The 354,786-nt window shown below is 43.5% G+C and carries 331 protein-coding genes, 14 tRNA genes, 5 pseudogenes and 1 riboswitch (1 of these 351 only partly in view); of the genes and pseudogenes, 270 read left to right on the top strand and 80 right to left on the bottom strand.

Annotated elements, in window-relative coordinates:
* The first annotated feature begins 2 nt into the window (after window positions 1-2).
* The 12 genes from O3620_RS04485 (at window position 3) to O3620_RS04430 (ending at window position 1,052) form a co-directional block, all read left to right on the top strand.
* Window positions 3-75 (top strand) — tRNA-Val (locus tag O3620_RS04485).
* Window positions 76-82: 7 nt separating this feature from the next.
* Window positions 83-153, top strand: a tRNA-Gly gene (locus tag O3620_RS04480).
* A gap of 33 nt (window positions 154-186) precedes the next feature.
* Window positions 187-260: transfer RNA gene (locus tag O3620_RS04475), tRNA-Ile, on the top strand.
* A 15-nt stretch (window positions 261-275) separates the two neighbouring features.
* Window positions 276-347: transfer RNA gene (locus O3620_RS04470), tRNA-Glu, on the top strand.
* Between the two features lie 7 nt (window positions 348-354).
* A tRNA-Ser gene (locus tag O3620_RS04465) sits at window positions 355-444 on the top strand.
* 19 nt (window positions 445-463) lie between these two features.
* A tRNA-Met gene (locus tag O3620_RS04460) sits at window positions 464-537 on the top strand.
* 5 nt (window positions 538-542) lie between these two features.
* Window positions 543-615: transfer RNA gene (locus O3620_RS04455), tRNA-Phe, on the top strand.
* Window positions 616-628: 13 nt separating this feature from the next.
* A tRNA-Tyr gene (locus O3620_RS04450) sits at window positions 629-709 on the top strand.
* Window positions 710-717: 8 nt separating this feature from the next.
* A tRNA-Trp gene (locus O3620_RS04445) sits at window positions 718-788 on the top strand.
* A 10-nt stretch (window positions 789-798) separates the two neighbouring features.
* A tRNA-His gene (locus O3620_RS04440) sits at window positions 799-871 on the top strand.
* 13 nt (window positions 872-884) lie between these two features.
* Window positions 885-956 (top strand) — tRNA-Gln (locus tag O3620_RS04435).
* Window positions 957-968: 12 nt separating this feature from the next.
* Window positions 969-1,052: transfer RNA gene (locus O3620_RS04430), tRNA-Leu, on the top strand.
* A 96-nt stretch (window positions 1,053-1,148) separates the two neighbouring features.
* On the opposite strand, the gene O3620_RS04425 is transcribed toward O3620_RS04430, so the two are convergent.
* From O3620_RS04425 to O3620_RS04405, 5 genes are read right to left on the bottom strand one after another with little or no spacing between them, the layout of a single operon-like run.
* Window positions 1,149-2,282 carry a site-specific integrase gene (locus tag O3620_RS04425; RefSeq protein WP_061599442.1) on the bottom strand — a complete coding sequence of 378 codons (1,134 nt, stop codon included), beginning with the start codon at window positions 2,280-2,282 and terminating at the stop codon, window positions 1,149-1,151.
* A gap of 3 nt (window positions 2,283-2,285) precedes the next feature.
* A complete protein-coding gene (locus tag O3620_RS04420; protein ID WP_000598356.1) occupies window positions 2,286-2,480 on the bottom strand; it encodes a DUF3173 domain-containing protein in 195 nt (64 codons plus the stop codon).
* Window positions 2,481-2,539: 59 nt separating this feature from the next.
* The gene (locus O3620_RS04415) at window positions 2,540-2,926 is read right to left on the bottom strand and encodes a hypothetical protein (RefSeq protein WP_061599443.1); all 387 of its coding nucleotides are present in this window, start codon (window positions 2,924-2,926) and stop codon (window positions 2,540-2,542) included.
* 2 nt (window positions 2,927-2,928) lie between these two features.
* The gene (locus tag O3620_RS04410; RefSeq protein WP_371601471.1) at window positions 2,929-4,125 is read right to left on the bottom strand and encodes a replication initiation factor domain-containing protein; all 1,197 of its coding nucleotides are present in this window, start codon (window positions 4,123-4,125) and stop codon (window positions 2,929-2,931) included.
* 40 nt (window positions 4,126-4,165) lie between these two features.
* Window positions 4,166-4,639, bottom strand: a complete 474-nt coding sequence (locus tag O3620_RS04405) for a hypothetical protein (RefSeq protein ID WP_371601469.1) — start codon at window positions 4,637-4,639, stop codon at window positions 4,166-4,168.
* 319 nt (window positions 4,640-4,958) lie between these two features.
* Here O3620_RS04405 and O3620_RS04400 point away from each other — a divergent pair, with 319 nt between their 5' ends.
* Entirely contained in the window at window positions 4,959-5,405 is a 447-nt protein-coding gene (locus O3620_RS04400) for a helix-turn-helix transcriptional regulator (protein WP_000287814.1), read from the top strand.
* Between the two features lie 163 nt (window positions 5,406-5,568).
* On the opposite strand, the gene O3620_RS04395 is transcribed toward O3620_RS04400, so the two are convergent.
* Window positions 5,569-5,895: a multidrug efflux SMR transporter gene (locus O3620_RS04395; RefSeq protein ID WP_049518302.1), complete on the bottom strand. Its 327-nt coding sequence runs from the start codon at window positions 5,893-5,895 to the stop codon at window positions 5,569-5,571.
* Between the two features lie 172 nt (window positions 5,896-6,067).
* Between O3620_RS04395 and O3620_RS04390 the strand changes: the two genes are divergently transcribed.
* The 9 genes from O3620_RS04390 to O3620_RS04350 all read left to right on the top strand — a co-directional run bounded on the left by O3620_RS04390 (window position 6,068) and on the right by O3620_RS04350 (window position 14,259).
* A complete protein-coding gene (locus O3620_RS04390; RefSeq protein WP_049496811.1) occupies window positions 6,068-6,466 on the top strand; it encodes a hypothetical protein in 399 nt (132 codons plus the stop codon).
* Between the two features lie 568 nt (window positions 6,467-7,034).
* On the top strand, window positions 7,035-7,478 hold the full coding sequence (locus O3620_RS04385; RefSeq protein ID WP_002919891.1) for a zinc-dependent MarR family transcriptional regulator: 444 nt from the start codon (window positions 7,035-7,037) through the stop codon (window positions 7,476-7,478).
* Window positions 7,475-8,185 carry a metal ABC transporter ATP-binding protein gene (locus O3620_RS04380; protein ID WP_002919890.1) on the top strand — a complete coding sequence of 237 codons (711 nt, stop codon included), beginning with the start codon at window positions 7,475-7,477 and terminating at the stop codon, window positions 8,183-8,185. The genes O3620_RS04385 and O3620_RS04380 overlap by 4 nt, the downstream gene beginning before the upstream one ends.
* Complete coding sequence (locus O3620_RS04375) at window positions 8,178-8,984, top strand: metal ABC transporter permease (protein WP_002919889.1); 807 nt, start codon at window positions 8,178-8,180, stop codon at window positions 8,982-8,984. Before O3620_RS04380 ends, O3620_RS04375 begins: the two co-directional genes overlap by 8 nt.
* 9 nt (window positions 8,985-8,993) lie before the next feature.
* Window positions 8,994-10,496, top strand: coding sequence for a zinc ABC transporter substrate-binding protein AdcA (locus tag O3620_RS04370; protein ID WP_371601468.1), 1,503 nt, complete (start codon window positions 8,994-8,996; stop codon window positions 10,494-10,496).
* A gap of 147 nt (window positions 10,497-10,643) precedes the next feature.
* Window positions 10,644-11,087: a CopY/TcrY family copper transport repressor gene (locus O3620_RS04365; protein ID WP_125383369.1), complete on the top strand. Its 444-nt coding sequence runs from the start codon at window positions 10,644-10,646 to the stop codon at window positions 11,085-11,087.
* Window positions 11,087-13,348 carry a heavy metal translocating P-type ATPase gene (locus O3620_RS04360; RefSeq protein ID WP_371601467.1) on the top strand — a complete coding sequence of 754 codons (2,262 nt, stop codon included), beginning with the start codon at window positions 11,087-11,089 and terminating at the stop codon, window positions 13,346-13,348. Before O3620_RS04365 ends, O3620_RS04360 begins: the two co-directional genes overlap by 1 nt.
* A gap of 4 nt (window positions 13,349-13,352) precedes the next feature.
* Window positions 13,353-13,571 (top strand): heavy metal-associated domain-containing protein, encoded by a 219-nt coding sequence (locus O3620_RS04355; protein WP_343092299.1) that lies wholly within the window; start codon window positions 13,353-13,355, stop codon window positions 13,569-13,571.
* Window positions 13,572-13,656: 85 nt separating this feature from the next.
* A complete protein-coding gene (locus O3620_RS04350) occupies window positions 13,657-14,259 on the top strand; it encodes a DUF6287 domain-containing protein (RefSeq protein ID WP_371601466.1) in 603 nt (200 codons plus the stop codon).
* A 142-nt stretch (window positions 14,260-14,401) separates the two neighbouring features.
* Here the strand turns inward: O3620_RS04350 and O3620_RS04345 are convergent, their stop codons facing one another.
* On the bottom strand, window positions 14,402-14,974 hold the full coding sequence (locus O3620_RS04345) for a TetR/AcrR family transcriptional regulator (RefSeq protein ID WP_002896832.1): 573 nt from the start codon (window positions 14,972-14,974) through the stop codon (window positions 14,402-14,404).
* A gap of 205 nt (window positions 14,975-15,179) precedes the next feature.
* Window positions 15,180-15,782: a TetR/AcrR family transcriptional regulator gene (locus O3620_RS04340; protein WP_002896831.1), complete on the bottom strand. Its 603-nt coding sequence runs from the start codon at window positions 15,780-15,782 to the stop codon at window positions 15,180-15,182.
* Window positions 15,783-16,137: 355 nt separating this feature from the next.
* Between O3620_RS04340 and O3620_RS04335 the strand changes: the two genes are divergently transcribed.
* Together O3620_RS04335 and O3620_RS04330 are read left to right on the top strand one after the other, a co-directional pair.
* The gene (locus O3620_RS04335) at window positions 16,138-18,531 is read left to right on the top strand and encodes an SIALI-17 repeat-containing surface protein (protein WP_371601465.1); all 2,394 of its coding nucleotides are present in this window, start codon (window positions 16,138-16,140) and stop codon (window positions 18,529-18,531) included.
* Window positions 18,532-18,709: 178 nt separating this feature from the next.
* A complete protein-coding gene (locus tag O3620_RS04330) occupies window positions 18,710-19,840 on the top strand; it encodes an ABC transporter ATP-binding protein (RefSeq protein ID WP_002919877.1) in 1,131 nt (376 codons plus the stop codon).
* An 83-nt stretch (window positions 19,841-19,923) separates the two neighbouring features.
* Here O3620_RS04330 and O3620_RS04325 read toward each other — a convergent pair whose 3' ends face one another.
* Window positions 19,924-20,772, bottom strand: coding sequence for a putative RNA methyltransferase (locus O3620_RS04325; RefSeq protein WP_002919876.1), 849 nt, complete (start codon window positions 20,770-20,772; stop codon window positions 19,924-19,926).
* Between the two features lie 71 nt (window positions 20,773-20,843).
* Window positions 20,844-22,100, bottom strand: a complete 1,257-nt coding sequence (gene tyrS, locus O3620_RS04320) for a tyrosine--tRNA ligase (RefSeq protein ID WP_371601480.1) — start codon at window positions 22,098-22,100, stop codon at window positions 20,844-20,846.
* A 154-nt stretch (window positions 22,101-22,254) separates the two neighbouring features.
* Here tyrS and pbp1b point away from each other — a divergent pair, with 154 nt between their 5' ends.
* The 33 genes from pbp1b (at window position 22,255) to O3620_RS04155 (ending at window position 55,221) form a co-directional block, all read left to right on the top strand.
* Window positions 22,255-24,669 (top strand): penicillin-binding protein PBP1B, encoded by a 2,415-nt coding sequence (gene pbp1b / locus O3620_RS04315; RefSeq protein ID WP_002919874.1) that lies wholly within the window; start codon window positions 22,255-22,257, stop codon window positions 24,667-24,669.
* Between the two features lie 394 nt (window positions 24,670-25,063).
* Complete coding sequence (gene rpoB / locus O3620_RS04310; protein ID WP_002919872.1) at window positions 25,064-28,630, top strand: DNA-directed RNA polymerase subunit beta; 3,567 nt, start codon at window positions 25,064-25,066, stop codon at window positions 28,628-28,630.
* A 40-nt stretch (window positions 28,631-28,670) separates the two neighbouring features.
* Window positions 28,671-32,318, top strand: a complete 3,648-nt coding sequence (gene rpoC, locus O3620_RS04305; protein ID WP_002919871.1) for a DNA-directed RNA polymerase subunit beta' — start codon at window positions 28,671-28,673, stop codon at window positions 32,316-32,318.
* Between the two features lie 762 nt (window positions 32,319-33,080).
* Entirely contained in the window at window positions 33,081-34,238 is a 1,158-nt protein-coding gene (gene wecB, locus O3620_RS04300; RefSeq protein ID WP_371601464.1) for a non-hydrolyzing UDP-N-acetylglucosamine 2-epimerase, read from the top strand.
* Window positions 34,231-35,019: a hypothetical protein gene (locus tag O3620_RS04295; protein WP_002898651.1), complete on the top strand. Its 789-nt coding sequence runs from the start codon at window positions 34,231-34,233 to the stop codon at window positions 35,017-35,019. Before wecB ends, O3620_RS04295 begins: the two co-directional genes overlap by 8 nt.
* A gap of 11 nt (window positions 35,020-35,030) precedes the next feature.
* Window positions 35,031-35,174 carry a hypothetical protein gene (locus O3620_RS04290; protein WP_002896778.1) on the top strand — a complete coding sequence of 48 codons (144 nt, stop codon included), beginning with the start codon at window positions 35,031-35,033 and terminating at the stop codon, window positions 35,172-35,174.
* Window positions 35,167-36,477 (top strand): glycosyltransferase, encoded by a 1,311-nt coding sequence (locus O3620_RS04285; RefSeq protein WP_002896777.1) that lies wholly within the window; start codon window positions 35,167-35,169, stop codon window positions 36,475-36,477. Before O3620_RS04290 ends, O3620_RS04285 begins: the two co-directional genes overlap by 8 nt.
* A gap of 8 nt (window positions 36,478-36,485) precedes the next feature.
* Window positions 36,486-37,592: a glycosyl hydrolase family 8 gene (locus O3620_RS04280; RefSeq protein WP_371601463.1), complete on the top strand. Its 1,107-nt coding sequence runs from the start codon at window positions 36,486-36,488 to the stop codon at window positions 37,590-37,592.
* Between the two features lie 166 nt (window positions 37,593-37,758).
* Window positions 37,759-37,986, top strand: a complete 228-nt coding sequence (locus O3620_RS04275) for a hypothetical protein (protein WP_002927128.1) — start codon at window positions 37,759-37,761, stop codon at window positions 37,984-37,986.
* 25 nt (window positions 37,987-38,011) lie between these two features.
* Complete coding sequence (locus O3620_RS04270) at window positions 38,012-38,392, top strand: DUF1033 family protein (RefSeq protein ID WP_002907451.1); 381 nt, start codon at window positions 38,012-38,014, stop codon at window positions 38,390-38,392.
* Window positions 38,393-38,521: 129 nt separating this feature from the next.
* Complete coding sequence (gene comGA, locus O3620_RS04265; RefSeq protein ID WP_371601462.1) at window positions 38,522-39,463, top strand: competence type IV pilus ATPase ComGA; 942 nt, start codon at window positions 38,522-38,524, stop codon at window positions 39,461-39,463.
* On the top strand, window positions 39,393-40,427 hold the full coding sequence (gene comGB / locus O3620_RS04260) for a competence type IV pilus assembly protein ComGB (RefSeq protein WP_371601479.1): 1,035 nt from the start codon (window positions 39,393-39,395) through the stop codon (window positions 40,425-40,427). The genes comGA and comGB overlap by 71 nt, the downstream gene beginning before the upstream one ends.
* Entirely contained in the window at window positions 40,427-40,744 is a 318-nt protein-coding gene (gene comGC / locus O3620_RS04255; protein WP_002896769.1) for a competence type IV pilus major pilin ComGC, read from the top strand. The genes comGB and comGC overlap by 1 nt, the downstream gene beginning before the upstream one ends.
* Window positions 40,704-41,138 carry a competence type IV pilus minor pilin ComGD gene (gene comGD / locus O3620_RS04250; protein WP_371601461.1) on the top strand — a complete coding sequence of 145 codons (435 nt, stop codon included), beginning with the start codon at window positions 40,704-40,706 and terminating at the stop codon, window positions 41,136-41,138. Before comGC ends, comGD begins: the two co-directional genes overlap by 41 nt.
* The gene (gene comGE / locus O3620_RS04245) at window positions 41,104-41,397 is read left to right on the top strand and encodes a competence type IV pilus minor pilin ComGE (RefSeq protein WP_002923030.1); all 294 of its coding nucleotides are present in this window, start codon (window positions 41,104-41,106) and stop codon (window positions 41,395-41,397) included. The genes comGD and comGE overlap by 35 nt, the downstream gene beginning before the upstream one ends.
* On the top strand, window positions 41,381-41,818 hold the full coding sequence (gene comGF, locus O3620_RS04240) for a competence type IV pilus minor pilin ComGF (RefSeq protein ID WP_371601460.1): 438 nt from the start codon (window positions 41,381-41,383) through the stop codon (window positions 41,816-41,818). Before comGE ends, comGF begins: the two co-directional genes overlap by 17 nt.
* Entirely contained in the window at window positions 41,799-42,191 is a 393-nt protein-coding gene (gene comGG / locus O3620_RS04235) for a competence type IV pilus minor pilin ComGG (RefSeq protein ID WP_371601459.1), read from the top strand. Before comGF ends, comGG begins: the two co-directional genes overlap by 20 nt.
* An 81-nt stretch (window positions 42,192-42,272) precedes the next feature.
* Entirely contained in the window at window positions 42,273-43,238 is a 966-nt protein-coding gene (locus O3620_RS04230) for a class I SAM-dependent methyltransferase (RefSeq protein ID WP_125353215.1), read from the top strand.
* 36 nt (window positions 43,239-43,274) lie between these two features.
* Complete coding sequence (locus tag O3620_RS04225) at window positions 43,275-44,468, top strand: acetate kinase (protein ID WP_371601458.1); 1,194 nt, start codon at window positions 43,275-43,277, stop codon at window positions 44,466-44,468.
* Window positions 44,469-44,603: 135 nt separating this feature from the next.
* Window positions 44,604-45,353: a CPBP family intramembrane glutamic endopeptidase gene (locus O3620_RS04220; protein ID WP_032913121.1), complete on the top strand. Its 750-nt coding sequence runs from the start codon at window positions 44,604-44,606 to the stop codon at window positions 45,351-45,353.
* Between the two features lie 117 nt (window positions 45,354-45,470).
* Window positions 45,471-46,109: a hypothetical protein gene (locus O3620_RS04215; protein ID WP_002919860.1), complete on the top strand. Its 639-nt coding sequence runs from the start codon at window positions 45,471-45,473 to the stop codon at window positions 46,107-46,109.
* Between the two features lie 193 nt (window positions 46,110-46,302).
* Window positions 46,303-47,256 carry a dihydropteroate synthase gene (gene folP, locus O3620_RS04210; RefSeq protein ID WP_002919859.1) on the top strand — a complete coding sequence of 318 codons (954 nt, stop codon included), beginning with the start codon at window positions 46,303-46,305 and terminating at the stop codon, window positions 47,254-47,256.
* A gap of 1 nt (window position 47,257) precedes the next feature.
* Complete coding sequence (locus O3620_RS04205; protein WP_002919858.1) at window positions 47,258-48,601, top strand: folylpolyglutamate synthase/dihydrofolate synthase family protein; 1,344 nt, start codon at window positions 47,258-47,260, stop codon at window positions 48,599-48,601.
* A 31-nt stretch (window positions 48,602-48,632) separates the two neighbouring features.
* A complete protein-coding gene (folE, locus tag O3620_RS04200) occupies window positions 48,633-49,187 on the top strand; it encodes a GTP cyclohydrolase I FolE (RefSeq protein WP_032913027.1) in 555 nt (184 codons plus the stop codon).
* An 87-nt stretch (window positions 49,188-49,274) separates the two neighbouring features.
* Window positions 49,275-50,087 carry a 2-amino-4-hydroxy-6-hydroxymethyldihydropteridine diphosphokinase gene (folK, locus tag O3620_RS04195; RefSeq protein ID WP_002919856.1) on the top strand — a complete coding sequence of 271 codons (813 nt, stop codon included), beginning with the start codon at window positions 49,275-49,277 and terminating at the stop codon, window positions 50,085-50,087.
* A gap of 94 nt (window positions 50,088-50,181) precedes the next feature.
* Complete coding sequence (locus tag O3620_RS04190; protein WP_002914477.1) at window positions 50,182-50,889, top strand: ABC transporter ATP-binding protein; 708 nt, start codon at window positions 50,182-50,184, stop codon at window positions 50,887-50,889.
* Between the two features lies 1 nt (window position 50,890).
* Window positions 50,891-51,679 (top strand): lantibiotic ABC transporter permease, encoded by a 789-nt coding sequence (locus O3620_RS04185; protein WP_002898614.1) that lies wholly within the window; start codon window positions 50,891-50,893, stop codon window positions 51,677-51,679.
* Window positions 51,679-52,401, top strand: coding sequence for a hypothetical protein (locus tag O3620_RS04180; RefSeq protein ID WP_002914476.1), 723 nt, complete (start codon window positions 51,679-51,681; stop codon window positions 52,399-52,401). The genes O3620_RS04185 and O3620_RS04180 overlap by 1 nt, the downstream gene beginning before the upstream one ends.
* Window positions 52,402-52,413: 12 nt before the next feature.
* Window positions 52,414-53,112 (top strand): response regulator transcription factor, encoded by a 699-nt coding sequence (locus tag O3620_RS04175; protein ID WP_002903588.1) that lies wholly within the window; start codon window positions 52,414-52,416, stop codon window positions 53,110-53,112.
* Entirely contained in the window at window positions 53,079-54,116 is a 1,038-nt protein-coding gene (locus O3620_RS04170; protein WP_002919855.1) for a sensor histidine kinase KdpD, read from the top strand. The genes O3620_RS04175 and O3620_RS04170 overlap by 34 nt, the downstream gene beginning before the upstream one ends.
* Before the next feature lie 296 nt (window positions 54,117-54,412).
* Window positions 54,413-54,616: a helix-turn-helix transcriptional regulator gene (locus O3620_RS04165; protein ID WP_002896748.1), complete on the top strand. Its 204-nt coding sequence runs from the start codon at window positions 54,413-54,415 to the stop codon at window positions 54,614-54,616.
* Window positions 54,613-54,777 carry a hypothetical protein gene (locus tag O3620_RS04160; RefSeq protein ID WP_002903486.1) on the top strand — a complete coding sequence of 55 codons (165 nt, stop codon included), beginning with the start codon at window positions 54,613-54,615 and terminating at the stop codon, window positions 54,775-54,777. The genes O3620_RS04165 and O3620_RS04160 overlap by 4 nt, the downstream gene beginning before the upstream one ends.
* A gap of 9 nt (window positions 54,778-54,786) precedes the next feature.
* Complete coding sequence (locus tag O3620_RS04155) at window positions 54,787-55,221, top strand: hypothetical protein (protein ID WP_371601457.1); 435 nt, start codon at window positions 54,787-54,789, stop codon at window positions 55,219-55,221.
* Between the two features lie 54 nt (window positions 55,222-55,275).
* On the opposite strand, the gene O3620_RS04150 is transcribed toward O3620_RS04155, so the two are convergent.
* Together O3620_RS04150 and pepA are read right to left on the bottom strand one after the other, a co-directional pair.
* Complete coding sequence (locus tag O3620_RS04150) at window positions 55,276-56,760, bottom strand: DUF1846 domain-containing protein (RefSeq protein ID WP_002901683.1); 1,485 nt, start codon at window positions 56,758-56,760, stop codon at window positions 55,276-55,278.
* A gap of 119 nt (window positions 56,761-56,879) precedes the next feature.
* A complete protein-coding gene (gene pepA, locus O3620_RS04145; protein WP_002901682.1) occupies window positions 56,880-57,944 on the bottom strand; it encodes a glutamyl aminopeptidase in 1,065 nt (354 codons plus the stop codon).
* Between the two features lie 170 nt (window positions 57,945-58,114).
* Here pepA and O3620_RS04140 point away from each other — a divergent pair, with 170 nt between their 5' ends.
* From O3620_RS04140 to O3620_RS04065, 16 genes are all read left to right on the top strand, one after another.
* Window positions 58,115-58,402, top strand: coding sequence for a DUF4651 domain-containing protein (locus O3620_RS04140; RefSeq protein WP_032910658.1), 288 nt, complete (start codon window positions 58,115-58,117; stop codon window positions 58,400-58,402).
* Window positions 58,399-58,734, top strand: coding sequence for a thioredoxin family protein (locus O3620_RS04135; RefSeq protein WP_002901680.1), 336 nt, complete (start codon window positions 58,399-58,401; stop codon window positions 58,732-58,734). Before O3620_RS04140 ends, O3620_RS04135 begins: the two co-directional genes overlap by 4 nt.
* Entirely contained in the window at window positions 58,731-59,357 is a 627-nt protein-coding gene (ytpR, locus tag O3620_RS04130) for a YtpR family tRNA-binding protein (RefSeq protein WP_002901679.1), read from the top strand. Before O3620_RS04135 ends, ytpR begins: the two co-directional genes overlap by 4 nt.
* Before the next feature lie 441 nt (window positions 59,358-59,798).
* A complete protein-coding gene (locus O3620_RS04125; RefSeq protein WP_002896737.1) occupies window positions 59,799-60,194 on the top strand; it encodes a single-stranded DNA-binding protein in 396 nt (131 codons plus the stop codon).
* A gap of 279 nt (window positions 60,195-60,473) precedes the next feature.
* Complete coding sequence (locus tag O3620_RS04120; RefSeq protein ID WP_371601456.1) at window positions 60,474-61,460, top strand: substrate-binding domain-containing protein; 987 nt, start codon at window positions 60,474-60,476, stop codon at window positions 61,458-61,460.
* On the top strand, window positions 61,460-62,773 hold the full coding sequence (locus O3620_RS04115; RefSeq protein ID WP_002919854.1) for a sensor histidine kinase: 1,314 nt from the start codon (window positions 61,460-61,462) through the stop codon (window positions 62,771-62,773). The genes O3620_RS04120 and O3620_RS04115 overlap by 1 nt, the downstream gene beginning before the upstream one ends.
* Window positions 62,766-63,449 (top strand): response regulator transcription factor, encoded by a 684-nt coding sequence (locus O3620_RS04110; protein ID WP_002896732.1) that lies wholly within the window; start codon window positions 62,766-62,768, stop codon window positions 63,447-63,449. The genes O3620_RS04115 and O3620_RS04110 overlap by 8 nt, the downstream gene beginning before the upstream one ends.
* The gene (locus O3620_RS04105; RefSeq protein WP_002919853.1) at window positions 63,446-64,729 is read left to right on the top strand and encodes an ABC transporter substrate-binding protein; all 1,284 of its coding nucleotides are present in this window, start codon (window positions 63,446-63,448) and stop codon (window positions 64,727-64,729) included. The genes O3620_RS04110 and O3620_RS04105 overlap by 4 nt, the downstream gene beginning before the upstream one ends.
* A 220-nt stretch (window positions 64,730-64,949) precedes the next feature.
* Window positions 64,950-65,387, top strand: coding sequence for a PTS sugar transporter subunit IIA (locus O3620_RS04100; protein ID WP_002919851.1), 438 nt, complete (start codon window positions 64,950-64,952; stop codon window positions 65,385-65,387).
* A 43-nt stretch (window positions 65,388-65,430) separates the two neighbouring features.
* On the top strand, window positions 65,431-65,925 hold the full coding sequence (locus O3620_RS04095) for a PTS sugar transporter subunit IIB (RefSeq protein WP_002919850.1): 495 nt from the start codon (window positions 65,431-65,433) through the stop codon (window positions 65,923-65,925).
* Window positions 65,926-65,952: 27 nt separating this feature from the next.
* Window positions 65,953-66,798, top strand: a complete 846-nt coding sequence (locus tag O3620_RS04090) for a PTS sugar transporter subunit IIC (protein WP_002896728.1) — start codon at window positions 65,953-65,955, stop codon at window positions 66,796-66,798.
* Window positions 66,782-67,636: a PTS system mannose/fructose/sorbose family transporter subunit IID gene (locus tag O3620_RS04085; RefSeq protein WP_002896727.1), complete on the top strand. Its 855-nt coding sequence runs from the start codon at window positions 66,782-66,784 to the stop codon at window positions 67,634-67,636. Before O3620_RS04090 ends, O3620_RS04085 begins: the two co-directional genes overlap by 17 nt.
* A 94-nt stretch (window positions 67,637-67,730) precedes the next feature.
* Entirely contained in the window at window positions 67,731-68,021 is a 291-nt protein-coding gene (locus O3620_RS04080) for a hypothetical protein (protein ID WP_002914474.1), read from the top strand.
* A gap of 203 nt (window positions 68,022-68,224) precedes the next feature.
* Window positions 68,225-68,506, top strand: coding sequence for a co-chaperone GroES (groES, locus tag O3620_RS04075; RefSeq protein WP_002914473.1), 282 nt, complete (start codon window positions 68,225-68,227; stop codon window positions 68,504-68,506).
* A 23-nt stretch (window positions 68,507-68,529) separates the two neighbouring features.
* Complete coding sequence (groL, locus tag O3620_RS04070; protein ID WP_002914472.1) at window positions 68,530-70,152, top strand: chaperonin GroEL; 1,623 nt, start codon at window positions 68,530-68,532, stop codon at window positions 70,150-70,152.
* Window positions 70,153-70,616: 464 nt separating this feature from the next.
* Window positions 70,617-72,467: a Cna B-type domain-containing protein gene (locus O3620_RS04065; RefSeq protein WP_371601455.1), complete on the top strand. Its 1,851-nt coding sequence runs from the start codon at window positions 70,617-70,619 to the stop codon at window positions 72,465-72,467.
* Window positions 72,468-73,330: 863 nt separating this feature from the next.
* Here O3620_RS04065 and O3620_RS04060 read toward each other — a convergent pair.
* Window positions 73,331-74,476 (bottom strand): low temperature requirement protein A, encoded by a 1,146-nt coding sequence (locus O3620_RS04060; protein WP_038804950.1) that lies wholly within the window; start codon window positions 74,474-74,476, stop codon window positions 73,331-73,333.
* 805 nt (window positions 74,477-75,281) lie between these two features.
* On the opposite strand from O3620_RS04060, the gene O3620_RS04055 reads away from it, so the two are divergent.
* On the top strand, window positions 75,282-76,571 hold the full coding sequence (locus O3620_RS04055; RefSeq protein WP_011836379.1) for a membrane protein: 1,290 nt from the start codon (window positions 75,282-75,284) through the stop codon (window positions 76,569-76,571).
* Window positions 76,572-76,580: 9 nt separating this feature from the next.
* Window positions 76,581-77,624, top strand: coding sequence for an AI-2E family transporter (locus O3620_RS04050; RefSeq protein ID WP_371601454.1), 1,044 nt, complete (start codon window positions 76,581-76,583; stop codon window positions 77,622-77,624).
* 183 nt (window positions 77,625-77,807) lie between these two features.
* On the opposite strand, the gene O3620_RS04045 is transcribed toward O3620_RS04050, so the two are convergent.
* Both O3620_RS04045 and O3620_RS04040 read right to left on the bottom strand, forming a co-directional pair.
* Window positions 77,808-77,880 (bottom strand) — tRNA-Lys (locus O3620_RS04045).
* A gap of 62 nt (window positions 77,881-77,942) precedes the next feature.
* Window positions 77,943-78,458, bottom strand: coding sequence for a DUF308 domain-containing protein (locus O3620_RS04040; protein ID WP_371601453.1), 516 nt, complete (start codon window positions 78,456-78,458; stop codon window positions 77,943-77,945).
* A gap of 216 nt (window positions 78,459-78,674) precedes the next feature.
* Between O3620_RS04040 and O3620_RS04035 the strand changes: the two are divergent.
* The 4 genes and pseudogenes from O3620_RS04035 to O3620_RS04020 all read left to right on the top strand — a co-directional run.
* Window positions 78,675-78,950, top strand: a pseudogene (locus O3620_RS04035) (replication initiator protein); the annotation flags it as partial.
* Window positions 78,935-79,126, top strand: coding sequence for a DUF3173 domain-containing protein (locus tag O3620_RS04030; protein WP_002911105.1), 192 nt, complete (start codon window positions 78,935-78,937; stop codon window positions 79,124-79,126). The pseudogene O3620_RS04035 and the gene O3620_RS04030, both read left to right, overlap by 16 nt.
* 1 nt (window position 79,127) lies before the next feature.
* Window positions 79,128-80,267: a site-specific integrase gene (locus O3620_RS04025; protein WP_002911106.1), complete on the top strand. Its 1,140-nt coding sequence runs from the start codon at window positions 79,128-79,130 to the stop codon at window positions 80,265-80,267.
* Window positions 80,268-80,933: 666 nt separating this feature from the next.
* Window positions 80,934-81,374 (top strand): hypothetical protein, encoded by a 441-nt coding sequence (locus O3620_RS04020; RefSeq protein WP_223320643.1) that lies wholly within the window; start codon window positions 80,934-80,936, stop codon window positions 81,372-81,374.
* Window positions 81,375-81,380: 6 nt separating this feature from the next.
* On the opposite strand, the gene O3620_RS04015 is transcribed toward O3620_RS04020, so the two are convergent.
* Entirely contained in the window at window positions 81,381-82,259 is an 879-nt protein-coding gene (locus O3620_RS04015; protein WP_223320645.1) for an ImmA/IrrE family metallo-endopeptidase, read from the bottom strand.
* Entirely contained in the window at window positions 82,256-82,618 is a 363-nt protein-coding gene (locus O3620_RS04010) for a helix-turn-helix domain-containing protein (protein ID WP_061592347.1), read from the bottom strand. The genes O3620_RS04015 and O3620_RS04010 overlap by 4 nt, the downstream gene beginning before the upstream one ends.
* Before the next feature lie 720 nt (window positions 82,619-83,338).
* Here O3620_RS04010 and O3620_RS04005 point away from each other — a divergent pair.
* The 23 genes from O3620_RS04005 (at window position 83,339) to O3620_RS03895 (ending at window position 100,922) form a co-directional block, all read left to right on the top strand.
* Entirely contained in the window at window positions 83,339-83,569 is a 231-nt protein-coding gene (locus O3620_RS04005) for a hypothetical protein (protein WP_268681969.1), read from the top strand.
* Window positions 83,570-83,657: 88 nt separating this feature from the next.
* On the top strand, window positions 83,658-83,960 hold the full coding sequence (locus O3620_RS04000; RefSeq protein ID WP_223320649.1) for a hypothetical protein: 303 nt from the start codon (window positions 83,658-83,660) through the stop codon (window positions 83,958-83,960).
* A gap of 392 nt (window positions 83,961-84,352) precedes the next feature.
* The gene (locus tag O3620_RS03995) at window positions 84,353-84,580 is read left to right on the top strand and encodes a hypothetical protein (RefSeq protein WP_061592351.1); all 228 of its coding nucleotides are present in this window, start codon (window positions 84,353-84,355) and stop codon (window positions 84,578-84,580) included.
* A gap of 2 nt (window positions 84,581-84,582) precedes the next feature.
* Complete coding sequence (locus O3620_RS03990; RefSeq protein WP_061592352.1) at window positions 84,583-84,798, top strand: hypothetical protein; 216 nt, start codon at window positions 84,583-84,585, stop codon at window positions 84,796-84,798.
* A gap of 97 nt (window positions 84,799-84,895) precedes the next feature.
* The gene (locus tag O3620_RS03985) at window positions 84,896-85,210 is read left to right on the top strand and encodes a hypothetical protein (RefSeq protein WP_223320652.1); all 315 of its coding nucleotides are present in this window, start codon (window positions 84,896-84,898) and stop codon (window positions 85,208-85,210) included.
* A gap of 18 nt (window positions 85,211-85,228) precedes the next feature.
* Entirely contained in the window at window positions 85,229-85,627 is a 399-nt protein-coding gene (locus O3620_RS03980; RefSeq protein WP_223320654.1) for a hypothetical protein, read from the top strand.
* Window positions 85,628-85,781: 154 nt separating this feature from the next.
* Window positions 85,782-87,332: an FtsK/SpoIIIE domain-containing protein gene (locus tag O3620_RS03975; protein ID WP_185757819.1), complete on the top strand. Its 1,551-nt coding sequence runs from the start codon at window positions 85,782-85,784 to the stop codon at window positions 87,330-87,332.
* A 204-nt stretch (window positions 87,333-87,536) separates the two neighbouring features.
* Window positions 87,537-88,790: a replication initiation factor domain-containing protein gene (locus O3620_RS03970; RefSeq protein WP_061592356.1), complete on the top strand. Its 1,254-nt coding sequence runs from the start codon at window positions 87,537-87,539 to the stop codon at window positions 88,788-88,790.
* Window positions 88,787-89,227 (top strand): hypothetical protein, encoded by a 441-nt coding sequence (locus O3620_RS03965; RefSeq protein WP_061592357.1) that lies wholly within the window; start codon window positions 88,787-88,789, stop codon window positions 89,225-89,227. Before O3620_RS03970 ends, O3620_RS03965 begins: the two co-directional genes overlap by 4 nt.
* 5 nt (window positions 89,228-89,232) lie before the next feature.
* Window positions 89,233-90,021 carry a DNA methyltransferase gene (locus O3620_RS03960; RefSeq protein ID WP_223320761.1) on the top strand — a complete coding sequence of 263 codons (789 nt, stop codon included), beginning with the start codon at window positions 89,233-89,235 and terminating at the stop codon, window positions 90,019-90,021.
* 84 nt (window positions 90,022-90,105) lie between these two features.
* The gene (locus O3620_RS03955; protein ID WP_161543616.1) at window positions 90,106-90,375 is read left to right on the top strand and encodes a hypothetical protein; all 270 of its coding nucleotides are present in this window, start codon (window positions 90,106-90,108) and stop codon (window positions 90,373-90,375) included.
* Window positions 90,376-90,386: 11 nt separating this feature from the next.
* Window positions 90,387-90,836 carry an LPD11 domain-containing protein gene (locus O3620_RS03950; RefSeq protein WP_223320658.1) on the top strand — a complete coding sequence of 150 codons (450 nt, stop codon included), beginning with the start codon at window positions 90,387-90,389 and terminating at the stop codon, window positions 90,834-90,836.
* Window positions 90,833-91,303: a hypothetical protein gene (locus tag O3620_RS03945; protein ID WP_061592361.1), complete on the top strand. Its 471-nt coding sequence runs from the start codon at window positions 90,833-90,835 to the stop codon at window positions 91,301-91,303. The genes O3620_RS03950 and O3620_RS03945 overlap by 4 nt, the downstream gene beginning before the upstream one ends.
* A gap of 15 nt (window positions 91,304-91,318) precedes the next feature.
* A complete protein-coding gene (locus O3620_RS03940; protein ID WP_061592362.1) occupies window positions 91,319-91,555 on the top strand; it encodes a hypothetical protein in 237 nt (78 codons plus the stop codon).
* A 79-nt stretch (window positions 91,556-91,634) separates the two neighbouring features.
* Entirely contained in the window at window positions 91,635-92,591 is a 957-nt protein-coding gene (locus O3620_RS03935; protein WP_061595048.1) for a conjugal transfer protein, read from the top strand.
* A 17-nt stretch (window positions 92,592-92,608) separates the two neighbouring features.
* Window positions 92,609-92,842 (top strand): TcpD family membrane protein, encoded by a 234-nt coding sequence (locus O3620_RS03930; protein WP_061595049.1) that lies wholly within the window; start codon window positions 92,609-92,611, stop codon window positions 92,840-92,842.
* 4 nt (window positions 92,843-92,846) lie between these two features.
* The gene (locus O3620_RS03925) at window positions 92,847-93,275 is read left to right on the top strand and encodes a TcpE family conjugal transfer membrane protein (RefSeq protein ID WP_032908047.1); all 429 of its coding nucleotides are present in this window, start codon (window positions 92,847-92,849) and stop codon (window positions 93,273-93,275) included.
* A complete protein-coding gene (locus O3620_RS03920) occupies window positions 93,259-95,772 on the top strand; it encodes an ATP-binding protein (RefSeq protein WP_223320660.1) in 2,514 nt (837 codons plus the stop codon). Before O3620_RS03925 ends, O3620_RS03920 begins: the two co-directional genes overlap by 17 nt.
* Window positions 95,772-98,123 (top strand): hypothetical protein, encoded by a 2,352-nt coding sequence (locus O3620_RS03915; RefSeq protein ID WP_268681970.1) that lies wholly within the window; start codon window positions 95,772-95,774, stop codon window positions 98,121-98,123. The genes O3620_RS03920 and O3620_RS03915 overlap by 1 nt, the downstream gene beginning before the upstream one ends.
* Window positions 98,120-99,190: a phage tail tip lysozyme gene (locus O3620_RS03910; protein ID WP_223320664.1), complete on the top strand. Its 1,071-nt coding sequence runs from the start codon at window positions 98,120-98,122 to the stop codon at window positions 99,188-99,190. Before O3620_RS03915 ends, O3620_RS03910 begins: the two co-directional genes overlap by 4 nt.
* 21 nt (window positions 99,191-99,211) lie before the next feature.
* Window positions 99,212-99,478, top strand: a complete 267-nt coding sequence (locus tag O3620_RS03905) for a hypothetical protein (RefSeq protein WP_125337912.1) — start codon at window positions 99,212-99,214, stop codon at window positions 99,476-99,478.
* 39 nt (window positions 99,479-99,517) lie between these two features.
* Window positions 99,518-99,721 (top strand): DUF3173 family protein, encoded by a 204-nt coding sequence (locus O3620_RS03900; RefSeq protein WP_223320673.1) that lies wholly within the window; start codon window positions 99,518-99,520, stop codon window positions 99,719-99,721.
* Window positions 99,708-100,922 carry a site-specific integrase gene (locus O3620_RS03895; RefSeq protein WP_268681971.1) on the top strand — a complete coding sequence of 405 codons (1,215 nt, stop codon included), beginning with the start codon at window positions 99,708-99,710 and terminating at the stop codon, window positions 100,920-100,922. Before O3620_RS03900 ends, O3620_RS03895 begins: the two co-directional genes overlap by 14 nt.
* Before the next feature lie 22 nt (window positions 100,923-100,944).
* Here the strand turns inward: O3620_RS03895 and O3620_RS03890 are convergent.
* Together O3620_RS03890 and O3620_RS03885 are read right to left on the bottom strand one after the other, a co-directional pair.
* Window positions 100,945-101,017, bottom strand: a tRNA-Lys gene (locus O3620_RS03890).
* Window positions 101,018-101,282: 265 nt separating this feature from the next.
* A complete protein-coding gene (locus O3620_RS03885; RefSeq protein WP_002919836.1) occupies window positions 101,283-102,551 on the bottom strand; it encodes a replication-associated recombination protein A in 1,269 nt (422 codons plus the stop codon).
* A gap of 87 nt (window positions 102,552-102,638) precedes the next feature.
* Between O3620_RS03885 and O3620_RS03880 the strand changes: the two genes are divergently transcribed.
* The 5 genes from O3620_RS03880 (at window position 102,639) to O3620_RS03860 (ending at window position 105,887) form a co-directional block, all read left to right on the top strand.
* A complete protein-coding gene (locus O3620_RS03880) occupies window positions 102,639-103,109 on the top strand; it encodes a DUF3013 family protein (RefSeq protein WP_002919835.1) in 471 nt (156 codons plus the stop codon).
* A gap of 9 nt (window positions 103,110-103,118) precedes the next feature.
* Window positions 103,119-103,571, top strand: coding sequence for an NUDIX hydrolase (locus O3620_RS03875; protein WP_002919834.1), 453 nt, complete (start codon window positions 103,119-103,121; stop codon window positions 103,569-103,571).
* Window positions 103,568-104,038, top strand: coding sequence for a GNAT family N-acetyltransferase (locus tag O3620_RS03870; protein WP_002919832.1), 471 nt, complete (start codon window positions 103,568-103,570; stop codon window positions 104,036-104,038). The genes O3620_RS03875 and O3620_RS03870 overlap by 4 nt, the downstream gene beginning before the upstream one ends.
* A gap of 142 nt (window positions 104,039-104,180) precedes the next feature.
* A complete protein-coding gene (gene prmA / locus O3620_RS03865; protein WP_002919831.1) occupies window positions 104,181-105,134 on the top strand; it encodes a 50S ribosomal protein L11 methyltransferase in 954 nt (317 codons plus the stop codon).
* Window positions 105,135-105,887 (top strand): 16S rRNA (uracil(1498)-N(3))-methyltransferase, encoded by a 753-nt coding sequence (locus tag O3620_RS03860; protein ID WP_002919830.1) that lies wholly within the window; start codon window positions 105,135-105,137, stop codon window positions 105,885-105,887.
* A 43-nt stretch (window positions 105,888-105,930) separates the two neighbouring features.
* Here the strand turns inward: O3620_RS03860 and O3620_RS03855 are convergent, their stop codons facing one another.
* Entirely contained in the window at window positions 105,931-108,342 is a 2,412-nt protein-coding gene (locus tag O3620_RS03855) for a bifunctional 2',3'-cyclic-nucleotide 2'-phosphodiesterase/3'-nucleotidase (RefSeq protein ID WP_002919829.1), read from the bottom strand.
* Window positions 108,343-108,596: 254 nt separating this feature from the next.
* Here O3620_RS03855 and O3620_RS03850 point away from each other — a divergent pair, with 254 nt between their 5' ends.
* The 21 genes from O3620_RS03850 (at window position 108,597) to dtd (ending at window position 131,199) form a co-directional block, all read left to right on the top strand.
* Window positions 108,597-108,893, top strand: coding sequence for a WXG100 family type VII secretion target (locus O3620_RS03850; protein ID WP_002919827.1), 297 nt, complete (start codon window positions 108,597-108,599; stop codon window positions 108,891-108,893).
* 79 nt (window positions 108,894-108,972) lie between these two features.
* Entirely contained in the window at window positions 108,973-109,392 is a 420-nt protein-coding gene (locus O3620_RS03845; protein WP_032913025.1) for a DUF5082 domain-containing protein, read from the top strand.
* A 15-nt stretch (window positions 109,393-109,407) separates the two neighbouring features.
* On the top strand, window positions 109,408-109,671 hold the full coding sequence (locus O3620_RS03840) for a hypothetical protein (protein WP_002919819.1): 264 nt from the start codon (window positions 109,408-109,410) through the stop codon (window positions 109,669-109,671).
* Between the two features lie 28 nt (window positions 109,672-109,699).
* Window positions 109,700-110,344 (top strand): DUF4176 domain-containing protein, encoded by a 645-nt coding sequence (locus O3620_RS03835; protein WP_002919825.1) that lies wholly within the window; start codon window positions 109,700-109,702, stop codon window positions 110,342-110,344.
* A 12-nt stretch (window positions 110,345-110,356) separates the two neighbouring features.
* Complete coding sequence (locus O3620_RS03830; protein WP_371601452.1) at window positions 110,357-111,967, top strand: T7SS effector LXG polymorphic toxin; 1,611 nt, start codon at window positions 110,357-110,359, stop codon at window positions 111,965-111,967.
* 42 nt (window positions 111,968-112,009) lie between these two features.
* Entirely contained in the window at window positions 112,010-112,534 is a 525-nt protein-coding gene (locus tag O3620_RS03825) for a hypothetical protein (protein ID WP_002919823.1), read from the top strand.
* Window positions 112,535-112,538: 4 nt separating this feature from the next.
* Window positions 112,539-113,015, top strand: coding sequence for a hypothetical protein (locus O3620_RS03820; protein WP_235787838.1), 477 nt, complete (start codon window positions 112,539-112,541; stop codon window positions 113,013-113,015).
* Window positions 113,008-113,412, top strand: coding sequence for a glycosyltransferase (locus tag O3620_RS03815; protein ID WP_371601451.1), 405 nt, complete (start codon window positions 113,008-113,010; stop codon window positions 113,410-113,412). Before O3620_RS03820 ends, O3620_RS03815 begins: the two co-directional genes overlap by 8 nt.
* Before the next feature lie 685 nt (window positions 113,413-114,097).
* Window positions 114,098-114,517, top strand: coding sequence for a DUF5082 family protein (locus O3620_RS03810; RefSeq protein WP_002919820.1), 420 nt, complete (start codon window positions 114,098-114,100; stop codon window positions 114,515-114,517).
* A gap of 15 nt (window positions 114,518-114,532) precedes the next feature.
* Complete coding sequence (locus O3620_RS03805) at window positions 114,533-114,796, top strand: hypothetical protein (protein ID WP_002919819.1); 264 nt, start codon at window positions 114,533-114,535, stop codon at window positions 114,794-114,796.
* A 27-nt stretch (window positions 114,797-114,823) separates the two neighbouring features.
* Window positions 114,824-115,483, top strand: a complete 660-nt coding sequence (locus tag O3620_RS03800) for a DUF4176 domain-containing protein (protein WP_002919818.1) — start codon at window positions 114,824-114,826, stop codon at window positions 115,481-115,483.
* Complete coding sequence (locus O3620_RS03795; RefSeq protein ID WP_371601450.1) at window positions 115,480-116,874, top strand: T7SS effector LXG polymorphic toxin; 1,395 nt, start codon at window positions 115,480-115,482, stop codon at window positions 116,872-116,874. Before O3620_RS03800 ends, O3620_RS03795 begins: the two co-directional genes overlap by 4 nt.
* Before the next feature lie 54 nt (window positions 116,875-116,928).
* The gene (locus O3620_RS03790; RefSeq protein WP_002919816.1) at window positions 116,929-117,657 is read left to right on the top strand and encodes a hypothetical protein; all 729 of its coding nucleotides are present in this window, start codon (window positions 116,929-116,931) and stop codon (window positions 117,655-117,657) included.
* Window positions 117,658-117,808: 151 nt separating this feature from the next.
* Window positions 117,809-118,123 (top strand): DUF4176 domain-containing protein, encoded by a 315-nt coding sequence (locus tag O3620_RS03785; RefSeq protein WP_002919815.1) that lies wholly within the window; start codon window positions 117,809-117,811, stop codon window positions 118,121-118,123.
* 552 nt (window positions 118,124-118,675) lie between these two features.
* Entirely contained in the window at window positions 118,676-119,158 is a 483-nt protein-coding gene (locus O3620_RS03780; protein ID WP_002919814.1) for a type VII secretion EssA family protein, read from the top strand.
* Entirely contained in the window at window positions 119,127-119,381 is a 255-nt protein-coding gene (locus O3620_RS03775) for a hypothetical protein (RefSeq protein WP_002916152.1), read from the top strand. The genes O3620_RS03780 and O3620_RS03775 overlap by 32 nt, the downstream gene beginning before the upstream one ends.
* Entirely contained in the window at window positions 119,374-120,510 is a 1,137-nt protein-coding gene (gene essB, locus O3620_RS03770) for a type VII secretion protein EssB (RefSeq protein ID WP_002919813.1), read from the top strand. The genes O3620_RS03775 and essB overlap by 8 nt, the downstream gene beginning before the upstream one ends.
* Window positions 120,503-124,939 (top strand): type VII secretion protein EssC, encoded by a 4,437-nt coding sequence (essC, locus tag O3620_RS03765; RefSeq protein WP_002919812.1) that lies wholly within the window; start codon window positions 120,503-120,505, stop codon window positions 124,937-124,939. Before essB ends, essC begins: the two co-directional genes overlap by 8 nt.
* Window positions 124,940-125,095: 156 nt before the next feature.
* Window positions 125,096-127,840 (top strand): type VII secretion protein EsaA, encoded by a 2,745-nt coding sequence (esaA, locus tag O3620_RS03760; protein ID WP_004188947.1) that lies wholly within the window; start codon window positions 125,096-125,098, stop codon window positions 127,838-127,840.
* 628 nt (window positions 127,841-128,468) lie between these two features.
* Window positions 128,469-130,688, top strand: coding sequence for a bifunctional (p)ppGpp synthetase/guanosine-3',5'-bis(diphosphate) 3'-pyrophosphohydrolase (locus tag O3620_RS03755; protein ID WP_002919810.1), 2,220 nt, complete (start codon window positions 128,469-128,471; stop codon window positions 130,686-130,688).
* A 67-nt stretch (window positions 130,689-130,755) separates the two neighbouring features.
* Window positions 130,756-131,199 (top strand): D-aminoacyl-tRNA deacylase, encoded by a 444-nt coding sequence (gene dtd / locus O3620_RS03750; RefSeq protein ID WP_002910787.1) that lies wholly within the window; start codon window positions 130,756-130,758, stop codon window positions 131,197-131,199.
* A gap of 93 nt (window positions 131,200-131,292) precedes the next feature.
* Here the strand turns inward: dtd and O3620_RS03745 are convergent, their stop codons facing one another.
* Window positions 131,293-132,090 carry a DUF4037 domain-containing protein gene (locus O3620_RS03745; protein ID WP_002919809.1) on the bottom strand — a complete coding sequence of 266 codons (798 nt, stop codon included), beginning with the start codon at window positions 132,088-132,090 and terminating at the stop codon, window positions 131,293-131,295.
* A gap of 499 nt (window positions 132,091-132,589) precedes the next feature.
* On the opposite strand from O3620_RS03745, the gene O3620_RS03740 reads away from it, so the two are divergent.
* On the top strand, window positions 132,590-133,204 hold the full coding sequence (locus tag O3620_RS03740; protein ID WP_002919808.1) for a CPBP family intramembrane glutamic endopeptidase: 615 nt from the start codon (window positions 132,590-132,592) through the stop codon (window positions 133,202-133,204).
* Window positions 133,205-133,249: 45 nt separating this feature from the next.
* Here O3620_RS03740 and O3620_RS03735 read toward each other — a convergent pair whose 3' ends face one another.
* The 3 genes from O3620_RS03735 to O3620_RS03725 all read right to left on the bottom strand — a co-directional run bounded on the left by O3620_RS03735 (window position 133,250) and on the right by O3620_RS03725 (window position 134,882).
* Window positions 133,250-133,675 carry an EVE domain-containing protein gene (locus tag O3620_RS03735; RefSeq protein ID WP_002919807.1) on the bottom strand — a complete coding sequence of 142 codons (426 nt, stop codon included), beginning with the start codon at window positions 133,673-133,675 and terminating at the stop codon, window positions 133,250-133,252.
* Window positions 133,668-134,129 (bottom strand): MarR family winged helix-turn-helix transcriptional regulator, encoded by a 462-nt coding sequence (locus O3620_RS03730; protein ID WP_002919806.1) that lies wholly within the window; start codon window positions 134,127-134,129, stop codon window positions 133,668-133,670. Before O3620_RS03730 ends, O3620_RS03735 begins: the two co-directional genes overlap by 8 nt.
* Window positions 134,130-134,234: 105 nt before the next feature.
* A complete protein-coding gene (locus O3620_RS03725) occupies window positions 134,235-134,882 on the bottom strand; it encodes a metal-dependent transcriptional regulator (RefSeq protein ID WP_002919805.1) in 648 nt (215 codons plus the stop codon).
* A 138-nt stretch (window positions 134,883-135,020) separates the two neighbouring features.
* On the opposite strand from O3620_RS03725, the gene O3620_RS03720 reads away from it, so the two are divergent.
* The 3 genes from O3620_RS03720 (at window position 135,021) to O3620_RS03710 (ending at window position 139,374) form a co-directional block, all read left to right on the top strand.
* The gene (locus O3620_RS03720; RefSeq protein ID WP_002919804.1) at window positions 135,021-135,473 is read left to right on the top strand and encodes a C39 family peptidase; all 453 of its coding nucleotides are present in this window, start codon (window positions 135,021-135,023) and stop codon (window positions 135,471-135,473) included.
* A gap of 277 nt (window positions 135,474-135,750) precedes the next feature.
* Window positions 135,751-137,991, top strand: a complete 2,241-nt coding sequence (locus tag O3620_RS03715) for an SEC10/PgrA surface exclusion domain-containing protein (RefSeq protein WP_002911130.1) — start codon at window positions 135,751-135,753, stop codon at window positions 137,989-137,991.
* A gap of 285 nt (window positions 137,992-138,276) precedes the next feature.
* The gene (locus O3620_RS03710; RefSeq protein ID WP_125348335.1) at window positions 138,277-139,374 is read left to right on the top strand and encodes a DUF3114 domain-containing protein; all 1,098 of its coding nucleotides are present in this window, start codon (window positions 138,277-138,279) and stop codon (window positions 139,372-139,374) included.
* A gap of 20 nt (window positions 139,375-139,394) precedes the next feature.
* On the opposite strand, the gene tpx is transcribed toward O3620_RS03710, so the two are convergent.
* The 4 genes from tpx to O3620_RS03690 all read right to left on the bottom strand — a co-directional run bounded on the left by tpx (window position 139,395) and on the right by O3620_RS03690 (window position 142,556).
* Window positions 139,395-139,886: a thiol peroxidase gene (gene tpx, locus O3620_RS03705; RefSeq protein WP_061602621.1), complete on the bottom strand. Its 492-nt coding sequence runs from the start codon at window positions 139,884-139,886 to the stop codon at window positions 139,395-139,397.
* Between the two features lie 151 nt (window positions 139,887-140,037).
* A complete protein-coding gene (gene ssaB / locus O3620_RS03700) occupies window positions 140,038-140,967 on the bottom strand; it encodes a metal ABC transporter substrate-binding lipoprotein/adhesin SsaB (RefSeq protein ID WP_004188931.1) in 930 nt (309 codons plus the stop codon).
* Window positions 140,968-140,986: 19 nt separating this feature from the next.
* A complete protein-coding gene (locus O3620_RS03695) occupies window positions 140,987-141,835 on the bottom strand; it encodes a metal ABC transporter permease (RefSeq protein WP_032909605.1) in 849 nt (282 codons plus the stop codon).
* 1 nt (window position 141,836) lies between these two features.
* Complete coding sequence (locus O3620_RS03690; protein ID WP_032913018.1) at window positions 141,837-142,556, bottom strand: metal ABC transporter ATP-binding protein; 720 nt, start codon at window positions 142,554-142,556, stop codon at window positions 141,837-141,839.
* A 149-nt stretch (window positions 142,557-142,705) separates the two neighbouring features.
* Between O3620_RS03690 and O3620_RS03685 the strand changes: the two genes are divergently transcribed.
* Window positions 142,706-144,598 carry a M13 family metallopeptidase gene (locus O3620_RS03685; RefSeq protein WP_002919798.1) on the top strand — a complete coding sequence of 631 codons (1,893 nt, stop codon included), beginning with the start codon at window positions 142,706-142,708 and terminating at the stop codon, window positions 144,596-144,598.
* 232 nt (window positions 144,599-144,830) lie between these two features.
* Window positions 144,831-145,727, top strand: coding sequence for a PEP phosphonomutase (locus tag O3620_RS03680; protein ID WP_002919793.1), 897 nt, complete (start codon window positions 144,831-144,833; stop codon window positions 145,725-145,727).
* A gap of 92 nt (window positions 145,728-145,819) precedes the next feature.
* Here O3620_RS03680 and O3620_RS03675 read toward each other — a convergent pair whose 3' ends face one another.
* Window positions 145,820-147,016: an ROK family protein gene (locus O3620_RS03675; protein WP_002919791.1), complete on the bottom strand. Its 1,197-nt coding sequence runs from the start codon at window positions 147,014-147,016 to the stop codon at window positions 145,820-145,822.
* A gap of 204 nt (window positions 147,017-147,220) precedes the next feature.
* Between O3620_RS03675 and O3620_RS03670 the strand changes: the two genes are divergently transcribed.
* The 6 genes from O3620_RS03670 (at window position 147,221) to O3620_RS03645 (ending at window position 153,483) form a co-directional block, all read left to right on the top strand.
* Complete coding sequence (locus O3620_RS03670; protein ID WP_004188921.1) at window positions 147,221-147,538, top strand: PTS sugar transporter subunit IIB; 318 nt, start codon at window positions 147,221-147,223, stop codon at window positions 147,536-147,538.
* 8 nt (window positions 147,539-147,546) lie between these two features.
* Entirely contained in the window at window positions 147,547-147,864 is a 318-nt protein-coding gene (locus tag O3620_RS03665; protein ID WP_002898520.1) for a PTS lactose/cellobiose transporter subunit IIA, read from the top strand.
* A gap of 5 nt (window positions 147,865-147,869) precedes the next feature.
* On the top strand, window positions 147,870-149,231 hold the full coding sequence (locus tag O3620_RS03660) for a PTS sugar transporter subunit IIC (protein ID WP_002919789.1): 1,362 nt from the start codon (window positions 147,870-147,872) through the stop codon (window positions 149,229-149,231).
* Window positions 149,232-151,010 (top strand): beta-galactosidase family protein, encoded by a 1,779-nt coding sequence (locus O3620_RS03655; protein ID WP_002919787.1) that lies wholly within the window; start codon window positions 149,232-149,234, stop codon window positions 151,008-151,010. It begins immediately after the preceding gene.
* 9 nt (window positions 151,011-151,019) lie between these two features.
* Window positions 151,020-151,949: an aldo/keto reductase family oxidoreductase gene (locus tag O3620_RS03650; RefSeq protein ID WP_002919785.1), complete on the top strand. Its 930-nt coding sequence runs from the start codon at window positions 151,020-151,022 to the stop codon at window positions 151,947-151,949.
* A 118-nt stretch (window positions 151,950-152,067) separates the two neighbouring features.
* On the top strand, window positions 152,068-153,483 hold the full coding sequence (locus O3620_RS03645; protein WP_061602617.1) for an LPXTG cell wall anchor domain-containing protein: 1,416 nt from the start codon (window positions 152,068-152,070) through the stop codon (window positions 153,481-153,483).
* Between the two features lie 48 nt (window positions 153,484-153,531).
* Here the strand turns inward: O3620_RS03645 and O3620_RS03640 are convergent, their stop codons facing one another.
* Window positions 153,532-154,503: a nuclease-related domain-containing protein gene (locus O3620_RS03640; RefSeq protein ID WP_061602616.1), complete on the bottom strand. Its 972-nt coding sequence runs from the start codon at window positions 154,501-154,503 to the stop codon at window positions 153,532-153,534.
* A 210-nt stretch (window positions 154,504-154,713) separates the two neighbouring features.
* Here O3620_RS03640 and O3620_RS03635 point away from each other — a divergent pair, with 210 nt between their 5' ends.
* Complete coding sequence (locus O3620_RS03635; RefSeq protein WP_371601449.1) at window positions 154,714-155,583, top strand: glycosyltransferase family 2 protein; 870 nt, start codon at window positions 154,714-154,716, stop codon at window positions 155,581-155,583.
* A gap of 70 nt (window positions 155,584-155,653) precedes the next feature.
* Here the strand turns inward: O3620_RS03635 and O3620_RS03630 are convergent, their stop codons facing one another.
* Window positions 155,654-156,430, bottom strand: coding sequence for a glycyl-radical enzyme activating protein (locus O3620_RS03630; RefSeq protein WP_002901594.1), 777 nt, complete (start codon window positions 156,428-156,430; stop codon window positions 155,654-155,656).
* Window positions 156,431-156,554: 124 nt separating this feature from the next.
* Between O3620_RS03630 and O3620_RS03625 the strand changes: the two genes are divergently transcribed.
* The 9 genes from O3620_RS03625 to O3620_RS03585 all read left to right on the top strand — a co-directional run bounded on the left by O3620_RS03625 (window position 156,555) and on the right by O3620_RS03585 (window position 165,618).
* The gene (locus O3620_RS03625) at window positions 156,555-157,298 is read left to right on the top strand and encodes a DeoR/GlpR family DNA-binding transcription regulator (RefSeq protein WP_002901593.1); all 744 of its coding nucleotides are present in this window, start codon (window positions 156,555-156,557) and stop codon (window positions 157,296-157,298) included.
* Between the two features lie 16 nt (window positions 157,299-157,314).
* Complete coding sequence (locus tag O3620_RS03620; RefSeq protein ID WP_002901592.1) at window positions 157,315-158,286, top strand: sugar-binding transcriptional regulator; 972 nt, start codon at window positions 157,315-157,317, stop codon at window positions 158,284-158,286.
* A gap of 101 nt (window positions 158,287-158,387) precedes the next feature.
* Window positions 158,388-158,879: a hypothetical protein gene (locus tag O3620_RS03615; protein ID WP_002918199.1), complete on the top strand. Its 492-nt coding sequence runs from the start codon at window positions 158,388-158,390 to the stop codon at window positions 158,877-158,879.
* A gap of 331 nt (window positions 158,880-159,210) precedes the next feature.
* Window positions 159,211-159,534: a PTS lactose/cellobiose transporter subunit IIA gene (locus tag O3620_RS03610; RefSeq protein ID WP_002896659.1), complete on the top strand. Its 324-nt coding sequence runs from the start codon at window positions 159,211-159,213 to the stop codon at window positions 159,532-159,534.
* A 20-nt stretch (window positions 159,535-159,554) separates the two neighbouring features.
* Entirely contained in the window at window positions 159,555-159,866 is a 312-nt protein-coding gene (locus O3620_RS03605) for a PTS sugar transporter subunit IIB (protein ID WP_002896658.1), read from the top strand.
* A gap of 17 nt (window positions 159,867-159,883) precedes the next feature.
* Window positions 159,884-161,185 carry a PTS sugar transporter subunit IIC gene (locus O3620_RS03600; protein WP_002896657.1) on the top strand — a complete coding sequence of 434 codons (1,302 nt, stop codon included), beginning with the start codon at window positions 159,884-159,886 and terminating at the stop codon, window positions 161,183-161,185.
* Between the two features lie 168 nt (window positions 161,186-161,353).
* Complete coding sequence (locus O3620_RS03595; protein ID WP_371601447.1) at window positions 161,354-163,795, top strand: glycyl radical protein; 2,442 nt, start codon at window positions 161,354-161,356, stop codon at window positions 163,793-163,795.
* Between the two features lie 14 nt (window positions 163,796-163,809).
* Window positions 163,810-164,478: a fructose-6-phosphate aldolase gene (locus tag O3620_RS03590; protein ID WP_002901586.1), complete on the top strand. Its 669-nt coding sequence runs from the start codon at window positions 163,810-163,812 to the stop codon at window positions 164,476-164,478.
* Between the two features lie 45 nt (window positions 164,479-164,523).
* Complete coding sequence (locus tag O3620_RS03585) at window positions 164,524-165,618, top strand: glycerol dehydrogenase (protein ID WP_002898501.1); 1,095 nt, start codon at window positions 164,524-164,526, stop codon at window positions 165,616-165,618.
* Window positions 165,619-165,685: 67 nt separating this feature from the next.
* Here the strand turns inward: O3620_RS03585 and O3620_RS03580 are convergent, their stop codons facing one another.
* Entirely contained in the window at window positions 165,686-166,249 is a 564-nt protein-coding gene (locus O3620_RS03580; protein WP_371601444.1) for an isoprenylcysteine carboxylmethyltransferase family protein, read from the bottom strand.
* Between the two features lie 164 nt (window positions 166,250-166,413).
* Between O3620_RS03580 and leuS the strand changes: the two genes are divergently transcribed.
* Window positions 166,414-168,915: a leucine--tRNA ligase gene (gene leuS / locus O3620_RS03575; RefSeq protein WP_124764432.1), complete on the top strand. Its 2,502-nt coding sequence runs from the start codon at window positions 166,414-166,416 to the stop codon at window positions 168,913-168,915.
* 114 nt (window positions 168,916-169,029) lie between these two features.
* On the opposite strand, the pseudogene O3620_RS03570 reads toward leuS, so the two are convergent.
* A pseudogene (locus O3620_RS03570) lies at window positions 169,030-170,175 on the bottom strand (low temperature requirement protein A).
* Window positions 170,176-170,357: 182 nt separating this feature from the next.
* Here O3620_RS03570 and O3620_RS03565 point away from each other — a divergent pair.
* The 16 genes and pseudogenes from O3620_RS03565 to O3620_RS03490 all read left to right on the top strand — a co-directional run bounded on the left by O3620_RS03565 (window position 170,358) and on the right by O3620_RS03490 (window position 189,380).
* Window positions 170,358-171,185: an oxidoreductase gene (locus O3620_RS03565; protein ID WP_002901581.1), complete on the top strand. Its 828-nt coding sequence runs from the start codon at window positions 170,358-170,360 to the stop codon at window positions 171,183-171,185.
* Between the two features lie 19 nt (window positions 171,186-171,204).
* Window positions 171,205-172,185 (top strand): AraC family transcriptional regulator, encoded by a 981-nt coding sequence (locus tag O3620_RS03560; protein ID WP_002901580.1) that lies wholly within the window; start codon window positions 171,205-171,207, stop codon window positions 172,183-172,185.
* A gap of 154 nt (window positions 172,186-172,339) precedes the next feature.
* Window positions 172,340-173,056 carry an ABC transporter ATP-binding protein gene (locus O3620_RS03555; RefSeq protein WP_002901579.1) on the top strand — a complete coding sequence of 239 codons (717 nt, stop codon included), beginning with the start codon at window positions 172,340-172,342 and terminating at the stop codon, window positions 173,054-173,056.
* A 1-nt stretch (window position 173,057) separates the two neighbouring features.
* On the top strand, window positions 173,058-174,140 hold the full coding sequence (locus tag O3620_RS03550; protein WP_002901578.1) for an ABC transporter permease: 1,083 nt from the start codon (window positions 173,058-173,060) through the stop codon (window positions 174,138-174,140).
* Between the two features lie 39 nt (window positions 174,141-174,179).
* Window positions 174,180-174,803 (top strand): TetR/AcrR family transcriptional regulator, encoded by a 624-nt coding sequence (locus O3620_RS03545; protein ID WP_002918192.1) that lies wholly within the window; start codon window positions 174,180-174,182, stop codon window positions 174,801-174,803.
* Between the two features lie 170 nt (window positions 174,804-174,973).
* Window positions 174,974-175,663, top strand: a complete 690-nt coding sequence (locus O3620_RS03540) for a VIT family protein (protein ID WP_002903680.1) — start codon at window positions 174,974-174,976, stop codon at window positions 175,661-175,663.
* A 156-nt stretch (window positions 175,664-175,819) separates the two neighbouring features.
* Window positions 175,820-176,464, top strand: coding sequence for a DUF4352 domain-containing protein (locus O3620_RS03535; RefSeq protein WP_061602615.1), 645 nt, complete (start codon window positions 175,820-175,822; stop codon window positions 176,462-176,464).
* Window positions 176,465-176,680: 216 nt separating this feature from the next.
* The gene (gene pgk / locus O3620_RS03530; protein WP_002926909.1) at window positions 176,681-177,877 is read left to right on the top strand and encodes a phosphoglycerate kinase; all 1,197 of its coding nucleotides are present in this window, start codon (window positions 176,681-176,683) and stop codon (window positions 177,875-177,877) included.
* Window positions 177,878-178,191: 314 nt separating this feature from the next.
* On the top strand, window positions 178,192-182,283 hold the full coding sequence (locus O3620_RS03525; RefSeq protein ID WP_061602614.1) for an antigen I/II family LPXTG-anchored adhesin: 4,092 nt from the start codon (window positions 178,192-178,194) through the stop codon (window positions 182,281-182,283).
* Between the two features lie 171 nt (window positions 182,284-182,454).
* Window positions 182,455-183,120 (top strand): CHAP domain-containing protein, encoded by a 666-nt coding sequence (locus O3620_RS03520; RefSeq protein ID WP_002914436.1) that lies wholly within the window; start codon window positions 182,455-182,457, stop codon window positions 183,118-183,120.
* Window positions 183,121-183,296: 176 nt separating this feature from the next.
* A complete protein-coding gene (locus O3620_RS03515; protein ID WP_002896642.1) occupies window positions 183,297-183,821 on the top strand; it encodes an aromatic acid exporter family protein in 525 nt (174 codons plus the stop codon).
* An 80-nt stretch (window positions 183,822-183,901) separates the two neighbouring features.
* Window positions 183,902-184,267, top strand: coding sequence for a MerR family transcriptional regulator (locus O3620_RS03510; protein WP_002898467.1), 366 nt, complete (start codon window positions 183,902-183,904; stop codon window positions 184,265-184,267).
* A 31-nt stretch (window positions 184,268-184,298) separates the two neighbouring features.
* Window positions 184,299-185,645: a type I glutamate--ammonia ligase gene (gene glnA / locus O3620_RS03505; protein WP_061602612.1), complete on the top strand. Its 1,347-nt coding sequence runs from the start codon at window positions 184,299-184,301 to the stop codon at window positions 185,643-185,645.
* Window positions 185,646-185,698: 53 nt separating this feature from the next.
* Window positions 185,699-186,103 carry a GNAT family N-acetyltransferase gene (locus O3620_RS03500; RefSeq protein WP_045772714.1) on the top strand — a complete coding sequence of 135 codons (405 nt, stop codon included), beginning with the start codon at window positions 185,699-185,701 and terminating at the stop codon, window positions 186,101-186,103.
* Window positions 186,104-186,337: 234 nt separating this feature from the next.
* Complete coding sequence (locus tag O3620_RS03495) at window positions 186,338-187,672, top strand: Nramp family divalent metal transporter (protein WP_002896638.1); 1,335 nt, start codon at window positions 186,338-186,340, stop codon at window positions 187,670-187,672.
* 207 nt (window positions 187,673-187,879) lie between these two features.
* Window positions 187,880-189,380: pseudogene (locus tag O3620_RS03490) on the top strand (IS1182 family transposase).
* Here the strand turns inward: O3620_RS03490 and rnjA are convergent.
* The 3 genes from rnjA to O3620_RS03475 all read right to left on the bottom strand — a co-directional run bounded on the left by rnjA (window position 189,358) and on the right by O3620_RS03475 (window position 192,674).
* The gene (rnjA, locus tag O3620_RS03485) at window positions 189,358-191,040 is read right to left on the bottom strand and encodes a ribonuclease J1 (RefSeq protein WP_002896635.1); all 1,683 of its coding nucleotides are present in this window, start codon (window positions 191,038-191,040) and stop codon (window positions 189,358-189,360) included. The pseudogene O3620_RS03490 and the gene rnjA sit on opposite strands and share 23 nt — an antisense overlap.
* A gap of 3 nt (window positions 191,041-191,043) precedes the next feature.
* Window positions 191,044-191,274: a DNA-dependent RNA polymerase subunit epsilon gene (locus O3620_RS03480; protein ID WP_002896634.1), complete on the bottom strand. Its 231-nt coding sequence runs from the start codon at window positions 191,272-191,274 to the stop codon at window positions 191,044-191,046.
* Window positions 191,275-191,621: 347 nt separating this feature from the next.
* Entirely contained in the window at window positions 191,622-192,674 is a 1,053-nt protein-coding gene (locus tag O3620_RS03475) for an SDR family oxidoreductase (RefSeq protein WP_002903702.1), read from the bottom strand.
* A 132-nt stretch (window positions 192,675-192,806) separates the two neighbouring features.
* Here O3620_RS03475 and O3620_RS03470 point away from each other — a divergent pair, with 132 nt between their 5' ends.
* The 8 genes from O3620_RS03470 (at window position 192,807) to O3620_RS03435 (ending at window position 198,163) form a co-directional block, all read left to right on the top strand.
* Window positions 192,807-193,271 carry a MarR family winged helix-turn-helix transcriptional regulator gene (locus O3620_RS03470; RefSeq protein WP_000225125.1) on the top strand — a complete coding sequence of 155 codons (465 nt, stop codon included), beginning with the start codon at window positions 192,807-192,809 and terminating at the stop codon, window positions 193,269-193,271.
* A 9-nt stretch (window positions 193,272-193,280) separates the two neighbouring features.
* Window positions 193,281-193,967 carry a tRNA (adenosine(37)-N6)-threonylcarbamoyltransferase complex dimerization subunit type 1 TsaB gene (gene tsaB, locus O3620_RS03465; protein WP_002910728.1) on the top strand — a complete coding sequence of 229 codons (687 nt, stop codon included), beginning with the start codon at window positions 193,281-193,283 and terminating at the stop codon, window positions 193,965-193,967.
* The gene (gene rimI / locus O3620_RS03460; protein ID WP_002910726.1) at window positions 193,964-194,416 is read left to right on the top strand and encodes a ribosomal protein S18-alanine N-acetyltransferase; all 453 of its coding nucleotides are present in this window, start codon (window positions 193,964-193,966) and stop codon (window positions 194,414-194,416) included. Before tsaB ends, rimI begins: the two co-directional genes overlap by 4 nt.
* Complete coding sequence (tsaD, locus tag O3620_RS03455) at window positions 194,406-195,416, top strand: tRNA (adenosine(37)-N6)-threonylcarbamoyltransferase complex transferase subunit TsaD (RefSeq protein WP_002919753.1); 1,011 nt, start codon at window positions 194,406-194,408, stop codon at window positions 195,414-195,416. The genes rimI and tsaD overlap by 11 nt, the downstream gene beginning before the upstream one ends.
* Before the next feature lie 9 nt (window positions 195,417-195,425).
* Window positions 195,426-196,121: an AzlC family ABC transporter permease gene (locus O3620_RS03450; RefSeq protein WP_002919750.1), complete on the top strand. Its 696-nt coding sequence runs from the start codon at window positions 195,426-195,428 to the stop codon at window positions 196,119-196,121.
* Entirely contained in the window at window positions 196,111-196,449 is a 339-nt protein-coding gene (locus O3620_RS03445; protein ID WP_002919747.1) for an AzlD domain-containing protein, read from the top strand. Before O3620_RS03450 ends, O3620_RS03445 begins: the two co-directional genes overlap by 11 nt.
* 122 nt (window positions 196,450-196,571) lie before the next feature.
* Complete coding sequence (locus O3620_RS03440; protein ID WP_002919745.1) at window positions 196,572-197,318, top strand: class I SAM-dependent methyltransferase; 747 nt, start codon at window positions 196,572-196,574, stop codon at window positions 197,316-197,318.
* 104 nt (window positions 197,319-197,422) lie between these two features.
* A complete protein-coding gene (locus O3620_RS03435) occupies window positions 197,423-198,163 on the top strand; it encodes a MerR family transcriptional regulator (RefSeq protein WP_002919743.1) in 741 nt (246 codons plus the stop codon).
* A 31-nt stretch (window positions 198,164-198,194) separates the two neighbouring features.
* Here the strand turns inward: O3620_RS03435 and O3620_RS03430 are convergent, their stop codons facing one another.
* Window positions 198,195-198,650: an 8-oxo-dGTP diphosphatase gene (locus O3620_RS03430; protein WP_002919740.1), complete on the bottom strand. Its 456-nt coding sequence runs from the start codon at window positions 198,648-198,650 to the stop codon at window positions 198,195-198,197.
* Between the two features lie 44 nt (window positions 198,651-198,694).
* Window positions 198,695-199,870, bottom strand: coding sequence for an NAD(P)/FAD-dependent oxidoreductase (locus tag O3620_RS03425; protein ID WP_002919739.1), 1,176 nt, complete (start codon window positions 199,868-199,870; stop codon window positions 198,695-198,697).
* Window positions 199,871-200,173: 303 nt separating this feature from the next.
* Between O3620_RS03425 and O3620_RS03420 the strand changes: the two genes are divergently transcribed.
* Together O3620_RS03420 and O3620_RS03415 are read left to right on the top strand one after the other, a co-directional pair.
* Complete coding sequence (locus tag O3620_RS03420) at window positions 200,174-200,668, top strand: DUF536 domain-containing protein (protein WP_002896624.1); 495 nt, start codon at window positions 200,174-200,176, stop codon at window positions 200,666-200,668.
* Between the two features lie 89 nt (window positions 200,669-200,757).
* Window positions 200,758-202,512 carry a glycerophosphoryl diester phosphodiesterase membrane domain-containing protein gene (locus O3620_RS03415; RefSeq protein WP_371601438.1) on the top strand — a complete coding sequence of 585 codons (1,755 nt, stop codon included), beginning with the start codon at window positions 200,758-200,760 and terminating at the stop codon, window positions 202,510-202,512.
* 116 nt (window positions 202,513-202,628) lie between these two features.
* Here O3620_RS03415 and O3620_RS03410 read toward each other — a convergent pair whose 3' ends face one another.
* Window positions 202,629-202,928: a YbaB/EbfC family nucleoid-associated protein gene (locus O3620_RS03410; protein ID WP_002919734.1), complete on the bottom strand. Its 300-nt coding sequence runs from the start codon at window positions 202,926-202,928 to the stop codon at window positions 202,629-202,631.
* A 169-nt stretch (window positions 202,929-203,097) separates the two neighbouring features.
* On the opposite strand from O3620_RS03410, the gene O3620_RS03405 reads away from it, so the two are divergent.
* On the top strand, window positions 203,098-203,511 hold the full coding sequence (locus tag O3620_RS03405) for a hypothetical protein (protein WP_002919722.1): 414 nt from the start codon (window positions 203,098-203,100) through the stop codon (window positions 203,509-203,511).
* Between the two features lie 38 nt (window positions 203,512-203,549).
* On the opposite strand, the gene O3620_RS03400 is transcribed toward O3620_RS03405, so the two are convergent.
* Window positions 203,550-205,838 carry a Xaa-Pro dipeptidyl-peptidase gene (locus O3620_RS03400; protein ID WP_032913011.1) on the bottom strand — a complete coding sequence of 763 codons (2,289 nt, stop codon included), beginning with the start codon at window positions 205,836-205,838 and terminating at the stop codon, window positions 203,550-203,552.
* Between the two features lie 104 nt (window positions 205,839-205,942).
* Between O3620_RS03400 and gla the strand changes: the two genes are divergently transcribed.
* The 7 genes from gla to fni all read left to right on the top strand — a co-directional run bounded on the left by gla (window position 205,943) and on the right by fni (window position 212,696).
* Entirely contained in the window at window positions 205,943-206,839 is an 897-nt protein-coding gene (gene gla, locus O3620_RS03395) for an aquaglyceroporin Gla (RefSeq protein ID WP_002916053.1), read from the top strand.
* Between the two features lie 235 nt (window positions 206,840-207,074).
* On the top strand, window positions 207,075-207,809 hold the full coding sequence (locus O3620_RS03390) for a CppA N-terminal domain-containing protein (protein ID WP_161543544.1): 735 nt from the start codon (window positions 207,075-207,077) through the stop codon (window positions 207,807-207,809).
* The gene (locus tag O3620_RS03385; protein ID WP_161543543.1) at window positions 207,806-208,741 is read left to right on the top strand and encodes a serine hydrolase domain-containing protein; all 936 of its coding nucleotides are present in this window, start codon (window positions 207,806-207,808) and stop codon (window positions 208,739-208,741) included. The genes O3620_RS03390 and O3620_RS03385 overlap by 4 nt, the downstream gene beginning before the upstream one ends.
* A 150-nt stretch (window positions 208,742-208,891) precedes the next feature.
* Window positions 208,892-209,770 (top strand): mevalonate kinase, encoded by an 879-nt coding sequence (gene mvk, locus O3620_RS03380; protein WP_161543542.1) that lies wholly within the window; start codon window positions 208,892-208,894, stop codon window positions 209,768-209,770.
* The gene (gene mvaD, locus O3620_RS03375; protein WP_161543541.1) at window positions 209,752-210,699 is read left to right on the top strand and encodes a diphosphomevalonate decarboxylase; all 948 of its coding nucleotides are present in this window, start codon (window positions 209,752-209,754) and stop codon (window positions 210,697-210,699) included. Before mvk ends, mvaD begins: the two co-directional genes overlap by 19 nt.
* Complete coding sequence (locus O3620_RS03370; RefSeq protein WP_002919716.1) at window positions 210,689-211,708, top strand: phosphomevalonate kinase; 1,020 nt, start codon at window positions 210,689-210,691, stop codon at window positions 211,706-211,708. The genes mvaD and O3620_RS03370 overlap by 11 nt, the downstream gene beginning before the upstream one ends.
* The gene (gene fni, locus O3620_RS03365; protein ID WP_002919715.1) at window positions 211,689-212,696 is read left to right on the top strand and encodes a type 2 isopentenyl-diphosphate Delta-isomerase; all 1,008 of its coding nucleotides are present in this window, start codon (window positions 211,689-211,691) and stop codon (window positions 212,694-212,696) included. The genes O3620_RS03370 and fni overlap by 20 nt, the downstream gene beginning before the upstream one ends.
* A gap of 39 nt (window positions 212,697-212,735) precedes the next feature.
* On the opposite strand, the gene O3620_RS03360 is transcribed toward fni, so the two are convergent.
* From O3620_RS03360 to pflB, 5 genes are all read right to left on the bottom strand, one after another.
* Complete coding sequence (locus tag O3620_RS03360; RefSeq protein WP_002919713.1) at window positions 212,736-214,010, bottom strand: hydroxymethylglutaryl-CoA reductase, degradative; 1,275 nt, start codon at window positions 214,008-214,010, stop codon at window positions 212,736-212,738.
* The gene (locus tag O3620_RS03355; RefSeq protein WP_002919711.1) at window positions 214,007-215,185 is read right to left on the bottom strand and encodes a hydroxymethylglutaryl-CoA synthase; all 1,179 of its coding nucleotides are present in this window, start codon (window positions 215,183-215,185) and stop codon (window positions 214,007-214,009) included. The genes O3620_RS03360 and O3620_RS03355 overlap by 4 nt, the downstream gene beginning before the upstream one ends.
* Before the next feature lie 144 nt (window positions 215,186-215,329).
* Complete coding sequence (locus O3620_RS03350) at window positions 215,330-215,797, bottom strand: threonine/serine exporter family protein (protein ID WP_002903393.1); 468 nt, start codon at window positions 215,795-215,797, stop codon at window positions 215,330-215,332.
* A 4-nt stretch (window positions 215,798-215,801) separates the two neighbouring features.
* Window positions 215,802-216,578, bottom strand: a complete 777-nt coding sequence (locus O3620_RS03345; RefSeq protein ID WP_002918175.1) for a threonine/serine exporter family protein — start codon at window positions 216,576-216,578, stop codon at window positions 215,802-215,804.
* A gap of 159 nt (window positions 216,579-216,737) precedes the next feature.
* A complete protein-coding gene (gene pflB, locus O3620_RS03340; protein WP_002918174.1) occupies window positions 216,738-219,053 on the bottom strand; it encodes a formate C-acetyltransferase in 2,316 nt (771 codons plus the stop codon).
* A 370-nt stretch (window positions 219,054-219,423) separates the two neighbouring features.
* On the opposite strand from pflB, the gene dinB reads away from it, so the two are divergent.
* The 6 genes from dinB to O3620_RS03310 all read left to right on the top strand — a co-directional run bounded on the left by dinB (window position 219,424) and on the right by O3620_RS03310 (window position 224,475).
* Window positions 219,424-220,488 carry a DNA polymerase IV gene (dinB, locus tag O3620_RS03335; RefSeq protein WP_002918173.1) on the top strand — a complete coding sequence of 355 codons (1,065 nt, stop codon included), beginning with the start codon at window positions 219,424-219,426 and terminating at the stop codon, window positions 220,486-220,488.
* A 213-nt stretch (window positions 220,489-220,701) separates the two neighbouring features.
* Window positions 220,702-221,016, top strand: coding sequence for a hypothetical protein (locus tag O3620_RS03330; protein WP_002918171.1), 315 nt, complete (start codon window positions 220,702-220,704; stop codon window positions 221,014-221,016).
* 318 nt (window positions 221,017-221,334) lie between these two features.
* Window positions 221,335-222,129 carry a CPBP family intramembrane glutamic endopeptidase gene (locus tag O3620_RS03325; RefSeq protein WP_002918170.1) on the top strand — a complete coding sequence of 265 codons (795 nt, stop codon included), beginning with the start codon at window positions 221,335-221,337 and terminating at the stop codon, window positions 222,127-222,129.
* A gap of 45 nt (window positions 222,130-222,174) precedes the next feature.
* Window positions 222,175-222,969, top strand: a complete 795-nt coding sequence (locus O3620_RS03320; protein WP_002918169.1) for a CPBP family intramembrane glutamic endopeptidase — start codon at window positions 222,175-222,177, stop codon at window positions 222,967-222,969.
* Between the two features lie 45 nt (window positions 222,970-223,014).
* Window positions 223,015-223,761: a CPBP family intramembrane glutamic endopeptidase gene (locus O3620_RS03315; protein WP_032913008.1), complete on the top strand. Its 747-nt coding sequence runs from the start codon at window positions 223,015-223,017 to the stop codon at window positions 223,759-223,761.
* A gap of 75 nt (window positions 223,762-223,836) precedes the next feature.
* Window positions 223,837-224,475, top strand: coding sequence for a TetR/AcrR family transcriptional regulator (locus O3620_RS03310; RefSeq protein WP_002918167.1), 639 nt, complete (start codon window positions 223,837-223,839; stop codon window positions 224,473-224,475).
* A gap of 51 nt (window positions 224,476-224,526) precedes the next feature.
* Here O3620_RS03310 and O3620_RS03305 read toward each other — a convergent pair whose 3' ends face one another.
* From O3620_RS03305 to rnhC, 3 genes are read right to left on the bottom strand one after another with little or no spacing between them, the layout of a single operon-like run.
* Window positions 224,527-226,893, bottom strand: a complete 2,367-nt coding sequence (locus O3620_RS03305; protein ID WP_002918165.1) for an ATP-dependent RecD-like DNA helicase — start codon at window positions 226,891-226,893, stop codon at window positions 224,527-224,529.
* 59 nt (window positions 226,894-226,952) lie between these two features.
* Complete coding sequence (gene lepB, locus O3620_RS03300; protein WP_002918164.1) at window positions 226,953-227,582, bottom strand: signal peptidase I; 630 nt, start codon at window positions 227,580-227,582, stop codon at window positions 226,953-226,955.
* 3 nt (window positions 227,583-227,585) lie between these two features.
* Window positions 227,586-228,476 (bottom strand): ribonuclease HIII, encoded by an 891-nt coding sequence (rnhC, locus tag O3620_RS03295; protein ID WP_002919704.1) that lies wholly within the window; start codon window positions 228,474-228,476, stop codon window positions 227,586-227,588.
* Between the two features lie 188 nt (window positions 228,477-228,664).
* Here rnhC and O3620_RS03290 point away from each other — a divergent pair, with 188 nt between their 5' ends.
* From O3620_RS03290 to O3620_RS03265, 6 genes are all read left to right on the top strand, one after another.
* Entirely contained in the window at window positions 228,665-228,955 is a 291-nt protein-coding gene (locus O3620_RS03290) for a hypothetical protein (protein ID WP_002919703.1), read from the top strand.
* Between the two features lie 10 nt (window positions 228,956-228,965).
* Window positions 228,966-229,517 carry a CvpA family protein gene (locus O3620_RS03285; protein WP_002901497.1) on the top strand — a complete coding sequence of 184 codons (552 nt, stop codon included), beginning with the start codon at window positions 228,966-228,968 and terminating at the stop codon, window positions 229,515-229,517.
* A gap of 54 nt (window positions 229,518-229,571) precedes the next feature.
* Window positions 229,572-231,905, top strand: coding sequence for an endonuclease MutS2 (locus O3620_RS03280; protein ID WP_002919702.1), 2,334 nt, complete (start codon window positions 229,572-229,574; stop codon window positions 231,903-231,905).
* 78 nt (window positions 231,906-231,983) lie between these two features.
* Entirely contained in the window at window positions 231,984-233,402 is a 1,419-nt protein-coding gene (locus O3620_RS03275) for a C69 family dipeptidase (protein WP_371601433.1), read from the top strand.
* An 84-nt stretch (window positions 233,403-233,486) separates the two neighbouring features.
* Window positions 233,487-233,801: a thioredoxin gene (gene trxA, locus O3620_RS03270; protein ID WP_008808279.1), complete on the top strand. Its 315-nt coding sequence runs from the start codon at window positions 233,487-233,489 to the stop codon at window positions 233,799-233,801.
* A gap of 165 nt (window positions 233,802-233,966) precedes the next feature.
* A riboswitch (glycine riboswitch) is annotated at window positions 233,967-234,059 on the top strand.
* Between the two features lie 85 nt (window positions 234,060-234,144).
* Entirely contained in the window at window positions 234,145-235,482 is a 1,338-nt protein-coding gene (locus O3620_RS03265; RefSeq protein WP_061592247.1) for a sodium:alanine symporter family protein, read from the top strand.
* Between the two features lie 65 nt (window positions 235,483-235,547).
* On the opposite strand, the pseudogene sstT reads toward O3620_RS03265, so the two are convergent.
* A pseudogene (gene sstT, locus O3620_RS03260) lies at window positions 235,548-236,765 on the bottom strand (serine/threonine transporter SstT).
* 143 nt (window positions 236,766-236,908) lie between these two features.
* Between sstT and O3620_RS03255 the strand changes: the two are divergent.
* From O3620_RS03255 to O3620_RS03240, 4 genes are all read left to right on the top strand, one after another.
* Complete coding sequence (locus tag O3620_RS03255; RefSeq protein ID WP_002907299.1) at window positions 236,909-237,772, top strand: mechanosensitive ion channel family protein; 864 nt, start codon at window positions 236,909-236,911, stop codon at window positions 237,770-237,772.
* A gap of 21 nt (window positions 237,773-237,793) precedes the next feature.
* On the top strand, window positions 237,794-238,423 hold the full coding sequence (locus O3620_RS03250) for a DUF4352 domain-containing protein (protein ID WP_002919694.1): 630 nt from the start codon (window positions 237,794-237,796) through the stop codon (window positions 238,421-238,423).
* Between the two features lie 167 nt (window positions 238,424-238,590).
* Complete coding sequence (locus O3620_RS03245; protein WP_002919693.1) at window positions 238,591-239,493, top strand: DUF2268 domain-containing protein; 903 nt, start codon at window positions 238,591-238,593, stop codon at window positions 239,491-239,493.
* Between the two features lie 62 nt (window positions 239,494-239,555).
* Window positions 239,556-239,924, top strand: coding sequence for an EXLDI protein (locus O3620_RS03240; RefSeq protein ID WP_002919692.1), 369 nt, complete (start codon window positions 239,556-239,558; stop codon window positions 239,922-239,924).
* 50 nt (window positions 239,925-239,974) lie between these two features.
* On the opposite strand, the pseudogene O3620_RS03235 reads toward O3620_RS03240, so the two are convergent.
* The 3 genes and pseudogenes from O3620_RS03235 to gdhA form a co-directional block, all read right to left on the bottom strand.
* Window positions 239,975-240,124: pseudogene (locus O3620_RS03235) on the bottom strand (NADP oxidoreductase); the annotation flags it as partial.
* A 15-nt stretch (window positions 240,125-240,139) separates the two neighbouring features.
* Window positions 240,140-240,625: a GNAT family N-acetyltransferase gene (locus O3620_RS03230; RefSeq protein ID WP_032913004.1), complete on the bottom strand. Its 486-nt coding sequence runs from the start codon at window positions 240,623-240,625 to the stop codon at window positions 240,140-240,142.
* 31 nt (window positions 240,626-240,656) lie between these two features.
* Entirely contained in the window at window positions 240,657-242,003 is a 1,347-nt protein-coding gene (gene gdhA, locus O3620_RS03225) for an NADP-specific glutamate dehydrogenase (RefSeq protein ID WP_002919688.1), read from the bottom strand.
* Window positions 242,004-242,354: 351 nt separating this feature from the next.
* Here gdhA and O3620_RS03220 point away from each other — a divergent pair, with 351 nt between their 5' ends.
* The 8 genes from O3620_RS03220 to O3620_RS03185 all read left to right on the top strand — a co-directional run bounded on the left by O3620_RS03220 (window position 242,355) and on the right by O3620_RS03185 (window position 250,824).
* Window positions 242,355-243,293 (top strand): dihydroorotate oxidase, encoded by a 939-nt coding sequence (locus tag O3620_RS03220; RefSeq protein ID WP_002919687.1) that lies wholly within the window; start codon window positions 242,355-242,357, stop codon window positions 243,291-243,293.
* Between the two features lie 163 nt (window positions 243,294-243,456).
* On the top strand, window positions 243,457-244,392 hold the full coding sequence (gene msrB / locus O3620_RS03215) for a peptide-methionine (R)-S-oxide reductase MsrB (protein ID WP_002919686.1): 936 nt from the start codon (window positions 243,457-243,459) through the stop codon (window positions 244,390-244,392).
* A gap of 158 nt (window positions 244,393-244,550) precedes the next feature.
* Window positions 244,551-245,423, top strand: coding sequence for a MetQ/NlpA family ABC transporter substrate-binding protein (locus tag O3620_RS03210; RefSeq protein ID WP_002919685.1), 873 nt, complete (start codon window positions 244,551-244,553; stop codon window positions 245,421-245,423).
* 248 nt (window positions 245,424-245,671) lie between these two features.
* Complete coding sequence (locus tag O3620_RS03205; protein WP_002919684.1) at window positions 245,672-246,739, top strand: methionine ABC transporter ATP-binding protein; 1,068 nt, start codon at window positions 245,672-245,674, stop codon at window positions 246,737-246,739.
* Entirely contained in the window at window positions 246,739-247,431 is a 693-nt protein-coding gene (locus tag O3620_RS03200) for a methionine ABC transporter permease (protein WP_002898357.1), read from the top strand. Before O3620_RS03205 ends, O3620_RS03200 begins: the two co-directional genes overlap by 1 nt.
* A gap of 137 nt (window positions 247,432-247,568) precedes the next feature.
* Window positions 247,569-248,840, top strand: a complete 1,272-nt coding sequence (locus O3620_RS03195) for a TRZ/ATZ family protein (protein WP_002919683.1) — start codon at window positions 247,569-247,571, stop codon at window positions 248,838-248,840.
* A gap of 216 nt (window positions 248,841-249,056) precedes the next feature.
* Window positions 249,057-250,439, top strand: coding sequence for a CapA family protein (locus tag O3620_RS03190; protein WP_002919681.1), 1,383 nt, complete (start codon window positions 249,057-249,059; stop codon window positions 250,437-250,439).
* A 184-nt stretch (window positions 250,440-250,623) separates the two neighbouring features.
* The gene (locus O3620_RS03185; RefSeq protein ID WP_002919680.1) at window positions 250,624-250,824 is read left to right on the top strand and encodes a hypothetical protein; all 201 of its coding nucleotides are present in this window, start codon (window positions 250,624-250,626) and stop codon (window positions 250,822-250,824) included.
* 151 nt (window positions 250,825-250,975) lie between these two features.
* Here O3620_RS03185 and O3620_RS03180 read toward each other — a convergent pair whose 3' ends face one another.
* Window positions 250,976-251,848, bottom strand: coding sequence for an AraC family transcriptional regulator (locus O3620_RS03180; protein WP_002919679.1), 873 nt, complete (start codon window positions 251,846-251,848; stop codon window positions 250,976-250,978).
* 105 nt (window positions 251,849-251,953) lie between these two features.
* On the opposite strand from O3620_RS03180, the gene O3620_RS03175 reads away from it, so the two are divergent.
* A complete protein-coding gene (locus tag O3620_RS03175) occupies window positions 251,954-253,399 on the top strand; it encodes a glycoside hydrolase family 1 protein (RefSeq protein WP_002919677.1) in 1,446 nt (481 codons plus the stop codon).
* A gap of 274 nt (window positions 253,400-253,673) precedes the next feature.
* On the top strand, window positions 253,674-255,803 hold the full coding sequence (locus O3620_RS03170; RefSeq protein ID WP_002919676.1) for a transglutaminase domain-containing protein: 2,130 nt from the start codon (window positions 253,674-253,676) through the stop codon (window positions 255,801-255,803).
* 107 nt (window positions 255,804-255,910) lie between these two features.
* Here O3620_RS03170 and O3620_RS03165 read toward each other — a convergent pair whose 3' ends face one another.
* The 3 genes from O3620_RS03165 to O3620_RS03155 all read right to left on the bottom strand — a co-directional run bounded on the left by O3620_RS03165 (window position 255,911) and on the right by O3620_RS03155 (window position 259,728).
* Window positions 255,911-257,635: an ABC transporter permease/substrate binding protein gene (locus O3620_RS03165; RefSeq protein WP_002919675.1), complete on the bottom strand. Its 1,725-nt coding sequence runs from the start codon at window positions 257,633-257,635 to the stop codon at window positions 255,911-255,913.
* A 14-nt stretch (window positions 257,636-257,649) separates the two neighbouring features.
* Window positions 257,650-258,840, bottom strand: coding sequence for a glycine betaine/L-proline ABC transporter ATP-binding protein (locus O3620_RS03160; protein WP_002896559.1), 1,191 nt, complete (start codon window positions 258,838-258,840; stop codon window positions 257,650-257,652).
* 246 nt (window positions 258,841-259,086) lie between these two features.
* The gene (locus O3620_RS03155) at window positions 259,087-259,728 is read right to left on the bottom strand and encodes a GntR family transcriptional regulator (protein WP_002896558.1); all 642 of its coding nucleotides are present in this window, start codon (window positions 259,726-259,728) and stop codon (window positions 259,087-259,089) included.
* 179 nt (window positions 259,729-259,907) lie between these two features.
* Between O3620_RS03155 and O3620_RS03150 the strand changes: the two genes are divergently transcribed.
* The 15 genes from O3620_RS03150 (at window position 259,908) to O3620_RS03080 (ending at window position 276,943) form a co-directional block, all read left to right on the top strand.
* On the top strand, window positions 259,908-261,602 hold the full coding sequence (locus tag O3620_RS03150) for a hypothetical protein (RefSeq protein WP_002896556.1): 1,695 nt from the start codon (window positions 259,908-259,910) through the stop codon (window positions 261,600-261,602).
* On the top strand, window positions 261,580-262,437 hold the full coding sequence (locus tag O3620_RS03145) for a Cof-type HAD-IIB family hydrolase (RefSeq protein WP_371601431.1): 858 nt from the start codon (window positions 261,580-261,582) through the stop codon (window positions 262,435-262,437). The genes O3620_RS03150 and O3620_RS03145 overlap by 23 nt, the downstream gene beginning before the upstream one ends.
* Entirely contained in the window at window positions 262,437-263,069 is a 633-nt protein-coding gene (locus O3620_RS03140) for an SGNH/GDSL hydrolase family protein (protein ID WP_002919674.1), read from the top strand. The genes O3620_RS03145 and O3620_RS03140 overlap by 1 nt, the downstream gene beginning before the upstream one ends.
* Before the next feature lie 149 nt (window positions 263,070-263,218).
* Window positions 263,219-263,614 carry a CopY/TcrY family copper transport repressor gene (locus tag O3620_RS03135; RefSeq protein ID WP_002903337.1) on the top strand — a complete coding sequence of 132 codons (396 nt, stop codon included), beginning with the start codon at window positions 263,219-263,221 and terminating at the stop codon, window positions 263,612-263,614.
* Window positions 263,615-263,632: 18 nt separating this feature from the next.
* On the top strand, window positions 263,633-264,004 hold the full coding sequence (locus O3620_RS03130; protein ID WP_002901455.1) for a cupredoxin domain-containing protein: 372 nt from the start codon (window positions 263,633-263,635) through the stop codon (window positions 264,002-264,004).
* A gap of 10 nt (window positions 264,005-264,014) precedes the next feature.
* Window positions 264,015-266,237, top strand: a complete 2,223-nt coding sequence (locus O3620_RS03125; protein ID WP_371601429.1) for a heavy metal translocating P-type ATPase — start codon at window positions 264,015-264,017, stop codon at window positions 266,235-266,237.
* 300 nt (window positions 266,238-266,537) lie between these two features.
* Entirely contained in the window at window positions 266,538-268,313 is a 1,776-nt protein-coding gene (gene spxB, locus O3620_RS03120) for a pyruvate oxidase (protein WP_002919671.1), read from the top strand.
* A 154-nt stretch (window positions 268,314-268,467) separates the two neighbouring features.
* Entirely contained in the window at window positions 268,468-268,815 is a 348-nt protein-coding gene (locus tag O3620_RS03115) for a VOC family protein (protein ID WP_002896549.1), read from the top strand.
* 542 nt (window positions 268,816-269,357) lie between these two features.
* On the top strand, window positions 269,358-270,932 hold the full coding sequence (locus tag O3620_RS03110; protein ID WP_002896547.1) for an ABC transporter ATP-binding protein: 1,575 nt from the start codon (window positions 269,358-269,360) through the stop codon (window positions 270,930-270,932).
* A gap of 250 nt (window positions 270,933-271,182) precedes the next feature.
* Window positions 271,183-271,443, top strand: a complete 261-nt coding sequence (locus O3620_RS03105) for a SemiSWEET family transporter (protein WP_001291476.1) — start codon at window positions 271,183-271,185, stop codon at window positions 271,441-271,443.
* A gap of 209 nt (window positions 271,444-271,652) precedes the next feature.
* Window positions 271,653-273,092, top strand: coding sequence for a 6-phospho-beta-glucosidase (locus O3620_RS03100; protein ID WP_371601428.1), 1,440 nt, complete (start codon window positions 271,653-271,655; stop codon window positions 273,090-273,092).
* Window positions 273,093-273,370: 278 nt separating this feature from the next.
* The gene (locus O3620_RS03095) at window positions 273,371-274,051 is read left to right on the top strand and encodes a response regulator transcription factor (RefSeq protein ID WP_002919670.1); all 681 of its coding nucleotides are present in this window, start codon (window positions 273,371-273,373) and stop codon (window positions 274,049-274,051) included.
* A gap of 1 nt (window position 274,052) precedes the next feature.
* On the top strand, window positions 274,053-274,928 hold the full coding sequence (locus O3620_RS03090) for a sensor histidine kinase KdpD (protein ID WP_002919669.1): 876 nt from the start codon (window positions 274,053-274,055) through the stop codon (window positions 274,926-274,928).
* Between the two features lie 454 nt (window positions 274,929-275,382).
* Complete coding sequence (locus O3620_RS03085; RefSeq protein ID WP_002919666.1) at window positions 275,383-276,216, top strand: CPBP family intramembrane glutamic endopeptidase; 834 nt, start codon at window positions 275,383-275,385, stop codon at window positions 276,214-276,216.
* A 109-nt stretch (window positions 276,217-276,325) separates the two neighbouring features.
* Complete coding sequence (locus tag O3620_RS03080; protein WP_002919664.1) at window positions 276,326-276,943, top strand: helix-turn-helix domain-containing protein; 618 nt, start codon at window positions 276,326-276,328, stop codon at window positions 276,941-276,943.
* Window positions 276,944-277,053: 110 nt separating this feature from the next.
* Here O3620_RS03080 and O3620_RS03075 read toward each other — a convergent pair whose 3' ends face one another.
* The 8 genes from O3620_RS03075 to pabB all read right to left on the bottom strand — a co-directional run bounded on the left by O3620_RS03075 (window position 277,054) and on the right by pabB (window position 284,894).
* Complete coding sequence (locus O3620_RS03075) at window positions 277,054-277,776, bottom strand: lantibiotic ABC transporter permease (protein ID WP_371601427.1); 723 nt, start codon at window positions 277,774-277,776, stop codon at window positions 277,054-277,056.
* On the bottom strand, window positions 277,769-278,701 hold the full coding sequence (locus O3620_RS03070; RefSeq protein WP_371601426.1) for an ABC transporter ATP-binding protein: 933 nt from the start codon (window positions 278,699-278,701) through the stop codon (window positions 277,769-277,771). Before O3620_RS03070 ends, O3620_RS03075 begins: the two co-directional genes overlap by 8 nt.
* 145 nt (window positions 278,702-278,846) lie before the next feature.
* Window positions 278,847-279,542, bottom strand: coding sequence for an ABC transporter permease (locus tag O3620_RS03065; RefSeq protein WP_371601425.1), 696 nt, complete (start codon window positions 279,540-279,542; stop codon window positions 278,847-278,849).
* A 12-nt stretch (window positions 279,543-279,554) separates the two neighbouring features.
* Window positions 279,555-280,463, bottom strand: a complete 909-nt coding sequence (locus O3620_RS03060; RefSeq protein ID WP_101771769.1) for an ATP-binding cassette domain-containing protein — start codon at window positions 280,461-280,463, stop codon at window positions 279,555-279,557.
* Window positions 280,464-280,607: 144 nt separating this feature from the next.
* Window positions 280,608-281,300 carry an ABC transporter permease gene (locus O3620_RS03055; RefSeq protein WP_101771768.1) on the bottom strand — a complete coding sequence of 231 codons (693 nt, stop codon included), beginning with the start codon at window positions 281,298-281,300 and terminating at the stop codon, window positions 280,608-280,610.
* A gap of 37 nt (window positions 281,301-281,337) precedes the next feature.
* The gene (locus tag O3620_RS03050) at window positions 281,338-282,096 is read right to left on the bottom strand and encodes an ABC transporter permease (protein ID WP_371601424.1); all 759 of its coding nucleotides are present in this window, start codon (window positions 282,094-282,096) and stop codon (window positions 281,338-281,340) included.
* Between the two features lie 16 nt (window positions 282,097-282,112).
* Window positions 282,113-283,021: an ATP-binding cassette domain-containing protein gene (locus O3620_RS03045; protein ID WP_371601423.1), complete on the bottom strand. Its 909-nt coding sequence runs from the start codon at window positions 283,019-283,021 to the stop codon at window positions 282,113-282,115.
* Between the two features lie 151 nt (window positions 283,022-283,172).
* Window positions 283,173-284,894 carry an aminodeoxychorismate synthase component I gene (gene pabB / locus O3620_RS03040; protein ID WP_371601422.1) on the bottom strand — a complete coding sequence of 574 codons (1,722 nt, stop codon included), beginning with the start codon at window positions 284,892-284,894 and terminating at the stop codon, window positions 283,173-283,175.
* A gap of 132 nt (window positions 284,895-285,026) precedes the next feature.
* Between pabB and O3620_RS03035 the strand changes: the two genes are divergently transcribed.
* The 9 genes from O3620_RS03035 (at window position 285,027) to O3620_RS02995 (ending at window position 295,652) form a co-directional block, all read left to right on the top strand.
* A complete protein-coding gene (locus O3620_RS03035) occupies window positions 285,027-285,398 on the top strand; it encodes a hypothetical protein (RefSeq protein ID WP_002901428.1) in 372 nt (123 codons plus the stop codon).
* A 78-nt stretch (window positions 285,399-285,476) separates the two neighbouring features.
* Window positions 285,477-286,559 (top strand): AI-2E family transporter, encoded by a 1,083-nt coding sequence (locus O3620_RS03030; protein WP_061594982.1) that lies wholly within the window; start codon window positions 285,477-285,479, stop codon window positions 286,557-286,559.
* A gap of 240 nt (window positions 286,560-286,799) precedes the next feature.
* Window positions 286,800-289,052 (top strand): 5-methyltetrahydropteroyltriglutamate--homocysteine S-methyltransferase, encoded by a 2,253-nt coding sequence (metE, locus tag O3620_RS03025; RefSeq protein WP_002919649.1) that lies wholly within the window; start codon window positions 286,800-286,802, stop codon window positions 289,050-289,052.
* A gap of 137 nt (window positions 289,053-289,189) precedes the next feature.
* Window positions 289,190-290,068: a methylenetetrahydrofolate reductase [NAD(P)H] gene (metF, locus tag O3620_RS03020; RefSeq protein ID WP_002896521.1), complete on the top strand. Its 879-nt coding sequence runs from the start codon at window positions 289,190-289,192 to the stop codon at window positions 290,066-290,068.
* A 1-nt stretch (window position 290,069) separates the two neighbouring features.
* Window positions 290,070-291,014: an AraC family transcriptional regulator gene (locus O3620_RS03015; RefSeq protein WP_002919648.1), complete on the top strand. Its 945-nt coding sequence runs from the start codon at window positions 290,070-290,072 to the stop codon at window positions 291,012-291,014.
* Between the two features lie 108 nt (window positions 291,015-291,122).
* Window positions 291,123-293,360, top strand: coding sequence for an alpha-galactosidase (locus O3620_RS03010; protein WP_002919647.1), 2,238 nt, complete (start codon window positions 291,123-291,125; stop codon window positions 293,358-293,360).
* A gap of 242 nt (window positions 293,361-293,602) precedes the next feature.
* Complete coding sequence (locus O3620_RS03005) at window positions 293,603-294,445, top strand: HAD family hydrolase (protein WP_050540622.1); 843 nt, start codon at window positions 293,603-293,605, stop codon at window positions 294,443-294,445.
* 11 nt (window positions 294,446-294,456) lie between these two features.
* The gene (locus O3620_RS03000) at window positions 294,457-295,053 is read left to right on the top strand and encodes a histidine phosphatase family protein (protein WP_371601421.1); all 597 of its coding nucleotides are present in this window, start codon (window positions 294,457-294,459) and stop codon (window positions 295,051-295,053) included.
* Window positions 295,050-295,652, top strand: coding sequence for a histidine phosphatase family protein (locus O3620_RS02995; protein ID WP_061594979.1), 603 nt, complete (start codon window positions 295,050-295,052; stop codon window positions 295,650-295,652). Before O3620_RS03000 ends, O3620_RS02995 begins: the two co-directional genes overlap by 4 nt.
* Before the next feature lie 58 nt (window positions 295,653-295,710).
* Here the strand turns inward: O3620_RS02995 and O3620_RS02990 are convergent, their stop codons facing one another.
* The 3 genes from O3620_RS02990 to O3620_RS02980 are packed head-to-tail and all read right to left on the bottom strand — an operon-like array spanning window position 295,711 to window position 298,122.
* Window positions 295,711-296,184 (bottom strand): hypothetical protein, encoded by a 474-nt coding sequence (locus O3620_RS02990; RefSeq protein ID WP_032913519.1) that lies wholly within the window; start codon window positions 296,182-296,184, stop codon window positions 295,711-295,713.
* Entirely contained in the window at window positions 296,165-297,076 is a 912-nt protein-coding gene (locus O3620_RS02985; protein WP_371601420.1) for a phosphodiester glycosidase family protein, read from the bottom strand. The genes O3620_RS02990 and O3620_RS02985 overlap by 20 nt, the downstream gene beginning before the upstream one ends.
* The gene (locus O3620_RS02980) at window positions 297,073-298,122 is read right to left on the bottom strand and encodes a GtrA family protein (protein WP_371601419.1); all 1,050 of its coding nucleotides are present in this window, start codon (window positions 298,120-298,122) and stop codon (window positions 297,073-297,075) included. Before O3620_RS02980 ends, O3620_RS02985 begins: the two co-directional genes overlap by 4 nt.
* Before the next feature lie 1,031 nt (window positions 298,123-299,153).
* On the opposite strand from O3620_RS02980, the gene O3620_RS02975 reads away from it, so the two are divergent.
* Window positions 299,154-301,595 (top strand): hypothetical protein, encoded by a 2,442-nt coding sequence (locus O3620_RS02975; RefSeq protein ID WP_371601478.1) that lies wholly within the window; start codon window positions 299,154-299,156, stop codon window positions 301,593-301,595.
* Window positions 301,596-302,017: 422 nt separating this feature from the next.
* Window positions 302,018-302,824 (top strand): Imm47 family immunity protein, encoded by an 807-nt coding sequence (imm47, locus tag O3620_RS02970; protein WP_002919637.1) that lies wholly within the window; start codon window positions 302,018-302,020, stop codon window positions 302,822-302,824.
* 174 nt (window positions 302,825-302,998) lie between these two features.
* On the opposite strand, the gene O3620_RS02965 is transcribed toward imm47, so the two are convergent.
* A complete protein-coding gene (locus O3620_RS02965) occupies window positions 302,999-303,820 on the bottom strand; it encodes a PrsW family intramembrane metalloprotease (protein WP_002919635.1) in 822 nt (273 codons plus the stop codon).
* A gap of 160 nt (window positions 303,821-303,980) precedes the next feature.
* Between O3620_RS02965 and O3620_RS02960 the strand changes: the two genes are divergently transcribed.
* On the top strand, window positions 303,981-307,037 hold the full coding sequence (locus tag O3620_RS02960; protein WP_002919634.1) for an AAA family ATPase: 3,057 nt from the start codon (window positions 303,981-303,983) through the stop codon (window positions 307,035-307,037).
* A gap of 61 nt (window positions 307,038-307,098) precedes the next feature.
* On the opposite strand, the gene hutG is transcribed toward O3620_RS02960, so the two are convergent.
* The 8 genes from hutG to O3620_RS02920 all read right to left on the bottom strand — a co-directional run bounded on the left by hutG (window position 307,099) and on the right by O3620_RS02920 (window position 317,242).
* Window positions 307,099-308,088 carry a formimidoylglutamase gene (hutG, locus tag O3620_RS02955; RefSeq protein ID WP_125357046.1) on the bottom strand — a complete coding sequence of 330 codons (990 nt, stop codon included), beginning with the start codon at window positions 308,086-308,088 and terminating at the stop codon, window positions 307,099-307,101.
* Between the two features lie 142 nt (window positions 308,089-308,230).
* Window positions 308,231-309,772: a histidine ammonia-lyase gene (gene hutH, locus O3620_RS02950; protein ID WP_371601417.1), complete on the bottom strand. Its 1,542-nt coding sequence runs from the start codon at window positions 309,770-309,772 to the stop codon at window positions 308,231-308,233.
* Window positions 309,773-309,777: 5 nt separating this feature from the next.
* Complete coding sequence (locus O3620_RS02945) at window positions 309,778-311,130, bottom strand: APC family permease (RefSeq protein WP_125357048.1); 1,353 nt, start codon at window positions 311,128-311,130, stop codon at window positions 309,778-309,780.
* Between the two features lie 75 nt (window positions 311,131-311,205).
* Window positions 311,206-311,805, bottom strand: coding sequence for a HutD family protein (locus tag O3620_RS02940; RefSeq protein ID WP_125357049.1), 600 nt, complete (start codon window positions 311,803-311,805; stop codon window positions 311,206-311,208).
* A 12-nt stretch (window positions 311,806-311,817) separates the two neighbouring features.
* Entirely contained in the window at window positions 311,818-313,491 is a 1,674-nt protein-coding gene (locus O3620_RS02935; protein ID WP_371601416.1) for a formate--tetrahydrofolate ligase, read from the bottom strand.
* Between the two features lie 65 nt (window positions 313,492-313,556).
* A complete protein-coding gene (locus O3620_RS02930) occupies window positions 313,557-314,183 on the bottom strand; it encodes a cyclodeaminase/cyclohydrolase family protein (protein ID WP_371601414.1) in 627 nt (208 codons plus the stop codon).
* Between the two features lie 14 nt (window positions 314,184-314,197).
* Window positions 314,198-315,097, bottom strand: coding sequence for a glutamate formimidoyltransferase (gene ftcD / locus O3620_RS02925; protein WP_371601413.1), 900 nt, complete (start codon window positions 315,095-315,097; stop codon window positions 314,198-314,200).
* Window positions 315,098-315,211: 114 nt separating this feature from the next.
* Window positions 315,212-317,242: a urocanate hydratase gene (locus O3620_RS02920; RefSeq protein WP_371601412.1), complete on the bottom strand. Its 2,031-nt coding sequence runs from the start codon at window positions 317,240-317,242 to the stop codon at window positions 315,212-315,214.
* A gap of 199 nt (window positions 317,243-317,441) precedes the next feature.
* Between O3620_RS02920 and hutI the strand changes: the two genes are divergently transcribed.
* The 8 genes from hutI to O3620_RS02880 all read left to right on the top strand — a co-directional run bounded on the left by hutI (window position 317,442) and on the right by O3620_RS02880 (window position 323,270).
* The gene (hutI, locus tag O3620_RS02915) at window positions 317,442-318,707 is read left to right on the top strand and encodes an imidazolonepropionase (RefSeq protein WP_002919625.1); all 1,266 of its coding nucleotides are present in this window, start codon (window positions 317,442-317,444) and stop codon (window positions 318,705-318,707) included.
* A gap of 178 nt (window positions 318,708-318,885) precedes the next feature.
* A complete protein-coding gene (gene rpsF, locus O3620_RS02910; RefSeq protein ID WP_002896497.1) occupies window positions 318,886-319,176 on the top strand; it encodes a 30S ribosomal protein S6 in 291 nt (96 codons plus the stop codon).
* Between the two features lie 11 nt (window positions 319,177-319,187).
* Window positions 319,188-319,682: a single-stranded DNA-binding protein gene (locus O3620_RS02905; protein ID WP_002919624.1), complete on the top strand. Its 495-nt coding sequence runs from the start codon at window positions 319,188-319,190 to the stop codon at window positions 319,680-319,682.
* Between the two features lie 36 nt (window positions 319,683-319,718).
* Window positions 319,719-319,958: a 30S ribosomal protein S18 gene (gene rpsR / locus O3620_RS02900; protein WP_000068664.1), complete on the top strand. Its 240-nt coding sequence runs from the start codon at window positions 319,719-319,721 to the stop codon at window positions 319,956-319,958.
* Between the two features lie 53 nt (window positions 319,959-320,011).
* A complete protein-coding gene (locus O3620_RS02895; RefSeq protein ID WP_002919623.1) occupies window positions 320,012-320,668 on the top strand; it encodes a TetR/AcrR family transcriptional regulator in 657 nt (218 codons plus the stop codon).
* 142 nt (window positions 320,669-320,810) lie between these two features.
* On the top strand, window positions 320,811-321,524 hold the full coding sequence (locus tag O3620_RS02890; protein WP_371601411.1) for an ABC transporter ATP-binding protein: 714 nt from the start codon (window positions 320,811-320,813) through the stop codon (window positions 321,522-321,524).
* Window positions 321,451-323,061, top strand: a complete 1,611-nt coding sequence (locus tag O3620_RS02885) for an ABC transporter permease (protein ID WP_371601410.1) — start codon at window positions 321,451-321,453, stop codon at window positions 323,059-323,061. Before O3620_RS02890 ends, O3620_RS02885 begins: the two co-directional genes overlap by 74 nt.
* A complete protein-coding gene (locus O3620_RS02880) occupies window positions 323,061-323,270 on the top strand; it encodes a DUF1648 domain-containing protein (protein ID WP_002919619.1) in 210 nt (69 codons plus the stop codon). The genes O3620_RS02885 and O3620_RS02880 overlap by 1 nt, the downstream gene beginning before the upstream one ends.
* 17 nt (window positions 323,271-323,287) lie before the next feature.
* Here O3620_RS02880 and O3620_RS02875 read toward each other — a convergent pair whose 3' ends face one another.
* Both O3620_RS02875 and O3620_RS02870 read right to left on the bottom strand, forming a co-directional pair.
* Window positions 323,288-323,962, bottom strand: a complete 675-nt coding sequence (locus O3620_RS02875; protein ID WP_002919618.1) for a DUF1129 domain-containing protein — start codon at window positions 323,960-323,962, stop codon at window positions 323,288-323,290.
* An 18-nt stretch (window positions 323,963-323,980) separates the two neighbouring features.
* On the bottom strand, window positions 323,981-324,925 hold the full coding sequence (locus O3620_RS02870; protein WP_002896489.1) for a magnesium transporter CorA family protein: 945 nt from the start codon (window positions 324,923-324,925) through the stop codon (window positions 323,981-323,983).
* A gap of 128 nt (window positions 324,926-325,053) precedes the next feature.
* Here O3620_RS02870 and uvrA point away from each other — a divergent pair, with 128 nt between their 5' ends.
* From uvrA to O3620_RS02840, 6 genes are all read left to right on the top strand, one after another.
* Window positions 325,054-327,885 (top strand): excinuclease ABC subunit UvrA, encoded by a 2,832-nt coding sequence (gene uvrA / locus O3620_RS02865; protein WP_371601409.1) that lies wholly within the window; start codon window positions 325,054-325,056, stop codon window positions 327,883-327,885.
* 152 nt (window positions 327,886-328,037) lie between these two features.
* Window positions 328,038-329,099 (top strand): Xaa-Pro peptidase family protein, encoded by a 1,062-nt coding sequence (locus tag O3620_RS02860; protein WP_002919616.1) that lies wholly within the window; start codon window positions 328,038-328,040, stop codon window positions 329,097-329,099.
* Between the two features lie 61 nt (window positions 329,100-329,160).
* Entirely contained in the window at window positions 329,161-329,721 is a 561-nt protein-coding gene (gene efp / locus O3620_RS02855; protein WP_002896485.1) for an elongation factor P, read from the top strand.
* A 19-nt stretch (window positions 329,722-329,740) separates the two neighbouring features.
* On the top strand, window positions 329,741-330,130 hold the full coding sequence (locus O3620_RS02850) for an Asp23/Gls24 family envelope stress response protein (RefSeq protein WP_002896484.1): 390 nt from the start codon (window positions 329,741-329,743) through the stop codon (window positions 330,128-330,130).
* A complete protein-coding gene (nusB, locus tag O3620_RS02845; RefSeq protein WP_002919615.1) occupies window positions 330,123-330,554 on the top strand; it encodes a transcription antitermination factor NusB in 432 nt (143 codons plus the stop codon). Before O3620_RS02850 ends, nusB begins: the two co-directional genes overlap by 8 nt.
* 234 nt (window positions 330,555-330,788) lie before the next feature.
* A complete protein-coding gene (locus O3620_RS02840; protein WP_002919613.1) occupies window positions 330,789-334,505 on the top strand; it encodes a pullulanase in 3,717 nt (1,238 codons plus the stop codon).
* 94 nt (window positions 334,506-334,599) lie between these two features.
* Here O3620_RS02840 and O3620_RS02835 read toward each other — a convergent pair whose 3' ends face one another.
* Together O3620_RS02835 and O3620_RS02830 are read right to left on the bottom strand one after the other, a co-directional pair.
* Window positions 334,600-335,565, bottom strand: coding sequence for a LacI family DNA-binding transcriptional regulator (locus tag O3620_RS02835; RefSeq protein WP_002919611.1), 966 nt, complete (start codon window positions 335,563-335,565; stop codon window positions 334,600-334,602).
* A complete protein-coding gene (locus tag O3620_RS02830; RefSeq protein WP_002919610.1) occupies window positions 335,546-337,000 on the bottom strand; it encodes a sucrose-6-phosphate hydrolase in 1,455 nt (484 codons plus the stop codon). The genes O3620_RS02835 and O3620_RS02830 overlap by 20 nt, the downstream gene beginning before the upstream one ends.
* A gap of 195 nt (window positions 337,001-337,195) precedes the next feature.
* On the opposite strand from O3620_RS02830, the gene O3620_RS02825 reads away from it, so the two are divergent.
* The 18 genes from O3620_RS02825 to cobK form a co-directional block, all read left to right on the top strand.
* Window positions 337,196-339,208, top strand: a complete 2,013-nt coding sequence (locus O3620_RS02825) for a sucrose-specific PTS transporter subunit IIBC (protein WP_002919608.1) — start codon at window positions 337,196-337,198, stop codon at window positions 339,206-339,208.
* 154 nt (window positions 339,209-339,362) lie between these two features.
* Entirely contained in the window at window positions 339,363-340,262 is a 900-nt protein-coding gene (gene scrK / locus O3620_RS02820; RefSeq protein ID WP_032912993.1) for a fructokinase ScrK, read from the top strand.
* 46 nt (window positions 340,263-340,308) lie between these two features.
* Window positions 340,309-340,719 (top strand): peptide deformylase, encoded by a 411-nt coding sequence (locus O3620_RS02815; protein ID WP_002919606.1) that lies wholly within the window; start codon window positions 340,309-340,311, stop codon window positions 340,717-340,719.
* A gap of 78 nt (window positions 340,720-340,797) precedes the next feature.
* Complete coding sequence (locus tag O3620_RS02810) at window positions 340,798-341,133, top strand: hypothetical protein (RefSeq protein ID WP_002903845.1); 336 nt, start codon at window positions 340,798-340,800, stop codon at window positions 341,131-341,133.
* Between the two features lie 174 nt (window positions 341,134-341,307).
* Window positions 341,308-341,766 carry a MarR family winged helix-turn-helix transcriptional regulator gene (locus O3620_RS02805; protein ID WP_002913878.1) on the top strand — a complete coding sequence of 153 codons (459 nt, stop codon included), beginning with the start codon at window positions 341,308-341,310 and terminating at the stop codon, window positions 341,764-341,766.
* Complete coding sequence (locus O3620_RS02800; RefSeq protein WP_002919605.1) at window positions 341,759-343,525, top strand: ABC transporter ATP-binding protein; 1,767 nt, start codon at window positions 341,759-341,761, stop codon at window positions 343,523-343,525. Before O3620_RS02805 ends, O3620_RS02800 begins: the two co-directional genes overlap by 8 nt.
* Window positions 343,515-345,272 carry an ABC transporter ATP-binding protein gene (locus O3620_RS02795; RefSeq protein ID WP_002919604.1) on the top strand — a complete coding sequence of 586 codons (1,758 nt, stop codon included), beginning with the start codon at window positions 343,515-343,517 and terminating at the stop codon, window positions 345,270-345,272. Before O3620_RS02800 ends, O3620_RS02795 begins: the two co-directional genes overlap by 11 nt.
* A gap of 292 nt (window positions 345,273-345,564) precedes the next feature.
* Entirely contained in the window at window positions 345,565-346,923 is a 1,359-nt protein-coding gene (locus O3620_RS02790; protein ID WP_002919603.1) for a cobyrinate a,c-diamide synthase, read from the top strand.
* A gap of 1 nt (window position 346,924) precedes the next feature.
* Window positions 346,925-347,875, top strand: coding sequence for an adenosylcobinamide-phosphate synthase CbiB (gene cbiB, locus O3620_RS02785; protein ID WP_371601408.1), 951 nt, complete (start codon window positions 346,925-346,927; stop codon window positions 347,873-347,875).
* A 9-nt stretch (window positions 347,876-347,884) separates the two neighbouring features.
* Window positions 347,885-348,583, top strand: coding sequence for a cobalt-precorrin-8 methylmutase (locus O3620_RS02780; protein WP_002910554.1), 699 nt, complete (start codon window positions 347,885-347,887; stop codon window positions 348,581-348,583).
* Window positions 348,584-349,288, top strand: coding sequence for a cobalt-precorrin-8 methylmutase (locus O3620_RS02775; RefSeq protein ID WP_002901146.1), 705 nt, complete (start codon window positions 348,584-348,586; stop codon window positions 349,286-349,288).
* Entirely contained in the window at window positions 349,288-350,415 is a 1,128-nt protein-coding gene (cbiD, locus tag O3620_RS02770) for a cobalt-precorrin-5B (C(1))-methyltransferase CbiD (protein ID WP_371601407.1), read from the top strand. The genes O3620_RS02775 and cbiD overlap by 1 nt, the downstream gene beginning before the upstream one ends.
* On the top strand, window positions 350,406-351,038 hold the full coding sequence (locus O3620_RS02765) for a cobalt-precorrin-7 (C(5))-methyltransferase (protein ID WP_002919597.1): 633 nt from the start codon (window positions 350,406-350,408) through the stop codon (window positions 351,036-351,038). The genes cbiD and O3620_RS02765 overlap by 10 nt, the downstream gene beginning before the upstream one ends.
* The gene (locus O3620_RS02760) at window positions 351,010-351,579 is read left to right on the top strand and encodes a decarboxylating cobalt-precorrin-6B (C(15))-methyltransferase (RefSeq protein WP_002919596.1); all 570 of its coding nucleotides are present in this window, start codon (window positions 351,010-351,012) and stop codon (window positions 351,577-351,579) included. Before O3620_RS02765 ends, O3620_RS02760 begins: the two co-directional genes overlap by 29 nt.
* On the top strand, window positions 351,579-352,352 hold the full coding sequence (locus tag O3620_RS02755; protein ID WP_002919595.1) for a cobalt-precorrin-4 methyltransferase: 774 nt from the start codon (window positions 351,579-351,581) through the stop codon (window positions 352,350-352,352). The genes O3620_RS02760 and O3620_RS02755 overlap by 1 nt, the downstream gene beginning before the upstream one ends.
* Window positions 352,342-353,403 carry a cobalt-precorrin 5A hydrolase gene (gene cbiG, locus O3620_RS02750; RefSeq protein WP_032914257.1) on the top strand — a complete coding sequence of 354 codons (1,062 nt, stop codon included), beginning with the start codon at window positions 352,342-352,344 and terminating at the stop codon, window positions 353,401-353,403. The genes O3620_RS02755 and cbiG overlap by 11 nt, the downstream gene beginning before the upstream one ends.
* A 79-nt stretch (window positions 353,404-353,482) precedes the next feature.
* Window positions 353,483-354,208 carry a precorrin-3B C(17)-methyltransferase gene (gene cobJ / locus O3620_RS02745; protein ID WP_002910545.1) on the top strand — a complete coding sequence of 242 codons (726 nt, stop codon included), beginning with the start codon at window positions 353,483-353,485 and terminating at the stop codon, window positions 354,206-354,208.
* A protein-coding gene (cobK, locus tag O3620_RS02740; protein ID WP_002919592.1) for a precorrin-6A reductase crosses the window boundary here: on the top strand, window positions 354,205-354,786 show its 5' portion. Its footprint extends 168 nt past the window's final position; 582 of the gene's 750 nt are visible here — the first part of the coding sequence; it begins with the start codon at window positions 354,205-354,207; the stop codon falls past the right edge of the window. The genes cobJ and cobK overlap by 4 nt, the downstream gene beginning before the upstream one ends.

Genomic DNA, 354,786 nt, shown 5'->3' with positions numbered 1-354,786 from the left:
AAGGGAGTTTAGCTCAGCTGGGAGAGCATCTGCCTTACAAGCAGAGGGTCAGCGGTTCGATCCCGTTAACTCCCATATTCAAGCGGGTGTAGTTTAGTGGTAAAACTACAGCCTTCCAAGCTGTTGTCGCGAGTTCGATTCTCGTCACCCGCTTTGAACGAAAGTTCATACCAAGTTTTCGAACTTGGGCGCGTAGCTCAGGTGGTTAGAGCGCACGCCTGATAAGCGTGAGGTCGGTGGTTCGAGTCCACTCGTGCCCATTTTAATAATATTATGGTCCGTTGGTCAAGGGGTTAAGACACCGCCTTTTCACGGCGGTAACACGGGTTCGAATCCCGTACGGACTATATATTCGGAGGATTACCCAAGTCCGGCTGAAGGGAACGGTCTTGAAAACCGTCAGGCGTGTAAAAGCGTGCGTGGGTTCGAATCCCACATCCTCCTTAGGGACGAATAGTATTAACGCGGGATGGAGCAGCTAGGTAGCTCGTCGGGCTCATAACCCGAAGGTCGTAGGTTCAAATCCTGCTCCCGCAATAGTTGGCTCGGTAGCTCAGTTGGTAGAGCAATGGATTGAAGCTCCATGTGTCGGCGGTTCGATTCCGTCTCGCGCCATAATTTTATAATCGGAAGGGTAGCGAAGAGGCTAAACGCGGCGGACTGTAAATCCGCTCCTTCGGGTTCGGGGGTTCGAATCCCTCCCCTTCCATAACCTTTACGGGCATAGTTTAAAGGTAGAACTAAGGTCTCCAAAACCTTCAGTGTGGGTTCAATTCCTACTGCCCGTGTTTAAATATGGCGGGTGTGGTGAAGTGGTTAACACACCAGATTGTGGCTCTGGCATGCGTGGGTTCGATCCCCATCACTCGCCTATTTATTATTATTGGGGTATCGCCAAGCGGTAAGGCAAGGGACTTTGACTCCCTCATGCGTTGGTTCGAATCCAGCTACCCCAGTTAAAAACTTGAGCCGGCGTGGCGGAATTGGCAGACGCGCTGGACTCAAAATCCAGTGTCCTCACGGACGTGCCGGTTCGACCCCGGCCGCCGGTATAGCTTAAGTTTACTGAAGAGACAAGGTTTGTGGACCTTGTCTTTTTACTTTTATTCGTTTAATTTCTAATGCTGAGTTACTAGAAATTACTAATTTTATAACAAATCATCTAATTTATCCGCTAATTTTTGTTGTTTGCTTGGATACAAATGAGAGTATGTATCTATTGTGGTAGTTATAGAAGCATGGCCTAATCTTTCTTTTACGACAAGATAATCTTCTCCTTGATTTATTAGCAGTGAAGCATGTGAATGCCTGAAGTCATGAATTCTTATTTTTTTTAAAGAACTATCTCTTTGCAATATTTTTTTATATTGTTTTTCGATTGAATCTTTAGTTATCGTAATAGGGCTATTTTGAAATATCTGTAGATCATCTAGGTTAGTTGTGAATTCTTTTAATCTTTCATGCTGTGTTTGCCTCCATTCTTCTAGTGTCTCCACTAGTTTGGTGTTCATGATGATTCTTCGGGTTCCAGCTTTTGTCTTTGTACTACTAATGTGTTCTTCACCTTTTTTAACGTATATTGATTTACTTACATGGATTGTATTTGTAGAAAACTCTATGTCCTTCCACGTTAGAGCAAGAGCTTCTCCGAGTCTTAGACCAGTAAAAAATAGAACTGTGAATAGTAATTTTATATTGTATTCATCGTTGGTAAATAGTGTTAAGAAGTGCTTAAATTCTTTTACTGTCCAGTAATTTAATTTTGCTTTTTCTATTGGTAGTTTTTTCAGTAATCCTACGGGATGTTCCTTGTAAAATCCCTTTCTTAATCCAACATCCAGAATTTTCTTTAGTAAAATAATAATTTTATTAATAGTATTTGGACTTAGCTTTTTTTCTGAGTTTTGAGCATTTTTATCTCTTAGATGTTCTCTGAATTGATAGATATCTTCATAAGTTAATTTAGCTACATCATCAACTTTTTCAAAATAGTTTTTTATATGCCTGTTATAGTTGTTTTCTTGTGTATCTATATAGCTTTGTTTTCTGTTGTTTATTTTATCCTCTTCTTTTAAGAGATCATAAAGGATATCAATTGATATTTTTGAGTTGAAACTTTTTTCTTTAAGTTCGACACTTCGTAAGTATTGTTCGGCCTCCAATGCTTCTTTTTTAGTTTTGAATCCTTTTCTTACAATTCTACGTTGTTTTAGAGATATTGGATTTATACCATTGGAAACATCGACAATCCAAGTTCCGTCTCTACTTTTACGTAAAGCCATAAGCTACGCTTCTTTCTGGAGTTCAATTCCTAATAGTTCTTCTGCGACACTGGCTGGAATTGTACCAATCCGTTTGTTATCGTAGATGTTAAAACCACGATTCACTAATAGTAATTTGCCGGTATGGATAATCTTTCTTGCAGTTCCTGGAGCAAATCCAAGTTCGATAAGGTCATCTTTTGTTACAGTTTTAATCATGTGATCTCCTTTTCTAATTAGATTAAGTAAGGGGAGGATTAACTCCCCATGTCTGATACTTATTTTTGTTTTACATCTACTAAATGGATAGCATCCGCCTTGTAGTACATTGTCGTACTAATCATAGTAGCTTGTAAATTGTCAAATGTAACTGGTACTTCATCCATTGCTTGGATATAGTCATTATCAACTAATGCTTCTGGATTATCTACAGAGACTTGGGTTGATTTCTTTTTGAATTGTCCATCCTTGATCGTTACATTGTATTTCCAACCAATGATTTTATCGGTATTAAAACGTCTTTCGCTACCATCTCGGTTTTTGATAATTTCTCCGTTTGCATCTGCTCGGACTTCCGTTTCAAATTTTGGAATGACTTCATCCAATTCAAATTTTGTTCCAATGTTATTAAAATTCCAGTCATTTTGTGAGAGCATTTTTGCCATAGTTAATTTCTCCTTTTGATATTTTCTTTGATTGTAGGGATCAAATCCTCTCTTTTAAAGAGTATTGCCCTTTCTATTAATCCACTTGCTAAATCTGGTGGATATTCCATATTGTTGAGTGCGAGATAGTTAGATTTCTCATACTCATGCAGTAAATTATTGTCGTATAGAAATTTATAAGCTTTTAGAATAGCCCCTGAACCTTTATAGGTAAACCATTCTAATTTTTGTTCTAGTTCTGTTTTTGGTTTTGAAATAATGATAGAGACAGGTTTTGAGTGACCTAAAAACTTTTCCCAAGATCTCAAGGGTTTTGAGAAGTGACTATCACTATAGAACCTCACTTTTTCTTTGAGATATCCCTTGGTAAAGTTGAGAAGATCTATTTCTGAATGCAACCATTCTTGAATGAAGTAGTGAGCTTTTTCTTTCCTAAGTTCTAACTCAGTTCTTATCCAATTTTCTATATACCGCTTGCTGATGCCGAGCTTCTCAGCTCGTTCTAAGCGCTTATCGTAAATTCTAAGTCTTTCATCATCATTGGGTTTTCTCAAATATAAGGTCTGGCCGATTGTTTCATCTCCGTAGGTATTGTAGTAGGTGCTTTTTCCATATATAAAGCGTTTCTTCTGACAGATCTTTAGAAGCTGATTAGGAGTGAAATAGGGAGTTTCATTAAAATCATCTATAGCAATATCAATTCGTCTGATTGAAAAACGATTGTAATTGTAGTAGAGATTGTTCAGAAACTGTCTTTCGGACAGACTATTTGGATCTAATACCATATCTCCATAGAACTCGAGTGCCTGTCCTGACATGACAAGCATGTAGGACGACTCTTTCGCTCCATAGTAGATACGGATATTCCCATAATGAAGCTGGCTATCATAGTTATAGTATTTAAGGCTCCCTTTATTCTCAATAAATAGGTCATAGTCAAGAAATAGAATGTCTTCGATTATTTCTCTTGGCGAAAACTCAGTCTTATCAAACTGAATTTGAATCCAGTCAAATACAGAACGTAAATGCTCATTTTTTGCCATAGATTTTGATTCAACTTTTTGCCTAATTTTGCCACCCTTGAAATCTCCAAAACCCTTGGTAATACTGAATTCTTTCGATGGTACACCTAACTTGCAGAGGGTGGTGTTACTACACACCCTATCGGTCAAAAATGGTCCGTCCGCATCTACGCTCATTTTCGGCTTTCTGCCTCATGGCTCAGCCGAAAACTCGCTATTAGCCGAACCTATTTTTTGACCTCTTGTTAACAAACCCTAGTAAGCCGGTTTGCATCGACTCTTCAATATCTTGGATTTTCTTTTTTAGGTTGGAATTCTCAATTTGTATCAGTCGCATTTCTCGCTTAAATTCCTGTTTTAAGGCGCTCAGTTCATCGTAGAGCTCATCTATTACTTGGTTTAGGGATTCTTGCTCATTGTCTGCTAGACTCCCAAATACGGCTTGTATAGCCTCTTTTAGACCTATTTCAAGTTTTAGTTTAGCTAACTTTTGAAATTGTCTAAGGTCTTCGTCTGTAAAATCATAGGCAACTGTATAACTTAATTGATGAGTTCTGGGATTTCTACTGATAGGAACTTTAATTTTCTTAAATTCCTTGCCACTTATCTCTTTAATCAGTTGAATCCAATTTTTAAGAGTAGAGGTAGAGTTTAGGCCAGAAATTTGATTGACTAACTCTTTATTGGTCATCTTTTTGTGAAACCTCCGAAATTTTCTTGTGCAACTGAAGAGTTTTCTGTGGTATAATTGTTACATAATATGTTTTGATCTTGGAACGAACGGCACATTTGTTTCAAGATTTTTTATTTTGTCGAATCCTACCTCCTTTATTAAAATTTTTTAAATCGACTACTAGTTACATACGCTTTTACCTCCTTTTATGCTATAATATTCTCAATGGAATATTCAATCTCAAAATAAATATTCCTTATGGAATAATTCTATTTTATACCGTTTAGAATATTTTGTCAAGCTAAAATATACGAATAAGAATATCTATAGGAGAATTATGTATACAGAGGATTATAAATTTTCAGAGAGGTTAAAAACTCTCAGAAAATCAAAAAAGTTAACTCAAGTACAAATATCGGAATTAATTGGAGTTCAACAAGGGACATATTCTCGGTGGGAGAATGGAACGTTAGAACCAGGATTAGAATTCGTTGTGAAATTAGCAAATATCTTTGGGACTACTACAGATTATTTGCTGGGACAAAAACCTTATTCAATTATCAGTAGTTTACCTCTAGAACAATTAGATCTTACCAATATTGCAAACTTTTCAAAGGATGAGTTTGATATTTTGAAACATTCAATAGCAGTTTCGGTGGCAAGAAATAAAATAAAGGCAACAGAACTAAAAGATAGAGTTATAGAAAAAAATCAGTTGTCAGAAAAAGATGCAGAACTTTTGAATAAGATTTTTGAAGAAGTTAAAACTTATTGGGAAAATTAGGAGGACGCTAGTCTTCAAAATTCCCTCCCAAAATGTGTCCAAAATATTGACAGAATTCTAGCTTTTCATTATAGTTCTTATGGAACTTTTTTTCTACAACAAAATAGGCTCCATAATATCCATAGGGGATTTACCCACTACAAATAGTATAGAGCCGGTTTTATTAATGTCCTGCATTTCCTAATAAGTTAACCATGACAACACCAATGATAATCAAAATTAAACCGATAATGCTATAAACATTTAGTGTTTCTTTGAAAATCATTACTGCGATAGAGGCTATCAAAACTAAACCGACAGCTGACCATGTTGCATAAGCTATTCCTACAGGAATTTTTTGCATTGCTAGTGATAAGAAATAGAAACAAACGCCATAGCTAAGTAGGGCAGAAACGGTTGGAATAGGCTTTGTAAAACCGTCTGATAATTTCAAAAGGTTAGTTCCCAATATCTCTCCTACAATGGCGATAAAAAGATAAAAGTATGACATGTCTTTAACCTCCTATATGTCATGTTTTTGCTCTAAGAGCTATTATAGCTATCCGTTTTTTATAAATCTTGGCACAAGTCATGAGAATTTGTAGTAAAACTGTGGCAGACACTTTTTCAGAACCAATAGCTGATAAGTTTAGTATATCATAAGATAAATTTTAAATAAAGTCTTGATTTATTTCAATGTCTTGCGTGGTCTCGATTTTACTGGTAAAATTACTTTTAAGAACTTTAAAAAAGAGGCTTCTATATTTGACAAAACAATGACTTGTTGTCCCGAATGTGGGCATCCTTTGGAGAAAAAATTTTTAAAAGATGAGGGAGATATTCCTTATTGTTCACAATGTGCGAGTTTTCGTTTTCCAGTCTTTAATACAGCAATTAGTGCGATTTTATTTAATGAAAAACATGATAAGATTCTCTTGATTAAGCAATATGACATGGCTGAGCATATTTTGCTAGCTGGTTATGTGTCTAATGATATTCACAACCAATTTCTACAATCATTAAAGGCAATTAATTTAGCCTCTCTTATTACGGATATGGGTAATAAAATTGCACAAAACTAGTCCAAAACTCTTTTTAATAAGGAGTATACTTTCTAGCATTTTATAGTTACTAAAAAGTATCTAAACTTTGGAAGTGATACTAAGTTTTAAAAAATATTATGGAAAAAAAGCTTATAAAATCAATATTTCTGAGATTTAAAACTAATAATATTAGACTCAAAATCCAGTGTCCTCACGGACGTGCCGGTTCGACCCCGGCCGCCGGTATAGCTTAAGTTTAGCGAAGCGTTTTAGCTTCTTTTTTTGTTTTTTCTTTAATATTTATTTGCAAGCTAAATAGAAGGTTGTTTTGTGATTTTGCTTGTAAATTTATACTTAACTTGTGTAATGGTTACGGAAGAATTTTATAATTAAATGCCTTTTAAGATCTAGAATGCTAATATGAGTCAGCTCGCTTTGTTCTTTTTTATTCTCTGATTGAGTTTTATTTAGGGTTTAAGAATCTAATTGTATGATTAAATATTTTTTGTGAAAAGCATCTGATCTTTACTGAAAATTCTTGACTCTTTTCTTTTTTGTGGTATAATTAACCAGTAAAGCTTTAACTGGTTAAGAGAAGGAGGAGGAAATGACTCATTTAGCAGAGAAGATCGATCAATTTTTAAATGAAGTTATTTTGAAAGCAGAAAATCAGCATGAGATTCTGATTGGTTCTTGCACGAGTGATGTGCCTTTAACCAATACGCAGGAGCATATTTTGATGCTTTTGTCTGAGGAATCTTTGACAAATTCTGATTTAGCAAAAAAACTGAATGTGAGTCAAGCTGCGGTGACCAAGGCTGTGAAGTCTTTGGTTCGGCAAGAGATGCTGCAAGCCTTTAAAGATAAGAGAGATGCACGGGTTACCTTTTACCGTTTGACTGACTTAGCTCAGCCGGTTGCAAAGGAACATCAGCATCATCACGCACATACTTTGGAGACTTATCAAAAATTGGCAGAGCAGTTTTCTGCTAGTGAACAGGCGACAATCGCGAAGTTTTTGGAAGCCTTAGTGGGAGAGATTGGCAAATGAGATATATCACAGTTGATAATCTTTCCTTTTACTATGACAAGGAGCCTGTGCTAGAGCATATTCATTATTTTCTAGACAGTGGTGAGTTTGTAACTTTGACGGGGGAAAATGGAGCTGCTAAGACGACTCTTATCAAGGCTAGTTTGGGTATTTTGCAGCCTAAGCATGGGGAAGTGAAGATTTCCAAGACTAATGTGCGAGGCAAGAAACTGCGGATTGCCTACCTACCTCAGCAGATTGCTAGCTTTAATGCTGGTTTTCCTAGTACGGTATATGAGTTTGTTAAGTCGGGACGTTATCCACGCAAGGGTTGGTTTCGTCATTTGAATGAGCATGATGAGGAGCATATCAAGGTAAGTCTGGAGTCGGTTGGAATGTGGGAACATCGGGATAAGCGAATTGGTTCTCTCTCTGGCGGGCAAAAGCAGAGGGCTGTGATTGCTCGGATGTTTGCTTCGGATCCGGATATTTTTGTTCTTGATGAGCCGACAACAGGTATGGATGCAGGCAGCAAGGATGAATTTTACAAGCTCATGCACCATAGTGCTCATCAGCATGGGAAAGCTGTCTTGATGATTACACACGATCCGGAAGAAGTTCGTAAATATGCCGACCGCAACATTCATCTGGTTCGTAATCAGGACTCGCCTTGGCGCTGTTTCAATGTGCATGAAAGCGACAATAGTCAGGAGGTGAGTCATGCTTAATCTATTTTCCTATGATTTTATGCAGCGAGCCTTCTTGGCAGTTATTGCCATGAGCCTCTTCTCACCGATTCTGGGGACCTTCCTGATTTTACGTCGGCAGAGCCTTATGAGTGACACCCTCAGTCACGTTTCATTGGCAGGTGTAGCTTTTGGCTTGGTTCTTGGACTATCGCCCACTCTCACAACGGTGCTTGTCGTCATTGCCGCAGCAGTCTTCTTAGAGTATCTGCGGACTATCTATAAGAATTTCATGGAAATCGGAACGGCCATTCTCATGTCAACCGGCTTAGCTATTTCCCTGATTGTTATGAGTAAAGGCAAGAGTTCTAGCTCGATGAGTCTGGACCAGTATCTATTTGGATCCATTGTGACTATCAGTAGGGAGCAGGTGATTTCTCTCTTTGTCATTGCTGCTGTGGTGCTTGTCTTGACCTTCCTCTTCATTCGCCCCATGTACATCTTGACCTTTGATGAGGATACGGCCTTTGTGGATGGGCTGCCTGTGCGTACCATGTCCATTCTCTTTAATATCGTGACGGGTGTTGCGATTGCCCTCATGATTCCAGCTGCGGGAGCCTTGCTAGTTTCGACCATTATGGTCTTGCCAGCCAGTATTGCTCTGCGGATTGGGAAAAATTTCAAGTCGGTTATTTTGCTGGCAAATGCCATTGGTTTCTTTGGTATGATTGCCGGACTTTATATTTCTTACTATGCAGAGACGCCAGCTAGTGCTAGCATTACGATTATCTTCGTCAGCTTGTTCTTGCTGGTCAATCTGGTCAAAAAATTTATGAAATAGGAGCAGAAAATGAAAAAAATTAGCTTACTATTAGCAGGTTTACTGAGTATTTTCTTAGTAGCTTGTTCTAATCAAAAAAATGCAGATGGCAAGCTCAATATTGTCACAACTTTTTATCCTGTTTATGAGTTTACCAAGCAGGTGGCTGGAGATGAGGCCAATGTTGGACTTCTAATCGGGGCAGGTACAGAGCCGCATGATTATGAGCCTTCAGCTAAGGCAGTTGCGACGATTCAGGATGCAGATGCCTTTGTCTATGAAAATGAAAACATGGAGACTTGGGTTCCAGATTTGATAAAAAACTTGAAAAATAAGGAAGAAAAGGTTATAAAGGCGACTGGAAATATGCTCTTGCTGCCTGGTGGTGAAGAGGAAGAAGACCATGACCATGGTGAAGAGGGACATCATCATGCCTATGATCCCCATGTCTGGCTGTCACCGAAGCGAGCTATTAAAATGGTGGAGAACATCCGTGATAGCTTGAGCAAGTCTTATCCTGACAAGAAAGCGGCTTTTGAGAAAAATGCAGCGGCTTATATCAAGAAGCTGGAAGCCTTGGATAAAGAATATGAAGATGGGTTGGCCAACGCCAAGCAAAAGAGCTTTGTCACTCAGCACGCAGCCTTTAATTATCTAGCATTGGACTATGGCTTGAAGCAAGTTCCAATTTCTGGCCTTTCACCAGACAGTGAGCCATCCGCTTCACGCTTGGCTGAATTGACCGAGTATATCAAGAAAAATAATATCAAGTATATCTACTTTGAAGAGAATGCTTCTCAGGCTCTGGCTTCTACATTGGCTAAGGAAACAGGGGTAGAACTTGATGTCTTGAATCCGCTGGAAAGCTTGACTGAAGAGCAGACCAAGGATGGGGCAGACTATGTTTCTATCATGCAGGCCAATCTAAAGGCTCTCAAGAAGACAACTGACCAAGAGGGAGCGGAGATTGCAGCCGAGAAAGAAGAAGACGATAAGACAGTGCAAAACGGCTACTTTGAAGACAGTGCCGTCAAGGATCGGACCTTGTCTGACTATGCTGGCGAGTGGCAGTCTGTTTACCCTTATCTGAAAGACGGGACCTTGGACCAAGTCTTTGACTACAAGGCTAAGCTGACTGGAAAAATGACGGCAGCTGAATACAAGGACTACTATGACAAGGGCTACAAGACAGATGTTTCCAATATCAATATCACAGACAAGACTATGGAATTTGTGGTAGATGGAAAATCCAAGAAATATACGTATAAATACGTTGGCAAGCACACTTTGACTTACTCTAAGGGAAATCGTGGAGTTCGCTTCATGTTTGAAGCGACAGACGAGGATGCTGGGGAGTACAAGTATGTTCAGTTTAGCGACCACAACATTGCACCGACCAAGGCGGCTCACTTCCATATCTTCTATGGTGGCGAAAGCCAGGAGGCACTCTTTGACGAGCTGGAAAACTGGCCAACCTACTATCCAAGTAAGTTGACTGGTCAAGAAATTGCCCAAGAAATGTTGGCGCACTAATATAAATAAAGTAAGAAGACGGGACTAGCCCGTCTTCTTTTTTGTATATCGGAAAATGATGATAAAAACACTTGACAAATTACGATTACAAATGTAAACTAATAAAGAGTTAGATTACAAATGTAAATGATAAGGGAGTGTTAAACAATGGAACAGCAAAATATTAGCCAAGCAGAATGGCAAGTGATGCGTGTGCTATGGGCGTATCCACACAGTCGCAGTACAGAGATTATAGCTCGTTTGGAAGCCGATTTTTCCTGGAAACCGGCAACCATCAAGACTCTTTTGAATCGTCTGAAGACCAAAGAATTTATCGCTATGGAAAAGATCGAGGGTAAGTTTTACTATGATGCTCGGATTTTAGAAGCGGACCATCTGGAAAGTACTTGGCAGGCTCTTTTTGACAATATCTGTAACACTAAACATGGAGACCTTTTGATTTCGATGATTGAGAGAAGTCAGTTCAGTCAAGGGGACTTGGAGCGGCTCAGTCAGGTCATCGATAAGAAGAGAGCTTCGGCTCCTTTGGAAATCAAATGCCACTGCCCACAAGGCCAGTGTCGTTGCGGGCATGGAAAGGAGGCGCATTGATGAGCGAGAAGAAAGAATACAAGCTTTCAGGTATGACCTGCGCTGCCTGTGCTATGACGGTAGAGATGGCGGTCAAGGACTTAGAAACGGTTGAGGACGTCAGTGTCAATCTGGCGACAGAACGTCTCAGTTTGCTTCCTAAGGCGGGATTTGACAGCCAGCAAGTGCTGGATGCTGTAGCCGAGGCTGGTTATCAGGCAGAAGAAAAAGGAAAAGACCGACCGTCTGATGTAAGCGAAGAAGCTGTGATTAAAGCTCAGAAATTGCAAAAAAAGAAACAAGAGTTACTGATTCTTTTGATTACGGCTCTGCCTTTGCTTTATATCTCAATGGGTAGTATGGTCGGTCTTCCTCTGCCTAGCTTCTTAGACCATATGGTGCATCCCTTGGTCTTCGTTCTGTCACAACTACTTTTGACTCTGCCTGCTGTGTGGATTGGTCGTGGTTTCTATCAGAGGGGATTTCGCAATCTTATCAAGCGACATCCCAATATGGATAGTTTGATTGCGGTGGGAACCAGTGCAGCATTTCTTTATAGCCTCTACTCGGTCAGTCAGGTTTTTCTAGGTCATCATGCCTTTGTTCATCAGCTCTATTTTGAGTCTGTTGCAGTGATTATTGCCTTAGTTCTTCTGGGTAAATATCTGGAAAGTTCAGCCAAGGGTCGAACGTCTCAGGCGATTCAGTCTCTGCTTGAGCTAGTACCTAGTCAGGCGACAGTGATTCGCTATGGAGAGGCTGTGACCATTGATACGGAGGAAATCCGAGTTGGAGATATTATCCGTATCAAGCCAGGAGAGCGTATGCCGGTAGATGGCCTTGTGACGGAGGGGCAGACCTTTGTGGATGAGTCCATGATGACTGGTGAAAGTGTCCCGATTGAAAAGAAGGTCGGCGATACCATTACCAGTGCCACAATCAATCAAAATGGTAGTATTGATTACCAAGCAACTAGGGTGGGTTCGGATACGACCTTAGCTCAGATTGTCAGATTGGTGGAGGAAGCGCAAGGGTCTAAGGCACCGATAGCGGCTTTGGCCGATAAGATTTCGCTCTATTTTGTCCCGATTGTGCTAAGCTTGGCTACTTTGTCCGCGCTTGGCTGGTATTTTCTAGCTGGTGAGAGTCTTAGCTTTTCCCTGTCAATCTTTATCGCAGTTCTGGTCATTGCCTGCCCTTGTGCGCTGGGATTAGCCACTCCGACAGCTATTATGGTTGGGACTGGCAAAGGGGCTGAAAATGGGATTCTGATTAAGTCTGGACAAGCTTTGGAAGCGGCTTATCAGCTGGGCACCATTGTTCTTGATAAGACTGGGACGATTACGGTCGGTAAGCCTAGTCTGACAGATCTGCTGCCCTTGAGTGATTTTAGTCGGTCTGACTTGTTGCAGCTAATAGCCAGTGCTGAGCAGCATTCTGAGCATCCTTTGGCTCAGGCTATCTTGGAAGCAGCTGAAGAGGAGGAGCTTGACTTGCTGCCTGTCAGCCATTTTGAGGCCATTGTTGGCCGAGGTTTGTCAGCTCAGGTTGAAGGTAAGCATCTTCTGGTGGGAAATGAGTCTTTGATGAAAGAAAAGAACATTGACAGCAGTGCCTTTCAAGAACAGTTGTTAGAGCTGTCCAAGGAAGGGAAGACAGCCATGTTTGTCGCAATAGATGGACAGCTGACAGGTATTTTAGCGGTAGCAGATGAGATGAAGTCTAGCAGTCTGAAGGCGGTGCAGGAGCTCCAGTCTATGGGGCTGGAAGTTACCATGCTGACAGGGGATCGTGAGGAAACAGCGACAGCTATTGCCCAGAAAGCTGGCATCCAAAAAGTCATCGCAGGTGTATTGCCAGATGGTAAGGCCACTGCTATCAAGAACTTACAGGAAGCTGGGAAAAAACTGGCTATGGTCGGAGACGGTATCAATGACGCACCGGCTCTGGTTCAGGCAGATGTGGGAATTGCCATCGGATCAGGCGCTGATGTAGCTATTGAGTCGGCAGATGTAGTGCTCATGCATAGTGATTTGCAGGATGTAGTCAAGGCTATCAAGCTCAGCCAGGCGACTATCCGCAATATCAAGGAAAATCTTTTCTGGGCTTTTGCCTACAATACACTGGGCATCCCGATTGCTATGGGGCTATTGCATCTTTTCGGCGGTCCCTTGCTCAATCCTATGCTGGCTGGTCTGGCCATGAGCTTGAGTTCAGTATCAGTTGTCGTCAATGCACTGCGTCTAGGACGCTTTAAAATGAAGGAATATACGGAGGAATGAATCTATGAAACAAACAGTTCAGTTAGAAAATTTATCTTGTCAAAATTGTGTCAAACACGTCACCCAGCACTTCCTGTCTATGGAGGGAGTGTCAGATGTGGTTGTGGACTTAGAACAGCAGACAGCCCAAGTCACGACTGATAAGCCTTACGGTGCATCTGATTATGAAGCAGCTCTGGCAAAAACAATCTACAGGGTTCTGGATGTGGCAGAAGCTGAATGAATAAAGTCAGTAGTTTTGCTCCTGCCTAGTTGCTAGAATTCTTCTTGTAAAAAGCGATAAAATAATCTATAATGTTACTAATCATATGATTTATCTTATTGTGAGAAAGAGGAGAAAAATGAAGAAAAAAGCTTTACCTTTTTTACTAGCAGGAGCTGCTTTATTTGCTATGACAGCTTGTTCAAAGGGCAGTGCTACGAATCAATCAGAGACGCCTGCTAGCAGTACTGGCTCAGTATCAAGTTCTGTGGAGCAGGTATCCAGTCAATCAACTGCAGCAGCATCTTCAGCGGCTAGCAGTACTAGCTCAGAGAGTGCGAGCACAGAAAAAAACAAGGAAAAGAAGGAAGCGATGGACATTTCAGCACTTGCAAATGGTAATTATGCTAGCGTTAAAGGAACCTGGCAGGATGCTTCTGGCAACCAGCTTGTTTTTGATGACAAGGGCTTGGTTTCAAGTGTTTATGAATTGTACGGAGCTTCTCTGACAGACTATGGTACTGCTGCTGGCGGTGTCTACGGCGGAGAAAGCGGAGGTTTTCTGATTGAGTTTCTTCCCAAGGGAGTTAAGGTCGCAGACAAGGAAAACTTTACAGATAATTCAGATGTTGGTCAAGACAGAATCTGGACAGGAGTTGGCCTGAATAGCTTTGACGAACAAGGTAGCTTCTATTATCGAGTAGATTAAACGAAGCTTGGTGCTTAATTTTATAGCTTATATGTTGACGAGAGCAGAAGACTATCTGCTCTCTTTTCTTTGGGAGAGTAAGAAATTTTACAGACAAAAAAAGCCTGCCTAAATTAGGTGGGCTTCATAATTTTGAGTTGAATTAGGATTCACTGTGAGGTGTTATAAACTGATCCATAGGGGTTGAAATCACATTCAGGAAGAGCTTGGCGAAATCCTCTGCTGGCATAGGATCTTCTTTGATAATCCAAATTTCAATGAGGGAATTAATCCATCTAACAACAATTTCCGTAGCCATTTCTTTTGGAATTCCCAATTTTTTAGAGTCAATTTCCAAATTTTGCACGACCCACTGAGTGAAGAAGGTAGATAGATAGTCACTCCAGAAAGGATCGATAGCTGTAGTGTAGAGCACCTTCATCCATTTCCTATGTTCATAAAGGGTAGGAATCATATGTTGGGCAAAGAAACAGAATGGATTTTCTCCATTTCCTTCTTCGTAGCTTTCATACAGGGGCAAAAACGGAGTCATAATTGTCTGGCGGATGTATTGGATAATATCTTCAACATTACTAAAATGTTTTTTATAGATAGCCTGGCGCGATAGACCAGCTTGTTTTGCAATCTCTGAAAAAGTAAAATAAGACTTTTCAGGATTTTGCTCTGCCAGCTCAATTAAGGCATTGACGACTTTGTCTCGAGTATCTTGGGGCATAAGTACCTTCCTTCTTTTATATTAAGTTCTTGCTGGTATGTCTAAAAAATAGAGCAGACTCCAACAAAGCAGTTTACCATTTGTCAACTAAAATGATAACACTTTATAGAGAAAATGTCCAATTATTTTTAAAATTTAATATAAAAAAACCAGTCTTCCCTTACAAGGACCGGTTCTGTCATTTCTCTGTTTTTCTTCTAGTTGGTTATGCGATAACAATTTTGTTTGAAGGACCAGCTGGACTATCATAGGCAGCAAAGCTGGTTAGGGGTGAAGATACAAGGTTGAGAAATGTCTTAGAGAACTGCTTGCAAGGAACGGGGTCATCCTGAGTGATCCAATTCTCGATAAGAGAACTAATCCAGCCGGCCAGCAGTTGATTGGCCAGGTCTTCAGGAATACCTAATTTTTGGTGGTCAAGATTTAGATTCTGCTCGATCCAGTCCTTGTAACTGGCAGTAATAAAATCGCTCCACAGGGGATCGACAGAACTAGTATATAATATTTTAATGCGTTGGCGTTGCTCATAAATAGCGGGAAGAATCGTTTGAGCCAAAAAGGTGAAAGGATCTAAGTCTGCTTCAGCATTGTTGCTATTCCAGTTGGGAGCAAAGGCTTGCTTCACCATATCTTGGCGAATATATTCGATAATTTCAGTAGTGTTATTAAAGTGTCGTTTGTAAATAGCCTGTCTGGACAAACCGGCTTCTTTAGCGATTTCTGTAAAGGTAAAACGCGACCTGTCTGGCTGTTTATCTGCTAATTCAAAAAATGCATCCAAAATCCTATCTCGTGTATTAAGAGCCATAATTTTATCCCTCCTATACCATTTTACTTTTTCTGTCTTAAATAAGCTAGAAAATAGCCCAGAATTTTTACTAAAAAAGTTTACACATTGTTAAATGGAAAAATTTTTAGTTTAATTTCTGGACATCATGTCTGTTTAAAAACTGGACGATTTCACAAAAATGTACATAAATCAAGCCGATAATTCTTTTATTTTAACAAGTTAATATGATAAAATAATAAAAAATCTTATCAGAAGTCAAATAGAAAGTGTAGTTTAAAGATTACCTAATCTGAAAGATTTATGGGAGGTTTGACTGGACTTTTTATTAAGGGTTACTGATCGGGATAATAAACTATGTTCAGGGGAGAATAAAATGAAAAGAACAGAAAAAGTTTTGCGATATTCTATTCGGAAGTCAGTTTTAGGTGTTGGTTCAGTCCTTATTTGTGCTCTGTTTTTGGGTCACAGTATGGTGGCGGCAGATGAGGAGCAGCCTGTTGCAAATGCAGTAGAGACTCCGGCCGCTGCATCACCAGTAAATCAGGATTTGACAACGGTCAGGGAGGCTGCTAATACGGAAGTAGGTACGTTTCTGGCTGAGAAAGTGACAGATCTTGGGAATAATCCAAATTTGTCAGATGAGGAGCTTGCAGCAGCTAAGGAGGAAGTCAATCAAACAGCTGCGAAGGCTCAGAATGAAATTGCTGCAGCTGAGGATAAAGAAAGGATTGATCAAGCTAAGGAAGATGGATTGGCAGACATCAACTCTGTCAATCCAGTCGGCAAAGATTTGCTTCTAGATGAAATCCAAAATGGAAAAGCAGAGTTTGATAAACTTGTAGATAGTAGCGATTTACTGCCTGAGGAGCAAAAGAAAAGCTTCCAAGAGTCTGTAAGGAAGAAGGCTGCAGAAGCAGAGGATGCAATTCAGAAATTAGATGTTAATGCAGCAACAGCAGAGCAGGCGGAAGTGATTCAAGAGCAGGCAGTAACCGAGGAAGATAAGTTTTTCAAATTTATAGCAAGTTCAACCGTAGATTTCACTCTGGCTGCCAAATTAGCTGACGTGGAAGCAAATCCTAATCTTTCAGAAGCAGAAAAGAAAGCAGTTAGAGGCGAGATAGAGCAGGTGGTGGAAGCAGCCAAGAAGGCTATTGAAGGAGCAGATTCTCAGGAAGTCTATGACCGGGAAAAAGAAACAGCTATAGCCCGCTTAGCCAAGATTCACCCTATTGGCAAAGAGCAGTTCTTAAAAGAAATTCAGGAAGAAAAAACAGCTACTATCGAGGCTGTTGAGAAGAGTCAAAGTCTTTCTGTTGAGGAAAAAACTGCAGCTAAAAAGAAAATTGAAGATGCAGCAGCCATAGCTCAAAAAGCAATTGCAGCTTATAATGCTTGGGTTGAAAGTCCTGATGATGCCGAAAAAATTCAAGAACAGGTAGCGGCAGAGAAGCAAGGTTTGCTGAAAGCTACGACTGGACTGAAACTAGATCTTGCTCTGTCTGATAAGCTAGCAGACTTACGGAGCAACCCGAATCTGTCAGATGCAGAACGGGCTACGGCTAAAGCTGAAGCGGAAGCAACTCTAGCAGATGCGAAAACAGCGCTTGAAAAGGCTGATGCCGAAGAAGAACTAGAGAGAATTGAGGAAGCTGGAATTGCTAGCTTGGACACGATTCATCCAGTTGGCAAAGATTTGGTTTTAGATGAGCTTGAAGAAGAAGTCGACAAACAGATTGAAGCAATTGAACATCACCAAAGACTTTCAGAACTCGATAAAAAGCAAGCTAAAGAAAAGATTCGAGCAGTATTAAAGACGGTGACAGATGCGATTGCGCAGCTAGATGATAGTGTAGACAGTGCTGAAAAAGCAGAGAAGCTGCAGGAACAGATTGCTGCTGAGCAGACAAAAGCTCTTGAAAATCTAGAAGCGATTGTCAAGAATGCTGCTAAAGCTAAGACAGCTTCTTCTATTCCAAGTGATTCACCACAAGAAACCAGGAAAGAAATTAGTGGAGGCGTCAGCGACTCTGAGCCAGCAATAGCAACGGCGTCGGAATATGATTTGTCTAGCCATGAAGTTGGAACTCATCCCGATACAGCTCCGCAGTCCTCAGTACAACCAGAATTCAGTGGCAATGTTAATGATTCAGAAGCACCAACAGCAACGTGGCCTGAATTTACAGGAGGCGTCAATGATTCAGAGACGATAACAGCGACAGAGTCAGAGTATGATTTATCTAGCCATGGGGTTGGAACTCATCCTGATACAGCTCCGCAGTCTTCAGTACAACCAGAATTCAGTGGCAATGTTAATGATTCAGAAGCATCAACAGCAACACGGCCTGAATTTAGTGGAGGCGTCAATGATTCAGAGCCAACCATGACAGAAAATAACACCTATGATGCTGGCGTTCAGCCATCAGTCAGGAGTGCACATCCAGACAGCGCTCCTCAAATGGCGGCTCTTCCGGAATTTACTGGTGGTGTCAATGCTGCTGACGCGGCAGTAGCTGATGCTTTACCTGCTTACCAAGTAACTAGCGGTATTTTGCCAGCAGTTGATGGGGCCAAATCAGTACAAGAGCAGTCTTCATCAGCTAAGGTCACCCAGCCAGCTCAGCTTAAAAACAAGGAAGGTAAGAGCGATGCGTCAGTCTTGCCGCATACGGGTCAAGCTTCTAATGCTCTTTTAACAGTTGCAGGAGTTATCAGTGCTTTAGGCACAGCTGGATTGTCACTCCGTAGTAGAAAAAAGGAAGATTAAGTTTTAAAGAGGCCACTTGGTCTCTTTTTTTATGGAAAAAATTTTCAAAAATTATGCAAACGTTTTACTAAAAGTGCTTGAAAAAGTCAAAAAAAAACGATATAATGGACAATGTGAAAGCGCTTTGCAAACGAGAGCTTAAAAAGAAAATATTTTTATTCAAAAGAAGGGGCTTATTATGGTCGAATTAAATCTGAAAAATATCTATAAAAAATATCCCAACAGCGACCACTATTCAGTGGAAGACTTCAATCTAGATATCAAGGACAAAGAATTTATCGTCTTTGTCGGTCCGTCCGGTTGTGGAAAATCAACTACTCTGCGTATGATTGCAGGTCTTGAAGACATCACTGAAGGAACTGCCTCTATTGACGGTACAGTGGTCAATGATGTAGCTCCAAAAGACCGGGACATCGCCATGGTCTTCCAGAACTATGCCCTTTATCCGCACATGACTGTCTACGACAACATGGCTTTTGGTCTCAAGCTGCGCAAGTACAGCAAGGAAGATATTGAAAAACGGGTCAATGAAGCAGCAGAAATTCTGGGCTTGAAGGAATTTTTGCAGCGTAAGCCAGCTGATTTGTCTGGTGGTCAGCGTCAGCGGGTAGCTATGGGACGTGCTATCGTTCGGGATGCAAAGGTTTTCCTTATGGATGAGCCTTTGTCTAACTTGGATGCTAAGCTGCGTGTTTCTATGCGGGCGGAGATTGCCAAAATTCACCGCCGTATCGGGGCAACAACTATTTACGTTACCCACGACCAGACTGAAGCTATGACCTTGGCTGACCGGATTGTTATCATGTCAGCGACCAAGAATCCTGCTGGAACTGGAACGATTGGACGAGTGGAACAGATTGGTACGCCGCAGGAAGTCTATAACAACCCAGTTAATAAGTTCGTTGCTGGCTTCATCGGTAGCCCAGCTATGAACTTCATCCCAGTTAAGCTTGAAGGGAATGAGATTGTCGCAGAAGGACTGCGCTTGACTGTGCCAGAAGGAGCTCTTAAGGTTCTGCGGGAGAAAGGATACGAGGGCAAGGAGCTAATCTTCGGTATTCGTCCGGAAGATATCAATGCGGAAGCTGCTTTCTTGGAAACTTTCCCGAATTCAGTTGTGCATGCTAAAATTTCTGTTTCAGAATTGCTGGGAGCAGAGTCTCATCTCTACTGCCAAGTGGGTTCTAGTGAGTTTGTAGCGCGTGTGGATTCACGGGATTACCTAGAAACTGGTGCGGGTATTGACCTAGGCTTTGACCTCAATAAAGCGCACTTCTTTGATCCAGAGACAGAGAAGACAGTCTATTAATCAGTTGATAAACAAAGAACGCAGACAGGCTTGTCTGCGTTTTTAAAATGGCTGTTATAACATCATTTTTTACTGAAAGGTGATCAGATTTTTTCTTGTTTTAGTTTTCCGATAAGAATCTCAGCTGAAATGGTGGCATGTGTAAGCTGCTCCCAATTGATTAGATTTTTTTCAACATGAAAGAGTAAAGGAGTCATCTGCAGCAGGGCAGTTTTCTCCTCAGAATGCAGAGCATGGGTTGATTCTACGGTTTTTCTAGATAGAATCGTAAAGTGCTTCTGGAAGTGCTGGATGATATCTTGATTAGAATAATCTTTTTGACGGAGCTGGTCAGCTACTTTAGTTCGAATTTCTTTCAGATGATTCTCTGTTGGGATGACTTTAATGATAAGTCCCTCTTTTTTCAATACTCGTTGAAATTCATGGTAATTAGCTGGTGAGAAGATGTCCAGCAAGACATCCATGCTTTGATCCTGAACGGGCAAGTGTGCCAAATCCCCGACGAACCATTTTACAGCCAGGCTCTGATCGCTTTTGGCAGCTAACTGGATGGAATCTTTGGATAAATCAAAAGCGTAAATTTCTTTGTTGGGGAATTTTTCCTGAATTTTTCGAGCATAGTAGCCCTCTCCGCAAGCGACGTCTAGAATGGTCTGTTCTTCAGGCAGGGCCTGCAGCAGATCCTGCAACTCGTCTAGGATATGCTGATAAAAGCCGGCTTCCAAGATGGCTTGCCTATTTTGAAAGCTTGTTTTGTCATAGTCTTTAGCTTGTTTAGCCTGGGGAGCTAGATTGACATAACCGAATTTGGCGATGTCGTAGGAATGGCGATTAGGACACTTGAGGCTGTTTTCTTCCATAGCCAAGCTTTGCTGGCAGAGTGGACAGGCCAGAGCTGGAGCTTGGGCAAAACGGGCAAGTTTTGGTTTCATAGGCGTTCTCTTTCTATTGTTTTTATAGTAAGGTATAGAAAAATCCGATTATTTGAATCGGATTTTTATCTTTAGTAGGTCAGGACAAAGTATTTCTTTTTACCGCGGCGGATAACTGTTAGCTCGTCTTCCAGTTTATCTGAGGCGCTGAGGACATAGTCTAAATCTTGAATGCGCTCACCATTGAGATAGATAGCGCCGTTTTGGACGTCCTCGCGAGCTTGACGTTTTGAGTTTACCACGCCAGCTGTCACAAGCAGTTCTACAATATTGAGGTTGTCTTCTGCTTGGACCTGATAGTTAGGCACACCGCGCAGGCCTTGTTTGAGTTCCTTGACGGACAAATTCTTGATATTTCCGGCAAAGAGCTGCTCAGTGATGTTGAGAGCTTCTTGATATGCTTCTTGACCGTGAACCAGACTGACCACTTCGCGAGCCAGAACTTTCTGCGCCAAGCGTTCGTGTGGTGCTGCTTCAAACTGTTGGCGAATCTCTTCGATTTCATCCAAGGACAGGAAGGTGAAGATTTTCAGGAAGCGGATAGCGTCTGCGTCCATGACATTCATCCAGAATTGATACATTTCGTAAGGAGAAGTCTTGTCAGGATTGAGCCAGACAGCATTACCTTCTGACTTACCAAATTTTTTGCCAGTAGCATCGGTAATGAGCGGAACGGTTATCACATGGCCAGTCTTGTCAGCCTTGCGGCGCAGGAGTTCTGTACCTGCTGTCATGTTGCCCCACTGGTCAGAACCACCGATTTGCAGGGTTACGTCGTGGTTTTGATTGAGGATATAGAAGTCATATCCTTGCATGATCTGGTAGGCGAATTCTGTATAGGAAATCCCTGTCTCAATCCGGCTCTTGACAGAATCTTTACTCATCATGTAGTTGACAGTGAAGTATTTGCCGACGTCACGCAGGAAGTCGATAAAGCTGATGCTGCTGAACCAGTCATAATTGTTGACCATTTCGGCCTTATTATCGCCCTTTTCAAAGTCCAGAAAACGAGAAAGCTGATCTTGGATGGATTTCACCCAGCCTTCCACAGTTTCCTTGGTCTGGAGGCTGCGTTCTGCATCCCTAAAGGATGGATCGCCAATCAATCCAGTTGCTCCTCCGACCAGCGCGTAGGGTTTGTGTCCGGCTAGTTGCAAGCGACGGCTGGTCAGAATGGCTACCAAGTGGCCAAGGTGCAGGCTGTCAGCGGTCGGATCGTATCCACTATAATAAGAGACTTGTCCTTCTTCTAAGGCCTTGCGTAAAGCTGCTTCATCAGTGGTTTGGAATACCAAGCCACGTTCTTTTAGCTCATCAAAAATGTGCATCATGTCTCTCCTATTCTAAAAGCCAATAAATTGGCTTATCTATATTTTAAATTTATGTTACTCTATTGTATCATAAAGCTTTTAAATAGCAATGATTCCTTGAAATAAATCATAGATATTTGGTATAATGGGAAGATAACAAGGAGAATCAAACTTGGAACAATTAATAGAGAAATTAAAAGAGTTCTGGGGAAAAGCCCAGCAGTTTATCAAAAAAATACATCTTCCAGAATGGAGCAAGAAAATCGGCAGTGGTAACAACGGCTGGTCTATCAGTGATGTTTTTGCTGTTTTCTTGCGGACTTTTAAACTTCTGATGAATATGGCTTTTGTGTTTATCTTCTTCGGTGGCGTAATCGGTGCTGGGATTGGGATAGGCTATGCAGCTAGTCTTTTCAGTAAGGTGGAAGTGCCCAAGCAGGAAGAGCTGGTCAAGCAGGTGAATAATATCTCTGGTATTTCTAAGCTTACCTATGCCGATGGCAGTTTGATTGCAGAAGTGGACAATGATTTGCTCCGCATCCCAGTTAAGAGTGACGCCATCTCTGAAAATGTTAAAAAAGCCGTTATCGCTACAGAGGATGAGAACTTTGAAACGCATAACGGAGTGGTGCCCAAGGCTGTGCTTCGGGCTACGCTCGGTTCAGTTGTTGGAGTTGGCTCGTCTAGCGGGGGGTCAACCATTACCCAGCAGTTGATCAAGCAGCAGGTGGTGGGCGATGCGCCGACCTTCAAGCGGAAAGCGGCGGAGATTGTTGATGCGCTGGCTTTGGAGCGCTACATGTCTAAGGATGATATTTTGACGACTTACTTGAACGTTTCGCCTTTTGGGCGCAACAATAAGGGGCAGAATATCGCCGGTGTGGAAGAAGCTGCTCAAGGGATTTTTGGTGTCTCTGCTAAGGATTTGACAGTGCCCCAGTCCGCTTTTATTGCCGGCTTGCCACAGAGTCCGATTGTTTATTCGCCTTATGCTGCGGATGGTAGTCTCAAGAGTGCAGGAGATATGGCTCTGGGCTTGGAACGTGCCAAGGATGTGCTCTATAATATGTATCGGACGGGCCAGCTAAGCGAGAAAGAGTACAAGGAGTACAAGGACTACGACCTGACCAAGGATTTCAAGCCTTCTGAAAGCTCGGAAAAATCTTCGCATGGCTACCTTTACTACACAGCGATTGAAGAAGCCCAGCAGACCATGTACGAGTACTTGATCCAGCGGGACAATGTTTCCCAGCAAGAGCTGAAAAACAATGATACTGTCAAGGCCTACAAGGAATTGGCTGCTAAAGAACTGAGCGATGGCGGCTATACTGTCACCACCACGATTAACAAGAACATCCACACTGCTATGCAAAATGCAGTAGCGAACTATGGCGGCGTCTTGGACGACGGAACTGGTGCAATTGAAGTGGGAAATGTCCTCTTGGATAATAAAACCGGTGCTGTGATTGGCTTTGTCGGAGGCAGAGATTATGCTTCTAATCAGAACAATCACGCCTTTGATACGGAACGCTCACCGGGTTCGACTATTAAGCCGATTTTGGCTTATGGGATTGCTATTGACCAAGGCCTGATGGGCAGTGCCAGCGTTCTTTCTAACTATCCGACTAACTTTTCAAGCGGTGACCCGATTATGCACGTGGACAGCCGTGGTACAGCCATGATGGACCTGCAAGAAGCGCTCAATACTTCTTGGAATATCCCGGCTTATTGGACTTACCGCGGATTACGCGAAAAAGGTGTCAATGTCCGTGGCTATATGGAAAAAATGGGCTATTACATCGATGACTACAGCATTGAGAGTCTCCCAATGGGCGGCGGGATCGAAGTATCTGTAGCTCAGCACACCAATGGTTTCCAAACCTTGGCTAATAATGGAACCTACCAGAAAAAATACATGGTTGAAAAAATCACAGACCGAGATGGCAAGGTGATTTACCAGCATAAGGCCAATCCTGTTCAGATTTACAGTCCAGCAGCTGCTACGATTATGCAGGAGCTCATGCGGGGAGTTATCAATTCTGGGGCTACTACGACCTACAAATCCAGAATCAGTCAGGTCAATGGAACCTTGGCTGGAGCCGATTGGATTGGTAAGACTGGAACGACCAACACCAACGGTGATATGTGGCTGATGCTTTCTACTCCTAAGATGACTCTGGGAGGCTGGATTGGTCATGATGATAATAGCTCTATGGCGGCGTTGACTGGTTATAACAATAACGCTTCCTACATGGCCTATATGGCAGATGCTATCTATCAGGCAGATCCGAATGCCTGGGGTGTTGGTGATAAGTTCACTCTTGATCCGAGTGTGATTAAGTCTGATGTACTCAAGTCCACAGGGGAAAAGCCAGGTACAGTAACGGTAAACGGCCGCTCTGTTAATCTCAGCGGTCCGACAGTGCCTAGCTATTGGGCTAAAAACGGTGCTCCGACCACGACCTACCGGTTTGGTATCGGGGCATCAGATGCGGATTATCAGAAGGCTTGGTCAGCTATACTGGGCGGTTCTACCTCTAATTCTAATTCAAGTTCCAATTCTAACAATAATCGGCAGGGGAACTAGCGCATCAAGAACAGTTTTTAACTTTTCAGAAAGCGGATGAAATCCTTGCAATTTCTAGCTAAATAAGGTATAATGATAACAATAATTTGTCGTGTGCTTTATTTGAAATATTGTCCAAATAGAAGCTTACAGCAGTTAAATCAAACTTGAATAAGTCAGATTTAGCTGCTCTTTTTGTGCCTATTTTTAGGAAAAACGGGTTACGTAATCATAATTTAATTTTTCTGAAAATTAAACAAAAGGGACTGATTGTGGCTGTTTTGCAGCGTTGTAAATGACAGAGGATTTTTCTCTGAAAACATTTCACAGAACTCGCTCTAAAAAGCGTGAGGTAAAGATATGCTTCTTCTCGCTTTATCAAGGGCTTAGTATCTTATCATAAAGGAGTAAAAACTTGGCAGGACATGAAGTTCGATACGGTAAACACCGTACCCGTCGTAGTTTTTCAAGAATTAAGGAAGTTCTTGATTTACCAAATTTGATTGAAATCCAAACGGATTCGTTCCAAGATTTCTTGGATCATGGTCTGAAGGAAGTCTTTGAAGATGTACTTCCTATTTCAAACTTTACCGACACCATGGAATTGGAATTTGTTGGCTATGAAATCCGTGAGCCTAAATATACGCTGGAAGAAGCACGTATCCACGATGCCAGCTACTCAGCGCCAATCTTTGTAACCTTCCGTCTGATTAACAAGGAAACTGGTGAAATCAAGACTCAGGAAGTCTTCTTTGGCGATTTCCCAATCATGACTGAAATGGGAACCTTCATCATCAATGGTGGTGAGCGGATTATCGTATCCCAGTTGGTGCGTTCTCCAGGGGTTTATTTTAACGATAAAGTTGACAAAAACGGAAAAGTTGGCTACGGTTCAACGGTTATTCCTAACCGCGGAGCTTGGTTAGAGTTGGAAACAGACTCAAAAGACATTGCCTACACTCGTATTGACCGGACACGGAAGATTCCTTTTACCACTCTGGTGCGTGCGCTTGGTTTCTCAGGAGATGATGAGATCTTGGACATCTTTGGTGACAGCGACTTGGTACGCAATACCATCGAAAAAGATATCCACAAGAACCCAATGGACTCCCGTACAGATGAAGCTCTGAAAGAAATCTATGAGCGTCTTCGTCCAGGAGAGCCTAAGACGGCTGAAAGTTCTCGTTCCCTTCTTGAAGCGCGTTTCTTTGATCCGCATCGTTATGACTTGGCAGCAGTTGGTCGTTACAAGATTAATAAGAAACTCAGCGTCAAGACACGCTTGCTGAACCAAACCATTGCAGAGCCATTGGTAGATGCTGAAACAGGAGAAATCTTGGTTGAAGCTGGTACAGTTATGACCCGCAGTGTCATTGACAGCATTGCAGAGCAGCTGGACAATGGTTTGAATAAAATCACTTATATTCCAAACGACTCAGCTGTCTTGACAGACCCTGTAGAATTGCAGAAGTTCAAGGTTGTGGCACCAACTGATCCAGACCGCGTTGTGACTATCATTGGTAACGCAAATCCTTCTGACAAGGTACGGATTGTAACACCAGCTGACATCTTGGCTGAGATGAGCTACTTCCTCAACTTGGCTGAAGGTATTGGTCGTGTGGACGATATTGACCACTTGGGGAACCGTCGTATTCGTGCTGTTGGTGAGCTTTTGGCTAACCAAGTCCGTCTTGGACTTTCTCGGATGGAGCGTAATGTCCGTGAACGGATGTCTGTTCAGGATAATGAAGTATTGACTCCACAGCAAATCATTAATATCCGTCCAGTAACTGCAGCCATTAAAGAATTCTTTGGTTCTTCACAGTTGTCACAGTTCATGGATCAACACAATCCACTGTCTGAGCTTTCTCATAAGCGTCGTCTGTCTGCCTTGGGACCCGGTGGTTTGACACGTGACCGCGCTGGTTATGAAGTGCGGGACGTGCACTATACTCACTACGGTCGTATGTGTCCGATTGAAACGCCTGAAGGACCAAACATTGGTTTGATCAATAACTTGTCTTCTTATGGACACCTTAACAAATACGGATTTATTCAGACTCCTTACCGTAAGGTAGACCGTGAAGCTGGCGTGGTAACCAACGAAATCGTTTGGTTGACAGCTGATGAGGAAGATGAATTTATCGTAGCGCAGGCCAACTCTAAGCTGAATGAAAAAGGTGGCTTTGCAGAGCCTATCGTTATGGGACGCCACCAAGGTAATAACCAAGAATTCCCATCAGACCAAGTAGACTACATGGATGTATCGCCTAAGCAGGTAGTTGCCGTAGCGACAGCATGTATTCCTTTCTTAGAAAATGACGACTCCAACCGTGCTCTCATGGGTGCCAACATGCAGCGTCAGGCTGTGCCTTTGATTGATCCAAAAGCACCTTATGTTGGTACTGGTATGGAATACCAAGCTGCCCACGACTCTGGTGCAGCGGTTATTGCTCAGCATGATGGTAAGGTTACCTATGCGGATGCAGACAAGGTTGAAGTCCGCCGTGAAGATGGTTCTCTTGATGTTTACCAAATTCAAAAATTCCGCCGTTCGAACTCAGGAACTGCTTACAACCAACGTACCTTGGTAAAAGTTGGCGATGTCGTTGAAAAAGGCGACTTTATCGCTGACGGACCTTCTATGGAAAATGGAGAAATGGCCCTGGGACAAAACCCAATCGTTGCCTACATGACATGGGAAGGTTACAACTTCGAGGATGCGGTTATCATGAGTGAGCGTCTGGTGAAAGACGATGTCTACACCTCTGTTCACTTGGAAGAATACGAATCAGAAACTCGCGACACCAAGCTTGGCCCAGAAGAAATTACCCGCGAAATTCCAAACGTAGGGGAAGATGCCCTACGCAATCTGGACGAAATGGGGATTATCCGCATTGGGGCGGAAGTCAAGGAAGGCGACATCTTAGTAGGTAAAGTTACCCCTAAGGGTGAAAAAGATCTTTCTGCTGAGGAACGTCTCTTGCACGCTATCTTCGGAGACAAGTCTCGTGAAGTCCGCGATACCTCTCTGCGTGTGCCACACGGTGCCGACGGAGTGGTTCGTGACGTGAAGATCTTTACCCGTGCTAATGGTGATGAACTGCAATCTGGCGTTAATATGCTGGTTCGCGTCTACATCGCTCAAAAACGTAAGATTAAGGTCGGAGATAAGATGGCTGGTCGTCACGGAAACAAGGGGGTTGTATCCCGTATCGTTCCTGTGGAAGACATGCCTTACTTGCCAGATGGAACACCAGTTGATATCATGTTGAATCCACTCGGGGTACCATCTCGTATGAACATTGGTCAGGTTATGGAGCTTCACCTTGGTATGGCAGCACGTAACTTGGGCATCCATATTGCAACTCCAGTCTTTGATGGAGCAAGCTCAGAAGATCTCTGGGATACAGTGCGCGAAGCTGGTATGGATAGTGATGCCAAGACTATTCTCTATGACGGACGTACCGGTGAGCCGTTTGACAACCGTGTATCTGTCGGTGTCATGTACATGATCAAGCTCCACCACATGGTAGATGACAAACTCCATGCCCGCTCAGTAGGTCCTTACTCAATGGTTACCCAACAGCCGCTTGGAGGTAAAGCTCAGTTTGGTGGACAACGTTTTGGTGAGATGGAAGTTTGGGCCTTGGAAGCTTACGGTGCTTCTAACGTTCTGCAAGAAATCTTGACTTACAAGTCAGATGATGTCAATGGACGTTTGAAGGCTTATGAAGCTATTACCAAAGGGAAACCAATTCCAAAACCAGGTGTGCCAGAATCCTTCCGCGTTCTTGTCAAAGAATTGCAATCTCTTGGTCTGGACATGCGCGTTCTCGATGAAGATGACAATGAAGTAGAACTGCGTGACCTAGACGAAGGTGAAGATGATGATGTGATTCACGTTGACGATCTTGAAAAAGCGCGTGAAAAAGCAGCTCAAGAAGCGAAAGCAGCTTTTGAGGCTGAAGGAAAAGAATAAGAATACACACTGATTAGAAAATGAAGAAAGGTAAGAAATAGTGGTTGATGTAAATCGTTTTAAAAGTATGCAAATCACCCTAGCTTCTCCTAACAAGGTCCGTTCATGGTCTTATGGGGAAGTGAAGAAACCTGAAACAATCAATTACCGAACCCTGAAACCAGAACGCGAAGGCCTTTTTGACGAAGTGATCTTCGGTCCAACAAAGGACTGGGAATGTGCCTGTGGTAAGTACAAACGGATTCGTTACAAAGGAATCGTCTGTGACCGCTGTGGTGTTGAAGTAACCCGCGCCAAGGTTCGCCGTGAGCGCATGGGTCATATCGAATTGAAGGCACCTGTTTCACATATTTGGTACTTTAAAGGAATTCCAAGCCGCATGGGACTCACTTTGGATATGAGCCCACGTGCCCTGGAAGAAGTCATTTATTTTGCGGCTTATGTGGTGATTGATCCTAAGGATACACCGCTAGAGCACAAGTCAATCATGACGGAGCGTGAGTACCGTGAGCGTTTACGCGAGTACGGCGCAGGCTCATTTGTAGCCAAAATGGGAGCAGAAGCTATTCAAGATCTCTTGAAACAAGTGGACTTGGAAGCTGAGATTGCTGTCCTAAAAGAAGAATTGAAAACTGCTTCAGGTCAAAAACGGATCAAGGCTGTCCGTCGTTTGGACGTCTTGGATGCTTTCTACAAGTCTGGCAATAAGCCAGAATGGATGGTTCTCAATATCCTGCCGGTTATTCCGCCAGATTTGCGTCCGATGGTTCAGCTGGATGGTGGTCGTTTTGCGGCTTCTGACCTCAATGATCTCTATCGCCGGGTTATCAACCGGAACAACCGTTTGGCTCGTTTGCTTGAACTCAACGCCCCTGGTATCATCGTTCAAAATGAGAAGCGGATGCTTCAAGAAGCGGTTGACGCTTTGATTGATAATGGTCGTCGGGGCCGTCCGATTACAGGACCAGGCAGCCGTCCACTTAAGTCTCTGAGCCACATGCTCAAAGGAAAACAAGGGCGTTTCCGTCAAAACTTGCTGGGTAAACGGGTTGACTTCTCAGGTCGTTCCGTTATCGCCGTTGGTCCTACGTTGAAAATGTATCAATGTGGTGTGCCGCGTGAAATGGCGATTGAGCTCTTCAAGCCGTTTGTGATGCGGGAAATCGTTGCTCGTGATATCGTGCAGAACGTGAAAGCTGCCAAACGCTTGGTAGAACGTGGAGATGAGCGTATCTGGGATATTCTGGAAGAAGTGATCAAGGAACACCCAGTGCTTCTTAACCGCGCACCGACTCTTCACCGTTTGGGAATTCAGGCTTTTGAGCCAGTTCTGATTGACGGTAAAGCTCTGCGTTTGCATCCACTGGTCTGTGAAGCCTACAATGCCGACTTTGACGGTGACCAAATGGCCATCCACGTACCGCTTTCAGAAGAAGCGCAAGCTGAAGCTCGTATCCTCATGCTGGCTGCTGAGCACATCTTGAATCCGAAAGATGGTAAACCAGTTGTAACACCATCTCAGGATATGGTCTTGGGGAACTACTACCTGACCATGGAAGAGGCTGGCCGCGAAGGCGAAGGCATGATTTTCAAGGATATGGATGAGGCGGTCATGGCCCTCCGTAATGGCTATGTTCACTTGCATACTCGTGTTGGTATCGCAACGGACAGTCTTAATAAACCTTGGACTGAAGACCAGAAGCATAAGATTTTGATTACAACTGTTGGTAAAATTCTCTTTAACGCGATTATGCCAGAGGAATTGCCTTACTTGCAAGAGCCGACTAATGCTAACTTGACAGAAGGTGTGCCAGCTAAGTACTTCTTGGAGTCAGGACAAGACATCAAGGAAGTCATTGAACAGCTTGAGATCAATGTTCCGTTTAAGAAGAAAAATCTTGGTAACATCATCGCAGAAATCTTCAAACGATTCCGTACAACAGAAACATCTGCTCTTCTTGATCGCTTGAAGAACTTGGGTTATCACCATTCTACTTTGGCTGGTCTGACAGTAGGTATCGCTGATATCCCAGTTGTCGAAGACAAGGCTGAGATTATTGAAGAATCCCATAAGCGTGTTGAACAAATTACTAAACAATTCCGCCGCGGTATGATTACTGATGACGAACGCTACAATGCAGTGACTGCTGAGTGGCGGGCAGCTCGTGAGAAATTGGAAAAACGTCTGGTTGCCAACCAGGATCCGAAGAACCCTATCGTTATGATGATGGACTCTGGAGCCCGGGGTAACATCTCTAACTTCTCCCAGTTGGCCGGTATGCGTGGTCTGATGGCTGCGCCAAATGGACGTATCATGGAATTGCCAATCTTGTCTAACTTCCGTGAAGGGCTGTCCGTTCTGGAAATGTTCTTCTCAACCCACGGTGCTCGTAAGGGTATGACCGATACGGCCCTTAAGACTGCCGACTCAGGTTACCTGACTCGTCGTCTGGTTGACGTTGCCCAAGATGTGATTATCCGTGAAGACGACTGTGGTACAGATCGCGGCTTGCTCATCACTTCTATCACAGAAGGCAAGGAAATGATCGAGTCTCTGGAAGAGCGCCTAAATGGTCGTTACACTAAGAAAACAGTTAAACATCCAGAAACTGGTGCTGCCATTATTGGTCCAAATGAATTGATCACAGAAGACAAGGCGCGTGAGATTGTCAATGCTGGTGTTGAAGAAGTGACGATCCGATCTGTCTTTACATGTAACACCCGGCACGGTGTCTGCCGTCATTGTTACGGTATCAACTTGGCGACGGGTGATGCGGTTGAAGTCGGTGAAGCAGTCGGAACCATCGCTGCCCAGTCTATCGGGGAGCCTGGTACACAGCTGACCATGCGTACCTTCCACACGGGTGGTGTTGCCTCTAATACCGATATCACGCAAGGTCTTCCTCGTGTCCAAGAAATCTTTGAAGCCCGCAATCCAAAAGGGGAAGCGGTCATCACTGAAGTCAAGGGTGAAGTTACTGCTATCGAAGAAGATGCATCTACTCGTACCAAGAAGGTCTTTGTTAAAGGCCAAACTGGCGAAGGTGAATATGTGGTACCATTTACAGCCCGCATGAAGGTAGAAGTGGGCGACCAAGTTTCTCGTGGTGCTGCCTTGACCGAAGGTTCTATCCAGCCTAAGCACTTGCTGGCTGTCCGCGATGTCTTGTCTGTTGAAACTTACCTGCTTGCTGAAGTACAGAAAGTTTACCGCAGCCAAGGGGTAGAAATCGGCGACAAACACATTGAGGTAATGGTTCGTCAAATGATTCGCAAGGTGCGCGTCATGGATCCAGGTGACACAGATCTCCTCATGGGTACTCTCATGGATATCACTGACTTTACAGATGCTAACCGTGATGTGGTTATCTCAGGCGGTGTACCTGCGACAGCTCGTCCAGTCCTCATGGGAATCACCAAGGCTTCCCTTGAGACAAACAGCTTCCTATCTGCAGCTTCCTTCCAGGAAACAACTCGTGTCCTGACAGATGCTGCTATCCGTGGTAAGAAAGACCATCTGCTCGGACTCAAGGAAAATGTTATCATCGGTAAGATTATCCCAGCTGGTACTGGTATGGCCCGCTATCGCAATTTGGAGCCTCAGGCTGTCAATGAAGTTGAAATTATCGACGAAGTGACAGAACTGCCAGGTGGATTTGAAACTGAAGAAAATATTGTTCTTAAATAAAGAACTTTCCCTCCCGATTTTCGGGAGGGATTTTTTGTTGCAGCCGATAATTTCTTGCTCGCCACTAAATATTATCCTATAATATACTTAGAAAGTTGTTTTTAAGTTCTCCTTTATGGATAAACAACTATAGAAGAAACAGTCAAGATTTCCTATTTCAGTTTTTCTATGATGCGAGATGCCATATTTATTTTTAATCAGGGAAGTAGCTGGTTTTTTGTAGTATGATAGCGCTAGGTTATACTATTTTAAAAATCCTAAAATAGTAGGAGGGGGAGATTTGAAATTTTAAAAAAGAGGAGATTGGTTTTAATGGTAGTGGTCGGAGGTTATAGAGAACGATAGCTGGCATTTATCCAGCTAGCTCATTCATGAAGGGAGGATTTTGAAATATAAAGAATAGAAAACAATTAGATTACAAATAGAATAATATTTTATTACAATGAATAAAGATTAAAAAATATAGGTAAAAAGCACAAAATTCTGCATAAAATAGGACTTTAAGCCTATAAGTTCTTTCCTTTTTATTTATTTTTTTGAGAAAACCGAAAAATTTCAGCAATTTTAAGTTACAGTTAAGTTAAGAAAATTAAAATAATCTTAAATAAGTTACCAACATGTAAATTACTATTAAGAAAGTATAAAATAATAGTTCATGCTTTGATTATTGAAACGCTTGATGGTAAAATAACTAAGGTTACTTAAAACAAACATTTTTTAGTAAAAAGTTAATATAACAATGTTGATTTTTGGTGAGGAAAAATGAAGAAAATTAAGGTAATGGTTGTTTTTGGAACTCGTCCAGAAGCAATTAAGATGGCTCCACTGGTTATTGAACTGAAGAAGCAGGCAGACTTGTTTGAGACAACAACAGTTGTGACTGCTCAGCATCGTCAGATGCTGGATCAGGTACTTGAAACTTTTAAGATTAAGCCTGATTATGATTTGGATATTATGGGGAAGAATCAAACCCTGACAGATATTACTGTCAAGATCCTGCATAAGCTAGATGATATCTTAAAGGAAAACAAGCCAGATATTATGCTGGTGCACGGTGATACGACAACGACCTTTGCAGCTAGTCTTGCAGCGTTTTATAATCAAGTTCGTATCGGCCACGTGGAAGCTGGTTTGCGGACTTGGAATAAATACTCTCCATTCCCAGAAGAGATGAATCGTCAGATGACCGACTCTTTGACAGACTTGTATTTTGCCCCAACGGATCAGAGTAAGGCTAACTTGCTCAAGGAAAACCATCCAGCAGAAACAGTTTTTGTGACAGGGAATACAGCTATCGACGCTCTCAAGCTGACCGTCCAGGCTGATTATCAGCACGAGGTTCTTGACCGTATTAATCCAGCTCGCAAGATGATTTTAGTGACCATGCATCGCCGGGAAAATCAAGGTGAGCCGATGAGAAGGGTCTTTCGAACTCTACGACAGATTGTAGATGCCCATGATGATGTGGAAATTGTCTATCCCGTTCACCTGAGTCCAGCGGTTCAGGAAGCGGCTAGAGAAATTCTGAGTGACAATGAGAAAATTCATCTGATTGAGCCTTTAGACGTGTTGGATTTCCATAATATCGCAGCTAAAAGCTACTTCATCATGTCAGACTCAGGCGGAGTACAAGAGGAAGCGCCTTCCTTAGGTAAGCCTGTACTGGTACTTCGTGATACAACAGAGAGACCAGAAGGAGTTGAAGCCGGCACCTTGAAGCTGGTCGGTACAGAAACTCAAGCAGTAGCAGAGGCAATGGAAGCCCTGCTGACAGATGAGTCACTCTATCAGGAAATGGCCCAAGCCAGCAATCCGTATGGTGACGGTAAGGCTTCTGAGCGGATTGCTCAAGCTATTGCCCACTATTTTAAGCAAACGGCTAAACCAGAAGAATTTAAGACAGGAGTAAAAAATGTTTAGGAAAAAAGGACTAGAAAAATCATTAGCAGTCTTTGTACTGGCAATTGGACTAATTCTTTTCTACAGTTGGAATTTTGCAGCTAACATATTTTATATCGGAATCGCGCTGATTTTATTAGGTATTTTTAGTGTTTTTGTCCTATCTGATCTCTTGGTGACATGGGCTATGATTCTGGGTGTGGTTATCGCAACTCTGATCTTGCTCTTTGATGTAACCTACCTACCGGACAATCAGGTTCTCTTCTTGCTTTATGTCTTCCCTGTCAGTGCTTGGCTGACCAGCCGAGTGAATTTCTATCTTCATCAGCGCTTGGGATTAGTGCAGGATGACAGTGAAGATGCTGCTGAGGCCTATGAAGAAATGGTTCAGAAAGTAAATCAGAAACAAGCTCCAGCCTTTCAGGCCTTGTTGGTCCATTGGGCGCACAATCATCATTTTTATCAAATTCACTCTCGGGAGTACAAGCGGATGCTCAAGAGAATTTTACGACTGCTTAACTGGGACTTCCAGAATGTAGAAACAGTTTACTATGTATCCAATGGTAACTTTCTCGTTCTGGTAGAAGATCTGGATCAGGAAGTCAAGGAATATTTCCAAGAGAAAGTGCGTGAAGATTTAACGATGATGCACTTTGAGAATAAGAAAACTGACCAAAAAATTCAGTTTCAGTCCGGCAGTTTAAAACTGAACGCTCAAAATATTGACAAATTCCATAATTTCGATGACGCTTTGAGCAATCTGGAGCGTCAGCTTGAAACCGACATTATCGTAGAATACTAGGAGGTAAACACATGTCTTTAACAGAAGTATTTTTTATCATCTCTATGGTGCTAAGTATCTTTTTTGCTATTAGCTTTTTGGTCCTCTTCATTTATTATCTGGTTATTTACAATCGGGTCAATAAAAATTTTAGGGCGGTGACTCGTCATGATTAGTCAACTTATTATGATTGTCACTCTGTTCTCCATCTGGATGTCTCTGGCTTGGGCTTTGGTTATTCTATGCTCTTCCGTGCATTTCTGGATGAAACGCAGTGACTTCAACGTGGATACCAGCCCATTGGAACATTATCCTATGGTTACAGTCGTTGTCCCAGCCCACAATGAAGATGTGGTTATCGCTCAGACAACTAAGGCCATTCTGGACTTGGACTATCCTCATGACCGAGTGGAAGTTCTGCTCTTTGCGGACAATTGCTCGGACGATACTTATCAGGAAATGCTGAAAGTACAGGCTATGCCTGAGTATGCTGGACGCAATATTACAATTACAGACCGTACTGGTACGGGAGGTAAGGCAGGGGTGCTGAATGACGCCCTGAAGATGGCCAAGGGTGAATATATCTGTGTCTATGATGCGGATGCCATGCCAGAAAAGAATGCTCTTTACTTCCTAGTCAAGAAAGTTTTGGAAGATCCAGAACGCCACGTTGCTTCTTTCGGACGCAACAAGACCCGGAATGCCAACCAGAACTTCCTGACACGTTGTATCAACCAAGAAATCGTTGTAACTCAGCGTGTTTACCACGTAGGTATGTGGCATCTCTTCAAGATTGGACGGATTCCAGGTACAAACTTCTTGATTAACACTGAGTTTGTTAAGAGTATTGGTGGTTGGAAAAATGGTGCCTTGACAGAGGATACGGAAATTTCCTTTAAGATTATGCAGAGTGGCAAGCTGATTGCTTTGGCTTATAACTCAGAGGCCTTCCAACAAGAGCCAGAAACCCTCAAGTCCTACTACATGCAGCGTAAGCGCTGGGCTAAGGGGAATTACGAGGTAGTTCTTGCCAACTTCAAGCATCTTTTTAGTGGTGGTAACTGGCGCGTGAAACTGGAAGTGTTCAATTATTCTTGTATCTTCTTCTGGTTTAATTTGGCGATTGTCTTATCTGACTTGGTTTTCTTTGCCAATGTAGCGGCGATGATTACCCAGCTCTTTGTACCGGATGTGCGGATTCCTTTCGCTTTTGATGCTCAGAATATCTATATCGTCCAGCTGATGCTCTTTAACTGGCTTCTGATGATTTTGCTTTATCTTTTGCAGATCAATATCGCCCTGGCTTCTCAGTTTGGACAGGCGACCACCAAACAGATTTGGCTGGCCCTTGTGTCCTATTTGACTTACTCTCAGCTCTTTATCGTTGTCTCTTTAGATGCAGTAGGATCTGTTATCTTGGACAAGATTTTGAAGCGGAAAGAAACCAAGTGGGTTAAAACAAAACGATTTGCAGGTTAGGAGAAAGTGTGAAAAGAACAAGATTAAGATTTATTTGGTTTGTGACAATTCTGGCTGTTTTGGCTGCTATCCTGTTGTACACCCGCATGGGCAGTACTCCTAATATCAAAAAGAAGATATACAGCCAATGGTCTAAAGAATATGTCGTAACCAAGGACAAATTGTCTTATATCAGGACGACAAACAGTAAGACTGAAGATGTTGTGCTGTCTGAGGCACAGGGTTATGGCATGGTGATTGCTGTGGATGCAGCTAAGCAAGGCGATGCCAGTTCGGCTGATTTTGAAAAGCTCTACCAATATTATCTAGCTCATCGTCTGAAAGATACCCAGCTCATGTCTTGGAAACAGACGATTAAGGACGGAAAGAGCAATCATGAAGACGAAAACAATGCTACAGACGGCGATCTCTACATTGCTTATGCTTTGATTCAGGCTGCTAAGCAGTGGCCGGACAAGGCGAAAGAATACCAAAATCAGGCTCAGGCTATTCTGAAAGATGTCTTGGCATATAACTATAATGAAAGCAACGGCGTTTTGACGGTTGGGAACTGGGCAAATGCAGAATCGAGATTTTATAATCTCATGCGGACTTCTGATACATTACCGCAGCAGTTCCAAGCTTTCTATGAGTTGACAAAGGATAAGCAGTGGCTGACAATCCGGGATAACATGCTCAGCAAACTTGAAGCAATTAGCGCTGATAATAAGACTGGTTTGATACCAGACTTTATCTGGGTTGACGGTGACAAAGTTCGGGAAGCTGATGCTGATACAGTTGAGTCTGCAAATGATGGCTATTATTCTTATAATGCCTGCCGACTTCCTTACAACCTGGCTCAAAGCAAGGATGAAAAAAGTCAAAAAATGCTGAAGAAGATGTTAAACTTCTTCCTCAGTCAAGAAAAGATCTATGCGGGCTACACTCTGAAAGGGAAGGCTCTCAATAGTAATCAGGCTGGCAGCTTTACTGCTCCAGTATTCTATGCGGCTAATAACAATATGGAATTCCGCAAATTGGTGCAGCAGAATAAATATCTCTTCATGCAAGGTTTGCCGTCAGATAATTACTATGACGCAGCTGTGACAACGATGATTGCTTTAGAAACTTTATAATGCAGAAACAAGCAAGATGAAAATTTTGTTTAGAATCATTCAGACAATAGGGTGGGACAAAATAATGTTTGTCTCATCCTTTTTTGAATAAAAAGCTTGAGATTTATTTCGCAGACCGTTAAAATAGAAAGAATTTATAAGAACGCAACAATGGGGAATATATCCTATGAAAGCCTATACTTATGCTAAATCAGGACTTACCCAGTTTCTAGATGTTGAGAAACCTGTCGTATGTGCAAATGGACCGACACTATTTGTTCGCATGGTTAAGAATACTATCCGTGATGTTAATCTTCATATTATGAAGAGTAATGTGCTTGTCTCCGTTCCAATAAAGTTCTTGTTTTCTGATTTTGAGCAAAATAGTTTTGTTCGTCAAAGAATTCATATATAATATACGGTACAAAGAGAGGACGAGTATGTATTGTGTAATTGAGATGTACGGGGACTATGAACCGTGGTGGTTCCTGGATGGCTGGGAAGAGGATATCGTTGCAAAAAAGCAGTTCGATGATTATTATGAAGCCCTTAAGTATTATAAAAACCGCTGGCTGCAAATGGCAGACCAGTCACCTTTGTATAAGAGCCGCAGTGATTTAATGACAATTTTTTGGGATCCGGAGGATCAGCGCTGGTGCGAGGAGTGCGATGAGAATGTTCAGCAGTATCACTCGCTGTTTTTGCTGGAGAATGAATGCAAGATTCCTAAGAGCAAGTATCGGCCAGGCTATACTAAGCAGAACGGCCTTGAAAAGCACCGAGCTTGCTCAGTCAAACTAAAATCCGCTAAGCCTCTTTAAATCGATAGAATATATTTTGCAAATCTGATAATAGAGCAGCAGAAGAGACCTAACTTGTTAGAAGTTAAGTTTCTTCCGCTGTTTTTTCTTTTTCTGGATTTTTTGCGAATAGTAAGGTGAGGAGGATGTATGGTTCAAGAAATTGCAAAAGAAATGATCAGGCAGGCTCGGCAAGAAGGGGCGCAAGATATTTACCTTATTCCTAAAAGTACTTGCTATGAGCTTTATATGAGAATCGGTGATGAACGTCGCTTTATAAAAACTTATGATTTTGAGCTTCTGTCTGCTGTTATTAGCCACTTTAAGTTTGTCGCAGGTATGAATGTTGGAGAGAAGCGCCGCAGTCAGCTGGGGTCTTGCGATTATGACTGTGAGGAAGCCAAGGTTTCAATCCGGCTGTCAACAGTTGGTGATTACCGTGGTTTTGAAAGTCTGGTTATCCGACTCCTGCATGATGAAGACAGGGAGCTGCGCTTTTGGTTTGAGCAATTGCCGGAGCTGCGCAAGAAAATTCAGGCTCGCGGCCTCTATCTTTTCTCAGGACCAGTCGGCAGCGGCAAGACGACCTTGATGTACCATTTGGCTCAGCTCAAATTTTCTGGTCAGCAGGTTATGTCGATTGAAGATCCGGTTGAGATTAAGCAAGAGGCTATGCTGCAGCTGCAGCTGAACGAAACCATCGGCATGACTTATGACAGTCTGATTAAGCTGTCTCTGCGACATCGGCCGGATCTCTTGATTATCGGGGAAATTCGTGATCAAGAGACAGCTAGGGCAGTGGTTCGGGCAAGTTTGACCGGAGCTACGGTCTTTTCAACGATTCATGCCAAGAGTGTTCGCGGTGTCTATGAGCGGCTTTTGGAATTGGGCGTTAGTGAGGACGAGCTAAGAATGGTGCTGCAAGGTGTTTGTTACCAGCGTTTAATTGGGGGAGGAGGTGTCGTTGATTTTGTCAGTCAAAACTATCAAGAGCACGAAGCCGCAGTCTGGAATCAGCAGATTGATCAGCTTTTTGCAGAAGGACATATCAGTGTTGAGCAAAGGCAGACAGAAAAAATTGTCTACGCCTAAGCAGAAAAAGATTATTGAGCTCTTTCATAATCTCTTTAGCAGCGGTTTTCACTTAGCAGAGATTGTAGACTTTCTGAGACGAAGTGCCTTGCTGGAGGAAGTGTATGTCGCAGAAATGCGGGCAGGCTTGTCAGCTGGTCAGTCCTTTTCAGAGATTGTCAGTCGACTGGGATTTTCCGACAGCGTTGTAACCCAGCTTTCCTTATCTGAGCTGCATGGCAATCTGACACTTAGTCTGGGCAAAATTGAGGCCTATCTGGAAAATCTGTCCAAGGTTAAGAAAAAATTGATAGAGGTAGGGACCTATCCTCTCATGCTGCTGGGCTTTTTGGTCCTTATCATGCTGGGATTGCGCAACTATCTTCTGCCTCAATTAGACAGCCAGAATCTAGCTACTCAGCTGATTAATCACCTGCCTCAGATTTTTTTGTGGAGCAGCCTTGCTTGGGCCGCCTTGGTTTCAGTGGCTCTCTTTTATTATCGAAAGTCATCCAAGATTCGTTTTTTCAGCAAACTAGCAGCTCTGCCCTTTTTTGGACATTTGGTACAGGCTTACTTGACCGCTTATTATGCTCGTGAATGGGGAAATATGATTGGCCAGGGCTTGGAACTGAGTCAGATTTTTGCGATTATGCAGGAGCAGCCTTCCCAGCTCTTTCAGGAAATAGGAGAAGATATGGCTGCTGCTTTGCAAGGCGGTCAAGGCTATGCGGACAAGGTGGCAAGCTATCCTTTCTTTAAGAAAGAATTGTCCTTGATGATCGAGTATGGTGAGGTAAAGTCCAAGTTGGGGAGTGAACTGGAAGTCTATGCTGAAAAGACTTGGGAGGAATTTTTCCTACGTATCAACCGAGCCATGAATTTCATTCAGCCCCTAGTATTTATTTTTGTTGCCTTAGTGATTGTTTTACTTTATGCGGCAATGCTCTTGCCCATTTATCAGAATATGGAGGTTCATTTGTAATGAAAAAACTTAATACATTGAAGGTTCAAGCATTCACCCTCGTGGAAATGCTAATTGTCTTGTTGGTTATCAGCGTTCTCTTGCTACTCTTTGTGCCTAATCTGACCAAGCAAAAAGATGCTGTTTCAGATACAGGAACTGCAGCGGTGGTCAAGGTAGTAGAAAGTCAGGCAGAGCTGTATGAACTGAAGAATACCAATGAAAAGGCTAGCCTTAGCAAGCTGGTCAGCGCAGGAAATATCAGCCAGAAACAGGCAGATTCTTATAAGGCTTACTATGGAAAACACAGTGGCGAAACTCAAGCGGTTGCCAATTAAGGCTTTTACACTGCTGGAAAGTCTCCTCGTTCTTTTTGCTGTTAGTTTTCTACTACTAGGATTATCTGGCTCGGTTAGGGCTGGCTTCACTCAGGTTCAAGAGCAACTCTTCTTTTTAGAGTTTGAGAGGCTCTATCAGGAGACTCAGAGGCTGAGCTTAGCCGGTCATGAGAAGCTTTCTCTGGAGATTTCAGGGCGCCAGATTTCCAATGGCTATCAAGAGTTGGACTTTCCACAAACTTTGCAGGAACATGAGCAGCAGGTCGTTCAGTTTGACCGGGCCGGTGGGAACTCATCACTCAGCAAGATTACTTTTAAGACGGAGGACAGGACAGTTGTTTACCAGCTTTATATGGGTAATGGCAAGTTTAAAAAGGCGACAGCTTCAAGCTAGCATTCTGCTGGAAGCTCTGGTGGCCATGGCAGTTTTTGCGGCTATTGCCAGTTTGCTTTTGGGACAGATTAGTCGGTCTCGTAAGGATCAGCAGGCCCTTCTGCAGCAGGAAGAGGTGCTTCGGGTAGCTCGTATGGCCCTGCAAACAGGACAAGAAGAGCTTCATATCAATGGAATTGCAGTGCGTCAGCTTAAGACAGATAAGCAGCTGCTGGTCTATCACGAAGGGGAGGTGGTTATCCGTGTCCAAAAACCTTAAAGTCAAGGCCTTTACTCTCTTGGAGGCCTTGGTAGCCTTGCTGGTTCTCAGTGGCGGGGTGTTAGTCTTTCAGGCTATGACTCAGCTCTTATCTTCAGAACTGCATCAGCAGGAGAATAATCAGCAGCAAGAGTGGCTTTTGTTTGTCGACCAACTGGAGACGGAGCTTTCGCGAAGTCAATTTGACAAGGTTGAAGACAATAAAATCTACATCAGACAAGATGGCAGGGACTTGGCCTTGGGTAAATCCAAGGGCGATGATTTCCGTAAAACAGATAAGAGTGGTCGCGGCTACCAACCGATGATTTATGGTTTAGAAGCAGCTGACGTCCGTCAGGACGGTAAGCTTGTCCATCTTCATTTTCGCTTTGAAAAAGGCTTAGAGAGGGAGTTCGTCTATCGTGTGGAAGAAGAAAGTTGAGGCTGGGATTTTACTGTATGCGCTATTGATGGCCGCTGTCTTTAGCCTGCTCCTGCAGTTTTATCTCAACCGTCAAGTCAGCAGTCAGCGTTTGCAGCTTTTCAACAGGGAAAGGACGGAAGCCTATGCAATGGCAGTTCTGACAAAAGCTACAGCCAAGGATGATAGCGGTGAGATGGAGTTTGAGCAGGGCAAGGCGGTCTACCGTAAGAAAGGGAAGGAACTGGAAATCAGCAGTCAGCTCAGCAGCGGGCATTCCTATTCCTTTACTTTTACCATTTCTAAGAAGGAGGAAGAGAAAGCTAAGGAAGACAAGAAACCAACTGAGAAAAAGGAGAAAGCGGTTTCGGACGAAGCTGGTAAGTCGGACTAATATAACTGTAAAATCTTTGTAATTTTATATATCTTGGAAAGGGGCCTTATTTTTGGTATGATAGGATGAACGGAGGATTCCATGAATTTTGAAAAGATAGAACAAGCTTATACTCTGATTCTCGAAAACGTCCAGAATATCCAAAACGCTCTGGCGACCAATTTTTACGATGCTCTGATTGAGCAGAACGGCATTTACCTAGATGGAGATACAGACTTACAAGAGGTTCTGACCAATGATGAAAAAATCCGCGCTCTGCATTTGACCAAGGAAGAGTGGCGGAGAGTCTATCAGTTTATCCTGATGAAGGCTGCCCAGACGGAACCCATGCAGGTCAATCATCAATTCACACCTGACACAATTGGTTTTCTGATTACTTTCTTATTGGACCAGCTAGCTCACGGAGAGGAAGCTGATGTATTAGAAATCGGCAGCGGAACCGGAAATTTAGCTGAAACTATTCTCAATCATACCCAAAGGAAGATTGACTACCTAGGTCTGGAACTAGATGATTTATTAATCGACCTTTCTGCCAGTATTGCAGAGGTTATGAACTCCAAGGCTCACTTTGCTCAGGGGGATGCAGTTCGGCCTCAGGTTCTGAAAGAGAGTGATATCATTATCAGTGATTTACCGGTCGGTTATTATCCGGACGACAGTATCGCCTCTCGCTATGAAGTGGCTAGTTTGGATGAGCACACTTATGCCCATCATCTTCTAATGGAGCAGTCGCTCAAATATCTAAAGCCAGGTGGTTATGCTATATTTCTGGCGCCGAATGACCTCTTGACCAGCGCTCAAGCACCGTTGCTGAAAAAATGGCTCCTCGCCAAGGCTCAGTTTATCGCGATGATAACCTTGCCAGAGTCTATTTTCTCAAGCAGCAAGCATGCCAAAACCCTTTTTGTCTTGAGGAAGCAAGAAGCGAATAACATTCAGCCTTTTATCTATCCTCTGCGGGATTTGCAGGATCATGATGAAATGTTTAAATTCCGTCAAAGTTTTCAAAACTGGTACAAAGATAGTGAAATTCAAACAAAATTTTGATATAATGATTTTGAAAACGCTTAAAGAGGTGAAGAAATGTCGAAAACAATTTCTATTAATGCAGGGAGCTCAAGCTTAAAATGGCAACTCTACTTGATGCCGGAAGAAAAGGTCTTGGCTAAGGGCTTGCTGGAACGGATTGGTCTCAAGGATTCTATTTCAACAGTGAAATTTGATGGTCGTTCAGAAAAGCAGGTTCTTGATATTGCAGATCATACGCAGGCCGTAAAAATTTTGCTGGACGATTTGAAACGTTTCAATATCATTGAATCTTATGATGAGATTACCGGTGTGGGCCACCGTGTTGTGGCTGGCGGTGAATACTTTAAGGATTCAGCCCTCGTTGATGAAGAAGTGATTCAAAAGGTAGAAGAGCTGTCTCTTCTGGCTCCATTGCATAATCCAGCCAACGCTGCAGGTATCCGTGCTTTTAGAGAAATTCTGCCAGACATTACCAGCGTGGTAGTCTTTGACACCTCTTTCCATACAACTATGCCGGAAAAAGCTTATCGCTATCCGATTCCGACTAAATATTACACTGAAAACAAGGTCCGCAAGTACGGAGCTCACGGGACCAGCCATGAGTATGTAGCCAAGGAAGCTGCTAAAATTTTGGGACGTCCGATTGAAGAACTTAAGCTTATCACTTGCCACATTGGTAATGGAGCTTCCATCACAGCGGTTGACAAGGGCGTTTCTGTAGATACCTCTATGGGATTCACACCACTTGGCGGCGTCATGATGGGAACGCGTACAGGGGATATCGACCCAGCTATCATTCCTTATCTGATGCAATACACAGACGACTTTAATACTCCAGAAGATATTAGCCGCGTCTTGAACCGTGAATCTGGCTTGCTGGGAGTTTCTGAGAAGTCTAGTGATATGCGCGATATTCATGAGGCGATGCGGGCAGGTGATGCCAAGGCTCAATTAGCTAACGACATTTTTGTAGACCGGATTCAAAAATACATTGGTCAGTATCTTGCTGTTTTGAATGGAGCTGATGCTATCATTTTTACTGCAGGAATTGGTGAAAATTCTGTGACCATTCGTGAACTGGTTATTAATGGTATTTCTTGGTTTGGCTGTAACGTAGACCCAGAAAAGAATGTGCGTGGTGCAGAAGGCGTGATTTCCAGTTCTGATGCCAAGGTCAAAGTCTTGGTTATCCCGACTGACGAAGAATTGGTCATCGCGCGTGATGTCGAACGTTTCAAAAATCAATAAATCCAAAAGCTCAGTTTGACTGGGCTTTTTATATGCTTTAAGAAAGGATTTTCTTGGTCTTTGGCTTTGGAACAAACTGAGCGATTCAATCTCATAGTCACTATCAGTATTGGCTCTCAATACGTGATATATAAAATGCTTGCAGTTAAGAATTGTCTATACAAAAAGAGAAAATTGAGCTATACTAGGAAGGAAAAGGAGGAAGATATGAAAGCAATTCTGAAAAAATTAGAGTACATCCTACTGACTCTGTTTGTCTTATTTCTCAGCCAGATACCATTTATATTTATACGACAGATGACGTCTTCTGAGAAGAGTTTTTCAGCTGGACAGACTATCTTTGTGCTGGTGGTATATCTTTTGATTATCTTTTTTGTTCTGAGAATGGCTAAGCAAGAAGAACTGCTGAGTTTAGACTTTAGCTTCTTCAAATGGTCTTCGTTTGGTTGGTTAGCTGTTTCTAATGTTGTCATGATTGGGGTCAACATGTTGGGAGCAATTATCATGCTGCTGGAAGGTCAGGCCATATCCACTGCTAATCAGGATGCCTTGAATGCATTATTTCAGCATGTACCCAAGATTTTATTAGTGGTAGGAGCTGTGATTCAGGCTCCTATCTTGGAGGAAGTGGTTTTTCGCGGATTGATTCCTCAGAAGATTTTTACCAAGCATTATGTTTGGGGCTTGGTTGTAGGAGTCATTCTTTTCGGTCTTTTCCATGGTCCGACCAATATCGGCAGTTTTGTTACATATGCAGGTATGGGTGCTGTTTTAGCCGCGGTTGCTTATATATTTAAGTGTTTGGAAATGTCTATTTTGGCACACATGCTGAGAAATGGAGTTGCAGTACTCATTATGATACTGACAGGTTTGGTGAACAAGTAGGAAAGCAGAGAATATCTGCTTTTTTTGTCATTTGAGGCACAAATTAGGACATTTGAGGGGATTTCTCCCAGATTGCTCTTACTTCTTCTATAATGATAAGAGAAGAATGGAGAGAATATGCTGAAATTAGAGAAAATCATTCAATTGTTACTGCTGGCTATGTTGACTCAGACGGGACTGCTGCTCATGCTTCATCCAATGCCTCATCGCTTGGTCTTTAGTCAGGCTAATCTGCTTTTTATGGTGGGCTTACTGGGATTGCTTTTTTGTTGCGCCTTTTATTTTGCCAGAGAACTGCAGGAAATCAAAGGTTCCCTGCGTCAGTCAAGCAATTATCAACACTTGCTTTTCTTGTATTTTTTGATGATTTTGGTCAATGCTGCAGGTGTTCTTCTGCTGTGTGGCAAGGAGGTGGAGTCAGCTCAGGCGGTGGAGCAGATGCTAACGGAGAGTTTTCTGTCATCGTCTCTTTTGCTTTTGGGGATTGACATCGCCGTTTTATCCCCTGCAGCACCGAAATTTGTTGACAGTGACGTCTCTCTTCGTTATCGGAAGAGCTGGGGGATTGCACTAGGTTTTCTCTGCTTTTCCCTTGCGAAAAATCCTCAGGAAACTCTGTGTTTTCTTTCCTATCTGCTTTTGGGATTAGTCTTTGCCCGTCTCCTCAGGCCTTATTTTCAGCGTTTGGAGCTGTCTATGCTGGCCCATATTCTCCGAAATATGATTATTCTCAGTCTTTTACCCTTTTGCTTTTAGAAAGTGTTTTGTCAAATAGAAGAATTATGGTAAAATGGTAAATGAAACAAGGGACTAGATAAGGTCTTCTTGTGAAGTCGAGTGCAGTTCATAGGACTGGATGCTGCATCTGCTGAGAGCTTTGCGGTACACTAGATGAGTGTGCCTTTTTTGTTGAAGAGTAGGGCAGCAAATAGAAATGAGATGAAAATCAATGGTGAATCTAAAAGCAATTGCTCCAGATGGCCGAACGGGCCTCTGTGGCATTATCAATGCGACGCCGGATTCCTTTTCAGATGGTGGGCGCTACAACACGGTTGAGACGGCATTGGCTCAGGCTAGAAAGCTGATTGCTGAGGGAGCTCACATGCTGGATATTGGTGGCGAGTCTACTCGGCCAGGCAGTCATTTTGTGGCTATTCAAGAAGAGATAGAGCGGGTGGTGCCAGTCATTGAAGCTATTCGTCGGGAAAGTGACATTGTGATTTCTGTGGACACTTGGAAGTCGGAAGTGGCTGCAGCGGCTTTGGCTGCGGGTGCAGATATTATCAACGATATTACCGGTCTTTTAGGCGATGAAAAGATGGCAGAAACTGCTGCGAAATATGGCGCGCCAGTTATTGTCATGTTTAATCCGGTGATGGCTCGTCCTCAACATGCCAGTTCAAGGATTTTCCCAGAATTTGGCTTTGGTTCAGCCTTCACAAAGGAAGAGTTATCTCTTTTTGCAGAGCTACCGATTGCAAAACTAATGTGGAAGTGTTTTGAGAAATCTTTGGAGTTGGCGGAACATGCTGGCCTTTCGCGTGATAATATCATGCTGGATCCAGGGATTGGTTTCGGTTTGACCAAGCGGGAGAATCTTCTCATTTTGCAGGAGCTGGATAGTCTCCATCAGGCTGGTTTCCCTATTTTTCTTGGGGTTTCTCGTAAGCGGTTTCTTGTTAGTATCTTAGAAGAAAACGGCTTTAAGGTCAATCCTGAGACTCAGGAAGGCTTCGAAAACCGTGATACAGCTTCAGCCCATCTGACTACCCTTGCGGCTAGCAGAGGCGTTGAAGTTGTCAGAGTGCACGAAGTGGCTAAGCACCGGATGGCTGCTGCCGTTGGCGATGCGATTCGTCTAGCGCAGCAGACAGAAGATCTCAATCTAGGTCAGTACAAGTAAGATGAAAAAACAAGAATTACCTGATTTAAGCTGGCTGGAAGCCTATCGGACAGCCAGTCCCCATTTTGGCTTGAAGCGGATGGAGCGTTTGCTGGAGCTGCGGGGAAATCCACATTTGCGGCTGCCAGTCATTCATATTGCAGGGACTAATGGCAAGGGCTCAACCATTGCCCATCTGCGCCAACTCTTGGAGGTGAGCGGCCTGCGGGTTGCCACCTTCACCTCTCCTTATCTAGTCAGCTACAATGAGCAGATTGCCATTAATGGCAATGCGATCTCCGACCAAGACCTTCAGATATTACTTTCTATTTACCAAGAGCTTTTGGCCCAGCATGCGACAGACTCTAGCTTGCAAGGGGTGACTGAGTTTGAGATTGTAACTGCTCTAGCTTATGATTATTTTGTCCAGCAGCAGGTGGATGTGGCTATTATCGAGGTCGGCATGGGTGGGCTTTTGGACAGTACCAATGTCTGTCAGCCCTTACTGACTGCTATCACGACAGTTGGTCTGGATCATGTGGCCTTGCTGGGGGACAGTCTAGAGGCTATTGCCCAGCAGAAAGCTGGCATTATCAAGCCTGGAGTTCCCATTGTGACCGGTAGGTTAGAGCCAGAGGCTCTGGCAGTAGTCGAGCAGAAGGCTGCTGAAAAAGATGCTCCGCTCTTTTCTTGGTCTCAAGACTATCAAGTGGAACATCAAGAGTCAGAGAAAGGGGAGTGCTTTTCCTTTTCGAATGTCTATCGGGCCAAAGACTCGTATCAAACAGCTCTGATGGGACTGCATCAGGCGGACAATGCTGGATTGGCTCTGCACTTGTGTGACCTATACTGCCAGTTGCAGTCGCTGCCCTTGTTGACAAAAGCAGAGGTTGAGAGGGCCTTGCTTGCTGCTGTATGGCCAGGGCGTTTGGAAAGAATATCGGATCAGCCGCTCATCCTTTTGGATGGAGCCCATAATCCTCATGCCCTGCGGTCGCTAGCAGCGACATTGGACCAGCATTATCCGACTTATAAGAAGCACATTTTATTTGCTTGTATCCAAACCAAAGCCTTGGATGATATGGTGGAGCTGTTGCAAAAGATTCCCAAAGCTGCTATAAGCTTGACAGCTTTTGCTGATCCGCGGAGTTTTTCTGAAGAGAGCATGCAAGCCTTGGCTGAGCAGCAAGGTCTGTCTTACAAAGAATGGCCGGATTATTTATCAGATTATTTAGCAGTAGAGCATGAGCCGGATGAGCTTTTGCTGATTACGGGTTCTCTTTATTTTCTGGCTCAGGTTAGAAAATCAATCCTTGAGAATCGCGAGTTAGACTTTGCTGAGCGTCCTTCTCAGTCAAGTAAATGATCAAAAAATAAAAATGAACATAGGAGCATATATGGACACGAAGAAAATTGAAGTAGCAGTTGCCCAGATTATTGAGGCGGTTGGAGAAGACGGAAGCCGCGAAGGCTTGCAGGAGACGCCACAGCGCATTGCAAAGATGTATCAGGAAATTTTTGCTGGGCTGGGCGAGACTGCTGAGGAGCATCTGGCCAAGTCTTTTGAAATCATTGACAATAATATGGTAGTGGAGAAGGATATTTTCTTTCATTCCATGTGTGAGCACCATTTCCTGCCATTTTACGGGAAGGTTCATATCGCCTATGTGCCTAATGGTCGGGTAGCAGGCTTGTCCAAGCTTGCCCGAACGGTAGAGGTCTATGCCAAGAAACCGCAGATTCAAGAGCGATTGACCGTAGAGATTGCTGAGGCCTTGATGGACTATCTGGGTGCTCAAGGAGCCTTGGTCTGGGTGGAAGCTGAGCATATGTGTATGAATATGCGCGGAGTCAGAAAGCCTGGCACTGCAACGGTTACTACAGCGGCACGCGGCGTTTTAGCGACGGACAAGGATCTGAAAAATGAAGCTTACAAGCTGATGGGACATTGATCTTATAAGTGGTGGAGCATGTTAGGAAAGGTTAGATAGTTTTATCAAGGATAAAATGCAGAAACTTGAATCAGAAAGGATAAGAAAATGGATCAGCTGCGCATTAAGGATTTGGAAGTGTATGCTTATCATGGTCTGTTTGGAGCAGAGAAGGAGTTGGGCCAGCGTTTTGTGCTGGATCTGATTTTGGACTATGATATGACTCGGGCTGCCAAAACAGGCGACCTAACAGCTTCTATCCACTATGGAGAATTAGCTCAGGATTTGACCCACTGGTGTCAGGAAAGCAAGGAGGACTTGATTGAGACGCTGGCTTACAAGTTGATTGATCGGATTTTTCTGACTCATCCTTTGGTGCAGAAAGTCAGCTTGGAGGTCAAGAAGCCTTGGGCACCGGTGCCTCTGCCTTTAGAGACCTGCTCGGTCAAGCTAGTACGTCAAAAGCGGAAAGCCTTTATCGCTCTGGGGAGCAATCAAGGCAACCCAACTGCCAATCTGGATGCGGCTTTGGAAAAAATGGCAGAGCAAAATATAAGAGTTTTGCAGGCATCAAGCCGCATTGAGACAGAGCCTTGGGGTGGCGTTGAGCAGGATCCGTTTCTCAATCAAGTTGTTGAAGTTGAGACTTGGCTCAATCCTGAGGAGTTAATGCAGACCCTGCTAGCTATCGAAGCGGATCTAGGGCGCGTGCGGGAGATCAAATGGGGTCCGCGTGTGATTGACCTGGATATTCTTTACATAGGTCAGGAAGAGCTATACAGTCCGGACTTGATTGTTCCTCATCCTTATGTGGCTGAGCGAGCTTTTGTCTTGCAATCTTTGGTGGAAATCGCTCCACACTTTGTCGATCCGGTGCAGAAAAAAAGCATCCGCCAGCTCTGGGATGTGGTTGAAAAATAAGAAAAGAAGCTTGTCGCAAGGCAAGTTTTTTTATTGTCTGAACTTTCTCTGAACTTGCCCCTGTATACTAAAGAAAAATCAAAAGGAGTTCAGTATGGAACATATAGTGAAAATAGAAGGAGTCTGCAAGAAGCATGGCAGCAAGCAGGTTTTAAAAGATATTTCTTTTACAGCTAAAAGCGGTCGGATAACAGCTTTTCTGGGCCCAAATGGCGCAGGGAAAAGTTCGACCTTGAGGATTCTCTTGGGATTGGATCGGGCGACATCTGGGACTGCGACTTTTGATGGGCAAACCTATCAGTCAATGACCTATCCGTTCAGAACGGTAGGTGCAGCCTTTGACGGCATTGGCGGTCTTCCAAATCGAAAGGTCTATGACCACCTGAGGATTATTGCAGCGAGTAATGCTATTTCCAAGTCTCGGATCGATGAGGTTTTGGAGATGACTGGAATCGCTCATAAGAGGAAGGAACTCTTGTCAAGCCTGTCTCTGGGGGAAGGTCAGCGGCTGGGTTTGGCAGCAGCTTTGCTGGGTGATCCTCAGTTTCTCATATTAGATGAGCCGACTAATGGGCTGGATCCAAGTGGGATTAAGTGGTTTAGAAAGTTCATCCGTCAGCAGGCTGATTTAGGGAAAACGGTACTTCTATCCTCCCACATCTTGTCAGAGGTGCAAATGGTGACAGATGATGTAGTCTTGATTCATCATGGGCGAATTATTGAGCAGGGACAATTGGAAGAGGTGTTGCAAGATTCAGAAAGCCTAGAAGATCTCTTCTTTGATTTGACAGAGGAGGTTTAAAATGAAAGAAACGATGTCTTTATTGCATTCAGAATGGTTGAAAATTTGCTCAACCAAGGCTTTCAAAGTGAGTATGGCCTTCATGCTGCTATTGGTGCCTGCCGTATCCTGGCTGGAGGGTCGACAGTATTTATCTGTCGGCTTGGATGCCACGCCTGAGACGGTTCCCGGCCTGGCAGAAGCCATTGACCCGCTGGAATATCTAGGCCTCAATGGGGCTTCTATGGCAGGCATGGTTTTGGTCATCTTAGCTGGAATTTTGGGAGCTATGGAATTTCAGTCTCATAGCTTGAGAACCAGTCTTTTGACCTGTAATAACCGCCTGAAGTTGCTTGTGGGGAAACTCATGACCTTTGCTTGCTTTTCTCTTGCCAGTAGCTTTTTATCAATCTACTTTAGTTATATGGTCATGCACCTGGCTTTAGGAAAGGAAGGGCTTAATCCAATTCTGCTCAATCAAGCAGCTTGGAGTTTGATTTTGTGGAAAACCTTATCTCTAACCTTATTAGGAATCCTTTCATTTTTGTTAGGTTTATTGGCTCGGACCATGCTGGTTCCTCTGCTTTTTCTCGTACCACAGATCTATAATCTGGGAAACTACCTAGCTGCTCACACGAGTTGGGGGGCTTATTTGCCACAGCCAGCAGGAGAGTTGTTTGCTGCAACGCCAACTTCCCAATATGCCAACAATCCCTTGCAAGGACTGTTGATACTTGGTGCATGGTTGCTAGTCATCGGCGGCATGGCCTCTCTGCGCTTTTTGAAGACGGATTTAGGAGGGCGATACTGATGATAATAGCTCTGCTTAAAAGTGAATGGATTAAGTTCCGTTCTTACTATCTCGCTCTTGGTGCAGCCTTGGTGGCTCTGGTAGCTGTTCCATTTTTTCTAATGAATCTTGACTACAGTCAGACAGCAGTTGGCCAAACGAAGGCTCTGAGCGAGGTTTTGCATGCCCTCTATCTGGCGCAGCCTGTCATTGTCATCTTTACTTCCCTCTATTTTGCCCAGGAGTTTGTCAAGTCTGGGATGCGAACGAATTTTCTAACCGTATCAAATAGAAAGACTTGGTTGGCTGGGAAATTCCTTTTTCTGTTCTTGCTGCTCTTGATCCTCTATAGTATCATGATAGGCAGCTGTTTCCTTGTTATGCTGGCTCGTTTTGACCTAGACTTTAGCTGGTCCTTACTGGGGAAATTCCTTTATTACAGCTCTTTTGGTCTTCTCAGCAATCTTTTTCTGGCTTTTTTAACTGCCGGCCTCGCTTTGCTATTTCAATCTTGGGTTGTGCCGGTGTCAGTGCTCTTTCCTCTCTTGATTGGTCTCAGTCGTTTGTTGGCAACGTTCATCAAGGAAGCAAAATACCTGCCCGATCTGGCTACCCTAAATCTCTTTGAGTATGAAGGGCTTCAGCATTCAATAGATTTATCAGGTCTGGGGATACAGCTGTTCTGGCTAGCTTTGGTTTGGAGCTCTGCTATATTCTTAAGCTTGAAACGAGATGTTCGCTAGAGGTATGCTATAATGGAAATTATGAGACAGTATCGTATTTTGGTGGTTGATGACGACCGGAGCATTTTGAAGCTGGTGAAAAACGTCCTAGAGCTCGATGCTTATGATGTGACGACGCTTGATCGGATAGAAGAGCTAGAGCTGACGAATTTTGTCGGATATGACTTGATTTTGCTAGATGTGATGATGGAGCCTGTTAATGGTTTTGAGCTGTGCTCCTACATTCGTCCTCATCTTTCGTGTCCCATCATCTTTCTGACGGCTAAGGAGTTGGAGGCGGACAAGGTGGAAGGGCTCTTTCGTGGGGCAGATGACTATATTGTCAAACCTTTTGGGACCAAAGAATTACTGGCGCGTGTCAGAGCTCATCTTCGTCGGGAGGAAAGACGTGAGGAGCGCTATTCTGAAATTGCTTCTTGTCAATTTTATCCAGAGCGCTATGAAGTTGCCTGTTTTGGTAAAGTCTTGAAATTTTCAGAGCGAGAGTTTAAGTTGCTACATTTACTAGCTAGCAATCCCAAGCAGACCTTTTCAGCTGAACGCCTGCATACCTTGCTTTACCCAGAAAGCTCAGAAACACAGCTTCGCTCTATTTCAGAATACGTATATCAGATTCGCCAAAAATGCAAACAAGAAGGGCTGCAAGCAATCGCAACAGTGAGAGGAGTAGGCTATAGATGGCAATTAGAACCCGAAATTTCAAAAGCCTAGTCTGGACAACCAGTTTAAAAATCGTCTTCTTTCATGTTTTGATTTTTGTACTTATAGGCTATGAATTTACGCAAGGAAGTAATCACGTTCTTTTCACCTTGTTCTTTTGGGCAGGGAGCTTGCTGCTGATTACTTTTTATCATATTTTGAAATTGCTCCGAAAAATCGACAGGGAAATAAAAATGCTAAAGAGCGAGAAGCTTTTAGAAGAAAATCAAAGTCAGCTTTTTCGGATTGAGGAAATGCTAGAAGTCTACAGCGATTTACGGAGCAGCCACCAAGATAATGCTCGTCTTCTAGAAAGAGAGCAGCAGCATAATCAGGAGTTGATTTTACAGCTATCAGCGACATCGCACGATTTGAAGACGCCCCTAACTGTGATTAAGGGGAATGCTGAGCTCTTGGAATTGGCGCAGTTAGGCCAGCCACAGGCAGACTATGCTGCTGAGATTTTGCAGGCCAGTCACAAGATGGAAGAGTATTGTGGCTCTTTGATTGATTACGCTAAGACTTTTCAGATTGATTCTAATCAGTTCAGTCAGCTTTCCTTGGAGGACTTTTTGGCTGATTTACAGGACGACTGGGCACTGTTCAGCAAACAGGAAAACTATCGTTTCTACCTCCAAGAAGATTGTGATCTTAGTCTGATTTTGTCAATTCATTTGGACTATCTCAAGCGAGCTTTGCTCAATATTTTACTGAATGCGCTTGAACATGCTGACCAGGACCAAAAGGAAGTCAAGCTAACGGTATCAGTGCAGCAGGACCAGTTGGTTTTTGCTATCTGGAACAATGGCCCTGCATTTTCAGAGGAGATGCTGCTGGGAGCGGAACAGCTCTTTTATCAGAGTGACCAAAGCCGCAATTCAGCTAATCCCCATCATGGAATCGGCTTAGCCTTTTCTAAGCAGGTAGCTCTCTTGCACGGTGGTCGTCTGACCCTGCTCAATCCAGACCAAGGAGGAGCCTGTGTCGAGTTGACTGTAGCTTTGGAAAGCAAATAACAAAGGAAATCAATAAAGATGATAAAAGAGAGTGGGACAGAAATCGGTAATTCGTTAGAATTCGATTTCGTCGTCCCACCTCCGCACAGTTGAGTAGGGCTGTAAAAGCTGATGAAATCAGCGTAGTAGAGCCCACTCAACCACTGCGTCTTGCTCGACAATCCAAAGACAATTGAGAGGTTAGGACTTTTGTCCCAGCCTCTTTTTTGCCGCTTTCTTCTTGACAAAAGATGTAAAGGAGACTATACTATGTCTAAAAAGTAAAACTTATTTTACATCATAAAAAGGAGGCAGCCTTGGAAAATCGAATTCAAGAATTACGAAAAAGAAAAAAGCTCAGCCAGGAGGAGCTGGCTGAGAAGCTAGAAGTCACGAGACAAACGATTATTTCTTTGGAAAAGGGTCGCTACAATGCCTCGCTGCTTTTGGCTCATAAAATTGCATCCTTTTTCAATTTAAGGATTGAAGAAGTGTTTCTCTTTGAGGAGGATGAATCATGAAATGGACTTATTTGTATAAATGGATATTGGCTATTTTGGTGGTTGTTGGTTTGTTTTATCTCCATTTGCAAGCCGATTTTATCCCTAAGGAAATCCTGCCTTTCGTGGGAATGTTCTTGATTGTGGTGATTTTGAAAATTTTTCAAGCGTATGAAAAATAGGAGGCTGACATGGAAACATTAACTAAACAAGAATTTAGGAAAAAACTTCAAAGGAAGGTTATCGTGGGGCGTATCTTAATCTTAATCATCTTGGTAGGACTGGCCTGGAGCCACTTTCACTCTCTGGATGATCAGCAGGAAGGAGTCATGGTCGGCATCTTGCTGGGGCTTTCTTTGATGACCATTCGGTATAATCTTGCCCTAAGACGGGAGGAAAATTTTGAGAAGCTCTACATTCAGGTGACTGATGAGCGCAATCGCATGATTGACGAAAAGACTCGTACTTTGCTTTTTAATATCCTTTTGCTGCTGGCAGCATGCTTGAGTGTCCTGTCCATGATTTTCCCAATCATCTTAAGTCTCAATCAGTTTCTGACCGTGACCATTATCCTGGTTTTGGGACTTTACTATCTCTTGCGTTTTCTCCTGTCTAGGCGTTATTAACAAAAAAAGCTGGCGTCGCCAGCTTTCTAAACAAGCTTTTAACAGAGCTTGTTTTTATTTTCTATAGAGTCTATCATACTGGTAAACGGGGTCCATTGTAACATGGATGCCTAGTTTGCGCAGGACGTTTTTGTCTTCATCTGTCAGAGTGACAGTGGAGTGGGCCTCACTGCCCTTGAGATTACCGAGTTGTTGCATGGCATTTGCCGCATCTTGATTTTCCATGGCTGTGATTGCCAGAGCCATCAAGATTTCGTTTGAGTGGAGGCGAGGATTGCGGCTGCCCAGATGATTGATTTTCAGGCCTTGGATTGGCTTGACATACTCAGGCTCGATCAGCTTGGTCTCTTTGGCAATATTGGCTAATTTCTTAATAGCATTAATCAATACAGCTGCCGTAGGACCAAAGAGCTCAGAGGTCTTACCAGTTACGATTTCACCGTTTGGCAATTCCAAGGCCAGAGCTGGCTCACCAGTGCTTTCAGCTTTATCGCGTGCAACAACTGTTACTTTACGGTCCAGCGGTGTGATACCCAGATCGTTCATCAAGAGTTCGATTTTCTTGACAGCAGATTCAGAAACGCGCTCCGCCTTGAAGTCCAGAATAGTTTGGTAGTAGCGACGGATAATTTCCTGTTGAGATGCCTCGATAGCAGCATCATTATCTACAATGGCAAAGCCGACCATGTTGACGCCCATATCCGTTGGGGATGCATAAGGTGATTTTCCAAGGATGCGCTCCAGCATACGTTTGAGGACTGGGAAAATTTCAATATCACGATTGTAGTTGACTGTAGTCTTGCCATAAGTTTGTAGGTGGAAAGGATCAATCATGTTGACATCGTCCAGGTCTGCCGTCGCTGCCTCATAAGCTAAATTGACCGGATGGTGTAGGGACAGATTCCAAACGGGGAAGGTTTCAAACTTGGCGTAGCCTGATTTGATGCCATTGATTTGGTCATGATACATGTTGGACAAGCAAGTAGCTAATTTACCAGAACCAGGACCAGGTGCGGTCACAACGACTAAATTACGGCTGGTTTTGATGAAGTCGTTTTTCCCCATACCTTCAGGTGAGATGATATGGTCCATGTCGGTCGGATAGCCCTTGATCGGGTAGTGGATGTAGGAGGCGATGCCATTCTTTTCCAGCTGACTGCGGAAGAGGTCAGCTGCTGGCTGGCCAGAATACTGAGTGATGACCACGGAGCCTACGTAAATATCCAGCTCGTTAAAGGTATCGATTAGTCGCAGCACTTCCTGGTCATAGGAAATGCCCAAATCGCCACGCGCCTTAGAGTGCTCAATATTATTGGCATTAATGGCAATGACAATCTCTACTTGGTCCTTGAGCTCTTTGAGAAGTCTGATTTTATTGTCCGGCTCATAGCCTGGCAGGACACGGGCAGCATGGAAGTCTTCCAGCATTTTACCGCCGAATTCCATGTAAAGTTTGCCCTCAAATTGATTAATGCGCTCCAAGATATGGTCGCGCTGCAGGTTTAAGTATTTCTCAGAATCAAAAGCAATTTTTTTCATGTATATTTTCACCTCTGCTAAGCATTATAACAAAATTTTCTTCAAATTGGAAAGTTGAAAGGGAAAGTATCAGACAAAAGAGATAGCAGCCCGAATGAAGAACGGGCTGCCTTTTGAAATTAATAGTTGGTAATCGTGTCCACCGTTGAGCGATCCAGCTTTTTGACCAAAGCTTGCAGGAAAGCTTGGGCTTGCAAGAAATCGTCCATGGCATAGAGAGTTTGGTGAGAATGGATGTAGCGGGCGCAGACACCAATGGTAGTAGATGGAACGCCGCCGCTTTGGAGATGGGCAGCACCAGCATCCGTTCCGCCCTTGCCGCAGTAATATTGATACTTAATGCCAGCTTCTTCAGCAGTTGTCAAGAGGAAGTCCTTCATAGCTGGCAGCATGAGATGACCAGGGTCAAAGAAGCGAATCAGCGTTCCGTCCCCGATGGCTCCTTGGCCGCCATAGATGTCGCCCGCTGGGGAGCAATCCACAGCCAGAAAGACCTCAGGGGCAAATTTTGTTGTTGAAGCATGAGCACCACGCAGGCCAACCTCTTCTTGAACATTGGCGCCGAGATAGAGTTGGCTGCCTAGTGGTTGATAAGATAAGGCTTGAGCTAATTCGCTGACCATAAGGACGCCGTAGCGATTGTCCCAGGCTTTGGAGATGATATTTTTCCCGTTAGCTGTGAGAATAGCAGAGCTGTCTGGCACAATCGTGTCTCCTGGACGGATGCCGTAGCTTTCAGCTTCCGCCTTATCCGCAAAGCCACCATCAAAGACAATATCTGCAATCTGTGGCATAACTGGTCCGCCAGATCCGCGCGTCAGATGAGGAGGGACAGAGCCTGAGATAAGAGGAATTTCCCGACCTTCACGGGTAAAAAGTTTGAAGCGTTGGCTGCTAACGACTAGCGGATTCCAGCCGCCGATTTCCACTACGCGGAAGGTCCCGTCAGCTTTAATTTCGCTGACCATAAAGCCAACCTCGTCCATGTGGGCCGCTACCAATACACGGGGAGCATTTTCAACTTCTGCATGGCGTACCCCAAAGATACCGCCTAGGCCATCGGTGACGACCTCATCAACATGGGGAGTGATTTTTTCCCGCAAGTAGCTGCGAACAGGTGCCTCGTGACCTGAAATAGCAGAAAGCTCTGTTACTTCCTTGATTTTTGAAAATAATGTTGTCATAAACTTACCTTCTTTCTGTCCCCTATTTTATCACTTTTTGCGGTAAATGAGTAGGGAAATCTTGTAGCTTGCCTGAATCAACAGGACTGCCCATTCAAGAATCCAGCTTCTCCCAGGAAAATCTGGAATATTGTTTGTCGCCTCTGCTCTTTTGTGTTAAAATATTCTACATGAAAGCTAAAAAAATCATTTTAACCACAACCGCCCTTTTGGGGGCTGGAGCGCTGGCTTTCGGGGCAGCCAAAGTCGTACAGGAACAGAAAAGACTGCGTAATCGGGAGGAAATCGTCGAGCTTGTGCGAGATTTCTTTTCCAGTCAGGGTAGTATTTCCTGTCTCTATGTCAAGCTCTACGAGTCCACAGATGACCGCTTGGTTGGCGGTCTGGTCTTAGAGGATGACCGTCATTTTGCTTTTGTCTATGAAAATGGTCAGCTAAGCTACGAGGAAGAAGTATGATTGTTCCTATAAATATAGAGGAATTGGCTTCTTATGTCAATGATGGGGAGAAGACTGTCTTCTTTTTCACGGCTGACTGGTGCGGAGATTGCCGATTTATCAAACCTTTTCTGCCAGAGATAGAAGCGGAAAATCCTGACTATCGCTTTATCCAAGTGGACCGTGATGCCTATTTGGATCTGGCCAAAGAGTGGGACGTATACGGGATTCCCAGCTTAGTAGTGCTGGAAAAGGGACAGGAGATTGGCCGTCTGGTCAATCGTGACCGCAAGACCAAGGGTCAAATCAATGAATTTTTAGCTAGTATAAGAGAAAAAGGGAGCGTAAAATGATTTTTACCTATAATAAAGAATATGTCGGTGACGTGCTGATGATTATTGCTGCGGACAATCAAGGAGCTAAACTGGCGGCTGAGCGCAAGGGACGGGTAGCGCGTGTTTACCGTGAAGACAATGACCAGACTGTAGCTTGGAATATTTTTGAGCAGTCTGACCTTTTTGAAATTGCAGAGCGCGGACAGGTCTTTTTGACAGATGAGCAAGTGGCCATTCTCAATCAGGAGTTGAGCAAGGCAGGCTTCCCAGCGGACTTGGTTAATGACAGCCAACCGAAGTTTGTGGTTGGAGAAATCGTTGATATGGTAGCTCATCCAGATAGTGACCACCTGAATATCTGCCAAGTGCAGGTAGCTGCTGATAAGACTGTTCAAATCGTGGCCGGTGCTCCTAATGCCAAAGTCGGCCTCAAAACGATTGTAGCTCTGCCGGGTGCCATGATGCCTAAAGGAAATTTGATTTTTCCGGGAGAACTTCGAGGAGAAAAGAGTTTTGGTATGATGTGCAGCCCACGGGAACTTCAGTTACCTAATGCGCCTCAAAAACGCGGCATTATTGAATTAGCCGATAGTGAACTAGTTGGAACTGCCTTTGACCCAGCCAAACATTGGCAGGGATAAGGGAGAGGATTCAACATCATAAAAAGCTCAGAAATGGGCGAGGTATCCTACAGCAGCCGAGATATAAAATAGAGCGAAACGATTTGTAGGGTCGTTTCGCTTTATTTTTTGTGGCAATAAATTTAGCGTTATAAATCTATCTCATGCTAATGGTAGAGAAAATAAATAATTAACAGATGAAAAATCAATCTAACACAATGATGAGTATAATGAATCTGCTTCTTACTCATTTTTCTGTCATGGAAAAACCTCCGAACCACAGAGAAATCAGGATAAAAAGAATATTTTTCACAGGCGAATGTTTAATGGTCATCGGAGCCTCCGTTGTACAAATCTAGTAGAAAAGGGGCAGAAACTGCAACTTTCCTTTTTATCTTTACTATACCACATTTTTTTCACTTTTTGCCTCCTTTTACGAATGATAAGTTAGGAGGATATAAAATGTATAATAAAGTAATTGTAATCGGCCGGCTGACGGCTACACCTGAACTGCACAAGACTGCGAATGAAAAATCTGTGGCCCGCGCAACGGTCGCGGTTAATCGCCGTTATAAATCTCAGAGCGGTGAGCGTGAGGCGGATTTTGTAAATGTGGTTGTCTGGGGGCGTCTAGCTGAGACTTTAGCTAGCTATGCGAGTAAGGGCAGCTTGATTTCTCTAGATGGTGAGTTGCGGACTCGTCGCTATGAAAAGGAGGGGGCGACTCATTATGTGACAGAGGTGCTCTGTCATAGCTTCCAGCTCCTAGAAAGTCGGGCTCAGCGCGCTCTGCGTGAAAATAACAGCGGAGCTGATTTGGCAGATTTAGTATTGGAAGAAGAGGAACTTCCCTTTTAAGCAAGAAGCAAAGACTGGGAAATGACCTTGCTCCCAAAAATCATCATTCAGTTTTGCAGGATGCAAGATCTGTTTGACTGAATTCTATTTCTCTTAAGCTTTTAAAAGTTAAATTATGATTGTCGAGGTGGGACTAAGAATCAAAAATCATGGATTTTTTAGATTCTGTCTCGCCTTTTTTATTATAGCCATTTCTGGAAAGATTTTGCTTTTTGGCGGCTTTGTAATATAATAATCCTATATGTTTCATAAAGGCGCTTACGGCATAGGGGGTGAAAAATGGTATCAGCTAAGGTCAAAAAACGGATACAGCATTATCAGAAGAAAGCTCTCTGGCCGCTTTTTATTCTGCTTATCTTGGGTTTGCTTTTTGTTTATTTCAAGGGCGTTTTGCCAGATGAGAAGCAGGTCAAGATTGGGGTGACTTACATGACCATGAACAATGACTTTTACAAGACCTTAAATGCGGAGCTGGAGAAGAAAACCAACCAGCAGGGCAGCAGGCTCTACGTTCGGGATCCTGAGCTGGATGAGGGCAAGCAGAGCCAGCAGATTGACTTTTTTGTCCGAGAAAAGGTTGATGTCATTGTCATCAATCCGGTAAAAAGCAATAGTCCAAGTATTATTTCCTCTCTTCAAAAGGCCAAGAAAGCTGGGATTAAAATTATCGTAGTGGATGCGCCTATCAGTCAGGATGTAAAAGTGGATACGACCATTGTGTCTGATAACTACCAAGCAGGCGTCCTGATTGCCCAGGACATGATGAAGCGTCGGCCTTCTGCCAATATTCTCCTTCTAGAGCACCGCAATGCCGTCTCTGCCATGGACCGGATTCAGGGATTTATTGATACGATTGAAAAACGGCCTAGCTACAGGATTATTTCCCAGAAAGAAACACTGGGCCAGACTGAGGAAACCATGCCGCAGGTCAAAGGGGCTCTAGACGAAGGTTTAGACTTTAATGTAGTTATGGCGCTCAATGATCGAGCAGCTATCGGGGCCTTGGCTGCTATTAAAAATCAAGGTCTTGATAAGAAAATCTCAATCTATGGCGTGGATGGTTCACCAGATATCAAAAACTTTCTGGCTACGACTAGCGATATAGAGGGAACCGTGGCCCAATCGCCCATTCAGATGGGGCGCAAGGTGGCGCAGGTAATTGAGCTGATGCAGGAGGGGAAATCCTACGACAGCCAATACCTGATTCCCGTTCACTTAGTCAACAGGGATAATATCAGTAAATACACAGTTACAGGGTGGCAATAATGAGACCTCAAAAAAGTATATTTTACAGCAAAATAGCCTTGATGGTCATCAATCTGGTTGCCATTGTCTATAATGCGTCCATCTATCTCTTTGCGACCAACTATGTAGCAGCTAAGGGCTTCAGTCATTCGCTTTTGGAGCGTTTGGATGCTATTCCGGGCTCTCCCAGCTTGATTTTCTGGGTATCAATTAGCCTCTATGGTAGTTTGCTTTTGGTCATGTACTATCGCGAGCGCCACCCCAATCAGCTGTCCGTCTATGACAAGGCAACCATTATTGAAATCCTGCTCATGCTGGTCATCTTTTCCGTTCTGCACTCGTCCTACAATGGCTTGATTCTCCTGGTGTTTGCGGATATTTTCTATGGCTCTAAGGAGTTCAATTCTTCTAAGGACAAGAAGTATTGGTTTTCTTTCATTATTTTGAGCTTTGGCATGCTGCTCTTGTCCAACTATGACCTCATGTCGCTCTTTATCAAGCTGCCTTCGCTGGATACCTATATTCGGTTTTACCCAGAGTCCGTTCGGCTGTTACTGCTTTTTGGTAAGAACTTTCTCTACTCCCTCAATATCGTTGTCTTTATGATTTCCTTGCTCTTCTATATCTTGTCGGCTATTACAGAGCGTCATCGGATTGAGGAAGAGCTGCGCATGACTTCTCAGGCCAATCGCGAGTTGAACTCTTATCTGGCCTTGTCTGAGAAAATAGCAGAAGATCGAGAGCGAAAGCGGATTGCCAGAGAGATTCACGATACATTGGGCCATGCCCTGACGGGAATTTCGGCGGGTATTGATGCGGTCAAGGTCTTGGTTGATATTGATACCAATCGGGCTAAGGAGCAGCTCAATAATGTCTCAGTCGTCGTTCGAGATGGTATCCGTGATGTCCGAGGCTCGCTCAATAAGATGCGGCCGGGAGCTCTGGAAAATAATACTTTGAAGGAAGCTCTGATTAAGATTATCCGTGAGTATGAAGCTATCTCCAACTTAGAGATTCATCTTCGTTACGAATGGGATAATATTGACCTGGATATTGCAAAGGAAGACATTGTCTTCCGGGTGATTCAGGAGTCTATTACCAACTCTGTCCGCCATGGGCATGCCAAGACTATCTGGATTGAGCTGCTGGAGGAAGAGTCCTATGTAATGACCATTCGGGATGATGGTGTTGGCTTTGATGAACTCCACTATGGCTATGGCCTCAAGCAGATGCAGGAGCGCCTAATGATTATTGGCGGAAGCGTCCGTTTTGAAAATCGGGACGGTTTCTACACGCATATCGAAATCCCAAAAATAGGAGGAAGACATGATTAAGGTTTTAATAGCAGACGATCAGGCCTTGATTCGCGAGTCTCTGCAAATCATCTTGTCAGCCCACGCTGATATTGAGGTTGTCGGGACAGTTGGAGACGGCAAGGAAGTGCTGGAAAAGCTTCATCGGGTGCGCCCAGATGTGATTCTGATGGATATTCGCATGCCAGTCATGGACGGTGTTCTCTGTACCAAGGCTGTCAAGGAGCAGTATCCAGATGTTAAGATTATCATTCTGACGACCTTTGACGACGATGAATTTATCTTCTCCGCTCTTAAATACGGTGCGTCTGGTTATATTCTCAAAGGAGTTTCGACAGAAGAGCTTCACGAAGCCATTCAGACAGTCTATCGAGGCGGAGCTATGATCAATCCCAATATTGCCACCAAGGTCTTCAAAATCTTTTCACAGATGGCCCAGTCCAACTTTGCTATCACGGTGACGGAGGAAAATATAGAGGACATGAGCCGGACGGAGTGGAAGATTATCCAGCAGATTGGCTTTGGGATTTCTAATAAAGAAATTGCTGCCAAGCTCTTTCTGTCAGAAGGGACAGTCCGAAATTACCTGTCAGGCATCCTAGCCAAGCTCAACTTGCGCGACCGAACCCAGCTGGCTATCTGGGCTGTGCAGACCGGAGTCACCCAGAGAGATTTTAGTAAGGAAAGCGACAAATGAAGTGGAGACTGAGACATTTGGCCCTACTGGTTGTCCTGATTATATCTGTTGCTTTGGCTTTTGTCTTTTGGGCTTCAGCTCAGGAAAAAGTCCTTCGTATCGGTGTCTATGCTGGCTCTAGCTGGGATGTGCCTAACAGCCGTGAAAACAAGGTCTTGGACAGCCTGATTAAAAAATTTGAAAAGACGCATCCTCATGTCAAGGTCGTCTACGAAAGCGGTATTCCCAAGGATGATTACGCTGACTGGCTGGCAGAGCAAGTCTTGAAAGGCGAGCAACCGGATCTCTTTATGGTACCGGAAAACGACTTTAGCATGTTGGCTTCGACTGGCGCGCTCAAATCCTTGGATACCCTCTTAAGGGATGATGAGCGAAAGGCGTTTTATCCGGTGGCTTATGAAGCTGGGCAATATCAGGGAGTCAGCTATGCTCTTCCAGTCGAGAGCAATCCCATCATGATGTGTGTCAATAAAGACTTGCTCGAAAAAGAAGGAATTAGCATTCCTGAGTCAGGCTGGACTTTGGATGATTTCTATGAGATTTGCAAGAAAGTAACCAAGGATACCAATGGCGATGGTGTGGTGGATCAGTACGGTATTACGGATTACACTTGGCAGCAGGCTCTGGTAGCTTACGGCGGTCATCTTACCGATAAATCCGGTATCAATGTAGACAGCTCAGAGATGCACCAAGCCTTGGCCTTTATGAGCAAGCTAGACATGCTCAGCCAGCATTATAAGGTGACTTCTAATGATTTTGATGAGGGGCGGGTGGCCTTCTACCCCATGAGTCTGGCCCAGTATCGGACCTACAAGCCCTACCCATACCATGTTGCCAAGTATTCTAGCTTTTCTTGGACCTGTATCCCGATGCCAACAGCCAATAGCCAGGTGATGGGAACACAGGTCAAGACCTCGCTTTTTGCTATGTCTTCCAATACCAAGCAAGAGAAGCTAGCTTGGGAATTTATGCTCTTGCTGTCACAGGATAAAGAAAGTCAGCAGGCCTTGTTTGAAAAATCGCAGGGGACCTCAGTCTTACCATCTGTGGTGAAAAGTCAACAGGCTAGAGAAATCTTACAGGCTGATGATTTTGGCTTGGATTCCTTGACTTCTGAGAGGCTAGACCACATGATGAATCGCTCCATCATTGACATCAGTCTGGAAGTGGACCGTCATACGATGGACCGGATGGACTATCTGATTCAAAATGCTATGCAGAATCAAGAGATTGATAGTGCCTTGCCGAGCATTCAAAGAGAAATAGAAAGCGGAAAATAATCTGCTTTCTTTTTTATTGCTAATTAAGCCAGAAAAAAGCACAGCTGACTAGACCAATATGACAATTGTCATATTTTTCCTAACAAATGTCATCTGGGCAAAATGACATTTGACAATATGAAACCGGTTCCATATTCTGTACAATAAAATCATCAATAAATCCTTCGTCATCTAAAGCCTGACTTGGCTAAGAAGTTGAAGGATAAAGGAGGCAGGAAAGATGAAATACCTTGTACTGGTCAGCCATGGGGGACTGGCTGCAGGCGTGCAGAGTTCCTTGAAGATGTTTGCTGGAGACAAGACGGATCAGGTGATTGCGGTCGGTCTTCAGGAAGGTAAGTCAGTTGATGATTTTGCAGTTGATTTTACTCAGGCCTTGTCTGGCTTAAGCGCTGATGACAGTGTCTTAGTTCTGGCTGATATTGTAGGAGGCAGTCCTCTGACGACAGCAGCTAGCGTCTTAGCTGACATGGGTAAGCTCGACTCAGCAGTTATCTTGGGAGGTTTGAACCTGACCATGGGACTTACTGGCTTGGTTATGAAAGACATCTTGGACGGAAAAGAGCTGGCTCAGGCCATCCTTTCCGAGGCCACAGCTGCTTTGCAGGAATTTGAAGTCGTAAGCGATGCAGCTGACGAAGATGAAGACGACATTTAGTGCTTCCGCTATACATTATAAAAGATAAAAGGAGATTTTAAAGATGACAGTATCATTTGTACGGATTGACGACCGCATGATCCACGGTCAAACAGTCACTCGCTGGGCTAAGGAATACCCTTGTGATGGCTTGATTGCAGTTAATAATGCTGCGGCAGGAAACAAGGTTTTGATTCAGGCCTACAAGGGAGCTTCTGACAAGAAGACTTTTGTTTGGACCAAGGAAGCCTTCAAGGAAAAATCAGGCAAGGTCACAGAGTCAGATAGTCGCTATTTCCTCATTACGAAAAATCCTGTGGATATGAAGGAAATCCTAGTGGACCAAGGTTTTGTACCTGGGGATGTTAAGGAAATCATCGTCGGTCCTGCTAATGACCGTCCGGGAGCTGTTAAGCTGGGCAACAACCAGTCCATCACCCAGGAAGAGGCAGAAGCGATTGAGGCAATGGAAAAAGCTGGTTACAAAGTCAAATTCCAGCTCTTACCAGATGTTTCCATTGGTTACTGGAGCGATTTCAAGTCTAAATTTGGTTTTTAATTACAATAATGAAAAGGAGAGTCTATTATGACAATTTCTTGGCTGCAAGCCGCTTTACTGGGTCTTTTTGCTAGTTTAGCTTCTATGCCTGGTATGGGTGGTTCTAGTATTGGTAACTACACTCTGGGACGTCCTCTGGTCGGAGGCTTGATTAGTGGCTTGATTCTTGGAGATTTAAAAACAGGGATTATGGTTGGGGTAGCCCTTCAGGTCCTCTATATCGCTCTGGTAACACCAGGTGGTACAGTTTCCGCTGACGTGCGGGCGATCTCTTACATTGGGATTCCTCTTGCAATCTTATTTGTTCACTCTAAAGGCATCACCTCTGAATCTGCTATCGCTGCAGCAGCTGCACCAATCGGAGCAGCAGTTGGTACTATCGGTACAGTTCTCTTCTATGGAACAGCCACTACAAACTTGCTTTGGCAGCACATTGGCTGGAAAGCTGTTGAAAAAGGCGAATTCAAAAAGCTTTACGCTGTTGACTGGGTCTATCCTTGGATTTCCCACTTTGTCTTCTCTTTCCTCCCAACCATGATCATCACGAAGTTTGGTCCGAATATGGTTGAACTGATGAAGACTCACCTGCCAATGGATGGCTTCATCATGAAATCCCTCTTTACAGTCGGAGCTCTTCTCCCATGTGTCGGTATTGCCATTCTCTTGAAACAAATCGTTACCAAGGCTGCTGACTTTATCCCATTCTTTGTGGGCTTCACCTTGGCTAAGTCACTTGGTCTTAATTTGGTTGCCAGTGCAGTTGTTTCATTGATTTTTGCAGTAATTTACTATGAATTGGAAGTAATCAAATCAGCTCGAGTAACCGCGCCGGCTGGTGGAGCTGATTTTGATGACGATGAGGAGGATATCTAAGATGGCTGAAAGAAAGAAAATAACTAAAAAGACTTTAGCGAAATCATTCCACCATTGGTACTATGGTCATTTGACTTGCTTCTCTCAAGAGCACATGCAGACTTTCGGCTACTTGACCTCTATGCTGCCAATCGTGGAAGAACTCTACAAAGACAAAGCTGAGCAGAAAGAAGCTATGCAGACCTATACAGCTTTCTTCAACACAGAACCTCAGCTTGGAGCTTTGGTAGTGGGGATTACAGCTGGTTTGGAAGAAGCGCGTGCCAATGGTGACGCTGTTGACGGCGAAACTATCAATGGTATGCGTGCCGGTCTCATGGGACCTATCGCAGGTATCGGTGACTCTTTGGTTGTTGGAACTTTGATTCCAGTTCTGCTGGGGATTGCCCTTGGACTCTCTAAAGGTGGAAATCCTATCGGCGCTCTCTTCTACATCCTTGTCTGGAATGTTCTCATCTATGGCGGTATGCGCTTTGCCTACTTCAAAGGCTATGAATTAGGGGACAAGGCGGTAGAATTCCTTGTAGGACCTAAAGGACAGGCGCTTCGTAAGGCAATCAGTGTCATTGGCGGTATGGTTATCGGGGCAGTTGCTGCAACTTGGGTATCTGTAACGACTTCATTAGAGCTGAAAAATGCTGATGGCGAAGCTTTCCTGAAGTTGCAAGAAAAGATTGATGGTGTTTATCCAGGTCTCTTAACAGCTGGCTTTATCACCCTTTGTTGGTGGCTGATGGCCAAGAAAAAAGTATCACCAAACCTCGTTATGCTCCTCTTGGTTGTCATTGCTTTGATTGGTGTAGCGCTTGGCATCTTTGACCCTCAACTTAAATACTAATTCTCGCTCAATTTTAGGCTGGCAGTAAGTCCGATTTGCAGCTAGTCTAATACAAATTTGTTTGAGCAGAGTAAAAGAAAGAACGGAGAAGATCATGACAGAACAAGAATTGATTCAAGGCTATGAAACAGAAATTCACTACCAGAAGCATATGATTGAAAATCTAGGACGCTGGTTCAGTCTCTTCTTTGCCATTGCCAGCATCGGTCTTGTTCTGATTTATCTCTTTCATGAGACCAATCTCCTAGCACTGATTGCAGGAATCGTTTTATCTCTACTAGGGATCTTAGCCATGCTCGTATTTGGCTATGGCATCTATAGAGGGCGCCTAAATCTGCAAAAAGTGATTGATGATTTTGAAGCAAAACTAAAACTTGCAAGATAGACATTCCCCCTAAAGACAAGTCTGAGAGGATTTTAGCTCGGACTTGTTTTTTTGAGTTTAGGACCAAGCGAAGAAAAAATAAAATTTTTCTTTCATCTAGCCGGTTTTTTTCTTGACTATTTCTGACCAAGTGATAAAATAATAACTATAGATTAGCACTCGATAGTTTAGAGTGCTAAAAATTCAATCTTTGGAGGAAAACTATGTTAAAACCATTAGGAGACCGTGTGGTCTTAAAAGTAGAAGAAAAAGAGCAGAAAGTTGGCGGATTTGTCATTGCAGGCAACGGCCAAGCAGCGACTAAGACAGCTGAAGTTGTCGCAGTCGGTCAAGGTATTCGTACTTTGAACGGTGAGCTGGTATCCCTGAGTGTCAAGGAAGGAGAGAAGGTTCTCGTAGAAAATCACGCAGGCGTGGAAGTCAAGGACGGAGATGAAGCTTATCTCTTAGTCAGTGAAGCCAATATTCTAGCAGTTGTCGAGTAAGATTAGAAGAGAGGAATAATAAAATGGCAAAAGATATTAAATTTTCAGCAGATGCAAGAAGCAGTATGGTTCGTGGAGTTGACATCTTGGCAAATACTGTCAAGGTGACTTTGGGTCCTAAAGGCCGCAATGTCGTTTTGGAAAAATCATTTGGCTCACCCCTCATCACCAATGACGGTGTAACCATTGCCAAGGAAATCGAACTGGAAGACCATTTTGAAAACATGGGCGCTAAGCTGGTGTCAGAAGTTGCTTCAAAGACCAACGATATCGCTGGTGACGGAACAACAACAGCAACTGTTTTGACACAGGCTATCGTCCGCGAAGGGATTAAAAATGTTACAGCTGGTGCTAATCCAATTGGTATCCGCCGCGGGATTGAAGCAGCCGTTGCGACAGCAGTTGAAGCCCTAAAATCTAACTCAGTGCCAGTTTCTAACAAGGAAGCTATTGCTCAGGTTGCTGCCGTTTCTTCTCGCAGCGAGAAAGTCGGCGAGTACATCTCTGAAGCTATGGAAAAAGTTGGCAATGACGGCGTTATTACCATTGAAGAGTCCAAAGGAATGGAAACTGAGCTGGATGTAGTTGAGGGAATGCAGTTTGACCGTGGCTACTTGTCTCAGTATATGGTAACCGACAATGAAAAAATGGTAGCCGAACTGGACAATCCTTACATCTTGATTACTGACAAGAAAATTTCTAACATTCAAGAGATTCTGCCATTATTGGAAAACATCTTGAAAACCAATCGTCCGCTCTTGATTGTTGCAGATGATGTGGACGGTGAAGCTCTGCCAACGCTGGTTCTTAACAAGATTCGCGGAACCTTTAATGTCGTAGCTGTTAAGGCACCAGGCTTTGGCGATCGTCGTAAGGCTATGTTGGAAGACATCGCTATTTTGACAGGCGGTACAGTGATTACAGATGACCTTGGTCTAGAGCTCAAAGACGCTACGATTGAAGCGCTTGGACAAGCTTCTAAAGTCACTGTTGATAAGGACAGCACTGTGATTGTAGAAGGTTCAGGCAATCCTGAAGCCATTGCTAACCGTGTGGCAGTTATTAAGTCACAGATTGAAAGCAGCACTTCTGAGTTTGACCGTGAAAAACTGCAAGAACGTCTGGCTAAATTGTCTGGTGGTGTAGCTGTGATTAAGGTTGGAGCTGCAACTGAAACAGAACTCAAAGAAATGAAACTCCGCATCGAAGATGCCCTTAACGCAACCCGTGCAGCGGTAGAAGAAGGAATTGTATCAGGTGGTGGTACGGCCTATATCAACGTACTGGACGCTGTTGCAGGTCTTGAGTTGGCAGGGGATGAAGGGACTGGACGTAACATCGTTCTCCGCGCCTTGGAAGAGCCTGTTCGTCAAATCGCTCTGAATGCAGGCTTTGAAGGTTCAATCGTCATTGACCGTCTGAAAAACTCTGAAGTTGGTACAGGCTTTAATGCCGCGACTGGCGAATGGGTTAACATGATTGAGGCTGGAATCATTGATCCAGTTAAGGTGACCCGTTCAGCCTTGCAAAATGCCGCTTCTGTTGCCAGTCTTATCTTGACAACCGAAGCAGTAGTAGCTAATCAACCAGAACCAGCAAGCCCGGCCCCAGCTATGGATCCAGGCATGATGGGCGGTATGATGTAGAAAATAACGGGATTATATATTCGTATAAATTAGATATAATCTTTGTCTTATATTTATCAATTAGAAAACTGAGCAGATTTGTTCAGTTTTTTTACTGTGACTAGTTATGTAACAAGCATTAATAATTATGCTTGTTTTTAAAAACAAATTTATATATATGAATATTTATGGTCATATAATTCATATTTGTTCATTTATTATGTGACAAAATATTACATTTTTGTTTCAAGAAAATACAAGGAGATGACGGAGGAAATGGTTTTCAATTCTTATATGACAAGGTTTTTGGAGAAATAAACTGGTTTACACATTGTCTACAAAAGCTGAACTGGTAAAGGTAAATAGTTGACTTATAGTCAATCGTATGCTAGTCTAATATATGTAGTATATTGGAAATGTAAAAGAATTTTAATATTTTTACATGTTCAATAAAAAGGAAAAAAGGAAAAATGGAGGGATTATTTATGAAAAAAATATCTCATACTATTGCGCGCTTTTTCTCAGTAGTCTTTGTGCTCCTCTTTAGCCTGTTTTCTAGCAGTCAATCTGCCAGAGCTAACACGGTAGATGATGTTATCACATCAATCAATGTCTACAATCAGAAGGGTGAAGAACTGACTGACGGCCTTTCCCCTTGGGAAAAATTTCAAATTGACGCAAACTTTGCCTTCAATTACGGCAAGGTTCAGCCAGGAGATACTACTACCATTGGACTTCCTGTTGAGTTTGCCTTGGAGGGAGCTGATTTTGAAGTCAAAGATGATGACGGCAATCTCGTAGCGACAGCTGTGGTTGATGCAAGCTCTAAGCAGCTTACACTGACTTATACAGACTATGTCCTGACTCGCTCTCATATTGAAGGGAAAGTTCACCTTTTAGCTCGCGTTGATCATACAGTAGCCAGAGATAAAGGCTCAATCCCTCTGAAACTTATCGTTGGCAAGAAGATTGTCGAATATGGAAAAATTGACTACAAAGGTCTTCCTGGCCAAGCAACTCCTTATACTTTCATAAAATATGGCTGGAATAATGCGGATAATATCAAGAGCATTACTTACAGTCTGAATATCAACCAACAAAATCAAGAACTGGATAATGTTGTTATTTCAGATACTCTGGGCTTTAATACCGGAGAAATTGATCTTAACAGCTTCCAAATTCTTAAAGGTTCATGGGTTGTTGACCCAGCTGATAACTCTTATCGACTAAGTCAGCAACGCGAGGATGTGACAGCAAATTATACGATTAATCTTGCTGCTGACAAGCGTTCCTTTACCATTAACATGGGGCATATCGGTGCCAATGAAGGCTTCTATGTCCGCTACCGTGTTAATTTCCCAACAATTCCGGCTGACGGAACTGTCTTCCCGAACGAAGCAATTATGCGAGCAGATAATATTGAAGAGCAAAAATCATCAGTTGCTGTCCGTTACCAACGTGCAAACGGCTATGCACATGGAGATGTCTACGGTGTGCAGGTGACTAAGAAAGATGAAGCTGGTAAAGCCTTGGCAGGTGCTGAATTCACATTATACGATGAAGATGGTGTGACAATTGTTCAAAAAGCAACCAGTGATGCTAACGGGATTGCTTCTTTCAGCAACTTGATTAAGGAGCATTATCTGATTAAGGAAACCAAGGCACCAGAAGGTTACCAACTGTCAGATGAAGAGATTCAGGTCAATGCGGCTCAGCTCAAAAATTATGGTTCTGGTATTATTTATAAAGACTTTACCAACCGTCAGGCCTTGATTACCGCTTCAGGTACCAAGACTTGGAATGACGACAATGATAAAGATGGCAAACGTCCAGACAAGATTACTGTTCGTCTCCATGCTAATGGTGTTGAAGTTGCTTCTAAGGAAGTCGGTCCAAATGCGCAGGGCGAGTGGAAGTATGAATTTACTGACTTGCCAGCGACTGGCGCAGATGGAAAAGATATTGTTTACTCCGTTACTGAAGACCGTGTTTATGGTTATACAGCTACTGTTGATGGTATGAACATTACTAATACACCAGTTCCAGGAGTTCCAAGACCGCCGAAACCTAGCTCGGACAATAGCTCTAAGAGTAGCAGCAGTAGTTCTTCTAGCTCAAGTAGCAGTAGCACGACTTCTAGCTCAAGCAGCAGTACAGGAAGCACTGATGTGATTATCGAATCAGATAATGGTACTGGCGGAGGAAATGCCTATAATGTTGTAACTAAGAAGGGTCTTCCTAAGACTGGTGAGAATGCTAGCTGGATCATGATTGCTGCTGGAGTAGCTCTAGTAGGCTTGGTAGGCTTCATTGCCTTCCGTGCGAAGAAGAAATAATTTTTATCTCTGTTCCTTTAAGGGACAGAGATTTTTTATCAGCAAAATCTAGACCAGCAGCAGTTTTTTTTTAGAAAGTAGGAACAAGTAAGCTTTGTTTTATAATCGGTCATTATATTGTATTTTTTTATTAATCAATACTATGATATTCCGTAATATAGTTGTTTTAAAATAAAAAGCAACTAAGATGTTTCCTAGAACAGATTAGTTGCTCAGAACTACGGGGAAGGCCGCTTGGATGTGTAAGCGTGAAGCACATCAAAACTTGATATATATAATCTTTCTTAATTCCTAAACCAAAAAATTTATAAGACATCCTTAGGAATATGCTCGGTGTGTGATCATCTTTATCAAGTTTTCGTCAAACTTATTTTACTTCAGTCTTCTCTCGTAGTTTTTGCTATGCAATGCCCCCTCCTTTCTTGTGTCTAAAGGAAGGGGATTTTTTTGGGTGGAAAGCCTGACTGGAATTTTGGGTGACAAGAATCAGCCAAACGAAAAAAGCCTTGGTTATCAAGGCTTTTTCTTCTCTATTTCTATGCCCCCTGCATGAATTTGTAAGAACTTTTCATATTGAAAATAAACAAAAATGTTGAAATATAGCTGATTTTAGGGAAATACTTTTAGGTATTTTCAATGTCAGGATTTAAAAATGGGGCAAAAGTGGGGCAAAAACAAATTAACGAAAAAAATATCGAGTTCGTGCATCAAGTAAATGATAAATTGCAAGAATAAGTGCAACATTTACTCGAACTCATCCTCTAGAGCTTCACTAGCAGTTCTGTAAGCTAAACATTTTCGTGGTCGGTGATTGATATCATATAAAGCCTTGGTTCCCAAAGCTTTTTAATGTTATAAACTCATTAAAATAATCCCCAGTTAGATTTGGAATATTTTTTATTCTGTGTCATATAAAAATAAATAAAAAGAATGGCTATAGCTAGAGCTAAAATGGTTGTTATACTCACTACTATTATAGGATTAGAAGCAAAGATTAAAGAGAGAATCAAGGCAGCCAGATAGAGTGTCGCTTGGACACAGTAGTAACTTTTCGAATAGCGAAGATAGTGTTTGTTATGGGGTCCATTTACTAGGACAGCAGCTTGAAAGAGGCCAAATCCGATATAAGAGAAGATGGTTGCAAAGAGACGATTAGCTTCAGGATTCAGAAGAAAACTCATCGATACAGTCATCATCATAAGTCCAATGAAAATAGGATAGTGACTGTAAATTAGAAATAGTCCCTTTTGATTAGATTTTTCATCAATAGCATGGTCGAATTGACCAAAATAAAACAAGAACAGAGAAAGCATAATAATGAAATAAAGAACCGAATAAATCGAGAAATTCTCGATTGTAAAGAAGTTAGCTAGCTCCGTAATCATCTCTCCAAACATAATAATGACAAGAAGGGAGATGCGCTCGATTAAATGGGGGAGATTTACCTGGTAATGCTTATCTTTATTAAGCAAGATACTTGGCATAATAAATGTTAGCAGAATACTAGCAAATAAGATATAGACTCTAAGGTAAATAGGAAGAAGAGCTGCTAGATAGAATCCTAAACTTCCTAGACCTGTTATCCATAGAAAACCTTTGATACTTTCCCGATTAGCATCATCGGTTGATTTTCTAAAAAATTCAACCAAATATTGAAAAAATAAGGTAAGGGTTAATGTACCAATAGCCCAACAGAGATAATGAAAATATTGTTGCCAATCAGGTCCAATCATATTGGCTATAAAGAGTAAAATTCCCATTTTGATAAACATGATTACTATGTTAAATAAAGAGTTCTTTCCATAGCGATTGGTATAATCGGTTTGAATCATCCAGGAATCGATGAGAAACAAAGTAGCAATGAAAAAATCAAGGAAAGAATTCCAAGTCAAAATACCGTTATGAAGATGGTCAATTAAAGTAGTTACTTTTGAAATTGCAAAAACAAAAACTAGGTCATAAAAAAGTTCTGAAAATTCTACACGTTTATGTTTAATAAGAGTTGTCATCTTAAGTCCTTTCTATTCTAGAAGTACAATTTATTATAACAGAAAATGGTAATGAGAGAAAAGGAGATGCTTAAATAACTTCATGTGACGCGAATGAACTGCGCCACAAAAGTTAGGTTTTTTCTGTCTAACTTTTGGGGTGCAGTTCAGAAGGGGTGTTTTTTCTATCGTTTTTTAGTGCTAAGACTACACAAAAAAGCCTAGTAAATCAAGGCTTTTTCCTGTTGTATTTAGATGCCCCCTACAGGGATTTGGAAAGGACTTTCATATTGAGAGCAATTAAAAATATTGAAATATAAGTGATTTTAGGTATTTTCAATGTCATGATTTAAAAATGGGACAAAAGTGGGGCAAAAACCATACAGATTCTAAACTGTATGGTTCTTTTTTTATCTAACCAAGAAAGGTTAAAACTTATTAAAACAAATGCAATCAACTGTTGAAAACTTTTTAGTCCGTGTAATATAAAAACAAGTAAAAAGTTGAACTATAGGGAATATTGTGTCATAATAGGTAATAGATGAATAATTAATAGATTGGAAATAATGCTTTCTTACCTTAACAAGTTGAATTGGTTATACATTTTTTCGTCGCAATTGTGTCTATCTCTCGAGTTTAGCTAGTTTTTATAAGCTCTGGTTTCTAATCAATATAACAAATTTTAGAAGTGCATAAGACAAGATGGTGACATTACTACAGTCATTTCTAGTCACCATATGTTGCTGGCACAGGCTGTTTGTAGTGTTGGCTATTTACTAGTCAGTTTAATCGGAGTGTTTAATTTTTATTGTTGAAAGGTTTTTATATGGCGAAAATTCTATCTTTAGGTCTGACAGGTAAGAAATTACTTGCTCAGGGGTTCTTGTTTGTTCTGCTAGGTCTCATCTTGATGGTCACGGGGACTTGGTTGCCAGTAACAGTTATTCGCCTGGTTCTGTTTTTAGCTTGGATAGCAACGGTCGTAGATTTGCTATTAAGAGTTTTCAAAAAAAGCCAGTCAACGGATACCTTGGGAGTTGCACTGGTTAAATTGTTAGTGCTGGGATATTTGCTAGGTTCTAATCTTGCGACTGATATACCGATTTATGTTCTGGCTCTTGTGATTGGAGTTTATCAGATTTTTAGGGCCACGATTAATCTTGTCACCTATGTTCTCTACCGTAAAAATAATATTCGACCTCGTTTTCGTCTCTTACTAGATGGTATTCTACTAGTTTTTCTTGGTGGAGCTAGTCTTTTGTCCTCTACGGGAAATTCTGTCTTTCAACTCTTTGTTTTAGGGGCTTATTTTTTCCTTTATGGTCTGTCCAATATCCGTGACGGTTTCTTATTTGAAGGGGAAATTGGGAAAAACCATCTCAAACGTCGCATTAGAATTAGCTTACCTATTGTCCTAGCCGCTCTCATCCCTGCAAGAACTTTAGCAAAAATTAACAAATTTATGCTGGAAAATGCTGATGAGGAAGAAGATATCCATCTTGGAATAGTGAAGTCTGGTAAGACAGCAGAGCTAGAAATTTTTGTTCATACAGCTGAGACCTCCCTGTTTTCGGCAATTGGTCATGTGGATATCTGCTATCAAGGCCGTGTTATTTCTTATGGCAACTATGATCCGTCTTCTGAGACCTTATTTGGCATGGTAGGAGATGGTGTCTTATATTTCTGTGATCGTGACAAGTACATTGACCTATGTAAACGTGAGAGTCAAAAAACGCTTTTTGGTTATGGGATAGATTTGACGCCTGAAATGGAAAAAGCAGTTCAGAAAAAGTTGGCTGAATTGAAACAACTGACGATTCCATGGGAGCCAAGTGCAGATAAAATCATGACAGGTGATGGTAAGGAAGACTACACCTACGCTTATAAAATCAGACATGAGACAGATGGGGAACTTTATAAATTTATCAAATCTAAGTTTAAATCCTACTTTGTCTTATCTACAAACTGTGTGCTCTTGGCTGATACCATAGTCGGTCAGGCTGGCACCGATATCCTCTCACCCAAAGGATTTATCGCACCAGGAACTTACCAAGCTTACCTTGACCGAGAGTTTGAAAAACCAAATAGTATAGTCGTATCTAAACATGTTTATTAAGGAGAATTTATGAATTTAGTAAAAAAATACACCCCATTAATACTTTTTATAGGGCTGGTTACTCTTGTAATTCTGAATGCATCAAGCTTTATATCAGGGGCAGTATCTCTCTTTGAAGTAACTTCTACCTTGATTTATGGTGCTGTCATTGCTTTTGTGCTCAATGTTCCCATGAAAAAAATTGAAGAATTCCTAGTTAAAATGAAGGTAAAGGCAGGGTTGCGCCGTCCGATTGCTATGGTGCTTGTTTTCCTATCTCTTATCTTAATCGTGATCTGTCTTTTGGTTTTGGTGCTTCCAACCCTTGCTCAGACTATTAGTCAGCTGGGAGCAGTCCTTTCAACAGTCCTGACTCAACTTGGGAAATTGCTAGACAGCTCGGAATTTGTAACCAAAGACATGCTGTCAACTATCGTATCAGGAATTCAGGGACAGTCTAGCTCTATTAGTCAAGCTTTGATAACCTTCTTATCCGGTCTGACTAGTAATATAGGAAATATTTTTTCAAGTATAATGAATGCCTTTCTGATTATAGTATTTACCTTTTTATTTTTATCCAGTAAGGAACATCTGGCAGCGATGACGAGTAGACTTCTAAAAGTTATATTTCCAGAGAAAGTGGTGACAAAGTTAACTTACATTGGACAAGTAGCACTAGAGACTTATGACCAATTTTTGATGAGTCAGCTGATTGAAGCAGTCATCATAGGAGTTATGATAGCGGTTGGCTACAGCCTGTTTGGACTACCTTATGGGGTAATGACAGGTATATTTGCAGGAGTGCTATCGTTCATTCCTTATGTAGGGCCTATGATTGCTTGTGTTGTGGGAGCGATTTTTATCTTCACAGTGAGTCCTACTCAAGCCTTACTTTCTCTTCTTCTATATCAAGTTATACAGCTGATTGAAGGAAACCTTATTTATCCTAGAGTTGTAGGTCAATCTATTGGTTTGCCAGCTATTTTCACGCTTGCGGCTGCTAGTATTGGAGGCAATCTCTTTGGCTTACTTGGGATGATATTCTTTACACCGATATTTGCTGTTATCTATTGATTGGTTAAGGAATTTGTCGTTGCAAAGGAAAATCAGCTAGATTAAGAAAAACTAAATTTAATAAGATATACTGAGAAGAGAGTGAGAGATTCTCTTCTCTTTTATTTTTAAATACTTTTCTACAAAAAGCTATTAGACGTTAAAAAAAGCCTTGGTTTCAAGGCTTATTTCTGTTGATTTAGATGCCCCCTGCAGGGCTCGAACCTGCGCCCCATAGCTTAAGAGTCTACTGCTCTACCAACTGAGCTAAGGAAGCAACAGAAAAAGCTGAGAATGTAACTTCCCAGCTTTTTTAATATGCCCAAAATGGCAGCTAGATTATTTACGAAAGGCATCAAGGATATAGGTGAAACCAACAATTAAAAATGCAAAGGCAACGACATAAACGACAAAGACACTTGTAGCTACTGGATTGAACAGAATCACTAGACCTAGTAAAAATGTAAGCAAGGCTACCCACATGATATTGCTACCAATAATAGGGAAAATCAATCCTAGACGATTGCCTTTAAAGAAAGCAATAATGGCTTCTACAATTAACCAAATTCCTACAATGGTCGGAATGACGACCGGCAGGGTCACAAAGCCATAAGCCACGAGGTAAAGAGCTAAGAGAAGACTAACAAACCCTTGGAAAAGATAAACAGGTGAGCGAAGCTCTTTTGGTGCAGAGAAATAGCCTAAAATAGCTGCTATAGAAGAAACCAGTAAACCAAATGCAATCCACCAGCTGTAAGCAACAAGATTAGCTACTGGGTTTGTAAATAGCAAAAGTCCTAAAAAGACAAAAACAACTCCTTTAAGGAACAACAATAAACGATTAGAAAATTTCATACCAATACCTCCGATATAGTATAGTTTGCTAATAAAACTATTGTACTTATTTTTATAGAAAATGTCAATAAAATAAATAAACAATTTGGAAGTTTCAGTCTGACTTACAAAAAGAAAAGGAGTTTTCACTCCTTTTCACAGATTGAAGACAAAGTCCTTATAAAAGTGTCTTCTAAAGATTTTAACTTCAATCTGAAGCGAGGTTATCCTCGCTTTAGATTAACAGTTATCTGGGATACAGACACTGGTTCCCTAAGACGACTTTTTAAAAATCTGAAACAGGCAATAAGTACAAGAGTTGATTCATTTGAAATATATGATAACGTACGAGATGATGTCTTTACTTTAGCTAAAGTTTTTAATGAGTATGATTCGCTCAATATTATATTTTTCCAATTATCTACTTATGGAGGTGAACAATTGATTCGAATTGATTTCAATCCTAATACTTTAAAAGAATTTGGTGGAATGAAAGTATGGAGACAATTAATTTAATTAGTAACAAAGAATTAATTGAAATGGGCTATCGCCCTCATACAGCAAATGATATCATTCATCAGGCAAGAGAATTACTTGTCTCACGAGGCTATACATTTTATAATCGCAAACGTTTGATGGTTGTTCCAAAAAGTGTTGTAAATGAGATTCTAGGAACTGAGGTGGCGTAATATGGCAAGTGTTCGTTATCGAAAGCGAGGAGATAGTAATTTATGGACCTATGAAATTCGTAGCGAAGGGAAAACTGTTGTTCATAATAGCGGTTTTAAAACAAAAAAACTTGCAGAGTCAGAAGCTGAACCGATTCTGCAAGAACTTCGTTTAGGAAAAAGAATTTCTAGAGATATTTCTCTTGTAGATCTGTATCAAGAATGGCTTGAACTAAAAATTCTACCGAGTAGTAGGTCGGAAGAGACAAAGAAAAAATATCTTCTCCGTAAAAACACAATTGAAAGATTATTTGGAAATAAAAAAGTCACTCAAATTCGTGCGAGTGAATACCAAAGAATTATGAATAAGTATGGACAAACAGTTGGTAGAAATTTTCTTGGTAGATTGAATACTGGGATTCATCAGAGCATCCAAATGGCAATTGCAGACAAAGTTCTAATAGATGATTTTACACAACATGTCGAGTTATTTTCATCCAAAGAACAACAGATGACAGAAGAGAAATATTTACATACAGAAAAGGACTATCTGGATTTACTTTTAGCAGTAAAGAGAAAATTTGATTACCAACGTTCAATTGTTCCTTATATTGTCTATTTTCTATTAAAAACAGGCATGAGGTTTGGAGAGTTAATAGCGTTAACTTGGAATGAAGTTGACTTTGACAGAGGACTGCTAAAAACATATAGGAGGTTTAATACCCTTTCTCATAAATTTGTCCCTCCAAAAAATAAAACGTCTATTCGGATGGTACCGATAGACGAAGAATGTATTAAGATATTACAAGTCCTAAAAATTGAACAGGAGAAGGCTAATAAAGAGCTAGGAATCAAGAATAGGTATAAAATGATTTTTCAGCATTATGGATATATTCACTTGGTACCAGATATTGCAAGTGTCAATAAAGCTTTGAGTGTTCTTTTAAATGAATTAGATATTTATCCAATTATCACGACAAAAGGAGCACGTCATACCTATGGAAGCTACCTCTGGCACAAAGGATTTGACCTTGGAGTTATTGCAAAAATTCTAGGGCATAGAGATATTTCAATGTTAGTAGAAGTATATGGACACACTTTAGAAGAGAAAATTTTTGAAGAATTTAATCAAATTAGAGATGTTTGGAAAGATTGCTCATAAAAAGATGTGGGGCAAATGATGGGGCAAATGCTCTTTAGATAAGCAAAAAAGCCTTGTAAATCAAGGCTTTTACTGTTGAAGTTTGATGCCCCCTGCATACATGAGTTATAGTTCTTTAATTTGAAAAATGTTGATAGGATGGGCTTTTTAATGCGATAGACATGGATAAGTTTTGATAAGAGGTGAGAAAAAATAGAAGAATGTCGGACAAATTTCGGACATAGTATATACAAAAAAGTAAATTAGCTAATTCTGTTAGTATATTTTTTTGTATATTTACAATATAATAAAGGGGACATATTCCCTTTCTCTATTTTGTGGTATAATAAGGTATCATCTCTCAACTTTCGTTGGGAAGCGAAAGGGGGTGATGATATGAGCCAGTTCCTAGAGCTCTTACTTGCTGTCGCAGCAAATGTAATCGCATATTTCATTTGCAAATGGCTAGACAGCAAGGACAACAGAGATGACTAGCCTAACCAACCCTGTTTAAACCGTAAGGAACATAAAAAAACACCCCATCTAGCGCAATAGTTGGGGTGTTTGGGTGTGCATGAGCACAGTTCCTAGTGAAATTATTATACCATATACTGTATAAAAGTCAAGCCTATTTAATTTTTATAGAATATACGGTATAATATCTATAGAAAACATGGAGGTGGAGAGATGGAAGAAAAATTATTTAATAAAAAATTTGTTTGGAGTATTCTTGGAGGTATTGCAGCTGTAGCTCTTGTTGTGTATTTGATTATCATTAATAGTACTGGCGGGGTAACCAATTTGGGCAATAGCTTAGATGGTACTTACTACGTTTATCACCGTAATAGCAATACAATCATTGAAGATAATACATTGAAAATTGATGGGAAGACAGCTTTGTTTAAAGATGCTTATTCTACGAAATATGGTGATGAAAATGAGGGGGACATGTGGCGTGTGGATACTGAAAAACAGGTGATTGTAGTTCAAGAAACAAATTTACATGAATATCCTTATGTTTTGAAAGATGGTGTTTTAACATTTAATAATGATTCATACGTGAAGGAAGGTTCAGAGATTTATAAGAAGGCTAAAAAAATGTCTGAATGGGATTATGAAAACGACTAGTAAAAATTAGTCGTTTTTATTTTGTAGATCATATAAGGCAAAATTGACAGCTCGTTGAACTTCTTTTTCAGTCATTTTTTTGCTATTCCAGGCATACCAGAGAGTTTTACCTCGGTCATATTTGGACCAGGTCTTAATATTGGGGAATATTCTTCTTACTTTTTGGCAAAAGGATTGATCTTTAAGCTCTGGTAATTCTTTTTGAGTAATAAAGTCTTTTTTATCTAACAATAGTTTTAGTCTGTCGGTGGCAGCTACTTGGATTTTTTCATAGTTGCTGATGATATTGTCTTTGATAACTTCCAAAAGTGTTAAAAACTTTTGTTTAGCGGCTGTGCCAGCTCTATAGCTTGTGACAAGTCCTTTAGCTTTAGGATAGGTTATATCTGTATAGTGCTGAAATAATTGAGTTAATCGAACTTCTAGGGCTTTGTTTGAAACAGACAGGTCGTGCATGACTTCTTGATAAGATTTTTTTTGGTAGAAAATTTTAGTCAGGAGCACAATGTCTGGCATTAAAATAATAGAAGCAAAGTAATCTGCTTCTAGTTCCTGAGTGGTTTTATTTGCTAAACTTTCGGTAAAAAAATTTCCATTATGCTTTAAAACAAGGTGGCCTAATTCATGACACTTTGTGAAATTCTGTCTCTCTTGGATGCAATCTTCCTCATAAGAGATAGAAATTCCTTGGGAATCAATCATAGTAATACCTGAGATTAGATCATTTTCAATATGATGTTCTAAAACCTTGAAATTGTATTTTTCTTTCATCGCTTGAAAGTACGTTTCAAAGGAATAGCTGAGCAAAGAAATATTATGTAGTTTGATGAATTGATAAATTTCTTTTCTGGCAAAGTCGGCAATATTTCTATAAATGGGATTCATTCTTGATTCTTATCTTCTTCAAAGGCTTTTCTGCGCATTTCAATAAAATTGTTAATATCAATTTTAAATTGCTCTTGTTGTTCTTTTGTCAGATTAAAGTCATCTACAGTTTTTCTAAACATGAATTCTGCAGATTCTAAAGCTGATTCAGGCTGGTTTTTTACATCAGTGTTCCCTAAAAGATAGTCTACAGAAACGTTAAAAAGTTCAGCGAATTTTTGGAGTGTTTCTTTGGAAGGCTCACGCCCACCTTTTTCCCATCTAGCATATTGCGGCTGATTTATTCCAAGTGTTTCAGATATTTGTTTCTGTGTAAGTCCTGCTTCTAAACGCAGAGCTTTCAGTCTTTCTGGAAACATGAGATAACCTCTTTTAAAAAAATATTTTAATTTTTTTCAAAAAACTCTTGACATTATATCCAAAAGGTTATATACTAAATATATCCGATGGGATATAAAATCTAATCAAATTCTTACTCAAAGTTATTATTAGATAAGTAAAAAATTGAGCAGTAAGATTTGATGTATAGATTTGTTTAGATCTTTGAAAAGTTAATAAAAAGTGCGTCTGACGATCCTTTCAGATGACCCCAAACACACTAAAACGTTGCAATTTTAGTATATAGTAAACTTAACAATTTGTCAAGTTTGCTCATCAGGTTAAAAGTGAGGGATTGGAGCTGCTCTAGGTCTTATGAAACTAGGGCACACGCACCAGCTTTTAGCCTGATGAGCTGGCTTGGATGAATCATCAGGAACTGCTACCGAGAGGTGGAGGCACTACATGATGAATGTAGAACTAAATGCGGGCGGTGTGTGAATAGCCTTTTAGGCTGTTTGCTAATGGATAAGGTGAGAAAGAGAGCCAGGTGATACTGGGTTAAATTCGTGACTTATTCGAGTGAGTAGCTCTGTTGTGAGACAGGGTGAAAGTAGCGTTGCGATGATAGGAGCACGCCTAAACAGATTCGTCTGTTTAGAAGAGTAGAAAAAAATGTATAGAAAACTTAATATGATTTGGAGCGGATAATCTAATTGGATTGTTCGCTTTTTGTTTTTAAAGGAAAGTGAGGTTGTGGGATGAATCGTGAATCATTGTACAAGTTGATTGGGGAAGTGGAACGTGAAAAGAAGTTTCGGAATTCTTTGGCAGAAAAGGTGTTGATTGAGGATGTCGAATGGGCAGAAGGGTTGCCGAAAGAGTTGGTAGCTACCTATGATCGGGCAGTTGAGGAATACAAAGCTTCTCTTACTCAGGTTATGGATCAGGCACTTACTTATTTGGTAGATGGAAAAGGTCTGTATACTTAAAAAGAAAGTCTAGCATTGTTTCTACTCTTTTAAGCAGATGAAATTGCTGCCAGATTTACTGGTATTTTTGAAGAAAGGAGGTTTGTCCATGAGTAAGTATTTTTTAAATTGGTATCGAAAGCAATTGTTGTTAAGTTTATTGAAAAATCGTAGTAAAAACAATGATGTGGCTTTATTTTTTTCTGATCGTGGCTTTATCATTGTGAAAATGGAAAAGAAATCAAATATTTGTTTTGCTGCTGACTTACCCGAATTTGACCAGGAATATTTGAAAATGTATATCGAGGATGGTCAATTTATTATCTATGGTGGCCAAGTGCAAACAGGAATGATGCGTTTTTTGCTAAAAACAAAAGCTAAATGGATCAATATTGTAATTTGGAAAGATTGAGGTGAGAATATGCTAAAGAGAGTATTATGGTTTATGTTTGGAACGTTACTACTAGCTCTTTCTCTTTCTGTTTTTGTTTTTATGCTGATGATTATGATAATTTTTAATTTTATGAAAGGGGTATAGATGAAAGTGGAATGAATTATAGTGATGAAGTAGTTGAATATTATAGAAAGGGTTATCGAAGAATTTTCGATAACTTTTTATTTTCCTTCGAGATATATGCTGCGGATCGTTTGATGCTCTTAAGGTTGTGCAAGTCTAGCTTGAACGAATTAAATCGATTGAATGAGAAATCTTTGAAACAAGATAAGATTGTCACAACTCATTTAATGCGACCCTATCAGCGAATTATTGAAAAGGAACATTGGAAAATCGAAAGGAGTTAGTAGATGGACTATTTTGAAGAACGATTTAAAGGAATCATAGAAAATTTCAAGTTTTCTATGAGGATGTATCGGGATGATTGGACACGCTGTGAAGCATGTTATCGTGCAAGCTTGGGCGAAATGGAAACTATTTTTAGTCGTCATGATAGCCATGATAGCTTTTCTAAGCGTCTGATGGACTGCAAGAATGACTATCAGCGCCTCTTGAAGAAAGAATATTTAGGGATTTGAAAATGAAATACGCGGTAATTTTTAATAAAAGTATGTTTAATGCTCATAAAAGTATTGCAAGACATGCTGAAATTTTCAAAAAATATCACTACGAAATTGATGAAATTGATATTATGATGAATTTCCAGTCTTTGGAAGAACTAAATGACTTTTTGAATTTATTTGGCGGGAGAGCTTACTATAATTCAAAAAGAAAAGAAATTTGTATTTTAGATTAGAAATGGAGTAAGACTATGAAATTGCCTCGTGCTCCTGCAGTTATTTTTTATTCAGAATCAAATAAAAAAAACAAAAACAGAAATGAGGAAAAATTAAATGGCTGATTTACAAAAATTGCCAATTCAGGCAAAGGAAGTTATTGGAGCAGATGTCTATGCTGTTCCAACTGTAACCGAACGGGTCCCAAGTGGGAGAACAATGTTTGATCCCTACCGGATTCTCACTGTAAGCGGCGAAAAACAACAGGATGTGCAGGTCCGTGTAAACGGTTTGGATAATAGTTTTGTCCCTAACAAGCTGACTAAGGTTATTTTGGAAAATCTGACAATGACGGTTGGCAGCGTTCAATCTCGGGGCAAGACCAAGCGGGAAATTATCTTTACTGCTGATCGGATTAAACCTGCAAAATAAGAAAAGGAGTGATATTAAATGACTTTTAATGTGGATAAATTTAACCAAGGTACTGTTTATGATGTCCGGGCCAATCTCGGAAACTTGAAATTTCTTTCACTGGAAAAGCGACCGGTCTTTAAGGACGGTCAGCGGACGGATGAAATGGAAGTTACCCATGCAATCGTGTATTCTGACAAAATCGGGGATAATCTACAGCTGAAATTAGCTCCAGGAAAAACCTATGAAGAACTGCCGTTTATGACAGAGATCCAGATTATTGGCGCTGCTTCTCCTTTCATTTATAACTTTCCTAATGCGGTTGGCTTTGGGGACAACCGTCAAGAGATCACTGATTTTGGTTTCTCTTTGCGGGTTGATGGATATGAGCGCCTGGGGGGCATGAAGCAGCCACCTAAGGAAGAAAAAGCTGGTTAAAACTGGCTTTTCTTGCTGAAAGGGGGTGTCTGAAATATCGGTTATTCGTGAGGTGTTGACCTATCGAGGGGTGAAGATTCGTCCCTGGATGTTGAAGATTAATGCGATTTTGCAAGGATTTATTAGTCTTATCTTTTTGTCAGGGATAGCTTTTTTGGCTTATTGTAACCTGGAGCGGTTGATGGATATGGATAAGGTGCTCCTGGTCTTTCTTGGTAGTTTACTACTGCTGGTTCCGTTCTTAACAAGATTCTTACACCGTTATTTTGAGGAGCGTTTTCTCTTTTACAAGAAGTGTATCCGCTTGTATATCATGGCCCGCTTTCTCAAGGATCATAGTTTTTATATAGAGAAGGAAAAAAAGACAGAAAAGGGGGTAAAAAGAAAAATTGCCTTTCCGAAAGTCTATGTAAAACAGAAGTCTTATGAGTTGTTTATTTCCCTGGAACTCCAGGGAAATAAATTTCAAGAGCAGTTTCTGAATTTGGGTTCAGAGTTTGAAACAGCCTTCTTTATGGATTTTATGGATAAGGTAGACGGGGAAAAGTTTGTTGTCTATCAATTAGCCTATGCTGCCTTTCTCAATCGGATCCATGCTAGTGAGGTCACTTATGATCCCAAAAAAGGAATCAAACTGGCTAAAAATCTATGGTGGAATTTTGTTGAATCCCCCCATTTGCTTGTTGCTGGAGGAACTGGCGGCGGGAAAACAACTTTTATCCGTGCCGTCCTCATTGCCCTGCTCAAAATTGGTGTAGTGGATGCCTGCGATCCCAAGCGGGCTGATTTTGTTCCCTTGGAAAACCTGGAGGTTTTGAAAGGCAGAATCCATTACGATACAGAAAAGATTGTATCGTGTTTTGAAAATGGTGTAGAGATTATGCATAATCGGATGGCTACCATGCGGAAGCTGGCCGCTGAACGGGGAGAAAAAGAATTGGGTTCTTTTGATAAGTATGGGTTAGAGCCTTATTTTATTCTCTGTGATGAATTTAATTCCTTGGTTGCTTCCATGGAGAGCGGAAACTATGTATTAAGGGAGCGCTTTATGGCTGCAGACAAGCAGTTGATTTTACAGGGCCGGCAAGCCGGAGTCTTTCTGATTAAGCTAATGCAAAAACCTAGCGCCCAGGATCTCCCGACTATCATTCGGGACAATATGATGTTCCATATCTCAATCGGAAAACTCAGTGATACTGGGTATCCGATGATGTTCGGGGATGAGAATAAAAACAAACGGTTTAAAAATTATACTCGCCTAGCCGGTAAGCGGGTTTACCGTGGTTATGCGGCCGTTGTCGGTGAGTTGGCCCAGGAGTACTACAGCCCATTGGTCACTAAGGATTTTAATTTCTATGATGTCTATGAAGCCTATCCTAGAATTGCCAATCCTTTCAATCCTTTAGAAAAAAACAAAGAAGGACTCCCAAGTTTGCCAGTTGAGGCTATGGCTCAACAAACAAGCCTAGCTGATTTTGCTAAAGAGAATGATTTGCCTTTGTCTACGGCCAGAAAAATCATGGAACTACTGGTAGAAAACGGCTATGAGGTGGAATCTTCTGCAGGTGCTGCCCTGTCTGACCAGGTCCAGAACTTGTTAGTCCAGATTATGGCGGATAAAGAGTTGACTAATGACACCTATAAGGTCGTTGTCAAGCGGATAGTGGACCGTCAGGAGGAATTAGCGTCCGGTGCTGTGCAGTGAGTGCAGTGCCCGCCTGGGCGGGAAAGCACGGCCGCACGGCTGCACAAGCCGGAGTGGTGAGGCCTGCCCAGGGCAGGCTGAAACCTTCCTACCCCCGTTTGGTAATACGGGGGTAGGGGTAGGTACAAGAAAGTGTGAAAAATAGTGTCAGCTCAAGGAATTTCGCCCTAAATAGCTGATAAAATTAGTAAGAAAGTGAGGACTATGTTTGATTACAAAGAATTGAAGCGAATCCGCCGACACCTGGGCTTTTCGCTGAAAGAATTTTCAGCGCTCCTAGATGTAAACTATAACACTTATAAGAAAATCGAGATTGGGGAGCGGGAACTTCCCAAGGTTTCCCAGAAAAAGTTTCAGCGGCTATTTTTCAACCAGCAGAAACTCAAGGGAACCCGGTTAGAAGGAAAGATTGACTATCTGCGGGTTCGATTTAAAACCTTAGATTATAAGACCATTATTGATAAGGTATTGCGCCTGGGGGAAAAACAATTTTCCGAACAAAAAAAGGGCCTTTATTCTTATCATTATAAGATTGAGTTCCAAAATATCAATATTTACTGGTCAGAGAATGATCATCACATGGGAACCTTGGTAGAGTTTTCGGGGGCTGGCTGCCGTCAGTTTGAATACTACCTGCAGACAGAACAAAAGCGAGACTGGAAGGATTTTGTTTGTTCTTGCGTCAGCTTTGCCCAAAAATCTACGGCTTCTCCAGAAGCTGCAGCGGATTTTTTGAAGTTTACCCGCTTGGATATCGCTTTAGATGAGCTATACAATCCAGAGGGCAACTATCCCCTGCCTGATTTAAAAGACCGTTACGATAAAGGCTTGATTGAGACAAAAGCAAAATCATTCCAGTTGGTAGATAAGTCATCTGGAAGCCAGTCTCAAGGCAAGTCTTTTTATTTTGGGTCAAGAAATTCTCCTGTCTTTTTCAACTTTTATGAGAAAGACCTGGAGCAAGCGGGTAAGTTGGATGTGCCTGTGGAGTTTGTCCGTGAGTATTACCAATTTAAAAATCGGTATGAGGTCCGTCTCAATGATGAAGCGGCTAACCAGTTTGTGAAAGAGTGGGCGGAAAGTTATCAATTTGATGTGGCCGGCAGAGCAGTTGGTCTAATCAATGATAAAATCCATGTCTATAAGCAGACCAGAGGCGGCCGGCAGTTGGATTCGGATTGGTATGCCTTGATGGGATCCTATGAGGCTTTTAAGTTCGTCATGTGTCCTGAGCTTTGTGAAATAGGAGTCAAGGAATATCGTTGGATTGAGCGGAGTGTGGCCCGTACCTTAAAAAGGGTCTTGATGTTGGAGGAAATCCGAGGGGTCAAAAAATTATCTCAGATTATCCGGGAGGCGGTGCTTTCAGATGATGATGAGAAACAGTTTCTTTCTCTAATCGAGGAGGAAGGTTATGCGGATTCCTATGAAAACCTAGTAAGAAAGGCGGTCCTATGATTGAGGCTTATTTAAAAGCATACTATGAAGCTTATGGCAATTATACAGGCTTGTTGGTTAATGTGGTCCTGGCGATTCCTAATCGGGAATACTATGAGCCGGAAGTTTCTAGTTTTCAGTATCAGGAAATGCGCCAGGAGCTAAATCTTCTACGTCAGAAGCGTTATTCTTCTGCCTATCTGAATGATCGTGCGGTTGCTCTCAAATTCAAGAACCAAACACGGGCTTACCTGCAGGCGCTGGATGATCTAGCTTTGGAAAAAAAGCAGGAGCTGCTTCTCTCTCTTTTCTCCTATGAGGAATCTGTTCAAGAGTATTTTTTGCGAATAACGATTGATAGGCATAGAATGATTCGTCGGTTGCTCTCAGAACTGAGAGAGTTTCTAAAAGTTTCTGGTTTGGGTCGATTGCAGTTAGACAGAGGGGGGAGTGTATGAAACAAATGACAGTTTGGGCGCTTTTTGACAGTGGCAATGGCAGTTATACAAAAGGTGTTCAGGCTCTAAATGATTCCAAGGAGACAAACATTGATATTTATCCTGTTGGGATAGACATTGAAGGCAAGAATGAGCATTTTATTAGTCTGGATCTTGCGGATTATGGACGGCTTTTCGGAGATAATAAGATGTTTGAAACGCTGGATCAGTTACCTAGGCCTGATTTGATTATTGCCAGTCCACCCTGTGAGAGCTGGTCTAATGCTTCCGCTATGGATCAGGGTAATGCCTGTTGGAAACGAAATGATGTATCAGACAGTCTATTTGCTCCTCAGGTGCAGCCGTCTCCTTTTACTATTCGTTCCAATGATGACTATGAAAAAGCTCCTATCAATTACCGATATGAGCACCAGTTCTTGAAACGAATCAATGGAGAATTGACCGCTTTTAATACGATTGAAATTATTAAGCGTTACAATCCTCTGTTTTGGGTCATTGAAAACCCTGCAGGTGATCGTTTATGGCCGTATATTGAAGATATTATTGGTTTCAAAATTCCATATAAAAATTTAACTAGGTACAACAATTATGACTATCCTTTGCAAAAGAGGACGACATTTGCAAGTAATGTCTATCTTAATCTAAAAAAAGAAATTATTAAGCCAGAAATGACTTTGAAAAATTTCTCCAAGTCTTATAATGAGCGTTCAAATATTCCGCAAAAGTTGGTAGCGGATATTTTTAATGTCATATATAAGGCTTATATTTTTGAATTAAAGAAAAAAAGAGCATAAAGGAAATGGGAAAAGAATTCATTATTAGAAGCCCATCCATAAGATAGTTATTTATGGATAAAATACTAGAAATGAGGTAGAAAAATGGCACAACAAGGAACTTTGGAAAAAGAAATTTTATCATTGACAGCCCAGCTTTCAGAACTATTGATTGCTCACAATTACCGGGAAGCCTATACGATTGCAGGAACGCTTAACAGTAAGTTAAAAGGGGACATGGTGATTGCCCTTCCGATTGATCAGATCCGGGAAATCCAGACTCAACTGCGGATCTACTACAGGCAAAATGAGAAATTAAACACCATTTCTCAAAGCATGTACGGTACTGGCAAGCGACTAGCGGCCCTTGTTTAGGAGTCGGTGACATGGAATTTGCGATTGTGACAAATACGGAGACGGGACAAAGGGGGCGTTTCCCCTTGCCTTTTCAGATTAGCGCTTTGGAAAAAATCGGAGTGACAGAATCTTTCAAAGGCCAACTCTATGTCTTGCCAGAGGAAGATGATACTTTTGGTTACGGTCTGGACGGTTTTTTGGAATTATCTGAGCTAAAAGCCTATTTGGAAGATTACAAAAACCGCCAAAATCCTTATCATTTTGATTATATGATGTTAAGTAGATTACAGACAGACTGTGACTATTTTTTAGGTTATGGCGGTCGGTATGAGGGGCATCTTTGGGCTGGTAATGTCCCGGATCAGATTGCGGAAATGAAAAAATTGTGGAAGAAATTTCCAGAGGGTGAAAAGCCTGAATGGTTGACTTGGGAAGAAATTTTACAGTATGAAAGGAGAATGACTGAGGAGGACAAATGATTGCAAATATTCGGGTGCTGACGGATGGCAATAGCCGGTCTTTATGCCAGTTGGATTTGATGAAATTCAGTAAAGAGGCGGTATTGGCCAGAATGGAAGAAAGAGGAATTAAGGAAGATTCCTTTTTCATTTGTGGCTTTTCTGATTGGGAAGTTGATTCAATCATGTCCCTGCAGGAAGCCTATCTTTTAAAAAAAGTGATCCTGGAGTTGTACGACGGGGATGATTTCTTGGTACAACACATGTTAAAACATCATCAATCTCCCAGCTTTATCATGAGCCACTACTACCGCTTTGTTTCTAAAGATGAGACTGCTTTGATGAAGCAGCTCCTGGAGGGGGCTGATATGGATAGCGTAGTGGAATTTTTCTTCCAGGCTTCCAGCTGGGTTAGGGCCATCCAGGCTTATATAGATCAGGGAGTGGTACTTAATACCAGCAAAGGGTTCTATGTATCATGTGAATGAAGAAAGGAGGTAAGCATGCCTGTTTACACTATTCATAAGGATTTTTCGAAAGAAGAAAATCCTTACTCAGTTTGGCGTGATGACGGGGAATTGATTGAGGATGACTTATCGTACGGCGAAGCGGTTTATTGGTGCTTCCGGGAACTACAGGAATATGTAGATCAAGCTAGGATTACGAAGCAACAGATGGATGCCGTGATGGGCGACATTGAGGCTTACGATGAGCTTGTTCTTAATCTGGTTCCGGCCTAGCGTTAACTAACTTTCCGTTTTAGCAGACAATTTTAAAAATGTCCGTTTTAGTGGAAAATATATGTAAAGGAGAATAAATTTGAATGTAAAAAAATGGTTTTCTCAACTAAAAAAGGAGGTTGGGAAAGTAAAGTTTCCCAAACCAAACAAAAGCAAGGTAGAGCTGAAGCCCCGGAAAATCAGCCAGAAGGCGGCTAATCGTTTGCTTCTGGGCTTTGTGGCTGGGGTCGTACTCTTATCAACCCTAACCATTGTTTCCAACACCTTTCGTAGTTTGAGGAATGATAAAAACGAGATTCAGGTAACAAACAAAAATTCTCGGACCTATTCTAATCAGGTCAGTCTTTTTATGATGGAATTTTTAAATGTTTACTTCTCAGAAAATAATGCTGAAAATCAAGCCAAACTCAAGGAATACTACGGATCAGGCATTGACATTAAAAACACAGAAAACAACCGAATGGATAGTCAGCTAACAGGCGCTACCTTAGTAGAGGTAACAGATAATTTAGCGACTTATCGGGTCACTTATTCTGTTAAGGCAGGGGAGGAATGGCAACCAAACTATGGCTTGCTTCATATCCCTTATGCCGTTAAGGATAATAAATTCTATGTTTCAGACTTGCCTTATTTCACTAAGGAAAATTCTTATGCGGCCAAAAATGTAAAAGCTGGTATCCACTTGCAGGACCAGCAGGATAGCAAACAAGAGTTTGGTAAAGCCAAAGAGTATGTTCAAGCTTTGTTTACAGCTTATGCTAGCGGTGATAAAACACAGCTAACCCCTTTTTCAAAGGATATTCAGCCCTTGGAAGGGTACAAACTGACCTCTATTGATTATTCTTATTTTATTACGGATAAGGATCATAAAGATAAGCTGGTAGATGTACTGCAAGTTACCTTTACGGACGGTCTGGGACTGTCCCATCAAGAAAACTTTGTGGTCACTTTGAAAGTAGACAAAGAAAATGATACGTTCCGTGTTCAAAGTTTTGAGCATGGGATTGCTGAAAAATACCGAAAACAAATGAAGTAAAGGAGAGTAGGTAACGAATGAAAGAAGTTATCCTTTTATTGTTGAAAGACGTAGGGGCTTGGGGTGCCCTTGGAATTGGTGCAGGAGCTGGTATTGTTACATTTTTGACAGATCGGTCCGGCGGAAAGATTTTGAAGTCTATTGGAATTGGTTTGGCCGTCGCTTTTTTCTGCTACCAACCAGAATTGGTGTTGAACAAAGTCTCTGAAATCTTGTCTATACTGGTCAATCTTTTCAAGATTGGTGGGTGAGGCAATGGCATTTGAGAAAAAAGATAAGCGATTATATCACTATCGCTCTGCTTTTGAGCAGCCAACTTGGATTCAAAAATTTTCCGATCGTTTTTCTCTGCCTAACGCAATCAAGCTGTCTACACTTGGCTGGACGGCTTTTTTGTTTTTGGCTTATTATTGGCTGTTTTCAAATTTTGTAACGAAAGTTATTCCAATTCCTATGCCGTTTTGGATTGGGGTTGGGACACCTATCATTTGGAGTTCAGGGATTGTCCTATCTGATTTTACGATTGAGCAGCAGAAAATCAGTCGTTTTATTCGTGACTATCTAAAATTTTATCGGGTTTATGGCCGAAAACGTAAGCTGAAATATCTGAATGATGGTATTTTGTATTACAAACCAGATTATATCTTAAAGAAAGAGGGGAAATTGAGTGAAACTAACGAATGAAATTGTAGATATTGTTGATAACCTGATGTTAAAAAAAGATGGCAGTGTCTTTGCCTTGTATGAGGTCAATCCCCAAGACATTAATCCCGTAGACTTTACCAAAAAGGAAAAATTTAAGGCATCTGTTGAAGCCTGGCTAACTAATATTAAAAACTATGGCGATGTGGATATTGTCATGCTTCCTTTTCAAAAAGACCTACTGAAAAAATTTCAGAAGCTTTCTCAAAACTTTGCGACCGATACAGAAGATATGGCCTATTCAGTCCTTGAAAAGTCCTATGATTATTTGTTGTCATCTAAAGAATTGTGTGACTATCATTACTTTATCAGTATTCCTCTGAAATCTTTTACTATTTCCGTGGATCTAAAAGAAGTAATCCAGGATTCTATCAATACAGCTTCTGATTTTCTGGTAGAGAGTTTGGGGCTTCAAAAAAGCATAATGGAAGGGTGGGAATTAAAGTACGAAAAACAACGGGCAGAACTGGAAAAAGATTTGTCCCTGCTCGATTATCGCCGGCTGTCAACTCGAGAGACGATTTTTGTTAATCGCTATTCATATTTACATTCTTTGAATGTTGATAAAGAATATGAAGTGAATTTGGTTGAAAACTGGATTGATAACTTGGGAGACAAGAATATTGATTACAAGCGTATTAATGTTCTGGAGTTTCAAAATGAAGAAGGCTCTCAATATGTTGCTTTTCTTCCAGTGGCTTATAAGCCAGAAAATGCCTCCTACCTGCATTTTATTGAAAAAGCGCAGTCATTAGGGTTTCCGGTAGAAGTTTGGACCAAGGCCAAATTTGCCAAGGTCAAGGGGCTGCCCTTTAACAATATCCGGACCAAGGCCCGTAATGTTCGCTTAAAATTGAAAGGGGCTCAGACAGAGTCTGCAGAAGCAGATAGTGTACAGAAAAATTCTGTTGGCCAGAGTAAATACCTAGTAGAGGATATTGAATCCAAAATTGAAGATGGTATTCCTATTCTCAATTACCTGCAGACTTTGGTCGTTTTTGATAGTGATTTGAGGGTTTTAAAGCAGAAAATTAACTTGCTGATGGAAGAAATGAAAAGTCGCAAAATCAAAATCTCTCGGGCCACTCCTTACCAATTATATCTGTTTGCCAAAAATCGCTTTGGAGAACTGCTTCAATCTGAGGATAAAAACTTTATCCAAATTGATGAAGTCGGAGCTTTAGCAGAAGACTTGTTTTTTGTCACTCAAAAAGTTGGTCAAGATACTGGCTTTTACTTTGGGATGATTGACAGTCAGCTGAGCTCTTGGCATGGTCGATATGAAGAGGCTATAGCCGTTTCTGACAAACCGGTCTTTGTCAATATTCTGGAGGCGAATGAAAAGGTAGAGGGAAAAAGTACCGATAATCCGCATATCTCTGTTACAGGTGATACTGGTCAGGGGAAAACTTTTGCCATTTCCTACATTTTCTATTATGCTAGTTTGCTGAACTGCCAAACGCTCTACATTGATCCGAAAATGGAAAAGCGCTACTGGTATAACAAACTTTTGAAGGAGCTGGAAGAAAAGGATATCTATCCAGAAATTCAGGATTATATCCGGAGCATCCACTTTGTGACTTTGGATTATACAAAACCTGAAAATCATGGGGTGCTGGATCCATTGGTCTTTTTAAGCGGGGAGCAGGCAAAGGACCTGATTCTTTCAATGGTCAACGAATTCATGCCTCTGGATGGTAAGGATAAATTTGAGACTGAATTTTCTAAGATGATTCGGGTCTTTGCGGCCAAACGGGCCAATGGTGAAAAGGTAGGAACCTTGTCCGTCATTCAAGAATTGATGAAATCTGATGTTGAGAAAGTCCGAGAGACAGCTGAGAATCTATTGGAAAAAGTGACTGCTTCTGTATTGAGTTTGGTCTTTTCAGACGGTACCAATTCAGCCGTTGACCTGACTGCTCGTAATACGATTCTGGAAATTGCGCATTTGGATTTACCAGCAGATGAACACTCAGAATTGACCTTACAAAATAGAAAAGCTATGGCGGTGCTCTATGCTTTGGGTGATTTTTGTATCAAATTTGGTGAACGAGATTACGGACAAAAAACTGTAATTGGTCAAGATGAAGCCTGGGTATTGAGTATCACAGCTTATGGCCGAGGCCTCCAGGACCGAATCAAACGGGTTGGCCGCTCTCAAAATAATTTCTATGTTTTTACTTCTCAACTGCCGGAGGATTCCAACCGAGCAGACGGAGAAGCAACATCATTTGGAACTTATCTTTGTTTCCATAATGATACTCCTGGATCTGCTGAAAAGGTCCTCTCTCGTCTCAAAGTGGAGGTGACAGAAGATAGTAAGGCCTGGTTTGATAATTTGACCAAGGCCCAATGTCTCATGAAAGATACGCACGGTCGGGTAGAACGGATTACCGTTGATGGCCTATTCTTCCCAGAAGTTAGCGAACTTTTCAGAACAGTTCGCAACCAAGAAAATCAAAAAGAGGAGGTAGCTTAATGAACAAGAAACGGATGAAATGGATTTTCTTCATTCTTATCTTGACTTGTTTTCCCGTAGTTCTTGTATATGCCAACGGTGCTCCGATGCCAGGTGCAAATAATTTTAATACAAATACTCCTGCTTCTAATACTGGAACTGGAGCTCCTCAACCAGGAGCCAACGGATTTAATACGAACACTTCACAGAACAATTCCAATACTGGATATGCTCCTCCTAATATACAGGAAGCGCAGGCTAGAGAGGCTCAGAATAAAAAGAAAAAGGAGGAAAAAAAGAAAAAAGACGAAAAAAAAATCGAAAAAGATGACGATTATCAATCTATTCAAAAGAAAGCTGAAAATGTTGACAAAACCCTTAAGAACAAAAATGCTTCTACCAAGGATATTAAAAAAGCTGGGGAAGATATAGAAGATATTAATAAATATATTGAACAGAACAAGGACAAGGAAGATGCTTCTCAAATTCAGGGGCTGAAAACAACTCAAAATAACTACAATGAACAAGTGGGAAGTAAGCTAGATGATGCCAAAGCACGGGAGGAAGCTCAGGAATACCTGGACAATGCCAGAGAAACAGTCAATCCAGCAGATATGTCTAAGCTGACTTCTTACATTTATGTAGAAGGTGGCTTCTTTAATTCTGATGATCTTTTTCCTAAAGCCGTCAATGCAATTGCTCAAGGAATCTTTTTCTTGGTCAAAGCAATCTATTGCTTAGTTATCATCATTTTGGAACAGGTTTTTACAGCGAACACTTATAAAGAGCTAGATAAGGTTGTTGGTTTCTCGGCTAACTTTTTCAATACTTTCATGACGGACTATAAATATCTGGTTTATGGATTGGCTCTTTTTGGTGGCCTGACAGAATTTTTCAAAACTCGCCGGTTTCCTATTTGGTCTTTCCGCTTTCTTTTGGTCTGGTTTGTGGCGGCCTTACTTTATCAGCCAGCATACTTTCAGCCTAATTATGGTGATTCCCAGGTACCTGCAAGTTATAATCTTTCAGTCCTAGTTAAGATGGCAGACGGATTGGGACAAGATATGACTTCTACTGCTATAAAAGGATTTGATACTATTGATGCAGATAATGCAACCTTATCTAGTCAAAATGGCAAGAATAATATTGATTCTGTTAAAAATGCAATTTTCGACAAATTGGTTTATGAGCCGTTTTTAGCCCTTAATTTTAATACAACGGATAAAAATGTTGTAACAGAAGATAAAATTAAAGAGTTATTTGTAACAAAAGGTGATCCAAAGGATGTTGAAACATTTGCTAAAAAAAATGAAAAAATTGAACAAGTTTCCTTTGGTTCGGTTGGTGTCAAGATTTTCACAGCCTTTGCGGCCTTTATAAAAGCGCTGGTTATTGGCTTTGCTTTAATTGTCATTGGGTTAATCTCAATTGTCTTTAAATATCTTGCTTTACTTATTATTGTTTGTTCGGTTATTTTGCTCTTTATTGCTATGATTCCAGGTTTTGAACAAGCTCTTGGCAACGCAAGTAAGAAACTGATGCAGTTTGCCTTATTAGGCGGTCTTGGTCTCTTCTTTGTGCGAGCTTTTCTGTATGTCAATGGCTTGGTCGAAGGTGCCGCTGGCGGTATGAACGATATTTATTTTTGGTCTGCTATTATTCAAGGGCTGATTTGGATTGTTCTCTATCGTTGCCGTCACCTGTTGGGCGGTCTCTTTGTCAAGGGGACCATTTCCGCTCAGGAGTTGGCTCAGAAAGCTCAGTTTAACTTTGATCGCTTTTCTATGCCAAAACTTTCTACAGCTACAGAAAGCTATGGACCTAGTCAAACTGTTCGACCGGCTAACTTTTCCTCTGATACTATTCCTGTGGCATCCCCTCAGGCAAGTTTTAAAAAGTCCCTAGCTACCTTGTTTAGGGCCGGTAAAAATGGAACAGTGCAAGTCTATGACCGCTTAAGATATGGCAAGGAAGACACACTGGATAAGCAACTGTCTCAACAACGCAGGGCAGATTTCAAGCGTCAGTTACAAGATCGAGCAGAAGGCTTACAGGACTTGTTTGCAGCTGCAAAAGGTGAGTCTCTCAGAGCTAAGGTCCATGACTTGGCTGGCGATACAGATACACCTGTCCAGTTAGCTCATCAAGAGCGGCAATACCGTAGACAAGAGCGCTTGGAGCGTACAGAGAAGCGGCGACAAGATTCTATCAATTTTGACCGTTTCCGAGATGAAAGGCGTAGAAATATGGAACCAGGATTTAAGAATGATTGGAAAGAGCGTTTGTCAGCACCGAAGTTGAAACGAGAATGGCAAAAGCAGCAATACCAAAATAATCCAGCGGATGAATTATTTGAGAAAGGGGTAAAATGAAAGCAATTAAGCGAGGACTAATCGGGTTAGGGACTGTTTCAGTCCTTTTCTTTACTCTTGTTTTTCTGGTGATTGGCAGTGGTTCAGTTGATTCTCAAACTTATTCGGCTACTTCTGGAGGGATTTCTGTTTCTGCCAAAGAGTTTGCCCAGAAATTTACAGAGAAGACGGGCCGTCAGTTGAGTGAAGAAAATGCACAGACTGCTTTAGATTTTGGAGCCCGGCTAATGAACCAGCACCACTTCACCTTACAGGGGACAAGTGGCAGTCTGGCTGTAGCTTATCGGGAATGCGGCTTTGATCATACAGCCGTTAATCCTAGTGGTGGTGTCGCCGGTTTCTATCAGTGGTCTGGGTGGTCCAGTACCATTAATGGTGATCGCTGGGCCCAAGCCAAAGAAAAAAAGCTAGATAAGCAAATCCAAATAGACCTGATGAGTGCTGAATTAGAGGGGCCTTATGCCCAAGTGGTCGAAAAGGTTGGACCTAGCACAGATCCTAAGCAAGCAGCCCGAGATTGGTCGCAATATTATGAGGGAGTAGCAATCAGTGATTCTCAGACCAAAGTCAGTGATATTGAACAATGGGCGGAGGTTATCTATGATATTTTAAAGGATGCCCAAGCAACCTTTAATCAGGATAATAATACAGGTTCTAGCTCGGTAGCTGTACCAGAGGGCTGGGGGAATATCAGCCAGTATGACGGTCATGCTTATGATGGTAGTGGCTCTTATCCAGCAGGCCAGTGTACATGGTACGTGTTTAATAGGGCAAAACAGCTCGGTATCCAGTTTGATTCTTTCATGGGAAATGGCGGTCAGTGGTGGCAAAAAGCTGGTTATAAATCTAGTCATACGCCTAAGAAGCATACTGCTGTCTCGTTTGTTCAGGGGCAGGCTGGCTCTGATCCTACTTATGGCCACGTGGCATTTTGTGAGGAGGTTAGGTCTGACGGTTCAGTCTTGATTTCTGAAATGAATGTTGTTGGGGTGCCAGCTATGACAGTGGGCTACAGGGTTTTCGATGCCAATACGGCTAAGCAGTTTTGGTATGTAGAGGGACATTAAAAATGGAAATGGAGAAATAAAATGAAAACATTAACTAAAGAAAAAGCGGAATCTCTTGGAATTTCTAAATATGTGAAGCGTCCGATTCCAGCTTATGCTATTCAGATTGTTCCTGAAAACAAAGAATGGCTGGAACAGGAGGAGCGATTAGACCTTGATAACTTGACTGTTCAGACCCTTGAAGGTCAATTCAATTTTGGGATTGGTGATTATCTCATCATTGGAAATGACAATGAAGTCTGGACTGTCAAGGAAAAGATTTTTGAAGCAACATATGAGCAAGTCTAGGAATATAGGCTTGCTTCTTATTTTGAAGGAGGAGAGAAGATGGAAACAATGCGTGATACGGTAAACAAGCAGGATTTACTGCATGAAATGAGTGATTATAAAGCTAGGAAGGTGATTCAACAGGCTGTTGATTTGTTGGTTAAGGATGGTTTTTCGTTTTATAAAAATCAGCGAAAAGTTGAAATTCCACAAGAATATATTTATAAAATTTTAGGAAGGAAAATCTACAATGGCACGAATTAGAAAGCGTGGTAAAACCTGGAGTTTTGAAATTGAGCGTAAAGGTAAAGGGGAAAAATCTTACCATGGTAGTGGTTTTAGGACGAAAAAAGAAGCTTCTGATAAGGCTAAGGAGATTGAGCTGCAGCTGGCTAGTGGTCAATTGACGGTCTATGAAAATCCATTGACTTTGGTTGAATTGTTCGATAGCTGGTTAGAGGTTGAAATTCTGCCTCAGAAATTGGATATTGACACGAAGAAACGTTATAAACGGCGGAGGGAAGTGATTAAAAATTACTTTGGGGATATGCTGGTCTCGGATATTGTTCGTTCTAATTATCAAAAATTCATTAATTTTTATGGGGAAAGCTATGAAATTAATGAATTAGGGCGTATGAATGCTAATATTACAAAGGCAGTAGAATTTGCGAAAGCTGACCGGATTCCGATTGATGATAGTTTTTTGAAAAACATTAAATTGAATTCTATTCGGGAACCGAGGCATCCGGATACGAAGTTTTTGCATAGCCAAGATGACTATGAGCGGGTGATGGAATATTTGCGGTTGTTCATGGATTACAGGAAGTCAGTAGTTCCCTATGTGCTGTATATCCTATTTGGTATTGGATTACGGCCAGGCGAAGCTTTATCTTTGACTTGGGCTGACATTGATTTTGACAGGCAGGAAGTTTATACTCATTCCCGTTGGTCGTCTCATAAGCATACGGTTGTTCCTCCCAAAAATGACCATTACTATCGCAGAATTAATCGTAGAAATCCATCTGTTAGAAAAGTTCCTGCAAATATGCAAGTTATGCAGGTGCTGCAGGAGTTGAAATCAATCCAGGAAAGAACCTTGAAAGTACTCAATTTAGAGAATCGAGAGAATTTTGTCTTTTTTCAATATGGAGCAAAGTGGCCTGTGCCTGATGAATCTACTTTAAATAAAGCCTTGAAAAAAATGTTGAAACAGCTGGAGATTGAGCCAATAATGACCGTTTATGGTGCCCGTCATACTTATGGAAGCGTAAAAGTTCGAGAGGGAGTTCCTTTAGAAGCACTCGCGAAGTGGTTTGGTCATAAGGACACAACCATGTTGCGAGAGGTCTATGTTCACCTCCTGCAGGAGACGGATGACGAGTGGGCGGAAATAGAAAAAGGAAAAACACTCGGGCAAACATTCGGGCAAACTCAAAAAACACACAAAAAAAGCCTATTAGAATAGGCTTTTTCAGGGTTTCGCTCTATGCCCCCTGCAGGGATCGAACCTGCGACCCACGGATTAAGAGTCCGCTGCTCTGCCAGCTGAGCTAAGGAGGCAATAGAAAAAGCTGTATTGGTGCCGGACCTTCACGATTTGTATTGAACCCGCGCAATTAAGCAGGTGGGCAACTCGCTCTAACTGAAGCTGCTTCCGCGTGACACGGCTTGCATGCTGTTAGAAGTCTTTTGTTTCCCTAATAATACAAAAAATAGTCGGTCAACACTTAAGTGTGAAGTCGTACACCACAGCGTTTCTATAATTATAATACCATAAATTTTGAAAAATTCAAGAGAAAAATGTGATTTTTTGCAAACGATGTCATCATTTTTTTAAGTCGTCAATCTTATCTTTGGTCATTCCAAGGGCTCGCTCGTATTTGCCATTCTCATTAGGCGTGAAGTAATTGGCGTCTTTTATCTTGTCGGGTAGATAGTCCTGCTTGACCCAATTGCCAGGATAGGAGTGAGGGTAGAGATAGTCCTGTGCGTTGCCCAATTCCTTGCTGCCGGCATAGTGTCCGTCGCGTAAGTGGCGGGGAATGGGGAGGTTTCCATTCTTTCTTAGGTCAGCCAAGGCCTTGTCCATGGCCAGATAGGCTGAGTTAGACTTGGGCGATAGAGCTAGATCGATGACAATATTGGCAATAAGGATACGAGCTTCAGGAAAACCGATCCGCTGAGCTGCCTCCAGAGCTGTAACGGTATGGACTTGAGCGTCAGGATTTGCTAGGCCAATATCTTCGTAAGCGATAACGGTCAAACGTCGAGCTAGGCTAGGCAGGTCTCCTGCCTCAATGAGGCGTGCTGCGTAGTGGAGACTGGCATTGACATCGGAGCCACGGATAGACTTCTGTAGGGCAGAGAGGACATCGTAATGGCCATCCCCGTCCTTATCCATGGTGATATAGCTCTTTTGCAGGCTGTTTTCCATGACATCGAGCGTGATGTGGCGAATGCCCTTGCTATCTTCTGGGGTAGAGAGTACGGCTAGGTCCAGCGAGTTATAGGCGGAGCGCAGGTCTCCGTTGGTAGAGATGGCAATGAATTCCAGAGCCTCATCATCTAGCTCTACTGGAAAATCAAATCCTCGCTCCTTATCCGTCAAGGCTAGCTGAATGGCTGTCCGGATGTCGTCGTTGCTTAGGGGCTCAAGCTCAAATATCTGAACCCGGCTCCTGATAGCAGGAGTGACAGAAAAGAAAGGATTTTCTGTCGTCGCTCCAATCATGATGACCAGACCGCTTTCTAATAGTGGCAGCAGAAAGTCTTGTTTTGTTTTATCCAAACGGTGAATCTCATCCAGTAGGAGAACCAGTCCGCCGGAGAATTTAGCCTCTTCAGCGATTTCTTGCAGGCGCTTCTTGCTATCTACCGTGGCATTAAAGGTCCGAAAGGCGTATTTAGTTGTGCCGGCAATAGCCGAGGCGATAGAGGTCTTGCCGATGCCGGGTGGTCCGTAGAGAATCATCGAGGACAGGCGGTTAGCTTCAACCATACGGCGGATGATTTTCCCGGGTCCGACCAGATGTTGCTGGCCGATAATCTGATCAATATCGGTCGGCCGCATGCGCAGGGCGAGGTTTTCTGGCATAAGATTTCCTTTCTGCAAGTGTTTTTCTTAGCTTTTTGTGTTACTATTGTAGATAGTAATATTTTATCACAATGAAAAGAGGAAATCATGGCTAAGTACGGTTTTTTGGAGATATTGGACGAGGAAATGGGGAAGAGCTTTCCTTTTGATTATGAAATAAACTGGGACAAGAAGAATCACGCAGTGGAAGTGGCCTTTCTCCTTGAGGTTCAAAATCCAGGTGGGATTGAGACGGTTGATGCTGAGGGCAATGCCTCGGCTGAAGATATTTACTTTGAGGAAACCGTGCTTTTCTATAATCCGGTCAAGTCTCGTTTTGAGGCCGAGGATTATCTGGCGGTTCTTCCCTATGAGCCGAAGAAAGGGCTGTCACGGGAGTTTCTAGCTTATTTTGTGGATTTCCTAACCCAAACAGCTGAGTCTGGCCTTGATGCGCTCATGGACTTTTTAGCAGATTCAGAGGCGGCAGAGTTTGAGATGGCTTGGAATGCTGAGGCTTTTGAAAATGGCAGAGCTGACTTGGCTGAGACAGACTTTTATCCCTATCCGAGGTATTAGGAGGCGCTGATGACAGATGAAGAAGGACTAGATTTGCTGCACAAACAGATGGAGTTTTCTGGCTGCAAGATTGCCTTGCTCTGTGATGATAAGCTACTGACTATCTTGCGAGACGATATTTCAACTATTCCTTGGCCCAATATGTGGGAGCTGCCAGGCGGTGGCCGAGAGAACGAGGAGACCCCCTTTGAATGTGTTCAAAGAGAAGTTTTCGAAGAGCTTGGTTTGAAGCTTGAAGAAGTAGCTATTGTCTGGGCTAAGGAATATCAAGGCATGCTTGATCCAGCCAAAACCTCGATTTTTATGGTGGGAACCATCACTCAGGAAGAATTTGCCAGTATCACCTTTGGCGATGAGGGGCAGGCTTATCAGATGATGGATGTGAGCCAGTTCTTATCAGATAAAAAGGTTATTCCGCAGTTGAAGGACAGGTTGAGAGATTATTTGGAGGTGCGAGCATGATTCATATTGAACGGGCGAGAGCTGAGGATTTAGAGACCATTATCGCCATTCAGCGAGCGAGTTTTAAGGCCGTTTATGAGAAATATCAGGATCAATACGACCCCTATCTGGAGGAGCGAGAGCGGATTCGCTGGAAGCTGGTTGAGCGGCCCAATAGTTTTTATTATTTTGTCAAAGACGACGAGAAGATTCTGGGCTTTATCCGCTTGAATACAAATGACGAACAGACAGCAGGCTGGATTGGGACAGTGGCGATTTTGCCAGAGCACCAGAATAAAGGATATGGCTCTGAGGGGCTTGGCCTGATAGAGGAGACATTCTCCACCATTAGGCAATGGGATTTGTGTACGGTTTTCCAGGATAAAGGCATGGTGGCTTTTTATGAGAAAAACGGCTATCATCAGACCCATACGGAGCCCGAAAAAGAGGGCATGGATATGGTCTATATGACAAAGACAACGAAATAAACAAAGAAAGGATTGTTCAGTTAAATTTCTAAACTGAACACGCCCTAAAAACTGTGGCAAAAAGATAAAGTTCTCTTAGACGCAAACGTCGTCAGAGAATTTCCTATTTTGGCTTTGTGTTTTACGGGCTTGGTATTTAATAATGGACACTTGGCAGGAATTAACGATTGAAGTGAAGCGTGAGGCGGAAGAAGCAGCCTCTAATATTCTGATTGAGCTGGGCAGTCAGGGCGTGGCTATCGATGACAGCGCAGATTATCTGGGGCAGGTCGACCAGTATGGTGAGCTTTTTCCAGAAGTTGAGCAGAGCGAGCGAGTCAAGATTACTGGCTACTATCCGGATTCTGTGGATATAGAGGCCGTTGCGGCCCAGGCCAATGAGCGACTGGCTGAGCTGGATGGTTTCGGATTGGAGACGGGAGATATTCAGCTGACTCGGCAGGAACTGGCTGAGGAAGACTGGGCGGATAACTGGAAGAAGTACTTTGAGCCGGCTCGGATCACCCATGACTTGACTATTGTGCCGTCCTGGACGGACTATGAGGGAACAGCTGGTGAGAAGATTATCAAGCTGGATCCTGGCATGGCCTTCGGTACGGGCACTCACCCGACGACCAAGATGAGCCTCTTTGCGCTGGAGCAGGTCTTGCGAGGCGGAGAAACTGTGCTGGATGTGGGTACAGGTAGCGGTGTCCTCTCCATTGCCAGCTCTCTCTTAGGCGCTAAGGACATCTACGCCTATGATTTAGATGAGGTAGCGGTGCGAGTGGCGCAGGAAAATATCGAGCTCAATCCTGGTATGGAGAATATCCATGTGGCGCCGGGGGATCTTCTCCGAGGTGTAGAAATCAAGGCGGACGTCATTGTTGCCAATATCTTGGCCGATATTCTCGTCCATCTGACAGAGGATGCCTATCGTTTGGTCAAGGATGAGGGCTATCTGATTATGAGTGGGATTATTTCTGAGAAGTGGGAAATGGTGCGCGAGTCAGCGGAAGCGGCAGGATTTTTCCTGGAAACGCATATGATTCGGGGCGAATGGAATGCCTGTGTCTTTAAGAAAACGCAGGACATTTCGGGCGTGATAGGTGGTTAGATGCAGCAGTATTTTATAAAAGGAAGTCCTCAGTCCCCTCTGGTGGTAACGGATAAGGATACGGCCAAACATATGTTTTCAGTCATGCGGCTCAAAGAGGACGAACAAGTCACATTAGTCTTTGATGATGGTGTGAAACGGCTGGCTCGGGTGTTAGACCCCGGCCAGCAGAGCTTGGAAATCGTGGAGGAGTTAGCAGACAATACCGAGCTGCCGGTTCAAGTGACCATTGCTTCAGGCTTTCCCAAGGGTGATAAGTTGGAATTTATCACTCAAAAGGCAACGGAGCTAGGAGCCTGTGCTCTCTGGGGCTTTCCAGCTGAGTGGTCGGTGGCTAAGTGGGATGGCAAAAAGCTGGCCAAAAAGAGTGAAAAACTGGAGAAAATTGCTCAGGGAGCAGCGGAGCAAAGCAAGCGCAATCTGATTCCAGAGGTTCGGCTCTTTGATAAAAAGGCAGACTTTCTGGCGGCCTTGGCAGCCTTTGACCGCATCATCGTGGCTTATGAAGAATCGGCCAAAGAAGGAGAAACTGCGGCTCTAGTCCGGGCTCTGTCAGGCTTGGAAACCGGCGCAAAAGTGCTCTTTATCTTCGGACCGGAGGGCGGTCTATCGTCAGATGAAATAGCAGCCTTTCACCAAGCAGGGGCAGTCTCCGCTGGTCTAGGTCCACGTATCCTGCGGGCTGAAACTGCTCCGCTTTATGCCTTGACGGCAGTCAGTGTTTTGTTGGAATTGAGCGATGACAGTCTTTAAAAAGCAAAATCAGCAGCCATTTTGGCTGCTGATTTTTTAATCATTATTGTCTTTCTCGTTTTTTGAAGGTGAAGATTCCTGCAAGTCCGGTCATGGCAAGTCCCAAGAGTCCGAGTGAGGACGTCTTTTCTCCGGTTGCTGGGAGGCTTTCTGCTCCTGCCTGTCTGTGGAACGCTTGCTTGTTTGTGCTAGGGTCAACAGCAGTCAAGACAGGGAAGTCTACTCTACTATGCTGCAGGTTGGCTGCTTCAACTGCGATAGTAGGAGAGCTTGGTTGCTCAATAGGAACCGGTTCAGTTTTCGGTGCGACGTAGACGAATTTGTATTCGCCGAATCCTTCTTGGGCAGATGCCGCTAGATAGACGATGTCTCCGTCAGTACCAATCAAGTTCTTGGCCTTATCAGCTGTCAGGAAGCGCAGGTCTAGTCCCTTGATGGTATCAGCGAAATGCCAGTTTTGATCTGCACTTGGATTGATATTTTTGACAGCCAAAATATAATTGATGATAGCTTGGCGGTTTTCCAGATTGAGCAGACGATTGAGGCTGGCTTCTCGAACACCAGGGAAGTTACCGTTAGACCGGTAGTTGTTGGTCACGACGATAAATTCCTGATTTGGATCAATCTCCTTGCCTTGGTATTTCAGATTACGGACTCGACTGGCATTTGGGTTGGCCAGTTTACCTTCGCGGTCGTATTTATTAGGCTGGGTAATGTCAAACTCATAGGTAACACCGTCGATAACATCAAAGTTATAAGTCCGGTAGTCAGTATTGACCAGATTTTGCGGTTGGCTATTATTTGGATCAATGGTATTGAATTGTCCAGCTGACATTTCCAACCATTCTTTGAGTTGAGCACCGTTGACCTTGAGGATAGCAGTGACATTGTCATAGAGATAGAGGTCTGCTACGTTCTTGATGGCAATAGGACCAGCTGGAATGTCTGTGTAGGCCGTTGCATCCCCACGAGTTCCTGCCTTGAAAGGAGCAGCTGCAGACAGAATGGGAAGGTTGGCTTCAGGCGTGCCAGCCAGCTCTTGCTTAGCATACCAAAGCTGGGCATTGTTGACGATTTGCACAGATGGATCGTCTTTGACCAGAGAGAAGTAACTTGTAATGGGTGCAGTCGTAGTACCGACTTGCTGGCGGACATAGTTGATAGTCCCTTGGTGGGATTCTTTGGCAATGTCAATGACGCGCTGATCTGCTACATTAGACTTGGTATCTACCTTGCGGATAGAGCCCTTGCTGTCAGTGACTTTCCATTTGCCATCGGTATAGTTTAGCTTGAGGTCAATGACGCCCAGATGGTCGCCATATTTTCCAGCCATGGTTACTGGAGTGCCGTTGATTTTCCCGTTGATACCGTCTACACCAGGATATTTTTCGTAGAATCCAGTTCCATTTCCGCTTGGAAATTCTGCGTGGGAGTGGCCCGTTACAACAGCATCCACACCTGGCAGGCTGGCGATTTGATAACCTTCATTTTCCTCGCCTTTTTCATACTTGTCATCTCCGATACCAGAGTGAGAAAGCACCAAAGTGATGTCTGCACCAGCCTTGCGCATCTCAGGAATGATATCTCGAATAGCCTCAACAGAATCGCGAACAACCACTTTTCCTTCTAGGTTTGCCTTATCCCAGTTTAGAATCTGTGGCGGTACAATCCCAGTCACACCAATCTTGACGGTCGTCAAGCGGCCCTGAGTATCTGTAAAGGTCTTTTCGATGATTTTGTAAGGCTGATAGATGAATTTACCAGTCGCTGGATCCAGCACATTTGCATTGACAATAGGCAGGCCAGCTGTCTCAATCACGCGGTTCAGATAGTCCAGACCATAGTTAAACTCATGGTTCCCAAGCGTACCAGCTTCAAAGCCCAGAGCTTGTAAGGCAGCGTACATAGGGTGCTGTTCGCCCTTCTCCACAGGATCCACAATGGCCTTATAGGTTCCCAGCGGCGTTCCTTGTATGGTATCGCCATTGTCGACCAAGAGGACGTTAGGATTTTCTTTCTTAGCCTTCTCGATCAGCACGGCTGTTTTAGCCAGTCCCAAGGTCTCTACTGGCTTGTCCTGATAGTAGTCGTAGTTGACTAAGTTGGTATGGAGGTCGGTCGTTGCCAAGATACGAAGATCGACAGTCTGTCCCTCCACGGGCTTAGTATCCTCAGTAGCTGCTACATTGCGAGCCATAGCCATCAAAGCATCGATATTTCCACCAGCATTTTCTGGGGAAATAGCAGAGCTAGGCTCCGTGCTCTCTGGTGTCGCAGTGGCTTCAGTAGGACTTGCAGCAGTCGTTGGTTTTGCTTCCGCTGCGCTGCTTTCTACTGGAGCAGGATTAGCAGTGACTGCTGGAGTATTCTCATCAGCCTGAACAGCATTTACAATTGCCGCAAGTGCAGCTGCGCTCAAAAGCGCAAGCGTTTTTTGAAGGGATGATTTGGACATAATATCTCCTTTGTTAAAATGAATTTCAGACTTATATTATACTATATTAAAACGCTTTCGGCAATGTTTTTTGGGGGTGGAGTTTCTTAATAATCTATAGCAATACGTACTAAAAGTCTAAATATAGACCATAACATAATAAGAATATAAAAAAATAATAGGTGAATACTTGACAATCATTAACAAAAGAGTTAAAATTACTAACGTAACCTGTTCTATTAAGAACAAATAAATTATGAATAAGGAGTCCAATTATGGCAGAAATTTCATTATCCCCAGAAGAACTCACCTCGCAAGCAGCAGTCTATTCTAATGCACGCGATCAAATTGAATCAGCTATTCAGGCAGTAAATAGTGCTAACGGCGAAATGCAAGCACACTGGAAAGGTAGTGCTTTCAAATCTTATCTTGACCAATATCAACAATTGCATGGTGATGTGGTTAAATTCCAAGAATTGTTGAGTTCTATCAATCAACAATTGGTTAGTTATGCTAATACTGTATCGGAACGTGATACAGCGGATGCAAATAGCTTTGGTTTCAAAGGATAAGAAAACTCTGGAATGGAGGGATGGGATTGCTTCCTATCTCTCTTTATTTTAGTCAGAATTTAGAAATAGGAGAATGGAAATGTCAGATGCATCTTATTACCAAGGATTAGCTAATCAAGAATCTCAAAATCATGATAATGCAATTTCTCAAAAAGCAGCCATAGATGCAAAGATTTCTCGCTTAGAGACGGCCAAATCAGACTTATCCACTCAGATAAATAATTTTCAGACAGGTATTATAGATGCCTTAACGAAAATTAAAGGAGAAGATGGATCTCAGTTTAAAGGAGATCGGAAGACTAAATACGCAGAAAAACATGATTCTGCTAATACTGCTGCTTCAACCAATAAAACAAGCCATGACACAAATTTGAGTAGTATAGATACTAAGATTGAAAGCCTTCAAACAGAGTCGGCCAACTTACAGACAGCAGCAGATACGGCCTATAATAATATGCTTAATTATCAGTCTTTGGCAAATTCAGCTAGTTCAGAATAGAGGATGGGAAGATAAATGGCAAATACAGGAACAGATTATGGTGCTTGGACGGGACTTACTTCTACAGTTAGTACAAGTATCTCTGGGATAGCAGATATGGCAGAGTTAACTTTTTCAGCAACGACAATGACTCCTTTTACGTCTTTTAATGACGAGATTAAGTCATTTAATACAGCGATTAGCAGTCTCAAAACTTTCACGACAACGGATGTAACGCGTATGAATCAAGCAGCTGAAAATAAAGTGACTGATGACCAAAATCAAGCAAATGCTAAATAGGTAAGTTAGCAGAAAGGAATGTTAGGAAATGGACGAAGTAGCTGCGCTTTATGAAATTTCTTTAAACCGACTCTCACTTTTAGAAACTAATGGTGAAATATTGAAACAAGTTGGTTATTCTATTACTCAACAGGGGGGAGCTTTTCGGGAGCTCCAGTTTGCTTTCTTTAATCATAAATCGTCCTATATATACAAAAGTATGTTAGGAGACCCTGTGGAATTCCAATTTGATTGGGCGGTTAGGGAACTAACAATTATGTATATGGAATCAAAAGTAACAATGACTATGTCTCAGTTTAATTCTTGGTTAGCATATACAGACTTACTTCTTTCTTTAGTTTTACCATTGGGAACCTTGGTAGAGTTGCGCCTAGAGAAATTATCTCCTAAATTGGTAGAAATGATGAAGGAAGCACAGATTCCCTGTAGAGCAGTTATCTTAGGTAGAAGAGTGCTTTTGGGTCCTGAAAGCAGAGATTATATAGATTATCTTGTGAGTCTTTATCCGTATGGTCTAAGGCCGGATGTGGAACCGATATATATACCTGCTTATTATATCAAAGAGGTTCTTCAGGAGGGCCATAGTGATGATTTTGATAAAGACTATGTTAAAAGGCAATATCGGGTAGATTATTTTAAACAAAATTTAGTTTCTGAAATATATCATGAATAAAGGAGAACGAGTATGAAAATAGATATGACGGAGGTTAACAACCAGAAATCTGCGCTGACCAATTCCGTTACAAATCTCAATAATCAGATTGATACATCAAAGAACTCTTTTTCTAGCCTAACGGCTTCAAATAGTCTATCAGGAGATGTAAAGTCAGCTATTGATGGCAAAATAAATAATTATCAGCTTCCTCTCTTAACCAACTTTAGTAATGCTCTAAACGTTCTGTCAGCTCAGTATGATAAGACTATTGAGCAGTTCCAATCAACAGTATCAGAGAATGCGTCAGATGCGATAATTGATACGGATTATCTACAAGGATTGTTAGATGGTTTTTCAGATTTGGAGACCAATATTAGCACAGTGAACCAGCAGACTTCAACTATATATAGCTCTATTGCTGATATTATTAGTTTGACTAATCCGGATGCCAGCTTAATTACAACGCCATTATCAGAAGCTAAGACAATATTAACTGAAACAAAGGCGAATATGGAAACGTTTGATGGCTGGACAAGAGGAACTGAGTACGCAGATTTATTGTTATCTCAAACTAAAATTCTTGAAAGTCTATCTAATATAGCTGGTAGTTCGTTTACTTCTGCGGAAGCTAAGAGTTTTTATAGTAATTCGGAATTTCTACAAGGAGTAGTTAAAATTGCTGAGACTGTTACGAATTCAACTCCATTAGAACTTTTGAAGAATATATCTGAAACATTAAACAGTTTTTCTAAATCAGGTTTATCTTGGTGGTCGAAGTTTATCATGGATACCCGAGGTAAACGAGCTATGGCTTCAGGGAAAATTTGGGTTGATGATCAAGGACAACTTCATGCTGATGGCAGTGCTGAAGCTGCGGCGTTTCTGGTTGATTTGGAAACTAGTGGCGGCTTTGAAATTGCAGGCGTCAAATTCAATGCTGAAGGTAAGGCGTTTGTTGGAGCAAAAGCTGCTGCAGATATAAAAGCTAATTTAACAAAAGATGGAATTGACATATCTGCGCATGCTGAAGCTATGATTGGTGTCTCTGCCTCTGCTAGCGGTGGCTTTGCGGTTGGTTCAGGAATTCTGTCAGCGAAAGGGGAAGCTAAGGTAGAGGCAATGGCTGGAGCTTGGGTCAATGCTGATGGTAGTGTAACTTTTGATGAAAAAGGATTGATGGCAAGTGCTTCAGCCTCTGCTAAAGCTGGAGCTGAGGCCAAAGGAAATGTTGATCTTACCTTTGGTGATACAAGTCATGGAATTACTCAGATAAATGCTGGTGCTTCTGGTGAGGCATTCGCAGGTGCAAAAGCTGATGCTAGCGCTAGCTTTAAAGCACATTCAACTGGTGGCGTAGAAGCTAATGCACAAGCTGGAGCGTTTGCTGGTGCACAAGCTGAAGGCGAGGTTCATGCTAAAGCGGCCTATACTACATTTAGTATAGGTGGTAGTGCAAAAGCTGGCGTTGGTGCAGAAGCAAGTGCTGGATTTAAGGCTGGCGAGGGTCACATTAAACTTGACCTAGATATAGGTGCTGCTCTTGGAGTGGGTCTAGGTGGGAAAGTTAAAGTTGATTTTGATTACGATTCAGCAATTAAGGATGTTAAAGATTTTGCTAATTGGATCAATCCATTTAAATAATAGGAGGATCATGTGGACTTTTTAATAATTTTTATTGTCTTAATGCTTGTAATTTTTGCTTTCGTAGGTTGGATAGTTTATTGGGCGATTAGTCATTCCGCCAAAAAGAATAAAGTATACCAAGCCTTCGCTTCCGAGCACGGCTATCAATTTGATAAAGCACAAGGTAATGACTATTACAGAGAATATTCCAAGCAAAAAACAAGTAACGACCTCACACTAAAACTTTTCCAGAATCCGTATGTAGAAAAATACGCGAATTTTAGTCATTATCCATTTGGTCGTGGAAATATGGTAAAAGTTGCCTATGTAATTTCAGGTAACTACAATGGTTCTCAATTTCGGGCTTTCACCTATCATTTTGAGGGAAATGCAATTGAGAACTCTGGTCCTGGCGGTGTTTTCAGCATTGTTATGATTCAGTGCCCTGATGAACCAAAAGGTCAGCTTTCAGAGCAAATGTTTTATGAAAATGGAATGCTCTGTGAATACCTTCGAGAAAATTTGAATGTAGAAACGATTCATGATAGAATTGACGAATTAAAATATATTGCAAAAGGAGTATAATGATATGACTTTAAGAGAATTTCCTAGTGAAGCATTTCCTGCTTTTCCTAATATACAAGTAGATGCTGGGGTAGAATGGGATAACTGGAATTTACCAGGTTCAGTACTCTCTCTGAAAAAAGTAAAAAAAGGAAGTTTCACTTCTAATGTTTTAATAAATGTCAGAACAGTTAGTTTAGATTATGGTTTTGATGCGTATAAGGCTGAAATCCAAGGATATGCGAAAAATCTCGCTGACATTAAGTTTATTTCTGAGGGATTACATGATGTGAACGGTTGTCAGTGGGAAGTGGTAGAGTATGCATACATTGACGAAGACTCCGGCCCACTAGCTCAGTTCCTAGCTGCAACTTTCATAGAGAAAGAAGCAGTGAAAATAATGGTTAGCTTTACTGGAACTGTAGGTATAAAAGATCAAACTCATAATCCAGATTATATAGAAATTCAGAATATTTTTAGGAGTGTGAAAATAGATGAATAAAATGAAAAAAATATTAACTTATATTGCCCTCCCAGTCTTTTTAGTGATTTTGACAGCCTGTGGAAATTCTTCAGATGCACTTCAGGGGGAGTGGAAAGCCCAAACAGGTGCTCAGGAAAATGTTGTTCTTAAATTTGACAAGGATAAAGTTACAGTAGATGGGAAAGAATATGACTATAAGCAAAAGTCTGTTGAGAAAAAAGGTGATATAACATACTATAAAATTGAGCAAAACGGTGAGAACTATACCGTTATTTTCCCAGATAAAGATAAAAATATTGCAGTTATGATTCAGCCATATTCGTCAAAGGACGACTTAAATGGAACGATGCTTTATGCAATGAATAAAAAGGAACAACCAAATTATTCTGAGTATTCAAAAAAATACTCTCAATAGTTTTTTTGAAGAATTAGAATATCTAATACTCTCTAAGTGAATCCTTTTTAACAATGGTGAGAGAAAAGGTTCCGATTGTAAGCAGAGAAGACCAAACTGGTCTTCTCTTTTGGTGTGGTAAAAGAGAAGTTTATCCAAGGTATAATAATCGTTAGACTTTGATGATTGAGCGTTGCTTCTATTGGAGTTAAGAGAAGATTGAACATATAATAATCAAAAGTGTTCCTGATGACTGTTGCACTACTTTCATTAAAAAGTAATCACATAACTTATAGTATATTCCAAAAGCACAGTAAACTCTTAGCTATATTTTTAATAGAAAAGATTTATGTAAAAATTTTCCCTATGAACCATTATTTTATTTTCATTCTCTGATTATTGTGTTATACTAAGAAGCGGAATACCTCTAAGTAGTGTTTTTAAAGTAGTATAAGTATGTTAAAAATCTTGATTTTTTCATTGAAATAACATATTATGTGAATCTATGTAGATGCTAATATACTTATGGTGTTTTATCAGAAGAGTATGTGGTTATGTGCTGAGATTAATAGGCTTGTAATGACTGAAACCAATGATAAACTATTTTGAGAGTAATATTATAGTGATATCTATAGATTGTAATTAAAAAAGACTAAAAGTGTTTACCACTCTATTTTAGTTAAAATTCAGAAAGAGGAAAATAAAAATGTCAGATGCATCTTATTACCAAGGATTAGCTAATCAAGAATCTCAAAATCATGATAATGCAATTTCTCAAAAAGCAGCTGTAGATGAAAAGATTTCTCGCTTAGAAACTGCCAAATCGGACTTATCCACTCAGATAAATAATTTTCAGACAGGTATTATAGATGCCTTAACGAAAATAAAAGGGGAAGATGAATCCAGTTTTAAAGGGGATCGGAAGAATAAATATGCAGAGAAGTACGATTCTGCTAATACTGCTGCTACAACTAATAAAACGAGTCACGACACAAATTTGAGTAGTATAGATGCTAAGATTGGGGAGCTTCAAGCAGAGTCAGCCAACTTACAGACAGCAGCAGATACAGCTTATAATAATATGCTTAATTATCAGTCTTTGGCAAATTCAGCTAGTTCAGAATAGAGGATGGGAAGATAGATGGCAAATACAGGAACAGATTATGGTGCTTGGACGGGACTTACTTCTACAGTTAGTACAAGTATCTCTGGGATAGCAGATATGGCAGAGTTAACTTTTTCAGCAACAACAATGACTCCTTTTACATCTTTTAATGACGAGATAAAGTCATTTAATACAGCGATTAGCAGTCTCAAGACTTTTACAACTACGGATGTAACTCGTATGAATCAAGCGGCTGAAAATAAAGTGACTGATGATCAAAATCAAGCAAATGCTAAATAAGTAATTTGGCAGAAAGGAACAAGATAGATGAATGAGATAAGTGACCTTTATCAAAACTCCTTGCTTCAATTAGGAGTTGATGAGGGTGAAAGAGCCATTTTGGAGCAAGTGGGTCAATCCTTGATTAGTCAAGGAGATGCATTTCGTAGACTTCAGTTGGCAATTGTCAAGAAAGAGTCCTTCTATAGCTACAACAGCTTGCTGGGTACATCTGTTACGATGAAGTTTGATTGGGAGCAGGAAAGAGTAACTCTGGCTTATTTAGGCTCGGAGCTCGTTTTGTCTATGAAAGACTTTAGGATTTGGTTATCTTGTACTGATTTACTGTTGGCTCCAATCCTCCCCTTGGGCAGTTTGGTAGAGTTAGATCGCGAGCTTCTTCCAGAGGGACTAGTATCCGAGATGGAGAAGGCAAAGGTTCCCTTCATGGCTATGATTATGGGGCGGAGATTGCTTTCTGAACCAGACGACCGGGAATATATAGATTATCTAGTTAGCATCTACCCCTATGGTATGAGACTAGATGTTGAACCTTTGTTTATTCCAAGCTATTTGATTTCTCATGTTATCCAAGAAGGTTATAGCGATACTTTGGATCAATCCTATGTAGATCAGCAGTATCGTAAGGATTATTTTCGACATAGGGTTTTTTCCGTGACACATAGTATTGAAGGAGAAGATAGATGAAAATAGATATGACAGAGGTTCATAACCAGAAGACAGCATTGTCTAACTCACAGACCTCGATTACTACCCAGCTTGAGACAGCTAAGACCTCTTTTGTAAGTTTGGTCAATTCAGAAAGTCTCAAAGGAGATGTCAAGGGAGCAATTGATGCTAAGATCAATAACCATCAGGTTCCATTATTGACAAACTTTTCTAATGCTTTAGCCGTTCTTTCTGCTCAATACGATAAGACTATCGAACAGTTTAAATCAACAGTTTCAGAGACAGCAGCAGATGCGATTATTGATACGGATTATTTGCAAGGGCTTTTAGATGGTTTTTCGAGTATAGAGACCAATATTAGTACGGTGAATCAAGCAACGGCAAATATTTATAGTTCCATCTCTGATATTATCAGTCTGACAAATCCAGATGCTAGTACAATAACTACTCCTTTGTCAGAAAGGAAGACCATTTTGACCGATACTAAAACCAATATGGCCAGCTTCAATGGTTGGAAACGAGGAGATGAGTATAGCAAGCTTTTACAAGTTCAAGCGACTGCTCTGAAGGGACTGGAAGGAGCAGGTAAGAGTTCCTTTACTTCAAAAGAAGCACAGGCATTTTATAAAGGCACTGCCTTTATGGATGGAGTTGAGGAAGTTACCAATTCTGTTTTAAATTCGACACCTATAAAGGTGTTAGACTATATTGTAGAAGAACTAAAATCTATTGCGCAATCTTTAGGAATAGAAGGCTTTAAAGCAGCTTCAACTAAGGCTGGAGCAATGGTAAATTCCTTAATTAGAAAATCGGTAGGCCGTAAATTGCTTCAATACGGTGTTAGAGGAGCTAATTTTGTTATGATTAATTCTGGCACTCGTACTGGGACTCAAGCTCTTGCAAGAGCAGCTAAATCTTTTGCAAGAGGAGAAAAGATTGCTGGTTGGGCTACTAAATTTGGTAAATTCATCGGAGGCCATGTAGATGATGTGCGTTTTGTAAAAGATTCTCTAGGCCATCTTAATAAAGATATTCTTAAAGCAGATATATTCAGAAACATGAAATCTGCTGTGTCTCAGAAAGGTCTCGGAGCAGTAAAAAATGTAGGCGCTATCGGTACAGTATTAGCATTGAAAGATGGTTGGGATACATTCCAACAGAATAGGGGGAAATATGGGGATGTTCATGCAGCAGCTGATGGAGTCGCCCATGCGGCAGGTACCTTTAGTGGTGCAGTAGTCGGAGCTCAGGTCGGAGCAGTTATTGGCTCTGCTATTCCAATCCCTGTAGTAGGAACGGTAATAGGAACAGTAGCAGGGACGATTATCGGAGATGCAGTTGGAAAAGGGATTAATCATGTATGGGATAAGTTTTCACACGGAGAGTGGAAGCTACCCAAGCTGTGGTAACGGGAATCCGATAAATATTAGAAAGAGGCTAGAATGTTTTTTATAAGACGTCGTATGTTTTTTAATCAATATGGCGATAAAGCTATTTATTTTGATTGTAAGACCCACGAACTTTTAGAGGCACCAAAGAGTAAACTATTAGATACAGAGAAATCAAGCAGGATGAATCGGCATATTCCTCTATTAGTTGTTCTCTTTATAGCTAGCGGAAGTGGTATTTCTTCCTTCTTTAGTCTATTTTTACAAGGAACTTATAGCATGACAACTTTTTGGAGTGTTATTCTTATTTGGATAGCAGAGTTTACCTTTATTACTATCCTCGTAGAACGCGCCTTGTATCGAAATGTCAACAGAGCACAAGTGACCTCTCAAACGGTTTGTCGGGTGATTATGGAAAAGTCAGACGAAGCCAAGGAAGTGGAGGCAGAGATTGAGATGAGTGAAAAAGATAGCCGCAATGCTACACGCTTGATAAAAGGATTGATTTTTCTAGTCCCCTTGGTTGGATTCTTCTATGCCTATGATTTCATTTTTAATTATAAAGACTTGTTAGGTAATCCTATTGGAGGAGAGATATTTAAAATTGTTGCATCAGGACTTTTGCTAGGTGTTTCTTTTGTATTATATAATCAGAACAATCTTCCCAAAAGTTTTGATATATTGGATTTATTCCGTGCTGGAAAACTTAATGTGATATGTAGAGCTGACGACGATCCAGATGTCTATCTAGAAGTGAGCGTCGGACCGGATGGAGCTATTGTGACAAAAGAATTACATAAGTAAAGAAGAAAGTTTTGAGATGCTTTAAGATATGGAGATTAATTTTTGTTTTAAAGTCAAGAGATGCAATAGTGACTTTTTGATTTCTAGTGAATATTGTTGAACTTTATTGCGCTAAGCAATGTAGAAAAATTGGAAAAACAAGGAGAAGAAAATGACAGATAAAATTTTACCTTTGGGTTCAGTTGTAACCCTCAAAAATGGTGATGATAGCGAAGTGATGATTGTTTCACGAGCTAGTGTAATCGAAGTGGAAGATGGTAAAGGAGGGACTAAGAGTGTCTATTTTGACTACGGTTCAGTAGTTATTCCGAACGGGATGCAGACACCAGACAATTTGTTCTTTTTCAATAGAGAAAATGTCAAAGAAGTTTTATTTGAGGGATATAGAAACGAAGATGAGAAGGCTTTTGAAGAGCATTATGATACTTGGATGAAGTCAGCAGAAGTTCCAAAAGGTTCTATTTAAATAATGATATGAGAAGAATCGCTATATTAGAGCGATTTTTTTCTTGAGATCACTTCGTTTGTGATATAATCGCAGTCGAAATGTCCTTTCAATGTACTTTCTGATGAAAAGATTATGGGAAAGATATTTAGAGATGTTTTGAGTAGCGCAAGAAATAAAAAATACCATTAAATAAAGACAATAGATAACACCCTGAGCAATAATATTTGAATATTAATCGGCGATAAATCAGAAGTACCTTAGGGAAGTAAGACATACCGCAATTGAATCGGGTCAGTATATTTGGATTCAGAGTTATATATCATAGTATCTAAATTTAATTAGGTGCTATATTTTTTGTCACAACAGTACAATCTGCTTGTGAATAACTGTTTGAAAGTTTGAATATTGATACAATTCGTGATAAAATAAGACTAATATTTGAATGAGACTAATCAATATAAAATTTATTAAAGCTTGTTATGATAGGTAAATGTTGTTTAGGAATATTTATAACTTACTTATTGATGCTAAATATTTTTTAAGTCTTTTAAGCTAGAAAGCAGAGATGAAATGTTGAAAAAATCAAGTCGAGTTTTAGTGATATTTTTATTGTTATTGTTTACTGGAAGCACTGTTTATGCTAAGGACGGTGAGTTAGATTTAAAAACAGATTCGATAACGCAAAAAAAGCAACGTTCCCAAGGTAATGAAATTGAGCATATTTATGCGCCCAACTTATTTATGGATAGAATAGAGCAAGAAGCGACGAAATCTAAAACTGATGCTCAGGAAATGCTTAAGACTGCAAACCAAGCTAATTTCAGTAAGAAAGAAGTTCGGAGTGGTGATGGACTCGACCTCCAAGTTTATCGACATGCTCTTTTTCAGAACTATCAGGTTTCTGACAATATTATTGTAGACACAGAGGAATCAGGGGCCACAATGATATGGTCAATTCTTGGTGTAGTATTATTTATTGTAGCAATGATTTTAATTGGAATTTATTTAGGAAGGATTTTTCATGGGGGAAAAATATTTAAACGCAACAATTAGGTATGAAGATAAGGAAATAGATATTCGCTTTTCTAAACTATTATCTTTACAGGGAGTAAAGATGTTAATGTGTTCAAACAATCTAGATAAAACATTATCTATTCATCAAAATAATTGGCATTTAGAGGTTCGAGGAAAGCTTCTAAGAATAGAACAGCATAGAGCTTTAAAGGAATATCCATTAGGGGATGGAGATGTATTGGAGGTAATTATAAATGAGTGATAAAATTGAAATTAAATATAGCAAGGAAAAGGTCAAGGTTATTCTGCCTGCCAGCCATTTTTCTCGTCAAAAATTATCTACAATTGAAAATTATGTGGATGCTTCCGTGACATTAGAAGATAATGGTTTTTTATCACTAATTTATGATAAGCCAAAATATTCTTATAGTCTTAAAGAGCTTATTGCGGAAGAGATGACAGAAGTAAAGCGTTTGGAGTTGGCTCAGAAAATGGAGTCTTTGATATTCTCTGAGCATAATTTTAAGGTACCTTATATCCATCCGAAAAATATATTTTTACAAGGAAGTGTTGTTAAGATTCTTCATTTTGGTTTAGAAGGAATTATGAGTCCTATACCTTATACTTCAGAGACGTTTCTAATGAGCTACAAGGCTTTGGTTGTCTCTATTCTACGACCAAAACTTGATTTTGAATTACTAATAGATGGTATAGCTGCAATAAGAGATTCATTGGTACAGGATATAGCTGCATGTAAGACATATGATGAAGTAATAAAATATGTTAATGAAGCTTATGACAAAGCTTATCAAGAAGAAAAGAAAACAAAGATAGTTGTTTCAAAACGGAGTTGGCGTATTTTTTCTATTGGAATGGGAATTTTTAGCGTTACAACTGTTGCTTTAGGAGCTTTTGCAGCATATTTTTATTTTTGGTCTATCCCAGTTCAGCGTGCGACAGTGGATGCACAAAGTCATTTTATTTCTAAACATTATGATGATGTGGCAGATGATTTACAAAAATTTCAAGTAAATCGTTTAGGTAAAGAAGCAAAATATGTTTTAGCGTCCTCTTATGTTCATTTAGATAACTTGTCTGAGGAGCAGAAATCAAGCGTTTTAAATACAATCACTCCATCTAGCGAGGAAAATCTTTTAGATTATTGGATTTATCTTGGAAGGGGAGACTATAAAAAATCTCTAGATTTAGCTCAGAACATTGGGGATGATCAGTTGACCCTACACGCTTATACTAATTTATATGAACAAACCCGTGAAGATAAGAATATGAAGGGTGCTAAAAAACAAAAAAAATTAAGTGAATATCGCAAAGAAATCGAAGAGCTTTCTAAAAAACTAGGTGTAAAAGTAGGTGAAGAAAAAGATGAGTAGAGAAGATAAGAAATTTTTTCACAATACAGAAAAAGAACCGGTTTCTAATAAAATTTCAGGGCAAATTAAAGTAGTTATATTTGGCAAGCGACTTTCTTTACTCACTTTTATGGAAGGCGACAGTGTTGAAGTGCAAGGACTTTTTTTCAACGTGAATGATAGTAAGGTCTACTCTAATGGAAAAGAATTAACCAGAGGAAAAAATACTATTGAAAATAAGACTGTTTTTGTCCTTGAAGAAGAGAGTGACATTTCTGTTAGTTACATTTCTCCTCCAAATCAAGATTTTATCATTTCAAAAGAGAAAGAAGCAGATCTCCTCATTCACTCGAAAGCCTATGTTTTGTTCTCCAATGGTAAAGTTTATCTCTATCCAAATGGCGGTGTCTTCTATTTGAACGAGCAATTGATTTCTTCTGATATTATTTCTGAATTTAAAAAAGGAGATAGTATTTTTGTAGAGAACTATTTTATAGAGTTTTTAGAAAATCAATGGCAAATTTCATCGTTCTTTGAGAAAGCAAATTTCAATACTCAAAGTGTCCTGTTGGAAGAGAAAAAGTCAATTTATCAATCTAATTTCCCAGTTTATCGTCGTAGTCCTCGAGTACTCCCCACGATATACGATAAACGTCAGAGAATAGAAAAACCTAAAAATCCCCCAACAAAACCTAAAAATGCTATTTGGCGAGCAATTGTTCCGCCTTTAGGTATGGTTGCTCTTTCTGGCTTGGTAGTTGTTCTAATGGGACGAAATGCCATTATGATGTTGAGTATGGGGGGCATGAGTGTTCTTACAGCTGCATTTTCAATTACGAGTTATTTTACTGATAAAAAAGAGTATAAACAAAAGAAGATAACAAGGGTAGAAGATTACGAGGCGTATTTATTAAAACAATTATCCACTCTACATAAGCATTATGCAGAGGAAAAGAATATTCTATTTTATCAGCAACCGAATATCAATACGTTAATTGATATGATTATGCGTTATGATGAACGTCTCTATGAACGCTTACCTTTTAATGAGGATTTTATGACTGTCTCGCTTGGCTTGGGAGATATTGATAGTCAGCTTCAAATTGATTATCAAACGGACTTTTTAACCAAAGACAAGCTGACAATTTTTTCTCAAGATTTGTTAAAGACTTATGAGAAACAAAAAGGTGTTCCTGTTACGACAACACTTGCTCAGAATATTGTTGGGCTGGTTGCTCAACATGACATAGGTCAGTTGTTTATCCAGCAACTTTTATTGCAAGTTGCAGCTTTTCATTCTTATCACGATGTAATATTTGTTAATTTGACTTCGCAGGAAGATTATGATCAAATTTGGAAGAAATGGCGGTTTTTACCTCATTTTCTGTTACCAATGATTAATGTTCGTGGTTTTGTACATGATGATCGTACGAAAGATGCTGTACTTACAAGTCTTTATCAAGTATTACAGTCTCGCATTCAAGACAAGGAACAGAAGGAAAGAACCTTTTTACCTCAGATTGTGATAGTCATTTCAGATGATCGCTTGTTGTCTGGTCATGCTATCAACGAAAGCCTTTCACGAGCAGATTTGGCTTCTTTTGGAGTAACTGTTATTTGGGTAAAAGAAAGTCGTCGTCAATTACCTGAAACGGTAACCACGCTTATTGATTTAAAGAATGGAGATACAGCTACTTTAATCAATAATAGAGGAATATATGTAAACCAAGTTTTTACTCCGTATCCGTTGATAGATGATTATGAAGGTGCTGTTCGTAGTTTAAGTAATCTAGTTCATGAGGAAACTCAAAAAAATGCACTTCCTGATGCAATTACATTCTTAGAATTGTATAATGTGGAACAGGTTGATGACTTAAATATTTCTAGCCGATGGGCTCGAGGAGATACATCGAAGAGCCTTGCTGTTCCACTTGGGGTTCGAGGAAAAGATGATATTGTCTACTTGAACTTACATGAGCGTGCTCATGGTCCCCACGGTCTTGTTGCCGGGACAACAGGATCGGGTAAGTCGGAGATATTACAATCTTACATTTTATCGCTAGCATTAAACTTTAGTCCAGAAGATATTGGTTTTCTCCCAATAGACTTTAAAGGTGGAGGGATGGCAAATTTATTTAAAGATTTGCCACATTTGATGGGCGTTATCACAAACTTAGATGGAGCAGGAATCCAGCGCGCGTTAGCTTCTATTAGAGCAGAGTTGCAAAAGCGTCAACGCCTATTTGGTAGATTTGGGGTCAATCATATTAATGGATATACAAAATTATACAAGGAAGGTCGCTCTGGAATAGAGGGAGATTTCCCTACTGAGCCGCTTCCACATCTATTTTTGATCTCGGATGAGTTTGCTGAGTTGAAGCAAAATGAACCTGAGTTTATGACAGAACTTGTAACAACAGCGCGTATTGGACGTTCCCTAGGGATTCATTTGATTCTAGCTACTCAAAAGCCTTCAGGAGTTGTTAATGATCAAATTTGGTCTAATTCTCGATTTAAGTTGGCACTCAAAGTGGCGGAAAAAGCGGATTCAAATGAGATTATAAAAACACCAGATGCTGCAAGTATTACTCAGCCAGGTCGTGCCTATTTACAAGTTGGGAATAATGAAATATATGAACTTTTTCAATCAGCATGGAGTGGAGCACGATATGCGCCAACAGTGAAAGCACGTAGTGAAGAAGTTGACAATCGGCTTTGGATAATCAATGAACTGGGGCAGTATGAACTCGCTACTACAGATTTGTCTTACTTGGAAGAGACGGTCAGCACAGATGCTAATACTGATGAGACTGAACTAGATGCTGTTGTGGAGTATATTGCTCAACACGCAAAGAATGTAGACCTTTGTATACCAGCTAAGCCATGGTTACCTCCGCTTGATGAAGATATTACGTCACCGGTTTTAACTACGAAATGGACAGAGAAGAAACTTCACAAAGCTCCTTTTGCTCTAATGGATATTCCTTCAGAGCAGGATCAGCGGATGCTAGAGTTTGATTTAGAAGAGTTTAGTCACAGTATCATTTATGCTTCCCCAGGGTTTGGGAAATCTCAAGCACTTCAGACGCTAGTTATGAATTTTGCTCGGCTTAATAGACCAGATCAAATGCAATTTAACCTGTTTGATTTTGGAACGAATGGACTGTTTCCTCTGAAAGGTTTACCGCATGTGGCAGATATTGCTACTCTAGATGATGCCGAAAAGCTATTGAAGCTCCTTAAGAGTTTACAAAAAGAAATACAAAAACGCCGTGATTTATTGGCGGAATATGGAGTTACTTCTATTGAACAGTATGAGCAGAAGACAGGTCAGTATTTACCATTCATTTTAAATATTGTTGACTCTTATGATACTGTACGTGATCATCCACTCGAAAGTTCTGTTGAATCCGCTTTTCATCAGGTGTTGCGTGAGGGCGCAAGCTTAGGTATCTATTTGATAGCAACAGTTCTTCGGAACACTACTATGAAGTTAAGTATGCGAAGTAATTTTGCTACACAGTTTGTTTTGTATTTGGTCGACAAGGATTCTAAAAAAGATCTTATTGGTTTTGATGCTCTAGCTGATCAAGTAATTCCTGGTCGTGGTCAGATTAGATTTGAAGAACCTATTCGTTTTCAAGTATACCTTGCAACAGAAGGAAGTTCCAATCTTGAAAGACTACAGAGTTTAGAAAACGCTATTGAGGTAATGGATAAGTTATGGGATGGCCCTAGACCAGAAGCCGTTCCAATGCTGGCTAATGAAATTACTTTTGAGCAATTTGAAAATGATGTAGCTGTCCAAGAGGAACGGCAAAAATACAATATTCCAATTGGTTATGATAAGGAAACAACGTTGGTTCGCTCTATCGAACCAATGAACTATGAATTTATTCTTCTCATGGATGATACTCCTTCTCAAACATATAGTATTGAGCGTACGATATTATCTGCTTTTTCAGAGTTTTCTGGGAAAGTTGATCGCGTAGTGGTTGATACTGATGGACGTTTTGTTGGTATGAATGAATATTTTGATACTAGAATTGAGGAGGCGAATATTAGCCAATTCCTTGGTGAACTATTAGGAATTATTCAGTCTGGTAAACGTAGAGAGCAACCAATGTTTGTTTATCTTCCAGATATAAACTTAGCTGGTGATAAGATTGTACTGATGGATAAAGATGTAAATACTTTGTTCACAAAATCTTCGTCGGTCAACATTCATTTGATTTTCCATGGTTATCAAAGTGGCATAGTTAGCAAATTCACACCGTTCTTCAAACGGCTTCGCCAAAATGTTCCAATGGGAACGTTTGGTACCATCTTTAACGAACAGAAAGTTGTGCCTGGTCGTACTCAATACAATGAACCGTTGGTTGAACTTAATGAAACACAGTTCTTCGTTGGTAGAAGTGTTCATCGTTTGAGAATTCCGCAAGAAAAATAGGTACATAAAGCTTCCATAATAATTTCTGAATATGCTATAATAGAAGAAATCCTACTATTTGTAATAATTATAATGATTGTAGGATGTATATTATCATAAATAAATTATAAATATTTTGATGATAATGTTAAAATCAATTTAGGAGAAAAATCCATAATGGGTATAAAAAAAGGAAAAAATCACTTGCTTAGGAAAGGCTTGGCTATTTTATGTATAGTAATTACTGCAGGACTTCTTATCTATATGGGACAGTCAGATAGCCTTTCTTTTGTTCTAGGGACTAAAGAGAAGACACATCTTCGTATTGGGATTGTAAATCAAGACGAAGGCGAACAGTTAAATAGCGCTCAATATAATTTTGGAGATGATTTTACAAAATTACTAGCAAAAGATGAGAGAAAAAAAGCAAGTTGGAAAGTCATGTCTAGGGATCAGGCGGAGAGTCAGTACAAAGACAATTCCCTCGAAGCTATCATTTACATTCCTAAAGATTTTTCACACAATATATTGCAGCTATCTAGTTTTAATCCTGAAAAGGCCAAAATTACATATAAAGTAAAAGATTCTGTAAAAAAAGAACAGTCGCTTGAGATGGCCCAGCAGGTTGGAGATTATGTTAATAGTTTGAATCAGAAAACAATTCGTCTGTACTTTACAAGTGTCATTAATAACCTTGATGATGCTAAACTTCAGATGAATACAATTGTTGGTGACGAGTCTGATATCTATGATTCTTTATCTACTTCAATTGTTCAACCTGCTGATAGGAGTATCAAATCAATAGATTCGATCCCTTCAATTGCAGAGAGTGTTCAGTCCTCTAATAGATCATTTGAGCAAGCGACATCAACTTTCAAAACTTCAACTGCTGATTTATTAAAAAGAAATGCCGAATCTTTAATGGGCCAAACAGATCCAATTTTAAAGTATAAGCAAGTTCAATCACAAGTTGCTAATCATAATGCTCAGGTGGCGGGAAACTCTGTTAAGAATCAGTATGATAAAGATAACAAATTATATCTTGACCTTTATAAAAATTCAATAAGTTATTTACATCTTTTTGGGAATACAGAATCACCTACTGAGCCAAATGAACCAGATTCTTATTTGCTTCGTTTAGCTAAGCACATAGAAAGTTATAATGATAAAATAAATCATTCTCAAGAGCAGATTGAGCAATCTCAAAAGGAACTGGAGTCCATTAGAAACTCTCTTGAGGGTTCTCGTGACCAAATTTCCCAGAATTATTTTAATGGGGTGCAGGTTGATACAAGTTCTTTGGGAGATGATAAAGATGCGATTTTAAAAGCTGTTAGTGATGGTGTGGATAAAGATAATGTGAGGCAGGCGCTGGCCAAACAGGTTGTTAATACTTTATCAGATTCAGATGAGTTGCCTGGAGATTATACTAATTATGTAAATAGTACAATTGCTTCTATTAGTGTTAATTCTGGGGATTACGCGACCTTATTTAATAAACTAAAAGAGTTTGGGGCTTTAACAGATGACCAAATTGCTTCTTATTATGCAAAATTAAACTTGTTAGCTAGCTATGCTAGTGTTAAAGGTGCTACTACTGGCTCAATGCCAGGCTATACTTTTATAACGGTAGCTAATGATTCTTTGCCGTCAACAGATGCAAAAACAGTTACAATGGAGCATGTTTACCCTGAGATGACTTCTGAAGGAAATGGGGGTAATAAATATACTGCAACTACTATCCGTGTGACGAATATACAGGTTCAAGGGGCTCAGGGAGCTACGGTAGTTCCAAGTGTTGATAGTATTTCTGAACCTACTAGTCTCCAACTGCAAATTCAGCTTTCTCCTAATTATGGTCTCAATACGGTTGCATTTGATCTTGAGATTGGTAGTGAGAGAATACCTTTACAATACAGTTTCTTTTATGATAACAATAAGGGAAATGATGCATTAATTAAGACAGATTTGTCTAATATTTTTGAACAACTATCTAGAATTGATACCGCGGCAGCTACGATTAAGAACCTATATGGAAGCCCATCTTCGTCCTACGATATTGATATTGCTAATCCAGCAAGTAACTCAGTTGCAAAGATGTATGGGAATATTTCGCCATCGTCTGTAGCGGATAAACTACAACCAGAAGATGTGGACCAATATCGACAGTCAGGGATTGAATTATATGTTAAGTTAAGTGCAGAGATAAATCGACTTCAGAAAAATACCGCTTCTCTTCCACAACTGACAAAAGAAGAATTACCGAATGATTATTTTGCTGCAATTGTTGGAGAACTATCTGATTGGCATCAACAAGCCGTTGACGATTTAAATAAACAGTATGAAGAGTGGAAGAAAAATAGTCCAGAACTTCTGGAAGTTTCTCCAACAAGTTCTAGTGACAGTTTATCTAATAATAGACTTTATACAACTGATGATAGTAGTAATAGTTTGCTAGATATTGTTACAAAGCTTGCATCTAGTACTCGAAATACATCTGATACAATCGCCTCTAATGGAAATGCAATCGGATCTATGGATACGCAATTTAACACTTTAGCAGAGCAAGCTAAAAGGGTCCAAGGAGAAGTGAAGGAAGTTCACCAACAAACAGAGTCGCTTATTAAGAATCAGGCCAAAAATATTGAAGATAGTACTGAGTTTAATAAAAACTTTCAAGGAGTATTATCGAATGCTCGTTCAAACGGAACAGATAACCAAGCTGTTTTGAATTTCTTATCCAATCCTGTTGTAACTGAAAAAACAAGCCAATCTGGTGTTTTATCAAATACTCCAATATGGGTTTACTTACTCGTAATCTTACTTTTAACCAACATTGCTACGGGTCTGACAATTAGAGAGTACGCTCATAGAAAGAAAGAGAAGATGGTTGAAAAAGAAGAAGAGGAACAATTTGAATAGGTAGAATCTTAGCAATAGAAATGCTACTGGAAGGTGTAGAAAGTAATGATGAAACTTGTGTATATCATCTATACTTAGCTTCGTTTATTCAAGTAGTTCTTGAATTATTGGATAAGGCTGTGATAGAAATGTCACAGCCTTATTTTAAATAGATAAGTAAAAGTATAGAAATCTAATCTTAAGATTAAAGTGACAACATAAAAAACGGGAATTGAGGCTCAAATAGCTGACTTTAATGATTTCTCAAAAAATTTATTAAAATTGTTTGAGAAATCTGCTGCTTGGAATATTAAGTAGGTGGACTAAATAAATATTTCGTATAGATTTTGTACAGAAGGCTGTTTCCCTTTCAAATTTTGAGATCAATTTCCCTTTTTGCCTCAAGTGTCTATTTCAAGATTTTAGAGCGGAGTAGTTTTGTATCTCTATGTTTCTTTGCTTGGGTTTTGGTCAACAATTAGTATAACATATAGATGTTTTTTAAGTTTTAGGAGGCTAACTTCAGTTTAGAGCTTACTACCTATTATTGATTCCACTTTTTTGTACTAAAACAAACACAGAACCGTCTTCTAGGTTTTCATATCGGGTTAAAAGTGATAAAATAGTAGGCAGGAATTGGAGAGACGAGATGCCAAAAGAAGTGAATTTGACGGGCGATCAGGTATTGGCCCTTACGAGAAAATATCTGGCTGCGGAGGATGTGGCCTTTATACAGAAAGCTCTGATCTATGCGATTGACTGTCACAGTGGGCAGTTTCGTAGGTCGGGTGAGCCTTATATCGTGCATCCTATTCAGGTGGCAGGGATTTTGGCCACACTCAAGCTAGATGCGGTAACGGTTGCCTGCGGCTTCCTGCATGATGTGGTTGAGGATACCCGTGCGACGCTGGATGATTTGGAAAGAGAGTTTGGGACGGATGTGCGCGTGATTGTGGATGGGGTTACCAAGCTGGGTAAGGTCAAATACAAATCTCACGAGGAGCAGCTGGCAGAAAATCACCGTAAGATGCTGATGGCCATGTCAGAGGATATCCGGGTTATTTTGGTCAAACTGGCAGACCGTCTCCACAATATGCGGACGCTCAAGCATCTGCGCAAGGATAAGCAGGAGAGGATTTCCCGAGAAACAATGGAAATCTACGCACCCTTGGCTCACCGCCTGGGGATTTCCAGTGTCAAGTGGGAACTAGAAGATTTGTCTTTCCGTTATCTCAATGAAGTGGAATTTTACAAAATTTCCCACATGATGAAGGAGAAGCGTCGGGAGCGTGAAGAACTGGTAGAAGAGGTGGTTCAGAAGATTGAGACCTATGCTGGCGAGCGCAATCTGCACGGTAAGATTTATGGCCGGCCCAAGCATATCTACTCGATCTATCGCAAGATGCAGGACAAGAAGAAACGTTTTGATGAGATTTATGATTTAATCGCTATTCGCTGTATCTTGGATACTCAAAGTGATGTTTATGCTATGCTGGGCTACATTCATGAGCTTTGGCGGCCGATGCCGGGGCGGTTCAAGGATTATATTGCCAATCGCAAGGCCAATGGTTACCAGTCTATCCATACGACCGTTTATGGCCCCAAAGGTCCGATTGAGTTTCAGATTCGGACCAAGGAAATGCATGAGGTCGCTGAGTATGGGGTTGCGGCTCACTGGGCTTACAAGAAAGGTGTAAAGGGACAGGTAGACAGCAAAGAATCAGCCATCGGGATGAATTGGATAAAGGAGCTGATGGAGCTGCAAGACCAGTCTAACAATGCCAAGGACTTCGTTGACTCGGTCAAGGAGAGCTATCTAGCTGAGGAAATTTATGTCTTCACACCAGATGGCGCAGTGCGCTCTCTGCCTAAGGACTCGGGTCCCATTGACTTTGCCTATGAGATTCACACTAAGGTCGGTGAGAAAGCAACTGGAGCCAAGGTCAATGGCCGCATGGTACCCCTGACAACCAAGCTTAGGACAGGGGATCAGGTGGAAATCATCACCAACGCTAACTCCTTTGGCCCTAGCCGCGACTGGCTCAATATTGTCAAGACTAGCAAGGCCAGAAATAAAATCCGTCAGTTCTTTAAAAATCAAGACAAGGAGCTATCTATCTCCAAAGGACGGGAGCTCTTGCAGGCTCAATTCCAGGAGCATGGCTATGTAGCCAATAAGTACATGGACAAGAAGCACATGGAAGAAGTGCTGCAGAAGACCAGCTATAAGACTGAAGAGGCGCTTTTTGCGGCGATTGGCTTCGGTGAGATTGGCGCGATAAGCATTTTCAACCGTCTGACAGAAAAAGAGCGCCGTGAGGAAGAACGGGCCAAGGCCAGAGCAGAAGCGGAGGAATTGGTTAAGGGCGGCGAAGTCAAGGTCGAAAATAAAAAAGACACCCTCAAGGTCAAGCACGAAGGAGGTGTGGTCATTCAGGGGGCGTCTGGTCTCCTTATCCGGATTGCCAAATGCTGTAATCCTGTACCGGGTGATGATATTGTCGGCTATATTACCAAAGGACGCGGTGTAGCCATTCACCGGCAGGACTGCATGAATCTCAAGGCCCAAGAAAATTACGAGCAGCGGCTGATTGATGTGGAATGGGAAGACAACAACACGACCAAAGAGTACACAGCTCACATTGATATTTACGGTCTCAACCGCTCTGGTCTCCTCAACGATGTATTGCAGATTCTGTCCAATACCACCAAAAATATCTCAACAGTCAATGCTCAGCCAACCAAGGATATGAAATTTGCCAATATCCACGTTTCTTTTGGTATTGCTAATCTATCCATGCTGACGACGGTGGTGGATAAGATCAAGAGCGTGCCAGAGGTCTACTCGGTCAAGCGGACTAATGGATGATTCTTTTCGGAAATCATTATCGAGCTGTAAGTACCCCTGGTGACTTGCTTAAATCAAAGGAAAAGATATGAAAATAGTGATTCAGCGCGTGAAACGTGCTCAGGTCAGCATTGACCAACAGCTGCGCAGCAGTATTGGACAAGGCCTCCTGCTCTTAGTAGGAGTCGGTCCTGACGATAGTCAAGAGGATATGGATTATGCAGTCAGGAAGATTGTCAATATGCGGATTTTTTCCGATGCTGAGGGCAAGATGAACCTGTCTATCAAGGACATTGACGGAGAGATTTTATCGATTTCTCAATTCACTCTGCATGCAGATACCAAAAAGGGTAATCGGCCAGCCTTTGTCAAGGCTGCTCCGCCAGAGATGGCTAGCAATTTTTATGATGCCTTCAATCTTGCCTTGCAGCAAGAGGTGCCGACTCGGACGGGGATTTTTGGAGCAGACATGCAGGTAGAACTAGTTAATGATGGTCCAGTGACCATTATTCTCGATACGAAAAATCGCTGATAAGAAGCATGAAAAGGAGTTTGAACACTAATGTTCAAACTCCTAATTTTTTTTACTTCTGTAGCAATGAGTGTATAGTTTCCGACAACATTACTAAAAGCCATCAATCATTTCTTGAGGAATGATTTGTTTGATGGTCGTCACTAGCTGATTGATAAGCTTTATGGCTTCAGCGGGCTCAGTGTAGAGTTTTTGAAAATAGGTCTGTATATTTTCTTCAAAATGTTGAGGCAATAGCGTGCAGTTGGTTTTTGCAAACTCCAGCATTCTCTTTTCTCCAGGGTGAGTCTGTTCGTTTAGGGCGAAGAGCAAGTCAAAATAGGAAGCAAAAAACTCACTGCTGCGGTGATTGATACTGAGCAGGTCCTGACGCTTGAGCGCTTTTTCTATTTGTTTGGAGAAAGCTGGCATGGCTTGATCGAGTAAGAGGAGCTGCTTCTTGATAATATTCTTTTTCAGCTCAGCTGGATAAGGTCGTCTGTACTTGTTTTGAAGTGCCTCATAGCGACCATTTCGGTCGTAGATGATTTTACTGTGAAGCAGATTGTGCCACATACAGGTGGTATAGGCATTCTGGGCTTGGTGGTCTAGGACTACAGTCTGGAGGTCTTTATCAAAGCTATCCAGTGTACGGTAAATGAGCTCAATTTCGATCGTGCTCTTTAGCACACAGTCATCCTCTAGTTCCCAAAACTGATTGCCGATTTCCATGTAGGAGCAGTACTTGCTGAGGATATCGCGTCGAGTTAGGGGAGCGATGGAATCTGTCAAGTAGATATAAACATCATAGTCTGAGTCTTTGTCAAAATGCTGTCCAGCACGAGAGCCACCGAGAACGATAGCTTCCACTTGATCTAGCTGGGCAAATTCTTTAAAAAGTTGTTGTGGCATAATTTTTCCTTACTGATTTTTGACATCATTGTAGCAAAATGTAAGCGGGTTGGCAAGAAGGGAAAAACAGCTTTTGGCATGGCACTAAGCCTGCAAAATTGAGACCCCGAGGGGTAGAAAGTGGATGAGCAGGAGCTGGAAGTATTTGACTAAAAAGAAAATTATCTAGGATAGATAGGCTGAAAATTTGACTTTGGGTAATAAAATTTTAGGAGTTTTTCCCTTACTTTAACGCATTGTCAGTTTTCTTTTTTTAATTCAATATCCATATTTTTATATGCTATTTTTCTTAGATTTTGAGATAGGTCTTTAAAGAGTTTTTTGACATCATTTAGTCCAAAAATGAGAAGCATAGCAAGCAAGTGAAAGTGGCAATAGTCTTTGATTTGTTTATGTTTATGATTTCTTTCATTCTTTAGAAATATTTTAGAATTACTTTATAAATTCTTGAAGTTTGTCTTATATAATCATATTAAAGAAAAGAAAGGAGTCTCTTACCATGGGAAATCTAGTTCAACAGATGATGAATGCTGTGATTCAAATTGCTTTGTTTGCTTTTCTTCCTTTTGTTTGGTGGTTGATAAGGGCTAGAAGAAAAAGTCCATTTTTAGAATGGCTTGGCTTAAAACCACTAAAAGATACTGGCAACCGGAAGATCTGGCTGTGGATTTTGTTGGGTTCACTATTTTTCTTGCTTCTTTCGTTTTTGCTACTATATACTACTGTAAAAGGTCTTAAGACAGCGACTTCAAACTTTTCAGGCCTCGGCTTCCAAGCCTTGCCAGCTATTCTGATCTATAGTCTGTTTCAAACTGCTCTGCCAGAAGAACTGCTCTTCAGAGGTTTTCTTTTAAAGAGAATGGCTATCCGCTTATCCTTTGTGGTAGCCAACACCATACAAGCTGCTCTTTTTGGTCTACTGCATGGCCTGATGTTTATAACAGTGCTCTCTTGGCAGCAGACCCTGCTCATCATTTTGTGTACGGGTGGCATCGCTGCCTATATGGGCTTTGTTAATGAAAAGAAATCTGATGGCTCCATTTTAGCAAGCTGGATTATGCATGCTCTAGCAAATGTGATTACGGGTACTTTATCGGCATTTATGCTGATTTGATGACAGGTGAGTAAAGGTTTAGGTGTAAGTCAAACAAAGCTGCTTTTACTGATTTGCAGGGCTGTCCAGTTTCATTTGCTCAAAAACATAAAGGAAGAAGTCTTTCGAAACTTCGAAATGTCCGTATCTTATTTGAGAAGCATACTGGCGCCACTGAGGATGCTGGCGGACTTGGTCAATGGGGCAGTCTTTGACAGGCTGGTAGTAGCTGACATCTCGCCGAAATGGGACAAAGCCTTCAAACATCTCTACTTGGTAGGCAGTGTCATCTAGAATCTTGCCAACTGCTGTAAAGGCCTGCAGCTTTTCCTGACCATTCAGCTGATACTTGGGGCTGTAGTACAGAAGATAGTCCCCCTTTTTCATTCGGTTCAATGGTGCTTTCTTTCCATGGCAGACTTGGCAAAATTCACCTTCTACACCTCTTAGTACATGTTCTTTTGATACGACACCAATCCAAAATCTAGTCATTTTCTGCCTCCAGTTTGATTAAGAGTTGGTTTAATATTTCTGTGTTATTTCCTAATTTTCCAAAGAACGCCTGATCAATGCCTTCTACCAGAGGAAGGGCTTGGTTGACCTTTTGCAGCCCCGTATCCGTTAGAAGTATGATGTTGGCACGGCTGTCCTTGGGATGGACTTCCCGCATGATCAAACCTTTCTTGACCAAGAGGCGGATGATTTGGGATACGGTCATAACATCCATGTCAGAAAATTGTGCAATATCGGTTTGACTCACCCATTCTTGCTGACGCAGAAGCCCTGCAAGAGTGGTCAGAACGACAAATTGGGGATGGGTCAAATCAATCGTTCTCAGTTTGTTTTTTATCAGCCCATGCCACTTGTGGTAGGCACGGATAAAGAGCAGACCGGTTGATTTTTTGTATTCATCCTTGTAGATGGAGTTAAACTGAGATTTTTCCATTAGCTTTCCCTCTAGATATTTTGTAAGTATACTTATTATATTCTGGCATCTTATTTTTGTCAATAAAAACCCAGTTTAGACTAAAAAGTCTGAACTGGGTTTTGTTTATAGTTTTTCTACATAAATCTGCTGGGCAATCATAGGATTAATTTGGATTTCTTGGGTTTCTGTCTTAAGAAAATAGACCTGAGCGAAAGAATCGTATTGGATGAAAGTGATGGTTTGGCCGATTTGCAGGTTGTATTTTTCCAAGTATTTAAGTAAGTCAAAGTCGTCATGCACCCGTTTGATGATATAGTCGCCAGGAGCAGAAGCTTCTTCCAGAGTCAGTTGGTTTTCTTCGTCCAGAAGCTCTCCCTTGGCCGGGATGGTGCCTCCGTGAGGACAGGTCTTGGGGTACTGGAGCATGGCATCCAGACGCTCAACGAAGCGCTCAGAAACAGTGTGCTCTAGGACCTCGGCTTCCTCATGGATTTCATCAGTCGAGTAGCCGAGATGGTTGACCAGAAAGACTTCAATCAGTCGGTGCTTACGGTAGAGGTCAGAAACTAGCCTTAGCCCCAAATCAGTCAGCAAGTAGCCGGCTTTTTTATCCTTGACCAGAAGTTCTTCCGCCAGCATTTTTTTCATCATTTCCGTCACAGCCGGAGGTGAAACTTGCATGAGCTGAGCGATTTCTTTATTGGTGATTTTTTTGTGGCGGCTGCCAATCTCATAGATACACTTGAGATAGTCTTCTTTATTTGGGGTCATCTTGCATCCTCGCTGAACTTTCTATCATTAGTATAACAAAAATCGCTGCAAGAATACAGTGTCTAAGCCTTTCTTTGATGTTTAGATTTTCTTCATTGTGATGGTCGCTGGGGCGGCAGGAAGTATGGTCCTTACAGCATGGATGCGACAGGATGCGTGCCGACAACGCTAGCCATGGTTATTTCTGGAATTACTGGGACAGAAGTGCTTCCAACAACCGTTGCGGATTACCTGTATATCCATACCAATGAATTTAATAAAGATGGATTTGGCACCAGCAGCCGTGGTATTGTCCGAGCTGCCCAGCACTGGGATCTGACGACTGAGACTCTGTTTACAGCTTCTGCAGTCAAAGAAGTGCTTTCGCAGGGGCATCATGTCCTAGGTGCCGTTGGTACCAGCATCTTTGCCCATTATCCAGTCACTCATGAGCTGGTTCTTAAAGGCTATGACAATGGAAAAACCTATGTCCGTGACCCTTATAATGCAGCTAATAATGGCTGGTATCTAGTAGATTATCTCTTTGGAGTCAAGAGCGTAGATCCGACGGATAATATAGAAGGATCCCCCTTTATTGCCATCAAAGGATAAGAAATTCGTGAATAAGAAGACCGCTCGTTGCTTGACGGGCGGTTTTCTGCATTCTATGACTAATATGTTTGTAATCTGTTAAGACTTCATCCTTGGCAAGGTCAGTAAGCGTAAAATTCATTATACAATTATAGCTAGACACACGGTTTTTTGGAAGCGATGGGGACGGGATTCTATTTTTGGACATATTTATGATAAGTGTTCTCAAAAAAACATGTAAATAGTTTGACAAACAAAGCTTTTCTCATTATACTATTAACATATCAGGAGGAAACCCATGAAAAAAATCCAAAAACATGTCATTCTAGGTGCAGCAGTTCTTGCTAGTGCTGGCTTTGCTCAAACTGTGGCTGCAGATACAACTCCAGTGGATGCAAATGCACCTGCAAACCAAGATAAGGCTCTATCTGCAAGTCCAGAAGCTCTTAAACAGCAAACTGAGCAGGTTAATCAAGTGAAAGCGGCTGTTGACCAAGCCAAAGAACAGGTTGCGACTGCTGAGACTAAGGTTGAAACAGCCAAGAAAGATAATGCTGATACAAGTGTACAAAAAATTGCGGAAGCTCAAGCAGCTGTGACAGAAGCTGAGAAGAAAGTTGCTCCAGCAGAAAACGCGGCCAAGCAAGCCCAAGCAGTTCTTGATACAGCTAAAAAAGCAGAAAACACACAGGCAGCTGTAGCTCAGGATGCTCAAGCTCAAGCAGCTAAGGCACAAAACGAGACTCAAGCTGCTCAGGATGCTGTGAATGCAGCCCAAAAAGCTGTGGATAGCAAACTGGTAAGTGAAGAGGTCACGAAGGCAAAGGCTGAGCTTGACAAGGCTAAAAATAACTTAGCTTCTTACGAAGATCAGTTGAAGACAGCTGAAGCGGAAGATGCCAAACGTCAAGCAGTGATTGATAAAGCCCAGGCTGATATCAAAGCAGCACAAGCAGAAATCAAGGAAAAAGAAGCGAAACTTTCGTCTCAAGATCAGGTTCACAATACTTTTACCCTATCGCAAGCTTATATAAATGCAATTAAAAGTAACAATATCAACGGTACAGCTAAATTAACATCTGAGGCACAAGAAACACTTGCTAAAGAAGCAGCTACCCTAAAATCTAGCAACAATTATATTGGTAGTCAAAAAGATGCGCAACGCATGGTTAACATTAATGCTATTCCAAATGATGTTCTGATGGAATTGAATTATTATGCACAAGATTTGATTAATCAAATCCGTAAGCAAGCAGGAACAGCACCAGTAACATTAACACAAAATAGTATTGACTATGCAGCAGCTCTAAGCCAAGCAGCCCGTGAACAAAAATATAAATACCAATCAAAAGAACCTATAACTTCACAAGTAGATGTTCCAAGAAGTGTGGTTGCTAAATTTGGACTGGATCAGTTTGGTCATAGAGTATCAGGAACTAACGAACTCGGCCCTTATCCTATTCTTGCTAGCCAAGAGAATGTCTCTGTTGACTATTTAAAAAAGGCAATTTACGATGATATCAAATTCCAACTGTTTGATTTAGGAGATAGCAGTGCGTATAGGGAGAGAGGGACTATCTATGCCCAAAAGGTAGTGGGGCATCTTGATAATCAGAAGAAAGGTGCATATGTTGCTGTTAACTTTAGCAACAACGGCATTATTAACCGAATTAACTTCCTTCTTTTCCCAAATAATGACGGTGATATTAAAGACCCTTCCAAAATCACACCAGCCTTGATCAATCCAAATGCCAATAATCAAGAGGCAGACGCTGCTCGTAAAGATTTAGCAGCTTCGCAAGCTAAGCTGGACGCTGCTCAACGTACGTTGACAAATGCTCAAAACAAGCAGGAGACAGCCCCATTACTGCGTGAGGTTGTGAAAACTGCTAAGGACAAGTTGGCTAAGGCGGAACGTACTTACCAAGCTGAACTCGAAAATAGCAAGAATTCGGCTTCTGAAGAAACCAAGGCTAAGCTTGCAGTTTTAGCTAAAGCTCAAGCAAGCTTGAAAGAAAAAGAAGCAGCCCAAGCAAGTGCGCAAAAAACAGCTGAGGAAGCTAATGCCAAGCTTGCCGAATTGAAAGCAGCTACAGCGACCGCTCAAGAAAAGGCAACTGCTGCGGCTACAGCTCTGGAAGAGGCTCAACACGCTGTTCAAGCTGCTAAAGACTATGTTACTCGCTTGCAAAATGCCCCTGCTCTTCTAAAAGAAGCAGAAGCGGCTCTCAATGATGCTAAAGCAAACTTGGCAAGTAAGGAAGAAACATATAGAGTCGAAAATGCCAAACTTGAAGCTTTGAAAGCAGCTCTTGCAGCCCTTGAGACAGACGACCCAACCAACCTCGTTTCTAAGAATGAGCGAAAGGTTCTGAAAGTCACTACAACGGGAGTGAAGAAGGGAAAGAAACCAGTTCAGACCTATCAGGCTCCAGCAGCTCTTCCAAAAACAGGTTCTGCTGAATCATCTCTAGCGCTAGTAGGTATGGGATTGCTCTCTATGCTGGGACTGGCTTTTGCAAAACGCCGTAAAGCTTAAGTGAAGTCGTTGACAAGGTCGAATTCTAGATGAATTGTCCAATTGTGAAAAGTTGGACGACTCATTTCAATAAAACTCATACTGAGAGAGGGCCGGTTTGGTCTTCTCTTTATTTATTGAGTGATTTGTTAAGAACATCTTTATTGTTAGTACTCCAAGGATTCATTTTTTGTTCTTTGCTATCATCTGAGTTTGTGATAAAATCTAATTGTTCTATGTAGATTAGATTTTTTATTATAATCTTAACAGTTTTAAACTATTAGAGCTAACTGAAAGGAGGGGGGCGTGTATCCTAAAGTGGTAAAAGAGCAGCTCTTTCAGCAATTGCAATCAATTGGTTGGTCTCGGGCAGCACTGGAACGAGTTTTTGCAGAGATTAGTGTGCAAGGGAAGACATTGACAGAAGAAGGAGATTACTTGCAGGAGGCTCAGCTTTTTGGCAGTCCTTTCTTTCAAGAGCTCTGGCAGGCTGAGGAGACTCAAATCAGCAGGTTAGGAGCTCAGGAGCTGCTGGTTTTGGCTATGAATCTTGTTAATATGCCTGAGGAGCTGAGCGGAGACAAGTCAGAGACAGATCTTTTACTGGCTCGGATTGCTCCAAACCTAACACCTCATGATGACTTTTGGAAAATTTTCTCAAGGACCTTGCGCCAGGCTTTTCCAGCAGATGATTTCAGCCAAAGGGATGGCAATCAAAAGCTCAAAAGGCAGCTACATCAGTTTCGCTATGTCATTTCCTGCCAGCAGTCCCGGTGGGTCAGAGATCACTATCGTCAGGCTGGCATGACTGATGTGGAAGCCTTGGCCTCCTATCTAAAGGATTGGCCAGCGCTGTCTTATAGCTTTCAAGAATCCTCTCGCTTGCATAATAAAGCCTATATTGATAAGATGTATGGTCAGGCTGTCTATCCGGATGGTCAAGCAAGTCAGGCCAATATAAAAATCCTGATTGATTTTCATACAGAGTTTATTTTGGATCAGACAGGTCGTTTTCTCAATATTATCGATCCAGAGGGGGCTAGCCAAAATGGTATTGTGAATGGCGCCAGCTTTAACTACGGTGAGCGCAATCGTCCGGTCAATCAGGCTTCTCATACCCGCTATGACGTCAAAACACCTGCAGTCTGGGATCCTCGCTTTCGCAGGCTTGCCATTGAAAATAGCGGCCGCAAGTTCAAGTCACCTCAGAATAATCGTGGTCCGCTGGGCTATCGTTCGGCTAAGAGCCCTTATGCTCGAAAGGGGCGGAGTGCTTATAAACAGGTAAAGGCAGAGATTGCTCGGTTCAAGAAATTACTGAATCGACCATCCTTTCTCTTGCGTTCTTGGACTTGGTTCCGTCAGTTTTGGCAGAAGTTTTTTGTACAAAAAAATACGGACTAGCAAATCCGTATTTTTATCTCTTACAAGCTCTTAACTGCGGCGATAGCTGCTTCGAAGTCAGGCTCGGTATTGATATTGTCAACATATTCAGCGTAGGTCACAGTGTTGTTTTCGTCCAAGACAAGAACTGCGCGAGCCAAAAGGTGCCATTCATTGATGAGGACAGCATAGTCACGGCCGAAAGAATGATCGAAGTAGTCAGAGAGCATGACAGCATTCTCAATGCCTTCAGCAGCACACCACTTGCCTTGAGCAAAAGGCAAATCAACTGAAACCGTGATAACAACGGTATTGTCCAAGTCAGAGAGTTCTTGGTTAAAACGACGAGTCTGAGTTGAACAGACACCAGTATCGATAGATGGGATGATACTCAGGACTTTCTTTTTGCCAGCAAAGTCAGCCAGAGTTTTCTTTGAAAGATCAGTGGCTGTCAAGCTAAAATCGTGGGCTGTTTCGCCGACTTGCAGTTGCTTTCCAGTAAAGGTTACAGGATTTCCGAGAAAAGTTGTCATAGGAAGTCTCCATTCTTGTTTGATAGCTTCATTGTACAGCGAATAGTGATTTTTTTCGAATAATTTGACCGGAAATTTGAGAGCGACTCCATGTGAAGCTCCTTCTCCAAAAATAAAGAGGTTAGGATTTTGTCTTCCTAACCTTTTATCATTATTTGGCCAATCCTTCAGAAATTTTATCCAGATTGTATTTCATCATGCTGTAATAGCTGTCGCCTTCTTCGCCTTCGTCAGCGATTGAGTCAGTGAAGATTTTAGCGTGTATTGGGATGTTGGTGTCTTTAGAAACAGTCTTCATCGGACGGTCGTCCACACTTGATTCGACAAAGAGAGACGGCACTTTGGTCTTGCGTAGTTTTTCAACTAAGCTTTTAATTTGGTCTGGAGTTCCTTCTTCTTCGGTGTTGATTTCCCAGATGTAGGCCGACGGCACATTGTAGGCCTTAGAGAAGTACTTGAAGCAGCCTTCGCTGGTCACAATCATTTTCTTTTCTTCTGGGATATTGTTGAATTTCTCCTTGGCTTCCTTGTCCAAAGCAGTTAGCTTTTCTACATAAGCTTTGAGATTTTTCTCGTAAGTGGCCTTATTGTCAGGGTCTTTTTCAATCAAACGCTTGGCAATATTTTGCGCATAGATAATGCCGTTTTCTAAGTTGAGCCAAGCATGAGGGTCTTCCTTACCCTTTTCACTTTGCCCTTCAAGGTAAATGACGTCAACGCCATCGCTGACAGCATAGTAGTCCTTGTTTTCTTCCTTATTGGCATTTTTGACCAACTTGGTAAACCAAGCATTGCCGCCGGTTTCTAGGTTGATACCATTGTAGAAGATGAGATCCGCTTGAGAAGTCTTTTTGACATCTTCAGGCAGGGGCTCGTATTCGTGGGGGTCTTTGCCGACTGGTACAATGCTGTGCAGGTCAATCTTATCGCCAGCTATATTTTTGGTAATATCAGCGATAATTGAGTTGGTCGCAACAACCTTGAGCTTGGACGAGTCACTGGACGCGTTCTTCTGATTGGAGCAGGCAAAGAGAGTGCAGACTGCTAGCAAAAGCAGGGATAAAAAACCTAATTTTTTCATGGGATTCCTCCATTAAATTTTATTTTAGTTTAGGTCGGTTTTTAAGCTTTAAATAGCGTTGCTTAGGGGCAATAAAGAAAGAGATGAGAAAGATGAGGGCTGAGGTCAGGACAATGCTGGATCCTGCAGCGACATTAAAGCTATAGCCGATAAAGAGTCCCAGCACAGAAGCCAGAGCTCCCAGTCCTGAGGACAGCAGGATCATAGTTTTCAGACTGTTGGCATAGAGGTAGGCCGTTGCTGCCGGCGTTATCAAGAGAGCGACAATCAGAATGGTTCCCACGCTCTGCATGGCTGTCACAGAGACCAAGGTCAAGAGAATCATTAGCAGATAGTGATAGAAGCTGACCGGCATGCCCATGGCTTGAGCCAGCAGGGGGTCAAAGGAAGTAATCAATAGCTGCTTGAAAAAGAGGATGATGATTAAGAGCACAGCTATTCCGACTCCAATACTAATCCACATATCAATATCCTGAACAGCCAAGATATTCCCGAAGAGAATATGAAAGAGGTCAGTGGAGCTATTGGCAACGCCTATCAGAATTACCCCCAGAGCTAGGAAGGAAGAAAAGGTAATCCCAATGGCTGTATCGCTTTTGATAATGGAATTTCCCTTGATGTAGGTGATAATAATCGAGGCCAAAAGTCCGAAGGTGATAGCTCCAATAAAGAAATTAATCCCTAAAATGTAGGACAGGGCCACACCGGGCAGAACCGCATGAGAGATAGCGTCCCCCATGAGCGACATGCCGCGCAGAATGATAAAGCAGCCGACAGCTCCGGCGACAATCCCAATGACGATGGCTGTGATGAGGGCATTTTGCAGAAAGTGAAAGTCCCGCAGCCCCTGGAAAAATTCTAAAATCATCCTAGGCACCTCCATTCATAAAGAGCTGGGAGCCGTAAGTCTTTTTCATATTGTCCTTGGTAAAGCTGGTCTCGGTAGGACCAAAGGCAATCAGCTCACGATTGAGCAGGATAACTTGGTCGAAATAATCAACCACCTTGCTCAGGTCATGATGGACAATCAGGATAATCTTGCCTGCGGCTTTGAGACTGCGCAGCGTAGACATGATAATCTCTTCGCTGACAGAGTCGATCCCGACGAAGGGCTCGTCCAAAAAGATACAATCCGCCTCTTGAACCAAGCAGCGAGCAATCAAGACCCGCTGAAATTGCCCGCCGGACAGCTGGCTAATCTGGCGCTCAGCCAAGTCTTCTAAACCGACAATTTTCAATGCCTCAGCCACCTTGTTCCAATGGGAACTCTTTAGCCCCTGAAAAAGCTTGAGCTGAGGGTAAAGCCCCAAAGAGACACACTCTTTGACTTTGATAGGAAAATGATAATCAATATTAATCTTTTGCTCTACGTAGGCGACCCTCTGGAGAGAGTTTTGCAGCGGCTTTTGATCCAGCAGAGTCTGGCCTTGGTGGTCAATAATCCCTAGCATGCCCTTGAGCAGGGTAGATTTTCCGGCTCCGTTAGGACCAATAATCCCAGTAATAGTTGGCTCCTTAATGGTTAAAGAAAGGGGCTCAAGAGCCAGCGTATCCTGATAGCTGACAGTCAAATCTTTAATCGTAATCATCTCATACACCTCTATAAGATTAATATACATTAAAATAAAAATTAAGTCAAGTTAATTTTTAATAAAAATCTAAAATTAATATAAGAAATGTTTGAAAAAACAAGTGGATTTTGATAAGGTTATATCAAAAGCATGAAAGTGAGAAGAAGATGACACGACTACAAGATGATTTCTATGATGCAGTTAATGGTGAGTGGGCAAAGACGGCGGTCATTCCTGATGATAAGCCAGTGACGGGCGGCTTCATGGATCTGGCAGATGAGATTGAAGATCTTATGCTCGCCACGACCGACAAATGGCTGGCTGGAGATGGAGTGCCAGAAGATGCCATTCTGCAGAACTTTGTTGCTTATCATCGCTTGGTAGCAGATTATGATAAACGGGAAGCGGCAGGGATTGAGCCTGCGCGTGCTTACATTGATGAAATTCGCAACCTAACGTCTTTTGAAGATTATGCTTCTAAGATTGCTGATTTTGAACTGGCTGGTAAGCCGACTTATTTTCCTTTTGGTGTGGCACCTGACTTTATGGATGCCCGAATCAATGTCCTCTGGGCAGACGGACCGGGAACAATTTTGCCAGATACGACCTACTACACTGAGGACCATCCGCAGAAGGCGGATCTTCTTGCAAAATGGCGCAAGGCTCAGGAAGATTTGCTGGCTAAATTTGACTTTGCTGAAGAGGAAATCAAGGATCTTTTGGATAAGGTCTTGGAGCTAGATGCTGTTTTTGCTCAGTATGTTTTGTCTAGTGAAGAAAGCTCTGAGTATGCTAAGCTCTACCATCCTTATAAGTGGGAAGATTTCAAAGCCTTGGTACCAGAGTTGCCTCTGGCGGATATTTTCACCAAGTTAATCGGTCAAGAACCCGACCAAGTCATTGTGCCGGAAGAGCGTTTTTGGCAGGCAGCTAAGGATATCTATACAGCCGCTAACTGGGATAAACTCCATGCTCTGCTGATTCTCTCTGCAGTGCGGAATACGACACCTTATCTAACAGATGACATCCGTGTCTTAGCAGGTGCTTATCATCGTGCTCTATCAGGGACTCCTCAGGCTCAGGACAAGAAAAAAGCAGCCTTTTACCTGGCCCAAGGTCCCTTTAATCAAGCTGTCGGTCTCTGGTATGCTGGTCAGAAGTTCTCTCCAGAAGCCAAGGCTGATGTGGAGCAAAAAGTGGCGACGATGATTGAAGTTTATAAAAATCGCCTGGCCCAGAATGACTGGCTGACACCAGAAACTCGGGACAAGGCTATTGTCAAACTTAATGTCATCAAGCCTTATATTGGCTATCCTGATGAACTTCCTGAGCGTTACTCTCGAAAGGTTGTAGACGAAAAGCTGACTCTCTTTGAAAATGCTCAGAAGCTGAGCCAGATTGATATTGCTTATAGCTGGAGCAAGTGGAATCAACCAGTGGATTACAAGGAATGGGGAATGCCAGCCCATATGGTCAATGCCTACTATAATCCGCAGAAAAACCTGATTGTCTTTCCAGCGGCTATCCTGCAGGCGCCTTTCTATGACCTGCACCAGTCATCTTCAGCTAATTATGGTGGCATCGGAGCGGTCATCGCCCATGAGATTTCTCATGCTTTTGATACTAATGGAGCGTCCTTTGATGAAAATGGCAGCCTAAACAACTGGTGGACGGAGCATGACTACCAAGCCTTTACCGAGCGGACTCAGAAGGTTATTGACCAGTTCGAAGCCCAGGATTCATACGGTGCTAAGGTCAATGGCAAGCTGACCGTTTCAGAAAATGTGGCAGATCTGGGAGGTATTGCAGCAGCCCTAGAAGCAGCCAAGAAAGAAGCTGATTTCTCTGCTGAGGAATTCTTTACCAACTTTGCCCGCATCTGGCGGATGAAGGGCCGGGAGGAATATATGAAGCTCTTGGCGAGTGTCGATGTCCATGCACCAGCCAAGCTTCGGACCAATATACAGTTGCCTAACTTTGACGACTTCTTTACAACCTTTGATGTCCAAGAGGGAGATGGCATGTGGCGGAGCCCAGAAGAGCGGGTGGTCATCTGGTGATGCAGAAATAAGACGCTTATCGCATCTTGCTCAAATCAAAAATAATCGAGTTCGTTTCAATAGTCTGCTTTTGTTTGCGAAAGCAGACTATTTTGTCAAAGAAAATATAAAGCGTTTACATTTGTCTAGCCTTGTGCTATACTGTAGTTGATAACAAAAAATAAACAAAACATCCAAATAGAATAGATTTCAAAGTGTTTATTAATGAATAATAAAGAAAAGAGATGTTCTTATGGTAAAACGATTCATTAGTTCAAATGCTTCAGAAATTTTGAGTATGACTGCGCCGGAGCTGAAACAGAGCATCAAGGCCAGTGAGGGCCGCGTTATCCTGTCTGAAAACGTAGCTTTCAAAGAATCTTATATTGGCGATGTGACCAATGCAGAGATTGCTCGGTCTTTTGGTGCTGACTTGATTTTGCTGAATGGGATTGATATCTTCCAGCCTTTTGTAGCTGGTCTGGACGCCAAGGAAGATTTTGTTCAGGAACTTCATCGCTTGGTGGGCCGTCCTATCGGTATCAATCTAGAGCCGGTGGACAGTCAGGCCCAGATGGCAGGAGAACGCCTAATTATCGATGAGGGGCGTCAGGCTAGTCTAGCGACCATTCAGCGAGCAGAAGAGTTGGGCGTTGACTTTATCTGCCTGACGGGTAATCCGGGAACTGGTGTCACCAATCAAGCCATTATTGACACCATTCGAGTGGTCAAGGAGAATTTTTCAGGCCTCCTGATTGCAGGTAAAATGCATGCTTCAGGTGTGGATGAGCCGGTAGCAGACCTGGAAGCAATCGCTCAATTTATTGAAGCAGGCGTTGATATTGTCCTAGCACCGGCAGTCGGCAGTGTGCCTGGTTTTGACGAGCAGGACTTGAAGCAGATTGTCCGACTGGCCCATCAAAAGGGGGCTCTGGTTATGAGCGCTATTGGCACCAGTCAGGAGAGTGCTGATGAGGATATCGTCAAGCAAATGGCTATCCGCAACAAAATCTGCGGTGTAGATATCCAGCATATCGGAGACTCCGGCTACGGCTGTCTGGCTCCGGTGGAAAATATCTTTGCTATGAGCAAGGCTCTCAGAGGGCAGCGCCACACCATTTCCATGATTTCACGTTCGATTAATAGATAGTAAAATGAGACAGACTTTTAGGGGGATAAGCTCCTAGAAGGTCTGTCTCTATTTTTTTTATAAAAGAAAGACCGAGATTGATGTCTCGGCCTTTATAGGTTTCCTTTTTTATCCAAAAATTCATGATAGACACAGAGGCTGACTGCAGAGCGGGCAATACTGTATTTAGAGTAGGGGATAATGACAATCTCTGCTTGTTTTTGTTTTGGAAAGAGAGGTACTTCCTGCTCTAACTGAGCCAGGACCTGCTCGGCAATAACCGGATAGGAGAAGAGCTGGCCGTCCAGATAAATCCTTTCGCTATCAATAAGCTGGCAGAGGTTGGAAATGGAAATGGCCAGATAGCGGCAGGCAGTATGAATCAACTCAATGCTGCCCAAGTCTCCTAAGCGATAGGCGATCATCAGACTTGTCAAATCAATGTCATTGACGTCCTCTACAAGAGTCTTTAAGAGCGAGGTCTGGGAAGCCCGATACAGGATAGCTGCTTTATCAATCAGAGCGCTCTCACTGGCATAGACCTGTAGGCAGCCGTGCTTGCCGCAAGGACAGCGCTCGCCTTCAGGATTGATGACAGTATGCCCCACCTCCCCGATAAGATAATTATCCTGACTGTAAATGCTGCCCTTGTACATGTAGGAGCAATGAATACCTCTGGCGACATGATAGACGATAAAATTACTGTCTGTCGGATGATAGTTAAAGAGGCGTTCAGCCAGTGTCAGGCAGTGGGACTTATTGGCAAAGTAGACAGGGAGGTCAAAGGCCTCTTTAATAGTCCGCAGGTTAATCTGTCCCCAGTGGGGATTTTTAGAAATGATAAAATCACTCTCTGAGAGATTCACATGCCCCGGCAGCCCGAGGGCAATCGCTGAGATGGGGTATTGGCTGTTCTTTTTCAGAAAATCTTGAATCAGCCGGATGATTTCCTGGTCAGACGGGCCGCCTGTCACCTCGATCTGATAAGTCCGAATACTGCTTTCTGCAATCTCACCGGTATTGTCAGCGATGACTATGGCCAGCTGTTTTTCAGAAATCTCAAAGCCAAGATAGTAGCGACTACGAGGCGCAATATCTAGCAGGGTTTTCTTGCGGCCTACGCTCTCGTCATTGAGCTCGCCCAGCTCCAGTACCAAGCCTTCCTTGATCAGTTCATTGATGATGCTGCCGGTCGTGGCTGGTGTAATTTGAGTTTCTTTTGAAATGTCAATCCGAGAAATCGGTCGTTTGGCGTAGAGCTGATCCAGAACAGTTGCCCTTAGCTCGTTTTGTTTTCTAGTTCGTGTCATCTTGTTTCCTCTGCTGCTATACTATCAAAAAAAGCTTAAAATCTCAAATGTAAGCGTTGACATAGTACAGAAAAATAGTTATAATGTTTATAGAATATTAATAACATAGTAGAAAATATTCTATTTTTGGATTTTTGTTTATATATTAAAAATAAATGGCAAACGTCGTTGCAGGCTAGGTCAGATTCATAAAGGAGGATGCCGATGGAAACAAAACAGATTATGTTAGTCTGTGCGGCTGGGATGAGCACCAGTCTCATGGTCAATAAAATGCAGAAAGCTGCAGAGGAGCGAGGTTTAGCTGCGACGATATTTGCGGTGCCAGTATCAGAAGCAGAAGACTATCTAAGCGAGAAAAAGGTTGATGTCCTTTTGCTGGGGCCTCAGGTCCGCTATCTATTGGAGGATTTACAGGAAAAACTAGCTTCAAAAGGCATTCCGGTCGATGTTATCCCTATGACGGACTACGGAATGATGAAGGGGGATAAGGTCCTGGATCTGGCAGAGTCGCTCATGAAGTAGGTGCTCCTATGGAAAATAAAGATTCCTTAGAGGTCGCTATGACCCTCATCATGTATGGCGGAGAGGCCAAGTCTTGTGCTATCGAAGCCATTGCGGCAGCAAAAAAGCAGGATTTTGACCGAGCTCAGGAGAGGCTGAGTCAGGCTCAGAAGGCCCTGCTGCAAGCCCATCACGCTCAGGCTGAAATGCTGAGCAAGGAGGCACAAGGAGAGAAGACAGAACTTAGTTTATTTATGGTGCATGGGCAGGATCATCTCATGACCAGTATCGCCTTTGTTGATTTGGCAAAGGAGATTGTTGATTTACATAAAAAATTTGATGAATAGGAGAAATGCAGATGAGTAGTTTGGTTGATAAATGGCAAGCGCGTCTCATGCCTATTGCCAATAAAATCGGCAACCAAAAATTTCTGGTTGCCCTCCGGGATTCCTTTATCGGGACCTTACCTGTGATTATGACGGGCTCTTTCGCCCTCATGGTAAATGCCTTTCTATCTGACTTGCCAGGACAGTTCGGCTGGACCTGGATTTCCTCTACCTTCCAGTGGCTGATTGATATTAACTGGCTGGTATTTAAGGGCAGTATTCCTATCGTTACTCTCTTGTTCCTCTTTACCTTCGGGGTCAATATCGCTAAGATTTACAATACTGATAAGGTGTCTGCTGGTCTGGTAGCTGTTGCTTCCTATATCATTACCATTGGTGGATCAGTTACTAAAACCTTTGAGTTGGCTGGCAAAACACCAGGGCTGAGCAAGGCGATTTCAAAACTTCCAGAGCTAAAACTTGACGGCAGTAACTTGTCTGTGACGATTAACAGTGTCATTCCCGGTGACCAGATTAGTGCGCGTGGTTACTTTACTGCTATTCTGATTGGTTTTGTATCTGTTATCATCTTTTGTAAGGTCATGAATCGTAACTGGACGATTAAACTTCCAGATTCTGTTCCGCCAGCTATCATGAAGCCCTTCCTGTCTATCATTCCGGCTGCGATTGCCATGTATGTCGTGGGGATTGCAACCTACCTCTTTAATCTGGTGACAGGCGAGCTGTTGATTGACTGGATTTATAAGATTCTTCAGGCACCGCTTCTCAGCTTGTCTCAAAGCTTCTGGGCTGTACTGCTCATTGTCTTTCTCAATAAGATTTTCTGGTTCTTCGGCCTGCACGGCGGTAATGTGCTGGCACCAGTCATGGCCAGTCTCTTTGGTGTGACCATGCTGGCTAATCTAGAAGCTTATCAGGCTGGGCATGCGATTCCTTATATGTGGACGGATAATTCTTTCGGTGCTTTTGTCTGGTTTGATGCGATTGGGGTTGCCATTGCCATTCTCTGGCAATCTCGGAACAAGCACTATCGCGAAGTGGCCAAGTTAGGAATTTTCCCAATGGTCTTCAACATCGGTGAGCCAGTCATGTACGGCCTGCCAATCGTTTTGAATCCAATTATGTTTATTCCATACGTCCTGACGCCAATGGTCATGGTAACAGTAGCCTACTTTGCAACCTCTATGGGCTTGGTTGCGCCGGTTACTCAAAACGTTACTTGGGTAATGCCGCCGATTCTCTACGGTTTCTTTGCGACAGCCTTCGACTGGCGGGCAATTATTCTTTCGCTGGTTAATATCGCTATTTCGACCGCTATATATCTGCCCTTTGTCAAGATGGCAGATAAACAGGAGGAGCTTGGATAAATGGCAAAATTTGAAATTAAAGAAGAATTTTACCTGGATGGCAAGCCTTTTAAGATTTTATCGGGGGCTATCCAGTATTTCCGGCTTCATCCAGACCAGTGGCGAGATACCCTTTACAATCTCAAAGCTCTAGGCTTTAATACGGTAGAAACCTATATTCCTTGGGCATTGCATGAGCCTCAAGAAGGTCAGTTTCAGGCAGAGGGCATGCTGGATTTTGAAGCATACTTCAAGTTGGTTGAGGAGATGGGGCTTTATCTCATTGTCCGTCCGACGCCTTATATCTGTGCAGAGTTTGACTTTGGCGGCCTGCCGGCTTGGCTCTTGAGATATCCTTCGATGCGCCTGCGGGTCAATCATCCGCTTTTTCTGGAAAAGGTCAGTCATTTTTATGACTGGCTCTTTCCCAAGCTTCTGCCCTATCAGAGTGATCAAGGCGGTCCTATCCTCATGATGCAGGTGGAAAATGAATACGGGTCTTATGCCGAGGACAAGGCCTACATGCGCAGCATTGCACAGATGATGAAGGTACGTGGCGTTACGGTTCCCCTCTTTACCTCTGACGGGACATGGATAGAGGCTTTGGAGTCTGGAACTTTGATTGAGGATGATATTTTTGTGACGGGGAATTTTGGCTCCCAACCCAAAGAAAATACAGACAATCTACGAGCTTTCATGGAGCGCTATGGCAAGAAATGGCCTCTTATGTGTACTGAGTTTTGGGACGGCTGGTTTAGCCGCTGGAGCGAGGAAATCGTTCGGCGAGAGGCAGAAGATTTGGCCCAGGATGTCAAAGAAATGCTGCAGCTGGGCAGCATGAACCTCTTCCTATTGAGAGGTGGGACCAATTTTGGTTTTATCAGCGGCTGTTCGGCACGCAAGACCAAGGATTTGCCACAGATTACCTCCTATGATTTTGACGCACCCATTACTGAGTGGGGGCAGCCAACCGAGAAATACTACGCTGTTCAGCGGGTGACACACGAGGTCTTTCCAGAGCTTAAGCAGATGGAGCCGATTAGCCGACAGGCCAAGGCCTATGGCAGTTTTCCGCTGCTTGGGACTGCAAACCTGCTGGATGTTGCAGCGGACATCACAGAGGAAATTCTGCTGGATTATCCGCAGCCTATGGAGCAGATTGGGCAGAATCATGGCTATATCCTCTACCGTTCCGATATCAAAAATCAATACCATGAGGAAAGGCTCAAGGCCTTGGAGACTCATGACCGCTGTCATTTCTATGTCAATCAGGAGCACCTAGCTACCCAGTATCGGGAAGAAATCGGTGATGAGATGCTCTTCTCAGCTGATACCGAGCGGATTCAGATTGATGTGCTGGTGGAAAATATGGGGCGAGTCAACTATGGTTACAAGCTGGGCGCACCTAGTCAATCCAAGGGAGTCAAGGGGGGTATCATGATTAACCACCAGTTCCGCAAGGGCTGGAAGCATTATGCGCTTAAGTTTGACCAGGAAATGCTGGCCAAGTTAGACTGCTACTCAGATCCACCGGAAAAAGTCAAAGCACCGACCTTCTATCGCTTTGAAGCGAAGTTGAATGATATCGCTGATACCTTCATCGACTGCTCTAAGTACGGGAAGGGCTGTATTTCGGTCAATGGCTTCAACCTAGGCCGCTACTGGAATGAAGGGCCGATTCACTATCTATATGTGCCGTCTGGCTTGCTCAAGGAAAAGAATGAATTTATCGTCTTTGAAACTGAAAATGTCAAGATTGAAGAGTTGACCTTGCTTGACCATCCAGTCTATAAGAAATGAGGTGTTGCGATGAAATATATGACAGTCGGAAATGAACTGGAAGGAGCTAGTCAGCTGGTTTTGGGCTGCATGCGTCTGGCAGAGCATGCTCCAAAAGAGGTCGTTTCCGTTCTTGAAACAGCATTAGAAGTGGGAATTAATTTCTTTGACCACTCAGATGTTTATGCTGGCGGCCAGTCTGAAGCAAAGTTTGCACAGGCTCTTCGCTCGGCTAAGATTCCCCGGGATCGAGTTCTCATCCAGTCCAAGTGCGGACTGCGGGATGTTCACACCAACTACCATTTTGACTTTTCTAAGGATTATATTATCAGCTCGGTTGAAGGCAGCTTGGAGCGTTTGCAGACAGACTATCTGGATGTGCTCCTCCTGCACCGGCCAGATGCTCTTGTAGAGCCGGAAGAGGTGGCTGAAGCTTTCTCACGTCTGCACCAAGCTGGGAAGGTCCGCTATTTCGGAGTCAGCAATCAAAATCCTTATCAAATTGAGCTGCTGCAAAAGAGTGTGGAGCAGCCCTTGATTGCCAACCAACTGCAGTTTGGTCCAGCTCACACTCCGATGCTGGATGCTGGGCTCAATGCCAATATGCTCAATCCTTTAGCAATCGTTCGGGACGGTAGTGTGCTGGACTATTGTCGATTGCATCATATCACGATTCAGCCTTGGTCACCATTTCAGGTTGACTTGAACCAGGGACTTTTTATGGAGCATCCTAAATATACTCAGCTTACAGAAACTCTGCATGCCTTTGCGTCAGACTATCAAGTTTCTTTTGAAGCCTTAGTTCTCGCCTGGATTTTGCGTCATCCAGCACAAATGCAGCCGATTGTTGGCTCCATGAATCCGCAGCGAATTCGCTCAATGGTGGCTGCTTTTGATATTGAGCTCTCTCGGGCTGACTGGTATAAGATATACAAGAGCGCAGGGAATCCTCTGCCCTAAACTTGTTTTTGCAGGGAGATTATTTGTTATTCAGAATCAATGAAGCCTAAGACCAGCGAATCGGTCTGCATATTTCATTGATTAAGCTAGACTCTGCACCTTATGAAAGGAGAATGATATGAATAATAAGTTTTCTTGGCAAGGACTAGCAAAATCTGCTTCTGCTGCCAAGTATGGGAGCGGCTTGCTGCTATGTGCTTCCCTCTTGTCCTTAGCAGCTTTTACAGCTGTCTCAAGAGTTGAAGCAGAAGATGTTGCGCCTGCCCCTGCCGCAGTGGCTGAAACGCCGGCTTCTCCAGCACCGCAAGCAAGTCCTGAGGCTGAAAATCCAGCTGTGGCTGAACCCCAAGCAGCTCCTGCAAATCAGGTCGAATCGGCTACAGCCGCTAGCGAGTTGCCAGCCAATCAGGTCATGTCCGATGAGCAGAAGCAGCGCGCCATTGCTCAGATGGGAGCCAATCAAGGGGATGTCTGGGTTTGGTCGGAGGAAAATGTCGTTGAAGAAAATGGGGAGCGTCAAAAACGCGGTCCTAATGGCGGTCCTGGCCAATTTAATGGCGGAGCCGTCGTGTTAGGCGGCCGTCCGACATATGACCCAGCGGCTGATTGGTACTACCTTGCTTATAAAGGCGAAGGGATGACTGACGAAGAAGCACAGGCTGTCTTTGACAAGGAACGCGGCAAATGGATGAATGAATTTGATCCTTGGGGCGTTGTGATGGAAATGACGGACAATAAGGCCAGCAATGCTTGGGCGGATATTCGTAACATGCAGGCTTTCGTGCTCCGGAAGGACTCCAATGTTTGGGAGAAAATTGTGGATCACCCTCAAGGAGTTCAATGGGTTGCTCAATTCAAGGGCAATATGTCCAGCTATGTAGAAGATGCCCGGCAGGAAGCCTTGGCTGGCGGTGGAACAGCTATTGAGGTATTACCTAAGCAGGATCGGGTTGCCCACTGGGGCTCTGATCAAGCCCGTGATATTCCGAATCCTCAAAACATTCGGGCTGTTTTAGTTTCCGTAGAAGCTCGTATTTCTGAAAAATCTGACCCTGATGCCAAGCTTGGTATTCAAGTTGGTGGTGACTGGAAGTTTGCTGAAGAAGTGAGTAAGCCGCTCTGGTATCCAGGAGCTGGTCTAGCTGGTATTCAGCGACTGACCAAGGATTGGGCTCGTTACTATTTTGTCAGCCTCACTGGTATTCAAGATGCAGTTGAAGAAAGGGCCATTTCACAAGATGAGTTTATGAAGAGCGTCGTGCCGTTGGCCGATATGGAGCAGGCCTCTCAAAATCAAGCCCAGCAGCAAACTCCTGCAAGCCCTGATCCAAAGAGTAGCCAAGCAGAAAATCTGACCTACAAAACAAGCGGCCAGACGGATCCTCAAGAAGCGTCTCAAGAGTCAACTCTTCAACAAGCTTCTTCCAAACAACTGCCTAAGACCGGCAGCCAAAGCAGTCTATTGACCAATCTGCTTGGACTCGGGCTCTTAGGACTGGGAGCTGGCTTCCTTGGCCTGAAGAAAAAATCTTAGTTTTGCAAGCTAGAGGGAAAATAATCTACAAAAAAGCAACAGCAGATTCTAGCTGTTGCTTTGTGTTTGGTTTAGGTTTTGCACGGCAGGCTGTCCAAGGTTAGGTGCTTGCGCAGCGGGCGGACTGCAGACAGGCTCTTGGTATTTTTGAGTAAAGCGGCATCTTGGGAAGTTGGAGCAGCCCCAAAATTTCTGACCAGCCTTAGAACCTTTGGCTGCTGTGCGGAGCACCAATCCATGCTGGCAGCGAGGACAGATCTTTTCTGCTTCTCTACGCTGTTTATTCTGAGCAATGCTATTAATATGGCGCTCTTTGATGACCTGCTTTCGCTTGGTCAGGGGCAGGAGCATACGATAGAGGTCGTCAATCTGCTCGGGCGACAGGCAGACTGGACTTTGGCAGGCCTGCTGGTTGATTGCCCCAATCACTTGCCAGGTCTGAATAACTTTATGCCTGTCACTGTTTAGATGGATTTCCTTAAGCTGACAGTCATTGCCAAAGACGATATAGGAATATAGATTTGGCGTGTATTGGTTGAGATAGTAGCTGAGCCATTTGAGATGGACTTTATTTTGAATAATGGGATTGAAAAAAGAATGCTTGTAAGATTTTCCACGGCCTCCGGAAAGAACCTGAGTCCAGTATTGCTGATTTTCTGAGCCGAAGATCCAGCCCTTGTAGTTTTTTGACTCAAAAATGTAAATTCCAGATGGATGAATCAGCAGGGCATCAATCTCAGTGGTAGTGCCATCTTCTTTGAAGATATAGAGATTGTACAAAATCTTTTTATAGCCATAGAGCTGGTTCAGGACCTGACCAAGCTGGTACTCTCCTTGTTTTCCCTTGTTATATTTGAGTTCCCAAGGGGCAGTCTGGGTTTGCTGGAAATAGTCAGGCTCTGGGCTTTGGCTGGACGACCAATCCGAGTCCGTATCTTCCCTGTCTTCGAGTAGCTTATAACTGATAAAAAAGACGATGCCAAAGACAGCCACAAATGCGACGAAAAAGAATCCAAACATTTCCTAATCTCCCTTAAAATCCCTAATTCGAGTATAGCACAAAATAAAGGGCGGAAGATTTTTATAAGTGTAAAAACAAGATAATTAAACAATGGTTGTAAATGTGTCTAAAAAACGGAAACCACCCTTTAAAAACTTATTTTCCAAAAACACCTCACAAACCTAAAAAATCATGTATAATAAAAAGACAGAAAAAGAATAGGAGTTATCATGTCTCAGGAATTAATCAGTGTTATCATCCCTGTTTACAATGTTGAGCAGTATTTAGCAGAATGTGTGAACAGCGTCTGTCGTCAGACCTATCAAAATTTGGAAATTATTCTAGTCAATGATGGTTCAACAGATGCTTCTGGTCAGATTTGCCAAGAGCTGGCTGATCAGGATGCGAGGATTCGTCTTATTCATCAGGAAAATCAAGGCTTGTCCGGTGCCCGCAACACAGGGATTGAGCACTCTAGTGCAGACTATTTGATTTTTGTGGATTCGGATGACTGGCTGCCTGAGCAGCATGTTGCCCGCCTCTATGAAAAGCTCAAGGAGTACGATGCGGATATTGCCATTGGTCACCACTGTAGCTTTCGTGCAGAGGATTCAGCCTTCCTCTACTATTCGACAGAGCATTTTGAAACCCTCTATACGCGAGAAGAGATAATCGAGGAGTACCCTAGACGTCGCATGGTAGACGGTGTCTTTCTCTGTGCCTGGGCTAAGCTCTATAAGCGTGAGCTCTTTGATACAGTGCACTATCCAGTCGGCCGAGTGGCCGAAGATGCCTTCACAACTTATAAGCTGTACCTTCAGTCAGAGAAGATTATCTACCTCAATGAACCGCTCTATTACTATCGCTTGCGGCCAAATAGCATCTCCATGACTTGGAATGAGCAGTGGTTCCGAGACTTGATTGTAGGTTTTGAGGAGCAGCTAGCCATTTTGGGTAAGCTGGGCTATGACCTGAGCTTCTACTACAAATACTACACTTTCCTGCTCCAGTATTGTCGCGACAGCGCTGCAGCTGTCGGTATGCAGTCCAGTTTGGTCTATCAGGAAATTGAAAGCAAACTCAAACTATTTGGAGAATAAATAAAACAAGCCACCTTTCAACCGCAGGGCTGAAAGCGTGGCTTGTTTTTTGGCGTTTGAAAATTAAAGACTAAAAATAACAATTAATGTCATGCTTCAAAAAGACATCTTGGTATTCAAATAAGTCTTCAGGGTGCAAGGCCTTGACATCTTCCATGGCATACTTTCGGCCGAGTAATTTGTATTTATTTTCGCCAAATTGATGGAAAGGCAGCAGCTGGACTTGATCGATGGATAGTTCATTAAACAAAGTCGCAAACCGCTCTGCATCTTCTAAGGAGTCGTTAAAATCTGGAATGACAGGAATGCGGAGAACAATCGTCTTTTGATGAGTAAAGGCGTAGTGGATATTCTGAACAATTAATTCGTTTTTTACTCCAGTCACCTTGCGGTGGTTGACAGAGTTATAATGTTTCAGATCGGTATAGATGAAATCAACGTACTGGATGAGATCCACGAATTTTTCATGTTCTACAAAGGCAGTTGTTTCAATAGCGGTATGAATCCCTTTTTCCTTAGCCGCTTTGAGAATGGCCTTGGCAAATTCAAACTGGGCGAAAATCTCTCCGCCAGATAAGGTTAGGCCACCGCCAGATTCTTCATAAAAATCTCTGTCCTTTAGGACTTCGTTGATAATCTCCTCGACACTTCTTTCCTCCCCCATAGTGATGCTTTTTTTGGTAGTAGCATCCAGCATAGGCTCGGGTCTGAATTGCTGTGATTCTGGGTTAGAGCACCAAGGGCAGCGCAGAGGACAGCCCTTGAGGAAAACCGTTGTACGAATCCCTGGTCCATCATGAATACTGAAATGTTGGATGTTGAAAATAATTCCTTTTGTTGTTTCCATACTCAGGCCTCCTTTGGATACAATTATTATAACTTATTTTAGAAAGAAAAACAATTACGAATGAAAGTTATTTTTATTTTATTTTTAAGGCGTCTTTTGTTACAATAATAGCAGAGGTGAAAGAATGGAACGTTTAGATGAAATTGTTAAATTAGTATCTGAATTTGAACGAATCGATGTCAATACTTTGTCTGACCGCTTAAAAGTGTCCAAAGTAACGATTCGCAAAGACTTGGATAAGCTGGAAACCAAAGGTCTGTTGCGCAGAGAGCATGGCTATGCTGTTTTAAATAGCGGCGATGATCTGAATGTCAGGCTTTCCTTTCATTATGATACCAAGCGCCGAATTGCCCAGGAAGCAGCAAAAATTGTTCAGGATAATGAAACCATTATGATCGAATCAGGTTCGACCTGTGCCTTACTAGCTGAGGAAATCTGCCAAACGAAGAAGAATGTCAAGATTATTACCAATTCTTATTTTATTGCGGATTATATAAAACAAACTGATTCTTGTAAAATTATCTTACTGGGCGGAGAATTTCAGAAAGATTCGCAGGTGACAGTAGGGCCTCTTCTCAAGGAAATGATTCGGTTTTTCCACGTAGAACATGCTTTTGTCGGAACAGATGGCTATGATGAAAATCTAGGCTTTACAGGCAAGGATTTGATGCGGAGTGAGGTTGTGCAGTATATGTCAGAGGCATCTGACCAGATGATTGTCTTGACGGACTCAAGTAAGTTTACCAGAAAAGGAATAGTTAAGAGATTCGGCTTCAAGCAGATTGCTCAAGTGGTGACTGACAAGGCGATTCCGAAAGAGGCTGTTGAGCGCTTGAAAGCTGCCGATATCAAGCTGACTCTGATCTAGCAGAGAAGGAGATAAGATGAAAAATGAAAGAAAAAAACTATTGGCAAAAATCGCTTATCTCTACTATATCGAAGAAAGAAGCCAGTCTGATATTGCGGCTGAGACAGGGATTTATCGTACCACTATCAGCCGAATGCTGGCAGAAGCGAAAAAAGAGGGCATTGTAAAGATTGAGATTGAAGACTTTGATACCCGCTTGTTCCATTTGGAAAACTATGTAAAAGAAAAATACGGGCTCAAGGGAATCGAAATTGTCAGTAACTTAGTAGATGAATCTCCAGCAGACTTGGAAGAGAGGTTGGCTCAAGCTGCTGCAGGTATGCTGCGCGGCCTGATTAAAGACAATGATAAAGTGGGATTTTCTTGGGGAAAGAGCTTGAGCCTTTTAGTAGAGCACTCCAGCAGCAAGCATTTGACAAATGTTCATTTCTTTCCTTTGGCAGGTGGTCCCAGTCATATCCATGCACGCTACCATGTGAACACCCTCATCTATAGCATGGCTGGAAAATACCATGGGGACTGCCGTTTTATGAATTCCACGATTATTCAGGAAGATGAGCAACTAGCAAATGGAATTTTAGATTCTAAATATTTTGAAGATCTAAAAAGCAGCTGGCAGGAGCTAGATGTGGCTGTGGTTGGTATTGGCGGGCAGGTTGACACGAGAAATCGTCAATGGCTGGACATGCTGACTTCAGAGGATTTTCTTGCTCTAGAGAGTCAGGATGCTGTCGGAGAAATCTGCTGTCGCTTCTTTAATAAAAAAGGGGATATGGTCTACCAGCATTTGCAAAATCGAACGATTGCCATCTCTTTGGAAAATTTGAAAAAGGTGCCGCTTAGTCTGGCCTTTGCCTATGGCAGTCAAAAATCTGCTGCTATCTTAGCGGTGTTGCGAGCTGGCTATGTCAATCATTTGGTTACGGATGAAGCGACGATTCTAAAAATGCTTGACTTGGATGGAGATAGGAGTTTCTTCACTTCTTGATAGTAGCGGCATCTCAGGTGCAAGAGATTTCCAAAACTAAATTTAGGAATCCTATTTTTTAATAGTGGATTTGCAGCTATGTATGGAGGTGGATTGTTGATTTGAAAAAGCTTATGAAACAAAAATTGACTAGTTTAGCCACAGGGGAGCTAGTCGCTGTGCTAGTATTTTGGATGAATTTTTTCCTGCTCAAAAAATGGATTCTTACTACTAGAGCTTTGATTTCTATTTCTTTCTCCTTGTTTGTACTGAGTTTTATTCTGATACAGGGCTCTGTTTTTTGGTTGATTTTGATAAAAAGGATTTCCAATCCAGGATTTGCTGAAAGATATACAGGCAAGATTTATAAGGTACTAAAGATCTTAGACCTTATTTTGCTGGGTGTGGGAGCCCTGATAATCATTTTTAATTCCAGTGATTTTTCCACATTCATCATCTCTTTAGCAATTTGGTTTTTTGTTGTCATCGAGTGGATTAATTATTTTAAATGGCAATTATCCTACAGTCTGAATCCTGCCGTTTTATTGAAATACATCTTCCAGAGGAAATTGCGGAAAAGTAAAATAGCAAAGGAAATTGAGAAAGCCGTTTAAAAAGATAAGTTTTGGTTTTTTAAAATAGCATATATGAATAAGTAGAAGCGAATAGCTGCTGCTTCTTTTTTTGTGTCGAATCTGCTTATCGTTCTTATCTAATAGAGTGCCTTTGATTCGCAGTTGCATAAAGCTGTACAGAACTGTCTTTTATGGGGGGAGTTTTTATTCTGCACAAATGTGCAAAATAATTTAAATAAGCTAATTTGTTCTATAATATATTGACGGACTGAGATAAAGGTGATACATTCTAGTTACAAACAAAAATAAATCACTTTCAAACAAAAGAACAAGTTTTTGTTAATCATAAAGATAGGAGCGATTGTAACATATGGAAATGATTGTAGCAGATCAAATTATCATGGGTCTTATCTTAGACGCTGGTGATGCCAAGCAGCATATTTATCAAGCTTTATCACTAGCTAAAGATGGTAAGTTTTCAGAATGCGATGAGCAGATTGAGCTGGCAGATAAGGCGCTGTTAGAGGCCCATAACTTGCAGACCAAGTTCCTAGCTCAGGAAGCTGGAGGAACGAAAACAGAGATTACAGCGCTGTTTGTTCATTCTCAAGATCATTTGATGACTAGCATTACAGAGATTAACCTCATCAAAGAAATCATCGACTTGAGAAGAGAATTACAAGGGGAAAAATAAATCATCAGGAGGATGAAAAGATGGTTAAGATTGGTTTGTTTTGCGCGGCAGGTTTTTCAACAGGAATGTTGGTCAACAATATGAAAATAGCTGCAGCTGAAAAAGGGCTGGAAGCTGAGATTGAAGCCTACTCTCAGGCTAAGTTGGCTGATTATGCAGCGGATCTGGATGTCGCTTTATTGGGCCCGCAGGTAGCTTATACTCTGGACAAATCTACAGCTATTTGCGACAGCTGCCATACTCCGATTGCAGTTATTCCGATGGCTGATTACGGTATGCTAGATGGCGAAAAAGTGTTAAACCTCGCTTTGAGTTTGTTGGATAAACATTAAAATCAAGGAGCTTCGTTATGTCTAAAGTGGATACTCAAAAAATCATTGCGCCGATTATGAAGTTTGTCAATATGCGCGGGATTATCGCCTTAAAAGACGGTATGTTGGCAATTTTGCCTCTTACAGTTGTGGGAAGTCTATTCTTGATTGTAGGGCAATTGCCGTTTGAAGGTCTAAATCAAGCCATTGCTGGTGTGTTTGGGGCTGACTGGACAGAACCGTTTATGCAGGTTTATTCAGGAACCTTTGCCATTATGGGGCTGATTTCTTGTTTTTCAATCGGCTATTCTTATGCCAAGAACAGCGGTGTAGAGCCTCTGCCGGCAGGGGTGCTGTCTCTTTCTTCTTTCTTTATCCTTTTGAAATCCTCCTACATACCAGAAAAGGGTGAGGCGATTGCAGATGCGATTGCCAAGGTCTGGTTTGGCGGACAAGGAATCATTGGAGCCATTCTCATTGGTCTGGCAGTTGGCAGTATCTATACGATTTTCATTCAAAAGCATATTGTCATCAAAATGCCAGAGCAGGTTCCTCAAGCGATTGCCAAGCAGTTTGAAGCCATGATTCCTGCTTTCGTTATTTTCTTGCTGTCAATGCTTGTTTATATTATTGCCAAGATAGTGACAGGTGGCGGTACCTTTATTGAGATGATTTACGATGTCATTCAGGTGCCTCTGCAAGGTCTGACAGGCTCTCTGTATGGAGCTATCGGTATTGCTTTCTTTATTTCTTTCCTGTGGTGGTTCGGCGTCCATGGGCAGTCTGTTGTCAATGGTGTCGTAACAGCCTTGTTGCTGTCAAATCTAGATGCTAATAAGGCCCTGCTTGCTGCAGATAAGCTGTCTGTCAGCCAAGGCGCTCATATTGTGACCCAGCAATTTTTGGATAGTTTTCTTATCTTATCGGGATCCGGTATCACTTTCGGAGTAGTCGTGGCCATGCTCTTTGCTGCCAAGTCTAAGCAGTATAAGGCTCTGGGGAAAGTTGCTGCTTTTCCGGCAATCTTTAATGTCAATGAGCCAGTTGTCTTTGGCTTTCCGATTGTGATGAATCCGGTCATGTTCCTGCCCTTCGTTTTGGTGCCAGTTTTGGCTGCTTTGATTGTCTACATGGCTATTGCGGTTGGCTTTATGCAACCATTCGCAGGTGTGACTTTGCCTTGGAGTACGCCGGCTATCATTTCTGGCTTTATGGTCGCTGGCTGGCAAGGGGCAGTCATTCAAATTGTCATTCTAGCTATGTCTGCCTTTGTCTATTTCCCATTTGTGAAGTTTCAGGATAAGATTGCCTACAATAACGAATTGAAAAATGAAGAATAATCTGATTTTGATGGATAAAAACACAAAAGTTTCTTGGCTCAGATGGCACAAATGTGCAAAAAATCTTTAATTCAGTAATCGCCTATAAATGATTGAATTCTAAGATTTTGCATGTTACAATAGTTACGAAAGAAATAAATTAAATTTCATAAGAAAGGTTGTGGCCAAATGATCCAAGTAAAAGAAGTAGAAAAAACAACAATAAAAACAGCCTATTTTGGCAGCTTAACAGAGCGGATGGATAAGTATCGGGAAGATGTTTTAAATAAAAAGCCCTATATTGATGCAGAGCGCGCTGTCTTAGCTACCAAGGCTTATGATAAGCATAAGGAAAAACCAAATGTGTTGAAACGTGCTTACATGCTCAAAGAGATTTTGGAAAATATGACGCTTTATATCGAAGATGAAACGATGATTGTCGGCAATCAGGCTTCATCTAATAAAGATGCGCCTATTTTCCCAGAGTACACTTTAGAGTTTGTACTCAATGAACTAGATCTTTTTGAGAAGCGGGACGGAGACGTCTTCTACATCACAGAGGAAACCAAAGAGCAGCTCCGCAGTATTGCTCCTTTCTGGGAAAACAATAACCTCCGTGCTCGAGCAGGGGCTCTACTTCCAGAAGAAGTTCAGGTTTATATGGAAACTGGCTTCTTTGGCATGGAAGGAAAGATGAACTCTGGGGACGCCCACTTGGCGGTCAACTATCAAAAACTCTTGGCCTATGGACTGAAAGGTTTTGAAGAAAAAGCTCGCGCAGCTAAGGAATCCTTGGATTTGACCGATCCGGCTAGTCTTGACAAATACCACTTCTATGATTCCATTTTCATCGTAGTAGATGCTGTGAAAGCTTATGCGGAGCGTTTTGTTGCTTTGGCCAATCAGCTGGCTGAAAAAGCAGAGCCTAAGCGCCGTCAGGAGCTCTTAGAAATCGCTAGAATCTGTTCTAAAGTGCCGTACGAGCCAGCATCAACCTTTGCTGAAGCTGTTCAGTCTGTTTGGTTTATCCAGTGTATCCTTCAGATTGAGTCCAACGGACATTCACTCTCTTATGGACGCTTTGACCAGTACATGTATCCTTATGTCAAGGCAGATTTGGAAGCTGGACGTGAGACAGAGGCTAGTATTGTGGAACGCTTAACCAATCTTTGGATTAAGACGATTACCATTAATAAAGTGCGCAGCCAGGCCCACACATTCTCATCTGCGGGCAGTCCCCTTTATCAAAATGTGACAATCGGTGGCCAAACGAGAGATAAGAGAGATGCAGTCAACCCGCTTTCCTACCTTGTCTTGAAATCTGTAGCTCAAACTCATCTTCCTCAGCCGAATCTGACTGTTCGTTATCATGCAGGCTTAGATGCTCGCTTTATGAATGAGTGTATCGAAGTCATGAAGCTTGGTTTCGGTATGCCGGCCTTCAATAATGATGAAATCATCATTCCGTCCTTTATCGCAAAAGGCGTTTTGGAAGAAGATGCTTACGACTACAGTGCTATCGGCTGTGTGGAAACTGCTGTGCCTGGTAAATGGGGCTACCGTTGTACAGGTATGAGCTACATGAACTTCCCTAAGGTGCTCCTCATCACTATGAACGATGGAATTGATCCGGCATCTGGTAAGCGCTTTGCACCAAGCTTCGGTCATTTTAAAGATATGAAGAGCTTTGCTGAGCTGCAAACGGCTTGGGACAAGACCTTGCGCCACTTGACCCGCATGAGTGTCATCGTGGAAAATTCTATCGACCTGTCTCTTGAAAGAGAAGTGCCGGATATCCTCTGCTCAGCTTTGACAGATGACTGTATCGGACGCGGTAAGCATTTGAAAGAGGGCGGAGCTGTCTATGACTATATTTCCGGTCTTCAAGTCGGTATTGCCAATCTATCAGACTCATTGGCAGCTATCAAAAAGCTGGTCTTTGAGGAAGGCAGGCTGACTCCGGCTGAACTCTGGCATGCACTTGAAACGGACTATGCAGGTGAGCGTGGTAAAGAAATTCAAGAGATGCTGATTCATGATGCACCAAAATATGGTAATGATGATGATTACGCAGATAAGCTAGTGACAGATGCTTATGATATTTATGTGGATGAAATCGCTAAATATCCAAATACCCGTTATGGCCGCGGTCCAATTGGCGGTATCCGCTACTCTGGAACGTCTTCTATTTCAGCCAATGTAGGTCAAGGTCGCGGTACCTTGGCGACACCAGATGGCCGCAATGCCGGAACACCGCTCGCTGAAGGCTGCTCTCCATCCCACAATATGGACAAGAACGGCCCAACCTCCGTATTGAAATCTGTTTCCAAATTACCGACAGACGAAATCGTAGGTGGTGTTCTGCTCAATCAAAAAGTCAATCCTCAGACCCTGTCTAAGGAAGAAGATAAAGTGAAACTTATTGCCTTGCTTCGTACATTCTTTAACCGTCTGCATGGCTATCATATCCAATACAATGTCGTTTCTCGGGAAACATTGATTGATGCTCAGAAGCATCCTGAAAAACACCGCGATTTGATTGTTCGTGTTGCAGGCTACTCTGCTTTCTTCAATGTGCTTTCCAAGGCGACGCAAGATGATATTATTGGACGTACGGAGCACACATTGTAAAAGAGGTCCAATTTATGGAATTCATGCTTGATACCTTAAATTTAGAGGAGATAAAAAAATGGTCGGAAGTCCTCCCTTTGGCGGGAGTGACTTCCAATCCGACCATCGCAAAAAAAGAAGGAAAAATAGATTTCTTTGAACGGATTCGCGCTGTTCGGGAAATCATAGGAGAAGGTCTAACTATCCATGTGCAGGTTGTTGCCAAGGATTACGAGGGAATCTTGAAAGATGCTGCTGAAATTCGAAAAAAATGCGGCGATGCTGTCTATATTAAAGTTCCGGTAACACCGGCTGGGCTGGCAGCTATCAAAACTCTTAAAGCAGAAGGTTACAAGATTACAGCAACAGCCATTTATACAACCTTTCAAGGTCTATTAGCTATTGAAGCAGGGGCTGATTACCTTGCTCCTTACTATAACCGCATGGAAAATCTCAATATTGATTCAGATGCTGTCATCAGCCAGTTGGCTCAGGCGATTGAGCGGGATCATTCCGCCAGCAAAATATTGGCAGCTTCCTTTAAGAATGTTGGCCAAATCAATCGTGCTTTTGCTGATGGGGCCCAAGCCATTACAGCTGGACCAGATGTCTTTGCAGCAGCCTTTGCCATGCCGTCTATCGCTAAGGCAGTAGATGACTTTGCTGCTGACTGGTCAGCAATTCACAATCAGGAATACATTTGAAAGGCATATATAATGCTCTATCTATAAAAAAGAAAGAGGTGTTCTATGAGAATTTTTGCAAGTCCGTCTCGTTATATTCAGGGAGAAAATGCTCTGTTTGAAAATGCAAAACAGATTCTTCAGTTAGGCAGCCATCCAGTCTTGCTTTGTGATGATATGGTTTACCAGATTGTTGGGGAAAAGTTCAATGACTACCTTACTCGTTATGGCTTTCATGTGCTGCATGTCGCTTTTAACGGAGAAGCTTCTGACGCTGAAATAGATCGGGTCGTTGCTTTGGCTGAAAAAGACGGAGCAGACTTAGTTATTGGTCTAGGCGGTGGGAAAACGATTGACAGTGCGAAGGCGATTGCAGACATACTAGGACGTCCTGTGGTCATTGCGCCAACCATTGCCTCTACAGATGCCCCAACTTCAGCACTTTCTGTTATCTATACAGAAGATGGAGCCTTTGAAAAGTACATTTTCTATAGTAAAAACCCCGAACTAGTCTTGGTGGATACGAAAGTGATTGCTGGAGCGCCAAAACGACTTCTAGCTTCTGGGATTGCAGATGGTTTGGCGACTTGGGTAGAGGCGCGTGCTGTTCAGCAGAAAAATGGCACTACCATGCTGGGACAAAGACAGAGCTTAGCTGGTGTAGCAATTGCGAAGAAGTGTGAAGAAACCCTGTTTGCAGATGGCCTGCAGGCTATCGCAGCCTGTGAAGCAAAAGTTGTAACTCCAGCTCTGGAAAATATCATTGAAGCCAATACCCTTCTCAGCGGCGTCGGCTTTGAGAGCGGCGGTTTAGCGGCAGCCCATGCTATCCACAACGGCTTTACAGCTCTTACAGGCGATATTCATCACTTGACCCACGGCGAAAAAGTTGCCTATGGAACTTTGACCCAGCTCTTATTAGAAAACCGACCTAAAGAAGAATTGGAAAAATATATTCGCTTCTATCAAAAGATTGGTATGCCGACAACTCTGAAAGAAATGCATTTAGAAAATGCCAGCTATGAAGATTTGCTCAAAGTTGGTCAGCAAGCGACGATTGAGGGCGAAACCATTCATCAGATGCCATTTGAGATTTCAGCTTCTGACATTGCAGGTGCCATCCTAGCGGTTGACCAATATGTCAGGGATTTGGATAAATAAAAGCAAAATATAAAACAAGCCACCTTTCAACCATAAGGCTGACGAGGCGGCTTGTTTTTTAATGAGATTACCAGATATAAGGAAAAACTCGGTATCTAACCTTTTGGCAATAAGCTTCGTAATTTTTCCCAAAGTGATTGCCTAAAGCTTTTTCTTCTACTCTAAGTCGAATGCTATATCCTACCACCAGTAAAATAAGACTGATAATGATTGTCAGAGGATTTAGTGATGTAATCGATAGACCAAGGATAGACAAGATACTGCCAGTATAAGCAGGATTTCTCACAATAGCATAAGGACCATGGTCTACTAATTGTTGACTATCGGTTGTCTGAACGGCCAGTGTGAAGTTTTTTCCGAGATAATTGACTGCATAGATTCGCAATGCGAACCCTGCTAGGGAGATGAGAATTCCAAGATAGATAGTGAGGCTGGGTAAGTGGGGGACAAAGTCGAGAAATTGTCCGTTTATCAAAAATAAGCAGCAGATAACACTGCCGATAATGATGTAGCGGCTCCCTTTATCTGCAGAGTCGTTTACATTGTTTGACTTAGTTTTATTTTTAATCCACATTTCTGTGCTAATAAAAATAACAAAGAAAATATAAATGAAAACAGTTTGTAAATTCATGATTATTCCTCCGGCCAGAATTATACAACTTTTAATTTTAGAGGTCAATCAGAGACTAACGCTTTAGAGATGAGTTATAGTTTTTGTCAGTGAAAACTGGATTCCGTCTTTCAAAATCCCTTGAAAATGGTATAATAGAAACAGTACAAAAAATGGAGAAAAGAATGGCTTATTATAATCACAAAGAAATCGAACCCAAGTGGCAGAAATATTGGGCAGAGCACCATACATTTAAGACAGGTACGGACAAGGCCAAGCCTAACTTTTATGCGCTGGACATGTTTCCTTACCCATCAGGAGCGGGGCTCCATGTAGGGCATCCGGAGGGCTACACGGCAACAGATATCCTCAGCCGCTACAAGCGGGCTCAGGGCTATAACGTCCTGCATCCTATGGGCTGGGATGCCTTTGGTCTGCCTGCTGAGCAATACGCCATGGATACAGGCAATGACCCGGCTGACTTTACAGCGGAAAATATTGCCAACTTTAAGCGTCAAATCAACGCTCTTGGCTTCTCCTATGACTGGGACCGGGAGATTAATACAACTGACCCTAACTACTACAAGTGGACCCAGTGGATTTTCACCAAGCTTTACGAAAAAGACCTGGCTTATGAAGCTGAAGTGCCAGTAAACTGGGTTGAAGAGCTAGGAACGGCTATCGCCAATGAGGAAGTCCTGCCAGACGGAACATCTGAGCGCGGTGGTTATCCAGTTGTCCGAAAGCCTATGCGTCAGTGGATGCTGAAAATCACAGCCTATGCAGAACGTTTGCTCAATGACTTGGAGGAACTGGACTGGCCAGAGTCTATCAAGGATATGCAGCGCAACTGGATCGGCAAGTCAACCGGTGCCAATGTAACCTTCAAGATTAAGGATACAGACAAGGACTTCACTGTCTTTACGACTCGTCCGGACACCCTTTTTGGTGCGACCTATGCTGTTTTGGCTCCAGAGCATGCTCTCGTTGATGCCATTACAAGTGCAGAACAAGCCCAAGCAGTAGCAGACTACAAACATTCAGCCAGCCTCAAATCCGACCTAGCTCGGACTGATTTGGCTAAGGAGAAGACCGGTGTCTGGACAGGAGCTTATGCCATCAATCCTGTCAACGGCAAGGAAATCCCCATCTGGATTGCCGACTATGTGCTTGCAAGCTACGGAACCGGTGCCATCATGGCCGTTCCTGCGCATGACGAGCGCGACTGGGAGTTTGCTAAGCAGTTTAACTTGGAGATTATTCCGGTTCTAGAGGGTGGCAATGTTGCTAATGCTGCTTACACAGAAGACGGTCCGCATATTAACTCTGGCTTCCTAGATGGCTTGGACAAGGCTGCCGCTATCGAAAAGATGGTTGCTTGGCTGGAAGCGGAAGGTGTCGGAAATGAAAAAGTCACCTATCGCCTGCGCGACTGGCTCTTTAGCCGTCAACGCTACTGGGGTGAGCCGATTCCAATCATTCATTGGGAAGATGGGACCTCAACGGCTGTCCCTGAAAATGAACTTCCACTTGTCCTGCCTGTAACCAAGGATATCCGCCCTTCTGGTACCGGTGAAAGCCCTCTGGCCAATCTGACTGACTGGCTGGAAGTGACTCGGGAAGATGGTGTCAAAGGACGCCGCGAAACCAACACCATGCCTCAATGGGCTGGTTCCAGCTGGTATTACCTGCGTTACATTGACCCGCACAACAATGAGAAATTAGCAGACGAAGAACTGCTCAAGGCTTGGCTGCCAGTCGATATTTACATCGGTGGCGCAGAGCACGCTGTGCTCCACCTCCTCTACGCTCGCTTCTGGCATAAATTCCTCTATGATATCGGAGTGGTACCTACCAAAGAGCCTTTCCAAAAACTCTTTAACCAAGGGATGATTTTGGGGACTAGCTACCGTGATCACCGTGGAGCACTTGTGGCAACTGACAAGGTGGAAAAACGCGATGGTTCTTTCTTCAATATCGAAACTGGAGAAGAACTGGAGCAAGCGCCTGCTAAGATGTCTAAGTCTCTGAAGAATGTAGTCAACCCAGACGATGTAGTAGAGCAATACGGTGCTGATACCCTTCGTGTCTATGAAATGTTCATGGGGCCGCTGGATGCATCTATCGCTTGGAGCGAAGAAGGGTTAGAAGGCAGCCGTAAGTTCCTTGATCGGGTTTATCGTCTCCTTAACTCTAAGGAGCTGGTCACTGAAAATAGCGGAGCTTTGGACAAGGTCTACCATGAAACGGTCAAGTCTGTCACAGAGCAGATTGAGGAGCTCAAGTTTAACACAGCCATTGCCCACCTCATGATCTTTGTCAATGTAGCCAACAAGGAAGAAAAGCTCTATGTCGAATATGCCAAAGGCTTTATCCAATTGCTGGCGCCTTTTGCACCGCACTTGGCTGAAGAACTCTGGCAGGCAGTCGCTCAAACTGGCGAGAGCATTTCCTATGTAACTTGGCCAACTTATGACGAAAGCAAACTGGTCGAAGCAGAGGTCGAAATCGTTGTTCAAATCAAGGGTAAAGTTCGTGCTAAGCTAGTCGTAACTAAGGACTTGAGCCGTGAGGAACTGCAGGAAATCGCTCTGTCAGATGAAAAAATCAAGTCTGAAATCGCCGACAAAGAAGTTGTAAAAGTCATTAGCGTACCAAATAAACTTGTTAATATCGTTGTGAAATAATTAGTTTGTTTATTGCATTTGCAGGAGATTTCAATCAAGTCTGCATCAGACAATAAAATGCTATTGTTATCAAATACAAAGAAGACCTTGAGTAAATTTTCTCAAGGTCTTTTGTTAGAACAATTCCCAATTAGGTGTTGAGAATTTCTTGGTCTGTGCCATATAAAAATGAGTAAAATGAATTTCCATTGCTAAGGTCATCAAGGTTGCGATGGAAATGACAACAGTTGGATAGGCTGAGAAAAGAAGGGAAAGAATTAGTCCGACAAGGAAGATTCCTGCTTGGAACCCATAAAAGAACTTGTTATAGCGGAGGTAACTCTTGTTGAAGCGACCATTTGACAAGACCGCAGATTGGAAGAGTCCGATACCAGCATAGAAGAAGCTAGTCGCAAAGAGGTGATGGGCTTCAGGGTTTACCAAGAAACTCATAGACACAGTGATCATAATCAAGCCGATGAAAATCGGATAGTGGCTATAAATTAGGAAAATTCCTTTATTCTCCCCTTTCTCATCAATGGCATGGTCAAACTGACCGAAATAGTTCATAAAGAGGTTGACCATGATGATAAAGTATAGGATAGAATGAATGGAAAAATGTTCCAGTGTAAAGAAATCTGCTAGACCCATAATCATCTCACCAAAGGTAATAATGACCAGCAGTGAAATGCGTTCGATGAGATGGGGCAGATTGATTTGAAAATGGGAAACTTTTCAAGTCAATAGGACGGGCATGATAAAGGTTAGGAGAATCCCAGTCATGTAGACATGAATCCCAAGATGAATTGGTAAGAGAGCAGCTAGGTAGACCAGGACAGTTCTGAGACCAGTCATCCAAAGAAACCCCTTGATGCTTTTACGATTGGCCGGCGTGGTAGATTTTCGAAGATATTCAACCAGATATTGGGAAAATAAGGTCAAGGTCAGTGTCCCAATCGTCCAGCAGAAGGCATGGAAATAGGACTGCCAGTCATTAGTAATCATGTTTGATATCAAGAGCAGCATGGCCATATTGACGAACATGACGACCATATTAAAAAGAGAATTTTTCCCATAGCGATTAGTATAGACGGTCTGAATCATCCAACAATTGACCAGAACCAGAAGTGTCATAAGGAAGCCAAAGATAGCATCTAGAGATAGAACCCCATGGTGAAGGTGATGAATGAGGGCAGTCGTTTTGGAAATCGCGTAGACAAAAACCAAGTCATAAAAAAGCTCACTAAATTCCACCCGTTTGTGTTTGATAAGATTTGACATAAGAAGACCTTTCATAGAAATTTCTAACAGTTTATTATAACAGAAAATGGATAGAATGAGGCAGATTGTTTTTTACCAGAATTTTTGGCGTAAATTGTCATTGGCGTGTCAGAATCTGTCATTTTCTTGTCGGATTCTGTATCGTATAATAGTCTCATCAATCAAATGAAACAAAAGAGGAAATGAACATGTCAAACAAAAAAGTTATCTTAGTCACAGGCGCTTCATCAGGTATCGGTTACCAAACTGCTGAACAACTTGCTAAAGAAGGTCATATTGTCTATGGCGCTGCCCGCCGTGTGGATGCCATGAAACCACTTGAAGCCTTTGGCGTGACACCAGTTAGTTTGGATATTACAGATGAAGCTAGCATTAAAGAAGCTCTTAATCTCATCATCAAGAAAGAAAATCGTATCGATGTCTTAGTCAATAATGCTGGCTACGGATCCTATGGTGCAGTTGAAAATGTAACGATTGAAGAAGCTAAGATGCAGTTCGAAGTCAATATCTTTGGTCTAGCTCGCTTGACACAACTCGTTCTTCCTTATATGCGTAACCAAAAATCAGGTCGCATTATTAATGTGGGCTCAATGGGTGGTCGTTTGACATCCTACTTTGGTGCTTGGTATCATGCGACCAAATATGCTCTCGAAGCTTTTTCAGATGGTCTTCGTATGGAAGTGTCTGATTATGGCATTGATGTCTCTATCATCGAACCAGGCGGTATTAAAACGGACTGGGGCTTCATCGCTGCTGACAAACTGGCCGAATCAGCTAAAGGTGGTGCTTATGAAGTAGCAGCCACCAAGGCAGCAGAAGGGATGCGTAAGCAATACTCTGGCAATATGATGTCAAATCCTAAAGTTATTTCAAACGCTATTTCAAAAGCAGTCAACAGCCATCGCCCTAAAACCCGCTACTTAGTAGGTATGGGAGCTAAACCTTTGGTATTCTTGCATGCTATCTTGCCAGATCGTTGGTTTGATGCCCTCATGAAGCGGGCTTCTTAAGAGAAAAAGGAGAAACCCTATGCGTCTGAATCTCAGTCAGCAATATATTGACAATTTAAAACTGATCGGGCTAGATCTGAACATGATTCTGGAACTAGCCAATCTTCCAGATACCACATGGAAGGAAGAGATGAACCTCTCAACTCTGGACTATTACCATCTTTTGATGGCTTTTGATAAGGTAGCCAATGATGAGCAGATTATCGCTATGAGCCGCATCAAGGATATTCAAATGTTCATGCCACCTTTCTTTGCGGCACTTTCGTCAAAAAATGGCCTCGCAGCGATTGAACATTTTGCCAAATATAAGAAAATCACAGGTCCTATTGTTGTCTGTATTGAGACCTTTGATGACTTAGTCCGTGTGAGCTATCGCTATGATTATCCAGGGTTTGACTTGCCTCGTTTCGCTCTCCTCAACGAACAGCTGTTATTGGTCGATTTGGTTCGGACAGGGACAGGAGAAAACATCACTCCAGCACACGTTGGGACTCCATATGTCTATGAAGAAGCGAGTATTGCGGTATTTGGTTGTCACGTGGAAAAAATGGAAGGCAATGAAGTCGTCTTTAAAAAGTCAGATTTGGAGAAACCATTTTTAACTGCCAATAATGTCATGCTAGACTACCTAGAGCCTCAACTCAAAGAGCGCTTGGCAGAAGCCGTGACTAGTGAAAGTTTTACCGGTATCGTTCAGCAAAAACTCTATCAGGCTATCCCAAGTGGGGTCTTTGGTATCGAAGATATCGCAGCGACGCTAGGGATTAGTAGCCGAACCTTGCAACGAAATCTGACGGCAGAAGGCACTAAGTTTAACCAAGAATTGCAAAATGTGCAGAAGCTCCTAGCCTTTGGTTACTTCAAGAATCCTGACATGACAACGGATGATGTAGCCTATCTGCTGGGCTATTCCGAAGTGTCCTCCTTCTCGCGGGCCTTTAAAAAGTGGACAGGAAAGACCATTTCAGAGTATCGAGAAGAGATTCAGAAACACTCCTAAAATTAGAGATATCGATTATAAGCATCAGATAATATCATCTGGTGTTTTTATTTTTTAAAGAATTTCAACTTTTTTCTTGACAAGTGAGTATACACTCACTATAATAGCTCTTGTGATTTAAAAAGTGAGTATACACTCACCTAGGAGGAAGTAAATGAAAACATTACTACATTTACAAGATTTAGTAAAATCTTTTGACCATCAAATAGTTCTGAATCATGTCAGCTTTGAATTGCAGACAGGAGAAATTATAGGATTAATTGGTCCGTCTGGTGCTGGTAAATCAACTATGATTAAGACTACGTTAGGAATGGAAAAGGCTGATGGAGGCGTAGCTTTAGTGTTAAATCACACTATGCCCAATCGCCATATTTTAGGAGATATTGGTTATATGGCCCAGTCAGATGCCTTATATGAGGCTTTGTCAGGTCAAGAAAATCTAGAATTTTTTGGTCAGCTAAAAGGGCTATCCAAAAGAGATCTGACAGCTGAAATTTCCCATGTGGCTCAAGTTGTGGATTTGACAGAGCATTTGAATAAAACGGTATCCGGTTATTCTGGAGGAATGAAACGGCGTTTATCTCTGGCCATCGCACTTCTGGGGAATCCTCAGCTCTTGATTTTGGACGAACCGACAGTTGGAATCGACCCTTCTCTTCGAAAGAAAATCTGGAAAGAATTATTCGCGCTTAGAGATAATGGGGTTGGGATATTAGTTACTACCCATGTTATGGATGAAGCAGAGTTGACGGATAAGGTCGGTTTATTATTAGGCGGAAAAATCATTGCTTTTGATACACCGCAACACTTAAAAGAAAGTTATCAAGTTTCAAGTATTGAAGAAGTATTTTTAAAAGCAGAAGGTGAGTAAAATGAGAACAATAGCGATTGCAAAAAAAGTCATCAAAGAATTACTTCGTGACAAACGAACTCTAGCCCTGATGTTTATAGCACCTGTTTTTATCATGTGGTTGATGAACCTCATGTTTTCAGCTAGTACAACCGTGAATGTCAAGTTGGCAACACAAGATCTACCAACTGGTTTGGTAACGAAAATGGATGAGCTCGATCATGTGGACGTCGAGATTTATCAAGGCTTAGATCAAGCCAAAGAAGCGCTAGTAAATGAAAAAGTCGATGCTGTGATTTCTTATAAAGACGGTGAGTATCAGGTCGACTACGCAAACACAGATGCCTCCAAGACATCTATGATACGACAAGTGTTACGAACAAGTATCGTCAATGAAGGCACCAATCAGTTATTATCTCGTGTCAAACAAGCTCTTCCACAATTGAAATTAGATGCAAAGGCGCCTGAAATCAAAGAATCTTACCAATATGGAGATAAAAATACTGGATTCTTTGCACGTATGATTCCAATTTTAATTGGCTTTGTGGTCTTCTTCTTTGTCTTTTTGATTTCTGGTATGGCGCTTTTGAAAGAACGCACCAGTGGAACACTAGAACGTTTGTTAGCAACACCAGTGAAACGATCTGAAATCGTCTATGGCTATATGTTGTCTTACGGTATTATTGCGATTTTTCAAACGGCAGTTGTCGTCTTAGCAGCAATTTGGCTACTAGATGTAGAAGTTGTAGGAAGTATTTTAAATGTTATAATAGTTAATGTGGTACTGGCTCTTGTAGCACTGGCATTTGGAATTCTCTTGTCTACTCTAGCAAAATCAGAATTCCAAATGATGCAATTTATTCCTCTCGTGATTATGCCCCAACTTTTTTTCTCAGGAATTATTCCATTGTCATCCATGGGAGAATGGGCTCCAACTGTGGGGAAATTTTTGCCATTAACCTATTCTGGTGATGCAATAAGCCAGATTATTCTTTACGGGCACAATCTTGGTGATATTTTGTCAAATCTTAGTGTTTTAATGGTTTTCTTGATCATTTTAACAATTCTTAATATTGTTGGATTGCGTCGTTATCGTAAAGTTTAGAAATCAACATAAATAATGCTAAAAAGGTGTGAAGATTAGATGGATAAGACTGTTTTTGAATCGTTTGAAGATTACTTAGAAGAAGCGAATTACCCTCAAGGAAAGAAAAAAATCATGCAGGCAGCAGTGGATCTCATATCAACCAGGAGTTACCATGGGACCTCAACTCTTCACATAGCTGAGCGTGCTGGACTAAGCCAGGCAACTTTGTTTAAGTATTTTAAGACGAAGGATGATTTACTGACGGCTATTTTACATCCTGTAGTCCCAGGCATTCTCGGTAGTTTTTTTGAGGAACTCTTAGCTTTTGAAACGACAGAAGAGAGGGTTCGTTATCTCGTCCACGATCGTATGAGCTATCTCAAAAAAAATCGTGCTTTGATGAAAATCATTCTGCAGGAGAGTTTTTCAAATAAAAAACTAAAAAATGAACAGATTTTTATCTGGAATGCTATTCAAGATAAACTTCGAGTACTTCATAAGGAATTGCTAGCAGATCCACGTGTAAATCCAGAGTTAACGATTCCTCAAATGGTTCGTATTTGTGTTGGTCCATTGTTGGCTTACTTCGCTCAGCTTTATATCGTTAGCGACAATGGAGAAATAAAAGAGGAAGACTTAGACTTATTAGAAAAACAGATCTTAGGTGGCTTGTGGAGATAATGCTTGCATTGTATTAATGAAGTTTAAGATTTATCTTTGAGGAATATTTTTATTAATCTATTCTTTCTCTTAAATAGTAGAACTTTTCTCATTTTTCGATTTTCTCTTGTATTAGTTCGGGTTTTTATTTATAATCATTATAAATAAAAAAGAAAGAGAAATTTTAAATAGTGGAAGAACATAAAATTGATACGAACTTTAGTGGTCGGCTGAATATATTGCGGGCAGGGGTTTTAGGAGCCAATGATGGTATTATTTCCATAGCAGGTGTGGTTATTGGGGTAGCTAGTGCGACGGACGATGTCTGGATTATCTTTCTGTCTGGTTTGGCGGCAGTCTTTGCGGGCGCCTTTTCTATGGCTGGCGGAGAGTATGTGTCAGTTTCTACTCAAAAGGATACAGAGGAAGCTGCTGTTGCCAGAGAGCGGGAGCTCTTAGAGAAAAATCCAGATATCGCTAGGCAGTCTCTCTATGCTGCTTATGTTCAAAATGGCGAGTGTGAGACTTCTGCCCAGCTCATGACTAACCGGGCTTTTCTCCAAAATCCGTTGGAAGCCTTAGTGGCGGAAAAGTATGGCATCGAGATTGAGGAGTTCACTAATCCCTGGCATGCGGCTATCTCTAGCTTTTTAGCTTTTGCTGTTGGTGCGCTTTTTCCTATGATTACCATTATCCTGCTTCCAGCCAGCGTCCGTATCTGGGCAACTGTTCTAATCGTGGCCTTGGCTCTTTTGGGAACGGGCTACACCAGCGCTAGATTAGGCAAAGCACCACTCAAAAATGCTATGATTCGCAACCTCGTGATCGGACTTTTAACCATGGCGGTCACCTATGCAGTAGGGCAGGCTTTTGCAATTTAGTAATGAGAAGAGTTAAAGTCAGTAGTTTTACTGGCTTTTTAACTGCATCAAAAAATTTGTTTCAAAGATGAAATATTTTTTTAAAACGCTTTCCTTTTAAATGTAAATGTTTTATAATGATATAGTAAGAAAAAGTTTATTTTAGGAGGGCTAATTATGGCTAAAAAAATTAAAGACGTGAATGGGAAGGTTTATGTTCAGAAAAACCCTTTTTATAAAAAATGGTGGTTTATTCTAATTGTTATTTTAATTGGTTATGGTGCTATTAAAGGTGGAGAAACTTCGACAGAATCGCCTCAAACAACATCATCTAGCGAAAAAAGTGAGGTAGTAAAGGCAAGTTCTTCAACTGAAGAAGCGAGTAGTGTGGAAACATCTTCTGAAGATAAAGTAGAGGTTAATTACAAAATAGGCGATTTAGTGAAAGTAGGTGATGTTGAATATATTGTAAATTCAAAAACAACAGCTCAAAATATAGGAGGAGAGTTTGGAAAAAATGCGAATGGAACTTATTTGATTCTGAATGTTACAGTTAAAAATAATGGTTCAAAATCTATTACGGTTACAGATAGCTTCTTTACTTTACTTAAAGGTAAGGCTGAGTATGAGGCCGATAGTACAGCGGGGGTTTATGCAAACGAAGATACAAAATTTTTCTTAACAGATTTAAATCCTGAAAACACAGTTACTGGAAATGTTGTTTTTGATCTAAATCCAGAAACTGTGAGCGACCCTAACTTGCAACTACAAGTCCAGACAGGATATTGGGGAACGCAGAAAGGATTAGTCAGCATCAATTAGTAAGCTAAAAGTTTGCGTCCGTCTTTTACAAAACGATGTTCTTAGTTATCATCTGAAATAAGCGCAGTGTACTTCCTTTTATTCTCTAATTCCAAAGTTCGAGAGAAAGAAGTGCGTGGCACTTCTTTTTTGTGAAAATTTTCTTTATATCAAGAAAACTTTTGGAAAATATGATATAATAGTTGCGTATAAAATATGAAAAGGAGTTTTTGTAACATGGCAAAACTTACTGTTAAAGACGTTGATTTGAAAGGTAAAAAAGTCCTCGTTCGTGTAGACTTTAACGTACCATTGAAAGACGGAGTGATTACAAATGACAACCGTATCACTGCAGCTCTTCCAACTATTAAATACATCATCGAGCAAGGCGGTCGCGCAATTCTCTTCTCTCACCTTGGACGTGTTAAAGAAGAAGCAGACAAAGAAGGTAAATCTCTTGCGCCAGTAGCTGCAGACTTGGCTGCTAAATTGGGTCAGGACGTTGTTTTCCCAGGTGTCACTCGTGGTGCTGAATTGGAAGCAGCTATCAATGCTCTTGAAGATGGACAAGTTCTTTTGGTTGAAAACACTCGTTTCGAAGATGTTGACGGCAAGAAAGAATCTAAAAATGATCCAGAACTTGGTAAATACTGGGCATCTCTTGGAGATGGTATTTTCGTAAATGATGCATTTGGTACAGCTCACCGTGCACACGCATCAAATGTTGGTATCTCAGCAAACGTTGAAAAAGCTGTTGCTGGCTTCCTTCTTGAAAACGAAATTGCCTATATCCAAGAAGCGGTTGAAACTCCAGAACGTCCATTCGTAGCTATTCTTGGTGGTTCAAAAGTTTCTGACAAGATCGGTGTTATCGAAAACTTGCTTGAAAAAGCTGATAAAGTCCTTATCGGTGGTGGTATGACTTACACATTCTACAAAGCACAAGGTATCGAAATCGGTAACTCACTTGTAGAAGAAGACAAATTGGATGTTGCGAAAGCTCTTCTTGAAAAAGCAAATGGCAAATTGGTTCTCCCTGTTGACTCAAAAGAAGCAAATGCTTTTGCGGACTACACTGAAGTGAAAGACACTGAAGGTGAAGCAGTGGATCCAGGCTTCCTTGGTTTGGATATCGGTCCTAAATCTATCGCTAAATTTGATGAAGCTTTGACTGGCGCGAAAACTGTTGTCTGGAATGGCCCTATGGGTGTCTTTGAAAACCCAGACTTCCAAGCTGGTACAATCGGTGTTATGGACGCTATCGTGAAACAACCAGGCGTGAAATCAATCATCGGTGGTGGTGACTCAGCTGCCGCAGCCATCAACCTTGGCCGTGCAGACAAGTTCTCATGGATTTCTACTGGTGGTGGTGCATCAATGGAACTCCTTGAAGGTAAAGTATTGCCAGGACTTGCAGCATTGACTGAAAAATAAGCAGTAAGTTTGGAAACTTTGATCTTGTAGAGAACAAGTACAAAACTGTAATAAGGAAAGACTAGCGAAAGCTGGTCTTTTTCTTGTATTCTCATTGTCCAGCTGTAGGGAAAAGTCCTACAATAAAAATACGTTTTTCCTTGGATGTCTAAATCTGCATAAAGGTAAATAAAACGAGCATAAAATGCTTGCAAAACTGAGAAAAACTTGTTAGGATATAAGATATATATATTTATTCTGATGCTTAAAGAGGGTCAAAATGAGAAAGAAACTTCCGATTGGTGGTTTCCATTACTTTTTGATTTTCTGAAGGCATGAGAAAACTGCATACTGTAAAAGTTAGCAGAGGGAGGAGAAAAATGAAGAAAAAAGAAGTTTTTGGTTTTCGGAAAAATAAGGCTGTTAAAACGTTATGCGGTGCTGTTCTAGGTGCGGCTTTTTTAACGTCAACGATGCAAGCAAGAGCAGATGAAGTAGTATCTGATACCAATAGTCCTATCAATACTGAAATGGTAGGTACTGGAAATGCAGCGACCAATCTACCTCAAGCTCAAGGGCCAGCCAGTCAGGCATCTCAAGAGAGTCAGGCGCGAGCAGGTCAGGCAGATGGCGGTGTGATAGTGACTGTTCCAACAGCTGGTTTAGATGAAAGCGTCAAAAAGGCTCAAGAAGCTGGGCTGACAGTGGTCAAAGACCCAGCTGTTGACAAAGGAGTAGCTCAGACTGCTCAAGAAACTGCAGACAAAAAAGCGGAGATTGCAGAAGATTATGAAGCGCAAGTAACCGATATTGATGCCAAGGTCAAGGAGTACAAAGAAAAAGTATCAGCCTACGAGGCGGAAGTGGCTCGGATTACAGCAGAAAACAAAGCGACAGCGGAACAATACGCTAAAGATTTGGCTGCTCATCAAGCAGAAGTAGCTCGGATCACAGCAGAAAATGCTCAGCTGAAAGCAGATTATGAAGCGGCACTTAGTAAATACAAAACAGATTTAGCAGCGGTTCAAAAGACGAATGCGGATAACGCGGCGGCTTACCAAGCGGCAAAAGCGGCCTATGATGCAGAATTAGCCCGTGTCCAAAAGGAAAATCAAGATAAAAAAGCTCAATATGAAGCAGATTTAGCAGCTTATGAAGCTAAAAAGACTCAAATTGAAGCTGAAAATGCAGCAGCTCAAAAAGAATATGAGCAAAAGCTAGCAGAGAACCAAGCTAAGAATGCCACTATAGCAGCTGAAAATGAAGAAATCAAGAAGCGTAATGCCCAAGCCCAAGCAAACTATCAAACTCAGCTAGCCCAGTATAATGCTGATTTGGCTGCCTATAAAACAAAATTAGCCAAGTATCAGCAAGATAAGGCTAAATATGATGCTGAACAGGCCAAGATTAAGGCTGGTCTGGCTATTGCAGAAACAAAGAAGACTGAAGACGGGCATTTGAGCCGTCCAATTGCGCAAAGCCTGGTTTTCAAATCAGAACCTAATGCTAATTTGTCACTGACTACAACTGGTGAGTTTGTCAGCTATGCTGGTATGGAAGCCGCTGTAAAGAATACTGCAGAGTTTTCTAAGAAATTCTTCCAACTGGACAACTTCAAAGTAACAGATATTCAAAATGCTAACTATCAGACCAACCAGCAGGAAAGCTTTGGTACAGTTGGCAAGTATGCAGGCTACAGTTCTAACGTAACAAGCGGTAAAGGGCCAACTGAATGGTCTTCTGTCTTGTTGCGTCGTGGTGAGTCTGCTACAGCAACCTATACAAATCTCCAGGGGACTTATTATCGAGGGAAAAAAGTTTCTAAAATTGTCTATACTTATACCCTTGATCCAAGCTCTCAATTCCGCAATGATAAGGCCTGGTTAGGTATTTTTAAAGACCCGACAATGGGAGTTTTTGCTTCAGCTTATACAGGAAATTTTGAAGATGCAACCTCTCTCTTTGTGAAGACGGAATTTGTCTTTTATGATGATAAAGGCCAACCTATTAATTTTGATCAGGCTTTGATGTCCGTGGCTTCCCTCAACCGTGAAGCTAATTCTATCGAAATGGCCAAAGATTATACCGGAACTTTCAACAAGATTTCGGGTTCATCAGTTGGTGAAAAGAACGGCCAAATCTATGCGACTGAGTCTGAAAACTTCAAAAAAGATGTTGGCGGATCTCGCTTCACCATGTATAAGAATAGTCAGCCGGACTCAGGCTGGGACACTACAGATGCTCCGAATTCATGGTATGGAGCAGGAGCGGTAGAAATTTCTGGCACGACCAACAGTATGACGATTGGAACAATTTCCTCTTCTGAAGTGTTAGGCCAGCCAGAGGCTACTGATCCACGTAGGGCTGATAAGTTAGCTCCTAAGAAACCAAATATTTGGTTTGCGATTAATGGTGATATCCGAGCGACTGATCTGCCAATTATTACAGTAGAAGAACCGGAAGCGCCCGTAGCTCCTACAGCTCCTGCAGTGCCAAGTGAAGAAGCGCTTAAGCCTTTGGTTCCAGCTCCAACTGCACCAACACCGAAGGCTCTTCCAACACCTCCGGCAGCACCGACTTATGATAAGGAGCCGGAAGCGCCAACTCGTACACCAGAAACACCGGAGCCTAATAAACCGGTAGAACCAACTTATAGCCCGCTACCAACCTCATCAACAGAGCCTGTTTATCAAAAAGAGCCAGCAGCGCCTGTAGCTCCGACTGTGCACTATCATTATCATCTCTTGCGATCTCAGCCGCAGATTCATAAAGAGATTCAAAATGACCAAGGCACCAATATTGATAAGACTCTGGTGGCTAAGCAGTCCGTTGTTCAGTTTGCTCTAAAGACAGAAGCTCTTCCAGCTGGACGCAGTGAGACGACTTCCTTTGTCATTGCTGATCCGTTGCCAAGTGGTTATGAAGTTGACTTAGAAGCAACAAAAGCTGCTAGTGCAGGTTTTGACGTCAGCTATGATAAGGCTGGTCACACAGTGACATTTAAAGCAACTGCAGCAACGCTAGCTACTTATAACGCTGATAGGACCAAAGAAGTTGCTACGCTCTTTCCAACAGTGGTTGGCCGAGTACTCAATGATGGCGCAACTTATACTAATAATTTCACCCTGACAGTCAATGATGCCTATGGTGTTCGCTCAAACGTAGTACGCGTGACCACGCCAGGCAAGCCTGATGATTCAGACAATCCTAGCAATAATTACATCAAACCAACCAAGGTCAATAAAAACAAGGCAGGATTGGTGATTGATGGCAAGGAAGTCTTGGCTGGTTCGACCAATTACTACGAGCTGACTTGGGATTTGGATCAGTATAAGGGTGACAAGTCATCTAAGAGCACGATTCAAAAAGGTTTCTACTATGTAGATGACTATCCGGAAGAAGCACTTGAACTTCGTCCGGAATTAGTCAAGCTAGTAGATGCAGATGGCAAGGCTGTGGCAGGTGTGACAGTGACCCACTACGAGAGCCTTGAAAAAGCCCCTGCAGCAGTTCGAGAGCTCCTTCAAAAGGCGAATGTCACTGTTAAAGGTTCTTTCCAACTCTTTGCAGCAGACGATGACCAAGCCTTTTATGACCACTATGTCGTAACAGGTAAGTCTTTGACGATAACAAGTCCTATGGCAGTCAAAGAAGGAATGGGCCGCACAGGTGGTAAATTCGAGAACAAGGCTTATCAAATTGACTTTGGAAATGGTTATGCGACAGACGTAGTCGTCAACAATGTTCCTAAAATCAGTCCTGAAAAAGATATTACCCTGAGCCTTGATCCGACAAGTGCAGAAAACTTGGATGGCAAGGAACTGACTTTGGGACGGCATTTTAACTATCGTCTCATCGGAGGCTTGATCCCTGCTAACCACTCTGAAGGTTTGACAGACTATAGCTTTGTGGATGATTATGACCAACGAGGAGATGAGTACATGGGTGCTTACAAAACCTTTGCCAAAGTGGACATCACGCTCAAAGATGGTAAGGTGATAAAGGCTGGTACAGATTTGACTGAGTATACAGCTGCGAATGTTGATCTTGAGAAAGGCTTGATTTCTATTCGTTTCAAGGAAGAATTCTTAGAGACTATTTCTCTGGATTCAGCTTTTCAGGCTGAAACCTATCTACAGATGAAGCGGATTGCTGCGGGTACTTTTGAAAATACCTACATTAATACTGTCAATCATGTAGTCTATGCTTCAAATACGGTTACAACAGTCACTCCTAAGGCACAGCATCTGCTTGTTTCAGATGTAAACGATCCAAGAAGAGCCAATCCAACTTCAGCAGCTAAAAAGATTCCTGTTTCTCTTCTGCCAGAAACGGGAGCCAAAGATACAGTCTATCTGCCATATCTAGGTTTAGCAGCCATTATTGGTGCTTTAGGTCTAGGAAAATTGAAGGGTAAAGAAGACTGATAATAGATGAGGCTAGGGAATCCCTAGCCTTTTATCTTTAAAAATACTGCTAAATCTCATGTAGCAAAAGTCTAAATCATTTGTAACATGACAAAAACATAACTCTAAAAAAACTGACATGTAAATATTGTATGATTTTTTTATCATCAAATTATACGGAGAAACACATTTATGAAAAAAACATTTGCTAAAGCGACTCTTGGTTTAACTTCCACAGCTTTTTTGGCGACAATCGGCGCTCAAGCTGTTCATGCAGATTCTTATGTTGTCCAGCAAGGGGACTCTTTTTTTGCCATTGCTAGTGCAAATGGAATGAATCCTTACGAACTTGCTGCCAATAATGGAAAGACAATTTTTGATACGATTAACCCAGGGGATGTGTTGCAAGTAAATGGCACTGCTTTGGCTCAGACTTACAATCCTTACAGCGCTCCAGCTTATAAAGCGACAAGTGATGCTGCTTTGGTATCTGATACTGAAGATGTTGTCTTAAATACGCCAACTGACTATGGCAATTCTTACCCAATCGGCCAATGTACCTGGGGCGTGAAAGAAATGGCTCCCTGGGCAAGCAACTGGTGGGGGAATGCTAATACTTGGGCAATCAATGCTGGTGCTCAGGGTTATGCAACAGGAAATGTTCCAGTACCAGGCGCTATTGCAGTTTGGGATGGTGGCGAATACGGACATGTTGCTTATGTGACAGATGTGCAAAGCGACAGCTCTATTCAAGTCTTGGAAGCCAACTACAATCGCCAAAAGCAAATTAACAACTATCGTGGCTACTTTAATCCGAATGAATTTATGGGTGGAGTTACCTACATTTATCCAAACTAAAGAAATAAAAACGCGGCTGGGACAGATAATGTCTCAGCTTTTAAATAGTCGATAGCTCTTGATGCGCTAGCTGATAGAGCTTTTTCTTTGTGCGAGAAAAGTCCTGAGCAGAAAGAGTTTTTTTGAGACGAAATATGTTAAAATGAAGAGAGGGAGGATTTCCTGGAAGGAGACTAATGAGTTATTTCAATAAGTACAAGTTTGATAAATCGAAATTTCGTCTGGGCATGCGTACCTTTAAAACCGGTCTGGCTGTTTTCATCATTCTACTGCTCTTTGGGCTTTTTGGTTGGAAAGGGCTGCAAATCGGTGCTTTGACGGCAGTCTTTAGTCTTCGTGAGGATTTTGATAAGAGTGTCCACTTCGGGACATCGCGAATCTTAGGAAACAGCATCGGTGGTTTTTACGCTCTGCTCTTTTTCATTGCCAATAGTGTCTTTAAGGAGCAGTATTGGGTCACCCTCCTTTTGGTGCCGGTCTGTACTATGCTGACAATCATGACCAATGTCGCTATGAACAACAAGGCGGGAGTTATTGGCGGAGTATCTGCCATGCTGATTATTACCCTGTCTATTCGGCCGGAAGATACCATCTTGTATGTCTTTGCCAGAATCTTTGAAACCTTTATGGGAGTCTTTGTTGCAATTCTGGTAAATTCTGATATAGATCGGCTGCGAACCATCTTTGAAAAGAAAAAATAAAATCTGTGTAAGAAAATCTAACATTATTTCTTGACATAAGATTTATTTCGTCCTATAATAGTGCGTAGAGAGGAATTTGAATGAAGGAAAAAGAGTTTCGCCGAAACATGGCAGTCTTTCCCATCGGCAGTGTTATGAAACTGACGGACCTATCTGCCCGTCAGATCCGTTATTATGAAGACCAGAATCTGATTACCCCTGCTCGGAATGAGGGCAACCGTCGGATGTATTCTTTGAATGATATGGACCGCCTTTTAGAAATTAAAGATTATATTTCGGAAGGTTATAATATCGCTGCGATTAAGAGGAAATATGCTGAGCGTGAAGCCAAGTCCCACAAGACCATTAGTGAAAAAGATGTCCGCCGTGCTCTGCATCATGACATCTTGCAGCAAGGCCGTTTTGCTTCTTCTCTGCCAACCTTTGGTCAGATGCGTCGACCATAGCTATTTTGTTTGAATTACAAGGAGAAATTTAATGTCTATTACAGCAGCTGATATCCGTCGCGAAGTAAAAGAGAAAAATGTTACCTTTATTCGTCTTATGTTCTCTGATATTTTAGGGACTATGAAGAATGTGGAAATTCCTGCCACGGATGAACAGCTTGACAAGGTCTTATCCAATAAAGCCATGTTTGATGGTTCTTCCATCGAAGGTTTTGTCCGTATCAATGAATCAGATATGTATCTTTATCCTGATCTGGATACTTGGACAGTCTTTCCCTGGGGAGATGAAAACGGCAGTGTAGCGGGCCTGATTTGTGATGTTTATACGACGGATCATGTACCGTTTCTAGGGGATCCTCGCAGCAACCTCAAGCGTGCCCTCAAGCATATGGAAGAGCTGGGATTCAAGTCCTTTAACCTAGGACCAGAGCCAGAATTTTTCCTCTTTAAGCTGGATGAAAATGGCGATCCGACGCTGGAAGTAAATGACAAGGGCGGTTATTTTGACTTGGCGCCGACAGATTTGGCAGACAATACTCGTCGGGAAATCGTCAATGTCCTGACCAAGATGGGCTTTGAAGTAGAAGCTAGTCACCATGAGGTAGCGGTCGGCCAGCACGAGATTGACTTTAAGTATGATGAAGTGCTTCGTGCTTGTGATAAGATTCAGATTTTTAAGCTGGTTGTCAAGACCATTGCTCGTAAGCACGGTCTGTATGCAACCTTTATGGCTAAGCCGAAGTTTGGTATTGCGGGATCTGGTATGCACTGTAACATGTCCCTCTTTGATCAAGACGGAAATAATGCCTTCTTCGATCCAGAAGATCCAAAAGGTATGCAATTGTCGGATACAGCCTACTATTTCTTGGGTGGCTTGATCAAACACGCCTACAACTATACAGCTATTATGAATCCAACCGTCAACTCTTATAAGCGTTTGGTTCCTGGCTACGAAGCACCAGTTTATATTGCTTGGGCAGGGCAAAATCGATCTCCTTTGGTTCGTGTGCCAGCATCTCGCGGCATGGGAACTCGCTTGGAATTGCGTTCTGTAGACCCTATGGCGAACCCTTATATTGCTATGGCTGTTCTTCTTGAAGTTGGTCTTCACGGAATTGAAAATAAGATTCAGGCACCAGCTCCTGTTGAAGAGAATATTTATGTTATGTCAGCAGAAGAACGAAAGGAAGCTGGCATTACAGACCTTCCTTCAACTCTACACAATGCTATCAAGGCTCTAACTGAGGATGAAGTCGTTAAGGATGCCCTCGGCAACCACATCTATACTAGCTTTGTAGAGGCTAAGCGTATCGAGTGGGCTAGCTACGCAACTTTTGTTTCGCAATGGGAAATTGATAACTATTTAGATCTATACTAATGATAGAGCAGGTGGCCTGAAAGTCCCCCGCTTTTTCGTGGAGGAGAAGTAAGATGGAAAAATTTGATGATTTTATTAAGCGGGTTTTTGATGAGCAATATGAAGTCTACTTTGGTCCAGACATGCTTGAAAAACTAGAGCCCAGAGATTATTATCTGACGCGGGAGGAGGATGGTCTGTTGATTGCCTTGCTCCATGGCCAGCAGGTATTAGAAAATGTTCATATCAAGGCTTTGGTGGTGGATAAAGCGTACCAGAAAAAAGGCTTGGGAGCATCTCTATTGTCAGAATTAGAAGAAAAGGCTGCAGAAGCAGGAGCAACTAGTATTACTTTATCCACCAAATCCTATCAGGCCAAGGATTTTTACCTCAAACAAGGTTATGAAATCTACGCTAGTCTAGCAGATGTCCCACAAAAGGGCATTACCAAATATCATTTTATTAAGAGATTAGGCTGAGCTTGTTTCAAATAGATGGAAGTCAATTGCCAAACACCATTAAAGTTTACAAAAAACGCTGGCTTTTACAATACTGATATTGCCTATTTCAACTATCATTTCTTTTCTTAGGAATCATTACAAAATGTGATATAATAAGGGTGAATTGGAAATAGGTAAACTATTTTCATCATTCTTTCAAAAAATATTATATTAAGAAATATGTAAAGACAGATTAGAAAGTGGGAAATCCCTATGTCCTCTTATGAAAAAGTCTCTCTTTCTGAGATCAATCAATCTATTGAGACTCCAAATAACAATCATTTTTGGCAAAATCTAAAAGCATTCTTAGGACCTGGTGCACTTGTGGCAGTTGGCTACATGGATCCAGGAAACTGGATCACCAGCGTGGTTGGTGGTGCCTCCTACAAGTACAGTCTTTTATTTGTTATTTTGATTTCATCCATCATTGCTATGCAGTTACAACAGATGGCTGGAAAGCTCGGTATCGTGACTAGGATGGACCTAGCGCAGGCAACAGCTCATCATGCTCCCAAGTGGCTTCGCTATAGTTTGTGGGTGATTTTAGAATTGGCTTTAATGGCGACAGACTTGGCTGAGGTTCTAGGTTCAGCGATTGCCTTAAATCTTTTGTTTAAAATACCGATTATGATTGCTATCCTTCTAACCGTTTTAGATGTATTTTTATTACTTTTATTGATGAAATTTGGTTTCAAAAAAATTGAAGCTATTGTTACGACCCTTATTTTAACCATATTAGCCATCTTTACCTATCTTGTGGCCTTATCCAATCCAAGTATCCAAGGGATTATTGGTGGTTATTTACCAACTTCAACTTTATTTGAAACACCGTTACCAGGTCATGAAAGTCAATTGACCTTGGCTCTAGGGATTGTAGGTGCGACAGTCATGCCCCATAATCTCTATCTTCATTCCTCTCTATCCCAGACAAGGAAAATAAATCACAAAGATAAGAAGGATGTTCGAAAAGCAGTGCGCTTTATGACCTGGGATTCAAATCTTCAGTTGTCTCTAGCCTTTATTGTAAATTCCTTGCTTCTCATTTTAGGTGCCTCCCTCTTTTTTGGTCATGCATCTGAAATTTCAGCTTTCTCCCAAATGTACAATGCTTTACAGGATTCGACGATAGCAGGAGCGATAGCTAGCTCAATTCTGTCAACTTTGTTTGCTTTAGCCCTCTTAGCAAGTGGCCAGAATTCGACCATTACAGGTACCTTGACAGGACAGATTGTCATGGAAGGTTTCTTACATCTAAGATTGCCTCAGTGGCTTATCCGTATCGGTACACGTATTTTTGCCTTGCTACCTGTGATTATAGTCGCCGTTTTGTTTGGGCATCAAGAAAAAACCTTGGATCAGTTATTGGTCTATTCACAGGTCTTTCTTTCAATCGCTCTTCCGTTTTCAATTTTCCCCTTGATTTATCTAACCTCTAAGAAGTCACTGATGGGAGAATTTACTAATGCCAAGTGGAACACAATCCTAGGTTACGCAGTTTCCATTATCTTAACCATTCTCAATATCAAACTTCTTTTCGATATTTTTTAGAGTGGTTTTGAAGTCAAGTATCGGAAGCGGCGTGAAGTTTAATAAAGAGAAAGAGTAGTGGTTGGTTCATAAAATAAGTACAAAAAAAGAACAGTTGAAATTGTTCTTTCAGATTGAAGACAAAATCCTTAGAACTACAAATTTCTAAGGGCTTTTCTTTGTGTAAAGTCGTATAATAGAGGTAAGAAAAGTTGTGAGGTGTTCCCTATGTTTCACAAAGAAAATCTAGACTACAACCGCAATCAAGTTGGTTTTTACACGCTAGATGAACTCGTTCCGCAAGCCCATTTTCTTCGTCAGGTTGAGCAAGTGATCGATTTTTCCTTCATCTATGACTTAGTCGCAGATACTTATTCTGAAGATAAAGGTCGTCCTAGTTTAGACCCTGTTATGCTAGTTAAAATCCCTCTCATCCAATGTTTCTACGGTATACGTTCCATGCGCCAAACTATCAGGGACATTGAGGTCAATCCCTCCTATCGCTGGTTTTTGGGTTTGAGTTTAAACGATAAGGTTTCTCATTTTACCACTTATGGCAAAAATTACAATCGTCGTTTTCAAGATAAGGAAGTAATCGAGGAATTTTTTCATTATGTCCTATCCATTGTATGGGGGCAAGGTTTGATTGACCCGACTGAGATTTTTATTGATGGGACTCATATCAAGGCCACAGCCAATAACCATAAATATACTCATCAAGTTCTAGACAAGCAAGCTAGGTTTATGAGTGAGCAACTGGAAGTTGAGATTGGCTTAGATCGGAAAAAGTACTGAAAAAAGTCTCTCGGGCCCGCAAAAGAAAGCGAGGCTGAACCGAAGAAGAATTCTACTACAGACCCTGAAAGTGGTTGGTTTCACAAGGGGAGCATAAGGAAGTGTTCGCCTACAATGCCCAAGTAGGATGCGATAAGCATGGATGGGCACTAGCTTATAGTATCGATGCTGGCAATGTGCATGACAGTCAGGCTTTTCTTGCACTTTTTGAACAGTTGGAAAGGCTCCAATCTGACTACCTTATCGCCGACTCTGGCTACAAGACTCCAAGTATTGCAAAATTCCTCCTTGACCAAAATATTACACCTGTATTCCCTTATACTCGCCCTCGTGGAAAGAAAGGGAAGCTTCGCCCTAAGGACTTTATCTATGATGACTACTATGACTGTTATCTTTGCCCTGAAAATCAAGTGTTAGCTTACTCTACAACAAATCGCGATGGCTATCGTGAGTATAAAAGTGATCCTAAGATTTGCGCAATTTGTCCTCTGTTATCCAGTTGCACAGAAAGTAAAAAGAAACAGAAAGTCGTTACTCGCCATATTTGGAGGGAGTATTTAGAGATTTGTGAGGAGATTCGGCATCAAAAGGGAAGCAAGGAACTTTACCAGAAACGTAAAGAAACGGTGGAGCGGCTTTTTGGCACGGCCAAAGAATACCACAATCTACGTTATACGAGAGAAGTAGGTAAGTCCAAAATGAAGGCAAAAGTTGGACTTACTTTGGCATGCCTGAATATCAAAAAATTGGTAAAAATGATGGCGGGGAAGCCTTTTTATTTTTCGCTGAAAACTATTTTGATAAAGATTCCAGCCTATTTTGAGAATAGTAGCGCTGAAGATATAAAAAGACAAACACTCAAACGATGTTTGTCTTCAATCTGAGCTTTGCCCAAGTGGCAAAGCTATTTTTTAGTTGTCTTCGTCTGGTGTAAGCACCATCGGAATAATAATTGGTTCGCGCTCAGTATTTTCATAAAGGAAAGGACGAAGGGCGTTGACGATAGCACCGTTGACAGACTGGATATTGGCATCTTTATTTTTGAGGGCAATGCGGATAGCATTGAAAAGAAGACGCTGACTTTGGCGAATCAAATCACCAGACTCACGCATGTAGATGAAGCCACGGCTGAGGATATCTGGGCCTGCTAGAATCATTTGTGATTCAAAGTCGACTGTTGCGACAGCAAGTACGACCCCGTCTTCTGACAGGTCTTTACGGTCGCGCAGGACAGCAGCACCGATTTCACCAATACGGTTACCATCGACATAGATATCTTGGGCATTGAAGCTACCAGCTATGCGGGCAGAATCAGCTGTCAGAGCTAGCACATCGCCGTTGCTCATGATGAAGATATTGTCTTTTGGAACTCCAGTATCAACGGCTAGCCCAGCATGGACTTTCTGCATGCGGTATTCACCGTGGACTGGCATGAAATATTTAGGCTTGATCAAGCGGAGCATAAGTTTCTGCTCTTGCTGGCCACCGTGTCCAGAGGTGTGGATGTTGTTAATCTTACCATGAATAACCTCTACACCAGCTTCAGAGATAATATTAATCAGCTTGTTAACGCTGGTCGTATTACCAGGGATAGGGCTAGAGGAAAAGATGACTGTATCTCCAGGTTGCAGCTGCACCTGACGGTGGGTACCATTGGCAATCCGAGACAGGGCTGCCATCGGCTCACCCTGACTTCCGGTACACATAATCAGCACTTCACCAGCTGGGTAGTCCTTGAGTTCATTTGGTTCAATGAAGGTATCTTTAGGAACCTTGATATAGCCCAGCTCAATCCCGTTGACAATAGCCTTTTCCATGGATCGGCCAAAGACCGCAATCTTACGGCCGGTCTTGACAGCAGCATCTGCTGCCTGCTGGAGCCGGAAGATGTTTGAAGCAAAGGAGGCGAAAATAATCCGTCCATGAATGCCTTCAATGATCTTCATAATAGACTGGCCGACAACTTTTTCGGAATTAGTAAAGGTCGGAACTTCAGCATTGGTCGAGTCTGATAAGAGGCAGAGAACGCCTTCCTCGCCTAGAGCAGCCATGCGGTGCAGGTCGGCCGGCTCACCGACTGGTGTAAAGTCAAACTTGAAGTCACCGGTACAGACAATCTTACCCTGCGGCGTATGGATGACAATTCCTAAAGGCTCTGGAATAGAGTGGGTTGTCCGGAAGAAAGTAGCTTTCAGATGCTTGAACTGCAGTTCTGTGTTTTGATTGATTTCATAGAGCTTGGCATCGCGCAAAAGTCCATGCTCTTCTAGCTTGCCGCGAATGAGGGCCAGGGCCAGAGGACCAGCATAGATAGGAACATTGGCTTGCTTGAGCAGGAAAGGAATACCGCCGATATGGTCCTCGTGCCCGTGGGTGATGAGGACAGCTTTTACGCGGTCAATATTTTCCACGATATAAGAGTAGTCAGGAATGACATAGTCAATTCCTAGCAGGTCGTCTTCTGGGAATTTGATACCGGCATCCACGATGATGATTTCATTTTGGTATTCAATCCCGTAGGTGTTTTTACCGATTTCGCCTAACCCACCAATCGCAAAAACGCCAACTTCTTTGGGTTTTAAGGTATATGCCATGGGTTAGAACTCCGTCAATTCAAAAGTGCCTGACTCTTTTTCATATTCGAGGTGTTTGTCAGACAAGAGCTCGATAAATTCAATATTGTAAGGGGTATTTTCTTCGATGAGCTTACGAGCCTGAATGCGACCTTCCAACTCGCTGTCAGCTTGAATATCCAAATAGAGGGCGCGTGTCTTTTCACGGCGCGGACTGCGCTCTTTTGTTTCCTGATAAAAAACTTTGTAAATCATAAGATTCCTTTCTGTGATAAGGTCTAAAAAATAAAAGAAGGCAGGCGTTAGCGCATTTCTTCACATGATAAATTAAAAATGATAAATGGAAAGTGAGCGATTGCTGTGACTTCTGATAGGGCTTACTCAAATGAAGAGGCTAAAATGCTGTTTTAGCCTTGTATCTTATGGAAAAGTAAGAGTAATGAAATTGACCTGATGTTTAATTATTATTGTAATTATACCATAGAATGAGCTTAGGAAGCAAGTCGGGACGGTGAATTTCAGAGACGGTTTTTCAGCCAAAGCGGCTTGACAAAAAGAAAAATCAAGCGATGAACATTTGGTCACTTGATTTTGAGGGCTGCTTATTTGGCGAAATAGCCGTGCTTGCGGTACCAATCTACCACGTCAGCTAAGCTTTCTTCGAGAGGGCGATGCTGTCCGCCTAGCTCGCTCTCGGTTTTGGCAAAGCTAAAATTACTTTTGAGATATTCTTCGGCCATGAGATGAGCGAGCTCATTGGTAACCAAAATTGGTTTTTTGGTGAGCCGGTGGTAGAGCTCACTTGCTTGGGCATAGATTTTGACGAAAAGAGGGGAGATCTTGCGCTTGGGGGCGGGAACGCCAGTGATTTTTTCCAGTATTTGGTACAATTCTGTCATGGTCACTTGCCGTCCAACTGCCAGATAGCGCTCCTTTGAGCGTCCGTATTTCATGGCGCGGAGATGAATATCTGCTACATCTCTAGCATCCACCATATTATAGCTAGCCTTTAAGATACCTGGAAGTTTTTGCTCTACAAAATTGATAATCAGCTGCCCACTGGAGGTCGGACCGAGGTCTCTAGGACCCAACATTACACTCGGCAAGATAAAGCAACCGAAAACATCTGAATGCTTGTCCAAGAAATCACGAACGGCCTCTTCACTCAAAATCTTGCTGCGATAGTAATCAAAAGGAGTATCTTTTGAGCGAGACATGCTTTCATCGATTAGCTGATTGGCCTCACCTTCCAGTACGACACAGGAGGAAGTATGGACAAATTGGCGGATACCAGCCTCGTAAGCAGCTTCTAGGAGGTTATTTGTGCCTATAATATTAGTGTCGTAGAGCTCCTGCCAGTGCTTGCCGCCTTTATAATTATCGCGGAAAAAAGCAGCGGTATGAAAGAGGCTGTCGCAGCCTGCTAGATAGTCACGATAGCTTTCGGGCTCTAAAATATCCCCCTTGACAATCTGGATAGGCAGGTCGGCAAATTGTTTGCGCGCTTTTTCCTCGGAGCGAACGAGAGCGGTCACTTGAATGTTTTCTTTTAGCAGAGCACGCACGAGATTATTTCCTAAAAGACCGGTCGCACCAGTCACAAAAGCGTGGGTCATTGTTCTAGCTGGTTTTTGATTTGTAGGGTTTGGGGTCATCCGTTATTCCTCCTTTCGCAAATAGATGATATATCATCTATTTAAGATTTTATATTTTTTAACTAAAATTGTCAACAATTTACCTAATCTAGTGTAAAATAGTATAGAAGTGATTTTTGAAAGGAGAGCAGCGTGGTAGCAGAAGGAATTCGATTTGGCTATTTGTTTAGAAGTGCAGAGAGCTTAGCGACGAGAGAATATGGGAAGTTGCTAGAGCCTTTGGGAATTACGCCCAATCAAAGCGAGGTCTTGCTCGTTTTGGGCGAACATGCTCCGCTGTCTCTCAAGGGCTTGGGGGAATCCCTGATTTGTGAGGAAAAAAGCCCTAGTCGCTTGGTGCAGGCTTTGATTAAAAAAGGCTTGGTCAAGAAGGAAATTTCTAGCAAGGACAAGCGCAGTTCTCGCTTGAGCTTGACTGCTGCTGGAGCGGATTTGCTGCCCAAGATTGCTGAGCAAGAAGCGATTTTTGGAAAACACTTGGCGCAGCAAGTGCCTAATTTGGAGGCTTTTAGCCAGATTTTAGAGGAATTTTTGGTAGATAGTTTCTACGAAGACAAATTAAAACGCCGCTCACTTTGGCGGCAAGAGGAAAAATAGAGGATAAGCATGAAGATTGCAGCTTTTGATACGTCAAGTAAGGCGCTGACGCTCGCGATTTTAGAGGACGAGACCTTGCTGGCGCAGATGACTTTAAATATAAAGAAAAACCACAGCATTACCCTGATGCCGGCTATTGATTTTCTGATGAATAGTCTGGACATGAAGCCGACGGATTTGGATCGTATCGTAGTTGCTCAGGGTCCGGGCAGCTACACAGGTCTGAGAATTGCGGTGGCGACAGCCAAGACTCTGGCTCATACCCTCAAGATTGAGCTGGTCGGTGTGTCTAGTCTGCTGGCTTTAGTCCCAGAGCAGGCGGAAGGCTTGGTCATTCCTGTCATGGATGCCCGCCGCAATAATGTCTATGCTGGCTTTTACCAGTCTGGTCAGGCTGTACGGCCGGAAGCTCATCTACCTTTGGCAGAGGTTTTGGAAATAGCTGTCGCTGCTAACCAGCCGGTCACCTTTGTCGGAGAAACGATAGCTTTTGTGGAGCAGATTGAAGCGGCTCTTCCTCAGGCTGCCATTCAGCCGACCTTACCAGACGCAGCAGCTGTTGGTCGTCTCGGTCTAGACCTGCCAGCCCAGTCCATTCATGACTTTGTTCCTAACTACCTCAAACGGGTAGAGGCTGAGGAAAATTGGCTCAAGACCCATCAGGAATCCAGTGATTCTTACATTCAGCGCCTATGATTGAGATGAGAAAATGGAGCGCTAACTCGGATGTGGACGCGGCAGTTCTGGCAGAAGAGCTGGAACAGCTCTTACTTGCTGTCTATGAGGTCAGCCCTTGGACCGCAGGCCAAGTGGAAGAGGTTCTGCGTTCGGATGTGAACAGTTGTGCGCTAGCAGCAGATGAGAATCAGCTTGTCGGCTTTTTAGTCTGGCAGGAGACAGACTTTGAAGCGGAAGTCCTGCAGATTGCTGTATTGCCTAGCTATCAGGGGCAGAAAATCGCAACAGCCTTGTTTGACTTTTTGCCAGCAGACAAAGAGATTTTCCTTGAAGTTAGGGAGTCCAACAAGCCAGCTCTGCTATTTTACAAAAAAGAAAAATTTGAAGAAATCGCGCGGCGGAAGGCCTACTACCATGCGCCGGTGGAAGATGCGATTGTCATGAAAAGAGAGATCCATGAAAGATAGATATATTTTAGCTTTTGAGACGTCTTGTGACGAGACCAGTGTGGCAGTTCTGAAGAATGAGACTGAGCTTTTGAGCAATGTCATTGCCAGCCAGATTGAGAGTCACAAGCGTTTTGGCGGAGTGGTACCGGAAGTGGCCAGCCGTCACCATGTGGAGGTCATTACGGTTTGCATTGAGGAGGCTTTGGCAGAAGCAGGGATTAGCGAGGAGCAAGTTACAGCGGTGGCCGTTACCTACGGTCCTGGTCTGGTTGGGGCGCTTCTGGTCGGCTTGGCAGCGGCCAAGTCTTTTGCTTGGGCTCATGATATTCCCTTGATTCCGGTCAATCACATGGCTGGACACCTGATGGCAGCCCAGAGCGTGGAGCCCTTGGAATTTCCCTTGCTGGCTCTCTTGGTCAGTGGCGGCCATACTGAGCTGGTCTATGTCAGTCAGGCTGGTGACTATAAGATTGTGGGGGAAACTCGCGATGATGCGGTCGGTGAAGCCTATGATAAGGTCGGTCGAGTCATGGGGCTGACCTATCCAGCAGGCCGGGAGATTGATCAGCTAGCTCATCAAGGAAAGGATATTTATGATTTTCCGCGGGCCATGATTAAGGAAGACAATCTGGAATTTTCTTTTTCCGGTCTCAAGTCGGCCTTTATCAACCTGCACCATAATGCCCAGCAAAAGGGAGAGGTCTTGTCTAATCAAGACCTGTCAGCAAGCTTGCAGGCGGCGGTCATGGATATTCTCATGGCCAAGACTAAGAAAGCACTGGAAAAATATCCAGTCCAGACTCTGGTCGTGGCGGGCGGTGTTGCGGCCAATCAAGGCCTGAGAGAACGCTTGGCAGCTGAGATTCAGGATGTTAAGGTGATCATTCCGCCTCTTCGCCTCTGCGGTGACAATGCTGGTATGATTGCCTATGCCAGTGTCAGTGAGTGGAATAAGAAGAATTTTGCCAGTTTGGACCTCAATGCTAAGCCGAGTCTGGCTTTTGAAACTATGGAGTAAAGGAGAAGAATGCGCGGACAGACATTTAAACAGGGTGCAAAAGCAGCAGTGCCAACAGCTCTGGGGTATATTGGGATTGGCTTAGCCTGTGGCATCATGGCGGCGCCCTATATGAATCCCTTGGAGATGGGGCTGATGAGTATTCTGGTTTATGCGGGCAGTGCCCAGTTTGCCATGATTGGTTTATTTGCCCAGCAGGCGCCGGTCTTGGCCATCGCACTGACTGTTTTTCTTATTAATATCCGGCATCTTTTGCTCTGTCTGCACGCATCAACTTTTTTTCGTAAGTCTAGCTTGATGCAGAATATTGTCATTGGCTCTTTTTTGACGGATGAATCTTATGGGGTCTTGATGGGAGAGCGGGCACATACAGAGGAAATCGCTGCTAGCTGGATGATGGGTAACAATTTCATGAGTTATACTGCTTGGATCTTGGGGTCTATTTTGGGAACTGCCCTCGGTGCCCTTCTGCCCAATCCTGAGAGCTTTGGCCTGGACTTTGCCCTAGTCGCCATGTTTATCGGCATTTTCTCTTCTCAGTTTACAATCATGCTGCGCCGGGTCAAGATAAAGAAGCTCTTTTTCGTCTTGGGCGTGGTGGGCTTTGCCTACTTGCTCCTGACCATGCTGCTTCAAAATTCGCTGGCTGTGCTTTTTGCAACCTTGCTTGGCTGTACAGTGGGGGTGTTTTTGGATGATAAGTAAATATATTTTGCTGGCTATTCTTTTGTCAGCCCTGGTCACTTGGATTCCGCGGGTTTTGCCCTTTATCCTAGTCAAGTACAAGGGGCTTCCGCCCATGGTAGAGCGTTTCCTCAAATATCTGCCAGTTTCCATTATCTTTGCTCTTATCCTATCCAGTGTCACCAATGCTAAAACAGGTCAGTTGCCGAGCTTTAAATGGCTGGATTTAATGGCCGTTTTTCCGACTAGCTATGTGGCTTTTAAGTATAAGAACTTAATTACAACTGTTGTGTTTGGTGTAGTCTTGGTGGCCTTGCTGCGCTATCTAGCTGGATTTCTTGGCTTCTAAAGAAGACACAAGACAGATTGAATCGGTCGATTCGGTCTTTTTTTTGCTAAATTCTAAGAATTATCTGAAAATATAATATTTTATGCTATAATGGAACCAATCAAAATCATGGAGGTTCGGAAATGGCAGAAGCAGGTCATAAGTTTTTAGCAAAATTAGGAAAGAAACGTCTTCGTCCTGGTGGTAAGCTGGCCACAGACTGGCTGATTGAGCAGGGGCAGTTTTCCAGCGATAAGAAAGTTCTAGAAGTCGCCTGCAATATGGGGACCACAACGATCGAGCTAGCTAAAAGATATGGCTGCCAGATTACTGCAGTTGATTTGGATAAGGCTGCGCTGGCTCAGGCTAAGCTTAATGGAGACAAGGCTGGTGTGAGTGAACTCGTCACATTTGAGCAGGCTAATGCCATGAAGCTGCCTTATGATGACAATTCTTTTGATATTGTTATCAATGAAGCCATGCTGACCATGCAGACGGATAAGGGGAAGGCCAAATGTATGGATGAGTACTACCGGGTGCTGAAGCCAGGTGGAGTGCTCCTCACACACGACGTCATGCTCAAACAAAGAGATGAGAATGTCCAGGAAGAGCTGTCACGTGCGATTAATGTCAATGTGGGGCCTCTAACCGAGGGATCTTGGATTCAACTAGCGCGCTCTCATGCTTTTGACCATGTGGACACCTTTGTCGGCGAAATGACCTTGATGAGTCTTCGAGGTATGATTTATGACGAAGGACTGGGCGGCACTCTGAAAATCTGCTTCAATGCCCTTAAAAAAGAGAACTACGGCCAGTTTATGAAGATGTTTAAGATGTTCCAAAAGAATCAAGAAAAACTGGGCTTTATTGCCATGATTTCTCGTAAGTAATTGCTAGCCACTTTGGAAGAACTACGGCGGTTAAAAAAATTTTTAAAAAAGCTTGACCCTGACCTTAGGTCAGGGTTTATACTATAGTGGTAAGGAGGTCTATCATGTACCATATCAAAGAAGCGGCGCAGCTCTCAGGTGTCTCTGTGAAAACCCTGCATCATTATGATAAAATCGGACTGTTAGTCCCCGCCAAATCAGAAAATGGCTATCGGACATATAGCCAAGCTGATTTAGAGCGGCTGCAGGTCATCCTCTACTATAAGTATCTGGGCTTTTCTTTGGAGAAAATAGCAGAGCTGCTGAGTCAGGATGAACAGGCTTTATTGCCGCATCTGGTTAGGCAGTTAGAGTATTTGCAGCAGGAAAGAGACCGCTTGGATACCTTGATTTCCACCTTACAAAAAACTATCCAAGAAGAAAAAGGAGAAAGAAAGATGACAATGAAAGAAAAATTCGCAGGCTTTACCTACGAAGATAATCACAAATATCATCAAGAAGCCGTCGAAGAATACGGTCAAGAAGTCATGTCGGAAGCATTGACTCGTCAAAATGGACGGGAAGAAGAATCTGCCGCAGCCTTCAATCAAGTTTTTCAAAGTCTGGCAGAGAATATGCAACAAGGCTTGCCAGTTGAAGCAGCAGAAAATCAAGAGCAGGCAGCGCGTCTCTTGCAAGCCATTCGTACTTACGGTTTTGACTGCTCACTGCAAGTCTTTGCCCACATCGGTCAGGGCTATGTCCACAATCCAGAATTCAAGAAGAATATCGATCAATTTGGATCAGGAACTGCCCAGTACACAGCAGATGTGATTGCTGCTTATGTGCAGACAAATGTGAAATAAATAGGCTAGGAATTTCCTAGCCTATTTTATTCTACTTCAAGTCATAAAGCCAGTCGTCATCGTCTTTATAGTAAAAGAATTCACTTAAATCGTCTTCTAAAAAAACACGCAGCATATCAGACATGTCACTGGTTGCCAGCTTTAAATGGGACAGATTTTTAAAATCTTCCCACCAGACCTTTCCTTCATTTGAGGATTGCAGTACACCAGAATAGTGCCTTGTCTTATAGAGCAGGACGACATAACGAAAATCTTTATCATCATACCAATCCTTTATGCCGCAAAGTTGAGGCTTGGATATGGTTAATCCAGTTTCTTCTTTGACTTCTCTGATAACTGCATCGGTAAAAGATTCTCCACGCTCTACATGCCCGCCAGGAAAAGTGATGCCTGGCCAGTCAGACTTCACTCGTTCTTGGACGAGAACTTTTTCTCCGTCATAAATCATGCACATATTGACGAATTCTACATTTTCCAGTCGATTCATTTGTTTCTTCCTTTTGTTTTAGATGAATGGTGGAATCTAAACAATCACTCATACTGCAAGCTTCCTGCTACCCAGCCGGTGCAGAGGGCAGATGTGATGTTGAAGCCACCCGTGTGGGCATTGATGTCTAGGACCTCTCCAGCAAAGTGGAGGCCGGGAACGAGCTTGCTTTCTAAGGTTTTAGGATTTATTTCTTTGAGGCTGACGCCGCCCTTGGTAACAAAGGACTTGGCCAGGGACATTTTGCCAGTGACAGGGATTGCTAGTTCTTTGATTTGCTTGATGAGCGCATCTTTTTCGCTGATATGAAGTTGTTTGCCTTTCTCGGGAAAGGGCTGGGCAAAAAAGTCTGCCATTCGCTCGGGTAGGAGGATTTTCAGGCAGTTCTTCAGCGATTTTTCCCGATGTTCTTCTAAAAAGTCCGCCAGATCCTGCTGACTCATTTGTGGCAGAAGATCCAGATAAACGGTTTCGCCACCCTTGACAAAGCTAGACAAGCGCAGGGCTGCCGGACCTGATAGGCCAAAGTGGGTAAAGAGCAGATCGTGGGTGATGACATGCTTGCCATAGCTGAGGGTCACATCGTCCAGCGAAATTCCCTGAAGCGCTTTGTGAGGAAAGTCAGTCATAAGAGGACTTTCAGCAGCTTCCAGGTCAGTCACTGTGTGCTTGAAGTGTCGGGCAATATCGTGGCCGAAGCCTGTCGATCCAGTTGAAGGATAGGACTTGCCGCCAGTCGTCACAATCAATTTTTGGCAGGTCCAAGTCTGGTCGCTGGATCTGACAGTAAAAAGCTCAGCAGTTTTTTTGACGGAGACGATTTCGGTATTGGTGATGACAGTGCCACCCAGCTCTGCAATTTTCTTTTCCAAAGCTTCGATGATGGTGCGGGACTTGTCTGTCGCAGGGAAAACACGTCCGTGGTCTTCAACCTTGAGTTTGACGCCGTTCTCTGTAAAAAAGTTGATGATATCATGGTTGTCAAACTGAGAAAAGACGCTGTAAAGAAAGTGCCCGTTGCCCGGAATACCGGCCATGAGGACATCTAGGTTTCCGTTATTGGTCACATTGCAGCGCCCGCCGCCTGTACCAGCTAGTTTCTTGCCCAGTCGTTTATTTTTCTCGAGGAGCAGGGTCTTCTGCCCGTGGAAAGAACTGGAAATAGCAGCCATCATGCCAGCCGGTCCTCCGCCGATGATGATTGTGTCGAAATGGTTCATTGGTCTTTTCCTTTCGTAGAGAGTGACTTCTATCAGTTAGTCAGAAATCTTGTGCTTCCTTGGTGAGCAGGTTTTTGCTATCTTGCAGACGTTCTTGGAAGAGACTGCAGCTAGGAATATCTAGATTTCTAAATTCATTATATTTTTTCATTTCTTTTACTAGACTAATCTGTCTCATTGTATCATAAAAAAGGGCTAAAAAGATAGGAGTCAGGCTCAAAAAATATTGTGAAATTTGACAGTTAAGGCTTGATATGATAAGATTTAGGTATCTACAAACTAGAAAAAGTTTTTGAGGAAATTATGGCAATTGAAAAGACAGTCAGCGAGTTAGCCGAGATTCTTGGAGTTAGCCGCCAGGCGATTAACAATCGTGTCAAGGCACTGCCGCCAGAAGATACGGAAAAGAATGAAAAAGGAGTCACGGTGGTGACCCGCAGCGGCTTGATTAAGCTGGAAGAGATTTATAAGAAAACTATTTTTGAAGATGAACCTGTTAGCGAAGATGTGAAGCAACGCGAGCTGATGGAAATCTTGGTGGACGAAAAAAATGCTGAGATTGTGCGTCTCTATGAGCAGCTTAAGGCCAAGGACAGCCAGTTGGCTAAGAAAGATGAGCAGCTGCGCATCAAGGATGTCCAGATTGCTGAAAAGGACAAGCAGCTGGACCAGCAGCAGCAGCTAACAGCTAAGGCTATGAATGAGCGTGAAACCTTGCTGTTGGAGTTGGATGAAGCCAAGGAAAAGGTGCAGGAGCAGGAAAGCAAGGGCTTCTGGGCACGTTTATTTGGAAAATAAAAATAAGGTTGGGACATCTGTCTCAACCTTGTTTTAAATAAGAATCGCTTTTTAGCAAGTTTTGTATCGTTCACAAATAAAGGAGGAAAATGAAATCACAAAGACTGGGACTTTTACGTCTCTATCGCAATCTTGATAAAATTCTGTTGCTCTTTTTCACAGTCTTTATACTTATGGAGCTGGCTTGGGTGCCTTTCAACTCCTTTGCAGCAGAGACTCTGCTCAAGCAGACAGGCTATCTCTTCTTATCTTATACGAATGCCCTTAAAGTCCTGACTTCGAATGTCTGGGTTGGCTTGGCCTTTCTAGCGCTCTTTGCGGCCAATCTCTTTGTCGCTTATTTTCAGATTGGACTGATATTTATGGGGCTCCGAAATCTTCTGGACGAGGAAGAACGAAGCGCCTTTCAGTTTATTAAGAAAAGTCTCAAAGACAGCGGCTCGCTGATTCGCTACGCCCGGCCCAGCAAGGTCCTCTTTATTGCACTGTATATGGGCTTTATCTTTCCCTTTCTGCGGCAAATTCTCAAAATCTACTATTTGAATAAAATTCTGATTCCAGAATTTATCGTGACCTATCTCAAGACGGCCTTATGGATGAAATTATCAATCTATGCTTTAGGTTTTCTGCTTTTTTTGATAGCTGTCCGCCTGATGTTTGCCCTGCCAAAGCTCTTTTTTGAGCATTTCCGCCTACGAGATGCGATTAGGTATAGTTTGGAGAAGACCAAGGGGCACCTGATTCGCTATACTTGGCAGCTCTTTTGGATACTGGCTAAGAGCTTTCTCTTCTTTCTTTTAAGCAGCATTCCGATTTTAGTGTTGCAGCAGTATGCGGATGGCCAGTCCAATCAGATAGCCTTGACAGCAGCGGTTGTCAATTACTGCCTCATCAAGCTGGTTTATTACTTCATGGTAGCCTACTTTTTGATTAAGTTTGTGGCTTTTCTGACAGATAGCAAGCTATCTGAGTATCGCTACAGGAAAGGCCTGCCTCTCATGCGTTGGTTTATCCTTTTGGTCACTAGCTCTGTCTTTGCCCTTGAAGGATTTGTCTATCTTAATCTGCCCTTGGAAAATGTCCCTCTGACCATCTCTCACCGCGGAGTTTCGCAGGGAAATGGTGTCCAGAATACGGTTGAGTCGCTAGAGAAAACCGCCCTGCTCAAGCCAGATTATATCGAAATGGATGTACAGGAGACCAAGGATGGCCAGTTTGTCATGATGCACGATGCCAATCTAAAAGCCTTGGCCGGCGTCAATGCCAGACCGCAAGAGCTGACTCTGCAAGAGCTGACGGCTTTAGATATTTCAGAAAATGGACACACCGCCAAAATTTCCAGCTTTGATGCTTATCTCAAACGAGCCAATCAGATGGGGCAGCGACTCTTGATAGAAATCAAGACCAGCAGCTTGGACTCAGACGATATGATGGACCGTTTCCTTAGCCAATACGGAGCCAATATCAAGGTTTATGGCCATCAGATTCAGTCTTTGGACTATCAGGTTATTGACAAGACAGTCAAGTATGATGAGAGCATACCGACCTTCTTTATCCTGCCCTACAATACTATTTTCCCACGGACACAGGCTTCCGGCTATACGATGGAGTATTCGACCCTCGATGAAAACTTTGTCGATAAGCTATGGACGACAGATAAGCAGCTTTATGACTGGACCATTAATGATGCAGACAGCATCGGCAAATCTTTCCGCTTGGGTGTTGATGGCATGATAACTGATGATTTAGAGCTGGTGCAGAGCTCTATCAAGGAATTGCAAAACAATCCCGACTATGCCCTGCTTTTGATGAGTAAGGCAGCAGATTTGCTTAATTTTGTATAGTGGACTAGTGAGAAAACGACTATAAATCAAAAAAGACTGAGATTTTTCAGTCTTTTTTGCTGGTTCGAGTATCTCTTGACTTATGTTTAGTCAAGAGGTAAGGTTATTTATCTTGCTTAAAATGGCAATTTGCCTGCGAAAGCGCCCATTTTCTTCTGAGTAGCATCATCAATCTGAGCCAGCGCGTGATTCAGGGCCTGCGCAGTCATCTCTGACAGAGTTTCTAAATCTTCAGGATCCACAACGGCTGGATTGAAGTCAATGCTGACTACCTTTTTATCGCCTGTCAGCTTAGCAACGACTAAGTCTTGAGCTGATTTGCCGGTAAATTCTGTTGCAGCCAGTTCTGCCTGTCCTTTTTCCATTTGTTTTTGAAGCTTTTGTGCTTGCTTCATCATGCTTTGCATGTTCATCATAAGATTTTCTTTCCTTTCTCTCGCAAGGGCTAAGCCCTCGGTAATCTTCACTCTTCAAATTATATCATTTTTTGGAAAAGTGGCAAGAAGAACATTTCTAAGAGGTTTGACAAAAATTTAGCATTTATAGTAGAATGGTCATGAATCTATATATCAAGGAGAAGACAACTTGAAAAACAAGAAGATAAAAGGTTTGCTGTTGGTAGTGCTCTCATCTCTCTTCATCCTAATTGGCTGCAGCGGCAGCCCAAAAATTCAGGGAAAATGGAATGTACAGGATGCTAGCGGTGAACAAAAGACCATTGAAATAAAAGACAAGACTATCATTGTCAACGAAGAAGAGTATGAGTACACTCAAAATGCAGTTGGTTTTAAGAATGGGGTGAGTTATTATGGCCTGACTCGGAAAGATAATGGCGGAACATTTTCTATCGTCTTTCCTGAGAAAGATAAAAACACTGCTATTATGTTAATTCCTGATTCAGACGATGACTATCTCACAGGCAGTATGCTCTTTGCTATGAACCGCAAGGAAAAGCCAGATTATAAAAAATATGCAGAGAAATATCTCAATCTACGATAAAAGAAAAGGCGCTGAATTTCAGCGTCTTTTAGGTTTTATTAAAGTAATGTCATAGTCGGCAAATCCAGACTAGATTGCTCCAAGTCTACCGTCAGCTGATAGTCGGTCTTATCACGAACGGTATGCTCAAAGTCTGTAGTGTAGAGGACGAGGCGCAGTTGGTCGCCTTTTTTCATTTTATAGATGGTTGGTTGCAGTTCAAAGGAGAATTCTAGCCATTGATCAGGAGTGACTTCTTCGACAGTCAGTAGGTTGGTCCGGTTTTGTAGGTTGATGAAGCCTTTGGTGATAACGCGATGAGGCGTTTCAGTATGGGGGAGTTCAACCAGATTGTCCAGCATATAGTAGCGGCCGTTATCCATGACTCTAGGCTCAATAGGAGTAGGAATCGGTGTGAGGCGTTTAGCTGGTCCGAAGTCCAGTAATTGAGCAGAAATCAGTCCTTTATCAGTGCTGGATTTGAGGCGAAGATTGAGCTGGCTCGCTCCGTTGAGAAAGAGGTCCTTTTCCAAGGTCCAGTCCAGAGTAATCTGGTTGACCTTACCGTCAAAGAGCTCAGTCTTAAAGCTTTGGTAGTTTTTGGCAAAACGATTATAGTCTTCTTCTGGATATTGATTTTGGATAGATTGGCAGTCTTGGCCTAGTTGAAGATGAAGATTCTGCTCTTGTCCACCGAAGTCTTCCAAGGTCAGCCAGTTTTGAGCTTGGCTGTTGTCCTGCCAGATGACTGCTGACAGTTCGAAGTCTGATTGACACCCCAGCAGTTTCTTGCTCAGCAGAGCATTGATAGACTCACGGAAGTCGATGGACTGCCAGTTGTTCATGTATACATGGGCACCGTTATGGAAGAAAAGATGCTTTTTGATGTGGGGCGGTAAGGCTCGGAACATATTATAGACATGGAGGGGCTTGACATTCCAGTCTTGAGAGCCGTGGGTAAAGACGACTTCGGCCTTGACCTTATCTGCATGGAGCAGGTAATTGCGATCATGCCAAAATTGGTTGTAATCTCCGGTTTGCCGGTCTAGGTCTTTGCGCTGCTGCTCTAGGCTTCGCTGATAAGCGTCGTTGTTACGCAGGTAGTCACCAGCCCTCAGGTTGCGGGAGTAGGTCAGTTCGGTCAGGGATTCAAAATCCTCTCCTGGATAGCCGCCAGGACTAGTGACAAGTCCGTTTTCGCGGTAGTAATTATACCAAGAAGAAATCCCAGCTTCAGCGATAATGACCTCCAGTCCATCTACGCCAGTCGTTGCCAGTCCGTTGGACATGGTGCCCAGATAGGAGATACCGGTCGTAGCCACTTTTCCGTTGGACCAAGTGGCCTTGATTTCCCGTTGGCGAGTGTGGTCGGTGAAGGCTCGGCAGCGGCCATTGAGCCAGTCAATAACGTTCTTATAAGCCTCGATCTGCTGATAGTCACCGTTGGTCATCAGGCCTTCAGAATCTTTGGTTCCTACGCCAGACACATAGAGATTGGCAAAGCCGCGAGGCAGCAAGTAATCATTGAGCGTGTAGGTACCGATATGGCCCAGTTTTTCCTCAGCTTCAGAGACTTCTTGGGCAAAATCCGGCGAATCTAGCTGGAGCAATTTGAGCTCAGGATCTTGTACTGTGATTTGATGAGGTTCTTTTTTTACTAAGTCCACATTCATGTCGTGGAGAGCCTTGTCGCTTGCGGGGTCGTTGGTTCCTTGATGATAAGGAGAAGCGGTCATAACTGCAGGAATTTGTCCTTGATAACAGGGCCGGATAATGCTGACCTTGATGAGATCCGGATGGCCGTCTTGATCAGTATCCACGCGTGATTCCACGTAAACTACCTCTCGGATAGCATCATGGCTGGAAAAGGTTGCTAGGCTCTTACCGTTGAAGTAGCGGTGGGTATTGTCCTCAGGAATCAACCCCTCGCTGACTAGCTTATCAACCAGCAGATTGCCATTTTTTGTCCGAGTGTTGAGCAGCTGGTAGAGATTTTCCAACAAGTCTCCAAATGTAATGGGAAATCCTGTTTCTTTGCGAAAGGCCTCAACATCTGTAAAATCAATAAAGAGCGAGAACTCAAGCAGCTGAAAGGCTACAGTGTAAAAAACAGACGCCGTCAGTTCTCTGTCAGACTGGAAAAAGCTCAGGAGATCTGTTTGGCTGTCAGCAGCCCAGGATTTCAAGGGATAATCTGTATTTTTATAAGTGAAAAAGCTGGTGCGGAGAAAATCTTCAAGATTTTCCTTATCAGAGCGATTGTTGTCATAAAAAAAGCCTAATTCAGCTAATTCTATCAACATATTTTCCCGATTCGTTCTTGCATAACTATACTGATTAAAACGCATATTCTTCCCTCTTTTTCTTATTTTTATTAAAAATGATCTTTACATTATCCATTATACTTGATAAAATAGACTTTGTCTAAAAAATATTTAAGGAGTATCACTAAATGGATTTCGAATGGGTCGTTAAATACGCCACAGAATTTTTAGGAACAGCTATCCTCATTGTCTTGGGGAACGGAGCTGTTGCCAATGTTGAATTAAAAGGAACTAAGGGACATCAGAGCGGTTGGTTAGTCATCGCTGTCGGATACGGTATGGGGGTTATGATTCCAGCTTTGATGTTTGGTAATGTGTCCGGTAACCATATCAACCCTGCCTTTACTTTGGGACTTGCTGTCAGCGGTTATTTCCCTTGGGCACAGGTTGCACCATACATTGCAGCGCAGATTTTGGGAGCTATCTTCGGACAAGCCTTGGTCGTTGCGACCCACCGTCCTTACTATCTGAAAACAGAAAATCCTAACAATATCTTAGGTACTTTCTCTACTATTTCTAGCCTAGACCATGGCACACCTGAATCACGTAAAGCTGCCTTGTTTAATGGTTTTATCAATGAATTTGTTGGTTCTTTTGTTCTTTTCTTTGCTGCTCTAGGCTTGACAAAACTTCATTTTGGTGCAGAGCTAAAATCAATTATTGAGTCAAATGTTCAGCAACAAGCTTTACAAGCGGCTCAAGTTGGTCAAAAAATAGCAGAAGCTGATTTGGATAAGGCGGTGCATAATACCTTTGCTCAAGCAACCAATGCTTCATCAGCAGTCGCTCACTTGGCACTTGGTTTCTTGGTAATGGCTTTGGTAACCTCACTGGGAGGCCCTACTGGACCAGGACTGAACCCAGCTCGTGACCTCGGACCTCGTATCCTCCACTTCATCCTGCCAGAATCTGTTTTGGGCAAACACAAGGGTGATTCAAAATGGTGGTATTCTTGGGTTCCAGTTGTGGCACCGATTCTTGCAGGTATCACAGCGGTTCTCTTGTTTAAAACAATCTACGGATAAGCACATAAAATCAGAGTTGGGGGGATTTCCTCAACTCTTTTTTCGAACGACAGAGAAGGTAAAGATGCAGATGCAAGTTTGGCAATTTTATATTTATTTCACTGTCTCTAAGGGGCATTGCTCAGACCGTTTACCAATAAATCCAAGTCCTTCTTGTTTTAAAAATTGTTTATTTGCGCATAATTTCTTGTCAAAAAGATGAAAATCCATTACAATAAAATGGTTTGGAGGAATTATGAGCGCGAATCATATTATTAGAATTATCCCTGTATTAAAGATAAATAATCGTCATTTAAATCAAGAATTTTTTGTAAATCAGCTGGGCATGAAGGCCCTTTTAGAGGAAGCTGCTTTTCTGTCCTTGGGAGATCAGACTAAGACAGAGAAACTGCAGCTGGAAGAATCACCCAGTATGCGGTCGCGGCGAGTAAAAGGTCCTAAAAAATTAGCCAGAATCGTTGTCAAGGTTGCAGATGCTAAAGAAATCGAGTCGCTATTGGCTCAAAAGCCTGCTTGGACTAAGCTTTATCGGGGAGAGAAAGGTTATGCTTTTGAAGCTCTGTCACCAGAGGGTGACCTAGTTCTCCTGCATGCAGAAGAGAATAGAGCAAATCTGCAAGAAGTAACGGCGGCGCCTGAATTTGAAAAGCAAGAGGACTTTATCGGTCTTAGTCAATTTGAGATAGAGACAGTAGAAATTCGTGTGCTTGATGCCAATGCTGCCCAAGAATTTTATAGTAAGATTGAAAATGCGCTGGATTTCCTGACCTTTACAGAAGCAGAGGGACAAGACTTGCAGGCAGACAATGCCCTAACTTGGGACTTGACTATGCTCAAAGCTCAAGTCAATCGTTTAGAAACCGCTGCGCTGCGTCCTATCTTTGAAGGACACGAGGTCTTTGTACCTAAGTCAGATAAGTTCCTGTTGAGTCAGGATTCTAGTAAGATTGAATTGTGGTTCGAAGCATGACTCTAGAAAAAATCATCAGCAAAATCAAAGAACAGCTGAAAGACGGTATCTATCCCGGTGCTAGTCTGGCTTTGTATCAAGCTGGCCAGTGGCAGGAATTCTACTTTGGTCTAGCTGATCCGCAAGAAAAAAAGGCCACTCAAGCGGGTTTGGTCTATGACTTGGCTAGCGTCAGCAAGGTGGTCGGAGTTGGTACTCTGGCAGCCTTTTTATATGAGCAAGGCAAGCTGGAGCTGGATTTGCCCTTGCAGCATTACTATCCGGCCTTCCATCAAGAAGATGTGACCTTGCGTCAGCTCTTGACCCACACATCAGGACTAGATCCCTTTATTCCCAATCGTGATCAGCTGGCAGCTCCTGAGTTGAAAGCAGCGCTCAATCATTTGACAGTGCTTGAAGATAAGACCTTCCGCTATACGGATGTGAATTTTCTGCTCTTGGGCTTTATGTTGGAAGAGATCTACGGTAAGTCCTTGGATCAGATTTTTCAAAGTCAGATTTTCCAGCCTTGGGGTTTGACTGAGACAGGTTTTGGGCCAGTTCCAGTAGCTGTGCCGACCGTTCGCGGTGTCCAGGATGGTCAGGTTCATGATCCTAAGGCGCGTGTTCTAGGCATCCATGCTGGTAGTGCTGGCTTATTTTCAACTCTCAGGGATTTGGAAGTATTTCTGGAACATTATCTGCAGGATGACTTTGCGGCCAATCTGACCCAGAATTTTTCCAAGGAGCCTGGCAAAAGACGCAGTCTAGCTTGGAATCTGGAGGGCAGCTGGCTGGATCACACTGGCTACACAGGAACCTTTATTATGTATAATCGCAAGGAGCAAAAAGCGGCTATTTTCCTATCCAACCGGACCTATGAAAAAGACGAGCGGGCTCAATGGATCTTAGATCGTAACCAGCTGATGGACCTGATAAGAAGAGAACTTTAAAAGACTCCGGCTGCAAGCCCCGGAGTTTTATTGTGTCTGCCTATATAAATATCGGTCTCTAGCCCCAGTGATTTTCTCTTAATAAAAATCGCTTTTTTTGCCAAAGTATATTAAAATAAGATAGAGAGAATCTACAGATAAGAGAAGACTATGACAAAAGAAATCGGTGTCGGCAAGGCACACAGTAAAATTATTTTAATGGGAGAGCATTCGGTGGTCTATGGCTATCCGGCTATTTCCCTGCCTCTTAATCGTATCGAAGTGACCTGTCAGGTCTTTCCGTCTGAGCGGGCCTGGACCCTCTACGCCGAGGATACGCTGTCTATGGCCGTTTTTGCCTGTCTGGAACATCTAGGTCGGCAGGGAGCTAAGATTCGCTGTCAGGTGGAGTCCATGGTCCCTGAGAAGCGGGGGATGGGGTCTTCAGCTGCGGTTAGTATTGCAGCTATTCGGGCGGTCTTTGACTACTTTGAGGAAGAACTGGATGACCAAACACTGGAGATTCTAGCCAATCGGGCAGAGATGATTGCTCATATGAATCCCAGCGGCCTTGATGCCAAGACCTGCCTTAGCGATGTAGCTATTAAATTCATCCGCAATTTCGGTTTCAGCGAGATTGAGCTAAATCTGGATGCCTTTTTAGTCATTGCAGATACTGGTATTCACGGTCATACCCGCGAAGCTATCCGTACTGTAGAAAGTCAGGGTCAAAAGGCTCTGCCCTTGCTTCAGGAATTGGGGAATTTAACGAAAATCCTTGAGAAGGCTATTTCTATCAAGGACCTGATGACAATGGGGCAAGCTATGACCAAGGCTCACGAGAAGCTAGCCAAGCTAGGAGTGTCTTGCCAGAAAGCGGATGAGTTGGTAGCGGCAGCTCTTGAAATGGGAGCTTTGGGAGCTAAAATGAGCGGCGGTGGTCTGGGCGGCTGTGTCATTGCTCTTGTAGGAGAAAGAAGTCAGGCGGAGGCCTTAGCCGCCTTATTGAGAGAGAAAGGGGCCATTAACACATGGATCGAAAGTCTGTAAGTGTCAAATCCTATGCCAATATTGCAATTATCAAATATTGGGGGAAGAAAGATACAGAAAAGATGATTCCGTCTACCAGTAGTATCTCGCTGACACTGGAAAATATGTATACCGAGACGCAACTGAGTCCTTTGCCGGATACAGCGACTGGAGATGAATTTTATATTGACGGTCAGCTGCAAAGCCCAGCAGAACATGCTAAAATCAGTAAGATTATTGACCGTTTTCGCTCTCCAGAAGATGGTTTTGTCCGAGTTGATACCAGTAACAATATGCCAACAGCAGCGGGTCTGTCTTCCAGCTCCAGTGGTCTATCAGCCCTAGTCAAGGCCTGCAATGCTTATTTTCAGACGGGCTATCAGACGCAAGAGCTGGCTCAGCTGGCCAAGTTTGCTTCAGGGTCCTCTGCTCGGTCTTTCTTTGGTCCGCTAGCGGCCTGGGATAAGGAAAGTGGGGCCATTTATCCAGTCAAGACGGATTTGAAATTAGCCATGATAATGCTGGTTCTGCACGATGAGAAAAAGCCTATTTCCAGCCGCGACGGTATGGAGCTCTGTGCTAAAACTTCCACGATTTTCCCCGATTGGATTGCCCAGTCTGCCTTGGATTATCAGGCCATGCTTGGCTATTTGCAGGACAATGATTTTGCCAAGGTTGGTCAGCTGACGGAAGAAAATGCTCTTCGGATGCATGCTACAACAGAAAAAGCTTATCCGCCGTTTTCTTATCTGACAGAGGAGTCTTACCATGCTATGGATGCTGTCAGAAAGCTGCGGGAGCAGGGCGAGCGTTGCTACTTTACCATGGACGCAGGGCCAAATGTCAAGGTGCTCTGCTTGGAGGAAGACCTAGACCATCTGGTTGCTATTTTTGAGAAGGACTACCGGCTTATCGTCTCCAAAACAAAGGACTTGTCAGATGAAAGCTAGTGCAAGAGTCCAAACCTGCGGCAAGCTTTATCTGGCGGGTGAATATGCAGTGCTAACGGCCGGTCAGCCGGCCATTATCAAGGCCATTCCCATATATATGATTGGAGAAATCCAGACAGCGCCTGACTATCGCTTGACATCAGATATGTTCGAACACAGCGCTAACCTAGAGCCAGACCCTGATTATGCCTTGATTCAGGAGGCGATAGGGGTTATGAATGCTTATTTGCAGGACTTAGACTACCAACTTCTGCCTTTTTCTCTGAAGATTAGCGGCAAAATGGAAAAAAATGGGAAGAAGTTTGGGATTGGCTCCAGCGGTAGTGTGGTTATTCTGACTCTCAAGGTTATGGCAGCACTTTACGAGCTTGACTTAGAGCTAGAGCTACTCTTTAAGCTGGCTTCCTATGTTCTCCTCAAGCTCGGAGACAATGGTTCCATGGGAGATCTAGCCTGCATTGTCTATGAAGATCTGATTTATTATCGGTCTTTTGATAGAGAGCTGGTCCGCAAGCGTATGGACAAAGTTGATTTACAGCAATTACTAGCAGAGGATTGGGGCTTTGAAATTCGCAGCATTAAGCCTGGCTTAGCCATGGATTTTCTAGTTGGCTGGACCAAGCAGCCAGCGATTTCTAAGGACTTGGTCAATCAGGTCAAGTCAGCTATTTCAGAGTCCTTTTTGACAGACAGTAGGACACAGGTTGATGCTTTGGAGAGAGCTTTATTAGCAGGAGAGAAGCTTGCTATTCAGTCTAGTCTGGAAAAGGCTAGCCGGCTCTTAGAAACGCTCAGTCCAGCTATTTATACAGACAGGCTGAAAGTCTTAAAAGAAGCGGCAGAGGGACTGAACTGTGTGGCTAAGAGCAGTGGTGCCGGCGGTGGCGACTGCGGGATTGCTCTCAGCTTTGATGCTACATCTAGCAACCAACTGATTCAAGCCTGGCAAGCAGCTGGCATTGAGCTATTATACAGAGAAAGGATGGGCCATGATGAGCCAGAATCGTAAGGACGACCATATCAAATACGCTTTAGAGCAGCGTCCGGGTTACAACAGTTTTGATGAAATGGAACTGGTTCACCGTTCTTTGCCCAAGTATGATTTGGCGGAGATTGATCTATCTACTCACTTTGCTGGTCGTGACTGGGAGTTTCCCTTTTACATCAATGCCATGACTGGCGGCAGCCAAAAAGGCGGTCAAATCAATGAAAAGCTGGCTCAAGTAGCTGAAAGTTGCGGCCTTCTTTTTGTAACTGGCTCTTACAGCGCGGCCTTGAAGAATCCTTCTGATCCTTCCTATCGGGTGGCGGCTGGTCGGCCTAATTTATTGCTGGCTACCAATATCGGCTTGGACAAGCATTATCAAGCCGCCCAGCAGGCAGTAGCTGATTTGAAGCCCCTCTTTTTGCAGGTCCATGTCAATCTCATGCAGGAATTGCTGATGCCAGAGGGCGAGCGGGAGTTTCGCTCTTGGCTCCAGCACTTGACTGATTATAGTCAGCGACTGGATCTTCCCCTAATTCTTAAAGAAGTTGGCTTTGGCATGGATCGCTCTACTGTTGAAGAAGCGCGCTCCTTGGGGATTCAGACTTTTGACCTTTCTGGTCGGGGCGGCACTAGCTTTGCCTATATTGAAAATCAGCGGGGTGGCAATCGTGACTACCTCAATGATTGGGGACAATCTACTCTGCAGAGCCTGTTGGCGCTTCAGCTATTGCGCGATGAGGTCGAACTCTTGGCTAGTGGAGGTGTCCGCCATCCTTTGGATATGATCAAAGCCTTGGTCTTAGGAGCCAAGGCGGTCGGCCTCTCTCGTACCATGCTGGACTTGGTGGAAAATCACTCAGTGGAAGAAGTTATTGATATTGTAGAAGGTTGGAAATCAGATCTGCGTCTCATCATGTGCGCCCTATCCTGCCGAAACTTGCAAGAATTAAAGAATGTTCCCTATCTACTCTACGGTCGGCTAAAAGAAGCTCAGGAACAGATTGACTAAAAAGCATAAAGACATACAAAAAAGGCCATCAAGGCCTTTTTACTTGTCCTGTTTTCGTAAGTCAGTTAGTATTTCTTGAGCAGCAGCGAGGTTGAAAGTCTTCATGGCTGTTAAGCGATTGGCTACAGCAGCAATTTCTTCGCCTTGGGCTCCAGCTTGTAATGCTAAAGATTTGGCTTGCAATTTCATATGTCCGGCTTGGATGCCAGTGCTGACCAGGGCTTTGAGGGCAGCGAAATTTTGTGCCAATCCGACCGATACGATGAGGGAAGCCAATTCCTTGGCTTGAGGCTGCCCCAGCAAGTCAAAGCTGGCTGCCACTGCTGGATTGAGGCCGATGGAGCCTCCCTTAGTTGCAATGGGCATGGGCAGGGTCATCTGACCATGAAGCTGGCGTTTGTATGGGTCTGCCGTCCAAGTAGAGAGGCCACGGTAGCTTCCTTCTCGGCTGGCATAGGCGTGAGCACCGGCTTCCACAGCCCTCCAGTCATTTCCAGTAGCCAGCACCAAAGCATCAATACCATTAAAGATACCTTTATTGTGGGTAGCTGCCCGGTAAGGGTCGACCTGAGCTAATTTGCTGGCCAGCTGCATCTTATCCGCAAGAAGTTCTGCCTCAGCCTTATCCCGACTGAGAAAGCGATAGTCGATGACACAGCGGGCTGTTACTAGGCTATCTGTTGCATAGTTTGACAGGATAGCCATCAGACTCTTACCGCCAGTCAGATCTTCCAGAGGAAGGGTGAGGGCCTCCAGCATGGTGTTGAGCATATTGGCTCCCATAGCTTCCTGCGTATCCACAGATAGATAGAAAATGAGGAAGTCTTCCTTTGGCTCCAGCCAGAGATCTCTAGCTCCGCCCCCACGGGCAACAATTGATGGATAGGCTTGGTTGGCCTGCTCCAGTAACTCTTTCTTTTTTTTGAGAACATTTTTAATAGCTTGGTCTGGATTATCAACCTGATAGAGGGCGATTTGCCCAATCATCTGGCGTTTGTGAACCTCGGTCTCAAATCCGCCTGACCGTTTGATAATCTTAGCCGCAAAGCTAGCCGCTGCTACAACAGATGGCTCTTCTGTCACAAAAGGAACTTGATAGCTTTTGCCATCCACCAAAAAGTCTGGCACTAGAGAGTAGGGCAAGGCTAGAGTGGCCAGTACATTTTCACTCATCTGGTTGGCCGTTTCCAGAGGCAAAGTCTGCTGACTGTCTAGCAGCTGCCAATGTTCATCTTGTAAAAGTCCCTTTTCTTTCAGCATCTGCAGCCGTTCAGCAGGAGTTTTTTTGGAAAATCCAGTCCAGTTTACTTTCATGATGATTTCTCAACTTTGATGTACTTGCGCTGGTGCTCTGCAATTTCTGCCAGAGCAAAGCTTTGATTTTCATAGCCGGAGAAGCTGGCATTTCCCTTTTCATCCAGCTCAGCTTCTTCAAAAAAGATGCGCTCGTAGTCTGCGATGGAAAGAGCCTGACGCTGGTCTAATTCCTCTAGGCGTGTCTGGGATAGATGCTTTTCATAGCCCTCTACCAAATTGGCACTAAAGATTTCAGAGACAGCTCCGCTGCCATAACCAAAGAGAGCAATCCGATCGCCAGCCTTGAGGTTGTCAGAGTTTTCTAAAAGAGACAGGAGGCCTAGGAAGAGGGAGCCTGTATAGATATTTCCAACCTTTTGACTGTAAAGAATGGAGGCTTCAAAGTTCTTTCTAAGCTGATCTTGCTGCTCTTGAGGCAGGCTTTTATCCATGATTTTATTGAGGCCTTTAAGGGCAAGTTTTGGATAGGGCAGGTGGAAGCAGTAGGCCGCAAAATCTTTGAGAGCTAGCTTGTGGCGCTTCTGGTACTCCATCCAAGTTGTCTTTAAGCTATCCAGATACTGCTGGGTTGAATAGAGCCCGTTGACATAAGGTGTTGTCGAGTAATTTGGGCGCCAAAAATCCATGACATCGCGTGTCTGGGCCACATTATCATCATTGAAAGCGAGGATACGAGGATTGCTGCTAATCAGCATAGAAATAGCTCCTGCTCCCTGAGTTGGTTCGCCAGGTGTGTTAATGCCATACTTGGCAATGTCACTAGCTAACACCAAAACTTTGCTGTCTGGATGTTTTTCGATATGGAGCTTGGCATAGTCCAGTGCAGCAGTTGCCCCATAGCAGGCTTCCTTGATTTCAAAGCTTCGGGCAAAAGGTTGGATACCCAAAAGGCCATGGACAAAAACGGCTGCTGCCTTACTCTGGTCAATCCCTGACTCAGTAGCCACGATGACCATATCAATCTTTTCTTTGTCCTCTGCTGTCAGGATGGGCTCTGCTGCCGCTGCTCCCAAGGTAACAATATCCTCAGTCAGAGGAGCAATGCTTAGTTCCTTGAGCAAGAGTCCCTTGCTAAGCTTGTCTGGGTCAGTCCCACGGGCTGCCGCTAAATCATTTAATTTTAAGACATAATTACTGGTCGCAAAACCGATTTTGTCGATTCCGATTGTCATTATAAGACCTCTTTAAATCCTTTTATTCTAGTATATTCCGAAGACTATTTTACCATACTTAGGAATAAAACTCTTACAAAAACATCTAATCTCAGCTAAATCAGGCTTAAGTTGTATTTTCCAAAATAAAAACAGCAGATGGCTCTACTGTTTGTTTGCTGTGAGTTTGGTTTGGCGCTTTTTTAAATAGTGATAGAGCTTGAGTACGACAGTGCCGCTGGCCATGCCGATCGAGATGACCAAGGCCAGAATGACTACCAGAGTGGCGTGAATCATGGCCTGGCTGTAGTCACCAGTGACAAAGAAGGCAGTTGTCCGATAGGAAATGTAGCCTGGGACCAAAGGCGCTAGAATGGCCAAAATAAAAACAACAGCGGGCGTTTTATAGATGATGCTGAGGATTTGGCTGACGCAGGAACCAATGATAGCAGCCACAAAGGTTGCTATGATGACGTTGGTCGGTCCTTTGAGCAGAAGGTAGAGTAGCCAAATAGCCATGCCCAGCACTCCGCCGGGAATCAGCATACTGCGCTGGACATTTAAAACGATTAAAAAGGTAATGATAGCCAGTAGGCTGGCAACTGCTTGCAGTAAGAAAGTCAAGATTGTCATAGGCTTATTTCATAATAAGGAGGGCGACAGAGGTACCTGCACCGAGAGCAAGAGTGATGAGGAGCGATTCAAAGAGCTTGCTCATCCCAGAGTTGATATGGTTGGTCATGATGTCACGCACAGAGTTGGTCAGAGCAATGCCGGGCACAAAAGGCATGACAGAACCCGCAATAATCAAATCATCTGTGGAGTTAAAACCAGAATAGCGTGTCCAGATATGAGCCAGCAGTCCAAAAACGAAGGCTCCAGCAAAAGCTGTCACAAAAGGAATGCGGATATATTTGTCCACATACAAAGAGAAGGCAAAGCCAAAGAAGGTAGCAATGGCAGCCCCCAAAGCATCGTAGAAATTTCCACCAAACATGATGGAGAAGAAGGGAGCACTGAGCGTTGCTGCTGCAATCAGCTGCTTGTTGTTATAGGGCAGTTCCTTAACTTTGAGGCGATTCAGCTCATCAAAAGCCTCTTGAAGGCTGATTTCTCCTGTTACCAACTGACGGGAGACCTGATTGACATCGCAGACCTTTTCAATGTTGTAGTTGGTCTTGAGATTACGTTTCATCCGTGAAACATTTGTATTTTCAATCGAAAAGAAAATAGCCACTGGCATTGCTAAGGCATTGCAGTTGATGATCTCTTGTGAATGTGCGATGCGAATCATGGTGTCTTCTACCCGATAGGTCTCGGATCCGCTCTGTAGCAGCAGTGTCCCCGCCAGCATGATGACATCTACCGCCAGATTGAAATCTTTGGCTTCTTCCCTGATACCTTTCTCTGTCATTTCCCTAATCCTTTTCCTAGTATAGCAATAGAACCATTATACCATAAAGCCTCTTAAAAATATCATCAAGTTAGCAGCCATTTGGACTCATAGATACAAAAAAGAAGATTGGAGATTTCCAATCTTCTTTCAAATGGTTTGTAAGTCTTTAGTCGTTTATTAGCTCAAAGCATCGTCCATAGAGAGCACTTCGTGGAAGACACGTTGAGTCAATTCAGTCTTTTGCTCTGGAGTCAAGTACTTAGTATTTACACAGTAACCTGAGATACGAACGATAACATCTTCGCCAGACATAATCTTCTCGTAAACATCCTTCAAGTCCATAACGTTCAAGTTAACGTGTTGTCCACCGTTTTCAAAGTAACCATCAAGGATTGTTACCAAGTTGTCTACTTGTTCGTCATGAGTCTTACCAAGCGCACGAGGTGATACTTGAGTTGTCAGGGAAATACCGTCAGCTGCGTAACTGAAGTCCAAGCTAGCAAGAGAGTTAAGGTTTTGCAACCAGCCACCTTTTGCTTTGTTAGATGGGTTAGCACCTGGTGAGAAGAATTCCAATTTAGACAAGTTTACGCTGCCATCTTCGTTGAGGTACACTCCTTTATGGACTGGTGAGTTACCAGTTTGTTTAGAGTAAGCAACGTTAGATGTGATAGTCAGAAGAGACACAGTAGCTTCTGCATTCTTATACAGTTTGTGGCTGCGCAGACGAGTTGTGTAAGCTTCAACCAACCATTCAGCCAATTCGTTTGAGCGAGGATCATCTTCACCCCAACGTGGGTAATCACCGATTGTTTCGTAATCGTAGATATAGCCGTTTTCGTCGCGGATTGGCTTAACAGTTGCATACTTGATAGCAGACAAGGTATCAACAGTGTTGGCAAATCCACAGATACCGAATCCCATGTTAGCGCGTTGGTAAGTTGGCAAGAAGGCCATTTGAACAGCTTCGTAGTTGTACTTGTCAGTCATGTAGTGGATGATGTTCAAGGCATCTACGTAAGTGTCAGTCAACCAGTCCAGAGATTTTTCAAAGTTCGCTTTAACTGATTCGAAGTCAAGAACTTCGTCACGGATAGGCTCGATGTCAAATACCTTGTAGTCTTTATGAACATCGTCGTAACCGCCGTTGAGACCTGTCAGAAGGGCTTTCAGTACGTTTACACGAGCACCAAAGTATTGGATGTTGTGGCGTTGTTCTTCATTTTCAGGGTCAAGTGGAGACACACAGCAAGAGATACAGCTCATTTCACCGTAACCGTCTCTAGCCATTGTTGTTACACCTTCGTATTGGATAGAAGAGTGCTTGTGGCTCATGTGCATACAGTAGCGACGGAATGAGTATGGAAGTTTATCAGTCCAGAGAACAGTCAAGTTTGGCTCTGGAGAGTTACCAATGTTGTCAAGTGTGTTAAGGAAACGGTAGTCCATCTTTGTAACACGGTGACGGCCATCATTACCCATACCTGCCATAGAAGTAGTGATGAAGGTTGGGTCACCAGAGTAAAGTTGGTCGTAAGCTTTTGTACGAGCAAACTTCACTGTACGAAGTTTCATAACGAAATCATCAACAAATTCTTGGATTTCTGATTCAGTGTAAGTACCGCGAGCCAAGTCACGTTCAGCATAGATGTCAAGAACGATAGGCACACGTCCAAGAGAAGTAGCAGCACCGTTGATAACACGGCAGACAGCCATGAAGGCGATGTTAGTCCATTGGATAGCTTCTTTAACGTCAAAAGCAGGACGGCGAACATCTACTCCGTAAAGGTCACCAAGTTTTACAACTTCACCAAGTGCTTGGTATTGCAGGTTGATTTCTTCGCGCAGACGGATTGTTTCTTCGTCAATATCAGTCAAACCATTCCAGTCGCGAACTTTTTCAGCCATGAGGTAGTCAGCTCCATAAAGAGCAAGACGTGCGTAAACCCCGATGATACGTCCACGTGAGTAAGCATCTGGAAGACCAGTTACAGTGTGGGCGTGACGAGCACGGCGGATGTTAGAAGTGTAAGCACGGAAGATACCGTCGTTTACTGTAGTAACATATTTAGTAAAGATTTCATGAACAGCAGGATCTGGTTCGTATCCATTTTCTTTCAAAGTAGTTTCAGCCATGCGGATACCACCTTTTGGCATGAAGTTCAATTTGAAGAGTTCGTCGTTTTGGATACCGTAAATCAGTTCGTTGTCCTTGTCAATGTAACCAGCGTCGATATCAGCGATAGATGCTGGACGAGTGTCCATTGGGAAACGAGTTTCTTCGTAGTGAGCTTTTGTTTCTTCTACGATTTTCTTGATGTGGAGTGAGCGCTCAGTAGGACCTGCCAAGAAGCTTTCATCTCCATCATAAGGTGTGTAGTTAGCTTGAACGAAGCGAGAAACACTTGCTTTCTCTTTCCAGTCTTCACCTTTGAAGCCTTCCCAAGCTTTGTCAAAAATATCTTGAGCTTCAACAACTGTTTTTACAACCATTTGATTTTCCTCTTTATTCTAGCAACAATAAACTGTTACATTTATGAGTAAAGTATATCATACGGTAATCGGTTTCACAAACCATTTTCGGCAGAAAGAAAGACTTTCTTTTATAATACAGAAAGTAAAAAGTCTCAGATGTGTACTATAGATTTGAAAAACATAACTCTTTTCAAATATTTTGGAAAAATGGGTAAAAAAGTTATAATAAAAGTAATTAAAATGTCATACAAAAATTACTGACGAAGAATCTTACTTTTAAAATACTTTTTACAAGAATAAAAAAACTGTTTCAGATTTATTTGAGCAAAAAGGGCCGACTTTGTGAAAGCTCATAAGCTGAAATTTATGGCAGGAGAAAGGAGGAGGCATGCTGATTTTTCCACTGATTAACGATACATCTCGGAAGATTATCCACATTGATATGGATGCTTTTTTCGCTTCGGTGGAAGAGCGGGATAATCCTAAGTTAAAGGGGCATCCGGTCATCATCGGCAGCGACCCACGCTTGACTGGAGGTCGTGGTGTCGTCTCCACCTGCAATTATGAGGCCAGAAAGTTCGGAGTTCATTCGGCTATGAGCTCCAAGGAAGCCTATGAGCGCTGCCCGCAGGGGATTTTTATCTCGGGGAATTACGAAAAATATCAGGCGGTCGGCTTGCAGATCCGAGAAATTTTCAAACGCTATACGGACTTGATTGAGCCAATGAGCATCGACGAGGCTTATCTGGATGTAACGGAAAACAAGCTTGGGATTAAATCCGCAGTCAAAATAGCCAAGCTGATTCAGCACGATATCTGGAATGAACTCCATCTGACAGCTTCGGCAGGCGTTTCTTATAATAAGTTTCTGGCCAAGATTGCCAGCGACTATGAGAAGCCTCATGGTCTGACTGTTATTCTACCTGAGGAAGCTGAGGCCTTTCTGGCGCCTATGGATATTGCTAAGTTTCATGGGGTAGGCAAGAAAAGCGTTGAAAAACTGCATGAAATGGGAGTTTATACTGGTGCAGATCTGCTCAAGATACCGGAAATGACCTTGATTGATAAGTTTGGTCGCTTTGGTTTTGATCTCTACCGTAAAGCGCGTGGCATCAGTAATAGTCCAGTCAAGTCCAATCGCATCCGTAAGTCAATCGGGAAGGAGCGAACCTATGCCAAACTGCTCTATAGTGAGGAGGATATCAAGAAAGAGCTGACCCTGTTGGCACAGAAGGTAGAAAATAGCTTGACTAAGCATGATAAGAAAGGACGAACCATCGTTCTGAAAATCCGCTATGCCGATTTCTCCACCTTGACTAAAAGGAAAAGTTTGAATCTTGCCACTCGAGACAAGGAGCAAATCGAGCGAACTGCGCATGAGATATACGATAGCTTGGAAGAGCAACCACGAGGTATCCGTCTGCTAGGACTGACAATGACGGGGTTTGAATAAAGATAAAGGCTTGGTTCGTTACCGGGCTTTTTTAGATATAGCTTTTAGTATGAGAGAGTTGCTTGTGACGAGTTTCTAAGTTGTCTGATGATTTTCATTGACTAAAAATAATCTTTTTTGAAAAAATACTGGACAAAGTTTTCTGTGTCTGTTATACTAGGTCTATAAAATAAAAAACCGTCTAGTCGGTTTTTTGAAAAGAAAGGAGCAGAAATGAAGAAATCTGTAGTAGAAAAAACAAGCGAGCACATCCTCAAGTTGAATCAGGAGATGGATCGGCAGCTGGAAGGTCAGAAAGAGTTTTTGCAGCAGCATGCAGAAAAGCTGAAAAAGATGTCACAGGGTGAGAATGGCATACGCTATTCTAAGTGGGGAGTCAAAGCTGGATATGCTGTCCTTGCTGGTGGCTTGCTGACTTCTGTCTTTAGCCCTTGGCGAGGACTGGGTATTATGGCAGTAGGGGGTCTGAGCCTTGCCTCCAATCTCTGGCATATCCGGCGATTGCAAAATCAAGAAAGGAGCAAGTAGCAGAGAAATGGCCTGTCTTAAGCATCAGAGTCAGGACAACTTAGAAACTAAAAGCAGCAGGTAGTATCTAGACGATGCTGACGTATCTTTTAGCACCAATTAGTCCATATTTGCTTTTTATTTTAGGCAAGGACTAAAAGACTACGTTTTCTATTTGGCGCAGGTCTTTATTTTTTATAACAAAACAAACCGAATGGTCGGATTTTAAAAATCTGCGTTTCAAAACAGGCAATCATCTGAAAGACTGAGAGTAAAGGATGCCTTTGTCCAGTTTTCGGATGACTTTTCACTATTCTACATTTGATAAGGAGTTATCGTATGAACAAACAAACACATGTAGAGCCAGAGACAAGGCATATCCTGCCCTTTCTGGCCTGGACTTTTGGCATTACCTGGGGAGCCTGGCTGCTTCAGTATATTTTAACCGCCCTGAAGCTGACCAGCGGGGCTGAGCCTTTGGGCCTTGCTCTCAATTTCATCGGGGGCTTCGGACCGACCTTGGGAACTTTTATCAGCCTCAAAATTTCTCATCCCAAGAAGATGCTGGACTTTATCTTCTCCCATGCTAAGGGCTGGTGGATTTACATGCTGGTCTTCTGTCTGGTTCGGGTTTTGACCCTTTTTATCGCTAATCCAGCCTTGCCGCCCCTGAATGCCATTCTGATGTTTCCTCTGGGCTGGACCTTTGTCACCTTTGTTGGAGGCGGGAACGAAGAGCTGGGCTGGCGGGGCCTCCTGCAGCCGGCTCTGGAGAAAAAATTCTGCTTCCCTCTGGCAACTGTCATCACGGCTCTGGTCTGGGTGGCCTGGCATCTGCCCCTCTGGCTGATTCCGGGAACGAGTCAAAGTCAGATTTCTTTGCTCTTCTATCTCTCCTTTGGTATCTTGCTCTGTTTCTGTATGGCGGTTCTCTACAAGCAGACGGCCTCTGTCTTTGCCTGCATGGTCTTTCACGGCTGCATTAACTTTGCTCAGGCGACGATTGTCGGCAGTGCTACAAATGGCGGAAGGTATCTCAGCTTCCAGGCTGCTAATCTGCTCATGACCGCTCTGCTGGTCGGCTGGTGGTATTGGAAGGGCAACCGGAAAGGAGTTCAGAAAGATGCAGGCTAAAAATCTTGGCAATCGCTCTTCTGCCAAAGAAAAAGGAGTAATCATATGAACACACAAACACATGTAGAGCCAGAGACAAGGCATATCCTGCCCTTTCTGGTCTGGACTTTTGGCATTAGCTGGGGATCCTGGTTGATTCTGTATATTTTAGCCGCCCTGAAGCTGACCAGCGGGGCTGAGCCTTTGGGCTATGCTCTCATTATCATCGGTGGCTTCGGACCGGCCTTGGGAACTTTTATCAGCCTCAAAATTTCTCATCCTAAGAAGATGCTGGACTTTATCTTTTCTCATGCTAAGGGCTGGTGGATTTATATGCTGGCCTTCTGTCTGATTCGGATTTTGACCCTTTTTATCGCCAATCCAGCCCTGCCGCCTCTGAATGCCGTTCTGATGTTTCCTCTGGGCTGGACCTTTATCACCTTTGCTGGAGGCGGCAATGAAGAGTTGGGCTGGCGGGGAGTGCTGCAGCCGGCTCTGGAGAAAAAATTCTCCTTCCCTCTGGCAACTGTCATCACGGCTCTGGTCTGGGTGGCCTGGCATCTGCCCCTCTGGCTGATTCCGGGAACGAGTCAAAGTCAGGTTTCTTTGCCCTTCTATATTTTCTTTTGTATCCTGCTCAGTTTCTGTCTGGCGGTTCTCTACAAGCAGACGGCCTCTGTCTTTGCCTGCATGGTCTTTCACGGCTGCATTAACTTTGCTCAGGCGACGATTGTCGGCAGCGCTACAAATGGCGGAAGGTATCTCAGCTTCCAGGCTGCTAATCTGCTCATGACCGCTCTGCTGGTCGGCTGGTGGTACTGGAAGGGCAATCGGAAAGGAGTTCAGAAAGATGCAGGCTAAAAATCTTGGCAATCGCTCTTCTGCCAAAGAAAAAGGAGTAATCATATGAAAACACAAACACATGTAGAGCCAGAGACAAGGCATATTTGGCCTTTCTTAGCTTGGACCTTTGGTATCAGCTGGTCTGCCTGGCTGGCTTCGGCTTTCCTGAGGATTCCTATTATTTCTCAGGTCCTAACCATCGCTGGTGTTTTTGGCCCGGCCATTGGAGCCAAACTGGTCTTAGGAAAATCGTTCAAGGAGCTCTTGGCTTCTATCGGATCGGCCCGAAAAAGGACTTGGGTCCATCTCTTGATTTTGACAATTCTTTATACCCTTTCCATAGTCTTTTGGAGCCCGCTCCTGCCTGGTTTTAGCCCCCTCAGGATTGCTCTGCTTTTTCTCATGACGACTTTTCTGACAGGCGGCAATGAAGAGATTGGCTGGCAAGGTTTTCTGCAGCCGACTCTGGAAAGACTTCTGCCCTTTCCGATAGCGACTGTAACAACCGGTCTGATTTGGGCTGTCTGGCATCTGCCCCTCTTCTTTACCCCCGGCAGCAGTCAGGCAGGGACTTCTTTTCTAGTCTTTACTGCCGCCTGCCTGCTCGCCCGTTTCTGGCTGGCGGCTCTTTACAAGGTCAGTCAGTCCATCCTTTACTGTGTTCTTTTCCACGGGGCCATCAATACCATTGGTGAAGGCATTTTCCTGGGGAAGGGGACGGAAAATCCGCTCTTTTTCCTAGGCTATATCTTGATGGCGGCTTACAGTATCTATCTTTGGTATCAAAGGGATCAGCAAGACAAGGCTTAAAGATATTTTTATGATTTTGTATTTCTCCGGCTTTTTTGGTAGAATAAAGCTATATTAGAAACAAAGGGGAACAGAATGGCGCAGCGAAAAGACAAATCCCAGGCCATGAGAGAAAAAATTTTAAATACAGCAACCCAGCTCTTTATCCAAAAGGGGTCCGAAAAGACCAGTATGCAGGATATTGCTCAGACGGCGGGCATCTCCAAGGGGGCTATCTACCATCATTTCAAGTCAAAAGATGAGATTGTCCTTGCGGTGTTGAGGAGCCGGCAGGAGCTGATGGAAGAAGAGATGAAGCAGTGGCTCAAGGCTACGGAAAATCTGACTGGCAGGGAGCAGCTGCAGACCATCCTCAAGTCTAATCTGGAAAGTCAGACAGCCCGGGCTACGGACGGCATTGTGGGTGAGTATGAGAAGGACGCGGGCTTTATTTTGACCATGATGCGGGACAATCTGCGGATAGGCGCCCCTGTGGTCAGTGACATTATCAAAAAAGGGATGGCAGATGGCTCCCTTCAGACCCAGTATCCGGACCAGGCTGCAGAAGTTTTTCTGCTGCTGGTGAACTTCTGGATGCATGGGACCGCTTTTGAAAGTGAGCCCGAAAAACTGCCAGAACGTTTCCATTTTCTGCAGTTTATGATGACCTCGGTCGGTCTGGATATCTTTACTGACGAGCTCCTGCAGCTCTTTAGCCAGAAAAATAAGGAATAAAAAAAGGCTGGGACAGAACTAAAAAATTTAATTCTGTCCCAGCCTTTTTATTTATGTGCTGAATATACTGTGGATATCTTCCTCGGTCAGGCCGATTAGGGGGTCGATTTTCAGGAAATTTTCTTCTGTCAAGACATAGTTTTCCACAGGTGTTTTCATTTTATCCACAGGAGTGTGGATAAGTTCCTGTGGGGCTTCTAGGTCAGCAAAACGCTCGACCAGATAGGTTTTACGGGCGGTGCCGGTGTTTTTGACGGCATAGTCAAAGGCTACTTTTTCCCCAAGCAGGATCAGCTTGCTCTTGGCCCGGGTAATGGCTGTGTAGATGAGGTTGCGCTGGAGCATGCGGTGGCTGCTGCGGGTGATAGGCAGGATGACCACGGGAAACTCGCTGCCCTGAGACTTGTGGATGCTCATGGCGTAGGCCAGGCGGATCTTGTACCATTCGCTGCGCGGGTAGATGATTTCATTGCCGTCAAAGTTGATGGTCAGCTCGTCCTGCTTGGAGTCGGTGTATTTGCCAGGCAAGAGGTCGGTGATGTAGCCTAAGTCACCGTTGAAGACATTGCTTTCAGCATCATTGACCAAGTGGATAACCCTATCTCCTTGGCGATACTGACAGTCGGGAGTTTCAAAGGTCAATTCATCTTTCTCTACAGGATTGATGAGATTTTGCATAAGATTGTTAATCTGGTCAATGCCGGCTGGCCCCCGATACATAGGTGCTAATACCTGAACATCTTGAGCTGGGATACCGCTGCGAATGGCTGCGCTAGCGATTTTCTCAATCATAGGCGGGATATGCTCATTTCTAGCTTCAAAATAAGAGCGGTCCGCTTTTTTGTCTGTAAAATCTGCTGGTAAAATACCCTTCTGAATCTGGCTAGCCAGTGTAACGATTGTAGACTCTTCGCTCTGCCGATAGATGGTTTCCAGCTTGGTCTGTGGAATAGTCGGTATCTGCAGCAAATCTGCCAGAACCTGACCGGGACTGACAGAGGGCAGTTGGTCTGCATCTCCGACAATCAAGAGTTTGGTCTGAGAGGAGATATTGCTGAGCAGCTGATTAGCCAACCAAGTATCCACCATGGAAAATTCATCCACAATGATAAAATCAGCATCTAGATAATCATCCAAATGACTGGTATCATCATCGCCAGTCATCCCCAAATGGCGGTGGATAGTGGCACTAGGAAGACCGGTTAATTCGTTCATGCGACGAGCAGCACGACCAGTGGGAGCCGCTAGCAGAATCGGCAGATCATTGACCTTTCGCAGATCCAAACCGCGAAGCTGGGCGTAGACTGCGATGATACAGTTGATAACGGTAGTTTTTCCAGTACCCGGTCCGCCGGTTAGGATAAAGACCTTCTGATTGATAGCCTGGCGGATGGCTTCTTTTTGGATACTGTCATAGGAGATGCCGGAGTTCTCCTCCACTTGCTGGATAGCCGCAGTAATTTTATCTGCGTCAAAGCAGTCTTGCTCTCCTTTTTCCAGCAGACGGACCAGATTGCTTTTTATTCCTTGTTCAGCAAAAAATAGGCTGTTTTCAAAAATCTTGGTCTCTACATTTTGGACCTTATCTTCCTCAATCAGATGGGCCAGCTCATCAGCGACTAGACTAGGGTCCAGCTCCACTTGGCGTGAGCTTTCTAAGAGCTCGATGGTATGCTCTAGTAAATCACGAGCTTCAACATAAGTATCTCCCCGCTCCATAGACTGGGTCAGCAAAGTATGGACAAGGCCAGCCCGAAAACGCTCAGGGGCATCACTTTGGATGCCCAGTTCTTCTGCCAAGTGGTCAGCGATTTTAAAGCCGATTCCCTGAATATCCTCTACCAGCTGATAGGGAAATTTTTCGACAATATCCAGCGTTTCTTCCTTGTAGGTATCCTGGATTTGAAAAGCCAGCTTGTTGGGAATGCCGTAGGCTGCCAGCTTGGCTAGTACCATCTCAGTTCCGTAGTTAAGTCTGAGCTTGGCGACAAAGGCCTCGCGGTTCTTAGCTGCCAAGCCGTTTATTTGAGTCAGCTTTTCCGGCTCTGCTAAAATCTTATCAATGGTGTCCTCGGTATCTTCTCCGTAGAGTTGGACGATTTTTTGAGCAGTCTTGACCCCGATGCCCTTGAAATGGTCGCTGGAGAAGTATTTTACTAGGCCATTGCTGCTGGGTTTGGCACGCTCATAGCGGGAAATTTTCAGCTGCTGGCCATATTTTGGGTGCTGGACAAGACTGCCCCAGAAGCTGTAGTCTTCGCCTTCCATGACATCTGCCATAGATCCGGTGACAATGATTTCAAAATCTTCAAAATCCTCGGCATCCGTATCCTCAATATCTAAGAGCAGGATGCGGAAAAAGTTGCTGGGATTTTCAAAAATAATGCGTTCAATCGTTCCTGAAAAGTAAAATTCCATAGTTTATAGGTTCTTCTTTTAAAACGAACCCAGTTGACGTTCAACTGAGTTCGATATGCTTAATAGGTCTTAAAAGGCAGCAGCGGCCAGAAGCGGAACTTAGCTTCGCCCTGGATTTGTTCTTTTTGGAAGGTGCCGACTTGGCGACTATCCTTGGAAACAATCCGGTCGTCACCCAGAAGCAGGTATTCATCATCCAGAAGCTTGATGTTGAAGACAGGGCTGCCTTCACTATCAACAGTGAAGGCTTGAGCCTGAGCTGCGAGTTTTCTGAAAAACACACCATTGTCATCATAATCATCCCCAGTATAAGTGGATTGGAGCTTGTCTTCTTTAAATTTTTTGATGTAGTCTGTCAGGTAAGGCTCGTCTGTTTTTTTGCCGTTGATGTAAAGAGTATCATTTTCATACTGAATAGTATCACCCGGCATACCGATAACCCGCTTGACAATCTCCTTGGTCGTTCCGTCATTATCTGTCTCAGTGGCGACAACGATATCAAATCGGTCAATTGACTGATATTTAAGCACAAGTAGATATTCCCCATTGGCCAGCGTAGGGTCCATAGAGTGGCCATCTACCTTTACAGGGGACCAGAGATAGAGCCGTGATAGGATAATGATAGAGATAAAGATGATAAAGAGCCCCCATTCTTTGAGAATGACAACGGCAGTATTTGATTTTTTCATAGGTTACCTTTCTAGAAGTTTTTGTGCTTTTTCAGTATTTTTAAAGTGAAGTTTAGCAGAATGCTGCAGACCGGCCATTCCATAGGTTTGAAGAATCTGGCTGGCAACTTGGTCGCTCTTGCTTCCGGCTCCGCTAGGCAGGGTATAGCCTAACTCTTGACTGAGATTTTCTAGATTTTCCAGAAAGAGGTCACGAGCGATAATAGAGCTGACTGCAACAGCTAGGAACTTTCCTTCAGCCTTTTCAATCAGACTTACCGGATTTGGGAAATGATTTTTTTCCTGCTTTAGGTATTTATTGTAGTTTTGCTGGCTGGTAAAGGCATCGATGACGATTTTTTCGGGATTGATGCCTTTTTGCAGCAGTAGGTAAATAGCTTGATTATGTAAGGCTACCTTGACAGAGACGGCGTTGTAGCCAGAAGCGATGACTTCATTGTACTTCTCTGGCGATAGGAGCAGAGCTTGATGAGCAATCTTTTCTTTCAAGACAGGAGCTAGTTGGCGAATCTTGCTATCGTTCAAGGTTTTAGAATCACCGACACCCAGTTTTCTCAGAAAGTCGTGCTGGTCTGGAGTGACGAAAGAAGCTACGACGGCTAGACCTCCAAAGTAGGAGCCGTTTCCGACCTCATCCGTCCCAATGAGGGCAAAATTCTGAGAAGCAGGACTATAACTGGATTTGCCTGCTTGATGGCCAAAAAAGCCAGCGTAGTGAGCAGCTTTTGCCCCTTGAAAGAGAACTTTTCCGGAGCTAAATACACTGACCGTCGCCTGATCCAGCCGGAAGAAATATTGAATATGTGGGTTCTTGCTGGGAGCCAGCTGGCTCTGATATTTCTCAACAAAAGCCTGAATTTCTTGCTGTTTGGGACTGAGGGTGATACTTTCCATACCCCCTATTGTACCATAAAAAGGAAAAGTCGAAAGTCATAAGATTAAAAATCTTACAAAAATTTTGTAGGAAAGCACCACTGCTTGCAATGTCAAAAAAGATGAAAAAGAGAGTCCTTGTCTAGTTCCAAGTGTTTTTATAACTGACAAAGGGCTTCTTTTTTGATATAATACAATGAGGTGATTTTATGGCAAATTTGAATCGATATAAATTTACATTTGGAAACAAGACCTTAACTCTAACAACAGAACACGATAATCTCTTTATGGAAGAAGTAGAACGGGTAGCAAAGGAAAAATACAAGGCTATCAAAGAGCAAATGCCTGCAGCAGATGATGAAGTCCTGGCGATTTTGCTGGCGGTCAATAGCCTATCTACCCAGCTCAGCCGCGAGATTGAGTTTGATGACAAGGAAAAAGAACTAGAAGATTTTCGTCACAAAATGCTCAGTGAGCTGAGAGAAAAGTCGGGTAAATAGAGGAGAAATAATGCTTTCTATTATTATTTTACTAATATTAGCCTGGAGCTTTTATATTGGCTACTCGCGTGGTATTGTTCTGCAGGGCTATTATGCTGCTGCAACCATGGTTTCTATGCTGGTGGCTGGAGCTTTTTATAAGAGCTTGGCTAAGTTTATCAGCCTCTGGGTGCCTTATGCCAGCGCGACTCAGGGCTCTTCGACCTATTTTTTCCCTAGCTCCCAACTTTTTCACTTGGACCAGGTTTTTTATGCTGGTTTGGCCTATCTCATTATTTTTACGGCTGTCTACATCCTTGGGCGCTTTTTCGGGATTTTTGCGAATCTGATTCCCTACCCCAATAAGCTGGACACCAAATGGTACAATGTGACCAGCGGAGCCATCGCTGTTTGCATCTCTATTTTTGTTTTGGGAATGTGCCTGACTATTTTAGCGACGGTGCCGATGGAGATGGTTCAGGAGCGGCTCAACAGCAGCTTCATGATTCGCTTTATTGTCAAGTATACACCTATCACATCCAATATCCTCAAAGATCTCTGGGTGAATCAAGTTATCGGATAAAAGACGACTCAGTTGGCCTGCTAGCTGGGTTCTTTTTTACTAGAAAAGAAAATTATGAACACAAAAATTTTAGAAACCTTAGAATTTAGCAAGATTAAAGAACTGTTTGCTCCCTATCTTTTGACTGAGCAGGGGCAGCTGGAGCTGGGCCTGCTTTTGCCGACCAGTAAGAAGGAGACGGTAGCTTCAGCTTTTCTGGAAATGACAGATATGCAGCAGATTTTTGTGCAGCATCCGCACTTTAGTCTGGCTGCGACTCAGGATATCACTGCCTTGACCAAGCGCTTGGAGCTGGAAAGCGACTTGAATATTGAGGAGTTTTTGGCCCTCAAGCGCGTCTTGGCTGTGACTCAGGAGCTCAAGTCCTTTTATGAGGACTTGGAAAATGTGTACTTGGAAAAGCTGGACCGTCTGTTTGAGAACCTGGCTGTGTTCCCTAAGCTGCAAGGAAGTCTGCAGGCTGTTAATGATGGCGGCTTTATCGAAAGCTTTGCCAGCGAAAGTTTGAGCCGTATCCGCCGAAAAATTCAAGAAAATGAAAACCAAGTGCGGGAAATTCTGCAGGAGATTCTCAAAAACAAGGGAGAGATGCTGGCAGATCAGGTAGTGGCCAGCCGGAATGGCCGCAATGTGCTGCCTGTAAAAAATACCTACCGCAACCGCATTTCTGGTGTGGTTCACGATATTTCAGCCAGCGGAAATACCGTCTATATCGAGCCTAGAGCAGTTGTCAATCTCAACGAAGAAATTGCCAGTAGTCGGGCGGACGAGCGTTATGAAATTCAGCGGATTTTGCAGGAATTATCAGACCTCTTCCGTCCCCATGCAGCTGAAATTGCCAACAATGCTTGGATTATCGGACATCTGGACCTGGTGCGTGCCAAGGTCCGCTTCATGCAGGAGACGGGAGCGGTGGTGCCAGACCTGTCGGAAGAGCAGGATATCCAACTGCTCAGTGTCCGCCATCCCCTGATTGAAAATGCAGTGGCTAATGACCTGCATTTCAGGCCTGATTTGACAGAGATTGTCATTACGGGGCCTAATACGGGTGGTAAGACCATCATGCTGAAGACCTTGGGCTTGGCTCAGATCATGGCTCAGTCAGGTCTGCCGATTCTGGCAGACAAGGGGAGTCGCGTCGGGATTTTCAGTCAGATTTTTGCAGACATTGGTGATGAGCAGTCCATTGAGCAGAGCCTGTCGACATTCTCCAGTCACATGACCAATATCGTCTCTATTTTAGAGCAAGTTGATAGCGAGAGTCTGGTTCTGCTGGATGAGCTGGGAGCTGGGACGGACCCGCAGGAGGGTGCAGCTCTGGCTATTGCTATCTTGGAAGACTTGCGGCTGAGACAGATTAAAACAATGGCGACGACCCACTATCCTGAACTCAAAGCCTATGGGATTGAGACGGACTGGGTGGAAAATGCCAGCATGGAATTTGATACAGATAGTTTAAGGCCAACCTATCGCTTTATGCAGGGAGTGCCTGGCCGCTCTAATGCCTTTGAAATCGCTCGGCGTTTGGGCTTGGCAGAAGTTATCGTTAGCCATGCCCAAGAGCAGACCGACACAGACAGTGATGTCAACCGAATCATTGAGCGCCTAGAGGAGCAAACTCTAGAAAGCCGCAAGCGCTTGGATAATATCCGTGAGGTGGAGCAGGAAAATCTCAAATTTAACCGAGCCCTCAAAAAACTTTACAATGAGTTTAATCGAGAAAAGGAAACTGAGCTCAATAAGGCGCGATTGGAAGCCCAGGAAATCGTTGATTTGGCTTTGTCAGAGAGTGAGAGCATTCTCAAAAATCTCCATGATAAGTCCAGTCTTAAACCGCATGAGATTATTGAAGCCAAGGCTCAGCTTAAAAAGTTGGCACCAGAAACCGTTGATTTATCAAAGAATAAGGTGCTCAAGCAGGCCAAGAAAAATCGGGCACCCAAGGTGGGAGATGATATCCTAGTCACAAGCTATGGTCAGCGGGGAACCTTGGTCAAGCAGCTCAAGGACGGCCGTTGGGAAGCCCAGGTCGGTCTTATCAAGATGACTCTAGAAGAGCAGGAATTCAACTTACTCAAGGCTGAAAAGGAGCGGCAACCTAAGCGCAAGCAGGTCAATGTGGTCAAGCGGGCCAATACTGCTGGACCGAAAGCCAGACTGGATCTGCGCGGCAAACGCTATGAAGAGGCCATGGAAGAGCTCGATGCCTTTATCGATCAGGCCCTCCTCAATAACATGGCTCAGGTGGACATTATCCACGGTATTGGGACCGGGGTCATCCGTGAAGGGGTGACAAAATACCTCCGCCGCAACAAGCACGTCAAGTCCTTCGGCTATGCCCCGCAAAATGCTGGCGGCAGCGGTGCAACGATTGTGATATTTAAGTAGGAAGAATAAAGAAAAATGGCTGACTAAGCCATTTTTTGTGCTATAATGTAGGCGTAAAATAGATTGGAGGAAGAAGCCATGAAATTTAAACACGTATCAGATTCCTGCACGACTATTTTGGTGGGCAAGAAGGCCAGTTACGACGGTTCAACCATTGTGGCTCGTACGGAGGATTCACAAAATGGGGTCTTTACACCCAAGAAATTTATCGTAGTGGAGCCACAAGACCAGCCTCGCCATTATCAGTCAGTTTTGACATCCTTTGAGATAGATTTGCCGGACAATCCAGTCCGCTATACGGCAGTGCCAGATGCAGTTCCCAAGGATGGGATTTGGGGAGCTGCTGGGATTAACAGTTATAATGTTGCTGTCAGCGCAACGGAGACGATTACGACCAACAGCCGTGTGCTGGGGGCTGACCCTTTGGTAGAGTCAGGTATCAGCGAGGAAGATATCCTTACGCTGGTTCTTCCCTATATCAAAACGGCTCGTGAAGGGGTTCTTCGTCTAGGAAAAATCTTAGAAGAATACGGTACTTATGAATCCAATGGGATTGCTATCTCAGATGTCAATGAAATCTGGTGGCTGGAAACCATTGGCGGCCACCATTGGATGGCGCGGCGCGTACCAGACGATGCCTATGTGACCAACCCCAATCAGCTGGGCAGCGATTATTTTGAATTTGATAATCCTGAGCACTTCCTCTGTCATCCAGATCTCAAAAAATTTATCGAGGAAAATCATCTCAATCTGAATTATTCGAACGAGGGTTTCAATCCCCGCTATGCTTTTGGCAGCCAGAAGGATAAGGATCGTCATTACAATACGCCGCGAGCTTGGGATATCCAGCGTTTTCTCAATCCAGAAGCGGAGCAAGATCCAAGAAGTTTCTTCATTCCTTGGTGTCGTAAGCCTTACCGCAAGATCACGATCGAAGATGTCAAGTATGTCCTGAGCAGTCACTATCAGGATTCGCCTTATGATCCTTACGGAGCAGAGGGGGACCACCACAGCAGACGGGCCTTCCGGACTATTGGGATCAATCGGACTAGCCAGACAGCCATCTTGCAGCTGCGCCCTAATCAACCGCAGGAAACAACGGGCATCCAGTGGCTATCCTACGGCTCCATGCCTTACAATACAGCAGTTCCTTTCTTTACTCAAGTCTCGACAACGCCAGATTACTTTGCCAACACGACAGACAAGGTTTCGACGGATTCTTTCTACTGGGCTAATCGACTCATTGCTGGGTTGGCTGATGCTCATTTTAGCAGTCATGTCGGAGACTTGGATGATTATCAGGAAAAGACCATAGCCTGGGGTCATGAAATGATTGGTCGGGTAGACCGAGCTCTGGCCAAAGGCGAGGATGTGGACTTTGAAGCTGAAAATCAAGCCATGAGCGACAAGGTGCAAGAAGCGACAGACCAGCTCTTGGAGAAGGTTCTCTTGGATGCCAGCAATCTCATGACCAACCATTTCTCACTGAGCGACTAAGGGCTACCCGTAGCAAATATTTTTCTTTCTCTTGCTTTTGTTGTAAAATGTTATCAAAAGTAAGCTATTCAAAGGAGAAGATTTATGGTAGCAGCAGTTACAGATGCAACATTTGCAGAAGAAACAAAAGATGGATTGGTTCTGATTGACTTTTGGGCAACTTGGTGTGGTCCATGCCGTATGCAGGCACCTATTCTGGAGCAGTTAGCAGAAGAAGTCCATGAGGACGAACTGAAAATCCTTAAAATGGATGTGGATGAAAATCCAAATACTGCCCGCGAATTTGGCATTATGTCCATTCCGACCCTTTTGTTCAAGAAAGACGGTCAAGTCGTTAAGCAAGTCGCAGGTGTTCATACCAAAGACCAGCTCAAGGCTATTATCGCTGAATTAAGCTAAGTAAGAAGCCTCTGAGCTTCTTTTTTGTGTCAAAAAACGTTTACATGCTTAAAATTTTTATAAAATATTGACAAAAGACGAATGTTCTTTTAGAATAATAGAAAATTAATAATCAACACCGAACGAAGTTTTTCAGAAAGAGGCGGGCGCTTCTGACTGTGAAATGGACGGAACTCTGGAGAGACCAGGAATGGCACCGAAGGGGCAAGGCGGTTTAGAACCGCTCAAACTCTCAGGTAAAAGGACAGAGCTAAGAGGCAGGGATTTCCCTACTCCAGCACATCCAGAGTACATGTTTTGCATGTGCTCTTTCTTTTTCTCGGTGTGAAAAGGAGCTTATATCATGTTGGAAATATTGAATCAATTGGATTCTTTTGTTTGGGGTCCTCCCCTGCTCATTTTGCTGGTTGGTACTGGTATCTATCTCAGTCTGCGTCTGGGCTTGCTGCAGATTTTTCGACTTCCGCGTGCCTTTCGCTTAATCTTTGTATCAGACGAGGAGCATCAGGGTGATGTCTCTAGCTTTGCAGCTCTCTGTACGGCTCTGGCTGCGACTGTGGGAACGGGAAATATCATCGGAGTGGCAACGGCCATTAAAACCGGTGGACCGGGGGCACTCTTCTGGATGTGGGTGGCTGCTTTCTTTGGGATGGCGACGAAGTATGCCGAAGGCCTCTTAGCTATCAAGTACCGCCGCAAGGATGCTCATGGCGCTATGGCGGGCGGTCCCATGCACTATATCCTATTAGGAATGGGCGAGAAATGGCGCCCGCTGGCCATCTTTTTTGCGATAGCTGGTATCTTGGTGGCTCTCTTGGGGATTGGGACCTTTACGCAGGTCAATTCCATCACAGAGGCCATGCAGAATACCATTCAGCTGCCTCCAGCTGTGACAGCTTCTATCTTGGCTATTTTGGTGGCTCTGGTTATTTTCAGCGGTATCCAGTCTATTGCTCGAGTATCGACCAAGGTTGTGCCCTTTATGGCGGCTATTTATATCTTGGGGACTGTGACTGTCTTAGCGGTCAATCTCGATCGTCTGCTGCCCACTCTCCAGCTGGTCTTTAGCTCAGCCTTTAGCCAGACGGCTGCTGTCGGCGGTTTTGCCGGTGCGACCATCCAGATGGCAATTCAAAACGGGGTCGCGCGTGGAGTTTTTTCCAATGAATCTGGTTTGGGATCAGCGCCCATTGCAGCGGCGGCAGCTCGGACTAAGGAACCGGTAGAACAGGGCTTGATTTCCATGACCGGAACCTTCATCGACACCTTGATTATCTGTAGTTTGACAGGCTTGACGATTTTAATCACAGGGGTCTGGGATGGCAATCTCAATGGTGTGTCCCTGACTCAGGCAGCCTTTGCGAGTGTTTTTGCTAATTTTGGTCCGGTCCTGCTTTCAGTCTTTCTAGTTCTGTTTGCCTTTACGACTATCTTGGGCTGGAACTACTATGGTGAGCGCTGTTTTGAATTTCTCTTTGGGGTGCGCTATATCCGCGTTTATCGTCTGCTCTTTGTCCTGATGATTGTCCTCGGTGGTTTTGTAGGTCTAGAGGCGGTCTGGATTCTTGCAGATATTGTCAATGCCCTCATGGCCTTGCCAAACTTAATCGCTCTCCTAGCGCTTTCTCCTATTGTCATCAGTGAAACGAAGAAATATTTTGACCAACATCGAAAGAACTAATCTGCTCACATAAAAAAGCCTCTAGCTTTCCGTAATGATGGAAGTCTAGAGTTTTTTTGTTGAAATTAATAGCGTTTTTCTTTTGGCCAGCCGCTCATCTCGGCCACGGCTGTAAAGAGAACGTCAGTAGAAGAGTTGAGGGCGGTCTCGCAGGAGTCCTGAATGACACCGATGACAAAGCCGACGCTGACTACCTACATGGCCAAATCATTGGAAATCCCAAAGAGGCTGCAGGCGACCGGAATGAGCAGGAGAGAACCGCCAGCTACGCCGGAAGCCCCGCAGGCAGAAATTGCCGCTACAATACTGAGAACTAGAGCCGTTCCAAAGTCAACCCTGATGCCCAGCGTGTTGACAGCAGCCAAGGTCAGGGTATTGATAGTGATGGCAGCCCCTGCCATATTGATAGTAGCCCCCAGAGGAATAGAGACCGAGTAAGTCTCTGGATTGAGCCCCAGATCCCGACAGAGTTTCATATTGACGGGGATGTTTGCCGCTGAGCTGCGCGTGAAAAAGGCAGTCACACCACTGACTCGCAAACAGCGCCAGACCAAGGGATAGGGATTTTTCCGCAGCATGATAAAGGTAATCAAAGGATTGATAATCAGAACAACAATCAGCATGCTGGCTATTAAGGCCAGCAGCAGGATACCATAGCTTTTTAGAGCCTGGAAACCTTTGCCGGAAATGGTCGTGTAGACCAGGCCAAGAATCCCAAGAGGGGCTAGGTTGATAATCCACTCGACAATCTTAGAAGTGATATCTGCCAAGGTTTGCAGCAGTTCCTTGCTATGGTGGCTAGCTTCTCGCATGGCAATTCCAAAGATGACAGCCCAGGACAGGATACCAATGTAGTTAGCGGTGATGATGGCGTTGACGGGATTGTCCACCAGCTGAAGCAGAAGATTGCTGAGGACTTGTCCGATTCCATCTGGCGGAGAAACCTTTTGGGAGGATGAAGCCAACTCTATACTAATGGGAAAGAAGAAGTTGACTAGGACTGCGACCAAGGCTGCCGCAAAGGTCCCTAGAAGATAGAGCAAGACGACTGTTTTAATATTGCTCTTTTGCCCTTTCTGCTGCTGAGAAAGGGCATTTGCTACCAGAGCGAAGACTAGGAGCGGAGCGATGGCCTTGAGGCCGCCAACGAAGATTTGGCCCAGAAGTCCAATGGCCTGTGCTTTGGGGAAGATGACAGCCAGCAGGACACCAAAGCCAATATCGATGGAAATCCGCTTGATTAGATTGGTTTTATTCCAAATAGTGATGAAGCGATGGACTATGTATGTTCCTTTCTTGTCTTAGATACTTATTTTATTATACGATAGAAAGGGGGTGAAAGCAATGCTAGGTCGGACTAACCATTCTATGTCCGCGCAGATTGGTCTTTGTGGTATAATGGTAGTAATCTTTTTGGAGGTAGCCTATGTCTAAGACCGGAAATGTCTTTTCCCGTTATATCCAGCAGTTTGACTGGAGCAAGATTGCAGATGACCTTTTTTCCAAGCTGGTCTCTTTACTTCTGCTTTTTATCTTATTTTACATAGTTAAGAAAATCCTGCATTTGTCAGTGACCAAGATCATTGCCCCCTCTCTTAAGCTATCCAAGCAGGATGTAGCCAGACAGAAAACCATTACTCGGCTGATTGAGAATCTGCTTAATTATGTCCTGTATTTTCTCTTGATTTACTGGGTTTTATCCATCTTGGGTCTGCCGGTTTCCAGTCTTTTGGCTGGTGCGGGAATTGCTGGTGTAGCTATTGGAATGGGGGCTCAGGGCTTCCTGTCGGATCTGGTCAATGGTTTCTTTATCCTTCTCGAGCGACAGTTAGATGTCGGTGACAATGTCCGCCTGACTAACGGTCCTATCAACATCGCTGGAACAGTAATCAGTGTCGGGATTCGGACGACACAAGTGCGGGACGCGGACGGAACGCTTCATTTTGTTCCAAACCGCAATATCATGGTTGTTAGTAATCTGTCTCGTGGAGATATGCGGGTTCTGATTGATATCCCCATTTATGCCCAGACGGATTTGGACGAGATTTACCGCATCATTTCCAAGGTCAATGAAGAAGCCGTGCCAGAACATCCAGAGATTCTCAAGGAACCGAATATTTTGGGGCCACAGATGGCTTCAAATGGCCAGTTCAACTTCCGTATCAGTATGATAGTGCAGGGAGGCATGCAGATTTCTATTTACCATATCTTCTACCGTCTTTACCATGAGGCGCTTTTGCGAGAGGGGATTGAGCTTCCGACGCTTGGACCTCTTTCAAAAGGCAAGTAATTATTGATTAGAAAGGTCCATATGAATCAGCGAATTCAGCAGGAGATTGTCAGTGAGGACAATCTTGTTTACCGTTTAAAACGTCCTCTCCACAAGCAGGGGCTCTTTTGGGCAGCTCTGGTGTCTGGTATTATCATCTTTCTTCTGGCCTTACTCAGCATTCTCCTCGTCATCACTACGATTGGCCTTATGGAGGAAAATGACCATCTCAAGTCCCTCACAGGTTATCATAACTCGCCTTTAGAGACCTATTCCAGCCATGCTTTTGAGAAAACAGTTGAATTTTCCAGCGGACTCAAGATGACAGTTCATTCGGCAGTAGAAGACAACAAGAGAGTCATGAGCGATGAGTCAACAGGAGTAGCTATCGTTGCGACTATCACGGTTGAAAACACTTCTAAAAAGCCCATTCTGGTCAGTCCTTATGACTTTGGACTTTATGACAAGAAGGAAAATGTCTATATTTTGGATGGCTCAACCTTTGACAATACACAAATCGGCACCAATCTGGCGCCAGGCAAGTCAGTCCGTTTTGACCTAATCTTTGACGGGGAAGGCGGCGATGAGGATACCTATACCGTGACCTACGAAAATGCTAAGTGGCAAAAGGAGAAAAACAAGACACAGAAAGAGAAAAAGAAGGAGCAATAGGTATCCTATTACTTTAATGTCTTTGCTACTTTCCTCACTAGATTTGAAAGTGGATGCAGCAAATTGAATAGATAAAAGAAGATTTGAGACGAAAATTTCAAATTTTTTTCTTGACTCTGACCTTAGAGGAGGGTGTATACTGGTGAAAATTAGAAAAGGAGATTACAATGAAAATCAATATCATTCGTTCAGATAAAGTTTATCAAGAGATGCTAGAGATGCCTTTAGAAAAGAGAGAGGGTTGTTTTCGAGCTAAATTGTTAGCGCCTTTTGCTCCCAAATACCAAACTCAGCACATTCCTCTGAAAGCGAAGTATCCCGGAGGATTTGATGCTTTGTTCCTACTTGGCTTTATGAATCAGCTACCCAGCACTCTGTCAGAAAAGGATAGACCGGCTATTGATGCTCTGAGCTCTGATCAACTCTGGCAAAATTGTCAAGATACCATCAAGAGGAGTATCGGTCTTTTTGAGCAAGCTGGCTATGATTTAGAGGTTGAGGATTACTATTTTACTATTTTGTTAGGCAATCCAGAAAAGCCCATGCTACAGCTCAATAAGGGTTACAGCGGAGATGGAGGAATTCCAGGCTACCTCATGCTTAGTCTGCTGCCAAATGACTATACTTTACCACGTGTGCAGGCTGCGTTGGCTCACGAGTGCAACCATAATGTCCGCTTCCAATTTATCAAATGGAACCAGCAGACGACACTAGCAGACTGGGTAGTTAGTGAAGGATTGGCAGAGTCCTTTGCTGCTGAACTCTATGGCAAGGAGCTCATTGGACCTTGGGTCACTTCAACTAGTTCCGAGCAGTTAGAAGAGATTAAGCCCATCATCTCCAGTCAGCTTCAGCTAACAGGGATGGCGGAAATGGCTCCTTATCTCTACGGTGATGAAATTGCAGAAATACAGGGGCAAATACCAGTCGGTATGCCTTATGCTGCAGGCTATGCTTATGGCTATCATCTGATACAAGCCTATCTGAAAAAGACTGGCAAGAGCATTATTGAGGCCACAGTAACACCGACAGAAGAAATTTTAGAGGCGACTAAAGACTTTTGGAAATGACACTTTTACTTGAAAATCTGTCAAAACTTGATATAATGTAGGTGATTTCTGGAGGTATCAGTATGCATTATAAAAGAATTGAATTAAAAGTCACAAATCAAGGTATCCATGAGCGCAAGATTTTTCAAGGTGTTAAAATTTTCAGCCGCAGCAAGCTGTCCAAAGATCAGAAAAGCATTCTAACACAGAAGCTTTACCTGACACCCAAGCAAAACATTGTTTACTATCAGCGAATAGATGTCAACTATGACCAGAACTGGCATCATAATAAGGACTATTACGAACTAGCTTATGACCAGTTGGACAGAGAAACTGTCTTTAAGGTTTGCCAAGATTTTGACGAACTAAGTCCTTTTCTGGAGACTGAGCTGCTTGAGAAGCTAAAAGAAAAGCAGTCAGCAGGCAAATTTTTTGAAAAATTAGATATATAAAAATCCGACTGCTTATAAAAGCAGTCGGATTTATTCTAGTTTGATAGTGCTTAAACAATACCTTGCGCAATCATAGCATCTGCCACGTTTTCGAAGGTAGAGATGTTAACACCAACCAGATAGTCTTTGCTAAGTCCGTAAGTTTCAGCGGTAGTTTTAGCTGTGTTGAAGATGTTTGTCATGATGTCCTTGAGATGGCCAGAGTATACTGACATCTATTCATCTGATGAGAGGGATTTTATCATCCAGATATTCATAGCTGGGTGGCCGGCAGCGTTAGAAAGTGGTTGTTGCAGTGATGTAAAACCATAGTGCTGATAGATGGCCACGGCCGTAGCCAGTTCAGTAGTAGTTTCTAGATAAAGCTGTTCATAACCTGCTAGACGGGCTTCCTGGAATATCCGCATTATCAACCGGCTGGAATAACCTTTGCCACGACTATTTTTAGTGACATACAGTTTTTGTAATTCAGCAATCTTATCAGACACAGGTGCAAAGCCACCACAGCCAACGAGTTGACCTTCATCTTCCAGAACAAAGTAAGCTGCCCTCTCTTGCTGTTGATAATAGTCGGCCAAATGATCTAGATGAGAATCAAAGTAGACAGTTCCTGGTTTGTCAAGCCCGAATTCTTCTAGGCTAGCTCGAATGAGCTGCGCTACAGCTGGATTGTCTCTCACTTCCATTGGCCGTAAGTTCATCATTTGTCCTCCGATAGGATGTATCGACTAGTTAAACAATACCTTGGGCAATCATAGCATTGGCTACGTTTTCGAAGGCAGCGATGTTAGCACCAGCTAGGTAGTCTTTGCCAAGTCCGTAAGTTTCAGCGGTAGTTTTAGCTGTGTTGAAGATGTTGGTCATGATATCTTTAAGACGTCCGTCAACTTCTTCGCGAGTCCATGACAGACGAAGGCTGTTTTGGCTCATTTCCAGAGCGGATACAGCTACACCACCAGCATTGGCAGCTTTGGCTGGTCCGTAGAAAATACCATTTTCTTTGTAAACTGCGATAGCATCCAGGTCGCTAGGCATGTTGGCACCTTCAGATACACAGATAACTCCTTGAGCAACTAAGCGTTTGGCAGCTTCGCCATTGATTTCATTTTGTGTCGCACATGGCAGAGCGATGTCGTATTTCTCAGCGTAAGTCCAGACAGAACCTTCATGGTAAGTAGCGGTTGCTTTTTCAGCAGCATATTCTGTCAAGCGAGCGCGGCGTTTTTCTTTAACATCTGTAAGGAGATCGAAGTCAATACCATTTTCATCGATAACATAACCGTTTGAGTCAGATACAGAGATAACAGTTGCACCGAGTTCAGTAGCTTTTTGGAGAGCATATTGGGCTACGTTACCAGAACCGGAAATCACCACCTTCTTGCCAGCAAAGCTTTGGCCGTTAGCCTTGAGCATTTCTTCTGTGTAGTAAACCAAGCCATAGCCTGTTGCTTCTGGACGGATCAAGCTGCCGCCAAAGCCAAGAGGTTTACCAGTCAAGACACCAGCGTCGAATTGATTGAGGCGTTTGTATTGACCGTATAGGTAGCCGATTTCACGTCCGCCGACACCAATATCACCAGCTGGAACGTCAAGAGATGGGCCGATGTGTTTTTGCAATTCAGTCATGAAGCTTTGGCAGAAGCGCATCACTTCAGCATCTGTCTTGCCTTTTGGATCAAAGTCAGATCCACCTTTACCACCGCCGATTGGCAGGCCAGTCAAGACGTTTTTAAAGATTTGCTCAAATCCGAGGAATTTCAAGATCCCTTGGTTTACAGTTGGGTGGAAACGAAGTCCGCCTTTATAAGGACCAACTGCTGAGTTAAATTGTACGCGGTAACCACGGTTGACTTGTACGTTACCTTCGCGGTCTACCCAAGGAACACGGAAGCTGATAACGCGCTCAGGCTCAGTAATACGCGCTAGGATGTTTTCTTCAATGTATTCTGGGTGTTTTTCAAAAACGGGCTCCAGAGTATTGAGAAACTCTTCAACAGCTTGGAGGAATTCTGCCTCGTGTCCGTTGCGGGCTTTTACGGTCTCGAAAGTGCTTTGGATATATTCTTTAGCAGTTGTCATCTGTCATTCTCCTTTAAATAAAATAGTAAACCATCCTGCCGGAAGCTGCTTGCAGCTTGTGTGACGAGGATGTGTTTAAATTTTTAAAACAGGCATCTTTTAGATGTCATATTTTGTTACATGAAACATTATAGCAGACTTTTTTTCTCTTGTAAAGAAAAAAGTTGAATTTTCTAAAAATTTCCACAATTTATTTTCTGAAACATTCCAGAAAATAGCTGAGCGAACTGGATGTTTTCCGAACGTTAGTCAGGAATTGCCGGTTAAAAAAACGAAAAAGTGGAGTTTGGTGATATAATAGAGGAAATGAGCTAAAGGCACTCGCCTTCAGAAAAAAAGGAGCGTTTTACTATGGTTTCGACATCTACACAGATTGCTGGTTTTGCATTTGACAACTGCTTGATGAATGCAGCTGGGGTTGCCTGCATGACAAAAGAGGAACTGGCGGAAGTCAAAGATTCTGCTGCGGGAACCTTTGTGACCAAGACGGCAACGCTGGAATTTCGTCAGGGAAACCCAGAACCGCGCTATCAGGATGTTCCGCTGGGGTCTATCAACTCCATGGGCCTGCCCAACAATGGTTTGGACTACTATCTTGACTACCTGCTGGAACTCCAGGAAAGCGAACCAAATCGGACTTTCTTCCTCTCTTTGGTAGGTATGTCGTCAGAAGAAACCCACACCATTCTTAAGAAAGTTCAGGCAAGTGACTTTAAAGGCATTACTGAGCTCAATCTCTCCTGTCCCAATGTCCCTGGCAAGCCACAGATTGCCTATGACTTTGAAACGACGGAAAAAATCTTGTCAGAGGTTTTTGCTTATTTCACCAAGCCCCTAGGAATCAAACTGCCTCCTTATTTTGACATCGTGCATTTTGACCAGGCCGCTGCGATTTTTAACAAATATCCGCTCAAGTTTGTCAATTGTGTAAACTCTATCGGAAACGGCCTTTATATAGAAGATGAGTCAGTGGTTATTCGTCCGAAAAATGGCTTTGGAGGTATCGGAGGTCAGTACATCAAGCCGACTGCTCTGGCCAATGTCCATGCCTTTTATCAACGCCTTAAACCGGAAATCCAAATCATCGGAACTGGTGGTGTCCTGACTGGCCGCGATGCCTTTGAGCATATCCTCTGTGGAGCAAATATGGTGCAGGTAGGAACAACCCTTCATAAAGAAGGGGTGGCAGCCTTCGAGCGCATCACTGAAGAACTCAAGGCTATTATGGAAGAAAAAGGCTATGAAAGCTTAGAAGATTTCCGAGGGAAATTGAAGTATATTGAGGAGTAATCTTCTATATAAGTGTTGTTGTGATTTGAAATGAAGAACATGGCTGGGTTGATTGTCATTAAGACCCAGCTTTTCATATCAATTTGAAGAAAGTTCCAATCAAATTGCTATAATTTCAACTTCTTTTATGAGAAAATAGACGCAAAGAAATGAGGTGTTTTTTATGGCTGAAATTTATTTAGCGGGCGGATGCTTCTGGGGATTGGAAGAGTACTTTTCTCGCATAGAGGGTGTGGAGAAAACGACAGTTGGCTACGCCAATGGACAGGTGGAATCAACCAACTACCAGCTGATTCATCAGACGGACCATGCAGAGACGGTTCATCTAGTCTATGACGAAAAGCGGGTCAGCCTACGGGAAATCCTGCTCTATTATTTCCGAGTCATTGATCCTCTGTCGGTCAATAAACAGGGAAATGATGTAGGACGTCAGTATCGGACGGGCGTTTACTATACCAATCAAGCCGATAAGGCGGTCATTGAGCAGGTCTTTGCTGAGCAGGAAAAGAAGCTGGGACAAAAGATTGCTGTTGAGCTAGAGCTTTTGCGCCACTATGTCCTAGCTGAGGACTATCATCAGGATTATCTCAAGAAAAATCCTGGTGGCTACTGTCATATCAATGTCAGTGATGCCTATCAGCCCTTGGTTGATCCTAGCCAATACGAGAAGCCTACAGATGCGGAACTAAAAGAGCAGCTGACGGAAGAGCAGTACCAGGTGACCCAGAATAGTGCGACAGAGCGTCCTTTCCATAATGCCTACAATGCCACTTTTGAAGAAGGAATTTATGTTGATGTGACGACTGGAGAGCCCCTCTTTTTTGCTGGTGATAAGTTTGAGTCTGGCTGTGGCTGGCCTAGCTTTAGCCGGCCCATTGCCAGAGAAGTTCTGCGATACTATGAAGACAAGAGCCATGGTATGGAGCGTATCGAAGTGCGCAGCCGTTCAGGGAACGCCCATATTGGGCATGTCTTTACTGACGGACCAGAAGCAGCAGGCGGTTTGCGCTACTGTATCAACTCAGCAGCCTTGCGATTTATTCCAAAAGAAAAAATGGAAACAGAAGGATATGGCTATCTGCTGACCTTCATGCAGTAAAAGGGCATAAAATCAACTCAAATGCTTCAATCAGTCATATATTTTTTTTATCACGGCGATAAATTATTTATATAAGCCAAGTCTCCTTGAACATGGTAAAATGAGAAGTAATCTTATAAAATAGAAGATTTAGAATTTTATTCATTAAAGGAGAATAAATGATGAATTTGAAAAAAATCTTTTCAATCGGCTTAGTAGGCCTTGCAGCCTTGGGTTTGGCAGCTTGCGGAGGCTCTTCTAGTAAGGAGAGCAAATCAGCAGACGGACCTGTAACCGTCAAGGTTGGGGTAATGAGCCTGAGTGATACAGAAGAAGCGCGCTGGAACAAGGTTCAAGAGATTCTTGACAAAGAAAATGCAGGCGTTAAATTAGAATATACGCAGTTTACTGACTACTCTCAGCCTAACCAAGCTCTGCTTGACGGTGATGTGGATATCAATGCTTTCCAACATTACAACTTCCTTGAAAACTGGAACAAAGAGAAGGGAGCAGACCTTGTGTCTGTTGCGGATACCTATATCGCTCCTATTCGTCTCTACTCTGGTACAAAGGACGGCAAAAATAAATACACAGATGTGAAAGACATCCCAGAAAATGGTACAATTGCTGTTCCAAATGATGCGACAAATGAGAGCCGTGCTCTTTATCTTCTTGAATCAGCTGGCTTGATCAAGCTTGATGTTAAAGGTAAGGAACTTGCGACTGTTGCCAATATCAAAGAAAACAAGAAGAATCTGACAATTTCTGAGTTGGATGCTTCTCAAACACCAGCTTCTCTGACTTCAGCAGATGCTGCAGTTGTCAATAATACTTTCGTCCGCGAAGCAGGTATTGACTACAAGAAGGCCCTCTTCAAAGAAGAAGCCAATGAAAACTCAAAACAATGGTATAACCTGATTGCAGCGAAACCAGATTGGAAGAAATCAGACAAGGCTGACGCAATTGAAAAAATTATCAAGGCTTACCACACTGATGAAGTGAAAAAAGTTATCGAAGAATCATCAGATGGTATGGATCAGCCAGTTTGGTAATTTTTTACCGGCAGAAGGTCATTGTATTGAATAAATGAAATGATTAAGAAGGGCGGAGATTAGCTTCTCCAGCCCTTTATCTGCTATTATGGTCATTTAGTTTAACAGTATCTGGCTTTGGGTCAGGTCGGTAAAGATTGCGGCTTGTGGCATCGCATTTCCCTAGTCAAGCGACAGGCGGAAAGCAAATTAAAAGGCTATAGTGGCTAAATCTCATATTGGACAAATCAAGGAGTGAATCGGAAATTATGGGCAAAGAAATTATCAAATTGGATCACATTGATGTCGTTTTTAATCAAAAAAAGCAAGACATTAGGGCCGTAGAAGATGTGACCATTCATATTAATCAGGGAGATATTTATGGAATTGTAGGTTATTCTGGTGCCGGGAAATCTACTCTGGTCCGTGTCATTAACTTGCTGCAGGTGCCGTCTGCCGGTAAGATTACGGTGGATGATACGGTTTTCTATGATCATCATCAGGTTCAGCTTACTGCGGCTGAGCTACGCCAAAAGCGTAAGGATATCGGGATGATTTTCCAGCATTTTAACCTCATGGCACAGATGACGGCTAGGGAAAATGTTGCCTTTGCGCTCAAGCATTCTCCTTTATCAGCTGCTGAAAAAGAGAAGAAAGTTCATACGCTTTTAGACTTGGTAGGCTTAGCAGATCGGGCGGATAATTATCCTGCCCAGCTGTCTGGCGGTCAGAAGCAGCGGGTGGCTATTGCGCGGGCCTTGGCCAATGATCCCAAAATCCTAATCTCGGACGAGTCCACATCCGCTTTGGATCCTAAGACCACCAAGCAGATTCTGGCTTTATTGCAGGATTTGAATCAAAAATTGGGTCTGACTATTGTCCTCATCACCCACGAAATGCAAATTGTCAAGGACATTGCCAACCGGGTAGCAGTTATGCAGAATGGCCGACTGATTGAGGAAGGCTCAGTTCTGGATATTTTCTCTAATCCCAAGAATGAGCTGACCCAAGACTTCATTACGACAGCAACGGGTATCAATGAGGCCATGATCAAAATCAACCAGCAAAAGATTGTGCAAAACCTGCCGGAAAATTCCATTCTGGCACATTTGAAATACTCAGGTGTGGTAACAGACACAGCCATTATAAACGACATTTACAAGCAGTATCACATATCTGCCAATATTCTTCACGCCAATATTGAGATTTTAGACCATGTACCGGTCGGAGAAATGGTCGTTATCTTATCTGGAGAGACCAAGCAACTGGCGGCGGTGCAGGAAAGTCTGCGCGAAGCAGGAGTAGAGCTGCATGTTTTGAAAGAAGGGAGTAACTAATGCTACAGCTGATTCAACAATTTATGCCCAATGTTTATAGAATGGGCTGGTCTGGTCAGGCTGGCTGGGGAACAGCTATTTACCTGACTCTGTATATGACCATCATTCCTTTCTTTATCGGAGGGATTCTAGGCTTTATCGCAGGTCTCTTGCTTGTCTTGACAGGGCCGAGAGGTATTTTGGAAAATAGACTTGTCTTTTTCGTCCTAGACAAGGTTACCTCTATCTTCCGGGCTATTCCTTTCATCATTCTCCTAGCCCTCATCAATCCTTTTACTCGGATTATTGTGGGAACTGGGATTGGACCGACTGCGGCCTTGGTGCCTCTTTCACTGGCTGTTTTTCCTTTCTTTGCCCGTCAGGTTCAGGTGGTCTTATCCGAACTAGACCGAGGAGTCATTGAGGCGGCGCAGGCTAGTGGAGCAACTTTCTGGGACATTGTCGGTGTTTACCTGCGGGAAGGTCTGCCGGACTTGATTCGGGTGACGACTGTTACGCTCATCTCTCTGGTTGGTGAGACCGCTATGGCCGGAGCGATTGGAGCTGGTGGACTAGGAAATGTTGCCCTGACTTATGGTTATCAGCGTTTCAATCATGATGTGACCATTCTTGCGACTATTCTTATTTTGCTGCTCATCTTCTTTATTCAGTTTGTTGGGGATTTCCTGACACGGAAGATTAGTCATAGATAATGATTGACAACTAGAGCCTTAGCTGGGGCTCTTTTTTATGCCATAATTTTATAAAAAGACTTGCACAATTAGATTAGGCTTGTTATAATAGCTAAAATCTTTTGAAACCAAGTGTTGGGAAAGTGAGGATATGGCGGATGAAAGCTTATACAAATGTCAATCTGGTGACCTGTGACAGCGCATTTCATGTTTACCGGGACGGGCTGCTAGTGGTTGAGGACGACCGCATTGCCTACTGTGGTCCCTATGAAGAAAACTGGCTAGGGAAGTGCAGTGAAAGAGTAGATTATGAAGGTGCTTGGATTATGCCAGGGCTGGTCAACTGTCATACTCACTCGACCATGACCTTGCTGCGCGGGATTCGTGATGACAGCAATCTGCATGAATGGCTGGAGGATTATATTTGGCCAGCAGAAAGTCAATTCACAGCGGATTTAACGACCCAGGCTGTCCAGCTGGCTCTGGCTGAAATGCTGCTGTCAGGAACAACGACTTTTAACGACATGTATAATCCTCAGGGAGTGGATATTGACCGGATTTATCAGGCTGTGCGGCAGTCTGGTATGCGCTGCTATTTCTCACCAACCCTCTTTAGCTCAGCCGCGGAAACGGCAGAAGAGACTCTGGCTCGTACTCGGACCATTATTGAGAAAATTCTCTCCTATAATGATGAAGATTTTCAGGTTATGGTGGCGCCTCATTCCCCTTATGCCTGTGACGAAGCTTTGCTCAAGGGCAGTCTTGAGCTAGTGCGTGAGCTGGACTTGAAACTTCATATCCATGTAGCGGAGACACAGGAAGAAAATAAAATCATTCTGGAGCGCTATGGTAAACGGCCTCTGGCTTTCTTAAAAGGCCTGGGCTACTTGGATCGGCCAGGCCTTTTTGCTCACGGGGTTGAGCTGAATCCGTCAGAGATTGCGGATTTGGCGGCTTCTCCAGTCAGCATCGCCCACAATCCTATCAGCAACCTCAAGCTGGCTTCCGGTGTAGCTCCGGTGACCGACTTACTAGCCGCTGGGGTGACCGTTGGCCTAGCTACAGACTCTGTCGCTTCCAATAATAATCTGGATATGTTTGAAGAAGGTCGAACAGCTGCCCTCCTTCAGAAGATGCGAGCAGGAGATGCGACTCAGTTTACGATTGAGCAGGCCTTGAAAGCTTTGACCATTGAAGGAGCCAAAACTCTGGGCTTAGAGAAGAAAATCGGCAGTCTGGAAGTGGGCAAACAAGCCGATTTCATTGTCATTCAGCCTAAGGGACGACTTCATCTCTATCCTTTGGAAAATATGCTGTCGCACCTAGTGTACGCAGTCAAAGGCAGCGATGTTCAAGATGTCTACATTGCAGGACAGCAGGTTGTCCGAGACGGGCAAGTGCTGACCGTTGATGTAGGAAGTTTTGGGTAAGAATGAAAGCCGATTTTCAGCTCGGCAATCAGCTCTTAGAATTGAAAAAATAGAAAATGAAGCAGGAGAATGGTGGAAGAATGCCGCAATTTAGAGATTGTAGCATGCTTCTCCCCGATCCTGTTTTTTGCTTTGCTTTCCTTTTGGCGGTAAAAATAGTACAATATAGTAAATGTTGATGCACTATTATCAAGCAAGAAAAAGCGGAGAGATGTGATGAATAAAAAATTTCTTTGGGAGAAGATTCAGACTTTTTTTCAGGAACTTTGGGAAAAGATATCAGTTTTTGCTGCGGAGCATACTCTCCTGACAGATGCCTACCAAGCTTGGCGGGATTGGATTAAGAAGTTGCCGTTTCCTCGTCCTAAGTTCTTTCAAAAACAGCTTAGCAATCGCCAGTTTGTCGGAGTGCTTTTGACAGTTGTTGGGCTGTCGGCTGGCTTAATTCTGCTGTCAGAGCATTTACCTGACTTCAGCTTTTCCTTCTCTGCAAAGAAAGAGCAGCAGTCAGATTCCTCTCAGAATCAGACGGTTCGCATCATGGCAACTGGGGATTTGCTTTATCACGATGGCCTTTATCTGAGCGCTCAGAAGGAAGATGGCACTTATGATTTTTCTGAGAATTTCCAATATGCTAAGGAATGGCTTCGGCAGGGAGATTTGGTCTTAGGGGACTTTGAAGGCACGATTCGGCCGGACTATCCCTTGAATGGCTATCCGCTTTTTAATGCTCCAGAAGCCGTAGTTCCAGCAATCAAGGATGCTGGCTATCAGGTGATGGACCTGGCCCATAACCATATTTTAGACTCTGGCTTGGAGGGAGTTTTCACTACAGCTCAGGCTTTTGAAAAAGAGGGAATCACTCCCATCGGTGTTTATCCACATGAAAGTCGCAGTCAGGCACCGCTCTTGATAAAGGAAGTCAAAGGTATTAAGATTGCACTGTTGGCTTACTCCTATGGCTACAATGGAATGGAAGGGCTTCTCAGTCAGGAAGACTATGATAATCGCCTGTCCGATCTGGATGAAGAAAAGATGCGGGCGGAGATTGAGCGGGCAGAAAAGGAAGCAGATATCACAGTCGTCATGCCTCAGATGGGGATAGAGTACCAACTGGAGCCAACAGAGGAGCAGATGACTCTCTACCATAAAATGGTTGACTGGGGAGCAGATATCGTCTTTGGAGGCCATCCGCATGTGGTTCAGCCGGCGGAGATTTTAGAGAAAGACGACCAGAAGAAGCTGATTATGTATTCTATGGGGAATTTTATTTCCAATCAGCGCATCGAAACCATGGAGGAGATTGAAAATGCTCATTGGACTGAGCGCGGAGTGCTGATGGATGTTACCATAGAAAAGACATCAAAGGGCACGCAGATAAAAAGTGCTCAGGCTCATCCGAGCTGGGTCAGCCGAGTTGAAAAAGGCACTACTTCAGCAGACGGTCTACCTTTATACACTTATCAGACCTGGATTTTGGACGACTTTGTCGAAGGCGGCAAGTATCGAGACAAACTGGACCAAGAAACCAGAGCACGGATTGATACCGCCTATCAGGAAATGAATTCTCATGTTGGACTGAATTGGCCAGGGCAATAAATTGCTTGAATATGAGTTTAGCCAGATTGGATTTTCCAATCTGGTTTTTGCTGTTTTAAAATTGAGGACTTTGTTATAATTAAAAAGGATTATAGAACTGTTAATGAATGAAACTGACTGCTTTCGAGCTCGTCTATCATTTTGATTTATTTTATTAGAAAGAAAATGAAATGCAATTTGGTTTGTGGATACTTTTGTATGTTATACCCATGTTTATCTTGTTTTTGTTGCTAGTGTGCTCCCTGGTCTTGCTGGTTTTCTGCCTGTTTTTGCGGAGAAATTTCTTCAAGGAAAAGCAAGGGCGCTATTTGCTGCTAGCTATCTTTTTGCTGGGGCTTTTTATTCTTCTGGTGAACTTGCTAGTATAGAAACGATGAGGTCGTAAGGAGAACGATCGAAACACTTAGGTCTTAGCTGACTTATATGTAAAAACATACTATTATTTCTGTCTTTCTTGTGAAATCAGCATAAAAAAACGAATACCCTCAACTTATTTTGATTAGCAGGTATTCGTTTTTTATTTTCTATTTAGAGTTTCATTTCTTCCGATACTGGCTTGGTGTCATTTGGTAGTATTTTTTAAACTGGCGGTTAAAGTTGGACAGATTATTAAAGCCTGCTTGGCTGGAGATTTCCAGTACAGAGAGGTTAGAGTGTTGCAGGAGTTCGGCTGCCTTGCGCAGGCGGAATTGGATTAGGTACTCAATGCAGGAAACACCCAGATGCTTCTTGAAGAAGTTCATGAAATGGGTGGAGCTGTAGCCACAGATGCCAGCCAGTTGGTCAATATTCAGGTCTTCTTGGTAGTGGGCATTGATGTAGTCGATGATGGAGCGAATCTTTTCTTCTTTGCGATACCCTTCTGGTGACAGGTCTTTGGAAATGACATAGCCATTCTCAAAGAGTAGGTAGAAGAGCTGGTTGAGCTGGGCTTTGAGCTGAAACTCGTAGTAAGATTTGCGGAAATAGCCTGTTTCCATAGCTGCTAAGAGGAACTGGCGAATCTCCGCATAGGCTGTATCATTGGGCTTGATCACATGAGTCAAGTCCAGCTGACCATTGTAGAGGGGCTGCAGATAGTTGATGCTGGCCTGATCCATGGCAGAGTAGCCCATCAGATCCAGATGAAAATTAATGGCGTCCATATAATGGCGCTCGTCGTTGATGGGATGGATGGAGTGCAGGGCATTAGGGCGGATCAGGATAATATCACCTTTTTCGCTGTTAAAGTAATCATCGTCAATATGAAATTGTGCTTTTCCTTCGTGGACATAAATCATTTCAACATCGGTATGCCAGTGAAAAAGAATATCTGGATGACCATTCTCAGTGATGGTGCGGGTCAGAGAATAAGGGGTTCCTTGGTTTTTAAAAACAGTATTTTTATGTAGTTGGCCTAAATCAATCATGGGGACACTCTTTCATAGAATAGTACAATTTATTAAGATAATTGTGTTAGAAAATATGTTTGACAACTATTATAATATAAATACAAAAAAAACGAAAGCGAGAAAATGCAAATGGGTAAATTTCCGCAGAATTTCCTCTGGGGCGGTGCAACTGCAGCCAACCAGTATGAAGGCGCCTATAATCTGGATGGAAAAGGCCTGTCTGTTCAGGATGTGACTCCAAAAGGCGGAGTGCCAGTCAAGCCAGGTGACCGCAATCCTTTGATTACCGAGGGGCCGACAGCAGATAATCTCAAGCTGGAAGGGATTGATTTCTATCATCGTTATAAGGAGGACGTTGCTCTCTTTGCAGAGATGGGCTTCAAGGTCTACCGGACTTCCATTGCATGGTCTCGGATTTTCCCAAATGGAGACGAGCCGGAGCCCAATGAAGCTGGTCTGCAATTCTACGACGATCTCTTTGATGAGCTGGCTAAATATGGCATTGAGCCGCTGATTACCCTGTCTCACTATGAAACGCCCCTGCATTTGGCGCGTCAATACAATGGCTGGGCCAACCGCGATTTGATCAGCTTCTACGAGCGCTATGTCCGCACGGTTTTTACCCGCTATAAGGACAAGGTCAAGTATTGGCTGACCTTTAATGAAATCAACTCTGTTCTCCATGCGCCTTTTATGAGCGGTGGCATTGCCACGCCATCTGAAGAACTATCCAAGCAGGACCTCTATCAAGCGGTCCATCATGAGCTGGTGGCGTCTGCCTTAGCAACGAAGATTGGTCATGAGATCAATCCTGATTTTAAGATTGGCTGTATGGTTCTCGCCATGCCGGCCTATCCCATGACACCTAAACCTGAAGATGTTCTGGCAGCTCGGGAATTTGAAAATCAAAACTACCTCTTCTCTGATATCCATGCGCGTGGAAAATATCCAGCCTATATCAATCGTTTCTTCAAGGAGAATGGGATTGAGATTCAGTTTACGCCGGGCGATAAAGAGCTTTTAGCTGAAAATACTGTAGACTTTATTTCCTTCTCCTACTACATGAGTGTGGTTGCGGCTCATGATCCGGAAAATTATTCTTCCGGCCGAGGCAATCTTCTAGGTGGCATCCTAAATCCTCATCTGGCTAGCTCAGAATGGGGTTGGCAGATTGACCCAGTCGGCCTGCGCTTGGTGTTAAATAGCTTTTATGACCGCTATCAGCTGCCTCTCTTCATCGTGGAAAATGGTCTTGGTGCTAAGGATGTCTTGGTGGATGGTCCAAATGGCCCAACGGTTGAAGATGACTACCGCATTGATTATCTCAAACAGCACTTGCAGCAGGTAGGAGAAGCGCTGGAAGATGGCGTAGAACTGCTAGGTTACACAACTTGGGGCTGTATTGACCTGGTCTCAGCCAGCACGGCAGAACTCAGCAAGCGTTACGGCTTTATCTATGTTGACCGCAACGATGACGGTAGCGGAACTCTAGCCCGCTACAAGAAAAAATCTTTTGATTGGTACAAAGAAGTCATTGCGACGAATGGAGACAGTCTCTATCAGGATTGAATGACTTAAACAAAATAGAATGGCTCCTTATAAAATAAACCAAGTCCTATCTGGCTTGGTTTTTTCTATTTTTTAAAATGGGAATTGGCTGAATCCTCTTGATTTTAAAAGCAAGATGAGAAAAGGCAGTGTTTCGAGGGAATCTGTCTCTATAAAAAAATAAGAATTTATTCGCAAAATTGCAGATATTTGAATCCGTTTACAAAAAAACAAAGACACCTCAAATAAAATATGGTATAATATATTAAGAATATTTACTTCAGGAGGGGAAATCATGAGTAGGAAAATCCGTTTCATTTCTCTGCTTACTCTGTTGATTTGTTTTCTGATGGGCTGCAGTCTTTTTCAAAAGAACGGTGGAGGTCCGGGAGAGCAAGGCAGCCAATTTTCGGAAAGTGTTCGTAAGCTGAGAGAAAAATACAGCAAAAATACTCCTTATGATGTCCAAGAAAAGGTCATTCAGATCAAGGAAAATGAGCCTATTACATTTCCGACAGAGGTACAAAAGCCTAACGATTTTGAGACACTGCCACATGAAGGACAGACTGAGTTGATTTCTTCCTTTGAAATTTATGGAGACAGCAACTTACGAGCTATTTTAGGGGGTGACTTTAAGATGAATGATAAGCGGCAGATAGTGATTGAGCCAGCTTATCATTTCTCTGCGACTAGAGTGGAGGCAAATGGAGAGCATACGGAATATGGTCTAGCCAAGCAAGGTGAGAGCTGGGGTGTTTTTGATACGCTCTATTTGCTGCAACGGGATGATGAGCGCACAGGTAAAAAGCTTAAAAAGCCAAAACTTTGGATTGTTAAGATAGATAAGAAAGGGCGTGACAAGCTAGCTCTGAAAACTAAGAGCAGCCTGCTCGGAGATGGTCGCTTGCAGCTAGAATGGACGGAAGTACCGGGAGCGGACTCTTATTCCATTATAAAAAGAGAGTATGTGACCATGCCTGGCAGTGATACTAAGACAGGTCTTTACAACTATAAAGAGGTCGACAGGGTCACTTCGACAGTGTATCGGACAGATTTGCCTACCCACTATGATAGCCGCAACGGAGGCCGTTCTGGTGATGACCCGATACTTGCCAGACAACGGTTGCTGCAGGCTTACGACCAGGATTACAGTAAGAAAACGGTTGAGAAAAAGCCTTATGAACTCCTTGTTGTTCCCCTTAAAGACAAAGAAGCTTTAGGAACTATCAGCAATCCTATCTCATCTGATAGCTTTGCGAAACTGATGCCGAATCAAATCGATTTTCGGACTTTTTCTGACCAGGTTTCCGCCCTGAGGCAGAAAGGAAACATTCCTGAAGAAGCACCGCTGCAGATGATGGATGGCCAGATTCAGAACTTTCCAATCGTCTATGAAAAAATTGAAAAAGAAGGCCGGGATGTCAGATGTCTGGTCTCTATCAAGGGCATGCCTACTGTCAAAACGGACTTTTTCATTGAACAGGCCAGTGTCGAAGAAGTGCAGCCTGTTGTAGATAGGCATAATGAAAAGGTCAATAAAGAGGAAAGCAAGTCGGGTGTTTCAGAGAAATATATCAGCGTAGAGCAGGCAGACTTGGATCTCAAGGGTAAAACAGTCGTTCATGATGTTAGTGACATTGAGGAAAGAGTGGCAGCCAGAAGTGCAGCGCAGGAATATTTTGCCAAGGCCCTTCTGTCCGATGCTGAATATGTTGATTACAGTGAGTTTCCAGAGCTGAGTGAAGGAGATGTCAGTGAATTGCTTCACGATGTTTTAGAGCAAAATCCAGTCATTCAGCAGGGAGTGGTTCCTACCATTGATGCTAAGCAACATGTGGTAAGTTTTAAATACGATGCTAATGAAACAGCCAAATATAAGAAGGCCCGCAAAAAGGTCAAAGAGATTGTCAAAGACATCATCAAAGACCAGATGAGCGACCGAGAAAAGATTGAGGCGATTAATCAGTATATGATTGAGCATATTAGCTATGATAAGGCTGCTTACCAAGGCTTTTTGAATTACAAAACATCTATTGAGAATAAAGAATCAGAAGAAGCTATTTCAAAAGCGTTTAAAGATATGCAAGACGGTATTCGCAAGTATGAATCTAGTTTTGATATTACTGGTCCGCTATTTGAGGGTAAGGGAGTCTGTCAAGCTTATGCTGTAACCTTCCAGGCTCTTGCTCAGGAAGCTGGTCTCGAAACCATGTATGTGAGTGGAAATACAGATGATTTTGACCCGCATGCTTGGAACTTCGCAAAAATAGATGGTCAGTGGCTGGCCTTAGATGTTACTTGGAATGACTCTGATGGAGACAGCAATAAAACAGAAAATGAATACTTGCTATTGGCCATGGATAATCCACTCTACGCACAGAGCCACTATGCCTTTGACAGATACGAAGATGCTATTAAAGAATGATGCTCCAAATAGAAGCAATCTTTAAAAGATGCCTAAGCCTTGTAAGGCAAGGAAGAAGCCAATCAAAAACCCTGAGATAACAGTATCTCAGGGTTTTTTCTATGCTTTTATTTCTTCCAGCTTTCGACTTCTTTTTGATGGTTTTTGATCCACTCTTTGGCTGCAGCTTCTGGTGAGCTGCCTTCGTTAATCTTAAGCATGACTTCTTCCATGTCCTTTTGAGTCCAGTTGAAGTTGTCTAGGACCTTATTGACTTCTGGTAAGTCCTTGTCTAGATTTTTCCGAGTCATAGTGTGGATAGCTTCCTTACCGCCCATGGTTCCCTTAGGATCCTTGAGGTATTTGAGGTCGTATTTGGAGAACATCCAGTGAGGTGACCAGCCGGTTACGATGATATCTTCTTTATTCTTAATAGCCTGATCCAGAGCAGTGGTCATAGCTCCTGTTGAGGAAGAAGAAAGATTCCAGCCACTGAGATTGCTGTATTCTTGCATAGTCTTCTCAGTCGCGGTCATGATACCAGCGCCGGGCTCAATACCTGTGATGGTTTTCTTGGCTTGGTCTGACAGGTCTTCGATGGAGTCAGCATCCATATAACTTGGTACGACTAGCCCTGTCTTAACGCCCTCAAGGTTTGGCCCCAAGTCCACTAGCTTATCCTTGTACTCCTCATAGAGAGCAGCATGGGTAGTTGGCAACCAGGCAGAAACCATGGCATCGGCTTCGCTATTAGCAACGGACTTCCACATAACGGCATTGTCCAGCGGTGTGATGGTGACATCGTAGCCCATTTCCTTGAGAGCTTCTGCTACGACATTGGTTGAGGCAACTTCGGAGTCCCATTCAACATAGGCAAGGTTGACTTTTTCTTTTTTGCTCTGCTGAAGCTTGGTTACTTGATTTCCGACAAAGGCTGTCAAGATGACAGCAGCCAGAGCAGACCAGAGCATAATCTTGTTGCGTTTTTCCTTGGCAGTGACCGGTGATTTTTTAGCCAGAGGCTGGTTGAGCTTCTGGGTCAGGCGGTCAATGATAATGGCCAGGATAACCAGAGATACCCCATTGACAAACCCGGAACCGATGTCGGCATGCTGCAAGGCAGAGAGAACGCCGCGGCCCAGTCCTGGTGCCCCAATCATAGAGGCAGTAACGACCATAGACAGAGCTAACATGATGGTCTGATTGACCCCAGCTAGGATAGTATTTTTAGCTAGAGGCAGCTCAACTTTGAAGAGCTTCTGCTTGCCAGTGCCCCCGAAGGAGTCTGACGCTTCAATCAGCTCGGTCGGAATCTGACGAATGGCTAGATTGGTAAAGCGGACAGTCGGTGGCAGGGCAAAGATGACAGAGGCAAAGACCCCAGGCACCATACCGATACCGAAGAAGGCCACGGCCGGTATCAGGTAGACAAAGGCCGGCATGGTCTGCATAAAGTCCAGCAAAGGCTTGATAACTGCTTCGACGCGGTTGCTCTTAGCCATCCAAATCCCCAGTGGAATACCGATGATAATGGAAATGGCACTGGAGACGATGACCAAGGTCACAGTGCTCATAAGATTTTCCCAGAGGCCTTGGTTGTAAACAAAGAGCAGACCTATGAGGGTGAGCAGGGGCAGTCCCAGCTTACGCTTGGAAATCAAATAGGTAAAGATAGTGATGACTGCGATAAAGAGCAAGGGCGGAATGAAGAGCAGGGTGTCTGTCATTCCATTCATGATGGCATTTCCGATAGCTTGAAGGACCGAGAAAAGCCCGGAGAAGGTATCTGTTACCCAGTTAGTAAAGGACTCAACCCATTGAGAAACGGGGATTGGCTGTTGTAAAATATTCAAAATGCGAACCTCCCTTATTCTTCAGATTCAGTAGTATTGGCCAAGGCTTCGATGACTCGACCTTTGATAATAACGCCGACTAACTTGTCCTTATCATCTACAACGGCCAGAGGTGCTGGTGAATCGTAAATCAGCGGGAAAATATCAGTAATCAGGGTTTCCTGAGTGACCTTGCGGACGTTCTTATCAATCACTTCAGCCAGAGCTTGATGTTGCTTACGGGCATCTCGGGCGCCTTCGGCAGTCAGACTGCCCTTGAGATGCCGCTTCCTATCCACAGCCAGCAGCATACTGACCTCTTCTTTTTTCATCCGATTAAGAGCCACAGTTGGTCCGTCGATGTCAATGTTGGTAGTCAGTGGCGTTGTCATGATATTCTGAGCAGTCAAGACCTTGGAGCGGTCCACATCTTCAACGAACTCTCGAACGAAGTCGTTGGCTGGATTGGTCAGGATTTCCTCACCGGTGCCAATCTGCATAATCTGACCGTCAGCCATAATAGCAATACGGTCACCGATACGCAGGGCCTCATTGAGATCGTGGGTGATAAAGATAATGGTACGCTCATGCTCTGCCTGCAGATCCAGCAGCTCATCCTGCATTTCGCGGCGGATGAGGGGGTCTAAAGCTGAGAAGGCTTCGTCCATGAGCAGAATATCAGGATTGTTGGCCAAAGCTCGAGCTAAGCCAACCCGCTGCTGCATCCCACCGGAGAGCTGATCGGGGTATTGGTCCTTGAAGGACAGGAGACCGGCATTGTCTAGAGCTTGTTCAGCTAGGCGCGTGCGCTCTTCCTTATCAACACCTCGAACTTCCAGACCGAACTCAGTATTTTCCAGAATGGTCCGATGTGGAAAGAGGCCGAAGTTCTGAAAGACCATATTGAGCTTGTGGCGGCGAACGTCACGCAGCTCTTCTTCGTTCATCTTGGCCACATCTTGGCCGTCGATGTAAATGTCGCCTGATGTCGGGTCAATCAATCGGTTGAGCAGGCGGATAAGGGTAGATTTCCCACTACCGGACAGTCCCATGATGACAAAAATTTCTCCGATCTGAACTTCAAAGTTTACATCGTAAACTCCGACAGTAGCACCGGTTTTTTCTAAAATTTCCGTTTTGCTTTTGGCTTGCTGCACCATTTCCAGTGCCTGCTTTTGCCTTTTACCGAAAATTTTAGTCAAATGTTTTACTTCTAGTTTATTCAACGTATTTCTCCTTTTACAAAAGTGACTACATGTTTATTTTGATAAGTTGTCACTTAAAAGACCATCACAGTATAACATCGTGTGGTCACTTTGTCAAACCCAAAAGACCGTCAGACCGGCATTTTTCGACTATTATAAAAAAGGAGGATGATTTTCTAGAATATTTCTGAAAGTCGCAAAAGGCTTGTCAGACAGCGGATTCGCCTGTCTATTCTGCTTTTTGACAAAGAAAAAACAAGCGCTGTTTCACTTGTTTGTTTCAATTTCATTAAAAAATAAATTATGCATCAAACCGACTGATAATTCGTTGCCAACAAAGTAGATGGTATTGCCGGCTTCCAGCTTGGTATAAGGACCAGGCGAGATTAGGAGTTGGTCTCCCTGCTGGACTGCGACAATGGTAGCGCCAGTCGAGTGCCAGATATTGAGCTCATTGATAGATTTTCCTAGGTTGATGGCGTCTGCTGAGAGCTGGAGCTCGTAGGGATTGAAAGGGAAGCGCTGCTGGACATCTTTAGTTCGGCTGAGAAGCTGATTGAGCAGCTGGGAAAAGTTGGCAAATTCTTCCTCTTGGCGTTGGATGCTCTGGTGGAGCTTGCTTTTGAGGTCCTGCAGAGAGTTGACATCTTTATAGGTCTCAAGGAACTGCTGGGCTTTTTCCTTGGAAGAAATGAAGGCTCCACTGCCGTGGCGGACTTCCATGATTTCCAGGTCTACCAGCACATTAATAGCCTTGCGGGCTGTCTCAGGTGAGACATTGAAGTTGCTGGCTAGGGTAGAGCGGGCATAGATCTTGCTTCCGATGGGATATTTGCCGTCAACGATTCGCTCGGCAATGGCGACGGCAATCTGCTGGTAGCGTGGGAATGCGACTTCTTTTTTGCTCATGAGGACCTCCAATTTACAACAGAAATATAGCTATGATTATAATATAAAACTGGAAGATTGAAAAGTGCTCTTTGTAAAATCGACTGTCCTATCCGCCTCTTCTTACCTTTCTTTTTACTTTTTTAAGTAGTATAATATGTCTAAAAGTCAGAGGTTTTCTGGAAGGGGTGAGGATATTTATGTCACAATTTATCTTGGTATTACTGGGCTTTTTGGCGGTGCTAGTGCTTGTCATAGTCTCTGCTATTCGGAGAAAGCTTCGCTTTAAGAAGCGTTTAGCTACTGCTTGGGGAAGTCGTGAGCGGGTGGATTGCCGGCCAGACAGTGAGTCCAGTCTGTATGAGTCTTTTTTGCTAGACGAAGAAGCTGGAACCTATGATAGTCTGGTGGACGACCAGACTTGGGGAGATTTGGACTTTTTTGATGTTTTTCAGGATATTGATACAGCAGCCCAATCCAGTCTAGGTTCAGAGTACCTTTACAGCAAACTTCGCCTGTTGCATTTCGAGGCAGATCAGGAATTTGATGATTTGCAGGCCAATTTGACCCAGCATCCAGAGGTGCGCATTCAGCTGCAGCTGCTTTTTTCTGAGCTTGGCAAGAAAAATCACAATCAAGCTAAGAAACTGATCTATAAACCAGCTCAGGCGAATCACAAGGGAAGTTTTTACCTGTTTTTGGCTGCGATTCCGCTACTTTCCCCTTTACTCTATTTTATCAATCCTAGTCTGGGATATATAGTTCCCATCATCAGCATGGCCTTTAATATCGTTTATTCCATGGCCACGCGCTGGTCTCTAGAGATGAAGTTAGACAGCATGGGCTATCTGGTACGGATCTTCTATATTGGTGAAAAGATCGCCCGCCTGCCCTTGCCCCAGCAAGCTTCTCTAAAAGAAGCGGTGGCTTCTTTTAGCCGAACACGGCTTTTTGGAGAAGTCTTTCGGCCCCAGTCGGGTGCCTCTGAGCTGGAGATTTTCTATCTCTATATCAACTCCGTCTTGCTGATACCTCAGTTGGCTCAGGCCTATATCTCCAATCGTCTGGTCAAGGCCAATCAACAGGCTAGGCAAGTGCTGGAGATTCTAGGTCGCTTAGAGGCAGCGATTGCTGTACTTAACTACAAGGAAAGCCTTCCGATTTATGCGAAACCTAGCTTTACAAGCTCAGCTGGGATGAAGGGCAAGGGTCTCTATCATCCACTCTTAGAGCGACCTGTTAGCAATGATTTGGACTTTTCTAAGAATATGATGATTAGTGGCGATAATGCTTCTGGAAAATCGACTTACCTGAGAATAGCAGCTATCAATGCTATCTTGGCTCAGGGGCTAGGCTTTGCTTGTGCAGAGAACTTGACCTTGCAGCATGGTCATGTCTTGAGCTCAATGGATGTGACCGATGACATCGGCTCTGGGGATAGTTACTTTATCGCCGAGAGCAGGGCTATTGAGCGCATGATAGATTCCTTGGAAGAAGAGGGCTTGCACTACTTTTTCATCGATGAGCTTTTTAAGGGAACCAATACTGTTGAGCGGATTGGTGCAGGACTAGCAATCATTGATTGGCTAGCCCAGAAGCCCTGTCTTTACATGATTTCGAGCCATGATGTGGAGTTGGTAGCAGCCTCTGGTCAGCTCAATGCTCAATATCACTTTGACAGTCAATATATAGCAGGAGAGATTGTCTTTGACTATAAGATTAAGCAAGGCAGCGCTTTGACCAAGAATGCGGTTAATACACTAGAGAGCCTGAACTATCCAGAAGAGATCACGGATACAGCCAGGGAGATAATCACCGCCTACGAAGCCAGCGGCAACTGGAGCTTGCTGGGAAAGGGACAGTCCAAATTGGATGACAAAGATAGAAATGGATAAAAAGATGACTGTAAAGATGATAGCGACAGACATGGATGGAACCTTGCTGGACGGACAGGGACAGCTGGATTTGCCACATCTGGCTACTATTTTAGATGAGCTGGATAAGAGAGACATTCGCTTTGTGGTGGCTACTGGCAATGAAATTCCACGGATGCGTCTGCTATTAGGAGATTTGGTAGAACGAATGACCTTGGTAGTCGCCAACGGAGCCCGGATTTTTGAAAAGAACCAGCTAAGCATGAGCAGCTTCTGGGAACCTGGATTGATTAGGGATGCGCTGGCTTACTTTGCTGGGCGTGAAAAGGAGCTTCAGCTGGTTGTGACTTCTGAAAGAGGTGGCTTTGTCCAGGAGGGTACAGAGTTTCCCTTGATTGAAAAAGTCATGACCAAGGAAATAGCCCAGTTTTTCCACAAGCGGATGAACTTTGTGCCAAGCCTTCAGGATTATCCCTTTGACAAGGTCTTAAAAATGAGTATGATGGTAGAAGAGGCTGCAGCAGCAGAGCATGCTCGTCTGATTAATCAGCATTTTGCTGGCCGATTGAGCGCTGTTGCCAGTGGTTACGGTGCGATTGACATCCTCCAAGATGGGATGCACAAGGCTTGGGGCTTGCAGCAGCTGATGGCTAAGTGGCAGATTCAAAGCTCAGAAATAATGGCTTTTGGGGATAGTGAAAATGACATAGAAATGCTTGAATTAGCAGGTATTTCTTACGCTATGGAGAATGGCGATGAGCGGGTCAAAAAGATAGCGGACTACCTAGCGCCAGCAAATACAGAAGCCGGTGTTTTACAGATACTTGAGCAATACTTAGAAGAGGAAAGGGAATAATGGCAGTACAATTACTAGAAGAATGGCTTCTCAAGGAGCAGGCAAAATTGCAGCAAAACTACAGAGAGCTCAATCAACTCTCTGTCAAGGAGCCAGACATCATCTTTATTGGAGACTCCATCGTAGAATACTATCCGCTTCAGGAGCTCTTACAGACGGATAAAAGACTGATTAACCGTGGCATTCGGGGCTATAAGACTGATTTGCTTTTAGAAAACCTAGATGCCCATCTCTTTGGGCAGGCTTTGGATAAGGTCTTTATCCTGATAGGTACCAATGACATTGGCAAGGCGATACCTCAGACAGAAACGCTGGCTAATTTGGAAGCCGTTATTCAGGAGATTTCTCGTGACTATCCTCTGGCTCAGATCCAATTGCTGTCGGTCCTGCCGGTCAATGAAGCTCCCGCCTACAAGAGCACGGTCTATGTCCGCAGCAATGAAAAGATTCAGGCTCTCAATCAGGCCTATCGCCAGCTGGCTAGCGCCTACATGAATGTCCAGTTTATTGATCTCTACGATACCTTTCTGGACGAGGGAGGCCAGCTGCGCCCAGACTACACAACAGATGGTCTCCATCTGACCATTGCTGGCTATACAGCCTTGTCCAAGGTTTTGCAGGAGACGTTATAGAGATAAAAATAGGGAGCAAAAAAAGCCCAATCAGACAAATCTTCAAAGGAAGATTTGTTTTTTTTTAAAACTTTTTGTTTACAAATGTAAATCTTAGTGGTAAAATAGCATCATAAGATTTACAAATGTAGATTTAGAAAGGAGAGGTCATGCAAATTTCCAATGCGGAATGGCGCATCATGAAGATTATCTGGATGGAAGGCAAGCAGACCAGCACGGATTTGATCGCCGTCTTGTCCGAGCGCTTTGACTGGTCGAAGTCGACGGTCAAGACTCTCTTGACCCGCTTGGTGGAGAAAGGATGTTTGACTAGAGAAAAATCAGGCAAAGCCTTTGTTTACTCGGCTTTGTTGAAGCAGGACCAGAGTTTAGACTTGGTCGTTGAGGATGTGAAAGACAAGGTTTGCTCCAAAAGGATTGTCCAGGTGCTTGAAAACTTGATTCAGGAGAGTGACTTTACGCTTGCAGATCTTAATCAGCTGCAGCAGGTCCTGGAAGAAAAGAAAGCAGAGGCTGTCGAAACAGTCCCTTGCAATTGTATGTAATAGAAAGAAGGAAATTCCATGTTTGGATTGTTGATTAGTATTGTTTGTTTACTTGTGGTTGCTTTTATTGCTTGGTGGTTCTTTGCAGAGCATGAAAAAGTAAGCGGCCACGCTCGTCAGAAATCAGGTTATCAAGAAATTGAAGTCGAAGTCATGGGGGGCTATTCGCCTGAAACGATTGTCCTGAAAAAGAATGTTCCAGCCCGGATCATCTTTAATCGCAAGGATCCATCTTCATGTCTGGCTCAAGTGATCTTTCCAGATTTTGGCGTTCATGAAGATTTGCCTTTAGGTGAAAAACATGTCATTGAAATTACGCCAGAAAAAGCGGGCGAATATGGGTATTCATGTGGAATGAACATGATGCATGGTCACATGATTGTGGAATAAAGGAGTAGGTATGGTAGAAAAACAAAAAGCAGTTGTGGAAAACGGAGTGCAAAAGATCCGTATTACAGCAGAAAAGGGCTATAGTCCCAAAGAATTTCAACTTCAAAAAGGGATCCCTGCTGAAATCACCTTCCATCGGGTCAATCCTTCCGGCTGTTACAAGGAAATTTTGTTTGAAGATCAGGGGATTTTAGAGCCTTTGGAAGTCGGTGTGGATAAGGTGATATCCTTTACCCCGACAGAAACAGGGGACTTCGAGTTTTCATGTGGAATGAAGATGCAAAAGGGTTCCTACACGGTTCTGGAAAAACGCCGTCGTGTCTTAAGTTTACGGGATCGCTTTTGGATTACTAGTATCTTTACCCTTCCTTTATTGATCTTGATGATCGGGATGATGGCAGGATTTGTATCCCATACAGTCAGTCGCTGGGGGACTTTTCTAGCGACAACGCCGATCATGTTGGTAGCAGGAGTTCCTTTTATCAAGAGTGCCTGGGCCTCATTTAAGAAGCACCATTCCAATATGGATACCTTGGTAGCTCTTGGAACCCTGGTAGCCTATGTCTATAGTGTATTTGCCCTTTTTACTGGTCAGCCAGTATACTTTGAGGCTGCGGGTTTTATCATCTTCTTTATCCTCTTAGGGCAAATCTTTGAAGAACGGATGCGTAACAATGCCTCCGAGGCTGTGGAAAAGTTGTTGGATTTGCAGGCAAAAACGGCTCAAGTTCTCCGTGATGGGAACTATGTCGAGGTAGCGGCAGAAGATATCCAAATTGATGACTTGATTCGGGTCCGTCCTGGGGAAAAGATTGCGGTTGATGGGACGATTGTAGAAGGAAGTACGACCATTGATGAGTCGATGGTGACAGGTGAAAGCTTGCCTGTGGAAAAATCAGTTGGTGATGCAGTTATCGGCTCCACTATCAACAGCAATGGGACCATTCTCTTTAAGGCTGAAAAAGTCGGTAGTGAGACCCTCTTATCTCAAATTGTGGACTTTGTCAAAATGGCCCAATCCAGTCGTGCTCCTATTCAAGATTTGACGGATAAGATTTCAGGTATCTTTGTTCCAGTGGTGACGATTTTGGCCATTGCGACTTTCTGGGTTTGGTCCGTGCTTCTGGGCGCGTCGCTTCAAGAGGCCATGCTCTATGCAGTCTCTGTCCTCATTATTGCCTGTCCTTGTGCCCTTGGTTTAGCAACCCCAACAGCCCTGATGGTCGGAACCGGCCGTAGTGCCAAGATGGGCGTTCTGATTAAAAATGGAACAGTTCTTCAAGAAGTGCAAAAGATTCAAACCGTTGTGTTTGATAAGACAGGGACTATTACCATTGGCCAACCACTTGTAACCGATGTTGTAGGAGATAAAGCGCGTGTCTTGACACTGGCTGCTAGTCTTGAAACTTTTTCAGAACATCCACTAGCCCAAGCGGTGTTATCCCAAGCAGAAGAAAAAGGTTTGGTGTTATCCCCTGTGGAAAACTTCCAAGCGATTGAAGGAAAAGGGGTCCAAGGTCAGATCGACCAGCAGTTGGTGACCTTGGGAAATGGCAAACTTCATGACGGGACAGCGATGGATCCGGAGCTTGAAAAACGGATGGTAGAGTTGCAAGAGCAGGCCAAAACAGTGATCAGTTTGTCTGTGGATGGGCAAGTGATTGGCTTGATTGCCATTCAAGATGCTCCGAAGGCCAGCTCAAAAGAAGCGATCAAAAAGCTCAAAGAACGGGGCTTGAAAACGGTCATGTTAACGGGGGATAATGAACGGGTGGCCCAAGCTATTGCTAAGCAAGTGGGAATTGACACCGTCATTGCTGATGTCCTTCCTCAAGAAAAAGCTAGCGCCATCCAAAAACTGCAAGAAGCTAGCAAGGTCGCCTTTGTTGGAGATGGGATCAATGATGCTCCAGCTCTCTCGATCGCGGATGTGGGGATCGCTATGGGATCTGGAACGGATATTGCGATCGAGTCCGGTGGCATCGTGCTCACGCAAAATGATTTACTTGGCGTTGTGCGCGCCTTTGACATGAGTCAAAAGACCTTCCGCAGGATCTTACTCAATCTCTTCTGGGCCTCTATCTACAATATCCTTGGGCTTCCAATTGCTGCTGGAGTCTTTGTAGGACTGGGATTGACCCTCAATCCAGAACTAGCAGGTCTTGCTATGGCCCTTAGTTCTTTGTCTGTTTTGACTAGCTCGCTGCTTCTCAATGTTGAGAAAATTGATTAAATGAAATAAAAAGTGATACAGAATTTTGTATCGCTTTTTGTTCGATTTCCTACAGCTACAAGTCTTAGAGGTGCATGCAAATTATAATAAAATATCCTATACTAATATAGTTTGTGAAATTTTCTCAAAAAAAGAGCATTGTGTTATGTAATAGTTCTATATCATCTATGAGCATATTCTTATACAAGAGCGAAAAAACATGATAAATTGATAGAGTAAAGTTGCTTGAAGCGTTTTCATTCACAAGTGGAAATGTTTTCAATAACTGAAAAATTATTTTATTGAAGGGGAGTTATTATTATGACTCAAGGAAAAATTACTGCATCTGCAGCAATGCTCAACGTATTGAAGACATGGGGCGTAGACACCATCTACGGTATCCCATCAGGAACACTCAGCTCACTCATGGATGCTTTGGCTGAAGACAAAGATATCCGCTTCTTGCAAGTTCGCCACGAAGAAACTGGTGCTCTTGCAGCGGTGATGCAAGCTAAATTCGGCGGCTCAATCGGGGTTGCAGTTGGTTCAGGTGGCCCAGGTGCGACTCACTTGATTAACGGTGTTTACGATGCAGCTATGGATAACACTCCATTCCTTGCTATTCTTGGATCACGTCCAGTCAACGAACTCAACATGGATGCCTTCCAAGAATTGAACCAAAACCCAATGTACAACGGTATCGCTGTCTACAACAAACGTGTCGCTTACGCTGAGCAATTGCCAAAAGTAATTGACGAAGCTTGCCGTGCTGCTGTTTCTAAAAAAGGTCCTGCCGTTGTTGAAATTCCAGTAAACTTCGGTTTCCAAGAAATCGACGAAAACTCATACTACGGATCAGGTTCTTACGAGCGTTCATTCATTGCTCCTGCCTTGAACGAAACTGAAATTGACAAAGCAGTTGAAATCTTGAACAAGGCTGAGCGCCCTGTTATCTACGCTGGATTTGGTGGTGTTAAAGCTGGTGAAGTGATTACTGAATTGTCACGTAAAATCAAAGCACCAATCATCACAACTGGTAAAAACTTTGAAGCTTTCGAATGGAACTATGAAGGTTTGACAGGTTCTGCTTACCGTGTTGGTTGGAAACCAGCCAACGAAGTAGTCTTTGAAGCAGACACCGTTCTTTTCCTTGGGTCAAACTTCCCATTTGCTGAAGTGTACGAAGCCTTCAAGAACACTGAAAAATTCATCCAAGTGGATATTGACCCTTACAAACTTGGTAAACGCCATGCCCTTGACGCTTCTATCCTTGGTGATGCAGGTCAAGCAGCTAAAGCGATTCTTGACAAAGTAAACCCAGTTGAATCTACTCCATGGTGGCGTGCAAACGTTAAGAACAACCAAAACTGGCGTGATTACATGAACAAACTCGAAGGTAAAACTGAGGGTGAGTTGCAGTTGTACCAAGTTTACAATGCAGTTAACAAATACGCTGACCAAGACGCTATCTACTCAATTGACGTAGGTAACACAACTCAAACATCTACTCGTCACCTTCACATGACACCTAAGAACATGTGGCGTACATCTCCACTCTTTGCGACAATGGGGATCGCCCTTCCTGGTGGTATCGCTGCTAAGAAAGACAATCCAGATCGCCAAGTATGGAACATCATGGGTGATGGTGCATTCAACATGTGCTATCCAGACGTGATCACAAACGTTCAATACGACCTTCCAGTTATCAACCTTGTCTTCTCAAATGCTGAGTACGGATTCATCAAGAACAAATACGAAGACACCAACAAACACTTGTTTGGTGTAGACTTCACTAACGCTGACTACGCGAAAATTGCTGAAGCTCAAGGAGCTGTTGGATTTACAGTTGACCGTATCGAAGACATCGATGCAGTCGTTGCAGAAGCTGTGAAACTCAACAAAGAAGGCAAGACAGTTGTCATCGATGCCCGCATCACGCAACACCGTCCACTTCCAGTAGAAGTACTTGAACTCGATCCAAAACTTCACTCAGAAGAAGCTATCAAAGCCTTCAAGGAAAAATACGAAGCAGAAGAACTCGTACCATTCCGCCTCTTCTTGGAAGAAGAAGGATTGCAATCACGCGCAATTAAATAATTCCTCTCGCCGAAAATCAAATGTAAACTGTGTCATCTTAACCTTGCCGTACAGCAGTACTGCCTGCGGTTCGATGTCTTGTTTATAACTTGATTTTCTTAGAGCGGAACTTGAAAAGAACGGAGCAATCCGGTCTTTTTATGGAGGATAGTAAATGAATTTAAATCAATTAGATATCATCGTTTCAGATGTTCCTCAAGTCTGTGCTGACTTGGAGCGTATTTTTGATAAAAAGGCAGACTATGTTGACGACAGTTTTGCTCAGTTCACGATTGGCAGTCATTGCCTCATGTTGTCCCAAAATCATTTGATTCCTTTGGAAAATTTCCAGACAGGAATCATTCTTCATATCGAGATTGAGGATGTAGACCAGAATTACCAGCGGTTGAAAGAGCTTGGTGCTGAGATTTTACACGGCCCAGCTGTAACTGATTGGGGTACGGAATCGCTGCTAGTTAAAGGCCCTGCTGGTCTAGTGATTGATTTTTATCGAATGAAATAGGATGCGTAGTCATTTGAAGTTAACCTTAGAGGAAGGAATAGCGAGATTGTGTCTCGACGAACAGAAATGTGATAGTACGGCATGTATAGTAGTAGATAAGGGAATTTGAAATTAGTTTGTACTCGATTAAAAATTATTAAAATGTAGAACTTTTCTAATATTCTGATTTTTCTTGAATTATTATTTTAATAGTTATACAATGTATTTAAAATAAAGCAAAGATAAAGAGATGGTAATATGAAAGTTATCACGATATATCTTAAGGTATGATACTGAAGATGGTAGTGTATATTTTAATATCAAAAATAATCATTCATTTTTGATTACGAATGAATTGAAGAAGAATATACAAGAAAATAAAACAACGGAAAGTGAATATATTGCCTATTTTGGAAGAGAATAAACATTTACTTGAAGAAAATGAGGTAAACAAATATTTAAAACAGATAGAAGATAGGAATAATGAGATTGTAATATTTGTTAAATTTATATAATAAAAATGGAGAGGAGTGCTAGCCACTCTCTTTTTCTAGGAGGGCATTGTGAATAAAATATTTCACTATCTGGACAAGAAAACGAAGTTTTATACTATCATTGGCGCACTGGCAAATGGAGGTTTGGCTCTTGCTCAACCCTTAGTCGTATCACAAGCCTTGTCCTTAAATCAAGGAGAATTGACTTATTCTAAAATTATACAGTTTGCTGTTTTTGGCTTTACAGTATACTTTGTCCTGTATAGCTTAATGCTCTTTTGTAATCATACACATAATGTTTTTCGTCGTGAAATTCAAATGAATATGAGGGCAGATTTATTTGGCAAGCTGATGACAAATAAAGATTTTAGCGAAGATGAAAAAATCACCATGCTCACACAAGATATGGAGTATTTGGGGGATAATTACTTAGAAAAATACGTCAATATCATTTGCTGGAGCTTTGTTGCATTACTAACAGCGATTTATATTATTTCGCAAAATTTGTTGCTAGGTAGCATTTTTGTCTTTTTCACTATTTTGCGTCCTATTCCTCAGTTCTTGATGAATAAAAGACTCAAACATACTGGTGATGACATGGCGCAAGGCAGAGTAGATGTTCATAATCAAGTATCTGATAGTATCCGAGGAGCACATACTCTACTCATGAACCAAGCAATTTCTGAAAATCAGAACAGATTTTGGAAGATTAATCTAAATTATCAACGAGCAATTCAAAAATTTTGCTTTACCCATAATATTATTTTCTTTTGCAACGGTTTCATGGTCTTTTTGAGCCAAGTTTTACCACTTGTTTTAGGTTTTTACTTTGCTATGGCTGGGCAGAAAGTGTCAGTGGCAAGTCTTGTTGCCATGTACATCGCAGCAGGTCAACTAGTGAGCCCTATTCAGACTATTATGTATGATGCTGTAGATATACAAGGGGCCAAAACGACAGCTGATAAGATTTTTGGAATATTAGAAATTGGAGATGTAAAACAGATAGATAAAAAAGATGCGCAAGAATTGCATGCCCTGCACATTAAAAATTTAAGTAAATCTTATGGTGACAGACAGCTTTTTACTCACTTAAACTTGGATGTTCAAGCAGGTCAGAAAGTTTTAATCAAAGGACCGAGTGGTTGTGGTAAGTCAACCTTGTTCCGACTCATTACTGGAGAAGAAATAGCAGATGAGGGAGAAATTATCGGCGTGACAACTGTTAATGAATGTACATCAAGTTTTGTATCCAGTATAGGAATTATTAACCAACACCCATTTCTCTTTAATGATACAGTGCGTTACAATTTGACCTTAGGACAAGAATTTTCTGAGGAAGAGCTGCTTGCTGTTTTGAAACAAGTCAAACTGGATTTTGAATTGACGGGTGGGCTGGATTTTATTATCAAGAATAACGGGGAGAATATTTCTGGGGGACAAAGGGTGCGGATTGAATTGGCACGCTTTCTTCTTCGTAGAAAAAATCTGTTGTTGGCTGATGAAGTAACAGCAACCCTAGATAAAGAAAACGCCCTCATGGTACGTGAACTACTATTTTCTCTTCCTGTTATGATGTTAGAAATTGCCCATCATATTGATGATGAAAGTAGATATCAACAAGTTGTAGATTTAGGAAAATATTGATTCTGGCCCAAAAGTCAGTTTTATCATAAAAAGAAGTAAATATTTCAGCAATAAAAGACCCAGTATCAAGATTTTTCAGCACATAAAAATATTTGTTTTTCTGCTTATAACTATTTTTCCTAACTTCACTCTTATTTCTTATCACAAGATTGTGATAGTTTACATCTTTATAACAAAAGTTTTAAAGACTTGATTGTTTTGAAAGAAGATTATAAAATAAGATTCAGCAAAAATGAAAGAGGCTTTGAAAATGTCTGAAAAACAAATGAAAGTTTTGGGTTGGGTAGCGACCTTCATGTCTGTTATGATGTATGTGTCTTACTTCCCACAAATCATGAACAACTTGGCTGGTCAAAAAGGAAACTTCATCCAGCCCTTGGTTGCAGCGATTAACTGCAGTCTCTGGGTCTACTATGGACTTTTCAAAAAGGAAAGAGATATCCCTCTTGCAGCAGCCAATGCACCCGGGATTGTTTTTGGCCTAGTAACGGCTATCACGGCTTTGATTTAAAAGGAACAGAGAAGACTGGTTTTCAGTCTTCTTTTTTTGTTTAAGGAGAGGGCAATTGCTTTTTTTGAGAGGATAATTTTTAAAAAATGATCTGATCAACTTAAATAGTAGAATAGTATCAGTATGTAACAATATTTTATAAGAAAAGGTTTACATAATGAGCTATAATATAAGTAAATGAACAAGCAAATAAGAAAGCGAGTAGAAATATGACTGAAAAACTGACTTTTCCGGATGGTTTTTTGTGGGGTGGAGCGACAGCTGCCAACCAATGCGAGGGCGCTTACGATGCGGATGGTCGCGGGCTGGCCAATGTAGACGTGGTGCCGATTGGTGAGGACCGTCTGGCCATCATCACGGGTAAGAAAAAGATGTTTGACTTTGAGGAAGGCTATTTCTACCCAGCTAAGGAAGCTATTGACATGTACCATCGCTTCAAGGAGGATATTGCTCTCTTTGGCGAGATGGGTTTTAAGACCTATCGTCTGTCCATTGCTTGGAGCCGGATTTTCCCTAAGGGGGATGAGCTGGAGCCCAATGAAGCTGGCCTGAAATTTTACGAAGACCTCTTTAAGGAATGCCACAAGTACGGTATTGAGCCCTTGGTGACCATTACTCACTTTGACTGTCCCATGCACTTGATTGAGCAATATGGTGGTTGGCGAAATCGTCTCATGCTGGAATTTTACGAGCGTCTCTGCCGCACTCTCTTTACCCGCTACAAGGGATTGGTCAAGTACTGGCTGACCTTCAATGAAATTAACATGATCCTCCATGCACCCTTTATGGGGGCTGGGCTCTGCTTTGAAGAAGGGGAAAATGAGGAGCAGGTCAAGTATCAAGCAGCCCATCATGAGCTAGTCGCGTCAGCCATTGCCACCAAGCTGGCTCATGAGATTGATCCGGAAAATAAGGTCGGCTGTATGTTAGCGGCGGGTCAAAATTATCCTAACACCTGTCATCCACGCGATGTATGGGCTGGTATGGAGGAAGACAGGAAAAACTATTTCTTCATTGATGTGCAGGCGCGTGGCGAATATCCCAACTATGCCAAGAAAGCTTGGGAGCGCGAGGGCATCACTGTCGAAATGACAGAAGAAGACCTGCAGCTGCTCAAGGAGCATACGGTGGACTTCATTTCCTTCTCTTACTACTCTAGCCGGGTAGCTTCGGGCGATTCTAAGGTCAATGAGCTGACCGAGGGCAATATCTTTGCTTCTCTCAAGAACCCTTATTTGGAAGCTTCTGAGTGGGGCTGGCAGATTGATCCGCTGGGCTTGCGTATTACGCTAAATACCATCTGGGATCGCTATCAAAAGCCCATGTTTATCGTGGAAAATGGTCTGGGTGCAGTGGATACTCCAGATGAAAATGGCTATGTGGCTGATGATTTCCGGATTGACTACTTGGCGGCCCATGTCAAGGCCATGCGGGAAGCCATCAATGAGGACGGCGTGGTGCTGTGGGGCTACACGACCTGGGGCTGTATCGACCTAGTATCAGCCGGCACTGGCGAGATGAAGAAGCGCTATGGCTTTATCTACGTGGACCGGGACAATGAAGGTAAGGGGACACTCAAACGTTCCAAGAAAAAATCCTTTGATTGGTACAAGGAAGTTATCGCGACTAACGGAGCATCTGTGAAATAAACTAAGGCTGAGATATGAATGTCTCAGCCTTTTTCCTTAGCCCTCAAGGGCGAAAGTAATACTTCTAAAAATGATTTTGCAAAAAATTTTAAACATTTTGAGCCTCCTTTTTATAGCACATGCATTTCTTATTTCTTTCTATTTTAAAGTTCGATTCTCAAATATCCTTCAAGTAATTCTAAAATATTTCTAAAGTTTTTCGAATAGTCCATCTTTTATTGACTTAGCCTCTTATCCTTGCTACACTAGTGATAGGAAATTTCTGGAGGCGAGTGTTTATGGCTCATATTTTACTCATCGAAGACAACAGTGATATTCATGAAATTCTAAAAGAACTTTTTCAGAAGGAACACACGGTTTATTCCGCCTATTCGGGGACGGAGGGCATTTCGCTGTTTGAGCGGGAGGAGATTGATTTGGTCCTTTTGGATATCATGCTACCGGGGAAGAACGGTGATGAAGTGTTGAGGGAAATTCGCAGCAGCAATGCTACGGTGCCAGTGGTCATGCTGACGGCCCTTGGTGAGAAAGCGCTGGTTAGCCAGTACCTGCTGAATGGTGCTAATGATTATATCGTCAAACCTTTCAATCTGGATGAGGTTTTTGCCCGTATTACCGTGCAGCTGCGCAGCCAGCAGGCTTTGACTGGCGAGGAAGAAGGCCAGTCCTTTAAAAATATCCGGCTGCTCAAGACTACCTTTGAGGCGGTCTGTGGAGAGAAAAGCGTCCGTCTGAGCAAGAAAGAATATCATATCCTCCAGCTCTTGCTCCGTCATCCCAAGAAGATCTACACCAAGGAAGAGCTCTTTGAGCAGGTCTGGGAAGAGAGCTATCTGCCTGGGGATAATACCCTGAATACCCACCTCAGCAATCTACGTAAGAAACTGGCTCAGTTGGACCCAACAGAGGAATACATAGAGACTGTTTGGGGACTGGGTGTCCGGCTCAAGGAGGACTGATATGTTGGTGTTAGTGATTTTATTTGCCCTTATCAGTCTGTTTCTGGCTATTGGTTTCGTACGCTATCATCTGGCGGTCAAGGATGTGGCTCAGCAGATTCGTCGGAAGCGGAAGACAGGGAGCCAGAATCGTCTGGCTCCTGCTGCTCATGCCCCCAGTATTTTGGAGCTGACAGAGGAAGCAGAGCTGCTCTTTGGGGAGCTAGATAAGACGACCTTTGTCGTCCAGCAGGAAAAGAAGACGCTGGATATGGCTATCAGTAATATCGCCCATGATATCCGCACCCCTCTGACCATTGCCAGCGGCTACACCCAGCAGCTGCTGAAGGATGATAGTCAGGAAAGTCAGCAGCTAATCAAAATTGCAGATAGTCTGGGAATGGTGTCCAAACGGCTGGAAGCCTTGATGGAGTATCGCCGGCTGATGGAGGGAGCCATACGGGCCAATGTCCAGCCAACAGATATATCTCAGCTGGTAACCCAGCAGCTTTTTACTTATTATGATGCCTTCCAGAAAGCTCAGATTGACCTGCAGGTAGAGCTGGCTGAAGGTCTAGAGCTAGAGACAGACCCAGAAATTCTGGAGCGCATTGTCCAAAATATGATAAGCAATGTCCTCAAGCATGGCCGTAAGGCTGCCAGCATTTCTCTGAAAAAAGAGGGCGAGCATTGTATCTTTACCGTCAAAAATATCGTCCAGCAGCCTATCCAATATCTGGATAAGCTGACCAATCGCTTTTATTCAGAAAATCTATCCAGCAGCGAGGAGTCTTCTGGTCTGGGGCTTTACATCACCCAGCAGTTAGTCGAAATCCTAGGCGGGGACTTGACAATGAAAGCTGAGGACGACTGGTTTGAACTAGTTGTGACTTTGTAAAAAAGACTTGAAAAAGCAAAATAAGGAAGGCTCAGCTCTATCAGCTAGCCTCAAAATCCGCTCATAAACCTCAGCTAATTTTCGAATTGGCTGAGGTTTATTTTTAGATTAAATCACAGAAAGGCATGATAAATATGCCTTTTTGTTTTGTGATTTGAAAAGCAAGTCATCTCAGCGAGGTCATTTTACCGGTCAAGGTGAAAAATCAGCCAACTACTCTAAACCCTTGATATAACTGACTTGCAACTGACAGTTGACAATGATTCCAAGTTCAATCCCCCAAAAAGCAACTAGATTTTTTCTTTATTCCAAGTCCAGTCGCTAGAAAGGCAACTGGCTTTTTTGTTAATCTGAAAGCAGAAGCCGAGTTTTTGATTTCGGAATGAACGAGTCGCTGTCTTTGAAGATTTGGATCAAAAACTTGAGTTTAATTATATTATAAGGAGGTATTCTCATGAATACAGAAACAACTATCAAACCACAACCAAAACTAATTTTGCCGTTCCTAGCTTGGAACTTCGTCTGGACATGGGGATTCTGGCTGCTGGACATTATCCTCAAAAACCTTTGGCCAGACAGTCCACCTACAGCCTATCTAGCTCTTGAAGCTATTCTAAATGGTATTGCTATGTTTGGGCCTATGCTGGCCAGCCTAATCGTACTGAAAAAGAAAGGCTTCAAGGCCATTTGCTCCTATCTCTTTTCAGGCAAGAAAGAGACCTGGCTCTACTTGCTAATCTATGGTGGCGGTCTGACCACCTTCTATGCCCTAGCTTCTGGCGGCAAGCTGGTAGACGGCGCTTTAGTAAGATTTCCTTGGTTTTTTATCTATTGTATTGTCCTATCGGGCGGGATTGAAGAATTCGGCTGGCGTGGCTTCCTACAGCCGGCCTTAGAGAAAAAGTTTTCTTTCTTTGTCTCTACCTTGATGACCGGTATTATTTGGGCCATCTGGCATATTCCCCTCTGGTTTTACGATCGCTTTTATGATCGAAGTCAGGATCTTTTCTCAGTTTTTATCATTTTCAGTATCCTTCTCTCCTTCTGGCTTGCTGCACTTTATAAGAAGACCCAGTCTGCTATGGCTTGTAACATCTTTCATGCACTCTCCAACACCCTCATCCCGACTTTTGTTGGAATAGTTCAAGCTAACAATCAATTGGATTTTTCTCAAGTCAATCCCTTCTTTTACTTTGGAGGTGTGATTCTCCTGACGCTTTATAGTATCTATCTCTGGTATCGGACGGATAGGGAGGAAAAAGCTCTTCCGTCTAAAGAAGAAATCTAGCATTTTATGAAGAGGTGACAATCAGACTTTGCAGTCTCTCCGCCTTGTGCTATAATAAGTGTCAATGAAAGAAAGTATAAAAAATAAGAAAGAATAGGTAAAACAATCCATGAATCTATCAGACAGAATCCAGTACCTGCGGAAAGCGCGGGGCATTTCGCAGGAGGGGCTAGCCGACCAATTCGGTGTGTCCAGACAGGCCGTTTCCAAGTGGGAGAGCGAGCAGAGTATGCCTGATTTGGATAAGATCATTTCCATGAGTGACTATTTTGCGGTGACCACAGACTATCTGCTCAAGGGAATTGAGCCTGTAGTACAGAAAGAGGAAGAGCAGTCAATCAAGCACAGGAGAATAGCCAGCAATATTTGCTATCAGCTCTCTCTTGGCTTTATCGGTCTGGGCATCATCCTCTCCATTATCCTAGCTGATTTTCTCAAGATTAGTGTCTTGCTAACGCCGGTGCTGATTGTTCAGGGAGTAGGGCTGCTGGTGTGGGGAACGGGCCGCAATCTATCCGAGGTAAGACCTTCTTTTCAGGTTAAGCTAGCCTTGATTTTATTCTTGCTTTTTGTTCCCCTCGGATTTCTATCTAATGTTCTTTTTCCTCTGGGCAAGATCTTTCCATATCCGACCAGTCTGGCAGCCAGTCTTACCTTTGTCACTTTCTACCTTATCCTAGGAGTCTGCATCAGTCTGTTCTTGAAAAAGCAAGATTGGAAGCAGTGAAAGAAAGCCGATAAAGAGGGCTAGACCAGAAAGGGTGAAATCCGCTCATAATCCAATCAAAATCCGCTCAAAAAAACTCAGCTAATTTAGTGATTAGCTGAGTTTTTATTTTACAAATCTCTCTTCTTCAGTGTAGCCAGTCCTGCTAAGCTAAAGACCGTGATCAGACTGAGAGCAAAGATAGCTGTTTTGATGATGACACCTGGTATTGAAGCGTCTCCGTAGACGAACTCCATCTTGATAGCCTTGAACCATTCATTATTGGCATCAACCATTTGACTAGGGAGGCCGAGTAAGATGTAGGTCATGATATAGGTGATAAAGACGACACTATAGTTTCGAGTCAAGTAGAGGACAAAGCTGGTAATGCAGTACCAAGCATAGGTACAGATGACCTGCATGACAAAGAGTATTGCGAATTGTCCCCAGAAATTAGCTGGCAGGGTTCCCATATTACCGCCGGTTCGGACAAATTCGATGACAATACCTAAAATGTAGAGCAGTATGAACTGCATAGGCAGTAAGCTACCGATAACCAGTGCTTTAGAGAAGTAATACTGGGTCCGAGTCTTGCCTGTAGTCAGGTTATTGTGATAAAGTTTGTCATTGAGATCAACACCGAGAAGCAAGCTAGTCATGACATTGCAGGCAATAAAGATCATGCCAATGTTGTAGGAGACGACATCTATGGCAAAAAAGATACCGTTGTCGGAACTGACGACTTGGGAAGTGAAAATGGCGAGGAGAATTCCATTGATGCAGAAAGCCTGCACTCCCCAGAATCCTACGGAGCGGAAGAGACGGTAGTAATCCGCCTTGATACTATTAAACATGAGTGTTTCCTCCTTGTTGGTTGATTAAGTCTGTAAAGTATTTTTCTAAGTCTTTGTGGGCGTAGTAGATTTCCCCGATTGGGATGTCGGCTAGGACTAATTCCTTGGCAATCTTGCGAATTTCTTGTACCTTACCGGAAATATGCAGCTCATCTTCCTTGTTGCTTGGTCTGAGCTGGTAGCCTAGCTTGTCTTGCACTAAATGAGCAGCTTGCTTGAGATTATCCGTTTTGAGGATGATATAGTCGCCGCTTTCTCGATCAAATTCTTCCTTAGACAGCTCCTTGATGAAATGCCCTTGATTGATAAAACCAAAGCGAGTTGATACTAGATAGAGCTCGGACAGGATATGGCTGGAAATGATGATGGTGATGCCTAATTCTTGATTGAGGCGCTTGACCATTTCTCTAAATTCCTGAATCCCAACGGGGTCTAAACCATTGATGGGTTCGTCCAAGATGAGCAAGTCGGGACGCCCCAAAATGGCAATGGCAATGCCCAACCGCTGTTTCATCCCTAGAGAGAAATTGCGGAATTTCTTCTTTCCAGTATCGGTCAGGCCGACATATTGCAGGGTTTCTTTGATGACTTTGTCAGCATTTGGGATGCCCCGGTCGGTACAGTAGTAGCGCAGGTTTTCATAGGCCGACATGTGGGCATGAGCTACAGGGGTCTCGATAACAGATCCAGTATGGCTGAGGGCTTTGGTCCATTCCTGTTGGTTCTGAGAGCCCAGAACAGATACGGTTCCTCCGCTAGGATAGATGACTTGCGTGATGATTTTGATCAGTGTGGTCTTACCAGCACCGTTTTTTCCGATGAGACCGTAAATCTCTCCTTTCTTGATGGAAAGACTGACATCTTTCAGAGCATACTGATCACCGTATTTTTTAGTGAGTCCTTTCACTTCTAAAACATTTTGCATGATGTTTCTCCTTTAATTACTTTGTTTATACTTTTAGTATACAAACTAAATTTCAAATATTTCTCAAGAAATTCTAAAATATTTCTAAAGAAATTTAAAATTGAAAAAATTAAAATGAGCCAGTCAAGAACTAGCTCATTTTCTACTATAAATCCTTTTTGTGGAAAGTATAAAGACTTGCTGTGGTGAAGATTGTTCCTAAAAACAAGGCGATTAGAACAATTCTCAAGGTTACACCGTTACTTTGAAGCGTCTCAAAATCAAAGCTCATGGTGAAATGCTGCAGCCATAAAGATTTGGGATAAAATTGAGTCAGAGCTCCGGTTAAGGATGCGCAGAAAAGGTAACCTCCCAGAGCAGCAATCATAGATTTACTCAGATAAAGAATAAAGGAAATAATGGCTGTCCAAGCAATAACGGTCAGGCACTGCACAAAGAATAGAAGAATAAACTGAAGCAGGAAGGTGGCGGAAAACTCACCGATACCGTTTAGAATGGCCGCTAGGATAAAGTTGATGCTATAAAAGAGAGCCAACTGCAGGAACGTTAAGCAGACCATGACTAGGGCTTTAGAGACGAAGAAACTGGTACGGGAAACGCCGCTGGTTAATGTATTCTTGTAAAGCTGCTTGTTCAGATCTGTCCCGATGACGACCATAGAGAGGATAATGATGATAAAAGTATTATTACCGATAGCGTTGGACACCGCTTGTATAAGCTGGACGGCATTTAATTTGCCAAAGACTGCGCTCAAGGTCGTCAGTAGAAAGATGAATTCGGTAATCCAAACAGCCTTGGAACGAAAGAAACGGTAAAAATCTGCTTGAAAAGTATGTAACATGTTTTTTTCTCCTTACTGGACTAAATCTGTAAAGTATTTTTCTAAATCTTTGTGAGCTGCATAGATACCATTGACATGAATGTTGGATAGGACCAACTCCCTGTTGATGTCATTTAGTTCCTGTTCTTGGGCGACAATGTGCAGTTCGTCAGATTTATCAGCTTCCTTGAGCTGATAGTGGAGCTTGCCTTGGATGAGATTGGCAGCCTGGTCTCTATCGCTGGTTTTGAGGACGATATAATCTTCGCTGGCTCGGTCAAAGTCGTCCTTGGTGAATTCTGCAACAAGCCGTCCTTGGTCAATCACTCCAAACTTGGTGGCTACCAGATAAAGCTCAGACAAGATGTGGCTGGAAATAATAAAAGTAATCCCTAACTCTTGGTTGAGTCGCTGAATCATCAGTCGAAATTCCTTGATGCCAAGCGGATCGAGGCCGTTGATGGGCTCGTCTAAAATCATGAGTTCAGGCTTGCTTATAAGGGCAATAGCGATTCCTAGACGCTGCTTCATTCCTAGCGAAAAGTTACGGAATTTCTTTTTACCAGTATTGCTCAATCCGACATAGGCCAGGGTTTCCTTGATGAGCTGGTCGGGCTGGGCAATCTGGTGAACCTTGCAGTAGTAGTTGAGGTTTTGATAAGCAGTCATCTGATTGTAAGCGACCGGTGTTTCGATGACGGTTCCTATCTTACGCAGGGCTTCATTCCATTCCTTAGAGTTCTGCGAACCAAAGACAGAAACGGTTCCGCTGTTGGCATGAATGAGCCGGCTAATGGTCTTGAGAAGAGTAGTTTTGCCAGCCCCGTTCTTGCCAATCAGTCCATAAATATCGCCTTTCTGGATTGAAAGACTCACATGATCGAGGGCGTATTGCTGGCTATATTGTTTGGTAACTTGCTTTACTTCTAAAACAGTTTGCATGGTATATTCTCGCTTTCTTAGGTTTGATTTTAGTATACAAGCTAGACTTCAAATATTTCTCAAGAAATTCTAAAATATTTCTAAAGAAATACAGAACCAATCCAAAAGCAATAAAAAAGCAGTCAAAGGGCTGACTGCTTAAATTTATAAGTCCCTGTGCTGAAAGGCTTGGTAACCACCTAAGAGAGAACCAGCTAGGATAAGGAATAAGAATAGTTCAGAATTTATCTGAGGGAAAACGATAACGAGGCTAGACTGAAGCATAATCAGGGCGAAAAAGACCAGATAACTAGCTAGGGTGGAGCGGGTCAGGTAGAGGAGACAGGTAACTACGGAACTGCAGGTCATAATAAAGAGAAAGGAGCGAAAGAAAGACAAGGAAAAGCTCCAGAAAAAGTTCTTTGGCATAGTCCCAAGTCCATGGAAGAGGCTCCCAAAGATAAAGGCTGCGGCAAAGGCTGTTACTAGTTGAAAGATGATAATTGTGATAAGAACAGCTATTTTGGATAAGTAAAATTCTTTCCGAGAAACCCCGCCAGCTAATATATTGTTGTATAATTTTCTAGTCAGGTCACGACCTAACAGAAAGATAACGAGCACAAGGACAGTAATCATGACAAAGGGCAGGAAATCTTTAGCAAGCTCCTCGAGAGCTTCAAATCCTGTCCAACCTTGGATGACTATTTCTTCTGGATCAGAAGACGTAGAGATATAAAAATTAAAGTTTCTTTCACCAAGAGAGCTGATGAAAATGAGAAAAAAGAGCAGCCCTTCTATTAGCCAAAAAAGCTTGGAGCGGACAAGCTGGTATAGCTCCGCCTGAATGCTATGTAACATGAAATCTCCTCTGAATGATTAAGATTGTTCCTACTTTTTATAAATTTTTCTTTTTGAAAACCATCAGCCCGCCACCCATAAAGAGCAAGGTGACCGTTACCACTGTCAGGATAGCTTTGATAACAGCTCCGCTATCTGCTGCCATATCTGTGTTAAAACGCATGGTCAGATAGAGCAGCCATTCATTGTCAGGGTAAAAGATGAGGGGAATAGTCAGTAAGGTACCGCCAAGGAAATAGGTCAGAAAGCTAGATACAATCGAGTGGCTGGCATAGAGTATAAAAGAAATGATGGCAATCCATGCAACCGTGCTGAGAAATTGAATGAAGAGAGCAGCTCCCAACTGAGGCAAAAAAGAGCTGGGGGCGCTGCCAATTCCGTTGGACAGACTAGCGGTCACAAAGGAGATAGATAAAATCATCAGGAAGTGAAAGGCTGCGATGCTAACGCAGACAAAGAATTTAGAAAAATAATAGCTGAGCTTAGAGATGCCGTAGCTCAGACAGTTTTTATAAAGTTTCCGAGACAGGTCCACTCCAAGGACCATACCGATACCAATGATGGTGAAAAAGAGCAGACCGTCTGTATTGCCTGCAAAATAGTCCAGAGCTTGAAGTCCGGTTAGTTTTCCTAGAGCTTGAGTAGCAGCCTCATTTCTGGAGATATTTGCTCCAAAATGAATATTTGCTTGGAAGAAAGTTGCTGAGAAAATCACACAGACTAATAAAAACTCAGTAATCCAAAAGCCTTTTGAACGCATGAGCCGGTATAAATCGGCTCTAATGAAATCCATCATGATAAGCCTCCCTTTGTCATTTGACCAAGTCTGTAAAGAAGTTTTCTAGGTTTTGTCGTGCATAGTAAATCTCCTGCACCGGTATATCTGCAGCCGCAAGTTCCTTGACAATCTTGCTAATCTCATGCGAATGGGTAAAGATATGAATCTCGTCAGAAGCATTGACCACCTTGATACGATGCATGAGCTGGTCGTGAATCAGCCGGCTGGCTTCTTCCAACTGCGACGTTTTAAGCACGATATAGTCTTCGCTCTGCTCTTCAAACTCCGCCTTGGAAATCTCGCGAATCAGTCGTCCTTCCTCGATAATGCCGAAGCGAGTCCCCACTAAGTAGAGTTCAGACAGGATATGGCTGGAGATGATAAAGGTCATGCCCAACTCCTCGTTGAGTCGCTGCAGCAGCTGGCGGAATTCCTTGATGCCGACTGGATCCAGGCCATTGATAGGCTCGTCCAGTATCATCAGGTCGGGTCTGGTAAGAAGCGCGATAGCCAGACCCAGCCGCTGTTTCATCCCGAGTGAGAAGTCGCGAAATTTCTTCTTGCCGGTATCCGTCAAGTCCACGTATTCCAAGGTTTCACGGATGACCTTGTCCGCATGGGGAATATGGCGGAGCTTGCAGTAGTAGCTGAGATTTTCATAGGCTGTCAGGTGGTTGTGAGCGACCGGTGTTTCGATAACCGAACCGACCCGTTTGAGACTCTGCGTCCATTCTTGATAGTTCTGAGAGCCAAAGAGGGAGACATTGCCACTGCTTGCTTCCAAGAGCTGGGTAATGACCTTGATCAGAGTGGTCTTACCGGCCCCGTTCTTGCCAATCAAACCATAAATATCTCCTTTTTTTATCGTCAGACTCACATCGGTCAGAGCGTACTGCCGGCCGAATTTTTTGCTGACTTGCTGTAAAACTAAAACATTTTCCATGATCAAGTCTCCTTTTCATGATGTTGGGAGAGAAAACTCCTCTTCTTATTAACTAGTATAGCGCCAAACCTTCAAATATTTATAAAGAATTTCTCAAATATTTCTAAAGTTTTTGATGATGATTAAAAGCAAGTGGCAAATTGTGGAACTCTTAATCCTCAATCTCCAGCTCGTAAAGCCCTCTGACTGCATTGCAGGCGTAGATTTTCTTCGCTTGAGCCAGATCAGCCAGAGTCAGAATCTTCTCAGTAGCTCGACCCTTATCTAATAACTGCTGACGGTAGATGCCCTTGAGCAGGCCTAGTTCAGCTGGAGGCGTGTAGAGTTTGCCGTTTAGCTCCAGTAGCAGATTGCCGATAGAAGTTTCCAGTAGCTGGCCTTGGGCATTGTAGTAAATCTGTTCTTGCTGCTCCAAGGTCAGATGTGGCCGATGGCTGGTTTTGAAATAGGTAAAAGGCTGGGCTAGATTGGCTGTCTGCTCTACCAGTTTTGCCTTTCTGAAAGTATCCGTCAGTGGCAGTAGAGGAGTCGTTTCTAGCTCAATACTACCGTCTTTTTTTAGAGCTATACGCAGCCTGTAATCCTGTCCTTTATCCAGCTGAGCGCAGGTTTCTTCTAACACTTGCTTCAGTTTGTCTTGGTCAAAAGGATAGGCGAAGTATCTGGCTGCTTCTGTCAGCCTTTGCAGGTGTTGGTCTTGCAAGGTCAACTTTCCGTCTGTCACTTTTCCAGTCGAAATTAGGTCGAATCGCGGATTTTTCCGATAGAGGACGGCAGATTTTTGCTGGGTTTCGATGTATTCGGATTTCCAGGTGCTGTCCCAAGTGATGCCGCCGCCAACGCCATAGATGGCTTTTCTTCCCTCCAGCTGAATGGTGCGGATGGCGACGTTGAAAATCCGTCTCTGGTCTGGTAGACAGATACCGACTGTACCGCAGTAGACCCCGCGGGCAGCTTTTTCTGTCGCCTTGATGATAGCCATGGTCGAAATTTTAGGGGCGCCTGTGATGGATCCGCAAGGAAAGAGCGCCTTGAAAAGCTCTGCCAGTCCGATTCCCTCCTGCAGCTGGCTTTTGATGGTAGAGGTCATCTGCCAGACTGTAGAGTATTGCTCGACGCTGCAGAGACGCTCAACCCGCTCGCTGCCTGTTTGAGAAATACGGTTCATGTCATTGCGGAGTAAATCGACAATCATCATATTTTCTGCTCGGTTTTTAGCATCCTGGGCCAGCCATGCAGCCTGCTCTCTATCCTGCTCTAAGGTCAGTCCCCGATTGGTAGTTCCTTTCATCGGACGAGTTGTCAGTTGACCTCGGTGCTCCTCGAAAAAGAGCTCGGGACTGATGGACAAGATGGCGGTCTCGTCATGCTCTACATAGGCATTGTAGGCTGCATTTTGCTCAACGACTAGCCTGTTGTAAATAGCCAAGCTATCCTCAGGATTGAGCTCCGCGCGCAGCTGCATCGTGTAGTTGACCTGATAGGTATCGCCCTGGCGGATATGATGATGAATAGTCTCGATAGCCTTCTGGTACTCTTGCTCAGAAGTCAGCCCCTGCCAAGCTGCTGGCATTTCCACTTCCTCATAGGTCAAGGGAATGGAAGCCTGCTCGGCCTTATCGTGGATAGTAAAGTAGAGGAGGTATTCTTTCTGGAGCGGAGCCGAATGAACTTGGAATTTTTCCTCGAAGGCTGGCGCTGCTTCATAGCTGACATAGCCGACAGCGTAGTATCCTTTCTCCTGCCAACCCTCAATCTCTGTCAAAAGTTCCTCCACTTGGTCAAGACGGCGAGTCTTTAGCTCCTTGATGGGATTCGTAAAAATCAGGCGTTGGCCCAACTGCTTAAAATCAATAATTGTTTTCTTGTGCATAAAGTTATTTTATCATAAGATAATTTGAATGAAAACGGATTTATCGGATGTGACAATCATTCTTTTATAATGGTTGACAGATTAGAAAGTGGCTAGGTATACTATGTTTAAAAAAGAAAGAATGAGATTTCTATGAAGTCAAAGAAATTGTTATTGGTAAATGGAATTACTGGAATTTTAGGAGGCCTCATCATCCTTTACGCTTCTTCTCAGAGATGGCACTGGGAAATAGTTGCTTTAGTTCCCAAAATGGTCGAAAAGTCTGACTGGGGCGTCCTGATCATACTGATCAGCTTGCTGTTTCTTTGTCTTTCCCTGGCTGGAATGGCTCATTATAGTGAAGAGCCAAGAGTCAATAAGATGAGCCATAAGCTTCTCTTTTTCGCCTTTCTTGCAGGAATCATTCCATTTTTGGGGAACTTGGCCGGCGTTCTAGCTATCATATCGGGGATTTTTTATCTTCAAGATGTACCCAAATTCAAGAGCGATGACAAAGCTGACTAACCCATGCTTCCTTCTGCTCGAAAGCCCTCGAAAATTATGATAAAATAAGGAAATGACAAAACCTTAAAAGGAAGCCTTATGAAAAAAATAAATGAATCCTATAAACTCATCGTCTTTGCGGCGATCGCTCTGGCCCTGGTTCTCTATATCGGGAACATCTGGTCTGGCCTGCAGAGTCTGACTTCGGTTTTTTCACCCATTATATTGGGTGGAGTTCTAGCCTTTATCTTTAATGTCCCGATGAAAAAGCTGGAAGACCTTCTAGAAAAATGCCGAGTCCCTCAGAAGTTGCAGCGCAGCCTGGCCTTAGTTTTAGAGGTGCTGATTTTAGTTCTCATTATGACGGGGATTGTCTCCATCGTCGTGCCGACTTTGACCACAGCGGTCAATCAGCTGAGCGAAACAATCGGCAAGGTAGCGCCTCAGGTAGCTAAGTGGCTGCAGCAGTCTGGTTTGCTTTCCTCTAGCCAGTTGAAAGATTTGACCAAGCAGCTGCAAAACAGCGACATTGTCAACCGAGCCATCTCTCTTCTAGGCAGCCTGACAGGCAATATCTCTGCCATCTTTGGCAATTTCTTCTCTGTCATCATGTCTATCTTTCTCATGTTTGCTTTCTTGAGCAGCAAGGAGCATTTGCAGACAATTACTAGCCGTCTCTTGCAGGTCCTGCTTCCTGAGAAGGCTGTGAAACGCCTATCCTATGTCGGTTCTGTCATTGTTGAGACCTATGATAAGTTTCTGATGGGGCAGATGATAGAGGCCGTCATTGTTGGGATTTTAGTCTTTATCGCCTACTCTCTGACAGGCCTGCCTTATGCTGCCTTGACAGGAGTTTTGGCCGGAGTGCTCTCTTTCATTCCCTACATCGGGCCTTTCTCAGCTTGTGCTCTGGGAGCTATCTTTATCTTTACCGACAGCCCTTGGAAAGCCCTCCTTTCTATCGCAGTCTTTCAAGGAGTGCAGCTGATTGAGGGCAATGTCATCTATCCGCGCGTGGTGGGCCAGTCCGTCGGACTCCCAACTCTCTTTACCCTAGCCGCAGCCCTGATTGGGGGCAACCTCTTTGGCTTGGTCGGCATGATTTTCTTCACGCCTATCTTTGCAGTTATCTACCGCTTGGTTAGAGAGTTTGTTGTGGAGAAGGAAGAGAAAAAGCGTTAGTAAAAGAATGAAAAGAAACCAACGAGATTTTATTCTCGCTGGTTTTTCTTTTTCTAAGGTCATAACTTCTACCTATAGCAAACAATAATTACAGTCAATGGTGCTTCTAAAATGGGGATTTTGGACTGGTTGACGAGACAGGTTATAGTTTAAAACTATATCAAACTCTGGGAAATTCCAATTATACAGAGGGGGGATTTTCTGATAAGATAAAATCAAGAAAAATTTTGGAGGACGTTTATGTCAACGACTATCATTGGTTTCCCACGTTTGGGCGAATTCCGCGAATTGAAATTTACAACTGAAAAATACTTTAGACATGAAATCTCAGCAGAAGAGCTTCTGGCTGCGGCCAAAGAGCTGCGCGCTAAGCACTGGAATATTGTTAAGGAGAAAGGAATTTCAGAGCTTCCGTCTAATGACTTTTCTCATTATGACAATGTGCTGGATGCGGCTTTTCTCTTTAACGTGGTGCCGTCATCTGTGCAAGGGTTGGAGTTGACTGACTTGGAGCGTTATTTTGCCTTGGCTCGTGGTTATCAGGGCGAAAAAGGGGATGTCCGCGCCCTTCCGATGAAGAAATGGTTCAACACTAACTACCACTATATCGTTCCTAAATTTGAAAAAGAAACCCAAGTCAAATTGGCTGGACACAAGATTTTTGATGAATTTGCGGAAGCTAAAGAGTTGGGCTTGGTAACCCGTCCAGTAGTGGTCGGACCATTCACTCTCCTACAAGTGTCTGACTTTGAAGACGGTGTGGTACCAGCTGACTTTGTTGATGCTCTGGCTACAGCCTATCAAGAAGTCTTTGCAAAATTAGCAGAGCTGGGCGCAGAGCGTATCCAGTTGGATGAGCCAAGTTTGGTCAAAGATTTGTCTGCAGAAGAAAAAGCTCTCTTCTTGGACCTTTATAAGAAGCTTTTGGCAGACAAGAAAGGCTTGGAAGTCTTGATTCAAACCTACTTTGGCGACATTCGTGACATCTATGCAGACCTTGTAGAGTTGCCAGTAGATGCGATTGGTCTGGACTTTGTCGAAGGCAAGAAAACTCTTGAGCTTGTCAAAGGTGGCTTCCCAGCTGATAAGACTCTTTATGCAGGTATTGTCAATGGTAAGAACATCTGGCGCAACAACTATGAAAAGAGCTTGGCTGTTCTTGAGCAAATCCCAGCTGAAAACATAGTCTTGACAAGCTCATGTTCGCTGCTCCATGTGCCATTTACGACTGCTAACGAAGAATTTGAACCAGCAATCTTGAACCACTTTGCCTTTGCGGTGGAAAAATTGGATGAAATCCGTGACTTGGATGCTATCCGTAATGGCGGTGGTGCAGAAGCACTTGCTGCTAACAAAGCTCTCTTTGCAGCAGAGCGTGTTGGGCAAAATGCAGAGCTAGCTGCTCGGATCGCTGGCTTGACAGATGCAGACTACACTCGCCTGCCGGTCTTTGCAGAGCGTGAGGAAATTCAGCACAAGGCGCTCAATCTGCCACCATTGCCAACTACGACAATTGGTTCCTTCCCTCAAACCAAGGAAGTCCGTGCCAAACGTTTGGCTTTCCGCAAGGGCGAGCTGTCAGCAGAAGACTATGACAAGTTCTTGGCTGAGCAGATTGATGAATGGATCAAGTGGCAAGAAGAAGTCGGCTTTGACGTGCTGGTGCACGGTGAGTTCGAGCGTAATGACATGGTTGAGTACTTCGGTCAAAACCTGTCAGGTTACCTCTTCTCTAAGAATGGTTGGGTACAATCATACGGTATGCGTGGGGTGAAACCACCAATCATCTGGGGTGATGTGACTCGTCTCAACCCAATCACTGTGAAATGGTCTAGCTATGCACAAAGCCGTACAGACAAACCTGTTAAGGGCATGCTGACTGGACCTGTAACCATCCTCAACTGGTCATTCCCACGTGAAGACATCTCTATCAAGGATTCTACCCTTCAAATCGCCTTGGCAATCAAGGATGAGGTGCTTGACCTTGAAGCTGCTGGCGTGAAGATTATCCAAATCGACGAGGCTGCTCTTCGTGAGAAATTGCCACTCCGTCGCAGCGACTGGTATGAAGATTACCTTGACTGGGCAATTCCAGCCTTCCGATTGGTACACTCAACTGTAGCGCCAGATACGCAAATCCACACTCACATGTGTTACTCCGAATTTACTGATATCATCCCTGCTATTGACAACATGGATGCGGACGTGATTTCCTTTGAAGCAAGCCGCTCTAACTTGGAAATCCTGGATGAGCTCAAGGCTAAGAACTTCCAAACAGAAGTGGGGCCTGGAGTTTACGATATCCACTCACCACGCGTGCCAAATGAAGGGGAAATTGACCATACGATCGAAGCTATCTTGGCTAAGGTGCCAAGCAGCAAGGTCTGGATCAACCCTGACTGTGGTCTCAAAACTCGTGGTATCCCAGAAACCAAGGCTAGCTTGGAGCGCTTAGTAGAAGCAGCCAAAGCAGCTAGACAACATTTGCAATAATCCTCCTGGAACCTCAAAAGTTTATCTTGATGGAGGAACATACCAAAATTGAAGCAGAGCTGACAATCCTGCAGAAGCTGTTCTTCTAGGATTGTCCTCGGCTATCACTACCATAATTGAAAGGAACTTTTTGTTATATGGTTCGTCGTCACACACCCAGTCTCTCATTTGAAGTATTTCCTCCCAATCCGGCAGTAGGCAATGATAAGATTTTTCAGGCGTTGAGAGAGATGCAAGATCTGGCTCCTCACTTTATCAGTGTGACAGCCAGCAATAATAAGTTTGACATTGAGGAGACGACGGTTCGTTTGACGGAGTTCATCGCCAACGACCTCAAGATTCCGACGATTGCTCACTTACCTGCGGTCTATCTGACCAAGGACATGGTGTCTAATATCTTACAGTCTTTAGATCGGGTTGGTGTCCATCAGATTTTGGCTTTGCGAGGGGATATTTTTCCAGATGTAGCGCCTAAGGATGATTTTACCTATGCGACTGACTTGATTGAATACATCAAGACAGAAGCACCGCACTTTGACATCATCGGAGCCTGCTATCCGGAGGGCCATCCGGATTCGCCTAATCAGATTTCGGATATTCAAAATCTCAAGAAAAAGGTGGATGCTGGCTGTTCTAGTCTGGTGACTCAGCTTTTCTTTGACAATGAGCGTTTTTATGATTTTCAGGACAAGTGTATTTTAGCGGGTATTGAAGTGCCAATCCATGCCGGGATTATGCCGATTCTCAATCGCAATCAGGCTCTGCGCCTGCTTAAGACATGTGAGAATATCAAGCTGCCAAGAAAATTCCGGGCTATTCTGGATAAGTACGAACATGACCCAGAGTCTCTGAGAGCAGCTGGTCTGGCTTATGCTGTGGACCAAATTGTTGACTTGGTGACCCAAGATGTAGCGGGCATACACCTTTACACTATGAATAATGCTGCAACAGCCTACCATATCTATAAGGCTACCCATGCCCTCTTTAATCATAACCCATCCGTCCAATCTTTTTAAGATGAATGAAGAAACCACTAATCAGATTCATTTGCTGTTTAGTGGTTTTTGTTTTATAATAAGGGTAAAAGTTTTATCCAAATCTAAGGAGGGGCTGATGGAGCATTCACTGACCTTGGTTAAGTCTATGCAGTTTGGCCAAGAAGATTGTTTTTTTGCCTTCTGTGGTTATTCAAAAACGGAAGCCCATCATAGCTTTGGGCCGGCTGTCCGGGATGTTTATGTCATTCACATCGTACTGAAGGGACGGGGGACTTACTCCGTGGGCAATCAGCGCTATGATTTGCAGGAAGGGCAGGGCTTTGTGGTGCCGCCGAGTCAGTCGGTCTTTTATCAGGCTGATGGAGAAGAGCCTTGGTCTTATGTCTGGATGGGACTGGGTGGGCATCTCTTGCCTCGCTATCTGCAGGATCTGGGCTTACAGTCTGACCAGTGGTCTTTTGAGCTGACTTCTTTGCAGGAATTTAAGGCCTTGGTCTTTGAAAGTTTGGCCTATGAGGGCAGCGGAATAACAGCTGAACTAGCTCTGCAAAGGCAAGTTTATCGCTTTTTAGAACTCTTGTCCCAGCGTCTCAAGCAGACCTCTTTAATCACGGAAAGCCGTCGGATCAATCCTTATGTCCAGCAGGTCTTGGAACTACTGAGCAGTCATCTGCCAGAAAGTTTATCTGTGCAGGAGTTGGCGCAGAAATTGGCGCTGCACCCTTCCTACCTATCTCGGCTTTTCAAGGATGAAGTAGGCAAGGGGATCAAGGAGTACAGCAATGATTTGCGACTCAATATGGCAGCTGATTTGCTGACGGGCAGCCAGCTTTCGGTGGAAGAGATTGCCAATAAGACAGGCTTTGCCGGAACACAGAGCTTTTCAAAAGCCTTCAAGAAGGCGCGCGGCCAGTCGCCTTTGAACTTTCGCAAGGCTAGCTCTCATCTGGGGCAAGAGCTGTAAAAAGTCACATTTGGATAAATAATACTAGAAAGAAAGGCTTACCAAAAGGGGTGGCCTTTTTTATAATGAAAGTGGAAGTTTGACTGCAGACTGTGAAAGGAGAAGACCATGAATAAGGCGAGTATTTGGTTTAACGAAGAGTGCAGGCAATTTCATCTGACTAACGGTGAGATTTCTTATATCTTTCGGGTTTATGAGGATGGTAAACTCTTGCAGCTTTACTACGGAGCGGTGGTACCAGAGCGGGATTATTCTTATTTGGTGGAGCTGCAGCATCGGCCCATGACGACCTATCGGAAAGAAGGAGATTTACGCTATTCTTTGGAGCATGTGCGTCAGGAATTTCCAGAATACGGCACGACAGATTTTCGTCATCCCGCTATCTGTCTGCGGCAGGAAAATGGCTCGCGTATTACTGATTTTGTCTATGTCAGTCATCAGATAGTAGATGGTAAGCCTGCTTTAGAGGGGGTGCCCGCTACTTATACAGAGACTCAAACGGAGGCTAAGACTCTTATTCTAACCCTACGAGATGAGGTGACAGAAGTAGAAGTTCAGCTGTTTTATACGATTTTTGCTGATTGGCCGGTTATCACTCGCTCCAGCAAAGTGATTAATCAAGGCAGGGAAACTTGCTACTTGGAATCCCTAGCTAGTCTGTCGCTTGATCTGCCAGATGCTGATTATGACTGGCTGCAGTTATCAGGGGCATGGGCTCGGGAACGCCATATCAAGGAGCGCCCGCTTCAGCAGGGGATTCAGTCTATTGAGTCAACCCGCGGCATTTCCAGTCCCCACCACAATCCTTTTGTGGCTCTTAAGCGACCGGAAACGACTGAATTTTCAGGTCCAGTACTAGGAACGGCCTTGGTGTATTCAGGTAATTTTCTCATTCAGGCTGAGGTGGATACCTATGATGTGACCCGGTTGCAGCTAGCCATCAATCCTTTTGGTTTTGAGTGGAAGCTGGCTGCAGGCCAGTCCTTTACCAGTCCAGAAGCTCTGCTAGTATATTCTGAGCGGGGCCTCAACGGCATGAGTCAAGTCTTTCATCAGCTATTTCGTCGACGCCTAGCTAGGGGCTACTGGCGCGAGCGAGCGCGTCCTGTTCTCATCAATAACTGGGAAGCTACCTATTTTGACTTTAGTGAGAATCAGCTGCTGGAGCTTGCTGAAAAGGCTCAAGATGTAGGAGTGGAGCTCTTTGTGCTAGATGACGGATGGTTTGGCCAGCGGACTAACGATCGCGCTGGGCTGGGGGATTGGTTTGTCAATCCAGAAAGGCTGCCGAAGGGGCTGGGCTCGCTAGCAGAGCGTATTCACGGTTTGGGCATGCAGTTTGGTCTTTGGTTTGAGCCGGAAATGGTCAATAAGGACAGCCAACTCTACCGAACTCATCCTGACTGGCTGCTGGCAGTGCCAGATAGACAGCCCCACCATGGTCGGAACCAGTTTGTTTTGGACTATTCTCGGCCGGAAGTAGTGGATGAGATTTTTGAGCGTCTGTCAGCGGTTATCGAGGAAGCGCAGCTGAACTATATCAAGTGGGATATGAATCGTCCTCTGACGGATGTCTTCTCAGCTGCCTGGCCAGCTAATCAGCAAGGAGAGATTTTTCACCGCTATGTCTTGGGTGTTTATGACTTGTATGAGCGTTTGATTAGTCGCTATCCGAGATTGTTATTTGAGTCCTGCTCTTCGGGTGGAGGCCGCTTTGATCCAGGTATGCTCTACTATGCTCCGCAAGCTTGGACCAGCGATGACTCGGATGCGATTGAGCGCTTGAAAATCCAGTATGGGACCAGTCTTCTCTATCCGCTTTCATCCATGGGAGCCCATGTCTCCATCGTGCCCAATCACCAGACCAATCGTCTGACTCCGTTGAAGACGCGGGGGAATGTCGCCTTTTTCGGTTCCTTTGGCTATGAGCTGGACCTTAATCAGCTAAGTCCAGAAGAATTGGCTGAAGTCAGGGAACAGATAGCTTTTTACAAGCGCCATCGAGAGCTGATTCATAATGGAACTTTTTATAGACTGCAGTCGCCATTTAAGGGAGATGGACAGACAGCTTGGATGCTTGTCAGTCAGGATCAGAACACTGCACTTTTAGGAACTTTCAAGGTCCTCAATCAAGTCAATCGCTCTCATCAGCGCTTGCAACTGAAAGGACTGGCTGCGGATAAGGTCTATCGGCTGGAGGGGCGTACCTATACGGGGGCTGAGCTTATGCGAGTTGGGCTGGTCACAACGGACGCTTCCAGCGGTCAGCTTTTAGAGGATTCTGAGCAAAAGCCGAGCTATGACTTTGATTCCAAACTCTGGCTGTTTGAAGCAGAAGATGAGTAGATAAGCTGGGTAATAAAAAAAGCAGAAGGAACAAGCTGATTAAAAGCTGTCCTTCTTGTTTTTTCTCTGAGAGAAAAGGATAGTACCATTATCTCTGATAATTCTATAAGAAAAGGCTTTCAAAAAGATATATAATAGGATGAAGAGTTCGTAAAATAATATTGGCCAAAAGTGAGAGAATTTGTAAAAAATGAAGAAAGCATTCGGCAAATGCGAGGAAAATCATGAGAAAAAGGGGCTTTATGACGAGAAAAATCATCTTTCTGGATGTGGACGGTACCATCATCGACTATGATAATCATATACCGGAGTCTGCTGTGGTCGCCATTCGCAAGGCACGGGAAAAGGGCCATCTGGTCTATGTCTGCACAGGTCGCAGCAAGGCTGAGATGCCGCCGGAAATTTGGGATATTGGCTTTGATGGCATGATTGGGGGCAACGGCTCCTATGTGGAGCATGAGGGGGAGGTTATTCTGCACCAACTGATTCCGCGAGATGTCGCTAAAAGGCTAGTCGACTGGCTTCAGGAGCGGGAGCTAGAGTTTTACCTAGAGAGTAATAACGGTCTCTTTGCAAGCAAAGGCTTCCGCGAAGCAGCACGACCAGTGCTTCGGACCTATGTACTTGGAAAAGGTGTCAATCCAGAAAAAGTAGTAAATATGGAGGCTGAAGAAGCTCTTCATGGCCTGGTTTATGGTGGGGAGATCTACCGGGACGACCTGAACAAAGTCAGCTTTATTCTCAGAAGCTATCAAGACCATCTGGACTCTAAGTCAGCTTTTCCTGAACTTAAGGCAGGTACTTGGGGAGGAAAGGACGAGCATGCTCTCTTTGGTGACTTGGGCGTCAAAGACATTACCAAAGCGCATGCCATTGAGCTTCTCCTGAAGCATCTGGATGCTGACAGGGCAGATACTCTGGCTTTTGGCGATGCCAAGGTTGATATTCCTATGCTGGACTATTGTCAGGTCGGGGTCGCTATGGGAAATGGCGGAGCGGAAATCAAGGCCATGGCTGATCTGGTGACAGACTCGGTCAGCCAAGACGGTCTCTACAAGGCCTTTGAAAAGTTAGAACTCATCTAAAGGAGAGATGATTGATGGCAAAAACACTTTATCTGATGCGGCATGGGCAAACGCTTTTCAACCTACGCCATAAGGTCCAAGGCTGGTGTGATGCTCCTCTGACAGATTTTGGTATTTATCAGGCCAAGGTGGCAGGGCAATATTTTAAGGATGCCGGTATTACATTTGATGATGCTTATAGCTCTACTCAAGAGCGGGCCTGTGATACCTTGGAATTGGTAACGGACGGTAAGATTCCCTATAAGCGTGTCAAGGGACTCAAGGAGTGGAACTTCGGGACCTTTGAAGGGGAAAGCGAAGACCTCAATCCACCCCTGCCTTATGGAGATTTCTTTGTTACCTATGGGGGTGAATCACAAGATCAAGTGCAGGAGCGTATGGCAACGACCATTCTTCAGCTCATGCAGGAGACGGATGGTCAGTCTGTGCTCATGGTCTCCCATGGCGGAGCTATGGCCAATTTTGCCAGAGCTTGGCAGAAAAACTGGTGTCTGGATGATTTGGGTCACATGACCAACTGTGGTATCTTGAAGTTTACTTTTGAAGATGACCAATTTTACCTAGAAGAGGCCATTGGCCACGATTTTAGCGATTGGGAGGGAAAATGAAAGATTTATATTTAATGCGGCACGGCCAGACTTTTTTCAACCAAGAAGGCTTGGTGCAGGGAGCTTGCGATTCTCCTTTGACAGAACTGGGGCAGGATCAAGTCCGGCAGGCAGGAGCTTATTTGCAAGAGCGGGGCATTCGTTTTGGACCTCTCTATTCGTCCACTCAGGAGCGAGCTTCTGATACCTTGGAACTTGTCTCTGGCCGGACCGACTATACTCGCCTTAAAGGCATTAAAGAATGGAACTTTGGTCTCTTTGAAGCCCAGCCTGAACGCCTGCAGCCGAAATTTCGACCAGGAGCCACCTCATTTGAAGACCTATTTGTTCCTTATGGTGGAGAAGGAGTGGACCAAGTCGGTGAACGCATGTTGGTCACTCTGACGGAGGTCATGGAGCAGGCAGAAGCAGAGCCAGTCTTAGCTGTTAGCCACGGCGGTGCCATGTGGGCCTTCTATCTCAAGATTGCAGCGCAAGCCTTGGATCCTAAGGTGCGCTTTGGCAACTGCGCCATCTGCCATTACCATTATGAGCCGGGACACTTTAAGCTGGCAGAAGTCATTGATCCGCTAACGGGTAGTGTGTATGAATGTGAATGAAGACTCAGAATGATTATCACTAGAATAAAAACCTCAGATTTTTCTGAGGTTTTTTGGTTTATACTTGGCTGTAGGTTTCACGACGACTTAGTTTTGTATCTTCTTTTTTGCTGGGTATTGGCTGTGCCTGGATTTCTTTATTCCACTCACTTCGAGTAAAGACCATGGAGAGTAGTGCCAGAGCCGCAAAGGCTGCTCCTACGTACCAGTAGGGCATATCCAGCGTCGTTGAGCGACCAGATAGGTTGACGATGCCACGGAAGAGCATGCCGGCTGTCATAATGGCTACAGCTGAGTTCCAGAGGTTGAGGCTGAGCCGAGAGAGGTTAGGGATGACCTTCATAAAGAGTAGAAGGAAAATGCCGCCCGCTAGAGGAATGACAAAGAGATAATGGATGTGGCTAGAAGTCTCGCCGAAACTGAAAGATTCATAGATTCTGCTGAAAGCAAAGAAGAAAATAGTTAATAGTGCGTAGATAAGGGCCGTTTTTCTAAAACGTTTTTTGCTGGGATTAGTAACCGATGTAGACAATATCACTCACCGACCTTTCTGAGATAGTATTTCCGTTGGTTGTAGGTTTGTTAATGACCTGACCGTTAAAGTAAAGTGTAGAGGAGCCGCCGCCATCAAGGTTATAGGCGGTCTTAACACCGTAAGATTTCATGATTTCTGCCATCTGGTAGAGGGAAAGTCCCTCGCTTTCTGAGGTGCGTCCGTCTGAAACGATGATGATGTAGTGGTTTTCATCAATGATACCGATAGCAGTCCGAGGATTGGAAGACATAGACTGGCCGACTTCGGAGTTGGTATCAACGGCAATCTCACCATTTTCTACAAGAGATGGGCCGAAGGCCAAGAGATTGACCACGCCGTCTTTGACTAGTTGATCAGCAGAGACTTGGTCTTCATAGATAATCTTGAAGGAGCCGTCTTTGTAAATAGCCAAATCACCATTGCTAGAGTCTTCTCGGACGGTATCGCGGTAGACGACGCCATTGCGGATGACATAGCCAGTCGTATTGGCTCCATAGTAGTCACCATTGACCGCTAGGATGGCATTGTTGTTGGCGGCCGTTTCCGAGGTCTTTGCTGTGACATTGTTTCCGTAGGTGTTTTGGGCAAAGGCTGTTTTCAGGTATTCTGATGAGCTGACGGTCACATCAGCGATGTAGACTTGGGTGTTGCTGACGGTCTTTTCAGTTAGCGTGACCGAGATGTTGTCGTCTGAATAGCTGGTATCCGTCACAGTTGCTGTTTCCGCAGCCTTGCTGGCAGCCTCGGCATTGGACGACGAACTCGTACTTGAAACCGTGGAAATGGTCTCTGCGATGACAAAGGTTTTCAGCATGGAGTAGCTGAAGGAAGCTGTCAGAAGCAGCCCAAAAATGGAGGCGTAGGCATAGCGTTTCTTTAAAAATTTCATGATGCGGTGTGTGTCCTTTCCTTAAAAATAAATCTCTTTTGCACCATCCAAGAGGCAGTGAAGAGCAAGATGCCGACGATGATTTTGACAATCAGAAGGTTGAGACCAAAGACAGCATAGAAGAGGCGAATCAGCAGTGTATCTAGGATAAAGAGCACTACAGCTAGGCTGAAATAGCCAGTTCCTGTCTTGAGTATACTGTCGTCGTTCTTAAAGACCAGCTTTTTATTGGTCGAATAGTTAAAGATTGAGCTGGTTACGCGGGCAATCCCGTTAGCTAAAAGAATTCTCAGGCTGGTCGGCACAGCAGCTAAAAACAAGAGAGCCAGTGCGTAGACGATGTAGTCGACGACGAAACTGCTGAGAGAAGTCAGAGCAAATTTAAAAATATTTTTATAAATCATGAGCCCATCCTGAATTGGCCGGAAGTGCGAGCCTTGATTGTCATTGATATAGACCGTCTCAATTAGCACTTCCAAAATGGGATATTCCTTGCTGGCTTCTAAGAGCATGTTCATTTCATACTCATAGCGCTGGCCCTCTACCTTTAGCATAAACGGAATCATGTTGGTCGTAAAGGCTCGTAAGCCTGTCTGAGTATCGGAGACACTCACGCCAGTTTGGACTTTGAAGAGAGCCCGAGTCAGACTGTTGCCGAAGCGGCTACGCAGAGGCACCTTGCCAGTAAAGGCGCGTGCTCCCAGAATCAGCCGATTGGGATTTTCAGAAGCCTTGCTCGCTACACGGAAAATATCCCAGACCTTGTGCTGGCCGTCCGCATCTGCTGTTACCACCGTTCCATATATTTTCAGTGCTTGGATAAAGGTAAAAGCAGTTTTCAGCGCTTGCCCTTTGCCTTGATTGACCTGATGACGGAGCACGGTCGCGTACTGCTCTGCCTGCACAAAGACTATCTGGCATTTGGAAGAGCTGCCGTCATCGATAACAATGATATGAAAATCACTCTTATGGTGAATTTTTTTTATCAGCTTAATAAGATTATAATCAGGCTCATAGGCCGGAATCACTAGGTAATCCATATCCATACCTCTTTCTTAGATGATTTGTAGAAAGTATACAGACTGCGGCTTAAAAATTCCTAATATAAGTTAGTTTTAAGAAAATGTTAACATTTCTTTAAGGAAAGAGCATGGGGAGAATAGGATAGAAAGGCTGGTGGGGATGGAGCCGGATAATACATAACTATCTTAAATGAGTCTTAAAAATTAGGAAAATAAATATGAAAACACTCCAACTTTTTATTAAAAAACTATAACATTGTACCAAAAATATTAACAGTATAAGAAATATGCGTTATAATATTAATGGTATTACATTATAGAAAGGTTGTCTTATGAAAAAATCATTTCGTAAAGTTGTTATAGCTTCGGCTGTCATACTGAGTGCGATGGCTTTTCAACCTCATGAGGTAAAAGCTTTCGATTTTGGCGGAGGTTTTAGTAGTTCTAGTTTTGGAAGTTCTTTCTCAGCCTCTGATTATGCGCCAATCAGTTCTAATTCTAGTTCAAGCTTAAGCAACATCAGCACAAGCGACTACCGTCCGATTAGCACACCGTCGGTAAGCGAAAGTGTCAGCAACGTTAGTTCAAGTGACTATCGTCCGATTAGCACACCGTCGGTAAGCGAAAGTGTCAGCAATGTTAGTTCGAGCGACTATCGTCCGATTAGTACACCGTCGGTAAGCGAAAGTGCTAGCAACATCAGTTCAAGTGACTATCGTCCGATTAGTACACCGTCGGTAAGCGAAAGTGTCAGCAACGTTAGTTCGAGCGACTATCGTCCGATTAGCACACCATCGGTAAGCGAAAGTGTCAGCAACGTTAGTTCGAGCGACTATCAGCCAATTAGTACACCGTCGGTAAGCGAAAGTATCAGCAATGTCAGTTCGAGCGACTACCGTCCGATTAGCACATCGTCGACAAGTGAAAGTGCCAGCAGTGTTAGTTCGAGCGACTATCGTCCAATTAATACACCATCAGTAAGCGAGGACGCTAGCAATATCAAACCTAGCGATTACAAACCAATCAGCGATTCATCTGTAAGTGCTTCAGACAGCTTGGCGGATTCTGTTGATTATAAGGCGATTGCTGGGAAAGATGATACTGTAACGACAGACAGTCTTGCTAAAAAAGGTAAAGATGATGCCTTGAAAATGGCTGATTCTAAAGTGGATCAATCTACTACAGACGCTTTGGATGCAGTAGATTTTACCGAAAAGGCCTTGGAGTCTGCCAATACCGGAGCTCAAAAATCAAGTACAGGAAGTAGTCGCTATAACTTAGCTGTCTCACCGGAAGTTGAAACAGCTTTAGATTCCTTGTCAGAAGAACATAGAAATCAGTTTATTAAAGCGTTGAAAGACTATGGTTATGGTCTGAATAATTCTGAAACGTCGGCTACCACAACTCCAGAGTATAGTTTAAGCTCAACTTCCTCAAATAAAAAGGGAAAGTTAGATTTTACTCCTTATGGTCAGTCTACTCTCACCGATAGCCAAGGTCAGCCTACATCGGCTTATCAAGACTTGTTGGATCTTGCAAATAGTAAAGAAAGTCAGCCTCTATTTAATCAATCCGCAAGTAATGACTATCAGATCAAGAAAGGTGATAGCTTAGCCAAAATCGGCAATCTCCATTATCCAGATGATAAGGAAAAAGCTGCAGCAGCTTCTATGCTGGCTCTTCAGGATTTGCATGGGCAGAATAAGCTGAACATCAATAATAAACAAAACCGTATTAATCTGACACCTGGCGATAAGGTCAATGTAGATTTATCTAACTATACATCAGAAGAAATCAGTGCGTTAGCCAAAGGATTTAACAAAATCCAGTCGGCAGAAAATAAAATTGATACTTTCCGTCAGGCTCAAGAAGAAGCTAAGGCCTTGGCGCGAGCTCAAGAAAGACAAAACAGAGCTTCTCAAGTAAGGAAAATCTGGCAGGAACAACCAACAAATGCTACTTCCAAACTAAGCGATTTGCTCCAGCAAAATACTGATTCAGCCAGTGAAAGCAAAAGTCAAAAGATTGCTAAAGGATGGGCAAACCTGAGCGCACCTACGAAACTGAACCGATTTGGTCAGCCAAATTATCAAGCGGCTTACCAAGAGGCAAAAATTCGTCCGACAACTCTAGAAGAGGTAAGGCCGGGTGCACTCAGCCAATTTGTCAATAAATACCTTCTTGCAGATCCTAGTGCTTCGAATAAATATTTAGCCGAAACGAAAGTATCGCCAAAGGATTTTAGTCTAGATGCATTTGAAAAAAGATCCAAAATTAGCCATGAAGCTGGGAAAGCAGCCTTTAAGGAATATTATAATGATGCTGTTACTGGACTGGCTTCTTTGGCCGATTTAAGCTTTGATGGAATGAAAACTACGGCTCATAAGGCTGGGTTAGTCAATCTATCTAAAGATGAATTGAACGAAATTTATAATCGCGATTCTGCTGTATGGCAAGGGATTATTGATAAATGGGATTCAACCTCTGCACCAGAGATGTTATTAGGAGTAAGCAGATATGTAATGAATCTTGCGAGTCAAGTCTCTCCTGGCTCCCGCGAAATTAACTCTATTTCAAATTTCATGGCCGGAGACGGTTTTGCTCAAAAAAATCAGCTTAAAACTACCTTGGAAGCGGCAGAGTTTGCCTTACCAGCGTCGAAAGCATCTATAGCTGGAAAAATTGCAAAAAATGGTGTTGGTAGTGCGGCACATGCCATTGCTTCTAAAACTGGTAAAGTCTTAAATACAGCGGAAGGTTTTGGAAAGAATCTATTTGATGCTACTAAGAGTAAAGTTGATAATTTTGGTGAAAAATGGTTCCCACAACCTTCAATGGTGACACCAGAAGGTTTAGTGCTTGATGTTTCAAAACCTTCTCATTCTAAATCAGCGCCAGCTTACCTCAGTAAAAAGACTGATTCTAATCTTGGTTTAACCAATAACAAAGATGGAGTTGGAGGTAAAAACAACCTAAATAATACTATAGCTCAGGAAGTCGGTCAAAGTCTGAGTACACATGGTAGTGATGTAGCAAAAAGTTTTAAGGGGACAGGAAAAGGTAAAGGAATTTACGGACCATATTACGAAGAGGCTGTTAAGCGTCATGCTGAGAGTCCGAAATGGTACGCTAATCCTGATGAATCAAGAATTGTTTCAGGAGAAGAACTCGCAAATGCTCGTGCTGAATATAGACAGATGCTCCAAAGTGGTGAATTACCTAAAGGACATCATCGTCAAGGGCTAGCATTTGGAGGTGAAAATGTTCCAGAAAATATCCAGTTCACAGGCGAAACAACTATTAGAAGTTCAGAGTTGGACAAATTAGACCTTAGTTTTTATCATAAAAATGGATATGGTAAGAAAAATCCTAAGATATTGAAAATGCACCAACAAGAAAGTGGTTTGTATTTGTTTGGTAATAACCCGAAACATACAGAGGTCACTAATTTCCAAAATAAGATATTAAAATGGCAAAAAAAACATGGTTTAAGATAAATTAGCTGTTAAAAATCTTTTTTATTTAAATTTAAAGAACTAGTTGTTTAGTTAGTGGAATGTGAAATATCCATTAAATACGGATTTGTAGATTAGACAATGTTCATTATTAAAGTACATAAAATATAGCTTCCTTGTACTTTTAACTTAATGACATGGCTAAAAAATAGTTTTCTTTTATTATAAACCACCTTCGGGTGGTTTTCGTGTAGCTAGAAAACAGTTTAATTTTTCGCTTTATGTTATAATAACTCTGCCCAAATTAGAAATTCAGGGGGTAAAAGGCTTATATATTAACTTACATAAAAAAACTAAATATAACAAGGAGAAATCTGAAAACTTGAAGATAGATTTAAGAAGACGATTAGTGTGTATTTTCTAAGAATATAAACCTACCAGATAATTAAGCTAAAAGGAGAGCGATGATGGGGAACAAATTGTTGATGACAGGAATGTACTTTGGCGAAATCAGTTCTAGTACGCTAGCGGATTTAAAAAGCAACTTACTTTCGACAAGTAACGAAAAAGAATGCATCTTACTTATTGCTGAAATCTTAAAAAAAGGAGATTTTACGGTGAAAAACTTGTTGATTGACCTGATGAATCAAAGTCAAGATGAAGTTGTGCTTAATCTTTGTATTAGATTATTTTGCTCGGTATGCACAAATGCTGATTTAAGAAAGATTGATAATTTTCATTTTTTAATCAACGCTTCAGAATTTACGGTATTTACTTTTGTTATGGGGGCCGTAGGAACAATGTCTTATGAAGTAATTCCGTACCTTCTTACTCTTTGGAAGGAGTGGGAAGACACAGAAACTGAAGTGGAATTTGCAATTCAAGATGCTTTAGATAATTTTCTAAACTACCGCTCTATTTTATCTAATGATGCGACAATAGAAGAAGTTGGGAATTTATATTTGGATGTAGTTGAGGATAAAAATTTAGCTTATTATTACTATAAATCTTTCTTGGCTTTTCCTGGTTTATTGACTAAAGAAATTATGCAAGCTCTATATAATGCGGCTCAAAAGGAAGAAAAATATCATCTCTATTCTCAAGCATCCTTACTTTCTATTTTTACAGGAGAGAAAATTCCAGTAAATACCCGAACTATAATTTCTAGACATGAAATTGATTTAATGATAAATTATATTGAAAGTTTGTCAGGAAAAAATTGGGTTGAAGGAATGAAATATTTTTATGGTTACCCGGTTGAAAGTTTATAGCTTAGCTGATAGTCTTACTCAAGAAGCAAATAGTATAGCTACGGAGTTAGAAAGTTTCATAATTGAAGACAGCCCTATGCCTCGTCGCATCCTATTTGATGAAAATTAGCATTAGATAAAGACGTCTTTATGATAAGCAACCAAAAAAACGACCATAACGGTCGTTTTTTGGTATTATTCCACTTCCAATTCATCTTGGTCAATTTTATGGGCTGTTCGGTAGGCTTGGTAAAAGATAAAGACAGCCAGAGCCGTCATAGCCGGTACAATGATTGGGATATCTGTTTCGATAGCAGTCAGCGGTGAGTTCCAGAAGAAGTGGAGAACGAAGGCTGCTAGGAAGTAGAAGAGCCCCACTCGGAAATAATTTTTCTGAGTTTTGGCATAGCGTAGCATGAGAGCTAGACCGAGAGTGGTTAGGGCGGTGTAGAGCCAGTGAGAGGCGACGCCGCCAGTGATACGGCCTAGGATACCAGAGATAGTGAAGGAGAAGCCTTCGGGCAGGTCAGAGAGGATATAAGAGAAGTCCTCGCTAATCTGAAAGCCCATGCCGGCCGTTATACCCAGCATCAAGAAGGATTTGAGCTTTTTGACGGGGACTAGATAGACAGCGAAGGCAACTGCCAACAGCTTGAGTGGTTCTTCAACCAGCGGAGCTGCGATGGCATTTTCTAGGTCACTGAGCAGAGTATTTGGGAAGCTGGTGCTGACCCATTCGTGGATATAGGTGTTGGCCAAGCCAGAGGTCCAGCCTGAAATGAAAAGGCCGCCTAGCAGAGCTATCCCAAGGCTAAGTGCAGGCGTCTGCCATTTTTTACCCAGTTGGCGAATCAAGAGTAGGGCAGGGACGATATAGAGCAGAGCCAAGAGGGCTGACAGTCCGACAATTCCATAGGAAGTACCTGACATACTGCCAGTGGTATAGGCTTGTGTCTCGTATTCTAAGCCAATCGCGCTCAGAAGGAGAAAAATGAAAAGAACAATATTTTTCTTCATAAGTAACTTTCTAAAATTTTATTTTCATCCTAGTATAACAAAAAAATCCTAAATAAAACCAATTTAAAAACTGGAAATTAAGGGTTAGTATAATACTTTACTTGCCAAACTGTCTCTTTTTGTTTATATTAGTTCTATAAGGTTTCTTGGAGGCGTTTGCATGTCGAAAAATCTGTTGAGGTTGAAATTGCTGGGAAGTCCGAGTGTCTTTCTCAATCAGGAGGAAGTCTTTTTTCCTTTTGCCAAAATCAATGCTCTGCTTTATTATCTCCACATCAATGGAGCAGTCAATCGGGAGGAGATTGCAGGAATCCTCTGGGAAAACAAGGATAATCAGACCGCCAAAAAGAATTTGCGCAATACCATTTATCAAGCTAACAAGTTACTAGGTGGGGAATGGATTGTCGCTCCCAACCGGACTGTGCTGTCGCTTAATCCCGAGTGTATGATTGAAAGTGATGTAGAACGCTTCACGGATCATCCTGCGGAGCATCTGTCGCTCTATCAGGGGGATTTTCTGCAGGGCTTCTATCTTAAGGACAGTGAGGCCTTTGATTACTGGGTGTCTAAGATGCGGACGCGATATGAGCAGCTTTATATCCAAGCCTGCTACCAACAGCTGGAAACAGAAAAAGACCAGCTGGATTTGGAAGAGGCTGAGCGGAATTTGCGCCGCTTGATCAGCATTGATGAGTTTGATGAGAAGAACTACCATCTGCTCATGAAGCTCTATCAGGATAATGATCGGCCTGGTAAGGTGATTGAGACTTATTATAAATTGGTCAATATTTTGGATAAGGAACTGGGCATTAGTCCTACGGAACCTATCCAGCAACTATATCATGAGGTGCTTGCCAAGGACCGGAGCGAGCGCAAGACTAAGCAGTTTCTGCGCAATACGGACCACTTTTTCGGGCGGGTTGATGAAATCAAGCGCTTGGAATCTTACTTTTCTAAGGTGATAGAGACTCAGGAGGCGCGTGCTCTTGTCCTAGTCGGTGGTACTGGTATCGGAAAGCGGACAGTGACTCGTCAAGTACTGGCCAATCAGACCAAGTATTTCCAGATTGTCATGGCTGAGTGCTTTAAGGAAGAGATGAAGGCAGAGCTGCAGCCTTGGCGTGGCTTGCTGGACGGCCTGGGCGACTTGGTTATTCAGCACCAGATTCTTTCTATCAGCCAGTGGCAGGTCATTTTGGAGAGTTATTTTCCTATTTTGACAGGCGGCACTTCTGGTCGTCAGTTGGATGCGGACAAGCTGGCTCAGTTTGTGGTGGATATTCTGCAGAAGATTTCTAAGAAAAAAGCTTTGATAATCTTAATTGAGGACTGTCACTGGATGGATGAGGCCAGCGTTGCTGTCTTGGAGCAAGTTATGAATCATTTGACCGGCTATCCTGTGGCCTTTGTGCTGACCAAGCATCTGAGCACCCCTTCTTATTTGGAACATTTTTTCAATCACCTGCTGGTTCGCAATAAGCTAGGCTTTATTGAGCTGCAGCCGCTGAATTTTAAGGATAGTGCAGCTTACTTGCAAGCCCAGACAGGTCAGTTAGCCATACCTGAAGAAGGCTTTGAGGATATTTATCGGGTCAGTCAAGGCATCCCTTTCTTCCTATCGGAATACGCTGAGCAGCTCCTGCGAGGCGAGAAGTTTCATCCGCTGACCCCGGCCATCAAGGCTAAGCTGTCTCTGAAGCTGGATTACCTGAGCAGTCAAGAGGAGGAGTTGGTGGACTGTCTGGCTTGCTTTAGGGGTCCTGCATCGGTTTCGCTCTTAGCCAGGCTATTAGGCCTGCCGATGGAAGAAGTGGTCGAAATCACTGAGGAGTTTGGACAGAAGGAGCTCTTGATAGAAGAGGAGCAGGGCGAGGAATTGGTAGTGTGGTTCAGCCAGGAGCTTCTGAGAATCTACGCCTATGAGCGTTTATCGCTTGCCAAGAAGCGAATGCTGCATCACCAGATTGCCCAAGGTATGGAAGACCAGCTGGGAGACTCTCTCTATCATGCCCAGCTGCTCAATGAAATCGCCTATCACTACAAGCTGTCCAAGCAGCCGATTAAGTCTCTGGAGTACGAGCTGCATTATCTCGAGGCTACTCTGAAGTTTCATCACGAGCTCTTTCCGATTTACTCGCGGGAGTTTGGCTTTATTGAAAAGACGGATGATAGCAATCAGTCAGCGGTTTTAGACCAGTTTGACCGTATCCGTCGGGAGATAGAGGGCTTAGAGAGAAAACACCAGAATCACAAGGATTTTCAGCTATTGGTTCTCCGCTTTCTCTATCTAGAAGGGCGCTATGCTATCCGGACAGGGGATTACCAGCAGGGGATGGACAATATCCAGCAGGTGATTGCTTCGGCCAAGGAGCTGCAGCAGATGGATTTTCTCCTAGAAGGCTATCGGCAGATGATTTACTACTGTATCCAGACGGAGAATATCCCTGAGATGCGCTACTATACGGAGCTGGCTCTGGATGCTTCGGTCCAGGCCAACAATCACGAGGCCATTGCTATCAACCTCCGACTCAAGGGGCTCTATCATCTCATGATTGGAGATGAGGAGCAGTCGCTTCACCATCTCTACCAGTCTATTGACTGTTTCAGCTTGACGGCTTCGCTGCGTTCCAAGTACTCGATTCAGATTGCGGCGGCTCTAGACTATCTGGCGGAGATTGAGCAGATTCGCGGAAATTTCACGACTGCGCTGACCCATCAGAAGGAGGCTATTAAGCTGACAGAAAATAAAACAGCAGAGCCTTCGATTTTTGCTTTCTACATCGGCTTGGGTATGACCTATTATCAGCTGAAAGATTATGAACAGGCGGAGCGGATTTTCCTCAAAGCCAAAACAGCTCTGAAGTCCCTTAGCTTTCCTTGGAAAGAGACCCAGTTGGAAGTGTATTTGGCCTTGATTGGCTGTGAGAAGAGAGATTATCAACCGGTGCTTGATCTTCTGCGGAAAAAGGATAGTCTCATTAGTCGCTATGGCAATCCGCGGGACAAGGGGCTGATTTACTATCTGATGGCTGTGATTAAGTATCGCCTGCTAACTGGCAGCTTGCAGGAAGCAGACTTTGAAGACTTGCTGGATCAGGACTTTGAGACCTACTATGAAACGGCCAAAAGCCAGCTCAATCCCTACCGAGACCGGCACCAGCTAAAGGAATTAGAAAACTTACGCCAGAGTTTGTCTCAGGCATTAAACCCACAATAAAAGAGGATGAACATAGATTCCATCCTCTTTTAATGTTTGTAATGAAGTTTTTAAATGTCCATCAGTCATGTGCTTGCGCCCAGACCTGGGTCAGGTAAAAGACAAAGCTGGCAGCCAGATTAGCCGTATGGTTGTCTATATCGTGAGGTGGAGAGACTTCGACGATATCAAAGCCGATTAGTTTACCTGACGCGGCGATGTGCTGGAAGACCAGAACAGCTAGATTGGGATCCACACCGAGAGACTGAATGGCACTAACACCAGGAGCGGCGCCAGCTGCAAAGCAGTCAATGTCAATGGTTAAATAGACCTGCTCCTTGCCAGCCAGAAAAGTATCAACCGCCTTGCAGACTTCCTTGTAACCCATTTGGTACATATCCATTCCAGTCAGAAACTGGATAGCCTTGGATTTTGCCACAAAGTCAAAGAGAAAGAGATTGTTATTGTGCTCCTGAATCCCTAGGATAAGGTAGTTAAAGGCTTGCTTCTGATCCAGAGTGTCATCGAACATCTGGCGAAAACCGGTACCAGAGTTGGGACCAGTCTGGTCATAAGGCCGCAAATCAAAGTGGGCATCCATATTGATAACGGCCAAGTCTTGGTCAGGATTTAGTGACGACTTAAGTCCCAGATAGTGGCCATAGGCTGTTTCGTGGCCGCCCCCTAGGACAATAGGCCGGAGATTGAGCTCTCGCAGGCGTTTGACTGCTCGAGCCAAGCTTTGCTGCAGCTGCTCCAGAGAGCGGTTAGGGCCGTCAATATCGCCAACATCAAAGACGCGGACGTTTCTGCCCAGATGCCAAGGAAGTTTGGCCAGCTGAGTTCGGATAGCTTGTGGCCCTTCGACAGCCCCTACTCGGCCGTGGTTGATATAAACCCCTTTGTCACTCTTGAAGCCAATCAAGGCAAAGTTGACCCCGTCAAAGGGTTTTAAGTTGGGGTCATTTAAGTCCAAAAACTCAATAACCATCCCCCATTTGGCAGCATATAAATCATCATCCAGTCTCTTATGATAATAGCTGTTATCTAGCTGATAGTAATCTTCTAACATGATTTTGTCCTTTTCCATAACGATACTTGCGACTTTATTATAAGAGTTTCCACAAAGCCTGTCAATGGCTTTTGGCGGGAAAAGAAGCCCAGCTGCATGAGAGTGGGCTTCTTAGGTTAGCTTTTTTACAGAGTCATCAGCTTTAGAATTGAATGGTCAAGTCCACAGCCTTTTCAACTGCTGCTAGGAATTCTTCGTTTTCAATCAGCTCAGAAGCCTTGTTGAGCTCTTCGTAGATTTCAATGTCCTTATCAAACTCGATAAAGCGGACATGCTGACGGAAGAGGTCGTAGGCTGGCTTAGTTCCCTTGCCCAGTTCATGGTTTTCTGGTTTCAGATCCAGAGCTTGGCAGGCTGCCATGATTTCTGTTGCCACGATGCGGCGAGAATTCTTGAGAATTTCAGCTGCCTTGCGTGCTGCAGTAGTCCCCATGCTGACAAAGTCTTCTTGGTTTTCACAAGATGGGATAGAGTCGACGCTGGCTGGATGAGACAGAACTTTGTTTTCAGAAGCGAGCGAAGCACAAGCATACTGGGTAATCATAAAGCCAGAGTTGAGTCCTGGGTGTTTGACCAAGAAGGATGGTAGCTTGCTCAGTTGGCTGTTGACCAGACGTTCAACACGACGCTCGGATACATTACCGATTTCAGAAATAGCGATGCCGAGGAAGTCGAATGGCTGTGCCATTGGTTCTCCGTGGAAGTTACCGCCTGAGATGACGTGGCCTTCTTTTGTGATGATTGGGTTATCTGTAACTGAGTTAATCTCAATCTCAACCTTGGTCTTGACATAAGCGATAGAGTCCTTGCTGGCACCATGAATCTGAGGAATACAACGCAGGGTGTAAGGGTCTTGGACCCGTTGTTGAGTGGCTACGGTTGTATTTCCACTGCCTTCCAGAAGGTTGCGGATATTGCGGGCTGTAGCCAGCTGTCCGCTCTGAGGTCGAATAGTGTGTAAGTCTTCTTCGAAAGGACTGGTAATACCATTGTGGACTTCCATGGAAAGAGCGCCTGCCACGTCTGATAGCTTAAGCAACTGGATGGCATCGTAAGTAGCCAGAGCTCCGATACCTGTCAGGACAGTCGTGCCGTTAATCAGTGCCAGCCCTTCCTTAGCTGCTAGAGCAATTTTTTCGATCCCTGCTTTGTCCAGTGCTTCTTGTCCAGAGAGTAATTCACCTTGATAGTAAGCGCGCCCCAGTCCTAGCATAGGCAGAACCATGTGAGCTAGCGGTGCTAAGTCACCAGAGGCACCGAGAGAGCCCTTTTCTGGAATGTAAGGGACTACGCCTTTATTGAGCAATTCCAGAAGTTTTTCGACAGTAGAGAGACGAATGCCAGAATAGCCCTTTACCAAGGAATTAATCCGGATTAGCATGATAGCGCGGACGGCATCTTCAGGTAGAGGATCGCCATAGCCTGAAGAGTGTGTACGGATTAGGTTTTCTTGCAGCTGCGTCGTATCTTCTGGTGAGATGCTGACATTGCAGAGAGAGCCGAATCCAGTTGTAACACCGTAGACCACCCGCTTTTCGCGGACGATGTCATCCACGATTTTGCGGGAAGCTTCTACAGCTTTTTTAGCTTCTTGGACAATTTCGCAGGTAGCTCCATGACGAGCTACTGCGATGACGTCTTCTAAAGTAAGGTGTTCGCCATCCAAATTAATTACATGTGTCATAAGATTCATTCTCCTTCTTGTTTAAGAACTTTATTTTTACAAATCAGTACTATATAGATAAAGTATACTGCGCTGGCGATAAGGACACCGATGAGGCCGTACACATAGTTCATTGGGTTTTCACCCCAAATCATGACGAGGCTGACTAGAACCGCCAAAATTGGAATTACTGGACCAAATGGAACGCGGAAGACCACTTTTTTATCCGGATATTTCTTTCTTAATACTAGTACAGCTAGAGCAGTTGGGATGTATTGGAAGAAGCGGAAGACCACGCTGAGAGCTGCTAATTCTTCAAATTTACCAGAGAAGAGCAGGACGATGGCCAGGATTCCTGAAATAATAATGGCAACTATAGGGGCATTTTTAGAGTTGGTTTCTGCAATTTTCTTAGGAAGCAGACCTTCATTTGCGATAGCTGCACCATAACGTGGGACCATGATAGATTCCCCGATGTTAAGTCCAGCAATAGAAATCAGCGCTCCGATAGAAACAATCCATGCTCCAACAGGGCCAATCATTTCGACAAAGGCGTCTTGTACAGAAGCATCTGTTTGCAGGATACGGCTGCCTAACATGGCGATAGTTCCTGCGATAATCAGCATATAGAGAACAGAGACAATACTGATAGAGCCCAAAATAGCTCGAGGTACATTCTTTTCCGGATTGCGCATTTCACCAGCAACGATAGACATGGTTTCAAATCCGATAAATCCGTAGAAGATATAAATGGCTGTACTAGAGATAGCTTTCATGATATCTACGCCAGGTTCTAGCTGAAGAAACGGAGTGAAGTTTCCTTTGTCAATTCCTCCTTTGATGAAGAAAATCGCACATAGACTGAAAGCGACAATTGGGATGAGCTTGGCTACGGTTGCGGTCAAGGTGAACATTTTGGAAGTCTTAAGACCTGATATATTCATTAGACTGAGCAAAATAATCAGGCTCACACTGAGCAGAAGTTCATAGGGGGCAAAGGATTTAAAAGTGATGACAAAAAGTCTCGCAAATCCTGCTGCCATAGCAGACCAAGCGATGATGGTAACTGCCCAGCCTAGGAAGCCAACATTAAATCCGACAAAGTCTCCAAAGGCCGCTTTGGAATATTGGAAAGCTCCGCCGTTTTTATTAAAATAACCAGCAGTTTCTGCCAAGCAGACGGCTAAGAGAATAACGAGGAGGGCAGTTCCAAGCATGACAGCTAGAGAGGCAGGACCAAGTCCTTTATAAATCTTTTGCGGTAGGAGGAAAATCCCTGAACCGATAACGGCATTGATACCATAGAGGGTTGCACCGGAAAAGCTGAATTTTGCTTTTTCCTGTTCTTGTTCTTGTGCAGTGAGTTTAGTTGCATCCATAATAATGTTTCTCCTTTAGAGATATGGGATCCTTTCCAAGTAAAGATAGAATGGTGACAAGGCATCATGGTATCTTTACTTAGTAGGGATGTGGGTCAAACCAGCCCATATAGCAAGGGGAGCGCCCTTTGGCTGGTTACTCGAAAACATTATTTGCAGCTCAGTTTCCTGAGTCTCTTTTTCCACTATCAGAAGCTGCTCTGCCTCTAGGTTAAGTGCTGGCAGGTTTGTTCCCGTCACCGTCAAATCACCTAAGGCATAGATAAATTGAATTTCGTCATCTCGGCTAAGCTCTTGCCCATTCGAGATGGCAATCAGCTGTCCCTGATAATGGTCGCTGTAGATTAAGTTAAAGTCGGTACAAGTCCCCCGACTTGTGATAGAATCATTCCCTTCAAAGGCGTAGGGAGTAAAGGGAGCTAGAACCGTTTCCTCCTGCCGGCTGGCATTGTGGAGATAAAGTGTGTGGTCCAGGCTCATGAGAATGCGGTGAAAGCCGCTGAGGTCAGAAAACTGACTTTCGGCCAACTCCACAGTTGCTGTCGAGAGTCGATAGTCAAAGTTCCGCTTGCCATAGTGGCCAGTTGGCGGGGAAAGATAAAGCTGTTTTGTCTTTCCCCCCGACCAATCGGAAACTTGAAAATCGTTTGCTCTTAGAAGGGTTACATTTGTCATTTTTTGTATTTATTAGAACAAACCGCTGATATTGCCGTCTTTGTCGACATCAATCTTTTCGCTGGCTGGTACCTTAGGCAATCCTGGCATGGTCATAATCGCACCAGTCAAAGCAACGATGAAGCCTGCACCAGCAGAAACTTTGAGCTGGCTGATAGTCACAACAAAGTCTTTAGGCGCACCTAGCTTTTTAGCATCGTCTGAGAAGGAGTACTGAGTCTTGGCCATACAGATAGGATAGTTGGAGAAGCCCAGCTCTTCCAGTTGTTTGAGCTCGCGTTTAGCAGTAGGAGTCAGGCGAACGCCCTTGCCTCCATAGACCTTAGTAACAATTTTGTTCAGCTTGGTCTCGATGGAGTCCTCTTCATTATATACAAATTGGAAGTGATTGTCTCCTTCGGCCAGTTCCACGACTTTTTCAGCCAATTCTTTGCCACCAGCTCCGCCATTGGCCCAGACATCAGAAATCACGACGTCAACTCCGCGTTTTTGGCAGGCGTCATAAACTGCTTGCAATTCTGCTTCGGTATCCAGCGGGAATTTATTGATGGCAACGACTGCTGGCAGGCCATAAACATCTTGAATGTTTTCCAGATGTTTTTCCAAGTTTGGCAGTCCATCTACAACGGCTTGGACATTTTCTTCAGCTAGATCGCTCTTAGCCACACCACCGTGCATCTTGAGAGCGCGGATGGTAGCAACTAGAACTACAGCTGCTGGACGAAGTCCAGATGTACGACACTTGATATCGATGAATTTTTCAGCACCCAGGTCAGCACCGAAACCAGCTTCTGTAACTGCATAGTCGGCATATTTGAGAGCCAGCTTGGTAGCTAGGACACTGTTACAGCCATGGGCAATGTTGGCAAAAGGTCCACCGTGAATCAAGGCTGGCGTGTGTTCCAGAGTTTGAACCAAGTTTGGATGGATAGCGTCTTTGAGCACAGCAGCCATAGCGCCACCAGCTTTCAGATTCTTAGCAGTTATTGGCTTACCTTCAAAGCTGTAGCCGATGATGATTTTTTCCAAACGGTTCTTGAGGTCAGTGATATTTTCTGACAGACAGAGAATAGCCATAACCTCAGAAGCAACTGTAATGTCAAAACCATCTTCACGTGGAACACCGTTAACCTTGCCCTGCAAGCCATCTACAATGTGGCGCAGTTGCCGGTCATTCATATCCACTGCCCGCTTCCAAGTGATGCGGCGAGAGTCGATACCTAAGGCATTGCCATGGTGGATATGGTTGTCAATGAGGGCCGCCAGCAGGTTGTTGGCAACACCGATGGCATGAAAGTCACCAGTGAAGTGGAGGTTGATGTCCTCCATGGGTACAACTTGAGCGTGCCCACCGCCAGCAGCTCCTCCCTTGATACCAAAGACAGGTCCGAGTGAAGGTTCCCGCAGAGCGATAACGGCTTTTTTGCCGATAGCAGCCAAAGCATCGACCAATCCGACAGAAGTCGTGGTCTTGCCTTCTCCGGCTGGTGTCGGGGAAATAGCTGTCACGAGAATCAGTTTACCGTCTGGTTTGTCTTTTAAGGCTTCCAGTTGGCCGGCACTGATTTTTGCCTTGTAATTTCCATAAAGAGACAAGGCATCTTCAGCAATTTCTAGCTTTTCTGCTACCTCTTTGATGGGCTTCATTTGAACCGAATTCGCAATTTCAATATCTGATAAAACCATATTGTTACCTCTTGAGAAAAGGAAGTCCATTCCTAGAAAGAGTGGACTTCTCTTCCGTTTATCTATTAGACAACTTTCAAAATTTCTTGATAAATTTCATCTGCTAGAGCGCAGCCTTTTTGTAGGAGCTCTTCACCCTTGCTGCGGTAGTCTGCGACGAACGCTTCATCCTTGACACCTGACAGGTTGATGAGGACATTGAGCCAAGCCCCTTGCAGGCCAGCCTTAAGGTTGAGAGCTGCTACACCTAGGTCGCTGGCAGCATTGGTATTGGACTTGCCGACAGCCTTTTGAGTCGTTTGCAGGGCAGCCAAGATATCTTCCATCATACCATAAGGTGACTTGGTCGCTTCCTTGAGAGCTTTCTGCATCGCTTCACGACGGGCAGCCTTGTCTTCCTCTGTTTCCTTAGGCATATCAAAGACGGCGGAGACCAGATTGAAGGCTTCAGTGTCCTTGTCAATAGCTGCGAGCAGGCTTTCTTGGAGGCGGGCACTTTCTGCATGCACTTGAGCAATTTCTGCTTCAAATTCTGCGTATTTTTTCTTGCCAAGGGTTAATTCACAGACCATCTTAGTCAGGGAAATACCGTTCGCTGCTGAAAGAGCAGCGGCAGAGCCACCTCCTGGTGCAGGAGCATCTGAGCCTAGGACTTGGGCAAATTCTGTCAAGCTTAAATCTACTAATTTCATAGGTTTCTGTCCTCCTAGCCCAGCAAATGGTTTTCCAGAACTTGTTTGCCATAGTCAAAGTCTTCGATTTGCAGATAGTATTCTGCTGCGTCAATCAAAGCTTTAGCTGGTGCCAAACCAATGACTTCTGAGCCTAGGATACCAACTCCGTAGCGTTTGGCTTCAAAGCGAACAGTTTCAAAGACACGATAGAGTGGGAATTTTTCCAGATTGACCATGTTGATAGAAACCTGAGCGATGTTACGGTCTTCCAGCATAACGCCGATGGCTTTACAGTGCTTGTAGCCACCGCTTGATCCACGGATAATTTTGGCAATATTGTTGGCAATTTCCAGATTGTCTGTATCCAAGTTGATGTTGTAGGCGATGAGCGGCATTCTAGCGCCGACAGCAGTAACACCAGCAGTTGGGTGAATCTTTCTTTCACCGTAGTCAGGTGCCCAGTCAGCTTCCAAGAGTTTTTCAGGCATGCCTTCAAACTGACCTTTACGAACCTTAGCCAAGTTCTTACGCTCAGGACGAGTCGCTGCATCTTCATAGAGGAAGATAGGGATACCGAGCTCACGGTTGATCCGCTCAGATACAGTCTTCGCAATTTCTACGCATTCCTCACTTGTGATGTCCTTAATCGGTACAAAAGGCAGGACATCAGTTGCGCCCATACGAGGGTGTTCGCCCTGGTGCTTGGTCAAGTCAATATTTTCAGAAGCATATTTGACCAAACGAAAGGCAACTTCCTGAATGTTTTGATCATCACCGACCAAGGTAAAGACGCTGCGGTTGTGGCTGGCATCAGAAGAGTGGTCCAAAAGTGTTACGCCTGGCACGCTCTTAGCTGTTTCCACTAGGCCATCAATAACCGCTTGGTTGCGGCCTTCAGAAAAGTTAGGAATACATTCAACAATTTTTGACATAAGATATTACCTCGTGTTATATGTTATTAAAATTACAAAGTGAATAAAGTGGAACTTCCAGCTGAGCTAGATGTGAGATCTAGCTCAGTTCAGAAGTTGGGGGACAAGTTTTTCCTATTCGAACAATTTCTTAACAGATTCTTTGACCAAATCTTCGTCAGTTAAGTACGGAATGGTGATGTGGTCAGTTCCTTGGTGGAGACGGTTGTACTCGATAGCTGTCTCAATAGCATGCTCATTGCGAGCCCAGTTACGACGTGCAACTCCGCCGATGGTATCCCAAGCGATAGCAGATTTGATGATTTCATCAATGCGTTCGCTGCCGTCCAGTACCAAGCCAAAACCACCGTTGATAGACTTACCGATACCAGTTCCACCACCGTTGTGGAGAGCTACCAAACTCATACCACGGGCTGCATTACCAGCGTAACATTGAACCGCCATGTCGCAAGTAACATTAGAACCATCCTTAATATTAGAAGTTTCACGGAATGGAGAGTCCGTACCAGATACGTCGTGGTGGTCACGGCCGATCATGACAGGGCCAATCTTGCCTTCGCGTACTAATTCATTGAACTTGAGGGCGATATTGACGCGTCCCATACAGTCTTGGTAGAGAATCCGAGCCTGCGTTCCAACAACCAACTGGTTCTTTTCAGCATCGCGGATCCAGTTGTAGTTGTCGCGGTCTTGGTAGCGGCGGTTAGGGTCGATGACTTCCATAGCTGCGTGGTCAGTAGCGACTAGGTCTTCGTGCTTACCGCTCAGACATACCCAACGGAAAGGACCATAACCATAGTCAAAGAGCATTGGGCCCATGATATCTTCTACATAAGATGGCCAGATGAAACCGTCTTTGTCGTCAAAGCCATTCTTAGAAATTTCCTTGATGCCAGAGTCATAGACTGCCTTCATGAAGGCATTACCATAGTCGAAGAAGTAGGTGCCGTTGCTAGTTAAGGTCTTGATCGCCTTGAAGTGACGTTCTAAGGTTTGGTCAACCAGCTTAGCAAAGGTTTCCTTGTCTTCGGCTAGAAGGCGAGTCCGTTCTTCAAAGCTGATACCAGCTGGACAGTAGCCGCCGTCATAGACATTGTGGCAAGAAGTTTGGTCAGACAGTAGATCTACATGGATATTGTTCTCGTTGACATATTCTAAGAGATCTACGATGTTACCATGATAGGCGATAGAAGTGGATTCGCCAGCTTCCAGAGCTTTTTGAGCTAGCTCGATTGCTTCTTTTGGACTTTCGGCTAATTGGCTAATCCAGCCTTGGGAATGACGAGTTTCAATCCGAGATTGGTCTACTTCAGCTACGATTGCCACAGCTTTAGCAATTTCGGCCGCTTTCCCTTGAGCTCCACTCATGCCGCCCAGACCAGAAGAGATGAAGAGTTTGCCAGTCAGGTCGCCATCATCAGCTACACCCAGTTTCAAGCGCCCAGCATTGAGGAGGGTGTTGAAAGTACCATGGACGATACCTTGAGGGCCGATGTACATCCAGCCGCCAGCTGTCATTTGACCATAGTTGGTCACGCCCATTTCTTCCGCAATTTCCCAGTCCTTCATATTGTCATATTCACCGACCAAGAGGCCGTTGGTGATGATAACACGAGGTGCTTCTGGTTTGGACTTGAAGAGTCCGAGTGGGTGGCCAGATTCTACGACCAAGGTTTGATGGTCGGTCATGATTTCCAAGTATTTCTTGATCAGGTTGTACTGCATCCAGTTAGCGCAGACAGATCCAGTTTCTCCGTAGGTAACCAATTCATATGGATAAAGGGCGATTTCAAAGCTCAGGTTGTTGTCAATCATGACCTGCATAGCTTTGGCTGCAGTACAGTTCCCTTTGTACTCGTCAATTGGTTTGCCGTAGATGCGTTCTTTTGGACGCCAGCGGTAGCCATAAATCCGTCCGCGAGTCTTCAGTTCTTCTAAGAATTCTGGAATTACTTCCTCATGGAATCTCTTTGGAATATAGCGAAGAGCATTTTTAAGAGCAATTTCGGTTTGAGCTTGAGTCAAACGGAAGCCCCGGTCAGGTGCTCGGCGGATGCCTTCTTGGAAAACTGTTTTTTCAGGCAGTACATCGTCTAATTTGACGGTCATTGCTGCTGCAATTTCATTTTCGCTAAAGTATGACATGAAAAATCCTCCTTTTAGTCAAGTGTAAAATATCTTTCTCCTACATTCTATAAGACTCCCGTCCATAAAGAGTCAAGAAAATGACAAAAACAGTAAAAAAAGTGGGGCTCCTATCTTTTTCAAGCTTTTGACTATAATTTGACGATAGTGTATTATGATGAAAAGCAAATATGTCGGAAAATGAAATGGAGGAACAAGCATGACTGCTGATTTACTATTAACTCACTTTAATCAAGTCTTCTGTCCCAAGGACCTCGGCCATCCCCTTTTTGGAGCAGAGATGAAGGAAGCTCAGGTCTTAGAGGACGGCTACATTGCAGTCAAAGACGGCAAAATCCTAGCAGTTGGCAGTGGAGAGCCGGATGCCAGTCTGGTTGGACCAGATACTAAGATTCAGTCTTATGAGGGCAAGATTGCTACACCTGGCTTGATCGACTGTCACACTCACTTGGTCTATGGTGGCAGCCGGGAGCATGAATTTGCTAAGAAATTAGCCGGAGTCCCTTATCTGGAAATTCTTGCCCAAGGCGGCGGTATTCTCAGTACAGTCCGGGCGACACGAGAAGCTTCTTTTGACACTCTCTATGATAAGTCTAAGAGACTGCTGGACTATATGCTGCTGCATGGGGTGACAACAGTTGAGGCTAAGAGCGGCTATGGTTTGGACTGGGAAACAGAGAAGCGCCAGCTAGATGTCGTTGGGGCTCTGGACCGTGACCACGAGATTGATCTCGTTTCTACCTTTATGGCTGCCCACGCCGTTCCACCAGAATATAAGGGACGCTCTCAGGAATATCTGGAGCTCATCGTCAAGGAAATGTTGCCTAGGGTAAAGGCAGAAAATCTAGCTGAGTTCTGTGATATTTTCTGTGAAAAAGGTGTCTTTACAGCTGACGAGTCACGCTACTTGCTTTCTAAGGCTAAAGAAATGGGCTTCAAGCTTCGTATCCATGCTGATGAAATCGAGTCTATCGGCGGGGTAGATGTAGCAGCTGAGCTAGGAGCAACTAGTGCAGAGCACTTGATGGTAGCAACTGATGAGGGCATTCGCAAGATGGCAGAAGCTAAGGTTATCGGCAATCTCCTGCCAGCAACTACCTTCAGTCTGATGGAAGATACTTATGCACCAGCCCGCAAGATGCTTGAAGCTGGTATGGCCATCACTCTGACTACCGACAGCAATCCAGGCTCTTGTCCGACAGCTAATCTGCAGTTCGTCATGCAGCTGGGCTGCTTTATGATGCGTCTGACGCCAGTGGAAGTCCTTAACGCTGTAACCATCAATGCGGCCTACTCAGTTAACCGTCAAGATAAGATTGGCAGCTTTGATACTGGTAAGCAGGCTGACATTACCATCCTAGACGCTAAGAATATCGACTATCCACTTTATTTCTTTGCGACTAACCTGACCCATCAGGTCTACAAGGCTGGAAAGCTGGTCGTCGATCAAGGAAGAATCGTCTAGCCTATCTAAAAACGAATCGTATTTTTCGGACTCTCTCTGGTGACAGGGAGAGTTTTCTTTATATCAAAACTTTCCCTTGCCATTCTGCTGGAAGTCTGCTATAATAGTTATTTGTGAGCAAACCTCACTTACCCCTTGCAAAGTCTCGGGGTCATTAGACCAAAAGGAGGAAAAATCAATGGCTAAATACGAAATTCTTTATATTATTCGTCCAAACATTGAAGAAGAAGCTAAAAACGCTTTGGTAGCACGCTTTGACTCTATCTTGACTGACAATGGTGCAACTGTTGTTGAATCAAAAGACTGGGAAAAACGTCGTCTTGCATACGAAATCCAAGATTTCCGTGAAGGACTTTACCACATCGTTAACGTTGAAGCAAACGACGATGCAGCTCTTAAAGAGTTTGACCGTCTTTCAAAAATCAACGCTGACATTCTTCGTCACATGATCGTCAAACTTGACGCTTAAGAAGGTAGACTATGATTAATAACGTTGTACTGGTGGGTCGCATGACCCGTGATGCCGAGCTTCGCTATACTCCGCAGAACCAAGCGGTCGCAACATTTACTCTGGCTGTCAATCGCAACTTTAAAAATCAAAGTGGCGAGCGAGAAGCAGACTTTATCAATGTTGTCATCTGGCGTCAGCAGGCAGAAAATCTTGCAAACTGGGCTAAAAAAGGAGCCCTGATCGGAATTACAGGCCGTATTCAAACGCGTAACTACGAGAATCAGCAAGGCCAGCGTGTCTATGTCACAGAAGTTGTTGCGGACACTTTCCAACTCTTGGAAAGTCGCTCTAACCGTGAAGGTCAGTCATCTGGCGGTTACGGTGGGAACAGCTTCGGCGGCAGCTCTGCTCCAAGTTATGGCAGTGCAGACTCATCTAACCAAGTACCGAACTTTTCTCGTGATGAGAGCCCATTTGGCAATTCTAACCCGATGGATATCTCAGACGACGATCTACCTTTCTAAGGATTGAAACTAACTATAATATAAAGGAGAAAACACATGGCTCAACAACGTCGTGGCGGATTCAAACGCCGTAAAAAAGTTGATTACATCGCAGCGAACAAAATTGAATATGTTGATTACAAAGATACTGAGCTTCTTAGCCGTTTCGTTTCAGAACGTGGGAAAATCCTTCCTCGTCGTGTAACAGGAACTTCAGCTAAAAACCAACGTAAAGTAACAACAGCTATCAAACGCGCTCGCGTAATGGCTTTGATGCCTTTCGTAAATGAAGACTAATTAAATTGACAGCAGGCTCTAGCTTGCTGTTTTTTTATTTTATCATTGACAAAATGTCAGTTAAGTGCTATACTGACCACAAGGAGGCAGAAATCATGCGTGATGTAAAGGAAGTAGAGGTGCGGCGGGCAGAGATTATGTCTGCAGCCTTGCAGCTCTTTGCCCAAAAAGGCTATCTAAAGACTAGAACTCAAGATATTATTGATAAGCTTGGAATTTCTCGAGGCCTGCTTTACTATCATTTTAAGGATAAGGAAGATATTCTTTATTGTCTGATTGAAAAGAACTCTGAGCCCTTGCTGAGAAAGCTCGAAACAATCAGCTATCAGCCAAATGTCGGAGCTAAGGAAAAAATCAGAACTTTTATTGAGGCAACCCTTATCCCAGAGGAGAGCAGAACACAGGAAAATCAAGTCTTGCAGGAAACAGTCAATTTAGAAACGAATCGTTATGTCTTGGATCGCTTTTATCATAGACTCTGTGAACGGATGATTGTTTTCTTCACTTATATCTTGGAGGAAGGACAGAAATCAGGAGATTTTCATTTAAAATATTCACATGAAACGGCTTCTTTTCTCATGACTGCCTACGTCTTTGTGTCCAATGATATCAAGATGAGTCAGGAAAAACCAGAGACTTTGCAGTATTATCTCACCAGCTTCCAGGCAATCCTAGAAAGAAGCTTAGGATTAGAAGAATCTATTTTTTAGAATAATCGGCAGTTTTCTGCCTTTTATTTAGAAATAGAACTGACAAAATGTCAGTTTGGATTTTCAATCTTTTAATCCTGATATTTAAAAAAATTTTACGCCAATACTGACAAAATGTCAGTTTAAATAAAAGGAGAAATTCATGTTAAAAATAGAACATTTAACAAAAGTATATAGCAACGATAAAAAGGCAGTGGATGATCTTAGTCTGATAGTGGAGCCTGGGGATATTTATGGCTTCATCGGCGCCAATGGAGCAGGTAAAACATCTACTATTAAGTCCATTGTTGGGATTCATGATTTTGATAAAGGAGAGATTTATATCTGCGGACACTCTATCAGGAAGGAGCCCTTGCTTTGTAAGAAAAAGATAGCGTTTCTGCCGGATAACCCAGACCTTTATAAAAATCTGACAGCAAGGCAGTTTTTGGATTTTGTAGCAGACATTTATAGGGTTTCTATGGAAAAGAGGCAAGCAGCTATAGAAAAGTATTCTAAAATGTTTGAGCTGGATACGTCTTTGGATCAGTTGATATCGGCTTATTCACATGGAATGAAGCAACGATTGGCAGTAATAGCGGCCCTCTTGCATGAGCCAGAATTGTTGATTTTAGATGAACCTTTTGTCGGTTTAGATCCGAAAGGCGCATATTATTTTAAGCAGATCATGAGAGAGCTAGCAAGTCAAGGGCATGCGATTTTCTTTTCTACTCACGTTTTAGAGGTTGCGGAAGAACTCTGCAATAAGGTAGCAATTCTGCAAAAGGGACGTTTGGTGGCTAATGGAAAGACCTCTGAAGTTAAGGGGGCATTCAGTTTGGAACAAGTATTTATGGAGTTACAGGATGATGACTAATATTCTTTTGCTTTTAAAAGTACAATTATACAGCACATTTTCGCTTAATGATTTAAGGAAAGGACGAGGGTTGGGCAAGTATTTTAAGCTTGGCCTGCTCTTCTTGCTTGTTTTTCTATTTTCAGGCTATAACCTTTTGACGGCTTTGAGTTTGGTCAGGTTGGGGCAGGCAAATTTGATTCCAGCCTATATGATTACCTTGGTTAGTTTTATTATTTTCTTTTTCAGTCTGATGCAGTCAAATGGCATCTTGTTTGACCAAGAGGAACTTGACAGGCTCATCGTATTGCCGCTCAGTATTAGGGAAATCGTCTATGAGAAATATGCTTTTCTTTATCTTTTGAACAGTGTGTTTGCCATCCTTCTCATGCTCCCAGTAGGCCTCGTTTGGTTTAGATATGGTGCGTCCTTGTTGGAGTTGCTTTTTTATCTGCTTTTAATGGGATTTGTCCCTCTTTTACCTCTCTGTTTAGCCTCTTTACTTGGCTTGTGCGTTGCCTACATAGCCTCAAAGGCCCCTCATAAAAATCTAGTTGCCTTCCTTTTTTCTCTCCTCTTGCTTTTGGGGCTGGCAACAGGCAGTATATGGGCTATGAGAGCTGGACTGTCAGCAGAAAATGTTGGTCTCTTGCTTACCAAGCAGCTGACTTCTCTCTATCCTCCGGCAAGCTTGTTTTTTAACCCTCAGCATTTTTTGTGGGCTAGCCTTCTGTTGATGCTTATATCTTTTGTTCTGACAGGACTTTTTCTAAGGTATTTAAGTAGAAATTATTTAAAAATAAATCAGATGATAACAGGGATGAAGTCAGAAAGCAAAGTCTATAGAAGCTGGCAGAAGTCTCCCTTTATGGCTCTTTATAGGAGAGAAATTGCGAATTTTATGAGTTCCTATCTTTATATGCTCAATAGTGGACTGGGAACCATTTTAATCATCGTTTTAGCCATCTCACTTTGTTTTATGAGCCCTGATGTCCTCTTTTCTTCGATTGGACTCAGCGATAGCCGAGAATTTTTACTCCTATTACTGGCTGGCTGTCTCAGTATTTCCAATCCTGCGGCTGTCAGTATTTCCTTAGAGGGTGAAGAGATTTGGCTGCTTCAGGCGCTCCCGGTTTCTATGAGGCAGATAATGATGGCAAAGCTGGCCTTGACGGTGTCCTTACATTTCGCGGCCTTGCTGCTGGGCTTGCCTGTTCTGGTTTGGCGTTTCTCGCTAGGAGGATTGCAAGTAGTGGATTTGTTCCTTATTTCACTGACTTATTCTCTATTTACAGCTCTTCAGGGACTTGTGGTCAATTTTCATTATCCTAAGTTCATCTGGGACAATGAAATGATTGTTATTAAGCAAAGTTTTTCGGCTATCTTGTCTGGAGGAATTGGCATCTTGGTTCTTGTGTTCCCTCTTTGCTTTTCCTTACTATTTGGTATGGACTTGGAGATTTCGCTGCGAGTTTCAGCTTTTGGACTTTTGCTTTTGGCAGCCGTCCTTTATAGGCATTTAATAAAACAAGGATATTTTAAGGAGGTCCATGGCTAATGAAAAAGAAAGATTTATTCGTTTTGTTTCTCTTAGCAGTAATCATATTTCTGATTATCTGCCTGCTGCCTGAGCAAGTGCCCATTCATTTTAACAGCGCAGGAAAGGCGGACATTGTTGTCAATCGCTTTTGGTTGATTCTCGGTTTGCCCATTCCCTACTCTCTTTATTGGAAATATTTTCGAAACAAATCAAAAAGAGGTCACTGACCTCTTTTTGTGTGATATTAATATCTCGTCGGTCCCATAGTCGCGCTCTTGATATTGAAGCGTTTTTTGAGATAGAAGCGCAGGGCTAGGGTGATAGCGCCGACAATAGCAACTACGATATTGGATAGGCGGGGGTTGAGGAATTCAGGCAGGAGACTAGTCAATACGATGGACATGCTCCAGAGGAGAATAGCTGCTGCCATTGTAAGGATGGACTTGAGCAGCTTAGGGCGCTGGCTGCGGTCCTTATCTGGTCCGTAGAAACGGTAGATAAAGTGGTAGAGGGCATAGAAAGAAAGACCACCGACGATGCTTCCAAGTACGAGAGTCGTCAGTCCATAGACAGATGGCTGAGAGGAAGCTAGATTGACGATTGAGGTCAGGAGGGTAAAGAAACCAAAGATAAAGAGGACAGAGTCCAGCATCATCCATTTAGGATCGTCATTTTCTTTTGGATGCTCGGCATCATAGCGCTCTTTTGCGGTCAGAGAAGCTGCCCAAGTAGTTGGGGCTCCGTAGAGGCCGCGGGCAGTGATTCCTTTGGTTTGATTTTCCAGGATTTCCGGTAGAATACCTTCTAAGATAGTCTGGATTTCCTGATCAGATTTGCCATCTTGTAGGAGTTGATTAGTCGCGATATGGATAAATTCTTTGTTTTTTTTGCTGAGTTTGTCGAGGGATACTTGTGACATAGGCGTTCTTTCTAAAGGTTAAAATAGTTTTTTGTGCATGAGATAGGCCATGACCGAAGCACTCATGGCAAAGGCGATGAACATGATAATCCAGAAGGCATGTGGTTCACCGTTGAGAGGCAGTTCGTTATTTTTGAAGTTCATCCCATAGGCTGAGAAAATCATGGTCGGGATAGACATGACAATGGTCACCAGAGCCAAGGCTTTCATGATATTGTTCTGATTATTAGAAATGATAGAGGCGAAGGTCTCAGTCATACTGTGGAGGATGTTGCCGTAGATATCAGCCATCTCAATGGCCTGCTGGGTCTCGATCAAGGTGTCTTCCAGCAAGTCCTCGTCTTCTAGGTATTTCTTGATATTACTAGTAGAGCTGGTCAGCTTCTTAATCACGCGCTCATTTGTCTTAAGAGAGGCCTTGAAATAGACGATGGTCTTTTCCAACTCCATGAGCTCAATCAGTTCTTCATTTCGTGTGGACTTGTGCAGTTGGCTTTCAATCTGCTCACTCTTACGGTCAATGGAGCGCAGGGCTGTCAGATATAGCTCGGCATTGTGGTAGAGAATCTGAAAGATAAAACGTGACTTCATAAAAGTATAGAAGTTACGCAAGCGCCGGTGGATGAAGATATCCAGCAGAGGTAATTTTTCCAAACAAGTGGTAATAATCGCCTCTTCCGTGATGATAATACCAAGGGGAATCGTGACATAGTAAGTCTGGTTATTCCGCTCCTCAGTGATGGGCACGTCAACGATGATCAGTGTGTACTCATCTTCGATGGTGACCCGAGACATTTCTTCCGCATCAAGCGGCGCTCGCAGGTCAGTGATGTCAATGCCAAAGGCGTTGGCGATTTCGATTGATTCGCTCTGGGAAGGATTGACAAGATTGATCCAAGTGCCTGATTCGAGCGCATCAATCTCTTTGAATTCTGTCGTAGTAGATAAAAAGACTTGCTTCATGATCTTTTTCCTTCCCAGAGTGTTTTTTGCATACCGTACTATTATACTACAAATTCGGGCTTTTGGGGCAAAAGTTTGCAGAAAAATTTGTTATAATGGAGAAGGTTTATAAGTGAAACGAGGTCAAGATGCAAGATAAAATTGTGATTCATGGAGCGCGAGCTCATAATTTAAAAAATATTGATGTAGAAATTCCACGGGACAAGCTAGTTGTGGTGACCGGTCTGTCCGGTTCGGGTAAGTCCAGCCTAGCTTTTGATACCCTCTATGCTGAAGGGCAACGTCGTTATGTAGAAAGTCTGTCGGCCTATGCTCGGCAGTTTTTAGGCAATATGGAAAAGCCAGATGTGGACTCGATTGATGGTCTCAGTCCAGCTATTTCCATCGACCAGAAGACGACCAGTAAAAATCCCCGCTCAACAGTGGGAACAGCTACCGAAATCAATGACTACCTGCGCCTGCTCTATGCTCGTGTTGGAACTCCATACTGTATCAACGGTCATGGAGCTATTACGGCTTCGTCTGTTGAGCAGATTGTTGACAAGGTCTTGGAATTGCCAGAGCGTCAGCGGCTGCAGATATTAGCGCCGGTCATTCGCAAGAAAAAGGGCCAGCATAAGACCGTTTTTGATAAGATTCAGAAAGACGGTTATGTCCGTGTGCGCGTGGATGGCGATATTTACGATGTGACGGAAGTGCCAGAGCTTTCTAAGAGCAAGCAGCATGATATTGAGGTCGTGGTAGACAGAATTGTCATCAAGGAAGGGGTACGCAGCCGCCTCTTTGACTCAGTCGAAGCTGCTCTGCGGATTGCTGAGGGGTATGTGGTGATTGACACCATGGACGGTCAAGAGCTGCTCTTTTCTGAGCACTACGCCTGTCCAGTCTGTGGCTTTACAGTCCCAGAACTGGAGCCACGCCTCTTCTCTTTCAATGCGCCTTTTGGCTCCTGTCCGGACTGTGATGGTCTGGGGGTTAAGCTGGAGGTGGATCTAGATGTGGTTGTGCCAGAAGCTGGCAAGACCTTGCGCGAAGGAGCGCTAGCACCTTGGAATCCCATATCATCCAACTACTATCCGCAGATGCTAGAACAGGCCATGGCAGCCTTTGGAATTGATATGGATAAGCCTTTTGAGGAGCTGACTGAGGAAGAAAAACAGCTGATTTTCTTTGGCTCAGATGGGCGGGAGTTTCATTTCCACTATGAAAATGAATTTGGCGGCGTGCGCGATATTGACATTCCTTTTGAGGGGGTTGTCACTAATATCAACCGCCGCTACCATGAAACCAATAGTGATTTTACTCGGACTCAGATGCGGGCTTATATGAATGAGCTGACCTGTGCAGCTTGTCGTGGTTATCGACTCAGTCCCCAGGCCTTGTCTGTCAAGGTTGGCGGCGAAGATAGCTTGCACATCGGTGAGATTTCAGACTTGTCCATTGCAGATCATTTGCTTCAGTTGGACAAGCTTAGCTTAACTGAAAATGAATCTACGATTGCGCGCCCTATTCTCAAAGAAATTCATGATCGCCTGACCTTCCTTAATAACGTTGGCCTTAATTACCTGACTTTGTCTCGCTCGGCTGGAACCTTATCAGGGGGTGAGAGTCAGCGGATTCGCTTGGCGACTCAGATCGGCTCGAACTTGAGTGGCGTCCTCTATATTCTGGACGAACCCTCTATTGGCTTGCACCAGCGTGATAATGACCGCCTAATTGCCAGCCTCAAGAAGATGCGTGACCTAGGCAATACCCTCATTGTAGTTGAGCACGATGAGGACACCATGCGGGAGGCTGACTGGCTGATTGATGTGGGGCCAGGAGCCGGTGTTTTCGGTGGTGAAATCGTTGCAGCCGGCACTCCTGCGCAAGTGGCCAAGAGCAAGAAATCTATCACAGGCCAATACCTGTCAGGTAAGCGCGAGATTCCATTACCATTGGAACGCCGTGTAGGCAATGGCCGCTTTATCGAGGTGACGGGGGCTCAGGAAAATAATCTGCAGAATATCACGGCTAGATTCCCCTTGGGAAAATTCATCGCTGTGACAGGAGTTTCTGGGTCTGGTAAGTCAACGCTGGTCAACTCTATCCTTAAAAAGGCCATCGCCCAAAAACTCAACCGTAATTCTGCCAAGCCAGGTAAGTTCAAGAAAATCAGCGGCATTGAGCATGTGGATCGACTGATTGATATTGACCAAAGTCCGATTGGCCGAACACCGCGCTCTAATCCGGCTACTTATACTGGAGTATTTGATGATATACGCGATCTATTTGCCAAGACCAATGAAGCCAAGATTCGCGGCTACAAGAAGGGACGTTTCAGCTTTAATGTCAAGGGCGGCCGCTGTGAGGCCTGCTCGGGTGATGGGATTATCAAGATTGAGATGCACTTCCTGCCTGATGTCTATGTGGCCTGCGAGGTCTGCCACGGCACCCGCTATAATAGCGAAACTCTGGAAGTCCACTACAAGGAGAAGAATATCGCTCAGGTTCTGGACATGACAGTCAATGATGCGGTAGAATTCTTCCAGCATATTCCTAAGATTGCCCGTAAACTCCAGACAATCAAGGATGTGGGACTAGGCTATGTGACTCTGGGGCAGCCAGCCACGACCTTGTCAGGTGGTGAAGCCCAGCGGATGAAGCTGGCCAGCGAGCTTCACAAGCGCTCGACTGGCAAGTCCTTCTATATCTTGGATGAGCCGACCACAGGTCTGCATTCTGAAGACATTGCCAAGCTCCTTCATGTGCTATCTCGCTTTGTGGACGATGGCAATACAGTACTCGTTATCGAGCACAATCTGGATGTCATCAAGACAGCTGACCATATCATCGATTTAGGACCGGAAGGCGGTGTCGGTGGCGGTACGATTATTGCGACGGGTACACCGGAAGAAGTCGCAGCCAATCCAGCCAGCTATACCGGCCAGTACTTGAAAGGTAAGCTGCACATAAAATAATTCATCAAATCCCTGTTTGGTATTAAAAACAGGGATTTTTCATGTCAGAGAATGCTCGTCGGATTCTAAGCCCTAGATAAGGTTTGTCAAAAAATGCCCTATTTGACTTGTTTTTTGATATAATAAACTTAGTTATTTCATGGAGGTGGCTCATGTTATCAAGAGTTGAAAAGTTTGAAGCAGCATTGGCTCAGACAGAATGCGATGCTGTTTTAGTAACCAATCTGAAAAATGTTTACTATCTGACTGGCTTCAGCGGGACAGAAGCGACAGTTTTTATCAGCAAGAATCGTCGGATTTTCCTGACGGATGCGCGCTATACACTGATTGCCAAGGGAGTAGTCCAAGGTTTTGATATTGTCGAAACCCGCGACGCGATTAGAGAGATTGTCAAGATTATTGCGGATGACAAGCTGCAAAAAATCGGTTTTGACGATGAAATTTCCTATGCCTACTTCAAAATGCTGGAAAGTGTCTTCTCTGCCTACGAGCTGGTTCCTATGACGGGCTTTATTGAAAATCTGCGCATGATTAAAGATGAGCAAGAAATCGCGACTATTCGCAAGGCCTGTCAGATTTCGGACCAAGCCTTCCTGGATGTACTGGATTTTATCAAGCCTGGTGAGACGACAGAGCTGGCCGTTATGAACTTTTTAGATGCCCGTATGCGCCAGCTAGGTGCTTCAGGTGCCTCTTTTGACTTCATCATCGCTTCGGGTTACCGCTCTGCTATGCCGCATGGTGTGGCTAGTGACAAGGTCATTCAAAAAGGGGAAACCCTGACCATGGACTTTGGTTGCTACTACAACCACTATGTCAGCGATATGACGCGGACTGTTCATGTGGGGCAAGTGACAGATGAAGAGCGGGAAATCTATGATATTGTCCTGCGCAGCAATCAAGCCCTGATAGAATCTGCTAAGGCTGGTCTTAGCCGGATTGATTTTGACCGGATTCCACGGCAGATTATTAACGATGCTGGCTACGGTCCTTACTTTAGCCATGGGATTGGCCACGGTATCGGCCTGGATATACATGAAATTCCTTACTTTGGCAAGTCAGAAGAGCCGATTGAGGCGGGCATGGTCCTGACTGATGAGCCGGGTATTTATCTGGACGGCAAATACGGTGTCCGCATCGAAGACGATCTCCTCATCACAGAAACAGGCTGCGAAGTCCTAACTCTTGCGCCGAAAGAGTTGATTGTTATTTGAGAATTATCAGTCTTTATGATAGAATAAGTAGAAATATAATTTTAAAAAGAGGTAATATAGAATGATTGAAGCAAGTAAGCTGAAAGCTGGAATGACCTTCGAAACAGCTGATGGAAAACTCATCCGCGTTTTGGAAGCGAGCCACCACAAGCCAGGTAAGGGAAATACGATTATGCGGATGAAGTTGCGCGATGTTCGTACTGGCTCTACCTTTGATACCAGCTACCGTCCAGAAGAAAAATTTGAACAAGCCATTATTGAAACTGTTCCAGCTCAATACTTGTACCAAATGGATGACACTGCTTATTTCATGAATACTGAGACTTATGATCAATATGAAATTCCAGTAGTCAATGTAGAAGAAGAATTGAAATTCATCCTTGAAAACTCTGATGTGAAAATCCAGTTCTACGGAACAGAAGTGATTGGTGTGACTGTACCAACAACAGTTGAATTGGTCGTGACTGATACTCAGCCATCTATCAAGGGAGCTACTGTTACCGGATCTGGTAAGCCAGCTACACTGGAGACAGGTCTTGTTGTCAACGTACCAGACTTCATCGAAGTTGGACAAAAATTAATTATCAATACTGCAGAAGGAACTTACGTTTCTCGCGCATAATATAGAAGAGGTAATAACTATGGCAGCTGAACAATTAGGTGAAATCGTCATTGCGCCACGTGTTTTGGAAAAAATCATTGCCATTGCAACAGCAAAGGTAGAAGGTGTTTATTCCTTCGCAAATAAGAGTATGTCAGACAGTCTTTCTATGCGCTCACTCGGTCGCGGAGTGTCACTTCATACCGATGAGACAGGTGATGTGACTGTGGACATCTACCTGTATTTGGAATACGGTGTCAGCGTTCCGACTGTTGCAGTAGCGATTCAGAAGGCTGTAAAAAGCGCTGTTTTTGATATGGCTGAGGTAGAGCTGTCTGCTGTCAATATCCATGTGGCAGGCATTGTTCCAGAAAAGGCACCGAAGCCAGACTTGAAAGATCTATTTGATGAGGACTTCCTCAATGACTGATATACTATTGGAATCCAGAAGAGGTCTGCGCCAGCGGGCTTTTCAGGCCCTGATGAGCCTAGAGTATGAAGGGGATCTTGTGGAAGCTTGTCGCTTTGCCTATTCTTATGATAAGGACGAAGAGGCAGACAAAGTGGCGGAAGCTGATATTCCAGCCTTCCTGCTCAATCTGGTCTCCGGTGTGGTCCAGTCCAAGGACGACTTGGACAAGAAAATTGCCCAGCACCTCAAAAAGGGCTGGACAGTGGATCGTCTGACGCTGGTAGAGAAAAATATCCTGCGTTTGGGTATCTTTGAGATTACAGAGTTTGACACCCCACAGTTGGTAGCAGTCAACGAAGCCATTGAGCTTTCCAAGCAATTCTCTGACGAAAAGTCCAGTAAGTTCATTAATGGGATTTTGAGTCAATTTATCGTTGAATAAGTTGAATAAAATGAAGGTCGAGACAAGTGTCTTGGCTTTTTTTGCTTGTCAATTGTTGTTTGAATCGCAAATAGCTTATCGAATCATCAAAATCCGTACAGAGAGCATGAAGTATCTGAGTGAGAAAAACTCTTATTGAAAGCCTTTACAACTTGAAAAAGAATCGGTATAATAAATACAGAAAACGTTTGCATAGATGTTCTCTATAAGAAAAAATAAAGGAGTTTTCTGTTTATGAAAAATAACGATCACCTACAGTCTCGGATGGGGGAAAAGCGTCATTATTTCGGCATCCGTCGCTTAAAAGTAGGAGTAGCCTCTGTTGTCATTGCCTCAGGATTCCTACTGGGGAATGCTCAGCTAGTCCAAGCGGATGAGGCGAGCACAGCTACCAGCCCAGCAACAGAAGCAGTCTCTGATGTAAATGCGGCAGCCCAACCTAAGTCAGCAGATGAAGAAAAAACTGGAGAGGCAGGTAGTTTAGGAGCGGGAGCCACAGAGCAGGCTGCTCCAACTGGTGTGCTAGCAGATCAAGCGCAAGCTAATGCAGGTTCAGAAGGAACTGGGCAAGATGCAAGGGAAACTGCTGCTCCCACTGAAAAAGAGAAGCAAGAAGCAAGTAATAAACCAGCAGTATCAGATACTTCGGCGAAAGATGCTATCGAAGAAGGCAATATTCGCTTTCATTTCAAAACTTTACCCTCACAAAATCTAGATAGCTTGGGCCTGTGGACTTGGGATGATGTCGAGACGCCTTCTAGCCAAAAGGGAGGTTGGCCGACCGGAGCGACTAGCTTTGCGACTGCTAAAGAAGATGACTACGGCTATTATCTTGATGTTAAAATGGCTGAGAAAAGAAGCAAAATCAGCCTTCTAATCAATAATACAGCAGGGCAAAATATTACGGGTGATAAGACAGTTGAGCTGCTCAGTCCTCAGATGAATGAGGTTTGGTTTGACACAGACTATCAACCTCATACTTATGAGCCTTTGAAAAAAGGAATGGTTCGAATCAACTACTATCGTACAGATGGGCAGTATGATAAGAAGTCGCTCTGGCTCTGGGGAGATGTCCAAAACCCGAGCAAGAATTGGCCTAACGGAGTGGATTTTGAAAATACTGGGAAATATGGTCGCTATGTAGATGTTCCATTGAAAGATGCTGCAAAGACGATTGGCTTCTTACTTTTAGACGAAAGCAAATCAGGAGATGATGTGAAGATTCAAAATCAGGATTATAATTTCACGAATTTGGAGAAAAACAGCCAAATTTTCTTGCGTGATGCGGATCCGACAGTTTATACCAACCCTTACTTTGTCAACGATATTCGTATGACGGGAGCCCAGCATATAGGCTTGACCGAGATTGAAGCCAGTTTTTCTACCTTAGAAAATGCCAAAAAAGAGGACATTTTAAAGAACTTAAAGATTACAGACAAAGATGGCAATGAAGTTGCTGTTAAAGATGTGGTTCTAGATCCTAAGACTAAAAGTGCCAAATTCATTGGTGATTTTAACCAAGCCCAGTCACCCTACCTTATCAAATATGGCAATGATCAATTCAAAACTAGCATGAACTGGCAGCTGAAGGATAGTATTTATAAGTATGATGGTGAATTGGGAGCGCGTGTTTCTCAAGCGGGCAAACAAGTAGATGTAACCTTCTGGTCACCAAGTGCGGACCAAGTTGATTTGGTAGTCTACGACAAAGAGGATCAGAACAAGGTTGTTGGACGCCACGCTATGCAGAAAGGGGAGTCTGGCACATGGATGAGCAGGTTGACGCCTGAGAGCGGTCTGGGGATTTCAGACTATCGAGGGTATTTCTATCATTATGAAATTACTCGTGGCGGCAAAAAGTTTCTTGTGCTGGATCCTTATGCCAAGTCTTTAGCCGCTTGGAACAGTGAAGATGCGGACAAGGGGGATGCCTACAAGATTGCCAAGGCAGCCTTTGTAGATCCAAGTGAATATGGACCGAAAGACCTGACCTATGCTACTATTCCGAACTTCAAGAAGCGGGAAGATGCCTTGATTTATGAGGCACACGTTCGTGATTTCACCTCTGATCCAGCTATCTCAAAGGATTTGAAATCTCAATTTGGAACCTTCTCAGCTTTCATTGAGAAATTGGATTATTTGAAAGACTTGGGAGTGACCCACGTTCAGCTCTTGCCAGTTCTAAGTTATTACTTTGTAAATGAGCTGAAAAATGCTGAGCGCATGGACAAGTATGCTTCCAGCAACAGCAACTATAACTGGGGCTATGACCCGCAAAACTACTTCTCGCTGACAGGTATGTACTCTAGCGCACCGACAGATCCAGCCAAGCGCATTGAGGAATTCAAAAACCTTGTCAACGAAATTCACAAGCGTGGCATGGGTGTTATCCTGGATGTGGTCTATAATCATACGGCTAAAACCTCTATCTTTGAGGATTTGGAGCCCAATTACTACCACTTTATGGATGCGGATGGTACACCGAGATCCAGCTTTGGCGGCGGTCGCTTGGGTACTACTCACTATATGAGCAGACGGGTCTTGGTGGATTCGATCAAGTACCTGACAGAGCAGTACAAAGTAGATGGCTTCCGTTTTGATATGATGGGGGACCATGATGCTGAGTCCATCCAAAAAGCCTTTGAAGAAGCCAAGAAGCTGAATCCAAATCTCATTATGCTGGGTGAGGGCTGGAAGACTTATGCAGGTGATGAAAATAAAGCTGTCCAGCCTGCTGACCAATCTTGGATGCAGTCAACAGACACGGTAGCGGTTTTCTCGGATGATATTCGCAATACCTTGAAATCAGGTTATCCAAATGAGGGAACACCAGCCTTTATCACCGGTGGCAAACGCAGTGTGGAAAATGTCTTCAAAAACATCAAGGCGCAGCCAACCAATTTTGAGGCGGATAGTCCAGGGGATGTGATCCAATACATCGCAGCCCATGATAATCTGACACTCTTTGATATCATTGCCCAGTCAATCAAGAAAGATCCGGCGGTGGTTGCCAACTATCAAGAGATTCATCGCCGCTTACGTCTGGGAAATCTGATGATTCTGACTTCACAAGGGACACCATTTATCCACTCTGGTCAAGAGTACGGCCGGACCAAGCAATTCCGTGATCCCGATTATAAATATCCGGTCTCAGAAGACAAGGTTCCAAACAAAGCGCATTTGTTGACCAATGAGGATGGTACGCCGTTTGACTATCCGTATTTCATCCATGATTCTTATGATTCGAGCGACGCGGTCAACCACTTTGACTGGACCAAGGCGACTGATTCGGAGAAGTTCCCTGAAAATGCCAAGAGTCGGGCCTATATGAAAGGCTTGATTGCCTTGCGGAAATCAACGGATGCCTTTACCCGCAGCTCCAAAGATGAAGTGGAGCAAAATGTGACCCTCATCACCCAGCCTGGTACGGATGGTATTGAGAAAGAAGACCTTGTACTCGGCTACCAAGTGGTTGCGTCGAATGGCGATATTTATGCTGTCTTTGTCAATGCGGACACCAAGGAACGACAATTCAACTTTGGTGAAGCCTACAAGCATCTAGCAGGTGCAGAAGTTGTGGCAGATGGCAATACCGCAGGAGTGACAGCCATTTCTGATCCAGCAGGTATTACCAGAAACAGCAATGGTTTAGCTCTAGCTCCGCTCACAGCGACTATTTTGCGACTTCGAAAAGCGAACCCAGCTCAGGAAGAAAAAAACCAAGCTCCAGCGGCTCAAGAAGAGCAGCTGTCTGCCGCTTCTGTAGCCAACGCTCAGCCTCAGGCTTTATCCTTGGATGCGCAAAAACCTCAGGCTTCAGAAGTAAAAGAAGCGGCTAGCCAAACAGAAAAAGCCTTGCCAAAAACTGGAACAAATACTTCCCTACTGGCACTTTTAGGTGGCTTCCTTGCTTTCCTGGCCGGTCTGTTAACCTTTAGAAAGAAACAGTAATAATTTGATGAATGCCCTGTGAGAAATTTTTAGACTATGGCTAATAAAGACGACTTCCAATAATGGAGGTCGTCTTTCCTTGTTTATATAAGTTTCAAACACTCTTACCAGGCAAGAGGCTGACTGGCAGAAAATAGCCAGTCGTTTGGACTTCTTGGCCGGCTATTTTTTTGAGGAGTAGGTCTACAGAGAGACGGGCGATATCTTTCAGTGGCTGCTTGATAGTTGCTAGCTGCGGGTAGTAGTTCTCTACAAAGTAGGTGCCGTCGTAGCCAATGATTTTCAAATCTTCAGGAATCTGGATGTCTAGCTCCTGAGCGACTTTCATAATTAAGATGGCTGTCAAATCATCTGAAGCAAAAATAGCATCGGGCTTAGTTTGACTGAGGATTTGCTTGATTTCCATTTCCTTTCGGACGGGAGAAAAATCACTTGATACATTGATAATCGATGCGTCTGGCAGGACGGAAGCAAAGCCAGCATGGCGCAGGCCGGTTGGTGAGTTGGAATTGTCATTGCCGGTAATCATGATGATGTTTTGCGCTCCAGCCTTGACCAAGGTCTGAGCTGCCAGCACTCCGCCACCATAGTTGTCTGAGGAGACAACTGGGATATCCGGCGAGAGATTGCGGTCAAAGGCAATGATTGGTGCTGTCACACGATTGTAGTCCTCGATGCCTAGATTGTGACTGCCAGATATGATGCCGTCCACCTGGTTGGCTTCCAACATCTCAAGGTATTCACGCTCCTTGTCAGAGTCATGCTCACTATTACAGATGATGGTTTTATAGCCTTGTTTAAAGAGTTCATGCTCCAGCTTACCAATCAATTCTGCATAAAAGACATTGCTGATATTAGGGAAAATGAGTCCAATTAGCTTGGCTGATTTTCCTTGGAGACTGCGTGCCAGATTGTTGGGCTTGTAGGCCAATTCTCGCATGGCTGCCTCAACCTTAGAAATCGTTTTGTCAGACAAGTAGCCTTTTCTGTTGATGACGCGGGAAACAGTTGTGGGGCTGACTCCTGCTAGTTTTGCTACATCAGTTAGCTTTGCGACCATAATCTAATTCATAGTAAGTACCGGTTGGATTGCCCTTAGTAATAGCAATGCCTGTCTGGTCTTCTCTCGGGAAGACACGGCCGGAAAATACTTTCTCTCCTTTATTGATGAAAATTTCAAAAATTGATTTATCGATGAAGATAGTAGCGCTCGTTGCTTCTTTGTCAATATTACAGCTTCGGCTGGTTCCAAAGTCCAGAGCGAATGGCTCACCTGCCAGACTACGATCAACCGTTACTAGACCTGCTTTGAGGTCAAAATTGATGCGTAACCCCTTGCCATCCTTATCTGCAAAGAGGACGATTTCGTGCTCGGTGTCCGCAGCGAGATTCAGCTCTAGTTCGTAGCTGTTCTTGCTTTCTGTCAAAGCAGCGAAAGGCTGTTCCTCTGCTCGCAAATCCTTAATAGCTGGCACTGGGTATTGGTAAAGTTTGCCGTCTTTCAGACTTAATTCCTTGACGAGGGAGAAGGCACCTTGATGGTCGAAGCGGTCAGATGGGTATTCCACATCAGGCAAGCCTAGCCAGCTGACAGCCAGTACGCGACCGTCAGGTGCGTTAAAAGCTTGGGTCGCGTAGCAGTCGAAACCGTAGTCCAGATTTTGGATAGGACTAGGATTAATCATAGCAGCTTTGTTTGTGTCAAACGATTGACCTATTTTATACATGTTTGGATAAATGTTGCCGTAGTCCTGTACATCCTTAGACAAACCTTGAGGGCAATAGAGCAGGACTGGTTGGTCATTGATAAAGACTAGATTAGGACACTCCATCATATAGGCTGTCTTGTCATTGGCGAAGTCCAAATCGCCAATGACTTCCCAGTTGGTATAGTCATTATCAACAGCCTTGTAAAGCTTAACATAGCCTTGCTTGTCTAGATTTTGTCCTCCGACGATAGCATAGAATTGTCCTTTGTAGTTGAAAATCTGCGGATCGCGGAAGTGGTCAGTCGCTTCAGCAGGTTGTTCAATCAAGACCTTGTCAATTTTTTCCAGCTTGCCTGATTTGTCTAACAAGGCACCGATTTGATAAGGATGACGCACCCAGTTTTCATCACGAACATTGCCAGTATAGAAGAGAAAGAGCTTGTCGTCAAACTGCATGGCAGAGCCAGAATAGGCGCCGTGGCTATCTAGAGGAGTATCTGGCAGCACCCGAAGGCCAGTTTCCGTGAAGTGAACTAGGTCGTCACTTTCCATCTGGACCCAGCACTTGAGACCGTGAGCTGCTCCGAAAGGAAAGTTTTGGTAGAAAACCACCCACTTGCCGTCAAAATAAGAAAAGCCATTGGGGTCATTGAGCAGACCTGTTTGAGGCTCTACATGGTAATTAGCCCGCCAAGGAGATTTAGCGATATTGTCTTTGATGTGCTGTAGCTCTTCCTGAGTCCAGTCTTCATAGCGTTTGTAGCGTTTTTCAGTCGTCCAAGCCAATCTTTTATCCTCCGAATCATATTATTTCTTATTACTATAGTAAACGTTTTCCGATGAAAAATCAACATTTAACAGTGAAAAAATATTTTTTCTGCAAAACGCTTGACATATTTTTGAATCATGGTAAAATAATATTCGTAAAGGCGATAAAATCGCTTTCAAAAGTTAAAAATATTTATAAGGAGATTTTTGCAAATGAATAATACTGACATTGCAAAAAAAGTCATCGAAGCCCTTGGCGGACGTGAGAATGTTAACAGTGTGGCTCACTGTGCGACTCGCTTACGCGTGATGGTTAAAGATGAAGGTAAAATCGACAAAAATACTGTCGAAAATCTGGAAAAAGTTCAGGGTGCCTTCTTTAACTCAGGCCAATACCAGATTATCTTTGGTACCGGTACGGTTAATAAAATCTATGACGAAGTTGTAGCCTTAGGATTACCAACTTCATCAAAAGATGATATGAAAGCAGAAGCCGCTAAGCAAGGGAATTGGTTCCAACGCGCCATCCGTACATTTGGTGATGTATTTGTACCAATTCTTCCAGCTATTGTTGCGACAGGACTTTTCATGGGAGTTCGTGGAGCAATTGCTCAGGATCAAGTTTTAGCTTTGTTTGGTACTACTGCGGATGCTTTCAAAGCAACTGACTTCTATACTTATACAGTAGTCTTAACTGATACTGCCTTCGCTTTCTTCCCTGCTTTGATTTGCTGGTCGGCTTTTAGAGTTTTTGGCGGAAACCCAATCATTGGTTTGGTTCTTGGTCTAATGATGGTTAACTCAGCACTTCCAAATGCTTGGGAGGTAGCTGGTCAGGCTACTAAATTTGCTGTTGATCCTTCTAAGGACATTTTAGACAAAATTGCTAATATGGATGTTCTAGGAAGTTTGAAATTTACCAGCGAAGTTACAGCAACAAAAGTTCACCCAATTTACTTCTTTGGTTTTATTCCAGTAGTTGGCTACCAAAACTCTGTGCTTCCAGCCTTCTTTGTAGGTTTGTTTGGTGCAAAATTTGAAAAATGGCTGCACAAGAAAATTCCAGATGTTTTGGATCTTCTTCTTGTTCCATTCCTTACTTTCCTTGTCATGTCTATTCTGGGACTCTTTGTGATTGGCCCAGTCTTCCACATTGTAGAGTCATATGTTTTAAATGGAACAGAGTTCCTTCTTAGCCTTCCGTTTGGTCTTGCTGGATTAATTATCGGTGCTGTGCATCAGCTGATTGTCGTAACTGGTGTTCATCACATCTTCAACTTACTGGAATCTCAGTTGGTATCTCAAACTGGGAAAGATCCATTTAATGCGATTATCACTGCTGCTATGACAGCTCAAGCTGGTGCGACTTTGGCTGTAGCTGTGAAGACAAAATCTAAAAAACTCAAGGCTCTTGCCTTCCCAGCAGCACTTTCTGCAGGATTGGGTATTACTGAGCCAGCTATCTTCGGGGTTAACTTGCGCTTTGTTAAACCTTTTGTAATTGGACTGGGTGCCGGTGCCGTTGGTGGCTGGTTGGCTTCTATTATGGGGCTTGCAGGTACAAGTTTCGGTATCACAATTATTCCAGGTACTCTCCTTTACCTGAATGGTCAATTGTTGCAATATATCTTTATGGTTGTTTTAACAACTGGTTTGAGTTTTGTACTGACTTATATGTTCGGTTATAAAGACGAAGAAACTGCTGAAGAAAAAGCTGAAACTGAGGAACTGGTCGAAGAAGAAACAACTGGTAACATGCCAGCTTCCCTCCAAGATGAAACAATTATTTCTCCAATTGTTGGTCAGGCAGTAGCTTTGAGCGATGTTGATGATCCTGTTTTCTCTAGCGGAGCGATGGGACGAGGAATTGCTATCAAGCCTAGTGAAGGTGTGGTTTATGCTCCGGCTGATGCAGAAGTTACGATTGCATTCGCGACTGGCCATGCTTATGGTTTGAAGACAGCTAATGGTGCTGAAATTCTGATTCACGTTGGAATCGACACAGTGTCTATGAATGGTGAAGGCTTTAATCAAAAAGTTGCTCAAGGCGACAAGGTCAAAGCTGGTGATGTTCTGGGAACATTTGAAGCTGAGAAAATTGCAGCCGCTGGTCTGGATGATACGACTATGGTCATCGTTACCAATACAGCAGACTACGCTTCTGTGACTCCAGTAGCAGAAGGAGCAGTAGCTAAAGGTGACGCAGTAATCGAAGTCAAGGCTTAATGAAATGTAGAAAACGAACAAAAATTGATTTGTTCGTTTTTCTCATAAAATACCTCTGTCTGTAAGAGTTTCAAGAGGATGGTTTTTAACAAAAGTCTACCAGAGATATGCTATAATGAATAGAGTAGAAATCAAATGTAAAAGAGGTTTTCTAATGACAAAATTGTATGGAAGTTTGGAAGCTGGTGGCACTAAGTTTGTCTGTGCTGTAGGCGATGAACGGTTTGAAGTTGTTGAAAAGACACAGTTTCCAACGACCACGCCTATTGAAACGCTAGACAAGACGATTGAGTTCTTTTCTCGTTTCGACAATCTAGCTGGTCTGGCTGTTGGATCTTTCGGGCCAATTGATATTGATCCCAACTCAAAGACTTACGGCTTTATTACGACTACTCCTAAGCCACATTGGGCTAATGTGGATATTGTCGGAGCTTTGCGCCGGGCCCTCAATGTGCCCATTTACTTTACGACGGATGTCAATAGCTCAGCTTATGGTGAAGTAGTAGCCCGCAACAATGCTGGCGGCCGTATTGAAAATTTGGTCTATTATACGATTGGGACAGGAATCGGTGCCGGTGCTATCCAGCGGGGCGAATTTGTAGGTGGGACAGGTCACCCAGAGATGGGACACTATTATGTAGCTAAGCACCCTATGGATGTGGAAAAAGAGTTCAATGGCGTTTGTCCTTTCCACAATGGCTGTTTGGAAGGATTGGCAGCTGGGCCAAGTTTAGAGGCGCGGACCGGAGTGCGGGGAGAAAACATCGAGCTTAATAGTTCTGTCTGGGATATTCAAGCTTACTATATCGCTCAGGCGGCTATTCAGGCGACAGTGACTTTCCGCCCAGATGTCATCGTCTTTGGTGGCGGGGTTATGGCTCAGCAGCACATGCTGGATCGGGTTCGTGAGAAATTCACAGTTCTTCTGAATGGTTATTTGCCAGTTCCCGATGTTCGTGACTATATCGTGACACCGGCTGTGGCTGGGAATGGCTCCGCAACGCTGGGGAACTTTGTACTGGCTAAAGAAGTTAGTGAGCGCCACGCAAAATAAGCTTATGGGTTCTGATTTATCAGGCCTTTCTCTATGAGGGAAAGTAATGGAAAAAGCAATTGTCAAAGATATTTTCTTCCTACAGCAGCCATCAGAGCAGGCTAGTAGAGAAGACCTTTATCTGGCTCAAGACTTGCAGGATACTCTGCAGACCAATCGAGAAAACTGTCTGGGGCTCGCAGCCAATATGATTGGCGTGCGCAAGCGGGTCATTATCTTTCTATATGGCTTGGTGCCGGTAGTCATGTTTAATCCGGTGCTGCGCTATAAATCAGGGCCTTATCAGACAGAAGAGGGCTGCTTGTCCCTGACTGGAAGCCGTCTCACTCAACGTTATCAGGAAATCACAGTCGATTATCTGGATAAAAATTGGCAGCAGCAGACCATGACCTTGAAAGGATTGCCAGCCCAAATCTGCCAGCATGAATTGGATCATTTGGAAGGGATTATCATTTAGAAAAATTTGACAAAATTGCAAAAAATGTCTAAAATTAGAGATAATTAGCAGAATAATATTGAAGGAGGCAAGATGTAAATGAAAACAAAAACTTTAGCACTGATAAGCGGTCTGGTTGGTTTGATTGGAGGGACTATTTTGCTGCTCTCGAATATCTTTTTTGTTCCTTTTTCAGCCCTACTAGGTGATTCTGGCCTGAATTTACTGGGAGCGGTGATTAAATTGGCAGCTCTGGGCTTGGGAATTACTTCCTTGGCTTATTACAAAGGTCAAATGCGTTTCAGTGTCGCAGCGGGCGTCCTCCTTATCGTCGGAAGCAGCAACATCGCGCCCATTCCATTTATAGGCTGGATTGCAGGCATTCTCCTTATCATTGGAGGGGCTCTATTCCTCGCTTCTTCTTCAAAATTTTAATGCGGGACCAATCAATTTTTAGGCTGTTTGTCAGTTTGAAAGGAAGGGTGAAGAAATTTTCTTCGCTTTTTTTCTTGTTGAAAAAATAGTTCTCATGGAAACTTTTTTCTTGACTTTCTTTTTTCTTGTGTTAAAATAGTTCTCACGAAAACTATTTTTACAAAGGATGCAGGTATGGATAAGCCTTTACTGGAATTGAAGCGTTTTGGACGAAAGATTCATCTCATAGCGGAAAAGCTTGCCAAGGAGCAAGGGATTGAGTCCATGGCTGGGCCTCAGGGGCAGGTCTTGCATATTGTCGCCTGTCGTATGGAAGAGGGGAAGGATACCCTTATCAAGGATATTGAGCAGGAGTTGGATATTTCCAAATCGGTGGCCTCTAACTTAATGAAAAGGATGGAGAAGAATGGCTTTATCAAGCTGGAAATGGGCAAGACAGACAAGCGGGCTAAATATATCCGTCTTACTCCGCAGTCGCAGGAAAGAATGAAAAAAATCCGTGACTTTTTTGATGAAATGAACCTTTCTATTTTGAATGGTGTTTCTGAGCAGGAACTGCTGATTTTTTCTCAAGTCATGGCCAAGTTTTATCAGAATATCGAAAGTTTAGAAAATGGAGGGAAAGATGTTTAAGTTATTTAAACGGCTGACGGTAAGGGAAGTGAGCATGATTGTTCTCAGTGTGCTCTTCACCTTCCTAACGGTATATCTGGAATTAGAAGTTCCAACCTATATTTCGACGATTACAGAGTTGCTGCAAACACCAGGGACTGGTTTGGCAGATTTGTGGGAGCCAGGTCTGAAAATGATCGGCCTGTCTTTTGCTAGCTTGCTGTCAGCTATTGTGGTTGGCTTTTTTGCCGCTCGTATAGCAGCCAGCTTTACCCAGAGCTTGCGGAGCGATATTTTCAACCGTGTGCTAGATTATTCACAGACGGAGATTAAGAAATTTTCAATCCCTAGTCTGCTGACTCGGACAACGAATGACATTACCCAGGTACAGACCTTAATTACCATGGGGCTTCAGGTGGTGACCAGGGGACCGATTATGGCGATTTGGGCTATGACCAAGATTATCGGTAAGTCCGAGAACTGGCTGACAGCAGTTCTTATTGCTGTTATAGTCAATATCCTGCTGACAGTAGTTTTGGTGACATTGGCCTTTCCCAAGCAGTCAGTTGCGCAACGCTTGGTCGATAAGCTAAACAGCGTCACTAGAGAGAGTCTGACTGGGATTCGCGTGGTCCGGGCTTACAATGCTGAGGACTATCAGGATGAGAAATTTGCGGCAGCCAATGATGAAGTAACCCGACTCAATCTTTTTATCGGTCGTCTGATGGCCATGATGAATCCAGTTATGATGGGGATTTCCAGCGGTTTGACACTGGCTATTTACTGGATTGGTGCTTATTTGATCCAGGAGGCTGGGCTGCAGGAGCGTCTCCCACTCTTCAGTGATATGGTCGTCTTTATGTCCTATGCTATGCAGATTGTGATTGGGTTCTTGCTCATGGGTGCCCTCTTCATTGTCCTGCCTCGAACCATTGTATCGGCTGGCCGGATTAATGAAGTTCTGGACCTGCATTCTTCTATCACCAGTCCGGAACAGCCTAAGGCAGCAGCGGACAGCAAGGGAGAAGTGGTCTTTCGAGATGTGTCCTTCCACTATTCCAAGAATTCAGAAGCGGTCATTGAGCATGTGAGCTTTACAGCGCAGGCTGGTGATACCGTAGCCTTTATCGGTTCAACTGGCTCAGGGAAATCCACGCTGGTCAATCTCATTCCTCGTTTCTACGATGTAACTGAAGGAGAGATTCTGGTAGATGGCGTCAATGTTCAGGATTACCAGCTGGAAGACTTGCATAATAAGGTCGGCTACATCCCGCAAAAGGCGGTGCTTTTCTCTGGCGATGTTGAGAGCAATCTGGACTTCGGTCAAAGCCAAGAAAGCCCGCTGGATGAGCAGAAAATGTGGGAGGCTCTTGACCTAGCACAGGCTAAGCCCTTTGTCCAAGAGAAGGAAAAGGGGCTGAAAGCAGAAGTAGCTCAAAGCGGAACCAACTTCTCTGGTGGCCAGCGTCAGCGTTTGGCCATTGCCAGAGCCTTGGCTCGTAAGCCAGAAATCCTCATCTTTGACGACTCCTTCTCAGCACTAGACTATAAGACAGACCGCATTTTGCGCAAAGAACTGGCTGAGCGGACGCAGGATATGACCAAGCTAATCGTAGCGCAGCGGATTTCTACTATCATGGATGCGGATCAAATCTTGGTCTTGGATGCTGGTAAGGTAGTCGGTCAAGGTAGCCACCGAGAGCTTTTGGCCAGCAACGAAGTCTATCAAGAAATTGCTTACTCACAACTATCCAAGGAGGAATTAGAAAATGGAAAATAAGAAGCCTTCATTATTTAGCCAGATACGGCCTTATCTCAAAGGCTTCCAGCTTCCTCTTGCTTTGGCATTTGTGGGAGCTGTCTTGTCAAACATTATCACGGTCTATGGGCCAAATAAATTAAAAGAAATTACCAATCTCATTTCTGATGGTCTGGCTACCAGTATTGATTTAAAAGCTGTGTCTCAGATTGCCCTTCTGCTGACCGTGCTCTATGCAGTCGGAGCCCTGCTCAACTACGGCCAATCCTTTATCATCAGTACGGTTATCCAGTATTTCTCTAAGCGACTGCGGACAGCCATTGCAGAGAAAATTAACAAGCTGCCGTTGGGCTATTTTGATGGTCATTCTCAGGGGGATACTCTGTCGCGCGTGACCAATGACGTAGATACGGTCGGCCAATCCCTCAACCAGAGTCTGGGGAATGTTATCTCTGCCAGCCTGCTCTTGGTGGCTGTGGTGTTGACCATGTTCTTCATGAACTGGATCTTGGCCTTGGTAACCATCTTGGCTACTGTATTAGGCTTTGTCTTTGTCGGTCTCATCATGGGCAAGTCTCAGGGCTATTTCACCGCCCAACAAAACGATCTGGCTGCGGTAAACGGTTATGTGGAGGAGATGTACTCTGGTCATAATGTTGTTACCAGCTATAATGCCATTGAGCAGTCTAAGGAGCGCTTTGCAGTTCTCAATCACAATCTCTATAACAGTATTTGGAAATCTCAATTTATCTCTGGCATGATGATGCCGCTCATGTTCTTTACGGGGAATTTTGCCTATGTGCTGGTTATTTTGGTTGGTGCTGCTCTGGCGATTAATGGCTCTATTAGTATAGGAATTATCGTCGCCTTTATGGTTTATGTGCGGACCTTCTCTCAGCCTTTGTCACAGATTGCCCAAGGTATCGCCGTCTTGCAACAGGCTGGAGCAGCACTGGTTCGTGTCTTTGAATTTCTGGCTGAGCCTGAGATGGAAGACGACCAGCATAAAGAGCAGCAGCTTACTGCTGTCAAGGGAGATGTTGCCTTTAAAGATGTCTTCTTCGGTTACAAGCCAGACCAGACGATTATTCATGATTTCTCAGCCCAGGCCAAAGCCGGACAGAAGATTGCCATTGTCGGCCCGACGGGTGCTGGTAAGACGACCATTGTTAATCTGCTCATGAAGTTCTATGAAATTGACAAGGGGCGTATCAGCATTGACGGTATAGATATTAAGAATATGAAACGCTCTGAGGTTCACGATGCCTTTTCAATGGTCTTGCAGGATACCTGGCTCTTTGAGGGGACGATTCGGGAGAATTTGATTTATAATCAGGAGCATGTGACAGATGAAGCAGTTATCGCTGCAGCGAAGGCGGTCGGTGTTCATCACTTTATCATGACTCTGCCGCAGGGCTATGATACGGTGCTGGATGACACGGTCAACTTATCAGTCGGTCAGAAACAGCTGCTGACCATTGCTCGTGCTCTGCTCAAAGATGCGCCGCTCTTGATTTTGGATGAGGCAACTTCATCAGTCGATACGCGGACGGAAGAGCTCATTCAAAAGGCTATGGACAAACTCATGGAAGGCCGGACTTCCTTTGTCATTGCCCACCGCCTGTCTACTATCCGTAATGCGGATCTTATCTTGGTCATGCGCGATGGAAATATCATCGAGCAGGGCAACCATGATGAACTCATGGATCAGAATGGCTTCTATGCGGACCTCTATAATAGTCAATTTGTAGAGGAAGATGCAAGTTGATACTCAAATAAAACATCAGGAATGTTCGTTTTCCTGATGTTTTTTTAAATTTAACAGAATTGTAAAAATTGCTCAGTTTTCAGCGAAAACGCTCTAAAACACTGACTTTCTCCGCAGATTCTCTAGGAAAAACTTGACAGCTTTTGTCATTTATATTAAAATAAATTTAATATAAGAACTGAAAACGAACACAACGGAGTGTTTGAACTACATATAAGTGAGCAACGGTGCTACAAAAAATGAAACTTCTTTTTTGTAGTGCTTTTTTTATCAGTGAATCTGGAGTAAAGCGATGAAGCAATTTATGCTGGCTGGTGTTTCCAGCGGTGTTGGAAAGACTACAGTTACCCTAGGGATTTTGAAAGCTCTGGCAGACAGAGGTTATCAGGTCCAGCCTTATAAGATAGGACCTGATTATATTGATACAGCTTATCATAGTCGGATTACCAAGCGGCCGTCGCGGAATGTGGACAGCTTTATGATACCGGACGATCAGAGCCTGGCTTGGTCCTACTATAAATGGCATGGAGATGCTGATGTGGCAGTGGTCGAAGGAGTCATGGGGCTCTTTGATGGTCTGGGAACAGACAAGGACTGTGCGTCCTCTGCTTCTGTTGCTAAAAAGTTGGGTATTCCGGTTTTCTTGATTATCGATGGAAAGGCGACATCCACCTCAGCGGCTGCTATGGTCCATGGCTTTGCGACTTTTGATCCGGATTTGGATATTGCTGGGGTTATTATCAATCGGGTGGCTTCACAGACTCACTTTGAACTTATCAAGGGCGCCATAGAGCGGTATACGGATGTGGAGGTGCTGGGCTATCTGCCTAAGAATGCAACAGCAGAGCTGCCATCGCGCCATCTGGGTCTAATCCCTGACGTGGAAATGGATGATTTGGATCGTCGATTTGAGGAATTGGGAGCGGCAGCAGCCGCGCATATAAATCTAGACAGGCTACTGGAAAAGGCAGAACTTCCCGATAAGCAGATGGCCAATCCTTTTCATATCCGCAACGATCAGCCCTTGACTTTGGCCTATGCCTTGGATGATGCTTTCCACTTTTACTACGAAGATAATCTAGACTTTCTAAGAGAGCTCAATGTCCAGCTGGTACCTTTCAGCCCTCTGAAAGATAAGGAACTGCCAGCAGCAGATGCATATTATTTTGGTGGCGGTTTTCCAGAAGTCTACGCTCAGGAGCTGATGGCAAATGCTGACTTTCGGGCTTCGGTTAAGAAAGTTCATGAGCAGGGCCGGCCAATTTACGCAGAATGTGGCGGCCTCATGTATCTGGGAGAGTTGCTGGAAGTAGAGGGTCAGGTCTATGAAATGGTCGGTATTTTTAAGGGCAAGAGCCTGATGACCCCCGGCCTGAAAAGCTTTGGCTACTGCCAAGCAGAAACGCAGGTAGACAGTCTTTTTGGCCCTAAAGGTACAGCGGTCAGGGGACATGAGTTTCACCATTCGGTCTTTGAGACGGAGGAAGATACGGTCCTCAAGCTAGAGAAGGTCAGAGACGGTCAGGTCGTAGCTGCCTGGACAGGCGGTTATCAAAAGGGCCGGACCTTTGCTAGCTACCTGCATGTTCATTTTTATCAGGACGAGCAGCTGCTGGCCAACTGGCTGAATTATATCAAAGAGGCGAACTGATATGACACTCATTGCAATTTTTTTGGCCGTCTTACTGGACTGGCTGATTGGCGACCCCTATAGCTGGCCTCATCCAGTCAAGTGGATGGGTTCCTATATTTGTCTATGCATGCGCTTGCAGGAGAAAAAGCAGTTTTCGCCCTATCTATTTGGCTTTTTCCTCTGGCTGACAACAGTTGGACTGGCGCTGGGAGTGAGCTGCGGGCTGCTTTGGTTGGCTGGTCTGGCTCATCCCGTCCTCTACTGGATCGTCTGGATCTATCTGGCCTATGCCAGTCTGGCGGCTAAGAGTCTAGCTTTTGAGGCTCAAAAGGTTTACCATACGCTCAAGTTTGGCACTTTGGAAGAAGCTAGAAAGCAAGTTGGTATGATTGTTGGCCGTGAAACTTCCCAGCTGACACCAGAGGAAATCAGCAAGGCGACGATTGAGACAGTAGCTGAAAATACCAGTGACGGGGTTATCGGCCCTCTGCTCTGCCTTTTTCTGGGCGGACCCATTCTAGCTATGACCTATAAGGCCATCAACACCTTGGACTCTATGGTAGGCTATAAGACGGAGAAATACCGCAAAATCGGTCTCATATCTGCCAAGATGGATGATCTGGCCAATCTGATTCCTGCGCGTTTGACTTGGTTTTTCTTGATTCTCAGCAGTCAGATTTTACTGCTGGATGTCAAAGGAGCCCTGCGAATTGGCTGGCGGGATCGCTATCAGCATGCTAGTCCCAACAGTGCTTTTTCAGAGGCAGTTGTAGCTGGAGCTCTGGGTATTCAGCTGGGCGGACCGCACGTCTATCACGGAGAGCTGATTGAGAAGCCGACTATTGGAGAGGCTTCCAGATTGGTTGAGGCGGATGATATTCAGACGGCTATCTCTCTGCTTTATACAAGCACCATGACAGGTTTAATCTTCTTCACTCTTTTTTATTTAGTAAAGCAAGCATATTTCTAGGAGTATACTATGACATATATCCAAAATCCTTCCTCTATTGAGGAAAAGAGCTTTCAAATTATTCAGTCTATGATTACTGAAAAAGATCCTGATTATGTCTTCCATTCGGAAATGGAAGAATCCATCATCAAGAGGGCAATCCATACGACGGGAGATTTTGATTATCTCTATACCATGCGCTTTGAGCACGATGTCCTTAAAAAAATAGAAGAAGTAATCAGAGCTAAGGGTACCATCCTGCTAGACTCTAATATCTCTCTCAATGGCATTAATAAGCGCGTGCTGGACCAGCTGGGTGTGAGCTACCGCTGTTTGATTAGTGATGAAGAAGTGGTTGCGCTGGCCAAGGAAAAGCAAATTACCAGAGCTATGGCGGCTGTTGAGATAGCAGCTAAGATTGAAGGGCCTAAAGTATTTGCCTTCGGTGGTGCTCCTACGGCTCTGTCTTACCTGATTGAGCTGGCAGAGCAGGGATTGGTAGAAGCAGATGCAGTGATTGGGGTTCCAGTCGGCTTTATCAATGTCGAAGAGTCAAAAGAAGAACTGCTTCAGTCAGGTCTTCCTGCCCTTGTCAATCTCGGAAGAAAAGGTGGCAGCACGATTGTAGTAGCCATTGTCAATGCCATTATCTACCAGCTGAGAGAAGTGGTGACAGATGACTATGTCCGCTACTCTACACCATCCAGTAAAGAAGGAGGAAAGAACTAGATGTCCTATCTAAAAGCAGCGCATAAGATTGAAGAAGCTAGTTTCAGCAAGATTCAGGAAATTATTGACCAAGAGCATCCGGATATTCATTTTTCAGATCCTTTTGAAGAGGCAGTGCTCAAGCGGGTTGTCTTTACCAGTGCAGACTTTGACTACCTCTACAATATCAAGTTTTCCAATCAGGTTATTGAGAAGATTCTCTACGTCCTCCGAAACAAGGGCACCATTTTTACAGATACAACCATGGTCTTGGGCGGTTTTAATAAGAAATTGCTGGATGATCTAGGTGTTTCCTATCGCTGTCTGGTCAATGAGCCGGCAGTCTTTCAGGAAGCTAAGGAAAAAGGAATTACTCGCTCCATGGCTGCTGTAGAATATGCAGCTAAAGTGGATGGTCCAAAACTTTTTGTCTTTGGGAATGCTCCAACGTCTATCTTCAAGGTTTTGGATATGGTCGAAGAAGGAAGCTTGCAGCCGGATGCAGTTGTCGGAGTTCCAGTTGGCTTTGTCGGAGCGGCAGAATCCAAGCTCAAACTGCATGAAAGTTCGGTGCCTTCTATCGCAGCACTGGGTCAAAAGGGCGGCAGTACCATCGCAGCAGCTGTGGTCAATGCCATTCTCTACCAGCTCAAGCTCGACACTACAGACTATGAGCGTTACAGTGTTTCAGATAAAAAGCAGGCTCCGGAGAAAGGAGAGGGCTGATGATGGATGAATACGCTTATGTCAATGGAAAGAAATTAAGAAAAGGTTTTACAACTGGCACTTGTGCAACGGCAGCGACTGTTGCAGCCTTGAGCATGATTTTAAATCAGGAAAGGGAAGAAAAGGTCACTGTGCATACGGCTTCAGGTGTGGAAGTGACAATGGATGTTCACAATCCTTCTTTTGGACCAGAAGAGGCGACTGCGGCCATTGAAAAAGATGGCGGCGATGATGCGGATGCGACGCACGGACTCTTGATTTATTCGACCGTGACCCTTCTGCCAGATCAGACGGAAATCGAGATTGACGGTGGTCAGGGCGTCGGGCGTGTAACCGAGAAAGGACTGGCCTGCGATGTCGGCATGGCAGCCATCAATCCGACTCCTAGACGGATGATTGAGCAACATGTCCGTGATATTATCGGTCCCAACTGTGGGGCGCGGGTTATCATTTCCGTTCCTGGCGGCGAAGAAACGGCCAAGCTGACCTACAATTCCAGACTAGGTATTGTAGGCGGCATTTCAATCTTGGGAACGACAGGGATTGTCAATCCTATGTCCGAGGATAGCTGGAAGGCGTCCATAACGATCGAGTTAACCATGCTCTATAATCAAGGACATCGCTCAGTCGTCTTGGTTCCAGGGAATTACGGTGAAGATTTTGCTACTAATACTGTGGGGATTCCAGCTGGGCGCATCGTCAATATGAGTAACTTTGTCGGCCATGTCCTCAAAGAAGTTCAGCGGATTGGCTTTACCAAGGTTTTGATGATTGGCCACATGGGCAAGTTTGTCAAAGTGGCGGCTGGGATTTTCTCTACCCACAGTAAGGACTCGGATGCCCGTATGGAAACGCTGGTGGCTAATCTAGCTCTGATGGGGGCGCCCATGGAGCTGCTGGAAAAAGTTGACAAGTGCTTGACGACCGAGGCAGCTGGGACAGCCATTAAAGAATTTTCTTACGAGGGTGTCTATCAGGTCTTGGCGGATAAGATCAAGGCTAGAAGTGAGCGCCTGCTCCGCTATCGTAAGCCAGAAGTCAGTATTGAAGTGGTCGTCTTTGGGACTGAGGAAGGCTATTTGGCATCAACCCAGCCTTTAGAGCAGATAAAGGAGGAATGGACATGATTTATGTTATCGGAATTGGTCCGGGAGATCCAAGCTATGGTCTTCTGGGACAGGAAGCCTATTTTGAAAAGGCTGACCGCATTTTGGGCAGCGAGCGGCATTTAGAAATTTTGCCACCGGCTTATAAGGATAAGGGCCTGGTCCCGCCTAAAAAATTAGCCGCGCTGGCAGAATTGCTGGAAAGCTTTGGTGAGGATGAGGAAATTTTATATCTGGCCTCAGGAGACCCGCTGATTTACGGTTTGGGCAAATGGCTATCAGAGAAGTTCAAGGGGCGCGTGGTCATCTCCCCAGGTATAAGCGCCATGCAGTATCTGGCCAGCAGAATTGCCCTGCCCATGAACGATGCTTATCTGACGAGCAGCCATGCTAAGGCACCTAACTTTGACTTGATTATGAGTTTGTCAAAAGTCTTTATGGTGACTGATCAGAAAGTTGGCCCCTACGAGATTGCTCAAGAGGCTGTTAAAAGAGGCTTGGATAAGGTGCTGGTCATCGGTGAGCAACTGAGTTATGAAGACGAGCGTATTACCATTCTTCCTGCGAATGAGGTAGAAGACAGAGAATATGAAATGAATGTGGTGGTGGTGTTAGATGAGGGATTCGGAATTTATCAGGGCTAAAGTCCCTATGACTAAGGAAGAAGTCAGAGCCATCAGTTTGGATAAGTTGGAGCTGCATCGAGCCAAGCGCATGCTGGATGTCGGCTCTGGAACTGGCAGTGTTACGATTCAGGCAGCCCGAACCTATCCAGAACTGGAAGTGGTGGCAGTGGAGCGCAATGAAGATGCGGTGGCCTTGACGCAGGAGAATATCCAGCACTTTGGCTGCCACAATGTCCGTCTCCATCAAGGACTGGCTCCGATTGAGCTGGATGGCAGCTTTGATGCCATTTTTGTCGGAGGGACTGGTGGCAATATGCAGGAGATTTTCGACTGGTGTGCCCAGCTCATGGAGCTGGGCGGTCGGCTAGTCTTGAACTTTATCCTGCTGGAGAATGCTCTGGAAGCAGCTCAAATAGCGGAGCAGATGGACTGGGAGGATCTAGAGATTGTCTCGGTTCAGGCTAGCCGCTGGACAGGTATAGGCAAGGGGCACTATTTCAAGCCTCAGAATCCGACTATTATCGTTTCCTGCAAGAAAAAAGAAAGAGAGGCTAATTGATGTCCAAAGTACATTTTGTTGGAGCAGGCCCAGGTGATGTGGAGCTGATTACGCTCAAAGGTTACAAGCAGCTGTCTGAGGCTGATGTGGTCATTTACGCAGGCTCCTTGGTCAATCCAGACTTGCTGAACTACTGTAAGGAAGGGGCTGAGATTCATGATAGCGCCAGCATGCACTTGATGGAAATCATCGATGTCATGGAGGCTGGAGTCAAGGCTGGTAAAGATGTGGTTCGCCTGCAGACGGGAGATTTCTCCATCTACGGCTCCATTCGAGAGCAGATCGAAGAGATGAAGAAGCGGGGTATTGAGTTTGACTGTACGCCGGGCGTCAGCTCTTTTCTGGGAGCTGCTTCCAGTATCGGGGCGGAGTATACTGTACCAGAGGTTTCTCAAAGCCTCATCATCACTCGGATGGCTGGCCGGACGCCTGTGCCAGATCGGGAATCCCTGAAAAGCTATGCTCAGCATCGGACCTCTATGGCCATCTTCCTATCCGTTCAAGGCATTGAAAAGGTCGTCAGTGAGCTGATAGAGGGTGGCTATCCTCCAGAAACGCCTGTGGCTGTCATTTACAAGGCTACTTGGCCGGATGAAAAGAAGGTCTTTGGCGATTTGACAAATATTGCTGAGAAGGTCAAGGAAGCTAAGATTAGAAAGACAGCTTTGATTTTGGTCGGTGACTTTTTAGGTCAGGAATTCTACTATTCTAAGCTCTACCATGCAGATTTTCAGCATGAGTTCAGACGGGGGAAGAGCAGCCATGCTAAGTGATTCTCAAGCCCGCTACGCAATCGCAACAGTGACAGCGGTTGGCAAGGACTTGGCTCTGACTCTGCGGGAGAAGCTGGGCAAGGAAATCCCTATCTATACGACGCCTCGATTGGCAGATGACAGGGTCATCGCCATCGAAGGACGAGTGGTTGAGGCGCTTGGTCAGCTCTTTCAGGAAGTGGATGTTCTCATTTGTATCATGGCTATCGGGGCAGTTGTACGAGCTATTGCACCAGTCTTGAAAGACAAGGCGAGCGACCCCGCTGTGGTTGTCATGGATGAGAAAGCGACGAATGTCATCAGCCTGCTGAGCGGACATCTAGGCGGAGCCAATCAAGTGACGCGAGACATCGCAGAATTGCTCGGTTCCAATCCTGTTATCACGACAGCGACAGATGTGCAGAATGTAACAGCTCTGGACAGTCTGGCCCAATCAGTCAATGGCTGGAGGCCGGAATTGAGAGAATTCATCAAACCTTTCAACAGCTATCTAGGCAGCGGCCGAACCGTCTATTTCTATCAGGAAAAGGACTGGGTTACCGACCTTCGCGGTCTGACTCTGGTGGATGAGGAAGGACTTGCAGCTGTTCTCAAGGGAACGGAACCGTTGATTCTGCTGACTGCAGAAAAAAAGGACATTCAAAGAGAAAATCTGGCTCTCATCTATCCTCAACCTTATATCTTAGGAGTTGGTGCTAGAAAGGATGTGGCTCCTGCTGTCTTCCGAGAAGGCTTTGAGGAATTTTGTCAGCAGCAGGGGATTTCTGCCAGCGAGATTTCCAAAATCGTCAGCATTGATGTCAAGAAGGATGAAGCTGCTATTCTGGCCTTGGCTGAGGAATTAGGCTGTCCCTTTGAGACCTTTAGCAAGGAAGAGCTGTCTGTCGTAGCAGACCGCTATCCTCAGTCAGAATTTGTCAAAAAGACAGTCGGAGTCGGCAGTGTCGCCTTGGCCAGCGCAGATTTGGCCAGTCAGGGTCAAGTCCTGACAGAGCGCTTTGCCAAGAACGGCTGTACCTATGCGCTTGCAAAAGCAATAACCAAAAAGTAAATCAAAAGAAAAATCAGATGGTCCTATGAACCAACTGCCCTTATAAAATTTTATCATACCTATAAAGGAGAAAAAATATATGTTATACGTTATCGGATTAGGCCCAGGTAAAGAAGAATTGATGTCACAAGAAGCATTGGCTGCTATAGCAGATTGTGAAATTATCGTCGGCTACTCGACTTATATGCGATTGATTCTTGATTTGGTCAAGGACAAGGAGCTCGTAGCGAATGGTATGCGTCAGGAAATCGACCGTTGTCAAAAGGCCATTGATTTGGCTAGAGAGACTGGCAAAAATGTCGGAGTTGTTTCCAGTGGAGATGCCGGAGTCTATGGAATGGCTGGCTTGATTTTAGAATTGCTGGGAGATGCCAGTGATGTAGAAGTTAAGGTGGTTCCAGGTATTACAGCTAGTCTGGGTGCTGCTGCAGCGATGGGAGCTCCCCTCATGAACGACTTCTGTCACATTAGTCTGAGTGACTTGATGACGCCTTGGGAAATGATTGAGAAGCGTCTGCATGCCGCAGCTCAAGGTGACTTTGTTGTCTGTCTCTATAACCCTCGGAGTAAGGGACGTCCAGACCATTTGGCAAAAGCACTTTCTATCATGTCTGAGTACAAGTCAGAGGATACTATTGTCGGTATCGGTAAGGACATTGGCCGTAAGGATGAGGAAATCATCTTGACGACTATCAAAGACTTAGATGAAACTTTGGTAGATATGACGACAATCGTTATCGTTGGTAACAAAGAAACTTATGTTAAAAACGGACGCATGATCACACCTCGAGGATATACTTTATGATGAAATTACTGCTGGGAGGGACATCCGACAGCACCGCTATTTTAGAAGTGCTTGACCGCTTGAAAATCGATGTGACCAGCTCTGTTGTCACAGACTACGGCCGGCACTTGGCTTCCAAGTTCGGCCAGCCGGTCATTCAAGGCCGGCTGACAGCTGAGGACATGGTTGCCTTCATCAAAGAGAATGATGTGGATGAAATCATTGATGCGACCCATCCTTTTGCGGACATCGTTTCCAAGGAAGCTATTCGGGCGGCAGAGATGGCCGGTGTATCTTACCTGCGCTTTGAGCGTCAGGCGACCTTGGATTTGAGCGGGGCCATCGTGGTGCATTCGACCCAAGAAGCGATTGATGAGATTGCCAAGCGCGGCTACAAGACTGTTTATCTGGGAACTGGCAGCAAGACCCTGCCACTCTTTGTCAAGGGGCTGCCAGAGCAGCGGATTGTCGTTCGCGTTCTGCCGACTTCGGAAGTGCTTCTGGCTTGTGAGCAGCTGGGACTGGTAGCGGATCAGATTGATGCGATTAAGGCTCCATTTTCCAAAGAGTGTAATAAAGAGCTCTTACTGCGCTCGGGA

Source organism: Streptococcus sp. 27098_8_134, assembly GCF_041431675.1.
GTDB lineage: Bacteria > Bacillota > Bacilli > Lactobacillales > Streptococcaceae > Streptococcus > Streptococcus sanguinis_R.
Note: the sequence above shows the minus strand (reverse complement) of the source record. Positions and strands in the feature narration are given on the sequence as shown.

What these genes read in the sequence shown, in the direction of transcription:
- leuS (WP_124764432.1), top strand. Translation starts at nt 166,414, where the DNA reads ATGGCTTATTATAATCACAAAGAAATCGAACCCAAGTGGCAGAAATAT.
- gla (WP_002916053.1), top strand. Translation starts at nt 205,943, where the DNA reads ATGGATTTCGAATGGGTCGTTAAATACGCCACAGAATTTTTAGGAACA.
- O3620_RS03400 (WP_032913011.1), bottom strand. Translation starts at nt 205,838, where the DNA reads ATGCGTTTTAATCAGTATAGTTATGCAAGAACGAATCGGGAAAATATG.
- O3620_RS02870 (WP_002896489.1), bottom strand. Translation starts at nt 324,925, where the DNA reads ATGAAGCAAGTCTTTTTATCTACTACGACAGAATTCAAAGAGATTGAT.
- O3620_RS03520 (WP_002914436.1), top strand. Translation starts at nt 182,455, where the DNA reads ATGAAAAAAACATTTGCTAAAGCGACTCTTGGTTTAACTTCCACAGCT.
- O3620_RS03970 (WP_061592356.1), top strand. Translation starts at nt 87,537, where the DNA reads ATGTTTGATTACAAAGAATTGAAGCGAATCCGCCGACACCTGGGCTTT.
- O3620_RS03030 (WP_061594982.1), top strand. Translation starts at nt 285,477, where the DNA reads ATGAAAAAAATAAATGAATCCTATAAACTCATCGTCTTTGCGGCGATC.
- folK (WP_002919856.1), top strand. Translation starts at nt 49,275, where the DNA reads ATGGATCAGCTGCGCATTAAGGATTTGGAAGTGTATGCTTATCATGGT.
- O3620_RS02875 (WP_002919618.1), bottom strand. Translation starts at nt 323,962, where the DNA reads ATGTCACAAGTATCCCTCGACAAACTCAGCAAAAAAAACAAAGAATTT.
- O3620_RS02995 (WP_061594979.1), top strand. Translation starts at nt 295,050, where the DNA reads ATGAAAGATTTATATTTAATGCGGCACGGCCAGACTTTTTTCAACCAA.
- O3620_RS03155 (WP_002896558.1), bottom strand. Translation starts at nt 259,728, where the DNA reads ATGAGCAAAAAAGAAGTCGCATTCCCACGCTACCAGCAGATTGCCGTC.
- O3620_RS03220 (WP_002919687.1), top strand. Translation starts at nt 242,355, where the DNA reads ATGGTTTCGACATCTACACAGATTGCTGGTTTTGCATTTGACAACTGC.
- O3620_RS03895 (WP_268681971.1), top strand. Translation starts at nt 99,708, where the DNA reads ATGGCACGAATTAGAAAGCGTGGTAAAACCTGGAGTTTTGAAATTGAG.
- O3620_RS03525 (WP_061602614.1), top strand. Translation starts at nt 178,192, where the DNA reads ATGAGAAAACTGCATACTGTAAAAGTTAGCAGAGGGAGGAGAAAAATG.
- O3620_RS04410 (WP_371601471.1), bottom strand. Translation starts at nt 4,125, where the DNA reads ATGAGCGTAGATGCGGACGGACCATTTTTGACCGATAGGGTGTGTAGT.
- O3620_RS04395 (WP_049518302.1), bottom strand. Translation starts at nt 5,895, where the DNA reads ATGTCATACTTTTATCTTTTTATCGCCATTGTAGGAGAGATATTGGGA.
- O3620_RS03930 (WP_061595049.1), top strand. Translation starts at nt 92,609, where the DNA reads ATGAAAGAAGTTATCCTTTTATTGTTGAAAGACGTAGGGGCTTGGGGT.
- O3620_RS03055 (WP_101771768.1), bottom strand. Translation starts at nt 281,300, where the DNA reads ATGTTACATAGCATTCAGGCGGAGCTATACCAGCTTGTCCGCTCCAAG.
- O3620_RS02815 (WP_002919606.1), top strand. Translation starts at nt 340,309, where the DNA reads ATGGAAAAAGCAATTGTCAAAGATATTTTCTTCCTACAGCAGCCATCA.
- O3620_RS03910 (WP_223320664.1), top strand. Translation starts at nt 98,120, where the DNA reads ATGAAAGCAATTAAGCGAGGACTAATCGGGTTAGGGACTGTTTCAGTC.
- O3620_RS03740 (WP_002919808.1), top strand. Translation starts at nt 132,590, where the DNA reads ATGGGAAATCTAGTTCAACAGATGATGAATGCTGTGATTCAAATTGCT.
- comGA (WP_371601462.1), top strand. Translation starts at nt 38,522, where the DNA reads ATGGTTCAAGAAATTGCAAAAGAAATGATCAGGCAGGCTCGGCAAGAA.
- O3620_RS03370 (WP_002919716.1), top strand. Translation starts at nt 210,689, where the DNA reads ATGAAAGCTAGTGCAAGAGTCCAAACCTGCGGCAAGCTTTATCTGGCG.
- O3620_RS03965 (WP_061592357.1), top strand. Translation starts at nt 88,787, where the DNA reads ATGATTGAGGCTTATTTAAAAGCATACTATGAAGCTTATGGCAATTAT.
- O3620_RS03360 (WP_002919713.1), bottom strand. Translation starts at nt 214,010, where the DNA reads ATGAAAGTAAACTGGACTGGATTTTCCAAAAAAACTCCTGCTGAACGG.
- trxA (WP_008808279.1), top strand. Translation starts at nt 233,487, where the DNA reads ATGGTAGCAGCAGTTACAGATGCAACATTTGCAGAAGAAACAAAAGAT.
- nusB (WP_002919615.1), top strand. Translation starts at nt 330,123, where the DNA reads ATGACTGATATACTATTGGAATCCAGAAGAGGTCTGCGCCAGCGGGCT.
- O3620_RS03495 (WP_002896638.1), top strand. Translation starts at nt 186,338, where the DNA reads ATGTCCTCTTATGAAAAAGTCTCTCTTTCTGAGATCAATCAATCTATT.
- comGE (WP_002923030.1), top strand. Translation starts at nt 41,104, where the DNA reads ATGGCAAGTTTAAAAAGGCGACAGCTTCAAGCTAGCATTCTGCTGGAA.
- O3620_RS04080 (WP_002914474.1), top strand. Translation starts at nt 67,731, where the DNA reads ATGACAGAACAAGAATTGATTCAAGGCTATGAAACAGAAATTCACTAC.
- O3620_RS03105 (WP_001291476.1), top strand. Translation starts at nt 271,183, where the DNA reads ATGTCTGAAAAACAAATGAAAGTTTTGGGTTGGGTAGCGACCTTCATG.
- fni (WP_002919715.1), top strand. Translation starts at nt 211,689, where the DNA reads ATGATGAGCCAGAATCGTAAGGACGACCATATCAAATACGCTTTAGAG.
- comGC (WP_002896769.1), top strand. Translation starts at nt 40,427, where the DNA reads ATGAAAAAACTTAATACATTGAAGGTTCAAGCATTCACCCTCGTGGAA.
- O3620_RS03390 (WP_161543544.1), top strand. Translation starts at nt 207,075, where the DNA reads ATGAGCGCGAATCATATTATTAGAATTATCCCTGTATTAAAGATAAAT.
- hutI (WP_002919625.1), top strand. Translation starts at nt 317,442, where the DNA reads ATGACTGCTGATTTACTATTAACTCACTTTAATCAAGTCTTCTGTCCC.
- O3620_RS03385 (WP_161543543.1), top strand. Translation starts at nt 207,806, where the DNA reads ATGACTCTAGAAAAAATCATCAGCAAAATCAAAGAACAGCTGAAAGAC.
- O3620_RS03500 (WP_045772714.1), top strand. Translation starts at nt 185,699, where the DNA reads ATGGAAAAATTTGATGATTTTATTAAGCGGGTTTTTGATGAGCAATAT.
- O3620_RS04385 (WP_002919891.1), top strand. Translation starts at nt 7,035, where the DNA reads ATGACTCATTTAGCAGAGAAGATCGATCAATTTTTAAATGAAGTTATT.
- O3620_RS03620 (WP_002901592.1), top strand. Translation starts at nt 157,315, where the DNA reads ATGAAAAATGAAAGAAAAAAACTATTGGCAAAAATCGCTTATCTCTAC.
- O3620_RS04340 (WP_002896831.1), bottom strand. Translation starts at nt 15,782, where the DNA reads ATGGCTCTTAATACACGAGATAGGATTTTGGATGCATTTTTTGAATTA.
- O3620_RS03315 (WP_032913008.1), top strand. Translation starts at nt 223,015, where the DNA reads ATGAAAACACAAACACATGTAGAGCCAGAGACAAGGCATATTTGGCCT.
- rpsF (WP_002896497.1), top strand. Translation starts at nt 318,886, where the DNA reads ATGGCTAAATACGAAATTCTTTATATTATTCGTCCAAACATTGAAGAA.
- O3620_RS03995 (WP_061592351.1), top strand. Translation starts at nt 84,353, where the DNA reads ATGGACTATTTTGAAGAACGATTTAAAGGAATCATAGAAAATTTCAAG.
- O3620_RS03860 (WP_002919830.1), top strand. Translation starts at nt 105,135, where the DNA reads ATGCAGCAGTATTTTATAAAAGGAAGTCCTCAGTCCCCTCTGGTGGTA.
- O3620_RS04115 (WP_002919854.1), top strand. Translation starts at nt 61,460, where the DNA reads ATGAGACCTCAAAAAAGTATATTTTACAGCAAAATAGCCTTGATGGTC.
- O3620_RS02880 (WP_002919619.1), top strand. Translation starts at nt 323,061, where the DNA reads ATGAAAAAGAAAGATTTATTCGTTTTGTTTCTCTTAGCAGTAATCATA.
- O3620_RS03085 (WP_002919666.1), top strand. Translation starts at nt 275,383, where the DNA reads ATGAATACAGAAACAACTATCAAACCACAACCAAAACTAATTTTGCCG.
- O3620_RS03230 (WP_032913004.1), bottom strand. Translation starts at nt 240,625, where the DNA reads ATGAACTTACGGCCAATGGAAGTGAGAGACAATCCAGCTGTAGCGCAG.
- O3620_RS03435 (WP_002919743.1), top strand. Translation starts at nt 197,423, where the DNA reads ATGTACCATATCAAAGAAGCGGCGCAGCTCTCAGGTGTCTCTGTGAAA.
- prmA (WP_002919831.1), top strand. Translation starts at nt 104,181, where the DNA reads ATGGACACTTGGCAGGAATTAACGATTGAAGTGAAGCGTGAGGCGGAA.
- O3620_RS04365 (WP_125383369.1), top strand. Translation starts at nt 10,644, where the DNA reads ATGGAACAGCAAAATATTAGCCAAGCAGAATGGCAAGTGATGCGTGTG.
- uvrA (WP_371601409.1), top strand. Translation starts at nt 325,054, where the DNA reads ATGCAAGATAAAATTGTGATTCATGGAGCGCGAGCTCATAATTTAAAA.
- O3620_RS03590 (WP_002901586.1), top strand. Translation starts at nt 163,810, where the DNA reads ATGGAATTCATGCTTGATACCTTAAATTTAGAGGAGATAAAAAAATGG.
- mvaD (WP_161543541.1), top strand. Translation starts at nt 209,752, where the DNA reads ATGGATCGAAAGTCTGTAAGTGTCAAATCCTATGCCAATATTGCAATT.
- O3620_RS03065 (WP_371601425.1), bottom strand. Translation starts at nt 279,542, where the DNA reads ATGTTACATACTTTTCAAGCAGATTTTTACCGTTTCTTTCGTTCCAAG.
- O3620_RS03195 (WP_002919683.1), top strand. Translation starts at nt 247,569, where the DNA reads ATGAAAGCTTATACAAATGTCAATCTGGTGACCTGTGACAGCGCATTT.
- ftcD (WP_371601413.1), bottom strand. Translation starts at nt 315,097, where the DNA reads ATGTCAAAAATTGTTGAATGTATTCCTAACTTTTCTGAAGGCCGCAAC.
- O3620_RS04360 (WP_371601467.1), top strand. Translation starts at nt 11,087, where the DNA reads ATGAGCGAGAAGAAAGAATACAAGCTTTCAGGTATGACCTGCGCTGCC.
- tpx (WP_061602621.1), bottom strand. Translation starts at nt 139,886, where the DNA reads ATGACAACTTTTCTCGGAAATCCTGTAACCTTTACTGGAAAGCAACTG.
- O3620_RS04020 (WP_223320643.1), top strand. Translation starts at nt 80,934, where the DNA reads ATGGAAGAAAAATTATTTAATAAAAAATTTGTTTGGAGTATTCTTGGA.
- O3620_RS03425 (WP_002919739.1), bottom strand. Translation starts at nt 199,870, where the DNA reads ATGAACCATTTCGACACAATCATCATCGGCGGAGGACCGGCTGGCATG.
- O3620_RS03560 (WP_002901580.1), top strand. Translation starts at nt 171,205, where the DNA reads ATGCGTCTGAATCTCAGTCAGCAATATATTGACAATTTAAAACTGATC.
- O3620_RS04150 (WP_002901683.1), bottom strand. Translation starts at nt 56,760, where the DNA reads ATGAAAAAAATTGCTTTTGATTCTGAGAAATACTTAAACCTGCAGCGC.
- O3620_RS03630 (WP_002901594.1), bottom strand. Translation starts at nt 156,430, where the DNA reads ATGGAAACAACAAAAGGAATTATTTTCAACATCCAACATTTCAGTATT.
- O3620_RS03480 (WP_002896634.1), bottom strand. Translation starts at nt 191,274, where the DNA reads ATGATTTACAAAGTTTTTTATCAGGAAACAAAAGAGCGCAGTCCGCGC.
- O3620_RS03855 (WP_002919829.1), bottom strand. Translation starts at nt 108,342, where the DNA reads ATGTCCAAATCATCCCTTCAAAAAACGCTTGCGCTTTTGAGCGCAGCT.
- O3620_RS04015 (WP_223320645.1), bottom strand. Translation starts at nt 82,259, where the DNA reads ATGAATCCCATTTATAGAAATATTGCCGACTTTGCCAGAAAAGAAATT.
- O3620_RS02980 (WP_371601419.1), bottom strand. Translation starts at nt 298,122, where the DNA reads ATGGATATGGATTACCTAGTGATTCCGGCCTATGAGCCTGATTATAAT.
- O3620_RS04420 (WP_000598356.1), bottom strand. Translation starts at nt 2,480, where the DNA reads ATGATTAAAACTGTAACAAAAGATGACCTTATCGAACTTGGATTTGCT.
- O3620_RS02800 (WP_002919605.1), top strand. Translation starts at nt 341,759, where the DNA reads ATGTTTAAGTTATTTAAACGGCTGACGGTAAGGGAAGTGAGCATGATT.
- O3620_RS03210 (WP_002919685.1), top strand. Translation starts at nt 244,551, where the DNA reads ATGATGAATTTGAAAAAAATCTTTTCAATCGGCTTAGTAGGCCTTGCA.
- O3620_RS04380 (WP_002919890.1), top strand. Translation starts at nt 7,475, where the DNA reads ATGAGATATATCACAGTTGATAATCTTTCCTTTTACTATGACAAGGAG.
- O3620_RS03675 (WP_002919791.1), bottom strand. Translation starts at nt 147,016, where the DNA reads ATGACACGAACTAGAAAACAAAACGAGCTAAGGGCAACTGTTCTGGAT.
- O3620_RS02940 (WP_125357049.1), bottom strand. Translation starts at nt 311,805, where the DNA reads ATGACAAATGTAACCCTTCTAAGAGCAAACGATTTTCAAGTTTCCGAT.
- O3620_RS04090 (WP_002896728.1), top strand. Translation starts at nt 65,953, where the DNA reads ATGACAATTTCTTGGCTGCAAGCCGCTTTACTGGGTCTTTTTGCTAGT.
- O3620_RS03310 (WP_002918167.1), top strand. Translation starts at nt 223,837, where the DNA reads ATGGCGCAGCGAAAAGACAAATCCCAGGCCATGAGAGAAAAAATTTTA.
- O3620_RS04155 (WP_371601457.1), top strand. Translation starts at nt 54,787, where the DNA reads ATGGAAACATTAACTAAACAAGAATTTAGGAAAAAACTTCAAAGGAAG.
- O3620_RS03140 (WP_002919674.1), top strand. Translation starts at nt 262,437, where the DNA reads ATGGCAGTACAATTACTAGAAGAATGGCTTCTCAAGGAGCAGGCAAAA.
- gdhA (WP_002919688.1), bottom strand. Translation starts at nt 242,003, where the DNA reads ATGACAACTGCTAAAGAATATATCCAAAGCACTTTCGAGACCGTAAAA.
- O3620_RS03450 (WP_002919750.1), top strand. Translation starts at nt 195,426, where the DNA reads ATGCGCGGACAGACATTTAAACAGGGTGCAAAAGCAGCAGTGCCAACA.
- O3620_RS03415 (WP_371601438.1), top strand. Translation starts at nt 200,758, where the DNA reads ATGAAATCACAAAGACTGGGACTTTTACGTCTCTATCGCAATCTTGAT.
- O3620_RS03145 (WP_371601431.1), top strand. Translation starts at nt 261,580, where the DNA reads ATGACAAAGATAGAAATGGATAAAAAGATGACTGTAAAGATGATAGCG.
- rpsR (WP_000068664.1), top strand. Translation starts at nt 319,719, where the DNA reads ATGGCTCAACAACGTCGTGGCGGATTCAAACGCCGTAAAAAAGTTGAT.
- spxB (WP_002919671.1), top strand. Translation starts at nt 266,538, where the DNA reads ATGACTCAAGGAAAAATTACTGCATCTGCAGCAATGCTCAACGTATTG.
- O3620_RS03100 (WP_371601428.1), top strand. Translation starts at nt 271,653, where the DNA reads ATGACTGAAAAACTGACTTTTCCGGATGGTTTTTTGTGGGGTGGAGCG.
- O3620_RS02760 (WP_002919596.1), top strand. Translation starts at nt 351,010, where the DNA reads ATGAGGGATTCGGAATTTATCAGGGCTAAAGTCCCTATGACTAAGGAA.
- O3620_RS03190 (WP_002919681.1), top strand. Translation starts at nt 249,057, where the DNA reads ATGAATAAAAAATTTCTTTGGGAGAAGATTCAGACTTTTTTTCAGGAA.
- O3620_RS03580 (WP_371601444.1), bottom strand. Translation starts at nt 166,249, where the DNA reads ATGAATTTACAAACTGTTTTCATTTATATTTTCTTTGTTATTTTTATT.
- O3620_RS04215 (WP_002919860.1), top strand. Translation starts at nt 45,471, where the DNA reads ATGCTGAAATTAGAGAAAATCATTCAATTGTTACTGCTGGCTATGTTG.
- O3620_RS03550 (WP_002901578.1), top strand. Translation starts at nt 173,058, where the DNA reads ATGAGAACAATAGCGATTGCAAAAAAAGTCATCAAAGAATTACTTCGT.
- O3620_RS03885 (WP_002919836.1), bottom strand. Translation starts at nt 102,551, where the DNA reads ATGCCAGAAAACCTCGCCCTGCGCATGCGGCCGACCGATATTGATCAG.
- O3620_RS03680 (WP_002919793.1), top strand. Translation starts at nt 144,831, where the DNA reads ATGGTAAAACGATTCATTAGTTCAAATGCTTCAGAAATTTTGAGTATG.
- O3620_RS02805 (WP_002913878.1), top strand. Translation starts at nt 341,308, where the DNA reads ATGGATAAGCCTTTACTGGAATTGAAGCGTTTTGGACGAAAGATTCAT.
- O3620_RS03005 (WP_050540622.1), top strand. Translation starts at nt 293,603, where the DNA reads ATGACGAGAAAAATCATCTTTCTGGATGTGGACGGTACCATCATCGAC.
- O3620_RS03610 (WP_002896659.1), top strand. Translation starts at nt 159,211, where the DNA reads ATGGAAATGATTGTAGCAGATCAAATTATCATGGGTCTTATCTTAGAC.
- O3620_RS03150 (WP_002896556.1), top strand. Translation starts at nt 259,908, where the DNA reads ATGTCACAATTTATCTTGGTATTACTGGGCTTTTTGGCGGTGCTAGTG.
- O3620_RS03660 (WP_002919789.1), top strand. Translation starts at nt 147,870, where the DNA reads ATGCAGATGAGTAGTTTGGTTGATAAATGGCAAGCGCGTCTCATGCCT.
- O3620_RS04185 (WP_002898614.1), top strand. Translation starts at nt 50,891, where the DNA reads ATGAAAGAAACGATGTCTTTATTGCATTCAGAATGGTTGAAAATTTGC.
- O3620_RS03555 (WP_002901579.1), top strand. Translation starts at nt 172,340, where the DNA reads ATGAAAACATTACTACATTTACAAGATTTAGTAAAATCTTTTGACCAT.
- O3620_RS02890 (WP_371601411.1), top strand. Translation starts at nt 320,811, where the DNA reads ATGTTAAAAATAGAACATTTAACAAAAGTATATAGCAACGATAAAAAG.
- O3620_RS04335 (WP_371601465.1), top strand. Translation starts at nt 16,138, where the DNA reads ATGAAAAGAACAGAAAAAGTTTTGCGATATTCTATTCGGAAGTCAGTT.
- O3620_RS04085 (WP_002896727.1), top strand. Translation starts at nt 66,782, where the DNA reads ATGAGGAGGATATCTAAGATGGCTGAAAGAAAGAAAATAACTAAAAAG.
- O3620_RS03670 (WP_004188921.1), top strand. Translation starts at nt 147,221, where the DNA reads ATGGAAACAAAACAGATTATGTTAGTCTGTGCGGCTGGGATGAGCACC.
- O3620_RS03730 (WP_002919806.1), bottom strand. Translation starts at nt 134,129, where the DNA reads ATGGAAAAATCTCAGTTTAACTCCATCTACAAGGATGAATACAAAAAA.
- pabB (WP_371601422.1), bottom strand. Translation starts at nt 284,894, where the DNA reads ATGCACAAGAAAACAATTATTGATTTTAAGCAGTTGGGCCAACGCCTG.
- O3620_RS04135 (WP_002901680.1), top strand. Translation starts at nt 58,399, where the DNA reads ATGATTGTTCCTATAAATATAGAGGAATTGGCTTCTTATGTCAATGAT.
- pgk (WP_002926909.1), top strand. Translation starts at nt 176,681, where the DNA reads ATGGCAAAACTTACTGTTAAAGACGTTGATTTGAAAGGTAAAAAAGTC.
- O3620_RS03745 (WP_002919809.1), bottom strand. Translation starts at nt 132,090, where the DNA reads ATGCCACAACAACTTTTTAAAGAATTTGCCCAGCTAGATCAAGTGGAA.
- O3620_RS03955 (WP_161543616.1), top strand. Translation starts at nt 90,106, where the DNA reads ATGGCACAACAAGGAACTTTGGAAAAAGAAATTTTATCATTGACAGCC.
- O3620_RS02775 (WP_002901146.1), top strand. Translation starts at nt 348,584, where the DNA reads ATGTCCTATCTAAAAGCAGCGCATAAGATTGAAGAAGCTAGTTTCAGC.
- O3620_RS03880 (WP_002919835.1), top strand. Translation starts at nt 102,639, where the DNA reads ATGGCTAAGTACGGTTTTTTGGAGATATTGGACGAGGAAATGGGGAAG.
- O3620_RS02895 (WP_002919623.1), top strand. Translation starts at nt 320,012, where the DNA reads ATGTCAGTTAAGTGCTATACTGACCACAAGGAGGCAGAAATCATGCGT.
- O3620_RS03735 (WP_002919807.1), bottom strand. Translation starts at nt 133,675, where the DNA reads ATGACTAGATTTTGGATTGGTGTCGTATCAAAAGAACATGTACTAAGA.
- rimI (WP_002910726.1), top strand. Translation starts at nt 193,964, where the DNA reads ATGATTGAGATGAGAAAATGGAGCGCTAACTCGGATGTGGACGCGGCA.
- glnA (WP_061602612.1), top strand. Translation starts at nt 184,299, where the DNA reads ATGTCTATTACAGCAGCTGATATCCGTCGCGAAGTAAAAGAGAAAAAT.
- folE (WP_032913027.1), top strand. Translation starts at nt 48,633, where the DNA reads ATGGACACGAAGAAAATTGAAGTAGCAGTTGCCCAGATTATTGAGGCG.
- O3620_RS03715 (WP_002911130.1), top strand. Translation starts at nt 135,751, where the DNA reads ATGAAAAAAATCCAAAAACATGTCATTCTAGGTGCAGCAGTTCTTGCT.
- O3620_RS04170 (WP_002919855.1), top strand. Translation starts at nt 53,079, where the DNA reads ATGGCAATTAGAACCCGAAATTTCAAAAGCCTAGTCTGGACAACCAGT.
- dtd (WP_002910787.1), top strand. Translation starts at nt 130,756, where the DNA reads ATGAAAATAGTGATTCAGCGCGTGAAACGTGCTCAGGTCAGCATTGAC.
- O3620_RS03430 (WP_002919740.1), bottom strand. Translation starts at nt 198,650, where the DNA reads ATGAATCGACTGGAAAATGTAGAATTCGTCAATATGTGCATGATTTAT.
- O3620_RS03780 (WP_002919814.1), top strand. Translation starts at nt 118,676, where the DNA reads ATGTTGAAAAAATCAAGTCGAGTTTTAGTGATATTTTTATTGTTATTG.
- O3620_RS04010 (WP_061592347.1), bottom strand. Translation starts at nt 82,618, where the DNA reads ATGTTTCCAGAAAGACTGAAAGCTCTGCGTTTAGAAGCAGGACTTACA.
- O3620_RS03280 (WP_002919702.1), top strand. Translation starts at nt 229,572, where the DNA reads ATGAACACAAAAATTTTAGAAACCTTAGAATTTAGCAAGATTAAAGAA.
- O3620_RS03805 (WP_002919819.1), top strand. Translation starts at nt 114,533, where the DNA reads ATGGCAAATACAGGAACAGATTATGGTGCTTGGACGGGACTTACTTCT.
- O3620_RS02825 (WP_002919608.1), top strand. Translation starts at nt 337,196, where the DNA reads ATGAATAATACTGACATTGCAAAAAAAGTCATCGAAGCCCTTGGCGGA.
- pflB (WP_002918174.1), bottom strand. Translation starts at nt 219,053, where the DNA reads ATGGTTGTAAAAACAGTTGTTGAAGCTCAAGATATTTTTGACAAAGCT.
- O3620_RS03180 (WP_002919679.1), bottom strand. Translation starts at nt 251,848, where the DNA reads ATGATTGATTTAGGCCAACTACATAAAAATACTGTTTTTAAAAACCAA.
- O3620_RS03585 (WP_002898501.1), top strand. Translation starts at nt 164,524, where the DNA reads ATGAGAATTTTTGCAAGTCCGTCTCGTTATATTCAGGGAGAAAATGCT.
- O3620_RS03275 (WP_371601433.1), top strand. Translation starts at nt 231,984, where the DNA reads ATGAAATTTAAACACGTATCAGATTCCTGCACGACTATTTTGGTGGGC.
- O3620_RS04345 (WP_002896832.1), bottom strand. Translation starts at nt 14,974, where the DNA reads ATGCCCCAAGATACTCGAGACAAAGTCGTCAATGCCTTAATTGAGCTG.
- lepB (WP_002918164.1), bottom strand. Translation starts at nt 227,582, where the DNA reads ATGAAAAAATCAAATACTGCCGTTGTCATTCTCAAAGAATGGGGGCTC.
- O3620_RS02840 (WP_002919613.1), top strand. Translation starts at nt 330,789, where the DNA reads ATGAAAAATAACGATCACCTACAGTCTCGGATGGGGGAAAAGCGTCAT.
- O3620_RS04180 (WP_002914476.1), top strand. Translation starts at nt 51,679, where the DNA reads ATGATAATAGCTCTGCTTAAAAGTGAATGGATTAAGTTCCGTTCTTAC.
- tyrS (WP_371601480.1), bottom strand. Translation starts at nt 22,100, where the DNA reads ATGCACATTTTTGATGAGCTAAAAGAACGTGGCTTGGTATTCCAAACC.
- O3620_RS03835 (WP_002919825.1), top strand. Translation starts at nt 109,700, where the DNA reads ATGGACGAAGTAGCTGCGCTTTATGAAATTTCTTTAAACCGACTCTCA.
- esaA (WP_004188947.1), top strand. Translation starts at nt 125,096, where the DNA reads ATGGGTATAAAAAAAGGAAAAAATCACTTGCTTAGGAAAGGCTTGGCT.
- O3620_RS03045 (WP_371601423.1), bottom strand. Translation starts at nt 283,021, where the DNA reads ATGGAAAATGTTTTAGTTTTACAGCAAGTCAGCAAAAAATTCGGCCGG.
- pepA (WP_002901682.1), bottom strand. Translation starts at nt 57,944, where the DNA reads ATGACAACATTATTTTCAAAAATCAAGGAAGTAACAGAGCTTTCTGCT.
- O3620_RS03960 (WP_223320761.1), top strand. Translation starts at nt 89,233, where the DNA reads ATGACAGTTTGGGCGCTTTTTGACAGTGGCAATGGCAGTTATACAAAA.
- O3620_RS03475 (WP_002903702.1), bottom strand. Translation starts at nt 192,674, where the DNA reads ATGACCCCAAACCCTACAAATCAAAAACCAGCTAGAACAATGACCCAC.
- O3620_RS04220 (WP_032913121.1), top strand. Translation starts at nt 44,604, where the DNA reads ATGCTTGCAGTTAAGAATTGTCTATACAAAAAGAGAAAATTGAGCTAT.
- O3620_RS02755 (WP_002919595.1), top strand. Translation starts at nt 351,579, where the DNA reads ATGTCCAAAGTACATTTTGTTGGAGCAGGCCCAGGTGATGTGGAGCTG.
- O3620_RS03790 (WP_002919816.1), top strand. Translation starts at nt 116,929, where the DNA reads ATGTTTTTTAATCAATATGGCGATAAAGCTATTTATTTTGATTGTAAG.
- metF (WP_002896521.1), top strand. Translation starts at nt 289,190, where the DNA reads ATGGTTCGTCGTCACACACCCAGTCTCTCATTTGAAGTATTTCCTCCC.
- O3620_RS03545 (WP_002918192.1), top strand. Translation starts at nt 174,180, where the DNA reads ATGGATAAGACTGTTTTTGAATCGTTTGAAGATTACTTAGAAGAAGCG.
- O3620_RS04030 (WP_002911105.1), top strand. Translation starts at nt 78,935, where the DNA reads ATGGAGACAATTAATTTAATTAGTAACAAAGAATTAATTGAAATGGGC.
- O3620_RS04270 (WP_002907451.1), top strand. Translation starts at nt 38,012, where the DNA reads ATGTATTGTGTAATTGAGATGTACGGGGACTATGAACCGTGGTGGTTC.
- O3620_RS03655 (WP_002919787.1), top strand. Translation starts at nt 149,232, where the DNA reads ATGGCAAAATTTGAAATTAAAGAAGAATTTTACCTGGATGGCAAGCCT.
- O3620_RS03265 (WP_061592247.1), top strand. Translation starts at nt 234,145, where the DNA reads ATGTTGGAAATATTGAATCAATTGGATTCTTTTGTTTGGGGTCCTCCC.
- rnhC (WP_002919704.1), bottom strand. Translation starts at nt 228,476, where the DNA reads ATGGAAAGTATCACCCTCAGTCCCAAACAGCAAGAAATTCAGGCTTTT.
- O3620_RS03800 (WP_002919818.1), top strand. Translation starts at nt 114,824, where the DNA reads ATGAATGAGATAAGTGACCTTTATCAAAACTCCTTGCTTCAATTAGGA.
- O3620_RS03820 (WP_235787838.1), top strand. Translation starts at nt 112,539, where the DNA reads ATGACTTTAAGAGAATTTCCTAGTGAAGCATTTCCTGCTTTTCCTAAT.
- O3620_RS03690 (WP_032913018.1), bottom strand. Translation starts at nt 142,556, where the DNA reads ATGATTACGATTAAAGATTTGACTGTCAGCTATCAGGATACGCTGGCT.
- folP (WP_002919859.1), top strand. Translation starts at nt 46,303, where the DNA reads ATGGTGAATCTAAAAGCAATTGCTCCAGATGGCCGAACGGGCCTCTGT.
- O3620_RS04055 (WP_011836379.1), top strand. Translation starts at nt 75,282, where the DNA reads ATGGCGAAAATTCTATCTTTAGGTCTGACAGGTAAGAAATTACTTGCT.
- O3620_RS03075 (WP_371601427.1), bottom strand. Translation starts at nt 277,776, where the DNA reads ATGTTTAATAGTATCAAGGCGGATTACTACCGTCTCTTCCGCTCCGTA.
- groES (WP_002914473.1), top strand. Translation starts at nt 68,225, where the DNA reads ATGTTAAAACCATTAGGAGACCGTGTGGTCTTAAAAGTAGAAGAAAAA.
- O3620_RS02765 (WP_002919597.1), top strand. Translation starts at nt 350,406, where the DNA reads ATGGACATGATTTATGTTATCGGAATTGGTCCGGGAGATCCAAGCTAT.
- essB (WP_002919813.1), top strand. Translation starts at nt 119,374, where the DNA reads ATGAGTGATAAAATTGAAATTAAATATAGCAAGGAAAAGGTCAAGGTT.
- O3620_RS04230 (WP_125353215.1), top strand. Translation starts at nt 42,273, where the DNA reads ATGAATTTTGAAAAGATAGAACAAGCTTATACTCTGATTCTCGAAAAC.
- O3620_RS03170 (WP_002919676.1), top strand. Translation starts at nt 253,674, where the DNA reads ATGAGTAGGAAAATCCGTTTCATTTCTCTGCTTACTCTGTTGATTTGT.
- cbiB (WP_371601408.1), top strand. Translation starts at nt 346,925, where the DNA reads ATGACACTCATTGCAATTTTTTTGGCCGTCTTACTGGACTGGCTGATT.
- O3620_RS02905 (WP_002919624.1), top strand. Translation starts at nt 319,188, where the DNA reads ATGATTAATAACGTTGTACTGGTGGGTCGCATGACCCGTGATGCCGAG.
- O3620_RS03440 (WP_002919745.1), top strand. Translation starts at nt 196,572, where the DNA reads ATGGCAGAAGCAGGTCATAAGTTTTTAGCAAAATTAGGAAAGAAACGT.
- O3620_RS03205 (WP_002919684.1), top strand. Translation starts at nt 245,672, where the DNA reads ATGGGCAAAGAAATTATCAAATTGGATCACATTGATGTCGTTTTTAAT.
- scrK (WP_032912993.1), top strand. Translation starts at nt 339,363, where the DNA reads ATGACAAAATTGTATGGAAGTTTGGAAGCTGGTGGCACTAAGTTTGTC.
- O3620_RS03875 (WP_002919834.1), top strand. Translation starts at nt 103,119, where the DNA reads ATGACAGATGAAGAAGGACTAGATTTGCTGCACAAACAGATGGAGTTT.
- cobJ (WP_002910545.1), top strand. Translation starts at nt 353,483, where the DNA reads ATGTTATACGTTATCGGATTAGGCCCAGGTAAAGAAGAATTGATGTCA.
- efp (WP_002896485.1), top strand. Translation starts at nt 329,161, where the DNA reads ATGATTGAAGCAAGTAAGCTGAAAGCTGGAATGACCTTCGAAACAGCT.
- O3620_RS04405 (WP_371601469.1), bottom strand. Translation starts at nt 4,639, where the DNA reads ATGACCAATAAAGAGTTAGTCAATCAAATTTCTGGCCTAAACTCTACC.
- O3620_RS04140 (WP_032910658.1), top strand. Translation starts at nt 58,115, where the DNA reads ATGAAAGCTAAAAAAATCATTTTAACCACAACCGCCCTTTTGGGGGCT.
- O3620_RS03915 (WP_268681970.1), top strand. Translation starts at nt 95,772, where the DNA reads ATGAACAAGAAACGGATGAAATGGATTTTCTTCATTCTTATCTTGACT.
- O3620_RS03200 (WP_002898357.1), top strand. Translation starts at nt 246,739, where the DNA reads ATGCTACAGCTGATTCAACAATTTATGCCCAATGTTTATAGAATGGGC.
- O3620_RS03010 (WP_002919647.1), top strand. Translation starts at nt 291,123, where the DNA reads ATGAATAAGGCGAGTATTTGGTTTAACGAAGAGTGCAGGCAATTTCAT.
- O3620_RS02920 (WP_371601412.1), bottom strand. Translation starts at nt 317,242, where the DNA reads ATGTCATACTTTAGCGAAAATGAAATTGCAGCAGCAATGACCGTCAAA.
- O3620_RS03420 (WP_002896624.1), top strand. Translation starts at nt 200,174, where the DNA reads ATGGCAATTGAAAAGACAGTCAGCGAGTTAGCCGAGATTCTTGGAGTT.
- ytpR (WP_002901679.1), top strand. Translation starts at nt 58,731, where the DNA reads ATGATTTTTACCTATAATAAAGAATATGTCGGTGACGTGCTGATGATT.
- O3620_RS04000 (WP_223320649.1), top strand. Translation starts at nt 83,658, where the DNA reads ATGAGTAAGTATTTTTTAAATTGGTATCGAAAGCAATTGTTGTTAAGT.
- O3620_RS03830 (WP_371601452.1), top strand. Translation starts at nt 110,357, where the DNA reads ATGAAAATAGATATGACGGAGGTTAACAACCAGAAATCTGCGCTGACC.
- O3620_RS04375 (WP_002919889.1), top strand. Translation starts at nt 8,178, where the DNA reads ATGCTTAATCTATTTTCCTATGATTTTATGCAGCGAGCCTTCTTGGCA.
- O3620_RS03685 (WP_002919798.1), top strand. Translation starts at nt 142,706, where the DNA reads ATGACACGACTACAAGATGATTTCTATGATGCAGTTAATGGTGAGTGG.
- O3620_RS04095 (WP_002919850.1), top strand. Translation starts at nt 65,431, where the DNA reads ATGACAGTATCATTTGTACGGATTGACGACCGCATGATCCACGGTCAA.
- O3620_RS04295 (WP_002898651.1), top strand. Translation starts at nt 34,231, where the DNA reads ATGTTTAGGAAAAAAGGACTAGAAAAATCATTAGCAGTCTTTGTACTG.
- O3620_RS04160 (WP_002903486.1), top strand. Translation starts at nt 54,613, where the DNA reads ATGAAATGGACTTATTTGTATAAATGGATATTGGCTATTTTGGTGGTT.
- O3620_RS04350 (WP_371601466.1), top strand. Translation starts at nt 13,657, where the DNA reads ATGATTTATCTTATTGTGAGAAAGAGGAGAAAAATGAAGAAAAAAGCT.
- O3620_RS03755 (WP_002919810.1), top strand. Translation starts at nt 128,469, where the DNA reads ATGCCAAAAGAAGTGAATTTGACGGGCGATCAGGTATTGGCCCTTACG.
- O3620_RS03565 (WP_002901581.1), top strand. Translation starts at nt 170,358, where the DNA reads ATGAACATGTCAAACAAAAAAGTTATCTTAGTCACAGGCGCTTCATCA.
- O3620_RS04025 (WP_002911106.1), top strand. Translation starts at nt 79,128, where the DNA reads ATGGCAAGTGTTCGTTATCGAAAGCGAGGAGATAGTAATTTATGGACC.
- O3620_RS03725 (WP_002919805.1), bottom strand. Translation starts at nt 134,882, where the DNA reads ATGACCCCAAATAAAGAAGACTATCTCAAGTGTATCTATGAGATTGGC.
- O3620_RS03515 (WP_002896642.1), top strand. Translation starts at nt 183,297, where the DNA reads ATGAGTTATTTCAATAAGTACAAGTTTGATAAATCGAAATTTCGTCTG.
- O3620_RS02835 (WP_002919611.1), bottom strand. Translation starts at nt 335,565, where the DNA reads ATGGTCGCAAAGCTAACTGATGTAGCAAAACTAGCAGGAGTCAGCCCC.
- O3620_RS03050 (WP_371601424.1), bottom strand. Translation starts at nt 282,096, where the DNA reads ATGATGGATTTCATTAGAGCCGATTTATACCGGCTCATGCGTTCAAAA.
- O3620_RS03640 (WP_061602616.1), bottom strand. Translation starts at nt 154,503, where the DNA reads ATGTTTGGATTCTTTTTCGTCGCATTTGTGGCTGTCTTTGGCATCGTC.
- O3620_RS04005 (WP_268681969.1), top strand. Translation starts at nt 83,339, where the DNA reads ATGAATCGTGAATCATTGTACAAGTTGATTGGGGAAGTGGAACGTGAA.
- hutH (WP_371601417.1), bottom strand. Translation starts at nt 309,772, where the DNA reads ATGACACATGTAATTAATTTGGATGGCGAACACCTTACTTTAGAAGAC.
- O3620_RS03445 (WP_002919747.1), top strand. Translation starts at nt 196,111, where the DNA reads ATGATAAGTAAATATATTTTGCTGGCTATTCTTTTGTCAGCCCTGGTC.
- O3620_RS03595 (WP_371601447.1), top strand. Translation starts at nt 161,354, where the DNA reads ATGATCCAAGTAAAAGAAGTAGAAAAAACAACAATAAAAACAGCCTAT.
- O3620_RS03850 (WP_002919827.1), top strand. Translation starts at nt 108,597, where the DNA reads ATGGCAGAAATTTCATTATCCCCAGAAGAACTCACCTCGCAAGCAGCA.
- rnjA (WP_002896635.1), bottom strand. Translation starts at nt 191,040, where the DNA reads ATGGCATATACCTTAAAACCCAAAGAAGTTGGCGTTTTTGCGATTGGT.
- O3620_RS03840 (WP_002919819.1), top strand. Translation starts at nt 109,408, where the DNA reads ATGGCAAATACAGGAACAGATTATGGTGCTTGGACGGGACTTACTTCT.
- O3620_RS03255 (WP_002907299.1), top strand. Translation starts at nt 236,909, where the DNA reads ATGTCTAAGACCGGAAATGTCTTTTCCCGTTATATCCAGCAGTTTGAC.
- O3620_RS03625 (WP_002901593.1), top strand. Translation starts at nt 156,555, where the DNA reads ATGGAACGTTTAGATGAAATTGTTAAATTAGTATCTGAATTTGAACGA.
- O3620_RS03060 (WP_101771769.1), bottom strand. Translation starts at nt 280,463, where the DNA reads ATGCAAACTGTTTTAGAAGTAAAGCAAGTTACCAAACAATATAGCCAG.
- O3620_RS03990 (WP_061592352.1), top strand. Translation starts at nt 84,583, where the DNA reads ATGAAATACGCGGTAATTTTTAATAAAAGTATGTTTAATGCTCATAAA.
- cbiD (WP_371601407.1), top strand. Translation starts at nt 349,288, where the DNA reads ATGATGGATGAATACGCTTATGTCAATGGAAAGAAATTAAGAAAAGGT.
- O3620_RS03410 (WP_002919734.1), bottom strand. Translation starts at nt 202,928, where the DNA reads ATGATGAACATGCAAAGCATGATGAAGCAAGCACAAAAGCTTCAAAAA.
- O3620_RS03115 (WP_002896549.1), top strand. Translation starts at nt 268,468, where the DNA reads ATGAATTTAAATCAATTAGATATCATCGTTTCAGATGTTCCTCAAGTC.
- O3620_RS03510 (WP_002898467.1), top strand. Translation starts at nt 183,902, where the DNA reads ATGAAGGAAAAAGAGTTTCGCCGAAACATGGCAGTCTTTCCCATCGGC.
- O3620_RS03330 (WP_002918171.1), top strand. Translation starts at nt 220,702, where the DNA reads ATGAAGAAATCTGTAGTAGAAAAAACAAGCGAGCACATCCTCAAGTTG.
- O3620_RS02965 (WP_002919635.1), bottom strand. Translation starts at nt 303,820, where the DNA reads ATGAAGAAAAATATTGTTCTTTTCATTTTTCTCCTTCTGAGCGCGATT.
- O3620_RS03940 (WP_061592362.1), top strand. Translation starts at nt 91,319, where the DNA reads ATGCCTGTTTACACTATTCATAAGGATTTTTCGAAAGAAGAAAATCCT.
- O3620_RS03240 (WP_002919692.1), top strand. Translation starts at nt 239,556, where the DNA reads ATGCATTATAAAAGAATTGAATTAAAAGTCACAAATCAAGGTATCCAT.
- O3620_RS03535 (WP_061602615.1), top strand. Translation starts at nt 175,820, where the DNA reads ATGGCTAAAAAAATTAAAGACGTGAATGGGAAGGTTTATGTTCAGAAA.
- O3620_RS03845 (WP_032913025.1), top strand. Translation starts at nt 108,973, where the DNA reads ATGTCAGATGCATCTTATTACCAAGGATTAGCTAATCAAGAATCTCAA.
- O3620_RS03130 (WP_002901455.1), top strand. Translation starts at nt 263,633, where the DNA reads ATGTTTGGATTGTTGATTAGTATTGTTTGTTTACTTGTGGTTGCTTTT.
- O3620_RS04100 (WP_002919851.1), top strand. Translation starts at nt 64,950, where the DNA reads ATGAAATACCTTGTACTGGTCAGCCATGGGGGACTGGCTGCAGGCGTG.
- O3620_RS03870 (WP_002919832.1), top strand. Translation starts at nt 103,568, where the DNA reads ATGATTCATATTGAACGGGCGAGAGCTGAGGATTTAGAGACCATTATC.
- O3620_RS02945 (WP_125357048.1), bottom strand. Translation starts at nt 311,130, where the DNA reads ATGGATGCAACTAAACTCACTGCACAAGAACAAGAACAGGAAAAAGCA.
- O3620_RS03015 (WP_002919648.1), top strand. Translation starts at nt 290,070, where the DNA reads ATGAATGAAGAAACCACTAATCAGATTCATTTGCTGTTTAGTGGTTTT.
- O3620_RS04205 (WP_002919858.1), top strand. Translation starts at nt 47,258, where the DNA reads ATGAAAAAACAAGAATTACCTGATTTAAGCTGGCTGGAAGCCTATCGG.
- O3620_RS03600 (WP_002896657.1), top strand. Translation starts at nt 159,884, where the DNA reads ATGTCTAAAGTGGATACTCAAAAAATCATTGCGCCGATTATGAAGTTT.
- O3620_RS03355 (WP_002919711.1), bottom strand. Translation starts at nt 215,185, where the DNA reads ATGACAATCGGAATCGACAAAATCGGTTTTGCGACCAGTAATTATGTC.
- O3620_RS02790 (WP_002919603.1), top strand. Translation starts at nt 345,565, where the DNA reads ATGAAGCAATTTATGCTGGCTGGTGTTTCCAGCGGTGTTGGAAAGACT.
- O3620_RS03245 (WP_002919693.1), top strand. Translation starts at nt 238,591, where the DNA reads ATGAAAATCAATATCATTCGTTCAGATAAAGTTTATCAAGAGATGCTA.
- O3620_RS04425 (WP_061599442.1), bottom strand. Translation starts at nt 2,282, where the DNA reads ATGGCTTTACGTAAAAGTAGAGACGGAACTTGGATTGTCGATGTTTCC.
- O3620_RS03695 (WP_032909605.1), bottom strand. Translation starts at nt 141,835, where the DNA reads ATGATTTTAGAATTTTTCCAGGGGCTGCGGGACTTTCACTTTCTGCAA.
- hutG (WP_125357046.1), bottom strand. Translation starts at nt 308,088, where the DNA reads ATGTTAGAAGATTACTATCAGCTAGATAACAGCTATTATCATAAGAGA.
- O3620_RS03900 (WP_223320673.1), top strand. Translation starts at nt 99,518, where the DNA reads ATGGAAACAATGCGTGATACGGTAAACAAGCAGGATTTACTGCATGAA.
- O3620_RS03605 (WP_002896658.1), top strand. Translation starts at nt 159,555, where the DNA reads ATGGTTAAGATTGGTTTGTTTTGCGCGGCAGGTTTTTCAACAGGAATG.
- ssaB (WP_004188931.1), bottom strand. Translation starts at nt 140,967, where the DNA reads ATGAAAAAATTAGGTTTTTTATCCCTGCTTTTGCTAGCAGTCTGCACT.
- O3620_RS03345 (WP_002918175.1), bottom strand. Translation starts at nt 216,578, where the DNA reads ATGACAGAGAAAGGTATCAGGGAAGAAGCCAAAGATTTCAATCTGGCG.
- O3620_RS04275 (WP_002927128.1), top strand. Translation starts at nt 37,759, where the DNA reads ATGAAAGCCTATACTTATGCTAAATCAGGACTTACCCAGTTTCTAGAT.
- O3620_RS04330 (WP_002919877.1), top strand. Translation starts at nt 18,710, where the DNA reads ATGGTCGAATTAAATCTGAAAAATATCTATAAAAAATATCCCAACAGC.
- O3620_RS03320 (WP_002918169.1), top strand. Translation starts at nt 222,175, where the DNA reads ATGAACACACAAACACATGTAGAGCCAGAGACAAGGCATATCCTGCCC.
- O3620_RS03285 (WP_002901497.1), top strand. Translation starts at nt 228,966, where the DNA reads ATGCTTTCTATTATTATTTTACTAATATTAGCCTGGAGCTTTTATATT.
- O3620_RS04125 (WP_002896737.1), top strand. Translation starts at nt 59,799, where the DNA reads ATGTATAATAAAGTAATTGTAATCGGCCGGCTGACGGCTACACCTGAA.
- O3620_RS04040 (WP_371601453.1), bottom strand. Translation starts at nt 78,458, where the DNA reads ATGAAATTTTCTAATCGTTTATTGTTGTTCCTTAAAGGAGTTGTTTTT.
- O3620_RS03795 (WP_371601450.1), top strand. Translation starts at nt 115,480, where the DNA reads ATGAAAATAGATATGACAGAGGTTCATAACCAGAAGACAGCATTGTCT.
- O3620_RS02885 (WP_371601410.1), top strand. Translation starts at nt 321,451, where the DNA reads ATGGAAAGACCTCTGAAGTTAAGGGGGCATTCAGTTTGGAACAAGTAT.
- O3620_RS03090 (WP_002919669.1), top strand. Translation starts at nt 274,053, where the DNA reads ATGTTGGTGTTAGTGATTTTATTTGCCCTTATCAGTCTGTTTCTGGCT.
- O3620_RS04355 (WP_343092299.1), top strand. Translation starts at nt 13,353, where the DNA reads ATGAAACAAACAGTTCAGTTAGAAAATTTATCTTGTCAAAATTGTGTC.
- O3620_RS02795 (WP_002919604.1), top strand. Translation starts at nt 343,515, where the DNA reads ATGGAAAATAAGAAGCCTTCATTATTTAGCCAGATACGGCCTTATCTC.
- O3620_RS04325 (WP_002919876.1), bottom strand. Translation starts at nt 20,772, where the DNA reads ATGAAACCAAAACTTGCCCGTTTTGCCCAAGCTCCAGCTCTGGCCTGT.
- O3620_RS04190 (WP_002914477.1), top strand. Translation starts at nt 50,182, where the DNA reads ATGGAACATATAGTGAAAATAGAAGGAGTCTGCAAGAAGCATGGCAGC.
- O3620_RS03350 (WP_002903393.1), bottom strand. Translation starts at nt 215,797, where the DNA reads ATGACAATCTTGACTTTCTTACTGCAAGCAGTTGCCAGCCTACTGGCT.
- O3620_RS03905 (WP_125337912.1), top strand. Translation starts at nt 99,212, where the DNA reads ATGAAAACATTAACTAAAGAAAAAGCGGAATCTCTTGGAATTTCTAAA.
- O3620_RS03135 (WP_002903337.1), top strand. Translation starts at nt 263,219, where the DNA reads ATGCAAATTTCCAATGCGGAATGGCGCATCATGAAGATTATCTGGATG.
- groL (WP_002914472.1), top strand. Translation starts at nt 68,530, where the DNA reads ATGGCAAAAGATATTAAATTTTCAGCAGATGCAAGAAGCAGTATGGTT.
- O3620_RS03665 (WP_002898520.1), top strand. Translation starts at nt 147,547, where the DNA reads ATGGAAAATAAAGATTCCTTAGAGGTCGCTATGACCCTCATCATGTAT.
- O3620_RS04415 (WP_061599443.1), bottom strand. Translation starts at nt 2,926, where the DNA reads ATGGCAAAAATGCTCTCACAAAATGACTGGAATTTTAATAACATTGGA.
- cbiG (WP_032914257.1), top strand. Translation starts at nt 352,342, where the DNA reads ATGCTAAGTGATTCTCAAGCCCGCTACGCAATCGCAACAGTGACAGCG.
- O3620_RS04120 (WP_371601456.1), top strand. Translation starts at nt 60,474, where the DNA reads ATGGTATCAGCTAAGGTCAAAAAACGGATACAGCATTATCAGAAGAAA.
- O3620_RS03720 (WP_002919804.1), top strand. Translation starts at nt 135,021, where the DNA reads ATGGATGCGACAGGATGCGTGCCGACAACGCTAGCCATGGTTATTTCT.
- O3620_RS03810 (WP_002919820.1), top strand. Translation starts at nt 114,098, where the DNA reads ATGTCAGATGCATCTTATTACCAAGGATTAGCTAATCAAGAATCTCAA.
- comGD (WP_371601461.1), top strand. Translation starts at nt 40,704, where the DNA reads ATGGAAAACACAGTGGCGAAACTCAAGCGGTTGCCAATTAAGGCTTTT.
- O3620_RS02935 (WP_371601416.1), bottom strand. Translation starts at nt 313,491, where the DNA reads ATGGTTTTATCAGATATTGAAATTGCGAATTCGGTTCAAATGAAGCCC.
- O3620_RS03650 (WP_002919785.1), top strand. Translation starts at nt 151,020, where the DNA reads ATGAAATATATGACAGTCGGAAATGAACTGGAAGGAGCTAGTCAGCTG.
- O3620_RS04175 (WP_002903588.1), top strand. Translation starts at nt 52,414, where the DNA reads ATGGAAATTATGAGACAGTATCGTATTTTGGTGGTTGATGACGACCGG.
- O3620_RS03925 (WP_032908047.1), top strand. Translation starts at nt 92,847, where the DNA reads ATGGCATTTGAGAAAAAAGATAAGCGATTATATCACTATCGCTCTGCT.
- msrB (WP_002919686.1), top strand. Translation starts at nt 243,457, where the DNA reads ATGGCTGAAATTTATTTAGCGGGCGGATGCTTCTGGGGATTGGAAGAG.
- O3620_RS04285 (WP_002896777.1), top strand. Translation starts at nt 35,167, where the DNA reads ATGATTAGTCAACTTATTATGATTGTCACTCTGTTCTCCATCTGGATG.
- O3620_RS04290 (WP_002896778.1), top strand. Translation starts at nt 35,031, where the DNA reads ATGTCTTTAACAGAAGTATTTTTTATCATCTCTATGGTGCTAAGTATC.
- O3620_RS03945 (WP_061592361.1), top strand. Translation starts at nt 90,833, where the DNA reads ATGATTGCAAATATTCGGGTGCTGACGGATGGCAATAGCCGGTCTTTA.
- O3620_RS02930 (WP_371601414.1), bottom strand. Translation starts at nt 314,183, where the DNA reads ATGAAATTAGTAGATTTAAGCTTGACAGAATTTGCCCAAGTCCTAGGC.
- O3620_RS03070 (WP_371601426.1), bottom strand. Translation starts at nt 278,701, where the DNA reads ATGCAAAATGTTTTAGAAGTGAAAGGACTCACTAAAAAATACGGTGAT.
- O3620_RS03290 (WP_002919703.1), top strand. Translation starts at nt 228,665, where the DNA reads ATGGCAAATTTGAATCGATATAAATTTACATTTGGAAACAAGACCTTA.
- O3620_RS03125 (WP_371601429.1), top strand. Translation starts at nt 264,015, where the DNA reads ATGGTAGAAAAACAAAAAGCAGTTGTGGAAAACGGAGTGCAAAAGATC.
- tsaB (WP_002910728.1), top strand. Translation starts at nt 193,281, where the DNA reads ATGAAGATTGCAGCTTTTGATACGTCAAGTAAGGCGCTGACGCTCGCG.
- O3620_RS03980 (WP_223320654.1), top strand. Translation starts at nt 85,229, where the DNA reads ATGACTTTTAATGTGGATAAATTTAACCAAGGTACTGTTTATGATGTC.
- O3620_RS04225 (WP_371601458.1), top strand. Translation starts at nt 43,275, where the DNA reads ATGTCGAAAACAATTTCTATTAATGCAGGGAGCTCAAGCTTAAAATGG.
- O3620_RS04370 (WP_371601468.1), top strand. Translation starts at nt 8,994, where the DNA reads ATGAAAAAAATTAGCTTACTATTAGCAGGTTTACTGAGTATTTTCTTA.
- O3620_RS03785 (WP_002919815.1), top strand. Translation starts at nt 117,809, where the DNA reads ATGACAGATAAAATTTTACCTTTGGGTTCAGTTGTAACCCTCAAAAAT.
- O3620_RS04050 (WP_371601454.1), top strand. Translation starts at nt 76,581, where the DNA reads ATGAATTTAGTAAAAAAATACACCCCATTAATACTTTTTATAGGGCTG.
- O3620_RS04105 (WP_002919853.1), top strand. Translation starts at nt 63,446, where the DNA reads ATGAAGTGGAGACTGAGACATTTGGCCCTACTGGTTGTCCTGATTATA.
- O3620_RS03775 (WP_002916152.1), top strand. Translation starts at nt 119,127, where the DNA reads ATGGGGGAAAAATATTTAAACGCAACAATTAGGTATGAAGATAAGGAA.
- O3620_RS03950 (WP_223320658.1), top strand. Translation starts at nt 90,387, where the DNA reads ATGGAATTTGCGATTGTGACAAATACGGAGACGGGACAAAGGGGGCGT.
- O3620_RS04110 (WP_002896732.1), top strand. Translation starts at nt 62,766, where the DNA reads ATGATTAAGGTTTTAATAGCAGACGATCAGGCCTTGATTCGCGAGTCT.
- essC (WP_002919812.1), top strand. Translation starts at nt 120,503, where the DNA reads ATGAGTAGAGAAGATAAGAAATTTTTTCACAATACAGAAAAAGAACCG.
- wecB (WP_371601464.1), top strand. Translation starts at nt 33,081, where the DNA reads ATGAAGAAAATTAAGGTAATGGTTGTTTTTGGAACTCGTCCAGAAGCA.
- O3620_RS04400 (WP_000287814.1), top strand. Translation starts at nt 4,959, where the DNA reads ATGTATACAGAGGATTATAAATTTTCAGAGAGGTTAAAAACTCTCAGA.
- O3620_RS02780 (WP_002910554.1), top strand. Translation starts at nt 347,885, where the DNA reads ATGACATATATCCAAAATCCTTCCTCTATTGAGGAAAAGAGCTTTCAA.
- O3620_RS03635 (WP_371601449.1), top strand. Translation starts at nt 154,714, where the DNA reads ATGTCTCAGGAATTAATCAGTGTTATCATCCCTGTTTACAATGTTGAG.
- O3620_RS03250 (WP_002919694.1), top strand. Translation starts at nt 237,794, where the DNA reads ATGAATCAGCGAATTCAGCAGGAGATTGTCAGTGAGGACAATCTTGTT.
- O3620_RS02960 (WP_002919634.1), top strand. Translation starts at nt 303,981, where the DNA reads ATGTCGAAAAATCTGTTGAGGTTGAAATTGCTGGGAAGTCCGAGTGTC.
- O3620_RS03175 (WP_002919677.1), top strand. Translation starts at nt 251,954, where the DNA reads ATGCAAATGGGTAAATTTCCGCAGAATTTCCTCTGGGGCGGTGCAACT.
- O3620_RS03325 (WP_002918170.1), top strand. Translation starts at nt 221,335, where the DNA reads ATGAACAAACAAACACATGTAGAGCCAGAGACAAGGCATATCCTGCCC.
- O3620_RS04060 (WP_038804950.1), bottom strand. Translation starts at nt 74,476, where the DNA reads ATGACAACTCTTATTAAACATAAACGTGTAGAATTTTCAGAACTTTTT.
- O3620_RS03985 (WP_223320652.1), top strand. Translation starts at nt 84,896, where the DNA reads ATGGCTGATTTACAAAAATTGCCAATTCAGGCAAAGGAAGTTATTGGA.
- O3620_RS03305 (WP_002918165.1), bottom strand. Translation starts at nt 226,893, where the DNA reads ATGGAATTTTACTTTTCAGGAACGATTGAACGCATTATTTTTGAAAAT.
- O3620_RS03825 (WP_002919823.1), top strand. Translation starts at nt 112,010, where the DNA reads ATGCTTGTAATTTTTGCTTTCGTAGGTTGGATAGTTTATTGGGCGATT.
- O3620_RS03095 (WP_002919670.1), top strand. Translation starts at nt 273,371, where the DNA reads ATGGCTCATATTTTACTCATCGAAGACAACAGTGATATTCATGAAATT.
- metE (WP_002919649.1), top strand. Translation starts at nt 286,800, where the DNA reads ATGTCAACGACTATCATTGGTTTCCCACGTTTGGGCGAATTCCGCGAA.
- O3620_RS02850 (WP_002896484.1), top strand. Translation starts at nt 329,741, where the DNA reads ATGGCAGCTGAACAATTAGGTGAAATCGTCATTGCGCCACGTGTTTTG.
- mvk (WP_161543542.1), top strand. Translation starts at nt 208,892, where the DNA reads ATGACAAAAGAAATCGGTGTCGGCAAGGCACACAGTAAAATTATTTTA.
- O3620_RS02985 (WP_371601420.1), bottom strand. Translation starts at nt 297,076, where the DNA reads ATGAAATTTTTAAAGAAACGCTATGCCTACGCCTCCATTTTTGGGCTG.
- O3620_RS03815 (WP_371601451.1), top strand. Translation starts at nt 113,008, where the DNA reads ATGAATAAAATGAAAAAAATATTAACTTATATTGCCCTCCCAGTCTTT.
- O3620_RS02810 (WP_002903845.1), top strand. Translation starts at nt 340,798, where the DNA reads ATGAAAACAAAAACTTTAGCACTGATAAGCGGTCTGGTTGGTTTGATT.
- imm47 (WP_002919637.1), top strand. Translation starts at nt 302,018, where the DNA reads ATGATGGGGAACAAATTGTTGATGACAGGAATGTACTTTGGCGAAATC.
- O3620_RS03035 (WP_002901428.1), top strand. Translation starts at nt 285,027, where the DNA reads ATGAAGTCAAAGAAATTGTTATTGGTAAATGGAATTACTGGAATTTTA.
- O3620_RS03080 (WP_002919664.1), top strand. Translation starts at nt 276,326, where the DNA reads ATGAATCTATCAGACAGAATCCAGTACCTGCGGAAAGCGCGGGGCATT.
- O3620_RS03645 (WP_061602617.1), top strand. Translation starts at nt 152,068, where the DNA reads ATGAATAATAAGTTTTCTTGGCAAGGACTAGCAAAATCTGCTTCTGCT.
- O3620_RS04065 (WP_371601455.1), top strand. Translation starts at nt 70,617, where the DNA reads ATGAAAAAAATATCTCATACTATTGCGCGCTTTTTCTCAGTAGTCTTT.
- tsaD (WP_002919753.1), top strand. Translation starts at nt 194,406, where the DNA reads ATGAAAGATAGATATATTTTAGCTTTTGAGACGTCTTGTGACGAGACC.
- O3620_RS02860 (WP_002919616.1), top strand. Translation starts at nt 328,038, where the DNA reads ATGTTATCAAGAGTTGAAAAGTTTGAAGCAGCATTGGCTCAGACAGAA.
- dinB (WP_002918173.1), top strand. Translation starts at nt 219,424, where the DNA reads ATGCTGATTTTTCCACTGATTAACGATACATCTCGGAAGATTATCCAC.